Source organism: Pseudomonas sp. 382, assembly GCF_002759075.1.
Classification (GTDB): Bacteria; Pseudomonadota; Gammaproteobacteria; order Pseudomonadales; family Pseudomonadaceae; genus Aquipseudomonas; species Aquipseudomonas vlassakiae.
On sequence record NZ_PEMX01000001.1, the window covers coordinates 168,581 to 585,472 of the forward strand.

Below are 416,892 nucleotides of genomic sequence, written 5' to 3' on the forward strand. Positions count from 1 at the left end.
GCAATTTTTGTTGTTGTGGGCAAACCGGACGCTTTGCAGCCTGCGCGTTTGGCCGGGAGCGGTCGAGGGCATAGGGCACTGGTCCTACCAGTTTTTCCGTTGGGGGCTGGTTATCCATGGCTTCGACCGGCTAGATTGGTGTCGGCGCAGGGCAGTGGTCCTACCAGTTGGAGTGTGCTAATGGGGATTGAAGGCAAGGCCAAGGTCGCAGACCAGGTGGCCGAGCGAGTGGAGCGGCTGATCGTCGAAGGTGTGCTCAAGGTCGGCCAGGCCTTGCCATCGGAACGGCGGCTGGTGGAAAAGCTCGGTTGCTCGCGGTCGGCATTGCGTGAGGGCCTGCGCATCTTGCGTGGACGCGGCATCATCGACACCGAGCAGGGGCGCGGTTCGTTCGTTGCCGACCTGGCCGGGCAGGCGGGGGCCACACCGTTGATGCACCTGTTCAGCTCACAGCCGCGCACGCTGTTCGACTTGCTGGAAGTGCGCGCCTTGCTGGAGGCGGAATCGGCACGCCTGGCGGCGTTGCGCGCCACCGATGTCGACCGCCTGCTGATCCGCAGGCGCTATGAAGACATGCTCGATGCCCATGCGGCTGCCGAAGTGCTCGACCCACGCGAACATGCCCGGCGTGATCATGCCTTCCATCGGGCGATCAGCGAGGCGTCACACAATCCGGTGCTGGTGCATACCTTGCAGTCATTGAGCGACCTGACCTTGAGTACGGTGTTCGCCTCGGTCAACAACCTGTATTGCCGCCCTGCGCAAAAGCGCCAGATCGACCGCCAGCATGCGCGCTTGTATCACGCGGTGATGGAGCAATTGCCCGAGCAGGCGCAGCGGGCAGCGCGCGAACATATCAACGGGATTCGCGACAGCTTGCGGGAGATCGAGCAGGAAGAGCAACGCCTGGTCAGGGCGACGATGCGCATGGATGGTTGGGGCTGAGTTTTGCCTGTACTGGCCTCTTCGCGGGCACGCCCGCTCCCACAGAGAACACACATTTTCATGTGTTGCCCTGTGGGAGCGGGTTTATCCGCGAAGAGGCCGGCGCAGGCGATAGATCACTTGGCTAGATGCCTGATCATCGCCACAGTGAGGTAAAGGCGCGGCGCGATGCTGCCCAGTTCGATGTATTCATCGTCCCCATGCAACCCGGCCCCGACCACCCCCAGCGTTTCCAGCACCGCCGGTTTTTCGCTGCCGGGCACGTAGGCATACCCGGCATCGGTGCCGAAGCGCATGGCAATCGGCTCGACCTTGTAGCCAGCTTCTTCGTACAGCTTCTGGGCTGTCTCGGCCAATCGGGTCGAAGCCGGGTTACGCGCCAACGGCGGTCGCCCTTTTTCGACCACGACACTGGCCTGGGTATCGGCCACCAGCTGCTTCTGCACGATGCGTTGGGCGTCGGCCTGTACCCGCTCAGTCTCGCCCAGGTCCGAATAGCGCATGTCCGCTTCGGCGGTGGCCAGGGCCGGAATGATATTGGCCTTTTCGCCGGCCTTGGCCAACGTCCAGTTCACCGTGGTGCCTTTGCTCGCATCGCCCAGGTCCTTGAGCTGGAGTAACTGGTGGGCCAGTTCGGTGAGCGCGTTGCGGCCCTCTTCGGGCGCAGAGCCTGCATGTGATGCACGGCCTTTGACTTCAAGCTTGAGGCGGTTGATGCCGTTGGTGGCGACAGTCACTGCATCCTTGTCCGGTGGCTCGTAAGAGAACACGTAGTCATGCTTGCGGGCCAGTTCGGCTATGATCTGCTTCGACCCGGCAGAGCCCATTTCTTCGTCCGGGTTGAACAGCACGGTGAGCGTGCGGTAGCCCTTGAACTGCTGATCGTTCAGCAACTTCAGCGCGTGCAGGATCATCGCCACACCCCCCTTGGCATCGGCGACGCCCGGGCCGTATGCGCGCTGGCCATCGACCCGGAACGGGCGTTTGGCAACGGTGCCGGGGACGAACACGGTGTCGTAGTGCACCATCAGCAGGAAGTCCTTGCTGCCACTACCTTTGAAGGTGCCGACAATATTGTCGCCGACCGACGGCTTGGCAGGGTGAGTCTGCACCTCGGCGCCCAGTGCCTTGAGGCGCTTCACCAGCTCGGCACTGACTTGCGTCAGGCCCGCTTCGGTACCGGTGCCGGTGTCTACCGAGACCAGGTTCTTGAGGGTTTGCAGGTACGCCGGTTGTTCGTTCTCGGCCTGCTTGAGCAGCTCGTTGGGGGCGGGTTCAGCGGCAGGTGCCTGGGTCCAGGCGATCAGCAGCGCCAAGGCGATGGCGTGGGGAGGGCGGGGCAACGGCATGGGGGCTTCCTTGTTGTAGTGAGTCCTTGAGCCTAGCCACTAAGCTCGATGTCGCTCGGATAAACCAGTACGCACATCAACTCCACCGCTGTTAGAGCCGGTGGAGTCTGCGTGGCAAAAGTTCAATGATGGGCGACCGGATCATCCTGCGAGAGGATTGCCTTTGCCAGCTCTTCGTCACTGGCCTGCAAGCCAGGATGGTCCTTGCGAGCCTGTTCCAGCGCCGATTCCACATAGGCGCCACGAATGGTCCCGCCGCTGGCGACGAAGGCCGACAGCTCGTCCTGTGCGGGGATGATGCGTTTATCGTCCTTGAAGGTCGAATACAGCGAGGCGGAAACACCGGCCGAGGTGGCGACGTCGCCCGCATCGACGCGGGCCAGGGCAGCACCGGCAGGCAGCAGGAGCAGCAGCGCAGGGGCGAGGAGTAGGTGGCGCATGTTGTGTTCTCCAGTAACGTGAAGCACAAGGAAATAAACCACTCACTGCTTAAGAGAGCGGGCGAGGGTCAGGAGTTCCCTGGGTTCTGCCGGAGCGTCGTCGTGGCTCACACCTTGCTGCCCAGCAAGCGCTGCAGCGAAGCATCGAAGTCGCGCAGGGCATCGGCCTTGGCGGCCTGCTCATCTTCCAGCATCCGCGCTACGTTGCTGACATCCTTGTGCGCACGCCCTTCGGCGCGGCCAATGTAGGTCAGCTGGCGGTCGAAGAACCGCGCCACCACCCGGCTCTCGACGTCTGCCGTGGCCAGGCGGCTTTCGCTGTCCAGCAGCACGATCACGTCCGGGTGGTCGGCAAGCAGGCTGTCCAGGTCTTCGTAGAAGGTCACTTCGGCGAACTGCTGGGCCAGCGAATGCGCCAGCCAGTCGTAGGCCTGGCTGCCCCCGCGCAAGGTGGCTACCGGAATGCTGCGCGGCTGCGACCTGGCCACCGCATCGTCACGGTGCTGCTGCAGGTAGCTGAGGGTGCTGTCGGCATTACGCCCGAGCAGCACGGCCACATGCTGCCCCGGGGCCAGGGCGACGCTGGAAATGGCCGTGGCCGAGTAGAAGTGCCCGCAGGGCTGGGCAGCCTGCTGGCCAGCCGGCGCGGCACAACCGCCAAGGGCAGCGAACAGGGCGAGCAGGGCAGCGAGCATGCCGGTTTTCATGGTTAGAGCCTCATCGATCAGTGAATGCCGCCATCTTCCGCCCGTCGCGGCTGCCGCGGAACTTGATGGCATTCATGGTGGCTATCGATGGGGTCGATGAATCAGCTCGGGCGGGCCATGTACTGCAAAATGCGTTCGCGCAGCCAGCGCTCGGCCGGGTCGTTGTCGTGGGCGCCGCTCCACACCATCGACAGCTCGGCCTCGGTGATCTCGAAGGGCGCGGGATCGGCGCGCAGGCTGCCATCGTCTGCCAGGGCGCAGGCGGCATAGTCGGGCACGGTGGCGATCATTTCGGTATTGCGCAGCAGTGCACGCAGGCTGCCGAACTGCGGCACGGCCAGGACCACCTTGCGGCAGCGGCCGATGCGTGCAAGGTCGAGGTCGATGTTGCCGCTCATGTCACCGGAGAACGACACCATCACATGGGGCCGCGCACAGTACTCGTCGAGGGTCAGCGGGCCGGGGCGGTCGTCGGCGCGCAGCACACGCACGCCGATATCGCGCAGCTTGCGGCGTTTGGCGGTGGCGGGCAGGTCGGTGGTGTAGCTTACCCCCACAGAGATCTCACCGCTGGCCAGCAGGCCTGGCATCAGCAGGAAATTGGCCCGGCGCACCACCACGCTGATGTCAGGCGCTTCCTCGCGCAGGGCTTGCAGCAAGGCCGGGAACAGGCCGAACTCGGCATCGTCCGACAGGCCCAGGCGGAACTGGTTGCAACTGCTGGCCGGGTCGAAGTCACGGGCGCGGCTGATCGCAGACGAAATCACGTCCATGGCCGGGCCCAGTTCGGCGAAGATCTGCATGGCCCGCGGGGTGGGCTCCATGGCCCGGCCGCTGCGGATCAGCAGCGGGTCGTCGAACAGCTCGCGCAGGCGGGCAAGGGCGGCGCTGACGGTGGACTGGGTGATGAACAGCTTTTCGCCGACGCGGGTCAGGTTGCGTTCGATCATCAGGGCTTCGAAAAGCACCAGCAGGTTCATGTCGACGCGGCGCAGGTCGTTGCGGTTCATGGGGCTTGGCTCACCGGGCTGGAGGGGTTGGCGGTGTATTGAAGCACGACGCTGAGCGTTGTGCCTTGTATGGATGTGCCGGGGCTATCAGCCCTTAAGAGCCACTCTATTAGAAGTCTGCCCAAGCTCGGCTAGTCTTTCCCCTGGCCCTGCGAAATCCACCTGTGCGCGGCGTGGCAGCACGTGCGTGCAAGACCGCGCCGCACGTGACGTGGGAGCTTCGCCAGCCCCGTGTCGGCACATCACCGACCAGACCTGACGAGGGGTAGGCACGAGCCCATGTGCTCGGCTGAAAGAACACCTGGCAGAGACCGGAAATCTGGATAACCGACCCAAAGGTAACAGCAGATGTCGAACGAATCGAAATGCCCGTTCCATCAAACCGCAGGTGGCGGCACCACCAACCGTGACTGGTGGCCTGACCAGCTCAACCTCAGGATCCTCCATCAACACTCGTCGAAATCCAACCCTGACCCGGATTTCGACTATGCCAAGGCGTTCAAGAGCCTCGATTTCCAGGCCCTGAAAAAAGACCTGACCGCCTTGATGACCGACTCACAGGACTGGTGGCCAGCCGACTTCGGCCACTACGGCCCACTGTTCATTCGCATGGCCTGGCACAGCGCTGGTACCTACCGCATCGGCGATGGCCGTGGCGGTGCCGGCTCCGGTCAGCAGCGTTTCGCGCCGCTCAACAGCTGGCCGGACAACGTCAGCCTGGACAAGGCCCGGCGCCTGCTGTGGCCGATCAAGCAGAAGTATGGCAACAAGATCTCCTGGGCCGACCTGATCGTGCTCACGGGTAACGTCGCCCTGGAATCCATGGGCTTCAAGACCTTTGGCTTCTCTGGCGGCCGCGCCGATGTGTGGGAGCCGGACGAAGACGTGTACTGGGGTTCGGAAAAGGTCTGGCTCGGTGGTGACACCCGTTACGGCAAGGAGCAGGTCAAGGCGCAACCGCCAGGCCAGGGTGACCTGGTCGCGGAGCCACAGAAACATCCCGAGGAACAGAGCCGTGACCTCAGCGGCGAACGCAACCTGGAAAACCCGCTGGCGGCGGTGCAGATGGGGTTGATCTACGTCAACCCGGAAGGCCCGGAAGGCAACCCGGACCCCGTCGCATCAGGCCGGGATATTCGCGAAACGTTCGGCCGGATGGCGATGAACGACGAAGAAACCGTGGCGCTGATCGCGGGCGGCCATGCCTTCGGCAAGACCCACGGTGCCGGCCCGGCCGACAATGTAGGCCCTGAGCCGGAAGCGGCGAGCCTCGAACTGCAGGGCCTCGGCTGGGCCAACAGTTTTGGCACTGGCAAAGGCGGGGATACCATTACCAGCGGCCTGGAGGTGACCTGGACGTCGACGCCGACTCGTTGGAGCAACGAGTACCTCAACAACCTGTTCAACTTCGAGTGGGAACTGACCAAGAGCCCGGCCGGTGCGCACCAGTGGCGACCAAAGGATGGCAAAGGCGCAGGCACCGTGCCGGATGCCCACGATCCGGGCAAGAAGCATGCACCGTCCATGCTCACCTCTGACCTGGCGCTGCGCTTCGACCCGATCTACGGGCCGATCGCCAAGCGCTTCAAGGATAACCCCGACCAGCTGGCCGATGCCTTCGCCCGTGCCTGGTACAAGCTGATCCACCGTGACATGGGCCCGCTGGCGCGCTACCTGGGCCCGGAGATGCCCAACGAAGAGCTGCTGTGGCAAGACCCGCTGCCCAAAGCCGACCACCCGCTGGTGGACGAACAGGACATCGCCGGGCTCAAGGCCAGGATTCTTGCGTCGGGCCTGAGCGTCGCCGAACTGGTGTCCACCGCCTGGGCGGCAGCCTCGACCTTCCGTGGCTCGGACAAGCGCGGGGGTGCCAACGGCGGCCGCCTGCGCCTGGCACCGCAGAAGGACTGGGTGGCCAACCAAGGCACCGGCACGGTGCTGGCGGCGCTGGAGAAGATCCAGAGTGACTTCAATGCCGCAGGCAAGAAAATCTCCCTGGCCGACCTGATCGTCCTCGCCGGTTCTGCCGCCGTGGAAAAGGCGGCCAAGGATGCCGGGCACAATGTCAGCGTTGGCTTCCGGCCGGGCCGTGTCGATGCCTCGCAGGCGCAGACCGACGTCGAGTCGTTTGCCGTGCTTGAGCCGCTGGCTGATGGATTCCGCAACTTCAGCAAGGCCCGCTACAGCGTCAAGGCCGAGAAGCTGTTGCTGGACAAGGCCCAGTTGCTGACCCTGACCGCGCCTGAACTGACCGTGCTGATCGGTGGCCTGCGCGTGCTGGGTGCCAACCATGGCGGCAGCAAGGACGGTGTGTTCACCGACAAGCCTGGCACCCTGAGCAACGACTTCTTCCGCAACCTGCTGGACATGGGCGTGGAATGGAAGCCGACTTCGGCGGACAACGACCGCTTCGAGGGCCGTGATCGCAAGACCGGGCAGGTGAAGTGGACGGGCAGCCGGGTCGACCTGGTTTTCGGCTCGCACGCGCAGTTGCGGGCGCTGAGCGAGGTGTATGGCAGCAGCGATGGCAATGACAAGTTCGTCAAGGACTTCGTGGCGGCCTGGGTAAAAGTGATGGAACTCGATCGCTTCGACCTGAAATAACGTTCTCGCTGACAGCCAGGGGGCGCTTTGCGCCCCCTTTCAGCCGGTCAGCGCTGCTCGTGCTGGCGTCGATATGCCCCTGGTTGCACACCCACGGTCTTGGCAAACGCCCGGGTAAACGCCGCCACCGATTGATACCCCACCTGCGCCCCCACCTGTTCCACGGTATTGCCCGCCTGCAGCAACCGGCAGGCATGGCGCATGCGCAGCGCCAGCAGCACCTGCCCCGGCGACTGCCCAGCCACCTCCACGAAGCGCTTGAAGAACGCCGAGCGCGACAATCCGGTGCAGGCCGCCATGTTCTCCAGTGTCCAGGCCTGGCCAGGCTGTTCGATCAATTGCTCCAGCAACCCGGCGAAGGCCGGCTGACGGGCGAGGGCGACCAGCCCGCCAAGCGACTGCCCGCCATGCACCTGCTGGCGCAGCACATACAGGAACAGCAACTGGGTGAGGCGCTCCAGCATCGTTTGCGAGGGCGAGCGCTGGCACTCCTCCAGAATCAGCCCGAACAATGCCCGCGCCGCATGCCCGGCCGGTTCATCGGCACGCAGCACGATCCAGTCGGCCAGCCCGTCGACGATCAGCGACGACAACCCGGCGCGGAAGTCGAAGAACCCGCATACCAGGCCCACCCCGTCGCTCGCCGTCGCATCCAGTGCCTGCATTTGCTGGCGTGGCTGGTCGCAGGCGGTAATCGGGTCCTGGTCGCTGGACAGTCGATAGCCCAGGTCGCGCAGCAGGAACACGGCATCGCCGGCGGCCAGGCGCACAGCCTCGCTCCGGCCATCGAGGTGCAACCAGCAATGCCCCTGCACCACCAGGTGAAAACTGGCGCGGCCCATGCCTTGGGTGCTGGCATGCCAGCCACCGCAATAGCGGCCGACATGAAACAGGCTGGCATCGAGTTCGAGGCCCTCTAATAACCAATCGACAAGATGGCTGGATGAAATCATCTAATGCAAAGACTCAGGAGCAAGGAAAGGCGACTGATGAATATGGAGGGTAATTCTTATAACCAACAGACTGTAGCGACCTACACGACAGGAGACCACTCCATGACCTCGCGCATTACTCTACACACTCTGCAGAGCGCTCCGGAAGCGGCCCGCCCATTCCTCGAGAACGCCCAGAAGAACTCCGGCTTCATTCCCAACCTGCTCGGCGTGCTGGCCAATGCCCCGGCAGCGCTGGAGACCTATGTCACCGTCTCGGCGCTGAACGGCAAGTCCGAATTGTCCCTGGCCGAGCGTGAAGTGGTGCAATTGATAGCCGCCACCCAACACGGTTGCGACTTCTGCGTCGCCGGCCATACCGCCGTGGCCCTGAACAAGGCCAAGCTGCCCGCCGAAGTGGTCGACGCCCTGCGCGCCCGTGGTGAACTGCCGGATGCCCGCTACGAGACCCTGGCCGAATTCGCCCGTGAAGTCATTGCCACCCGCGGCAACGTCAGCGACGCCACCTACCAGGCCTTCCGCGCAGCCGGTTTCACCGAGGGCAACGCCCTGGAAGTGATTCTTGGCGTGAGTCTCGCAACCCTGTGCAACTTTGCTAATGTGTTCGCCCAGACGCCGCTCAACGACGAGCTGAGCAAGTACCGCTGGCAGCCAACTGCGTAATCGACGCCTGGCGCGGGTGGCGCCTGTGATTTCAAAAGGAGTAGGGACATGCTTGATGCTGCATTTCGTCAATGGCTGGATGCCAATGCCGAGGCAATCGACCAGGGCCAATGCGACCCGCAGCACGTGCTGGCGCATATTGCCGAATCGCAACTGCTGCGCGTTGGCGTCGCCCCGGCACTGGGCGGCAGCGGCGGCGCAGTCACCGATGCGGTCGAAGCCATCGCCGCCATCGCCAGCCGCTCACTGGCCGCAGCCTTCGTTTGCTGGGGCCAGCGCGCGTTTATCGAATACCTGCTGCAAAGCCCCAACCAGGGTTTGCGCGAGCGCTTGCTACCCAGCCTGCTGACCGGCGAGCTGGCCGGTGCCACCGGGTTGTCCAACGCCATGAAGTTCCTTTCCGGCATCGAGGCCTTGCAGGTGCGTGGCCGCTGCGAGGCGGCGGGCTGGACGCTGGAAGGCCGCCTGCACTGGGTGACCAACCTGCGCAAGAGCGGCTTCGTCGTGGCGGCGGCCATCGAGGACGACGCCGGTGGCTCGCCTTTCGTGATGGCCATTCCCTCCGCCAGCCAGGGCCTGGAGCGCTCTGACGACCTGGAACTGATGGGCCTGCAATCGAGCAACACCGCCGCGTTGGCGTTTCATCAGGTGCAGTTGAGCCGCGACTGGCTGTTGCACGAAAACGCCCGCGAATTCCTGCCCAAGGTGCGCCCGGCGTTCCTTGCCCTGCAGTGCGGCATGGCCATTGGCCTGGCGCGGCGCTCGCTGGAGGAAGTCCACGAACACCTGCATGGGCGCCTGTCGTTCCTCGAAGAACACCGCCAGGTGCTCAAGGAACGCCTGGAAAACACCGTCGCCGAGCTCAAGCAAGGTCTGCTCGAGGGGCGCTACCAGGGCCAGCCGGCGGCGCTGTTCAAGCTGCGCATCACCCTCGCCGAAAGTGCTGCCGACGCCGTGCAGCTGGAGCTGCAGGCCAGCGGCGGCAAGGCGTACCTGGATGAGTTCGGGGCCGGCTTCGCCCGCCGCTGGCGCGAGTCGGCGTTCGTGCCGATCGTTACCCCAAGCCTGGTGCAACTGCGCGCCGAGCTGCATCGCCAGGCCGCCAACGCATGAGCCAAACGCTACTCCAAGCCTGCGCGATCAGCCTGGGCTACCCGCGCGAGGGTGGTTGGCAGGAGGTGCTGGCGCGCTTTGACCTGCAACTGGCGCCAGGCGAGGTGGTGACCATCCTCGGCCCCAGTGGCGTCGGCAAGTCCAGCCTGCTGCGGGTGCTGGCCGGTTTGCAGCAACCGCGCAGCGGGCGAGTGACCCTGCACGGCGAGCCGCTGCAGGGGCCGCACCCGCGCCTGGCGGTGGCCTTTCAGGACCCGAGCCTGCTGCCCTGGTTGAGCCTGGAAAAGAACGTCGCCTTCGGCCTGGATTTCGCCCGCCAGCCCAAGCTGCCGGCAGCCGAGCGCCGCGCGCGCATCGACCAGGCCATCAGCGCGGTGGGCCTGGCCCATGCGCGCAACCAGTATCCGGCGCAGTTGTCTGGCGGCATGGCCCAGCGCACCGCTCTGGCCCGTTGCCTGGCGCGCCAGCCCGAAGTCCTGCTGCTCGACGAGCCGTTCGGCGCGCTCGACGAAGTGACCCGTGCCGACATGCAGCAATTGCTGCTGCAACTGATCGCCGCTCACAACACGGCGGCGGTGCTGATTACCCACGACATCGACGAAGCCTTGTTGCTGTCCGACCGGGTGCTGCTACTGGGCGACCACCCGGCGCACATCCTTGGCCAATGGCACATCGGCCTGCCGCAACCGCGCACGCAGCGGGTCGAGGAGCTGGGCGCGCTGCGAATCGAGATACTCAAGACCCTTCGGCGGGCGAGCCGCACGGCTGAACCTTCCCCTTCCTCGTTGACTTCGGAGCCTGCCCATGTGCATGGATGACTGCTGTTCCTCCACCTCGCGTCGTGATTTCCTCAAGCTCAGCGCCATGCTCACCGCTGCCGGCGCCGTACCGCTGCTCTCCAGCTTGCAGGCTCGCGCTGCGGCCGAACCCGACGCGCCGGTGCGCATCGGCTACCTGCCGATCACCGATGCCACGCCGCTGCTGGTGGCGCACAACAACGGCCTGTTCGAGGCTGAAGGCATCAAGGCCGAGCGCCCGGTATTGCTGCGCAGCTGGGCGCAGGTGATCGAGGCTTTCATCTCTGGCCAGGTCAACGTCATCCACCTGCTTTCGCCGATGACCGTGTGGGCACGTTACGGCAGCAAGGTACCGGCCAAGGTGGTGGCCTGGAACCATGTCGGCGGCTCGGGCCTGACCGTGGCGCCGGACATCAGCGACATGAAGCAACTGGGCGGCAAGACAGTGGCCATCCCGTTCTGGTACTCGATCCACAATGTGGTGTTGCAGCAGATGCTCAACGACAACGGCCTGACCCCGGTGTCGAAACCTGCCAATGCCTCGCTGGCGGCCAATGAGGTCAACCTGCTGGTGCTGCCGCCCTCGGACATGCCGCCGGCCCTGGCCAGCAAGCGCATCGCCGGCTACATCGTCGCCGAACCGTTCAATGCCCTGGCCGAGAACCTCAAGGTCGGCCGCGTGCAGCGCTTTACCGGCGATGTCTGGCGCAACCACGCCTGCTGCGTGGTGTTCATGCATGAACACGACCTGAACAACCGCCCGGAGTGGTCGCAGAAGGTGGTCAACGCCATCGTCAAGGCCCAGCAATGGACCCGCGACCACCGCGCCGAAGCGGCGGCGTTGCTGTCCAAGGCGGGCCCCAACAAGTACACGCCGCATGAACCGGCGGTGCTGACCAAGGTGCTGGCGCCGGCCGCCGAAGACCGCGCTGGCTACGTGGCCAGTGGTGCGATCCGGCATCAGCAATGGGACGAGAAGCGCATCGACTTCCAGCCCTACCCATACCCCAGCTATACGGAAGAACTGGTCAAGCGCTTGAAGCACACCCTGATCGAGGGCGAAAGCGGCTTCCTCGCCGGGTTGGACCCGGTGCAGACGGCTCGCGACCTGGTCGACGACCGCTTCGTGCGCAACGCCATTGCCGCAGTCGGTGGCCCGTCGGTGTTCGGCATCGCCGAGAACTTCCAGCGTAGCGAGGAGTTCGCGGTCTGATGGGCAAGCACGTCGTAGCTGCCGGCCTGGGGCTGGCGGGCCTGCTGGGGTTGCTGCTGCTGTGGTGGGCGGGTGTTCAGTTGTTCGGCGAGGCTGACGGCCTGTCGGCACGCTTCTCGCCCCAGGCGACCCTGGCCAGCCTGGTCGAGTTGCTTGGCCAAGGCGAGGTCTACGGGCATGTCTGGGTCAGCCTCAAGCGCATTCTGGTCGGCTTGTTGCTGGCGTTGCTGATCGGCGTGCCGCTGGGGCTGCTGGTGGGTAGCTACCGGCACCTGGAAGCAGCGACCACACCGGCGTTCCAGTTCCTGCGGATGATCTCGCCCTTGTCGTGGATGCCAGTGGTGGTGATGCTGATGGGCGTGGGTGACCAGCCGATCTACTTCCTGCTGGCCTTCGCCGCACTCTGGCCGATCCTGCTCAACACGGCCGCAGGCGTGCGCCAGCTCGACCCGCGCTGGCTGCAGTTGAGCCGCAGCCTCAGTGCCACGCGTTGGGAAACCTTGTGCAAGGTGATCGTGCCGGGGGTTATCGGCCATGTGCTGACCGGGGTGCGCCTGGCGATTGGCATCCTGTGGATCGTGCTGGTGCCGTGCGAGATGCTCGGGGTGAGCGCGGGGCTTGGGTACTTCATTCTCGATACCCGCGACCGCCTGGCTTACTCGGAACTGATGGCAATGGTACTGCTGATCGGCGTGCTGGGGTTCATGCTCGATGCCTTGGCCCGCGGGCTGCATCGGCGTTGGGTGCATGCCTGACCGCACAGTTTTGCTTCTTCGCGGGCAAGCCCGCTCCCACTGGGGACGCACAATTTTCCAGGCCTGTGCAGTACCTGTGGGAGCGGGCTTGCCCGCGAAGAGGCCCTCAGATCAATGCACCGATCTGCGCTGCCTGACACATTCCTTGGCCTGCACCGTCAACTCATCCAGCCATTCATCCCGCTGCTGCTCGGCATCGAGCATGGCATCCTCACCCTGCTGATTGAGCAGGTAGGTGTGAATCTGCAGCACCTCGGCAGTCTGATAGATCGGCGCAATGTCCAGCCGACCGATCAGCGCGCCACTGGCCTGGCCGGTGCTGCTCATCAGCACCTGCGGCCCGCTGGCGGCGACCACCTGCATGCCCATGCTCTCGAACCACGGCACCTGGCTGGCAAAGGCATTCAGCTCGACACTGGCATAGCGTGCCTGCGCGTCACCCAGCAGGGCACGGGCAATGCCTTGGCGGCGGTGGCTGGGTGCCACGGCCAGAAACGCCAGGGCGCAGGCCTGGGGGTTGTCCTGGGCCGGCAAGGCCAGGGCGAAACCGAGCAACTGGTCCGGGGCATCGGCATCCAGGGCCAGGGTCAGTTCCACTGCCAGGCCACGCGTGCCGTCCATGGCCTGCAGGTACTGGTGCACCTCCATGCCGACGCCGTACTGGTACAGCGGATACAGCGGGTTTTCGGCGCGAATGGCGACACTGCTCAGATCACCGACGTTGTGGATCACCAGCTCGCGGATCTGGCTCTGGAAAGATTCGGGCGGCACGCTGTCGAGGCGGCTCAGGATGAACATCGGTAAACGGGCTCCGGCTGCGATTGGCTCATCCCGCGCCGAGGTGGCGCGGGGTGCACAGTCTAAACCCTTTTTAGCCGCGCATCGCGGCGAGCATCAGGTCGAGGTTCTGCACGGCCGCGCCCGAGGCACCCTTGCCGAGGTTGTCGAACACCGCCGTCAGCAGCACCTGGCCGTGCTCGGGGTTGGCGTACAGCGCCAGGCGCAGGTCGTTGCTGTCATTCAGCGCCTCCGGGTCGAGCGGGGTGGCCGGGCCTTGCTGATGCAGGGGCATCACCTGCACATGGCGGGCACCCTGGTAGTGGTGCTCCAGGCAGGCTTGCAACTGCTCGGCGCGCGGCTGGCCCGGCAGCAGGCGCAGCTGCAGGGGAATACTCAGGACGATGCCTTGGCGATAGGCCGCGTAACCGGGCAGGAACATGGGCCGTGCCGACAGGCCCGCATGCAGCTGGATTTCCGGCACGTGCTTGTGCGCCAGTTCCAGGCCATACATCTGCAAGATGGGGGTATGTTCAGCGCCCGGTGTTTCGTGCCGCTCGACGGCGGCACGACCACCGCCGGAATAACCCGAGATGGCGTGGATGCTCAGCGGGTAGTCGGCCGGCAGCAGGCCGGCCTTGACCAGCGGGCGCAGCAGGGCGATGGCGCCGGTCGGGTAGCAGCCGGGGTTGCTGACCCGCTTGGCCTGGGCGATGCGCTCGGCCTGCTGCCCGTCCAGCTCCGGCAGGCCGTAGACCCAGCCTGGTGTGGTGCGGTGCGCGGAGCTGGCGTCGATCACCCGTACGGCCGGGTTCTCGATGGCCGCCACGGCCGTGCGGGCAGCGTCGTCGGGCAGGCACAGCAAGGCGATGTCGGCGCTGTTGATGGCGTCGGCGCGGCGCTGTGGGTCCTTGCGCTCGGCTTGCGGCAGGGTCAGCAGGCGCAGGTCGGTGCGGCCTTGCAGGCGGGCGTGGATCTGCAGGCCGGTGGTGCCTTGGTCACCGTCGATGAAGACAACAGGGGTGTGCATGGTCGGAGTCCGGTCAGCGGAGGAGATGGCCTATGCTCGCCTGTGGCGCTGGGAAAGAAAATTTGAATATGATGACGCTGACGTTCAGCTTTCATGAATAAAGGATCGCCGCCCATGCGCGAAATCAGCCTCGACCGCCTGCGTACCTTGGTAGTGGTTACCGACCTGGGCTCGTTTGCCGAAGCCGCCCGCCAGCTCAACCTCGCGCCGCCCACCATCAGCTTGCACGTGGCCGAGCTGGAGGCGCGGGTCGGTGCGCCGCTGCTGACGCGCAACCGCAACCAGGTGCGCCCGACGGCCATCGGCGAGACGCTGCTGGGTAGGGCCCGGCGTTTGCTGGCCGATGCCGACCTGGCGTTGGACGAAGTGCGTCGCCAGGTCGAGGGCCTGACCGGGCGGGTGCGCCTGGGGGCATCCACGGGTGCCATTGCCCACTTGTTGCCCAAGGCCCTTGAGCATTTGAAAGAGGCGCACCCCGGTATCGACGTGCAGGTTCAGGTGCTGACTTCCCAGGCTTCCCTGGCGCGCTTGCGAGAAGGCAGCCTGGACATCGGCCTGGTCGCGCTGCCGCAGGTGGCCGGCAAGGGTGTCAGCCTCACGCCCTGGCGGCGCGACCCGATTCTGGCGTATGTGCCGGCCGACTGGCAGCCGCCGGCCAAGGTCACCCCGGCCTGGCTGGCGCAGCGTGCATTGATCCTCAATGACCACAGTACCCAGTTGTCACGGGTGACCGGGGAGTGGTTCGCGGCGGCGGGCTTGTATCCCGAGCCGCGAATCGAGCTGAACTACAACGATGCGATCAAGAGCCTGGTCGGGGCGGGCTATGGCGCGACCTTGTTGCCGCAGGAAGGCGAGGCCGCCGAACTGGACCGGCGGATTGCCCGCCGGCCGCTGCGGCCCGGGTTGTGGCGGCAGCTGGGGATTGCCTGCCGTGAAGGGCAAGTGGAGCGGGCAACGGGGTTTGTGTTGCAAGCGCTGGAACGGTTGCGGCAGTAAGGCCCGCAAAGAAGGGCCTCGACCGAGCCGCCGTGCAGCGGTGTATCGATGATCCCGGGTGCTACCGCATTGACCTGCCCGCCGCTGGCTGCCAGCTCCAGGCCCTTGACCGCCTGATTCAGCCCGCCCTTGACCAGCACCTGGCAACAACGCCGGTACCTGGGGGAGCGGTGGTGGTGGCGACACCGGCCTACCTGGCATGCTGATCTACCCGTAGGCCCGGCACATGCCCTTGCGGGTACGGGCGTTCATCGACTTCCTGTTTGCCGAGTGGCGATGACCGCCGAGCTGAACCGACACAGCCCGCGCCATCGCCGTCTATGCTTTCCCCTGCATCGAGCCAAATGCCTCTCGATGATCATTCTGATTTCCAAGGAGAACGCTCCATGAAATCCATCCTATTGCTGGTAATTGCTTCAGTGCTGAGTGTTGCTGCACACGCTGACCCCAAAACCAACTGCGATGCGAAGATCAAGGAACTGGAAGACGACCACAAAGCCAGTGGCCAGGGCATGCACGGCGGCATGGCCCATGATTTCAAAGTGAAATGGGAAGAAGCCAAAAAGGCTCGGGATGCCGGCGATATGGCCAAGTGTCAGTCTGCTGCCGACCAGGCCAAAAGTATCTATAACAAGGCGCGCAGCCGATAGCGCCACGTTGCTGCGGGCCTCTGCGCGGTTGAATCCGTGAAGAGGCCCGCCTGTCTATGATCAGAACCAGCGGTCGTTCTTTTTCCGCCCACGGGTCAGCGCCGGCAGGATCAGCCCCGCCAGCAGGCCGGCACCGGCGATGCTGCCGCCGTAGACCATGTAGCGCATCATCACCTGCTTGTTCTCGTCGCCCAGACGTGCCTGGGTATCGCGCAGGCTCGACTGGCTCTGGTCGAGCTGTTCGCTGAGCGCCTGGTTGCGTGCTTCCAGCTCATCGATGAGCTTCTTGCGCGAGTCGAGGGTCTCCTGCATGCCCTGTACACGGTTCTTCCAGCTGTCATCGATGGTCTTGAGCTGCCCGGACAGCTCCGCCACCTGAGCGTCGAGTTGCGGCAGGCGCTCGCTCTGGCCTGGCACCGACTGCAGGTCATTGGTGAGGATCCATACCAGGTCGCCATTCTGCCCACGTACCTGGCTGTAGTTGCCCTGGCTACCGACCAGGGTGAGTTTCTGCCCGGACTTGAGCGTGCCAACGATGCGGTGGCCATCGGTCGGGCCACTGCGCACGTAGGTGCTCAAGCTGTCGCTGACCCAGCGCGCATCGCTGGCCGGCTCTTCGGCATGCGCGGGGACGGCAAGGGCCAGCAGGGCGGCGAGCAGGCTGCCGCGCAGGGCAGGGAGGGCAAGGGAGGCTGGGCGGGATTCAGGCATGTTGGGTCTTCGCTGCAACAGGAAAAATAGGCCCGGTAACTGTGGATCAGCGACGAGGCCGGCGAACCGGTCGGTGAATTGACCGTCAGGGACAGACCGCAATTTTGTAAGCAGGTTCACTGCTGAATATAGGATTTCCCAACAGAATGTTGCAGGTACTGGGCGCGAGGCACGCGCCCCGGGTGGGGCGCTTTTTTCATGTCGATATCAGGGTCCTGGCAAGGCAATCCTTGCAATTGACGATGGTTTCCCGAGGCCCCGCCTTCACATGCACCAGGTTCGATCCGCACATGGCGCAAAACAGCCTGCAGCCGTTATCGTCCGCATGTACCGGCAGCTCAGCGATGTAGTCGCTGACCTTGCGATTCAGGCCATGGTCGCGCTGTTGCAACAGCACGTCGAACAGCGCCTGACTGAAACCTGAACGCGGGGCGTGGCTGTCGTAGCTCGATACCGTGAACTGCCAGTCCTCGCGGATGGCGCGTTCGCTCAGCGACAGCAGGCTCCCTGGAATGGTGTTGGCGGCGTGCAGTTTGTTGACCTGGGCGCGGGCAACGAATGACAGTGCCCCACGGACCGCAGTGTTGACCAGCGACCAGATGTGCCGCACGGGATGCTTGTCGAGCAGCTGGGCTGCGACTTCTGCGGCTTTGTGCCTTGCCTCGAAGGGCAGCCCGTGTTCCGCGCAGCGGGTGGCGATGTAGGCGCACACTTCTTCGTTGCAGAGCGACTTGATGGCTGCGACGAGTTCGTCATGCCATTGCGGCTGCGGGCCAGCGCAAAGCGCCGTGTGCAGCGCGCGATGCAAAATGCCGAGGCCGGCCCGCTGCGCGTCATCCAGGCTGACATTGGCGACCCAGCGCACCTTGTTCTGCCAGGCCTTCGGTGTCGGGTCGTCGCTGAAGGCCTCCAGCGGCGAATCCGGGTCGACCAGCAGGATCTGGTCTTCATGCAGCGCCAGCAGGATGGTTGAATCCATGCCCTTGGAGGGGCTGACACGCGCATCGCCGATGGTTTTTTCCGCAGCCAGGATGCAATCCGTTTGCGTGTCCATGCGGATTTCGAGCACGGCCAGCAACTGCAACTGGCGGGTGATCGACAGCGTGTGCAGTGGCACTGGCAGGTGCTTTCCCAGCGACCAGTGCTCCTTGATGCGCTTGCGCTGTTCGATGGCCTTTGCCTGCCGGGCCTGTTCGCGCGCCGCCAGGCAGGGCTGGCAGGCGCAAGCGCGTTGCCAGCGGTTGCGCCCTGGGAAGTAGTGACGGTGGGCGCAGTTCGGGCAGTAGGCCAGGTTATCGTTCCAACTGTTGGCCGTGCGGCTTTTGCGCCGTTCGTACAGGCTGACTTCGCAATAAGGGCACACGAGTTCGGCGCAGGGTACGGGGGGAAAGGCCTTGATCAGGCTGCTGGGGGCGAGGTCGATGGCGTAGCGTTCGAGCAGCTGGGCAATTTTCTCCCCGCTGATGTATTCGCTGTACAGCGCCTCGATCTGTTCGGCGCTGAGGTGCTGCAACTTTGATTTGAAATCAGACAAACCTGTATCTCCCTGCGAGAAGTCGCTTGTGAGGTTCGTCCGCAATGATGCAATGCCCCGCCATGTGCGGGTTGTGGGAAATTTCCCCGTGATTGGTAAGTGGCTTCTGATCGTTATCTTGGCGGTGGCCCTCGTCAGCTTGGACTGAAGGGCTAGACTCAAAGCTTCCTGTTTGCCCATGGGGCCTTGCCATGACTGCCAAGAACACGATCTGCCTGTGGTTCGACAAGGATGCCGAACAAGCGGCCAACTTTTATGCCCGAACCTTCCCCGACAGCCACGTGCTGGCGGTGCACCTGGCCCCCGGCGACTACCCGTCGGGCAAGGTCGGTGAGGTGATTACCGTCGAATTTACCGTGATGGGCATCCCTTGCGTCGGGCTCAATGGCGGTACCACGTTCAAGCACAGCGAGGCGTTTTCGTTCCAGGTCTGCACCGAGGACCAGGCCGAGACCGACCGGCTCTGGCATGCCATCGTCAGCAACGACGGCAGCGAGAGCGTCTGTGGCTGGTGCAAGGACAAGTGGGGCATCTCCTGGCAGATCACCCCGCGCATACTCATCCAAGCCATCTCCCACCCCGACAAGGCAGCGGCCAAGCGGGCGTTCGACGCGATGATGAGCATGGGCAAGATCGATGTGGCGAAGATCGAGGCGGCATTGAAGGGCCCGGCGTGAGGATTGTGGCGCCGCTAGCCACCGCACCCCTGGGTCAGGCGAATGATCTGCCGCGCACAGAAGGCCCCGGTCAGGATCACCCCGAACAGCCGCAAGGTCTGCATGGCCAGTACCAGGCCGACATCTGCATGGGTTTCCACTGCAATGATTGCCATGGCATCCAGCCCCCCCGGGCTGGTCGCCAGGTACATCGACAAGAAGTCCGTGCCCATCGCCAAGGCCAGCCCGTAAGCGCACGCGGCGCATAGCGCAATCAGCACCACCGCCCCGGCAATCATGGTCGGCAGGCGCTTCCACACATAGCGCACGGTCTGCCGGTCGAAGCGCAGGCCGATGTAACAGCCGATGGCACCGTAGGCAATGGCCAGCAAGGGCTCGGCCAAGCGGATGGTCAGCAACCCACTGAGTTGCAGGGCACCGCCCAGCAGCAGCGGTGTCAGCAAGGCGCCGGCAGGCAGGCGGTTGCCGAGGGTGATGCCCAGCAGCACCACACCCAGGCTGAGCAGGCTGTCGAGCAGGTGCGGGCCTGCCAGCGCCGCCGGTGCATTAGCCACCGCGCCTGCAGCCGGTGTGGCGCCGAGCAAGTGGCTGACCAGCGAGCCAATCATCACCACGCAGACCACCCGCACATATTGCATGGTTGCCACGACGCGGCCGTCGGCGCCATTGTCCTCGGCCATCGACACCATCGCCGAAGCTGCCCCCGGTGCCGTACCCCAGGCGGCAGTGCTGCCTGGGATGCCGCCGAAGCGCACCGTGCCAAGGCCCACCAGGGCGCTGAGCGCCACCGTGATGAAGGTGGCGACCAGCATCAAGTGCCAGGACTGGGCCATCGACACCAGTACCGCCCACGTCACCGAATGGGCGACCAGCAGGCCGACGCAGCCCTGACCGAAACGGAACAGCTGGCGATGCAGGTGCAGTTGCGCGCCCGAGACGCCGAAGACGATGGCCACCAGCATGGGGCCGAGGAACAACCCGGCCGGCACGGCCAGGGCATGCAGCAACTGGCCGAATGCGCCGGCACAGATCAGCAGTGCGAGCCATTGCAAGAGGGGCCTGAAAGCGGGGGGTAGGGCGGTCTGCAACGTGGATACTCCTTGCGCAGCGGATAACGCGTGGCTGGCAGCGCCAGCGGAGAAAATTATCGACGGCGCAATCGATCAAGTCTATTTTCTACTTTCGATTAATCCATAACTGAAATTCATGAATCATGGACCTGCGTGACCTCACCTATTTCGAAACCATTGCCGAACTCGGCCACCTGGGCCGGGCTGCGGAAAAGCTCAACCGCAGCCAGCCGGCGCTGAGCAAGAGCATCCAGCGCCTGGAAGAATCGCTGGGCACCCGCTTGTTCCAGCGCGATGGCCGCCGCATCAAGCTCACCGATGTCGGCAAGCTGCTGCTGGCGCGGGGCAAGCAACTGCAGTTGAACATCGCCGAAACCGAGCGCGAGGTGCGCGACTTCGCCAGTGGGCTGGTCGGCAACATCCGCCTGGGCTGCGCCGCGAGCATGGCCGATCACCTGCTGCCGCATCTGACCGCAGCGCTGCTGGAGCGAGCGCCGGAAGTGACCTTGAAGCTGTCGATCGCCCAGGACGACGTGCTCAAGGAGTCCCTGCGCGCCGGGCGGCTGGATGTGATCATTTCACCGCAGATCGCCATGGATCCCGAGTTCACCACCTATCCGATTCTCGAAGACGAAGCGATCGTGGTGGCCAGCGCCGAGCACCCGATCTTCGATGGCCCCATCACCTTGCAGCGCCTCTGCCAGTACCGCTGGGTGCTGGCGGGGCCGACGGTGACTGCCCGTCGCTGGATCGACAACGTGTTCATCGCCCATCAGTTGCCAGCGCCGCAGGTGCAGATCGAGACCAACGCCATCTCGCTGCTGCCCCGGCTGATTGCGCGTACCCAGTTGCTCAGCTTCGCTGCCAGGGAAACCCTGGAGCATGGCTTGGGCATGTCCTGGCTGCGCGAAGTGCCGCTCCGACAGACCACCATGCGCCGCACCGTAGCAGTGTCGGTGCGCACGGATGGCTACTTGTCACCAGCGGCAGGGGCGTTGGTGACGCTGCTCAAGGAAAAAGGCAGCAGCTTCTTCGAACGTGGCTAGAGCAGCGCTCAGCCGATGCCGCCGGGCCTTTCAGCTGTGCGGCACCGGCTTGGCCGCTGGCGTGCCGGCAAATTGAGGCTTCAGGTGGCCCTGTTCATCGAGCAGATACGCGTCCATCACTTCGCGCACCACCGGGCCGGCAACGCGGCCGCCGGCCTCGCCGTTCTCGATCATCACGGCGACTACCACGCTCGGGTGGTCGGCCGGGGCGAAACCGACGAAAAGGGCGTTGTCGCGGTGGCGTTCGAGGGTCTTGTTGCGGTTGTAGCGCTCACCTTGCTTGATCGCCACCACCTGTGCCGTGCCGCTCTTGCCGGCGATGCGGTACTGGGCACCGGCCGCAGCGGCGCGGGCGATGCCGCGCGGATCGTGCATGACCATCTGCATGCCGACGTTGACCTGGTCCCAGGCGTGCTTGTCGTGTAGCACGATGTCGGGCATCGGGTTGGGGTCGACCGGGGCCTCGCCACCCACGGTCATGGCCAGGTGCGGGCGGTGCCACACGCCTTTGCTGGCCAGCAGGCTGGTAGCCTGGGCCAGTTGCAGCGGGGTGACCTGCATGTAGCCCTGGCCGATGCCGAGGATCAGCGTCTCGCCCGGGAACCAGGCCTGGCGGCGGGTGGCACGCTTCCAGGCTTGCGAAGGCATCAGCCCTGGGGCTTCTTCGAACATGTCCAGCGAGACCTTCTGGCCCAGGCCGAATTCGGCCATGTAGTCGTGCAGGCGGTCGATGCCGAGCTTGTGCGCGAGGTCGTAGAAGTAGGTGTCGTTGGAGCGCATGATGGCGGTGTACATATCTACCCAGCCATCGCCGCTGTGGTTCCAGTTGCGGTACTTGTGGTCGTAGTTGGGCAGCTCGTAGTAGCCGGGGTCGAACACGCGGCTGCCGGGGGTAATCACGCCGCTGTCGAGGCCGGCGATGGCCACTTCCGGCTTGACCGTCGAGCCTGGCGCATAGAGGCCGCGCAGCACGCGGTTGAACAGCGGCCGGTCGATCGAGTCGCGCAGCGCGGCGTACTGCTTGAAGCTGATGCCCTTGACGAACAGGTTGGGGTCGAAGCTCGGGTTGCTGACCATCGCCAGCACGTCGCCGTTGGCCGGGTCGAGCACCACCACTGCGCCACGGCGGTCACCCAGGGCCTTTTCGGCGGCCACCTGCAGGTGCGCGTCGAGGCTGAGGATGATGTCCTTGCCGGGGATCGGGTCCTTGTGGTTGAGCACGCGCATCACCCGGCCCTGGGCGTTGGTTTCCACTTCTTCGTAGCCCACATGGCCGTGCAGTTGGGCTTCGTAGAAGTGCTCGATGCCGGTCTTGCCGATGGACTGGGTGCCGCGGTACTCGGTGCTGTCGAGGGTCTTGGCTTCTTTTTCGTTGATGCGCCCGACGTAGCCGACCGAATGGGCGAAATGTTCGGCCAGCGGGTATTCGCGGATGAACTGCGGCTCCACGTCGAGGCCGGGCAGGCGGAACTGGTTGACTGCGATCAGGGCGATCTGTTCTTCGGTCAGGCCGACCATGAGGGTGACCGGCTCGAACGGTTTGCGGCCGCGACGCAGGTCTTTGTCGAACTGCTTGCGGTCGTCCTCGCCCAGGCCGAGGATTTGCGCCAGGGTGTCGAGCACCTTGGCCGAGTCACCGGCGCGCTCGCGGGTCATGGTCAGGTCGAAGCTGGGCTTGTTGTCGGCCAGCACCACGCCATTGCGGTCGTAGATCAGCCCGCGTTCGGGGGCGATGGGCAGGATATGCACGCGGTTGTTTTCCGAAACGGCGCTCTGCTGGTCGTGTTGCAGCACTTGCAGCACGTAGAGCCTGCCCACCAGGACGGCGCACAGGCTGAACACCAGGGCGGCGCAGGCCAGGAGCCGGCGATTGACCAGGTGTTTTTCCTTTTCGTGGTCCTTGAGGGGGATCGGTTGCGGCATGGGGGCTCTGTACAGTAGCGAATTCGGCAGGCGAGGGCTTCGCCCTCGTTCGCGGGCACGCCCGCTCCCACAGGTACTGCGCCGATCTTGAGCTTGCGCGTAACTGTGGGAGCGGGCGTGCCCGCGAATGGGCCGCCCAGCGGCCCCGGGGCCGGCGATGCTACGCAACCCGGCCCCGCGCCTCAAGGCAAGCGCGATCCGTGTACCGCTGCGCATCGTGCATCCACCCCACCATCAGGGCGTTGAGGGCCAAGATGAAGATTTGTTCATGCGGTTTCAGAATCAGTCCTGTAACCGCTGAGCCTCGGTTCTTGCTCTTGCTCTTGCTCTTGCTCTTGCTCTTGCTCTTGCTCCTGCTTTTGCTTTGGCTTCTAAGCGCGCGATAGTCCAGGCGACGCTGAGTGCGACTTCAGGAGGCCGAACGCAGGCGTCTGGAGGGCCAGGGTGCGCAGCACCCCTTCGGCGCAGCCGAAGGCGCGAGATGTAGACTTGCGCAGCAAGTCGTAGGCCGCGCGGGCCCGGAAGGCGCCGGAGTGAGGGGACCCCGGAGCGCAGCGCAGGGGCCGGATGATGGGAGCGGGGGTTTTTGCCTACTTTTTGCCCAGTCAAAAAGTAGGTCGCCGTAAAGGCGAAAAGGTGATTCAGCGCCATCATGGCGAATGAATGTTGACTTGATTTGAAAGCCCACTCCCAAAAGCCAAAAGCCAAAAGCCAAAAGCCAAAAGCCAAAAGCCAAAAGCTCGACTGCGGTGGTTTTGATTCAGTCGAGTGCATTCATTTGCGATGGCGACGCACAGTCACCTTTCCGCCCTTACGGCGGGTCACTTTTTGTCAACGCGACAAAAAGTAACCAAAAAACGCTGGCTCCTATCATCCGGCCCCTGCGCTGCGCTCCGGGGTTCCCTCGCTCCGGCCTTGCTCCCGGGAGGACCGCGCTGAACGGCCCATCCTGGGCCGCAGCGCTTGACGGGCATCCATGCCCGTCACCTCCCTCCGCAAGGCCTGCGCTCGGCCTCCTGAAGTCGCATTCTGCGTTTGCTGAACTACCGCGCGCTTAGAAGCAAAAGCAGAGCAGAAGCAGAGCAGAGCAGAAGCAGAAGCAGAAGCAGAGCACTTCCTGGCGGAGTCAGTCGCCGCTGACGAGCTGGTAGGCCAGTTGGTTGTGGCGTTCCAGCACACGCGGCAGGTCGATGGTGGTGATGCGACCATCCTGCACCACCACACGGCCATTGATCACGCTGGTGTCGACGTGGGTCGGGGTGCAGAACACCAGGGCCGCCAGCGGGTCATGCAGGGCACCGGCATAGGCCACATGACCCAGGTCGAAGGCCACGAAGTCGGCGGTCATGCCCGGCGCCAAGGCGCCAATGTCGTTGCGGTTGAGCACCTTGGCGCCGCCCAGGGTGGCGATTTCCAGGGCTTCGCGGGCCGTCATCGCGTCAGGCCCAAAGCCTACGCGCTGCAGCAGCAGCGCCTGGCGCACTTCGCCGATCATGCTGGCACCGTCATTGGAGGCCGAGCCGTCGACGCCCAGGCCCACCGGTACACCGTGGTCGCGCATCTTGCGGATCGGCGCGATGCCAGACGCCAGGCGCATGTTCGAGCACGGGCAGTGGGCGACACCGGTGCCGGTGCGAGCGAACAGCTCGATGCCATGCTGGTCAAGCTGCACGCAGTGGGCGTGCCACACGTCATGGCCAACCCAACCGAGGTCTTCGGCATATTCCGCCGGGGTCATGCCGAACTTCTCGCGGCTGTAGGCGATGTCGTTGACGTTCTCGGCCAGGTGGGTGTGCAGCGATACGCCGTAGTTGCGCGCCAGTACTGCGGCTTCGCGCATCAGGTCACGGCTGACCGAGAAAGGCGAGCAGGGCGCCACCACCACGCGCAGCATCGAACCGTGACGGGCATCGTGGTAGTCCTCGATCAGGCGCTGCGACTCCTTGAGAATGTCGCTTTCCTTCTCCACCACCGAGTCAGGCGGCAAGCCACCCTGGCTGCGGCCCACGCTCATGCTGCCGCGGGCGGCATGAAAACGCATGCCGATCTCGCTGGCAGCGTGGATGCTGTCGTCGAGCTTGCAGCCGTTGGGGTAGATGTACAGGTGGTCGCTGGAGGTGGTGCAGCCCGACAGGATCAGCTCGGCCATGGCCGTCTGGGTCGAAACCGAGATCATTTCCGGGGTCAGCCGCGCCCAGATCGGGTAAAGGTTGGTCAGCCAGTTGAACAGCTCACCGTCCTGGGCCGCCGGCACCACGCGGGTAAGGCTCTGGTACATGTGGTGGTGGGTGTTGACCAGGCCCGGGATGACCACCTTGCCGGCCATGTCGAGGATCACGTCGGCGTGCTGTGGCAGCGTATCGCCGGGGCCGACCTGCTTGATCAGGTTGTCTTCGATATAAAGGCCGCCACCTCTGATTTCACGGCGTTCGCCGTCCATGGTGACCAGCAGTGCGGCATTCTTGACCAGGAGGGTCTTAGGGGTGTGTTGCTGAGAAGCTTGCATGGCTCATGCCTGGCACAATACGCAGCGACGATTGCCGCTGTCGTAGGCGCACAGACACGCATGTAAGCAAAGTTCGAGTATTTTGTATACAGGAAAATGCCGGGGCCATCAGGCCCCGGTCACCCTTCAACTAACTTGCACAGGCGCCTTGCTCGCGCCCTTGCGCAGGCCCGTGACGCCCCAGGCGAGGCCCAGCACGGCTGCGATGACCGAGCCCGACAGCACGCCAAGCTTGGCTGCACCCAGCGAGGCCGGGTCGCTGTAGGCCAGGTTGGCAATGAAGATCGACATGGTGAAGCCAATGCCAGCCAGCAGGCCGATCAGCGTGATGCCGCGCCAGTTGACCTGGGCCGGCAGGCTGCACCAGCCCAGGCGCACCATCAGCCAGCTGACGCTGATGATGCCCAGCGGCTTGCCAGCCACCAGCGCCACGGCAACTGCCATCATCACCCAGTGTGGCGCCTCGGCGGACAAGTCGATACCGGACAGGCCCACACCGGCGTTGGCCAGGGCGAACAGCGGCATGATCGCATAGGCTACCCAAGGGTGCAGGGCGCCGCCGACACGGGTCACTGGGGGCACCAGCTCGCGTTGCGCCAGGCGCAGGCGTTTGAGCGGGTCGATGAGTTCACCAGTGTCCGACTCGGGCGTCTTGGCCCGGCCCAGCAGATCGTGGGTGAACCGCGAAATCGCATCCACCGGGCGCTCGCCCAGGGGCATGGCGGCCACCGGCGTCATCAGGCCGAGGATCACCCCGGCCAGGGTTGGGTGGGCACCGGTCATCAGCATGCCGACCCAAGTGATCGCGCCGGGGATGACATAGGCCCAAGCCGAGCCGACGCCGATTTTCTGCAGCGCTACTACCAGCAGCAGGCCGATGGCAGCGACGCCGAAGCCGCTGTAGTCGAGGCCACCGGAGTAGAACACGGCGATGATCAGCACGGCGATGATGTCATCGATGATCGCCAGCGCCAGCAGGAACACGCGGATGTTGGACGGGATCGACTTGCCCAGCAAGGCCAGCACGCCGACCGCGAAGGCGATGTCGGTGGCAGTCGGCACGGCCCAGCCTTGCTGCTCGGCCGGCGCATGGCCGAAGGCCAGGTAGATCAGTGCAGGAGCGACGACGCCACCCACCGCAGCGGCCATCGGTAAGGTGGCCTGGCGCAGGCTGGACAGCGCGCCTTCGTGGATTTCGCGGCGGATCTCCATGCCCACCACCAGGAAGAAGATGGTCATCAAGCCATCGTTGATCCAGAAGTGCAGGGACTGCGAGAAGCTCAGCGACCCGATCCCGAAGCTGATCGGCGTGTGCCAAAGGGCGTCATAGCTGGCAGCGGCCGGGGAGTTGGCCCAGATCAGCGCTGCAACGGCGGTGACCAGCAGGACGATGCCGCTGACCGCTTCGATGTGCAGGAAACGCTCGAAATTGGCGAAGGCCCGCTGGGCCAGGCGCTGGGCGCGGGTCAATTTGGTTTTTTGCATAGGCACAAGAACTCCTGCAGGCGGCCCGACCTGCACAGTTCTTTAACCTGCATCACTGCACCTTGCAGCTAGCACCCGCGGGGGATTTTAGCGAGTAGGGGCGTGCAGGCCAAGGATTTCCACCACAGCAGTCTCCTACGCTGGGGCGGTCTTGGTCGTTCTGCATTGAAGTCGATAATTGCGCTGTGCCACTATCGGGCATGCCTAGCTGTCACATGCCACTACCGCCCGGCATGTTTGTCTCGACTGATTACACTGTTGAAGTCGCCACACAAGGAATGCTGCGGATGGTCTGCGTATTGCTGGGTCATGCTGCCGGGGCGGCAGGTCGCCTGTGGGCGAACAGGGTGTGCATCGGGCGTTCGTGGAGCAGCCAGCCATGAGCAACGCCGGGCGGGGTATTCCCCTGCAACTGTTGGTAGCAATGGCCATCATGCTGGGTATGCTGCTGCTCGGCGCCGGCCTGGCCTGGCAGGGCTATCACGGTATCAGTCAGGCCCTGGTGGCCGCTGCCGGCGATGCCGCGCAGCAGGTTGGCAAGACCATCGACGAACGTGCCCGGCGCCTGGTCGACCCGGTGCAGAGCAGCATCCGCCTGCTGGCCTTCAACCCGGTTGCCGTCAACCAGGACCAGCGCCTGGAGCGGCTGCCGCAACTGGTCGAGAGCCTCAAGGCCAACAAGATGCTCAGCGCCGCCTATGTCGGCTACCCCAATGGCGAATTTTTGCTGGTGCGCCGCTTGCGCGACCCGCAGCTGCTTGAGCGCTTTGCCGCGCCGACCGGTACCCGCTTCCTGGTGCAGAGTGTCAGCCTGGGCGAGGGTGGGGCGAGGGTAGGCGAGTGGCGCTTTTATGACCCGGCGCTGACCCTGCTCAAACGCCAGGCCATGCCGGACTATCACTACGACCCGCGCACGCGGCCGTGGTTCGCTGACGCCTCGGCGCAGGCCAGCACGGTGCTGACCCGGCCCTACGTGTTCTTCACCACCCGTGAAATCGGCATGACCATGGCCCAGCGCAGCGTCGATGGCGCGTCGGTACTCGGCATGGATGTCTCGGTCGATGACTTGGCCAACGAGACCCGCGACCTGCGCATGACCCGCGGTACCGAGATCGCCGTGATCGATGACCAAGGCAGCGTGGTGGCCTACCCGGACCTGCAGCGGGTCATCGTGCATGACGGCGAAGCGGTGCGCCTGTCGCGCGTGGCCGAACTGGGTATCCCCAGCTTGCAGCAGATCTACAACCGTTTGCCCCAAGGCACTCGACCCGAGGTCTATGAGGTGGACGGCGCCACTTGGTACGGCATGCGTGTGCAGCTGACCAAGCTGGCCGGGCAGGACTTGCAGGTGCTGATTGCCGTGCCGGCGCAGGAGTTGCTGGCAAGCGCACGCGAGGTGCTGTTCCGGCAGATGCTGTGGACCGCGATGCTGATGGCCGTGTTGCTGCTGCTGGGCGGCTTGCTTGGCCAGCGCATCGGGCGCCCGTTGCATCAGCTGGCCGAACAGGTGCGCGGCCTGGCCGATTTCGATTTCAGCCGCGAAGTGGGGGTGGCATCGCGGGTGTCCGAAGTAAAGGAGCTGAGCCGGGTGCTCAGCCGCATGTCCGGCACCATCCGCAGCTTCCAGGCAATCACCCTGACGCTGAGCCGGGAGAGCCAGCTGGAACGCATGCTCGATGGGGTGTTGAGCCATCTGGTGGACGCTGCCGGGGTCAGTGCGGGCGCGGTGTACCTGTTCGATGAAGAGCGCGCCCAGCTGCACCTGGCGGCCGCTTGCCGGGGCCGTGGCTACCCTGACGCGCTGGCCGTTGGCGAAGCCGGGCACCTCGACCTGGCCGCTACGGTAACCCATGCCTTGGGGCTGGGCGGGCGCAGCCTGGCGCTGGTGCTCAAGGACCGTGGTCATGAGCTGCTAGGCATTCTTGTTCTTGAATTGCAGCAAACGCTCGCCGAAGTCGGCGCGCCCTTCCGCCGCTTCGTCGAGGAGCTGTCCGGTGCCGCTGCCGTAGCCATCGAGACGCGCCAGCTGGTCGAAGCCCAGAAGCGCCTGCTGGACGCGATGATCAAGCTGCTGGCTGACGCCATCGATGCCAAGAGCCCCTACACCGGCGGGCACTGCGAGCGCGTGCCGCGATTGGCGCAGATGCTGCTGGACAAGGCCGTGCAGGCCGACAGTGGGCCCTACGCCGACTTCAGCATGAGCGAGGCCGAGCGCTACGAATTCCGCATTGCCGCCTGGCTGCACGATTGCGGCAAGGTTACCAGCCCTGAATACGTGGTGGACAAGGCAACCAAGCTGGAGACCCTGTACAACCGCATCCATGAAGTCCGCACGCGCTTCGAGGTGCTCTGGCGCGATGCCGAACTGGCCTATTGGCAAGGCCTGGCGGCGGGCGAGGATAAAACGGTGCTGCAACTAACCCTGGCGCACTGCCGTGGCGAACTGCAGGACGACTTCGCCTTCGTCGCCAAGGTCAATATCGGTGGCGAATTCATGCAGGATGAGGACGTCGAGCGCCTGCAGCGTATCGGCCAGCGCCGCTGGCTGCGGCATTTCGACAACCGTCTGGGCATTTCCCACGAGGAGGCGCAGCGCCATGCCGGTGCCACGCCCGCGCCGTTGCCGGTGGCTGAACCGTTGCTGGCCGATCGGCCTGACCACCAGGTGCCTTGGGGCTCGCGCAAGCCGCCAGTGGCCAAGGACGACCCGCGCAATGTCTGGGGCTTTGACATGCGCCTGCCGGCCAATGCCAGCAACCACGGCGAGCTGTACAACCTGTCGATCCGCCGTGGCACGCTCAACGATGAAGAACGCTTCAAGATCAACGAACATATTGTGCAGACCATCATCATGCTGACCGCGCTGCCGTTCCCGCGCCAGCTGCGGCGGGTGCCGGATATCGCCGGCAACCACCACGAGAAGATGGATGGCGGCGGCTACCCGCGGCGGCTGGGCAAAGATGACCTGAGCATTGCCGAGCGGGTGATGGCCATTGCCGATATCTTTGAGGCGCTGACGGCTGCGGACAGGCCGTACAAGGCGGCGAAGAGCTTGTCGGAGTCGGTGAAGATCCTGGTCGCCATGGCCCGCGACAACCACATCGATGGGCAGCTGCTGCGGTTGTTCTTAAGCAGCGGTGTGCATCGGGAATATGCCGCGCGCTTCCTGCGTGAGGACCAGATCGACGAGGTGGATGTGACGTACTGGCTGGCGCAGTTCTAGGGTGCGCTGACTCACCAGGCCAGGATCGCGGCCAGCTCCACCGCGCACAGGGCGGTAACGCATACCGCCAGCAACAGGTTCACGGTGATGCCAGAGGCAATGGTCTCGGCTTGCAGGCCAGTCACATTGCGCAGGTAGCTGCGCCGCAAGCGCAGCCAGGCGGCGCCGGCCGCCAGCAGGCAAAGCACCGCCGGTGCCACCGCCAGCCAGCGATGGTGCGGCACCCAGCGCAGGAAGAAACAACTGCACACGACCATCGCCAGGATGGTCCGGCGCCACGCCAGCAGCGTGCGCTCTGGCTGCAACCCCTCATCGACGTTGGCCAGTTGCGGGTCAGGCATGGAAGAACACCGCGTAGGCAAAGAACGCCATCACCAGTGACACGCCAATCGACAGCGCCGGGGCGATCAGTGGGAACGGCAGCGGGCGTTTCTGGCGCATCGCCCGCTCCACATTGAGCCAGCGGACGAAGGCCGGCAAGCTCAGGAGCAAGGCCAGGCTGATCAACGCCACTGCCAGCAGGCGGCGGGTGCCGGCGCTGAAGATTTCGGCGGTGAACATGTCCACGGCGATGCCGCTGGCCAGCAATGCCAGCGCGGTCCTGATCCAGGCCAGGAAGGTGCGCTCGTTGGCCAGGGTGAAGCGCGGGTCCGGTTCCTGGCCATCGGCGAGCAGTTTACTCGCGAGCCAGCCGCGTGAGGGCTCGGTGTTCTTGTTCAAGGGCGGTCGTCCTCCTCGGGTAAGGTCGGTGGGCACTCTTTTTGGCGCTGGCCAAGTGTGAGTGGCAAACCCCGCCGATGTCCATGGTTTGCCAACCGCTGCCGTTATTCGTATGCCGTGACGCCGCTGATATGCCGCGCGGCGACATAGCCGAATGTCAGCGCCGGCCCGAGGTTGATGCCGCCAGACGGGTACCAGCCGCCGAACACGCTGGCCATGTCGGTACCGGCCGCGTACAGGCCGCTGATTGGCTCGCCGGCGTCGTTCAGCACGCGGGCGTGGCCGTCGGTGCGCAGGCCGGCGAAGGTGCCGAAGCAGCCAGGTTGTACCTTCACCGCGTAGAACGGCCCATGCTCGATAGGCGCTACGCAGGGGTTCGGCCCTTTGTGCAACGGGTCGCCCTGTTTGCGGTTGAACGGCGTCGAGCCACGGCCGAAGGCTGGGTCCTGGCCTTGGCGCGCATGCCGGTTGAATTCGGCGACCGTGGCGGCCAGCCCTGCGGGGTCGATGCCGCAAACCTGGGCCAGTTGCGCCAGGGTGGTGCCGCGTTTCAGGTAGCCGCTGCGTAGATGCGGCCCTACTGGCAGGGGCGCCGGGCGCGCATGGCCGAGGCCGTAGCGGCGCAGGAAGCGGTGGTCGCAGATCAGCCATGAGCAGACTTCCTGGCCCTGCGGCACGGCGGCAACCATGGCCGACACATAGTCGTAATAGCCGTGCGCCTCGTTGACGAAGCGCTTGCCGTTGGCGAGCACACCGATGATGCCCGGCTTGCCGCGTTCGATGATATGCGGGAAGTGGCCGACGCTGCCGTCGCGGTGCGGCACTTTCGACACCGGCGCCCAGGCCACTGGCGACTTGAGGTCGGTGGCCACCACGCCACCGGCCGACTCACCCAGGCGCAGGCCATCGCCGGAGCAGGACTGCGGGGGCAGGGCGAGGTTGTCGTGGCCGCTGGCATCGCGCGGGAACAGCTGCCGGCGCCTGGCCGTATCGTTGGGGAAGCCGCCTGCCGCCAGCACGACGGCCTTGGCACGGATCGCCCGCTCGCCTTGCGCGGTGGCAACCAAGGCCCCCTGCACCTTGCCGTCCTCCATCAGCAGGCCCTGGGCTGCGGTCGACTCGATCATCCGCACGCCCAAGTCGTCCGCCGACTTGGCCAGTCGTGCCACCAGCGCCACCCCGTTGACCAGGTGCATCGCCCGGCCATGGCGGGCCAGGTGGTAGAGGTGGCAGGCGAAGCGTTTGCCCACATGCAGCAAGGCGCGCGGCGAGCGGGTCATGTTGAGGAAGGCGGCAAGGTCGGCACCGGCCATGATCGGCATGCCCATGAACGAGGTTTCGCGCAGGGTCTTGCGCAGGCGCGGCAGCAGTGCGCCCAGCTGGCGGGCATCGTATGGCGCGGCAATCACCTGGTGGCCACCGAGCGCGGCGCCGGGCGTGTCGCCGTGCATGTCGGGGATGCCATTGCCGTCGGCGAACTGCAGGGCTGTGTGCCGTTCGAAGAAGGCGACCATGTGCGGGCAGGCTTCGAGGAAGGCGTCGACGCGCTCGGCATCGTAGTGGCTGCCCAGTTCGTGGCGCAGGTAGGTGCGCGGCTGCTCGATGTCCTCGATGATCCCGGCGCGCCGCGCCAGCGGGTTGCGCGGCACCCAGGCCCAGCCACCGGACCAGGCGGTGGCACCGCCGAGCACAGCGTCTTTTTCCACCAGGATGACCTTCTGCCCGTGCCAGGCGGCCGTGACTGCCGCTGCCAGGCCGGCCGCACCGGAGCCTATGACCAGTACGTCGCAGTCGCTTGGGAAGGGTTCGGCGGGCATTGCGGTATCTCCTGCATTATTATTGGAACATGGTTCCACAATGGTCCTTTGCAGGCTGGTGCACTGCAAGCCCAAGCGCGAATTACTGGTCGATAACCGGACACTTCAATTCGAGCAGGCTGCGTTGAATGTTGAGGGCATGGAATCATCTTCTAGAATCGGGCAAATTTTCAGGAATATGTGTCATGGCTGGTAGTCAGATCGAACGCGCCTTCAGTCTTGTAGAAAGCCTTACCGGCGAGCCGCACGGCCTGCCGCTGCAAACCCTGGCCGAGCGCCTGGACATTCCCAAGAGTGCGGCCCACCGCATGCTTACCGAACTGGTGCGCCTGGGCTACGTGCGCCAGAACCGCGACAACAGCCGCTATCAATTGACCGCCAAGCTGGTGGCGATGGGCTTTCGCTACCTGTCCAGCAGCGGTGCGGACATCATCCAGCCCATTCTCGATCGCCTGGCCCAGGACAGCGGCGAGCTGGTACGCCTGGGGGTGATCGAAGGCCATCGCCAGACCTGGATCGCCAAGTCCCAAGGGGCCCGTTCCGGTTTGCGCTACGACCCGGACATGGGGCGTGACGCGCCCTTGTTCTACACCGCTTCCGGGCATGCCTGGCTGGCCAGCCTGAGCGATGAAGAAGCGCTGCAGATGGTGTTGCGCCAAGGCATTGCCGACCCTGCCCAGTTCGGCCCCAACGCGCCGCGCTCCACCGATGACCTGCTGGCCTACCTGCACCGCGCCCGCGAGCGCGGCTATGCCTGGGTCGAGCAGACCTCGGCCATCGGCACATCGGCCCTTGCCGCCGTAGTGCGACGCCCGCAAAGCGACGAGGTCATAGGCGTGCTCAGCATTGCCGGCCCTAGCGCCCGTCTGGCGCAAACCCGCTTGGCAGAATTGGCGCCGTTGTTGCTGGCGGCAGCAGAAGAGCTGTCAGCGGCCAGTCGAGCGAGCGAATTATTCGCCTGAGAAGCGTTTCTGGTCGGTAATCGCACAGTCTGTGCGACAGGTCGTTCTGAAAAGCTGAACTTGGTTCTACAGTGTGCTGATGTCGATTCTGGAACTCGGTTTCACAATCGGTAGCACAATAAAGACAAGAGGACAGCACGTTGAACGCCCCCCTACGCATCGCCCTGATCGGTGCCGGCATCATGGGCCGCCAGCATTACCAGCATCTGCTCAGGCTGCCGCAAGCCGCCCGGCTGTGTGCCGTGGCAGACCCGGGCCCGCAGACCGAGGCGTTTGCCGCAGAATGCGGGGTAGCCTGCTTCGCCGATCACCGGCAGATGCTCGACCAGGCCCGCCCCGATGCGGTGATCGTCGCCAACCCCAACAACTTGCACGTGGCCACCGCCCTGGATTGCGTCGAGGCTGGCGTACCGGTGCTGCTGGAAAAACCAGTGGGCGTGCACCTGGACGAAGTACGTGCGTTGGTCGAGGCCTCGCGCCGTCGTGGCGTGCCGGTGCTGGTGGGCCATCATCGGCGCCATAACCCGCTGATCGCCAAGGCCCGCCAGGTTATCGCCGATGGCAAACTGGGGCGGCTGATCAACGTCACCGCGTTGTGGCAGCTGCAGAAGCCCGAAAGCTACTTCGAGACGCCTTGGCGCCGCGAGCCGGGGGCGGGCTTTCTGCTCACCAACCTGATTCACGACCTCGACCTGCTGCGCCACCTGTGCGGCGAGGTGGTGCAGGTGCAGGCATTCACCCGCAACGACGTGCGCGGCTTCGCCAACGAAGACAGCGCGGCGGTGCTGTTGCAGTTCGCCAACGGCGCACTGGGTAGCCTGACCGGTTCCGACGCGGTCGCCGCGCCGTGGAGCTGGGAGCTGGATTCCGGCGAGAGCCCGATCTACCCGCGCCAGGACGGTCAGCCCTGCTACCTGCTGGCGGGCACCAAGGGGGCGCTGAGCATTCCGCAGCTCAAGCGCTGGCACTACGCTGAGGCCGGTTCCGGCTGGCACACACCGTTGCTGCAGAGCGAGGAGGCCATCCCGGCAGGCGAGGCGTTGACCTTGCAACTGCAACACTTCATCCGCGTGGTCCAGGGCAGCGAAGCGCCCTTGATCGACGCAGCCGACGCTGGCCGTACCCTGGCCCTGATCGAAGCGATCCGCCAGGCCGCCGAAACGGGCCGGGCCTGCGCGCCCGAACTGATCGCCTGATTTCCCGACCTTTGGTGAATGACATGACCGACCGAATATTTTCCCTCGCCGCCCTGACGGTGCTCGAACTGTCGCCGCCAGACATGGTGGAAGCCGCCGCCCGCGCCGGCTACAGCCATGTCGGCCTGCGCCTGGTGCCGGCCACCGAGCAGGAACAGCACTTCCCGCTGGTGGCTGACCCCACCCTGCGCCGGCAGACCCAGGCGCGCCTGCGCGACACCGGCATCAAGGTGCTCGACCTGGAAATCCTCCGCCTCAAGGCGGACACGTGCGTGGCCGATTTCGAACCGATCCTGGCGGTCGGCGCCGAGCTGGGCGGCACCGAGCTGCTGGTGGCCGGTAACGATCCGGATGAAGCGCGCCTCACCGCGCGCTTTGCCGAACTCTGCGATCTGGCGGCCGGCTACGGCATCCACCCGCACCTGGAGTTCATGCCCTGGACCGACGTGCGCGACCTGCGCCAGGCCATGCGCGTCGTGGCCAACGCCGAGCGGGCCAATGGCTGCGTGCTGGTCGATGCCTTCCACTTCAACCGCTCGCGTTCCTCGCTGGACGACCTGGCGACGCTACCGGCGCAGCGCATGCGTTATGCCCAGTTGTGCGACGTCGCCGGCCCGGTGCCGGCCGAGATGGACGAGATCCTGCGCCAGGCGCGCAATGAACGGCGCTTCCCAGGGGAGGGCGACGCCGACCTGGTCGGGCTGTTGCGTGGCTTGCCGGCAACAGTGCCATTGAGCCTGGAAATCCCTACCCGGCAGTTGCTGGAACAGGGCATCAGTGGTGAGCAGCGGGCGCGCATAGCGCTGGACAAGGCCAGGACTGTGCTGGCCCGCGTTCACGAGTTGTGTTCGCTGGAGTAGTTTGCCGCTGGCGGCATGACGAATAGCGCGAGGTCGAGATCAGGCAGTTGCCCGGCCATGAGACGCTGCTCAAAGCGTGCCGATGCGATCCAGCTCACGCTTGAGCTGCTCACGGTCGAGGTGAGTGAAAGGCAGTGCAAAGAAGGCCTGGCAGCGTGCTTCGATGCGGGCCAGCGTGGCGTGGAATGCAGCGTCGACCGACGCTTCTTCGCCAACGACATCGGACGGATCCTCCAGCCCCCAGTGCGTTTTCAACGCCGGGCCGAAATACACCGGGCACGCTTCTCCGGCAGCCTTGTCGCAAACGGTGATGACGATATCCGGAGGGCTGCCTTCGAATGCGTCATTGCCTTTGCTGCTCAGCCCATCGGTCGAGATGCCGGCATGCTGCAAGGTGGTCAGGCTGCGAGGTAATACGTGGCCCTTCGGAAAACTGCCGGAACTGACGGCTTCAAAGCCGAGAGGCGCCAGGTGATTGAACATGGCCTCGGAAAGGATGCTGCGGCAGCTGTTGGCCGTGCACATGAACAGTATTCGCATGGGTGGGCTCCTCCGCCCGTTGGCGGGTGTCAGTGGCTCAGGCGCGAAGCCAGGGCCGGAAGGGTTATCAACAGAACGGCTGCTTTCGACCTGGCCGACGCTGAACATTAACTGGTTTCGTGAGCGCGATGCGCATTCTGCGGGAGCGCCAGCACCAGTGCCCTGCACGATAGTGCAGCCCAATCAGCTTGCCTTCCCACAAAAATTGCTGTTCGGCTCACCGTCTGCATTGGGTCGAAAGCACCCGGTCACTACTGACCGCGATCGACCCATGGATACCCTTTCCTCGATTGCGCGCAGCGCTGACTCGGGGCCGGGAGGGCTACCTAAGCACTCAATCTCTTATTCTCCAGGTTGATCAGGCTGGTGTCATTTATTAGCTGCTTAGCAGAGTCAGCAATCATCAACACGCTTCCTGCCAGCATCAACACATCCTTCAAGACCAGGCGTCCAGCTCCAGAAAGGTATGGGAAGCCGAATTGAGCATCTCCTAGATTCGCTACCCACGCTTCAGGCGTTGTGATCAGGAACGACAGCGTCACGAGGGGTGTGAGGAAAGCGAGCACAGCTCCCGCGAGTCCCAGCTTCGGTGAGATAAGGTAAGCCAATACCAACAGCCCTATGCTGATCTCGACCACGCCCAGTCCATTGGAGAAGGCATAGGTATGGTTTGCAACTTGCCAAGCACGCTGCACCAGATCGAGCTGGCCTTCATGCGTGAAGTGCTCGCGATAGGCCTCTGGGTGTGCGTAGAGGAACGAGAAGAACGGGCTGTTTGCCACAAATGGAGTGATGCTGTCAGCCTCGTAGGGCACGAATTTCAACGCACCAATCCACAGGAAAACAATGGCCACGCCGAAGCGTACGAGATGAATTCCAAGCTTGTCCAGGCGGCTTGCAGTGACCAGCAGTTGATAGGGACTCATGATGGGATTCCTTGTGGTTTCAAGATGAGTCCATCCTAAGAAGATCACGCCTCGCGCTTTTGCCGGATACGCTCCGCCTTTTTGCCAATCGTCTCAAATCATCGCCTCTGGCGACTGCGCTTTCCCTTGGGTTGGTTTAAATTGCGCCCGGATAGCCTTCTGAAGAGATGACCATGACGACGTTGGACAAACTCATCACGCTTGCCGATGTGCGCGGCAGCATGGATCTGCGTTGCCATTTTGCGGGACGTTGGTCGATTGACCATCAGCCGGATGAGCTCGGTACTGCTCGCTACCACATCGTCCTCTCAGGCCGCTGCCAATTACGCTTGCCTGACCACAGCCTTATTGAGCTGAACGCAGGCGACATCCTGTTGCTCCCACACGGAACCGACCACTTGCTTCAAAGTGATTCAGGTGTCGATCAGCCAAATCGTCCTGTAATCGTTCGCGAGGGGCTTTTACCTACGCATCGGTTACAAGGCGAAGGCGAGCCCTTGGATTTGCTATGCGGCAGGTTTCTCTACCAGCCAGGCTCATCACTTTTTGAAGCGCTTCCTGAGTACATCCATGTCAGCTTGAGTTCGACACAGGCCGCTGCAGCGCTCTCTGCAATGATTGGGTTGATTCGTAGCGAAGCCGAAGCCAACCATCACGGAGCTCGTTCCATAGTCGATGCCCTCACCACCGCTCTGTTCACAATGGTTCTACGGTCATGGCTGGATACCAGCCCTCCTATTGAAAGCAGCATTGGTCTTCTGGCCGACCGCCGTCTTTCCAAGGTATGGCATGCGTTGTTAGAGGATCCCTCAGATGCCTGGACCGTTGAGCGCATGGCAGAAATGGCCAACATGTCGCGAGCCAGCTTTATGAGGGCCTTTACGCGCATAGCAGGTTGTCCGCCGGGTGCCTTACTGGTCCGAATCAGGATGGAAATTGCCTGTTTGCTGTTGGCAAAGACGGACTCTGGTTTGAGCGATATCGCTTTGGAGGTGGGTTACCAAACGCAGGCGTCATTCAGCAAAGTATTCAAGGATGTTCTGGGACAGACACCAGGACAATATCGGCGAGAGCGAAAGCTGGGTGAAGTGGAGGCTAGGCTGGCCAAGGATGTGGGTTGACTTCGCGGTGGGCCCGGCGCATTGCGCCGGGCCAGTCACCAAATTGCATATCAGCTGTCTTGATGCGTTTCAGCGACGCGTTTGTAGTAAAGGTCGTGCTCTACCCCTGCGTGATCACGGTACACCAGCTTTACCGTTTCCAGCGCTTGTGAAGTTTCGGACTGAACCACAACGTCTTGCGAGATAACTTTATCCACGTCAACCACGTCACCGTATCGGTACTGGTGAGCGTCTGCGTCCGGATTGTTGTCTTGTGCCACCGCGAAAGCGGCCGGGGTTACTAAGGCGAGTGCAACAATGAATTTTTTCATGATCATCTCCAGTTTGCATTGAGCGACTTATCGCTCATTTGGTGGCGGGATCTATTTGATTCCCTTGATGACCATGCTATTGGCGAAGCTGCACGAGCTCTTTCGCTTTCGGCTCAGGTTCTTGTCCAATCATCTCAGGTAGGTCAGCACACCGCTTTGTCGATAAATCCGACCTCCCAGAGTGTCTGAAAACATAGACGATTCATTGAAGTAGACGGTGCCAAGATGAGCTACGTTGAGGTAGGCCAAGGTTTTCCGGTTGTACTTGGCCATAGCTTTCTCTGGTCTGCTGACAAGTGGCAGCCCCAGATCAAGGCTCTTTCCCAACATTTTCGGGTGATCGTCCCGGAGCTCTGAGGGCACGGCTACTCGGACGCTCCGCCTACTCAAACAGTAGACGTGAGCTCTTTGGTTCGTCAGCACGTCGACCTGCTTGATGCCTTGGACATTGAACAATGTCACCTGGTCGGCTTGTCAGTCGGAGGCATGTGGGGCGCTCAGTTGGCCCTTGAGCATCCCGAGCGCGTCGACCGCCTGGTACTGATGGATACTTTTCTTGGTGCGGAGCCCGAAGAAACTCGATTGAAATACTTCAGCTTGCTGGATGCTGCCAGTGCGGCAGGGGTCTTTCCCGACGCCTTGCTAGAGGTGGTTGTACCGATCTTCTTCGACGCAGGCGGAGAGACAGTGCCGGATGTTCGCGAGGATTTCCGTGCCTCCCTCAAGGCATGCAGCGCCGAGCGTATTCGCGATAGCCTTGATCCATTGGGACGGATAATTTTCGTACGGCCAGATCTTCTATCGGCAATTGCCAACCTTGCGAGCGATCGAACGATCGTTCTTTGTGGCGATAAGGACATACCTCGTCCGCCAGAAGAATCAAATCTCATGGCGCGCATCATCAGTTGTTTAGCAGCACAAATACCTGGCGCCGGCCACATCTCCAGCCTGGAGAATCCACAAGTAGTCACTGATTTTCTCCTCAACTGGCTGCCAACCAAGCATTAAGCCGCTAGGGCTGCGTTTCAATGATCTGCTGACGGTTGAGCTGGTGGGGCGATTTTGCGCATGAGTGGTACGAGAGCGACCGCGACAATGAAGCAAAGCATGATTGCCAAAAACGCGTCGGCGTATGACATCGTTTGGGCTTCACGCCATGTCAGTGCCCAGAGTTGGTGCAGTACGTACGGGTTGGCATCAAAGCTGTTCTGGCCATAAGCCTGAGCATTTTCCTGAAGCTGTTCCAGCCAGATGTTCAAGTTTTCATTGCGTACGTTCAGGTGCTCCGCAAGACGCAGGAAATGAAGATTCGTCCGGTCGTTGAGAATGGTCGCGCAGGCCGCAATGCCGATTGCGCCTCCCAGATTTCTCATCAGGTTGAATAGTCCTGCGGCGAGCTTAAGCCGTGCGGGCGGCAGCGCTCCAAGCGTCAACGTTACAGTGGGCGGCACGGTCATTTGCTGAGCGAAGCCGCGAATGGCTTGCGGTAGCAACAGTTCCTTCGCCCCCCAATCATGAGTGATGGGTGAGAAGTCCCACATTGATACGGCGAAAAGCGCGAGCCCCAGCATCATTACCCAACGAAGGTCGATTCGATTAGCCAGAAAGGCGTAAACGGGGATAGCCAGTAGCTGAAACACGCCTGTGGAAAAAATTGCCAGTCCGATATCCAACGCGCCATAACCGCGGACCCGCCCAAGGAACAAAGGGGTCAGGTAGACCGTAGCGAAAATCCCTATCCCTGTGATGAAGGAGAACAAGCACCCCAAAGCGAAGTTCCGATCCCGTAGCGCTCGCAGGTCAACGATCGGAGCCTGGATTGTCAGGCAACGCCATACAAACAAGGCACCGCTGATGCAAGCAATCCAGGACGTTAACAGAATGGTGCGATCACTAAACCAATTCCATCGTGCGCCTTCTTCGAGCGTGTATTCGAGGCATCCGAGGGACAGTGCCATCAACACAATTCCCACATAATCGGCGCCTTTCAACAAGCCTGGATTGGGGCGGTCCACATTGACCAGCAACGGAACGGCGATGGTGACGAAGATGCCCGGAAGCAAATTTAGGTAAAAGAGCCAATGCCACGAGAGGGCGTCGGTAATCCAGCCTCCCACCGCAGGCCCGAGAGTGGGAGCCAATGATGCCACCGCTCCAATCACTGAGGCGGCGATCACCCGCTGCTTACCTGTGAAGTAAATGAACGCCGTGGTGAATACCAGCGGGATCATCGAACCGCCCAAAAAACCTTGCAGGGCTCTAAAGACGATCATGCTTTGGATGTCCCAAGCCAGAGCGCACAAAAGGCTGGTAATCGTGAAACCGGCGGCTGAAGCGGCGAACAGCCAGCGAGTGCTCATCACTTGGGACAACCACCCTGAGAGCGGGATGACGATGATCTCTGCGATCAGGTAAGCCGTCTGTAACCACGCCGTGTCATCCGCACCTGCCGATAGGCCTCCGCCAATATCCTTGAGCGAGGCCGAGACTATCTGGATGTCAATCAAGGCAATGAACATACCTACGCACATGCACGCAAAGGCGGCGACCTTTTGTGGCGTGCTTAACGCTGGCAGCCCGCTGCTCACAGGGAGCCTACTGATTCGCGTCCGGAATCAGCCGCCGCAGGTGCAAAGCTGTTGGCATTGGTGTCGACTTCAGTGATCACCGACAAACCGGGACGGAGTAAACCGAACTCTGCATCGCTATCCTGAAGAAGAATTCTTACCGGTACACGTTGAACGATTTTGGTGAAGTTGCCAGTCGCGTTTTCTGGTGGAAGGATGCTGAACTGCGCCCCAGTAGCGGGGGCAATGCTCTCAATACGTCCATGGAACACTCGCCCAGGTAAAATATCGGCTTGGATGCGTGCCGGCTGTCCCACGCGCAAGCTTGAGAGCTGATCTTCCTTGAAATTGGCATCCACCCACAAACCTCGGGCAGGTACCACCGATACCACCTGGCTGCCGGCTACGGCATAGGCCCCCACTTTGGCCCTGCGATTGCCGATGTAACCATCTACGGGCGAGCGTAATTCGGTATAGCCAACATCCAGTTGGGCCTGCTCGCGGGCCGCCTCAGCCTGTACCAGAGCAGCTCTGGCCTGCTCACGTTGGGTCTCGATGACAATGAGTTGCTGCTGCGCAGCCACTACGCCGGCTGCGGCATGGTTCTGCTCGGCCTGAGCTGTCTTCCAGATGGCATCAGCATGCTGAGCATTCTCCAGTGAAACCGCATGACTGTTCAGCAGGACTTGAGCCCGGACTTTGTCCTGCAGAGCTCGTTCAGTTTCCGCCTGGCGCGCCTGAAGCTGCGCCTTGGCTTGGCTGATCAATGAGTGCTGGAGCTGTTCCGTAGCATTCAAATTGGCCAGGCTGGCACGCTGTGCTGCAACTGCACCGTCGGCCTTTGCCAGAGCAGTTCTGAAATCGCTGGCATCGATACGCACCAGCAGATCGCCGGCTTTGACGAACTGGTTGTCCGCCACAGCAACGTCCTTGATGTAGCCCGGTACCTTTGCACTGATCACTGTCACGTCCGCGCCGACGTAGGCATCGTCCGTGCTTTGAAGGAAGCGGCCTATCGTCCACCAATGGAACAAGTACGCTATTGCTACAGCAATGACAAACAGCAAGGCGGCGAGCTTAAGCAGCTTTTTGCTGAGTTTTGGTCTCACGCGAGTGGGGGCCGCGGCCTGCGCGCTCTCGATAGGGGAATCGACGGAAGCGTTCATTGCTGTTCGCTCCTGGTCGATGTTGCTTGCGGGAAAGGGCTGACCCAAAGCTTCTCGTGTCGATAACCTTCACCGGCCTCCACGCGCCAATGAGTCAAGGGATCTGCATCCGGCGCGATATGCAGACGGTGGTCCTCCACGGTTATCGACTTACCCGTGTTGCTGTCCATCAACGTCAGAGCGACAGGCTCGCCAGTTTCTACATCGGCCAGATAGACCTTTTTCGAACCCTCGGCATGTTTGGCACCCCACATCATCAAGGTCAGGATTACCGGGCGAAGATCGCGCCCCGCTTCCGTTAGAAGGTACTCAAAGCGGGGTGGATTGTTTTGATAAGCCCGGCGCTCCATCAAGCCCGCGGCGACCAGATCGTTCAGTCGTCGGGTTAGCGTGTTGCTGGCAATTCCCAGGCTGTGCTGGAACTCGTCGAAGCGACGCAATCCGTAAAACGCGTCCCTGAGCACCAACAGGCTCCAACCATCGCCGATGAGTTCGAGTGCGCGTGCCACTGGGCATGGCATCGACTGGAAGCTGGCTTTTTTCATGTTTCGCCCCGAGCGTGACCGGATGGATGAAATCACTATTCCACTGTAACTTTCATTATGCAAGTCACTTTGATTGAAATGTGAGCCGGCTTTCGTGCCTCTGGGCTTAGGAACCTGCGACTACAGCGGCACAGAGCCGCTTTCGCCCGTGGGGAACGCCAACTTTCACTGCTCTAGAGCGGCCATGGCGATTCTGATGTCATGCTCAGGCGTGTCGCCGCTAACGCCGATAGCACCCACGACGACTCCATTGGATTTAACGGGTAGACCTCCCTTCATCATGACGAAACCTGAGGTGATCGCTGCCGCCCGGCCGCTATTCACACTGGTTTCCAAGTCACCTGAAGAGCGCCTGAAGATTGCCGCTGTCTTTGCCTTTCCTTGGGCCAGTTCTATCCCGGCTACTACTGGTGCACCATCCATTCTTGCGGTGAGGATCGGCCATCCACCGTCGTCAACGATTGCGATGGAACACGGCCATCCATGCTGGGCGGCATAGGCCTGGGCCGCAGCAGATAGCTGCTTGGCTTCCGCTAAGCTAAGCGTCGGTTTTGTAGAAGGGGCTGTGGTCGGTTCTGCAAGCACGCCGAAAGCTGCAAGAGCTGCAGCAACTACGGTCAGTCTCCGGATCATTTTTGATAGGCCTTTTGCTCTTGGTCGAGAATTCATCTGTCGGAGCAGATGATTGGAATCAGTGGTTAGGTTTCATGTTCAGAGTTAGCATGGCGCCAGGCTTTGGTAGCGGCCGGCGTAGGTAGATGCCAACGATCAACGCAGCAAACATTCCCAGAACTCCGGCCACGAATAGCATCTGGGAAAAGCCTTGCATGAAAGCAAGTTCAGCAGCGCCGCGGACAACTGCCTTGGATGCTTCCGGGATGGTTTCCAAGGCACTGTGCAGATCACCCGCTGCGGTGCTCAACGCAAGCCTTTCTGCTTCAAAGGACAGTTGAGGGGCTATCGTTCTGAGCGAGTCCTGGAGTGCATCCCTCGTGAACACTACGAGCAGTGCGCCATAGACCCCAATGGCAAGACTGATGGCCGAGAATCGCATTGTTGTGCTCATGCCTGAACCCATGCCTAGGCGATCTGGAGGGATACAAGCCATGATGTTTTTCTGAGTGTCGCCGTTCAACAACCCAGCACCGGCACCAAGAACCGTGCTTGCCATCGCGAACAGCAGATAGCTACCGGAGGTGGCTACCATGGCGCAAAGAACGTTACCCAGGCCCACCAGCAGCAGGCCTATGCTCATGATCGTGGCGGGGTGAATGTTCTTCGGCAAATAGGCACCTACCCGCGGCATCAGGAACATGGCCAGAGCAAATGGAAGCATCCCGAGACCCGAGTTTATGGCCGAAAAGCCTAGGCCAGCCTGCAGGTAAAATGGCAGGAGGGTCATCATGACTTGCGCGCACGCGGCATACGAAAACATGCCCAGCAGCGCAGCGTTAAACCGGGCATGCTTCATCAGGTCGAAGTCGACCATGGGGCGTGGATGACGCTTCTCGAACATTACGAACAGCACCATCAGCAGTAGTCCCGCAGCCAAGCGCAGGGTAGTTGCTGTTGATTGCCACCCCGCGCGGTTGGCTTCAATGAGGGCCCACATGATGCAAGCCAAGGAGGCGCTGAACAGCAAGGCTCCGACTGGATCAAGTCGTGAGGCCTGTTTGTTGCCAGATTCTGGGATCAGGCGATGCACTGCACACATGAGCAACAAGCTCACCGGAACGTTCAGCCAGAAAATCCATCGCCATCCAATCGTGGTGGTGATGAGTCCACCAAGGAGCGGAGCGCTAGTAATGACGATCCCCATTGTGGTTCCCCAAAATGCCCAGGCTTTGGCACGAGCTGGTTCGTTGGGGAAGCAATGGCCGATGCTTGCCAGTGCAGACGTTAGGAGTAGGGCTGCTCCTACACCCTTGAAAGCGCGGGCTACATCCAGGAGCAACAAAGTCGGAGCAGCTGCACAGGCAGCCGATGCTACGGCGAAGATTGTCAAACCAATCTGAAGCGTTCGTTTTCGACCAAACCTGTCGGCCAGGCTTCCTGCAGGCAGCAAAAGAGCTGCGAAGCTCAGTAGGTACGCGCTTACCACCCACTCAATATCGGTTAGGGTGGCATACAGCTCGCGAGCAATGGTCGGTAAGCTCACTGCGACAATGTTCGTGTCGAGGATGATAAGCGCACAGACCGCGGATGCCGTTGCGAGGATCAAGCCTGGATGTTTGTAGGTCGGTTCGCTAGCCAATTTTCGCATTCCTGGAGTGGCGGCCCTCGATTTTATCTGGCAGTAATTGATCAAGATCGATCATCCATGAACGATTTCGTTAGCTAAAAACTAACGTGGCTGTGATGGTTGTGCGCCGGCCCGCGCTAGAGCGGTTTCCGGGACTTTCGTCAGTTTGTTGAAACTGTTTCACTACCCTTTGGGTTTCACGTACCAATGGAAGTGATCAAGCTAAGGCATCAACCATCTGAGTGCTCGCCATGACCAGTACGATTACCGTTGTAGCGCATATCACCGCAGATCCATCGTCAGTAGCAGAGGTTCACAGCGCGCTGCTAACAGCTGTCGACGCGACGCAGTCAGAGCACGGATGTCTTCATTATCGTCTATTTGAAAACATGGACACTCAAGGCCACTGGACCATGCTTGAGCTGTGGGAAAATGATGATGCGCTGACTCGACATACACTCGGCGAGGCGTTTAAAGACTTGAGCGCAGCTATCGATGGCAAAGCGAGTGTTCAGGTTTTCCGCTTGGCTCCAGCTGCTTCTACTGTGCAGGTAGATTCTGTTGTAAATCCAAACTTTTGGCTGGGGAACGGTTTGCCATGAGCTTTAAGCTAACGTAATGGCTAAGTTTGGTTTCGAACTGGTTCGGTTCCTAGGCGAGACACAAAGTAGTGGAAATCAGACATTTTAAGTATTTTTTGGCGGTAGCTGAAGCCAGTCATTTTACTAGGGCCGCATTTCGCCTGAATATCGCCGTCCCGACGTTGAGTCGACAGATTAAGGAAATGGAGGAAGAGCTAGGGGTTCAACTTTTCGTTCGAGCACAGCGTCAAGCGACTTTAACCGAAGCGGGTAAAGCATTGCTTACAGAGGCGCGTGATGTTGTCTATCGATTTGATATCGCTCAAGAACAAGCTCAACGCGCCGGGCGGGGTGAAAATGGGCATATTGAAATAGGTTATGTTGCCTCGGCAGTGTTCAACGGAGCATTGCAGAGGCATACGACAACGTTCAAGAAGGCCTTCCCGGGTGTGCAGTTGTCCCTGCGCGAATATCCTATGGTAGAGCTCCCTCGGCTAGTGGCGGAGGGGCGTATTGATCTCGCCTACGTGCGTGCGCCCATGGTACTTCCTGCTGAGTTGAAGGTCGCGCATCTAGATGAAGAAGGTTATGTCCTTGCGTTACCTTACTCGCATCCGCTCAACTCTCGTCATAGCATCGATCCTGGTGATCTGGGGGATGAGTTGTTCATACTGCCAGAGCAGGTCTCTGGGACGATCACAGCCGGCAGTTTGGGCGGGTTCGTCCCTAAGCTTGGCCCCCAGCCGGGGAGCTTAGTCGCGGTATTGGCTCTGGTGGCGCTGGGCCAGGGTGTCTCCATCGTGCCGAAATCGGCAGCGGCCGCCGTGAGCCTGCCTGGTGTTACCTTCCGACCTGTTAATGGTCTGGAGGAAGTGTCTTGGTTAGGCTTGGTGAGCAGGCGGCACGAGCAAGCTCAGCCAATCAGAAATTTCCTTTCACTCCTCAGTTGAGGAGTGAGTTAATGATGACTATCAGCTGTTGCCTCCCGAAGCGCGCCCTCTCAAATGATTCGTGGGCAGCGCAGTCGTATATTTAACTTGGCTAAGTGCGAAACTCGACTTGATGCTTGCCACAACGGGTATCGTGGTTAAGCAGTCAAGCAGTAGTGCCTGATACTTTGTCAGGTCTTCGCTTACCACTCTCAACATGAAATCCGCCTCGCCGCTCATCAAATAGCACTCCATCACCTCTGGGCGCTCCCTGATTGCGTTAGTAAATACTTCTAGAGACTGCTTGTCCTGGAGCTTGAGCGAAACGTGTACAAACACGTTTATTGCAAGGCCGAGCGCTGCAGGATCAACTAGCGTTACGGCGCCTCGTAAGACCCCACTTTCCTTCATCTCCGAGACTCGCCGCCAGCACGGCGAAGTTGAAAGCCCTACAATGTCAGCCAATTCGGCATTGCTCAACTCGGCATTTTCTTGGAGTGCATCAAGGATACGCAGGCTAGCGTCATCGAGCTTCGAGCGGCTCATGGTAAATTTTTCCTCTGCATGAGATCTTTTCAATGAAATGTACCGGTATTTCTACTTCTGAGGAAGAGATAGGTACGTTTTTTCGCTTCCCCAAAAATATCATGGTGCTACGTAACTAGATTGCAACGAGGTGGCACCATGAGCGCTTTAACTCAGCAAGTGTTTAAAAGTCGCACCAAAAACTTTGGAATATCTTCGACTTACGTTTGGCTTGGTGTCATGGTGCTTCTGTGGGGAAGTAGCTGGCCGGTCACTAAGCTTGCATTGCAGGGCGTGCCTCCGCTCTGGCTGGCTACCATTCGTTTCGCCAGTGCCGCGGTCTGTCTTTTTGCCTATTTGATCGCGAGAGGACAGCTCAAGCTTCCCGTTAAAGAGGATGTGCCCATCATCGCGAGCGTGGGTTTGCTGCAGATGATGGCTTTTACTGGTCTCGGTATGGTGGCGATGGTTCATGTCGACACCAGCCGCGCTGTTCTCTTGGCATACACAACGCCGCTGTGGTGTGTAGTTGTAGCCTGGGTCATGTTTCGCGAAATGCCCTCCAGGTTGCAGATCGCAGGGCTTGTCGTAGGGATGTCAGGGGTCGCGGCTGTGTGCTCACCAGGAGAGCTCGAATGGACGAGTCAAGACACGGTGTTCGGAGCAATCTTCCTGCTCCTTGCAGCGGTCAGCTGGGCGATTGTTATTCTTCATGTGAAGCGTCATCGGTGGGTAACCCCGCCCCTGGCCCTCGCTCCCTGGCAGATGCTCTTGGCCACCATACCGTTGGCGATTGCAGCCTATGTCAGCGAAGGCTCGCCGACATCCATTGTCCTGGATAGGAAACTCGCGGAAGAATTGTTCTTCATTGGTCCGGTTGCGACATCGGCCTGCTTTGTGATTTCTGCGGAGTACGGACGGCGAATTTCGACCTTTGGCATGTCAAATTTCACCCTTGGGGTACCCCTGGTCGGGACAGTTTTTTCTTGCTTGGCTTTTGGTGCGAGCGTTTCCACCATGTTCATCGCCGGGCTGAGCCTGGTGATTTTGGGAGTCGTGGTCTCTGCGTTAGCTTCGCGGTCCCGCCGGACCTAAACCAAGAAGGTTGGCGGAGACTTTTCGATAACCCGTTTCAAAGCACGCAATAGACAAGCTATTAGCTCTGAAACGGGTGTAATGAGGTTACTTAGGGTCTATGCGATAGACGCTCAGTGGTCGCTCGACCTTCGATGCGCCATCGTTGAACAAGCCTACTCGATCGACTTGCGCTGCCGGCAAGTACAATCTGCCCTGGTTGTCGAACGCAGGTGCATCGACCCAGTGCAGGCGAGTGTCCTTCGCAATGGTCTGAATGGTCCCGTCAGTGGCGATTCGCTTGACGCTATCTTCAGCTAGGTCACTGAAGTAGAAATTGCCCTTGCTGTCCATGACTGTCCCACCGACAGGCGGTAGATCTCGCCAGAACTCGACATGTTTGATGAGTTCAACTTCAGGCAAGTTGGCATCATCCAACCAGCGCGTTTCAATCTTGTGCCAAGGGCCTTCCAACGGTGCGAAGTAGAGCCATTTCCCGTCCGGGGATACCTCAAGGGGATCGGAATGCACCCTCAATGCTGTCCCATCTGGCGCTCTGACTACTTTGCCGCTCAGGATAATGTCGCGGTTCTCGGGCGCGCGTACTGCAGGACTGGTCGTTAAGACGCGCCGGGCTTTGTTGGTTTCGAAGTCCAAGACAACGATGCCAGGAACGCCAGCGTCCGTCAGGTAGGCATGCTTGCCATTGAGGCGGATATCGTCGATGTAGCTATGTTCTTGAGCGATGCTGCTGTCGAATGGGATGACCTTGATCACTTCGCCGCTTTTTAGGTCAACGACCACGACCTTTGCACCACCTGGAATGACTTTGCCGCCGAAGTCAGTTACGCCTGCATCGACAATCCACAGCCGGCTATTGTCATCAACGCGCATGGCATTGACATTGACGAAGCGCTGTTCGGCTGGAATGGTCGCGTCATTGCTATTCCATTGCTCATTTGGAAACGGATGGGCCTGGCCAGCTTGATCTAGCTTGGATACGGATGGCCCCGCCGAGCCAGTCCATTTCGGGCCCGATACGTACAGGCTTCCGGCGCTGTCCACGGCCACCGCATTCCATACAGCATTGGCCGATTGGGCTACCACGTGAAGGGTTGGTGGCACCTCGGCGTGAGCTACACCGATAAAGCCTGCCATCAGAGCTGTTAGTACAAATCGTTTAGGGAAGGTCATTGCAAGTTCCTGTTTGAAGGGCTGGGCAATGATGATTTTTCCCATTACGCTGAAAAACCTCGCCATCACGTAAAGAATTTCGTCAAAGTGAAGAAAATCATACGAATCGATGATCTGCAGGTCTTCGTATCGACGGCCGCTGCGGGTAGCTTCTCCGCCGCGGCGCGCTTGCTCGACATCTCGCCCGCCTTGGCGAGCGGTGCCATTCAGCGGCTGGAAAGCAACTTGGGCGCGAGATTGTTTGTACGCTCAACGCGTCGGTTGAGATTATCCGATGATGGCGAGCGCTACTTGCCGCACGCGCGGCAAGCCTTGGAAGCGCTTGATAATGGCGAGGTAGCGCTGACCCAGGGCCGTGACGAGATCGCTGGCACTATTCGCTTGTCGATGCCATCTGATATCGGCAGGAATGTGTTGCTCCCATGGCTTGATGAGTTTCAGCAAACGCATCCCCTGATACGCCTGCAATTGCGGGTTAGTGATCAGGTGGCCGATCTGGTGGGGGAACATCTGGACGCTAGTATCAGGTACGGACAGTTGAGTGACTCGGGTCTGGTGTCCTTAGCACTTGCGCCGATGAACCGCAGAACAGTCTGTGCCTCGCCGGCGTATCTCGCGCGTCATGGTATGCCGGAATCTCCTGAAGCGTTGAGCGGGCATAATTGCCTGAGATATGTGATGGGCGAGCAAACCTACGAGCGTTGGAGCTTCAATTTCCCACAGGGAGTACGGACGGTTCAGGTGACAGGTGATCGAATCAGCGATGATGCCGATATTGTTCGACGCTGGGCTGTCGCCGGATTGGGGATCGTTTACAAGTCCAGGCTCGATGTTGCTGAGGATATTCGCAGCGGCCGCCTGGTTGAGCTATTCCCGGAAAGTTATGGGCAGCCGGCACCGCTTCAGCTGGTGTGCGCTCATCGCACATCGCTCACGCCGGCCATCCAATCGCTTAGAGCTTTTCTAGCAAAGCGTTTCGAAAGCTAGTCAGGGCTCAGTAGCGGGGCACGGGGCCCCGCTACTGCTTCACGCTTGCGCCGGTGCCGACTGACGTGAGAGCCAAATGTCTGCAGCTTCCAAAGCAGACAGCTTTTTGTGACGGATAAGAAAATCAAGCTCGCTGATCGCGGCATTGCCAGGTTGCAGCGAGGCTAGGTCCTCAATCAGTTCTTTCGGCATCTCCTCCACAACGTCACTGGCGGCAATGAGGGTTGCTTGGTCCTCACCACCCAACAACCCGAGCGGTTCATCCAGAGCTCGGATTTTGTAGGCATGGTGCAAATATTGAGGATGCCACAGTGGCACCACGAACCATTCCTGCTCTGCATAGGATTGTTCAAACCGATTGAAGCAATCAGCTTCGGTGCCTTGTGCAAAAAAGTAGCCTTCGGCATCCAACTCGTATTGCGTGACCATGGCTTTCGAGAAGCGACTGATGCCCGCACCAGGGTTTATACCTTGAATGCGACGGCTCATCCGCTGGGCAACATCAGGCTTCAGCAGGTCCGCAATCGTAGCGACCTGATCCTCCGGTACATAGTCAGGCACACCCCAAATGCAGTATGGGTTGTAAAGAACTCCAAGGGAGGTGCTCGGCTTCTTGCAAGCTGAGAGGTAGGCTCCATGGCTGGCTGGCAGCCATGCTGATACAAGCATCTCTACCTGTCCTTCGCTGTACAACCGGAACATTTCCTCGTGAGGAGCTGTGCTGACTTCCACCAGGTAACCATGTTGCTCTAGTGTGCGCTGCACAAGCGCGGCGCTAGCGGCATGGAAGCTGAGGTCGATGTAGCCCAAGCGAATGTGCTTTTGCATGTCATTTCCTTATCAATGCGTTGGCGCAGGCTTGGCGTCGATCTTGACGCGCATCAGGCTGTAAGGCTTCACCCGTTTGTCTTGGCCATCGTTGAAGCCAGGAGAGCGGTGCAGCTGGTTGGCAGTGAAATACAGATACCCGTCTGGGCCGATCGACAAGGTATCCGGCCAAAGGACCCGCGAATCCTCAACCACGGTTTGCCAAGTGCCATCGGCAAGTCGCTTACGGATGGAGTTGTGCTCATAATCCCCCGCATAGACTGCACCGTTAGCATCAGCCTCAAGACCGTCGGAAGCGCCTTTTTCACCGAGATCTACAACTGCTTGTTCAAGCTCGGCTTCGCTTACATTGGGGTCTCGCAACAAAGCCGTTGGAACCGAATACAGGTGTCGACTCGAAAGCGGGCAGAAGTACAGCGTCTTACCATCGCTCGACAGGGCGATGCCGTCCGAGGCTACGGTCAGTAGGCCTGATTTACCTTGCGCGTCGCGGGTGATCAGTGCTGGTTTCCCTTCGATCACTGGCCGGAACTCAGGGTCCACGGAAGTTGATTTGGCTCCGCTAAGGCGGCGCGTTGCGGTACCGCTGGCCAGGTCCAGGACGATGATTCCGCCTGGCCCTTTTACCGACGAATCGGTGACGTAAGCGGTGCCTTCTTTGCCTACGCGAAAATCAAAACGTACGTCATTCACATAGGTAGTTGGCAGAATCACGTCACGCGGGAACACAACTGTTTTCACGATCTTGTTGGTGTTCAAGTCGATTGCGATCAGCTTGGCTCCACCTGCCTTGGGCTCGGAGAAAGCGGGCGCGGCTGTATCCAATACCCAGACACGCCCTTGACCGTCAGCTACGACGCTCTGCACGCTGATGAACCCGGCGGCAGGATCCTTGGCGTTTTCCACATTCGTTTTCAGGTCTGGATACGGAACCAAGTGGCCCTGTTTGATCTCTGCCACGGTGTAGGGAACGTCATCTCCCCAACGAGGGAAGTTGATGAAGATCCGACCAGTTTCGGTGACGGTCACGCCTGTAGGCATGGCGCCATTGAAAGCGAAAACACGTTCAGGGTTGCTACCTGTGCCCGTGGCTGTATCGGCCATAGCCATTGCGCTGAGCGAGACCGCGACAGCCAGGCCAGTGGCTTGGAAGAAAGCTTTCATATGCTTGTCCTTGAGCGTATCTGCGGGTTAGAAGCCTTCGAGAACGATCTTGCCTTTGGCTTTACCACTCTCGATGAGCGCATGGGCGCGCTTCAGGTTATCTGAGCCGATTTTGCCGAAGTGTTCCCCAATGGTGGTCTTGATGACGCCGTTATCGACCAACTCGGAAATCCTGTTCAGCAACTCGTGCTGTTTGATCATGTCGGCGGTTTGATACAGAGAACGCGTAAACATCAGTTCCCAATGCAGCGAAAGCGATTTGCGCTTGAGGGGCATGACGTCCAGTTGTGCTGGGTCATCAATCAGCGCCAGTTTGCCTTGTGGGCGAAGCACTTCAACGATCTGGGCCAGGTAGGTTTCGGTATGGGTCAGGCTGATAACGTAGTCGACCGGGTTGAGTTTCAGATTTTCGAGCTGCAGCGGGATCGAGGCGGAATGATCAATCACATGGTGGGCGCCCAGTTCTTTTACCCAGGACTGAGTCTCTGGCCGCGACGCTGTACCGATGACGGTGAGTTGGGTCAGTTTGCGGGCCAGCTGGACCAGGACCGAGCCAACCCCACCACCGGCGCCGATGACCAGCAGGCTTTGTCCTTTACCACCGTTTTCCTGAACGCCCAGTCGATCGAACAACAGCTCCCAGGCAGTAATGGAGGTCAGCGGCAAGGCTGCGGCACTGGCATTGTCCAGGCTACGTGGCTTTTGGCCGACGATGCGCTCATCCACCAAGTGAAATTCACTGTAGCTACCAGGGCGATCGATCGCGCCGGCGTAAAATACTTCGTCACCAATTTTGAACAATGAAACGTCGCTGCCTACTTCACGGACGATACCCACGGTATCCCAACCCAGCACTTGGATCTCTTGGCTGGTACTGCGAGCTCGCACCTTCGTATCTACCGGGTTCACCGCAATCGCCTTCACTTCGACAAGCAGATCTCGAGCGCCTGGCGTGGGCTTCGGCAGGTCGGTTTCGAACAGGGAACGAGCGTTTTGGATTGGCAAACCAGCTTCTTGGAAAACTACGGCTTTCATGTGAGGTTGTCCTTTACAGGTCAGAGAGTGATGTCAGGCTAACTCCCTTCGTGAGCCTCAAAAACTAGCTAACCCGAGGAAGACTTTCGCCGTTTCGCTGAAGGTTGAGGCGATCAGCCATTCAAGGAATGGCTGATCGGCTTAGGAGGAGCGCACACGTCGCTCAAGTTAGGCGTCGAATCAGATCGCTTTCGGTGGGAAGTCGATGTCTGTTTTCGCCACGTTGTTCAGGTAGTTCGTCAAGGTCAGCAGGGAGACTTGCGCGATGACGTCGACGATTTTTGCATCGTCCAACCCTGCTTCCCGTGCGATTGAGAGATGCTCGTCACTCACTTGGCCGCGGCTGAGGGTGACAGCCCGAGCCAGTGCAGCGACTCCATTCAGCGTGCCAGCGCGCGCTGCCAGCAAATCATCAGCGTTCAGTCCGGTCTTCCCACCGAAGAAGCTGTGAGCCGCGACGCAATAATCGCATCCGTTAACTTCCGAGGCCGCCAGTGCCGCTACTTCACGTTCGGCAGGTGTCAGGCTGTTCTTGCTAAGCGCCTGTGCCAGAGCGAGATATCCTCCCAAGGCTGCTGGAGAGTGAGCCAGGGTAGCGAAGGCGTTAGGGATGAACCCCAAGCCTTTTTCAATGCCCTGAAGGGCAGTGCGCGCAGCGGCTGGAGCTTGGTCAAGGGTCAAAGCAGCAATTCGGGTCATGATTTTGCTTCCTTCCAGGTTGTCCAATGCGTTTATGTTCAGGCGACAGGGATAGGGTTTTCGGCCAGAGCCTGGTTGAACTGGTTGATCAGTTCATGCTCGTTTGGCCCTTGGTTGGCGCGTACTGGTACGACGCGGTCAACCAGGACTTCGGTTGTCGCTGTTTCCAGTTTTTCCAGGGTTTCCTGGATGAATTCGTCCAGCGGCATGGCGCGTTCATCACCACTTTTGTGGATCAGATCGGTGTCTACCCATGGCGGTGCGATTTCCAGAACCTTGACGCTGGTATCGCGCAGGGCAAAACGTTGCGACAGCGAGTAGGAGTGAATCGCAGCTTTGGTCGCCGAATAGAGGGCTGTCGCGGCCAGTGGCAGATAGGCCAGTACCGAGCTGTTGTTGATGATGTAGGCATCAGGTTGGCGCTTGAGGTGTTCTACAAACGCTGCGCTAACACGCACCGGGCCCAGCAGGTTGGTCTGCAGCAGCCCTACAGCCTGCTCATCGTCATAATCGCCAGAGCCTGGGTTGTCGAAAGGCATGATGCCGGCGTTGTTGATGATGACGTTCAGCGAGGGATGGCGACGGATAACCTCTTGTGCGACATCCTTGATCTGCTGGTGATCATTGATATCAAGCTGAACGGTATCGATGCCGGGATTGGAGCTGGCGATTTCATCCAGCAGCGATTGGCGTCGGCCCGCGATGATGACCTTGTTTCCACGCTGGTGGAACGCTTCGGCCAGAGCGCGGCCGATGCCCGAGGTACCGCCAGTAATGAAGATGGTGTTTGCGCTAGTTTTCATGATTTGTATCCTTTCAATTGAGTGATTAAACGTCGTAACGCGGGGCGAGCTTGTTGCTGGAGAGATGTCCGAGCAGCGCCTTGCGGCTGCTTTCGTACAGCTCGAAATGCTGTATGTCCTGCATGGACGGGATGGAGATCAGGACACCGTTGTCGAAGTCTTGAAGGGCGCCATCTACCAGGTCGCTTGCTGACATCACGATGTTGGGATCAAGGTTCTCGACGGGTAGCCCCCCGATCTCCCAGAAATCGGTAGCCGTAGCTCCTGGCAGCACCGCCTGAACCTTGATTCCCTGTTCTGCCAGCTCTTTGTGCAGCGACTGAGTGAAGGCTGTGACGTAGGCTTTGCTTCCGCCGTACACGCCATTCAGAATTTCCGGTGCAAGGCTGACGATTGATGAGATATTGATGATTGCGCCCTGTTGGCGAGCGATGAAGCCTGGAACCGCGGCGTAGGTCAGTCGAGTGAGTGCAGTGACGTTGAGGCTAATCATCTCGGCCATTCGCTCAACGTCGCTGTCCAGCAAACTGGTGTGAGTGCCTATGCCTGCGTTGTTGACCAACAGATTGATGCTGGCGTCTTCGCGCAATTTGCGTTCCACTCGCGCCAGGTCTGCTGCGTTGGCCAGGTCTGCGGGGAAGACTTCAACGCTCTGCTGAGTCTCGTTGGTGATGCGGCTAGCAAGAGCGTTCAGGCGATCACGATTGCGGGCGACCAGTATCAGGTCATAGCCACGTTGAGCCAGGCGGTCTGCGAAGATTGCGCCGATGCCGGTGGATGCGCCTGTGATCAGGGCGGTGCCTTTGTATTCCTGAGTCATGGTCCTGCTCCGTTGTTTGGGTGTGGAGCCATGATGCAAAAAAACAGATTTGTCTTAAACGACGCTTATGGTCGTGTTTTAGGACATCGCAATTGGAGCAGGGTTATGCATCGAATCGGCTACTTGGTTACAGACGGATTTCAGGTGATGTCACTGGCTACCCAGGCGGTTTTGAATTCGCAAATATGGTCGCGGGCGAGCCTGTGTACCGGATTCAGAACTATTCGGTGTTAGGAGGGACCATTCGATCCTCCCTGGGTATGCACATCGATACGCTGGCTTTGGATGATCCAGGACTTGCAGATAGCTGGATGATCACAGGGACACTCACTCCGCTTACGCCTCCCGCTGCTGAGGTTCTGTCCAGCGTGCAGGGATTTGCCCAGAGCTCAAGGCGCATCGCAGGCATCTGCACAGGAGCGTTCGTCTTAGCTCAAGCGGGTGTCCTCGATAACCGGCGTGCGATTACTCACTGGGCATATGCCAAGACTCTTCAAAGCATGCACCCGGGCATTGAGGTGGAAGAGGATCGAATCTTCATTGTGGACGGCCCTGTTTGGACCTCTGCGGGAATGACCGCAGGCCTCGACATGGCAGTGGGGATGGTGGAGAAGGATTTGGGAACGGAGCTTGCCAAATCGGTTGCTCATAAGCTCGTCATGCACCAACGCCGATCGGGAGGGCAGTCTCAGCACTCTGAGTTGCTTGCTCTGGCGCCCAAGTCTGATCGCATTCAGAGCGCTTTGGATTATGCGCGTAAGCATTTGAACAGGGCATTGAGTGTTGAAGAGCTCGCGGAGGTTGTTCATCTGAGCCCAAGGCAATTCACGCGCGTCTTCACTGCCGAAACCGGTCAATCACCTGCTAAAGCGGTGGAGAGCCTACGACTAGAGGCAGCTCGGCTACTGATTGAGCAGAGTCGCCATAGCCTGGACACGGTAGCAAGAGAAACCGGGTTCAGGGATCGTCGACACATGCGCGAGGTATTCATCCGAGGTTTTGGGGTTCCCCCGCAAGCAGTTCGCCGCGATGCGAGGCGAGTCGGGTAGAAATCGCTTTCCTATTAAACCGAACGGTTCGATACTGGGATCATGTCGATCGTTTAGGTACCGAAAATGGGACGCCCTCGAAAATTCAATCGTGAGACGGTTCTGGAGAAGGCACTGCCCGTGTTTTGGCAGTACGGCTACTCCGGCACCTCTCTTCATCATCTTGAGCAGGCTACGGGCGTAAATAAGTCAGGCCTGTATTCAGAATTCAAGGATAAGGATGATCTGTTTCTGAGCGCTTTGGCGTATTACTACGCAAACCGCGGAGCACCAGAAATCCTGACTGCTCAGCCGCAAGGATGGGCAAATATCGAGCGTTTTCTTCGGCTTGGCGACCCTCAAGATAACGGGTGTATGGGCTGTTTTTCGGTCAATGCGCTACGTGAGTTTCCCGTCCTTTCCGACCAGGTCCGTCAACTGCTCGTGGATTGTCATCGCCGCTTGCTCCCGGAAATCGCTGACAACGTAAGGGCTGAGAAAACCCGACTGGCACCAGAGGTTGTTGCGGACATCATCATGGTGTTTTTCTCTGGCGTGTGCGTTGAAAGCTGCTTGCCTGCTGATGGGACTGGCGATCGGGTCAACCATTTCATGGAAGCGCTGCGGGCTCTCTGAGCAACATCCAACACTTTTTTGAACCGAATGGTTTTTTTCTCTTGCGCCTGCGCTTTGGTCGCCCTATATTGAACCGATCGGTTCTTAACGGGGCAGAGCAAGACGGCATTTACCCGTCCTGATCCTCTGTCTTAACCCACGCGTCGGCTGCAAGGAGAATCACCATGGCACTGAAAATTCATCCAATTAACCTCGGAAACATGCAGATGGATTCGAGTGGTCTGGTCATGTTCCGGAACCCCGGCGAGCAAGTCACCATCCCGGTTCTGGGTTTTCTTATTACTGGAGGGGAGGAACCGATCCTGGTCGATACAGGGTCACGCAACGCCCAACAGTATGAAGAATATGGACTCACGTACGAAGTGACGCCGCAGATGACGCTTGAGTACCATCTGGCCCAGCACGGGCTGCGGATGAAAGACATCCGGCACATCGTCCACACCCATGCTCATATCGATCACGTCGGCATGACCGATCTCTTCCCGATGGCGACTACTGTCGGCATCTCGCGTCGCGAGCTGGAGTTCGCCGCATCCGGCATCATGGGACCGCTCATGTACACTGCGGCTGATACCAAGCATTTGATTGATCGTCTCCACACACGAGGCGCGATTCGCCTGTTTGATGTCGACGGCACGTTCGAAGAAGAGGTTATCCCGGGCGTAGCAGTTCGATTGTCAGGTGGACACACGCCCGGCTCGATATCGGTCCTGGTCGAAACTGACGAAGGCATGGCGAATATCTGCGGCGACATCGCCTATGACATTCACGACCAATTGATTGAGCCCATTCTCGATCAAGCGTCACATGAGCCGACGATCACAGCGAACCGGGCCATGTCCACGCTGGATGAAAAGAAAGCTCTCAAGAGGGCGCTTGCAGACAGCAAATTTCTGCTGCCAAGTCACGACGCGCCTGCCTTGATCAAAGGCGGAAAAGTCATAGGGCGTATGCTCGATGCCATTTCTAATCCCCAGGCTGACGTTACAAAAGCGATCAACTATTCGCTTTTGGCTTCAGTGTGACGCATGGCTTTCGTCACCTTTGCACGTGCTCGCCCTTGGCGAGCCGTGCGCTTCGGGACTGGAACACTGGTATTTGCGATGGGCGTATGCCTGCTGATCAACCGCTTACTGTGAGAACCCGACATGAGCCAGACTCTGATATCCCCTGGAATAAGCGTTGCCAATGACGACAAGCAGCGTCTTGGCCCGCGGACTCGTTTTGGTCTGCTTGCCTCCATCACCGTAACCTTCCTGGCTGGATCCAGCGTACCTACGCCGTTGTATCCGATCTATCAGGACCAGTGGCATTTCACTGCGATGGGCATCAGCTTTATCTTCAGTATTTATGCCATTTCAGTACTCGCCGGACTGCTAGTGTTTGGACGGTTGTCCGACTACGTCGGTCGGCGGTCAGTACTGTTGTGGACGACTGTTTTGCAATTGGTGGCCATGTACATGCTCGGTGTAGCTGATGGCTTCACGGATCTAGTGCTTGGTAGGCTGATTCAAGGCGTGTCGACAGGGGCTGCAGTTCCAGCGGTAGGCGCAGCCCTGATTGATCTCAACCACAAGCGCGGAGCGGTCGTGAATGCCCTCACACCTGCCATCGGCAGTGCCGTTGGGGCTCTGATGGGTAGCGTATTCGCACAGGCGTTACCGTACCCCACTCATACTGTGTTCGCGGCGCTAGCTTTTATTTTGGTCATTCAGGGCGTGGGTCTACTCTTAATGAGGGATATCCGCGCAAAAATACCTGGGGCGGCCCGGTCACTGATACCGCAATTCAGCATACCCGTGGATGTGCGCGGACCAATGATCATTGCATCGTCGCTATTCGTTGCTGGCTGGGCTGTCGCCGGTTTCTTCGCCTCAATGGGGCCCAGGCTAATTGAGCAGCTCTTTGCGCTACCTGCGTCATGGGCAGGCGGATTGGTGTTAGCTGCTTTCGCTGGTAGTGGGGTAGCTGCTATTGGGGCATTCGTTACTCGATCAATGCATACCCTGGCCTGGATTGGCGCACTGGGGCTGCTGATCGGTATGGCTATGGTCTTAGTCTCATTGATCACCGGTTCGCTCACTCCCTTTGTCTTTGGCGTAGTGATTTCAGGAGCTGGCTTTGGTGCCGGTTTTCAAGGTGGTATCCGACTGGTTTTATCCAAGTCACGCGCCGAGGAAGTCGCAGGTGTATTGTCCGTAGCCTTCCTCTGTTGCTACCTCGGTATGGGTGTTCCGGCGATGATCGCTGGGTACGCGGTAGCAAGCGGACACGGCATCTTCGATACCGCAATAGTTTTCGCCATTCTGGTAATGAGCCTTTCATTCATAGCGGTTTACCGGATGATAAGTGGTGGCAGTAGGGTATGACGCGAGTAGAAACATAGAAAAGGCCACATTAGGTGGCCTTTTCTATGTGCGGCTTCTGGTCAGCTACTCCGCCACGAATGCCCCGATGTGCTGGGCAGTGGCGATGGGATATTGCATGTGAGGACCGTGCCCGGTACTCGGCAAGCTGAGCTGGGTCAGGGTTGGAAATTGCTGGGTCAGCGCCTGCCAGTTCTCTACAGGGAATACGATGTCGTGATCACCACCTATGTGAAGAACTGGGATGTTGGTGGTCTTAAGGACCTGCAGTACTGCTTCCACGGGGAACACCGGGTTCTTGGGCGCGTCGCCCAGTTGCTGTGCAGCCCAGGCAACCGGCACCTGCGGACTACGATTTTGTGTTCTAGACGCCAGTCGCGACCAGGCGAGCTCAGCCGCTGCCCGACTCCGATCTGAGGTTGGCTCGAAGAACAGTTTCACAAAATCTTCGAAGTCATTTTCACGTCGGGCAAGCTCATAAAACAGCGGCTCGCCCGTCTTCACCAGCTGGCCGGGAGGCGTTGTGCCCAGCAGTACCGCGTGGCTCACCAGCTGTGGTGCTTGCGCCAGAACAATTTGTGCAGCAATGCCGCCAAGCGACCACCCTCCAATCACGACGCGGCCCAGGCCAAGGGCGTGAATCAGCTCGATGGCATCCTTTGCCAGAGAGCCTGGGTTATAGCTCGCCTGACCTGTTGACTGGCCCAGACCGCTGTAGTCGAAGACTGTTACTTGAAAGCCTTGCGTGACCAGACTATCGAGAAACAGTGGATCCCAATCATCCATCGTGCCTCTATAGCGAATCAGCAAGAGCAAGGGCTTGCCATCGCCTATCGTGCGGTAAGCGAGTCGGCGATTGCTGACATCAATGAAACGAGTTTCTGCTTCAGCGCTTTTGATCGAGGTGGACATCTGGCCTGCTCCTTGGTTTGGTGTGGTCCAATCCTGAAGGTTCGGTGTCCAAGGCGGTACGTCGTTTAGGGTTGGTTTTCAGGACATAATGACCTTGTCCACGCATGCAAAAAACGGATTTGTATGATCGCTCAGGGTCGTTAGCAGCCGCCCGTGACCTAACCGGGTGGACTTTCGTCATCAATGCCGTGCGTCCGCAAAGGCTCGAAAGTGATCACCGCACAGCAATGGATTTGGCCATTTCCGCCGTTCCAGCCCAGCCGGCTTGCTCGTACACCGGCTTGCCCGTCTCGGTGGCGTGCAGCACAGCGAACGTGATGCCTCGGCGAGCGAACTCATGCTCAGCCGCTTGCATCAATGACGAAGCCAGGCCCCGGCGGCGGTAGGCCGGCTGGACGTACACATTCAGCACATAGCCACGCTTGTCCAGGGTTGGGTGCGAGGGATGGGGAGGCCAATCGATGCTCATCAGGCCAATCGCGGCCACCACGTGTTCGCCATCCAGGAGTTTGAACCCGTAATACCGACCGTCTCGCAGCCGCTCCTCCAGCCATGGGCGAAAATGCTCAGTCATGACGCGCAGATCTTCAGCAATGCCACCCGCTTCAAGGAACATCTGCTCGCGATGCGAGCAGATCATTTCGGCGTCAGAGGGCCCGACAGGGCGGCACGCCAGACCGTGAAACGCTGCACATCCGTGTAATCCCATCATTGTTTCCCCAGCGTCAGTAGCATCCACTCATGAAGATGCAGCCTATTTCACTCCCTAAACCCTCGCAACTTCTCCAGGAACGACGACGATAACTTCCTTTTGGTCTTGACACTTGGGAAGGACGGCGCTCCCGTGCCGAAGGGAGGATGTTCATCACCCCGTTGGTTAGCGACAGCACGATGGCCAGAATCTGCAGGCTCATTCCTGTACGTCGGTATTTCAGGGAGCAGCCCACCTGTTTCATGACATATGAGTCATCATGCTCGACGGCCGGGGTACTGCGCAGCTTGAGTTCGACCTGGGTCGGGCTTGTAGGCAATCGGTTGTAATCAGCTATCGAACCAGGACTGAAATGCCATGAATCCATATCTACAAGAAGTCATCGACCTGCACGTGTTGATCGAGGCGCTCTTCGCCAGGGGAGAGGGCCAGGTCGAAGCCATGGTCGAGCGCTTCACGGCGGATTTCTCCATGATCACGCCGACTGGCTTGCAGGTGTGCCTGCAGGATGTCGCCAACCTGTTCGCCACGCGTGCTGGTAGCCAGCCGGGGTTGATCATCGAGCTCTCTGGGTTGGAAACCTTGGCGCAATGGCCGGAGGGTGCAATGGTCCACTATCAAGAGTCCCATCGGCTGCCCGGCCAGGACGCGACGACACGGCGCTCGACGGCGCTGTTCAGCCTCCAGGGAGACCGCGTGCTGTGGCGCCATCTCCATGAAACCTGGGCAGCCTGATTTGCCGCTTGAGCCTTAGGCAGACACGAATCATCCGTCCGTCGGGGCTTTGCAAACAGGAAAAAACCCTCGACGAAGGCGTCCGTCAAAACAGCTGTAGAGTTCGTTCGACTCTCCACGTCAGGTCTTCGGTCCGCCCAGTGCGGGCCATTTTTTATGACGTCAGAGACCCACAGTCTGGCGGCCGCGGCTTCTTCAAGGCCTGGTGCCGTGTCAACTTTTACCGTCCGGCGAACTGGCCACAGGCCGGCCAGGTTTCACAAACCAAGCATGTTGTAGTGCACGTAGTACATGATCCACAGCGACAACCCCACCAGCAGCACGATGATCACTATGGTGAAAACAAGCGCCACCAGGCTCCAGCGCTGCTCGCGTGCGGTGGTCAGGTGCAGAAAGAACACCATGTGCACCAGAATCTGCATCACCGCGCAGGCCAGCACCAGCAGGAACGTGGCGCTGCGCGACAAGCTGGGATACATGGCCAGCCCGAAGGGAACGAGCGTCAGCAATGCGGCCAGCACAAAGCCGACGTTGTAGGACTTGTGGCTGGACTGGCTGGCCCCTGCGCTGCTATGAACCTGGCTTTCGCTGCTCATCGGATCACCCCGAACAAGTAAACGACGGTAAACACGCATACCCACACAATGTCGAGGAAGTGCCAGAACAGGCTCAGGCAGCTCAGCCGTGTGGACATGACGCAGCACAGGCCGCGCTGCTGTACCTGAATCATCAGCAGGGCCATCCACACCAGACCTGTCAGCACGTGCAGGCCGTGGGTGCCGACCAGGGTGAAGAAGCCAGTGAGGAACGCGCTGCGCTGTGGCCCGTAGCCCTCGGCGATCAGGTGATGGAACTCGTTCACCTCCATGGCGATGAAGCCCAGGCCAAGCGTGAAGGTCACACCCAGCCACTGCAACACGCGGCGTTTGTCCTTGCGATGATTGGCGAGCATGGCATAGCCGTAGGTGACGCTGCTGAACAGCAGCAGGCTGGTTTCACCGAGTACGTAGGGCAATTCGAAGATGTCTGCCGCACCCGGGCCGCCTGCCACAGACTGGCCCAGCACGGCGTAGGTGGCGAACAGCGTGGCGAACAGGATGCAGTCGGTCAGCAGGTAGATCCAGAAGCCAAACAGGCTCAGGGAACCCGCATCCTCGTAACCTTGCTCTTGCTGATGGGCGGTTTCGTTCAGGACGATATGCGACATGGATCAGGCCTCCGCCATCAGTTGGCGCCGTTCGGTTTCCACGCGTTCGACTTCCTCGGCTGTCACGTAGTACTCGGTATGCTGGTCGTAGCTGCGCACGATCAATGCCGCCACCGTGGCCAGCAGGCTGGCGATCACCAGCCACCAGATGTGCCAGACCAAGGCGAAGCCCAGCACCGCGCTCAACGCGCCGATCACCACGCCCAGGCTGGTGTTGCAGGGCATGTGAATCTTGCGGAAATCCGCCTCGATCAGCGTCTTGACCCCGCGTTCCTTCATGCCCCAATAGGCATCGATGCCGTGTACTACCGGTTGCTCGGCGAAGTTGTAGAACGGCGGCGGTGACGCAGTGGCCCATTCCAGCGTGCGCCCGTCCCAGGGGTCGCCGGTGTGGTCGCGGTTTTCGTGGCGCTTGCGGATGCTCACAACCAGCTGCGTCAGCTGGCAGGCCACGCCGCAGAGGATGATCAGTACGCCGACCATCTCCAGCAGCAGGAACGGCCGCCACTCCGGCACGTTGAAATGGTTCAGGCGCCGGGTCATGCCCATGAAGCCGAGGAAGTACGACGGCATGAAAGCGAAATAGAACCCCACCAGCCAGCACCAGAACGCAGCGCGCCCCAACGGGTCGTAGAGCTTGAAGCCGAACGCCTTGGGGAACCAGTAGGTCAGCCCGCACATGTAGCCGAATACTGCGCCGCCGATGATCACGTTATGAAAGTGCGCGATCAGGAACAGGCTGTTGTGCAACAGGAAGTCGGCGCCTGGCACAGCCAGCAGCACACCGGTCATGCCACCGATGCTGAAGGTGACGATGAAGCCGACGGTCCACAGCATCGGTGTCTCGAAACGCACTCGCCCGCGGTACATGGTGAACAGCCAGGTGAAGATCTTCACCCCCGTGGGTACAGCGATGATCATCGTCATGATGCCGAAGAATGCGTTCACGTTCGGCCCGGCGCCCATGGTGAAGAAGTGGTGCACCCAGACGATGAACGACAGCACGGTGATGACGATCGTCGCCCATACCAGCGAGTAATAGCCGAACAGCCGCTTGCGCGAGAAGGTCGAGGCGACTTCCGAGAAAATGCCAAACGCCGGCAGAATCAGGATGTACACCTCAGGGTGGCCCCAGGCCCAGATGAGGTTGATGTACATCATCGGGTTGCCACCCAGCTCGTTGGTGAAAAAATGCATCCCCAGGTAGCGATCGAGGCTGAGCATGAACAAGGTGGCGGTCAGGATGGGGAATGCCGCCAGAATCAGGATCGAGGTGCACAGCACCGTCCAGGTGAACACCGGCATGCGGAACAGCGTCATGCCCGTGGTACGCATCTTGAGGATGGTGACCAGGAAATTGAGCCCCGTCAGCAAGGTGCCTATCCCCGATATCTGCAATGACCAGATGTAGTAGTCAACGCCCACTCCGGGGCTGTAGGCGATGCCGGACAAAGGCGGATAGGCGACCCAGCCGGTGCGGGCGAACTCACCAATGCCCAGTGAGAGGTTGACCAGCACCGCGCCGGAAACGAACAGCCAGAAGCTCACCGCGTTCAGGAACGGGTAGGCCACGTCGCGCGCGCCGATCTGCAACGGCACCACAATGTTCATCAGGCCGACCACGAACGGCATGGCCATGAAGAAGATCATGATCACGCCGTGGGCGGTGAAGATCTGGTCATAGTGCTCTGGCGGCAGATAGCCGGGCGAACCGTCCGAGGCCATGGCCTGCTGGGTACGCATCATCAACGCGTCGGCGAAACCGCGCAGCAGCATCACCAGGGCGACGACGATGTACATCACGCCGATGCGCTTGTGGTCGACCGAGGTAAACCACTCCTTCCACAGGTACGTCCATTTGCGCTTGTAGGTGATGGCTGCGACACCGCCGAAGCCGATCAGCCCGACCACCGCAAGGGTATACATGATGATGGGCTCGCCGAGGGGGATGGCATCCCAGGTCAGTTTTCCGAACATGTGCCTCACTCCTTGCTGCCTTGCGGCGATTGACCCTGAGGGGCGCCCAGGCGCTCCTCGACCTCGCGGGACCGGTTGACACCCTGGTACTTGTCGATCAGCGACTGGAACAGCCCGGCATCGACCGCAGCGTAATGCTCTACCGGGTGAGCGACGCTGGGTTTGGCCAGCTGCGCATAGCGGCTCTGATCGAGCTGGCGTTGCGAGCTGCGCACCTTGGCCACCCAGGCATCGAAACCGGCCTGGTCGAGTGCAAGGGCATTGAAGTGCATGTCGGAGAAGCCGGGGCCGTTGTAGTTGGCGGCGATACCGGTGTAGCGCCCCGGCGCGTTGGCAATCAGGTGGAGCTGGGTCTGCATGCCGGCCATCGCGTAGATCTGCCCACCCAGTGCAGGGATGAAGAACGAGGTAATGGCGCCATCGGAGGTCACCCGGAAATCCACGGGTGTGTCCACCGGCATAGCCAGCTCGTTGACCGTGGCGATACCCAGTTCGGGGTAGACGAACAGCCACTTCCAGTCCGTGGCGATGACCTGCACCTTGACCGGCGCCTTGGCGGCATCGAGTGGGCGGTAAGGGTCGAGCGCGTGGGTCGAGCGCCAGGTCACGACCCCGAGTACGATGATGATGATCAGCGGCACGCCCCAGACCACGGCCTCGATTGCGCGCGAGTGGCTCCACTCGGGCGTATAGCGGGCCTTTTCGTTGGAGGCGCGGTAATGCACCGAAAACACCAACGCCATGATCATGACCGGGACGACCACCACCAGCATCAACAGCGTGGCCAGGATGATCAGGTTGCGTTGTTCCAGCCCGACCTGGCCCTTTGGGTTGAACAACACCATGTCGCAGCCCGAAAGCTGTAGCGCGATGATGCCCAGCATCAACAGCCCGAATAGTCGTGCGGCTTTGGAAGTTCCCATTACCATGCGCCCGGTCCTGTAATTGTTGCTGAATATGTTGTTGTGCTGGTTTAGAAGGAGGACCCGCGCATGAAGGTTGTATGTAAATCATGTGATCACGACGAACGGCGGTCTGATGCCGCTTGCCTGGTTCAGGGCTGGGTACCGGTTCGCCCGGGTTCGAGACCTGCGCAAACCGGGCAGGCATGAAAAAGGAGCCTGCCAAGGCCCCTTCGAGGTCAGTGCAACCCGCGCTTATCGGGCTTCGATCTTGCGCGGTGCCATGAAGTACATCCAGGTCAGCGCCAGGAAGTACATGGCCGGGATCATGGTGAACAGCACGGCATAGTTATTGTTCGTCGCCATCAGCACACTGCCGACGATCTGCGTCATGAACATCCCGCCAATCGCTGCGCACATGCTGGCGAAGCCGAACACCGTGCTGATCAGGTGCTTGGGTGTGTAGTCCATCACCAGGCTCCAGATGTTGGCGGTCCAGGCCTGGTGCGCGCCGACTGCCAGGGCGATGGCCAGCACCGCGATCCACAGGCCGCTGGCATGGGCGGCGAAGGTCACGCTGACCATGGTGCAGGCGAAGATCAGCATCGACACCAGGCGTGCCGTGGTGGCGCGCACGCCGCGGCCGATCAGCCACGAGGAAAGGATGCCGCCGCCGATGCTGCCGAAGTCCGCGGTCAGCCAGATCAACATCAGTGGGATGCCCATCTGAGTGACGCTGATGCCCAGGCTGTACTGCTGGTTGAGAAACGGTGGCAGCCAGTACAGGTAGAACCAGAACACCGGCGCGGTGATCGCATAAGCCACGGCGAAGGCCCAGGTGCCACGCATGCCGAGGATACGGCTGAAGGGCAAACGCGCTGCTTGCGGCTCACCGTCTTGCAGGATGTAGTCGAGTTCGCTCTGGCGTACATGCGGGTGCTCTTCCGGGTTGAAGTACTTCAGGCCCCAGAACACCAGCCAGACCAAGCCCAGGCAGCCCATGGCGATGAACGCGGCCTGCCAGCCCCACACGCTGAGGATCAGTGGCAGCAGGGCCGGGGTGACCATGGCGCCGACGTTGGTGCCGGCGTTGAACAGCCCGGTGGCGATGGCGCGTTCGCCGGCAGGGAACCACAGGCGCACGGTCTTCACGCAGGCCGGGTAGTTGGCCGCTTCGGTCAGGCCGAGGATGAAGCGGCAGACCATGAAACCGGCCGCCGAGGTGGCCAGGCCATGGGCCCCGGTGGCCAGGCTCCACAGCAGCACGGCGGCAAAGAAGGCACGCTTGACGCCGACCTTGTCGATCAGCCGGCCCTGCAGCACGAAGCCGACGGCATAGCCGACCTGGAACCAGAAATTGATGTTGGCATAGTCCATCGCCGTCCAGCTCATGGCCTTGGCCAGTTCCGGCTGCATGATGCCGAGCGCGGCGCGGTCGATGTAGTTCAAGGTGGTAGCGAAGAATACCAGGGCGAGCATGCCCCAACGGGTCTTGCCGACGGCGAAGGCACCACGGATCTTGTTGCCGATGCCGGCGCAGGGCAGTTGTGGGCTGGCGGTTGTGAGCTTGGAGTGATTCATATCCGGGTCATTTCTTGAAATTGTAATGGACGGCTTTTTCTCGAACGTGACCTGGCCCCAGGCAGGGGGTACACGCAAGGCCGGTGCATGGTGAGCAGTGAATCGGCGAGCGTCAATTCAGGGGAGGGGGCTATTGTTCGATAACCGAACAATAGCGCCTGTTCACGGGCAGCTCAGCGCCTTGCCCGCCAAGTAGCCGAAGGTCATGCCCGGCCCCAAGGTGATACCGCCACTAGGATAATGCCCGGCCATCACGCTGTGCATGTCGTTGCCGACCGCGAACAGGCCGGGTATCGGCTGTTGCGTATGATCGAGCACGCGTGCCGAGGCATCGGTGCACAGGCCGACAAAGGTGCCGAGGCTGCCAGGCAGCAGTTTCACCGCATGAAAAGGCCCGTACAGCAAGGGGCGCAGCGAAGGGTTTGGCCCATGCAGCGGTTCGCCCTGGGCTTTGTTGTAGGCCGATGCGCCGCGCTGGAAGGCCGGGTCTTCGCCGAGCGCGGCGTGCCGATTGAAGTCGGCCACGGTGCGCTGCAGTTGCCTGGCATCGATGCCGCAGCGCTGCGCCAGTTCTGCCAGGGACTGGCCGCTGAACAGGTAGCCGCGGCGCCGATAGAAGCCGGTCGGGAAAGGGAACGGCTTGGCCCAGCCGATACCGTAGCGTCGCTGTGCGGCATGGTCGCAGATCAGCCAGGCTTCGTGCGCTTCGCCCGGTGGCGTGGCGGCGAACAGTGCAGTCATGAAATCGTGGTAGCAGTCCGCTTCGTTGACGAAACGTCGGCCGTCGCGGCGCACGGCGATGAAGCCAGGCTTGGCGCGGTCGATCAGGTGCGGAAAGTGGCCAACGCTGCCGTCACGGCGCGGCACCCGGGAAACCGGTGCCCAGGCGCCTGCCTGCACCAGCGTGCCGAGCTGGGCCCCGGCCTGTTCGCCGAGGTTCAGGCCATCGCCGCTGTTCTCTGGCGGCGCCGCCGAGTGGTGCTGTGTGCCATCGGGGGCGTGGGGCATCAGCTGGGCGATGCGTTGGCGATCATGGGCAAATCCGCCACAGGCCAGGACCACGCCACGGCGTGCCCGGACCACCCGGCCATCGGCGAACTGCGCGCCGTCGATGCGCCCATCGCCGAGCAAGCGGACGGCCGCTTTGTCGGTGAGCACAGTCACGCCAAGGTCCAGGGCACTGCGCAACAGGCGTGCAACCAGGGCGTTGCCGTTGACCAGTTGCAGGCCGCGCCGATGCAGCAGCAGGTCGCGGCCATGGCGCAACAGGCGCTTGGCAACGTGCCAGGCCGCTTGCGGCGAGCGGCGGGCATTGAAGAAGGCTGCCATGTCGGCACCCCCGGCGATGCCCATGCCCGCCAGGCTGACGATGTCCAGCGGCGGGCGCAGCGTGTGCAGCCATGGGCCAAGCAACCGACCGTCGAACGGCAACGCGCACAGCGAGCGCCCGCCGCTCGCGCTGCCATCGCCTGCATGCATGTCGGGCATCTTGCTGCCGGACTGGAACTGTACGGCAGTGTGCTGCTGGAAGAACGCCACCATTTCCGGGCCATGGCGCAGGAAGGCTTGCTGGCGAGGGTCCAGTTCGGTGACGTGGGTCTGGGCACGCAGGTAGCGTTCCGGGGCGTCGTCGCCTTCGACGATACCTTCGGCAACCGCCAGCGGGTTGCGTGGAATCCACAGCCAGCCCCCCGACCAGGCGCTGGTGCCGCCAAGCTGGCTGGCCTTTTCCGCGACAATCACCCGCAGGCCGTGATGCGCGGCGGTAACGGCGGCCGCCAGGCCAGAGGCACCGGAGCCGATCACTAGTACGTCACATTTGAGGGGTTGCATGCTGGGGGGCCGCTCAGGTTATGAAGGGGTCAGTCATTGCAGCGGTGAAAAGCCGGTAGGGCGCAGAAGTCGCGAGTGCAGTTGCAGCACCGCGCCCAGCTCCCGATTGCGCCGCGAGAACTCTGCCCAGCGCGGGTCGGCGGCCATGGCGGCACGGCGCGCCATGCGCTCGTCGAGGCTGGCATAGGCCCACAGGTGCACCACCTGGTTGACCTCGCCGAACTCGCTGGTGAAGAAGCCCACCAGGTTGCCCAGGTGCTCGCGCTGCACCGCCAGCGCATGGCTCCGGTACAGCGCCAGCCAGTCGGCCATCTTCAGCGGGTCGAGGGTGTAGGTTCTCAGTTCGTAGAACATGCGGGTTTCTCCTGGTGGCTGGCTGGCGCCTGCAGGCGCTCGACGATATGGCTGGCAGCGATCCAGCCGAAGGTCAGGGCGGGGCCCAGGGTGATCCCGGGGCCGGGGTAGGTGCCGTTCATCACTGAATTCATGTCGTTGCCCACTGCATACAGCCCGGCAATCGGTGCGCCGCTGCGGTTCAGTACGTTGGCATTGGCGTCGGTCACCAGGCCGCGCGCCGAGCCGAGGTCGCCGGTATGGAGGCGAATGGCGTAGTACGGCGCCTTGGTCAGCGGAGCCAGGCACGGGTTGGGCTGGTGCCGAGGGTCGCCCATATAGCGGTTGTAGCTGTTGCCGCCTTTGCCGAATGCACGGTCGATGCCGTTGCGGGCGTCGGCATTGAAGTGCTCAAGCGTCTGCTGCAACGCTTGCGTATCGACGCTGATGGCCGCAGCCAGGGCGGGCACGCTGTCGGCGCGCAGCAGGTAGCCGGCGGCAATCAGTGCCGAATTGTCCACCGGCTTAGGCCGCGCCAGGCCCAGGCCGTAACGGTTCATCGCCTCGGCGTCGCAGATCAGCCAGCAATGGCCGATGCCGTTGGCGAACATGCTCTGCACGAAGTGGTGATAGGAGTTGGCTTCGTTGACGAAGCGCCGCCCGACCGGGTCGACCGCGATCACCCCAGGCTTGGCACGGTCGGTGACCAAGTGCGCAAAGCGCTCGCGTTGCCCATTGGCATGCTGCAGCTCGGACACCGGCGCCCAGAAGAAATTGGCCGCCAGGCCTGCGCCCTGGGCTGCCGATACCGCCTCGCCAAGGCGTAGCGCGGCGCCGTCGTTGGTGGGCGGCGACATGCTCAGGTGTGGCGCTGAGGTATCCGGGCGGTCAGCTGCCGCCAGCTGCCCGGCAGCAAAGCCCCCCATGGCACAGACCACCCCACCGCGGGCCTGCACCCGTATCCGTCGGCCCTCGCGCTGCACGATCACGCCGGTTACCACGCCGCGTTCGACGATCAGCGCTTGTGCTTCGCTGCGCAGCCAAAGTGTTGTGCCGTCGGCGAAGGCACTGTTGGCCAGGCGGGCGATCAGGGCGTTGCCGGTGGTCAGGCGGGTGCCCCGCGGGTGCTTGAGGCGATCCCGTGCGTAGCGTGCCATCAGCTTCAGGCAGTGCCACAGCGAGGCGGGCGAGCGGCGCAGGTTGAGAAAGTGCTGGATGTCGACGCGGTTGACCATCATGCCACCGAACAACAGCATGCCCGGCGGCGGCATTTTCAGGTCCTTGAAACGCGGACCGAGATGGCGTCCGTCGTACTCGACCATTTCCAGGGCGCGGCCGAACTCGGTGGCGCCAGGCGCGTCGGGGTAGTAGTCGGGCGAATGCGGGCGCAGGCTGTAACGCAGTTCGGTGTGCTGCTCCAGCCAGCGCAGGGCTTGCTGGCCGCGGTCAATGAAGACGTCCACCAGTGCCGGGTTGTAACCATCGCCGATGATGGCCTTCAGGTAGGTGCGCAGGGCCTCGGGGGAATCCTTGGCCCCGGCGGCCCGTGCCTGATCGCTGCCGTAGATCCACACCGCACCTCCGGAGATTGCCGAGGTGCCGCCGAAGTGCTCGGCCTTTTCCACCACCAGTACCTTCAGCCCGTGGCGGGCAGCCGTGGCGGCCGTGGCGAACCCTCCGGCACCGCTGCCGAGCACCACCAGGTCGAACACGGCTTGTTCGCTAGCGTTCATGGTTTCAGATCTCCATCGGGGTGACGCCCATGAAGGCGCCGAGGTGGCCCAGTTGGGCGAAGGCCATCTGCGCGCCGGTCTGGATCGGGCAGCCGCGTTCACGCGCCTTGTGCAGCAGCGGGGTAATTTCTGGTGAAGTGACCACGTCGGCCACCAGCGTGCTGGCTTGCAGGGTCTCCAGCAGTGCCACCGGCAGCGGCCGTTCGCCGCTGTCGCCCATGCCGATGGGGGAGGCGTTGACGACCAGGTCGAAGACCTCCAGCGAGTGGTATTCAGTGGCGACTGCCAGTGCCGGGAAGGCATTGCCGAGCACTTCTCCCAGCGCACCGACGCGTTCCGCGCAGGGGTCGCTGAGGGTGATCTGGCCAAGGCCCGCTTCACCCAGCGCGTAGGCAATGGCACTGCCGACCCCGCCACAGCCCACCACCAGCGCACGCTTGCCGTTGGCCACAAAGCCTTGTTGGCGGGCGGCGCCGAGGAAACCCGCGCCATCGACGTTGTCGCCAACCAGGCGGCCATCACCTTCGCGGCGAATCACGTTGACCGAACCCAGTGCCTGGGCACGTGCGCTGAGCCTGTCCAGTCGCGCGGCCAGGGCTTGCTTGTACGGCACGGTGACCACGCAGCCGCGCAAGTTGCGCCAACTGCGCAAGGTGTCGACAAAGGCGTCCAGCGCGGTTGGCTGCAGGTCGATGGGAAGCATCGCCAGGTCGCGGGCATTGTTGGCGAACCAGGTATTGAAGTTTTCCGGCGACTTCACCTGAGCAATAGGCGAACCGACGATGGCGACCAGTTCGGTTGAACCTCGGATCATGCTGACCTCCGTCATGACTGTTGTTGTGGAGGCAAGCTTGTAGTGAGGCGATTTGAACAACAATGCGCTTATCGGGCATTTGATGCGATAATCGCAGCTATCTTTCGGTAATCGCATCAACAGCCACTTTACCCGAGCCGAACCCATGTCCCGACCCGAGATCCACCCGCGCGACCTGATCGCCGGCCTGCAGAAAGGCCTGGCGCTGATGCAGCTCTTCAATGCCGAGCAGCCACGCCTGAGTGTGCCTCAGGCGGCCAGGCTGTCCGGCTTGACCCCGAGTGCCGCCCGGCGCTTTCTGCTGACGTTGGTCCACGAAGGCTTTGCCGAGACCGACAACCGCCATTACTGGCTTGCGCCCAAGGCCCTGCGCCTCGGCCAGGCCTATGTCGACTCGGCGCAGTTGCCACGCATGTTGCGGCCGATCGTCGAGCAGGTGGCGCGGCAGACCCAGGAACATGTGTCGGTGGGTAGCCGTGATGGCGACGAGATCATCCACCTGGTGCGCAGCCGCTACAGCCACATCGCTTCGTTGTCGATCCGCCCCGGGTCGCGGGTGCCGATGTATTGCACGGCAAGTGGCAGGGTCTGGCTGGCGTGGCTGGAGGAGCAGCAACGCGAGGAATACTTCGCGCGCAACCCGCTGCAGGCGCTGACGCCTTATACCCAGACCGACAGGGCGTTGCTGGAGGCGGAGTTGCAGCGGGTGAGGGCGCAGGGCTACAGCATCGTCGATCAGGAATATGAAATCGGCATGCGTGTGCTGGGCGTGCCGTTGCTCGACCGCAGCGGCCAATTGAAGGCGACCTTGACGATCACCACCCATGCGTCGCGGTTGAGCATTGACGAGATGCGCCTGCGTTACCTGGCGACGCTGTATGAGGCGCAGGGGTTGCTCAAACCGGTGCTGGATTGAGCTGTAACAGGCTGTCCTGGGTTGCTGTGGGGCAAGCCCGCGAAGCAAGCGACGCGGTGTACGGCACGGGCTTCGCCCGTGTTCGCGGGCGCGCCCGCTCCCACAGAGCCCGCGCCTGCAGTGAGGGAAGTTTGACTTTCAGTGTGCTTGAAGTTGCAGACCTGGAGCTTGGCCGGCCATGCAGCCTATATCCTTGGATGTGCCGAAAGCGCAGGGGATGCAAGCTGTGCGCTTTGTCGACGCGCAGTAGCTGCGTCAGGCGCTGGCGGGCTTTGAGCTGCTGAGTGCCAAGTAGCCAAAGACTGTCAAAAAGCCGCAAAGTTTCACCGGAAAAACAGTAACTTAGAGAATTTTTGCAACCCGTGTTACTGGTCGGATTTCCGTTGAAAGCCTCCTTGCAGAGCCTCAGGATCGCCTCGGCATTCCCTTGAGGCTCTCATCCATGAAGTACTCCTCGATTCTTTTGTTGTCATTTGGCCTGTTGAGCGGCGTCGCTTCTGCAGGCGGCAATACCGAAGCAGGCATAGGCGGCGCGCTGGGCGGGGTACTGGGTTCGGTGGTCGGTCAGTCGATCGGCGGCAGCACCGGCTCGGCAATCGGCGCAGGCTTGGGTGGCGCGGCCGGCGGTGCGGTGGGGGCCAACAAGCACAGCCGTGGCGAAGCGGCCATTGGCGGCGCACTGGGCGCTGCCGGCGGCAACGTGCTTGGCCGGCAGATGGGCGGCACTACGGGCAGCATGATCGGTGCAGCAGCCGGTGGCGGCGTGGGCGGTGCCCTGGGTAACCACATGGGCCGCGAATACGACGATGAAAGTGGTCATCGCGGCGGTGGTCGCGACTATGACGATGATGACGACGACCGTGGCTGGCGCCGTCACCACCACGACCGTGGTAATCACTATGGCTGGCGCAAACATCACCGCGACTGGCGCGACGACGACTGATCGGCGCCGAACAGCATCGTCCAGTACACCCCCTCATCACTGTTCGCATTCGCGACACAGGCCGCGCCAACCTGGGTGAACATCGGGTTCATCAGGTTGGCACAATGCCCGGGGCTGGCCAGTCAGCCTGCCATCGCCTTGCTCGTGGACCCTTGGCCGGCGACAATATTCTCACCGATCTGACGCCCCTGGTAGCCGGCATCCCACGCCCGGTCTGTGGGCAAATCGCCGTTGGGGTCGCGGTGCGCGAAATAGTTGCCGTTGGCCATCGCCCGGCTGTGGCGCTGCGCTGCCGTGCCCAGGGCGGTGTTCCAGCTGAGCGGGCGCGCAGCGGCGAAACGCTGGCGACCACACAGCCGCGACTTGGCCCGAGCGGCGTTGACCTGCGCCAGTAACGCGTTGCTCGTGGAGCGCTGATCGCCGAGCTGTGCGTCGAGCACGGGACGCGCCAACACCACCTGCCACTCATTGCGGCTGCGGCTGACACCGATGTCGGCAAACTGGTTATCGAGCAAGGCCGCGCAGTAGTGGCTGCGCAGGCGGTCGAAAGCCTCCTCGGCATCTGTTGCGCCGGCTAAACGGATGCTGCGCACCTTTACGGCCTGATAGCCAGCGTCCTTCAAGCCTTCCCGCAAAGCGCCGCCGTAGCCAACCGGTAGTGCCAGGCTCGACTTCAACGCCAGCGGTGTCGAGACCACCACTCTGCGCCCTTCGCAGCGCTGTGGCTGGGCGCGGTAATCATTGATGGCCGCCACCAGCTGGCGTTCCCCGCCGGCCAGGGCGGGGCTGATGAACAGGAGGAAGAAGTGAACGAGGCACAGCGAGACAAACGACGAGCAGCGGGCAGCTTGGCGCATGGGCGAACAGCTCTGGAGGGATGATGGCGGGCGTGTCGATCTAAGGGCCCGAGTATGACTGCGCGCCTGGATACGGGTTCACGAACACTGGAGACAAATCTGGCGGTAGAAGCAGCGTCCCGGTTTTCAGCACACTCCAAGAATAATCGTTGCTTTTGGATAAGCCTGTATTACTGTAGAGGTAAGTACATTTTATGATGAATACTCTACATGAGCCTGTGGTCGCTACTGATCCTTGGGTTGCCGACGGCCAACGCCACCGAGCGAATGCGTGCCTGGAGAACCCTTAAAGCCTCTGGCGCAGCAGTTCTGCGCGATGGCGTATACCTGCTGCCAGAAAGTCACGTGGGCCGAGAAACCTTCGAAGCCGTGGAGCGTGATGTACTGGCCAGCAACGGCACAGCGTTTCTGTTCTCGCTGTCTGAACCTGAGGAACGCTTCAGCGGGTTGTTCGACAGAAGCGATGAGTACACCAGGCTGATGCAAGACGTTGCCGGTAGCCGGACTGAGCTGACGCCGGATAATGCGCTTCACATTGCACGGCAGGCACGCAAGCTCAGAAAGGCCTTTGGCCAGTTGGCAGCCATCGATTTCTTCCCTGGCCTGCTCAAGGCTCATGCCGACTCGGCCCTGCAAGACCTTGAGACCGCTATCAGCCGGGCGCTGTCCGCCGATGAGCCACGTGCGCACGACCAAGTCATCACTCGACTCAGCCGCACCGACTACCAGGGACGACGATGGGCAACCCGAAAACGCCCATGGGTGGATCGGTTGGCCTGCGCCTGGCTGATTCGTCGCTTCATCGACACTGACGCCCAATTCATCTGGTTGAACCATCCCAGCGACTGCCCAAGCGATGCACTGGGCTTCGATTTTGATGGGGCCAGGTTCAGTCACGTTGGCCAGCGGGTTTCCTTCGAAACCCTCATCGAGAGCTTTGCCGTGCAGCAGCCAGGCCTGGCACGTTTGGCCGGCGTCATTCACTACCTGGATGCAGGCGGCAATCAACCTGCCGAGGCACCCGGTATCGAGCGTGTCCTCGCAGGCTTGAGAGCGAGCATTGACGATGACGATCAATTGACCGTGGTCGCCGGGGGCATCTTCGATGGCCTGCTGGCGGCTTTTGCAAGTGAGGAATCGCAAAATGGTTGATACCCCCTCGGCAATAAGCGAGCAGCTGCCATCGCAAGCGACTCGGCAGCCGATCGGCCTGTATGAAGCCTTCCTGTTCTGGCTCAAGTTAGGCTTCATCAGCTTTGGCGGGCCTGCGGGGCAGATCTCGATCATGCACCAGGAGTTGGTCGAACGCAGGCGCTGGATCAGCGAGAAGCGCTTTCTGCACGCGCTGAACTACTGCATGTTGTTGCCCGGCCCCGAGGCCCAGCAGCTCGCCACCTATATCGGTTGGCTCATGCACCGCAGTTGGGGCGGGGTGATTGCCGGCGCATTGTTCGTGCTGCCTTCGCTGTTCATCTTGATCGGCCTGTCCTGGGTCTACGTTGCCTTTGGCGAGGTGCCGGTCGTCGCAGGGATCTTCTATGGCATCAAGCCCGCGGTCACCGCGATTGTCGTCCATGCCGCTCACCGGATTGGTTCACGAGCCCTTAAGAATGGCTGGCTGTGGGCAATAGCCGGCGCCTCGTTCGCGGCGGTCTTCGCGCTCAACGTGCCGTTCCCGCTGATCGTGCTGGCGGCCGCCGTCATCGGCTATGTGGGCGGTCGCGTCGCACCAGGCACATTCGTGATCGGTGGCGGTCATGGTGCGGCAAAATCCAGTTATGGCCCAGCCCTGATCGATGACGACACCCCAACCCCAGAACATGCGCGTTTCAGATGGGGTCACCTGGTACGCCTGCTGCTGGTCGGCGCAGGTCTGTGGGTGCTGCCCATGGGGTTGCTGACGCTGTCGTTTGGCTGGGACGGCACCCTGACGCAGATGGGCTGGTTCTTCACCAAGGCCGCACTGCTGACCTTTGGCGGTGCCTACGCGGTGCTGCCCTATGTTTATCAGGGAGCGGTTGGGCATTACGGCTGGTTGACCCCCACCCAGATGATCGATGGCCTCGCCTTGGGAGAAACGACGCCAGGGCCACTGATCATGGTGGTTGCCTTCGTCGGATTCATAGGTGGGTACGTGCATCCGATGTTCGGTGAACAGCACCCGTTCCTTGCCGGTGCAGTCGCGGCGAGCCTCGTCACCTGGTTCACCTTCCTGCCGTCGTTCATCTTCATCCTTGCCGGAGGCCCGGTGGTGGAATCGACCCACAACGAGATGAAATTCACCGCACCGCTGACCGGCATCACTGCGGCTGTGGTGGGGGTGATCTTCAACCTAGCCTTGTTCTTCGGCTACCACGTGCTTTGGCCGACGGGCTTCAATGGGGCGTTCGACTGGCCGTCCGCAGTGATTGCGCTCAGCGCTGCGATTGCTTTGTTCAGGTTCAAGCGCGGTGTGATTCAGGTGCTGTTCGCCTGTGCACTGGCAGGGCTGGCGGTGCACCTGTTGCGCTCATGAAGGCAGAGGCAACTTGTGCCCAGCAACCTTAGTCCGGATTTTCAATTGCCGGCGGCTGGCTGCCGGTTTCAGCCGATGTGCACACCATTGCGGCCTGCACCTTTGGCCTGGTACAGCGCCTGGTCGGCGCGCACCAGCAGGTCGTGGTAGCAGTGCAGTTCACCACCCTGGGTGCAGGCAATGCCAATGCTAACGGTGACCCGGGCAAAAGGGCTTTGCTGGTGGGCGATAGGCACTTTGCTCAGGCATTCGAGCATTGCCTGGGCAACAATGGCCGCGCCAGCGCTGTCGGTGCCGGGCAGGATCGCCGCGAGTTCCTCGCCGCCATAACGGGCCAGCAGATCGGGCGGGCGACGCATGCAGGCCGCCAGCCGTTTGGCCACCTGTTGCAGGCAGGCATCACCCGCCGGGTGGCCGTAGGTGTCGTTGTAGCGCTTGAAGTGGTCGATATCGATCATCAGCAGGCTCAGCGCACCAGCGCTGCGCTGGGCCCTACCTGCCTCCTCGGCCAGGGCCTGGTCGAAACTGCGGCGGTTGGCCAGCCCGGTCAATGGGTCGTGCATGGCCAGGCGTTCAAGCTGCTGGTTACTGTCGAGCAGCTGTTGCTGGGCCACCCGCAGATCATCCTCGGCCAGGTTGCGCCGGCGCATGGCGCGGATCAGCAGCCAGCCGATGGCGCCGGTCAGGCCAAGCAGCGCGCACACCACCAGCACCGACAGTTGTGCCTCCATCCGCCAGGCTGCCAGTGCTTCATGCTGACCCAGGGCGACGGTGGTCACCAGCGGCAGCTGGTCGCTCTTGCGAAACGCATACAGGCGCTCGACACCGTCCAGGCTGGAGGTGAACGAGGCGGTACCGACCGTTTTTTCGACCAGGTACTTGGTGTAGATCGGCGACTGGGAGAAGTTGCGCCCCATGTCCTGCTCGCGAAACGGGTAGCGCACCAGCAATGTGCCGTCGGTATAGGTCAGCCCGATGGCGCCATCCCGGCCGACGTCGATCTGACCGAACAGGTGCAGAAAGTTCTCGATCCCCAGGGTGACCGCCACCACGCCGGCGAAATCGCCGTTGGCATCATTGAAGCGACGACTGATGGTAATGACCCATTCTTGGTTGGCGCGGCTGCGGATCGGCGGACCGATGAACGACTCGCGCGAAGGGTCGTCGCGGTGATGGATGAAGTAGGCCCGGTCACTGCTGTTGGCGCCGACCGGGAACGGGCGATTGGACGACATCAGCCAGCGCCCGTCCCGAGCGTAGATGGTGATGCCGCTCAACTGAGGCATCAGCGGTTGTTGCCGGTTGATCAGCTGGCTCAGCCGTTCGATCTGTGCCGGCCCGCTGCCTTCGGTTTCCAGGCGTTCCACCAGGCCGAGCAGGAACATCGAACTTTGCCGCACGATGCCTTCGGAATAGGTGGAAAGCGCCTGGGTGAGGTTCAGGCCATGGGTGTTGATGTCTTCCAGTGCTTGTTCACGAGAAGCCATGACCTTCCATAGCGTCAACGAAGCGAGCGAGCAACCAATGACCGTTAGCAAAAGGACAACGAGGTGAATGTCACGCTTCACGTTAGTACCTGAAAGAAGTCCGGATTTCGACGTTGGCGCTCAATGGCGGAAGGCCATGGCACAAAGCCATTCCTGGCATGGTGCAAGAATACCGTGGAGTCGAAGTGAACCGCAGCAGTTAAACAACGTGTTGGTGCATCTCGTTGGGCTGGCTAAGGCTCGAGCCACTGCCCATAGAGTCTGGGCCATTGCTCCCGTGATACCGCCGCATGTCGAATACGATCTGACGCCTTTTGGCGAGAAAGCGGCGACCGATCGCGATCGCTCATCTCCTCAACCAGCCTGCGCCGCCAGGCTGTTACTGACCTTGCGCCCCAGCACCCATACCGTGACGAACCCGCAGCCCACCAGTGCCGTGGCCAGGCTCAGCAGCACCGAGCTGCCTAGCTGGTCGACGATGCGCCCACCGAAGAACGAGCCAAGGGCGATGATGACCTGGAACATGGCCACGAACAGCGGCATGCCGCGCTCGACGTCTTTGGGCGCCACGACGAACATCCAGATGCTGGCGCAGGCAGGGAACGCCCCAAAGGCGAAGCCCCAGAGGGCGATCAGCATCGCCGCGCCGGTGAGGCCGGTGGCGAAGTGGGGGAACAGCGCGGTGCTGACGCCAATCATCACCGCCACCAGCAACAGCGTGTGGCGCACGCTCTGGTTGGCAGCGTAGCCGGCGAACAGGTTGCCGATCACACCGGCCGCGCCGTAGAGCAGCAGCAGGGAACCGATGGTCGAGCCATCGAAGCCGGAACTCTGCTTGAAGAACGGTGCAACATAGGTGTATGCGGCAAAGTGCGCCAGGCCGATCAGCAGCACGGCGATCAAACCGACCCGGGCTTGCGGATTGATGAACAGCGCCGGCAGGTCACTTATGCGGATGGCCTTGTCCGGGTTGAGCCGCGGCAGCAGCAACAGCTGCGCCAACAGTACCGGCACGCCAAGCAGCGCGGTGGCCAGGAAGGTCATGCGCCAGCCCATCAGGCCGCTCAGCCAGGTGCCCACGGGGACCCCCAGCACGGTGGCCAGGGTTACACCGGCCATGATGATCGAAGTGGCGCGGGCCACGCTCACCCCCTTGGGCGCGAGGCGGCCGCTGAGGGCAATGGCGGTGGCCCAGAAGCCACCGATGCTGATGCCCAGCAGTACGCGACCGAACAGCAGCAGGCTGAAGTCGCTGGCGTAGGCCACCACCGAGTTGGCGATGATCATGATCAGCGTCAGGCCAATCAGCAAGTAGCGCCGGTCCATGGCGCCAATGCCGACCGACAGCAGCGGCGCGGCCAGGGCCGCCATGATGCCGGGCAGGGTCACCATCAGCCCGGCGTGGCCGGCGCTGATGCCCAGGTCGCTGGCCACATCGTTGAGCACGCCCACCGGCAGAAACTCGCTGGTGACCAGGGCGAAGGCGCCCACGGCGACCGAGAGAATCGCCAGCCACTGCTGTTTGACGCTTTGTTGATCATGTTCGGGACGGCCGTGAGAGGCCTGACTGACGCTTGGCATGTTCCTGATTCCAAGGTGAGGTCGCCTGTTGCAGGCGAAGGGGGGAGGGAAAATTGGAGGCGATTATAAAAGTCGGCAGTGGGACGTCGACAGGCGAGCCGCTCGATAGTATTCATCAACGTGATCGATGGGACGCGCCGGGTAGAGCGCTCGCGCTGTGCTCAACGTCGAGACGTTTCGTTGAACAGTGCGCCGGTTTGTAGCTCCAGCGTATCCAGGGCTGATACAGCAAGCCGGGCTAGCCAGTGGATTTGGCAGGTTTCCCTGTGGGAGCGGCTTCAGCCGCGAAGCAGCCACCGCGGTGGATGGCACCGGCTGTGCCGGTGTTCGCGGCTGAAGCCGCTCCCACAGGGTTTGCATCAGCCTTCAGAGCGCTCGCGCTGTGCTCGACGTCGAGACGTCTCGTTGAACAATGCGCCGGCTTGTAGCTCCAGCGTATCCAGGGCTGATACAGCAAGCCGGGCTAGTCAGTGGATTTGGCAGGTTTCCCTGTGGGAGCGGCTTCAGCCGCGAAGCAGCCACCGCGGTGGATGGCACCGGCTGCGCCGGTGTTCGCGGCTGAAGCCGCTCCCACAGGGTTTGCAACAGCCTTCGAGTAGGACAGTACGTGGCTATTCCAGCGCCTCGGCCACCCCCTGATCCTCCCCCAGGAACCCCCCGCTCTGGTGCTGCCACAGTCGCGCATAGGTACCGTTATTCGCCAGCAATTCACTGTGCGTACCTTGCTCGATGATGCGCCCTTCATCCATGACAATCAGCCGGTCCATGGCGGCAATGGTGGACAGCCGGTGGGCGATGGCGATCACGGTCTTGCCCTGCATCATCTCGTCGAGGCTTTCCTGAATCGCCACCTCGACTTCCGAGTCCAGGGCACTGGTGGCTTCGTCCAGCAGCAGGATCGGCGCGTTCTTGAGCATCACCCGGGCAATGGCGATGCGTTGGCGCTGGCCGCCTGAAAGCTTGATACCGCGCTCACCGACCAGGGTGTCGTAACCACTGTGGCCGTCGCGGTCGCTTAGCTGGCGGATGAAGCCATCGGCCTGGGCGTTGATGGCGGCGCTCTGGATCTGCGCCTCGGTGGCGTCCGGGCGGCCGTAGGCGATGTTGTCGCGGATCGAACGGTGCAGCAGCGAGGTGTCCTGGGTGACCATGCCAATGGCGCTGCGCAGGCTGTCCTGGGTGACGTGGGCGATGTTCTGCCCGTCGATGCGGATCTCGCCGCTGTCCACATCATAGAAGCGCAGCAGCAGGTTGATCAGCGTCGACTTGCCCGCGCCGGAGCGGCCCACCAGGCCGACTTTTTCGCCAGCGCGGATGCTCAGGCTCAGGCCATCGAGCACCTGGCGTTCGCCGTTGTAGTTGAAGCGCACGTTGTCGAAGGTCACCGCGCCGCCCCGGGTTTCCAGCACGGTGGCATTCGGCACGTCCTGCACCTTGGGCCCACGGGTGAGAGTGGCCATGCCGTCCTGCACGGTGCCGATGTTTTCGAACAGCGAGGTCATTTGCCACATGATCCAGTGCGACATGCCGTTGACGCGCAGGGCCATGGCCGTGATCGCGGCCACCGCACCGGTACCGACCTGGCCCTGGTGCCACAGCCACAGGGCGTAGCCGCCCGCGCCGAAGATCAGCCCGACCACCAGCGCCTGGTTGACGATCTCGAACTGGCTGACCAGGCGCATCTGGCGGAAGCCGGTCTGCTTGAAGTCTTCCATCGCCGCCCGGGCGAAGTGCGCCTCGCGCTTGGAGTGGGAAAACAGCTTCACGGTGGTGATGTTGGTGTAGGCGTCGGACACCCGCCCGGTCATCGACGAGCGCGCATGGGCCTGTTCCTGGCCGACCTTGCCCAGGCGCGGCACGAAATACAGCATGGCCAGGCCGAACAGCACCAGCCAGGCAATGAACGGCAGCATCAGCTTGGCGGCAAAGCCACCGGCCAGGGCGATGATGGCGATGAAGTACACACCGATGCCCGGCACGATCTCGATCAGGGTAAACAGCACTTCACGCACTGCCAGCGCGGTCTGCATCACCTTGGTGGTGACCCGCCCGGAAAACTCGTCGGAGAAGAACGACAGGCTCTGGCGCAGCATCAGCCGGTGGAAGTCCCAGCGCAGGCGCAGCGGCAGGTTGATCGCCAGCACCTGGTGCTGCATCAATGTGCGCAAGGCCACCAGCACGATGCTGGCGATCAGCAGCAGGCCGACGCCCCACAGCACACGGCTTTCTTCCGGGCTCACTTCACCGCCAGCCTGCCAGTTGGAGAGCAAGTCCACCACCTGGCCGAGGAAGGAGAACAGCCAGGCTTCGTAGATCGAGACCCCGGCACTGAACAGTGCCAGCGCCAGGATATAGCCACGTGCGCCGCGGGTGCAGGCCCACAGGAAGCGCAGCAGGCCGACCGGGGGGGGCGGCACCTCGTCGGGGGGGAAGGGGTCGAGCCAGCGTTCAAAGGCACGGAACATGAAGGTCTCCGGAGTTACTCGTTTGCGACAACCATACAGCACATTTTGGAAGGGGGCATGGCGGGCAGGGCTGTGGGGTCTGCTTGTCTTGGGATTGTGTGGAGGCCGCCAAGTGCCTGCCGGGAGATTTGCAGCGCCTGTGAGACCGAGCGCCGCCCGCGCGGCGCATCGCGGGCAAGCCCGCTCCCACATCTGTTTCGGGCCAATCTCTCCTGTGCCGCCAACAGGATCCGCCTTGGTGCTTGACTGAAGACTGATGAAAAACAGTTGAGTCCACCTCAATATGAAAGGGAACAAACAAGGCGGTCCCTGTTGGCTTCACAGGAGTAACTGTCCCGAAACAGATGTGGGAGCGGCGGTGCGGCGATCCGACTTGCCCGCGATGCGCCGCGCGGGCGGCGCTCGGTCTCACAGGCGCTGCAAATCTCAAGGCGACCCCCCTGATTTTTTACGCTCTTTTTACGACTCTCCCAATGGACTGAAGGGATACTTGTCGCGCGATGCTCAAGGATGGCATGCACTTCTACCCGCCAGTCCAGAGAAGCCCTTTCGTGAGCCAGTCCGCCGTCGCAGCAAACCCTCCCCATTCCCGCAAGCCCGCTGCCATCGGCATGCTCGTCGCTGCCGTCGGCGTGGTCTATGGCGACATCGGCACCAGCCCGCTGTACACCCTCAAGGAAGTCTTCGCCGGGCACTACGGCGTCCAGGCCAATACCGCCGGTGTTCTCGGCGTCCTGTCATTGGTGTTCTGGTCGTTGCTGTGGGTGGTGTCGTTCAAGTACGTGCTGTTCATCCTGCGCGCCGATAACCAGGGCGAGGGCGGCATCATGGCCCTGACCGCGCTGGCACACCGGGCGGCGGCGCCCTACAAGCGGCTGAGCAGGATGCTGGTGCTGCTCGGCCTGTTCGGCGCTGCGCTGTTCTACGGCGACAGCATGATCACCCCGGCGGTTTCGGTGCTGTCAGCCGTCGAGGGGCTGCAACTGGCCTTCGACGGCATCGAGCATTGGGTCGTGCCACTGGCAGTCCTGTTGCTGGTGGCGCTGTTCCTGATCCAGAAGCACGGCACCGCGCGCATCGGCATTCTGTTCGGGCCGATCATGGTGCTGTGGTTCGTGGCGATCGGTGCGTTGGGCGTGCACGGCATCGTGCAGCGCCCGGAGGTCCTGCAGGCGCTCAACCCGGCCTGGGCGGTGAAGTTCTTCGTCTACCACCCAGGCATGGGCGTAGCCATTCTCGGTGCCGTGGTGCTGGCGCTGACCGGCGCCGAAGCGCTGTACGCCGACATGGGGCATTTCGGCCGCAAGCCGATTGCCCGCGCCTGGTTCCTGCTGGTGCTGCCGGGGCTGGTGCTGAACTACTTCGGCCAGGGTGCGTTGATCCTCGGCAACCCGGAGGCGGTGCGCAACCCGTTCTACCTGCTGGCGCCGGACTGGGCCCTGCTGCCCATGGTCGGGCTGGCCACGCTGGCGACCATCATCGCCTCCCAGGCGGTGATATCCGGCGCATTCTCCCTGACCCGCCAGGCCATCCAGCTGGGCTATGTGCCGCGCATGTTCATCCAGCACACCTCCAGTGAGGAGCAGGGGCAGATCTACATCGGTATGGTCAACTGGGCACTGATGGTCGGCGTGGTGCTGCTGGTGGTCGGCTTCGAGTCGTCCGGAGCACTGGCGGCGGCCTATGGTGTGGCGGTGACCGGCACCATGCTGATCACCACCTTGCTGGCTTCGGCGGTGGTGCTGTTGCTGTGGAAGGCACCCCGCTGGCTGGCAGTGCCGATGTTGCTGGCGTTTTTGCTGGTGGACAGCCTGTACTTCGCTGCCAACGCCCCGAAGATCTTCCAGGGCGGTGCTTTCCCGGTGGTTGCCGGGGTCGCGCTGTTCATGCTGATGACCACCTGGAAGCGCGGGCGCACGATCATCGTCGAGCGGCTGGACGAGAGCGCGTTGCCGCTGGAGCTGTTCATCGCCAGCCTGCAGGCGCAACCGCCATACCGGGTGAATAGCACGGCAGTGTTCCTGTCCGCCCGGCCTGAAGCCGTGCCCCACGCGCTGCTGCACAACCTGCTGCACAACCAGGTGCTGCATGAGCAGGTGGTGCTGCTGACCGTGGTGTTCGAGGACGAGCCGCGGGTCACTGCCGGCAAGCGCTTTGCAGTCGAGGCCTTCGGCGATGGCTTCTACCGGGTGAGCCTGCACTTCGGTTTCATGGAAGAGCCAAACGTGCCGCTGGCCTTGAGCCGTTGCCCGTACCCGGACCTGGCGTTCGGCCCGATGCGCACTACCTACTTCCTCAGCCGCGAGACGGTCATCGCCGGCAAGCAGAAGGGCATGGCCCGCTGGCGCGAGCACCTGTTCGTCTTCTTGCTGCGCAACGCCAACAGCAACCTCAAGTACTTCCAGCTGCCGCTGAACCGGGTGATCGAACTGGGTACTCAGGTCGAGATGTGAGGCCGTTACAACCATCTGCAACGGCCCTTGCGTTCAAACCACCGCTTCGCGGCGATAGGCATAGGTTTCGGCAAAGCGCGACAGCATGTAGGCGCTGCACGACACTGCCGGGTACCTGGCCGGGTTGTCCGCGCTGGAGCAGTTGGGCAGGCAGCTGATCTCGGTGTCCGGGTGCGGTTCGGCGAAGAACGGCATCGAGTAGCGGTCCACGCCCAGCGGGCTGATCACCCGGTGCGGTGTGGAGGTGTAACGGTCGTTGCTCCAGCGGGCCATCATGTCGCCGATGTTCACGACATAGGTGCCTTCGATGGGCGGGGCGTCGATCCATTCGCCGTTCACGTTCTGCACCTGCAGGCCGCCGGCGTCGTCCTGGTACAGCAAGGTCACGCAGCCGTAGTCGGTGTGTGCTCCGGCGCCTTGCTGGTCGGCGCTGCTGGCGGTCTGGCGTGGCGGGTAGTGGATCATGCGGAACACGCTGATCGGCTCGGCAAAGCGTTGGTCGAAAAAGTCCTCTTCGATCCCCAGCGCCTCGGCCATGGCCCGCAGCAGGGTCAGGGACAGGGCGTGCATGTCCTGGTAATGCTTTTGCAGCAGCGCTTCCCAACCGGGGATGGCCGGGTGGCGGTTGGGGCCGCGCAGCGGTTTGCCCGCCAATACCTCAGGGTGTTCGGCGCTCATGTGCAAACCCATGTCGAAGGTTTCCTTGAGGTCACTCGGCCGGCTCGGGTCGAGCTGCTCGGTGGCGATGGCGCCATAACCGCGGTGGTGCGTGCTGCGGGTGATGTCGATGCGCAGCTTTTCCTCGATCGGGCGGGCAAAGAAATCTTCGGCGGCGGCCTTCAGTGCCGCGATGCGCGCCGCCGGGATCGGGTGCCCTTTGATGTAGTAGAAGCCCCATTGGCGGCAAGCGGCGTCGATCTGCCGGGCCACCGCCAGGCGGGCGGCGGCGTCGTGCTGGTACAGCGGGGCGATGTCGATGATGGGCAGTGTGTTCATCAGGGCTCCGGAATACGGAAGTTATGTGAGGTCACCAGGACGAAATGACTTTCAAGCGCTGGCGCGACCCTGTGGGAGCGGGCTTGCCCGCGAACACGGGCGCAGCCCGTGCCATCCACTACGTTGCCTGCTTCGCGGGTGAACCCGCTCCCACATGGGGCCGCGTTATGCCAACAGGGCGTTACTTGGGCAGTTGCGCAGTGATGCCCTTGACGTAGTAGTTCATGCCCGCCAGTTCGGCATTGCTGGCCACGGCGCCTTCGGCGATCTTCAGCGCACCGCTCTGGTCGTAAATCGGCCCGGTGAACGGGTGGAACGCGCCATCCTTGATGCTGGCGATGATCTGCTCGGCGCCGCTTTTCACGTCGGCCGGCACCAGCTCGCTGATCGGCAGTTCGACGGTGCCGTCAGCCAGGCCACCCCAGTAGTCCTGCGGCTTCCAGCTGCCATCCATGACCGCCTGGGTGCTCTTGATGTAATGCGGGCCCCAGTTGTTGACGATCGAGGTCAGCACGGCCTTGGGCCCGAAGTGGGCCATGTCCGAGGCGTAGCCCACCGCGTAGATGCCACGGCGCTCGGCGGTCTGGATTGGCGCCGGGCTGTCGGTGTGCTGGAACAGCACGTCGACGCCCTGGTCGATCAGGGCGTTGGCCGCATCGGCTTCCTTGCCCGGGTCGAACCAGGAGTTGACCCACACCACCTTGATCTCGGTGCCGGGGTTGTATTTGTCCAGCGCCAGCTGGATGGCGTTGATGTCACGCAGCACTTCCGGGATCGGGAAGGAGGCGACGTAGCCGATCTTCTTGCTCTTGGTCATCTTCGCGGCAAGGTAACCGCCGACGTAACGGCCTTCGTAGGAGGTTGCCAGGTAGGTGCCGAGGTTCTTGTCCTGCTTGTAGCCGGTGGCGTGCTCGAAGGTGACCTTGGGGAATTGTCTGGCGACCTTGGCAGTCGGGTTCATGTAGCCGAACGAGGTGGCGAAGACCAGGTCGTAGCCGCCCTTGGCCATGTTGCGGATGACCCGCTCGGCGTCGGCGCCTTCCGGTACGTTCTCGACGAAGCGGGTGTCGACCTTGTCGCCGAACTGCTTGATCAGCGCCTGGCGGCCCTGTTCGTGCTGGTAGGTCCAGCCGTGGTCGCCGATCGGGCCGATGTAGACGAAGCCGACCTTCAGCGGGTCGGCAGCGGCGGCAGAGAGCGCCGTGCTGAGGCCGAGCGCGGCGGCCAGGGTGCGTAGCAGCGTATTGCTTTTCTTCTGATGCATCGAGGGTTCACTCCTGTGGGGCTTGTGTTTTTTTGGGTTTATCGGCGCGTCGTCAGCGTCCCGCTTGCCAGGGGTGGCCGAGTGAAACCGGTGCATACAAGCGGGTCTTGATCGCATCGCGCGAGAGCACCACCAGCACCAGGATCGTTGCCACATAGGGCAGCATCGCCAGCAGGTTTGCCGGGACGCTCACACCGACGCCCTGGGCCACCAGGTGCAGGATGCTGGCCAGGCCGAACAGGTAGGCGCCGAGCAGCACGCGCTGCACCCGCCAGCTGGCGAACACCACCAGCGCCAGGGCGATCCAGCCACGGCCGGCGGTCATGTTTTCGGCCCACATCGGGGTGTAGGCCAAGGACAGATAGGCGCCGGCAAGGCCCGCCATGGCGCCGCCGAACAGCACCGCCAGGGTGCGCACGCGCAGCACCGGCAGGCCCATGGCGCTGGCGGCATCGGGGTTCTCCCCGACGGCCTGGAGAATCAGGCCGGTACGGCTTTGCAACAGCACCCAGGCGACCAGGGCGAAGAGGGCGAAGGACAGGTAGACCAGCACGTCCTGGTTGAACAGCATGTGGCCGATGATCGGCAGGTCGGCCAGCAGCGGAATCGCCAGCGGTTCGAAGCCGCTCAGCGGCTTGCCGACCCAGGCGCTGCCGATGGACGCCGACAGACCGACACCGAAGATGGTCAGGGCCAGGCCGGTCGCCACCTGGTTGGCCTGGCAACCCAAGGCCACCAAGGCGAACAGCGAGGCCAGCAACATGCCGGCCAGGCACGCCAGCAGCACGCCAAGCCACAGGCTGCCGCTGGCAAAGGCTGCGATGAAGCCCACCACCGCGCCGAACAGCATCATGCCTTCCTGGCCGAGGTTGAGCACGCCGCTCTTCTCGCACACCAGTTCGCCCAGGGCCACCAGCAGCAGCGGGGTACCGCAACGCACCATGGCGTAGAGAATGTTGCCAAGCAGATCGAGATCCATAGTCGAAGCCTCAGGTCAAAGAAGGTCAGGCACTGGCCGTTTCGGCCATCGGCGTACGCCGCCGCCACTTCAGCGTCAGCCGCGGCCGGTAGAGGATCAGCACGTCGCAGGCGAGCAGGTAGAACAGCATCATTCCCTGGAACAGCCCGGTCAGCGCCTGGGGCAGGTTGAGGGTCATCTGCGCGTTCTCGCCGCCCAGGTAGAGCAGGGCCATCAGCAGGCCGGCCACCAGGATGCCGAACGGGTTGAGCCGCCCAAGAAAGGCCACGGTGATCGCCGCATAGCCGTAGCCCGGCGACACCTGCGGCACCAGTTGGCCGATCGGCCCGCTGACTTCACTGACCCCGGCCAGGCCCGCCAGGCCACCGCTGATCAACAACGCCAGCCACACCAGGCGCTGTTCGCGAAAGCCGACGAAACCGGCGGCCCGCTGGTCGAGGCCGAGCACCTTGATCTGGAAGCCCAGGAAGCTCTTGTGCAGCAGCACCCACGCCGCCACCAGCGCCAGCAGCACGAAGTACAGGCCGACATGCAGCCGGCCATCGTCCAGCAGCGCCGGCAGGCGGCTGGCATCGCCGAACATCGCCGACTGCGGGAAGCTGAAGCCTTGCGGGTCCTTGAGCGGGCCATGCACGAAGTACAACAGCAGGTTCAGGGCGATGTAGTTGAGCATGATGGTGGTGAGGATCTCGTTGGCATTGAAGTGCGTGCGCAGCCACGCCGCCAATGCGCCCCACAATGCGCCAGCGAGGGTGCCGGCCAGCAGCACCCAGAGCAGGGCCCAGCGGCTTTCCCAGTCGATGAGCTGAATCGCCACGGCACTGCCGGCCAGGGCACCGATCAGCAATTGGCCTTCGGCGCCGATGTTCCAGATGCGCGCCTGGTAGGCCACCGCCAGGCCCAGGGCACAGAGTAGAATCGGCAGGGCCTTGAGCAGCAGCTCGCTGAGGCCATAGAGGTCGCTGACCGGTTCGATCAGCAACGTGTGCAGGGTCAGCAGCGGGTCATGGCCCAGGGCGCTGAACAGGATCGCCCCGCTGACAAGCGTCAGCAGCCCGGCCAGCAGCGGTGACAGCACCAGCATGGCCCGCGACTGCTGGCTACGGGGTTCGAGGGATAGCAACATGGCGGGTTCTCCTCAGGTGGCGGTGTGCGCGGTATCGAACTGGCCGGCCATCCAGCTGCCGACCTCCACGCTGTGGGTGTCGGCAGTGGCCTTGAGCGGCGACAGGCGCCCGCTGCACAGGGCGCCGATGCGGTCGCTGATCTGCAACAGTTCATCGAGGTCTTCGGAAATCACCAGGATCGCCGCGCCGGCATCGCGCAGGGCGATCAGGGCGCGGTGGATCGCTGCGGCGGCCCCGACGTCGACGCCCCAGGTCGGGTGAGCGGCGACCAGCAGCCTGGGGTTCTGCAGGATTTCCCGGCCAAGGATGAACTTCTGCAAGTTGCCGCCAGACAGGCTGCGTGCCGTTGCCTGCGCATCCGGCGCCTTGACTGCGAAGCGCTGGATGATCTGCTCGGCCAGCGCCTGCACTTTGCTCGAGCGGACCAGGCCACGTTCGACCAGGCCCTGCTGGAAGGCAGTAAGCAGGGCATTGTCGGCCAGGCTCATGTCCGGCACCGCGCCGTGGCCCAGGCGCTCGGCCGGGACGAAAGCCAGGCCCAGGGCGCGACGGGCATCCGGATGCAGGTTGGCCATGGGCTGGTTGTCGAGACTGATGCGTTCACGCTCGCTGGCGTTCAGGCGGGTTTCGCCGCTGAGCAAGGCCAGCAATTCCTCCTGGCCGTTGCCGGCAACTCCGGCGATACCGACGATTTCACCGCTGCGTACTTCCAGGCGCAGGTGCTCGAACGAGGTGCCGAACGGGTCCTGGTTGCGCCAGCTGAGGTCGTCTATCCGCAGGCGTGGCAGGCCACCGGCGCGCTTCGGGTAGCTGGCTTCGAGCCCTTCGGCATCGCCGACCATCAGCCGCGCCAGCTGCAGGTCGCTGCAGTCGGCAGGTACGCAGGCGCCGGCAACCCGGCCTGCACGCAGCACGGTGGCGCTGTGGCAAAGGGCACGCACTTCATTGAGCTTGTGGCTGATGAACAGGATGCTGCAGCCTTCGCTGGCCAGCGTACGCAGGGTGACGAACAGTTGCTCGACTTCCTGGGGCGTCAGCACCGAGGTCGGTTCATCGAGGATCAGCAATTTGATGTCCTGCATCAGGCAGCGCACGATCTCCACCCGCTGGCGCTCGCCGATCGACAGGCTGTGCACCAGGCGCTCCGGCTCCAGCGCCATGCCATAACGCTGCGAGACCTCACGGATGCGCGGCGCCAGCTGCTTCGGCGAGCCCGCCTCGCGGCCCAGTGCCAAGGCGATGTTCTGCGCCACGGTCAGGGTCTCGAACAGCGAAAAATGCTGGAACACCATGCCGATTCCCAGCTTGCGGGCCTGGCCCGGCTCATCCACTTGCACAGGCCGACCTTCCCACCACAGCTGGCCGGCGTCCGGCCGGGTGACGCCGTAGATAATCTTCATCAGGGTGCTCTTGCCCGCGCCGTTCTCGCCCAGCAGGGCATGGATCTCACCGGCGGCGATGCGCAGGTCGACGCGGTCGTTGGCCAGGGTACCCGGGTAGCGCTTGCTGATGGCACGTAGCTCGAGGCGCAGGTGCGCAGGGGTTTCGGACATGGGCTGCTCGACGTGGTGGAGGTGAGCAGCTTGCAAAGCAAAAACATGGCCAAGTGGTCAGATTCCCGTTCGACGGCCGTTGCAGACGGGCCTACGGCCAGTCAGGGCAGGTTGCCGGGCAGGTGCAGCGGTAGGCGGGATGTGTGGTTTTGGGGCGTTGCGGGCGCCAAAGTGGGGCGAAATTCAAGCATGAGCTGCCTTGATGCATTCACATAATGCGACTAATACTAAAGAGCTGCCGAGAAGAGGGATGGTCATGCAGACGCGCTTTGTTGTGGTACCCGCGCTACCGCTGGAAAAGGAATACCTACCGAGAGGGGCGGGCTTCCCCACGTCCTTGGGCAGGGGCTACGACCTCTACGACACGCGCGACAAGCTCAGGCTGACGCTAAATTTTCCGACGCGGGCTGAAGCGGATTACGCCTGTGCCTGCCGTAACGGCCTGCTGAGCGCGCCAGATGAAGACGCCTGCGGCGGGCACTCAGGGTGGTGTGCCGCCGAAACCTGACGCGCCAAGGCAGCTTCGCCACCTTGGCATAGCCACACTTTCCTCGCCGCTTTGCTGCACCACCCGCTGCTCAACCGCAGCCATGGGTGGGTCGAGCACGATTCCCGCTGATGCTGCACGAGACCTCACGCCTGAGCATGGCGCAGGTCGACGAAGAGGCCGCCGACCACGTTGCGGTTGAACGTTGCCAGGGTGCAGTGCTCATACATGCAAAGGGCACAGCGAGGAGTGTCACCCATGAGCATCGAACGCAGCATCCCCGAGCTTGAGGCCTGGTACGCCCAGTACGATGACATCAGCTACCGCCGCGAGTCGCCGGATGCCTACTATCATGAACTGGTTCGCACAGCGGAGGCCTTGCGCGACGATGGTGCCATCGACTGGGATGACTGGCTGGCACTCAAAGCGCTGGCTGATGACGCCCATGTCCATGCCCTGGCAGATGCCGTGCAGGCCCACGTGAGCGACCCGGACGCATGAAAGCGCTGAAGATTGCCACCTTCAACATCAACGGCATCCGCAGCCGCTTGCCGGCGCTGCTGGCCTGGCTGGAACGGGAGCAGCCAGATATCGCCTGCCTGCAGGAACTCAAGGCGCCTGACGTGCAGTTCCCTCGTCAGGAGCTGGAGGCAGCAGGGTACGGCTGCCTTTACCAGGGGCAGCCGTCCTGGAACGGCGTGGCGATCCTGGCCCGTGGCAGCGAACCGCTGGAGGTCCGCCGCGGCTTGCCTGGCATGGAGGATGACAGCCAGAGCCGCTATCTGGAGGCAGCGGTGCATGGCGTGCTGGTGGCCTGCCTGTACCTGCCCAACGGCAACCCGCAGCCGGGGCCGAAGTTCGACTACAAGCTGCGCTGGTTCGAATGCCTGATCAAGCATGCCAAAGGGCTGTACGCAAGCGGCCACCCGACGCTGCTGGCCGGTGATTTCAACGTGGTGCCGACCGACCTGGACATCTACAACCCCCGCTCGTGGCTGAAGGATGCGCTGCTGCAGCCCGAGTCCCGCGCGTGCTATCAGCAGTTGCTGGACCAAGGCTGGGTCGATGCCATCCGCCACCTGCACCCGGACGAGCGAGTGTACACCTTCTGGGATTACTTCCGTAATCACTGGGCACGCAACGCCGGGCTGCGCATCGACCACCTGCTGCTCAACCCGGACCTTGCGCCTTACCTGAAACGGGCCGGGGTCGACGCCTGGGTGCGTAACGAAGCCAAGGCCAGTGACCACGCGCCGGTGTGGATCGAGGTGGGTGGGCGCAAGCGATAGCTCACAGCAGCGTGTCCAGGGTGATCGGAAACGCCCTGATGCGCTTGCCCGTGGCGTGGTAGACCGCATTGGCGACTGCCGCCGCCACCCCGACCACGCCGATTTCACCCACGCCTTTGGAACCCAGCTCGTTGACGATGTCGTCCTGCTCATCGACAAATATCACCTCGACATCGGCGACGTCGGCGTTGACCGGAATGTGATACTCGGCCAGGTTGTGGTTGAGTATCCGGCCCAGCGCGTGGTCAGTCTGGCTCTGTTCCTGCAGGGCCATGCCAAGCCCCCACACGACACCGCCCAGGATCTGGCTGCGAGCGGTTTTCGGGTTGACCACACGCCCGGCCGCGATGGCACTGACCACGCGCCTGACCTTGATCGTGCCCAGCGCCTCATCTACCTGGACTTCAACGAACACTGCCGAGTGCGTTGCGGTGGAAAACGCGTCACGCTTGGTGCTCGGTTCTGCATCGATCTGTATCTCGAAACAGCCTTTTTCCGCATTGGCGGCAATGTCCGCAAGCGCGATGCGCTGGTTGCCGAAATGCAGGTGGCCATCGGCGAAGCGGACGTCCTCCACGGGTAGGCTGGCCAGTGCAGGGTAGGCCATGCGTGCGTGCTCCAGCACCTTGCTGCGCAGGACCTGGCAGGCTTGCAGGACTGCCGCACCGACGGACGAGACGGTGAACGAGCCGCCCTGCAAGGGCGCGGTGGGCAGTGAGGAGTCGCCCAGCACGAAGGTCACGTCCGCGACCGGCAGGCCCACCGCGTCGGCGGCGATCTGGGTCATGACCGTGTAGGTGCCGGTACCGATATCGGTGGTCGCGCTGCTGACCGTCAGGTGGCCTTGTGCGTCCAGCCGCGCCTTGGCGCTGGCCTTCATCTGCATGGCTTCCCACACGCCACCCGCCATGCCCCAACCGATCAGTTGCCGGCCTTCTCGCATACTACGTGGTACGGCAGTACGACTGCTCCAGCCGAAGCGCCTGGCGCCTTGGTCATAGCAGGCCAGCAATGCCTTGCTGGAGTACGGTTTGCCTTCGTTGCCGTTATGGTCGGCGAAGTTGACCCGCCGCAATTGCACCGGGTCGATGTCGAGCGCACAGGCCAGTTCATCCATCGCGCATTCCAGGGCAAGGACACCGGAGCCTGCACCGGGCGCACGCATGTCCAGGGGGGTGTACACGTCGAGCGGGGTCAGGCGATAGCTCAGGGCAACGTTATCGCAGCGGTACAGCATGCCGCTCCATTCCACCAGGTGCTCGGTGAAGTCTTCGAAGCGAGACGTCTGGCCAGTCGCGTCATGGGCAACCGCCAGCAACCGGCCGTCGGTATTGGCCCCCAGGCGCAGGCGCTGCAGCGTGCGAGGCCGGTAGCCAAAGGTGAACATCTGTTGGCGGGTGAGGGTGACCCTGACCGACCGTTTCAGTTGCAGTGCGGCCATGACCGCAAGCGGTAACTGGTACTGCGGACGCAACCCTGAGCCGAACGCCCCACCGACATACGCGGCCAGCACCCGGACATTGTCCTTGGGCAGCCCGAACACCTTGTGCAGGTAGTCCCGGCAGTTCTGCGTGCCTTGGGTCTTGTCGTGTATCTCGAGCTGATCGCCGGGTTTGTAGAGGACCGTCGAGGCATGCGGTTCCATGGGGTTGTGATGCTCGTTGGCGGTCTGGTAGGTCGCATCGACCTTGACCGGCGCATGGGCGAACTGCCCGGCGAAGTCGCCACGCGGCGCGGGCGTCTCGGCCGGGGCCGGGTGGCTGTGATCAAGGACGGCCAGCAAGTCGGTCTGGTGCGCCTCCTGGCTGTACTCGATGCTGATCAGCGAGCCTGCGTAGCGGGCCAGCTCGAGGTTTTCCGCCACCACCAGGGCCAGCGGCTGCCCGCTGTACAGCACGCGGTCATTGAACAATGGGCGAAAGGGCGCGCCTTCGGCCGAGTCTGCGTCGCTGTAGTCATCGTCGTAACTGGAAACCCGAGGACGGTGGGCATGGTCCAGCACGGCGATGACGCCGGGTACCTTGAGCGCCTCGCTGCTGTCGATGCGAAGCACCCGGCCACGGGCGATGGTGCTGCAGACGACGCTGCCATGCAGCAGGCCGGTGTCGGGGTATTCGCCGGCATAGCGAGCCTGCCCGGTGACCTTTGCCAGGCCATCGACACGGTCTATGGGCTGGCCGACAACGGGGGTAATGCCATTCATGGGGTGGCTCCTGGGTAGGTTTTGCCAAAGGCGGCTTCACTCAGCGCACGGACGATGGCCCGCTGTGCGAGGGGGACCTTGAAACCGTTGTGGTTCAGCGGCCTGGCACCTTGCAGCAAGAGGTGGGCGGCTTGCGTGAACAGTGCCTCGGAAGGCGCCTGGCCCAGCAATGCCTGTTCAGCGGTGGCTTCGCGCCAAGGCTTGTGCGCTACACCGCCGAGCGCCAGGCGGGCCTGCTCAATAAGGCCGCCCTTGATACTCAGGCCCGCCGCGACCGATACCAGGGCAAAGGCGTACGATGCCCGGTCGCGGATCTTCAGGTAGCTGCAATGCGCCGCGAAGTGTGGCGGGGGCAGCTCGATGGCGACGACCAGTTCATCATCGCTCAGGTGATTGTCGCGCTCGGGTGCGTTCCCCGGCAGGCGGTGGAACTGGGCGAAGGCGATCTGGCGCTCACCGCCCGTACCCTGCACATGTACCACCGCGTCCAGGGCGGCCAGGGCGACGCACATGTCAGAGGGATGGGTGGCGACACAGGCGGCGCTGGCACCGAGGATCGCGTGCATCCGGTTCAGCCCGCTGCGCGCCGGGCAGCCGCTGCCGGGCTCGCGTTTGTTGCACGGCGTGCCGGTGTCGTAGAAGTAAGCGCAGCGTGTGCGTTGCAGCAGGTTGCCACCGGTGGTCGCCATGTTTCGCAACTGCGGCGAGGCGCCTGCCAGGATGGCCTGGGACAGCAGTGGATAGCCTTGCTCGACCCGTGGGTCCCAGGCCAGTTCGGCATTGCTGACCAGTGCGCCGATGCGCAAGCCACCGTTTGCAGTGGCTTCGATTTCCCTGAGCGGCAGGCCCGAGATGTCGATCAGGCGCTCAGGCCGTATGACGTTTTCCTTCATCAGGTCGACCAGGTTGGTGCCGCCGGCAATGAACCGGGACGACAGGCTGGCGAGGTGGATGGCTTCGTTGACGGAGGCAGGTTTGTGGTAGCTGAAGGGGTTCATTTGCCTGCCTCCTGCATCAGCGGCAGGGCTTCTTCAACGGCCGCGACAATGTTGCTGTAGGCGCCGCAACGGCACAGGTTGCCGCTCATCTGCTCGCGTATGGCTTCGCGGTTGTCAGCCCGCCCTTCGCGGGCCAGGCCGACAGCCGAGCAGATCTGCCCGGGGGTGCAATAGCCGCACTGGAAAGCGTCATGGGTGATGAACGCGCGTTGCATGGGGTGCAACTGGTCGCCAGTGGCAAGACCTTCGATGGTGACCAATTCGGCGCCGTCGCACATGACCGCCAGAGTCAGGCAGGCATTCACCCGCCGGCCGTCACGCAACACGGTGCAAGCGCCGCACTGGCCGTGATCACAGCCTTTCTTGGTGCCGGTCAGGTCCAGCTGTTCACGCAGCAGATCCAGCAGCGTCGTCCATGGCAGGACCTGCAGCGAGCGGGCCTGCCCGTTCAGTGTCAGGCTGATGGGGTGCGCCTGGGCGTCTTCGGGAGTGATTGCACGCATGGGAGGTCCTCACGGTGGGTCATTTCTTGCCCGGCAATACCGAGCTGAGCACTTGTTTGGCCGTCTGCACGATGACGCCGGCCTGGTCCGGGTCGCCCTGCAGCAGGGTGCTGGCGAACTTCTTCGCTTGTTCCAGCTTGATATGCGGCGGCAGCGGCGGCACGTCGGGGTCGGTCTTGAATTCGATCAATACCGGCCGGTCGGCGGCCAGGGCCCGCTCCCAGGCGCCGGCGATGTCTTCTTCGCGCTCGACGTAGATGCCTTGCAGGCCGATGGAGATGGCGAACAGGTGGTAGGGCACGTCGGGTATCGATTGCGAAGCCTCGAACTTCGGGTCGCCCTCCATCACCCGCTGCTCCCAGGTGACCTGGTTGAGGTCTTCGTTGTTGAACACGGCGCAGATCCATTGCGGGTTGTCCCACTGCTGCCAGTACTTGGCCACGGTGATCAGCTCGGCCAGGTTACTCATCTGCATCGCGCCATCACCGACCAGGGCGACCACGGCGCGCTCTGGCCGAGCGAACTTGGCGGCGATCGCGTAGGGCACGGCCGCGCCCATGCTGGCCAGGCCGCCGGACAACGAGCACTGCATGCCCTGGCGGATTTGCAGGTCGCGGGCGAACCAGTTGGCGCAGGAGCCGGAATCGCTGGTGATGATCGCGTTGTCGGGCAGGCGTGGAGAAAGCTCGTGCACCACGCGTTGCGGGTTGATCGGCTCGGCCTTGACCAGTGCGCGTTTTTCCAGGGTCTGGTCCCAGTGCACCCGCCAGCTTTCGACCTTGTCACGCCAGCGCCGGTCCGCCTTGTGCTCCAGCAGTGGCAACAGCGCGTGCAGGGTTTGCGCGGCGTCGCCCACCAGGTTCACCTCCATCGGGTAGCGCAGGCTGAGCATGTCGGGTTGCAGGTCGATCTGCACGCCACGGGCCTGGCCTTCCTTGGGCAGGAATTCGGAATACGGGAAGCCCGAGCCGATCATCAGCAGGGTGTCGCACTCGCTCATCAGCCGGTAGCTGGGTTCGGTGCCGAGCAGGCCGATGGAACCGGTGACCCACGGCAGATCATCGGGCAACACAGCCTTGCCCAGCAGCGCCTTGGCCACCCCTGCGCCGAGTTTTTCCGCAGTCGCAATGACCTGCTCGGTGGCTTGCAGCGCGCCGGCCCCAACCAGTATCGCCACCTTGCGCCCAGCGTTGAGCACGTCGGCGGCGCGCTGCAGGTCCTCGTCGAAGGGGACTACTTTGGGCTTGCTGTAGCCAATGCCGGAATGCACCGTGCCATGGGCTCTGGGCGGCTCGTTGTAGGGCAGGTCCTGCAGATCGTTGGGCAGGATGATGGCGGTGACCCGGCGCTCACCGACCGCGGTGCGCACAGCGCGGTCGAGCAGGTGGCGGACCTGTTCCGGCGTGGATGCTTGCTGGACGAAGGCACCGGCCACATCCTTGAACATCGACAGCAGGTCGAGCTCTTGCTGGTAGTGCCCGCCAAGCGCGGCGCGGGCCTGCTGACCGACGATGGCCAGCACCGGCTGGTGGTCCATGCGCGCATCGTACAGGCCGGTGAGCAGGTGCGAGGCACCCGGGCCGGAGGTAGCGATGCACACGCCCAGTTCGCCGGTGAACTTGGCGTGGGCGCTGGCCATGAACGCGGCCATTTCTTCGTGGCGGGCCTGGATGAACTCGATCTTGCCGTTGGCCCGGCTCAGGGCACCGAACACGCCATTGATGCCATCGCCGGGGTAGCCAAAGATGCGCCGCACCCCCCATTGATACAAGCGCTCCACCAGAAAGTCGCCTACCGTGCCAGTCATCGTCTTCTCCCGGAATGTCCTCGATAGGGGTCTGGACTTGGCCGGCTTCGGGAAAGTTTCACCTGAGTTCACGTCTGTCGGCTGACCGGAACCTGGTCGTCCTCGCAGGCTTCCCAGGCACATCGACCCACTGATCAGGACCCATGCAGATGAGCGCTATCGACACTACCAGCAGCAACTTGCAGACCCTGCTTTTCGACGATGACGGGGCCACACCCAACAACCGTTTTCCGGTACTGCTGTACCGGTTTCAGCTCGACCCTGCAGAGGACAATGCCAGTGCGTTCGAGGCGCTGTTCTCGGCCCACCAGTGGGCACCGCTATGGCGTGCCGGCATCTTCGACTACCACCATTTTCACCCCAACGCCCACGAGGCCCTGGGCGTCGCCAGAGGGCATGCCCAGGTCACCCTTGGCGGCGAAGCGGGGCAGACGCTGAGTGTCAAAGTGGGGGATGTGCTGGTGTTGCCGGCGGGTACCGGTCATCGCTGCGTAGAAGCCAGCGATGACTTTCTGGTGGTCGGCGCCTATCCCCACGGGCAGGAGCAGTACGACATCCAGCGTCCCGATCGGGCAAGGCACCAACAGGCGTTGGCGCGTATCGCTGCCGTGCCCGTCCCCGCGCAGGACCCGGCCACAGGCATGCAGATGACCCACTGGCATAACCGAACCTCAAACGACTGAGGGCGCGCATGGCCCTGTAGCCCTGGGCGGCCTGGTCGCTGTGGCGCTGGGCTGTCAAACCCACTCGACCCGGTCGGCCAGCCGGCTGGCCCGCTGCATCAGGACTTCGGCCGGGGTCGCGTTGCTGATCGCCAGGCGCAGGCGCCCGAGGTAGCGGCCTTGAATAGGCTCGATGGAAGCCGAATGCAGGGTCACCCCTTCGCCCAGTGCTGCGCTGATAGCCGGCAGGTCAGGCTGCAAGTGCTGGTTACCGGTGTAGTGCAGGTCGATATAACGGTGACCGGGTTGGCTGGCCTGGCGCGGCAGGGCGGCGTCGCTCAGGAGGATGCGGCTGACAGGGTGCTGGGGATTGCCGAACACTTGCCACACCTCACCGGCCTCGACGATACGGCCTTGTTCCAGTACTGCCACGCGGTCGCACAGGTCGCGTATCACCTGCATTTCGTGGGTGATCAGGACGATGGTCAGGCCCAGCCGCTGGTTGATATCGCGCAACAGCTCAAGCACCGACTCGGTACTTTGCGGGTCGAGTGCCGAGGTGGCCTCGTCGCACAGCAGGATCTGCGGTTGCAACACCAGCGCCCGGGCAATGCCCACGCGCTGCTTCTGGCCGCCTGACAGTTGCGCCGGGTAGTTTCCGGCGCGCTCTGCCAGGCCCACCAGCTGCAACAGTTCCCGCACCCGGGCGGCGCGTTGCGCGCGCGGCACACCGGCCATGCGCAGCGGCAACTCGACATTCTCCCAGACGTTGCTGTTGGCCAGCAGGTTGAAGTGCTGGAAGATCATCGCCACCTTGCGCCGCAGGCTCTGCAGGGGGTTGCCCTGCAGGCCGGCAATGTCCTGGCCGTCGATCAGCACCCGGCCAGCGCTGGGCGCCTCCAGGCGATTGAGCAGGCGCAGCAGCGAGGACTTGCCCGCGCCACTGCGGCCGATGATGCCGAACACCTCGCCACGCCGTATGTCCAGGTCGATGGCATCAAGCGCGCTGACCCCGCCGTAGCGCTTGTGGATGCCCTGCAGTTGGACGTGGGCCAGGGCTGGCTGGAGCTGCTGCTGAAAGCGACTCATGGCTCAGAACCCTGGGGCGATCTGGCCCTTGTAGCGGGTCAGGATGAAATTGCGCACTTCGGGCGAGTTGAGCGCCTTGGCCAGTTTCTGGATACCGGGGTCCTGCAGGTTGTCGGGGCGGGCGACCAGGTACTCGACATACAGGTCCTTGCCTTTCTCGACGATCAGCGCGCTGTTGGTGTCGATACCCGCCTCCAGTGCGTAGTTGGCGAAAACGAAGGCCAGGTCCACCTGCTTGACCGAACGGGCCAGCATGGCGCCTTCCAGCTCGCGGATCTTCAGATGGCGTGGGTTGTCGGTGATGTCACGCTGGGTGGATTGCGGGTTGGCCGGGTCCTTGAGCCTGAGCAATCCGGCCTCGGCCAGCAGCACCAGGGCACGGCCGGTATTTACCGGGTCATTGGGGATGGCCACGCTGGCGCCATCGGGCAACTCGGCCAGGGTCTTGTACTTGGCCGAGTAGGCGCCGAACGGCTCGATGTGCACACCGACCACCGGGACCAGGTCGGTATGCCGGGTCTGGTTGAAGTCGTTGAGGAACGGCCGGTATTGGTAGTAGTTGGCATCCAGGTGCTTTTGCGCCAGTTGCAGGTTGGGCTGGATGAAGTCGTTGAATACCTTGATGTCGAGGTCCACGCCCTCTTTGGCCAGGGCTGGCTTGACGAATTCGAGGATCTCGGCGTGGGGCACCGGCGTGGCGCCGACCACCAGATGTTCGGCGGCCTGTGCGCTGAAGGCGATGAAGGCGGCGAGGGCAGTGAGGGTCTTTCTCATGATGGGGATACCTTGAAGGGATTCAGCGTCGGGTGAAATGTCTTACCAGGCGGTCACCGCTCATCTGCAACACCTGCACCAGCAGGATCAGCAGCAGCACGGTGACCACCATCACATCGGTCTGGAAGCGCTGGTAGCCGAAGCGGATCGCCAGGTCGCCGAGGCCGCCGCCGCCGATCACGCCGGCCATGGCGGTGTAGTCGACCAGCACGATGGCGGTGACCGTGACGGCCGCGATCAGCCCGGTGCGCGCTTCGGGCAGCAGGGTGTAGCGGATGATCTGGGCGATGCTGCCGCCCATGGCCTGGCTGGCTTCCACCAGACCGCGGTCGACTTCGCGCAGGGCGGTTTCCACCAAGCGGGCGAAGAACGGCGTGCAACCGACCACCAGCGGCGGGATGGTGCCCTTGACCCCGAGGGAGGTACCGGTCAGCAGCGTGGTCAACGGGATCAGCACGATCAGCAGGATGATGAACGGCAGCGAACGCAGCACGTTGACCACAACCGAAAGGGCACGGTAGAGCGGCCCGTTGGCCAGCAGTTGGCGTTGCCCGGTGAGGTACAGCAATACCCCCAGGGGCAGGCCGAACAGCACCGTGAAGCCCAGTGCCGCGCCCAGCATGCTCAGGGTGTCGAGGCATGCCTGGGCGATTTCGCCCCAATCGAGGTTGCTCAGCAGTTCGTTCATCGGCGAGCCTCACGGCGCAGCGCGGCGACAGGGTGCGATCCGCCCAGGCGGTCGCCGCGGCCGAACAGCTTGTTGCGCAAGGTGCCGGATTGGTAGGCCCGCTTGAACAAGCCGCGGGCCTGCAGCTCCGGCACCAGCAGGTCGACCACCGCAGCAAAGGTTTCCGGCGCGACCACGCTGGCCAGGTTGAAACCGTCGACGCCGGTTTCCTCCACCCATTCCTGCAATTGATCGGCCACGGTCTGTGCCGAGCCTACCAGCACCGGGCCGTCGCCACCGATGGCGCAATATTCGGCAATTTCGGCGGTGGTCCAGGTTCGTGTCGGGTCGGCGCGGGTGAAGGCCTCCACGGCGGACTGGATGGCGTCGCTGGGCACGTCGCGCAGCACCTGGTCGGGGGCGTATTCGGCGAAGTCGATACCGGTCCAGCCGGCCATCAGCGTCAAGGCGCCGCTGGCGCTGGCGTACTGGCGATACTCATCGAGCAGGGCCAGGGCCTGCTGGTCGGTTGGCGCGACGATGACCGTCAGTTGTTCGAGGATCTGTACCTCGTCGGCCGCGCGGCCGGCGGCAGCCACTGCCGCACGCAGTTCGGCCACTTGCTTGCGCAGCACCGCCTTGCTGGGGGCGGCGACGAACACGCACTCGGCATGGGCGGCGGCGAAGGCTCGGCCGCGGCTCGAGGCGCCGGCCTGGTAGATCACCGGCGAGCGTTGCGGCGAGGGCTCGCTCAAGTGAAAACCCGGCACCTTGAACCAGGTGCCCTGGTGGTCGATGCCGTGGACCTTGCGCGGGTCGGCATACACCCCGGTTGCCCGGTCGGCCTGGACCGCATCGTCTTCCCAGCTGGTTTCCCAGAGCTTGTAGCAGACCTGCAGGTATTCCTCGGCCAGTGCATAACGCTGATCGTGGCTGAGTGGCGGTTGCCCCAGGTTGCGTGCGCCGCTGGCCAGGTAAGAGGTGACGATGTTCCAGCCGGCGCGCCCCTGGGTCAGGTGATCGAGGGTGCTCATGCGCCGGGCGAACGGGTAGGGGTGCTCGAACGACACCGACGCGGTCACGCCGAAACCCAGGTGGCGGGTGGCGGCGGCCATGGCGGGTACCAGCTGCAACGGGTCGTTGACCGGCACTTGGGCTGCGCTGCGCAAGGCCGCGTCGGCATTGCCGCCATACACGTCATAGACACCCAGCACGTCGGCGATGAAGAGCCCGTCGATGCAGCCCCTTTCCAGGGTCTTGGCAAGTTCTACCCAATAGTGGATATCGGTATAGCGGGTGGCCTGGTCCCGCGGGTGGCGCCAGAGCCCCGGCGAAAGATGGCCGACGGTGTTCATGGCAAAGGCATTGAGGCGGATCTGCTTGGTCATGGTCGCGCTGCCTCAGTTCCAGTCATGGCGGGCAGGCTTGATGCCGTTCAAGGCCCAGTTGCCGACCAGGTGATATTTCCAGCGCACCGGGTCGTGCAGGGTATGCACCCGGGCGTTGCGCCAGTGGCGGTCGAAGTTGTGCTGGGTCAGTGACGAGCGCGTGCCGCCCAGTTCGAACAGGCGGTTGCTGGCCTCGATGGCCACCTCGGTGGTGAGCACCTTGGCCTTGGCCACGGCCACCGAGGCCCGGGCCACATTGTCTTCATCCGGTGCCGGTCTGGCCGCGTCCAGCGCCAGGCCGGCGCGCTCCAGCAGCGCCTCGGCCGCTTCCTGGCGGATTTCCAGTGAGCCGACCTGGATGATGGTCAGCGGGTCTTCACTGGCCTTTTCGACCTTGGCGTCGATCCACGGGCGCGCGTGCTGGCGCACGAAGGCAATGGTGTCGTCCAGCGCCGCACGGCCGATGCCGGCATCGATGGCGGCGGTAGTCAGCTGGGCGAAGGGGCCGGCGAGGGTCGGGCTCTCGTAGGAGCGGTAGCTGGGGAACAGGTTGAAGGCCGGTACCCGCAGGCCATCGAGCAGCACGGTACCGCTGGAGGTGGTGCGCTGGCCAATGCTGCTCCAGTCGTCGACGATCACCAGGCCAGGCGTGCCGCGTTCGACGAATGCCAGTTGCGCACGGTCCTGCTCATCCAGCGCCAGTACCCCGATCCAGTGGGCGTACAACGAGCCGGTGCAGTAGCCTTTGCGCCCATCGATGCGAAAGCCGTCGCCTTCGGCCACCAGGCGTGTGCGGATGTCCTGGACGGTCTTGCCGCCGGTTTCCGACAAGGCATTGGCAAAGCGATGGCCCTGCAGCACCAGGCCGAAGAAGTGGCGCTGTTGTTCGGCGGTGCCTTGCAGGCGGATGTCTTCGAGCAGGCAGTAATGATTCTGCGGAATCTGCCCCAACGAAGGGTCGGCGCCCGAGACGATGGCGATGACGCGCGCGAGCGTGGCGTACGATACCTCGGCACCGCCATAGGCCCGTGGCACGGTTATGCCCCACAGCCCGCTGTTGGAGAATGCGTCGACAATGTCTACCGGTACTTGCCGCTGTCGATCGCGTTCGGCCGCGCCTTCGCGCAGCAGTGCAGCGACCTGGTGGGCGACGGCGATCGCCTCGCCGTCGTTTTCGATGATGTGGGCTGCAGGGCGGCGGATTTCGTAGGCTGCAGAGAGGATTTCGCTAGGCATGGACAACTCGATGTGTAGTCGGACGACTTCACATTGCAGCTGTTGTGCCAGCCCCGGGAGTGCCGCAAACCAAGGCTTTGCAGCCAGCCTGGGGCGAGCGTTCCTGTGTGGATCGCCGCCAACTGTTGGCCGGCTGTTGCCTGCGCAACAGTGTCAGGCGTTGTTGCGCAGGGCTGCCACCAGTTCGGCCTTGGTCATGGTCGAGCGACCTTTGATGTCCTTGCTGCGCGCCTCCTTGAGCAGGCTTGCCTTGGTCTGGCTTTCCAGCGAGCTGCCGGATGCGCGGGCGTGCCCTTCGCGTGACTTCGCTGCACGCCTGGCAGAGTCCGAACGGGCAGTCTTCTTCTCGCCAGCGGAGGTCTTGCTGCCAGAACCGCCTGACTTCTCGCCACCCCCGGACTGCTTGTTGACGGTGGCCCAGGCGCGCGCCTCGGCTTCATTCTTCGACACGCCCTTGTGCTCGTAGCTCTCTTCGATATGCTCGGCCTTGCGCTTCTGCTTGTCGGTGTATTTGTCCTTGTCGCCGCGTGGCATGGCATTCACTCCTGCGTGGTGTACCTGAACGGTTGAAGGCCTGGGGGCGCCCGGAGTGCCATTGAATGGACGGACGGTGCGCTCAGGGTTCGCTCATCTGCGACAGCGGCCTGGCCACCTGCTCGAGCGAACACCGCTCGGCCGCCACGCCCCATAGCGCCTGGGTCAGGCCGGCAATGATCATCAGCGCCGCGCCGATCAGGTAGCCGTACAGCACGTAGGCGCGTTCACCGGTTTCGATCAGCGCACCGAACAGGGTCGGCCCGACCAGGCCGCCCAGACCGGTGCCGAAGGCATAGAACACCGCAATCGCCAGGGCACGGATTTCCAGCGGGAAGGTCTCCGCCACGGTGAGGTAGGCGGAACTGGCCGCCGCCGAAGCGAAGAAGAAGATCACCATCCAGGCCAGGGTCTGCTGGGTCACGTCGAGCAGCTCTCGCTGGAACATGTAGCCGCTGATGGCCAGCAGCACCCCCGACAGCAGATAGGTCGAACTGATCATCATGCGCCTGCCGACCACGTCGAACAGCCTGCCCAGCAACAGCGGGCCGCAGAAGTTGCCCAGCGCGAACGGCAGGATATACCAGCCCACCTTGGCCGCCGGCACCTGGTAGAAGTCGGTCAGCACCAGCGCATAGGTGAAGAAGATCGCGTTATAGAAGAATGCTTGTGCGCTGAGCAAGGTCAGGCCTACCAGGGCACGACGCCGATGCTCGACGAACAAGCTCTGGAACACCTCGCGCAAAGGCGTGTGGTCGCGCGCGCGCAGCTTCAGCGGAGGGTCTTGAAGCGGTGGGATCGCGATCCCGCGTTCGTGGTAATGCCGCTCGATATCGGCGACGATGCGCTCGGCGTGTTGCGGCTGGTTGTGGATCATCAGCCAGCGCGGGCTTTCCGGGACCCACAGGCGCATCAGCATGATCAGCAGGCCCAGCACTGCGCCGATGCCGAAACACAGGCGCCAACCAAGGTCACCACCGGCAATCGCCGGGTCGAGCAAAAACACCGCACCGGCCGCGCCGAGCGCTGCGCCGATCCAGAAAGTGCCGTTGATGGTCAGGTCGACCCAGCCGCGGTAGCGCGCCGGGGTGAATTCCTGGATGGTCGAGTTGATGGCCGTGTACTCACCGCCGATGCCGGCACCGGTGAGAAAGCGGAACAGCAGGAAGCTCCACAGGCTCCATGAGAACGCCGTGGCTGCCGTGGCGCCGATGTACAGGAACAAGGTGATGAAGAACAGCCTGCGCCGCCCAAGGCGGTCGGTCAGCCAGCCGAAGAACAGCGCACCGATCACCGCACCGGCGATATACGTAGCGCCTGCCAGGCCGATGTCGGTGTTGCTCAGGTGCAGCGCAGGGCTGGCCCTGAGCGCGCCCGCCACCGAGCCCGCCAGGGTGACTTCCAGGCCATCGAGCAGCCAGGTGATGCCCAGCGCCAGCACCAGCAAGGTATGAAAGCGCGTCCACGGCAGGCGGTCGAGGCGGGCAGGGATGTCGGTGCTGTACACGGGGGCAGCACCGCGCTCCTGCAAGGCTTGGCTCGTCACTGCAATGCCGTCACTCAGCCGTCCGATTGCTCTTCTGGCGGTACCTGTCCCTCAGGCCAGTCTGGAGCCTCCTGTTGCGGTTCGGGTCGCGGCTTGGGTACGGGCTCGCCCGGATTGTGCGGCACCTCGTCGACATACGGGTCAGGGTGGTTGGGATCGATCATGGCCTGTCTCCTGAAAGCATGGTTACCTTCCGTTAGGGCGCGCAGGGGCGTTGCTGTTCAATCCGATTCGCCAGTGGCTGCCAGGGAGTCTGCCCGGGCGCGAATGGATCAAACTTTTGCGTGCCGCAGGGCTCTTCTTAAAAGACACCACTGCCCCGAGGAGCAACCCATGAAGCACACCGACGGCAAGACCGGCGACAAAGTCCCCCGGCCGATTTCCTCTGAGGAGGCGCAGCGCGGCGAGAAGGCGCCGGACCCGGTGCTTGAAAATCCGGACCCTGATACCGAAGCCGTGGACAAGGTGATTACGCCGACATCGGTCAAGGAGCAGGAAGCGCTGACCCGCGCGACCAGAAAGCGCTTGGCTGAGGTTGATGAGAAAGCTCGGCACTGAACCTGGCGTCCAGCGAGGTTTGTGCTTTGGGCGAGCGGCGTAGGCTGTGATAATGGAGGACCATCCCAAGGGCCATGCCATGCTGACCATTTCCAATAACGTGCATTTGCCAGATGCCGACATCGAGCTGACTTACATCCGCGCGCAAGGCGCGGGTGGGCAGAATGTCAACAAGGTGTCCAGCGCCGTGCACCTGCGCTTCGACATTCGGGCCTCGTCGCTGCCCGAGTTCTACAAGGCGCGGCTGCTGGCGCTGCGTGACAGCCGCATCACCGGTGATGGCGTGTTGATCATCAAGGCCCAACAGTACCGCACCCAGGAACAGAACCGCGCTGACGCTTTGGCGCGACTTGCCGAGTTGATCGTCGCTGCCGGCAAGGTCGAGAAGAAACGCCGGCCTACCAAGCCGACCCTCGGTTCGAAGACCCGACGCCTGGAAGGAAAAGCCAGGCGCAGTACTGTCAAGGCGGGACGGGGGAAGGTGGAGTTCTAGCCACTCTGTAGGTTGAAGTCCTGATTCAGCCGCCTCGCTAACTCGCCAGCTCCATAATATCTTGCGGCAGCCGAACCGCTTTGGAAGACTTCGGCCTCGTTCAAAGCAAACTCACCTTTAGAAGGCTCTGCCGAATAAAGGCGTTACAAAATGACTGACAATCGCACTGGCCTGCGCCCCAGGCAGCCAGCGTGCCTGGCCGCCTGGGGCGTCGCACTGTCAGCTGGCCAAGCGCTTGAGCAATGCCTTGGCCACCGCCTCGGATGAGGCAGGGTTCTGCCCGGTGATCAGATGGCCGTCTTCGACCACATGGCTTGCCCAGTCCGCTGCCTTGGAGTACTCGCCACCTTTGGCCTTGAGCATGTCTTCCACGAGAAAAGGTACCACGTGGGTCAGCCCGACGGCCTCTTCCTCACTGTTGGCGAAGCCCGTGACCCGCTTGCCTTTTACCACCGGGTGGCCGTCTGGCGTGTTCACGTTCTTCAGAACGCCTGGGGCATGGCATACCGTCGCAATCGGCTTGTTGGCGGCATAGAACGCTTCGAGCAAGGTTTTCGAATCGGTATCCTCGGCCAGGTCCCACAGCGGTCCGTGGCCACCGGGGTAGAACACCGCATCGAAGTGATAAGGGTCGACCTCGCCCAGCGGCACGGTGTCGGCGAGCGCCATCTGCCCCTCGGTGTCGCTGGCGAAGCGCCGGGTGGCGTCGGTCTGGGCGTCCGCTTCGTCGCTTTTCGGGTCCAGTGGTGGCTGGCCACCTTTGGGCGAGGCGAGGGTGACGTCGGCATTGGCGTCGACGAACACGTAATAGGGCGCGGCGAATTCTTCCAGCCAGAAGCCGGTCTTCTTGCCGGTGTCGCCAAGCTGGTCGTGCGAGGTCAGTACCATCAGGATCTTTTTCATGCGAGCCAGTCCTCCAGGGGTAAATGGGCAGTGCGTCGTTCGTCCTGCATGATCATGGGAGGGCAGGGCGCAGCAGGCGTTCCATGATAGCCCTCGAAAAGAATGCGGGGTTTGCCGCTCAGCTCTATTACCCTAGTGGCACGATCATTTCATTGATGGATGCCTACCCATGAGTAACACCTCATTCCGCCAGCCCGTCATCGCTGACGCCGAGCGCTGCTACGCGATCGAAATCGGTGCCTACGAGGGCGACGAAGCGGCCACGCTGGAGAAGATCCGCACGCGCATCGGCCAATACCCCGAAGGCTTCCTGCTGCTCCAGGACCCCCACGGCATCGTCGGCTTCATCAACAGTGGCTGCGCCCACGAGGTGGTGATGTCCGACGAGGCATTCAAGGAACTGGTCGGCCACGACCCGCAGGCGCCGAACGTGGTGATCATGTCAGTGGTGGTGGACACGGCCCACCAGGGCAAGGGCTACGCCAAGCGGCTGATGCGCGAGTTCATCAGCCGCATGCAGGCCCAGGGCAAGCAGACCATCCACCTGATGTGCAAGGAACAGCACGTCGAGCTGTATCGCAAGATGGGCTACCAGTATGTGCGGCCTTCGCCCTCGGACCACGGTGGCATGGCCTGGCATGAAATGGTCATGGCGCTCTGACCCAGGCCAGTTGTGCTTCGTGATCAGCGCAGGCAGCTGATGGCAAGGTATCGAGTCACATTTGGTTACCAAGCAATGACAGCCCGCTGACTGTGTGCCCCGTTCTAGAGGGGGTTGAAAGGTTCACTGCCATTCAACAGTCACAAAGCTGTAACACAGCTGCTGCAAAGTGTGTCGGCCATCACACGGAGCGCTTTTCCATGATACGCCTGATGAAGTCTGCTGCACTCGCCGTTGCCGTCTCGCTCAGCGCCACTTCGGCCTTTGCCGCAGACAACGTTCGCCTGACCGGTTCCGGCGCCAGTTTCCCTGCACCGATCTACCTGACCTGGTTCAAGGACTTCAGCAAGAACACTGCTGGCGTCACCGTCGACTACCAGTCCAAGGGCAGCGGGGCAGGCGTTCAGGACTTCCTGAACAAGACCGTCGACTTTGCCGCCAGCGACTCGGCCATGAGCGAAGCAGACATTGCCAAGGTCGGCGAAGGCGTGCAGCTGCTGCCGATGACCGCCGGTGAAATCGTCCTGGCCTACAATCTGCCAGGCAACCCGAAAGGCCTGAAGCTGCCGCGCGATGTGTACTCCAACATCTTCCTCGGCAAGATCACCCAGTGGAACGACCCACAGATCGTCAAGGCCAACCCAGAGCTGAAACTGCCTGACATGCCGATCACCGTGGTCGTGCGTGCCGATTCCAGCGGCACCAACGCGGTCTTCACCAAGCACCTCTCGGCCATCAATGCCGACTTCAAGAAAGACCTGGGCGAAGGCAACACCGTCAACTGGCCGGCGACCGACAAGTTCATCAAGTCGCCGAAGAACGACGGCGTGACCGCCACCGTTCGCCAGACCCCGGGCGCCATCGGCTACATCGAATACGGCTTCGCCAAGCTGGCCAAGGTCGATTTCGCCTCGCTGCAGAACAAGGCTGGCCAATACGTCGTGCCGAACGCCGAAAGCGGTGCTCAAGCGCTGGCTGCAGTGAAGATGCCGGAAAACCTGATCGCTCACCTGCCAGACCCGGAAGGTGCCAAGTCCTACCCGATCACTTCCTACACCTGGATGATCTTCCGCAAGGACAACGGCAGCCCGGAAAAGGCCAAGGCCATGCGTGACATGGTCGAGTACGGCCTGACCAAGGGCCAGCAGATTGCCGACTCGATGGGCTACATCCCGCTGCCGCCGTCGGTGGTCGATGAAGTGCGCAAAGCCTCGCAAAGCATCCAGTAATACCTTCAGGCGCTCCCGGCGCGGTGTGACAGCCGTGCCGGGGGTGTTTGCCCTTAGTCCCGGAACCCGCTAAATGAACACACCTTTTGCCATACCGGATAACCCAGACTCCGCGTGCCAGCCGCCGTCCACCAAGGACTTCCTGGTCGATCGCACCTTCCGTGCCCTTGCGCGCATCGGTGTGGTGCTGATTCTCGCGCTGGTATTCGCATTGGTATACGAAGTAGGACGCAAAGCACTTCCAGGAATGGAAAAGCACGGTTTCGACGTGCTGTTCGGCAGTGTGTGGGACGTCAACCAGGGCAAGTACGGCATTCTGCCCGCCATCTGGGGCACGCTTTACAGCGCCCTGATCGCCTTGTTGATCGCTGGCTTCTTCGGCGTCAGCATGGCCATATTCCTTACCCAGGATTTCCTGCCGGCGAGGCTCGCCGCGGTGTTTCGCACCATCGTCGAGCTGCTCGCCGCCATCCCCAGCGTCGTTTACGGCCTGTGGGGCATCTACGTAGTGATTCCGGCCATCCGGCCGCTGACCGCCTGGCTGAACAGCGAGCTGGGCTGGATCCCGTTCTTCGGCACCTCCCTGAGTGGCCCCGGCCTGCTGCCGGCGGCGTTGGTGCTGGCGATCATGATCCTGCCGACCATCGCCGCGGTTTCCCAGGATGCGCTGACCAGCGTACCGATGAAGACCAAGCAGGCTGCCTACGGCATGGGCACCACCCACTGGGAGGCCATCCTCAAGGTCATGGTGCCGTCGGCCGCCACCGGCATCTTCGGCTCCCTGGTGCTGGGCCTTGGCCGTGCACTGGGCGAAACCATGGCCCTGGCGATGCTGGTGGGTAACGCCAACACCATCACCCTGTCCCTGTTTGCCCCGGCCAACACGCTGGCGGCCTTGCTGGCGCTGAACTTCCCGGAAGCCGGGCCGAACGAGATCGAAGTACTGATGTACGCCGCACTGGTCCTGATGTTCATCACCTTGCTGGTGAACGTGTTCGGGTCGCTGATCATGCTCTACGCCCAGCGGGGTAACAAATAATGACTGACCTCTCTGCAGCCACTACCGCCTTGCCCAGCCTGCAGCGCCGCTTCGAAGGCCGCGCCCTGCGCAGCCTGGTGCTGACCAGCATGGTCTGGTGCGTGGCCCTGTTGGCCAGCGTGCCGCTGATTTCCGTGCTGTACATGCTGATCACCCGGGGCGGTGCGCGCCTAAGCCTGGAAGTGTTCACCGAACTGCCACCCACCGGTTTCGAGATGGGCGGGGGGTTCGGTAATGCCCTGGCCGGTACCTTCGTCATGGTCGGCATCGCCGCCGCCATTGCGGTTCCGGTCGGTATCCTGGCGGCGGTCTTCCTCGCCGAACTTGGGCCTGAGAGCAAGCTGGCCAACGCCTCGCGCTTCGCCGCGAAGATGCTCACCGGCCTGCCGTCGATCCTTGCCGGTGTATTCGCCTACGCCCTGGTGGTGATGACCACTGGTACCTACTCGGCCCCGGCCGGTGGTGTGGCGTTGGCGGTGCTGATGCTGCCGATCGTCGTGCTGACCGCTGAAGAAGCCATGAAGATGGTGCCCAAGATCATGAAGGACGCCGCCTACGGCATGGGCTGCACCCGCGCGCAGGTGATCTGGAAGATCGTCCTGCCGACCGGCATGCCGGCCATCCTTACCGGCGTCATGCTGGCCGTGGCCCGCGCCGCAGGCGAAACCGCGCCGCTGCTGTTCACCGCGCTGTTCAGCAACTACTGGATCTACCACGATGGCAGCCTGGCCGTCATGAACCCCACGGCCTCGCTTGCCGTACTCATCTACAACTTCTCCGGCATGCCGTTCGACAACCAGCTGGAGCTCGCCTGGGCGGCCTCGCTGGTGTTGGTAATGATCGTGCTGGTCGTCAATATTCTTAGCCGCATTTTCGGCAAGCCCAAGTACTGAGAAAGGGAGCATTCGACCGTGAACGTATCAACTGCACAGAGAGCCGCTCCCATGGTCAGCGAAGCGCCAATCGTCATGGACTGCAAGCTGGACAAGATTTTCTACGGCAACTTCATGGCGGTGCGTGACAGCCATGTACCGATCCGCAAGAACGAAATTACCGGCTTCATCGGCCCGTCGGGCTGCGGCAAGAGTACCGTGCTGCGTAGCCTCAACCGCATGAATGACCTGGTCAAAGGCTTCCGCTTCGAAGGCCATGTGCACTTCCTTGGCCAGGATGTCTACGGCAAGGGGGTGGACCCGGTGGTGGTGCGCCGCTACATCGGCATGGTGTTCCAGCAGCCGAACCCGTTCTCCATGAGCATCTTCGACAACGTCGCCTTCGGCCTGCGCCTGAACCGCTACAAGGGTGACATCGGCGACCGCGTCAAGCACGCCCTGCAAGGCGCCGCGCTGTGGGACGAGGTCAAGGACAAGCTCAAAGTCAGCGGCCTGTCGTTGTCCGGCGGCCAGCAGCAACGCCTGTGCATCGCCCGTGCCATCGCCACCGAGCCTGAAGTGCTGCTGCTCGACGAGCCCTGCTCGGCACTCGACCCGATCGCCACCCGCCGCGTGGAAGAGCTGATGGTCGAGCTGAAGAAGGACTACACCATCGCCCTGGTGACGCACAACATGCAGCAGGCGATCCGTGTCGCCGACACCACTGCGTTCTTCTCGGTCGACATCTCCCAGGGCACCCGCACCGGTTACCTGGTGGAGATGGGCCCGACCACGCAGATCTTCCAGAATCCGCGTGAGCAACTGACCAGTGACTACATCAGCGGCAAGTTCAGCTGAAATGGGGGCGACCTGTCGTCTTCACCTGCCAGCGGTAGAGCGCGCACTGCGCGAAGTGCAGGGCCGCTTTGGCGAACTCAGCCAGCATTTCACCGAACCGCGTGATCCGTTCACCGACGAGGTGCTGCTGAATGTGCTTGAAGGCTATGCCTTGATTGACGACTATGTCGCACGGGGCGTTGACCTGTTCGACCTGCAGCAGCTGAACCTGATGCTGGAGATCAACGCCACCGTGCTGTGCGGCAGCGACCCAGCGCGCCGCCGCGAGTTCGCGCCGCACCTTGCGGCCACCGAGGCACGCTTTTTCAACAACGTGGAAGGCGGCATCAAGGACCTGTACAACTGGTATTGCTCGTACCGCAGCGAGTCGATCTGGAAGCGCGCCGCCGGCGTTTATGTACGTATCCTCAGCAAGCCGCAATTGTTCATCGAAGGCAACAATCGCACCGGGTCGCTCATCGTCAGCTATCTGCTGATGCGGGCCGGGCTGCCGCCGTTCGTGCTGACGCTGGACAACGCCGAGGGTTACTTCAACCCGTCCTCGGTCATTCGCAACTCCGCCAAGCATGGTGTGAAAGCTTTGTACGAATTGCCCAAGATCAAGAAAAAGTACGCCGCCTTCCTCGAAGCGCAGGCGCCTGAACCCGAAAAGTTCTTCCTGCCCGGCACCGGTGTGCCGGCCCGCCAGGGGAGCCGATGATGGAAAGGTATTCGATGCTGGAGCAAGGCAAGGCCGGTGGCCGACGCGCGTGGCAAGCCATCGGGCGTACATTCAGGCGCCCGCAGATGCGCATATCCTTCGATATCGATGACACGCTCGCCTGCCTGCCACACCACGCCGATGAGGAACACAGCAAGCTGCCGGCGTTCGTCCACCGCTGGTTGGGCGAGCCGCTGCGCCGCGGCACGCGGTCGTTGATCCGCGACCTGCGCCGCCAAGGCTGCAGCATCTGGATCTACACCTCGTCGGGCCGCACACCTGCCTATATCCGCCGCTGGCTGATGCTTTACGGCATTCACGTCGACGGCGTGGTCAACAGTGATCGCCACCAACATGTGCTGGCGCAGCGCCGGCTTGAGAATGCCCCTTCGAAATACCCGCCGGCGTTCGATATCGACTTGCACGTCGACGATTCCGAAGGGGTGGGGATCGAGGGCTTCGATCACGGTTTCCGGGTGGTCGTGGTCGACCCGCAAGACGGCAATTGGGCGCAGAAGGTGATGGATGCGGCGGAGCAGGTGCAGGCCCAGCTGGCCTGGCAGCAACCGCAGCGGTTTGCGGCACCGGTGCGGCGGCGTGAGCAAGCGCTGGCTTCCTGACCGCCTCTTTCGGCATTGGATTTGTAGCGCCTGTGAGATCGAGCGCCGCGCGGGCGGCGCTCGATCTATGCCTCACCTCCAATCTCAAGGCAGGCACTTGCTTTACCGGCACCAATCAGTGGTGCGCGGCGTCCACGGCAATGCTCTCCCCAGACACTTCCTCATACCGGGCACTGCGGTTGGCGATGGCGTAGTGGATCAGCCCGCCCAGCCCGGCGCCGAAGAACCAGGAGAACTGCGACAGCGTCTCGAACGCCGGCACCAGCGCCAGCAGGATGGCAATCAGCGAGGCCGGGATGAACGCCGCCACGGCGCGCAGGTTGACCCCGCCACGGTAGTGATAGGCGCCTTCAGGGCTTTCGCTGTACAGCTCCGGCAGGTTCACCCGGCCACGGCGCACCAGGTAGTAGTCGGTGACCATGATGCCGTACAGCGGGCCGAGCAGGGCGCCCAGGCCACCGAGGAAGTACACGATCACCGCCGGGCTGTTGTACAGGTGCCACGGCAGGATCACCACCGCGATGGTGGCGCTGAGCAAGCCCGCGCGGCGGAAGTTCAGCACCTTGGGTGCCAGGTTGGTGAGCACGAAGGCCGGGGCGACGAAGTTGGCCATGATGTTCACCGCCACGGTGACCAGCAGGAAGGCCAGGCAGGCAAGCACCAGGCCGGCGGTGTTGGGTATGGCGGCGACGATTTCGCTGGGACTTTGCACCAGCTTGCCGTCGATGCTGAATTGCGCACCGGCAAGCACCACGGCGATCAGCGCGAACCCCAGCATGTTGACTGGCAGGCCCCAGAAGTTGCCAACGCTGATGGTCCGCCGGTCTGGGCAGTTACGCGTGAAATCGCAGAAGTTGAGAATCATGGTGCCGTACAGCGATACCCATAGTGCGGCAGCACCGAACACCTTCAGCCACATGCCGGCGCCGGTCGGCGCGTTACCACTGGACCAGGCGATCGACAGGCCGCTGCGCCAGTACATCCAGGCCGCCAGGGCACTGAAGGCGACCAGGATGATCGGCCCGGCGAGCGATTCGAACCGGCGCACCATCTCCATGCCATAGGCGAAGATTGCGACCTGCACGCACCAGATGGCCACGAAGGTGACCCAGCCCAAGGTCGACAGGCCGAGTATCGAGTTCTGGTCGTAGGGCCTGAGGTCTGGCGCGATGGCGGTGAGCAGCACGCGCAGGACGACCGAGGCGAGGTAGGTCTGGATGCCGAACCAGGCGATGGCGATCACTGCACGGATCAGGGCCGGGATCTGCGCGCCATGGATGCCGAAGCTGATCCGGCACATGACAGGGTAGGGCAGACCGGTCTTCTGCCCCATGTAACCGGACAGGTTCATCAGGCCGTAGATCACCAGCGCACCGAGCGCGAAGGCGGCGAGGATCTGCGCGCCGCTCATGCCCAAGGCGAACAGGCCGATGGCGAAGGAGTAGTTGGCGATGTTGTGCACGTCATTGGTCCACAGCGCGAACAGGCTGTAGCGCCCCCAGGTGCGATTGGCCGCCCGGGTCGGTGCAAGGTCGTTACTGTACAGCCGCGGGCTCAGCTGCGACGCACTGGAGCCGGCCGATTCGGCGGAGAAATCGGCAAGCTGGCCAACATCGGAACGGGAAATCGACGCCATCGGGACTCCATGATTGTTGTGTACTTTTATTGTTTGTATTTGTATACAAACAAGATTCGTACCAACCCATGAAAGTGCTGGATTACAAGCCCTCTGCGCGTTCTCGCCGTTATTTGCGTTGTGGATTACGCTTTGAAGTGGGAAATTTGTGCACGTTTTCGTGCACTGTTGTTACCGCAGGATGCCATGAGGATCAGTTCGATGTTGCATGTACCGCTCGCGCTGGGGCTGTTGCTTGCCACCACCTGGGTTGAAGCGGCGCCGCTGCAGGTGCCCACCCCGGCTGCACTGAGGAGCCAGATCGACAACCTCAAACCTGGCCAGTTTCTCTGGTACCCGCAGGTCTCGCCGGCGGGGCCGGTGACCGTAGTGGTCAGCCTCACCGAGCAACGTGCCTACGTTTATCGCAATGGCATCGCCATTGGCGTCAGCACCGTGAGCAGCGGCAAGGCCGGGCGGGAAACCCCCACCGGCGTATTCAGCATTCTGCAGAAGAAGGTCGAGTACAACTCCAGCCTCTACAACAACGCACCGATGCCCTACATGGAGCGGCTGACCTGGGACGGTATCGCCTTGCACGCCGGGCATCTGCCAGGCTACCCGGCTTCCCATGGTTGCGTGCGCCTGCCATTGGAGTTTGCCAAGAAGCTGTATGAGGTCACCGGCTTCAGCTCTACCACCGTGATCGTCTCCGATACCCAGAGTGCACCGGTGGAGGTCTACCACCCTGGCGTGCTGGCTCCCACGGTCAGCGCTGGCAAGGCCCAGGGCCCGCTGGTATTGAACAACGAGCAGTTCTGGAACGACCCGGACCCGACGGCCGGGCCGCTGTCGATCCTGATCAGCCGTGCCGACCTGCGCGCCTACGTGTATCGCGGTGGCCAACTGATCGGCTCGGCGCCGGTACTCTCGCTTGAAAGCAGCAAGCACCGCAGTGGCATGGCGGTTTACTCGTTGCTGCAAAAACCCTCCGCCCTGGCACTCGAGGGTGAACTACCCTTACGTTGGTCGGTGGTCGCCCTGAGCAACCCGGAATACGGGAATACGCCCTATGAACAGCTAGGGCAATTGACCATCAACCCGGAGTTCCGCCAACACCTGCGTGCGGCGATGGACGTCGGCACGATGCTGGTGATCACCGATTGGGCGTCGACCCGGGATACCCGTAGCGACGGGAAATTCACCGTGATCAGCACCGACGACGGCAAGGAACACAAGCCATTGGTCAAGAAATGATCGGCAATCCCGAAGAATTCAAGCAAAGTGGTGGCTTTTGGCCGCAAGCCAGCTGACTTTTTGCTGACAGGCCTTTACCCGGGGTAGTCCATGTCGATGTTTGAATCTTTGCGGGGAGCTTTCCGGCTCTCAGTGGCCAGTTTTGGCCTGTTTTTCCTCAGCGCCTGGCAAGCCGCCCACGCGCAGCCCCTGCCCAGCGCCGCCGAGTTGCAGCAGCTGGCACCCAACGCCAGCCTGTCGGCGCTGGGCATGGCCCTTACGGCCTACGCCTGTGCCAGCCACGGCGAGGCAGGCAAGCTGCTGACGGTGATCGATTACTCCAAGGCCTCGCGTGACAAGCGCCTGTGGGTGTTCGACTTGCGCGCGCGCAAGCTGTTGTTCGAGGAGTGGGTTGCCCATGGCAAGAACAGCGGCGCCGATGTGCCGACCACGTTCTCCAACGCCCCGAACAGCTACCAATCGTCCATCGGCCTGTATGAAACCGGCCAGATCTACAGCGGCAAGCATGGCCGCTCACTGCGCCTGCAGGGGCTGGAGCCGGGGTTCAACGACAACAGCATGTCACGGGCGATTGTCATGCATGCCGCCGCCTATGCCGACCCCAAGGTGGTTCCGGGCCTCGGGCGCCTGGGCCGCAGCCAGGGCTGCCCGGCCGTGCGGCCGGCCATTGCCGGCAAGCTGATCGATACGCTGCAACGCGGCAGTTATGTGTTTGCTTATTACCCGCAGCAGCACTGGCTGAAGACATCGCGTTTTCTCAACGCCCAGAGCTGCCCGCTGACGAATCAGTCGATCGCCAGCAAGTAGCCACGCGTTTTAAGTGGCTTGTGGATCCATAAATATTCTCAAGCTACTTTTCTGTTGACTGATTTCCTGTTTTTGGTTGTTAATGGATCCACAAAAACAATCAATCGGAGAATCGGATGTTCCCGAAAAACGCCTGGTACGTTGCCTGCACCCCTGACGAAATCACCGAAAAACCCCTGGGCCGGCAGATCTGCGGAGAAAAGATGGTGTTCTACCGCGGTCAGCAGAACCTGATCCGCGCCGTCGAGGATTTCTGCCCGCACCGTGGGGCACCGTTGTCCCTGGGCTATGTCGAGCATGGCAACCTCGTCTGCGGTTACCATGGCCTGGTCATGGGCGGCGATGGCAAGGCCGTCGAGATGCCAGGCCAGCGAGTTCGGGGCTTCCCCTGCAACAAGGCCTATGCCACGGTCGAGCGTTATGGCTTTGTCTGGGTCTGGCCCGGCGATCAGGCACTGGCCGACCCCGCCAGCCTGTGCCACCTGCCATGGGCAGAGAGTGACGAGTGGGCTTACGGCGGCGGGTTGTTTCACATCAATTGCGACTATCGCCTGATGATCGACAACCTGATGGATCTGACCCACGAAACCTACGTTCATGCCTCCAGCATCGGCCAGAAGGAAATCGACGAAGCACCGCCGGTCACTACGGTCAACGGCGACGAGGTGGTCACTGCCCGCCACATGCAAAACATCATGGCGCCACCGTTCTGGCGCATGGCACTGCGGGGCAATCAGCTGCCCGACGACCAGCCGGTCGACCGCTGGCAGATCTGCCGTTTCACCCCACCCAGCCATGTCCTGATCGAAGTGGGCGTGGCGCTCGCCGGCAAAGGGGGCTACCACGCGGCCGCCCAGGACAAAGCGTCGAGCATCGTGGTCGACTTCATCACACCGGAGACCGAGACCTCGATCTGGTACTTCTGGGGCATGGCGCGCAACTTCAACCCTGAGGATCAGGCCCTGACCGCCAGCATTCGCGAAGGGCAGGGCAAGATCTTCAGCGAAGACCTCGACATGCTTGAACAGCAACAGGCCAACCTGCTGGCGAACCCGCAGCGCAACCTGCTCAAGCTCAATATCGATGCGGGCGGCGTGCAGGCGCGACGCATACTCGAGCGGTGGGTCGCCCAAGAACAGACCGGCGCCGCTGCAGCGCTGATCGCAACCGCGCAGTAACCGTCCCCGTCGATGCCCAGACCGGCCATCCCGGTGGCCGTCCATGCAAGGTGAGCCATGATTGAAGTCGTCGTCACAGCCCGAACCCGTGAAGCCGAAGGTATCTGCAGCTACGAATTGCGCTGCGCCCAAGGCCGGCCGCTACCCGCATTCAGTGCCGGGGCGCACATCGATGTGCACTTGCCCGGCGGCCTGGTGCGCCAGTACTCCTTGTGCAATCACCCGCAGGAGCGTCACCGCTACCTGATCGGCGTGCTTAATGATGCAGCATCGCGCGGCGGCTCCCGCTGCCTGCACGAGCAGGTCGAAGCGGGGCAGCGGCTGCTGATCAGCGAGCCGCGCAATCTCTTTGCCCTGGCGCCCAGTGCCCGCCGCAGTTTGCTGTTTGCCGGCGGCATCGGGATCACCCCGATCCTGTGCATGGCAGAGCAATTGTGGCTGCAAGGCGATCATTTCGAGTTGCACTACTGCGCCCGCTCCAGCGAGCGTGCGGCATTTCTCCAGCGCCTGGCGGCGACACCGTTCGCCGGCCGGGTCCATCTGCATTTCGACGCGCTCCCGCAGACCCGGCTTGACCTGGCCCAGGTACTGGCTGTGCCCGGCGCGGAGGATCACCTGTACGTCTGCGGCCCGGCTGGCTTCATGCAGCAGGTACTGGACGATGCCCGCCGTCAGGGTTGGCAGGACACCCAGCTGCACCGCGAGTACTTCGCCGCCGCGCCAGTCGACAACGCGGGTGACGGGGTGTTTTCGGTCAGGCTCGCCAGCACCGGCCAGGTATTCGAGATTCCTGCGGACAAGACCGTGGTTCAGGTTTTGCAAAGCCACGGCGTGCCGATGGCGGTGTCGTGCGAGCAGGGGGTCTGCGGCACCTGCCTGACCCGGGTGCTGGAAGGCGTGCCGGAGCATCGCGACCTGTACCTGACCGAAGCCGAGCAGGCCGCCAATGACCAGTTCACCCCGTGCTGTTCACGGGCCAGGACGCCCATGCTGGTGCTGGACCTGTAGGGTGCGCCTAGTCGCCCCTGGAAATCACCTGGACGCCACTTGCCGTGCTGGCCGCGCCGAACACTTCGGCATAGCGCAGCGTGGCATTGGCGTGTTCGCGCATGATGTTTTCGGCGCGTGCGCCCTGGCCGTTGCGCAGTGCATCGACCAATGAGTGGTGCTGCATGTGGGCGTAATTGAAGCGCCGGTACTCGCGGGCCATGTCGTCGCGGTCGAAGGCCAGCGCCGACACCGAGGCGAACGGGCGATGGTCATTGCGCGCCAGCGCCTCGGCAATGGCGGGGTTGCCGCTGCCCGCCACGATCACCTGGTGCAAGCGCACGTTGAGGTCGTGATAGGCCGCCAGGTCCTGTTCGGTGATGTAGCCCTTGGCGAACAGGGCGTCGCCCTCATCGAGGCATTGCACCAGGGTGGCCATGGCTTGTGCGTCCAGGCCACGTTCGGCGCACAGGCGGGCTGCCAGCCCTTCAAGAACGCCGCGGACCTCCACGGCGCCGGTGAGGTCATCGACGCTCAACGTACGTACCTGGAAGCCCTTGCCGCCATGGCGCACCAGCAGGCCTTCCTGTTCCAGGGTGCGGAACGCCATGCGCACCGGCATGCGGGAAACGCCGAAACGTTCTGCGGTAGGGACTTCCATCAACCGTTCACCGCCGGCCAGTTCGCCGGAGGCGATCATCTTGCGCAGGGCGACCAGGATGGTCTGGCCGTGTTTGCTCATTGCACGCGACCTCAACGAAGGGGCCGCCATGGTAACGCAAGCGGCACGGACGTTGCACTGCGCAGGTGGTGCTTGCGGTAATCTGTGCGCGGCATGGAAGTGGCCCGCTGACAACAAGGTAGAGACCTTTGAAACTTCACCAACTCAAGGCGCTGGTCGCCATCCACAACGCAGGCAGCATTCTCGAAGCGTCCAAGCTCATGCATATCACCCAGCCTGCACTGAGCCGGTCGATCAAGGAGCTTGAGCGCGAGGTCGGTTTCAGCCTGTTGCAGCGCTCATCCAAAGGCATGGCCCTGACCGAGGAAGGCAAGCGCGTCATCCGCCATGCCAACCTGGTGGTGGAAAGCATTCGCCGCCTGCAGATCGAAGCGGCCAGTATCCAGGACGCCGCGGTGGGCGCAGTGTCCATCGGGGTGACTTCGCTGACGGCGATGCTGGACGGGGTCGACGACAGCATCCTGGCCTTCCGGCGCAAATACCCGCGGGTGAAGATCACCATCACCGACCTGCGCCCCAGTCAGATTCTGCAACGGCTGCGCGATGGCAGCCTGGATTTTGCCATTACTTCGCAGCAGCCGTTGAACCGGCTCAACCTGGACTGGGAAGCGCTTGGCAGCATCAAGGGCCGGGTGATCTGCCATGCGTCGAATCAGCAGAAGTTCGCCAAGTCACTGCGCACCTTGCAATACGCCCCGTGGATCAGCCTGGATGAACTCTCGGACCCGGCATCGCAGTTTCACCAGCTGTTCGATAGCAACGGCCTGCGGGTGCCGCAGAACACCGTTGAATGCACGTCGGTGATGATGGCGCTGAAGCTGTTGAAGAACACCGAATCGTTGATGACCATCAGTGAGCTGGCCGTGGACCAGGGGTTTGCCTTTGGCGTTGATGGCGAGTACCTGGCCGTGGCAGTGCAGGAGCTGATTCCGGATTACCCGGTCAACCTGGTCTGCATCGACCGCCACAGCCTGACCGCACCCGCTCAGGAACTGTTTCACAGCTTGCGCGGGCAGGTGCTCAGGCAAACCCGCCCGGCGCCGTCAGAAGTGGTAGTACATGCCTAGGGAGAGGTTGCTGGGGTCGTCGCCCAGCTGGTCCAGCGGGGTGCCAGCGTAGGTGACCGAGGACGCAGGCTGGTTGAAGATCTTGCCAACCCGCCCATACACAGCCCAGCGTGGGTTGATGAAATGATCGTAGCCGAGCATCACCCCTTGGGCATTCTTGTCGCGCGCCGTGACCTGGCGCTGCATCACGGCCAGGCGCAGCACGTCCAGTTGGCCAACCGGTGCCATCACGCCGAAGGTGTACAGCGTGGTACTGGGGGTGCCGTGCTGTTCGACAGCCTGGTGTTGCCAGGTCAGGCTGGTGGCCAGCGGGCCGAAATCGTAGAACGTCGACAGGCTCTTGTAATGGTTGGCGGTCTGGCGTGAGGTGCCGCCGTCGTCCCAAGGGTCGCTGTAATACAGGTTGTAGGAGGCCAGCAGCATCAGCGTACTGGTGCGGTATTGCAGCCTGGCGCCGCCACCGCGCACGGTACGCCCCTGGCTGGCGGCATCATCGAAGCCGAAGGTCACTGCGGTGCCGAGGCTGAAGCCGTTCAGGGTCGGGCTGGTGTAGGCCAGGGTATGTTTCGGCCGCAGGTCCAGGTTATAGGCACCTTTGCCGGCCGCAGGCAGGGCCAGGAAGGTGTAGGGCGAGCCATACGTGGCGAGGAACGGGTCGGCGTAGGTCGGTGTGCCCATGCTGTAGGTCTTGCCGAACTCAAGCTTGCCCAGGGTTCGCGAGCGCAAGGCCAGCGTGGCCAGGCGCAGGCTGCCGATCGTGTCCCAGGTCCCTGCCAAGGCTTTGCCGTTGACGTTGAAGCCCTCTTCGACATCCAGTTCCAGGACAGTATCGGTGCCCACTGCCTTCCTGGCATACAGCCCGAGCTTGTTGGTCCATGCGCCGCCACCGGCCAGACGAAAACCCGAATGGTGCTGCGAGTCGTGATAGCTGGTGAAGGCGTCCACGGTGCCGTAGACCTTGAGCTTGTCATCGAAGCCGTTATCCACCCCGTAATAACCGAAGCCTGGCGCAATCCGGCCCAGGCTCGGGAAGCCCTCGGCGTGCGCCTGCACGGCAAGGCCGGCACATTGAATCATCAACAGCATCGAGGTAGTGCGAGTGTTCATTCACGACTCCAGGCCAACTCACTGATGGGGTGGCCCGTAGCGTCGGTGAACAGATCGTTTCAGTGCGATTGCTTATTCGGCAACCCTATGCAACTTGGTTAATCAACTGCTGGCGCTGCCCACGTCTGGCGGCGACGCCTGCTGCAGAGCGCCTGCCAACACCCGGCAAGGTGCCGTGCGGTGGGCCGCTCAATGTGCGTTAACGGGGCAGCGGGTTCAGGCAGGGCGAACGGTGCGCTACTTCTGGGCATGTTGGCCGTCGACTGCGCGGAGTGATTAACCCTCGGTTAGGTGTATGCCGAAACTGCAAGTGTGTTGCTTGCCCGATTGGCCGATAGTCGTGGCACGCCGCGATTTGCCATCGGAGAAAACAATGACGACACCGCTACCCGCATCGACCGCCGTGCAGCCCGGCGCGCATAGCGCCGCACAAGGGGGGCATGCTTCGCGCAAGACCTTGGTCGCCTGTTCGCTGGGCAATGCGTTGGAAATGTACGACTTCACCATCTACAGCTTCTTCGCCGTGCTGATCGGCAAGCATTTCTTCCCCGCCGAATCGGCGACGGCGTCGTTATTGATGTCGCTGGCCACCTTTGGTGTGGGTTTCCTCATGCGTCCCATCGGGGCAATGGTCATCGGCCGCTATGCCGACCGGCATGGGCGCAAGGCCGCCTTGAGCCTCACCATAGGCCTGATGACCCTGGGCACCGCGTTAATCGCCTTTGCGCCCACCTATTCGCAGATTGGCATTTTCGCCACGCTTTTGCTGGTGCTCGGTCGACTCATTCAAGGCCTGTCGGCAGGCGGGGAGGTCGGGACGGCATCGGTGTTTCTGATGGAGTCGAGTGCGGTCAGCAACCGTTGTCGGAATGTCAGCTGGCAGGCCGCCAGCCAGGGGTATGCCGCCTTGGTGGGCGCCGCCTTCGGCTTTGCGCTGCACCAGTCGCTTGACCCTGTGGCCCTGGAAAGCTGGGGGTGGCGGCTACCCTTCATCGTCGGGCTGCTGATCGGCCCGGTCGGTTGGTACATTCGCACGCGCCTGCCAGAAACCCACGAGGCGACGCCAGTGTCGCATGGCGGACAAGGGCTCGATGCGCAACTGCTCAAACGCATTGCCCTGGGCATCGGCCTGATGGCCAGTTCGACCATCGGCATGTACCTGTTGGTGTTCTACATGCCCACGTACCTCTCCACCACCTTGCAGTATCCGCCTGGCAGCGCCATGGCCATCGCCTGCATCAGCAGCGGCTGCATGGCGGTGATCTGCCCGCTGGCGGGCAAGTTTGCCGACCGGTACCAGTTGCGCAAGCGCCTGCTGGCCTGGACAGTGGCCACGCCGGTGGTGCTGATCCTGCCAGTGTTCCACCTGCTTGGGCAGGTGCGCGACATGGGCCTGGCCATGATGTGCGTCGCGGTGTTGATCTTGCCGACCTGCATCGGTGCGGGCGCATTCTTCGCGCTGATCATGGAGGGCTTCCCGAAAGCCCGGCGCTCCTTCGGCACCTCGGTCAGTTACAGCCTCGGCGTGACCCTCTTCGGCGGCTTCGCGCCGCTGGTGGCCACCTGGCTGATCGCCGCGCTACAGACCCCGATGGCGCCGGCCTATTTCCTCCTGGCGGGTGGCGTGGTCAGCCTGGCCTGCCTCCGTTATTTCCCTGAAAACAAAGGATGCGAGTGACATGGGTACGTTCCTGAGCAAACCGCCTCAGTGCGAGGCCGCGGCACTGGATGAGTTCGTCACGCTGCGCCGACAGATCCACGCCGCGCCGGAACTGGGCGGCGACACCCCCGACACCGCCGCGCTGGTGGCCGACAGGCTCCAGGCGTGGGGCTACGAGGTCCATCGCAACGTGGGCGGGCATGGTGTGGTCGGCGTGTTGAAGGTGGGCGACAGTCCACGCAGCATCGGTTTGCGCGCCGACATGGATGCCTTGCCCATGACCGAGAAAAACCCCTTCGCCCATGCCAGCAAGATCCCTGGTCGCATGCATGCCTGTGGCCACGACGGGCATACTGCCATCCTCCTGGCCGCCGCTTCGCAGCTGGCTGCCACGCGCGATTTCAATGGCACGTTGAATGTGATCTTCCAGCCGGATGAAGAAGGCCTGGCCGGGGCCAAGGCCATGCTCGACGATGGCCTGTTCGAGCGTTTTCCGTGTGATTCGGTGTACGCCCTGCACAACATGCCCGGCTTGCCGGTGGGCACCTGCGTGGTTCAGGCCGGGCCAACCATGGCGTCTTCGCAGCGCGTCAGCATTCGCATCACCGGCAAGGGTGGCCACGGTGCGATGCCGGAACTGTCGGTCGACCCGGTGATGGCACTGAACAGCCTGATCAGCGCCATCCAGACCATCAAGTCGCGCAACCTGAGTGTCGAGGAATACGCGGTCATCAGCATTGGCATGATCCAGGCCGGCACCGTCTACAACATCATCCCCGATGAAGCGTGCATGCTGTTGAGCGTGCGCACCGACACGGCCGAAACGCAGCAGAAAATCAACAGTCGCATCGACGCCCTGGTCAAAGGCCATGCTGAAAGCTTCGGCGTGCAGATCGATGTGCAGTTCACTCAACTGGCGCCGGCGCTGTGCAACAGCGACCAGGAAAGCGCGTTGCTGCGTGACAGCCTGAGGCCGTTGTTCGCTGACGGTGCGCTGCTGGACACGATGCCGAAAAAAGTCATGGGCACCGAGGACTTCGCCTACATGCTGCAGGCGCGGCCAGGCTGCTATTTCATGCTGGGCAACGGTACCGGCGAGTTCCATGGCTGCTCGGTGCACAACCCGCACTATGACTTCAACGATGCGCTGGTGAAGATAGGCGCCGATTGCTGGGTGAAATGGGTCCAGGACTACCTGCGTTGAGGTGCAGCATCAGGCTGGCGGCTGTTGAAACAACTCGCGGATCACCCCTCTGATCCAGCGATTGCCAGCGTCCTGGTGATAGCGCGCATGCCAATGTTGCTTGACGGTGAAGCGCTCCACGGCAAACGGGCAGTCATGCAGCCGCAGCCCGTGCATGTCGGCAAGCGTCTGGCCGATGTGCCGCGGCAGCGTGGCGACCAGGTCGGTGGTCCCGACGATCATGCCCAAGCCGAGAAAGCCGGGCAGTTCGAGCATGGTTTTGCGCTCGATCCCGGCCCGCGCCAGGCCGGTTTCGAGCAGCTTCTGCCCGGTCCCGGCACTGATCTGCACGTGCCCCTCGGCCCGGTAGCGCGCCACGCTCATGCCATCGCCCAACCGCGGATGCTGTGCGCTGCTCAGGCAAACCCAGTCTTGTTCGAACAGCACCTGTTGATACATGCCCGCGCCAAGCCCGGGCACCAAACCGATGGCCAGGTCCGCTTCACCGGATTCCAGCGCGCTCTCGGTATTGCCATCGATCCGCGCCGCTTCCAGGCGAATGCCCGGCGCATGGCTGCGCAGATGGTTGAGGATGCTGGGCAGCAAGGTGATATGGCTGGCATCGCTGACACACAGGCGAAAGCGCCGTTGTGCCGTGGCCGGCATGAACTGCGGCGCCCAGTCGCTGAGGCGGCGCAGCGACTCCAGCACTTCCCGGCACGGCCCTATCAGCTGGTCGGCCCGCGGGGTAGGGGCCATGCCGCCCGGCGTGCGCACGAACAACGGGTCGTTCAACTGCTCACGCAGGCGCGCCAGCCAGATGCTCAGGGTCGGTTGGCTCTGGCCAAGCTGCTCGGCGGCGCGGGTCACGCTTCGGCACTGGTAAAGCACCTCGAACAACTGCAGCAGCTTGGGTTCCGGCAAGGGCTCGAGCGGGGTCATTATTGCGAATCTCAATAGTTCTATTGAGGCCATTGTATAGCCCAAATAAGCCTCGCTGCATAAGGTAGTCGCAAACCACAGGAGGTCTGCGACGTGAAAATCTGCATTCTCGGTGCCGGTGCCCTGGGTTGCGCCATTGGCGCGGCCTTGAGCGAGGCGGGGCATGAAACCTGGCTGTTGAACCGTGGCCGTGCGCATGTCGAGGCCATGAACCTGCACGGGCTGCAGGTGCAGGACGAACGTGGCGAGCGCCAAGTGCGGGTCAACGCCGCAATTGATGCCGAGGACGTCGGCGTGGCGGACCTGGTGGTGGTGCTGGTCAAGTCGTTCCACACCGCCGAGGCCATTGCCGGTGCCAGCGCGCTGATCGGGCCGCAGACGCTGGTGCTGTCGCTGCAGAACGGCCTGGGCCACGAGGACATCCTGGCCGAGGCGGTAGGGCGCGAGCGGGTGCTGGCGGGCAAGACCTACGTCGGCGGCGTGCTCCTGGCGCCGGGTGCGATCCGTGCCGGTGTGGCGGCCAAGCAGACCTTCATCGGCGAGCTGGACGGCCAGCTCACGCCCCGTGTGCAAGCCATTGCCGCCGCCTTCAACGGCGCCGGGCTGGCCACCACGGTCAGCGACAATATCCTCGGCACCATGTGGGACAAGCTTCTGGTAAACGTCGCCACCGGCGCGCTGAGCGGCATCACCATGCTCAGCTACGGCCAGCTGTACAGCGAACCGCTGCTGGCGAGCACCGCCAAGGCCGCCGTGGCCGAGGCCATCGCCGTGGCCGAGCGCGCCGGCATCCGCCTGAGCCTGACCAGCCCCGAGGCTGCCTGGACGCTGGCTGCCGAAGGCCTGCCGGCGAGTTTCCGCACCTCGATGCTGCAAAGCCTGGAAAAAGGCTCGATCACCGAAATCGACTTCATCAACGGCTCCGTCGTGCGCTGGGGCCAGCGCCATGGCGTGGCCACACCGGTCAACGCAACCCTGGTGGCCTGCATCAAGGGCATCGAACGCGCCATGGCCGATCACCAGAAGAGGGACAACCCATGAGCCAGCCAAAAGCCTACCTCGAACATGTCGCGTTCTGGGTGCGCGACATCCAGTGGCATATCCGTTTCTTCAGCGAAGTGTGCGGCATGACCATGCGCGAAGTGCAGGGCGACGTCGAGCGGCCCGCGCAGTACTGGACCCTGGGTGGCCTGCAGTTCATCCACCAGCCGGACTTCGTCGGCCCGGAAGGGCGCATGGCGCACCTGGGCATCATGTGCGAAGACCTCGAAGCCGCCTTGGCGGCGGCCCAGTGTTTCGGCGTCAGCGAGATGCCCCAAGGGCGTAACTGGTTGCGCCTGCCCGACGGCCTGGCCGTGGAATTCATCCAGGCGTTGCCAGCGGCCTGCGTCGCCCAGGCCTTGGCCATCGACCCCCGCGCGGAGGTTCAGGCATGAGCGTGGTGGAAAAATACTGGGACGACGCCCGCGAAGGCGATGAATGCATCAGCCCGACCTACACCGTGACCCGCGAACGGATCCTGGCCTACGCCGACCTGACCGGTGACCACACCCCGGTGCACGTCGACGAGGCGTACGCCAACGCCAGCCACTTCGGCTGCCTGGTCGCCCACGGCCTGTTCGGGCTGTCGATTGCCGACGGCCTGAAGACCCAGTGCGACTACCGTTTCCTGCCGGGCATGTCGCTGGGCTGGACCTGGGACTTCGTGCTGCCGATCAAGGTCAACGATGTGTTGCACGTGCGCATGCGCGTGGGGGCGATGCGCCCGAGCAAAAGCCGGCCAGGGTGGGGCATCGTGGTGCTGCCCTCGGAGCTGATCAACCAGCACGGCGAAGTCGTGCAGCGCGGCGAGCACCGGCTGATGGTGCCGCGGAGGGCCGAAGCATGAGCCAGGCATTGCCATTGGCGGGTATCCGCGTCATCGACTACAGCCACTTCCTCGCCGGCCCTTATGTCGGGCGCTGCCTGGCAGCCCTAGGCGCAGAGGTGATCAAGGTCGAGCGGCCGGGCAGCGGCGATGCCGGCCGGCAGCATGCATTCACCCTTGACGACCAGCAGAGCGGTTACTTCCTGCAGCTGAACATGGGCAAGCAGGGCGTCAGCGTGAACATGAAGGACCCGCGCGGCAAGGCCTTCATGCAGCGCCTGACCGATTCGGCCGACGTGTTCATCGAAAACTACCGCCCCGGCGCCCTGGACAAGCTGGGCCTGGGCTACGCCGAACTCGCGGCGCGCAACCCGCGCCTGGTGTACTGCTCGATTTCCGCCTACGGCCATACCGGGCCGGACGCCCACCGCGCCGGCTTCGGGCTGATCGCCGAGGCCAAGAGCGGGATCATGCAGATGGTCGGCGTGCCCGGCGAAGCGCCGCCGCTGCTGCGCATTTCGCTGGGCGACATGTACACCGGCATCCATGCCGTGGCGGCAATCAATGCGGCGCTGCTGGGCCGGGTCAGCAGCGGCCGCGGCCAGCACATCGACATGGCCCTGTACGACACGCTGGTGTCGATGCATGAGTACGCGGTGCAGTGCTACACGTTGTCCGATGGCACCGTGTTGCCGGAACAGACGGGCCATGACATGCCCACCTCGACCCTGTACGGCGTGTTCCGCGCTGCCGATGGCGACCTGGTGATCGCCGCCCAGGTCGACGATGCCTGGCAACGCTTTGCCGCCATGCTCGAAGCCAACGGTGGCCCGAGCGGGTTTGGCAGCGACACGCGCTACCACAGCCTCAGCGGTCGCAACGCCCACCGCCAGGCGATCCTGGCCGTGGTCCGCGACTGGGTCGGCGCGCGCCAGGTGGCCGATATCCTGCAGCTGCTGGATGGCATCGACATCCCCAGCGCCAAGGTGCAGCGCATCGACGAGGTGCTGGCCGACCCGCAGATCCAGGCCCGCAACATGGTCATCGAACAGCAACACCCGCGCTACGGCACCTTGCGCCTGCCCAACCTGCCGTTTCGCTTTTCCGACTGCGACACCACGATCCACCAGGTGGCTCCGGACCTCGGCCAGCACAACGCCGAAGTCGCCGCGGCACTTGGCTTCAGCCCCGAAGAAATCACCGTCATGCAGGCAGATGGTGTGCTGTTCACCCACGGAGATGCACGATGAGCGACCGCTATGCAGTGATCGGCCGGCCGATCAACCACACCAAGTCCCCATTGATCCATGGCCTGTTCGCCGAGGCCACTGGCCAGGCCCTGGAGTACGGCGCCATCGAGGGCGAGCTGGAGGGCTTCGAGACCCAGGTGCTGCAATTGCGCAGCGAGGGCGGGCTGGGCATGAACATCACCGCGCCGTTCAAGCTGCGCGCCTTCGAGCTGGCCGACCGGCGCAGCGAGCGTGCGCAGCTGGCACGGGCGGCCAATGCGCTGAAGTTCGAGGATGGCAGCATCTACGCCGAGAACTTCGATGGCATTGGCCTGCTGCGGGATATCGAGCAGAACCTCGGTGAGCCGCTGCGCCAGCGCCGGGTGCTGTTGCTCGGTGCCGGCGGCGCAGTGCGCGGCGCCTTGCTGCCGTTCCTGCAGGCCGGGCCGCGTGAGCTGGTGATCGCCAACCGCGACATGGCCAAGGCACTGGCCTTGCGCAACGAACTGGATCACCCCCGGCTGCGCATCAGCCGTTATGAGGAACTGGACGGGCAAGCCTTTGATATCGTCGTCAACGCCACCTCCGCGAGCCTGAACGGTGAGTTGCCGCCGCTGCCTGCTGGCGTGCTGGGCGGCGCGCGCCTGGCCTATGAGCTGGCCTATGGCAAAGGCCTGACACCGTTCCTGCGCATGGCGCAGGCGCAAGGTGTGGCGCGCTTGGCCGATGGCGTCGGCATGCTGGTGGAGCAGGCGGCAGAAGCATTTGCCTGGTGGCGCGGGGTACGGCCTGAAACCCGTGCCGTGATCGACCGCCTGACCATTCCCCTGGAGTGAGCCATGCCCGCCAATGTCCTGATGCTGCATGGCATCAACCACAACATGTTCGGCAAGCGCGACCCGCGCCAGTACGGCACGGCCACCCTGGCCGACATCGACCAGGCCCTGCAGGCGCTGGGCGAGGAACTCGGTGCACACGTAGAGTGCTTCCAGACCAACTACGAAGGCGCAATGTGCGAACGCATCCATCGGGCCTATGAGCAACGGGTGGATGCCGTGCTGATCAATGCCGGGGCCTGGACCCATTACAGCTACGGCATTCGTGACGCACTGGCGATTGTCGAGGCGCCGGTGGTCGAAGTGCATATGTCGAACATCCACGCCAGAGAGCCGTTCCGCCATCATTCGGTATTTGCCGAGGTGGTGCGAGGGCAGATCTGCGGGTTTGGCGTCGAGACCTACCTGCTGGCATTGCGTGCGGCGCTGAACATGATCTGATGGCCGGCGCGCCTGCACAAAGCGCGCAGGTCCGGACCCATCAATCACCGGAGGGACTTGTGAACGCGTCTCGGCACACCACTTTCATCGCCTTGCTGGTCGCCATTACCTTTTTTATGGAGAACCTCGACGCCACCGTCATCGCCACGGCGTTGCCGCAGATGGCCCGTGACTTCGCCGAGCACCCGGTCAGCCTGAACATCGGCATCAGCGCCTACCTGCTGGCGGTGGCGGTGTTCATCCCGCTCAGCGGTTGGCTGGCCGACCGCTTTGGCGCGCGGCAGGTGTTCGCCGGGGCCATCGGCCTGTTCACCCTGGCGTCGTGGCTCTGCGGCCTGGCGACCGATCTGGAGACCTTCGTTTTCGCACGGGTGCTGCAAGGCATCGGCGGGGCGCTGATGGTGCCGGTCGGCCGCCTGGTGGTGTTGCGCACCACCGACAAGCAGGACCTGGTGAAGAGGCTCGCGGTGGTCACCTGGCCCGGGCTGGTAGCGCCGGTACTGGGGCCACCCATCGGCGGGCTGATCGTCACCCACCTGTCGTGGCCGTGGATCTTCTACCTGAACATACCGCTTGGCGTGCTGGCCATTGCGGCAGCATGGTGGCTGATTCCCGCTGGCCGCCCTGGCGAAGCACGCCGCTTCGACCTGCTCGGCTTCGGCTTGCTCGCCTCGGCCTGCGCCGCGTGGTTGATCGGCCTGGAAATGCTCGGATCGCTGGCCGCTGGCAGCCTGCCTGGCGGGGCGGTACTGGTGGCAGCGGGCGGCTTGCTGAGCTGGCTCGCGGTTCGCCATTGCCAGCGCCACCCGGCGCCGCTGTTGCCATTGGCAGCCATGGGCATCGCTACGTTCAGGGCCAGCATCGTCGGCGGTACGCTGTTCCGCCTGTCGATCAGCGCCTTGCCGTTCCTCATTCCGCTGATGCTGCAGGTCGGCTTCGGCCTGTCACCGGTGGATGCCGGCTGGCTGGTGCTGGCGATCTTCGCTGGCAACCTGGCGATGAAGCCGTTCACCACCGGTTTGCTGCGCCGCTATGGTTTCCGCCGCGTATTGCTGGTCAATGGCATGATCGGTGTCTGCAGCATTCTGGCCTGCCTGGGCTTGCAGCAGGGCATGCCGTGGTACTGGATGGCGCTGGTGCTGTTCATGGGCGGGCTGTCACGTTCGATGCAGTTCACCACCTACAATGCCGTCGGTTTCTCCGAGGTGCCCAAGCCACAGATGGGCGAGGCGTCGACACTGTTCAGCATGTTCTTCCAGCTGGCGATGGCGCTGGGGGTCGCCGTGGTGGCGCTGTTGTTACGGGTAGCGATGATGCTGCGCGGCGGCGAGGCTGGGATGACGGTCAGCGACTTCCACTGGGCGTTGCTCGGCGTGGCGCTGATTGCCTGCCTCGCGCTGGTCGATGCCGTGCGCCTGCCCGGCAATGCTGGCGAGCAGGTATTGCGCACGTAATCGGCGTGCCGGCTCAGGCACCCTTGCGCGATACCATCGCGGTCAAGGCTGCCCTGGCTGCATCGCTGTTGAGCCGCTCGATGAACAGCAGGCCTTCCTTGGCCACCGTTGCAGCCAGTGCTTCGCGCTGCCCATCCTTGAGCAGACGCCTGCTGATGCGCAGGGCATCGGCCGGCAACTGCTGCAGTCGCCGCGCCAGCTTGACGGCGGCAGCCAGGCATTGCGCGCCATCGTCGAACAGTTCGCTCGCCAGGCCCCACTGCACCGCCTGTTCGCCATTCAGCGCCTGGTTGCACAGCAACAGCTGCGCGGCCCGCACGTGCCCCAGCATCTGTGGCAGCAACAGGCTCGCGCCAAACTCCGGGCATACCCCCAGTGCCACGAACGGCGTGCGCAGCTTGGCGTCACGGCTGACCAGCACCTGGTCGCAGTGCAGCAGCAGCGTGGTACCGATGCCGATCGCCGGCCCTGCAACCGCCGCGATCAGCGGCTTGTCCAGCGCCAGCACCGCCCACATCATGCGGAACACCGGGCTTTGCAGGTCGGTCGGGGGTTGGTCGAGAAAGTCCGGCAGGTCGTTGCCGGCGGTGAAGCACCCGGTGCTGCCGGTGATCAGGATCACCTCGACCTGCGGGTCGCTGTTGGCGGCCTCGAACAGCTCTGCCAGCCGCGTGTACATGGCGTTGGTCAGGGCGTTGAGTTTATCCGCCCGGTTCAGGCGCACGGTCAGCAGGCCTTCGTCGAGCTGCTGCTGGATCAGGTCGGTCATGGCAGTGCCTTTGTTATTGTCAGGGTGGCCGAGTATAAACAGGCTTTCGCGACCGAGGCGAGTTGCTATACAGTCGTTCAACTATTCGACCCACGAGAGCCCCCGATGACCCAGGAAGCCCGCTTCAGCCGCATGCTGCCCGAACTGCGCAAGGCCAATCTGGTCGAGGCCACCCTGGCCTGCCTGAAGCGCCATGGTTTCCAGGGCGCATCGATCCGCAAGATCTGCGCCGAAGCCGGTGTCTCGGTAGGCCTGATCAGCCACCATTATTCGGGCAAGGACGAGCTGGTCGCCGAAGCCTACATGGCGGTCACCGGTCGGGTCATGCACCTGCTGCGCGAGGCCATGGCCCAGGCCGCGCCCAACGCCCGCGAGCGGTTGTCGGCCTTCTTCCGTGGCTCGTTCAGCGCCGAACTGCTCGACCCGCAGCTGCTCGATGCGTGGCTGGCGTTCTGGGGTGCGGTGAAGACCGCCGAGGCGATCAACCAGGTGCACGACCACTCCTATGGCGAATACCGCCGCGAACTGGGCACGCTGCTTGCCGAACTTGCGCGGGAGGAGGGCTGGCAACACTTCGATGCCGACCTCGCGGCCATCAGCCTCAGCGCCTTGCTCGATGGCCTGTGGCTGGAGTCCGGGCTGAACCCGGGCACCTTTACCCCGGCCCAGGGCGTGCAGATCTGCGAGGCCTGGGTCGATGGCTTGCAGGCCGGCGGTCGGCAACGCTTCAGTACCGCCACCGAGGGCTGTTGATCGACCGTTCAGCAATCGCTAGTCTTGGCTCACTCTAATAAAAATATCGCCTTCGGGCACTTCAGGACTAACCGCAATGACCTCTCAGGTACTGGTCGTCGATGACGATCCGCTGATTCGTGACTTGCTCCAGGCTTACCTGTCCCAGGAGGGCTATACCGTCCACTGTGCCGCTACGGCGGAACAGGCCGAAACGCTGCTGAGCGAGCAGCCGGTGGAACTGGTGATGCTCGACATCCGCCTGCCCGGCAAGGACGGCCTGACCCTGACCCGTGAACTGCGGGTGCGCTCGGAAGTGGGGATCATCCTGATCACCGGGCGCAACGACGAGATCGACCGCATCGTTGGTCTGGAATGCGGCGCTGACGATTATGTCAGCAAACCGCTCAACCCTCGCGAACTGGTATCCCGCGCCAAGAACCTGATCCGTCGCGTGCGCCACGCCCAAGGCGCGCGGCCAGCCAGCGTGGCTAGCGTCACCCTCAAACAGTTCGGCGACTGGTCGCTGGACTGCGACCGCCGCCGCCTGATCGATGCGCAGGGCGGCGAAACCCTGTTGACCCACGGCGAGTTCCAGCTGCTCAGCGTGTTCTTGCGCAACAGCGGCCATACCCTGAGCCGCGACCAGCTGATGGACCAGATCCGCAACCGTGAGTGGGTGCCCAACGACCGTTCCATCGACGTGCTGGTCGGCCGCCTGCGGCGCAAGCTGCACGACGACCCCGCCGAGCCTGAACTGATCATCACCATCCACGGCGCCGGTTACCTGTTCACCGCCAGCGTGGCCGCGTGAGCCCGTTCCTGTTCGGCCTGCTGGCGCTGTTGGCCAGTGCTGCGCTGCAGGCCGCCGACAGCGTGCGCTATTGCGATTACCCGGTGTACCCACCGGTGTCCTGGAGCGATGGCAAACAGCCGCGCGGGCTGGCCCCCACGGTGGTGCGCGAGCTGTTCGGGCGGCTGGGCTATCGGGTCGAGATGGTGGTGTTGGGCAACTGGCAACGCTGCCTGCTCGACGCTGCCGAAGGGCGGGTGGATGTGGTGCTGGCCTACGCCTCGGAGCAGCGTGCCAAGTCGATGCGCTTTTCCCAAGTGCCGGTGCTGCGCGAGGAGGTGGCGGTGTTCGCCAACCGGCAGCATCCGCTGCAGTTCGACCAGCTCGAAGACCTGGCCAGATACCGCGGCGGGCTATTGTTCGGCGAAAGCTATGGCCAGGCATTCGACCGCTTCGTGGCGCAGCACCAGAACATCGAATGGGTTTCGGACAGCGGGCAGAACTTCGGCAAGCTGATTCGCGGGCGTATCGACTTTGTGGTCCAGGAGCGGCGTACCGGCCAGCTGTTCGTCGAGCACCTGGCAGGGGCCCAGGACATCGTTGCGCTGCCACCGGCACTGAGCGTCGACTACCTGCGCGTGGCGGTGTCGCGCCATTCGCCGCTGAGCGAGCGGATGGGCGACATCGACGCGCAACTGCAGAAGATGGTTGACGCCGGCGAACTGGAGCGCTGGCTGCATGAAAGCGAAGTCACCTACCGCGACATGGTCAACCAGCCATGAACCGCCTGCAACCGGGGGGCCTGCTGCGGCGGCTGTTGCTGTTCATCCTGCTGTTCAGCCTGTGCTTCACGGTGCTGGCCAGCAGCGTGCAGCTGTATTTCGAGTACCGCCGTGAGATGCGCGAGATCGATGCGCGCATGGCGTTGATCCGTGCCGGCTACCTGGCCAGCCTGGAGCGCAGCCTGTGGGACCTGAACCAGGAGCAGCTGAACGTGCAGTTGCGTGGGCTGGTGGATTTTTCCGATGTGGCGCGGGTGCGCCTGAGCAGCGCCGACTTCAGCTTGCAGCAGGGCGAGCCGAGCCCGCAGGGGCCGTTGCGGATCGAGCGTTTTGCCTTGGACTATCAGCCGCCTTCAGGGCCTGCGCGCCATTTGGGTGAGCTGGAAGTGAGCACTGACCTGGGCGCTGTGCACCGCCGGCTGTTCGCTACCGGCCTGACCAGCCTGTTGTGGATGAGCGTGTTCCTCTGCGGGCTGGCCCTGGCCCTGTCGGGTTTGTTCTATCGCCTGGTCACCCGTCACCTGCAGGTCATGGCCGACTTCGCCCGGCGCATCGGTGCCGGGCAATGGCACGAGCCCCTGCGCCTGAACAAGCGCCGTTCACCCCATACCGACGAAATCGACAGCGTGGCCCTGGCCCTGGACGACATGCGCCGGGCCATCCTCAGAGACAGCGAACGCCGCGAAACCGACCGGCTGGCCTTGCAGGACAAGCGTGACGAGTTGCAGAAGCAGGTCGAGCGGCGCACGGCGAGCCTGATGCGTGCCAAGGACGATGCCGAGGCAGCCAACCTGGCCAAGTCGCGCTTCCTCGCTACCATGAGCCATGAACTGCGCACGCCGCTCAATGGCATTCTCGGCATGGCCGAGCTGCTGCGTGGCGCCGGCCTCGCGGCGCCCGACCGGCAACGCCTGGAGGCACTGTACAAGGCCGGTGACGGGCTGCTGAGCATCCTCAACGAGGTGCTGTATTTTGCCCGCCTGGAAGAAGGCGAAAGCCGTCCCGAGGCGGTGGATTTCTCCCTGCGCCAGTTGTGCGCCGAGGTCGTGACCTTGCTCGAACCCCGTGCGCTGGCCAACGACAGCCTGGTGCTGTGCCGCATCGACCCGCAACTGGCGGCGTACCAGCACGGCGCCGAGCAGTACCTGCGCCAAGTCCTGAGCAACCTGCTGGCCAATGCCATCAAGTTCACCGAGGGCGGCGAGATCCTGGTCGAAGTCCAGGTGATGCAGGGGCAACCCGGGCGGCAGCGCCTGCGCCTGAGTGTCACCGACGACGGCATCGGTATCTGCGAGGCGATGCAGCCGAAGATCTTCGAGCGTTTCGTCCAGGCCAGCGAGGCGGTTGCCCGGCGCTATGGCGGCACCGGCCTGGGGTTGGCGATCAGCAAGCACCTGGTCGAGCAGATGGCCGGGCAGATCGGCGTGCGCAGCCGCGAGGGGGAGGGCAGCTGCTTCTGGCTGGAGGTGGAGCTCGAGACGGCGCAGGCGCCCCAAGCCATGGCGGCGGCCGCTGCCGGCGCGGTGCCACTGGACATCCTGGTAGTGGAAGACGTGGCCTTGAACCGTGAGGTGGTCAGCGGGCTGCTGGCGCGTGACGGGCACAAGGTCTGGCTGGCGGAGGATGCCGAACAGGGTTTGCAACTGTGTGCACGGCAGCGCTTCGACGTGCTTCTGCTGGATGTGCACCTGCCAGGCATCAGCGGCGTGGAGCTGTGCCGGCAGCTGCGTGCCGGCGCCACGCCCAACCGCGACACGCGCATCCTGGCGCTGACCGCCAGCGTCCAGCCGGGGTTGGTGCGGGCCTACCTGGATGCCGGCATGCAGGGGGTGCTGGGCAAGCCGCTGAAGCTGGCCAGCCTGCGCCAAGCCCTGGCGGGGCAATGCCAGGAGGCGTCGCCGGCAACCTCCGTCTGGCTTGACCAGGGGTTGCTGAGCACGCACCGCACGCTGCTTGGCGAGCAGAAGCTGCAAGGCTTGCTGGCCGGCTTGCAGGACAGCCTGGCGCAACAGCGCATGCCCTTGCTCGAAGCGGCCGAGGCGGGGGACTGCACCGAGGTGACCCACCTGGCCCATCGGCTGGCCGGCAGCAGCGATTCCATGGGCCTGTGCGGCCTGGCGGTGACCTTGCGCGAACTGGAAGCGCGTGCCCTGGCCCGCGACAAGGCGGGAGTACGGGCCATGGGGGCGTTGCTGGGCGAACAATTGCAGCGTGCCGAAGACACCCTCGCCGCATTGCTGGCCGCCTGAGCGACAAAATCCTTACGACTTTTTACATCTTTGATCTTTACGATCAACCGGGCCTTACATCGCCTTCCAATAATCGGACTCAACCGCTGCACACGCGGTCTTCGACGCTTATTGGAGATAATAATAATGAAAGGCCGTAAAGCTGAAGGTATCCACCTCACGCGGGCATTGAAGAGCCGGCACATCTTCATGCTCTCGCTGGGTGGCGTGATCGGTACCGGGCTGTTCATGGGCTCGGGGGTGACCATCAACCAGGGCGGGCCAGTGGGCGCGATCCTGGCCTACCTGGTCGCCGGTTTCCTGATGTACCTGGTGATGGTCTGCCTGGGTGAACTGTCGGTGCAGATGCCGGTGTCCGGTTCGTTCCAGGCCCATGCGACGAAATTCATCGGCCCGGCCACCGGTTTCATGATTGGCTGGGTGTACTGGATGAGCTGGGCGACCACCGTGGGCCTCGAGTTCACTGCCGCAGGCATGCTGATGACGCGCTGGTTCCCGGAAGTGCCGATCTGGTACTGGTCGGCGCTGTTCGTTGCCGTGCTGTTCGGCATCAACGCCCTGGCCACCCGCGCCTTCGGCGAGGCGGAATACTGGTTCTCGGGGATCAAGGTGGCGGCGATCCTCGGCTTCATCATCGTCGGTGTGCTGGTGATCTTCGGTGGCATTTCGCTGAACAGCGGGGCGCCGGCGCCGATGATGAGCAACCTGATCGGCGATTCGCTGTTCCCCAACGGCCTGTCAGCGGTGTTCGCGGTGATGATGACCGTGGTCTACGCCTTCCAGGGCTGCGAGATCATGGGGGTGGCGGCGGGCGAGACCGACCAGCCGGACAAGAGCATCCCGCGGGCCGTGCGCAACGTGGTGTTCCGCGTGCTGATCTTCTACGTGCTGGCGATCGTGGTGCTGTCGGCGATCGTGCCGTGGCAGCAGGCCGGGCTGATGGAAAGCCCGTTCGTGCAGGTATTCGACATGGTCGGCATTCCTTACGCCGCAGACCTGATGAACTTCGTCATCCTCACCGCGATCCTGTCGGTGGGCAACTCCGGCCTGTATGCCTCCACCCGCATCCTCTGGGCGATGTCCAAGACCGGCATGGCACCGCGCAGCCTGTCGCCGCTGAGCAGCCGTGGCGTACCACTGCGCGCCTTGTTCATCACCCTGTGCTTTGCGCTGGTGTCGCTGATGACCAGCTTCATTGCCGCAGACACCCTGTTCATGGTGCTGATGGCGGTGAGCGGCATGTCTGGCACGGTGACCTGGATCGTCATTGCCCTGGCGCAGTACCGCTTCCGCAAGCAGTTCCTGAGCGAAGGTGGCCAGCTGAGCGATCTCAAGTATCGCGCGCCGCTGTACCCGCTGGTGCCGTTGCTGTGCATCACCCTGTGCAGTTCGCTGTTTGTGTTCCTGGCGATGGATGAGACGCAGCGGCCTTCGTTGTATTGGGGCTTTGGCTTTATTGCGCTGTGTTATGCGGCGTACTTCCTGGTGCAGCGCAAGCGTCATGGCGTGGGGGTGGAAGTGCCGGTGGCGTGAGACGGGTTTGGTGGTGCATGGTGGGGGATTGGGTGAGGGCTGACAGGTGCATGGCGGGGGATTGGGTGAGGGCTGACAGGCGCATGGCGGGGGATTGAATGAGGGCTGACAGGTGCTCGCCGGGGTTTTTGCAGGGCCTGTGAGATCGAGCGCCGCCCGCGCGGCGCATCGCGGGCAAGCCCGCTCCCACATCTGTTTCGGGCCAATCTCTCCTGTGAAGCCAACAGGGACCGCCTTGTTTGTTCCCTTCGATATCGAGGTGGGCGCCACTGCTTTTCATCGATCTTCAGTCATGCACCAAGGCGGATCCTGTTGGCGGGCCCGCCAACAGGGACCGCCTTGTTTGTTCCCTTCGATATCGAGGTGGGCGCCACTGCTTTTCATCGATCTTCAGTCATGCACCAAGGCGGATCCTGTTGGCGGGCCCGCCAACAGGGACCACCTTGTTTGTTCCCTTCGATATCGAGGTGAGCGCCACTGCTTTTCATCGATCTTCAGTCATGCACCAACGCGGATCCTGTTGGCGGGACAGGAGTAACTGGCCCGAAACAAATGTGGGAGCGGGCTTGCCCGCGATGCGCCGCGCGGGCGGCGCTCGATCTCACAGGCGCTGAAGATCATGTGGCAAGCCCCTGTCAGCCCTCACCCAATCCCCCGCCATGCACCTGATGCCCACCACTTGTTCGAAGTTGTAACACCGTTGCAACCGCAATTGCCTCCTTGTTGAACACTCGTTTAGCATGAGCCTCACCTCCCACAGCAATCACAATAATCCGAGGCCCGTCATGACCGCTCCGTCGTCCCTAATCACCCAGGTTGAAGCCGGCGTTGCCTGGATCACCCTGAACCGCCCCGAGCAGCGCAATGCGCTGGACATCCCCACCCTGAAGAAGCTGCACGCCACCCTCGAGGCGTACAACCTCGACCCGGCCGTGCGCGTGGTGGTGCTGACCGGCACAGGCCGCAGCTTCTGCGCCGGTGCCGACCTCGCCGAATGGGCCGAGGCCGAGGCCCGTGGTGCACTGGAAACCTACGGCTGGACCGAAACCGCCCACGCCCTGATGCACTGCCTGCACACCTTGGACAAGCCCACCATCGCTGCCATCAACGGCACCGCCGTCGGTGCCGGCATGGACCTGTCGCTGTGCTGCGACCTGCGCCTGGCGGCCCAGTCGGCCCGTTTCAAGGCTGGCTACACCAGCATGGCCTACTCGCCGGATGCCGGCGCCAGCTGGCACCTGCCACGGCTGATCGGCAGCGAACAGGCCAAGCGCCTGCTGTTCCTCGACGAACTGTGGGGCGCCGAACGCGCCCTGGCGGCCGGCCTGGTCGGCGAAGTCGTCGCCGACGACCAGCTGCCCGCCGTCGCCGCCGAACTGGCGGCGCGCCTGGCCCAGGGGCCGACCTTCGCCTACGCCCAGACCAAACGCCTGATGCGCGACGGCGCCTCGCGCGGCCTGTCCGAGCAGCTCAGTGCCGAACTGGCTGCCGGCCTGCTTTGCGGGCGCAGCGCCGACGGTGCCGAAGCCTTGCGCGCAGTCACGGAAAAACGCGCACCACGCTTCAGCGGCAAATAAGCACGCTCTCTTTCCCCGGTTACCAGGAACAGGCCATGAATTTCCAACTGACCCAAGAACAAGAAATGTTGGTGGATGCCGTACGCAGCTTCGTGACCAAGGAGCTGTTGCCCCATGAAGAAGCCGTGGACCGTGCCGACCAAGTGTCGCCGGAACTGGCTGCGCAGATCCGTGGCAAGGCCATCGCCGCCGGCTTCTACGCCTTCAACATGCCCGAGGAAGTCGGTGGCGGCGGCCTCGACTACCTGTCCCAGGCCCTGATCGAGCGTGAGCTGTCGAAGGTCTCCTGGGCACTGCACGTGTTCGTCGCCCGGCCGTCGAAGATCCTCATGGCCTGCACCGGCCAGCAGGTCGAGGACTACCTGCTGCCGTGTATCCGTGGCGAGAAGACCGACTGCTTCGCCCTGACCGAACCGGGTGCCGGCTCCGACGCCAACTCGATCAAGACCCGCGCCGTGCGCGACGGCGACGATTTCGTGATCAACGGCAGCAAGCATTTCATCAGCCATGCCGGCCACGCTGATTTCGCCATCGTCTTCGCCGTCACTGACACCTACGAACACAACGGCCGCAAGCGCAACGCCGTCACCGCCTTCCTGGTCGACCGCGGTACCCCGGGCATGACCATCCGCCGTGGCCCGAAATGCGTGAGCAACCGTGGCTACCACACCTACGAACTGTTCTTCGACGACTGCAAGGTCCCGGCCGCCAAGGTGCTCGGCGAAGTCGGCAAGGGCTGGGAGGTGGCCAATGCCTGGCTGACCGCAGGCCGGGTCATGGTCGCCGCCAACTGCGTCGGCCAGGCCCAGCGTGCACTTGACGTGTCACTGCAATGGGCGGCCGACCGCAAGCAGTTCGGCCAGCCGATCGGCACTTACCAGGGCGTGTCGTTCAAGCTCGCCGACATGGCCACGCAGATCCGCGCCGCCGAACTGCTGACCCTGCACACCGCCTGGAAGATGGACCAGGGCAGCATGACCGATGGCGAGGCCGGCATGGCCAAGCTGTTCGCCAGCGAAGTGCTCGGCAAGGTCGCCGACGAAGCGGTACAGATCTACGGCGGCATGGGCCTGATGGACGAAGGGCCGGTCGAGCGGATCTGGCGTAATGCGCGCATCGAACGGATCTGGGAAGGCACCTCGGAGATCCAGCGGCACATCATCTCGCGCGAACTGCTGCGTCCACTGCTGCGCTGACCGGAGCATCCCCATGTCGCAAGCCATTCGTGACAACCTCAAACGCCTGCTGGCACCCCGGCACCTGGCTTTCGTCGGCGGGCGCAGCATGGCCCGTGCGCTCAAGCGCTGTGCCGAGGGCGGCTACCCGGGCCAGATGTGGCTGGTCAACCCGCAGCAGGACAGCATCGACGGCGTGCCCTGCGTGCGCAGTGTGGCCGAACTGCCCTGCGCGCCGGATGCGGTGTTCATCGCCACCAACCGCGAACTGACCCTCACCTGTGTCGCCGAACTCGCCGCCAAGGGCGCGGGCGGGGCGATCTGCTATGCCTCGGGCTTTGCCGAAAGCGGCGCCGAGGGCGAGGCGCTGCAACAGCAGCTGCTTGATGCCGCCGGCAACATGGCCCTGCTCGGGCCCAACTGCTACGGCCTGCTCGACTACCTGCACAGTGCCGCCCTGTGGCCGGTGGCCCATGGTGGCAAGGCGGTAGAGAAGGGCGTGGCGGTGCTGACCCAGAGCGGCAACTTCGCCTACAACCTGTCGATGAGCGACCGCTCGCTGCCGGTGGCCTACATGGCCTCGGTCGGCAACCAGGCACAACTGGGCATCGCCGAGCTGATGGACGTGTTGCTCGATGAACCCCGGGTCACCGCCATCGGCCTGCACCTGGAAGGCCTGAAGAACGTGCCGGGCTTTGCCCGTGCCGCGCACAAGGCGCTGGAGAAAGGCATCCCGATCGTCGCGCTGAAGACCGGCGTGTCGCAGATCGGCGCCGAGCTGGCGCTGAGCCACACCAGTTCGCTGTCCGGTTCCGATGCCCTGTACGACAGCCTGTTCGAGCGCCTGGGGGTGATTCGCGTCAGCGGCCCGGTAAGTTTTGTCGAAACCCTCAAGGCCGCCGCCTGCGGCAACCTGCCCAAGGGCTCCAGCCTGATCGCGCTGGCCTGCTCGGGCGGCGATGCCGGGCTGATCGCCGACTACAGCGAAAGCAACCAGCTGACCCTGCCGGCCCTGGACGCCAGTCAGGTCGAGGAACTGGCCCAGGTGCTGCCGGCCTACGCCAACCTGGTCAACCCCCTGGACTTCACCACGGCGATCTGGGGCGATGGCCCGGCCAAGGCGCGCATGCTCGACAGCGCCCTGCGCAGCGACGCCGACGCGGCGATGCTGGTGCTCGATTACCCCGCCGAGTTCACCGGCGAGCGCAAAGAGTGCGACCTGCTGCTGGAGTTGTACTGCGCGGCGCTCAAGCGCCATGGCAAGACCGGCTTCGTCACCTCGGCCTTCCCCGAACTGCTGCCGGCCAGCGCCCGCGAGCGCCTGCACGCGGCCGGCGTGCCGGCGCTGCAGGGGGTGGAGGATGGCCTGGCAGCCTGGGGCCGGGTCGCCCGCTACGCACAGCAGCGTCCGGCGTTGCTGGCGCTGGGCGAATCGGCGCTGGTACCGCTGTGCCCGCCACCGCTGGCCGGCGCTAGCCGCCTGCTCAACGAATGGAACGCCAAGCAGGCTCTGCGCGGCTTTGGCCTGCCCATTCCGCAGGGGGTGCTGAGCAGCCCGCAGCGTGCGCTGGCCGATGCTGGCCAGGTGGGCTTCCCGCTGGTGCTCAAGGCGGTCAGCGCGCAGTTGCCGCACAAGACCGAGGCCGGCGCGGTGGCGCTGAACCTGGCCGACGCGGCAGCGCTCAGCCGGGCGCTTGAGCAGATGCGCACGCGCATCGCAGCTCATGCGCCAGGGGTCGCCTTTGACCAGGTGCTGCTCGAGCCGATGGCCAGCGCGCCGCTTGCCGAGCTGATCGTCGGCATCAAGCGCGAGGCGGATTTCGGCCTGGCGCTGGTGATCGGTGCTGGCGGCATCCTCGTCGAGCTGCTCAAGGACAGCAGCAGCCTGCTGCTGCCGACCACCGACGGTGCTATCCGCAAAGCCGTACTGGGACTGCGCAGCGCAGCCTTGCTGCAGGGCTTTCGGGGCAAGCCGGCGGCCGACCTGGATGCCCTGGTCGCTGCCATCCGCGCAGTGGCCGACTACGCCTGCGAAAACGCCAACCAGCTGCTGGAGCTGGATGTGAACCCCCTGATGGTCGGTGCCCATGGCACCCTTGCGGTCGATGCCTTGATCCGCCTCGGCCAAGTGTAAGGACATGAACATGACGAACCCCACACTCACGGGCGGCCAGGCGCTGGTGCGCCTGCTGGCCAACTACGGCGTCGACACCGTCTTCGGCATCCCCGGCGTGCATACCCTGGAGCTGTACCGCGGCTTGCCCGGCAGCGGCATCCGCCACGTGCTCACCCGGCACGAGCAGGGCGCCGGCTTCATGGCCGACGGCTATGCCCGGGTCAGCGGCAAGCCGGGCGTCTGCTTTGTCATCACCGGCCCCGGCGTGACCAACGCGGCCACCGCCATCGGCCAGGCCTACGCCGACTCCATTGCGCTGCTGGTGATTTCCAGCGTCAACCACACCGCCAGCCTGGGCAAAGGCTGGGGCTGCCTGCACGAGACCCAGGACCAGCGCGCCATGACGGCGCCGATCACCGCCTTTTCCGCCGTGGCGCTGAAGCCCGAGGACCTGCCGGAACTGGTCGCCCGGGCCTATGCCGTGTTCGACAGCGAACGCCCGCGCCCGGTGCATATCTCGGTGCCGCTGGACGTGCTGGCCGCGCCAGTGGCGCGGGACTGGAGTGATGAAGTAGTGCGCCGCCCCGGTCGCGGCCCGGCCAGCCTCGACAGCCTGCAACAGGCAGCCGCCAGGCTGGCGGCGGCGAAGCGCCCGATGATCATCGCCGGCGGTGGCGCGCTGCAGGCGGGCGCCGAGCTGCAGCAGTTGAGCACACGGCTGGCGGCGCCACTGTTCACCAGCGTCGCCGGCAAGGGTCTGGCGCCTTTGGACTCGCCGCTCAACGCCGGCTCCACCTTGTGCGTCGAACCGGGCTGGGCGCTGATCGCCGAGGCTGACGTGGTGCTGGCGGTCGGTACCGAGATGGCCGACACCGACTTCTGGCGCGAGCGCCTGCCGCTGACCGGCGAGCTGTTGCGGGTGGATATCGACCCACGCAAGTTCAACGACTTCTACCCCTGCGCGCTGGCATTGCACGGCGATGCCCGGCAGACCTTGGCGGGGCTGCTCGAACAGTTGCCGGACGGCGTGCGCGATGCGACCCAGGCATGTGCGGCAGTGGCGCGCCTGCGCGCCGCCGTGCAGGCGAACCACGCGCCCTTGCAGGCGATGCACCAGGCGATCTTGCAGCGGGTCGCAGCCGAGCTGCCGGACAACGCCTTCATCAGCACCGACATGACCCAGCTGGCCTATACCGGTAACTATGTGTTCAACAGCCGGGCACCGCGCAGCTGGCTGCACCCCACCGGCTACGGCACCCTTGGCTACGGCCTGCCGGCCGGCATCGGCGCCATGTTCGCCACAGCCGACCGCCCGGGCCTGGTGCTGGTGGGCGACGGTGGTTTCCTCTATACCGCCCAAGAGCTGGCAACCGCGGTCGAGGAGCTGGACCGCCCGCTGGTGGTGCTGCTGTGGAACAACGATGCGCTGGGGCAGATCCGCGACGACATGCTCGACCTCGATATCGAGCCCATTGGCGTATTGCCGCGCAACCCGGACTTCGCCGGCCTGGCCCATGCCTTCGGCTGCACCGTGGCGCAGCCGCAGAACCTTGACGAACTGCAACGTGACCTGCGCGGCGGCTTTGCCCGCAACGGCGTGACCCTGATCGAACTCAAGCACGCCTGCGCGCGCTGAGCCCACCCCGCACAACAGGACAACCAGCCATGCGATTTTCCTCTTTGACCCAACGGATCGCCGGCGATGGCGCCGCCGCCTGGGAGATTCACTACCGCGCCCTGGCCCTGCTCGAACAGGGCCGCGACGTGCTGCTGCTTTCGGTCGGTGATCCCGACTTCGATACTCCGGCGCCGATCGTCCAGGCCGCCGTGGCCAGCCTCGAAGCCGGCAATACCCATTACGCCGACGTGCGCGGCAAGCGCAGCCTGCGCGAGGCCATTGCCCGCCGCCACCAGCAGCGCAGCGGCCAGGCGGTCACGGCCGACCAGGTGACGGTGCTGGCGGGGGCGCAGTGCGCGCTGTTCTGCGTGGCGCAATGCGTGCTGGAGCCGGGCGATGAAGTGATCGTCGCCGAGCCGATGTATGTCACCTACGAGGCGGTGTTCGGTGCCTGCGGCGCCAAGGTGGTGCCGGTGCCGGTGCGTCCTGAGCATGGCTTTCGCGTGCAGCCCTCGGACGTCGCTGCACGGATCACTCCGCGCACCCGTGCCCTGGCGCTGAACAGCCCGCACAACCCCTCCGGTGCCAGCCTGCCGCGCAGCAGCTGGGAGGCCCTGGCCGAACTGTGCATTGCCCACGACCTGTGGCTGATCAGCGACGAGGTCTACAGCGAGCTGCTGTTCGAAGGTGAGCACATCAGCCCCGCCAGCCTGCCCGGCATGGCCGAGCGCACGGCAACGCTGAACAGCCTGTCCAAGTCCCATGCCATGACCGGCTGGCGGGTCGGCTGGGTGGTCGGTTCGCCGGCGCTATCGGCACACCTGGAAAACCTGGCGCTGTGCATGCTGTATGGCTCGCCAGACTTCATCCAGGATGCGGCGGTGGCCGCGCTGGAGCAGCCGTTGCCGGAACTGGAGGGTATGCGCGAGGCTTACCGCCAGCGCCGTGACCTGGTGTGTGCCAGGCTTGCTGGCTGCCCAGGCCTTCGGGCCCTCAAGCCCGATGGCGGGATGTTCGTGATGGTCGATATCCGCGAGACCGGGCTTAGCGCACAAGCGTTTGCCGACCGCCTGCTCGACTTGCACGGTGTGTCGGTGCTGGCCGGTGAAGCGTTCGGCCCGAGTGCGGCCGGGCACATCCGCCTGGGCCTGGTGCTGGGCGCCGAGCCGCTGGGTGAGGCCTGCCGGCGCATTGCCCGCTGCGCCAGCGAACTGCTGGAGGCGCAGCCCAATGCGTGAATACCGCCGTTTGTTCATCGATGGCCGCTGGCAGCAGCCGGTGGGGCAGGGCATGGCCGAGGTGATCGACCCGGCCAGCGAGGCGGTGGCCGGCAGGGTGCCGCTGGGTAACGAAGACGATGTGCAACACGCCGTCAATGCGGCGCGAGGGGCGTTCGCCGCCTGGGCGCGCACGCCCTCCAGCGTGCGCGCCGGGTACATCCTTGCCCTGGCCGAGCAGCTCAAGGCGCGGGCCGACGAGATGGCCGCGGTGATCACCACCGAGCTGGGCATGCCGGTGCAGTGGTGCCGGTCGGTGCAGGTCGACGGGCCCATCGTCGGGCTTGAACAGTACGTCCAACTGGCCGGCCTGATGGACGAGGTGCGCGAAGTCGGCAATTCGCGACTGTACCGTGAGGCGGTGGGTGTATGCGCCTTCATCAACCCGTGGAATTACCCGCTGCACCAACTGATCGGCAAGCTGGCACCCGCCTTGGCCGCAGGCTGCACGGTGGTGGTCAAGCCAAGCCAGGAGACCCCGCTGCACGCCTTCCTGCTGGCGGAAATGATCGAGGCCATCGGCCTGCCGGCCGGGGTGTTCAACCTGGTCAGCGGGCCGGGGGCGAAGGTCGGCGAGGCGCTGGCGCGGCACCCGCAGGTGGACATGGTCTCGTTTACCGGGTCGACCGGCGCGGGCGTGCGGGTTGCCCAGGCCGCGGCGCCGTCGGTGAAGCGGGTGTGCCTGGAGCTGGGCGGCAAGTCGCCGTTCCTGATCACCGCCGACGCCCCGCTGGAAACGGCGGTACGCCATGGCGTGCAGGACGTGATGATCAACTCGGGGCAGACCTGTACCGCACTGACGCGCATGCTGTTGCCGGCCTCGCGCTATGCCCAGGCCTTGGAGATCGCCGTGGACGAGGCCCGCAACCTGGTGATGGGCGACCCGCAGGACCCGCGCAGCTTCCTCGGGCCGATGTGCTCGGCCGGGCAGCGGCGCACGGTGCAGGAGTACATCCGGGTCGGCCAGCAAGAAGGTGCGCGGCTGGTGTGTGGCGGTGAGACCGCAGCGGGCTTCGAGCGTGGGTTCTATGTGCCGCCGACGATCTTCGCCGAGGTCGACAACCGCATGCGCATTGCCCAGGAGGAAATCTTCGGGCCGGTGCTGTGCCTGATTCCCTACACCGACGAGGCCGAAGGCATTGCCCTGGCCAATGACTCGCCGTTCGGGCTGTCCAGCGCGGTGTGGGCGGGTAGCCGCGACCAGGCGCTGCAACTGGCCCGCCAGCTGCGCGCGGGACAGTGCTTCGTCAATGGCGGGGCGTTCAACTACCAGGCACCGTTCGGCGGCTACAAGCAGTCGGGCAATGGCCGCGAGTGGGGCGAGGAAGGCCTCGACGAGTTCGTCGAGGTCAAGGCCATCCAGCTCTGATCCGTTCACATTGAAGTGTTTGAGGGGTTACCCATGAAAGTACTGATCGTTCACGCTCACCCTGAGCCTCGCTCCTTCACCGCCGCCCTGCGTGACCAGGCGGCACAGACCTTCCGCGCCCAGGGCCATGAGGTGCAGGTCAGCGACCTGTACGCCATGGGCTGGAACCCGGTGGCCAGCGCCGACGACTTCAACCAGCGGGAAAACCCGGAATATCTGGTGTACGCGCTGGAGCAGCGCCTGGGCGTCAAGAGCGGCACCATCGCCCCGGATATCCAGCAGGAGCTCGACAAGCTGCTATGGGCCGACCTGCTGGTGCTGAACTTCCCGATCTTCTGGTTCTCGGCTCCGGCCATGCTCAAGGGCTGGATCGACCGCGTGCTGGTGTCCGGGGTGTGTTATGGCGGCAAGCGCTTCTACGATCAAGGTGGCCTGGCCGGCAAGCGCGCGCTGGTGACCGTGACCCTGGGCGGGCGTGAGCACATGTTCGGCGAGGGCGCGATCCACGGGCCGCTTGAAGACATGCTGCGGCCCATCCTGCGCGGGACCCTGGCCTATGTCGGCTTCGAAGTGCTGGAGCCGTTCGTGGCTTGGCATGTGCCGTACATCAGTGACGAGGCGCGCCAGGCGTTCCTGCGCAGTTACGAGCAGCGTCTGCAACACCTGTCGGATGACCTGCCGCTGAGCTTCCCACGCCTCGACCAGTTCGATGAGGCACTGTATCCGCTGCCGCGCTGATCACAGGCGCGGTCTGAGCGACTGCGCAAATACCTGTGGGAGCGGGCGTGCCCGCGAAACAGGCGATGCGGTGGATGGCACCGGCGTTGCCGGTGTTCGCGGGCACGCCCGCTCCCACAGAGATTGCGCAAGTTTTCATAAAGGACAGACCGATGCCAGGGTCATCCGCTCATGCCTTGTCCGCCTTGCCGGCTGCCGCGGCGAACTTGGCCAGCTGAACATCCAGCCGACGAGGGCGCCGGCCGAGGTCCTCGGCACGCTCCTTGCGGCGAATGGCGTTGCGTACCATCAGTGACCCCAGGTAACGGATGGGTTCCGGCGGGAAATGCCCGAGCGGGCCGTTGAGCAATGGCGAGCGGGTCCAGGCGTTGTCCAGCCCCAGCACCAGCGACGACAGGATCTGGCCGCCCATGTGGCACGGGCCCACGCCACTGCCGGAATAGCCGAAGCCATAGAAGATATTGCCCTTGGCGCCCATGCGGCCGAAGAACGGCAAACCGGTGACCGAGCGATCCGAAGGGCCGTTCCAGGTGGCTGCGATATCGACGCCGGTGAATGCCGGGAAGAACTTTTCCAACGAATCGCGCAGCAGGTTCGCATAGGGTGATGGCTGGTCGAACACCGGCAGCATGCGCCCGCCGAAGGCGAAGGTATTGCCGCCTTTGCCCAGCATGATTCGCCCGTCGGGGGTGTTGTGGTAGTAGTGCACGAAGATCCGTGAGTCGAGCACGGTCACGCCGCTGGTCAGGCCGATACGCTCCAGCAGGTCCGGGCGAGGTTCGGTGATGATCATGTCGCTCGAGACAATGGCCACCGAACGTGCGAATTGTGGAAAGGCCCGGGCCATCCAGGCATTGATCGCCAGCACCACATTGGCGCAGGTGACTTTGCCGTGGGGTGTGATCACCGTGGCTGGCTGCCCTTGCTCCAGGCCGACCATCGGCGAGCCTTCATGAATGCGTACGCCAAGCTGCAGCGCTACACGGCGCAGGCCACGTACCAGCTTGGCCGGCTGTACGCTGGCCGCTGCGGGCGAGTACCAGCCTTCCAGGTGCTGGGCCGAGCCCGCCATCTGTTGCACGTCGGCCAGCGGGCGTTTGCAGAAGGTATTGATGCCATGGCGCTCCAGCGCGGCGACCACCGCGTCGGTGGAGCCGACCTGAGCCTGACTGGTCGAGGTGTACAGCGTGCCGTCGAGACGGTAGTCGGCATCCACGCCGTATTTTCTGCAGAAGTCGCCGATCGCGTAGATGCTCTGCTCCGACGCTTTGACCAGGCGCACGGCCTCTTCCAGCCCGAACAGCCGCTCCAGGGTAAAGAACTTCGCCGACCAGGACAGCGCACAACCGCCGTTGCGCCCACTCGCGCCGGCGCCGCAGATATCCGCCTCGACGATGACTACATCGAGTTCGGGGTTGTGTTCCTTGAGCATGATGGCGGTCCACAGGCCGGTATAGCCGCCACCGACGATGCAGACGTCGGCCTGGATATCCTGCCGCAGGGGCGGGCAGGGTTCGTCGGGCTGATTGTTCAGGGCTTGTTCCAGCCAGAAAGGGCGCATCGTGCTTCTCCAGAAAGGGACCGGGAAGGGCGCCGAGCCATGGGCACCCTGTGCCATGCATCCTTGCAGTGCACTGTGCATAAATAAAATCGATCTAACGTATGCATACATAAGTTCAGTCTATGTATGGCTGACCCCACCCATTCGGGTTATGGCCCTATGGCCCAATCCGCCCGATAGTGGCTCCATCGCTCGCCCGAGCCGATCCTGATCACACGATGGAGTTGCTATGCGCAAGGCATTGAAGGTGATTTCCAGTCTGCTGATGTGTTGTACCGCCACGGCCGCCCTGGCCACCGAGGCAGACACCAGCAACACGCTCAGGTTGTACAACTGGACCGACTACATCGGCGAAAATACCCTCGCCGATTTCGAGAAGCAGACAGGCATCAAGGTGATCTACGACACCTTCGACGGCTACGAGACGGTCCAGACCAAACTCCTCACCGGCCGCTCCGGCTACGACCTGGTGATGCTCAATGGTTCGCTGGTGCCACCGCTGATCAAGGCCGGGGTGTTCCAGCCGCTGGATAAAACCAAGCTGCCGAGCTGGGCCAACCTCGACCCGCAAGTGGTGCAGAGCCTGCAAGCCTTCGACCCCGGCATGAACTACTCGGCGCCTTACACCTGGGGCAGCTCCGGCATCACCTATAACGTCGACAAGATCAGGCAGCGCATGCCCGACGCGCCTATCGGCTCGCTGGCCATGCTGTTCGACCCAAAGATCGTCTCGCGTTTCGCCGACTGCGGCGTAACCGTGATGGACGCCCCCAGCGAAGTCATCCCGCTGGCTCTCAAGTACCTTGGCAAGGACCCACAGAGTGCCAGGCCCGACGACCTCAAGGCCGCCCAGGACGTGCTCATGGGCATCCGCCCCTACATCAAGAAGTTCGACTCGGTGAATTACCTCACCAGCCTGCCCAACGGTGACGTATGCATGGCCCTGACCTGGTCCGGCGACTACGCGACCGCCCAGGCCCGTGCGGTGGAGGCGAAGAAGGACATCAAGCTGGCGTTCTTCATTCCCAAGGAAGGCTCGCTGATCTGGTTCGACAGCCTTTACCTGCCCAGCGACGCCCCGCACGTGGCCAACGCCCACCGCTTTATCGAATACCTGCTGCAGCCCAGGACCATGGCCGAGGTGACCAACTTCATCCACTACGCCAACAGCAACGCGGCCGCCACGCCCCTGGTGCAGGCCGATATCCGCAACGACCCGGCGATCTACCCCGACCAGCAAACCCGCGAACGGCTGTTCACCCAGAAGTCCCACGACCCGCAGGCCATGCGCGCCATCACCCGGGTCTGGAGCACGGTCAAGACCGGCATCTGACCCCTTTCACCGTACCGATCCGAAAAGGAATTGCTTATGGCTACCGCGACTCGCCCATTGGCCGCCACCCTGAACCATGACCCGCTGGTGCAAGCCGACAAAGCCCACTACATGCACGGCTACCACATGTTCGACGAGCACGCCGAGCAGGGCGCGCTGAACATCCAGGCCGGTGACGGCGCCTACATCCACGACACCCAGGGCAACCGCTTCCTCGATGCCGTCGGCGGCATGTGGTGCACCAACATCGGCCTGGGCCGCGAGGAAATGGCCCTGGCCATCGCCGACCAGGTGCGCCAGCTGGCCTATTCCAACCCGTTCTCGGACATGGCCAACCCAAAAGCCATCGAGCTGTGCCAGAAGCTTGCGAGCCTGGCGCCCGGCGACCTTGACCACGTGTTCCTCACCACCGGCGGGTCCACCGCCGTGGACACTGCCTACCGGCTGATCCAGTACTACCAGAACTGCCGCGGCAAGCCGCATAAAAAACACGTGATCGCCCGCTACAACGCCTACCACGGCTCGACCTGCCTGACCATGTCGATCGGCAACAAGGCTGCCGACCGGGTGCCCGAGTTCGATTATGCCCACGAGCTGATCCACCACGTCTCCAACCCCAACTTCTACCGGGCGGGCGATGACCTGGACGAGGCCGAGTTCCTCGACTTCCTGGTGGCCGAGTTCGAGGACAAGATTCTCTCCCTGGGCGCGGACAACGTCGCCGCCTTCTTCGCCGAACCGATCATGGGCTCGGGCGGGGTGATCATCCCGCCCACAGGGTATTTCCAGCGCATGTGGCAGGTCTGCCAGACCTACGACATCCTGTTCGTCGCCGACGAAGTGGTCACTTCGTTCGGCCGCCTGGGCACCTTCTTCGCCTCCGAAGCACTGTTCGGTGTCACCCCGGACATCATCACCACCGCCAAGGGCCTGACCTCGGCCTACCTGCCACTGGGCGCGTGCATCTTCTCCGAGCGCATCTGGAAGGTGATCGCCGAGCCGGGCAAGGGCCGCTGTTTCACCCACGGCTTCACCTACAGCGGGCACCCGGTGTGCTGCGTGGCGGCGCTGAAGAACATCGAGATCATCGAGCGGGAAAACCTGCTGGCTCATGTCAACGACGTCGGCGGCTACCTGGAGCAGCGCCTGCAGACCCTTGCTGCACTGCCGCTGGTCGGCCAGGTGCGCTGCATGAAGCTGATGGCCTGCGTCGAGTTCGTCGCCAACAAACAGACCAAGGCGCTGTTCCCGGACGCGGTGAACATCGGCGAGCGCATCCACGTGCGGGCGCAGGCCAAAGGGCTGCTGGTGCGCCCGATCATGCACCTGAACGTGATGTCGCCGCCGCTGATCATCACCCACGCCCAGGTGGACGAGATCGTCGACACCCTGCGCAGCTGCATTCTCGAGGCGGCGCAGGAACTGACCGAGCAGGGCCTGTATCACGGCCAATGATCGACCTGCAGCCAAAGATGCGCGCGCGTGCCCCGGCCGGTAGACTGCGGGGCATGAGCCGAGCACACGAAAACACCACAATAAACCTGCCGTTTCATGCCCTGCAGCAATGGCACAGCGCCCTGCAACAGGCCTTCGCCCACAGCGAGGGCCCGGACGCGCTGGCCTGGCTGGCGGCGGCCATCAGCCAGCTGGTGGCCGCCGAGTCGATGCTGATCAGCCTCGAACGCAAGGGCCAGCCGCCGCAGCTGCTGTACCAGCAGGGCATCCCGGCCCGCTACCACGAGGCGGTGCTGGAGCGCTATTTCGCCGCAGGCTACCTGCTCGACCCGTTCTGCCTGGCGGTGCAGAAGGGCCTGGCGCAGGGCTTCTACCACCTGGAAGACATCGCCCCGGACAACTTCTTCGACAGCGACTACTACAAGACCTATTACCTGGGCACCGGCTGCAGCGAGGACAGCTACTTCATCGTCGACCTGGGCAACGACAGCAAGATCTCCCTGAGCCTGTTCCAGGGCTGCAGCGGCGCGCGCCTGGGCGTGGCGCAGCTGCACCTGCTGCAGGCGGCGGAGCCGATGGTTCGCGAGCTGCTGATGCGCTTTGCCCGGCATGGCCTGGAGCCGCAACCGCAGGCCGAGGAGAGCGTGCAGGCGGCGTTCGACAGCTTTGGTTGCGGGGTACTCACCGAGCGCGAGCGGCAGGTGGCGCAGATGGTGTTGCAGGGGCACTCGGTGAAATCCACCGCCCATGAACTGGGGATTTCACCCGAGACCGTGCGGATGCACCGCAAGAACCTGTACCTGAAGCTGCAAATCAATTCGCAGTCGGAGCTGTTCGCCCAGTTCATCGGCTGGTTGCGGCGGGTCTGAGCGCAGATCCTCCGATTCAGCCTGGCAGCGGGTGGTCACGGCTCAGCACTTCGTCCAGTGCCTGCTCAAGGGTGCTGACGGTGCGCTCGATATTGTGCAGCTTTTCCAGCCCGAACAGACCAATGCGGAAGGTCTGGAAGTCGTCTGGCTCGTCACATTGCAACGGCACGCCGGCGGCTATCTGCAGGCCGTGCTCGGCGAATTTCTTGCCGCTCTTGATATGCGCATCATCGGTGTAGCTGACCACGACCCCAGGGGCCTGAAAACCGGCTGCGGCCACGCTCTTGATGCCTTTGCCGGTCAACATGGCGCGCACTCGCTCGCCCAACGCTTGTTGTTCGCTGCGGAGCTTGTCGAAACCATAGGCGTGCATCTCGTTCATCACATCGTTGAAACGCGCCAGTGAATCGCTGGGCATGGTCGCATGGTAGGCATGCCCGCCCTGTTCGTAGGCTTGCATGATCTGCAGCCATTTTTTCAGGTCGCAGGCAAAGCTGCTGCTCTGCGTCTGCGCGATGCGTTCAAGGGCCAGGGCACTGAACATCACCAGGGCGCAGCAAGGCGAGGCGCTCCAGCCTTTCTGCGGGGCGCTGATCAGCAGGTCCACGGCGCACTGGTGCATATCGACCCACAGCGTGCCTGAGGCAATGCAGTCCAGCACGAACAGGCCCCCCACCGCGTGCACGGCGTCGCCGACGGCCCGCAGGTACGCGTCAGGCAGGATCATCCCGGATGAGGTTTCGACATGGGGGGCGAAGACCACCTGTGGCTTGTGCGCCGCAATGGCCGCCAGCACTTCGTCCAGAGGGGGAGGGGCGTAGGCCGCCTGGCGACCCGTTTCCACCGGTCGGGCCTTGAGCACCGTGGTGGCTGGCGCAATGTTGCCCATCTCAAGGATCTGGCTCCAGCGATAACTGAACCAGCCGTTGCGTATCACCAGGCATTGCTGGTGGGTGGCAAACTGCCGCGCCACTGCCTCCATGCCGAAGGTGCCGCTGCCCGGGACCACCGCAACGGCCTCGGCGTTGTAGACCTGTTTCAGTGTGCTCGAGATGTTGTTCATCACACCTTGGAAAGCCTGCGACATGTGATTGAGCGAGCGGTCGGTGTAGACCACCGAGTACTCGACCAGCCCATCGGGATCGATACCGGGATAGATCTTTGACATGGGTGACTCCTTCGGCAGAGATGTCAGTGGTATCGACCTTGGCCCAAGCATTGGCAAATGACAAGCTTGGGCTTGCGCTGGCGGCAACCCCACGGCACTGCGGCATCAATGCCGGCTATCGTCAACCCTGCGCCTGCCGTCACGTTGGCGTTGATCGGGGCCTTGAGCACTATCCGCGATGACGCCATTGCCGAAGTGCGATTGCATGATGACCTTCCTTGTGACCGGTTGAATCAGTGGGGCAAGTGATTCGTGACGTAGCGCGCCGTTTTTTCCAGCGTTCGTGCCAGATCGGGATGGGTCAACCGATACTTGCGCTCCAGTTGCCTGCTGCGGTTCATGTCAAAGCGCTGCGTCTGGATAAAGTTCAACGACTCGGCGCTGATAGCGAATCGAGCCGCCAGGCCGGGGATCGTCAATAGCCACTTGATCAACCGGATTGCGACATGGCGCCGAGGAGCCTTCACGCCCAGTGTCTTTGCCAGTTGCTCGAGCATCCCCTGCAGGGTCGCTGAGCCCTCGTCGAGCGCCAGGACCTGCCGGTTGGCCATCGAGGGGTCGAACGCCACGCAGGTTATCATCGTCGCCAGGTAATCGACGCTGACGACCGGCAACCAGTGGCGGTCTGTACCAGGGACAGCCTTGAAGCGGCCTTGGGCAAGATTGCGAATGAGATCGGCCAGCGGTTGTCCTTCGAGGATGTGCCCCGTTTCGCTGTGGCCGCACACCGTAGCGGGATGGACGATCGTATAATCCGCGTCTGCTTCCTGCAGGTAGCGGATAACGGCAAAATGCGACTCGAGCTTGCTGCCTTCGTAGCCACCCACACGGCCGTAGACTGCAGGCCAATGGGTGTTTTCAGGGCACACGATATCCACCCCGACCTTGGCAAGGTAGGTAAGGTTCTGCAGCATGTAGCCGCCCACCATCACCAGCCGGATGTGCTGGCTGGCCGCAAGCCTTGCCACTCGCAGTGCCCCTTGCACATTGACTTCGCGAGCGCGCTCCATCGTCAGCCCCCAGGTAAATTGCGCCGCCAGGTGGAAGGCCACCGCCGCCGAAGACACGCGTTGCCGGTCTGCTTCACTGAGCCCAAGCCCCTCCCTGCTGATATCGCCCTCGACTGCATGGATATACGCGGCGTCACCTCCCAGGCTGCTTACCTGTTGCCTGAGACGGTCGATGTTTTCCGGGCTGCGCATGAGCACCCAGGCCTTGTGCCCTGTGGCAGTGAGGCGAGCCAGCAAATGTTGACCGACAAACCCACTGCCGCCTGTGACGAAGCATTCCACGCCCATGTCTGACTCCTTGTTTGGATGATCGGCGCAGGCTAAGGTGTAGAGCGTGCTCTACAGTCAAGGAGTTTTTACGGTGAATATCGGGGAGCTGGAGCGCCGCAGTGGCATCGGTCGCCATGCATTACGCTATTACGAGCAGCTCGGGCTCATCGTGGCCCATCGACTGGCCAACAATTACCGTAGCTACAGCGAGCAGACCGTGGCTGATCTGGCCCTCATTCAAAGTGCCCAGGGCGGAGGTTTTTCACTCGCAGAGATCAGGGACATCCTTCAGGCCAAGCGGGGAAATACCATCGATTGCGCACAAGGCGCGGCGTTGGTCGCCAACAAGATGGCCGACATCCAAGCGAAGATCACAACCCTGCAAGCCGCTTATGCGTTTCTCGAGGCAGAGCGTGCGAAGCTTGAAGCCAGTGCCATTGCCAATGGACTGACTGTTGCGCACCTGCCTGTCCATGGACGCACCTCGACCGCATAGCCTGACCACAAGGGCGTTGAGCGAGGCCCGCGTTCGTTGTCAAAAATGGCCGGTCGCCAGTGACTGCTATCGGCTTTGCTGGAAGGGCCCCTTTGGGCTCAGAAACGGTTCCAACGGCTGCCCAGACTTTAACGCCTATCAGTACTAGCCAAAAAGCCCAGCACAAGCCGGGCTTTTTGAAAACGTTAGGTCTATACCGCATCGAGCTGCGAAATCATCGATCATTCTTTGAAGAAGATCTGACGGCGTTGGATAGACCTCTTGAATTGTGATCACCTGGAGTCGTTCGTGAGATGGCAGTGGATTTGGCCAAACCGCGAGTGTCTTTGGAGTGTGCGATACCCGAGGTAGTGGTACCGTGGCCATTATCAGCGTTGCGGGAGCTCCCGTAATGGTTGCCGCTTACACCGTGATCGCGTGTGGCCTTGCCAGCGTGATCGCTTCCAGCGCTCTGGCCATTTCCGCTGTTCCCTCCCATACCACCTGAATGCCCACCTCCATGTCCGCCGCCATTACCGCCACCGTTGCCACCTCCATGACCACCACCGCCTTTGGCATAGGCGGAACCAATGGGTGAGACATCTGCGGGTACGAATGGAATCATCCCGAGTGCCAATGCACAAGCAAAGGCAGCAAGCACGGGTTTTCTCATTTTTATTCGCCTCCAGAGGCGTGTGGTAGAGCTGAAGGTGCCAAACAGACCGACATTAGATGATTAAGTTCTTGAATCCCGACGGAATGCTCGCACCCGGCTGGCATTGCCTCTACCAATAGATTAGCTACTCTCTGGTTGGATAAGGTCCCAAGGAAATGCATACCATGAGAAGGAAATTGAGTATCGCCGCAGCTTTTTCCCTGGCTCTGGTTGTAAGCCCGATCTTGCTGGCAGATCCCGGGAAAGGGAAAAGCCACGACAAGGGAGGACAACACGCAAGCCAAGGTCATCAGGGCAACAGCAATGACTGGCACGAAGGGCCTTCCATCGATTTAGGAGGGGTGCGAGTCATCCTCAATGACAACCGCAATTACTGGAATCCAGGCTCTCCCTTACCGCCAGGTATCCAGAAGAATCTGGCGCGCGGCAAGCCTCTCCCGCCCGGGATTGCGAAGAAGCTGGATAGCCGACTGATCGGGCGACTTCCTCATTACAATGGTTATGAGTGGCAGCAAGCTGGGACTGACCTGCTGCTTGTGGCTATCACTTCAGGTGTCATCTATGAGGTACTACACAATGTGCTTGACTAAGTCCCGTAGACCCATGAATTGGATCTCGTGACCAGCAAAAGCTTGAGCCACCTGGTGCCGAGAAAATGTTCAGGGTGTATCAGGTGACCTGATCAGAAGTGTGTGACCGACGTGACTGAATTCATGGTGGCGCAACAGACCGTATCAAACTGAAGCTCAATGGCCTGTGCCCTGTCGAGTACAGGGCTCAGGCTGCAGCGTCCGAATTTTAGGGGCAGTCCACTTTGTGGGAGCGGGTTTACCCGCGAACACCGGCACAGCCGGTGCCATCCACCGCGGCGCCTGCTTCGCGGGTAAACCCGCTCCCACAGGGTGCAAGTAGCGCTCACGGTATCGTTTGTTTTTCAACGGCAGCTTCGGGTCTGGGTTGCCAACTGCGCGCTGAACTGCGATTGCCCGCCCGGTCGTTTACAGAACATCACCATCTCTCGCGCCACTTTCAGCGCCAACTCCCTGCCGTGATCCTCTTCTAGCAGTGCCAAAGCTAAGTCCATACCCGCGGTGACACCAGCCGACGTGTAGAGGTTGCCGTCCTTGATAAAAATGCTATCAGCGTCGACTTCAGTCTGCGGGTGCTCTTTGGCGAGTTTCGCGCTGGAATTCCAGTGGGTCGTGACACGACGCCCGTCAAGCAGGCCGGCGGCGGCCAACAGGAAGGCGCCGCTGCAAACCGAGCCGATGCGGCGCACCTTCATAGCATGGGTGCGCAGCCACTGCTGCAAGGCAGGGTTGAGCACGATCTCGTCGATCTGCGGACCTCCGGCCACGAGCAAGGTATCGATCCTGCCTTTATAGGTTTCGAAGGTCTCGTCGATGGCGAGCTTCAAACCGCTTGAGCCTTTGATCATGCCTTTTTCGGTGCCGATCACTTCGACTCGGTAGGCCCGCGGGTTGCCCAATTGCTTAGCCGCCTCGGCGAAGACATCAGCCGGACCGACCACATCCAGCAGTTGAACGCGGGGAAGGCAAGGAAGGCGATGCGCATGGTGTCTGTCCTCGTCGGATCATTGGCTGAAAATGTCGTAATGCTACGGTTTCAGCCAGTATCTGTTTGGCTGAAAACACCAGCTCCTGGTTACTGCTGATCGTTGCCGGGTTCCTGGAGATCGCCTTTGCGGTTGGACTCAAATCCGCCAATGGCATGGAGCGGCCTTGGTACTACCGGCCTCGCCGGGAAGCCCCTTTGGGATTGCAGCCACGCCATCATTGTTGCAACCTCATCGCTCATTCTGGCACGAGAGGGCAGTATGGACTGGAGTGACATGCGGATCTTCCTGGCGATCGCGCGCAGTGGCTCGTTGGGAGGGGCCGCCAAGGCGTTAGGGGTCAGTCACCCGACCGTCGGGCGGCGCTTGCAGGTGCTCGAACAGGCCAGTGGACAAGCGTTCTTCCTGCGCACTGGCCAGGGGCTGGTACTCACCGATAATGGTGAGCGGATTCTCGACCTGGCGCTCGCCATGGAGCACAGTGCGCTGGCCATCGAACGTCGTCTGGCGGGGCATGGCGATCAGCCTGAAGGGCTGTTGCGCATTTCCTCGGCCGACTGGTTCGCCTGTCATGTGCTGTCGCCGGTGCTGGCCGAACTGGCACGACGGTATCCATTGATCGTGCCCGAAGTCATTGCCGGGCATCGGCTGTTCGACCTTGCCCGTCGCGATGCCGACATCGCTTTCCGGATCGTGCCCTTCACCGAGCCTGACATTGTCCAGCGCAAACTGACGACCTTGCCTTACGGGCTCTACACCGCATTGCATGCCCCGGCGCCACACCCGGGCGGCGAGGGGCTGGGGTTGATCCTGATGAACGTTGCCCAGGCCCATTACCCGGATGTGCACTGGCTGCAGCAGCGCTACCCGCAGTCTCGCACCGTGTTCACCAGCAGCAGCCGGACGGTCCAGGCACAGATGTGTGCGCAAGGGCTTGGGGTTGCTGTGTTGCCACGTGTGCTCGGCGACTCGGTGCCCGGCCTGCGGCTGCTGGACGAGCATCAGCCACCACCGGGGCGGGACATCTGGATGGGCTATCACCGCGACATGCGTCAGCTGGACCGGCTACGCGCCCTGGCCGACCTTGCCTCCGGCATGATCGGCGCAGGGTAGCAGGTTGCGGCGCTCAGCTCGGGCGCATCGCCGCTGCCTCCGCCAGCGGTGCCGGCTGCCGCGCCAATGTCAGGCTCAGCGCAACCCCTACGGCCAGGCAGGCGGCCATGTACAGAACGGCGACCACGAAGGCGTGGCTGATACGAGCTTCCGTTACCGGTTCCCCCAGCACGGTGTAGAACACGCCGCCGATGACGGCCACGCTCAGCGAGGTACTGATCTGCAAGGTCGCGCTGGTGATGCCTGCGATCATCCCGGCATACGCCGGCGCGACCCGGCCCGTGACCAGGCGCATCAACGTCGGCAACGCCAGGCCCTGTCCCAGCCCGATCAGCAACAGGCTGACCGCCAGGAACGTGAAGGGCGGGGCAAGGCCAGGCGGAGTCACTGACACCAGCCAACCCAGCCAGAGCAAGCCGATGACCTCCAGCGCCATGCCTGACGGGTTCACATAACCGCCGAGCACGCGCCTGAGAAGGGGAACCGAGAGCGGGCCGATGAGGAAGCCGGCACCGAACGGCAGGAAGACCAGGCCGGCATCCAGTGCGCTCATCTGCAATGCACCTTGCAGATAGATCGAAAACAGCAGGAAGAACACGCCAATCGCGTAGAAACACAGCGCTATGGATAACGCCCGGCCCAGCCCGGGGGCTTGCAGAGCGGCCGGCGCCAGCAAAGGGGTTCCGCCGGCGCGGTGCAGGCGCGCCTCATAGCGCCAGAACAACGCCCCCAGTACAGGCGCAGCGGCGAGTGACAGCCACGCCCACCACGGCCATCCCGCTTCACGCCCCTCGATCAGCGGCACGACCAGAGCGCCGAGGGCCAGTATCGACAACGCCGTACCCACCAGGTCCAGCTTGCTTGCCTGCAGCGCACGGGTGTCCTTGAGCACGGGAATACCGAGTGCAATCACCAGCAATGCGATCGGCAGGTTGACCAGGAATATCGCGCGCCAGCCCATGCCGAACAGGTCGAGCGCGATCAGCACGCCACCCAGCGCCTGGCCGATCACTGACGCCAGGCCAAACACGGCCCCGTACAGGCTCAGGGCCAATGACCTTTCCGCTGCCGGAAAAATTGTCTGCACCGAGGCGAGTGCCTGCGGCGCCATCACGGCGGCGCTCACGCCCTGCAAGGCGCGCCCGAGCACCAGTACCCAGGGCGCAGTCGCCACACCGCACAGCAGCGAAGCAGCGGCGAAGCCCAGCAGGCCGATGAAAAACATCCGCCCGCGCCCATACAGGTCGCCAAGGCGCCCGCCGGTGATCAGTGTCACGGCATAGAGCGTGGCATAGGACGCGATCACCAACTGCTCGGCAGAGGGGCCTGTGCCCAGGTCCGCCTGTATCGAGGGCAGCGCAACGTTGACGATGAAGAAATCCAGCGGCGGTAGAAACGCGCCGACCAGCAAGATGGCGAACATCAACCAGCGCCGGGGTTCGGTGGCTTCATTTTCGATTCGAGACATGACGGGTATCCTGTGTGGCAACTCCGGCTTCATACGCGGGCAGGCCAGGTTTTATGGAGCCTGGCTATTGCCCGCTCGTACCTTGGCCGATGGGCCACACTCTAGGGAATCTCATCCCGGCGCGCGCCTTACGAAACTGCACGGGCAAGGTTCACTGCTGTCAGTGGCGTCATCACCTCAGCGAGGGGTAGGGTGGTTGGGCTTGCGCTCATCGCGGCTGGATCGTCGGGCCTCGGCGCGTACCACCAGGCAGATCCCGACCGCCGATAGCGCCATCCCCGCTGCCATCTGCCAGGACAACGGCTCATCGAACATCGCCCAGGCCCAGAGCAGGGTGATCGGTGGGCTGAGATAAAGCACGCTGGCGACGCGGGTGGCCGAGGACCTGCGCAGGCAGACCCAGTACAACCCATAGCCACCCAGCGTCGACAGAACTACGGTCCACGACACGCTCAGTGCAAAGCCTGCGCTGGCAACCGGTGCCAGGCTGCGTTGGCTGCCTTCGAGGGCTGCGAAGGCGAAACACTGCAGCCAAATGTTCGGCAACAAGCCTATGGCCTGCACCGTGCTGCGTTTTTGCCACAACGTGGCGACCGTCAGCGAACACATGCCGGCCACGGGCAGGCCGACCCACACCTGCAGCGGCAGGCGCTCGCCCAGCAGCAACGCCGCGAGCAGCGCCATGCCCAGCGGCAACAGGTCGGCGCATAACGCGGCAAGGCCGGCGGGTACACCCAGGGCAATGCCCTGCGTCACGCCGGCGAGGTAGGACCACCACATCCTTTTCGTGCGCAGCCCGGCATCGGACGGCGACGCCGCCGTGACTTTGCTGGCGCGGGCGATGCGGCAATCGTTTCGACTGTAGGCAAGGGGCGCACAGCAGGCGGGTAGATATCGAAGAATCCCGATAGCTTAGCCCCCCCCTCGCATGGCCAACCACTCCTGAACCTCAAGCACGTAGCAATCTGTCCAACTCAGCCTTTTGATCCAGGCGCGCCAAGTCATCAAAGCCGCCTACATGCACATCTTCCACGAAGATCTGCGGAACGGTCCTGCGACCGGAGCGCTGGAGCATCTGCGCCAATGCTTCAGCGGACTGCTCAACATCAATCTCGATCGGAGTAACGCCTTTGCTTGAGAGCAATCGCTTGGCACTTACACAGTAAGGGCAGTGCCGGGTGGTGTAGATAGTCACTGGGTTCATGGCGCTTGCCTCCTAGCGGGCCGATGGCGGAAAGTCGATATCGGTCGTGGCGACATTGTTCAGGTAGTTGGTCAGGGTCAACAGTGTGACCTGTGCTATCACTTCCACTATCTTGCTGTCGGTGAGACCCGCTTCGCGTGCCGCCGCGAGCTGTGCATCGCTCACCTGGCCGCGGCTTCCGGTGATCTGATGGGCCAGCGTGGCGACCGCGTTGAGTGTGCCTTCGCGGGCTTGGCTGATGGCTTCATCACTCAAGCCGGCCTTGGTAGCAAAGAAGCCATGGGCTGCAAGGCAGTAGTCGCAACCATTGATTTGCGAGGTGGCGAGGGCGACGACTTCGCGCTCGGCGGCGCTGAGTGAACCCTTGCCCAGGGCCTGCGCGAGCCCCAGGTAACCATTGAGTGCAGCCGGCGAGTGCGCCAGCGTCCTGAATGCATTGGGAATGAAGCCCAGGCCTTTCTGAATACCCTCCAGGGCAGTTCGCGAGCCGGCAGGGGCTTGGTCCAGCGAGAGTGCAGTAATACGGGTCATGGCAGTTCTCCTGTGGGATGCTCGATCGGTTTGTCGATCGGCTTGATAAGAATCGTAAGGGAATGAGCTTTCCTTTCGGCTTCAGATCGTCGAAGTTATGCAACAGATCGTCTAAACCTGAAGGCGCCATGGACCGACTATCGACATTGCTCAAACACTTCAACTTGCAGGCGTCCACGTTTCACCAAGGTGGATTCTGTGGCATCACGCCGGTTCACGGGGAGCACGGTTTCGGTCATGCGCATTTGCTGCGTTCAGGGCAGCTGACCTTGATCGACAAGCGCGGCCAGCGCACCGAACTTGCTGAGCCAAGCCTGATCCTGGCGGTGCGCCCGCAGGCTCATCAGCTGTTGGCGAGCGAAGCCGATGATGCGCAACTGATATGCGCCACCTTGCATTTTGATGGGGGGGCCGACAATCCGCTGACCTTGGCGCTGCCGGATTTTCTCATCATGCCATTGCGCGAATTGCAGGGCCTCAATGGCACCCTCGACTGGCTGTTTGCAGAGGCCTTTGGCGACGAATGTGGCCGCGAGGTAATCCTCAATCGGCTATTCGAACTGATGGTGATTCAGTTGCTTCGGCACCTCATGGCCAGGCGGACCATCGACTCAGGGATGATGGCAGGTTTGGCCCATGCTCAGCTGTCCCGGGCCCTGGTGTGCATTCACGACCAACCTCAGCGCAACTGGTCCGTGGCGGCGCTGGCCGATCGCTCCGGCATGTCGCGGGCCAGCTTTGCTGCGCACTTTCGCGAGACCGTGGGTATCACGCCGGCAGATTACCTGGCGAACTGGCGCATCAGCCTGACCCAGAAGCGCCTGCGCGAAGGCCGCCCGATTGCCCTCATTGCAGATGAAGTGGGCTATGAAAGCCCGTCTGCGTTGGCCCGCACTTTTCGCCGGAAGGTGGGTACAAGCCCGAAAGAATGGCTGCTGCAGAACAGGCCATGATGATCAAACGGTCCGCTGTTCTCGACAAGGGCTCGATGGATGATTTGCTGTAAGCGCCTGAAGGCCTCGGTCACAGCGCCCGTGATGTGCAGGCGTTGGCCTTCAGGCTTGCGTATTGACCGCGCATCAATTATTGGAACAACCATTTCCCATGATGCGGTACTCCATGACATGCCGCTCGCCATTGGAGTCATCGTAAGTCAGCTGCATCGGTACCACGTCGCAGACATCGGGCACCGGCGTGACAGCCACCACGTGCGCGATATCCAGGTGTTGAGCGTAGCGATAGGGTTCGACCGCAACCTGTGTGGCCTGGGTAACCTGTTCATCGGCAAGCGCAACAGAACCCAGGCAGCCCAGGAGCAATATGGATAACAGTTTCATGGTAATCACCTGAAGTGGGGCGCAAGAAGGCCAGAGCACCCAAGCGGTGCTCAGTCGTCATGAAGGTTGGAGAGTGGCCCGGCGCCGTCAGACGCCGGGCTGAGCTGCATCAGAAAGGCTTGGTGGGCAGGTATTTGCCATCCAGGGTGATCACGGCACGGTGGCCACCCTCGGGATCTTCGACCTTCTTGATGTCCAGCTTGAAGTTGATGGCACTGATGATGCCGTCACCGAACTTCTCGTGGACCAGCGCTTTGAGAGTTGTGCCATACACCGACATCATTTCGTAGAAGCGGTAGATGGTAGGGTCGCTCGGCACGCCGTCGAAGAAGCTGCCGCGGATCGGCATCGATTGCAGCAGTGCTACTTGATCGGCATCGAGGTCGAGTTTTTCTCCCACCACCTTCGCGGCGCTTTCCGGCAGTGGGTGCTGGCCAAGCAGGGCAGCGGTGACAAAGGCTTCGGACAGGCCAGTGCCGTCAACGATCTGTGCGAATGACAAGTCCTTGCGAGCCTTGGCCTGAATGATCACTTCGGTCAGTTCCTGGCGAGCGGTACGGGTGGCTTGAGTCTGGATCATGGTGAATCTCCTGGGTCAGTAAAGGTGCAGGTACAGCTTTCAGGCGACGTGCCTGGCGTGCTGGGAAACGGCGTGGACTTCTGGGTTTTCCGCGAGAGACACGAAGGTGCCGGTGCGGCCATCAAAGGCGTCGATACGTCCGCTCTCGATGTCATAGATCCAGCCATGCAGGGTCACGCGGCCTTCTTCGAGCGCCAGGCGAACGGATGGGTGGGTCTGGATGTTGGCCAGTTGCGCGATGACGTTTTCGCGCACCATGGAGGCGACTTTCCTCGGCATGTCCGCGTGCTGGCGGGCCTCGTTGACTACCTTGGCCGAGTCGGCATAGCGCAACCATCCAGCCACTGCGGGCATGTGATCGAGGCACTTGCAGCTAGCAATGGCAGTCATCGCGCCGCAGTCGGAGTGGCCACAGATCACGATGTCTGCAACGTCTAGCCCGGCGACCGCGTATTCGACAGAGGCCGACACGCCACCTGGCTCTGGCCCATACGACGGCACGATGTTGCCGGCGTTGCGGATGACGAACAGATCACCTGGCTCGCGTTGGGTAACCAGTTCAGGCACCAGTCGGCTGTCCGAGCAGGAGATGAAGAGCGCCTTGGGTGCCTGTTGATTGGCCAGGTCCTTGAACAGTTTGACCCGCTCAGGGAAGGCGTTTTTTTGAAACTTCAGAAATCCGTCGATGATCGCTTTCATGGTTGCTGTCTCTGTGTCGCTGGGTGTGAGACAAAGATTAAGCAATGCATGAGATAAGGTAAAAGTCTCAATTATTATGAAATTGATCAGATTATCTTATGCGTGGAGCATGCTGGCTCGATGAACTGGGCCTGCGGATACGTCAGCGCAGGCGGATGCCCTCGGCAGGGTGGCCATGCCGAGCAGCGGGAGGAGGGGGACATGCAAAGAAAAGCCCCCATTGGCTGTTTGAGGGCCAATGGGGGCTTATGGATTCCGAAGGATCTGGAACGGGGATGATAAACGCCAGCTAAACAAACACCTGATCCTGCATCAAAAACAGGATCAGGTTTAGCATGAATTACAGGCCCAGTTCAGTCAGGCCTGGATGGTCATCCGGACGGCGCCCCAGTGGCCAGTGGAACTTACGCTCGCTTTCCTTGATGGGCATGTCGTTGATGCAGGCGAATCGGCGTTGCATCAGGCCGTCGGCTTCAAATTCCCAGTTTTCATTGCCGTAGGAACGGAACCAGTTACCCGAATCGTCGTGCCACTCATAGGCGTAGCGGACGGCGATGCGGTTGTCGGTGAAGGCCCAGAGCTCCTTGATCAGGCGGTAGTCCAGCTCCTTCTTCCACTTGCGAGTCAGGAACGCCTGAGCTTCTTCGCGATTGTTTGCAAATTCGGCTCGGTTACGCCATTGGGTGTTCAATGTATAAGCGAGCGCAATTTTTTCAGGGTTGCGAGTATTCCAACCGTCTTCAGCGAGTCGGACCTTTTCAATCGCCGACTCGCGAGTGAAAGGAGGAAGTGGCGGGCGAGCCTGTTCGTTGGACATGGTGGTGCCTCCAATCTATTGGATGAATCAGTCGAGTGGGTATTGCTGAGGTGTCAGGCGCTTATGCGCTGTTCTTGTTCAAGCAGTAACCTGGCGATTTCCCGTGCACTGTCGAGCGCCGTAAAATCACCCATCACGCGGGCGACGGTTATCGTGCCCTCTATCAGCACGAAGAGTTGCCTGGCCAACTTGACCGGATCCTTGACCTGCAACTGGCGGGTCAACTCCAGTGTGTAATCCAGAAGCTTTTGCTTATGCAGCCTTGCGATCTGCCGTATAGGGTCGTCTGCGTCGCCCACTTCTCCGGCGGTATTGATGAATGCGCAACCCCGAAAACCGTCAGACTCGAACCAACTTCCAAGCACATCAAAAATGCCGAGAATGCGCGCTTGCGGCGTTTGGGCTTTTTCGCACTCACTCCTGAACCACTGCATCCAGCGTACATCGCGTGCATTGAGTGCCGCTGCGGCGACATCGTCTTTGGTCGCAAAGTAGCGATAGATACTTTTACGGGCTACGCCTGAAGTCTTTACCAAAAGGTCCATGCCCGTGGCGTGGATCCCGTTTTCGTAAATCAGCTTCTCGGCGGTCGCGAGGATTTTTTCGCGTGTATCGGTCATTGGCTTGTTCATGTAGCCAGAGTAGAACGATCGTTCTCCCTGGTCAAGCAACTATTGATTTATTTCATTTGAGGGTTGCCAAGGAGTACTTGCCCGAGGCGCCGGCCCCGGCTTTCTCCAAGTCAGTATTGGCCTAGTCGCGGCACTCGTAGGTGATCTCGCCGACGCCGACGGTCTCGAGCATGACGCGATGACCATCCGGGACCTTGATTGCATCTGGCAGCGCAGGCTGAGCGTGGGCGGTTTGCAGTGCCGGGGCGAGGCGGCAAGCGAACAGGCAGGTGGGGACGTTGAAGTTCATGGGCATGCTCCTGATAGGTCATTGGACTGGGCGGTCACTGGCCGCCCATTAGCAATACCCACCAGCGGCCTGGCTGGATGCACAGGCTGTTGATCAGCCCCCCTCGATGCCGAGGAGCCGGCGGGGGCGCCGGCTCCGGTCAGTTCAACGAGCGGCCCAGGCGTTGAAGCGCTCCTCGAGCTCTTCGCCATGGTCGACCCAGAACTCGGCGTTTACCAGCTGCGCATCGGCCATGTTGCCCGGTGCGGTAGGCAGCTGTTGCTGGACGCCCTCAGGCAGCTGCGCCAGCGCTTGCGTGCGTACCGGGCCGTAGGGGATTTGCGTGGAGAAGGTCTTCTGCGGCCCGACCTGGCTGGCGAACCTGATGAATTGCTCCGCCAGGTCCTTGTTGGCAGTGCCGCGCACGATCGCCCAGTGATCAGGGTCGTACAGGCTGCCCGGCCACACGATGCGCAGCGGCGAGCCTTCCTTCTGCGCGGCAGCGATGCGCCCGTTGTAGGCGGCAGACATCACCACATCGCCTGCCACCAGCCACTGGGGTGGCTGCGCACCGGCTTCCCACCACTGGATGCTCTGCTTGATTTGGTCCAGCTTGTGGAACGCACGGTTGACGCCCTCGGGTGTACTCAGTACCTGGTACAGGTCTGCGCGGGAAACGCCATCGGCGAGCAGCGCGACTTCGAGGGTATACTTGGCGCCCTTGCGCAGGCCGCGCTTGCCGGGGAAGCGCGTGGTATCCCAGAAGTCTGCCCAGGAGGCGGGCCCGACGCTGAGCTTCTGTGGGTTGTAGGCCAGCACCATCGACCAGACATAGCTGGCTACGCCGCACTCGCTGACAGTCCCGGACAGGTAGCCGGACTGCTCGCCGAGAATGCCGGGGTCCATACGTTCGAACAGGCCCGCTTCGCAGCCGCGGATCAGCTCGGGGCTCTCGACCTCGACCACGTCCCAGGAAACATGGCCAACGTCCACCATGGCTTTGATCTTGGAAAGTTCGCCGTTGTACTCACCCGCCACCACCCTGGCAGCACCGCTCTTCTCGAACGGCTGGAAGTACGCTGACTGCTGGGCCGCCTTGGTGGCCCCGCCGAAGGAGATGATGGTGAGGCTGGCTTCATCGGCTACGGCGCACAGGCTGAAACCGGAAAGAAGTGCAAAGCTGAGCGATGCGGCGATGATACGCATGGAAAACTCCCTCATTGCTTGTGGTTGTGTTGTTTTGTCGAGGCAGTTGGGCCAGTCGGCCCGAGCCCACTGCGCAGCGGTGTGCGCAGTGGTTTTCTTGTTGTAGTGAGTGCGTATCGCAAGGCGCTGGGTGGAAATGACTGGAGCGGCGGTTGTCACTCACCCGGGGGATGGTGCGCCACAGCTGCGGCGGGGGAAATTAGTAAAAATATGCTCCAGTCATATGAAAATGCTCTGCAGGCCGCTGGCGCCGGGGTTACGCAGAAGCTCAGCCGAGCGATGCTCGGCCAGGGCGAGCGGCTAGAAAACCACCGAGCGCCGATGCTCCGTGGTCGCCACCACTTTGCCCCGCTTGAGCACCATCAGCCGCGCTGGCAGGTCGAGAATCACATCGCTGACCGCCTGGGTATCCATCAGCACCAGGTCGGCGTCCTTACCCACCGCCAGGCCATAGTGCTGCAAGCCCAGGGCCTTGGCCGGGCCGGTGGTGAGCATCGACAGCACCGTGGCCTGGTCGTCGGCACCGCCCAGGTGGCAGGCCGGCAGCGCCAGTTGTGCGATGTTCAGCAGGTCGCCGGTACCATACGGGGTGAACGCATTGCGAATGTTGTTGGTGGCCAGGCACACGTTCACGCCACCATCGCGCAACGCCCGCACCGGGGTCAGGCTACGCCGTACGTTGTAGCTGTCGCCTCGGGCTCCCAGGTGCAGGTCGGTGGCCGGCAGGCACATCACACTGATGTCGGCTTCGCGCAGCAGCCCGATGATACGCGCCTGCCGCTCGGGTTCGACCGCGGCCAGGCTGGTCAGGTGGCCAACGCAGACGCGGCCTTGGTAGCCCTCGGCGAGAGTGCGGCGGGCCACATGCTCGATGGTCATCTGCTCGGCGTCATCGGCGAAGTCCTGGTGCAAGTCGATGTCCTTGCCGTAGCGCTTGGCCAGGTCGAACACGAAGTCGATGTGATCGAAGGGCGACACGTCGTTGTAGGGAATGCCACCCACGACATCGGCGCCTTTCTCCATGGCCTCGACCATCATGGCCTGCATGCCTGGCAGTTTCAGGATGCCTTCCTGGGGGAAGGCAACCACCTGGATGTCGATGAACTGGCGAAACTTCTCACGCAGTTCCAGTACCACGTCGAGGCCGGTAAAGCCTTGCACCGGGTCGAACTCGGCGTGGGCGCGGACATGGGTGCTGCCTGCCTGAACGAGGGCGCGCAGCACCTGGGTCGAGCGCTCGAGGATGTCCTCGCGGGTGAGCGTCGGCTTGAGCGCGGCGGTGACCGCGATCGCTTCCTTCAGGGTGCCGGAGCGATTGGCCTTGCGCTGCATGACGTTGGCCTTTTCCAGGTGCAGGTGGCCTTCGACGAACCCCGGAATCAGTACGTTGCCGTTGCCCTCGATTTCCTGCGCCGCGCGTGCGGCAATCGCCGGTGCGATTTCGACGATCTTGCCGTTATGTACGGCCACGTCCTGCAGCGGCTGTGCGTCATCGATGCGCACGTTTCGAAAGATGATATCCATGGGGTGTTGCTCCTCATACCGGGTGAGGCCCGCCGCTCTCACGCGGCGAGCCGGTCGGGCAGAGGTTAGGGGACGTGTGGCATAAGGTAAAAGTCTGATTTATGATCGTGTCGATCAGATTGGATTATGTGAATGACCATGCTTGCCCGACACATCCAGTACTTCCTCGCCGTGGCGGCGCATCACAGCTTCACCAAGGCCGCCGCGGCCCTGCATGTCTCCCAGCCGGCGCTGTCGCAACAGGTCCGTCAGCTGGAAGAAAGCCTTGGCGCCCAGCTGTTCGATCGCTCGGGGCGCACCACGCGGCTGACCGATGCCGGGGAAGTCTACCTGGCCTATGCACGCCGTGCCGCGCAGGAGCTGGAGGAGGCCAGGCGCGCCATTCACGACGTCAGCGACCTCAGCCGCGGTTCGCTGCGGGTCGCGGTGACGCCGACATTCACCACCTACCTGGTCGGCCCCTTGGTCGAAGCCTTCCACACGCGTTATGGGAACATCACCCTGAACGTGCGCGAGATGTCCCAGGAGCGCATGGAGGCGCTGCTGCTCGCGGATGAGCTGGACGTGGGGATCGCCTTCGAGGGGGGCCAGGCCGAGGACATCGAGGCCAGCCCGCTGCTGGTCGAGACGCTGGCGCTGGTGGTCAACCGCCACCACCCCTTGGCCCGGGCAACGTCCATCGGGCTGGAGGCCTTGAGCGCAGAATCGCTGGTGCTGCTCAGCGGCGAGTTTGCCACCCGCGAACAGATCGACCGTTTTTGTCAGCAACATGGCATTCACCCGCAGGTGCGGATGGAGGCCAACACCATCAGCGCGGTGACCGAGATCGTGCGTCGCACGGCGCTGTCGACCCTGCTGCCTGCCACGGTCGCGCTGGCCCATGACGATCTGGCAGCCATTGCGCTCGACCCGGTCCGCCTGCAGCGCACGGCCGTGCTGATGCAGCGCAAGGGCGCCTACCAGAGCGCTGCGGCGCGGGTGTTCAGGGAGATGGCGACAGCTGTGGCTGCACGCCTGGCCAGCTGAAAGGATGCGGTCGAAGCGGGCGCTGTGCTGATCAGCCCCGTGCTGCGAACCGCAAGGCCAGCGGCAGCGCCAGTGCCCAGACCGGTGCCAGGAGCAGCGCGGTCTCCAGGCGCCCGAGTGGCAGCTCGATACCGGCCAGCCGGGCGCCGGCCAGATAGGCCAGCGGGCCACCGAACAGGCCCAGCAGCACCGCGCGCCACGCGGGCTGGCCAAGCCCTGCCAGGCTGTGGCGCATGCCACTGGCCAACACCAGCCACAGCAGTGCCAGCCACAGTGGCAGCGGCCACTGAGCGAAACTGAACACACCGAGCAGGCCCAGCGTGCTGTCTAGCAGGCAGCCGGCCAGCGCTACCCACAGCAGCACGCGCAGCTCTCCGCTTGGGCTCAGCCGCAGGTGCAGCAGCAGGCCGCTCACCACCATCAGTAACAGCCACGGCTTGTGCGCCCCCAGCACACACAGCCACCAGCCGGCTTGCAGCCACAACGCGTTGCCCAGCAACCAGACACGGCGGCCCATGTTCAGACATCCGGTAGCGGTGCCCGCCGCGCCTGGGGGCCGGCCCACAACAACTGGGCGACGCCGATGGTCCGTTCCTCGAAGCCGCCCTGGCAATAGCACAGGTAGAACTCCCACAGGCGCTGGAAGGTGTCGTCATAACCGAGCCTGGCCAGTTCCGTGCGTGAGTGGCGCAAGTTGTCGCGCCAATGGCGCAGGGTGCGCGCGTAGTCCAGGCCGAAATCTTCCATATGCACCAGGTTCAGCTCCGTCTGGCGGCTGGCGGTGTCGAGCAGGACGCTCAACGAAGGCAGGGCGCCGCCGGGGAAGATGTAGCGCTGGATGAAGTCCACCGAGCGGCGGGCCTGGGCGTAGCGTTGGTCGCGGATGGTGATGGCCTGCAGCAGCATCAGGCCGTCGTCCTTGAGCAGCGTGGCGCATTGTCGAAAATAGGTGGGCAGGTAGCGGTGGCCGACCGCCTCGATCATCTCGATGGACACCAGTTTGTCGAAGCGCCCGCGCAGGTCGCGGTAGTCTTCATGCAGCACGGTGATTTGCCGATCCAGGCCCAGCGCCTTGACCCGCTGCAGGGTGTGGGCGTATTGCGCGGCGGAGAGGGTTGTGGTGGTCACCCGGCAACCGTGCTGCAAGGCCGCGTGGATGGCCAGGCTGCCCCAGCCGCTGCCGATTTCCAGCAGATGCTCGCCGGGCTTGAGTTCGAGCTTCTGGCAGATCTGCCGGAGCTTGTTCGACTGCGCCTGTTCCAGGGTTTGTTCGGCGCTGTCGAACTGCGCAGCGGAATACATCATGGTCGGGTCGAGCAGCCGTTCGAACAGCGCATTGCCGAGGTCGTAGTGGGCCAGGATGTTGCGCCGCGCGCCGCGCCGGTTGTTGCGGTTGAAGTGGTGCAGCAGGCGCAGGGCCGGGCGGGCCAGGCGCGCCAGGCCGCCTTCCATGGCATCCAGCACTTCGAGGTTGGCGACGAACAGGCGAGTCACCGCGGCCAGGTCCGGGCTGCGCCAGTAGCCGTGGATGTAACCTTCGCCCGCGCCGATCGAGCCATTGCCGGCCACCAGGCCCCAGGCTGCGTCGTCGACAATCTCCACTTCCGCGTAGAGCGGGCTGGCGACGTCGCCGAAGGTCCATTGCCGGCCCTGGCTGATCAGGCGCAGATGGCCACGGCTCAGGTGGTGCAGCTGTGCCAGTACCGCACGCCTTGCCAGCCCGCCGAACAGCGGCGCGATGCTGGCTGATTTGCTAACGCTCAGGGTCGGGTCGGGCATGATCGGGGTCCTCGTGTATGGCTTGGCCAAGCGACAGGTCGTGCTGGCTGGCGGTGTGGTCGTAGACAGGGGAGCGTTTGAGCAGCAGGCGCAGGGCTTGCCAGTAGATACCGGTGACGGTGCGCAGGCTCATCCAGGGAAAGGCCAGGAGGTGCCGCTGCAGGCTGGCGCGGTCGAGCGGCTGGCGCTGCACAGCGAGGTCCGCGGCGAACACCAGCCGCCCGGCTTGCCAGTTTTCCATGTGCACACGCACGCGTTGCCCATCGACGGCGAAGCGCAGCCGATAGTCCATGTCCATGGGCATGAACGGCGAGACATGGAAGGCCTTGGCCACGGTAAATGGCCGGGCCAGGTCGCCCTGTACTGGCAGCACGTAGTGGAAGCGCTCGCGCCAGGGTGTGTTGCGTACCTCCAGCAGCACGCTGGTGACCTGCCCTTGGCGGTCGTGGCAGAAGTAGATGCTCACCGGGTTGAACGACAGCCCCCAGCAGCGCGGTTGCGTCAGCAGGTGCACGGCGCCTTCGGGCACTTGCCCGGTGGCCTGGCCGACCAGCAGGCGCACGGCCTCGCCCAAGGGCTTGCCCTGGCGAGTCAGCGCCGGCAGGTAGTCGGTTTCGCGCCAGCACAACGGCGCCAGGCGGGAGCGCCCGAGCCAACGGGACAGGCTCAGCAGGCGTGGCAGTTCGTCGAGGTCCAGGTAGAACAGGCCGATGCGATAGCGGAACGCGTGTGGCCTGGGCGTCAGGCGCCGGTGGCTGAGCCAGCCGTGGCACAGGCTGCTGTTCACAGCTGCTCTCCGAAGTGCCTGGCGACGTTCAGTGCACTGAGCACGCCGTCTTCATGAAAGCCGTTGGCCCAATAGGCGCCGCAGTAATAGCTGTGCAGCGGACCCTGCAGTTCGCCCTGGCGGGCCTGGGCGGCTACGGCAGCGAGGCTGTACTGGGGATGTGCGTACTCGAAGCGGGCGAGTATCTGTGCCGGGTCTATCAGCGCTGTCTGGTTGAGGCTGACGCAGAACGTCACCGGTGCATCGATGCCCTGCAGGATGTTCATGTCGTAGGTGAGTGCAGCGGGGGCCTCTTCGCTGCCACCCAGGCGGTAGTTCCAGCTGGCCCAGGCCCTGCGCCGGCGGGGCAGCAGGCGGGTGTCGGTGTGCAGCACCACGTCATTGCTGGCGTAGTGGATGGCACCCAGGATCTCCTGCTCCTGTTCGCTGGGGGCGTCCAGCAGCGCCAGCGCCTGGTCGCTGTGACAGGCGAAGACCACTTTGTCGAAGCGCCCGCTGCCAGTAGCCCAGGTCACGTTCACACCCTGGTCGTCGCGGCTTACCCGTTGCACCGGGCAGTTGAGGCGAATGTGCTCGGCAAAGGGTTGGCACAGTGGCGCCAGGTAGCTGCGTGAACCGCCCTCGATCACCCGCCATTGCGGGCGCTGGTTGACTGACAGCAGGCCGTGGTTACGGCAGAAGCGCACGAAGAACTGCAACGGGAAATGCAGCATGTCGGCCCGCGACATCGACCAGATGGCCGAGCCCATGGGCACGATGTAATGCTCGATGAAGCGCTGGCCGTAGCGGTTATCCCGCAAATAGCTGCCCAAGGTGGTCGCGCCATCGATGCGCTGCTGGTCCAGGTCGGCCAGGGCCTGGCGGTTGAAACGCAGGACATCGCGCAGCATGCCCCAGAAGCCGGGCGACAGCAGGTTGCGCCGTTGGGCGAACAGGCTGAGCAGGTCGTGCCCGTTGTACTCGAAGCCGCTAAGCGGGTCGTGCACCGAAAAGCTCATTTCGGTCACCCGCGAGCCGACGCCCAAGTGTTGCAGCAGGCGGATGAACTGCGGGTAGGTCCAGTCGTTGAAGACAATGAAGCCGGTGTCCACCGCATACTGCTGGCCGCGCCAATGCACATCGACGGTATGGGTGTGCCCGCCAACCCGGTCGGCCGCTTCGAAAACGGTGACGGCATGCCGGCGTGACAACAGGTGGGCGCAGGTGAGGCCAGCGATACCGCTGCCGATGATGGCGATGCGCATGGGTCAGTCCTCAGGTTGTCGGGCCAGGCGCTGGCCCAGCTTCAGGCGCCAGCGTGCCGGCAATGCGCCGAGCAGGCGCAGCAACAGGGTGAAGGTGGCGGGGAAGGTGATCTCCAGCGGGCGACGGGGCAGGCGCGCGACAATGTGCCTGGCGGCGCGCTCTGCACTCCACAGCTGGGGCATGGGGAAGTCGTTGCGGCGGGTCAGCGGGGTATCGACGAAGCCGGGGTTGACTAGGGTGACATCGATGTTCTCGCGGGACAGGTCCAGGCGCAGGGACTCGACCAGGTAGCGCAGCGCTGCCTTGGACGCCCCATAGGCACCGGCCCGTGGCAGGGCAAGCCAGCTGACCGAGCTGCCGATCACCACCAGATGCGGGCGCTGGCTGCGGCGCAGCAGGGGCAGCGCGGCCGCCAGGCAATGGCTGGTGCCGATCAGGTTGGTGCGCATGACCCGCTCGACCAGCGCCGGGTCGAATTGCCCAGGCTCGAGGTATTCGCAGGTGCCGGCATTGAGGATCACCAGGTCCAGCGAACCCCAGGCCTGCTCGATCTGTGCGGCGATACGTGCCACCTGCTCAGGCTGGTCGACATCGCCGACGGCCAACAGCACCTGGCCGGCAAACTGTGCGGCCAGGCCTGCCAACCTGTCAGCATGCCGCGCGCCAAGCGCTACCTGATGGCCTTGCTCCAGCAGGCGCTGCGCCAGTTCCGCGCCGATGCCGCTGCTGGCGCCGGTCAACCAGCAGCGGCTCATGCCAGCCTGCCCTTGAGCCAGCGAACCGCGCCGCCCAGGACCGGAACATGTTCATAGAGCAAGGCGCCAGCGTCGAAGTAGTCCTGATGAAAGTACACCCGCCCACGCCAGCGCAGGTGACTACAGCCTTGCAGGCTGATCGGCTGGCCGCCGGCCAGCCGCGGATGGCGGTAGTGCAAGACCCAGCGGATGTAGCCGTGCCCCGGCGCTGGCTCATCGAGCCCTTCGAAGCGGTAGCCGACCTCGGAGACATTGGCATAGAGCTGTGCGAAATAGCCACGCAAGGCCGAGAGCCCACTGATGTGATGCAGTGGATCACGGAAATCCACATCCTCGCTGTACAACTCGCCGAGCAGGTCGAGATTGTCTGGACCCAGCATGGCAAAGCGTTCGGTGAAATGTTGCAGGTAGTCGGACATGCGCAATACCTGTACAAAATAAAATTACTGTACAAGGTATAGTGCAAGCGCCTGGAAAAATCTATACATCCGAATATTTTTGTACAATTTTATCGCGCGCCTTCCATCGAGGCGCGGAGGCTCGCTGCTGCGCGACGCTTTCAGCTAACCGATCTCGCCTGTTGGAGGGCTGACCGCGCTCGCGACAGCCTCCACTTTTCGCTTTGTGCGTAGCGGGTCAGAAACCTTCCAGCACGATCTTCCCTTTGGCTTTACCGCTTTCGACCAGGCCATGGGCGCGCTTGAGGTTCTCGGCGCTGATCGTACCGAAATGTTCGCCAAGGGTGGTTTTGATCTCCCCCTGGTCAACCAGCTGCGCAACACGTTCGAGCAGCTGGTGCTGCTTGATCATGTCCTCGGTCTTGTACAGCGAACGCGTGAACATGAGCTCCCAGTGCAACGAAAGCGACTTGCGTTTGAGCGGCATCACATCCAGCTGTGCGGGGTCGTCGATCAGCGCGAGCTTGCCTTGGGGCCGCAGCACTTCGACCAACTGGGTAAGGTAAGTGTCGGTGTGCGTCAGGCTGACCACATAGTCGACCGGGTTGAGCTTGAGCGCTTCGAGCTGGAGCGGGATAGACTGGGTGTGGTCGATGACGTGATGGGCGCCCAGCTCGTTCACCCACGCTTGGGTTTCAGGCCGTGAGGCGGTGCCGATGACGGTCAGTTGCGTGAGCTTGCGGGCCAGCTGAACGAGGATCGAACCGACGCCACCAGCAGCTCCGATAACCAGCAGACGCTGGCCCTTGCCCGCGTTCTCTTCGATACCCAGGCGGTCGAACAGCAATTCCCATGCGGTGATGGAGGTCAGCGGCAAGGCAGCGGCGCTTGCGTTGTCCAGGCTGCGCGGTTTGTGCCCGACGATGCGCTCATCGACGACATGCAGCTCGCTGTAGCTGCCGGGGCGATCGATGGCGCCGGCATAGAACACCTCATCACCCGCTTGGAACAAGGTCACTTCAGCGCCGGTCGCGCGGACGACGCCAACCGCATCCCAGCCCAGAACTTGCGGCAGCTCACCGCCACGGCTTGCACGGATTTTCGTGTCGACAGGGTTTACGGCAATCGCCTTGACTTCCACCAGCAGATCCCTGGCGCCAGGCTTGGGTGCGGGGAGTTCCGCGTCGTAGAGCGATTGCGGGTCTTGGATAGGCAAACCGGGCTGGTTATAAACGACGGCTTTCATGGGCGCTACCTCCAGTGATGTGAAAAGTGCGTGCAGGCTATTGGTTTCGATTCATTCAAGACACAGCCTGAATGGAGTAAGACTTTATCGCTTGGGATGAAAATCGGGTGAAGCAGCCACGACCGCGCTGGCTCGCTTCACCCGGTGAACGGGATCACCTGGCGTTGTAGCGGGGAGCCAGCTGGTTATTGGACAGCTGACCGAGCAGGGCCTTGCGGCTGGCTTCATAGCGCTCGAACGGTTGTAGGTCATGCATCGACGGGATGGAAATCACCACATTGTCGTCGAAGTCCTGCAAGGCGCCGTCCACCAGGTCCTGGGCTGACATGACGATAGCAGGATCCAGGTTCTCGACCGGCAAACCGCCGATCTGCCAGAAGTCGGTCGCCGTGGCCCCGGGCAGGACTGCCTGGACCCTGATGCCCTGGTCCGCAAGCTCCTTGTGCAGCGACTGGGTAAAGGCGGTGACATAGGCCTTGCTGGCGCCGTACACGCCGTTGAGCAGCTCCGGCGCCAGGCTGACGATCGACGAGATGTTGATGACGGCGCCTTGCTTGCGCGCCACGAAGCCTGGGACGGCCGCATAGGTGAGGCGGGTGAGGGCGGTGACGTTGAGGCTGATCATTTCGGCCATGCGCTCGACATCACTTTCCAGCAGGCTGGTGTGAGTGCCGATGCCCGCGTTGTTCACCAACAGGCTGATGCTGGCGTCCTCACGCAGTTTGCGTTCCACCCTGGCCAGGTCATCGGCGTCGGCCAGGTCTGCCGGGAACACCTCCACGTTCTGCTGGGTTTGCGTGGTGAGCCGGCTGGCCAGCGTATTGAGGCGTTCGCGGTTCCGTGCGACCAGCACCAGGTCGTAACCTCGGCGTGCCAAACGTTCCGCGTAGATGGAACCAATGCCGGTGGAAGCGCCGGTGATGAGGGCGGTGCCTTTGAATGGCTGGGTCATGGTAGTGCTCCTGGTTGGGTGTAGCGCCATGATGGAGCAGGTCGCTTTTGTCTTGAACGACGTATATGGTACGGTTTCAGGACATTGAACAAGGAGCGCTAATCATGCACCGGGTCGGCTACCTCATCACCGAAGGTTTCCAGATCATGTCGCTGGCGACGCAGTCGGTATTCGAGTTCGCGAACATCGTCGCAGGCGAAGCGGTTTACAAGATCCAGAACTTTTCCATCGAGGGTGGCACGGTGCGCTCTTCGCTAGGGATGTACATGGACACGCTACCGCTGGGCGCGCCTGGTCTGGCCGACACCTGGATGATCACCGGGACCTTGACCCCGCTGACGCCGCCGAGCGAGCAAGTGCTGGCCAGCGTGCGAGGCTTCGTCGACGGCGCTCGTCGTACCGCAGGCCTGTGTACCGGTTGTTTCATCCTGGCCCAGGCGGGCGTGCTGGATAACCGGCGAGCCACGACGCACTGGGCCTATGCGAAAAAGTTGCGTGAGCTGCATCCGAAAATCGAGGTGGAAGATGATCGGATCTTTATCGTCGATGGGCAGATCTGGACCTCGGCTGGCATGACCGCCGCCCTGGATATGGCGCTTGGCATGGTGGAAAAGGACCTGGGAACCGACATGGCCAGGTCAGTGGCACGCAAGCTGGTGATGCATCAACGCCGCTCGGGTGGGCAATCGCAACATTCCGAGCTGCTGACCCTTTCGCCCAAGTCGGATCGGATCCAGAGCGCACTGGATTATGCGCGCAAGCACCTGAGTCGGCCGTTGAGTGTCGAGGAACTCGCCGAAGCTGTGCATTTGAGCCCCCGGCAGTTCACCCGGGTATTCACCGCCGAGACCGGACAGTCACCGGCCAAGGCGGTGGAGAGCTTGCGGCTTGAAGCGGCCAGGCTGCTGATCGAGCAGAGCAGGCACAGCCTGGACGTGGTGGCGAAGGAAGCCGGCTTCAGGGATCGGCGGCACATGCGTGAGGCCTTCATGCGCGGCTATGGCGTCCCCCCGCAAGCTGTGCGCAGGGACGCCAGGCGGGTGGTGACTGCGTCATGAGCGGCATGGGTTCAGCGGGCTAACGGGCGCCTGCCGCTCGCTAGCCCGGCTTGTTGAGACTGCCATCAACCGCCGGAGCTACCGCCACCTGATGCACCACCTGAGCCGCCAGCGCCCGAGCCGCCACTGCCGTTGCCACCGCCGGTACCGTTGCCGGTACCGCTACCGGTACCTGAGCTGTTGGTAGTGCCGTCACCTCCGGTATTGTCCGTGCCATTGCTATCGGTACCCCCAGAGCCGGTACCCATGCCATCCCCAGGCGTTCCGGAGCCGGTAGCCCCGCCGTTGCCATTCATGTGGCCGCTGTCCTGGGTCTGCGTACCTGGGGCGCGTTGGTCGTTCAGGTCAGTCGCCGCCAGTACCAGCGGGGCGCTGGCGCCAAGACACAGCGCCAGTAACAACGAATGAGGCTTGATGATCTTCATGGTCTGTCTCCATTAAGGGGTTTACCTTTGGTTGGGCCTGCCCGTGGGGCAACCTGTGCGATGGCGCCGACGAGCGGAGGCCATGGAGTCAGGCCCCTCTGATACCGAGGCTGTCGCGCCCCTGGCCCTGCACGTCGGCCTCGTGTGGCAATGCGGTGACCTTGATTGCGCGCACCGGTACTGCGAACTTGGCGCCGATTTTCGAGAAGCGTTCGAGCAGCCTGAAGTTGATTGCCTGCTGGATGTCCATGTACAGGTTGTAGCCAGGGTCCTTGACGATGTACACGCATTCGAATTCCAGCGCCTCCTTGCCGAAGCCGCGCAGGTGGGCGCGGTCGAAACGCACCTGTTCCTGGCCCTTGATGGCCTCTTCGACAATACCCGGCGCTTTCTTCACCGCCTCGGTGGGCGTGTCGTAGGACAGGCCGAACTCGAAGACGATGCGTCGCTCCTGCAGACGCTTGTAGTTCTGGATGGTGCTGCTGATCATGCTGGCGTTGGCCATGACGATCTGCTCGCCGCCGAGGCTGCGGATGCGTGTGGTCTTCAGGCCGACGTGTTCGACGCTCCCGGCCAGCGGCCCGATGACGATGAAGTCGCCGACCTCGAAGGGCTTGTCCACGGCGATCGACAACGAAGCGAACAGGTCGCCGAGGATGTTCTGCACGGCAAGCGCCACCGCGATGCCTCCCACGCCCAGGCTGGCGACGAACGCGGTGATGTTCACCCCCAGGTTGGACAGCATTGCCAGCAGCACCACCGACCACAGCAGCACCCGCGCGCCCCAGGCTGACAGCGTGGCCAGTGCGCTGCCCTGGTTCAGGCCAGCGGCGCGGTGGCGGGCGAAGTAGTGGCCCAGGCCCAGGCCGATGGCGCGGTTGGCCCAAAGGCCGATCTGCAATGCAGCGACCACGAACCACAGGCTGCCGACCCGGGTCAGCCAGCGCTCGGGCAGGTCGAGCATGCCCAGGCCCACCAGCAGCGAGGCCAGGAACAGGAGGAGATTGCTGGTGCCTGACAGCACCTTGGCCAGCACCTGGCTCAACGCGCCGTCATGCTCGGACCAGCGCCTCACCCGGTGCAGCAAAAAACTGATCGCAGCGCGGGAGACCAGGAAGGTCAGGGCGGCCACGGTCAGTGCCAGCAGCAGGTTGAGGATGGAGATACCAAATACGGTGGTATCGGTGAAAAAGGCGATGATGCGTTCGTTCATGTGAGCCTCACCTCTGGTTTGCCCGATTGATTAGCCAAGGTTCTCTTGTTGGGACGCCCAACAGGCCCCACAGGTCGATTGGATTTCTCGGTTTCGGCAAATTCCAGGCGTCGTGGCTGCAAACAGTGCATCTGGCCGGCCGTCCGACACTGGCATTTGATTTGGAGTGTTGGGCCACAGCAGGCGATCTACCGCTGACAACCGTGCAGAGGACAAGCAGATGAAAAGACGAGGCGAAACCTATCGGCAGTGGTGCGACCCGATCTTGCACCACCAAACCCATGAGGAAGCACTCGACAACGGGGTCTGCCTTGAGGTGCAGTCGCGTTTGTCACGGACAGGCGCTACCCAGCTGTTCATCGGCGTCTATCGGGCAGACGGCTCGATGCTGTGTGAACGGGTCTATCATCAGCGCCCCGGCGAAACCATGAGCCGGGCACTGGTATGGGGCGTTGGCTATGCGCGGCGTTTAGCCAGCGAGGGCGAGGTAGCAAGTGTCGAAGCAGCAGGGCCGTAAGCGTGTGGCTGAATGCCCGGCGATGGGGCTGGGCGTTCAGCCCGTTTGCATCGCCGTGTTCTTTTTCCAACCCCGCAGGTTCATCACGCACAGGCAGACCTGAAGGATGATCAACGCCCAGGCCTGTGCCTGCCAGCCCCACACCCCCCACAGCACGTTGCTGGCAATGAAGCAGCAGAACCCGAGCTTGCGTCGGCCTGGGCGCCGTGAGCCGATGCACCAGGCAGCCAGTACGGTGAGGGCCATGGCGGGCCATTCGAGAAAGTCGATCCAGTCATTCATCCTGCGACATCCGAGCGATTGCGTTTCGATGTAAATTGCCCAGCGCCGATTGCCCACCCGGTAAGCCTGGGCCAGCGCGCCCGGAGGGGCGCGCTAGGGGTTGGTCAGGCGGCGCGCTGTTCACCCTTGAGCAGTTTCTTTTGGGCTTCCATGGCCTGGCCCATGTCCTCCAGTTGCTGCTTGCCCAGCAGCTTGCGAGCGGTGGGGAACAACTCGCTCTCTTCTTCCTCGATATGGTGTTCCAGCAGCTCTTTCATCACTTTGACCCGGCCGGCGAATTCCACGCTTCCGGTCTCGGTCTCCAGCAGGTCGGGCAGGACCAGCGAGTCGACCGTGCGGTGTTCCTCCTTGGCCTCGTAGTACATCTTTGCCTCTTCCTTGCCGCCAGCCTGCTTGATCGCCGGGTACAGGATCTCTTCTTCCAGGGCTGTATGGATGGTGACTTCCTGCTTGATGCGTTCCAGCAGCTCGGCGCGTTTCTTCACTGCACGTTCGGTGGTCGAGGACAGTTCCTCGAGCAGTTTCTTCACCAGTTGATGGTCCTGGATCAGCAGTTCGATTGCATTCATGGGGCACCTCTTCAGGGGCTGGGAAAAATCACGGTTGCCTTCGATGGAGTGGGCCACAAGCGGCGGGGTTCAATGCAATTGATCAGCGCACTGGCGGGACGGAGAGTCCAGGCCACTTCGATCCGGGGTGTGACGCGCTCGGCAAGTATCGGACGCTGGGTAATATGCGACGTATCCGGTCGTGCAGTTTCACTGAATCTTTTCTTGCACGCGCTGCTCCTAGATCGTGAATCGTAATAGGAGAGTCCGATGGCAGGTCAGCAACTTTTCGTGATCGAGTATGCGCTCAGGAGTGAATACCGCACATTCATCATCCGGCTGGACAAGATGGACAACGCCGAAGCGTGGCATTGGGCGAGCTGTGATGCCGGGGTCGGCATCATTCCTCGTTTTGGCCAGCACAAGATCAAGAAGGTCAGCCGGCCCATGGCAGAGCGCTATGGCATTTGCGATGTGAAATGGCGAGCTGCCGGGGAAGGCCCGGAGTTTGTTGCTCCGCCAGTGGACGTCAAGAAGTTCTCAACCCACTCTTGACTGATCGTTGCAGTGGCCAGGACCGATCCGTCGCCCTGGCCAATATTCGTCATTGACCCAGCGCCGCTCGTCTTCACGCCGTTATTGGCATGGAATTCTCATAGATTTTTACAGATCAAAATTATTTCCAACCACAATAAACACGGGGGCTTCATGAGCTGCCTTATCTGCGCAGGAAGTGCGGTGTCTGTCCAATGTACGGTCGGCTGGGAAGAGCGAAACTGCCCACGCTGTGGGTGTTACCGAATGTCCCAGGCGCTGATTGCCTCGATGATGGAGGAGGGCCAGATCTTCGATGCAGAAAAAATGAGGCTCTGGCTTGGCACGTGTCGTAATGTCGCAGCGGTGCCTACCATAGAACCCCATCAAGCGATATTGATGCGATAACCGGAGGCACTCATTCGTTTGCGATTATCGATATTTTTCCGTTTCGCTCCACAATCGCAAACTTGATCTGTTGCACCGATTCCAGTCCTTGGCTGTCGCGAGCTGATTCCAGAATGTCGTCCTCGGTCAACCGGGCTCGGCGCATTCGCTGGTGCAGAAACTGCCCATGCTCGACCACCAGGGTTGCGTGGCCATCCAGCAAGCGTGCAAGGGGGCGGGCGTTCAGTTTGGCCAGCGACAGGCCGACATCCAGCACGATCAATGTGGCGATCACCAGCATGGCATTGGTGAACGAAAAGTCTTCGCCCAGCAGCGCCTGCTGGGTCGCCTCGCCAATGATCAGCAGCAGGACGAAATCGAAGGTGGTCAGGTCGGCCAGTGAGCGCCGCCCGGCTATGCGGAACAGCAGCATCAGGGCGAGGTACATTCCGGCTGCGCGGAGGATCGAATCCATGACGCACTCCTATGGGTAGAGGAATGTGGAAAAATGGACTTCAGTCTGCGAGCCTGCCCTCACGACGCCTTGCAAAGTACCGACGTGCTCGCTGCGTAGCGTCAGGTACAGGGTGGCCACGCCATCATTTGTCGTACCCAGTTGCAAGAGCACGGCGGGGCCATGGGACATCGAGACCTGCGGCTCGGGCTGCATCGTCTCGATACTGGCTTGGCGAAGCAGTGATCCCGCCAGTTCGACCATGACCGGTTTGCCCGGTACGCCTTGGACGGTGATGAACAGGCTGTCGGTCGTACCGCTGCGGCTGAGGCGCTGGTATTCGACCTTCAAGCGGCCATCCTGGCTTACCGCCTCGGCATCGCTCAACGGGCCGTTACCAAACAGCCCGGCCAAGGCAAGCAAGACGATGATCACCAGCACATACCAACCGACACGTTCGAAGCGCCAGACGCGCTGCTGCATTGGCATGTTCTCTTGGACGGGGTGACGCCTGGAGCACAGCTCATCGTCCGCCATTTCACTGGCCCTCAGGCACGTTCGCCGCGAAGCCAGCGTTGGTGATAGTGAGCCAGGCGCGTGAGGCCGAATTGCGCGCCCTGGCGCATCACATCCATCCTCTGGCCAAAGAAACGCTGGGTTCGGGTAAAGACCGCGACAGGCTCGCCGGCAAAGGCCCAGGCAAAGCACATCGTCCCGGGTGGCACCCCGGACTCAGGGCCGGGCCCGGCGACGCCGGTGGTGGCAATCACCACAGTGGCGTCGCTGTCTCGCAACGCACCCAGGGCCATTTCCCAGGCCACCGGCTCGCTGGTCAGCCCGTAGCGCTCGATCGTTTCGCCACTGACGCCCAACAGGCGCTTTTTTGCACTGGGCGAATACACGACATAGCCACTTTCCAGCACCTCGCCGGTGCCGGGGACTGCCGCCAACATGGCTACCATGCAACCTGCCGTGCACGATTCAGCAGTGGAAAGGATCAACTGATGGTCTTTGAGATAGCCAATCGCGGCCAGTACAGGATCGGACGTCATGAGGGTTTCGACTCGCTTGTTCTTTCGCTGTTGACGCAGCCGTTGCGCGATTGGTTCAGCCTTGTTAGGTCCGCCTGTCCCAAGCCTGACACCTCGCCTGAACTTTGTCCGGCTTGCTGCCTTCACTTGTTTAGGGGCAGCGGACCTTCGGCATGCACCGGTATCGAAACGCTGCGGCTACTCAAACGGAACAATGGAGACAAGCAAATGGGCGATCTCGCAACGTATTTCTGGATTGCCGTGGCGGCCATCATTCTGCTGGTCGATCTATGGGCGATTGTCAGTGTGTTTCGCAGCGACAAATCTGACGCAGTCAAGGTGATGTGGTCGTTGATACTTATCGTGCTGCCCGTCGTCGGGCTTGCCATATGGGGCGTCGCTGGCCCGCGCGGGATCAAGCGCGGCACAGGGCCGACCTCACCCGAACACAGCAAAGGGTAGCGGGCAGGGCTCGCCGCGAGGCGAGCCCTTTTTTGGCTAGAGGATCGGTTTACCGCCCGTGACGGCATAGCGTGACCCGCTGATGTAGCTGGCTTCGTCCGAGGCAAGCAGAACGTAAATCGGCGCGACTTCGACCGGTTGGCCAGGCCGCCCCATGGGGTAGCTGGAACCGAAATTCTTGACCGCCTCATCCGGCATGGTGGCGGGTATCAAAGGCGTCCAGATCGGGCCTGGCGCCACGCAGTTCACCCGTATGCCCTTCTTGCCCAGAAGCTGGGCCAGCCCAGCCGTGAAGTTTGCGATGGCACCTTTGGTCGTGGCGTACGCCAGCAGTTGCGGCGAAGGATCATCGGAATTCACCGAGCTGGTATTGATGATCGAGCTGCCTTTGGGCATCGAGGGCAACGCCCGTTGGCAGATGCGGAAGATGGCCGTGATGTTGACGTTGAAGGTCATCAGCCATTCATCGTCGTCGATTTCATCGAGGGTTTCGTGAGACATCTGGAACGCTGCGTTGTTGACCAGCACGTCGATGCGGCCGAACTGTTCAACGGTCTTGTCGACAATGTCATAGCAATGCTGCTTTTGCGCCAGGTCACCGGGGAGCAGCAGGCATTTGCGACCCGCTGCTTCCACCCAGCGGGCCGTCTCCTGAGCATCGTCATGCTCGTCGAGGTAGGCAATGGCGACATCAGCGCCTTCGCGAGCGTAGGCGATGGCCACAGCGCGGCCGATACCGCTGTCGGCACCGGTGATCAAGGCGACCTTGCCGGCAAGCCGGTCATGCCCTGCATAGGTCTGTTCGCCGCAGTCCGGATACGGATCCATCCGGCGCTGCGATCCGGGCACCGCTTGCGGTTGTGAAGGGAAGGGCGGGGTGGGGTAGTCACTCATGGTGGTAGCTCCTGCATTAACGAACGGATGTATCCGTTTGAAACAGCACCGAGCAAAGTGTTGGACGTAATTGGCTGTCGCCGCGACGGACGGAGTGTTCGGCCAATTGCACTGAATTTTCGACAAAGGGCTCAGCTCTACCTGAGAGATGCCAGTCTTCTCAGTACGCCGTTGCTGACCCAGGAGGAATCGAGTGCCCCGTATCATCACGCCCAGCACACCCGAGCACGAGCAGGAGGAGCGTAACGCCAGGATGTTCGGTTCGCCCAAGGAACGCCTGGATTTCTACCGCAAGGAAATCCAGTACGAGACCAGCATCCTGGCCAACCGGACAGACGCCTACCTGGCGGCCCAGTCGTTCCTGGTCATCGCGTTCGTGTCTTCGATGGGCAACCTCAACCAAGGGTGGGGTGAGATGTTCACCCTGGTCGTGCCCGCCTTTCTTGCGTTGCTCGGCGTGCTGAGTTCGCTCAACGCTTGGCCAGGCATTCGTGCTGCTTATCGCATCATTGAACACTGGCAGCTGAAACAGAGTCATCTGCTGCGCAGTGAACCGTTGATGGGGCTGGCTTATGACGAGTCACCGCTGTTTTGCGAGGTCGAGACTTCGCAGGCAGGCCACCGCAAATCGCTGCTGTTTTCCTTGCGCACGCCGTGGATATTCCTTTGTTTCTGGGTCGTGCTGGGCAGCTACTCGGTCTACATTCAGCTGGCATGAATCGGCAGGGCAAGGCCCCGTTGTCGATGCAGGCAATGCACGGCAAGGGGCCGGTTGCAGAAGGGGGCTCAGCTGGCCAGAGCCTTGATCAATTGCTCATTGAAGGCCGGGATATCGTCCGGCTGGCGGCTGCTGATCAGGTTGCCATCCACCACCACTTGCTCATCCACCCAGTTGCCGCCTGCGTTGCGGATGTCGTCCTGTAATGTCTTGTAACTGGTCATCCGCTTGCCCTGTGTCAGGCCCGTCGATACCAGCAGCCAGGCGCCGTGGCAGATCACCGCCAGCGGCTTGCCGGCCGAGTGGTGACTTTTCACCAGCTTCTGTGCCCCCGGAATCAGCCGGATCGTGTCGGAATTCTGTACGCCGCCAGGTAACACGATCGCGTCGTAAAGATCGAGGTGGGCACTGTCAAAGGTGGCATCCACCGCAAACGCGTCCGCGGGCTTGTCGTGGTTCCAGCCGCGTACCGTTCCTTCCTTGTCAGCCAGGATGTCGACCACAGCTCCGCGTTCTGTCAAGGCGTCACGCGGCCCGGTCAGCTCGACCTGTTCAAAACCATCGGTGACCAGAAAGGCCACGCGCTTGCCGTTCAATTGTGTGCTCATCGTTGATTCTCCGTTCTCAATGGTCCCGCAATGTCGGGTTGGTTCGTCGGGTTCGGTCAGCCGCGCCGTCGTTGCGAATGGGTAATGACAAAGCCTGCAAGGAAACCGATAACCGCTGCGCTGAGCAGCAGCGGGGTTTTGTCTTTGGGCGTTCGCCATCCGCCTTCGACACTTCGATGGCCACTGGGTGGCTCGAACAGATTGCCTGAGGACTTTTCGGCACTGGGACTGCGCTGCAGGCCCCTGCGGGCAAGCCACCCGGACAGTACCGGCAGCCCGGGCACCAGGTAGCTGGCCAAATGGGCGATGCGGGCGCTTGCGCCGACGGTAGTGTTGGCGCGAGGCGAGATCGCGCAGGCCACCATGGCCTTTGCCACCCGCTCAGGGTCGTAGATTGGCCCTGGCGGTTTGAGGGCATGACCGGTGTAGTTGCCACCGTCGCGGAAGCCGGGGGTATCCATCACGGCGGGATAGATGTCGCAGACGTGGATATCGGGGAACTCGGTAAGCTCGCCCCGCAATGCCTCGGTGAGCCCGCGCAAGCCGAACTTGCTGGCCGAATAGGCGGCGGCATAAGGTTGGGCTAGCCAGCTGCCCAATGACAGGGTGTTTATCAGTATGCCGCTGCCTTGCTGCTTGAAGTAGGGCAGCGCAACGTGAGCCCCTCGAAGGTAGCCCAGCAAATCGGTCTGAATCACCTGCTCATGCGCTTCAAGCGGTGTCTCCTCGAAACTGCCCACCGCTCCCACACCTGCATTGTTTACCCAGATATCTATGCGGCCATGGCCAAATTCGGCAGCGCGGGCTGCCAAGGCTTGTACCTGGTCGCTTTGGGTCATGTCGGTGGTCACGGCCACCGCGTCGGTGCCGCAATCGGTGCATTCGTCCAGCGTTTGAAACAGCGCTTCCTCATCCCGTGCCGCCAGCACCAGACGAGCGCCTTTACAGGCAAAGGCATGGGCAGCGGCTCGCCCTATGCCGCTGGACGCGCCAGTGATCACCACCACCTTGCCACGCAGCGGGCCCTTGATCGGCGAGCCGGTCAATGGCGGAGGCTGGTCGGGGGCGACGGAGGGGTTCATCGGCGCCGTGCAGGGCTCACTGTCCTCGATGGGTGACAGCTGGAGGGTGGTGCCGTCCACCAGCTTCAACGTCAGGTTGCTGATGGTGCCGGCCACCCGATCGGGGAATACGGGCTCTCCTTGAGCATCCAGACTGTCGTAGATGAACCGGTCACCTTCCAGCCATCCAACCGCCGTCAGCAGCTCCGGGCCCAGGTAATACTTGCCATCCTGAAAGAAACCGGGGAACTGATGGGCGCGCTCGATGTTTTCGACACAATAACGTTCCCCTGGCTTCATTCCTGTCGCTTGATCAATCATGGTGCAAGCTCCTGTGCGCTTAAACGTAGTCGGGGCCGAGCGTCCCGGATGCCGCCCCTGGAACAAGGATCACCTTGCGGCAGTTATCCTCTTTCTGATCGAACATCTTGTAGCCCAGGGCTGCCTCTTCCAGCGCAAGGCGATGGGTCACGATCAATTCCGGCTGCAGCCGTCCTGCTTCGATATGCTCGAGCAGCTCGGGAAGGTACTTTTGAACATGGGTCTGCCCCATCTTGAAGGTCAGGCCCTTGTCAAAGGCATCTCCGAACAGGAAGCCGTGGATGAACCCGGCATAGACACCTGGCACGCTGACCACGCCGCCACGTCGCACCGCCGCGATGCTCTGACGCAGCGCCTTGCCGCTGCTGCCCTCCAGCTTCAGGGCCGTCATGACGGTTTCCGTGGTGCTGCCCTTGGCTTCGAACCCGACGGCATCGATGACCGCGTCGACGCCGCGCATACCGGGTGTCTGGCGGATGATGCTGTCGGCAGGGTCGTCATCCTTTTCGAAATTGATCGGGATGACGCCGTAGGCATCCTGGGCATAGGCCAGCCGGTAGTCGTTGTCATCCACCATGAAAATAGTGTGAGCGCCCAGCATCCGTGCGCAGGCGGCACTCAGAAGCCCCACCGGCCCCGCGCCATAGATCGCCACCGACGAGCCTTGGCCGATCTGGGCATTGACCACAGCTTGCCAGGCGGTGGGCAGGATGTCGGAGAGGAACAGCACCTTGTCATCAGCGAGGCTCGTCGGGACTTTGAACGGCCCGACGTTGCCCTTCGGCACCCTGACATAATCGGCTTGGCCCCCCGGCACGCCGCCGTACAAGTGGCTGTAGCCAAACAGCGCTGCGCCGGGTGGAATGCCCTTCTTGTTGAGGATCGCTCCCCGCCCGGTGTTGGTCGTTTCGCAGGCGGCAAACAGATCGTGCTGGCAGAAGAAGCAGCTGCCACACGCGATGACGAACGGGATCACGACGCGGTCGCCGACCTGCAGGTTCGTCACGTCTTTGCCGACCTCTTCGACGATGCCCATGAACTCGTGACCGAAGATGTCGCCGTGCTCCGTTGCCGGGATCTTGCCGTGATAGAGGTGAAGGTCGGATCCGCAGATGGCGGTGGCGGTCACCCTCAGGATGATGTCGTCGGCCTCGGTGATGATGGGGTCAGGGACGGTATCGACCCTGACATCGTTGGCGCCGTGGTATGTCAGTGCTCTCATGCGCTTCGCTCCTGCATCAGAAAAATCATGGGGGTATGCAGGGGAAGCCTGGTGGGCGGTCAAAGTTCAGACCAAGTTGTTCAGTGGTGATCATGGACACGGCAGAACACACATGCAGGTCGAGTCAAAGCGTAAAAACTGGATTGACCAGCGCCCCAGTAAACACTTAGGTGCCATGCGGTCACACCGCTGACCTGTCCCAGCTGAACCTATTCACAGTTGTGTGCTCGACAGTCAAAGCGTGCGAGGGCAGGCGAGATGAACGCGATCAACCAGCAGATCAGCCAGGAACAGCGCCGTCTGGTTGCAGTGAACCGTTGGTTCATGGTCTATGACGATGTCGAGCGCAGGCGTAATTGCCCAAGCAGCCACCACGAAGCGCTGCTTGGCCAGGCCGACGAGATGGACCGCTTGGGACTCATTGGCTGGCGCGAGTGGCGGGATCTACGGCGCCTCGCCGACCGTGCATTTCTAAGAGCCATAGCCGGCGCGGACTATCATCGCGTCCCCGGCGAACGATTCCAGCCTGAGCCCACTTGAATCACTGTGGCAGGGCAGCACGTCACCCAAGGGCTGAGCAGGTCAATGCCCCCCGGCCGCGTTGCCAAGGCCCACATTTACGGGGTCTGGCAGGGTGGCTTCGGCTTGTCCGCGCTTACGCTGTCAGCGCCGCCCTGCTGCAGCGCCATCAGCGCAGGCATGTCGAGTATCTCCACCAGCCTGCCTTGCAGGCTGACGATGTGCAGTGCGCGCAGGCGGGCGACAGAGCGGCACACGGTTTCCAGGCGCAAACCCAGGTACGAGGCCATGTCCTCGCGAGACATGCGCAACATGAAGCCATGGGCCGAGTAACCGCGGCTGACGAAGCATCTGGACAGCCCCACCAGGAAGTTGGCCAGCCGTTGTTCGGCGGTGAGGTTGCACAGCATCAGTACGCGCTGGTGCTCACGTACGATTTCCCTGCTCATCAAGCGATTCAGGCTTTGCTGCAGGTCGGGATAGGCCCGCGCCAGGGTTTGCAGGCGGCGGTAGGGCACCGGGCAGACTTCGCTGTCTTCCAGGGCTATGGCGTCGCAGACATGGCGTTCGGTGGCAATGGCATCGAGGCCGAGCACGTCACCCGGCATCCAGAAATTGATCACCACGCCCTGGCCTTCGATGGTGTTGAGGCTGGTCTTGAAACTGCCGCAGCGCAACGCATAGAGCGTGGTGAGAGGGACATCGGCATTGAACAGCGCGGCGCCCTTGCGAATACGCATACGGGGCCCAATCAGCGTGCCCAGGCAACTGTTGTCGTTGAGCGGCAAGCCGGTGGGCAGGCACAGGCCGCTGACGCGGCAGTGCTTGCACAGCGACGTCAGCGGCCTCAGGTGTATGGGGGTTGCCGCGTGCGATGCATCGGGTTGATCGAGCAGCGTGACCTTCAGTTGACCAGACATCGTCAGGCCCCCTTCGCGCATCGGCGTTCAGCCGAGCCGGTGCGGCTGAAGGAGGGGGCTAGCCTGTCAAACGAGTGGGGGGCGTTGATGCGGGCAAGCAATCGCTCGGCGAATTGTTCGGCTTCAGTGGCCGTATTGAAGCTCACCCGGCAGTCATCCAGGCGTACCCACCAGCGGTTGTGTTCGGTGTTTTTCTCGACGTAGACGTTCATCGGAGCCTCGATCCGCCAGACAACTGCGGGCACTGCAAAACGAAGGCCTCCCTGGCGATTACATGAGGGCCAGGGCAGGTGTACCGAGGCTCAGTAATTTTTTCTTGGTCCAGGGTCAGCGTGCGCCGGATTTGCCAGGAATGGTTGATCCGCATCAAGTTCCCGCTTGGGCTGAATCACCGTTCGTCGACACGGAGCGTGAGTTGATAAACATCAAGTCGCGCTCAAAACGATGGCAGATCATCGAGGCACGCTTCCCAACTGCAGAGGTGTGCCATGGACAACCCGCAACGACTCTTGCTGATCGCGTCGCCCCTGATGCGCCGAACCCCGGTCTATGATCGCGCTGCAGCATTGGCCAAGGCCAAGGGCATGGCGTTGCACATCGTCGCTTTCGACTACGTCGAGGGGCTGGCCACGGCGGGCCTGGTCAATGACCAGGCCCTGGCGGTGATGCGCGATGGTTATGTGCGCCAGCACCGCGAGTGGCTGGAAAGCCAGGCGCTACCAATGCGGCGCACTGGCATCACGGTCACCACCGAAGTGGTCTGGGTGCTGCATCCGCTGAACGAGATCCTGGTGCATTTGCGCGAGCAACCGTTTGCCATGCTGATCAAGGAGTTCGAGCACGAGCCCTGGTGGATACGCGCCATGTTCACCTCGCTGGATGTCCAGCTGTTGCGCGATACGCGCATACCGTTGCACCTGGTACACAAAGCCAGCCACGCCTTGCCGCGCAGGATACTGGCGGCCGTCGACCTGTCCAGGCCCGAAGACCAGTATGAAGGCTTCAATGACCAGATCATCAGCGAGGCACTGAAACTGGCCTTGCAGTGCAACGCCCAGATCGACTTGCTCTACGTCTACGACCTGGGGTCGATGTACCTGGACGCCGGCGGTAGCCGTGAGCATTCGTTCGTATTCGACTCCAACCTCGCCCAGACCCTTCACGAAGCCCAGAGTGAGGCCTTCCAGGCGCTGGCCGAGCGCAATGGCATCGCCAGCGAGCACCGCCACATGCACATGGGCGATCCAGCCAAGGTCCTGGCCTTGTTCATGGATAGCCATGACATCGACGTGCTGGTGATGGGCAGCTATCACCACCATGGTATCGGCTGGTTCATCGGCAGTACCGCGGAGCGTGTCATGCACCGGTTGTCCAGCAGTGTGCTGGTGATCTCGCCCGAGCATTCACGGGGATGACGCACAAGGCCCCTCAGGGCCTTGTCGCTCAGGCGCTGAGGTCCAGCTCATGGATGATTTCGCTGACGTCGCCGCCCAGGTAACGCGAGGTGAAGCCTAGCGCCTTGGTCAGGCGGTGCATGGCGTAGTTGCTCGCCAGGTCCCGGGATACCATGCTCTGGTAGCCATTGCGCCGTGCCGCCTCGATCAGGTGCTGCAGCAGGCGCCGGCCCAGGCCTTTGCGCTGCCAGCCCTCGCTGACCGCCACCGCGCATTCGCAGCTCAGGCTGCCTGCCATGCCGGCATAGCGGCTGACGCCGACCTGCTGCAACTTGCCATCCACATGGGCGAGTGCGACATAGGCCATGCGCTGATGCTGATCGACCGGCATCCAGCGCGGGTCGAGGCTGGGCATTGCACCACTGAGCCCGGCGATGAAACGAAAGCGCCTGGCCTCGTAGGCGATGGTGCTCAGAAAGCGTTTGTCCCGTTCGTGGTCGTCCTCGCGCAGCGGGCGGATCAGCACGGCTGCACCGTCGTCAAGCGTTTCGACCCAATGTTCACCGGCTTGCGCCTGTTCGATCTGCTGCTCGTTCATGCTGCCTCCCGCTGGCCTGATCGGTAACTGGTGCAGCCGTTGTAACGTGGCCGACCGGTTCGGTTCTGACAATGGTCAAGTTCAGCGCCGATGGCGGTTTTCTGATCTGCATCAAGCGCCAGCGCGGCTGGGCGCGGAACATCGCCTGCATCACCCCCCAGTCGCGCAAGCCCGGAGGTTCATCATGGGTCAATACCGTCAACTGCTGGTGCTGCTCACCGAGGTCGATGCGCATTCAGCGGCGTTGCGCAGGGCCTTGGCCCTGGCACACGTCAGTGCTGCCTGCGTGCATGTGCTGGGGCTGTTCGAGCCGACCGAGGAGCACCTGCTGCGCGAGGAGCGGCTCAACGAAGCCGACATCAAGCGCCAGTACGAACGCTATCGGGCAAAGCTGGAGAGCCTGGTCGAGCATCATCGTGGCAGTGGCATCACGCTGACGGTCGATAGCCTGAACGCCGACGATATCCGAAGCACGGCCATTGACTACATCAGCGAACTGCAGCCTGACATGCTGCTCAAGGACAGCGAAAATGCCTCGGCCCTGGCGCGGCTGTTCGGCACGCCGCTGGACTGTGCCTTGATGCGCAGCTTGAAGGTCATCACCCACTTCGTGCCGCGGGACGCCGTGACGCTGCCGCGGCGGATCCTGGTTTGCGTGGATACCGCGTTCAGCGAGACGCCTGCGCTGCAGGAACACTTCAACCGTGGGCTCATCCGCGCCGCCCAGGCATTGGCGCTGCAGTGCGATGCGCCCTTGCACCTGTTGTCGGCCTACAACCTGGCGGGCGTGTTTGCCGCCGACATGAATGTGACCCAGGCCTGGATCGAGGAGATGCGCGCAGCGCTGCAGGAACCCTTCGAGGCCTTGGCCGACGCCGAGGGCGTCGCGCCGGAGCGCAGGCATTTCATGGAAGGCGGGCCGGTGCAGGTCATCCGTGAACAGGTGGCTGCGCTGGATATCGATGCGCTGGTGATGGGCGTCGTGCAGCCCAAAGGGCTGGACAAGCTGTTGGGCGATACCACCGAACGGATCGTCAGCCACCCGCCCTGCAGCGTCCTTGCGGTGCACCCCGACGTAGCCGAGCAGTGGGAGCCTTGAGCCATGCAACTGACCTTTCTTGGCGGCACCGGAACCGTGACCGGTAGCAAATTCCTGCTGACCCGCGACAGCACGCGGGTACTGGTCGACTGCGGGCTGTTCCAGGGCTTCAAGCAACTGCGCCTGCGCAACTGGGAGCCGCTGTCACCGGCCCTGCGTGCGCTCGATGCGGTGGTGCTGACCCACGCCCACCTTGACCACAGCGGCTATCTACCGGTGCTGGCGCGGGAGGGCTACCGCGGGCCGATCTACGCCACCCCGGCCACCTGTGCCCTGGCGCAGATCCTGTTGCTGGACAGTGCGCGTTTGCAGGAGGAGCAGGCCGAGCATGCCAATCGCCATGGCTACTCCAAGCACACGCCAGCGCGCCCGCTCTATACCGAGCAGGATGCCAGGCAGGCCCTGGCTCTGTTGCAGCCAGTGGAGCTGCATCAGCCGTTGCCGATCGCCGATGGCATGCAGCTGCTGATGCGCACCGCCGGGCATATCCTCGGTGCGGCGACGGTGCAGATCAGCGCCGAAGGCCAGACCGTGCTGTTCTCGGGGGACCTGGGGCGTCCTCAGGACCCGATCATGCCTGCGCCTGAGCTGGTCAGGACGGCCGACGTACTGCTGATCGAGTCGACTTACGGTGATCGCCAGCATCCTGACGAGTCGACCGCACAGTACCTGGCCAAGGTCATCAATGAAACGCTGTTGCGCCATGGCATCACCCTGGTGCCATCTTTTGCCGTCGGCCGCGCCCAGTTGCTGATGTATTACCTGTACACGCTCAAGCGCGACCGGCTGATCCCGGATATCCCGGTCTACCTGAACAGCCCGATGGCCACCGACGCCACCGCCCTTTACCAGCAGTACCGCAGCGAACATCGGCTGACTGCAGCCGAATGCGCCGCCATGTGCCGAGGCACACATATCGTGCGTACGGTCGATGAGTCCAGGCACCTGGACCAGCTGCGCGAGCCTGCGGTGATCATTGCCGCCAGCGGCATGGCTACCGGTGGCCGGGTGCTGCACCACCTCAAGGCACTGGCCCCCAACCCACGCAACAGCATCCTGTTCTCGGGCTTCCAGGCCGGCGGCACGCGGGGGGCCGATATCGTCGCCGGTGCGCACAGCGTGCGCCTGCACGGCGAAGACGTGCCGATAAGGGCGCAGGTGCATGCCATGGAGAACCTCTCCGCGCATGCCGACGCCGACGAAATCATGGAGTGGTTGCGTGGTTTTGCCCGGCCGCCGCGGCAGACCTATGTCATTCATGGCGAGCCGCACGCTGCCGACACCTTGCGCCGGCGCATCAGCCTCGAACTCGGCTGGCAGGTCTGCGTGCCGGAATATCAGGAAACCGTCGCCATCGACCCGGTGCGCTAGCCAGGCGCGGGAGGTGAATCATGAGTACGCAAGCAAGGGCGAAACTGCGGGCCTGGATGCACAGGCCCAAGGGCAGCCTGGGCTGGATCGTGGCCATCGTGGCATTGCTCGTCGCCGCGTCGGTGTACCGCGCATCGAGCCCTAGCTGGCGCATGCCCATGCGCGATCCGGCGGTGCTCCTGGGCCTGCTGGCGTTGAGTGTCGCGCTGGGGTGGGCGGTGCAGCGGGGCTTCAGACGCACGGTCGGCAAGGCCATTTTCAATGGCCAGGAGACGGGGTGGCAGGCCAGGTTGGCGTTGCTCCGTTCGATCACCCAGGAATCGAACCGGTTGATGAGTGTGTTGCTGCTGCTGGTCCTGCTCGGTACTGGCGCCGTGTGGCTGGCCGGGCGCTCCGTGGCGCAGATCGTGGAAAACTGCACGGCCAACCTGCAGGCCCAGGTCGACGTACCCGAGGATGAGAAGCTCGCGGCGCTGGTCGGCAAACCCGTGTGCACGTGCATGGCTCAGACCTTTCTGGAGCGCAACGGGGTGCTGCGCCTGGCCCTGTTCGAAACGCCCCTGCAGGAGGTGAGCGGCCTGAAGGCGGTGACCCCCGCGGATGAGCAGCGTTGCCTCGCGCAGTTCGACCTGTTGCCCGAGGAGGGACGTGCAGTCACGCCTTGAAACCCTCACTGCCCCCAAGCGGATGCTGCAATGACAGGCGCCCATCGCGGCGCGGGAGGTGTTGATGTCCCATGATCTTGCCCTGCCCACCGTGTTTGCCGACCGGACCCAGGCGGGACGATGCCTGGTCGAGCCCCTGGCCCGTTACGCGGGCAGGCACGATGTGATCGTGCTCGCATTGCCGCGTGGTGGCGTTCCGGTGGCCTTCGAAGTGGCGACCGCCCTCGACGTGCCCCTGGACCTGCTGGTGGTGCGCAAGCTCGGCATGCCGTTTCACCCCGAGTTCGCCATGGGGGCGATAGCCAGCGGCGCAGTCACGGTGCTCAACGACGACATGCTGCGGGCCTATCCGGTAGAGCCTGCGGTGTTCGACGCCGTGGTCGCCAGCGAAACCGAGGAGCTGACGCGGCGCGAGCGGGCCTACCGGGGAGGGCGGCCAGCCCTGCAGCTCAAGGATCAGGTGGTGATTCTCATCGACGATGGCCTGGCGACCGGCGCCACCATGCGGGCGGCTATTCAGGCTGTACGCGCCCAGTCACCGGCACGGATCGTGGTCGCCGTCCCGGTCGCACCGCCAGAAGCGCTTGAAGCGCTGTACGGTGAAGTGGATGAGCTGGTGTGCCCGCTGGTGCCTGAGCGGATGGTTTCGGTTGGCTATTGGTATCAGGATTTCCCGCAGACGTCGGATGAACAAGTGCTGGCATTGCTGCACGCTGCTGAGCTAGGTCAGCCAGGCCTCCTTCAAACACCAAACGGATAGGTTTCATCCTCAGGTTCCAGATGTTGACGTGCCGGCAAGGGCAGGGCAGTCACCGGCTGGGTCTGCTCGAACCAAAGCAGCGCATCGAACTGCTCGGCCAGCACCGCCTCGAAATAGTGGCTCTGCCGTTCGCTCTCGGGGCGATAGATGACGCCGATGGCGCGTTCGAGGAGCGCCGTGGACAACACATGGCGCAGCTCCTTGCGCTGGGGGTCACGCCAGTCGCTGAGGCAGGCTGGCACGCCTGCGAGGTGGAACTGGTGTTCCCAGCTATCGCTGCGCGAAGGGCGGATTTGCTTGATCTGCATGGGGCCGTCCCAGTCGTCGGCGGCGGCCACCTGGCCGCGGTCGGTGGCCATGCCGATCAGCACCGCGTCGCGCCCGAACGCGCTGCGGCATAGCTGGCCGATGTTGAACTGGCCTTTCCAGCCCATTTCCGTGGCGCCGGCATTGCCGATATGGGAGTTGTGTGCCCAGACCACTGCCTTGGCGCGGGGACCACGGTGTTCCAGCAGGGCGCGCAAGGTATCGAACATGTGCCGGTCGCGCAGGTTCCAGGAAGCCGTCGAGCCTCGGTAGATGGCCCGGTAGTACTGTTCCGCAGCGATGATCACGCGGGCGTTCTGGGTGGCGTTGAAGAAGGCTTCATCATTGCGCACAAGCCCTGACAGTTGCTCGGCGAGCATGACATTCAACTGCTGGATCACCGCCTGCTCGCAAGGCATGACGCCACCGCGCTCGACAAAATGACCATACAGCGCGGGGTCGTCCTGCCAAGGCGTCAGGCATCCGTATCGGCGGCGGGCTTCATGGGCCAGGTGCGGATCGACCCGGTCCAGGTAGGCCAGGACTTCATGGATGGAATTGCGCAGGCTGTAGACATCCAGGCCGCGAAATTCCACGCGGTGGTCGGTGGGCAGCAGACGGTTGTGCCCGTGCAGCCAATGGGCAAAGGCTTTGACTTCACCATTGCGCCACATCCAGGTCGGAAAACGGCTGAAGATATGGCGTTTCCACGCCGAGTGCGCCAAGCCTCGGACGTACTGATCGACATGCCCGGCATCCGGCCAGTCGGCTTCGACGGCGACGATGTTGAAGCCGTGCTGTTCGATCAGGCGCCGGGTGATCGCCGCTCGGGCGCGATAGAACTCGCTGCTGCCATGGCTTGCCTCGCCGAGCAGGATGACCCGCGCGTCAGCGTAGCGGTCGAACAGCGCTGCGAATGCCGGCGTATCCAGGTCCGGCAAAGGTTCGGCGTACTGATGAAGCACCGGGGCAATATCGGCAGTGTCGACCTGATACTGCTTGCCGTAGAGTTTTTCCATCAATTTCTTCGAAGGGCCGTTCATGGGGTGACTCCCATAGTCGGGCCGCCGCACCTTGACCCGTCAAGGTGCGGCGGCCCAGGGTCAGATCAGCGAGAGCCGGTGGATGACCTGGCTGGGGTCATCCGGGTCGGCGGCGGTGGTGAACCCCGCCGCCTTGGCCAGGTCGCGCATCGCATGGTTGGCTGCCGCGTCGACCGAATACATCTGCCGCAAGCCCTTGGCCCGGGCATGATCGATCAGGTGCTTGAGCAGCAGGCGACCCAGGCCATGGTGCTGCCAGCTGTCCATGACGGTAACGGCACATTCGCACTCGTCCTTGCCGCTGGCGGTGGCGTAGCGGGAAATGCCCACTTCCTGCAATTCGCCATCCACGTGGGCGAGGGCGACGTAGGCCGCCTGGCGATCCTGGTCAACCTTCATCAGCTGGTCGAGCATGGCTTCACCGGGCTCCCTGAGCTGGCACAGGAAGCGGAAATGCCGTGATTCGGGCGATAGCCGTTCGATGAAGGCTTTTTCGCGTTCACGGTCCTGGGCCTGCAAGGGCCTGATCAACACGTGAACGCCGTTTTCAAGGGCTTCGATCCAGTGTTCACCCGAAGGCTTGGGGAACGAAGGCGTTGTGTGCACACGGGAAGTCTCGGCGGGCGCCATGGCAATGTCCTCTATGTCGAATGAACCAGGAAGTTCAGTGTCGGCAGCGGGCCATTCGCTGACTTGACACTTGTCAATTGCGTCACTCATCACCTGTCAAAGCGACAGAACAAGCGGGTCGTGCAACGCATGCGATCCCGCTATGGCCAACTGCTGCTGGCGCGCCTTGGCGTGGACCACCAGCAAGCTGCAGGTGAGGCTGTCCAGCAGGTATTCAAGGGTCGCGAACTGCCAGGCGCGGTGAGGGCTGGTGATCACCACGGTGTCGTAGCCGCAGCGATTGGCATAGGCACAGAGGGTGTGTGCGCCTGAGCCGACGATCAGGTGGTGATGAACGTCAGGTACCCCCAGCTGCGCGGCGAAATGTTTGCATGCGCTTGCCAGGGTTTCGTACGAGGGGATTTCCGCCAGGCTGTAGTGCTCGCTGTGGCGCAGCAAGGCGGCCTGGTCATAGACGGAGAACAGATGCATCTTCGCCTTGCGCGCATGGCTTATGAGCCTCGCGGTTTCGACGACCTCGGCGTTCGCGACGCCATCGTCCAGGTCTTCGCAACTGGCTGGCGCCGCGACGAACAGCTTGGCTTGGCCAGGCGCTGCCCGTTCCCGTGCGAACAACACGGGGCAGGGCGCAAGCCGCATGAGTTCGAGGCCGAAAGCGAGGTCCCCGTTCACTTGAGCTTGCAGGATCACCAGGTCGGCGTCGCATGCCCTGGCCAGCTTGACCAGCGCTTTGGCCGAGGGCTTGATTCGCCTAACCTCGGGCTCCACGTGGATGCCGCGGTCGAGGAAACCTTTGACCAGGCTTTTCTGCCGGCTCAGGTTGTCAATGTGCCTGGCCTGCGCAGCAGGCGCTGGCTGGATGGCCAAGGTCACCGAGGCGCCGATGACCTGCGCCAGCTCCACCGCCTGTTCGATCGCCGGATGATAACGATCCTCGTCACCAACAATCACCAGCAACTTACTGATTTGCATGCTCTTTCACCTCATTGGCAGATAGCGCCCCGGCAAACAGTCGGGCTGCAACTAAGCGTTCGATGCTTGAGCATGCGGGCATAAGCAAGTGGCGGCTTGATCTTCATCAAGTCGCATCAGGTAGCGTCCGACCCTTGGTCGGACGGACCGCCAGCGTTCAGTGCAGCCGCTAACTTGATTAGATGCCCGCCTGCAAAAAAGCGGAGGCATCGTCATGTCAGGCTCTGCGGGAATGGGGGCAAGGCCCCATGTGAAGTGCCTTGCGTGCTCGTTGAGCCGGCTTTGCCTGCCCGCCAGCCTCAGTGCCGACGAAGTGGACAAGCTGGAGCGAATTGTCCGCCGTAACCGGCCGTTGAAGCGGGGTGAGTACCTGTTCAAGGCCAACGAACCCATGGAGCACGTATTTGCCTTGCGCTCCGGGGCGATCAAGAATTTTCTGCTCGATACCGAGGGCAGCGAGCGGGTCACCGGCTTCCTCCTGCCGGGCGAGATGCTCGGGCTGGACGCTATCGGTGCCAGTCATTACCGAAGCTTTGCCATTGCCCTGGAACTCTCGCTGGTGTGCTCGATCAGGCTGGACCAGCTGGTGGACCTGTCCGGCCAGATCCCGGGGCTGCGCTACCAGTTGCTGCACATGCTCAGCCTGGGGATCCAGGGCAAGGACGAGCACCTGCGCTGCTGTCACGGGCGTGCCGATCAGCGGCTGGCGATCTTTCTGCTGGGCATGTCCACGCGCTACCAGGCACGCGGGCTGCGGGCAGATATGTTCACCCTGCCCATGTCCCGCGGCGATATCGCCAACTACCTGGACCTCACGCTGGAAACGGTCAGCCGATTGTTCAGCCGCTTCATCCATGCAGGTTTCATGCAGTGCGCCGGGCGTGAGGTCAGGCTCACCGACATGCAAGGCCTGGTCAACCTGACTCGCCTGGAGGAGCCCACTTGAGTGCGGCAAGCAGCAGGTCATAGCGTTGCACCGGCCAGCCTCCGGCGAGGTGCCCCGCCCCGATCGGGCGTGGCATATGATCCGTGCGTATCCAGATGCGCTGCGGCGCCACACCTGTCTGCCAGCACAGCCGGGCCACCTGGCGCGCCACCTGTGACGGTGCGCAACAGTACACCGTGTCCGGGGCAAAGCGGATCAGCAAGCGCCGGGTTTGCCATCCGCCACCGCTGTTGTCGCGCGGCACTGGCGAAAGCGCCGCCAGCCAGGTTTGGCACTCCTCTGGCAGCAGATCGGCGGCAATGCCGTTATGTGACAGCTGCACCTGGACCCGGGGCAGCCAGCAGCGGATCTCATCCAGCGCGCCCAGCAAGGGCAGCAGGCCGTCGGCGCGACTGATGGCCAGCAACCGTTTGCTTTGCAGGGGCAGCGGCCAGGCGCTGCCAAGCGGCCCGGAATAGTCGAACTGTTCGCCCAGCTTACCCAATGGCTGCGCGTGATGGATGCTGACGATGAATTGCCCGGCGACACCAGGCAGGGTCACGTAGCTGCACGGCCAGCATTCGGTACCACGGCCGAGCAGGCAGTACTGGCCTGCCATTGCCTCGCTGCACGGCTGGCGGCACAGGGCCAGGCGCACGAACTGCTGGATGCCTGGGCCTGGCAACGTTTGCAGCAAGCGGACACTGGCACCGCCATCCTGATTCATGGCTGCCTCGCACTGTAAGCATAACTTGCTGATATCAGCCTAGGTCGTGGCCGCTGCGGCATCTTGACCAGGATCAAACCGGCTGGCGCAGGGGGCGCCTCGTGGTTGATAAAGATCAAACGGTGCTTTGCCCCACGGCGCACATTCGAGGGGTCTCCCTGGGAGGCATTACTCATTCTAGGAGGTCGCCATGTCGGAAGTTGCCAAGAAAGTGCCTGTTACCCCGGTCGCCACCCAGCCCGCCAACGCTTCGCCGCCCAGCGTCGAACCCTCGGAGCTGTGGCGACCCTTCCAGCAATTGCGCCGTCAGATCGACAGCCTGTTCGAGGATTTCGGACGGCGGCCGATGCGCATGCCGTTCAGCCACACACCGTTCGATGTCGAGCCTTTCTGGCGGCGTGACCTGTTTACCCACGGCATGCCAGCCATGGACATCAGCGAGCAGGCCGAGGAGTACCGCATCAGTGCCGAGTTGCCCGGCGTGGACGACAAGGACATCGAGATCAAGCTCGCCAATGGCAACCTGGTGATCCGCGGCGAAAAGCACGAAGAAGTGGACGAAAAACGCAAGGAATATCACCTGTCCGAGCGCCATTACGGCAGCTTCGAACGGGTCTTCCAGCTGCCCCGTGAAGTCGACGCCGAGAAGATCAACGCCCAGTTCAACAAGGGCGTGCTGCTGGTGCACCTGCCCAAACGCGCCGAAGCCATCCATCCAGAAAAGGTGATTCCGATCAAGAGCGTTAAATGATCACCCATTTTCACTGCATCGAGGAGCAAGGAGGCTCCGCCTGTGGAGGTAGAACGTGATGTCCATTGGCAAATACTGCAACCGGGACGTGGTCACCGCACCGCCCGGTATCTCCATCCATGCCGCGGCGCGCATGATGAATCAGTACCATGTTGGGGATCTGGTGCTGGCCGAACATGTCGACCGCGAGCGTTGTCGGCCCATCGGCCTGATCACCGATCGCGACCTGGCGTTGCGCATCATTGCGCGCAACCCACCGGATCAGGAAGACCTGCAGGCAATCGATGTGCTGCCCCGGCCTCTGATCACCGCCAACCAGAACGAGGACCTGTTCGATGTGATCCTCAATATGCGCCGCGCCAATATCCGACGCATTCCGGTAGTCGATGATTTCGGCCTGCTGGTCGGAATCGCCACGGCGGACGACCTGGTGGGCCTGCTGTCGGACCACCTGCACGAACTGTCACTGCTGATCCGCCAACAGAGCCGGCGGGAGGAAGATCTTCGCGGCGAAGACCTTTGAGCGCGCTTGGGCGCGACAACCTGGACCGTTACCTTACTTGGCCTTCCAGTACTTCTGCATTTCCAGGAACAGGAAAGACGCGGTCCAGGTGATCAGCACCAGACCCGTCAGGGCCTGCAGGCCGGTGAGGTACTTCAAATGGCCGGTGGGCGCGATGTCACCGAAACCTATCGTGGTATAGGTGGTGAAGGAAAAATACACGCAGTCGAGGAAACTCCCGTCGAAATTGCCGCTGAGCGTGCCCCAGCCTCGGGCATGGGCCATCAGGTAATAGGCCAGGGCAAAGCACCACACCTCCACAGCGTGGGCCAGCAGTGCACCGAATACGCCTGCCACGATGCGAAAGCGGCTCCAGAGCTTGAGCCGAGGCAGCCAGTCATTCAGGCGCAGCAGGCATTCGTAATGAATGATCACCACCAGGATCACCACCAGCATGTTGATCAGTGTCACAGAGAGCATGGCAGGTACCCTGGCCAGGATTGACGGTTCACTTCGTGGCATTGACCAGCACATAGGTGGCGGGCTCAGCGGCCTGTGGTCGCAACGCCGGGAACTCTTCGGGGGTGATGGTCTCCTTGGCCAGCAACAGGCGCGCGCCTGCATCCAGGTCGCTGCGGCGCTGCTCCAGCAAAGAGCGGGCACGGCCATAGGCTTCTTCCAGCAAACCGCGGATGGCCAGGTCGATCTCGCGCGCAGTCTGCTCGGAGTAGTCCTTGTGCGCCTGGTGCAGTATCGAGTCGCCCAGAAAACCGGCCTGTTGCCGCTCCAGTACCGCCTGGCCCAACACCGGATTCATGCCGAAGCGGGTGACCAGCTGGCGGGCAATGTCGGTGGCGCGCCCCAGGTCGTCGGCGGCGCCCGTGGAGACCTGGCCGAACGCAAGGTGCTCGGCGGCGCGCCCGGCCATCAGCACGACCAGGCGGTCGCGCAGCATCTGCGCGCTGATCAGGAAGCGGTCATCGGTCGGCCGCTGCAGGGTGTAACCCAATGAACCCGCAGCGCGGGGGATGATCGACACCTTGTGTACCGGGTCCATGGCCGGCAGGCTGCTGGCGGCCAGGGCATGGCCCATTTCGTGGTAGGCCACCACCTGGCGTTCGTCACTGCGCAAGACGCTGCCTTTGCGCTCGACACCCGCCACCAGGCGCTCGACCGCAGCGGTAAAGTCCTCCAACTCGACCCACTGGCTGGAGCGCCGGGTAGCGACGATGGCAGCCTCGTTGACCAGGTTGGCCAGGTCGGCGCCCGTCAGGCCCGGGGTGATTTCGGCAATCCGCTCGCAGTCCAGGTCGTTCTTGTAGATGATCTTGTGCAGGTGGACTTTCAGGATCGCCAGGCGGCCCTTGCGGTCGGGCCGGTCGATGAGGATCTGCCGGTCGAAGCGCCCGGCACGCAGCAGCGCCGGGTCCAGCACTTCCGGGCGATTGGTCGCTGCCAACAGCACCACGCCTTCCCGTGGGTCGAAGCCGTCGAGCTCGGCGAGCAACTGATTGAGGGTCTGTTCTTTCTCGTCATTGCCGCCAAAGCTGCCGACGCCGCGCATCTTGCCCAGGGCATCGAGCTCGTCGATGAAAATGATGCATGGTGCGGCCTGGCGGGCCTGCTCGAAGAGATCACGCACCCGCGCGGCGCCCACGCCCACGAACATCTCCACGAACTCCGAGCCGGAAATCGAGAAGAACGGCACTGCCGCTTCCCCGGCGATGGCCTTGGCGACCAGGGTCTTGCCGGTGCCCGGTGGGCCTACCAGCAAGGTGCCCTTGGGCACGTGTGCGCCCAGGCGCGCATACCACGCCTTGTTTTTCAGGAAGGACACGATCTCGGTCAGCTCGCCCTTGACGTCGTCGATACCGGCCACGTCGGCGAAGGTCACCTGGGTGTCATGTTCGACATAGACCCGCGCGCGCGACTTGCCCACCCCCATCAACCCGCCCAGCCCCTGCTTCTGCCCCAGGCCATGGAACAGGAAGTACCACAGCACCAGCATCATCAACAGTGGCATCATCGCGCCCACCACGGTCGCTAGCGTGCTGTCCTCGACCACGCCAGAGAAAGCCACCCCAGAGCGCCCCAGCTGCTCGCTCAGTGCCGGGTCGACGCGCACGGTGGAGAACACCGAGTGGCCATCGATCGGCTCCTGCAGCCTGCCGAGAATACGCTCGTGCTCGACATGCAGGTCGCTGACCTTCTGCTGATCGAGCAATTGCAGGAACTGGCTGTAGGGAATGGCTTGCACGGCCGGCTGGCTGAACAGGCCGAACTGCACGGCAGCGAGCACCGCCAGGCCGACTGCCAGGAAGTAGAGCTTCCAGGGCTGATCCTTGTTCATGGCCATTTCTCCTCGGCGCGGCGGCGCTAGGCGATCAACAGGTAATCTTCGACCTTGCTCACGCCCGGCACCGACCAGGCCGCACGCTCGACCACTTCCCGCTCGCGCAGCAAGTGCACCTTGCCTTCCAGCTTGACCACGCCACCGTTGACCGTGACGCGGATGCCCTCGGCCTGGATTTCGGCGCTGCGCTTGAGTGCGTCCTCGATGTGGCGCTTGATATCGACCGCGTCGGCGCGGGCCTTGAGGGTGATGCGGTTGTGCACGCCAACCACGCCCGACAGGCGCCAGACCGCCTGCTCGATCGCTTCCTTCTGGTATTGCCAATCGAGCTGGCCCTCCAGGGTTACCGTCCCTTTTTGCACGGTGACCTTGATGCCCTCCACGTTGGCGTCCGAGCTCCAGGCGATGATGTTCAGGGCGCGGCTGGCAATCGTGTCGTCAGCGGTCCCTTCGAGTTTGTTCAGGCGTACCTCTATCTCCTCGGCCAGCCCGCGCACGCCTTTCATGGCCTTGACCGTGCGCTCGGCACTGACTTTCTGGGCATAGCTGTTGACGTGCCCGGAGAGGGTGACCACACCGTTCTGCACCGTCACTCCGATGCTGGCGGCATTGATATCAGGTTTGAATTCCAGCTCTTCGAGCACAAGGTCTCGCAGGTCAAGGTCGTTCATGATCGGCTCCGGTAGCGGACAGGGGGAGGGGCTCAAGTGCCCTGAGTCCTTGTTTTTACCCTTGTGCCCCGCAGCGCGATTGATAAAGGTCAAACCCGGTGAACAGGCCGCTCACGGTTGACAAATGTCAGGCTCGGGCGCACGCCGCCCCGGATACTCAGCGTGTCCTGGGCATGCACGAGGGTATCGACATGCGACGTTATGTGCTTTGCGGGTTGGCCGGCCTGCTGCTGGTTAGCGCGTCCGGTTGCACGGCGTGGCGCGCCGAGGAATACGATGCGCGCCTGGAGTCGGCGGAGGACAATGCCGCCACTGCACGGTTGCGCGCCGATCAAGTGTGCTACCGCATCGATCTGGTCGAGCAGACCGCCAACGAGGCACTGCGACGGGCGATCCAGGCTCAGGACGAGGTGCAGCAACTGCGCCAGCAAGCCAGACGCAAGTAGCCCGCCATGCTGCGTCGATGGCTCGACCCCACACTTTTGATGGTCTGCCTGCTGGGCTTGCTGACCGGCGGCGTGGCCTACGCGGCGCAGCGGCCTGCCTGGGCCGCGCTGGCCTGGGCCACTGGCGGCCTGGTCATGGCCGGGGTCCTGGCGGTGGAAATGTTCAGGCGCCTGGCCCGGGGCGAGGCGGGTATCGACCTGATTGCCTTGTTGTCGATCGGCGCCGCGCTGGCCCTGGAGAACATGCTGGTGGCTGCGGTGGTGGCGCTGATGCTGGCCACTGGTCGCGCACTTGAAGCGTTCAGCGTGCGTCATGCCGAGCGCGAACTGCGCGCGCTGATCGACCGGGCGCCGCAACGCGCCTGGATCCAGGAACAGGACGGGCTGCGCGAGGTTGCGGTAGACCAGGTCAGGCCAGGTCAGGCCGTGCTGGTGCGCCTGGGTGAAATCGTGCCAGTGGACGGCCGCCTGCAGAGTTCACAGGCCACGCTGGACGAGGCGGCACTGACCGGCGAGTCGTTACCCGTCACGCGCCACTGCGGCGAGTCGGTGGCCAGTGGGGTGTGCAACGCTGGCGCGCCGTTGCTGCTGGTGGCCACGCGGACCGCGGCGCAAAGCACCTATGCCGGCATCGTGCACCTGGCCGAGACGGCACGCCAGTCCCGGGCGCCCTTCGTGCGCCTGGCGGACCGCTACGCGCTGGCCTTCATCCCGCTGACGTTGCTGATCGCCGCGCTTGCCTGGTGGGCCAGTGGCGACCCGCAGCGCGTGCTGGCGGTGCTGGTGGTCGCCACGCCTTGCCCGCTGATACTGGCGGTACCGATTGCCGTGCTGTCGGGCATCTCGCGAGCGGCGCGGCGTAGCATACTGGTGCGCGATGGCGCGGTGCTGGAGGCGCTTGCCGGGGTCCGCCAGGTCTTTCTCGACAAGACCGGAACCTTGACCAGTGGTCATGCGCGCTTGCAATCGATCGAACTCAACGGGGATGGCGCGCCGCTGCAGGTGTTGCAGTGGCCGCGTCACTGGCCCAGGCATCCACCCATCCGATCGCCCGGGCTATTGTCGACGCGGCCCTCGTGCGGGGCCTTGGCCTGGCGCCGCCACAACAGGTACAGGAGGCTCCAGGCCAGGGTTTGGCCGGCCAGGTGCAAGGCAAGGCCGTGCGCTTGGGGCTGCTGGCTTACGTGCAGCAGGGCAGGGAGGCGGGCCCCTGGGCACAGGCGTGCTTGCAGCAGCTCGACTATCTGGCCAGCAGTGGCAGTTTCGTGGCCGTGGACGGTGAACTGAAAGCGATGCTGCGGCTGGCCGACGAGGTGCGACGGGAAACACCCCAGACCCTGCGTCGGCTTCGAGCCCGCGGGATCGACCAGATCGTCATGCTGACTGGTGACCGCCTCCAGACGGCGCAAATGATCGCATTGACGGCGGGTATCGATGCGCTTCGCTCTGGCCTTTCACCGCAGGACAAGGTCCGCCTGGTTCAGGAAGGTCGCCAAAAAGGCCCCACGCTGATGGTCGGGGATGGCATCAATGATGCGCCGGCACTGGCTGCCGCCGATGTCGGGGTGGCCATGGGAGCGTCCGGGGTGACGGCCTCGGCGCAGTCAGCCGGCGTGGTCTTGCTGGTCGACAGGCTGGATCGTCTGATCGAAGCGCTCGACATCGCCCGACACGCCGTGCGCATTGCCCGCCAAGGCGTGTGGGTGGGCATGAGCCTCTCGCTGCTGGCCATGCTGTGCGCTGCGGCCGGCTACCTGCCTGCGGTGATGGGGGCGATACTGCAGGAAGGCATCGACCTGTTGATCATCCTCAATGCCCTGCGCGCCCTCGGCCCGGTTGCCGGTGATGGCCGCAACGGGCTGCCGGCCGCCAGCCTGCAGCGCATGCAGGACGAGCATCGGCAACTGGACGCTCTGTTGACCGAACTGAGCCAGATGGCGCGGGATTTTGCCAGCCGCCCTGCACACCAGGCGCGGGCCGACCTCGGGCACCTGGTCGCCGCCCTGCATGGCTTGCTGGAGCGCCATGAACGGGACGACGAGCAGCGGCTATACCCGTTGTTGAGCCGCTACATGGGGGGCGAGGATCCGCTCTCACCGCTCAGCCATACCCACCGGGAAATGTTCAGGCTGATCCATTTGCTGACGCGCATGAGCGAAGATTTCACCCAGGCCGCCGCCCACCCCAGCGCTGACGAAATCCAGCACCAGCTCATACGCCTGGATACCTTGGCGAAACTGCATTTCGACCAGGAAGAAGCCTTGTATCGCTACCTTGACCGACAGTGACCACCGTAACAGGGATCGCACGCTTGATTCAGATCAAGCGCCAAGGGCGGCGTTGGCCGGATGCTGGCAACAGCGGTCAATCGCGTCCAGCGAAAAGCGCCGACCTTCTAGATGCAACCCGAGCGACCTGAATGATCAGGCCGGCCCACTGTCGGAGGCAATCATGAGTCACTATCAACGCCTGTTACTGATCATGCGCCCAATGCTGCACCAGGCGGTTGCCCTGGAGCAGGCCGTGGCACTGGCCAGATCTGCATCGGCCAGCCTGCACATCGTCGCCTTGCTCGAATCACTGGACAAACTCTGGCTACTGGAGTCGGGCAAGCATCAGGCGGAGCGGGAGGCTTACCGGCTTGCTCAGCAGCAACAGCTGGAAGCCCAGGCGAATGCGCTGCGCGCCTCTGGCGTGCAGGTGACCACCGAGGTCGCCTGGAGCAATGACCTGCAGGATGACATCCTGCAGCACGTCTTGGACATGCAACCGGACCTGCTGCTCAAGCAGGTCGAGCGTGAGCCAGCGCTCAAGCGCGCGTTCTTCACGCCGCTTGACTGGCAACTGCTGCGCCACTGCCCGGTCCCGGTCTACTTGCTCGGTGCCAGCCGGCCAGCGTTGCCGCGCCAGGTCGTGGCGACGGTGGACGTGGCCGACACCTCGCCAGAAGGGCAAGCCCGTAACGACAGCATCGTCCAGCAGGCCAGCGCCTTGGCCTTGCAGACCGGGGCGCAACTGGACCTGTTGCACGCCTGCGACCTGTCGATGGCCTACATGGGCGACATGGGCTATGCCGCCTGGGCCATCGGTGACATTGCCGAGCCCATGCGTCAGGCGCTGGAGGACGATTTCAACAAACTCGCCGATCGCTTCGGGGCGCCAGCGCAACGCCGTCACTTCGTCCTGGGCCGTCCGGTCGCGGTGCTCAGCGAATACGTCGAATCACAGCCGGTCGACGTACTAGTCATGGGGCGGCCCATCGCCCGGGGACTGGACCGTCTGTTCGGCAGCACCACCGAGCATGTGTTGTATCAGGTGCCTTGCAATATCCTCGTGGTATAGGGTTGTGCGGCTGACTACGCCAGGGGCGTAAGGTGCTCGGCGACCAAGGCGCTGGTGTCGACGATGTCCAGCCGGGCCTGGCAAGGGGCTGGCAGGCGGGAGGGCTTGATGCTGTCGGCGACCAGGATGCGTTCGCGCATCCCGCTTTCGAACAGTGCCCCCGGGTGGGTGAACAGGCCGTGGGTGGCGGCAGCCAGAATGCGAGAAGCGCCGGCTTGATGGCAGGCTTGAGCGGCCCGCAGGAGTGTCTGGCCGGTGCTGATCATGTCGTCGAACAGCACGACCGTGCTGCCCGCCACATTGCCCACCAGGCACTCACCGCTGAGCTGCGTGTGTTGCCGGTGCTTTTCCACCATGGCCATGGCCACCGGGCGCGCCAACAGCCGGACCACTGCGGTGTTCATGGGCGGTGCTCCCTGTGTCGTTACCGGCGACCCCAGCGGTGTAGCACCGCTGGGTTTGACGATTATCAAGTACAGCCTGGGCCATCGGCGGACACTGTGCGGGTCAGCGCATGCCAAGGGCTGCGATCCTCACAATTGGTACAGCGAGCACGCCGATGGACAAGTATCAGAAAAGCCACAAGGACAAATTGTTCAAGTCACGTCCCTTCGATCCTTATGCCACACCCCTGCGTCCGGGCGGTAGCGCGCGTTGCCCGCAATGTGGCGCGGTCTATCACGACGGTGAATGGCACCTGCACGGAGCCAATGGCCTCGCGCCAGTGGAGTCCACCGTATGCCCGGCCTGTCGACGCATGGAAGACCGTGCCGCAGCGGGCCAGGTGCGCGTGTCGGGCCGTTTCCTCACGGTCCATGAACAGGAGATTCGCCAGCTCATGCAGCGTGTCGAACAGCAAGAGCGCCAGACCCACGTACTCGAGCGGCTGATCGCTATCGACAGCAAGGACGATGCACTGCTGGTGACCACCACCGGCACGCACCTGGCCAACCGTATCGGACACGAACTGCAAGCCGCTTATGACGGAGCCTGCAGCTATCGCTACAGCGACAGTGAGCGGTATCTGAGCGTCGATTGGCATCGCGATTGAGACGGGCCGCCGGTTTGCCTGCAGGGAGCAGTGCAACCCGGCGGCCAATCAGCCGTGGATCGCCAGGATACTCGAATGCACTTTGTACAGGGTTTGCTCGGTGGTACTGCCGATGACCTTGGCCAAGCCTTCGTGGTAAAGGGTGCCCATGACGACCACATCGAAGCCATGCTGGTTGGCGTATTCGCTGACGACACTCCGGGCAGCCCCGCGTATCAGGTGCAAATGGTCCGGCTTGATGCCGTAGTGGTCCGCGAAGCGGGTCAGGCGTTCCCGTGCCCTGCCTGTCACTTCTTCGATCACCTCATTGGTCCAGGCCACCGGTGCAGCGGCATAGGCCATGAAGCTGGGGCTCGGTTCATAGGCCTGGAGCACATGCAGTTGTGCCTTGCAGCGCTGCGCAAGTACCTGTGCAGCCTGCAGGACATGGTCGTTGCACCTGTGCACCGCAGCGTCGTGCTCGACCAGGTCCACCGCAGCCAGCACCCGTGCAGGCAGCGCCGCCTCAGCCTGAGCCACCAGGTGCAACGGTATCGGGCAGCGGCGCAGCAACTGCCAGTCCAGTGGCGTGAGCAGGGCACGGCTGACGACGGTCTCGTGGCGGATATCCTTGATCAGCATTTCCACGCGGTGCAGCTGCGCCAGACGGATCAGATCCTTGAGCGGGTCATCGTCGTCCAGCGTTTCGGGGTAGGCGGTAATGCCCTGTTCGCCAAGCGCTTGCGCCTGCTCGTGCAGCCAAGCCTTTCGGTGCTCGGCGTCTTGCTTGCGGGCACTGCTGCGCAGCATTTGGTCAAGGGTGATCAGGCGTGATGGTAGTTGGCTCAGCACCACCAGGTGCAACGTGGCGCCTGTAGCCTTGGCCAGGGCTTGGGCGCGCGCCATGGCTGGCGACGGGTGCAGGTCCGGATGGCAGATCAGTAGCAGTCGCGTCAAAGCGTTCATGATGGCCTCCGCAGCGATGGCCGTCGCCGGGAAGGCATACGGGCTCAGGCGTAGGGTGCCGCGATGGCGCCTGGGGGCCTTGATTTTTATCAAGAACGGACCAGCCGCGGCTCCGATAATGGCATGCATACGCAGACCTGCAGCCGCGCCGGGAGGTGCCCGATGAACCCGTATCGCCGGATCCTGCTGATCATGACCGAGGCCCAGGCCAACGCCGCGCTGTTCCGGGCCATGGCCCTGGCGGCGGCGTCTGGTGCCGCCCTGCAGGTGCTGGGTGTCCATGAACCCGGCGAACTGCGTCTGCGCCACGAGTTGCAGGCAACTCCATTGCCTAGCGTTTCATTCGTGCACTTCAGTACTGAGCTCAAGGCACTGCTCGACGAACAGCCGGCAAGGGGGGCACGCCCGGGTTTCGAGGCAGTGGAAACCGCCAATCCCCGCGACCTGGTGCCAGCCTGCATCGCCCGCTACGCGCCTGACCTGGTGATCAAAGGCTGCCCGGACTGTTCCCTGATCGATCAGCTGGCCCGGACCTCGCTTGACCAGGTGCTGTTGCATGCGAGCGAGGTGCCGTTGATGTTCGTGCCGGCGAATGCCCCGGCCATGCCAGCTAACGTGCTGGTTGCGGTGGATGTCTCGCAACCCTCGCCGCTCAATGACGCGCTGGTCGTTGCCGGTCAACAGCTGGCGATGCAATGCCAGGGCCAGTTGCACTTGCTTTCGGCGTACGACCTGCCAATCGCCATGCTGGCCAACCCTGACCTCGCCGGCCCGTGGGCGAACGAAGTGCGTGAATCACTGCAGTTGCCGTTCGATGCGTTGGCCGATGCCCATGGCATCGCCCACAGCCATCGGTTCTTCAGCGAAGGTGCGCCGTTGCGTGTAATCAAGTCCCATATCGCTGCGCTGGGAACCGATGTAGTGGTGGTCGGCGCCGTTCAGGCCAGGCAGTGGGCCAAGCTGATCGGCGATACCACCGAGCGGCTTGTCAGCCATGCGCCGTGCAGCATCCTGACCATCAGGCCCGCACCTGGCAGTTGAATCAGGTGCCATCGGCGGTTCGGCCATGGCGCACCACCTCCAGGCAGAATTGAAACCTGGGACTGACGTTTGGCCTGGTTTCATTGATTGCCGGTACCTCCAGTTACCTGGGTATCCGCAAGGTGCTGCGCGTGGAACCCTTCGAGATCTTCCGTTCCTGAAACAGGGGTCACGGCCGTTTCCGACGCAAGATCATTATTAGCTGCAGAGTTGACCTAGGATAACTTCTGCCACCTTTCAGATCGTCGCGCTGCACGGGCAGTGATAGCGTTGCTACATACGCTTTTGATCCTGGGGCGTGGCCATGTATCAGAACCTGGCTGTTCTGGCCGCCTTGCTGGTGCTGTACGCCAGCCTGGCCGGCGCGCTTGAGTCCAAACCTGTCAATGGTCCGCTGTTGTTCCTGCTGGCGGGCCTGGTGGCAGGTCCCTCCGGGCTTGGGTTGTTGAACCTTTCGCTGGACCGCAACGATCTTCGCCTGCTGGCCGAGCTGACCCTGTCGATCGTCCTGTTCAATGATGCCGCCAAGGCCAACCTGGCCCAATTGCGTCAATCCCGTAGCCTGCCTCTGCGCCTGTTGACCCTGGGGCTGCCGCTGACCCTGCTTGCGGGCTGGTTTGCCGCCTGGCTGCTGTTCCCGCGCATGCCCTGGCTGGAGATGGCGCTGTTGGCGACGATCCTGGCCCCGATTGACGCCGCGCTGGGCAAGGCCGTGGTGAGCAACCCCGAGGTTGCGGCCAATGTGCGCGAGAGCCTCAATGTCGAAAGCGGTTTGAACGACGGCATTTGCGTGCCGGTACTACTCTTGCTGTTGGCGTTGCTGACCGAGGCTCACTCGACGATGCCTTTTTCCCTGGCAGGCTACTTCTTCCTGGAGGAGTTGGGGATCGGTGTTCTCACGGGGATGGCGCTTGCGCTGTTGGTGGGCGGGTTGCTGCGTCTGTCGCAACGCCATTGCCTGCAGATCGAGGCCTGGCAGCAACTGGTGCTGCCCGCGCTGGCGTTGCTGAGCTTCGCCTGCGCCCAGGCGCTGGGGGGCAGCGGCTTCATCGCCGCATTCTGCGCAGGGCTGTTGACAGGTTACCTGTTCAAGCGGGAAACCCAGCCGCTGCTGGTCACCGGCGAGTCATGCGGTGAAGCGCTGTCGCTGCTGACCTGGGTGGTGTTCGGCGCCTACGTGGCGCCCAAGGCTTCGCAGATCATGGCGCCGTCGGTCTGGTTCTATGCATTGTCGAGCCTGTCGTTGGTGCGAATGCTGCCTGTCTGGCTCAGCCTGGCGGGGAGTTCACTCAACGCCGAGAGCCGCCTGTTCATCGGCTGGTTCGGCCCCCGTGGCCTTGCATCAATCGTTTTCGCGATCTTGATACTGGATGCGCCGTTGCAAGAGGGTGGCACGATCATCGCGTGCACCATCGCCTGCGTCCTGCTCAGCGTGGTGTTGCACGGGGTGAGTGCAGTGCCGGGGGCGCGGCGGCTGGGGCGCAGCGCACGAGAATGAGGGTATGGCAAGGGCCGGTTTCATCGAGACTTGTACGCGCAGGAGAGCAGCATGAGTGATCCAGCAAAGAAGATGGGCCTGGTCGGCTCACGACCCTGGTAACGGTGAACATGATGGGTTCGGGCATCATCATGCTGCCGGCGAGCATGGCACAGATCGGCGCGGTGTCGCTTCTGTCCTGGCTTGTCACGGCAGTGGGCTCGATGGCGCTGAGCTGCACCGGCAATCCAGCGTTATGGATTCCTGAACAGGTCTTCAAAGTCTAGCAGCAATCATTGGCTGTCCATGGGCACATGCGGCGGCGCGATGGGTTGGTTCCGGTGCTGTAGGCACAGCGCTAAGATGGAGCAGGTGCAATTGCGCAGGTAGATAGGGAGCATTGAGATGCTGGTTGATATGGCGGCCTTCACACCGTGGTCGGCACTGGCAGGTGGAGCAATGATCGGCCTCGCCGCCGGGCTGTTCGTGGTGGCGAACGGGCGCATTGCCGGTATCAGCGGCTTGCTCGGCTCGCTGTTGCAGCGCACGGCCGAGGGACGAGGCGAGAAACTGTCATTCCTGCTGGGTATCCTCGCCGCGCCCCTTTTGTGGCGCGCGTTCTCGGCTATGCCCCCGGTACATTTCAGCACGGCCCCCTGGTTGCTCATGGTCGCGGGGCTTCTGGTGGGCCTGGGTACCCGCTATGGCAGCGGCTGCACCAGTGGCCATGGGGTGTGCGGCCTATCTCGCCTGTCCCCGCGCTCGGCGGTAGCGACGTTGTGCTTCATGGCGGCCGGCTTTGCCACCGTCTTCGTGGTTCGCCACCTTTTCCAAGGAGCATGACATGAGCCGCATCAGCGCATTCATCGCGGGGTTGCTGTTCGGCATGGGGTTGCTGCTGTCGGGCATGGCGAACCCTGCCAAGGTACTGGGGTTTCTCGACCTCGCCGGGCAGTGGGACCCGTCGCTGGCACTGGTCATGGTGGGCGCCATCGGAGCTGCTTTGCTGCCCATGGCGTGGGCGCGTCGGCATGCTGTGGCCTTACTCGGCGGCGCGATGCAGTTGCCTGCCCGGCGTGACATTGACCGACGGCTGGTGGGTGGCAGCCTGATCTTCGGCATCGGCTGGGGGCTGGCCGGGGTGTGCCCAGGGCCAGCCCTGGTGCTGCTGGCCGGCGGGTTCTGGCAAGGCGGGCTGTTCGTGGCTGCGATGCTGGCTGGGATGGCGTTGTTCAATGGCTTGGAGGCACGGGGTAAAAAAACTCAGGTGTAGAAGGCCTGCCGCTTCAGATTCCCTTCAGATTCGCCACGGATACTCCCCCTGACCAACCCATTCGGGGGGAGATTCATGACTCAAGCCCTTTGGAGCAGCCTGCTCCCATTACCCATCGGCACACATGCTGAGCACCATGCCCATTTGTCCTTGCACCTGCAAGGCGAGCAGGGGCGTGGTGAGCTGGAGCATTTCATTCATCAGTGTTTCGCAAACGTTCACCAGGCCGATGTCCACCATTACCTGCCAGAGCTACTGGCCCTGCGCGACAGCCACGGGCGGCTGATGGCTGCGGCCGGGATGCGCCCGGCCAGCAGTGGGCCGCTGTTTCTCGAAGGCTACCTGGATGAGCCCCTGGAAAACGCGATCTCCAGGGTGGCGGGCGTGACGCTGGGGCGCGAGTGCATGGTCGAGGTTGGCAACCTGGCCTCGCTCAGCGCCGGCAGCGCCCGGATCATGATCACCACCGTGACCTGGCTGCTCGCCACCCGTGGGCTGCAGTGGGTAGCATTCACCGGCGCAGCGACCCTGATCAACAGTTTCCAGCGCCTGGGGCTGGTGCCGACGGTGGTGGCGCAGGCCGACCCCGCGCGCCTGGACGAGGCGGCGCAGCAATGGGGGCACTATTACGACCAGCATCCGCAGGTGTTCGTCGGCAATATCCGCCATGGCTTCGAGCGCCTGGAGTCGGCCGGTGTGTTCCGGCGCCTGGGGCTGCCCGTGCTCAACGAGGAGACCGGCCATGCCGCATGAACTGGAACGCTTCAGGCAATTGCTGCTTGACCTCGGCCGTGAGCGCGGCGATGCCCTGGCGGTGGAGGGAGATACCGAGCGGTTCACCTACAAGCAGGTGCTCGCCGAGGTCTGGCTGCGCGCCAAGGCCTTGAGCGCCCACCCCCCAGGCGTTTTGGCGCTGGCGCTGGATAACGGCCCTGAGTTGCTGTTCTGGGACCTGGCGGCACTGGTCTCGGAGCGAGCCTGCGTGATCGTGCCAACGTTCTTCAGTAAGGCGCAGGTGCACCACTGCATCGAACAGTGCGGCGCAAGCCTGGTGCTTTGCCAGCCGGTCTGGGAGGGCGTGTTCAGCCAGCTGGGCTTCGTCCAGCAGGAGTCATTCTGGACACGCGATCTGGCAGCGCCGGTGGTGCTGCCAGCGGGCACCGCCAAGGTCACCTATACCTCCGGCAGCACGGGCACGCCCAAAGGCGTTTGCCTTGGCGCCGATGCCATGCTGCGTGTCGCGCATGAACTGGAGCTGGCCAGCCGGCCCACCGAGCCCCAGCGCTACCTGGCGGTGTTGCCACTGGGTGTACTGCTGGAAAACCTGGGCGTCTATGCCGCACTCATGGCCGGGGCCAGGGTGCTGCTTTACCCCCAGGCGCAACTGGGCATGGGCGGCGCCAGCCAGGTCGACTTCAAGCGCTTGCTCGGGGCCATCGCCTTGAGCGGCGCGCAGAGCCTGATCCTGGTGCCGCAGCTGTTGATGGGCCTGGTCACGGCGATCGAGCGCGGCCTGATGAAGGTGGGCCCTCTGCGCTTCGTCGCGGTCGGCGGGGCGCGGGTATCGCCTGGCCTGCTGGCGCGGGCCGAGGCCATTGGCTTGCCGGTCTTCGAAGGCTATGGCTTGTCGGAGTGTGCCTCGGTGGTGGCGCTCAACCGTCCGGGGGCGATGCGCCGGGGCAGCGTCGGCCGGCCACTGCCCCACGTTCAGGTGCGAATCGCCGAGGATGGCGAAGTACTGGTCAGCGGTTCGGTGCTGCTTGGCTACCTGGGGGAAGCACCCGCTTCGTCGGCCTGGTGGGCCACGGGTGACCTGGGTTACTTCGATGACGATGGGTATCTGTATCTCGATGGGCGCAAGAAACACCAGTTCATCACCAGCTTCGGGCGCAACGTCAACCCTGAATGGGTGGAAGCCGAGCTGACCCAGAGCGGTGTGATCGCCCAGGCCTTCGTGCATGGCGAAGGGCTGCCGCGCAACCTGGCGCTGCTCTGGCCGCTTGACCCCGGTGCCAGCGACGAAGCCATCGAGCAGGCGGTGCAGCGCAGCAATGCAACCTTGCCCGACTACGCCAGGGTGCATGCCTGGCGGCGCCTGCCAGGCCCTTTGACGGCCGGCGAAAACACCCTGACCGCCAATGGCCGCCCGCGACGCGAGGCGATCCTGCAGCGTTATCACACCCTGTTGTCCGACATCCAGTTGTGAGGTCCGTCATGTCATTTTTCGATACCCTTCAGTTGCAAACCAGCCACGAGCGCCAGGCCCTGTTCGCGGTGCCGGTGATTCGTGAAGCCCTGGCTGGCCACGTCAGTCGCGACAGCTATATCGCGTTCCTGACCCAGGCCTACTACCACGTGCGCCACACCGTGCCGCTGATGATGGCCTGCGGCGCGCGCTTGCCCTCGCGCCTGGAGTGGTTGCGCGGCGCCGTCTGCGAATACATCGAGGAGGAATACGGCCACGAGCAGTGGATCCTCAACGATATCAAGGCCTGCGGTGGTGACTGGGAGGCGGTACGCGACGGCCGGCCGGCAATGCCGATAGAGCTGATGGTCGCCTACCTGTACGACCTGATTGCGCGGGGCAACCCGGTGGGGCTGTTCGGCATGGTCAACGTCCTCGAGGGCACCAGCATCGCCCTGGCCACCCATGCCGCAGGTGCCATTCAGAGCAGCCTGGGGCTGCCGGACAATGCGTTCAGCTACCTCAGCTCCCACGGCGCGCTGGACCAGGACCACATGGTCACCTACAAGCGGCTGATGGACCGCCTGGACGAGGTCGATGACCACCAGGCGGTGATCCACGCCGCCAAGGTGGTGTACCGGTTGTACACCGAGATGTTCGAAGGCTTGCCGCGTGCGAGCCAGGCCGAGGTGCAGCATGCGCTTGCCTGAGTCGGTGGTGGTATTGACCGGTGCCAGCGGCGGCATTGGCCTGGAGCTGGCCGAGCAGCTGTGCGCGGCCGGGGCCAGGGTGCTCGCGGTGAGCCGGCACCTGGGCAAGTTGGCGGGCCTGATGAATCGCTACCCCGATCGCCTGCGCTGGCAGACCGCCGACCTGCGTACCGCGCAAGGGCGCGAGCAGGTCGTCAGCCGGGCCCGGGAGATGGGCGGGGTCAATGTGCTGATCAACGCCGCTGGGGTAAACCGCTTCGCCTTGCTCGACCAGCTGGACGAACACGCGCTGGACGAGTTGCTGGACATCAACCTCAAGGCGCCACTGCAGCTGACCCGAGCCTGCCTGCCGCTGCTGCGCGAGCAACCCAAGGCGCTGGTGGTCAATGTCGGGTCCACCTATGGCTCGATCGGCTACCCCGGCTACGCGAGCTACTGCGCCAGCAAATTTGCCTTGCGAGGGTTCTCCGAAGCGCTGCGGCGGGAGTTGGCCGACACCCCGGTAAACGTGTTGTATGCAGCGCCTCGGGCGACCCGCACAGCCATGAACAGCAGTGCCGCGACAGCGCTCAACCAGGCGCTGAAAGTCGGCATGGACGACCCCGCCGATGTCGCCCGTGCCGTGCTCGAGGCGGTGCAGTCCGAGCGCAGCGAACTGTACCTGGGTTGGCCAGAGAAGCTGTTCGTGCGCCTCAACGGCATGCTGCCGGGGGTGGTCGACCGTGCGCTGCGCAAGCAATTGCCAGTTATTCGCCGCTATATCGGTAGCCATACCAAGGAGTCGAGCAAATGAAGCGTCTGCTCATCGCCAGCTTGCTGGCATTCGCCCCCTTCAGCTGGGCACTGGACACTGCAGGCACGCAACACCTGAGTGATTTGCAGCAACGCTGGGCACAGATCCAGTACCAGTTACCCAAAGAAAAACGTGCCGATGCATTCGAAAAGCTGGCCGCTGATGCCACGGCGTTCGTGCATCAATACCCCGGCACGCCTGAGCCTCTGATCTGGGAAGGCATCATCAACAGCAGTTGGGCGGGCGCCGTCGGTGGCCTGGGCGCGCTGGGCAAGGTCAAGGCGGCCAAGGCCAGCCTGGAACAGGCCATGAAACTCGACCCCAACGCCCTGCAGGGCTCGGCCTATACCAGTCTGGGCACGCTCTATGACCAGGTCCCGGGCTGGCCGATCGGTTTTGGCGACAGTGAAATGGCCGACAAGCTGCTGCGCAAGGCCCTGCAGATCAACCCCAATGGGATCGACAGCAACTACTTCTGGGGCGATCATCTGTATCGGCAAAAGCGCTACCCTGAAGCCACTGCCGCCTTGCAGAAGGCTTTACAGGCGCCGCCCCGGCCAGGGCGCGAGCTGGCCGACCAGGGCCGGCGTGGCGATATCGATGCTTTACTCAAGGCCATCAAGGACAAACAGGACTGAACATGCGGCTGCTGCTGCTTGAGGACGATACCGCGCTGGGTGAGGGCATTTGCGACGGCTTGCGCCAGGCGGGCTACACGCTCGACTGGCTGCGTGATGGCGTGAGTGGCTTGCACGCGTTGCAGCACGAAGGGTTCGACCTGGTGATCCTGGATCTCGACTTGCCCCGCCTCGATGGTATCGAACTGCTGCGTCGCGTGAGGGCAGGGGGTAACAGCCTGCCGGTGCTGATCCTCACCGCACGGGACAGCCTCGATGATCGTATCACCGGGCTGGATGCAGGCGCCGATGATTACCTGGTGAAGCCTTTCGACCTCAACGAGCTGAAGGCCCGGTTGCGTGCCTTGCTGCGGCGAAGCGCCGGGCGTGCGACGGTGCTGATCGAACATGCCGGTGTGAGCCTCGACCCTGCCACCCGGCAAGTGCACTACAACGGTGTGGAAGTCATCCTGACCCCCAAGGAGTATCGACTGCTGCATGAGTTGCTGGCCCAACCCGGCAAGGTCTTCACCCGCGAACGCCTGACCCAGCTGCTGTACGGTTGGGATGAGGAGCCCGAGAGCAATACGCTTGAGGTGAACATCTACCACCTGCGCAAGAAACTCTTCAATGGCCTGATCCGCACGGTCCGCGGTATTGGCTATCTGGTCGAGGGCAAGGCATGAGTTCGCTGCGTCAACGCACACTCTGGCGGGTCATGTTCCTGCTGTTGGCCGGCACTGGCCTGCTGGTGCTCTACAACTACCACGACAGCCGCCATGAAATTAACGAAGTGTATGACGCGCATCTCGCCCAGAATGCGCGCCTGCTTCAGGGGGTCATGAGCATGCCTGTGCAGGGCAGCTCGCGTGACGACATGTACCGCGCTTTCAACGAAGCGTTGGGGCAAGCCGGTCGCAGAGGGGGCGGCCACCCTTACGAAAGCAAGCTGGCATTTCAGGTCTGGGGGGAGGGTGGTGTGCTGCTGGTGCATACGCCGAGCGCCCCCCGGCTTGATCCGATGCCGAGCGCCCCGGGTTTCTACGACTTTGTCAGTGGCGACAAGCAATGGCGCAGTTTCGTCTTGCAGGTACCGGAAAAGAACTGGTTGATCTGGGTCGGCGAGCGTGACGATGTGCGTTACGACCTGATCGACCGGATCGTCCGCCACACCGTGTTCCCGTTCCTGCTTGGTAGCCTGGCCCTGGCGCTGTTGGTCTGGGCCGCCATTGGCTGGGGGCTGCGGCCGTTGCAGAACATGGCCAATGTCATCCGTGGGCGGCACGCCAATTCGCTGGAACCGCTGCAACTGGTACCTCTGCCATCGGAGCTTGAACCCATGCAGGCGGCCATCAACCGCCTGCTGGCGCAGATCGAGGACTTGCTGCGGCGTGAGCATCGCTTCATTGCCGATGCCGCCCATGAGATGCGTACGCCGCTGGCGGTGCTGCGCCTGCACGCGCAGAACGCGCTCGAGGCCAGTCAAGAGGCGGAGCGCCACAAGGCCTTGGGTTTTGTCATCGGCGGGGTCGACCGCTTGACCCGGGTGGTCAATCAACTGCTGACCCTGGCCCGTGTCGAGCCTCGCCTGGGGCAACGCGCTACCGCTCAGGTCGACCTTGCCGAGGTGGTGACCGATACCATGGCCGAGCTGACCCCCTGGATACTGAACCGTGGCCTGGAGCCTTCGCTGGATATCGGCGAAGGGGATCATCATCTGGCCATCGATGCCGGTGCGCTGACGATCGCCCTGCAGAACCTGGTTTCCAACGCGGTGGAACATTCGCCACCCGGTGGGCGCATCACGGTGCTGCTCAGGCGTCTGGACAGTCGTTTCGAACTGATCGTCGAGGATGAGGGGCCGGGTATCGACGAGGCGGAGTTGTCGCGCGTTTTCGAGCGCTTCTACAGCCGTAACAGCCCCAATGGGGCTGGCCTTGGATTGTCCATCGTGACCACCATCATCGACCGGCTTGGCGGCCACGTGCGTCTCGAAAACCGTGTCAGTGGCGGATTGGCTGCCACCATGTCGCTGCCGCTGGCCTGAGGCAGCCGCAGCGCTCACCTCAGACTCCCTGCACTGACTTGATCGGCATTCGATCAGGCGCCCGTCGACGGGTTTCGGTATCAATACCTCGCGCTGCCAGACGGTTACCCCTGAGGCCAAAGCCACTCAAGCAGTCGCTGCCCTTTGAACTGAGCCCCGGCGTCGCATGCTGTGCTGACAGTGTTCGCCCTGAGCATGATGGGAACCGTTGCACCTGGCTACCCTGCCTGCCTGTCAAAGGCGTAATCCTTGAAACCAGCCACCCGATTCCATGGAAGCACTGTACATGCCTATCGACTTCAGGCCTGCCCAAGCCACGGACGCGCACGATATTGCGCGCTTCTTTCAACTGACATCGGAGGGCATGGCCGATTACATATGGAGCAAGCTTGCCGCACCTGGAGAAGCATTGCTGAGCGTCGGTGCGTCCCGCTATGCCAGGGAGCAGGGCGACTTCTCCTATAAGAACTGCATGATGGCCACGTCCGAAGGGCGCGTAATCGGCATGATGCACAGCTATGCCTTGCACGAGACGCCTGACCGGCCTGTCGAGACAGACCCGGTCCTGGCGCCTTATTGCGAAATGGAAATACCCGACACCTTGTACATCTCCAGCCTGGCCCTGGATGAGGGATGGCGCAGCCAGGGCCTGGGCGCCCAGTTTCTTCGCCATGCCCAGCAGCGCGCCGAGGGCGCTGGCCTGGATGGGCTGTGCCTGATCGATTATGCAGAAAACCACGGTGCACGCCGCTTCTACGAGCGTCACGGTTTTCAGATTGTGAAAACCTGCCAGATCGTTGCGCACCCGATGCTGAGGGTCACCGGTGACGCCTATTTGATGTATCGCCCCAACCACAACGTGCTCGAGAAAAGATCATGAACCAGAAACTCACCGTGTTCCGCGAACTGGATATCCAACCGGTGCGCGACCTTCCTTTTTTTGCCGAGGTCGTGGAGGGCAGCCCCCATACGCTGACGTCCAGTTACTATCACGATGAACAGCAAGGTCGCATTTCCGGCGAATGGGAGGCCACTACCGGAGCGTGGCGCATCGACTACAAAGTCTGGGAGTTTTGCCATGTCCTCAGTGGCCGCTGCGTCATCGAGCTTGAGGGTTGCGCCCCCGTCACACTGGCCGCTGGCGATACGTTCATCATCGAACCGGGCGCCAAGGGTAGATGGACCGTGCTGGAAGACATGAAAAAGAACTTCGTGATCCTGGTGCCCACGAACTAGGACCATTCACCCCGGTTGACAGCTGGCTGCATCACGCCAGCCAGTATGGCCGGCGCCTGAAACCTGTATCAGGCCTGCCCGCGCACGGCTGTTCAGCATCGTCGAAGTCTTCCTGTCGACGAGAAACGCAACGTGAATCTCGCAACGATCATCACTCGTAGTGCCCACTACTGGCCGCACCACATTGCCGCGGCCGACAGTCACAACCGTGTGACCTACACCCAGCTGGAACGGTGCGGCAGCAGGGTGATCCATGCCTGCAAAAAAATACCCTGTCCGCTTCGCTGCCACGTTCAGCATGAATAGGTCCTTCGATGTTAAAATCTATACAAGCCAGCTAAAATATCTGTACATTGTGCTAGTGTTGTACAGTATTTAGGCGTGCTCGAGGTCAGTATGGCGCACCCTGGTCGTTGGACCGCGCTTTGCCTGCTAGTGGTTGCCCTGTCAGCGGCAGCGGACTGGCGGGCGGAACTGCCAGCTGCGCAACGGCTGGGTGCCGGTGAGTTCACCTGGTTTGGCCTGCGTCTATACACAGCTCAATTGTGGACAGTAGGTCCTGTTCATGACTGGAACCAGCCTTTCGCCCTTGAGCTGCTGTACCACCGCTCGCTGTCCAGAGACACGTTGGTGCAGGCCAGTCTCGAAGAAATGCGCCGCCTCGATACGGGCGGAATGACGCCGCAGCAACGTACCGCGTGGACCGATGCAATTGAGCAGGCATTCGTCGACGTGCATGCCGGTACGCGCATTACTGGCCTGTACCTGCCGGGGCAGGGCTGTCGCTTCTACGTCGATGGCAAGCTCAGCCGCGAAATTGCCGACCCGGTCTTTGCTCGCCAGTTCTTCGCCATCTGGCTCGACCCCCGCGCCAGGGATACCCAACTGCGTCAGCGCCTGCTTGGGCTGGCTGGCAACGACCGAGGACCATGAACATGTACAAGGCGCTGTTGCTGGCTTTCTGTGTGCTTCTGGGCAGCTGTGGCAATGTCGGTGTCGAGCAGTATGCCCAGCAGCAACCCAAACTGGACCTGGCTGCGTTCTTCTCGCGACCGGTGCAGGCCTGGGGGATGTTCCAGAAGCGTTCCGGGGAGGTGGTCAAGCGCTTCCACGTGCGCATTCACAGTCACCGCGAAGGTGAGCGTCTGATTCTCGACGAGCAGTTTCTCTATAGCGATGGCACACGCCAGCAACGTACCTGGACGCTGGTGCCCGACGGCCCCGGCCGCTGGCGCGGAACGGCGGGGGACGTGATCGGTGAAGCGCGAGGCGAAGTGGCGGGCAACGCGCTGCGATGGCGTTACCAGCTGGACCTGCCAGTTGACGGAAACCACTGGCAAGTGGACCTGGACGACTGGATGTACCTCATGGATGACGACACCCTGATCAACCGCTCGAGCATGAGCAAACTGGGCGTGGAGATAGGGCAGATCACCCTGTTCTTCCGCCGTCTGCCGGAGGGCACACCATGAACTTGATCGCGCTCACTGAACTGGTTTCGACCGGCGAGGCAAAGGAACTTGAACTGCTGTCGCTGGAAGGAGGCTTCTACCTGCTGCGCGCCTTGACTGACGTAGGCCCCGTGACCTTGAGCGATGCCCTCGGGCAGCCCGTTCGGGTGCGCTCCACTACTGAACTGAGGCATTTGCTCGGCGGCCTGCCCCCCGTGCCGTGCATGCTGGTACAGCAGGTGGTGCATGATGAGATGTGCGGGCAACGTGACGGCCCGATTGCGCCGCTGCGGCTGCCGATATCGCTCGCCAGCCAGTGGTAGCCTGAACGATGCGCCTGGGCCTGGTGCTGGGTGACCAGCTGTCGTTCGACCTGGCAAGCCTGGCCACGCTTGACCCTGCCCGCGATGCGATCCTGATGGCGGAAGTTGAGGGTGAGGCCCGGTACGTGCCGCACCACCCGATGAAGATCGTGCTTATCTTCAGTGCCATGCGGCACTTTGCCCAGGCCCTGCGGGAGCGGGGTTGGCAGGTGCATTATGTCGAGCTCGATGCTGACGGCAACAGCGGTAGCATCGTTGGCGAGTTGCGGCGCTGGCAACACGCCTTGGGCGCCACCCACATTCACCTGACTGAATGCGGGGAGTGGCGCCTGGAGCAGGCTTTGCGCGATGCCGGCTTGCCCCTTGTGTGGCATCGGGATACGCGTTTTCTATGCTCCCGCGAAGCCTTCGCGCGCTGGGCCGACGCGCGTCGCCAACTGCGTATGGAGCACTTTTACCGTGGCATGCGCAAGCGAACCGGCCTGCTGATGGAGGCCGATGGCACCCCGGCAGGTGGGGCCTGGAATTTTGACGGCGACAACCGCAAGCCGTTACCGCGCCAGCTACGCGGGCCGTTCGCTGCGCATTTCGCGCAGGACGGGATCACGGCAGCGGTGGTCGCCCTGGTACGTCAGCGCTTCAGCGACCACTATGGAGCCATCGACGGCTTCGACTACCCGGTGACCCATGCCGAGGCACGTCAGCTCTGGCAACATTTTCTGGACTTCGGGATGGCGGCCTTCGGTGACTATCAGGACGCTATGGCCGAAGGCGAGCCCTTCCTGTTCCATGCGCGCATCAGTGCGGCGCTCAACATCGGGCTGCTCGATCTGCGTTGCCTGTGCCAAGAGGTCGACAAAGCCTGGCGCGAGGGGCGGGTGCCGCTCAATGCTGCCGAAGGTTTCATCCGCCAGTTGATCGGCTGGCGCGAATATGTGCGGGGCATCTACTGGCTGCGCATGCCGGAATATGCCGGGCTCAATCATCTGGGCAACGAGCGTGCGCTGCCGGCATTCTACTGGACCGGGCGCACCCGCATGCGCTGCATGGAGCAAGCTATCGGGCAGACCCTGCGACTGGGGTACGCTCACCATATCCAGCGGCTGATGGTGACCGGCAACTTCGCATTGCTGGCCGGCATTGTGCCTGGCGCGATCTGTGAATGGTACCTGGCGGTTTACATGGATGCCTTCGACTGGGTGGAGTTGCCCAACACGCTCGGCATGGTAATGCATGCCGATGGCGGCTACCTGGGGTCCAAGCCCTACTGCGCCAGTGGTCGTTACATCCAGCGCATGTCCGATCACTGCAAGGCGTGCAGCTACAGGGTCGACCAGGTGATCGAGGAAGATGCCTGCCCGTTCAATGCCCTTTACTGGCATTTTCTCATCCGTCATCGGCCTCAGCTCTCGGCCAATCCGAGGCTGGCGCTGGTCTATCGTAGCCTCGATCAAATGTCGGCCGACCGTCGCGATGCGGTGTGGCAGCGTGGCCAGGTACTGTTGGCCCGGCTCGATGCCGCGCAACCAATATGAAAAAGCGGGTTGCCCTGACCGGGTATGGATGTTCAGTCAGCGCTCGGCCTGCCCCAGTTGCCGGCGCAACTCAGCCACTTCAGCCTCCAGCTCGCGTACCTTTTCCTCAGCGAAAATCTGTGCTGTGACGTCGCGCTGAATGCCGATGTAGTACGTCAGCTGGTCCGCCTCGTTGCGCACGGGAGTGATCGATAATTCGTTCCAGAACAGGCTTCCGTCCTTGCGGTAGTTGCGCAGCACCTGGCGGCAGGGCCTGCCTTCGCGGATCGCCTTGCGGATGACTGCAAGGCTCTCCTGGTCATGATCCTCGCCCTGAAGAAAGCGGCAGTCCTGATAGAGGATGTCGTCCGCGTAGTAACCGGTGAGGTGCTGGAAAGCGGGGTTGACGTAAATAAGGATGCTGTCATCGCCTTCCTGCTCGGCGACGACGATGCCATCGTTTGACTGCTCAACCATCAGTTGCAGGAGTTTCGCGTTTATCATGGGGCCACCCTACAGGCGTTTCGTATGCGATATGCGCAGCGTATCTTCTATGCAGAAGGTTTCGGCGATGTATGTTGCATCATGAACCAAGACGGCTCAGCGCAGAAGGCGCATATGGGTTTAGAATGTTTCACCCTCTGGATGCCCCTCGTTATGACTGACGCCACTTCACCCGACCTGCTACCGATGCGCGATGTAGTCAGCTTGACCGGCGTCAACCCGGTGACCTTGCGTGCCTGGGAGCGGCGGCATGGCTTGATCAGCCCGCAGCGCACCGAGGGCGGCCATCGCCTGTACACGGCGCGGGATGTCCAGCGCATACGCGACATCTTGCGTTGGACTGGCAACGGCGTGCCGATCAGCAAGGTCGGCGAAAGGCTCGCGGGCCAGCCTGAGGTCTCTGCACAGCAGCTCTCGGCCTTTGACCAATGGCGCGCCAGCGTGGCGCGCGCCTCCAAGGCTTTCGATGCAACGGCGCTTGAAGGCATCCATGGGCAGTTGTGCACACTTTTCCCCACGGCCACCGTCCTGCGGCAAGTGCTGATGCCGGTTTGGCACGACCTGGCTGCAGGGGCTGCGCCAGGCGAGCGCAGCCAATGGCTGTTTCTCGACACGTTCTTGCGTGCACGCTTGCTGCTGCGCCTGCAAATGAACCAGGCCGATGCGCCGCGAGTGTTGCTGGCCGCTACCGAGGGGCAAGCCGAACTCAAGGTGCTGTGCGCCGGGATGCTGTTGAGCAGTGCGCAGCAGCGTATCGAAGTGCTCGGTTGCGGGCAGCCGCTGGAAGAGCTCCCTGTCGTGTGTGCGGCGATGCGGCCTGCGGCACTGGTGATAAAAGTCCAGGCCCCGCTGAGCCCCGCCTTGATCAGGCGCTTGCGCGCGTTGCAGATGGAAATCGAATGCCCGCTGGCTTTGGTTGGCGAGGGGCTTGCCGATACTCAACCCGCCTTGAGTGAAGTGCCCCTCGCTCTGCTGGACGAGGGTAGCGCTGACGCTGCGCGCATGCTGAACGCCTTGCACCGTGGTGCCCTCGACCTTTGATCGATGGGCTTGCTTCTGGACACCACCTCGTCTTCCACAACAGCTCACGATTCAACGGCGCAAAAAAGCGCGTACTCAATAGAGCTTGATCACAGACTATCGGGATCGCCGAAGAACATTTGTATCCTCGACCTCAACCAGCGTTCCGCCGGGTCGTTGTCCTGCGCCCCGCGCCAGGCCATATGCAGCTCGAACGAGCGCACGTCCATCGGCAGGTCCTCAGCCCGCAAGCCTCCCGCCGAGGTCAAGGCATCGGCCGTATAGTCCGGCACCGTGGCGACGATATCGGTGCCCGCCAGCAAACTCCCCAGGCCATTGAACTGCGGTACCGCCAGCACCACATGGCGCTTGCGGCCTATCTCCTCCAGCGCCTCGTCGATGAAGCCCGACAAGTCCCCGGCAAACGAAACCAGCGCATGCGGCCGCGCGCAGAAGTCATCGAGGGTGATGCTGCCCGGCACGCTGTCGGCGCGCAGCAGCTTGGGCTTGCTGCGCCGCAGCACCTTGCGCTTGGCGTTGGCTGGCAGTTCGCTGGTATAGCTGACGCCCACGGAGATTTCGCCCGAGGCCAGCAGGGTTGGCATCAACAGGTAATTGACCCGACGTACCACCAGGACGATGCCGGGGGCTTCGGCGCGGATGCGCTTGAGCAATTGCGGCAGCAAGGCGAATTCGGCGTCGTCCGACAGGCCGATGCGGAACACTGCGTTGCTGGTGGCCGGGTCGAACTCGGCGGCGCGGCTGACCGCGGTGGAGATCGAATCCAGCGCCGGTGACAGCAGGGCGAAGATTTCATGAGCGCGTGCCGACGGCTCCATGCTGCGGCCGGTACGCACGAACAGCGGGTCGTCGAACAGGTTGCGCAGGCGCGACAGGGCCGCGCTGATTGCCGGCTGGCCGAGGAACAGCTTCTCGGCAGCGCGGGTCACGCTACGCTCATGCATGAGGGTTTCGAACACGATCAGCAGGTTGAGGTCTACGCGACGCAGGTCGTTTCGATTCATCGGTGCGCTTCGCCTAAAGTGGGGCAGGGGTGAATCTTAAGGCCAAAGGCTGTTACCCTGCACCGATTTCCGGGGGCCAATGCACAGGAAAGTCAGGTGCCCAATCGATGACAGGCATGTCGACTATTAATAGCCACTGATGGTCTAACCGCAAAAGCCCGGATAAAGTCCGTGGTAATACGAGATTCACACAGGCGAGGTATGCGATGTCCCGCATGATCCGTTTCCACAAGTTCGGCGCTGCCGATGTGCTCCGTTGCGAGGAGCAGGCCGAACCGTCACCTGCCGTCGGCGAGGTGCAGATCCGCGTCGAGGCGATCGGCGTGAGCTGGTATGACGTGCTCTGGCGGCAGAACCTGGCGCCCTCCCAAGCCCGTCTGCCGGCAGGGATCGGCCACGAGATGGCCGGTGTGGTGACTGCGGTCGGCGAAGGCGTCGATGACATCGCAGTGGGCGACCGGGTCGCCAGCTTCCCGGCCACCAGTGCCAACGATCACCCGGTGTATGGTGATGTCATCGTGCTGCCGCGCACCGCCATCACCCGCTATCCGGACCTGCTCTCGCCGATCGAGGCCAGCGTGCACTACACGCCGCTTTTGATCGCCTATTTCGCCTACGTCGACCTGGCACGCGCCAAGGCCGGGCAGACCGCGCTGGTCACCGATGCCAGCCATTGTGCCGGGCCGGCCTTCGTGCAACTGGGCAAGGCGCTCGGCCTCAAGGTGTTCGCCGCCACCCGCGAGCCCGAGCAACGTGACTACCTGCTGGGCCTGGGGGCCGACAAGGTGATCGTCACCGAGGAGCAGGACTTGCTGATGCAGGTTGGCAAGTACACCGACGGACGCGGCGTGGACATGGTCCTCGATGGCATGGGCGGGCCGCAGATGTCGCTGCTGGGCGATGTGCTGGCGCCGCGCGGCAGCCTGGTACTGTATGGCCTGCAGGGGGGCAACCAGACACCGTTTCCTGCCTGTGCGGCATTCCAGAAGAACATCCAGTTTTACGTGCACTGTATCGGCAACTTCACCGGCAAGCCGGAACTGGGCATCAGCCAGGATCAGGTGGCGCTGCAACGGGCCTTGCGCGATATCAACCAGTTCACCGCCGATCAGTTGCTGACTCCGCAGATCATCAAGGTGTATCCGTTCGCCAAGGTGGTCGAGGCCCATCGTTACATGGACGAGTGCCCATGTGGTGGGCGGGTGGTGCTGGACATGGCTACGGCCTGAAGCACGTTGGTAATGAAAAACCGGGCTGATGCCCGGTTTTTTGCATTATGGCTGGTTATATTTACATGGACTGCGGTCATTAACTTTGTAAATAGATGTTTCCATTACCAACGTGGCAGTGTTTTCAAGTGAGGTTTCCGCGCTGCGCGGGTTGTGGTTGCCGATTTCTGAATGGTGTTTTCAGCAAGATCTGTATCTTTTAATCCTTAGTCAACGCTCGATAATGGCATATCGATAGTTGGCGCAAGGAGCGTGCAGTGGAGAACAACAGGCACAGCAGTGCGCGATTGAAGATGAGGGTAAGTCCATGGATGGGTTCATGTTTTGCGTTCGTGGAACGACAGCGTATTACAACTTCGAAGTTTCCCGGATTTTTGTAGGAAGTTTCTTCAAATTAAATCCGCTGTACTAAATCCTGTGCAGCGAATTTTGTTGTGAAATGAAGTTGAGGTAACGCCGTGAGCATTGTGCACGACCAGGCTATGCACTTTATCTACCAACAGGTGCTGGAACGCCTGTTGAGCCATATGTCGAAGGAGCAACGCGCCTCCCTGCAGTTATTGATACAGCGTCTGCTGGTGGCCGCTGGCGGGCCGGAATATATCGGTACGTTCAGGTTGCTGGTGGTACACGGGGCAGATTGTCGTAGTGCCCGGCTATTGGCGATCTTGCGGGCCGCCCAGTTGAGCATTGCCTTGCGAGCACCGGTCACCTTCAAGTTACGGGTGTTGGTGGCCTGTTTGCCGACAGCCAGCAGCGCCGTGCTGGAGCAGCACGAGCGCACCTTCAGCGCCTTGTTCATGCATGATGACCCGCGGGTGCTGTTGCAGATGGTCGAGGGCGCCGACGTGGTGCCCTTCTGTCGCCGCGCCGATGCCGCAGCCCGGCAGTGGCCGTTGACACGCGAAGCGTTGCTCTTGTTCGGTCACCTGGTCGATGCGCGCCCGCAAGCGTTGCTGGGCAGCCGCACCCACCTGGAACTGGCCGATGCCGTTCGCCGGGCACTGGCCGAGTACCCGGGTGCCGATGCACTGGTCACTGCCGTGCCCGCCCATCAGCGACGGCGCTTTGCGGCCTGGGCCCGGCGCAGCCTGCGCTTGGCAGGTGCCACCCGCCTTGGCTCGCTGCATCAATGCGTCGATAGCCTGGCCAGCGGGTTGGGCCAGTTGCGTGCCGCCGTCGATTCACCGGGTGTGGCCATCGCTGTGTCCGATAGCACCCGTTCAAGGGCATTGCCGATGCGGGTCATCGTGATCGACGATCTGTTGGCCCAGTTGCTCCGCGACGGCCAACTGGACGTGATCTTGGGTTGCGGCCTCGAGGTGATACAGGAAGGCCCGCCGCTGGCGGCGTTTGTCGACCCTCTGGCGCTGGCGCAGCTGCCAGAAACAGGCGCTTGCGGACAGGCGCCTGACGCATCCCGGTTCAGCCAGAGCGACCCAGCCGGGCCGCAGGCGCTGCCGCCGAGGCGCTTGGCCAAGGGCTACGGGCTTGAGCAGACCCAGGTCGCCTGCATGTTGTACCGGCCGTTTTGCGACCAGGGGGCGGGTCTGGAGCGGTTTCTGCAGTGTTGTCACGCTGACATGCTGGTCGCGTTGCCTTACCTGCATCGGGCCTTGCAGGGCAAGTCCTGCCCTGATGCCGTCAAGGACTGGATCGTCAACACCAGCGGCTTGCAGTTGGCACAGTTGCGCATGGTCTACAAGGGGCGGTTGGGCACGGGGGTACGGCCTTTGCTCGCCAACCTGGCAAGGCGCGATGTGCAGTTGCGGTTGCTGAGCCGCCCTGCGCCGTTCAAGGCCTCATCCTGATGGGCCGTGAATTCGCCTATCAGGTGGTGTACCGCTATCTGGTCGCCTTGATCGACGAAGCCGAGCGGGGAGGGCAGCCACGCTTGCCTTCGCTGAGGGCCTTGTCCAGACGCCTGGGGGTTTCATTGGCCACGGTGCAAGCGGCCTACAGCCTGCTCGAGCATGAAGGGCGGGTACATTCGGTGCCAAAATCCGGCTATTTCGCCCAGGTTGGCCTGCAAGCTGGCCGGGCCGACGTGGCCCAGGCGCTGCCCGCGCAGCCGCTGCTGCGCGCACTGTTCGCCCATGAGCGGCGCCTGGGGCGGCTGCGTACGCAACCCGCGCGGGTGCTGGGCGGGCCACGCCTGCGTGATGCCCTGGCCGAACGCTATACGCGCGCTTCGCGTCAGTACTGGCGGCCTGAGGATGTGCACCTGGGCCCGGATGTCCAGGCGTTGCTGGAAACGCTGCTGCTGGCGTTGGGGCTGCGTGGCTGTGCCGTGGTGGTCGCTTCGCCCTGCTGTTGGCGGATCCTGCGGGTATTGCAACGCTGTGACATGCGGGTCCTCGAACTGCCGCTCGATAGCGGCGGCAGTCCGGATATCGGCAGCCTGTCGACGCTGCTGGGCTGTGAGCCAGTGCGCATGATGATCATGCCTTCGTGCCTGGGTTTTCCGGCGGGGCGCCTGATGCCCCAGCACGCCCAGCAGCAGCTCGCCGAGCTGCTGGCGTTGCACCCGGTCTGGTTGCTGGAGAACGATCTCGACAGCGAGTTGTGTTTTTCCTTGCCTGTGGGGTCTCGGCTGCGCGACTGGGTTGACCCGCGCCGGCTACTGGTACTGGGTTCGCTGGAGGCGAGCATGGGGGCCGAGGTACCCTATGCCTACCTGTTGGGGTGCCACCCGGCGTTGGCAGAGGCGTTCTCCCAGCGAGCCTTCCAGCTTGCCCCGCTGCGCCAGCAGGCGCTGGCGCAGATGATCAGTTCGGGCGAAATCGACCAGCACCTGGGGCGGATGCGGGGGGTACTGCAGGGGCGTATGGCACAACTTTGCCAGCATTTGAGGGCGGTGTTGGGAGCGCAGGTGGCGTTCGACATGCCTGATGGCGGGTGCGCCTTGTGGGTGCGCCTGTCACCGGAAAGTGTCGGCGCTCGAGCCGTGGCGGCGACAGCGGGCTCGGCATTACAGGTGCTGGCCGGTGAGCAATTCAGCGTCCACGGGCGTTATCGGCAATTTCTACTGCTGACCTGGTTGGGCGAGCAGCCCGGTACACTGATCGAGGCGCTGCAACGCCTGGGGTTGGCCTTGGCGGTTGACACCGTTCGTCGGTAGAGCGCCGCAATCAACCACGGTGCTTGCCTGTGCAGCTGGTCTGTATGTATAAACAGTGTCCACTCTGGCTGCCTGACCCCGTCTTGTGATCGCTCACCCTGTCGATGACCCGCTGTATTACCTGCACAACTTCCGCCAGGTACTGCAGTGGGTCGACTCACGTTACGCCGACCTGCTCGACGAGCAGGAGCGGGCCTTTCTCCATGCCTTTGCCAAACTGGCGCAGCCGGCCCAGGCGCTGATGGTGCGCATGGTGATGCGCAAAGGCGAGCTGTTTCGCTGTGACCGCCTGGACTATGCCGAAATCGGCGACAGCATGGCTGCCTTGCAACCGCTGTTGGCATTGGGTTGGGTGCGCGAGCCGGAGGTCCTGAGCCTTGAACAGCTGTTCGCGCTGTTGCGCAAGGATGAACTCGCCGCAGGTTTCGCTGGGCTGTTAAGCCGCCCGCGGGCGGCCAAAGGCGACCTGCTTGAACAACTGCGGCCCCTGTCGCTGGTCCCCAGGCCGTTGCGCGAATGGTTTGTCCAGGCCCCGGTGGGGATCGTGCAATGGTGCCTGCAGCCACTGTGCGATCGCATGCGGCTGCTGTTTTTCGGCAACCTGTATCAAGACTGGTCGGAGTTTGTGCTGGCCGACCTGGGCGTGCTGCGTTTCGAGCAGGTCGCGTTCAGCCCTGACTCACGCGCTCTGCAGCAGCGCAGCGAGGTCGATCAGGCAATGGCGCTGCACCAGTGTGGCGAGCGTCTGGAGCGGGGGGAAGACCCCGCGTCGATCCTCGCGTCACTGGCCGACCTGAGCTTCGACAACCCGTGGCTGGCGCGGCGCCATGGCCGGCTGCTGTTTGCCCTGGGCCAACAGTGCGAGCGCCTGGGTGACTGGGACCAGGCCCTGGCGGTGTATGCCCGCAGCAGCCATGCGCAAGCGCGTATCCGCCAGGTTCGCGTGTTCGAGCGCAGCGAGCGTTGGCAGCAGGCTTATGCCTATGCACGGGAGCTGGCGGCTGCACCGGCCAATGCCCTGGAAGTGCAAGCGCTGCAGCGCATGTTGCCGCGGCTGGCACGCAAGCTCGGCGGGCCGGCGCAGCGCCGCCGGCGTGCAGCGCCCCTGGAGCTGATCGAACTGGAGCTGCCACGCGAGCAGGCAGGGCTGGGTGTGGAGGAGGCCGTGCGGCAACACCTGGCGCAAGCGGGAGGGCAGGCGTATTACGTGGAAAACACATTGTTCAACAGCCTGTTCGGCTTGTTGTGCTGGGAGGCGATCTTCGCTCCGATTCCGGGGGCCTTTTTCAACCCGTTCCAGGCGGCGCCCCAGGACTTGCATGACAGCGACTTCCAGCACCGGCGTGCGGAACAGTTCCTGGCCTGCCTGGGGCGCCTGGACGATGGCTCCCATCGCCAGGCCATCCTCGACTGCTACGCGGCCAAGCAAGGCCTGCAATCGCCGTTCGTGTTCTGGCCCATGCTCAACGAAGTGCTGCTTGATGAAGCATTGGCGTGTCTGCCCGCCGCGCACTTGAAACAGTGTTTCCTGCGCCTGTTGCAGGATATTCGCAACAACCGCGCCGGCATGCCTGACCTGATCCAGTTCTGGCCGGAGCAGCAGCGCTATCGGATGGTCGAGGTCAAGGGCCCGGGTGATCGCCTGCAAGACAATCAGCTGCGCTGGCTGGAGTTCTGCGCCGAACAGGGTTTGCCGGTTGCGGTCTGCCATGTGCGTTGGAGCGAGGCACCATGAGCTACCGCGTGGCAGTGCGGGCGTTGTGCGAGTTCAGCGCCAAGGTCGGTGACCTGGACCTGCGCTTTACCCCGTCCCCCACGGCCCAGGAAGGTATCGAAGGGCATCGCCGGGTGGTCGCCCGGCGCGCAACAGGCTATGAGGCGGAAATTGCCCTTGAGGGCCAATACCAGAGCCTGCTGGTGCGCGGGCGTGCCGATGGCTACGACCCGGCCGCCAATCGCCTGGAAGAAATCAAGACCTACCGTGGCGACCTGGCCCGCCAGCCGGCCAATCACCGGCAACTGCACTGGGCCCAGGCCAAGGTCTATGCCTGGCTGCTGTGCCAGGCCCGGCAGTTGCCGGCCATCGAGGTGGCGCTGGTCTACCTGGATGTCGACAACGACAGCCAGACGCTGATCAGCGAGTCCTGTCGCGCCGATGAATTGCAGGGCTTCTTCGACACCCAGTGCCAACGGTTTCTCGGCTGGGCCCAGGCCCAGCAACAGCGACTTGCCGAGCGCGACCAGGGTTTGCTGGGGTTGGGCTTTCCTTACCCGCAGTTTCGCCAGGGCCAGCGGCAACTGGCCGAAACCGTGTACAAGGCGGTCAGCACTGGCCGCTGCCTGATGGCGCAGGCCAGTACCGGGATCGGCAAGACCCTCGGCACCGTGTTCCCGCTACTCAAGGCGATGGTCCCGCAGAAGCTCGACAAGGTGTTCTTCCTCACTGCAAAGACCCCCGGGCGGGCGCTGGCGCTTGACGCCCTGCGCCAGATCAGCGCGGGTTCGCCACAGCCGGCCTTGCGCACCCTCGAGCTGATCGCCCGGGACAAGGCCTGCGAATACCCGGACAAAGCCTGCCATGGCGAGTCCTGCCCGTTGGCCCAAGGCTTCTACGACCGCCTCCCGGCCGCACGCGCGGCGGCGGCTTTGCGGCCCATGCTCGACCGCGCCGGCTTGCGCGAAGTGGCATTGGCGCATCAGGTGTGCCCGTACTACCTCGGCCAGGAAATGGCCCGTTGGGTGGACGTACTGGTGGCCGACTACAACTACTATTTCGATGCCCACGCGTTGCTGTTCAGCCTGACCCAGCTCAACCAGTGGCGGGTTGCGGTGCTGGTAGACGAGGCGCACAACCTGGTGGAGCGCGGCCGCAACATGTACAGCGCCAGCCTTGACCAGGGCCAGCTGCTCGCCTTGCGCCAAAGCAAGCCGCAAGGGCTCGGCAGTGCCCTCGACCGGCTGAACCGGCAGTGGAACGCGCTGTACAAGGAGCAGCGCGCGCCTTACCAGGCCAGCGACCAGTTGCCGGAGACCTTCCTGCGTGCCCTGCAGCAATGCATTGGGTTGATCCAGGAGCGCATGAATGAAAAGCCGGCCGAAGTCGATGCCCAGGTGCTGCAGTTTTTCTATCAGGCGCTGCAGTTCAGCCGGGTGGCGGAACTGTTCGGCGAGGATTTCCTGTTCGACGTCAGCCTGCGCGAGGGCTCGCGCAAACGGCGCCTGGCCAGCCTGTGCCTGCGTAACGTCACCCCGGCCCGGTTGCTTGCGCCGCGCATGCAGGCCGCGCGCAGTGTGGCGCTGTTTTCCGCCACCTTGAGCCCGAGGCCATTCTACGCCGACCTGCTCGGCATGCCTGCGGACTCCGCCTGGCTGGATGTGGCGGCGCCGTTCCGTGCCGAGCAGCTCGAGGTGCGCATCGCCAGCCAGGTCTCGACTCGCTATCGGGAACGCCAGGCCTCACTGGCGCCGATCACCGAGCTGATTGCCGACCAGTATCAGCGCCAGCCAGGCAACTACCTGGCGTTCTTCAGCAGTTTCGACTACCTGCAGCAGGTAGCCGGGCTGGTCGCCGAGCGCTATCCGGGCATCCCGCTCTGGGCGCAGGCGCCGGGCATGGATGAAGGCGCACGCCAGGGCTTTCTCGATCGCTTCGTCGCGAACGGGCAGGGCGTGGGCTTTGCCGTGCTCGGTGGCGCGTTCGGCGAGGGTGTCGACTTGCCTGGCACGCGCCTGATCGGCGCCTTCGTCGCCACCCTTGGCCTGCCCCAGGTCAACCCGGTCAACGAACAGTTCCGGCAACGTCTGCAGCGGCAGTTTGGCGCCGGTTTCGACTACGCCTACCTGTACCCCGGTGTGCGCAAGGTCATCCAGGCCGCCGGCCGGGTCATACGAGGCGACCAGGACCGCGGTGTGCTGGTGCTGATCGACGAACGTTTCGCCGAGTCCAGGGTGCAGCAGATGTTTCCCGCATGGTGGCAGGTGGCAGTTAAATAATCCCGGGTGGCCCCATCGCACGGCATTGCAACTCCCAGTACACTGCGTGTTCCAACACCAACATCCGTTGAACTCGAGGTTTTTGCATGACGCTCAGTCCTTTGGCAGGCAAGCCGGCTCCGGCCAGCGTGCTGGTCGATATTCCCCGCCTGCTCACCGCCTATTACACCGGCCGCCCCGACGCCGCCGTGGCGGCTCAGCGCGTGGCCTTCGGCACTTCGGGGCACCGGGGCAGCTCGTTCGACCTGAGTTTCAACGAGCACCACGTGCTGGCGATCACCCAGGCCATCTGCCTGTACCGCCAGGAAAAAGGCATCGACGGCCCGCTGTTCATCGGCGCCGACACTCACGCGTTGTCCGCGCCGGCCGCAGCCAGTGCACTGGAAGTGCTGGCCGCCAATGGCGTGCAGGTGATGCTGTCCAAGGATGACGAATACACCCCGACTCCGGCGGTGTCCCATGCCATCCTCTGCTACAACCGTGGCCGCAGCCAGGGCCTGGCCGATGGCATCGTCATCACCCCGTCGCACAACCCCCCGCAGAGTGGCGGCTTCAAGTACAACCCGCCCAACGGCGGCCCGGCCGACAGCGACGTGACCAAGTGGATCGAGGCCAAGGCCAACGAACTGCTGGCTGCGAACCTTGCCGGGGTCAAGCGCATGGCCTATGCCCAGGCGCTGCAGGCTGCCACCACCAAGCGCCACGACTACGTGGCCAGTTACGTGGCCGACCTGGAAAACGTCATCGATTTCGACGTCATTCGTGGCGCCAACCTGCGCCTGGGCGTCGATCCGCTGGGTGGGGCAGGGGTGCGCTACTGGTCGGCGATCGCCGAGCGCTACCAGCTGAACCTGGAAGTGGTGAACACCGAAGTCGACCCGACCTTCCGCTTCATGTGCGTGGACTGGGACGGGCAGATCCGCATGGACCCATCCTCGCCTTACGCCATGCAGGGCCTGATTGGTCTGCGTGATCGCTTCGACGTGGCCTTCGCCTGTGACCCGGACCATGACCGCCACGGCATCGTCACCGCCGATGGCCTGCTGCAGCCGAACAACTACCTGCCCGTGGCCATCGACTACCTGTACCGCAACCGCCCGCAATGGCGCAGCGACGCTGCGGTGGGCAAGACCGTGGTGTCCAGCGGCCTGATCGACCGCGTCACCGAGCGCCTGGGCCGTGAACTGTATGAAGTGCCGGTGGGCTTCAAGTACTTCGCCCAGGGCCTGTTCGACGGCTCGCTCGGCTTTGGTGGTGAGGAGAGTGCCGGTGCCTCGTTCCTGCGCAAGGACGGCACGGTCTGGGCAACGGACAAGGACGGCCTGATTCCAGCGTTGCTGGCAGCGGAGATGACTGCCCGCACCGGTCGGAACCCGAGCCAGGCCTACAACGACTTGACCGCAGCGCTGGGCAAGCCATACGCCACCCGCGTCGAGGCCAAGGCCGATGCCCGGCAGAAGGCCGCCCTGAGCAAGCTGGCGCCGGAGCAGGTGAAGTCGACCGAACTGGCCGGTGAGCCGATCGTGCAGATCCTCAGCCAGGCGCCGGGCAATGGCCAGGCGATTGGTGGCCTGAAGGTGATGACCGCCAATGGCTGGTTTGCTGCGCGGCCTTCGGGGACGGAAGACATCTACAAGATCTACGCCGAGAGCTTTGTCGATGAGGCGCACCTCAAGCGCCTGGTGGAAGAGGCGCAGGTGCTGGTGGATGCAGCGATTGCCTGATTGACCTGAGCGGGGCCGCGCTGCGGCCCATTCGCGACACAAGGCCGCTCCTACAGGAGAATGCATATCCCCTGTAGGAGCGGCCTTGTGTCGCGAAAGGGCTGCACAGCAGCCCCCTTGGTCCGAAAGTCAGGCGACATCGACCAGGACGATTTCGCTGTCCTCGATCGCGGTCACCCGCAGCACTTCTTCTTCCTCGATCGCCACACCATCCCGGCCCTTGACACGCAGTCCATTGACCTCCACCAGCCCCTTGGCCGGCACCAGGTAACCCCGGCGCCCGGCATCGAAGCGGTATTCGGCGGTTTCGCCAGCCCGCAGTGTCGCAGCCACCAGCCGTGCGTCGGTACGGATCTGCAGGCTGTCTTCATCACCGGCCCGGCCGCTGGCCAGGGTCACGAAGCCTTCGCCGCGCTTGCCTTTAGGGAATGGGCGGGTCCCCCACGACGGTGCATCGCCTACCTTCTCCGGCACGATCCAGATCTGGAAGATGCGGGTGTCGACCTCTTCGAGGTTGTACTCGCTGTGCACGATGCCGCTTCCCGCACTCATCACCTGCACGTCGCCAGCTTCGGTACGACCTTTGTTGCCGAGGCTGTCCTGGTGGGTAATGGCGCCTTCACGCACATAGGTGATGATTTCCATGTCGCGGTGCGGGTGTGGTGGGAACCCGCTGCCGGCGGCGATCAGGTCATCGTTCCACACCCGCAGGTTGCCCCAGTGCATGCGCGCCGGGTCGTAGTATTCGGCGAACGAGAAGTGGTGGTGAGCGTCGAGCCAGCCGTGGTTGGCGTGGCCGAGGCCTTCGAACGGTCGCAGTTGCAGCATGGTCGTGCTCCTTGAGTCAGTGGAATGAAGCCATGATGCGCCAAATAAACATCGAAAATAAGCGTAAATATCGGCTGATAATCATCATATTAATAGATTGATGATGGCGAAGTGGATTATGCGATTCATCGCCTAATACACTGATCTGCAAGCATTCGCTGGCGATTTTCAGCAGATGCGGCGAACATGGCCTGCTGATTTGATTTTCAACGGAGTGACCGTGGCCCACGAGCAACCCCAGGCCCCCGCCGAACTGACCCCGCCCGCTCAATTACCCTGGTTGCGCCGCCTGGCGGCCCGCCTGCTGGGCCGCGGCTTGACCCGCCTGCAGGCACAACATCGCGACTCCTGGTTCCTGGGCCACGTCACGGGCCAGCGCAGCGGCCATGCCGATGGCCTGCGCGAAGGGTTCGAGCGCGGGCGAGCGGAAGGCTTTGAGGCCGGGCGCCAGGTGCTGGTGATCCGCGACGCCCGCCCTGATACCGCCGCCGTGCCTGGGCAGGACGACAATCTGTTCGACGATTGGCGTCTGCCTTTGAATGCCGAGCTGAAGAAGCGCTTCAAGGCCGACGTTGCCCAGCGCCTGCCCGCCGAGGCCCAACCCAGTGCTGCGCAGTGGAAGCTGATCTTCAGCGACACACCGTCCACCTGTGTGGTGGCCGGCGCCGGGGCAGGCAAGTCGACCTCGCTGGTGCTGCGCATCCTGCTGTTGCGTCACTACCTGGGCTACGAGCTGGACGCGATGACCGTGGTCACCTTCACCCGCGAGTCGCGCAAGGACTTCATCAAGCGCCTGGTGCAGGTGTTCGCCCTCTGGCAGCTCGACCTGCAACCGGCCAAGGCGCGCGAGCTGGTGCGCACCTTCCATTCACGGATCCTGCCACTGGTGCGCAGCTTGCCGGGCTTCGGCCAGGTGCGCGCGTTCGAAACCCTGGGCAATGAGATGCCGGCCGGCCGCGAAGCAGAGGCCGACAGCAACCCGTTCGACCTGCGCCTGAACGATGCCCAGCGGCAACAGCTCAACCAGTGCTACAGCCAGTTGCTCGGCGCCAGCCCGCGCTTCGCCGAAATCATCGCCACCTTGCGCCGCGAGGCCCTCCAACTCAAGCCGTTGGACCCGGACCACCCGGACGTGCAGAAGCGCGTGCAGGTTACCCAGCTGGCCGCCCAGCGTGACGAAGAACTGTGCGATGTGATCGAAGACCTGTGGTTCGCTGCTGGCGCCTGGCCGATCAAGGGGATCGAGCCGTGCCGCGAAACGGTCGAGATCCGCGGCAGCCGCTTCCATGTGCACGGCCGCCTGGAAGGCCTCGATGCCTGGGTGGTGCTGGGCTTCGACCCCGCCGAAAGCGCCCAGTACCAACGCCCCGGCGCCAAGCTGGCGGTGCGTGCCGAGTGGGCGGTCAAGCGCACCTTGCTGCAGGCGTTCTGCGACAAGCCGCTGATCTGGCTGGACAACTACGCCATGGCCCGGCGCCTGGCCGCATCGCTGGCCGGTGATGCCGTGGCCGGGCCGGGATTCGAGTACAAGGTCAAAGGCGAGCTGGCCCCGGCGCCGTTGCTCGACGCCTTTGTCGGTGCCGCCAACTTCATCGAGAACCTTGGCCTCGAGGTGAACCCGGCCGTGGCGGCCATGAGCTTCCCGCCCGGCGACACCGACGCGCTGTTCTTCGAGGCGTTGGCGCTGTACTGGAAAGCCCTGGAAGCGCACTTGCTCGACCAGTCGCCACCGGTGATGAGCTACAACCGCATGTTCGCCCTGTTCGGCGAGAACAACCCGGAGAACCTGCAGCTGCTGCCCGACCCGCTGCTGCGGCCACTGGCGCACCTGATGATCGACGAGTTCCAGGACGTCTCGCCGCAGATCGTCAGCTGGCTGCGGGCCAGCCTCGCGGAAATCCGCCGCCGCGGCCCGGCCATGCACACCGGGCGCAATGCCCAGCATGCCTCGTTGATGTGCGTGGGGGATGACTGGCAGTCGATCTACGGTTGGCGCGGCAGTTCACCGAAGTACTTCATGGAGTTCACCAAGGCTTTTCCGTCGCCGGCCAATACGCGGGTGATGCTGGTCGACAACTACCGCTGCCAGCAGCAGGTGATCGATGCCGCCGAACACTTGGTCAAAGGCACCCCGGCGATTGCCGGCAAGAAGGCCCGCGCCAGTGGGCCAGCCGCTGAGCTGCCGGTGGCCCCGGTGCGGGTCTTCGACCGTGATGAGGCAGCGCTGGGCGAGACGCTGATCGAGCATTACCAGCGCGGCGAGTCGGTGATGATGCTGTACCGCAAGGGCAGCGACAAAGCCCTGATGAACGAGCACCTGCAAAGTGTCCTGCACGCCGAAGCCCAGTTGCCTGCCGAGCAACGGCGCCTGCGCCAGTTGACCTACCATAGCGCCAAAGGCTTGCAGGCCGATGCCGTGTTCATGCTCGGCGATTGCCAGTACCTGAGCAGCTCGCCCTACAAGAACCAGGTGTACCGCCAGGCGGGCCTGGGCAAGGCCGGCGATGCCCAGCCGTTCGATACGGCGCAGAAGGAGGAGGTGCAGCGCCTGGCCTATGTGGCGGTGACGCGTGCGGTCAGGCACTGCTATTGGCATGTCGAAGCGGCCAACGCAGAGGCAGCGGGTGTGCCGCGCGCATCGAGCCAGGTGGATGGGCGGCAGGCCTTCTTCGAAGACCTGCGCGGTCAGTGATCAGTCGTTGAGGGTTTCCGCTTGCCGGGTAAGGCTCAGTAGCAGCCCGGCCTCGACTTGTTGCTGCTCGTGCGTCAAGGCGCCCATGGCCTTGTAGAAAGCGGCCTGTTCGAGTGGCACTCGGCGTAACAGGCCGCTTTCGTCCAAGGGCGAAGCCGGCATGTAAGCGCTCAGCGTGCGCGTGATGGCGCTGTCCAGCCAGGTGATCGGCTCATAAGCCGCGTCCCAGCAATAGAACAGGTAGTCGATGCCGGGTCGCCAGAAGTCGGTAATGGCTTCAAACTGGCTCGCATATCGGTTTTTCAGGTAGTCGACCCAGACGGTTTGCCCGGCCATCCATTGTTGACGTGCAATGGCGTCGGCATCGAGTTCGAGCACGGCAGTGCCCACGTTGTCGATTATCGTCTGGTTGATCCTCGCAGTACCTCGATAAAGCATGCCCCTGCTGGGTTCGGGAAAGTCGAGGCTTTCGGCCAGGGACTGACGCAGGGCCAGGCGGACTTCAATGTCATCGACCAGACCGGTTTCCAGGTCCACATCGGGAAAGGCTACAGGGGAGTCCAGCACATCGTAGGCTGGCAGCTCGTCGTCCATGACATCGTCCAGCAGCGCCTGCTTGCGTTGATTGCGCTTGAGACTGATGCGGTCAGCCAGTTCGTTGACCTTTTCCCGGCGATACAGCTGGCGGTACAAGTCGGCAAGCGGCTTGATGCTGCCCTGTGCCTGGCCCGCTGCCCGGTTGGCCAGCAATTCGACCTCCAAGGCGCTGAAGGCCTCGGCGCCGGCATCACCACAGGTGGGCGGGTAGAGTTGCGCCACTTCCGTCAGGCGGTCTCGCAGCGCGGTGTCTTCGCTGGCTTGCTCGAGCAGCGACCATACACGCATGCGCAGCCCTTGCGGATCGCTTTGCGCTTCTTTCGAATAGGTCAGGCGCTCGATCACGCCTTGCAGGGCACCGTTTTCGTTCTGGTCGAACAAGTCGGCCCAGAGCTGATCCTGGCGGCTGCTCGCCGGGTCTCGCCAGAACTCCTGCCACTCCGGCCTCTCGGGCGTATGCTCGAAGGTGTTGACACCGCTGGCGCGTAGACGCCTGAGGGATTCGGCCTCGATGTTGTTGTAATTGAACAGCCAGTTGCGTTCAGGCAGGCGGGCGGCGACATCGCGTGCAAACGGGCTGCGGAGTATGTTGGGCAGGTCCTGGACATGGTGGATACGGTTGCACGACAGGTTCAGATAGCGCAGCTGATACTGGGGTTGGTTCATCAACGTGGTGAGGCCGTTGGGCCATGCCTGCAACTGGCAGTTGTTCAAGTCCAGATGGCGGAGCCGAGCCATGAAACCGACGTCGGGGGCGACTTGCAAGGGATTGAAGTCCAGCTCCAGCCGTTGCGGATGGACAAGGTCCTGGAACCGTGCCGCGAGGTCTTCATCGAGTGTGATGCGGTTGCTGCCCAGCCTCAGGACATCCAGGGGCCTGTTGCACAGAAAGGCCAGTGTGTCCTGGTCGAGGGTCAGCCGGTTACGACGCAGGTTCAACTGGCGCAGGTCGGGCATCGCGGTCAGCACCCGCTGCGCAGTGGGCGAGAGGACTTCCAGCGTATTGCTGGTCAGGTCGAGCGCGCGCAACCTGGGCACGGCCGCAAGCGCCTGATACAGCGCCTCTGCAGGGAGGTGCGGGTTGTCGGTCACTTCCAGCATTCGCAGGTTGGGGAAGCATGACAGAAACTGCTGGTCCAGATGTTGCAGTTCCAGGCCGGTCAGTTTCAGTTCCCGGACATGAGGCAGGCGGGCGTTGATTGCGGGTAGTTGGGGTAAACGCATGCGTTCCAGCACGAGCACCTGCTGGTGGCTGCCTCCCTCCCGACGCCAGGCCTGTATGAGTTGCTCGGCACACTGTTGTCGATCGAAACGATCGTCCAGGCCTTGCGCATCCCTGACCCATTTGCGCAAGTCATTATCGAGATCGCGCAGTTCTGCGCGCAAGCGTCCGATCGCAGAGCCGAGGTCGCCGGTCTCGGCCAGTTCGGCCTGCAAGGCCGCAATCTGTCGACCGTTCAGGCCAGGGAACAGTGAGCGCAGCCGCCGCGCAGCAACGCTGGCATCGAGGTGAGTGGCGCCGCGACCACTGAGCGGGTAACCGATTCGACCATGGGCCAGGCGCATCGGCGAGCGCACGCCGGGCTTGATCGGTTGCTGGCCAAGCAGCGTCGCACAGCCAGGGCGGTCGGCAAGCGCGATGTCCAGCAATCGGGCTTCACCCGCTTGCGGATGTGCAGTTTGCAGGGCTTGGCGCAGCAGCGCGCTGTCCGCATTGGCCAGGTTGGGCCGGTACAGGCCCAGCAGGGCACGGTCAAGGCGGGCGCGGGCTTGCAGGTAGCGCGCTTCTTCAGCCACGCGCAAGGGCACGCGGCCACCCGCCATGCGTCGCCGCTCGCTGCTGCCAGCATGGGCAACCAGCTCTTCCAGTGCGTTGTCGGGCAAGCCGGGAAACTGCCGGCCGAGCGTTTGTGCCTCGGCGCTGAGAGGCGTTTGCTGGCTTTTGCGCATGCTGTCGAAGAGATCGCCGCGGCGTTCTGTCAAACGGTTCGCCAATTGCTCATCCAGAGCGCGTGCTCGCTGTTCCGGCGCCATGCCTGGCAACAACTGTTGCAAGGCTTGCTCGTCCATCTGCTCGACGACGACATTGCTCAGGTTACCTGAGTCGAGATCTTCCCGGCCGATCTCGATGGATAACGCATCGGGCGCGCCTTCAGCACCGAAGTACACGGCATCCCCCCAATTTTCAGGTCCCGTGAACACCTTCAACCGGTAACGCGCTGGCCACCCCGGCATGTTGGTCAGTTCCGGCAGCGCAAATTTCTTGTAGGCCGCCAGTGGCAGGCCGTGGCGCACCCGGGTGATGATGCTCTGGGTTTCGTTATCCAGACGCAGGCGCAGCAAGGTATCGGCCAGCAACGGTGGCGGGCGAACGCCATTGATCTGGCTGTGGCGCAGGCTGTCTGCATCGCCACCGGCAATGCGCAGGGCCGTGAGTTGTTCCGAAGGCTCAAGGCCGTCGCTGAACTGGCCAAGCCCGTTCAACAGCTTGCTGTCGTCCCATTCGAGCGGGTCGTCATGATCCAGCTGCCAACGTTTGTCACCCAGATAGCGCAACGTCGGGCTATAGGCATCGGGGGTTTGAGGATGGCGGACACGCCATCTACCGTCGCCGCCTTCGAACACTTCGTACAGCTGCCCCTCAAGCAGTAGATGGTCTTTGCCACTGATGAAGTAGAGCCCCAGGTCGTTGGGCTGTGCGTCTGCAGGCAGCAGTTCGCCGCTGGCATAAGGGCGCATGTCAGGCTGCCAAAGGCTTTGACGGCCACCTTTCCAGACGCTTTCCAGGGCATCGACAAACCCCGACGCCTTGAGCAGTTTTGCACCGACTGCAACGCCCCCGATCGTGGCCGCGTTGATGGCCAGTGATTCCAGTTGCAACAATGCCTCATGGGTATCGCCGTTCTCCCAGGCCTCAAAGCCGGTGAACACCGAGTCCATGATGTCGTAGGCGAACACGCCGAGCATGACGACGTCCAGGCCTGGCACGAAGAACGCAGCCACATTGAGCACGGTCATACCGATATCTAGCCACCGTGCAAGCCGTGCCTTGCGTGCCTTGGCGTCGGCCTCTGCAGTGGGCACCGCAATCGCTCGCGCATCAGCCATCAGGCGTCGCGTGTGGTTGCGGTACAGCACCGGCCAGATGGGCAACGCCAGCTTGGCGGAGTCGAACGGCACGTGGGGCTTCACTACGGGCTTGCGCTCGGACGGGGTGCCTTCGAAGAGGGCGGCTTCCAGCTTTTCGGTGAGTCTGGCTTGATTGTCCTGGTCAGCGGATGCGATCAGTTGGTGGCGGAACGTGGTTTGCAGCAAGCGTTGCAATAAATGCCCGCCAGCCTTCTGCAACGAGGGGAATTCCCTGAGGGGTTGCTCCTGATCCTGGGGAATGTAGAGCATGCAAGGGTTGGCCTGGTCGGTACGATCCGGGCCAATCAGCAGGGCATCATTCAGCGGGATGCCGAACAGGCTGAAGCGCCAGCAGTGAAGCGTGTCGCCGGCATAGTGCGGTGTAGGGTGGTTATCGCATAACTGGGTCAGCGCATCGCGCCCCTTGCGCGTCAAAAAGCCTTTGAGGCAGGCAATCATTGCCTGGGTTTTCAGCGCCTGCCGGCTTGCTTCAATCCATCGCTGTTCGATCTCTGCTTGCCGGGGCCCCTTGTAAATGGCTTGCAGGTGGTCTTGATAGCGCTGGCCCAGGTCTAGCGCTCGGCATTGATCGATGAACATCTGTGGCGTGAGGCCGCGGAGTCTTGTGTTGTTGCGGCCTTTGGTCAGGGTGTCATACGGGCCTGCTTGCTCAGACGCGGCAAAATTATGCAGGGCGGCTTCCATCAGGGAGCGTGGTTGCGGCGGCCCGTCGGGTTCGGTGATGAAGGGTTGGGGCTGGTCCAGTGAAATCTCCAGGCCGGGCGGGTTTGTTTGCTTGATGAACACCTTGTAGGGCTGGTGGATGTATTGGGCCTGGTCCACTTCGACATCCAGGCCCAATTGCTCGCTCAGCAACGGTTTGCAGAACTCATGGATCTGCTTGAAACCCCTGAGCGCGCCGCGCAACGCCTTGAACTGCGCATCGCGATCGCCAATGAGTTGCTGCACAAGCGCCTGGTCGTCTTGACTGGCTGCAGCGTACCAACTGTACGGCGCACCATTTTCATCCAGGTAGTCCTTGCGCACGGCCTGGACGATGCGGCGGGTATGCTCAGGATGCATCGTTCTCGCCCAGAGCGGCAGGCTGCGGTCAATCTGGGCTTGATGGTAGGGCATGGGTGGGGTTGGCATGATGGTACTCCTGTCGAAAGAAGCGCCATTCGGCAGCCTGCCCGGCCTCACGAGGTGGTAATCAGTTGCGTGCAGCGGTCGGTCCTGTGCATGCAGGGGTCGGCGAGGGGCCAGCGTGGGCAGGCTGACTGAGGGATGGTGGAGTACGGCATGTTTTCAGGGAGAACTCCAATGCATTCGCTGTGCAGTCCCAAGGATCATTTGCTGGACCTCGATGGTATTGAAATTGCGGTACGCACCTGGGGGCCAGAAGACGGCATCCCGGTGCTGGCCTTGCATGGCTGGCTGGACAATGCGGCCTCGTTCGAGCGCCTGGGGCCATTGCTGGAAGGTTGCTTCGTGGTGGCCCCCGACCTGATCGGCCATGGCCGTTCCGATCACCGCCGCCACGACAGTGGCTATTACCTCTGGGAGCATGCCGAGGACATGCTGGCGGTCACCGACAGCCTGGGCCTGTCCCGGTTTCACGTACTTGCCCATGGCATGGGCACCGGCATCGCCTCGCTGCTTGCGGCCATGACCAGTGGCATCGCCAGCATGATCTTCCTCGATGGCATCGGCGCGCCGTTCACCGTGGCCGAGGATGACCGTGTACAGCACCTGGCACGCGCGTATCGGCTGAAGAAGATGGTCCAGCGCAGCCAGTTGCAAGGGGCTGGCGAGCCCCATGGCAGCCGGTTCGACAACCTGGAAACAGCGCTCGAACAACGGCGCAAGCGCCTGGACGGCGAACTGAGTGAGGATGCCGCGCGCCTGCTGGCCCTGCGCGACCTGCTGCAATTGCCTGACGGTTACTGTTGGCGCCACGACCCACGGCTGGTGCTGCCCGAGCCGATGCCGCTGACCGAGCGCGAGGCGTGTGACCTGTTGCGGGAAATCCGCTGCCCGTTGTACCTGATGTTCGGCAGGCAGGGCGCATTCAGCGGCCACGGTTTCGAACAGCGCCAGGCGGCTTTGCCGGGCCATGCCAAGGTGTCCTGGCACCCCGGTGGGCACCATTTCCATCTCGAGGCGCCGGACCGCGCGCTGGTCGACCAGCTTCTACGCATCCTCGCCCGCCATGAGGGGGGGCTGCTACAGCGCCTGGTGAACGAATAGCGGGCTATGGGATTTCGTGGCGGCGCAACTGCAGCGGTTTCTGGGGTGAGGGTATCTGGCGATGCTGGCAAGTGGATATTGCCGCAAAGCCGATTATGCTTCAGTTACCTTGCTGCGATCCGAGGCGGCTGACCTCGTCGTGCTTCGCGCAACCATTGTAGCCCTTGGGCCTGGGTGCGACGGTTAAATGGAAGTGAGGTACTCCGGCCTGCGATTAGCGACAAGACGGAGGCAACCCATGGCGGTTCTCGACAGCGCTTCCACGGGCAGTAGCGCGCCCCAACGGGGCATCAGCAAGGAGGAGCGCAAGGTCATCTTCGCCTCCTCGCTGGGCACCGTGTTCGAATGGTACGACTTCTACCTGTACGGCTCGCTGGCAGCGATCATCGCCAAGCACTTCTTCGCCGGCGTCAATGAAACCACCTCGTTCATCTTTGCCTTGCTGGCCTTTGCCGCGGGCTTTGCCGTGCGGCCGTTCGGCGCCATCGTGTTCGGCCGCCTGGGCGACATGATCGGGCGCAAGTACACCTTTCTCATCACTATCGTCATCATGGGCCTGTCTACCGCAGTGGTGGGGCTGCTGCCCAGCTATGCGGCGATTGGTGTGGCGGCTCCGGTCATCCTGATCACCTTGCGCCTGCTTCAGGGGTTGGCGCTGGGTGGCGAGTATGGCGGTGCAGCCACCTATGTCGCCGAGCATGCGCCCAAAGGCCGGCGTGGCTTCTTCACGGCGTGGATCCAGACCACCGCCACGCTGGGTTTATTCCTGTCGTTGCTGGTGATCCTGGCCTGCCGCACCGTCATGGGTACCGAAGTGTTCGAGGCCTGGGGCTGGCGAGTGCCGTTCCTGCTGTCGATCGTGCTGCTGGCGATTTCGGTGTATATCCGCATGCAGCTCAACGAGTCGCCGGTGTTCATGAAGATGAAGGCCGAGGGCAAGGCGTCCAAGGCGCCGCTGACCGAGTCGTTCGCCCGCTGGGACAACCTCAGGGTGGTGATCATGTCGCTGTTGGGCGGCACGGCCGGGCAGGCGGTGGTGTGGTACACCGGGCAATTCTATGCGCTGTTCTTCCTGCTGCAGATGCTCAAGATCGACCCACAGACCGCCAACCTGCTGATCGCCGGGTCCTTGCTGATCGGCACGCCGTTCTTCATCTTCTTCGGCAGCCTGTCGGACCGTATCGGCCGCAAGAAGATCGTCATGGCCGGCTGCATCATCGCTGCGCTGACCTACTTCCCGATCTTCAAGGCGCTGACCGAGTACGGCAACCCGGACGTGTTCGTTGCCCAGGAGCAGAACCCGGTGGTGGTGGTCGCCGACCCTGGCCAGTGCGCGTTCCAGTTCGACCCGGTGGGCAAGGCCAAATTCACCAGCTCGTGTGACATTGCCAAAAGCCTCCTGGCCAAGCGCGCGATCCCCTACACCAACCAGGCAGCCGAACCTGGCAGCGTGGCGCAGGTTCGTATCGGTGAGCGGGTGATTCCGAGCTTCGATGGCAGCAGCCTGGCGGCTGCCGACTTGAAGACCCAGGCCGATGCCTTCACCGCGACCATGGCCGGGGCCTTGAAGGAGGCCGGTTACCCGGAAAAGGCCGACCCGGCGAAGATCCATTACCCGATGGTGCTGTTGCTGCTGACCCTGCTGGTGATCTACGTGACCATGGTCTACGGGCCGATCGCGGCCTGGCTGGTTGAACTGTTCCCGGCGCGCATCCGATACACCTCGATGTCGCTGCCGTACCACATCGGTAATGGCTGGTTCGGTGGTTTCCTGCCGACAGTGGCGTTCGCCATGGTGGCGGCGACCGGGGACATCTACTACGGGCTGTGGTACCCCATCGTGATTGCGCTGATGACGGCGGTGTTGGGGATCTTGTTCCTGCCGGAGACCAAGGACCGCGATATCTCATAGGCAGGTCCGGCCTCTTCGCGGCGCAAACCGCTCCCACAGGTGCAGTGCAGGGCCTGTGGGGGTGGCTCAGCGACCGCTCAATCGAAATAGCCACGCAGGGTGAAGGCATACCCGGTATCCACCGCCTTGGCCTCGCCCCGGTTCCAGCGTTTGGTCAACACGAACTCGAACGCCGGTTCGTACAACCCGTCCCTGATCAGCGCCCCCGCCAGCACCTCGACGTCATACCAGCCGTTTTCCAGCTCGATCATCGGCCGCCCCGGCACCTGGTAGCGGGCCAGCAGGTCACCCAGCGTCTTCGGGGTGAAGTGCTGCAGGATGCGCCAGGTGTACAGCATCAGCGCACGGTTCTCCACGTGCAGCACATAGCCGTTGCGCCGGTGCTTGAGACGGCTGCCGGGTTCGAGCAGGGCGGGTGGATGGCCATCGAGGGTGAACAGGATGTGATAGGGCAGGTTGTCGACGCCTGCCAGGGGTATCACCACGCCTTCGGCCACGGCCTTGTCGCCACTGTCGTTGCTGGTGAATTCACGAGCCAGGTCGTCGGACAGGTGATTTTCTTCTTTGAAACGATCGAGCAGCTGGATATCGCCCAGCAGGAAATAGTCGACCAGGTCGTTGAGCACTTCGCTGAATTCGTGGCGCATCTGTTTTCCTTGTTGTGGCGCACGGGATACAGCTGCAATGTAGCCAATGGCAGCACCGGCTGCCATGGGCGCCGCTCAGTGTTTCTGAGCGATCTGGATCAGGTTGCCGCAGGTGTCGTCGAACACCGCGACAGTGACCGGGCCCAAGTCGGTGGGCTCCTTGGTGAACCTCACGTTGGCCTTGCACAACCGGGCATACTCGGCCTGGATGTCGCGCACGCCGAAAGTGGCGGCTGCAATGCCGTCCTGTTTCAGCGCTTGCTTGTAGAGCTTGGCGGCGGGGTGCGCATCGGGCTCCAGCAGCAGCTCGACACCATTCGGGTCATTGGGTGAGGTCAGCGTCAGCCAGCGATGCTGGCCCATGGGGATGTCGTGCCTGGGCTCGAAGCCCAGTATGTAATGGTAGAAAGCCAAGGCCTTGGCCTGGTCGTCGACGAGGATGCTGGTGACAACGATCTTCATAGGCGTACACCGTACCTGCGGGTCGTTACCTACCAGTAAAGACGTTCTGGCCTGTTTCACCAGCCTTGAGCATTGAAGCGCCTCTACGCTGCGTCAAATTTGTAATACCTTTCGTTGATTTATGTAAGGCTGCTCCCTAACTGCGTCAAACCACTTTTCCCCCCTGCGTATGCAACTATCGTGTGGTTCCTTAACACGCGTAAGAGGAACAGACATGACGCTCAAATCCATGCTCGTTGCTACTGCCATCAGCATCCCGGCGATCACTCAAGCAGCCACTGCTGAGCCGATCAAGGTCCCTGTTGGCTCCCCTACCATGGTTCATCATTTGAAGTACGAGGTGATGTACAGCGAAAAGCCGTTCGAGCTGGCGAGCATCTACTACTACGACAATGGTATCTACAAGATCGTGTCGCCTGGCGAAGATCACTATGGTGTATACGTGATCGTGGGGCAGTCGACCGATTCGGTCTACAAGATCAGTTACCTGTCACTGCCCTCCGAAGATTGGGGCAGAAATGTCGCCAGGCATGATCTGACCTTCGACAATCAGAAGCAGGTCTTCACTCAGCAAGCCCTTGCTTACACGGACCAGAACATACCCCCGCAGCATGGCAGCTTCGTTCAGGCAGAAAACACGGCTAGCGATCATGCCAGTGTTAGCTGGCAACATCCCTGACGGCAGGTACGGGGCACTGACAGCTTGGTACCAATGTCCGGCCGGCGCTGGTAACACAAAAAGTATGTTCAAGCCTTAGGCAAATCCTTCATCACCCAGCAGCCCGCTGAACCAGGCCACAAGGTAAAGTGACAGGAAAATTCCAAGGCGCCCGCGAGCGGCGCCAACGAGGTGCCTGTGGCTTCCTACACCCTGCGACAACTCAAATACTTCGTCACCACCGTCGAGGCCGGCAGCGTCGCCGAGGCCTCGCGGCAGCTGTACATCGCCCAGCCGTCGATCTCCACGGCGATCAAGAGCCTGGAAGAAAGCTTTGGTGTGCAGCTGTTCATCCGCCACCACGCCCAGGGCGTCTCGCTGACGCCAAGTGGCAAGCGTTTCTACGCCAAGACCAAGTCGTTGTTGCAGATGGCTCACGAGTTCGAGCAGAACGCCCTGGCCGACAACGACACCGTGGCCGGTCAGATCGACATCGGTTGTTTCGAAACCGTGGCGCCGCTGTATCTGCCGCGGCTGATCGCCGGATTTCGCGAGCGCTATCCGGGCGTGGACATCCGCCTGCGCGACGGCGAGCAACAAGACCTGATCCAGGGCCTGACGGCGGGTACCTTCGACCTGGCGTTTCTGTATGACCACGACCTGGACGGCACCATTGAAGCCGAACCCTTGATGCCGCCACAGAAGCCATACGTGCTGCTGCCCGAGAAGCACCGCTTCGCCGGCCAGGCGCAGGTGTCGCTGCGCGACCTGTGCCCGGAGCCGATGATCCTGCTGGACGTGGCGCCTAGCCGGACCTACTTCGTCAGCCTGTTCAATGAAATGGGCCTGACGCCGAACATCGTCTTCAGTTCGCCGTCGATCGAGATGGTGCGCGGGATGGTGGGGCAGGGCTTCGGGTTTTCGCTGCTGGTGACCCGGCCGCATTCGGAATGCACTTATGACGGGCAAAAGCTGGTGACGATCGACATCGCCGAGCCGGTGGCGTTGTCGGGGCTGGCGGCTGCGCACCTGAAGCGGGTGCAGCTGACTAAACCCGCGCAGTTGTTCGTCGAGTTCTGCCGCGAAGAATTGGCCAGGTTCTGAATATCCGGGGCCGCGAAGCGGCCCCAGCTATCTCAAACGGATCACTGCTGATCCGGCACCACCGCAATCACGTCGATTTCCATCAGCCACTCGGCCTGAGCCAAGCCGGCGACCACCAGCCCGGTGGAAATCGGGAACACGCCCTTGAGCCATTTCCCCACTTCCTTGTACACCGGCTCGCGGAAGCGTGGGTCGGTGATGTAGGTGGTGGTCTTGACGATGTGCGACAGGTCGGAACCCGCCTCTTCGAGCAGCTGCTTGACGTTCTTCATCGCCTGCTCGGTCTGCGCCCGAGGGTCACCCAGGCCCACCAGCTTGCCTTCGAAGTCGGTACCGACCTGGCCGCGTACATAGATGGTGTTACCGGCCCGCACGGCCTGGCACAGGTCGTTATCCAGGGTCTGGTTGGGGTAGGTTTCCTTGGTGTTGAACATGCGGATGCGAGTATGGGTAGGCATCAGTGGGCTCCAAAGCTGCTGACATTGCTGATCGGGTTTGCTTGGCCATCCGCTTCGCGCTGCTCGCGGTCGCGGTAGGCCAGGTAGGTGCGCTGCGTGGCGATGTGGCCGGCGACGTGCTTGGCGTCATGCCACACGCCCCAGATGAACGACGAGCCGCGGCGCGACAGCCAGGGCAGGCCCAGGAAGTACACACCCGGCTCGCGGGCCACGCCGCGCTGGTGCTGGGGCTTGCCGTTGGCGTCGAAGGTGTCGACCTGCAACCAGCTGAAGTCGACGCCGTAGCCGGTGGCCCAGATGATGCTGGTGACGCCGGCCTGGGCCAGGTCCAGTTGCTGCAGCGGGTTGACCATGCATTGCGGGTCAGCCAGGCGCTTGCGTGCTTCAGGCTCTTGCGGCAGGTCCAGGCCGTTGCGCTCGATGTAGGCATCGGCGGCATCCAGCAGGGCCAGGTAGTTCTCGTCGCCGCGGTTGATGTTATCGACCAGGTTGTTCTGGAAGTGGGCCACGCCGTTTTCGAACGACTGGGTCAGGCCGACCAGGGTCATGCCTTGGTGAGCGAGGGCGCGGAAGTCCACGGTGTGGCCGCCACGGGCGCCGCTGACGGCGATGGTCACATGCTCGCGGCCCGGCTTGGCGATTTCCGCGTCCCATTCGCCGAGCACACCCAGCCACCAGCAGAAGTCGCGGTTGCGGTAGGATCGCGGCGGGCGGTCGTGGGCACCGACCGACAGGTATACCTGGCGCCCGGCACGCATCAGCTCTTCGGCAATCTGCACGCCGGAGGAACCAGCACCCACCACCAGCACGGCGCCGTCAGGCAGCTGCCCGGGGTTGTAGTAGGCGGCGGAGTGGATCTGGTGCAGGTTGGCATCTTTCGGGGCGATCGCCGGGATCACCGGTTTCTGGAACGGGCCAGTGGCGGCCACCACGCGGTTGGCGCGGATCACGCCTTCGTTGGTCTCGATGGTGAAGCCAGGGCGGTCGGCGTTGCGTACCACCTTCTTGACTTCGATGCCGGTGCGTACCGGCAGGTTGTATTTGCGTACGTACTGCTCGAAGTAGTCGGCGACCTGGTCCTTGCCGGCGAAGGCATCAGCGTCGAGGTTGAATTCCAGCCCCGGGAAGCGGTCGTGCCAGACCGGGCCGTTGGCTACCAGGGAATCCCAGCGGCCGGTGCGCCAGGCCTCGGCGATGCGCTTGCGTTCCAGCACCAGGTGCGGCACGCCAAGCTTGCTCAGGTGTTCACTCATGGCCACGCCGGCCTGGCCGGCGCCAACCACGAGGGTGTCGATTTCGATGTTGTTCAGTGTCATGTCCGAGCCCTTGTTAAGGCGGTTTTTGTCAGGTCGGTTTGGAGGACCGCCGTTGCCTGGGGCCAGACTAGGGATGCCTGGAAAATCGCGAAAATAGTATTTAGCTGGGGCTTGCCGATAAAACGGCGAAGGCCGCGTTTTGCCTGGGCTCGGCCAGGGGGCTGCGGGCTTTGCGAGCGGTGTTGGCCGGCCTTAGTTTTTTCCTGTTCAAGGCACAGGAAAATGTTGGTTTCGTGGCCCTGAAGGTTCCGCCCAGAATGCCGGGCATCGCACAGAACAACAGGAGCTCCACCATGACTTTCTCCATCATCGGTCGCTGCCAGGAAACCGGCCAGGTCGGTATCGCCATCAGTTCGTCGAGTATCGCCGTCGGCGCCCGCTGCCCATGGGTACGGGCAGGCGTTGGTGCCGTGTCCACCCAGAACATCACCTTGCCGGCCCTCGGCCCGCAAATCCTCGATGCCCTGGAGCAGGGACAGCTGCCGCCTGCCGCCGCACTGGACCGGGTGTTGAGCGCCAATGGCTGGAGCGAGTATCGCCAGGTCACGGTGATCGACAGCCAAGGCCAGGTGGCACTGTTCACCGGCAAGGAAGCGTTGGGCGTGCATGACGCTGTGGCCGGTGAACAGTGCGCGGCCGCTGGCAACCTGCTGTCTTCGCGCCAGGTGATCGATGCCATGGTGCAGGCCTTTGAACAGGCAGGCGGGCATCTGGCCGACCGCCTGTTGGCAGCGATGCATGCGGCGATGGCGGCGGGTGGTGAAGCCGGCCCGGTGCATTCGGCGGCGCTGAAGATTGCTGGCGAATTGACCTGGCCGCTGGTGGACCTGCGCGTGGACTGGGCCGATGAGGACCCGATCGGTGTGCTCGACGGCCTGTGGCAGGCGTACCGCCCACAGATGCAGGACTACGTCACCCGCGCCCTCGACCCGACCGCCGCCCCCAGCTACGGGGTGCCGGGCGATGAGTGAAGTCAGCAGCCGCGCCTTGCTGGAACGGCTGATCGGCTTTGCTACGGTCAGTCGCGACTCCAACCTCGAACTGATCGCGTTCATCCGTGACTACCTGGCCGGGCAGGGGGTGGCGTGCGAGCTGTTCCATAACCCGGAAGGCACCAAGGCCAACCTGTTCGCCAGCATCGGCCCCGCGGATGTCGGCGGTATCGTGTTATCCGGCCACACCGATGTGGTGCCGGTGGACGGCCAGGCCTGGACGCTGCCGGCCTTCGCCCTGACCGAGCGTGACGGGCGCCTGTACGGTCGTGGGACCGCTGACATGAAAGGTTTCATCGCCTCGGTGCTGGCGGCCGTGCCAAGGTTCCTGGCGCAGCCGCTGCGCATGCCGGTGCACCTGGCGTTTTCCTATGATGAGGAAGTCGGTTGCCTGGGCGTGCGCTCGATGCTGGCCGCACTGGGAAATCGCCCGATCAAGCCACGGCTGTGCCTGATCGGTGAGCCTACCGAGCTGAAGCCGGTGCTGGGCCACAAGGGCAAGTTGGCGATGCGCTGTGAGGTGCAGGGCGCGGCGTGTCACTCGGCGTACGCACCTTACGGGGTGAATGCCATCGAGTACGCTGCGAAGCTGATCGGCAAGCTGGGCGAAATCGGTGATGCCCTGGCGCTGCCGGCGCATCACGACGGGCGCTTCGACCCGCCGTTCTCCACGGTGCAGACAGGGGTGATCAAAGGGGGCAGGGCGCTGAACATTGTGCCGGAGGAGTGTGCGTTCGATTTCGAGGTGCGCGCGCTGCCGGGGTTTGAAGCACAGGCAGTGGCCGACCAGCTGCAGACCTACGCCGAGGCCGAGTTGCTGCCACGCATGCGCAAGGTCAACGCGGGCAGTGCAATCCGCCTGCAACCGTTGAGTGCGTATCCGGGGCTGGCCACGCCGCCCGACAGCGAGGCCGCGCGCTTGGTGGCATTGCTCAGTGGCTCGGAGGATTTCGGTACCGTGGCGTTCGGCACCGAGGGTGGGCTGTTCGACCAGGCGGGGATACCGACCGTGGTGTGTGGGCCGGGCAGCATGGACCAAGGGCACAAGGCGGATGAGTTCGTCAGTGTCGAACAGCTTGAGGGTTGTGATGCGATGTTGTTGAGGTTGGTGGATTATCTCAGGCAGGAATGACGGTATTGGCTTCTTCGCGGATAAATCCGCTCCTACAGTACGACGCATGGCCCGGGCCCCGTAGGAGCGGATTTATCCGCGAATGGGCCGCAGAGCGGCCCCGGCGATTCTAGAAGGTCGCCTTGACCTGCAGGCCAACTACCAGCGCATTGTCGATGTCTTTGCCCGAGAACGCCCCCGGCTCGATGATGTACTGCACATCCGGGCGCAGGTTCAGCCACGGCGTTGCCTGGTAGCCATAGCTCAGTTCGATCAGTTGCTCGGCGTTGTCGATATTGGGGAATTGCTGCCCGGCGTTGAATGCGGCGTCTTCCAGCACATCGCGGCTACGCGGATTCGGCACGGCGCGGCCATAGCCCAGGGCCAGGGTGTCGCGCGGGCGGCCTTCGAACGGCTTGTACAGCACCACACCGGCGCCATACCACTTGGTGAATGGCGAGGCGGCCTCGCTCGCTGCCGAATACTGGCCGAACGCGTGAAGGCTGCGCCCCGGCGAGCCGGCATCGTTCCACACCGCCTGGTCAACCAGCAGGTAGTGACCACCGCGACCGGACACTTCCTTGCTGCTGTCGACGCGCTTCACGTCGGAGCTGTCGTAGTAGTAGCCCAGCTTGTACTCACCCGGCAGTTCGCCCTGCAGCTTGTACACCAGCTCCACCGGCACCACGGTACCGGTGGTGTGCTTGGGCCCCAGGTGCCAGGCGCGGCTGGAGTTGCCGTTGCTTTCCGGGTCGACGTTGAACGCCGCAACGCGCAGCTGCCAGGACGGCGACAGGTCGTACTTCACGCGCACGCCGAGGTGGGCGTTGGGGTAGTTGGTCCAGCCGCTGCCACCGGACATGTTCAGCGGGTGGCCACAGAAGCCGGCGTTCATGAAGTTGCACAGGATGCCGCTGTCGAGGCCGCCGAGGTCGTTGCCCATGGCCATGTAGCCGAGCTTGACGTTGAGCGCCGGGGTGAACAGGGTGCGTTCGTAGCTCAGCTCGGTCAGGCGGGTGTACAGGCCCCCGTAGTTTTCCTGGATCGGCAAACGGTTGCCGACCAGGTCTTCCGAGGCGCTGTTGCCGCGGCGGTCGTTGATGGTCAGCTGGACCTTGCCGCCGTTTTCCAGGCCGTACAGTTTCGACAGGTCGAACTGTGCGCCGAGCTTGATGTTCTGCGAGTAGCGCGCCGAGCGGTGCAGGCCACCGTGGGCGTTGTAGGCGGTTTCACCGCTGTAGTCGCCGGTGAGCTTGACACCGTCTTCTTCGAGCTGGTGGCGCAGGCCGCCCCAGTCACCGGTCATGGTGCTGCGGTTGAGCAGGTCGCCGTCGGCCAGGGCTGCGGTGCTGGCCAGGGCCAGAAGCAGGGTTGGGGTGATGCGGATTGCGGATGGCATTGCTGTGTCTCGTGTTGTTTTTGGGGGGGCATTCGCGAACAAGCCCGCTCTCACCAGGATCAGCGCAGAACCTGTGGGAGCGGGCTTGCCCGCGAATGCAGCGACGCGGTCTTACGGCAGGGCGTAAGAAATCACGTAGTCGCCACGGTCAGTCGACTGGCGCGCACCGCCAGCGGTGATCACCACGTACTGCTTGCCGGTCTTCGGCGAAACGTAGGTCATCGGGCCACCCTGGCTGCCTACTGGCAGGCGGGCTTTCCAGATTTCGTTACCGTTGCTGCTGTCGTAGGCGCGCAGGTAGAAGTCCTGGGTCCCGGCGATGAACACCAGGCCGCCTTGGGTCGACAGGGTGCCGCCGAGGGTCGGCAGGCCGATCTTGATCGGCAGGTGCATGCGGATGCCCAGGGGGCCGGTGTCTTCCACGGTGCCGACCGGTACCTGCCAGGCGATCTGGCGGGTCTTCATGTCGATGGCGGTCAGGGTGCCGAACGGCGGCGCCTGGCACGGGATGCCGGCAACCGACAGGAAGCGGTTCTTGTTGACTGCGTATGGGGTGCCCTTGAGCGGTACGGCGCCCATGCCGGTGTTCAATGCTTCACCGCCGGAGGCTGCGTCACCCTTGTTCTGCGACGGGATCATCTGGATCCACAGGCCCAGGCGCATGTCGTTGACGAAGATGAAGCCGTGCACCGGGTCGGTGGACAGGCTGCCCCAGTTCATGCCGCCCAGCGAACCCGGGAAGCTCAGCGACAGGTCAGTACCCGGCGCGGTGTACAGGCCGTCGTAGCGCATCTTCTTGAAGTCGATACGGCACAGCAGCTGGTCGTACGGCGTGGCACCCCACATGTCCGACTCGGTCAGGGTCTGCGCGCCGATCTGCGGCATGCCTACCGATTTCGGCTGGGTCGGGGAATACGGCTCGTTGGGGATGTTGCTTGGCTTGACCGGTACCTCGTCGACCTGGGTCAGCGGTTTTCCGGTGGCGCGGTCGAGCACGTAGATTTGCCCGGCCTTGGTGCCGATCACCACCGCAGGCACGGATTTGCCGTCGTCCTTGGTGAAGTCGATCAGGCTCGGCTGCATCGGCAGGTCAAAGTCCCAGAGGTCGTTGTGCACGGTCTGGAATACCCACTTCTGGTTGCCGGTGGTGGCGTCCAGGGCCAGTACGGAAGCGCCGTAGGTGTGGTCCAGCTTGCTGCGCTCCACCCCGTAAATGTCAGTGGACGACGAGCCCATCGGCAGGAACACGGTGTTCATCGCCGGGTCGTAGGACATCGGCGCCCAGCTGTTCGGGGTGCTGCGCACATAGGTGCGGCCATCGGCCGGCGCCTTGCGGTCTTCCGGGTTGCCCGGGTCGAAGGCCCAGCGCATTTCCCCGGTGATAACGTCGAAACCGCGGATCACGCCGCCTGGCATGTCGGTCTGGACGTTGTCGGCGATACGGCCGCCAACCACCACGGTGGTACCGGCCATCAACGGTGCGGAGGACAGCTGGTAGTAGGAGTCCGGTACGTCACCCAGGCCGGCCTTCAGGTCGACCTGGCCGTTGTTGCCGAAGCCTTGGCAGAACTGGCCGTTGTCGGCGTCAACGGCGATCAGGCGGCCGTCGATGGTATTGGTCAGCAGGCGACGCTGGCAGTTGGCACCGGCCGGCACGCTACCGACAGGGATCGGCGAACTGTTCGGCTGGGTCGGCTGGGCGATCGCCGCGGTGGCGTCGAAGTAGGCCATGCCACGGCAACGCTGCCAGACCTTGGACTGAGCGTTGATCGCGTTCTTCCACAGCTCTTTGCCGGTGTCGGCATCGAGGGCGATCAGGTTGTTGTGCGGGGTGCAGATGAACACCTTGTTGCCGATCTGCAGCGGGGTCAGCTGGTCTTCGGCGCCGTTGCCGTCACTGATGGCGACGTCACCGGTGTGGTAGGTCCAGGCCACCTTGAGCTTGTTGACGTTGTCGCGGTTGATCTGGTCCAGCGCGGCGAAGCGGCTGCCCCCTTCGGTGTTGCCGTAGTGGGCCCAGTCCTTCTGCTCCTTGCCGGCCTCGACCGGGGTGATGCCCGGGCCTTTGCCGGTGGGGGCAACGCTTGGGTGGGCGACGAACATGTTGCCTGCGGCGATCACCAGCAGCACCGCCAGCACACCGGCGATGCCGTATGCACCACGGCCGGCGCTGGCGCCATTGGCGCGTGCGAGCATCGGGTAGACCAGCGCCACCACCATGCCGATTGCGCCGAACATGAACAGGCGCGAGAACAGTGGCCAGAACACCAGGCCGGCGTCGATCAGTGCCCAGACCACGGTACCGACCAGAAACGCCGCGTACAGCCAGGCGCCGGCCGGCTTGCGGCGAGCGATGAGAACACCGGCGATGGCCATGGCCAGGCCGCCGATCAGGAAGTACCAGGAACCGCCCAGGCCGGCGAGCTTGACGCCGCCAGCGGCCAGGAGCAGGCCGAGCAGGGCGACGATCACGCCCAAGCCGACCAGGATGATAGTTGTGGCGCCAGAGGCGCGCGGTGTTTCGTTCATGCCAGGGATCTCAGCAGGTGGAATGAGCGCAGTTTAAGCCCTTAGCTTGCTAATTAACAAGTTAGTACATAATTTAATGAGGCTGATTGTCGCAGGGGCAAACTTGCAAAGGTGTGGCTAAAAGTGTAGATCACGCGTTGAAAATTGCAGTAAACGTGGCGTTTAACCCGCCTGTAAATTTTCGAGGGCTGGACGTTTGCAACAGGCGATGGGGTATCTCAATGAGGTGGCCATGGCGTGTCGATACCATGAAACACGGCAAGCCAGACGGTCGGTTGCCCTCGGGCAGTCCATTCCACCCGATGCCGGCAATGCGCCGGAATGTCCAGGCAATCACCCGGCAGCAGCAAGCGGGAGTAGTTCTCGCACTCAAAGCGCAGCCCGGCTCTGCCGGTCAACAGCAGGATCCATTCGCTTTCGGCCTGGTCGTACCAGAAGCCGTGCGGGCTGGCCTGGCCGCAGGAGACGATGCGCTCGATGCGCAGCCCAGGGCGTTGCAGCAGTTCATCGACCCGCTCGGCTGCGGCAGGGTCGCAATGGGGCAGGGCATTGAGCAGGTTGGCAATGGGCATGGGATGTTCTCGCACTGACGGAGGTGCTTCCACTATGGACCTGATCGCTCTGTTGTGCGCTTCTTGACCCGCCTTGCCGATTGTAGGAGTGTTCCGAAATTCGAAAACTGGAGTAGCTATGGACAAGCTCCTGGCGATGAAGATGTTTACCGCAACAGTGGATGCCCAGGGCTTTTCTGCGGCTGCGCGCAGGCTCGGCGTCGCTACTTCGTCGGTGACGCGTCTGGTCGATGCTCTGGAGTCGGAGCTCGGCACGACCTTGCTCAACCGCTCCACACGCCAGGTCAGCCTGACCGAAGCGGGTGCACGTTACTACGCAAGGGCGAGGGACATCTTCGACGCGCTGGATGAGGCCGACGCCAGCGTCGCCGACCGAGGCGATGAGCCGGTCGGTGTGCTGCGCCTGTGCCTGCCGGTCGAGTTCGGCCGACGCGTGATCGCACCGCACCTTGGGCCATTTCTCGCCCGTCACCCGTCGCTGGAGCTGGACATCGACATGAGCGACCGGCTCGATGACCTGCTCGACGGCCGCTACGATCTGTCCATTCGCCTCGGCGACCCGTCGCCAAACGGCGAGCTGGTGTGCCGGCAACTTGGCCGCTTTCAGCGCTGGCTGGTGGCAAGCCCCGACTACCTGGCCAGTCGTGACGCGTTGCTGCACCCCGAGCAACTGCTGCAGCAGGCCTGCCTGCGTTTCCGCTACGGGCAGAAGGCGCGCGCCTGGCGCCTGCAGCGCGCCGACGAGGTGCTGGAACTGGAAGTGAGCGGGCCGCTGCGCAGTGCCAACGCCGACCTGTTGCGCGAAGCGGCGCTGGCTGGCAGCGGCATTGCCTTGCTGGCCGACTGGCTGGTGCGCGAGGACGTCGCTGCCGGGCGCCTGCAGCGGCTGTTTGCGGACTGGCAGGCGAGCCCCGGCACGGCCAACGACAGCATCAATGCCCTGTACTTGCCCAACCACCGCGGCTCACGGCGGGTCAACGCATTCATCGGCTTTTGCGAAGGCCTGCTCAAGCCCTGACCCCTACCGTTGCGCCTGGCGCAAAGCCTCGTTGCGCCGGGGCTGGATTCTCTCGCAGGCAAGCGCTCGGTAAGGTGCCTGGCATATTCCAACCCGATGCCGAGGTACCTCGCATGAATCCCTCCCTTGCTGCTGCCCAGCCAGCCCATGCCGGCCTGAGCCGTGCCCTGGTCGCGCTGCTGGCGTTCTGCTGCGGCGCAATCGTCGCCAATATCTATTACGCACAGCCCATCGTTGGGCTGATCGCCCCGGACCTGGGCCTGTCTACCGAGCGCGCCAGCCTGCTCGTGTCGTTGACCCAACTGGGCTACGCGCTGGGCCTTTTGTTGCTGGTGCCACTGGCCGACCTGGTGGAAAACCGCCGGTTGATGATCACCACTGCCGTGCTGGCCTGCGTCAGCCTGTTGCTGGCAGGGACCAGCAGCAGCGGGCAGGGGCAACTGTTCCTGATGTATGCCTTGCTGATCGGTTTCAGTTCGGTGGCTGTGCAGATGCTCATTCCGTTGGCCGCTCACCTTGCGCCTGAGCAAGAGCGCGGGCGGGTGGTCGGCAACATCATGGGTGGCCTGCTGCTGGGCATTTTGCTGGCACGGCCGTTGTCGAGCCTGGTCGCCGACCATTTTGGCTGGCGCACGGTGTTCATCGGCGCCGCTGGCCTGATGTTGGCAATCATCCTGTTGTTGGCGTTGACCCTGCCGCGCCGGGTACCTGAGCACAAGGCCAGTTATGCCGGGCTGATGTTGTCGCTGGTCGCCCTGTTGCGCCGATACCCGGTGCTGCGTCAGCGCTCGCTGTATCAGGCGTTGATGTTTGCGGCGTTCAGCCTCTACTGGACCGCAGTACCGTTGGCCCTGGCCAGTGAGCATGGCCTGTCCCAAAGCCAGATCGCCTTGTTCGCCCTGGTTGGCGCGGTCGGCGCCATCGCAGCACCGATGGCTGGGCGCCTGGCCGACGCTGGCCATGCCCGTGCCGGTTCGTTGCTGGCCCTGGTGCTGGCGCCCCTGGCGCTGATGCTGGGCTTGACCACACCCGGCTACAGCGTGATCGGCCTGGGGCTGACCGGGGTGCTGCTGGATTTTGCCGTGCAGATGAACATGGTCATCGGCCAGCGTGAGGTCTATGCCCTGGACCCGGCCAGCCGCGGGCGGCTGAATGCGCTGTACATGACCAGCATCTTCCTGGGCGGGGCAGTGGGCTCGGCGGTGGCCAGCGCGGTGTTTGCCCAGTACGGCTGGCACGGTGTGGCGCTGGTGGGGGCCGCTCTACCGGGCGTGGCGCTGGTGGTCTTCCTGTTGGCTTCGCGGCGATAAGCAATCACCGGCCCAGCGGCAAGGCCACACCAATCAACGCGAACAAGCTCCCGCAGCAGCGATTGAAGCCCTTGCCGCCCTTGGCCAGCCAGGGCCTGATACGAAACGCCAGGCGCGCCAGCAGGTATTCGACCACGCATTCCACGCTGGCAAAGGTAGCCGCCATGATCACGAACTGCAGCAACAGCCCACGCTTTGGGTCGATGAACTGCGGCAGGAAGGCACCGTAGAACAACAGTACCTTGGGATTGGCGAAAGCAGACAGCAGGCCTTGGCGGAACATCCCCAGGTTGCTCAGGCGCGCAGCGCGCTTGGTGATCTCCAGATGCAGGGCAGGGCTGCGCCAGAGCTGGATGCCCAGCCATACCAGGTAGGCTCCCCCCACCCATTTGAGTACGGTCAGCACCGAGGCCGACGTTTGCAGGAGCGCCGTCAGCCCGAACATCGCCAGGGCAATCAGTGCACTGAAGCCGAACACCCCGCCGACGATGGTGAACAGGGTGCGACGCGCGCCATACAGGGCACCGTGGGTCAGGGCGAGCAGGCTGTTCGGGCCGGGGGTCAGCGACAGGCCGATGCTCGCCAGCAGGTAGATGAACCAGGTATCCAGAGCCATGATGGGCGCCTCAGGTAGTCACGAGCAGCCAGTCTATGGGACGGCACTGCAAGTGCAGGGTATGATCTGGACATTCAATGGTGTTTTCTGGACGTGTTTCGAGTGACCCCTGATATCCGTCTGCTGATCCTGCCGTTGCCGGACTTCGCCCTGCTGCCGTTCGGTGCCTTTCTCGACAAGCTGCGCTTCAGCGCCGACGACGAGGACTACAGCCAGCAGCGCTACTGCTGTTGGACCCTGGCCAGCCTGACCGGCGGGCCCGTGCCGTCGAGCAGCGGTGCGGTGATGCAGGTGCAGGCCATTACCGAGCAGTTGCGGTGGAATGACTACGACTACCTGGTGCTGTTCGGCAGCCGCAATGCCGAAGCCACGGCCGCGCTGGCGCCGCGCTACAAGTCGCTGCTCAAGCGGGCGGCCAGAGCGGGGGTGAAACTGATCGCCATCGACAACGCCGCTTTCCTGCTGGCCGCCTGCGGCCTGCTGGACGGGCACAAGGTCGTGGTGCACTGGCGCCATGAGGCGGAGTTTCGGGCATCCTTCCCGCACCTGCAGGTGCTGCGCGAGCAGTTGTACTGCATCGACGGGGCGCGCATCACCTGTGCCGGCGGCACGGCAGCCCTCGACCTGGCGGTTGAATTGCTGGCGGGCGCCTGTGGGCGTGCCCGGGCGCTCAAGGGCCTGGCCGATATGCTGGTGGACGAATCGCGAGACAGCCGGCATGCCTTGCGTTCACTGGAGGCCGGCACCGGGCAGCGGCGCCAGGTGCAGCGTGCGCTGGCGCTGATGCGTCATCACCTGGGGGCACACGTGTCGATCGAACAGCTGGCTGCGGAGCTCGGCATCAGCCGGCGTCAGCTGGACCGCCAGTTCCAGGCCAGTCACGGCATGAGCGCCAAGGCCTGGTGGCTGGAAATGCGCCTGCAGCAGGCGCGCTGGCGATTGCTCAACTCCAGCCACAGCCTGGCGCAGATCGCCGATGAGGTCGGACTGGGTGATGCCAGCTACCTGGGCAAGTGTGTGCGGCGGCGGTTTGGCTGCACGGCGCTGGCGCTGCGCGCAAGTGCTGCGCGCACCGTGTAGGAGCGGCCTTGCCGGGGCGCCGGACCGGTCGGAAAGGGCTGCACCGCAGCCCCAGGATCTGCGCCATCATGCAAGATTGCTGGGGCCGCTTTGCGGCCGTTTCGCGACGCAAGGCCGCTCCAACAGGTTCATTGCGGCGTGCCGAACAGGCCGGTCCAGTAGATGCCGGCATCGCTCTTCGGGTCTACCGCATAGGCCGCGCCCATTTCGCGGAAGTCCGGGTTCATCAAAGTGGCGCAGTGGCCAGGGCTGTCGAGCCAGCCATCCACCACCTTCTGCGCGGTGTCGCGCCCGGCGGCGATGTCTTCGCCGATCTGCCGGTACAGGTAGCCGGCCAGCTCCGCCCGGTCACCGGGCGTACGCCCGTCCTTGTCGATATGGTCGAAGAAATTCTGGTTGGCCATGGCCCGCGTGTGGCTGGCAGCCACGCCTGCCAGCGCCGTGCTCCAGCTCAGCGCAGGCGCTGCAGCGAACGGCTGGCCACCGCATTGTCGGGGCGCCTTGCGTGCGGCATTGATGGCCTGCAGCACCTTTTGCCCCTCGGCTTGCCAATCGCCCAGGCGCCCGCTGAGCAAGGGCCGGGCGAGCACGATACGCCAGTCGCGGCCTTCCTGGCTGACGCCGATATCGACAAACTGCGGGTCGAGCACGACCTGGCAGAAGCTCTCTTCGATGGCGTGCATGGCCGCACGGGCATCGCGTGGGCCGGACAGGCTGATGGCCTGGACATTGACCATGGGGTAGGCGGCGCGGCTCATGGCCTGTTGCAGGTCGCGAGTGCCTTCCGGCGACAGTGCCAGACGGGTATCGCTGTTGAGCGGCGGCAGCTCCACCGACACCTCGTCACCGCAGCGCTGGGCCTGGCTGCGGTAGGCATTGATCGATTCGATCAGCTGCGCCTCTTCGCCGGTGGCGGCCATGGCCCCGGTCGACATGATCAGGCCCAGCGACAAGGCGGCAACGGATGACAGGACGCGCATGTGGATCTCCCTGTGGCTGGCAGCGTCTTGGTATGCGCTGCTCATCCTACACAAGCGCGAGGCTTTTGGCCCGGTCTCGTGCAAAGCAAAGAAAACGCCAGCAAAGACTTGCGGGCGGCAAAAGAGGGAGTAGACCGGATAACGCCAGAAAAGTGCGATTGCGTGTCAGCGGGCCAGCGCCTGGTTCGGTTTGTAGAACAGAAAGTGCCGGGTTTCGGCCGTCTTGCGATAGGCCTTGGCCCAGTCCGGGTGCACATTGCGGTCATGAAAATACAGCGCGCCTCCCGTCGAGTCCTTGAGCTGCTGGTTCAGGGCCTTGCGCGCAATCTCCTTGGCCACATCGTAGCGCTGCGCTTCCTCGACCTGGTCGGAACGCCCGTCACACCACCAGGAAAATTGGCAGGACTTGGTCTCCACGCCTTGCTTGACCACGCCGCAGATAGTGTCGGGAAACCCTTCTTGGCCCAAGCGGTTGAGCACCACGCTGGCCACTGCGCTCATGTCCTGGGCGTCGGCGCCCTTGGCTTCCCAGTAGAGGGTGCGGGCCAGGCAGGTGATGCTGTCGTCCAGCGGCGCCTGGCCTGCCGGGTCCACTGCCTGCACCTCGGCAGGGGTGATGGTTTCTGTCTTTTTGGGTGGCGGGGCATCATCCACCACCTTTTTCTCCAGCTTCTCTGCCTTGTCTTCGGCCACGGCGGCCTTGGCACTTTCCTCGGCATGCAAAGGGCTGGCGAGCAGGGGCAAAGTCAGGCAGATCACTGTCCAGTAGAGGCGCATGGTCGCGTATCCAAAGTGTGGGCTGATTCACAGTCTAGCCAAGCGGCTTCACTTCAGCGCCAGCATGAGCACCAATGGCAAGGTGACTGCGGCCAGCACGGTCTGCAAGGCGATGATGGTGGCCATCAGCGGTGCGTTGCCGCCCATCTGCCGCGCCATCACGTAAGACGACGAGGCTGTCGGCAAGGCCTGGAACAGCACGGCCACCACCGCCGCCTGGCCACCCAGCCCCAGCAGGCGGCACAGGCCCCAGGTGGTCAGCGGCATGACCAGGAACTTGAAGGCCGATGCTGCCAGCAGTGGCCGCGCCTGCTGGCCCAGGCTGGCACCACCCAGTGCCGCTCCCACGCACAGCAGGCCCAGGGGCAGGGCGGCCTGGCCCAGCGCCTTGACGGTGGGTTCCAGGCCCGCCGGCAGTCCCAGGCCGGTGACCCGCAGCAACAGGCCGCCGGCGCAGCCGACGATCAAAGGGTTGGCAAAGATGGCCCGCAACACCGTCGCCGGGGAGCTGTGGCGTGCGCTGAATCGGGCGAACACCAGCACGCAAAGCAGATTGACCAGGGGTACGATGGCGGCGTTGGCCACCGCCGCCAGGGCAATCCCGGCGCTGCCATAGAGGCCGGCGGCGAGGGTGGCACCGAAGTAGTTGTTGAAGCGCACGCCGCCCTGGAACACCGAGGTGAAGTCAGCGCCCTCGTGGTTGACCGCACCTTGGTAGAGCACCAGCAGCGCGGCCCCCAGCAGGGTCGAAAGCATCAGTACGCCGACCATGCCCAGCACCGGCACGCCATCGAGATTGGCCGTGGCCAGGCCATGCAGGAACAATGACGGCAGCAGCACGAAATAGCTCAGGCGTTCAGCGCCCGGCCAGAACGACTCGCCAAGAAAGCCGCGGATACGCAGGAAGGTGCCCAGGGCAATCAGCAAAATGATGGGCACCAGGGTGGTCAGCAGCAGGTGGAGCATGGGGGGATGTCCGTGGTCGGGTACGAGCACAGGTTAGCGTGGTCGATCGATTGGGAAAAACGTTGATTTCTGCAGTGACCGTTGAGAAAAACTGTACGTTCAGGCGTCCATGGCAGCCCTCAACACGGCAGTCAGGTGCCGCCGCTGACTCTTCTGGTGTTCCAGCAACACCACCCGCCGCACCAGCTGCGGCTCGCCAAAGGGCAGGCAGGTGGCCGCCGGCAAGCGTTGCAGGTCGTCATCGGCCATGGGAATGATCGCCACCCCCAGCCCCATCACCGCCATGCGCGCCAGTGCCTCCTGACTGTCCAGTTCCATTTGTTCGCTGACCTGCAAATGCTGGCGGCGAAGCTCCTGCTCGATCTGCCGCCCGGCCCAGGCACGCTTGTCGAAGCGCAGGAACGGCTGGCTGGCCAACAGCTGTGGCAGGCTCTGGCCGGCCAGGTCGGGGCTGGCGATCGCCCAAAAACGGTCTTCGAACAGGGGCGTGAAAACCAGGCTCTGCGGGTAGGGGCTGACCGGTTCCGTGGTGATCGCTGCATCCAGCTCGCCGTCTTCGACGCGCCGGGCAAGTTCCGCCGACATCCCTGAGTTGACGCTGATGTGCAGTTCCGGGTGGTGCGCCTTGATCCAGACCAGGGCCTTGGGCAGGCGTCGCGCCAGGACCGTGTGGATCGCCCCCAGGCGCAGCCGGCCACGCAGGCTTGGGCCGTTGGCCAAGGTGTCGGCCAGTTCGTCGTAGGCGCCGAGGATGTGTTCGGCCCGGGCAACGGCCAGTTGCCCGGCCTCGGTCAATACCACCTGGCGGCGGCTGCGGTCGAACAGTGCGACCTTGAGTTCGTCCTCAAGGGTCTTGATGTGCAGGCTCACGGCCGAAGGGGTGAGGCTGAGCAGGTCGGCGGCACGGGCGAAGGTGCCGTGGCGGGCGATGGCAACCAGGGTGCGCAAGGCTTTGAGGGACACGCGAACGGGCTCCGGGCGGCTAGGGAAGTGTTTCAGTCTGTGGCTGAACGGAATGGCTGGCAAGCTGCGCAGTCCCACTCGTGACGCGGGAAAGAAACCCGCCTGACCCCAACCATGGAGAAAGTACATGAAAGCAGTCATCTTCACCGCCTTGCTGGCCTCGGCCGGTCTCGCCCAGGCCGCGCAAACGGTGGAATTGAAGCTGGCCGGGACGGATGGCCCGGGCAAGTCGGTCGGGACCATCAGCATCGAGCAGAACCAGTACGGCACCGTGCTCACCCCGGATCTCAAGGACCTGCCGCCGGGTGTACACGGTTTCCACCTGCATCAGAAGGGTTCATGCGCAGCGGCAGAGGAAAACGGCAAAGCGGTGCCAGCGGGTGCGGCAGGCGGGCACTGGGACCCTGACGCCACCAACGCCCACAAGGGTCCTTATGACGACAGCGGTCACCGGGGTGACCTGCCGGCGCTGTATGTCGGTGCCGACGGCAAGGCCACCTACCCGGTGTTGGCGCCACGCCTGAAAGCCGCAGATTTCAAAGGTCATGCGTTGATGGTGCATGCAGGTGGCGATAACCACAGCGACCATCCCGAGAAGCTGGGCGGTGGCGGTGCCCGCGTGGCCTGCGGGGTGGTTCAGTAAGCCAGGAGCCGCTCAGGGCTGGCGTTCGGCTACCGCACGCAATGTACGCAGCGTCACCACCGGAGCGTCTACCACAAACCGGTTGGCCAACCAGCCCGGTACGTCCCCGGCCGGGTCTGCCTGCAACTGGTAGGTCACCTCGGTTTCCCGTTCGCCAAGCGGCTTCATGATCCATTCGCCCGACAGGTGCTGCACGCGGATCAACCCCGGCTCTTCTGGCAGGCGGTTCGGTTCGGCGCTCAGGTGGCGCACCAGCGCGCCGTCATCCAGGCGTTCGGTGCGGACCTTGAGAATGATGTCGCGCGGCAGGGTCGGCCATGGCAGGTTGGTGGTCAGGTAGACCCAGGTCGTGTCGCCTTCCACCTGCAGCAGGCGCATCTGCTCGCAGGCATACAGCCACTTGCAGGCCACCCGCAGGTTTTCCTGAAGGTCGGTGAGCGTGCGCACACTGGCTTTCATGGTACTGACGCCGCGAAACTGCTGGTAGGGCGAATCAGCTGCCGCGGCCAGGTAAACGCGGATACCTTCGCGGTCGTAGGCGATCTTCCAGTCGTCAGCCGCCAGGCTGGCAATGGAGACAAGCAGCAGGGCAAGCATCAGGCAGCGGTTCATGGCGTGTACCGCGCTAGGGCAGGGCTAGTCAGTATGCGCGGCAAACGGAAAGCCCGCCAGGTGGCGGGCTTTCGGCATCAGCCTGAACTCAACGCTGTGGGTTGAGGGTCAGGTGCACGTGACGGTTGACGTCCTTGTACAGCAGGTAGCTGAACTTGCCTGGGCCGCCGGCGTAGCAGGCCTGCGGGCAGAAGGCGCGCAGCCACATGAAGTCACCGGCTTCCACTTCGACCCAGTCCTGGTTCAGGCGGTATACCGCCTTGCCTTCCAGTACGTACAGGCCGTGCTCCATGACGTGGGTTTCAGCGAACGGGATCACCCCGCCAGGCTGGAAGGTGACGATGTTGACGTGCATGTCGTGGCGCATGTCGGCCATGTCGACGAAGCGGGTGGTGACCCAGCGGCCTTCGGTACCCGGCATTTCGATGACGGTGGCGTTGTCGCGGTGGGTGACGAACGACTCCGGCACGGCCAGGCCTTCGACTTTCTGGTAGTGCTTGCGCAGCCAGTGGAAGGTGACGTTGGCCTTGCTGTTGTTGCGCAGGCTCCACTCGGCGCCAGGGGCGAGGAACGCATAGCCGCCTGGGGTCAGGGTGTGGTGCTTGCCTTCGACGGTGATGTCCAGCTCGCCTTCGACGATGAACACCACGGCTTCGGCGTTCGGGTCCAGCTCAGGGCGCTCGCTGCCGCCTTCCGGGGCTACTTCGACGATGTACTGCGAGAAGGTTTCGGCGAAACCGGTCAGCGGGCGGGCGATGACCCACATGCGCATCTTGTCCCAGAACGGCAGGTGGCTGGTGACGATGTCACGCATCACGCCTTTAGGGATGACGGCATAGGCTTCGGTGAACATGGCACGGTCAGTCAGCAGCTCGGTCTGAGCTGGGTGCCCACCGTGGGGGGCGAAGTAGGAGTGGTTCGACATGAGCAGTCTCGACTTGTTGTTCTCTCCCCGTGCCTTGGACCACACCGGCCGGTGCGTGCAGGGGATGTGCGGACAGCATAGGGGGCAGCCCGCATCATCCACAAATTAAATGTTGAAATACTCGACATTCAGTTACTGAATGCGAACCTGGCGTCCGGCGTGCCCACCGGGCAGCCGGTCGCCGTGGCCGAACAACTTGTGGCGCAAGGTGCCGTCGGTGTAGTTCAGCGGGTAGCGGCCACGACGCTGCAGCTCCGGCACCAGCAGATCGACGACATTGGCCAGGTCGTCCGGTTGCACGGCGTAGGTGAGGTTGAAACCGTCGATGCCGGTCTGGTCGAGCCAGTGTTCCAGCTGGTCGGCAATTTCGCCGGGCGAACCGACCAGTACCGGGCCACGCCCGCCCAGGCCGACGAATTCGGCGGCTTCGCGCACGCTCCAGCGGCGGTTCGGGTCGGCGGCGGTGAACGCCGCCAGGGCCGCACGGCCAGCATCGTTTTCCACGTATTCGATGGGCGCATCCGGGTCTAGGCCGGCGAAATCGATGCCGGTCCAGCCCGAAAGCAGGACAAGGGCGGCGTCCAGGTCGACGTAGCGGCGGTATTCGGCAAAGCGCGCCTGGGCCTCTTGCGAGGTCGGCGCGACGATCAGCAGCGCCTGGGCATAGATCAGCACCTCGTCCCGCCCACGCCCGGCCACCTCGCTGGCCTGGCGGATGCCGTCGGCGTAGCGGCGCAGCACGGCGGGCGTCGGGCCGCTGATGAACACGCACTCGGCATGCCGGGCGGCGAACTGCTGGCCACGCGCCGAGGCGCCGGCCTGGAACAATACCGGGGTGCGCTGGGGCGAAGGCTGGCACAGGTGCATGCCGGGCACCTGGAAGTGTTCGCCAGCGTGGTTGATGGCGTGCACCTTCGACGGTTCGATGTAGCGTCCGGCTTCGCGATCCTGTTTTACGGCATCGTCTTCCCAGCTTTTCTCCCAGAGTTTGTACAGCACCTCCAGGTACTCCTCGGCCAGATCGTAGCGCTGGTCATGGCCCAGCTGCCGGGCCAGGCCCAGGTTGCGCGCAGCGCTGTCGAGGTAGCCGGTGACGATGTTCCAGCCGACCCGGCCATTGCTCAAATGGTCGAGCGTGGACATACGCCGGGCAAAGGGATAAGGGTGTTCATACGTCAGCGAAAAGGTGACGCCGAACCCCAGGTGCTCGGTGACCCCGGCCATGGCCGGCACCAGCAACAGCGGGTCGTTTACCGGCACTTGCACGCCACCGCGCAGGGCGGCTTGCGGGCCACCCTGGTAGACGTCGTAGATGCCCAGAACGTCAGCGATGAACAGCGCATCGAACAACCCGCGCTCCAGCAGGCGCGCGAGGTCGGTCCAGTAGCCCAGGCGGTTGAACGCCACGCTGGTGTTGCGCGGGTGACGCCACAGCCCCGGGGACTGGTGGCTGGCGGCGTTCATGCTGAAAGCGTTTAAGCGGATGTGGCGGGGCATTGCCTTCACTCCCTGGTCACGGCAATACGGAAGCCGGGTAGATCGCATCGGCCACCTGCAGCTTGTGCGGGATCAGGCCCAGACCCTGGAAGGTATCGGCCAGTTTCTGCTGCTCGGCGATGATCTGCGGGGTGATGGCCACGGCGTTATAGTTGCGCCGCTCGCTGGCCACCTCCAGCACATTGGCGCTGATGCCCAATTGCGGTGCCAGCAGTGCGGCCACTTCGGCGGGCTTGGCGTTGGCCCACTGGCTGACCTTGCCCAGCTCGCTGAAGAAGGTTTTCAGCAGCGCGCGGTGCTGGTCGGCGAAGGTGGCGGTAGACAGATAGAAGGTGCGGTTGTTGGTCAGGCCGCTGCCGTCGCGCAGGTTTTTCAGGCCTGGCTGGCTTTCGGCCGCAGCGAGGAAAGGGTCCCACAGGGTAACGGCTTGCACGCTGCCCGATTGCAGGGCGGCGACGGCATCGGCGGCGTTGTTGACATAGGCTGGGGTGATGTCCTGATAGCTCAGGCCGGCCTGTTCCAGGGCCACCGCCAGCAGGTATTGGGCGTTCCAGCCGCGGCCGGTGGCCACGCGCTTGCCTTTGAGGTCCTGCACTGCGGTGAGATGATCCTGTTCTCGCACCACCAGGCCGATGCCACGCGGGTAGGGTTGTTCGGCGGCCAGGTAGACCACCGGCTTGCCGGCAGCCTGGGCGAATACCGATGGCGCGTCGGCCGCGTGGCCCAAGTCGATGGCGCCGGTGCTCAGCGCTTCGAGCAGTTGCGGGCCGGCGGCGAATTCGTGCCAGCTGACCTTCACGCCTTGGGGGGCCAGGGCCTTTTCCAACGCACCGCTGCCTTTGAGGATGTTGATGCTGTTGAATTTCTGATAACCGATACGCAGGGTCTTGGTGTCTTCGGCGAAGGCGCTGGACCACGGCAGCAGGCTGCTGGCCACAGTCGCCAGGAGGCCGCCGACGAGCAGGCGGCGCAAGGGGGAGAAAGGCATGGTCGACGCTCCTTGAGCAGGGTGGGAAACGGTGTACCCAGCCTAAGGAGGACGCGTTTGGCTTTCAATTTTTTAATTCCATTTGGTTAGATTGTTTTGTTCTTTTTATATCCTTTTGTGATTTCCTGGTCGTTGACGAAATTTTCACATCCTCTTGCTAGGATTCGGGCCCAACAAAAGGAGCCCCGTTCATGCCCATCCTGCGTCGGCGCAGCACCCGCATTGCCCTGACTGTATCTACCGGCCTGGTGGCTGCCACTTTGGGTTTTTTCGCCTGGCAGTCGTTCTACCCGGTGCAGGCCGCCAGTGGCTGGCGGGTCGAGGTGCTGCATCGTGACGTGGCCAAGGCCGCTTCGCTGCTGCCCCAGGCCGACGGCAGCCTGCTGGTCAGCCGCGAGCTGGATGACGGCAAAGGCAGCATTCTGAAGATCAGCGCCAGCGGCGATCGGGTCGTGCTGATCGACAACCTGTCCAAACCCGACGGCATGGTCGCGGCACAGGAGGGTTGGGTATTCAGCCAGGAAGGTGGCCACGCGCCTGTCAGCCTGTCCCGCGATGGCCAGGTCACCCGCCTGTTCGACGGCGACAGTGTGCAGGGGCTATGGAACGACGGCGATCACCTGTATGCCATCGAAGACCGCAAGGGCAATGGGCGCCTGATGCGTTATGAGTGGGCCAGCGGCCAGCTTGACGTCCTGCGCTCGGGGCTGACCGAAACCGAGGGCCTGACCCGTTGCGCCGACGGCCGCCTGCTGTACACCGAGAAGGGCACCGGCATCGTTCGTGCAGTGTCCGAGGACGGTAGGGACCCGGTGGTGGTAGAGGGCCTGCGCCATCCGACCTTCCTGATGTGCGATCAGCGCGGCCTGTGGATCAGCGAAGACAATACCCACCGCGCACGTTTGTTGCGGGTGGACGCTGATGGCACCCAGCACGTGGTGCTGACCTTCCTCAAGGCGCCGCAGTCGATCATCGCCGATGGCAAGGGTGGCTACCTGCTCGCCGAAGGCGGGCGTGATCGCATACTGAAGCTGAGCCCGTCCGTGGACCAGGCCACAGCCCAGCGTTAACCGGGGGACGCGCCCCTAGAGTAAAAGCGTGGGATCGGGCTACTCGGCAATCATCAGCAATGACTGCGGCAGCGGGCTCTGCGGATGCTGCGGCTCCTGCAGGCTCAGCAACCGGAACCCGGCCATGTCCAGGGCATTCAGCCAGCTGGCCAGGGTCCGGAAGTACCACGGCATCGGCTGCCAGTCCCCGGCAAACCCGGCAAAAGACTCCTCGCGCCAGCCGTCCTGATAGTCCCCGTCTGCCACGCTCCAAGGGTGCAAGGTCTGGATCACCAGCACGCCACCGGGCGCCAGCCGTGCTTTCATCGCCGCCAGCAAGGGGATGATGTCTTGTTGCAACAGAGCGAAATTGGCACAGATCAGCGTGTAGCCACGGCCGATATCCACTTCACCTGCGGCGAGCTGCGCATAGCTGGCCTGGTGCACGGGCGTCGAGCCTGAGGCCCGCGCCGCCTCGACCAACACGATGTCGCCATCTACGCCAGTCACTTCTATGCCGCGATCAGCCAGCGCCCGCAGCAACCAGCCTTCGCCGCAGCCCAGGTCCAGCACACGCTCAGGCTGGCGGCCGAGGATCGCCAGCAAAATTGCCTGGTCGGTGACCTGCCGGCGGCTCTCGATGAGGCCGCCACGCACCGCATCTATCCACGCCTGGGCGTTGTGCTGCCAACTGTGCAGCAGGGCGTCTTCGGGGTTGGGCATGTCGCTGATCCTGAGCAGTGGCATCGCTCAAGCATAGGCGTTCACCGTCGCCTTGTCCGAGGGGGACCGAGCGGGCGCCTGGAGTGCCTCGCGGCCATAGAAGCCCAGGGCGGTGGCCCAGGTGGTCAGCCACACGAAGATGCCGGCCCAGAAGGTATGCGACATGTAGTGCCAGCCTTGCAGCACGCGGGTGGTGCCGTAGACGAAGCCGATCAGCAGGATGGCCACCAGCAGCTTGCGTGCATGCTGCCAGCGGTAACGCAGCGCCACGAAGTACAGTGCCAGCAGGGTGAAACCGCTGGACGCATGGCCGCCCGGCCAGCAACGGCCTTCACCGGCCTTGCTGAACCAGCTGAACTGCTCGTACCACTCCACGCGCGCCTCTGGGCCACCGTAGAGGGTAGTTTCCACCGGGCAATACACACTGGTGTGGCTTTTCAGGTAATGGATGACGGTGGTGCACAGGGCAAATGCCACCACCACGAACAGAAAGTCGCGGCGATGACGGTGGGTGAAACGCAGCACCGGGCTGATTCTGGCGGCATTCAGGCCACGGGTGATCAGAGCATCGGGATGGTTGGCCAGGCGCGGCCAGATGAACGACAGCAGCGAACCGATGATCGCCGCCTCACCGGTCCAGTTCGGTAGCACGCGTGGCCATTTGTGGGTCAATTTTTCGAACAACTGGTCATGCAGCAGCGGGAATTGCCCGCTGACGGGATCGAGCAACAGGTTGCTGATCCAGCGGTCGAGTTCGGTGAGATCGAACAGCAGGAAGGTGATTGCCGCCAGCAGCAGCGGCAATAGCAAATTGTTGACGTAGAACGCGGTGCGTGGAGAAACGGGCATGCTTACATCCCTGTGCTGCTGTTGAGTGTCTGCCATTGGTTGGCGTTGAGTTGCCCGAGCAAGTGGGCCTTGCCGTTGCTGTCTTTGCTGACGAACAGTGCACTGGCATAGCCGGCAACCCGTTCGCCGCCTGCGACGCGCAGCTGCCGCTCGAGGTGGTCGATGCAGCCGCTGTGGGTGATCAGCACCAGGTTGTGACCCTCGCGCTTGTGAGCCAGGGCAGCGTTGGCAAAGGCACTGTCACAGCGTGCCAGCCAGTCCTGGGTTTCGATGGCTTTGCCAAACACGGCTGATGCCGTCTGCTGGGTGCGCACCTCGGGGCTGCTGAGGATATCGGCGTCGGCCAGGCCCAGGTGGCGGATGCCCTCGCCAACGGCGGTCGCGGCCTGGTTGCCCTCCACCGTGATGCCGGCAGGGTCGCCAAGGCAGGCATGGTTGGAGCGGTCGCAGCGTTCGGCATGACGGATCAGGACAATCACCTGGTCGCTGTTCCAGGCGCTGTAGACGCCGTGCTCGCTCATCAGCTGCGCGCTGCCCAGGTTGCTGACATGCGGACGAAGTACATGCCACACGCCGAACGCCGTGAAGGCCAGCACCACGGCCAGCAGCCAGGCTGCAGGCAGCTTACGGCCTTTGAGGCGCACAAGGCGTGGGTGCGTCGCAATTACATTTTCCAGCATGCTGCCACTCCGGGGACAAGGCTGGCTGCACCTTATCCTCGGCTTTGTGGCCCGTTAGTGAAGCGGATGTGAAAATTGTCTTAGCCCACAAGCTGGTCCACGCGAAGGATTTTTTCCGCAGGTTGCGGCAGTCTGTGATGCACACGGTATGATTCGCGCCCGCAACCGGAGCCCGCCATGGCCAAAGACATCGAAAACCCCTGCGTCGCGCTTTGCCAGCTCAACAGCGAGTTGTGCGTGAGCTGCGGCCGCACCCGTGAAGAAATCCGCAAGTGGCGTGGCATGAAGCGCCCGGAGAAGATGGCCACCGTGCAACGCGCGGCCACGCGAATGAAGGCCATCAGCAAGAAGAACGCCAAGCGCCAGGGCAACGACTGAAACCGCTGGACTTGTGTAAGATGCAGGCTTCGCAACGTTCGTGAGCTTGCCGTATGGATACCCACTCGCTTCTTGCCTTCACCCTGGTCGCTGCAATCGCCATCGCCAGCCCGGGGCCTGCCACGCTGATGGCCATCAACAACAGCATCAACCATGGCCAGCGCAGTACGCTCTGGTCGTCGCTGGGCAATGGCACCGGGCTGTTCTGCCTGTCGGCGGCGGCCATGCTCGGGCTCGGCGCTTTGTTGGCCAGTTCCGAAATGCTGTTCAACGCGGTCAAGCTGATCGGTGCTGGCTACCTGTTCTACCTCGGTGCCCGGCAGTTGCTCAAGAAGGGCCCGATGCTGGTCGACCAGGCGGCCGCGAAGGTGAGCAAGCCGACCCCGCTGAAGTTGTACAAGTCGGCGTTCCTGACTGCTGTTACCAACCCCAAGGCAACCATGTTCTTCACCGCGCTGTTCCCGCAGTTCATCGACCAGGGCGCGGCGTTGCTGCCGCAGTTCCTCACCCTGACCGGGATCTTCGTGGCGTTGTCGCTGATCTCGTTGACGCTGTATGCGGCGCTGGCGTCGCGGGCCAAGGGCGTGCTCATCCGGCCGGCGCTGTCGCGTTGGGTGAGCCGGGTAGTGGGTACGACCTTCATTGGCTTTGGTGCGGCGATTCTCGCCATGCGCCGCCAGGCCGCTTCGGCGCCACTCTAGTGCCTGCCTGTCGCTGCATGTCAGCGACACGGCTTGCCAAGCAGTTGCATGTTCACTGATAGCAAAAGGATTTGTCTTTTACTCTGCATCTATGGCTTCCCTTCGCTTTGGCCTACCTGACGACAACCCTGTCCCCGGGCCCAAACGTTCTGTTGGTGGTGCGTAACGCCCTTCGCCATGGCCCTTCGGCGATGGCCGTGACACTACTGGGCAACCTCGCCGCGCAGTTGCTTTTGACCAGCGGCAGGCTGCCTACTTCAAAGGCACGTAGACATCCGTTTGCCACTGATCCAGCGGCGTCTCGGGGTAGACACTCAGGTAATGGAAAAACAACGGATGGTCGCGCAGTTCTTCGTTGCTGCCGGGTAGCCAGTCGCGGTAAAGCGGGTAGAGGGTTTCGCCGATATGGTCAGGCGAGCCTGCATGGCGAATGACGGCACATCGTCCAGCAGGGATGACCCGCTCCTGCACGCCGAAGCTATTGGGCCTTACGGCTTCAGCTATCTCGCCACAGATTGCGAAGTGGAAATCGTCTTCGGGAACGGTGTCAGGGTTGTTGTATGGAATGCCAAAGGTGCGGCTCTGGGCCACCGGCGACTGACCGCTGTGCAGGCGCCATTGGCGAAAGTGTTCGACGCTTTCGCCAAGCAGGCCCGGTGAGCCATGGTGTTCGAGTGCCGCCACGCGGGTTTCGGCAAATTCCACGATACGTATTTGCATGCTGATGCTCCTGAACAAGTGAGGAACCACGAATACCGCACTCCAGGCCTGCCAGTTCGGGGCTTTGGCAAACACACTGGGCGCCCTGCCGAAAGCCCGCTTGAACGCCCTGGAAAACGCCTCGGGGCTTTCGAAACCCGCTGCGAATGAGACTTCCAGCACAGGGGTCGCTGGCGAGGCGACCAGTTGATGTGCCGCGCGCCGAAGCCGAAGCAGCTGTACATACCGCGAAACAGGAATGCCTATGTACGCGGAGAACTGCCGATGAAAGTGATACGCCGAGAAGTTGGCGATCCGGCTCAAGGCGTTCACTGACAGGTCGCCTTCAAGATGACTGTCGATGTAGGCGAGCACGGCTTCGAACCGTCTGGCGTAGGCGGGGCTGGGCTGTATGTCAGTCAACGTACGGAGTCTCTGGAAGTGCGGTGAGCACTAGCATCACCCGATCAGCCCTTGTTGTGCCTAGCCGTGATTGCTCTATCGGCACTTGCCTGGTTCAGGCTTGCACGGCAGGGGTATCGACGCCGGCAGCGGCCTGTGCCTCGGCATCCAGCTTCAGCCGGTCGGCCTTGCTGATGTACCTGGGCTTGTTGCTCTTGGGCGCCAGCTTGGCATTGGCCTTCTTCTGGTGGGCCTTGAGCAGCTGTTTGATTTTCTTCTGGCGGTTCATGTCCATCTCTGATGTGCAGCGTAAGACGCGCATTGTACCTCGGGAACTTCAGGCTGCGGGCCCGGTCTGTAGCCTCTCGCCAAATTCACCTGACGCCTCTTCGAGTGCCCACCCCCATGCCAAGCCAGCGCCTGCTGTCAGCACTGTTCCTGTTGTTCAGCACCGTTGCCTGCCAAGGCGTGCAGGCGGGTTCATACTCGGCACCGGCACGCAGCAACAACGCCTCGACCCAGCTGATCGAGCGCGCTTCGCGGCAGTATGAAGAAGGCAAGCTGGACCAGGCCGCCGCCACGCTGGAGCGCGCCCTGCAGATCCAGCCGGGCAACCCGGCCACGCTGCACTATCTGGGCGTGCTGCGCCTGGAGCAGGGGCAGTATGACCAGGCCGAAGTGCTGGCGGTGCGTTCCAACCAGCGGGTTGGCGGCAACACCGCCCTGCGCAATCGCAACTACCAGTTGATCCAGGCCGCGCAGAAGGCTCGCCAGTCTGCAGCGGTGACGGTCGCAGGCAAGGCCCGCTGAGGCTCAGCTGAAAAGCGAGTGCCGCCCTCAAGGCGGCACTCCTGGTGTTGCGCGGGGCTTAAATCGCCGGCGGCACCCATTCGAAAGTGGGCGCACCATGGTGCCCGTCGGGGTCGTTGGCAATCGGCGTGGCGACCATCTGCAGGGCGGTGCCGGTCATGTCGTGCATGCTGTTGAGGATGGCCGTGTACATGGCACCGGAGGCGCCGTTGAGCGCTTCGGCGATCTGATACAGCATCAGCGAGTAAAGGCGATTGAACTGCTCGTTGAGTGCCGCCATCTCCGGGTCGCCCAGATAGTCCGTCGCTTTTGGGTTGGCCTTGATTGGGTACACCTCAAGGTAGTCCACCTCGAATGCCGCGCCCGTGGGGGGCTGTCGTGGGTCGTCCCCAGGTCGGTAGTGGCGGGCGAACTGGATTTCGCGAAAGCGGAAGAAATGCGCGACTTCCTCGGGCTGACTGAAATAGCTGTCAACGTCATACACCGCGCCGCGAGTGCCTTCGCCCTGGGTGACGATCACCTCGATCGCTTCCCGAGCCAATGCCAGGCTGGTGATCACGATCGGCTTGCCGCCGCCGCCCCAATAGTAGTTCAGTCCCAGTTGGTGCTGTGGATTGCCGCTGAAGACGGCCCGTTCGCCGTAGACCTCGCACAGGGCTGCCAGCTTATGGGCCAGGGCATCATAGAACTCACCGATGGTGTAGCCGGGCACGTCGATTTCCTGCATGGCCTGCAGTTGCGGTGGCTGGCCCCAGCCTTCGGGCAGTTCGATCTCGGTGAAGACCTCGATGCTGGCTGCACTGAACGGGCCGAGGTTGGCCTCGAATTCACGTTCTCTGAACTGCTTGCCCTGGAACTTCAGGGTCAATGGGAACGATGGCACGTTCTGTTCGCTGAACTGCACGCGGCCACCGATGGCCGAGAGCAGGTTGCCGGCGAGCGACAGGTGCAGCATCTCTTCCATCATCACGCTGCGTATCAGGTTTGCTGCAACCCGGTTCCTGCCGGGCTTGATGCTGATCAGTGCCGTCATGTAGAGGGGGATGGTCGACAGTTCGATGCCCATGGCCGTGTGCAGCCATTGGCTCAGCTCGCTCTTTTCTTGTTCCAGCGTCTTCATGGGTGACCTCCATTGTCAGGGCTTGCGCGCCGCGGCCAGGTGTTCGCCCAGCCGCAGCGCAAGGGCGGTCAGGGTCAGCGTCGGGTTGACCGCGCCAGTGTTGGGGAACGCAGCGTTGGAGCAAACGTACAGGTTGTCGACACCGAACAGCTTGAGGTGCTTGTCGATCACCCCGTCTTGCGCGCTGTCCGCCATGCGACAGGTGCAGGCTGAGTGGTCGGCTCGCCAGGAGATCGATGGCGGGCCGGCTGGCGTGGCACCCATGCCTTCGAAAATCTTGGCAATGTGGTCGCCAATCTCTTGGATGCGGGTGTTGAAGTCCGGCGACTGGGAGTAGTCGACGATGGTTTCCGGCAGGCCGATACGGTTGCGGATGTCGAGGTTGGTCACCCGATTGTGGTATTCGCTGGGGATCTCGAGCATGCCGTGGATCTGCACTTGCGCAGGCCCGCGCACTGCAGCATCGATGTCGGCGCGGAGCATGCCGCGCTGCATCATCTGCGCGATGCTCAGGGTCTTGCCGTTGACGAGGCTGGTGTACGTGCTGGGCGGGTTGATCAGGATGAACTTGCCCTTGGCCTGCTCCTGCGGGCTGTCGAAATAGCGGCTGCACAGCGTCGGGAAGTCCATTTCCGGCTGCAGGCGCTGCGGGTTGTGGTCTACCGTGGCGGTGAAGATGAAGTAGGGGTGGGTGATGAAGTAGCGGCCAACCAGGTCGTGGTCATTGCCGACCCCGTTGGGCCAGTAAGCCGAGCGCGAGCGCAGCAGCAACTTGGGCGACTCGATGGCACCGCCGGCAACGATGACCGTGCAGGCATCGATGGTCAGCCGTTGGCCGCTCATCTTGTCCAGGCAGGCAACACCGCTGGCGCGCTGCTTCGAGGCCATCAGCACCTCTTCGACAACGCAGTTGTCGAGCACGCGCAGGTTGGGGAAGTTGCCCCAGTCGAGCATGTCGTTCAGGTAGTTAGGGGCGGCATAGCGCGCGCCAAACGGGCAGTACTTGCACGTGCCAGTGGTCTTGCAGGGGGCATGGCGCGAGGTGGTGTCGGTACTGCCGTGGCGCGCGATCGGCACGTGAGCGGTGCTCATCCCCAGCGCCGTCATAGCCTGGTGGGCAGGCTGGTCTTCAAGGGTGTAGGGAAAGGCGGGGAAGGGGTAGTCCGCCGAGCGAGGCGGGTCCTGGTCGCTGGAATCGCCTGACACCCCGATGTAGCACTCGGCCTGGTGGTAGTAAGGTTCCAGTTCGGCGTAGTCCAGCGGCCAGTCGGCGCCCTGGCCGGTATTGCTTTTGAGCCTGAAGTCTTCGGCTTTGAGGCGAAACGACCAGCCGCCCCAGTGGATGGTCGAGCCGCCGTAGGTCATCACTCTGGCACCGGCCAGTGGCACCACCGTCGCGCCGACATTGCGGTTTTCGCCGGGAGCATCGCGCTCCGGATAATCAAGATCGTTGTACTTATAGTAAGGCAGTTTCGCGTAGGCGTTGCCCGAGACCATGAAGTCGTCCCACAGCGCCTGGTCCTGCATCTTGACCCGGGTACCGGCTTCGATGATCAGGATGTCGCGCTGCGGGTCATTCTGCAGCAGGCGGCTAGCCAGCGCGGCGGCGGCAACCCCCGACCCTATGATCAGTACGTCCGTGTTCATCGTGGCGACTCCTCGGTGGTTCTGTAGGGCGCGGGTTCACCGGGGATGAATGCGCCGGCGATGAAGCTCAGGTAATTCACTGCATTGGTGAAGGCTTTGAAGCCCCCTTGCGAGACCTGGAAGGCGATGAACTCGTTGGAGACCTTTTGCCTGGCCAAGGCCAGTGGTGTTTCCGGCGGGCTCTGGTTGGCAGCGGGGTCGGTGAACAGGGTCTTGTAGGCCTGCGCCTTGCCCACTTCGGCGATCAGCGCGTCCAGGGTCTGTCTGGCCTGGGTGTAGATGCTGCGGTACTCAGGGTGCAACCGGATGCGGTTGTCCATGAACACGAACAACCTGGACTTGTACTGCTGCGGGGCGGGCAGGTTGCCCCAGAAACTCGATATCTGCTCGAAGACTTCGAACATCGCCTCGTAAACCTCGGTAGCCAAGGGCTCGGCGCCAAGGTTGGCCGGATGGTTGACCTGTTGCTGGTACATGTGCGGATTCTCCCTGACAACATGCGAACGAACGCGCCGCAGTGCACGGCCGGCAAATGCCCGTGCACACGGAAACCGCGCCAGCGGGCGAGGGGCGTCAGCCCTTCAGGCCAGGTGACGTGCGTACTGTTGGCGCGTGGCTAGATCATCGGCGTGACCCGGGCGGTCACGTAGGCTTCTGCTGAAGGTTGCCGGCAAGGGACACGCTCAGCGTGTAGTCGTAGCGGTTCTCGCCACTCCCTTGCGGGCTGCCGATTTCACAGTTGAGGCCAGCAGCCTGAGCCACAACGATGTAAGGCTCCCAGGTGCCTGGCTGAGACCCGGAGTTGATCACGCAGTTGATCTCGGGGTTGTCCGTCAGGTACAGGGTGAAGAACACATTGCCATCACTGTCCCACAGGCCAGTGGTGACAGGGCCGGCAGTGGCTGGGGTGAAGATACTGATCTGGCCACCGTAGCTGGCGCCGCCATTGTCGCTGGCGAACGAGACACCCAGGTCGAGGCTGCTGGAGATACTGAAATTGCACGTGAGGCTGGAGCTGGCGGGCATGATTCTCTCCTTGTAATCATCAGACGCTAAGGCCCTACATTATTCGTGGGCAAATGCAGTGTAGTAGCCATTTGCCAAATGCCAATGGCCAGCCATCTGCCCGCTTGTCGCCCTGGACCTGCGCCTCAGGTTGAGTGCAGCTTACTGGTCAGTCACTGCTCCATTGATGAATCTGATTCCATTTTCATGTGATCATTTGCCAATAATTGATTATTTGGGAATGAATAAACTGGGAGGCCATTAACAGGAGCTTCCCAATGTCCGTTTACGAACCAACCGCACAGGTTGCTTCCACTTCCAGAAACGCAGGAATCAGCATCGCGATCCTGGCCTTTTCCGCCTTTCTCATCGTTACCACCGAATTCCTCATCGTAGGGCTGCTTCCCGCGCTGGCCAGGGACCTGAACATTTCGATTGCCGTGGCCGGGCAACTGGTGACGCTATTCGCCTTCACAGTGATGGTGTCCGGTCCGCCGCTGACGGCTGCGCTGTCGCACCTGCCACGGAAAAAACTGTTCATCGGCATCTTGCTGCTGTTCGCCGCGGCCAACGCGGTGGCCGCCGCTTCAAGCAGCTTCTGGCTGCTTGCCGTGGCCCGTGTCGTGCCTGCCTTGGCTTTGCCGGTGTTCTGGGGCACAGCCAGCGAGACAGCCGGGCAACTGGCCGGGCCGCAGCGGGCGGGGCAGGCTATTTCAAGGGTGTATCTGGGGATTTCGGCGGCCATGTTGCTGGGCATTCCGCTAGGTACCGTGGCGGCCAGTGCGGTCGGCTGGAGAGGGGCTTTCTGGCTGCTCGCCGGGCTGTCGTTGCTCATGGCTGTGGCCATGTGGATCTACATGCCGAGCGTGGCGCGCATGGCCAAGGTGGATTTCCTCCAGCAGGCACGGATTTTCAGGGAGCCGCGTTTCCTGGCCAACGTACTGCTTTCGGTGGTGGTGTTCAGTGCCATGTTCATCGCCTACACCTACCTGGCCGACATCCTCGAGCGTGTCGCGGGCGTGGCACCTGCCGATGTGGGCTGGTGGATGATGGGCTTTGGCGCCATTGGCCTGGTGGGTAACTGGATGGGTGGCAAGGCAGTCGACCAGTCGCCGATCAAAGCCACCCTCGGCTTTCTCGTGCTGCTTGCGCTGGGCATGGCCGCGGCCGTTCCGCTGGCTCAAGACGGCTGGCTGTTCTGTGTTGCGCTTGGGCTGTGGGGCATCGCCAACACGGCGCTTTACCCGGTCAGCCAGGTACGGGTCATGCGTTCGGTCAACCACGCACAGGCGCTGGCGGGCACCAGTAATGTCTCGGCGGCCAACGCCGGTATCGGTGTGGGGGCCATCGTCGGTGGCATGACCGTGGCGAACCTGGGTATTGGCTACCTCGGCTACGTGGCTGCTGCCGTTGCGGTGCTGGCGCTGTTGCTGGCGTTGGCCATTCGCAATCTGGCGCCTGAGCGCTAGGGCAGGGCAGTCAGCTGTCGCCGGCCCGGCTGCCGTGGGGCGTCAGCCGCGGCAGCAAGTAGTCCAGCAGTGCGCGGACCTTGGGCTGGTTCTCGCGGCTTTTCAGCCAGACCAGGTTCATGGGCAGGCCGTCCGTTGCCAGTTCTGGCAGCACCTCGACCAGCGTGCCTTGGTCGAGGTGCCGTTGGGTCAGCCAGGTCGGCAGCTGGCCAATGCCATGCCCGGCGAGCACAGCGGCCACTTCACCCTCGCCATCGCCGACTGCGATGCGTGCCTGCAATGTACGCCGCTCCATCTCTCCCGGCTGCCGACCTTTGAAAAACCACGGGCTGACCTGGCCGTCGCCGTGCCCATAGCCGACGCAGTGATGCTGATCGAGATCACCTTCGCTTTGCGGGGTACCGTGCTGTGCAAGGTAGCCGGGTGAGGCGCAAAAGATCAGGCGCTGGGCGCCGAAATACTGATGGCCAAGGCTGGCTGGCCAGGCATCCGCGCCGCCGATGCGCACGACGATGTCGATGCCTTCGTGCTGCGGGTCGATAAAGCGGTCGGTAAACGAGATGTGCGGTCGCAGCAACGGATGCTGGTGGATGAAATCCAGGATCAGCGGCAGCACATGCAACCGGCCATACGAGGCTGGCAAGTCTATCCGCACCTTGCCGTGAGGCTCGTCGCCCTCGGCACTGAGCGCATGCTCGACCTGCTCCAGGTCGGCCAGCACCGACGTACAGGTGCGGTAGAACGTGATACCCGCCTCGGTCAGCGCCAAGGTGCGGGTGGTACGGTTGAACAGCCGTACCCCAAGGCGTTCCTCCAGGCGCGCGACACTCTTGCTCACAGCCGATCCGGTGAGGTTCAGCCGTTCGGCCGCGGCAGTGAAACTGCCCAGGTCAGCGACCGCGACAAAGACGTCGAGACCTTTCAGCCGTTCAGATGAAAACATTCGCATCTCCCGTTGAGCGCCATGGAACAGGAATTGCTGGCAATGCTTTAAAGCTGACCAGGCGGGGGATACGCCAATGCTCGTGGAAGACCACTGCTTCATGTTCCTCGTGGTGATGATCGTGCTGGCCGTGGATGCGGTGGCGCTCACCCTTTATTGGCGCAGCAAACCCTGACCCCAGCCTCGGGGGCAGGATACCCCCTGGTCGGGGCCTTTGCGATGAATGATCGACTGGCACCGCTTCCAAACCCGAGCTGACGGCGGTAGCCTCGGTAGACCTTCGCCGATAGAAATTCCATTCCCATGCCTGCTGGTTTTCCCGGGTTGCCGTCACTCAATGCGCTGCGTGTGTTCGAAGTGGTGGCGCGTCAGTTGAACTTCCGCCTCGCCGCCGAGGAGCTGGGCGTGACCCAGGCGGCTGTCGCCCAGCAGGTGCGCGGGTTGGAAGCCAGCCTGCAGGTACGCCTGTTCGAGCGCCTGCCACGGGGTGTCAGGCTGACCGATGCCGGGCGTGGCTATGCAGCGAGTATCCGCAGTGCCTTGGGCATGATCGACGAAGCCACCCGGCTGCTGCGCCCGGTGCCTTCCCAGCTCACGGTCAGCGTGACGCCTACCTTTGCTTCGAAGTGGCTGATTCCAAGGCTCGGCCACTTCGCCGAGGCCTACCCCGACATCGATCTGCGCCTGCTGGCCAGCGAACGCCTCGCACACTTCCATACCGATGGCGTCGACATCGCCGTGCGCTACGGGCAGCCGCCGTTCGCTGGCGGGCTGAACGCTGAGCTGCTGATGGAGCAGCGCATCGTCGCGGTGGCGAGCCCGGCACTGGTGGCTGAGATGGGCAGGCCAGACAGCTTTGCCGCCTTGCAGCGATATGTCGCGTTGCACGATGGGCACAACTTCTGGCCGCAGTTCACCGCCGCCTTGTTCCCTGCGCATCCGAAGCCGACGGCCAAGAGTGTGCGTTTCAACCAGACATCGCTGGCCATCGATGCTGCCATCGGCGGGCAGGGCGTAGCACTCGCCAGCCATGCCTTCGTCAAGGACGACATCGCTGCAGGCAGGCTGCAACAGGTGTTGGCTCTGCAGCTGCGGCTGGACAAGGCCTTCTACCTGGTCTGGCCACGCAAGGCGCAGGAGGCGCCAGCGCTGGGCTTTGTCAGAGCGTGGCTGAAAAGCCAGGTAGACGATAGTTAATCTACTGCATGCGCAAACCTTGGCTGCCTCCCTCGGCCAGTGGGTGACTGCTAGTGTAATGGACTCGCAACTGCACGGTTCCATCACCCCAGGAGGCAACATGTCTGTAGAAAAAGTGGCAATCATCACCGCCGGTGGCAGCGGCATGGGCGCAGCAGCGGCACGTCGTCTGGCCGCTGACGGGTTCAAGGTTGGCATTTTGTCCTCATCGGGCAAGGGCGAGGCGCTGGCCGCCGAGCTTGGCGGCATTGGCGTCACTGGCAGCAACCAGTCGGTCGAGGACCTGCAGCGCCTGGTAGAGGCCGTGGCCGAGCAATGGGGGCGCATCGACGTGCTGGTCAACAGCGCCGGCCACGGCCCGCGGGCTCCCATCCTGGAAATCAGCGACGAGGACTGGCACAAGGGCATGGACACCTACCTGCTCAATGTCATCCGCCCGACGCGGCTGGTGACGCCTCATATGCAAAAACAGCAGGGCGGGGTAATCATCAACATCTCCACCGCCTGGGCGTTCGAGCCGGTTGATCTGTTTCCTACTTCGGCTGTGTTCCGTTCAGGCCTGGCCGCCTTCACCAAGATCTTCGCCGACCATTACGCCGGGGATAATGTGCGCATGAACAATGTGCTCCCCGGCTGGATCGACAGCCTGCCGGCCACCGAGCAGCGCCGCGACAGCGTACCGCTCAAGCGCTACGGTACCAGCGAGGAGATCGCCGCCACCATCGCCTTCCTCGCCAGCGATGGCGCTGCCTATATCACCGGGCAGAACATCAGGGTTGATGGTGGCGTGACGCGCAGCGTCTGAACAGGTTGTTTTGGGGGCGGCCGGGAGGTGTTCGCCGTGGCAGTTCCGGCGCTCGATCACCTAAGCGCTGCACGCCTCGCGGCATACATCTGTAAGCCCTGATCGGCCTAAGTTGAACCTTGGCGATTGTGGTGGCCGCCGCGTTCGGCCTGCTGGGTGCAGCGGGTGCGATGATCGCCGCGCTGCTGCACAACCTCAGTACGCTGTTGGTGCTGACCAACGCCGGGCGCCTGTTGCGTCATGCCGAACGGCTCGGGCCTGGCAATGCGGTGCCGGCGGTGAAGCCCTAGGCCGAAGCGCACGGCACGCAACATCTGTTCGGTTACCGAACACAAGCCGTGTGGGCGCGCTCAAGCCTGCTGCGCAGACTCCGATAGCTGCTGACCCACCGTCGAAACCTCGACCAGAAGTGGCGTCAACCAGCACAAAAGGAGTACCGCACGCATGTTTGCCGACCTGAAGATCCGTACCGGAATGTTCTGGGTGCTGTTGTTGTTCAGCCTGACCTTGTTGTTTTCCACCGTCAGTGCCTGGCGGGCGGCGCTGGGCAGCGACGAGCAGATCACAGAACTGGATCAGACCGCGCACCAGTCGGACCGGCTGAACAATGCCCTGCTGATGGCGATCCGCTCCAGTGCCAACGTGTCTTCGGGCTTCATCGAGCAGCTGGGTGGCCACGACGAGAGTGCGAACAAACGCATGGCGATGTCGGTCGAGCTGAACGACAAGAGCCAGAAGCTGGTCGACGAGTTCGTCGAAAACACGCGCGAGCCGGCGCTGCACGCAGTGGCCAGCGAGCTGCAAGCCACCTTCGCTGAGTACGCCAAGGCGGTGGACGGGCAGCGCGAAGCCACGCGGCAACGCTCGCTGGAGCAGTATTTCAGGGTCAACACCGACGCCGGCAATGCCATGGGCCGGCTGCAGGCGCTGCGCCAGCAACTGGTTGCAGCCTTGACCGAACGCGGGCAGCAGATCATGCAGGAATCCGACCGTCGCCTGGAGCGTGCGCAACAGCTGAGCCTGGGGTTGCTGGCGGTGACATTGTTGCTTGCCGGCCTGTGCTGGGCCTTCATCGCCCAGCGTGTGCTGCACCCGTTGCGTGAAGCGGGCCAGCACTTCCAGCGCATTGCCAGTGGCGACCTGAGCGTGCCGGTGCAGGCTCAGCAACGCAACGAGATCGGCCAGCTGTTCAATGAACTGGAGCGTATGCAGCAGAGCCAGCGCGATACCTTGGGCAAGATCAGCAGTTGCACCCGGCAGTTGGCCGATGCGGCGCAAGCGTTGAATGCCGTCACCGAGCAAAGCGCCAACAACCTGCGCCAGCAGGGCCAGGAGCTGGAACAGGCGGCCACCGCCGTCACCGAAATGACCACGGCCGTGGAAGAGGTCGCACGCAATGCCGTGACGACCTCCCAGGCGACCCATGAATCCAATCAGCTGGCGGAGAAAAGCCGTCAGCAGGTCAGCGACAACATCGATGGCACCCAGGCCATGACCCGCGAGATCCAGACCAGTAGCGGCCATCTCGAGCAGCTGGTGGGGCAGGTGCGCGATATCGGCAAGGTGCTCGAGGTGATCCGTTCGGTGTCCGAGCAGACCAACCTGCTGGCACTCAACGCAGCCATCGAGGCGGCCCGCGCCGGGGATGCCGGGCGCGGTTTTGCGGTGGTGGCCGATGAGGTGCGCACGCTCGCCTACCGTACCCAGGCCTCGACCCAGGAAATCGAGCAGATGATCGGCCGCGTGCAGCAGGGGACCGAGGCGGCGGTCGCCTCGATGCAGGCCAGCACCAGCCGGGCGCAGTCGACACTCGACGTCACCCTGGCTTCAGGCCAGGTGCTGGAGGGGATCTACAGTGCCATTGGCGAGATCAACGAGCGCAACCTGGTGATCGCCAGTGCGGCCGAAGAGCAGGCGCAGGTGGCGCGTGAGGTGGACCGCAACCTGCTGAACATCCGCGAGCTGTCGAGCCAGTCGGCGGCGGGTGCACAGCAGACCAGCGAGGCCAGCCAGGCGTTGTCAGGGCTGGTAGGGGAGATGACGGCGCTGGTGGGGCGGTTCAGGGTCTGAAGCTCAACTTTGCTTGCCCAGCACGTAACGGTCGAACTGCTCGATGTATTCGTCGACGTTGTCTTCCAGCATCATCCGGTATTGCTCGCTGAAGTACTTCAGGATTTCTTCGCGAGCGGCGGCCATTTCGGCGCCGGACTTGAAGTTGCGGGCGCTGAGCCAGGCACTGAAGCGGCTGGCAGCGAAGGTCATCGAAGCGCTGACCTTGCCGATATCGGCGAGCGTGTCGAGCTGCTGGTTGGCCAGGTCGATGTGCGCATCGGCGCGGTCGTAGAATGCCTGGTCGGTGGCTTGGGTCATGGCGGTATACCTGTGTGGGCCGGTCTTGCGGGGCGCAAAGGATGCCACAGCGGGCGCCTGGCCGGCAGCCATTACCGGCGCCGGCTCAGCCGGTTACGGAGCGGCGCCGCTTGTTGCGGTACATGTCGTCATCGGCGCAGTTGAGCAGCGAGTCGATGTCTGCGCCGTCAGTGGGATAGCAGGCCACGCCGATGCTGCAGGACGGCATGGGCAGCTGCCGCTGGCCGCTGGTCAGCGGCACGGCCATGGCGGTGAGGATCTGCGCCATCTTTTCAGCTACCGCGCCCACTGCGCTCAGCCCGGTCAGCAGCACGGTGAATTCGTCGCCGCCCATGCGCGCCACCGTGTCCTGCGGGCCGACACAGTCCTCCAGGCGGCGTGCGACGGTGCACAGCACCTGGTCACCCATGGCATGCCCGTGCACATCATTGATGCCCTTGAAGTCATTGATATCGAGGAACAGCAGCGCAAACGGGCGTTGCTGGCGCAGGGCGCTGGCCAGCCGCTCGTTGAACAGCGAGCGATTGCACACCCGGGTCAACGGGTCGTGGTGGGCGAGCCAGCGCAATTCCAGCTCGGCCTGGGTGAGCGCCGTAACGTTGCGTGCCACGCCGATGCGCGCGCCCACCTCTTCGGACCAGAAGGCCGACCAGAGGATGTGCACCACGCCACCGTCCTTGCGCAGGTAGCGGTTGCGGAAGTCACTGTGGGAGTGGCCATTCATCACCCGGATGATCGAAGCTCGCGTGGCTTCCAGGTCTTCGGGGTGCATATAGCGGGTGATCGGCGTGCCGATCAGCTCCTCGGCGCGGTAGCCGAGCAGCGCCTCACAGGCATTGCTGACGAACACGATGGTGTTGTCCCGGTCGACCACGAATACTGTGTCCAGCATCAGCTGGATCAGCTTGGGGTAAAGTGCTTGCAGGTCAACGGGCATAGGGGCGTCCGGTGCATCGGGCTCGGGCGTGGCCAGCATACACAGAGCAGGGTTGGTTCCACCAGCGGCCATTCAAACAGATATACTCCGCGGCCGTTTCGAGCATTCAGGAGTCGTTCATGCAGCAGGTTCTGCTCATCGTTGATGTCCAGTCCACCTTCAGCCCCCCCGAATGGCTGGTGGACGGGATTCGTCTGCTGTCAGCGAGGATTCCGTCGTTCGCCTCGGTCGAATTGCACGATGAGCAGGTAACGCCGTTCCAGCGCCAGCTCGGCTGGCACCCGGCAGCCGAGGACGAGTGCCTGATCGAGGTGGACCAGGTGTTCATCAAGCATGGCTATGGCCAGACTGCCGAGACCATCGCCCACCTCCGCCAACTGGGCGTGGAGCGCGTGCTGGTGTGCGGCATGCAGACCGAAACCTGCGTACTGGCAGCAGGCTTTGCGCTGTTCGATGCCGGGCTCTGCCCGACACTGGTGACTGACCTGACCGTCGGCTCATCACTGGACCGCTCTGGCAAACTGGGGACCGACCTCTGGAAGCACCACTTCGGCAACGTGACCACGCGAGCCGAGGTGATGGCCGAACTCGCGCAGTCGGTCGCCTGAGAAAACCGCGAAAAGCCAGCGCGCATCGTTTAGCATGGGGGCGCCGATGCACCTGGCCCCTTTTCTTGTCGACATGCTCTGGCTTGCCATGACTGCCTTCTACCTCAAGTTTCTCATCACCCCCACGCTCATGTTGGCCATCTCGCTGGCGGCCAAGCGCTGGGGCGCGCAAATCGGCGGGCTGCTGTCCGGGCTGCCGGTTACCTCAGCCTTGGTCGTGCTGTTCCTGAGCCTCGAGCAGGGCCCTGGTTTTGCCTTGCAGGCAGTGCCTGGAGCGTTGGCCGGCCTGGCGGCGGTGCAGGCGACGTACCTGTTCTACTACCAGGCGACGCGACGGATCGGTGCATTGCCCGGTTGCATCGCCGCGATGGCGGTTTACGCGGCCATGGCAGCCTTGATGAGCCACCTGGGTTGGCTCGCGCTGTCAGTGGTGGTGACCCTGGCACTGCTCACCCTGATCATCATCGTCACCTCGCAACCGGCGCCGGCCGGTGCTGCCAAGGTGGTGCAACTGCCGCGCTGGGTGATCCCGATGCGCATGCTCACGGCCACCGCGCTGCTGGTGGCGATCACCGCCAGCGCCGAATGGCTCGGGCCGGTGGCCAGCGGCCTGCTGGCGCCGATCCCGGTGATCGCCTGGCCGCTGGCGGTGTTCGCCCATGTTCAGGGCGGGCACCATGAATTGGGCGCGATCGTGCGCGGCAACGCCATTGGCGGCGTGGGCGTGTTGGGGTTCTACCTGACAGTGAACAGCTTCATCGAGCAGTGGGGCAGCGTGCCGGCCATTGCCGCCGCCGTGGTGCTGGCCGTGGCAGCCACCTTTGCCCTGGCCAGGCTGTTGGACCGCCGCTGACCTCTGCACCCAGGCAGGCGCTTGTATCGTTCTGTATCAAGGCGCCTGCCACGCCTACTTGCTTACAAATCCTTCGCTCTGCTGATACGCCCGGGATACATCCCTGGGGCCAAATGAACCAGCCCGAACGAACAAGCCCTACGGCTCGCGTTCCCTGGCTCTTCGCCCTTGAGGCATGACCGTACGACTATCAGGAGAAACACCATGTCCCGTATCCAGTTCCCCAACAAGACCCGCCTCGGCCTGCTGAGCATCGCCCTGGTGGGCGGAATCAACCTGGCTTCCTCGGCGTTTGCGGTCGAGCCACTGCCGCAAGGCTACCAGCTGGCGGCTGCGGAAAAGGCCGGCGAGGGCAAGTGCGGCGAAGGCAAGTGCGGTGCCAGCGGCGCCAAGGCCAAAGCCACCCAGGCCGAAGGTAAATGTGGCGAGGGCAAGTGTGGCGCCAGCGGGGCCAAGGCTACCCAGGCTGAAGGCAAATGCGGTGAAGGCAAGTGCGGCGATGCTTCGTTCGCCCGCACTGACACCGACCATGACGGCCGCGTGTCCCGCGCCGAATTGCTGGCGGTCGCGCCGAAGGCCGGTGCTGAGTTCGATGCCATAGATGCCAACCACGACGGCTACCTTTCCGAAGCCGAGGTCTACCAGTTCCGCAAGCATCAGTTCGACGCCAACGGCAAACCCTTCCCGACCGACCTGTACAGCAAGCTGAGCCAGGCAAAGCACTGACCCGCAGCGGCATCCCTCCCCAGGCTGCCAGCCGGGGAGGGCGCTGCACCACAAGGAGCCTGCGATGAGCACTCATTCCAATCTGCAGGGCGCCGGCCTGGGCCTGCGCCGTGCACTGCTGCCAGAGCTGCTGAGCATGGACAGCACAGCCGTGGACTTTCTCGAATGCGCGCCAGACAACTGGATCGGCGTCGGCGGCGCCTTCGGCGAAGGCCTGGCGCAACTGGCCGAGCGCCATCCGCTGGCTTGTCATGGCCTATCGTTGTCGCTGGGCGGCCCGGCACCGCTGGATCATGGCTTCCTGCGCCAGATTCGAGCCTTTCTCGACCGTCACCAGGTGCCGCTGTTCAGCGAACACCTGAGCTACTGCGCCGATGACGGCCATCTGTACGACCTCATCCCCATGCCGTTCACCGAAGCAGCCGTGCGCCATACTGCCCAGCGCATTGCTGAAGTCCAGGATGCCCTGGGTCGGCGGATTGCCGTGGAGAATATCTCTTACTACGCCGCACCGTATCAGGCGATGAGCGAAATCGAGTTTCTGCAGGCGGTGTTGAGTGAAGCCGACTGCGACCTGCTGCTGGACATCAACAATATCGTGGTCAATGCCTGCAACCATCGCTACGACGCTGCCGGGTTCCTGGCCCAGGTGCCGGCCGAACGGGTGGTCTGCCTGCATGTGGCCGGGCACTACGACCAAGCGCCGGACCTGAAGATCGACACCCATGGTGCCAGCGTCAAGCCTGATGTCTGGGGCCTGCTGGCCAGTGCCTACCAGCACTTGGGGCCGGTGCCGACCTTGCTCGAGCGCGACTTCAACCTGCCACCGCTGGTCGAACTGCTGGTCGAGGTGGAGCACATTCGCAGCCTGCAATCTTCAGCGCAGGCCTTGGCGGTGCGCCATGGCTGATTCACTGCATGAACAGCTGCTGCGCATGGCTGGCCATATCCGCGATCCGCAGGCCAATCCGCCACCGCCTGGTATCGAAGCGCGGCGCCTGGCGGTGTATCGGCAGCTGTTCTTCGGCAACCTGCAGGCACTGCTGGCCGGCAGCTTTCCGGTGCTGCATGCCAGTCTCGCTGCCGAGCACTGGCAGGGGTTGTGCGAAGACTTCTACGCCAGCCATCGCTGCCACACGCCGCTGTTCACCGAAGTGGGCAGCGAGTGGGTCGAGTACCTGCAAGGGCGAGGCGAGCAGCCCGGGTGGATCGCCGAACTTGCCCATTACGAGTGGATAGAGACGGCATTGTTGCTCAGTGATGCCGCCGAACCTGAGCATGCCCCGGAGGGTGATCTGCTGGCTGGCGTGCCGGTGCTGTCCAGCCTGGCTGTGCCATTGGCTTACGCCTGGCCGGTCAGCCATATCGGGCCGGAACATCTGCCGGGCGAGGCGCCCGATGAGCCCACCTTGCTGCTGGCTCATCGAGGTAAAGACCACAAGGTGGCCTTTTCGCGCCTTGCGCCGCTGGCCCATGCGCTGTTGCAATCGTTGCAAGACCAGCCCGTGAGCGGGCGCGAACATCTGGCGGCATTGGCCGCAGCTACCGGCGTCGAACCCGCTGCCATCGCGGCACCTGGCCTGGCGTTGCTGCAAAGCCTGAAAGCCCAGGGCGTCGTGCTCGGCACCCGATAGGTGCGAGCGGTGAAGCATTTACTGAGGGGACTGGAGCGCACAAATTGCCACTGAGGGTCAGCGGCGGTAGTAGCGATGGTCGGCATCGTAATGGTGGGCCCGCTCGTGTCGGCGCTCCCAGTCGCGGCGGCGCTCCGCCTCACGTCGCGCCTCTTCCCGGCGCCATTGGGCCCGGCGCCATTCTTCGCGGCGGCGGTCTTCGCTGTGGTAGTGCCAGCGGCCGTCGCGCCAGTAGCGGTCATCATCATGGGCGAGCAGTGGCCCTGGCTGGCCATCGGCGATGCGGGCCAGGTTCGGCCAAGGGCTCTGGGCCGGGTTGGCCGGCGACGGGGCGATGGTTTCAGTGGCCAGGGCCGCATTCGACGCGTGGATCGGTGTCGCTGAGGCAGAGCCCATGGCTACCAAGGCGAACAGGCCGGCAAAGAGGATTCTCGGGATATGGCGTTTCATCGGCGTAGGCAACCCCAGGTTGTCATTGAACATGCGATTGGGCAGCACCGTAAGGCGGCGCCCACCGCGAACGTGAGCATGTCCAGATAGACAAGTAATTGGGGAAAAGTTCTGTTCGTTCAGCGCCTTGGCTTCTGCACGTCGCTGGGCCAGAGCAATGGCCCGCCTGCAGAGCATCTTCGAGCCGTTCGTCCGGGGCGGGCAGAGCGGCACCGATGGCTTCGGCCTGGGCCTGGCCATCGCCCGCCGTGCCCTCGGGCTGCACCAGGGCAGTATCAGCGCGAAGGCGGGCGGCGCGGGGGGCTTGTGCGTGACAGTCCTGTTGCCACGCCTGGGTTGATGCGTCTGAGCGCCTGGGGTCAGCGGCCGAGCATCACGGTCTGCAGTTGCGCCTGAGCCTGCTGTACGGTCTTCGCCTGAGCCGTCAGGTCTTGCAGCAAGGCATTCAGTTCAGCCTGCACCTTGGGGTCGTTGACCTTGACGATCGGCCCGTTGATCTCGATCTGGGCCTTGTGGGCGTCCACGTAGTCGGCGACTTTCAGGCTGCTGTCGAGGGTGCCGTTGATCTGTGGCAGCACCTGCAGGAAGGTCTCGGCCGGGACGCTGACGGTGCGGTCGTAGGCCTTGTCGTAGACCACCTTGAGGTCATCGGGCTGCTTGAGCTGGGCATGGGCGCTGTCGGCCTTGGCCTTCTGCTCCTGCAGCTGGACACCCATGTCGTTCAGGCCGGTCTGTACCGCCTTGATGTCGTCACGGCGACTGGTGATATCGTTCAGCGACCGCACCGCACCTTTCTGCAGCAGGCTGCCCAGCGGTTTCACCGCGCTATCCATGGCGCCGTTGAAATCGGTGATCACCGCGTAATGGTCGTTGTAGGGGCCAAACGCCTTGGACTCGTCGGCGCTCGGCTTGGGCACGTGAACGCCGGGCTTGTCGATGATACGGGTTTGCAGGAATTCGCTGAAGGCAGCGCGCTGCTTGGGTTCATTGTCGCCACAGGCGGCAAGGGCGAGGGGCAGGGCGAGGGCGAGTAACCAATTGCGGCGGAATGAGACGTTCATGTCGATGAAACTCCGTAGGGGGGTGAGGCGCGCCAGCGCTATGGCTCGCGCGGCGGGCAAGGGTAGCGCTTTTTCCGGTCTGGATCCAACTTGCGCTGTGGTGTTCGCCGCGATATTTGCAGCGAACACCCGCAAGCCATCACTCAACGCACCGGAATTAAATCACCCGAGCCTGATGCAAGGCTTCCAGCCAGTCGAATGAAGGTGTGTTCATTCGATTGCAGGGTGCATGCCATTTGGCCATGCAGCTGCACAAGGAGTTGGCGCAATCACTGTGGGAGCCGGTTGACCCACGCATGCCGCGCGGTAGATACCGACGCATTCGCGGGTGAGTCTGCTCCCACAGGCTACATGGCTGGGCGCCTGGACTGTTTGCAGCTGTACTTTCTGTTGATCGGCTGTTGCCGTGCAGACAGTGCCAGGGGCTTCAAGGGTTGACCTGATAGCCACGCCCCTGCAGGCACCCGCTGTAAGCACTGGCGTGCGCCGAACTTTGCGCCTGGCCCTGGTCGCGCCGGTCTTCGCGGCGCTCCTGCCGTTGCCGCGAGGCACCTACCGCAGCGCCGGCAGCGGCCCCTTGGCTTGCACGGTTCTGCCGGTATTGCTCCTTGGCATTGTCGCCGACCCGGTCATACACCTCGTCGTGCTGGTTGCCCCGCACCTGGGCGCCAACCGCACCCGCTGCGGCACCGGCCGCCGCGCCCTTGACCCTGCCGCCGACATGGCTGCCAGTGGAACTGCTGCTGGCGCTGTTTGCGGCGTTGCTCGCCACGCTGTTGCATTCGTTGATGTCCAGCTGCATCTGTTGGCTACTCTGGCCCTTGAGCGGCACCACCGACTGGGCCTGGGCTGCAGACGCCGCGCACAGCAGCATCAGCAGGTAACTCCACTTGAACGCACGCATCGCACACCTCCAGCGGATCGGAATTGCATCTCACAGGATAGCCGGGGCTACGGTAGCTTGTGGTGTGCAACTGCCGGTTGATCAAGTACCGTTTGCCGGTACTGGCCTTTTTGCGGGTACCGGCTGTGCAAGGCTCAATGGGCAGTACGCAGTGGCACCTCGCGCAACAGCCACGACAAGGCGAAGGCCACACAGGTAACGATCGCCGCCAGCAGAAATACCCCATGCATGGCTGCGCAGAACGCCTCGAGATAGGCCTGCTGCTGCGGTGCCGCCAAGGCGTGCACCGCCGTTGGCGAAAGGCTTGCGGCACCGCCACTGCTGGCCGCGAAATCACTCGGCAGGCCGTCGAGCAGGGCATGGGAAAACAACGCGCCAAACACCGAAACGCCCACCGAACCACCAATCGAACGGAACAGCGTGGCCCCTGATGTTGCCACCCCCATGTGCCGGCGTTCGACACTGTTCTGCACTGCCAGGATCAGCACCTGCATCACCATGCCCAGGCCTGCGCCAAGCAGCCCCATGTACAGGTTCATGCGCCACATCGACGTGTCCAGTTCCAGACGGCTGAGCAGCCCCAGCGCGACCACCTGCAGCAGCGTGCCGACGATCGGGAACACCCGGTAGCGCCCCCAGCGGCTGATCAACCGCCCGGTGATTGCCGACACCACCAGCAAGCCCCCCATCAAGGGCAGCATCTGCAAGCCGGCGCTGGTGGGCGAGGCGTTTTTCAACACCTGCATGTACAACGGCAAGAACGTCACCGAACCGAACAGCGACACGCCGACGATCAGCCCGATCAACCCGGCCAGCACGAAGGTGCGGTGGCGGAACAGGTGCAGCGGCATGATCGGTTCGGCCGCGCGGCGTTGTTCGAACACGAAACCGACCAGGCCGATGACCGCGAACAGTGCCAGGCACAGCACATCCAGCGAGGCCCACGGCAGTAGACTGCCGCCCAGGCTAGTGATCAGCACCAGCGCGCCCAGGGTAACGGTCAGGAAGAACGCGCCGATGTAGTCGACCACATGCTTGACCGGTGCCACAGGGGGACGGAACACGCTGCCGATCACCAGCACTGCCAACAGGCCCAGCGGCAGGTTGATGAAGAAGATCCAGTGCCATGACAGATGTTCGACCAGAAACCCCCCGATCAACGGGCCCACCACGGTGGCCAGGCCGAACACGCCGCCGAACAGGCCCTGGTAGCGGCCCCGTTCGGCGGGTGGAATGACGTCGCCGATGGCCGCCATGGCCACCACCATCAGGCCGCCGCCGCCCAAGCCCTGCAGCGTGCGGAACAGGATCAGCTGGGTCATGTCCTGGGCCAGCCCGCACAGCGCCGAGCCGAGCAGGAACAAGGCAATCGCAATCTGCAGGACGCGCTTGCGCCCGTAAAGGTCGCCGAACTTGCCATACAGCGGCACGACGACGGTGGAGGCCAGCAAATAGGCGGTGACCACCCAGGACAGCCAGCGTAGCCCGCCGAGGTCGCTGACGATGGTGGGCAGCGCGGTGGAGACAATGGTCTGGTCCAGTGCCGCGAGGAACATCACCAGCATCAGGGCGCCGAGCAGCAACGGGATGGAGGCTTGAGTGCCGGGTTCGGCCTGTACGCAGGAGGGCGCGTCAGCAGATGTCGGTTGCATACGGTTGCCTTGAGCCTGTGGATGCGATTGAACGTTCATGTGCGTCAGCAGCCTTTGCCCTGGGCATGCTGGCGGCCGGCTTCCTGCAGGCCGGCCAGGGCGAAGCTGAACAGCTGGGCAGAGACGTCTGCGGCTGGCATGCCGAGTATTTCGTGCAGGGTCCCGGTGGACCCGCGTGGGCCAATCAACAGCATCGCCCAAGGCGCGGTGACACAGAGGATGCAGCGGGTCAGTGCCGGGTCGCTCTGGGGAATGCCTGTGATTTCGCTGAACAGGCCCTTGAGCAGCGACAGCTTCAGCGGTGCCTCAGCCTGCAGGTGCGCCTGGCCGTGCGGGCTGGGGGCGAGGATTTCCGCCGCCAGCACGCGCAGGTGCCAGATGTCGCGGCGCTGCGTGGCCTTGCGTACGACCAGATCGACCAGCCCTCGCAGCTTCTCTGCTGCCGGTTGCTCGCCGAGGGTGATCCGCTGCAGGTCGCTGATGTCCAGAAAGCGCCGCCGCGCTTCATCGAGCACGGCCAGGTACAGGCCACTGCGGCTACCGAAGTGGTAGTTGATCGAGGCCAGGTCGACCTCGGCCTTGGCGGCGACGGCTTTGTTGCTGGCCTCGGCATAACCCACAGCGGCGAACAGCTCGCCGGCGGCCTGGAGGATGCGCGTGCGAGTCGCTTCGCCGTCCTTGCGTGGTTCGCGTTGAGTAATGGCCATGGGTGGGCTCTCGGATTGGTGGAATGGCAGTTAGCCTGATCCAGGCTGAATCTAAATTCAATTTAAATTTAATGATTGCCCCGGGCGGCCGACAGAAGGTGTCGCTGCACTGCGCCCGGATGGCGCACGCCACTAGGGAGAGCGCCCTCAGTTGTGGTACAACACGCTAGTTGACACCAGCTTCGCAGGCGCCCGGATGCGTCGCGGCTAGCTAGTGATTCCCTTGTCCCTGCTCCTTTTACTGTGAAACGGAGATTCGAAGATGACCGCCACCGACCGTCTGAGCCTGCTGCAGTACGAGCATCTGGGCCTGGACGATGTTGCCGCTGCCGAGTTCAAGGTGGCTCTGGAGGAGCTGCGTAAACTGGCGCTCGAAGATCGCTATGAACATCCCGCCGCCCTGCACCTGGGTGATATCGCTGACGCCGAGAACCGTCAGGAACTGGCTGAAACCAAAGGCTGGGGAATCGGTTTTCTGCAGGGGCTGACCTGCGCCAAGGCACTTACCCAAGAGCAACTGGAAGCACTGCGTCGGGTGTTCCAGGCCGCGGCGGAGCGGGCGATCAAGCGCATGTGCAGGTAACCACCGCTTTATCGAGCTTGCCGCTCTTCGCAATGAATAGCGGCAACCTGCGCATACATGACTCAAAGGTTAACGCTTTCTCGCTAATGCCTTATGTAATCGGCTAACTCCATGTTTTTCATGCGCTGTCGCGATCGCCTGCAGAACCGCGCAAGAAACGCTTCAGGGTCAACCAGATAGGCCGCCCAGGCCGAACTTTCGAAACAGGCTTTTCCCTTCCGGTGAAGACGAGCGCATCCGCCGTTTATCGACTTTACTGGTGAGGCGCTGCTGTCAGATCTTCATGTATCAAGCGCGTTGAGTATTGGCTTTGAGTGACGGAGTGACGCGGGCCTTTGGGGTAGACCATGAGCCAGAGCCAGACACTGATCATCTGTGAATATTGCGACGCGGTGTATCAGCGTATGCCAGTGCACAAACATCAACGTGCATTGTGCGTGCGTTGTGGCGGCGTGCTGTATCGCCATGCAAGTCTGACCCTCCAGCAGCGCCTGGCACTGAGTGTTACCGGCGCGATTCTGCTGGTATTCGCCAATGCCTATCCGGTCATGACCATTGGCATGCAGGGGCTGACCAACTCTGCGACGCTCTGGGATTCGGTGCTGATCCTCAGCAGCGGTAGCATTACCTTCATTGCCCTGGTCATGGCCTTGGCCATCATCTTCGCGCCAGTGCTGCAGATCGCCTTGCTTTGCTGGGTGCTGAGCTTCGCCGTGGCCGGGCAGCGGGCGCCTGGCTTTGCCATGTGCATGCGCTGCCTGGAAGGGCTGCGGCCCTGGAGCATGCTGGAAGTCGGCCTGCTGGGCGCGCTGGTGGCGGTGATCAAGCTGGCCGGCCTGCTCGATGTGATCCCGGGCATCGGCCTGATCGCACTGGCAGCGCTGAGCATGCTGATCATCTACATCGCCGGGCGTGATATCCGCGACCTTTGGGACGCGCTATGAGTTCGCCCGCGCTGGCAGACGAACTGGGCCTGTGCCTGTGCCATGGCTGCGGGTATGCCTGCGAGCAGGAGGGTCATGTGCACACCTGCGCGCGCTGCGGCGCGCCCCTGCACCGGCGCAAGACCAATGCCATCGCCCGTGGCTGGGCCTTCCTGGTGGCCGCGCTGGTGTTCTACGTGCCCGCCAACCTGCTGCCGGTGATGCATACCGAAATGCTGGGCAGTGGCAGCGACAGCACCATTGGGGGCGGCGTGGTGGAGTTCTGGGAACACGGTGCCTGGGACATCGCCCTGATCATCTTCATCGCCAGCATGGGCGTACCGGCCATCAAGTTCTTCTCCCTCGGCTTGCTGCTGTACACCGCCCAGCGGCGTTCGGGCTGGGCTTGCCGGCAGCGCTCGCAACTGTATCGCGGCGTCGAGTTGATCGGTTACTGGTCGATGCTCGATGTCATCGTGGTCGCACTGGTGGCCGCGTTGGTGCAGTTGCGCGGGCTGGGCACCATCGAGCCGCGCCCGGGCATCCTGTTTTTCGGCATGGTCGTGGTGCTGACCATGTTTTCGGCAATGAGCTTCGACCCGCGCTTGATCTGGGATCACCCTGGCAAAGATGGAGGCCGCACCGATGGCGCAAGCGAGTGACGCGCGAAATGGGGCCGGGCAGGCAGAGGTACGCACCCGGCGCTGGAATGTTTCACTGGTGTGGATCGTGCCGATCCTGGCGATCCTGGTCGGGGCATCGCTGGTGGTACGCAACTGGATGCAGCAAGGGCCGGTCATTTCGATATCCTTTCGTTCCGGTGAAGGCCTGGTGGCGCACAAGACTCAGGTCAAGTACCGCAGCGTGGTGATTGGCGAAGTGACCACCGTGGACCTTGCCGAGGACCACAACAGCGTCATCGTCAAGGTGCAGCTGTCCAATGACGCTCGCTCGTTCGCCACCCAGGGCGCGCGCTACTGGGTAGTCCGCCCGCGGATCGGCGCGGGCGGGGTATCCGGGGTCGATACCTTGCTCTCTGGCAGCTTCATCGGTGCCGATGCCGGTGAATCGAAAGCCGCTGAAAAGGACTTTACTGGCCTGGAGCTGCCACCGGCGATCACCTATGGCGAGAAGGGCAAGCGTTTTCTCCTCAGCGCCGATGACCTCGGTTCGCTGGATATCGGCGCCTCCATCTATTACCGCAAGATCCCGGTGGGTGAGGTGGTGTCCTATGCGTTGCAGGATGATGGCAAGGGCGTGGATATAGGCATATTCGTACAAGCGCCCTACGACAACTTTGTCACTGGCGATACCCGGTTCTGGAATGCCAGCGGCGTCGACATGCAGATCGGCGCCAATGGCCTGAAGGTCGATACCGAGTCGCTGTCGTCCATTCTGGTCGGCGGGCTGGCATTCGGTTCTCCGGACTTCAGCGCCGATGCTCAGCCGGCCGCAGACCAGGCGCGCTTTCAACTGTTCGCCGACCGCGACGCTGCCCTGGCACCGCCTTTCGGCAAGGGTCAGTACCTGCAGCTGCGCTTCGACCAGTCCATGCGCGGTCTGTCGGTGGGGGCCCCGGTGGAGTTCAAGGGCGTCGAGTTTGGCCGGGTCACGGCGATCAAGCTGGATTACGACCCGGTGAAGCAGATATTCCCGGTGGTGGTGGATGCAGTGGTCTACCCGCAACGCCTGGGCCCTGTGCATAAGAAGATGCTTGCAGTGTTCAAGCACACCGAGGGTGACCTCGATGGTGCCCGGCAGTTGATTGGTACCTTCGTCGAGCATGGCCTGCGGGCGCAGGCGCGCAGCGGCAACCTGATCACCGGGCAGATGTTCGTCTCTCTGGACTTCTACCCGAACGCCCCCAAGGTCGCGTTCGACCGGGAGGCCAACCCTATCGTCATCCCGACGATGCCCGGCAGCCTGGAGATGCTGCAGGAGCAGTTGCAGCATTTCGTCGAGCGCATCGGCAAATTGCCGTTGGAAAGCATTGCCAGCAACCTCGATGGCACCCTGCGTGACCTGCGCGCCAACCTCAAGACATTCAACAGCCAGACGCTGCCTGGGGTGAAAGCCACCCTCGACGATATGCAGCAAACCCTGAAGGCGGCCAACGCGACCATTGCCGACAACTCACCGGAGCGCGAACGGCTGGGTGAAACACTGGATGAGCTGGAGCGCATGTCGCGTTCGCTGCGCGACCTGACCGACTACCTGGGGCGCCACCCCGAGTCGCTCATTCAAGGCCGGCCGAAGGCGGCCGGGGCGCAAGACTTGAGACCTTGAAAGTGGAAGGCCAAAGGAGTGTCAGCTGATGCATCGAGTGCGCAACCTGTGTAGGGCCAGCCTGCTGATCTGGCTGGGCGGCTGCAGCAGTACCCCGAACAACTACCACACCCTGGTCCCGGCCCAGCCGGTGCAAGGGGGTAGCCAGCATGTGCTGGTAAGCCGGGTCAGCCTGCCGCCGCAAGTGGACCGTCCGCAGCTGGTGGTGCGCCAGGGCAGCAGCGGCCTGGCCATCCTGGAAACGGAGTGGTGGGGCGCCAACCTGGTGGATGAGTTTCGCAGTGCCCTGCAGGACATGCTGGGCGGCCCGGTGTCTGGCCCCAGCACTGTGTTGAGGGTCGAGGTGCAGCGCTTCGACAGCGTGCCCGGCCAATACGCCTCGCTCGATACTTTGTGGCGCCTGAAACGGCCAGGCGAGCCCGCAATCACCTGTCGGACGTCGGTGCAGACCGCTGCCGACAACAGCATCAACAACCTGGTCAACGCCCACCAGGCCAACCTGCGCAAGCTGGCCGACGCGGTGCGCGCAACGGCGGCGCCAGGCAGGCCCTGCCCAACCACCTGATGCAGATGAACAAGGGTACGGGGAGCCCGCATGAAGTTACGCACGAGATTGCTCTGGCTGTTCGTACCGCCGTTGCTGCTGGTGTTGTCGCTTGTCTACTTCGCAGCCCAGGGCATGCTGCTGGCACGGCTGGACAAGCAGGACGAGCGGCTGCTGGTGGCCGAGGCCGAGCGCCTGCGTGCGTTGCTGGGCAACAGCTTCGAGCGCGACGCCAACCGCCTGCGGCAATGGGCCCAGGCGATGCCGGGTACGGTGCCGTCGGCTTTTCCGCTCGATGCCGCCACGCTGGGCCGCAGTGGTTTCGACTTCATCCTTTACTTTGCCAATGGTGAGCAGCGGGTGAGCTGGCGTCCGCTGGACCTCGCAGCGCTTGAGCGCCCGGCCGGCGCGCCGGCACTGAACCTGAAGGCGCTGCATGAGGGCGTTGCCCGGCAACTGGCGCGCCTGCTGCAGTCTCAGGATGTGGCGCCGCCTGCGCAACTGCTGGCCGTGCTCCGGGTGCCGCTGATTCTGGTCGCCGTGGATACCGCGCGCAGCGGCGACAGGGCCAGCGGTGTGCTGCTGGCGGGCACCTTCCTGGACAGCAAGCGCATCGCCATGCTGCAGCAACAGCTGGGCGGAGAGCTTACCTGGTTGCCGTCGACCGCTGGGCAGGAACGGCCCGTGCTACAGGCTGAACTGATGAGCATCGGCAACCGTCGCGTGGTCGATGCCCGTCATCAGAGTATTGACCTGCTGTTCCAGGACAGCCTGGGCGAGCCTCAGCTGCGCCTGCAACTGACCCGCGAGCGCCATCTGTTCCTGGAAGGCAAACAGCAGCTCGATGTATTCCTCGGCGTGACCGGCGGGCTCATCGGCCTGGCCTGGCTGCTGATCTACCTCGCCCTGGACGTCACCTTGCTGCGGCGCATTGCCCGCTTGCATCACGAGCTTCTGGCCATTGGCCCGGCTGCGGCAGGGCGGCGCCTGACCGACGACGGCCGCGATGAGCTGGGCCAGCTGGCGCGTGAGGCGAACCGTGCGCTGGACCGCCTGGAGCAGAGCGAAACGCGCGACCGGGCGATCCTCGATGCCATGGAAGACGGCTACTTCGAACTCGACGATCAGGCCAGGATCGACTCGGTCAACCCGGCTTTCTGCAGGCTGCTGGGGTATTCGTCGGCGCAGGTGCTGGGTCGCACCTTTGCATCGCTGCAGGAACAACCAGAGCCCACCCCGACGACGGAACCGGTGATCGCCGAAACCGAGCCCGGCGCGCCACTTTCGGCTCGCCTACGGCGTGCCGACGGTAGCATCGGTCACTTCGAGACGCAGATATCCAGGCGCCACAACGCCGGGGGGCGGCTGATCGGCTACCGTGGCATCCTGCATGACGTCAGCGAGCATGTGCTGCATCAACAGCAACTGTTTGACCTGGCCTATCAGGATGCCCTGACCGGGTTGGGCAATCGCAAGGCGTTTCATGAGGACCTCGCCCGGTACATGCACAGCGCCAGCATGCCGCTGGCGCTGATCTTTCTAGATCTGGACCGCTTCAAGCAAGTCAATGACCGCTTTGGCCACGACGTCGGTGATGCCTTGCTGGCGTGCATGGCCGAGCGTCTTCGCAATGCGCTGCGTCAACCGAGCAAGGCCTATCGTTTGGGTGGAGACGAGTTCACCGTGATTGTCCCGGCACCCGGGTTCCAAGGGGCCAGCGCGCTGGCCCAGCGCTTGCTCAAGGTGTTGGGCGAGCCGGTCAGCGTCAGCGGAGTGAGCATCGACTTCGTCACGCCAAGCATCGGCGTTGCCTTCGCGCCAGCCCATGCCAGCGAGGTGGATGCCCTGATCAAGGCAGCCGATCAGGCGATGTACGAGGCCAAGCGTGAGCGCGGGCGGGTCTGCGTGTACCAGCCAGCCGAGTGATCAGCCCAGGAGGGTATCGATGGTCGAGCGTTGTCGTTGCCAGTCTTGGCTGTTGCCGCTGTTGATGCTCCTGCTGCCCGACCTCGCGGTGGCAGAGCCGTCGTGCGGCCAGCTCACTGCAACTGGCAATCCGGAATACCCGCCATATCTCTGGCGTGACCCGAGCAACCCTGAGCAACTGATCGGGGCCAATGCCGACTTGCTAAAGGACGCCGGCAAGGCACTGGGGCTGGAGGTGAAGGTGGTCTATGGCGGGCCTTGGTCAAGGGCTCAGGAAGAGGTGCGCACCGGGCGTATCGACCTGATGGCGGGGTACTTCATGACCCAGGAGCGCCAGCAGCGGATGGACTTCATCAGCCCGCCGTTCCTGCGGACCCGCAGTGTCGTCTGGGTCCGCCAGGACGCTGCATTTGCCTATCAGGGTTGGGCGGACCTCAAGGGCCGCAACGGCGGTACGCTGGTCGGTAACAGTCACGGCCAGCAGTTCGACGATTACGCCAGGACCAACCTCCGGCTTGAAGCGGTGCCCAGCGCCAGGCAGGCGTTCGAAAAACTGTTGCTCAGGCGCAATGATTACCTGATCTACGAGCTGCATCCCGGCATGGCCCTGGCGCGGACGCAGGGTTGGGATACGCAGTTGAAGGTGCTCGACCCGCCAGTGTCCAGCGAGGGGTTGTACCTGGCGCTGTCACGTCAATCGAAGTGCAATCGACCGGAGCTGCGCGAGCGGTTGGCGCAGGCGATGAAAGCGCTGGTTGCCGGGCCGGTGCCGGAGCAACTGGTTGAAAAGAATCTGGAACTATGGAGGCAACAGCAGGCAGTGGGGCAGCCTTAGCGCCTGCGGGACCGAGCGCCGCGCCGGTGGCGCTCGATGTCACAGGCGCAAAAACCTCAAAGCGAACCCGCCAGCTTACCCATCAACCTCCAGCGCCCGCTTGGCCTCGCTCACGGTGACCTCCCCGGGCAAGGCGACGCCGTTCTTGGTCGCCAGGATCTCGGCCATCACACTGACGGCAATCTCTGCCGGCGTCTTGCTGCCGATATAGATACCGATCGGCCCGTGCAAGCGTTGTAGCGAGGCCTCGCTTACCCCGAAGTGCTCGATCAGGCGTTCCCGGCGCGACTGGTTATTGCGCCGCGAACCGATCACCCCGATGTAGAACGCCGGGCTGTGCAAGGCTTCGAGCAGGGCCAGGTCGTCCAGCTTGGGGTCGTGGCTGAGGCCGATGATGCAGCTGCGCAGGTCCGGGGCGAACGCACGCACCACGTCATCCGGCATGCCAACGATTTTCTCCACGCCCGACACGTTCCAGCCATCCATGTATTCGGGGCGCGGGTCGCAGACTGCCACCTTGAAGCCATTGAACAGGGCCATGGTCGCCAGGTACTCGGCCAGCACCCCGGCGCCGATAAGCAGCATGCGATAACCCGGGCCCAGGGTATTGAGCATGTGCCGGCCATCGAAACCGAATTGCTCCGGTGCGCCGGTGGTGGTCAGGTGAACCTGACCGTTGTCCAGGTCCAGTTCGCGGCGCACCAGGTTGCCGCTGTCCACCAAGGGCAGCAGTTGCTCCAGGCTTGCCAGCGCCGGTTCGAATTCGAGGATCAGCTCGAGGGTGCCGCCGCAGGGCAGGCCGAAGCGCTGCGCTTCATCGGCGCTGACGCCATATTGCACCACTTGCGGCAGGCCATGCGGCATGCCGCCGCCCTGATAGGCCGTGGTGTAGCGGTGGATGAGGTCGTCCTCGATGCAGCCGCCGGAGACGCTGCCGACCACCCGGCCGTCGCCGCGCAGGGCCATCATCGAACCCACGGGCCGCGGCGATGAACCCCAGGTGCGGGCTACGGTGGCCAGCAGAACCCGTTGCCCGGCCAAGAGCCAGTCACGGGCGGTGCGCAAGACCAAAAGATCAATGCTTTCCATGGGACCTCTTCAAAAGTAAATACCTGTACCGGCCTCTTCGCGGCTAAAGCCGCTCCCACAGGGTCATCACAATGCTCAAGGGCTGCGCATTACCTGTGGGAGCGGCTTTAGCCGCGAAGAGGCCGGTTCAGGCAACATCCTCTATCGCATGTGCAAGATGATCGGGCTGCTGCTGGCCGGGTCGGTGTGCCCGCGCAGCTTGCCGACCGCTTGCGCATCTACCTTACCGCCCGAGTTACCCCAGGTGCTGCGCACGAAACTCAGCACATCTGCGATTTCCTGGTCCGACAGCTGTTCGCGGAACGCTGGCATGCGGTAGGCATCCGGCATACCGGCGGCGACGACGCGTTGCGAACCATTGAGAGTAATGTTGATCGCCGAGGCGTCTTCCCTGGCCAACGACGAGGTGGCACCGGCCAGCGGTGGCATCCACTCGGCCTGGCCCTTGCCGTCCAGGCCGTGGCAACTGGCGCAGCGGGTGACGTAGATATGAGCGCCAGTGCTGTCCAGGCGCGTGGCCGCGGAAACCGGCTGATACTGCCAGGGCGCACCGTCACGCTGTGGATCTCCGGGCAGCGACTTGAGGTAACGGGCAATGGCGCTCAGGTCTTCATCGCTCATGAACTGCGTGGAGTTGTTGAAGGCCTCGGTCATCGACCCATACACCACGGCGTGCTGGTTGCGCCCGGCCTTGAGGAACTGGACGATCTCGGCTTCGCTCCAGCGGCCAAGCCCGGTGTTGTGGTCATTGCGCAGGCTGGGCGCGTACCAGCCATCGAGCAGGGCACCGGCGAGGAATGGCGTACCCGCTTCATCGAGTGCCTTCTCGTTGAAGGCCAAGCCCCGTGGCGTATGGCAGCTGCCGCAGTGGCCAGGGCCCTGGACGATATAGGCGCCGCGGTTCCACAGTGCGTCTTGCCCGGTCTTGGCCGCGTAAGGTGTGTCGGCGGCGAACACGCCGTTCCACAAGGCGATGGGCCAGCGCAGGTTCAACGGCCAGGGAATATCGCTGGGGATGTTCGGCTGTTGTGCCGGCTGCACACCCTTCATGAAGAAGGCGTACAGCGCCTTCACATCGTCATCGCTGAGCTTGGCGTACGAAGGGTAGGGCATTGCCGGGTACAAGCGTCTGCCACCCGGCGCGACGCCATGGCGTACGGCGCGGTCGAAGTCGGCCAGGCTGTAGTTGCCGATGCCGGTCTCGCGGTCGGGTGTGACGTTGGTGGCGTGGATCGTTCCCAGCGGCGTGGCCATCTGCAGGCCACCCGCGAACGGCTTGCCGTCGGGCAGGCTGTGGCAGGCTACGCAGTCGCTGAGGCGGGCGACATATTCGCCCCGGCTGACCACTGCGGGTTCAAAGCTGGGGGGCTGTTCGGTAGCAAATGGCGAGGCGGGTTCGCGGGTCACGTACCAGGCCAGCAGGCCGGCCGCGACCAGGCACGGCACGGCCAGCCAGCCCGCAGTGCGGGCAAAACGGCTGTGGGTCATGAGGCAGTCCTTGTCCGGTCAGCTGAAGGTGTGGCGGCTAAGCGGCAGGCTACGCACGCGCTGGCCGGTGAGCTGCGCCACGGCATTGGCCACGGCAGGCGCTACCGCGGGCAACGGAGGCTCGCCAATACCGCCCATCTTCGCCCCGCTCTCGACAATGCGCACATGCACCCGGGCCATGCGCGAGGGCGGCAGGATCGGGTACAGGTCATAGTTGCGCGCGCGCGGCTTGCCGTCGATGAACACCGCTTCTTCCACCAACGTCTGCGACAGGCCCAGGGCTACCGCACCGTTGACCTGATGCTCGATGATCGCCGGGTTGACGATGCTGCCAGGATCGATCGCCTGCCAGATGTCGTGCACTTTGACCTGGCCATTGTCGATCGACACTTCGGCGATTGCCGCGGCCTCGGAGCCGAACGGTGAGGCCATGGCAATGCCCCGGGCACGCTTGCTGCCGTCTTCTGCGGTGAACGGCCCACGCTTCCAGCCGCCAGACAATTCGACGACCGCATGCAGCAGGTTGGTCAGGCGCTGATTGTCACGCAGCAGGTGCAGGCGCAGTTCGTAGGGGTCCTTGCCACCCTTGTCGGCCAGCTCGTCAAGGAACGACTCATAGAAGAAGTCGTTCAGCGAATTGCCTACCGAGCGCCAGTAGCCAAGCATGGCCGGGCCTTTGACGTAGATCTGGGCGATGCGTTTGTTGGCAATGGCGTAGGACTTGCCCGACAGCCCTTCGAGCGCCGTGGGGTCGATCTTGTCGCCTTGCTTGCCGGCCAGGGCTTCGGTCGGGCCTTCGGTGGCGCTTACCGCTTCGATGGCCACCGGCAAGCCGTCGGCATCGAGCCCTGCGCGGAACTTGACCACCGCGACGGGGCGCAGCACGTCGCGCAGGAACTCCTCCTCGCGGCTCCAGATCAGCTTGACCGGGCGGCCGACGGCCTTGGCCAGGGCGATGGCCTGGGGATACGGATTGGCCGAGTCATAGAGGAAATGGCGGCCGAAGAAGCCGCCGAGCAGCGGCGAGTGCAGGGTGATTTGCGCGGCATCCAGGCCGGTGCGCTTGGCGATGTCGTCGCGGAACATGTCTGGCGCCTGGTTGGGCAGCCAGACCTCCAGGGTGCCGTCCGGGTTGAAGCGAGCGAGGGCAGACGGCGGCTCCAGCTGGGCATGGTTGAGGTACTGGTTGTGGTAGCTGGCCTCGACCTTGGTCTTGGCATTGGCCAGGGCACCGGCGATGTCGCCTTGGTTTTCTTCGTCGCGGGCCGGCCCCTCAACGCTGGCCAGGTGCTCGCGCCAGCCGTCGCTGGAAAAATCTGCCGGCATCGGCCGGACCTTGCTGTCGGCGCCCGGTTCTTTCCAGTCCACCTGGATCGCTTCCACTGCGCGCTTGGCGTGCCACCAGCGTTCGGCTACCACGGCCACCGCGCCCGGCAACTGATGCACCGAGTGCACCCCTTTCATGCCCTTGACCTGCTCCTCGTTGCGCAGGCTGCCCACGGTCATGCCCAGGCGGGGCGCGTGCTGCACGGCGGCGTGGAGCATGCCGTCGACCTTGAGGTCGATGCAGTATTGAGCCCTGCCGGTGGATTTGTCATAGGCGTCCAGGCGCCGCACCGGTTTGCCAATCCAGCGGAACTGGCTGGGGTCGCGCAGCTTGATGCTGGCAGGGTCCGGTACTGGCAGGTCCATGGCACGGCTGGCCAGCTCGCCATAGGCCAGCGAACGGCCCGAGGCAGCGTGAATGACCTTGCCAGGCTCGGTGGACAGCTCACCGACCGGTACCCCCCATTGTTCGGCCGCTGCCTGCAGCAACATGGCACGGGCCAGGCCGCCGAGGCGGCGCATGGTCGGGTAGCTCATGCGCACCGACATGCTGCCACCGGTAATGCGCATGCCGTTCTCCATCACCACGTAGGCTTCACCGGGCGGCGCGCTTTCCACCAGGAAGCTGGCCGGGTCGAAGTCGAGTTCTTCACCGACGATCTGGGCCATGGCCGTGAACGGGCCTTGGCCACCTTCCATGAACGGGCTGAGCAGGCGCACCGTGCCGTCCGGGCGGATCTCCAGGAATGCCGGCACCTGGGTGCCGCGCTCAGGGGTGGCTGCCGCCGCTGCCTGCGCGCGGGGCGCGCCCATCGGCAGGCCGAAACCCAGCACCAGGGCACCGACCGCGGTGCTGGCCAGAAAGCGTCGGCGCGACAGGTTGACGGTTTCGCCCAGTTGCAGCCTGAGCAGTTCTGCGGGGGTGTCGACGGGCGTGTTCATCAGGCCTGCTCCCCTTGGGCCAGCGCATGCACGGCGGCATGGATCGCGTTGTAGGTGCCGCAGCGGCAGAGGTTGACCATCGCCGCGCTGATCTGTTCGTCGCTGGGCTTGGGGGTGTGCTTGAGCAGCGCCGTGGCCGCCATCACCTGGCCGGACTGGCAGTAGCCGCACTGGGCCACCTGGTGCTCGACCCAGGCCGCCACCACGCGCTTGCCCACCGCGTCGGCCTCGACCGCTTCGATGGTGGTGACCTCCCGCCCGACCACGCCGGCCACCGGAGTGACGCAGGCGCGTACGACGTTGCCATCCACCAGCACCGAGCAGGCGCCACACTGGGCCAGGCCACAGCCATACTTGGTGCCGGTCATGCCAAGGTCGTCACGCAGCACCCATAGCAAGGGCGTGTCGGCATCGGCGTCGACCTGATAGGTCTTCTGGTTGATATGAAGTTCCATGGCTCACCTGCTGATCATCGGTTGACGGCGTTCATTGTCTGCTGGGGAGTCCGTTGTTCCCCAATCCAGAAACGCTAGCACAGTGATACGACCACTGGTCCGGTGGCGGGCACAGGTTCAGAGGATCAGGCAAGTAATTCGGTGGAATGCGCAATATCCAGGCTGGCGCCGACTTTGCGAGAGAGGACTTGCGCGGCGAAAACCCGGATAATGCCGGCCAATTTCGTTTTGCACGCTTAAATCACGGTAATCCCCGCATGGAAATCAAGGTCAATTTTCTCGACAACCTTCGTCTGGAAGCCAAGTTCGACGACTTCACGGTGATCGCCGACCAGCCGATCCGCTACAAGGGCGACGGTTCGGCCCCCGGCCCGTTCGACTATTTTCTGGCCTCGTCAGCCCTGTGCGCGGCGTACTTCGTCAAGCTGTACTGCCAGACCCGCGATATCCCCACCGAGAATATCCGCCTGTCGCAGAACAACATCGTCGACCCGGAGAACCGCTACAACCAGATCTTCAAGATCCAGGTCGAACTGCCCGAGGATATTTCCGAGAAAGACCGCCAGGGCATCCTGCGCTCCATCGACCGCTGCACCGTGAAAAAAGTGGTGCAGACCGGCCCCGAGTTCATCATCGAGGAAGTCGACAACCTCGACGCCGATGCCCAGGGCCTGCTGATGCCGGTGGCCGACACCACCACCTACATCCCCGGCAAGGACCTGCCGCTGGAGCAGACCATCGCCAACATGTCCGGCATCCTTGCCGGCCTGGGCATGAAGATCGAGATCGCCTCGTGGCGCAACATCGTGCCCAACGTCTGGTCGCTGCACGTGCGCGACGCGCAGTCGCCCATGTGCTTCACCAACGGCAAGGGTTCGACCAAGGAAGCGGCACTGGCCTCGGCGCTGGGTGAGTTCATCGAGCGCCTGAACTGCAACTTCTTCTACAACGACCAGTTCTGGGGCGAAGACATCGCCAACGCGCCGTTCGTACATTACCCGAACGAGCAGTGGTTCAAGCCAGGGCCGAAGGACGAACTGCCGGCCGAAATCCTCGACCAACACTGCCTGGCGATCTACAACGCGGACGGCGAGCTGCGCGGTTCGCACCTGTACGACACCAACTCGGGCAACACCGGGCGCGGCATCTGCTCGCTGCCGTTCGTGCGTCAGTCCGATGGCCAGGTGGTGTACTTCCCGTCCAACCTGATCGAGAACCTGTTCCTCAGCAACGGCATGAGCGCCGGCAATACCCTGGCCGAAGCCCAGGTGCAGTGCCTGTCGGAAATCTTCGAGCGCGCGGTGAAACGCGAAATCCTCGAAGGCGAGCTGGCCCTGCCGGATGTCCCCCAGGAGGTGCTGGCCAAGTACCCAAGCATTCTCGCCGGCATCCAGGGCCTGGAAGAGCAGGGCTTTCCGGTGCTGGTCAAGGACGCCTCGCTGGGTGGTGAGTTCCCGGTGATGTGCGTGACCTTGATGAACCCGCGCACGGGTGGCGTGTTCGCCTCGTTCGGCGCGCACCCAAGCTTTGAAGTGGCGCTGGAACGCAGCCTCACCGAACTGCTGCAAGGCCGCAGCTTCGAAGGCCTCAACGACCTGCCGCAACCGACCTTCGAAAGCCATGCGCTGACCGAGCCGAACAACTTCGTCGAGCACTTCATCGACTCCAGCGGCGTGGTGTCGTGGCGTTTCTTCAGTGCCAAGGCCGATTTCGAGTTCGTCGAATGGGACTTCTCCGGCCAGGGTGAGGACTCCAATACGCAAGAAGCCGCGACCCTGTTCGGCATCCTCGAAGACCTTGGCAAAGAGGTGTACATGGCCGTGTACGACAACCTTGGCGCCACGGCCTGCCGCATCCTGGTGCCGGGTTACTCCGAAATCTATCCGGTCGAAGACCTGATCTGGGACAACACCAACCGCGCCCTGGAGTTCCGTGCCGACATCCTCAACCTGCACAGCCTGGATGACCGCGCCCTGCGCGCGCTGCGCCGGCGCCTGGATAAATGCGAGGTGGATGACTACACCACCATCACCACCTTGATCGGCGTCGAGTTCGACGAGAACACGGTGTGGGGCCAGCTGACCATCCTTGAGCTGAAACTGCTGATCTGCCTGGCGCTCAAGCGCTTCGAAGATACCAAGGAACTGGTCGAGGCGTTTTTGCAGTTCAACGACAACACCGTCGAGCGCGGCCTGTTCTACCAGGCGCTGAACGTGGTGCTGGAGGTGCAGCTGGATGAGGAGCTGGAAATGGCCGACTACGAGGCCAACTTCCGCCGCATGTTCGGCAACCCGCGGATGGACGCGGTGCTGGGTTCGGTCGACGGTAGCGTGCGCTTCCATGGGCTGACCCCGACCAGCATGAAGCTGGAAGGGCTGGACCGCCATCTGCGGCTGATCGAGAGCTACAAGAAGCTGCATGCAGCGCGGGCGAAGTTTGCCTGACCCATTTTGGGGCTGCAAAGCAGCCCCAGATAGCCTGACGTTCTTGCTTCTATCTGCTGGGGTAGGATGGCGGGCGTCCGTACACGCACAAGGAAGTCATTGGTGATCAACCTTTCCCACCTGCCGCGCAACAGAAGGGCGCCCGAACCACTCGACCTGCCGCCGCCGCAGTGCCCGGAGCTGGGCCTGGCCGGCCAATCACTGCAACAGCGTTATGCGGCCTTTATCGCGCAGGCCGTGGAAACACTGCCGCCGGTGCAGGCTGCTGCACTGCGCGAGGTAGGCCAGCCGCTGGCCAGGGAGCTGCTGTCAAAGGCGTTCGACCTGGGCAGCAGCAAGGGCCACGAACTGTCGGATGAGATCTACTGGCTGGTGCAGTGTGCGGCGATTGTCTCGTTGTATGCCGACGGCCCGCTGTCTGCGGCGTTCGCCGGGTACAGGAAGCATGTCGATTATTACCAGGACATGGGGCGCTTCGGTGCCCAGGTCGAGGCATTCCAGCACTATGTTGCCGCCAATGGCTTGCCCGCAGACGAGGTGGAGATTCAGTCGCGCTCGGCAGACGACCGCTACCGGCTGCTGGTCAACCCGTGGGAGGCGGGAAACACACACTGGGTCTATCGGCCGCGGATCATCGATACCCGGCAGGGGACCCGCCTGCTGGCGTTCGAAGACAGGCGCTGGTCGGCGGACAGCAGCACCTGGCTCAGTGCCTGGCAGGTCGAGCTGACGCTGCGCAAATACCCGGGGAACCAGGCACGTCGGAGCGTGCAGGTAGTCATCGACTGTGACCAGCGCCTCGCGCAAGCGGGGGCGCAGACGGAAATCGAGCTCTCGGAGCTCGAAAGCGTTGTTGACGCGCTGCTCAACGGCGCAGACCCGACCTAGGGGTCAGTTCTTGCACTTGGCCAGCACCACCTGGCAGGTGTCTGGCGTGCCGCCTGAGCGGCCGGCATAGCGGATGCAGTTGTTCAGCGACTTCTGCTTGGCAATGCCCAGTGTGTTGCCCCAGGCCAGGCCGCCTTCGCCGGTGCTCGGAAGCGCCTTGGCGTAACAGTTGGAGCCCGGGGCGGCGGCGTAGTAGCGCGCCTTGCTGCTTTTGCTCGAACAGCCGGCATTGAGTGCCAGGCTGATGGCCAGCAAGGCATGCGCGGTCCAGTACGCGTAAGGTCGTGTGCTGCAGATGCTCAAGGTATCCCTCATTCCGACGCGCAAAGTCTTTCAGGATATTTCTATCAAGCCAAGCGGTGAACTATCCGACCGTCAAGGTAATCCCTTCTTAAGCGCACCCTGCGCACGCCTGATGGACCAGGCCCTGTGCCAGTCCTTCAGCCCCGGGTCACCGACTGATAAGGAGGCGCCGTGACCGCTACTGAGCAAACCCTCTACCGATGCACGCCCGGCCCGCTCCACGGGATACTGCTGGCCGGCACGGTTCCGCTGTTTCTCGGCGCGCTGCTGAGCGACATTGCCTACTTCAAGAGCTACCAGATCCAGTGGAGCAACTTCGCTGCCTGGCTGATTGCCGGAGGCTTGCTGTTCTGCGGGCTGGCGCTGCTGTTTGCCCTGGCCAACCTGATCCGCGCCCCGCGCAAGGGCGGGCGGCCGACGCTGTACTTGCTGCTGTTGCTGGCGACCTGGGTGTTGGGGCTGATCAACGCCTTCGAACATGCCAAGGACGCCTGGGCGGTCATGCCGGCGGGCCTGGTGCTGTCGGTGATCGTCACCGTGCTGGCCTGCGTGGCGGCATGGCTGGGCATGAGTAACCTGGGTTCGGGAGGTGAGGCATGAAGCCATTGCATGGAATGTCGCTGCTGAGCGTGGCACTGCTTCTGGCCGCCTGTGGCGGTGACGGTGAGCCGACCCAGGCGCTGGGCCCCGACCCGAAACTGCCGGCCCCGGAGCGCGGCCTGCTGCCGAGCATGAAGATCGCGCAACCGGCGCAGTGGGGCGAGCGCAAGCCCACCGTGCCCGAGGGCTACAGCATCACGGCCATCGCCACTGACCTGAAGATCCCGCGCCAGAGCCTGGTGCTGCCCAATGGCGATATCCTGGTCGCCGAAGGGCGCGGCGGCAGCGCCGCCAAGCTCAAGCCCAAGGACGTGATTGCCAGCCAGATCAAGGCCAAGGGCAATACCCAGGTCAAGGGTGGCAACCGCCTGACCCTGCTGCGCGATGCCGATGGCGATGGCACGTATGAGCTACAGACGGTGTTTGCCGAAGGCCTCAATGCGCCCTACGGCCTGGCCTTTGCCGACGGCAAGCTGTACGTGGCCAACCAGGATGCGCTGGTACGTTTCGACTACCAGGACGGTCAGACCAAGGCGGGTGGCCCGCCGACCAAAGTCACCGACCTGCCGGCCGAGATCAATCACCACTGGACCAAGGCACTGACCATCAGCCCTGATGGCCGCTACCTGTACGTGGGCATCGGCTCGAACAGCAACATCACCGAGCGTGGCATGGAGGTGGAAATCGACCGCGCCATGGTCTGGCAGATCGACGCCGCGACGGGGGCGCACAAGCCTTACGCCACCGGTTTGCGCAACCCGACGGCGCTGACCATTCAGCCGGATACCGGGCAGTTGTGGACGGTGGTCAACGAACGTGACGAACTGGGGCCGGACCTGGTGCCGGACTACCTCACCTCGGTGCGAGAGGCCGGCTTCTATGGCTGGCCGTACAGCTACTGGGGGCAGAACGTCGATGAACGGGTGAAACCGCAGAACCCGGAAAAGGTGGCGGCCGCGATCAAGCCGGATTACAGCCTGGGGTCGCACGTTGCCGCGCTGGGCGTGGACTTCTCCATCCCGGCCATGGGTGAACGGTTTGCCGACGGGGTGTTCGTGGGCGAGCACGGTAGCTGGAATCGCCCGAACCCGGTGGGTTACAAGGTGATCTTCGTGCCGTTCAAGGCGGGCAAACCGGCGGGTGAGCCGATTGACTTTGCCACCGGGTTTCGCGGGGAAGATGGCAAGACCCGAGGCCGGCCTGTGGGCGTGACGGTGGACCCACGCGGGGCGTTGATCATTGCCGATGACCTGGCCAACACCGTCTGGCGTGTGACGCGTAACTGACGGCCCTACGCGGCTCCGACGGTGATCGCGCCTATTGACGCCAAGGGGTTGAAATGTGCAGCAGTGCGGGCGTTTGCCTGCAGAGTGGCGGGCAATGGCTATGCTTCTTTGCGCGTAAACATTTCACGCGCAAACCCGGTCTTGAACACATGGAAGCAGGCCTATGAATCCTATTAGCACGCTCGCTCGCGCTGTTGCCCTCGCCACGCTGATGTCCGCTGCCACCTTCACGGTGCAGGCTGCCGAGATTCCGATTGGCAGTGAGGCGCTGGAAAGCCACGTCAAAACCCAGGTCACTGCCATCGACCTGGCCAACCGCCAAGTCACGGTAAAAGGGCCGAACGACAAGGATGTCACCCTGCAACTGACGGAAAAGGCCAAGGCACTGCCCAACCTGAAGGTCGGTGACAACGTCGATATCTATGTCACCCGAGCAATCGCCTACGTGCTCAACAGCAATGTGGGCGGCGCGCCTAAAGCGAGTGAGGAATCCGGCACCATTCGCGCCACCAAGGACAATCCCAACCCGGGCGGCGAAGCGTTCCGTCAGGTTCGAGTAACCTCGCAGATAAAGAAAATCGACCTGAAGACACATGAAGTGACCCTGTTGCCGCCAGAAGGCAAGCTGCAGGTGGTCAAGGTCGAGAACCCGGACCTGCAGAAGCGGATGAAGAACCTCAAGGTCGGCCAGACCGTCGATGCGATCTACACCGAAGTGCTGCGGGTCGATACCTGGCGTTGAGGTCTGACTGCGGGAACGCTTCGGCAGGCCCGCATTCGCCAGCATGCGTGTGACGAATACATCATGTGCGCCCTTTCGATTTCCATAAACACTGTCGATTTGCCGATCATGGTCTCATCCTGACTTCAGATGAGACTTATCATGTCCTACAAGACCCTGCTGCTTGCATTCCTTCCCGTGATGATGGCCCTGCTTGCGGGCTTCGTACTGCCGTATCAGGCCGCCAGCAACGCTGCCGTCGGCCGTGCGCTGGGGCACTGGTTGTGGGGCGCCTTCACCTCGTTGACGGTCAGTTCGGTGGTGATCATCACAGCGTTGCTGATCCTGCGGGTGCCCATGCCTGACCTGAGCAAAGCGCTGCAGGGCCCATGGTGGCTCTGGATCGGTGGTGTGCTGGGCGCCCTCTATGTGGCGGGTGCCGCAGCCTTGACACCTAAGCTGGGTACGGCGGGTTTCCTGGTGCTGGTGGTGGCAGGGCAGATCCTGACCTCGGTGATCGTCGATCACTTCGGGCTGATGGGCGTTGCCAGCAAGCCAGTGAACCTGGCCAGGGTTGCCGGCGTGCTACTGATCCTGGGTGACGTGTTGCTGGTGCAGGGCGGCTGGACCTCGACCCCGTCGTCCGGCCAGGCCGTGATCGAGCGCTGATCAGTGCCCGGGCTGGCTGCACGCCCAGACCGCCTCACGCAGCCAGCGATGGCCGGGGTCGCTGTCCTTTCGCCCATGCCAAGCCTGTTGATAGGCGAGGGCAGGCACCGGCAGTGGCGGCGTGAACTCGCGCAGTGACGGATGCTGGCGCATCGGGCCTACCGCACGGCGGGCAACGGTGAGGACCAGGTCGGTGCCCGCGAGCACCTCGACGGCAGCGCTCCAGTGCGGCAGCGCCAGGGCAATATGCCGGTGCAGGCCTTGCTCGGCCAAGGCCCGCTCGATCTCATCGTGGGCATCCGGGTGCATGGCCATGAGCACGTGCGGGCGTGCCAGCCAGTCATCCAGCGTAAGCCCGCCCTTGGCCGGTAGCACCTGGCGATCGGCGACGCTGATGAAGCGGTCTTCGAACAAGGTCTGGGCGGTGATGTCGGCAGGCAGTTCCGGGAAGATGCCCAAGGCCAGGTCGAGTTCGCCATCGAGCAACTGCGCGAGCATGGTTTCGCGGCTGGCCTGACTGATGGCCAGATCGACGCCGGATGCGACCTGGCGCAGGTGGCGCACCAGCGGCGGCAGGATGATGCGCGAGGAGTAGTCGGACAGCGACAGCCTGAAGCGGCGCCGGGCTTGGGCAGGGTCGAATTGTGGCGCGGCCAGCAGGCCGTTCAGGCTGCCGAGGGCATCCTGCAGCGGTTTGGCCAGGGACTGGGCGCGGGCGGTCAGGGCCATCTGGCCGTGCTGGCGGATCAGCAACGGGTCGTCGAAGTGTGCACGCAGCTGCGCCAGGGCATGACTGACGGCGGGTTGGCTGCGGTGCAGGCGCAGGGCGGCGCGGGTCACGTGCTTTTCGCTGAGCAGGGCGTGCAGGGTGAGCAGCAGGTTGAGGTCGATCTTGCGCAGTTCATCCATGGGGCGAATGCTTTTGATGGCTTTGACAGGTGACTATCAGCCTAACAGATGTACCGGCCCCTTCGCGGGCTTGCCCGCGAAGAGGCCGGTACAGGCCACACAAAGCACCTGACGGGGTTATACTCGCCCCCCCGTTTCACTGTAATCCGAGTATTTCAATGGGTCTTTCCGCAACCGCCACACCCGAACCGCGCCGCCTCGGTGCGCCCTTGATCGCCCTGGCCCTGCTGCTGGCCGGCGCCTGGTTCCTCAACCTCAACGCCGGCTTCAAGCAGGTGCTGCTGCTGATGGTCGGCGCCGCCCTGGGCCTGACGCTCTATCACGCTGCCTTTGGCTTCACCTCGGCCTGGCGCGTGTTCATCAACGAGCGCCGGGGCGCCGGCCTGCGTGCGCAGATGGTCATGCTGACCCTGGCCGTGCTGTTGTTCTTCCCGGCGCTGTCGGCCGGCAGCCTGTTCGGCACCCCGGTTACCGGCCTGGTCGCGCCCGCTGGCGTATCGGTGGTGTTCGGCGCGTTCATCTTCGGCATCGGCATGCAACTGGGGGGCGGCTGTGCCTCGGGCACGTTGTTCACGGTCGGCGGCGGCAATGCGCGGATGCTGGTGACCCTGCTTTTCTTCATCATCGGCTCGGTCAGCGCCACCCAGCATGCCGACTGGTGGTTTGCGCTGCCGTCGTTCCCGGCCACTTCGATTGTCCAGGCCTGGGGCGTGGTGCCTGCGCTGCTGGTCAGCGTGGCCGTGTTCGCGCTGATCGCCTGGGCCACGGTGGTGCTGGAAAAGCGTCGTCATGGCACCCTGGAAGCACCACCGAGCAGCGAGCATCACGGCCCGCGCCGCTTCCTGCGCGGCCCTTGGCCGCTGTTGTGGGGCGCGATTGCCCTGGCCTTGCTCAACTACGCCACCCTGGCTCTGGCCGGGCGCCCGTGGGGTATCACTTCGGCCTTTGCGCTGTGGGGCGCCAAGACCCTTTCCAGCTTCGGCGTGGACGTCGGCAGCTGGGTTTTCTGGCAGGCGCCTGCCAATGCCAAGGCGCTGGCTGCGCCGCTGTGGCAAGACATCACCACGGTGATGGACATCGGCATCGTGCTCGGCGCTCTGATGGCGGCAGGCATGGCAGGCCGCTTTGCGCCCAGCCTGAAAATCCCGCTGCCATCGCTGATCGCCGCGGTGATCGGTGGCCTGCTGCTGGGCTATGGTTCGCGGCTGGCCTACGGCTGTAATATCGGCGCCTACTTCAGCGGTATCGCGTCGGGTAGCGTGCATGGCTGGCTGTGGCTGATTGCGGCTTACGCCGGCAACCTGATCGGCGTGCGCCTGCGGCCGATGTTCTTCGCCGGCGAACGCCGCCCAGTGGCGCTCAGCGGCTGCTGAAATCAATCGATCAATTGAACAAGGAGGTTCGAATGGCGCAATACACCGCTCATGTGGCTTGGGCTCGCGAAGGCCAGGATTTTCTCGGTAACCAGTACAGCCGCCGGCACCTGTGGCGCTTCGACGGCGGCATCGAGGTGCCGGGGTCGTCGTCGCCCCATTTAGTGCCGTTGCCCATGTCCGATGCCTCGGCCGTGGACCCGGAAGAGGCCTTCATTGCCGCGCTGTCCAGCTGCCACATGCTGTGGTTCCTGTCGCTGGCGGCCAAGCAACGCTTTTGCGTCGAGCACTATGCCGACGACGCCGAAGGGGTGATGGCGCGCAATGAAGCCGGGCGCATGGCAATGACCGTGGTCACCCTGCGACCGCGGGTCGAGTTCTCCGGGGAGCGCCAGCCAACGGCGGAGCAGCTCGATCAGCTGCATCATCTGGCCCACGACGCCTGTTTCATCGCCAACTCGGTGAAGACTGAAGTGCGCTGCGAGCCGGTCTATCCCGGCTGAGCATTGCTTCACCAGGTGCTGCAATCATCTGCACCTGGTCCGATTGTTCGAATTCCGACTGCCGACCATAACTGTTTCTAATTCAGTGGCTTACGATCATTTCCTAAATGGCGGCTTAACAGTGGAAAGCAGGAGATGAGCGTGCGGGTCAGCGGCTCGTTACGCGGCAACGACAACGAGGCACTGCTTGAGGCCGCGCGGCGTGGCGTGGGCATTTTTGCAGGTGGCGACTGGCTGACGGGCGAGGACCTCCCGGCCGGGCGTCTGGTGCGGGTGCTGCCGCAATGGCAGCTGGACGTGGCAGCGGGTATCTACCAGGTGCACCCCTCGGCGCGGCTGAACAGCGCCGCCATGGGGGCGTTCAAGGCCTGGATCGAGGAACACTTCAAGGACGGCCCGCCCTGGCGGAACCAGGGCTGACTGATTCTCGAAAATACATTATTAAGATATTTCAACTAATTGAAATATATAGATTTATCGTTTGGCCACTGCGTGCTGAACGCATTGCTCGTAATACGTCTGCTTGATCGCTGCCGGCTTCAGCTTCGAACGGCTGTTGTAGGTCTGTTCGGTGATGCCGAAGGCGGTCATGCGCATCCATGGCTTGTCGAAACGGCGCACCTGCAGCTTCTTGCGCGTGGCATACAGGGTGACCCCGGAGAGCTTGGCCTGCTGGGCCTCGGCGGCGATCTGCGAACCCCAGCCACAGACGCTGCGATCGTTCTGGCTCAGCGCCTTGGCCTGGGCGCCGAAGCCGACAGTGGCCAGTAGGCAGCCGGCCATCGTTGCTAGAATTATTCGCATGTTGCTGTCCTAAGCATATGAAGATGAACGGAGTTTGCCTTCACTGGCGATGCCTGGGGGCCAGCATTTTCCTATCACGTAGTGGCGATGGAAAAGCGATTTGCCAGTGCGGGGCGCAGGCTGCTCCACGCCAGGCCGGCAACCCACGTGACCGACACGCCGTAGTTCAGCCGTTGGTACAGGCCAAACAGCTGGCCGCTTTGTGCGGCCTGGGCCATGAGGACGACGCTGACCAGCGCAGCAATCAGGCACCCCAGAGAAAACCAGCCCAAGGCCTTTGAGCCGGCCAGGCGCTTGCCGAGCCAGGCCCATAGCGCGCTGGCAAGCGTCAACGACAAAAACATCAGCAAACCGCTGAGGTTATGCAGTTGCTGCGAGGTGGACGGCTCGGCGGGCGCACAGCCCTGGTCGCAGGGAAACAGGCCGGTGCCGAGGCTGCCAAGGCCATGCAGCAGGACCAGCGCAGCACTCAGCAGCGCCAGTTTCGAGGCACGCCAGCGCCGCGCCAGGCCCAGGGCGAACAAGGCAAAGAGCAAAGCCAGGGGGAAGTTGTTCAGCAGCGGTGACCAGTGTTGCGTCGGGGCACCTGTGGCGCCAAGTTGGCTCATGGCCTGTTGCAGGTGGTCATAGCCGGGGTAGGCCTGGGCGGTGAACCAGACACCTAGCAGCAGCCAGAAAGGGATCAGCAGGCCGCAGGCGAGCAAGGTACGGTCGAGCGGTTTCATACAGGGCTTTCCTTCCATGGAAAGGGCTTACTGTACCTGAATTCACGGCTGCTGGCCCTGGCAAGAAATACCGCGTCGGGTGTATGTGATCGTACAACTGCTTGCGTTATGATGACGGCTGTCTTTCAAGGTGAAATACAGGGCATGACAGAGCAGCAGGTACAGGCAAGGACCCGGCGCAAGCCGCGCAGTCTGGCCCAGGAACTGGTCACGGTGCTGACCGAGCGCATTCGCAGCGGCCAGCTCAAGCGCGGCGACAAGCTACCGACCGAGTCGCAGATCATGGCCGAGGAGGGTGTCAGCCGTACCGTGGTGCGTGAGGCGATCTCCCGGCTGCAGGCGGCCGGGCAGGTCGAGACGCGCCATGGCATCGGCACCTTCGTGCTGGATGCGCCGGCGACCGGGGGTTTCCGTATCGACCCGGCGACCGTGGTGACCTTGCGCGAGGTGCTGGCGGTGCTGGAGCTGCGCATCGCCCTGGAAATCGAGTCGGCAGGCCTGGCGGCACAACGGCGCAGCGATGAAGAGCTGGCTGGCATGCGTGCGGCGCTGGACGAGCTCAACGAAGGCGCGGCGCATGCCACCGATGCAGTATCGGCGGACTTCCAGTTCCACCTGCGCATTGCCCAGGCCAGCGGCAACCATTATTTCGCCGATATCATCAACCACCTGGGGACCAGCATCATTCCGCGTACCCGGTTGAACTCGGCGCGCTTGGCCCATGATGACCAGGCGCATTACATGAGCCGCCTGATGCACGAGCACGAAGCCATCTACGAAGCCATCGCCCGGCGCGACAGCGAAGGGGCGAAGATGGCCATGCGCATGCACCTTAGCAACAGCCGCGAGCGCTTGCGCCAGGCCCATGAAGCAGCCGAGGCGCAGGGGGCCTGAGGCCCTCCATGACTTGTACCGGCCTCTTCGCGGGACAAGCCCGCTCCTACAATGAATCGCGTAAACCTTTAGGAGCGGGCTTGTCCCGCGATGAGGCCAGCACAGGCGACAAAGAAAAGCCCCGCAAATGCGGGGCTTTCTTGTTTCAGTGAAATCAGATCGAACCTTCGCTCCACTGCCCATTCACCAAGCGACGCAGCCCCAGTGGGTTAGCGTCACGCAGTGCTTCCGGCAGCAGCGCCTGCGGGTAGTTCTGGTAGCACACCGGGCGCAGGAAGCGGTCGATGGCCAAGGTGCCGACCGAGGTGCCACGCGCGTCGGAAGTGGCCGGATACGGGCCGCCGTGGACCATCGCGTCACACACTTCCACACCGGTCGGGTAGCCGTTGACCAGAATACGGCCGACTTTCTCTTCCAGCAGCGGCACCAGCCAGGCGAAGGCCTCGAAGTCCTCCGGCTCGCCGATCAGCGTCGCGGTCAGCTGGCCGCGCAGGCCGAGCAGGGCGTCACGCAGTTGCGCATTGTCCTTGACCTCGACCGCCACGGTGGTCGGGCCGAACACTTCTTCCTGCAGCAGCGGGTCGGCCTCCACCAGCAGGCGGGCATCGGCCTTGAACAGCTGGGCACGGGCCTGGCTGCCTTCCTGGGCCTGGCCGGCCAGATGCTCGATACCGGCGTGGGCGCGCAAGTGCTCCAGGCCGCCAACGTAGCTGCGCAGGCCACCCGCATTGAGCATGGTCTGCCCGGCCTGCTGGTCCAGGTGCTGGCCAAGGTCGCTGAGCAGCTGGCTGTACTGCGCTGACTGCAGGCCGATCACCAGGCCCGGGTTGGTGCAGAACTGCCCGGCACCCATGCACACGGAGCCGGCCAGCTCGCGGGCGATGGCCTCGCCACGCTTGGCCAGGGCACCTGGGAGGATGATCACCGGGTTGATGCTGGACATCTCGGCGAACACCGGAATCGGTTGCGCGCGCTCGGCCGCCATGCGGCACAAGGCGTCACCGCCCTTCAGCGAACCGGTGAAGCCGACGGCCTGAATGGCCGGGTGCTTGACCAGCGGTTCGCCGACGCCAGCGCCAAACACCATGTTGAACACACCTTTGGGCATGCCGGTGCGCTCGGCGGCGCGCTGGATGGCACAGCCGACCAGGTCAGCGGTGGCCATGTGGCCGCTGTGCGCCTTGAACACTACCGGGCAACCGGCGGCCAGGGCTGCGGCGGTGTCACCACCGGCAGTCGAGAAGGCCAGCGGGAAGTTGCTGGCACCGAACACGGCGACCGGGCCGACGCCGATGCGCATCTGGCGCAGGTCTACCCGCGGCAGCGGTTGGCGCTCGGGCAGCGCCAGGTCGATGCGCGCACCGAGGAAATCGCCCCGGCGCAGCACCTGGGCGAACAGGCGCATCTGGCCGCTGGTGCGGCCGCGCTCGCCCTGGATACGAGCGGCGGGCAGGGCGGTTTCGCGGCAGACGATGGCGACGAAGGCGTCGTCCAGTTCGTCCAGTTCGGCAGCGATGGCCTCGAGGAATTCGGCGCGGCGGGCCGGTTTCAGGTTGCGAAATTCGACAAACGCGGCTGCAGCGGCGGTGGCTGCCTGGTCCACTTCGGCCTCGGTGGCCTGGACGAAGCTGTAGGGCAGGGCCTCGCCAGTGGTGGCGTCCAGGCTCTGCAGGCGTTGCGAACCAGCGGCGCTGCGCTGGCCGGCGATGAAGTTGTGGCCGAGGATCTCAGGCATGGGGTGCTCCTGTTGAAGTAGCTGAAGGAATAAGGCAATTCAGGCCGGTCGGCTTGCCCCTGTGGGAGCGGGTTTACCCGCGAACACCGGCGAAGCCGGTGCCATGCACCGAGTCGCCTGCTTCGCGGGTAAACCCGCTCCCACAGGGATCGCGACACATGGGGGTTGCGAGCCAGCCCGATTCATCAGGTGATCGGTGCCGGATTGAACAGGGTGATGTCGTTGTGCAGGCGGTGCTGTTCGGCCCAGGTCTGCTTGCGGCCGCTGGCCACGTCCAGGTAGTAGTGGAACAGCTCCCAGCCCAGTTCTTCGATGGTCGAGCGGCCACTGGCGATGCGCCCGGCGTCGATGTCGATCAGGTCCGGCCAGCGCTGGGCCAGCTCGGTACGGGTGCAGACCTTGACCACGGGGGCCATGGCCAGGCCGTAGGGCGTGCCGCGGCCAGTGGTGAATACATGCAAGTTCATGCCAGCGGCCAGCTGCAGGGTGCCGCAGACGAAGTCGCTGGCCGGGGTGGCGCAGAAGATCAGCCCCTTGCGGTTGACCCGCTCGCCTGGGCCAAGCACGCCCTGAATGGCGCCACTGCCGGACTTGACGATCGAACCGAGGGACTTCTCGACGATGTTCGACAAGCCGCCTTTCTTGTTGCCCGGCGTGGTGTTGGCGCTGCGGTCTGCTGCACCTTGTTGCAGGTAGCGGTCGTACCAGTCCATCTCGCGCACCAGGGCATCGGCGACTTCCTGGTTTTCGGCGCGCGAGGTGAGCATGTAGATGGCATCGCGTACTTCGGTCACTTCCGAGAACAGCACGGTGGCGCCAGCGCGCACCAGCAGGTCGGCGGCAAAGCCGAGCGCCGGGTTGGCGGTGATGCCGGAGAAGGCATCACTGCCGCCGCACTGCATGCCAAGGATCAGCTCGCTGGCCGGCACGGTTTCGCGGCGGCGCTGGTCGAGCTTCTTCAGGCGGGTTTCGGCCAGGCCCATGATCTGCTCGATCATCTCGGCAAAGCCGAGGCTCGCGTCCTGCAGGCGATACAGCCAGGGCTCGCTGAGGTCCACCGACGGGTCGTTGTCGTGCATCACCTGGCCAGCCTGGAGCTTTTCGCAACCCAGGCTGATCACCAGCGCCTCGCCACCGAGGTTGGGGTTGCGCGCCAGGTTGCGCACGGTACGGATCGGGATATAGGCGTCGCGGGCGTTGATCGCCACGCCGCAGCCATAGCTGTGGGTGAGGGCGACCACGTCATCGACGTTGGGGTATTTGGGCAGCAATTCGGCGCGGATGCGTTTGACTGCGTGCTCCAGCACGCCGGTCACGCACTGCACGGTGGTGGTGATGCCGAGGATGTTGCGGGTGCCGACGGTGCCGTCGGCGTTGCGGTAGCCTTCGAAGGTGAAACCGTCCAGCGCTGGCAGGGCATCCGGGACTGCGTCGCAGCGCGGCAGGCTGTCCAGCTCGGGGGCGGCCGGCATGGCCAGCTGGCTTTCCTGCACCCAGCTGCCCTGGCGCAGGTCTTCCAGCGCATACCCGATGATTTGCCCGTAACGACGCACCGGCTCGCCCTTGGCAATCGGCACGGTGGCAACCTTGTGGCTCTGGGGCACGCCTTCGACCAGGGTCAGGCCATCGGCGAAGCGGGCGCCTCCGCCCAGGCCGCCGTCGTTGACCACCACCACGACGTTGTCGTCGTCGTGCAGGCGGACGTAGCGGGGCGAGTCGGAATGTTCGATCAACTGCATGTTTGGGCCCTACTTGTCAGGTTCTCAGGCTTTTTGTACGTCCGCCCGCGCAGGCTTCGGCCGGCGCGGGCGTGTTCACTCAGTGCCGCGAGCTGGCCAGTTCGCCGTTGGCGACCGGCTCAGGCTGTGGCTTTGGGGCATCCTCGCGCAACTCGATACGCTTGATCGGGCCGACGATCACCAGGTAGCTGAACACCGCCACCAGGGCGTTGGCGCCGACGTACACCAGGGCCCACTTGAACGAGCCGGTGGCGCTGATGATGTAGCCGATGACGATCGGGGTGGTGATCGAGGCGATGTTGCCAAAGGTGTTGAACAGGCCACCGGACAGCCCGGCGATCTGCTTGGGCGAGGTGTCGGCCACCACCGCCCAGCCCAATGCACCGATGCCTTTGCCGAAGAAAGCCAGGGTCATGAAACCGACCACCATCCACTCGGCGTCGACATAGTTGCAGAAGACCATGGTGGTCGACAGCAACAGGCCGCAGACGATCGGCAGCTTGCGCGAGAAGGTCAGCGAGTTGCCGCGGCGCAGCAGCCAGTCCGAGATCACCCCACCCAGCACGCCACCAATGAAGCCGCACACCGCCGGCAGCGAGGCGATGAAGCCGGCCTTGAGGATGGTCATGCCGCGTTCCTGCACCAGGTACACCGGGAACCAGGTGAGGAAGAAGTAGGTGATCGCGTTGATGCAGTACTGGCCCAGGTACACGCCCAGCAGCATGCGGCTGGTCAGCAGTTGCTTGATATAGCCCCATTTCGGGCCGTCGTTGCCGCGCTTCTGATCCATGTCGACCAGGCCGCCGTTCTGCTCGATGTGCTCAAGCTCGCTCTGGCTGATGCGTGGGTGCTGGCGCGGGTTGTAGATGGTCTTCAGCCACACCATGGAGAACACGATGCCCAGCGCGCCCATGACCACGAACACGTGCTCCCAGCCGAAGCTGAACACGATCCAGCCCATGATCGGGGCGAACAGTGCGGTGGCGAAGTACTGAGCCGAGTTGAAGATTGCCGACGCGGTGCCGCGTTCCTGGGTCGGGAACCAGGCCGCGACGATACGGGCATTACCCGGGAACGACGGGGCTTCGGCGAAACCGACGAGGAAGCGCAGGGTGAACAGGGTCACCACCGCCCAGGCCACCGGCAGGCCGCCGACAAAGCCCTGCAGCAGGGTGAACAGCGACCAGGTGAAAATGCTGAAGGCATAGACATTCTTCGAGCCGAAGCGGTCCAGCAGCCAGCCACCGGGGATCTGCCCGGCCACGTAAGCCCAGCCGAAGGCGGAGAAAATATAACCAAGGGTAACGGCGTCGATGCCGAGGTCTTTCTGCAGGCTGGAGCCTGCGATAGCGATGGTTGCTCGGTCTGCGTAGTTGATCGTGGTCACCAGGAACAGCATGAACAGGATCAGGTAGCGCACATGCGTCTTTTTAGTCGCTTGCATGCTGTAAACACTCCCACTAGTTATTTTTGTGCGGGCTCACGAGTTGTAGCCGGAGTGGGGCAGGCCCACTCCGGTGGCGGCATTGGCAGGCCGCGGGGCGCGCTTATTGCGGGCCCATCTTGTCCATCAGTGCTGCGAGCATTTCGTACTCTTCGGCGGTCAGGTCGGTCAGCGGGGTACGCACCGGGCCTGCGTCGTAACCGGCGATCCTGGCGCCGGCCTTGACGATGCTCACGGCGTAGCCGGCCTTGCGGTTACGGATGTCCAGGTACGGCAGGAAGAAGTCGTCGATGATCTTGGCCACGGTGGCGTGATCGTCGCGGGCGATGGCGTGGTAGAAGTCCATCGCGGTCTTCGGAATGAAGTTGAACACTGCCGAAGAGTACACCGGCACACCCAATGCCTTGTAGGCCGCTGCATACACTTCGGCAGTCGGCAGGCCACCCAGGTAGCTGAAACGATCACCCAGGCGGCGACGGATCGACACCATCAGTTCGATATCGCCCAGGCCGTCCTTGTAGCCGATCAGGTTCGGGCAGCGCTCGGCCAGTTGTTCCAGCAGGTTGGCGTTCAGGCGGCAGACGTTGCGGTTGTACACCACCACACCGATGTTGACCGATTTGCACACCGCTTCGACGTGGGCGGCAACGCCGTCCTGGCTGGCTTCGGTGAGGTAGTGCGGCAGCAGCAGCAGGCCCTTGGCGCCCAGGCGCTCGGCTTCTTGTGCGTATTCGATGGCCTGGCGGGTGGAACCACCGACGCCGGCGAGGATTGGCACCGACCTGGCGCAGGTGTCGACCGCCGTCTTGATCACTTGGCTGTATTCGCTGGCGGCCAGGGAGAAGAACTCACCGGTGCCACCGGCGGCGAACAGGGCGCTGGCGCCGTAAGGGGCGAGCCACTCCAGGCGCTTGATGTAGCCAGCCTGGTTGAAGTCGCCCTGGGCATTGAAGTCGGTGACCGGGAAAGACAGCAGGCCGTGGGAGAGGATGGATTTCAGTTCTTGTGGGGTCATTGTTGTAGGCATCCTGTGGCGCTTGGGGTGTAGGGTGTTGTTCTGCGTTAGAGGTAAGTTATCGTACAACTAAGGCGATGACTAGTCCCCTTGCATAAATTTTTGTGTGGGCGTCTAGGTGATCGGTTCGAGGTGTGTGTGGGGGCGGATATCGAGCGCCGCCCGCGCGGCGCATCGCGGGCAAGCCCGCTCCCACATCTGTTTCGGGCCAATCACTCCTATGAAGCCAACAGGGACCGCCTAGTTGGCATGGCGATGCATCTCGGTGGGCGCTGATGCCGCTCCACCTGTCTCCAGTCATGCACCAAGGCAGATCCTGTTGGCGGTACAGGAGTGACTGGCCCGAAACAGATGTGGGAGCGGGCTTGCCCGCGATGCGCCGCGCGGGCGGCGCTCGATCTGACAGGCGCAGAAAATCTAACGACGACCACTAGGCAGTCATCGTATCTCTTGAGAGGAGGGAAACAAAAAAACGATCGCGGAGACAGGCACAAGCCCGCCGCCCGCTTCCACGGGAAGTGTTCTGGGACCAGCAGAGGGTGACCGGGGAAGCGGGGGCGACCTTGCGCCGCCCCGCGATCAAAGCTAACGAAGCTGAAACCGAGTGTCAGGCTGCCTGTTGGCGCTTGATCTGGCTTTTGCGCACCTGGGCGCGGCAGGCGTCGCCGAAGGCCTGGAAGATCTTGATCGAATCAGGGTTCTTCGCCGCTTGCCATTCCGGGTGCCACTGCACGGCAAACAGGAACGGCGAGATGCTTGGAGCGTGGATCGCCTCGACCAAGCCATCTTCGGCGTGGGCGATCGGCTCGATGCCGGCGCCGAGGTTGCGCAGGCCCTGGCCGTGCAGCGAGTTGACGCGGATCTCGTCGGTGCCCAGGGTCTCACGCAGCCAGCTGTCCGGCTTGATCTTCACGCCATGCACCTGGGCGTATTGCACATCGACCGGGTCTTCCGGGTTTTCCCGATGGTCGTTGAAGCCAGGCTCGGCGTAGACCTTCTGGTAAATGTCGCCGCCCAGGGCAACGTTGATTTCCTGCATGCCGCGGCAGATGCCGAAGATCGGCAGGCCGCGCTTGAGCGCCGCCTTCACCAGCGGGATGTCGAACAGGTCGCGGTTCTTGTCCTGGCCTTTGCCGGGGGTTTCGTTTTCCTGGCCGTACAGGGTCGGGTCGATGTTACTACCGGCACCGGTCAGGTACACGCCGTCGGCCATGTCCAGATAGGTCTCCAGGTCATCGATGCCACAGCAGGTGGGCACCAGTACCGGGACGCAATCGGCAAAGTCGACCAGCGGGGTGATGTATTTGTGGGTCATGACCTGATAGTCATGGCCTTTGCGCTCTTGGCTGCCCATGGTCATCAGGACGACGGGTTTGCGCAGGGAAGGTTGCTTGTTGCCAATGTTGCTGTTGGACATATGTCACCTTATGACAGGGCTCTGCCTGTCGTTGTTGTGCAGGTGCACGGCCGGTGGCCAAATTGTGCTACCTGAAGTCCCGAGCACTGCCGGCTCATCACAGGACGATTCCGGTCGGGGCTTGTAGATAGCTTGCCAGAGCCGTTCGATATGTCAAACGAGCAAAAAGCGGTTAGGGCGCCGAATTACGGGGGTGTAACCCTTGCGAGCCTGAGCCGGCAAGGGTTTGGCGGGGGGTATGGTCAATTATATTTAACGACGCAGTCGGTTCATTGCAGCGCTGCAATGATCGACCGCTCAGTGCAGTATCTGCGCCAGGAAGGCCTTGGCCCGTGCAGTGCGCGGCTGGTTGAAGAACACCTGGGGCGGGCTGTCCTCGATGATCTGCCCGCCTTCGAGGAACAGCACCCGCTCCGCCACCTGGCGGGCAAAGCCCATTTCGTGGGTGACGCACAGCATGGTCATGCCGGTGCCGGCCAGTTGCACCAGTACGTCCAGCACCTCGGCGACCATCTCGGGGTCGAGCGCCGAGGTCGGCTCGTCGAACAGCATGATCCGCGGCTTCATGCACAGCGCCCGGGCGATGGCCACGCGCTGCTGCTGGCCACCGGACAACTGGCTGGGGTACTTGTGCGCCTGGCTCTCGATACCTACCTTGCTCAGGTACATGCGCGCCCGTTCCTCGGCGTCCTTGCGCGACAGGCCGCGCACGCTGGTGGGGGCGAGCAGGCAGTTGTCCAGCACGCTCATGTGCGGGAACAGGTTGAAGTGCTGGAACACCATGCCGATCTCGCTGCGCACCTGGGCCGCCTGGCGGGTGTTGGCGGCCAGGTCGATGCCGGCAACCCGGATGCTGCCCTGTTCGGCGATTTCCAGGCGGTTGATGCAACGGATCAGCGTCGATTTGCCCGAACCGGACGGGCCACACAGGACAATGCGCTCACCTTCGCGCACCTGCAGGTCGATGTCGTGCAGCACGTGGAAGGCGCCATAGTGCTTGTTCAGGCCCTCGATGCGGATCAGCTCCGGACGAGGGTCAGTTTCGGGGGCAAGGCTGGCAACGCTCATGGGGGCGGTCATGTTGTTGTTCTCCCGCTGGGTGTCAGTCGAAACGTGCCGCGCTGTAAGGCGCAGGGTCAGTGAAAGGGCGCTCGCCTGTGAGCAGCTCGGCCACCAGGCGGCCGCTGACCGGGCCCAGGGTGAGGCCGTGGTGGGCGTGGCCGAAATTGAACCAAAGGCCTTTATGCCGTGGCGCAGGGCCGATTACCGGACGCATGTCGGGCAGGCATGGCCGGCGGCCGAGCCAGGGCTTGTCATCAAGGCGCTCACCCAGCGCCGGGAACAGCTTGCGGGCCAGCGCTTCGCAGCGCTTGAGCTGGATCTCGTTGCCCGGTGCGTCACTGGCAGCGAACTCGATACCGGTGGTCAGGCGCACGCCGCGGGCCATCGGGGCTAGCACATAGCCACCCTGGGTGTCGCAGATCGCATGCAGCAGCTGGGTACCCTCGCGGGTGCTGTAGTGCATGTGGTAGCCACGCTTGATGCCCAGCGGAATGCGGTAGCCCAGGCGCTCGAACAGGTCGCCCGACTGTGGCCCGAGGCAGGCCACCACCTCCTCGGCGGTAATCAGCCCCCGTTGGCTGTCGGCCTGCCACCGGCCGTCGACCTGGCGCAGGCTGCGCGCATCGCCATGCACGAACTGCCCGCCGCGCTGTACGAACAGTGCGGCATAGCCACGGGTGAGGGCGCCGGGGTTGGTGACGGTCTTCGGATCGAGCCAATGGATGCCGCCAACCACCGTGCTGTCGAGCTGGTGCTCGCGCGCCTGCAGCTGGCCACGTTCGAGGATTTCGTACTGCAGGCCGTAACGGGCCAGGCCCTTGAGCTCGGCCTTGGCCTGCTCGAACAGCGCCGGGGTGCGATACACCTCGATCCAGCCTTTGGCCTGGATCAGCCCTTCAAGGCCGGCCGCCTGGACCAGTGCATCATGTTCCTCGACGCTGCGCTGGACCAGCGGCAGCATGTCGGCCGCCGCCCCGGCCAGGCGCCCGGGCGTCGACTGTTGCCAGTAGCGCAGCAGCCACGGCGCCGCCTTGGGCAAGTGCAGCACGCTGTAGCGCACATCGGGCTGGCGGTTCAGGCCATAGCGCAGCAAGGCGCCGAATTGCCGCGGGAAGGCATAGGGGATCACGCTGGAGCGCTCGATCAGCCCGGCGTTGCCATGGCTGGTGCCGGTGCCGGGGTCGTCGCGGTCGAGCAGGATCACCTGGCGCCCGCGGGCCTGCAGGTGCAGTGCGGTGCTGACACCGACGATGCCGGCGCCGAGGACAAGGGTCTGGCAATGCATGGATATATCCTTCGGTCAGTTCAGGTGGCGGCCCAGGCGGGCTTCCAGGTGTTTGAGCACGCGTCGGACCAGTTCGACGATCAGCAGGTAGAGCACCGCGGCCCAGAGGTAGATCTGGAAGTCGAAACTGCGCGAGAACGCCAGCTTGGTCACGCCCATCAAGTCATAGAGGGTCACCAGCGAGGCGATGGCGCTGGCCTTGATCATCAGGATCAGCTCGTTGCCCAGCGGCCCGATGGCCACCAGCAACGATTGCGGCAGGATGACCTTGAAGAAGGTGGTTGAACGCTTGAGGTTCAGCGCCCGTGCCGCTTCGTACTGGCCCGGCGCAACGGCCATCAGGCTGCCGCGGAAGATCTCGGCCTGGTAGGCGGCGGTGTTGAGGGTGAACGCCAGCAACGTGCAGAACCAGGCTTCACGGAAGAACCACCAGAGGCCGAGGTCCTGCCAGAAGCCTTTGAGCGAGCCCAGGCCGTAATACAACAGGAACAGCTGGGCCAGCAGCGGCGAGCCGCGGAAGAAGTAGATGTAGCCGGCCGCCAAGCGTTGCAGCAGCGAGTGGCGCGACAGGCGCGCCAGGGCCAGCAACAGGCCGAGCACGGCGCCCAGGCTGAAGGAGATTGCCACCAGCTTGGCGGTCACCAGCAGGCCATCGACGAAGCGCGGCCCATAGCGCTCCAGCAGGTCCGGGTCCAGTACCAGGCCCAGCAGTTGTTCGGCACTCATGCGCGTGCTCCTTGCAGGTGGCGGTTGCTGCGCCGCTCGATATAGGCGAACACCCGTCCCGAGGCGGCCGAGAACAGCAGGTAAGCCAGGCAGGCAACGCCATAGAAGAACATCGGCTCCTTGGTCACGCTGACCGCAAGGTTGGTCTGGCGCATCAGGTCGACCAGCGAGATGGTCGATACCAGCGACGTGTCCTTGAGCAACGACAGCCAATTGTTCGACAGGCCCGGCAGGGCGATGCGCGTCAGTTGCGGCAGCACCACCTTGAAGAACCCGGTGCGCTTGCTCAGGCCCAGCGCCGAGCAGGCCTCCAGTTGCCCTTTGGGCAGGGTCTTGAATGCCGCCAGCCAGATCTCGCTGGAGAACGCTGCGAACACCAGGCTGAAGGCGATCATCGCGGCCAGGAAGGTGTTGATCAGGAATTCGCCTTCATAACCCATCGCCGCCAGCAGCTTTTGCGCGGCGATCTGGCAGCCGTAGTAGATGATCAGCAAGGTCAGCAGCTCGGGCAGGCCGCGGAATACGGTGGAAAAGGTGGTGGCCCAGGCGCGTGGCAGGCGCTTGCGCGAACGCGCCGCCAGGGCTACGGCCAGGCCCAGCGGCAGGCCGATGGGCAGGCAGGCGAGGGCCAGAGAAACGGTGACCAGGGCGCCGGCCAGCAGCGCCTGGCCCCAGCCACCACTGGCGAAGGACAGCAAGGACAATTGATCGAGCATGACGAACCCCTTGGGCGGGTAATGCGGTCTCTGTGTAGGAGCGGCCTTGTGTCGCGAAAGGGCTGCGCAGCGGCCCCAGGATTTATGCAGCAGCACAGATTGCCGGGGCCGCTATGCGGCCCTTTCGCGACACAAGGCCGCTCCTACAGGGATTTCGCAAAGACTTTCTACGGATCAGTTGTAGATATCGAAGGCAAAGTACTTGCTGGCGATCTTCTGGTAGGTGCCGTTGGCGACAATCTCGGCCAGTGCGGTGTTCAGCCGCTGGCGCAGGGCGTCATCGTCCTTGCGCACGGCTATCGCAGCGTCGGCCTTGGTGTTGGCTACATCGCCAAGGATCTTGCAGCAGTCGCCGCCGTTCTTGTTCATCCACTCGTGCAGCGGGAACTTGTCGGCGATCACCCCGTCCAGGCGCCCGGCGGCAAGGTCGGCGTTGGCCTCGTCCATGGTCGGGTACAGCTTCACCTCGGCGCCGGCCTTGGCATACACGTCTTCGGCATAGATGGCCTGGGTCGAGGACGACTGGGCGCCGACCGTGTAGCCGTCGAACTTGGTCTGGGCGTCGCCGATCTTGCTGTCCTTGGCCACAGCGACGGTCAGCGGGGTGCGGTAGTAGTGATCAGTGAAGGCGATTTTCTTGCGCCGTTCCTCGGTATCGATCATCGAGGCCACCACCGCGTCGTACTTGCGCGCCATCAAGGCGGGAATGATACCTTCCCAGTCCTGGGCAACCAGGGTGCATTCGACTTTCATCTGCTCGCACAGGGCATGGGTGATGTCGATGTCGAAGCCGTGCAGCTGGTTATCGGCATCGACATAGTTGAAGGGCGGGTAGGCACCTTCGGTGGCGAAGCGCAGGGTCTCGGCGCTGGCGTTGCCCGCCAGCAGCAGGGCACACGCACCCAGCATAGCCATGGTCTTGTTCATTTCGCACCTCTTGCACTCTTGCTATTGTTGTTTGCCCGCCGGCCACGAGGTGTAGCCGACGAACTCGTTATGTAGAGCGGCAGTTGCTTCCAAGCGTTTTTCAACATCAGGCCCGAGCTTCTTGCAGACCTCGTTGACCATCAGGTGCACCCACGACAGCATGGTCGCGGTGGATTCCCAGAACAGGTTGAATTCGGTGGGGATGCGGAACACTTCGTCGGCATGGGCATCGGCCCAGTCGCAGAAGGTGTCGGTCACCAAGGTGACCGGGATGCCGGCGGCGCGTGCCTTCTGGCACAGCTGCAGGGCATGGCGCGAATAGCGGCGGGCCTCGAACACCACCAGCGCGGTGTCTTCGCTGCGGCCGAGCAGCACGTCGCCGAAGTGCCCGGCGCTGCCATCGACCTGTTGCACGCCATCGCGCAGGTACTGCAGCAGGTGGCTCATGCACATGGCAATGCCGCGTTCGGTCTGGAAGCCGGCGATGCACACCCGGGGCTTTTCGGCCAGGCGCTGGGCCACGGCGTGCCAGGCGTCGCTCTGGCGGTATTCGTGCACGCGCACCAGGGCCGCGATTTCCCGCTCGAGGCTGCCGGCGTTGTCGCGGTCATCCTGGTTCTGGCGGTATTCTTGCAGGCGATCACCCATCAGCCAGGGGCCGTCGCCGAGGTCGCTCTGCAGGTCTTGCTTGAGGGCCTTGAGATGGGCATAACCGAGGGAGCGGCAGAAACGCCCGACACTGGACTCGCTGACACCCAGCTTGGCGGCAATGCTGGCCGAGGTCTGGAACGGCAGTTCGTGCAGGTTGGCGAGCATGTAGCTGGCGATCTTGCGGCCTGAGGCTGCGGCCCCTTGCAGGCTGTTTTCCAGGCGTTGCTTGATCGGTTGGCTCATGCTGCGGCTCCAGGTGAGGCGTGGAATAGAAAATGGCTGTTTTCTGTCATCGAGTCAACATTTGACAGATAGCTGTCACTTATCGGAAAGTTTTTGTCGTTGCATACGCTGTTGCCATTCCAATTCCAAGAAAGGAGCTACAGATGTCCGCACCTTCCGCCAGCCCGCTCGTGCGCCTGCCCTTCGCCGAGCTGCAGGGGCTGTTGCAAGCGATCCTCCAGCAGCACGGTTGCAGCGAGGCGGTGGCCAACGTGCTGGCCCACAACTGCGCCAGTGCCCAACGCGATGGCGCCCACAGCCATGGCGTGTTCCGTATCCCCGGTTACGTTTCGACCCTGGCCAGTGGCTGGGTCGACGGGCGTGCCATCCCCCAGGTGACCGACCTGGCGCCAGGCTACGTGCGCGTGGATGCCGCCGGTGGTTTCGCCCAGCCCGCCCTGGCCGCAGCGCGTCGGTTGCTGGTGGAAAAGGCCCGCAGCGCCGGCATTGCCGTGCTGGCGATCCACAACTCGCACCATTTCGCCGCACTGTGGCCGGATGTCGAACCCTTTGCCGATGAGGGCCTGGTGGCGCTGAGCGTGGTCAACAGCATGACCTGCGTGGTGCCGCACGGTGCGCGCAAACCGTTGTTCGGCACCAACCCGATCGCCTTCGCCGCGCCGTGCGCCGGGCATGACCCGATCGTATTCGACATGGCCACCAGCGCCATGGCCCACGGCGATGTGCAGATCGCTGCGCGGGCCGGCCAGGCATTGCCCGAGGGCATGGGCGTGGATGCCCAGGGCCAGCCGACCACCGACCCCAAGGCCATTCTCGAAGGCGGCGCGCTGTTGCCATTTGGCGGGCACAAGGGTTCGGCGCTGTCGATGATGGTCGAGTTGCTGGCGGCGGCGCTGACCGGCGGGCATTTCTCCTGGGAATTCGACTGGTCCGGCCACCCGGGGGCGAAAACACCGTGGACCGGGCAACTGATCATCGTCATCGACCCAAGCAAGGCCGAAGGTGACCGGTTTGCCCAGCGCAGCCGCGAACTGGTTGAGCACATGCAAGCCGCCGGGTTGTCGCGCATGCCAGGCGAGCGTCGCTACCGCGAGCGGAAACAGGCCGAGCGGGAAGGGGTGGCGGTGACTGAACAAGAGTTGCAAGGACTGAAAGAATTGCTTGGCTGATCCGGCCTCTTCGCGGGCAAGCCCGCAGGGACTGCACAGTCCCAAGGGCTGTGATATCCCTGTGGCAGCGGGCATGCCCGCGAAGAATCCAGCGCGAATCCCCAGCTGTGCAAAGTTGCATAGACAACCTTGCACTTATGTGATGTTCCTTGGGCCCGACTCCGGGTATCCTCAGGGCAGTCTTTCCGAACTGTCCTGATCCAAGGAGCTGCACGCTGTGTTCAAACATGTCGATGCCTATGCCGGCGACCCGATCCTCTCGTTGATGGAAACCTTCAAGGCCGACCCGCGCGCCGACAAGGTCAACCTGAGTATCGGCCTGTACTACGATGAGGCCGGTGTGGTGCCGCAGCTGGAAGCGGTGGATGCGGTGGAAAAGCGCATTGCCGGCCAGGCCCATGAAGCCTCGCTGTACCTGCCGATGGAAGGCCTGGCCAGCTATCGCCAGGCGATCCAGGCGCTGCTGTTCGGTGCCGACCACCCGGCCGTGACCGGCAAGCGCGTGGCCACCGTGCAGACCGTCGGCGGCTCCGGCGCGCTGAAAGTCGGTGCTGACTTCCTCAAGCGCTACTTCCCGCAGTCGGAAGTCTGGGTCAGCAACCCGACCTGGGACAACCACCGTGCCATTTTCGAAGGTGCCGGGTTCAAGGTGCACACCTACCCGTACTTCGACCAGGCCAGCCGTGGCGTCGACTTCGACGGCATGCTGCAGGCCCTGCAAGGCCTGCCGGCCAACAGCATCGTGCTGCTGCACCCGTGCTGCCACAACCCGACCGGTGCCGACCTCGAGCCGGCCCAGTGGCAGCAGGTGGTGGAAGTGGTCAAGGCGCGCCAGCTGATTCCGTTCCTCGACATCGCCTACCAGGGCTTCGGCGCAGGCCTGGTGGAAGACGCCTACGCCATCCGCGAAATGGCCCGTGCCGGCGTGCCGTGCCTGGTCAGCAACTCGTTCTCCAAGATCTTCTCGCTGTACGGCGAGCGGGTAGGGGGCCTGTCGGTGATCTGCGACGACGAAGCCACCACCCAGAGCGTGCTCGGCCAGCTCAAGGCCACCGTGCGTCGCAACTACTCCAGCCCGCCCAACTTCGGTGCCCAGCTGGTGGCAGGCGTGCTCGGCGATGCCGCGCTCAACGCCCAGTGGGCCGCAGAGGTGGAAGTGATGCGCAAGCGCATCCTCGACATGCGCCAGGCGCTGGTCGATGCCCTGGCGGTGCTGCTGCCAGGCCAGGATTTCCAGTTCTTCCTGCGCCAGCGCGGCATGTTCAGCTACACCGGCTTCAGCGTCGAGCAGGTGCGTCGCCTGCGTGACGAGTTCGGCGTGTACCTGATCGACAGCGGCCGGGTGTGCATGTCTGGCCTGCGCCCAGCCAACCTGCAGCGGGTTGCCGAGGCGTTCGCCGCAGTACAGAAGTAATTTCGGTTCTGCGCAGCCCTTGCAGGAGCGGCCTTGTGTCGCCAAAGGGCCGCAACGCGGCCCCAGCAATCTGTGGCTCTGCACAGATCTGGGGCCGCTGCGCAGCCCTTTCGCGACACAAGGCCGCTCCTGCAATCAGCCCCATCTGTGCAACCTGCTTGTAAAGACAAGTGCAACCGCCTCTCGGAAAGGGGCTTCGCAAGTGCAACCTTTCGGTGCACAATCGCGCCCCTCTTTCCCGGTTGAGTTGGGCGATCACGCAATTTCGCCATTCTCAGCCTGTTGCAGTCTTGCGAGTGGAGCTTCACCCGGAATGAATGAGCAGGCCCCAAGCGTTGAACAACGCTTTGCAGAATCGACCCCCGCCACCCTCGGCAGCTGGTCGCGTAACGACACCACCTGGATGCTGGGCCTGTTCGGCACGGCCATCGGCGCAGGCACCTTGTTCCTGCCGATCAACGCCGGTCTGGGCGGCTTCTGGCCGCTGCTGATCCTGGCCGCGCTGGCCTTCCCGATGACCTATTTCTCGCACCGTGGCCTGACCCGCTTCGTGCTGTCCGGGCGTAGCGGCGGCGACATCACCCAAGTGGTCGAAGAGCACTTCGGCATCAAGGCCGGTGCGCTGATCACCGTGCTGTACTTCTTCGCCATCTTCCCGATCCTGCTTATCTATAGCGTGGCGCTGACCAACACCGTCAGCAGCTTCATGGAGCACCAACTGCACATGGCGCCGCCACCACGGGCAGTGCTGTCATTCGTGCTGATCCTTGGCCTGCTGGCGATCGTGCGCTGCGGCGAGCAGGCCACGGTCAAGGTCATGAGCCTGCTGGTGTACCCGTTCATCGTTGCGTTGGGGCTACTGGGTCTGTACCTGATTCCGCACTGGACCGGTGGCATCCTCGACAGCGCCGCCCAGGTGCCGTCGGGCTCGGCCTTCCTGCACACCCTGTGGCTGGCCATTCCGGTGATGGTGTTCTCGTTCAACCATTCGCCGATCATCTCGGCCTTCGCCGTCGACCAGAAGCGCAGCTATGGCGAACACGCCGACGAGCGCAGCGGCCAGATACTGCGCCGTGCCCACCTGCTGATGGTGGTGATGGTGCTGTTCTTCGTGTTCAGCTGCGTGCTCACCCTGAGCAGCGCCCAGCTGGCCGAGGCGAAGGCGCAGAACCTGTCGATCCTGTCGTACCTGGCCAACCACTTCAGCAATCCGACCATTGCCTTTGCCGCGCCACTGATCGCCTTTGTCGCCATTGCCAAGTCATTCCTGGGCCACTACATCGGTGCCAGTGAAGGCCTCAAGGGCATCATCGCCAAGGCCGGTGCCCGCCCAGGCGCCAAGACCCTGGATCGCGTGGTCGCCGCGCTGATGCTGGTGGTCTGCTGGATCGTCGCCACCCTCAATCCGAGCATCCTTGGCATGATCGAATCGCTCGGCGGCCCGATCCTCGCCGTGCTGCTGTTCCTGATGCCGATGTACGCCATCCGTCGCGTGCCGTCGATGCGCCAATACAGTGGTGCGCTGTCGAACGTGTTCGTGGTGGTGGTCGGCCTGGTTGCGCTGACCTCCGTGGTGTACAGCCTGATCAGCTGACTCACTGCCTGAATCGGAAAAAGCCCGGGGCGTTTGTCGCCATCCGGGCTTTTTTTTGTCCACAGTAATTGTCCGGAAATAGAACAATTTCAATGCCCCCATAGGCACCCGGCCGCCTTCATGATTAACTCAGTGTCCTTTCCAAACCCCCGCATAAGGATTTCGTCATGGCTCAAGTGACCCTCAAAGGCAACCCGGTTCAGGTCAACGGCACTCTGCCACAGGTCGGTGCCCAGGCCCCGGCTTTCTCCCTGGTCGGTGAAGGCCTGGCTGACAAGTCGCTGAAGGACTTCGCCGGCAAGCGCAAGGTGCTGAACATCTTCCCGAGCGTCGACACCCCGACCTGCGCCACGTCGGTTCGCAAGTTCAACGCCCAGGCCAACGACGTGGCCAACACCGTCGTCCTGTGCATCTCGGCCGACCTGCCGTTCGCCCAGGCGCGCTTCTGCGGTGCCGAAGGCCTGGACAACGTGAAGAACCTGTCCACCCTGCGTGGCGCCGAATTCCTGGAGAACTATGGCGTCGCCATCGCCGACGGCCCGCTGGCCGGCCTGGCTGCCCGCGCTGTGGTCGTACTGGATGAGAACGACAAGGTGCTGCACAGCGAGCTGGTTGGCGAGATCGCCGACGAGCCGAACTACGACGCAGCCTTGGCTGTACTGAAGTAAGGATCGCTTAGGGCAGGGTGTGCAGTATCAGCCTGTCCCGGCCTATTCGCGGGTAAACCCGCTCCCACAGGGACGGTGTATTACCTGTAGGAGCGGGTTTACCCGCGAATAGGCCGGAACAGGTGAAGGGACTCTTCAACCCATCACAGCTCAAAGCAATACCCTGTAACGGCCCGGAACCTTTTCCGGGCCGTTTTCGTTTAAAGTTCAGCCTTTTGGCAACGTCAGGCAAAGGTAAACCTCTGGTAAAGGGCCTTTGCTAAAACAGAGCCAGTGCTTATCGTTCAACCTTCCCAAGCCGCCATTTCTGAACAAGGTTCGTTCAACCCATGCAAGTGTCCAATTCCCGATCCCCTCGTCGCTGGCTCGTCGGCCTGCTGATCCTGCTGCTGGTGGCCCTGCTGGCCTGGTGGCTGTGGCCTGCGGCAACGCCTGCCCACAAAGCGGCCAGCGCGGGGCGCGGCAACAAAGGCATGGGGATGGGCATGGGCCGGCCGGGTTTCGGCGGCTCCACCGACCCGGTGCCGGTGCGTGTCGAGCCGGTGCGAGTGGGCGACTTCCCGCTCTACTACAAGGCCTTGGGCACTGTCACGGCGACCAACACGGTGAATGTGCGCAGCCGGGTGGCCGGCGAGCTGGTGAAAATCCTGTTCAAGGAGGGCCAGCAGGTCAAGGCAGGCGACCTGCTCGCGGAAATCGACCCGCGCCCTTACCGCATTGCATTGCAGCAGGCCGAAGGCACCCTGGCACAGAACCAGGCGCAACTGAAGAACGCCCAGGTCGACCTGGCGCGCTACAAGGGCCTGTATGCCCAGGACAGCATCGCCAAGCAGACCCTCGATACAGCCGAAGCTCAGGTTGCGCAATTCCAGGGGCTGGTCAAGACCAACCAGGCTCAGGTCAACGATGCCCGCCTGAACCTCGATTTCACCCAGATCCGCGCCCCGATCAACGGCCGCGTGGGCCTGCGCCAGCTCGACCTGGGCAACCTGGTGGCGGCCAACGACACCACCGCCCTGGTGGTGATCACCCAGACCGAGCCGATCAGCGTCGCCTTCACCTTGCCCGAGACCGAGCTGAACACCGTGCTTGACCGTTACCGCAGCGGCGCCAGCCTGCCGGTCGAGGCCTGGGACCGCACCGACAGCAAACTGCAGTCGACCGGCGTGCTGGGCAGCATCGACAACCAGATCGACACCACCACCGGTACCCTGAAGTTCAAAGGCCGCTTCGAGAACAAGGACCTGGCCCTGTTCCCCAATCAGTTCGTCAACGTGCGTCTGCTGGCCGACACCCTCAAGCAGGTGGTGATGGCGCCGGCCGCGGCCGTGCAGTTCGGCAACGAGGGCACCTTCGCCTACGTGGTCAATGACCAGAGCACCGTCAACATCCGCAAGCTCAAGGTTGGCGCCAGCGATGGCCAGAACAGTGTCATCCTTGAGGGCCTCAAGGCCGGTGAGCGCCTGGTGCTGGAAGGCACCGACCGCCTGCGTGAAGGGACCAAGGTCGAAGTGGTCGAAGACAGCTCGCAAGTGCCGACCACCCCCGGTCAGCACCTGCAGGGCCAGGACGCCAAGGGATCAGCCCAGAGCGATGAGGCGCCTTCCGGCAAAGCGGCAGCCAGGGCGGGCGCATGAACCTGTCACGCCTGTTCATCCTGCGCCCGGTCGCTACCACGCTGACCATGCTGGCCATCGTCCTGGCCGGGCTGATCGCCTACAAGTTGTTGCCCGTTTCCGCCTTGCCCCAGGTCGACTACCCGACCATCCGGGTCATGACCCTGTACCCGGGCGCCAGCCCACAGGTGATGACCAGTGCTGTCACCGCACCGTTGGAGCGCCAGTTCGGCCAGATGCCCGGCCTTGAGCAGATGGCATCGACCAGCTCCGGCGGCGCCTCGGTGCTGACCCTGCGCTTCAGCCTGGACATGAACATGGACGTCGCCGAGCAACAGGTGCAGGCCGCGATCAACGCCGCCAGCAACCTGTTGCCCAGCGACCTGCCTGCGCCGCCGGTATACAACAAGGTCAACCCGGCCGACACCCCGGTGCTGACCCTGGCCATTTCCAGCAAGACCATGCCGCTGCCCAAGCTCAACGACCTGGTCGACACCCGGGTGGCGCAGAAGCTCGCGCAGATCAGCGGGGTGGGCATGGTCAGCATCGCCGGCGGCCAGCGCCAGGCGGTGCGGATCAAGGTCAACGTCGACGCACTGGCGGCCAACGGCCTCAACCTCGACGATGTGCGCACCCTGATCGGCGCGTCCAACGTCAACCAGCCCAAGGGCAACTTCGACGGCCCGACCCGGGTGTCGATGCTCGACGCCAACGACCAGCTGCGCTCGCCGGAGGAATACGCCAACCTCATTCTCGCCTACAACAATGGCGCGCCGCTGCGCCTGAAGGACGTCGCCGAGATCGTCGACGGCGCCGAGAACGAACGCCTGGCTGCCTGGGCCAACCAGAACCAGGCCGTGCTGCTGAATATCCAGCGCCAGCCTGGGGCCAACGTCATCGACGTGGTCGACCGCATCAAGGCGCTGCTGCCATCGGTCACCGATAACCTGCCGGCCGGCCTCGATGTGTCGGTGCTGACCGATCGCACGCAAACCATCCGCGCTGCAGTCAAGGACGTGCAACATGAGCTGCTGATCGCCATCGTGCTGGTGGTGATGGTGACTTTCGTGTTCCTGCGCCGCTTCAGCGCCACGATCATTCCCTCGATTGCCGTACCGCTGTCGCTGATCGGCACCTTCGGCGTGATGTACCTGGCCGGCTTCTCGGTGAACAACCTGACGCTCATGGCCCTGACCATTGCCACCGGTTTCGTGGTCGACGACGCCATCGTCATGCTCGAGAACATCTCGCGCCACATCGAGGAAGGCGAAACGCCGCTGCAGGCGGCACTCAAAGGTGCCAGGCAGATCGGCTTCACCCTGATTTCGCTGACCTTCTCGTTGATCGCGGTACTGATCCCGTTGCTGTTCATGGCCGATGTGGTCGGCCGGCTGTTCCGCGAATTCGCCATCACCCTGGCGGTGGCCATCCTGATTTCCCTGGTGGTGTCGCTGACCTTGACGCCGATGATGTGCGCGCGGCTGCTCAAGCGCGAGCCAAGGGAGGAAGAGCAGGGCCGCTTCTACCGCGCCAGCGGTGCCTGGATCGACTGGATGATCGAACACTACGGCCGCGGCCTGCAGTGGGTGCTCAAGCACCAGCCGCTGACCTTGCTGGTGGCCGTGGCGACCTTGGCACTCACCGTGCTGCTGTACATGGTGGTGCCCAAGGGCTTCTTCCCGGCGCAGGACACCGGGGTGATCCAGGGTATTTCCGAAGCGCCGCAATCCACCTCGTTCGCCGCCATGAGCGAGCGCCAACAGGCGCTGAGCAAGGTGATCCTGCAAGACCCGGCGGTGCAGAGCCTGTCGTCCTACATCGGTGTCGACGGCGACAACGCCACGCTCAACAGTGGCCGCATGCTGATCAACCTCAAGCCCCACGGCGAGCGTGATGTCAGCGCCGGGGAAGTCATCAGCCGCCTGCAACCGCAGCTCGACAAGCTGGTCGGTATCCGCCTGTTCATGCAACCGGTGCAGGACCTGAGCATCGAGGACCGGGTCAGCCGCACCCAATACCAGTTCAGCCTGTCTTCACCTGACGCTGACTTGCTGGCGCAGTGGAGCGGCAAGCTGGTGCACGCCCTGCAGCAGCGCCCGGAGTTGCAGGATGTGGCCAGTGATCTGCAGGACAAGGGCCTGCAGGTGTACCTGGTGATCGACCGTGACATGGCCAGCCGCCTGGGCATCAGCGTGTCGCAGATCACCAACGCCCTGTACGATGCCTTCGGCCAGCGGCAGATTTCAACCATCTACACCCAGGCCAGCCAGTACCGCGTGGTGCTGCAGTCGCAGGACGCGGCAGTCATCGGCCCGCAGGCGCTGGAATCGATCCACGTCAAGGCCACCGATGGCGGCCAGGTGCGGCTGTCGGCACTGGCGCGGATCGAGCAGCGCCAGGCACAGCTGGCCATCTCGCACATCGGCCAGTTCCCCGCAGTGACACTGTCGTTCAACCTGGCCCAGGGGGCGTCGCTGGGCGAGGCGGTCAAGGTGATCGAGCAGGTGCAGCAGGACATCGGCATGCCGCTCGGTGTGCAAACCCGCTTCCAGGGGGCCGCCGAAGCCTTCCAGGCCTCGCTGTCGAGCACCTTGCTGCTGATCCTGGCGGCCGTGGTGACCATGTACATCGTGCTGGGCGTGCTGTACGAGAGCTACATCCACCCGGTGACCATCCTCTCGACCTTGCCGTCGGCGGCAGTCGGCGCGTTGCTGGCACTGATCCTCAGCGGCAACGACCTGGGCATGATCGCCATCATTGGCATCATCCTGCTGATCGGCATCGTCAAGAAGAACGCGATCATGATGATCGACTTTGCCCTGGAGGCCGAGCGCAACCAGGGCATGAGCCCGCGCGATGCGATTTACCAGGCGGCGCTGCTGCGCTTCCGGCCAATCCTGATGACCACCCTGGCCGCATTGTTCGGCGCCGTGCCGCTGATGCTGGCCACCGGTTCCGGTGCCGAGCTGCGCCAGCCGCTGGGCCTGGTGATGGTTGGCGGCCTGTTGGTCAGCCAGGTGCTGACGCTATTCACCACACCGGTCATCTACCTGTACTTCGACCGTCTGGCCCGCCGCTGGCGCCCGGCCGCTGACGCGCAGCAGGCCGAGGCATGAACCTGTCCGCACCGTTCATTCGCCGGCCCGTGGCTACCATGCTGCTGAGCCTGGCGATCATGCTGCTCGGTGGTGTCAGCTTCGGCTTGCTGCCGGTGGCGCCGTTGCCGCAGATGGACTTCCCGGTGATCGTCGTGCAAGCCAACCTGTCCGGGGCCAGCCCGGAGGTCATGGCCGCCACCGTGGCCACGCCGCTGGAACGCAAGCTTGGCAGCATTGCCGGCGTCACCACCCTGACCAGCAGCTCCAACCAGGGCTCGACCCGGGTGATCATCGGTTTCGAGATGGGGCGCGACATCGACGGTGCCGCACGTGAGGTGCAAGCGGCGATCAATGCCACGCGCAACCTGTTGCCCAGCGGCATGCGCAGCATGCCCACCTACAAGAAGATCAACCCGTCGCAGGCGCCGATCATGGTGCTCTCGCTGACCTCCAGCGTGCTGCAGAAGGGCCAGCTGTACGACCTGGCCGATACCATCCTGTCGCAGAGCCTGGCGCAGGTCAGCGGGGTCGGCGAAGTGCAGATCGGTGGCAGCTCGCTGCCAGCGGTGCGCATCGCCGTGGAGCCTCAGCTGCTCAACCAGTACAGCCTGTCGCTGGACGAGGTGCGCACGGCGGTCTCCAACGCCAACCAGCGCCGGCCCATGGGCTTTGTCGAGGATGCCGGGCGCAACTGGCAGGTGAGGGCCAACGACCAGCTGGAAACCGCCAAGGACTACGAGCCGATCGTGATCCGCCAGTCGAATGGCACCATCCTGCGGCTGTCGGACGTGGCCACCATTACCGATGGCGTCGAGAACCGCTACAACAGCGGCTTCTTCAACGACCAGAGCGCCGTGCTGCTGGTGGTCAACCGCCAGAGCGGCGCCAACATCATCGAAACCGTCGACCAGATCAAGGCGCAGCTGCCGGCCCTGCAGTCGTTGCTGCCGGCCAGCGTCCAGTTGAACGTGGCCATGGACCGCTCGCCCGTGATCAAGGCCACCCTGAAGGAGGCCGAGCACACGCTGCTGATTGCCGTGGTGCTGGTGATCCTGGTGGTCTACCTGTTCCTCGGCAGCTTGCGCGCCTCGCTGATCCCCAGCCTGGCAGTGCCGGTGTCGCTGGTGGGCACCTTCGCGGTGATGTACCTGTGCGGTTTTTCGCTGAACAACCTGTCGCTGATGGCGCTGATCCTTGCCACCGGGCTGGTGGTCGACGATGCCATCGTGGTGCTGGAGAACATCTCCCGGCACATCGAGGACGGCCAGCCGCCGATGCGTGCGGCGTTCCTGGGCGCCAGGGAGGTCGGCTTCACCTTGCTGTCGATGAACGTATCGCTGGTGGCGGTATTCGTCTCGATCCTGTTCATGGGCGGCATCGTGCGCAACCTGTTCCAGGAGTTCTCGGTCACCCTGGCGGCGGCCATCATCGTCTCGCTGGTGGTCTCGCTGACCCTCACGCCGATGCTCTGCGCCCGCTGGCTCCAGCCGCACCGCGCCGAGCCGACACGCCTGCAGCGCTGGAGCGACAAGGCCCACCAGCGCATGGTCGATGTCTATGACCGAAGCCTTGGCTGGGCCTTGCGCCACAGGCGCCTGACCCTGATCAGCCTGTTGGCGACCATCGGCCTGAACGTCGCCCTGTACGTGGTGGTGCCCAAGACCTTGATACCGCAACAGGACACCGGCCAGCTGATCGGCTTCATCCGTGGTGACGACGGCCTGTCGTTCAACGTGATGCAACCGAAGATGGAAATCTACCGCCGCGCCTTGCTCGCCGACCCGGCAGTGGAAAGCGTGGCCGGCTTCATCGGTGGCAACAGCGGCACCAACAACGCCATGGTGCTGGTGCGGTTGAAACCGATCAGCGAGCGCAAGCTCGACGCGCAGAAGATCATCGAGCGCCTGCGCAAGGAAATGCCCAAGGTCGCGGGAGGGCGGCTGTTCCTGATGGCCGACCAGGACCTGCAGTTGGGCGGCGGTGGCCGCGACCAGTCCTCCTCGCAATACCTGTATACCCTGCAGAGCGGCGATTTAGCGGCCCTGCGCCAGTGGTTCCCCAAGGTGGTCGCGGCACTGCGCGCATTGCCCGAGCTCACCGCCATCGATGCCCGCGACGGTTCCGGCACCCAGCAGGTGACCCTGGTGGTCGACCGTGACCAGGCCAAGCGCCTGGGCATCGACATGGACATGGTCACCGCCGTGCTGAACAACGCCTACAGCCAGCGGCAGATCTCGACCATCTACGACAGCCTCAACCAGTACCAGGTGGTGCTGGAGATCAACCCGAAATACGCCTGGGACCCGAGCACGCTGGAACAGGTGCAGGTCATCACCAGTGACGGTGCGCGGGTGCCGCTGTCGACCATCGCCCGTTACGAGAACAGCCTGGCCAACGATCGGGTCAGCCATGAAGGCCAGTTCGCCTCCGAAGACATTGCCTTCGACATTGCCGAAGGCTACAGCCCCGACCAGGCCATGGCTGCCGTGGAGCGGGAGGTTGCCAAGCTGGGCTTGCCCGAGGAAGTAATCGCCAAGCTCGGTGGCACGGCCAGTGCCTTCGCCAAGACCCAGGAAGGGCAGCCGTTCATGATCCTCGGCGCCCTGGTGCTGGTGTACCTGGTGCTGGGCATCCTCTACGAAAGCTACATCCACCCGCTGACCATCCTGTCGACCTTGCCCTCGGCTGGCGTCGGTGCCTTGCTCGCCCTGTACGCCACCGGCGGCGAGTTCAGCCTGATCTCGTTGCTGGGCCTGTTCCTGCTGATCGGCGTGGTGAAGAAGAACGCCATCCTGATGATCGACCTGGCGCTGCAGCTGGAGCGTCACCAGGGCCTGAGCCCGGAGGAGTCGATCCGCCGCGCCTGCCTGCTGCGGCTGCGGCCGATCCTGATGACTACCCTGGCCGCCATCCTGGGCGCCTTGCCGCTGCTGATCAGCCGTGCCGAAGGTGCGGAGATGCGCCAGCCGCTGGGCCTGACCATCATTGGCGGCCTGGTCGTCAGCCAGCTGCTGACCCTGTACACGACGCCGGTGGTTTACCTTTACCTGGACCGCTTGCGTCACCGATTCAACCATTGGCGCGGTGTACGCACCGACGCCGCCCTGGACACACCGCTATGAACTTCGCCCAGACCCGACTTTACCGTGCCTTGCAGCTTTTGACCCGTGGGCGGGGCTCTCGCCTGGCCGGCACCGGTCTGTGCGTGGCCATGCTCAGTGCCTGTACCCTGAGCCCGGACTACCACCGCCCGCAGCTGAGCACCCCGGCGCAGTACAAGCAGGCCGAAGGCTGGACCCAGGCCAATCCGTCCGATGCCATTGCCCGTGGCGCCTGGTGGGAAATCTACGGCGACGCCGGGTTGAATGCGCTGGTCGAGGAGCTCAACCGCAGCAACCAGACCGTCGCGCAGTCCGAAGCCCAGTATCGTCAGGCCCAGGCCCTGGTGCGCAGCAGCCGGGCGTCGCTGTTCCCCAGCCTGGACCTGAGTGCCAGCAAGAACCGCTCGGCACAAGGCACCGGCAGTTCCAGTTCGAGCCTGTCCAACAACAGCAGCGGCATCCGCAACACCTACAACGCGCAGCTCGGCGTAAGCTGGGAAGTCGACCTGTGGGGCAAGCTGCGCGAGACCCTGAACGCCAACGAGGCCAGCGCCGAAGCCAGCTTCGCCGACCTGGCCGCGATTCGCCTCAGCCAGCAGTCCGAACTGGTACAGAACTACTTGCAACTGCGGGTGATCGACGAACAGAAGCGCTTGCTCGAAGCCACCGTCGCAACCTATGAGCGCTCACTGCGGATGAACGAAAACCAGTATCGCGCTGGCGTTGCCGGCCCGGACGCGGTGGCGCAGGCGCGTACCCAGTTGAAGTCCACGCAAGCGGACCTGATCGACCTGGTCTGGCAGCGCGCACAGTTCGAGAACGCCATCGCCGTGCTGCTGGGCAAGGCCCCGGCCGAATTCTCCCTGGCTGACAGCCAGCGTATTCCGGCGCTGCCGCAGATCCCTGTAACGCTCCCGTCGCAACTGCTCGAACGCCGCCCGGATATCGCCTCGGCCGAGCGCAACGTGATGGCCGCCAACGCCAATATCGGCGTGGCCCGTGCTGCCTACTTCCCGGACTTGAGCCTGAGCATGAGCGGTGGCTATTCCAGCAGCAGCTTCAGCAACTGGATCGAACTGCCCAACCGCTACTGGTCGGTGGGGCCGCAACTTGCGATGACTTTGTTCGACGCTGGCAAGCGCAGCGCCGAGGTTGATCGCACCCGGGCGGTGTATGACCAGACCGTGGCGCAGTACCGCCAGACCGTGCTCGACGGCTTCAAGGAGGTTGAGAACTTCCTGGTGCAGTTGAAGGTGTACGCCGATGAAGCCGTGGTGCGCCAGGAAGCGCTGGACGCGGCACGCGAATCGTTGCGCCTGACCGAGAACCAGTACCGGGCGGGCCTGATCGGTTACCTCGATGTGGTCAACGTGCAGACCACCGCGCTGAGTAACGAACGCAGTGCTTTGACCCTGTTGCAGGGGCGGCTGGTGGCCAGCGTGCAACTGATTGCCGCGCTGGGCGGCGGCTGGGATGCCGAACAGGCGTTTGCCCGGCAGGACTAAGGCACGTTCATTGTAGGAGCGGCCTTGTGTCGCGAAAGGGCTGCGTAGCAGCCCCACGATGTTGGCGTTTACCCAATAACTGCTGGGGCTGCTCCGCAGCCCTTTCGCGACACAAGGCCGCTCCTGCAAGATGCGGGTCAACCGACAAATGGCAATGTGCCTTCATTCGGTGATGAAAGCGCTCTAGATCAAGCATTCCGAAATCTCGTGTCGTTCGTTGGATCCATTCCCATTCGCACAAAGCCCGTGCGTTTCGCCAAAGCTTGAGTACAATCGTCAGTTTTTTCGGGCCCCCTGTCCCGAGCTGGATTTTCCAATGCTGACCGGTACTTACTCCTCCGCGCTGGTGCTCATATCACTCTGCGTGGCCATCCTTGCTTCCTACACCGCTCTCGACCTGACTGGCCGTATCGCCACGGCCAAGGGCCGTGCCGTGCATCTGTGGATGGGCGGCGGCGCGTTGGCCATGGGCATTGGCGTCTGGTCGATGCACTTCATCGGCATGCTCGCTTTCAGCCTGCCCATCGCCCTGGGCTACGACATCGGCCTGACCGCGTTGTCCCTGCTGATTGCCGTACTATCTTCCGGTTTCGCCCTGTGGCTGGTCAGCCAGCCCAGCATGCCCAGGTTGCAGCTGGCGTTTGGCGCCCTGATCATGGGCACGGGCATCGCCTGCATGCATTACGTCGGCATGGCGGCGCTGCGCATGCTGCCCGGCATCGATTATGACCCGGCCTTGTTCGGCGCCTCGCTGGCCATCGCGGTAGGTGCCTCGGCGGCCGCGCTGTGGATTGCCTTTCGCCTGCGTCAGCACACGCCATACGTGCGCCAGATCCGCGGCCTGGCGGCGATGGTGATGGGTGTTGCGATCGTCGGCATGCACTACACCGGCATGGCGGCAGCGAACTTTCCCGAGGGCAGCTTCTGTGGTGCGTTGAGCGATGGCCTGCAGGGCGATGGCCTGGCCTATCTGGTGCTGATCACTACCTTGGCGGTGCTGGCTGTGGTGCTGCTCACCTCGGTGCTGGATGCACGCCTTGAAGCGCGAACGGCAGCGCTGGCTCATTCGCTGACCCTGGCCAACCAGGAGCTGACCCAGCTGGCCTTGCACGACACCTTGACCGGCTTGCCCAACCGCACGCTATTGTCCGACCGCATCGAGCAAGCGATTGGCAAGGTGGCGGAGCAGGGCGGCTGCTTTGCGCTGATGTTCATCGATCTGGACGGTTTCAAGCCGGTCAACGACGCTTTTGGCCACCATGTCGGCGATCTGCTGCTCAAGGCCGTCGCGGCCCGCCTGCGTGGCCACCTGCACAGCCAGGACACCCTGGCGCGGATCGGCGGTGACGAATTCGTGCTGCTGGTGGAGCTGCAAGAGCCTGAGGACGCCATGGACGTGGCGGCCAAGCAGGTCAACCTGGTGTCGCGCGCGTTCCGCGTTGCCGAGCATGACCTGCAGCTGACCGCCAGCCTGGGTATCGTGTTGTACCCCGGCAATGGCCAGGACCAGCTTGAGCTGCTGCGCAATGCCGACGCCGCCATGTACCACGCCAAGAGCGCCGGCAAGAACGGCTACAGCTTCTTCGATGCCTCGATGAACAGCAATGCGCGCCAGCAGTTGCAGCTGTTGCAGGATTTGCGTACGGCCCTGGAGCAGGGGCAGTTCCGCCTGCACTACCAGCCCAAGTTCGCCGCCCAGGCCTGCCTGCCGATCGGCGCCGAAGCCTTGCTGCGTTGGGAACACCCACAGCACGGCCTGATGCTCCCGGACCGTTTCATTGGCCTGGCGGAAAAAACCGGCCTGATCATTCCCATCGGCGAGTGGGTACTGGGTGAAGCCTGCCGACAGATGCGCCAGTGGCTCGAGCAAGGCCACAGCCAATGGCGCATGGCGGTCAACCTGTCGGCTATCCAGTTCTGCCATGCCGGCCTGGTCGACAGTGTCGCCCGCGCCCTGCAGGAAAACGGCCTGCCGGCCAACCGCCTGACCCTGGAGATCACCGAAACCACTGCCATGCACGACGCCGATGCCAGCCTGGCCGTGTTGCAACGGCTTTCCGACATGGGCGTGGACCTGTCCATCGACGACTTCGGTACGGGTTATTCGAGCCTGATGTACCTCAAGCGCTTGCCGGCCAACGAGCTGAAGATCGACCGTGGCTTCGTGCGTGACCTGGAGCAGGACAGCGATGACGCCGCGATTGTCTCGGCGATCGTCGCCCTGGGCCAGGCGCTGGGCTTGCGTATCGTGGCTGAAGGCGTGGAAACCGACCGCCAGCAGGACTTCCTGACCCGCCTGGGCTGTGATTCGCTGCAGGGCTACCTGTTGGGCCAGCCGGTGCCGGCGGAGCAGTTCATGGCAAGGTTGCAAACATTGCGCGAAGAAAGCGTCGCGGCTGTCTAGCCTGCGTCACGCAAGGCAAAGGCCGGTGCAAAAGCATCCATCTCGGCTTCCACGGCTTCGATGATGCGTTCGACATCCGCTGCGGCCATGATCGCAGTGCAGGGGATACCTGCAATGGCCAGCAGGGTCTCGCCCGTGGCCCGGTCGAACAGCCGGGCAACCATACTGCGTGGGGCATCCATGGTGGCTTCGAAGCCCAGTGGATGGAAGTGCCAGCGCATCACCTGGCAGGCGTTGGGGAACGTCATCTTGTTCATGCCAGCCTCCTTGTCCTTGCCTGGTCAGGGTGATGGGCAACCTTGCGTGGCTGCCGGGAAGGTAACCATAGCACCTGCCACAGCGCATGTTCCGTGTAAATCATGACAAATGTGCTAATGCATGACGGTGATCACAAGGTGAGCAATGGCGCCGGCGGCAAGCAGAGCGCCGTGGCTGACGCTCTCTGACGGAGGGTGGGCGAAATTGCACCGGTTTTCGAGGATCCCCGGCCGCTTTTGTTTCGGACGAATGGCCTTGGACGTAGGCTACCGTTCATTCAGCCCAGCAGGCCGGCAGCGATGTTGATGGTGAAGCCGAGAATCGCCGTGTTGAACACAAAGCCCACCAACGAATGCGCCAGCACCACCCGGCGCATGCCGCGCCCGCCGACGCCGACGTCGGAGGTTTGCACGGCAACGCTGATGGTGAACGAGAAGTAGTGGAAGTCCCAGTAATCCGGGTTGCACTCGCCGTCGGGGAAGCGCAGCGCCGGCGCATCGCGCTCGCCGGTGTAGAACAGGCGGGCGTAGTGCAGGCTGAAGATGCAACCGATCAACAGCCATGAACCGGCCACGGTCAGCCCGGTGTACAGGTAGTGCAGCGCCTGCGCGCTGCCTTGCAGGCCGCGGCTGGAAACCAGTTGCAGCGTCACGGCGGCCAGGCTGGCGATGGCGGCGATGCACACGGTGAACAGCACCAGGCCGGCGTTTTCGTCTTCGACCCGGGCGACTTTGCGCACCTTGTCGGGGGTGGCGCGGCAGGTCAGCCACAGCACCAGCAACAGATACAGCCAGACGCCCAGGTTCCAGCCCGCAAGGATGCGCTGGACGATATCGTCGGCCGGGATCAGCCAGGCGCCGAGCAGGCCGACCAGTGCGGCGATGCTCAGGCGCGGGTGAGTACGGGTCAGGCGGTGGAATACCATGGGGGCTCGCAGGTGGGGGCTTGGGCTGAACTCTAGACCACAGATCACTTGGCAAGGCGAGGGTTCGATCAAGCCGCCCGGTTTACGGTACCATTGCGCGGTTGCTTCGATTCGCTTCAGGATTCACGTTTTGTCCGACCTTTCACAAAATCCACTGCTGCAATACCTGGCCCGGCTGGCACCGTCCAGCCAGCAGACCATGCGTTACATCCTGCAGGATGCTGCCGACCGGCTTGGTTTCGTTGACTGCAACCTGGTCGATGTGCCGTGGCACCGGCTTGAGCCTGGCCATGTGATTGCGCTGGTGGCGGCATTGCGCGCCGATGGGTACGCGCCAAACAGTTCCTCGCTGTATGTCAACGCGGTACGCGGGGTGATGAACGAAGCGTGGCGCCAAGGTCTGATCGACCATGAACAGCTGTTGCGTATCCGTGAAGTCAAGCCGGCGTCGGGCAGCCGCCTGCCACCCGGGCGCAACCTGCGGCGCAGCCTGATCCGCGAACTGATGGACTTGTGCGAGGCCGACCCGCGGCCCCAGGGTGTGCGCGATGCGGCGATCATCGCCTTGCTCTACGGTACCGGCATGCGCAAGTCGGAGTCGGTGGACATCGACCTCAGCCAGGTCGACTTCGAGGCGCGCAGCCTGCAGGTCACGGGCAAGGGCAACCGGCAGCTGATCAAGTACGCCCCGGCCTGGGCTTTCGAGAAGTTGCAGGCCTGGCTGGATCTGCGCCGGGACGCGTTGCCCGAAGGGGCGTCCGACGACCCGTTCCTGTTCAACCGCATCCGCCGGGGCAACCACATCACCCGTGCACGCATCACCAAGCATGCGATCTACTACATCGCCCGCCAGCGCGGTGCCCAGGTCGGGGTGAAAATCATGCCCCATGATTTTCGCCGCGCGTTCATCACCCGGGTGATCGAGGAGCATGACCTGTCGATCGCGCAGAAGCTTGCGCACCATGCCAACATCCAGACCACGGCCGCATATGACCGGCGCGATGACAACGAGCGGCGGCGTGCGGTGGATCGCTTCGACTATTGATTCGCCTGCACCGGCCCTTTCGAGGCGTCGAACCGCCGCGAAGAGGCCCTGCAGGCTAGTGAATACTTGAAGCCAGGTCGAAGATCGGCATGTACATCAGGATCACGATCCCGCCGATCAGCAGGCCGATGAAGGTCATCAGCAGCGGCTCGAACAGTTTCACGAACCACTCCACCCAGCGGCCGATTTCCTGATCATGGAAATCCGCGCAGCGTTCGAGCATCTCCCCCAGGTTCCCCGATTGTTCCCCGGCCCGCAGCAAGCGCAGGGACACCGGAGTGACCAACTGCCCGGCCTCCAGCGCGTCCGACAACGGCAACCCTTCACCGACGCGTCGGCTGGCCTGCTCAAGGCCCTGCGCCGAAGCGCTGCCGAGCAGCCCGTGGGCCATGCCCATGGCGGTAAGGATCGGGATGCCGCCCTGCAGCAGAATGCCCAGCGAGCGGTAGAAGCGCGCCAGTTCATACATCAGCAGGCGTTGATGCAAGGCTGGCAAGCGCCGCAGTTGTCGGGAGGCACAGCGCCGCACCAGGGGGTTGCGCCGCAATATCAGCAAGGCCCCGATACCGCCGGCAACCGCCAGTGCCAGTGGCATCTGCTGGGCATGCAGGAACAGGCCGACATCCATCAGCACCCGGGACAACCAGGGCAGGTCGCTGCCCATGCCTTCGAACACCAAACTGAAGCGCGGCACCACATAGCCGAGCAGGAACAGCACCACACCACCGCCCACCAGCAAAAGCAGCAACGGGTAGACCGAAGCCCCCACCAGCTTCTGCCGAACCAGGTCCAGGCGCTGGCGATAGCCGATGTAGCGGGCCAGGGCATCGCCCAACGCGCCGGTACGCTCGCTGGACTGCACCAGCGCCACGTACAACGTCGGGAATACCCGCGGTTGCTTGGCCAACGACTGCGACAGCGAATGGCCTTCATAGAGCTGGCGTACCAGCTCGGTCAGGACCTTGCGCGTAGCGCCGACGGGGGACTTTTCCGCCAGGCTTTCCAGCGCATCGATCAGCGGCAGGCCAGCGTGCAGCAGGGTGGTCAGTTCCTGGCTGAACAGCACCAGGTCGAACGCCGCCGCACGGCGCCAGGCCAGGCCGCCCAGGGTTTTGCCCTGTCCGCGCACGCTGACCACTCGCAGCCCCTGGTTCTCGGCCTGGCGACGCGCGTGCTCGGCATCCTCGGCGTCGATCTGCAACTGCACAATGCCCTGCCTGCCGAGGGCCTTGAGGCTATAGCGCATGGCGGTTCTCCTCATTGCCAGCTGGTGATTTCGGCGTTTTCACCATCGCCGCCGGGCTGGCCGTCCTTGCCCATCGACAGCAGGTCGTATTCGCCGCCGTTTTCCCCGGGTTGGCGGTAGATGTAAGCGCGGCCCCAAGGGTCCTGCGGCACGGCCTTCTGCAAGTAGGGCCCCGACCAGTGCGCCTCGCCACTGGGGGCGGTGACCAGCGCCTGCAGGCCTTGCTCACTGCTGGGGTAATGGCCCACCTCCAGGCGATACAGGTCCAGGGCCTTGCCCAGGCCTTCGATCTGCGCCTTCGCCACCTTGGCTTCCGAGCGACCGAGCTGGCTGAAGTACTTGGGCGCGACGATACCGGCCAACAAACCGAGCACCACCAGGACCACCAGGAGTTCAAGCAGGGTGAAACCACGTTGGGGGTTGGATTTGCGCTGCATGGTGAAGCCCTCCGCTGCATGGGGACACAGGTTGCCCAGCTCCATGCAACAGCCGTGCACGTCTGTCACGGGGCCTTGCGCCATGCGTCATGGCTGGCGGCACGGTGCTTGCGTCGTAGCAGAAAAGCCCGGGTTTTCCGGGGCATTTCCCCCACATCGGGGGAGCACGGCGGGGAGGTAGCCGACATGCGTGTGGTGATCCTGGTAGTGACCTGGCTGGTGGCGGCAAGCGCCCAGGCCGACATGTACATTTCCATCGATGCCAACGGTGGTTATGTACTGAGCAACGTGCACCGGCCAGGACGCCATTACGAAAGGGTGATCAGTGAATCGCTTGCCCAGGCGGGCCCGGTCGACGCGCAGATGATCACCGGGCGACCCTATGCCGAACTGGTGGCGGCGGCGGCCCGTGATTTCGATGTGCCGCTGGCGCTGCTGCATGCCCTGATCAAGGCCGAGTCAGGCTACAACCCGACGGCCCGGTCGGCGGCCGGAGCGGTGGGGCTGATGCAACTGATGCCGGACACGGCCAGGGAGATGGGAGTGGAAAACCTTCTGGACCCCGAAGACAACGTGCAGGGCGGTGCACGCTACCTCAAGCGCATGCTGACCCTGTTCGACAACGACATTACCCTGGCCGTGGCCGCCTACAACGCCGGCCCCGATGCCGTGCGGCGGCGCGGCGCGGTCCCCCCGTACGCCGAGACCCGCCGTTACGTGCCAACCGTGTTGCGCGAATACCGCAAGCTGCAGGGGCTGGCTGATGACTCGCCACTCTGAATGGGGCTTGCGTCGCGAAAGTGGCGCAACTCGTCCTCAAGCAATGCCATGGTTACCCAACTCTGGGCTATAACCTTTGAAAGGTGCCCGGCAGTGGAGTCCGTCATGGTCATCGCCCCCCGTTCCGAAGTACTCGAGGCGCCCGCGGGCACCGAAGGCGCTGCTGCGCACCGGTCATTCAACCTGTTGCGCTGGTACGCCTGGGTGAGTTTGGCGGTCATCCTGTCTGTGGCCGCTGGCCTGGGTCTGATCTCCAGTCGCTTCATCATCGATGAAAGCATCGAGCGCGACGCCTTGCTCACCGCGCAGTTCATCACCTCGATCGCCGACGCCGAAGTGCGCCATGTGGCGATCCCCAATGTGCGCACCATGGGCGAACTGCTTGACCCACGCACCGACCGTGCGGCAATGCCCGATGTCGACCCCGAAGCGCGGCGCAAGGCTCGCGGTGAGTTCCTGGATCATATCGCCCACCTGCCGGACATGCTGCTGGCCAACATCTATGCCCCGGACCGGACGGTGATCTGGTCGACCAACCCGGCGCTGGTGGGCAAGCTGATCGAAGGCGATGGCGACCTGGACCGTGCCTTCGAATACAAGATGCGGGTCTCGGCCAGTTACCACAATTTCGAGCAGGCCCGTGCCGAGCAGAAGTTCGTGACCCCGCCGCAACAGCTGTTGATCGAAAACTACATCCCGTTGTTCGATGCCGACGGCGATACCGTCACGGCGATGGTGGAGATCTACAAGGAACCCCGAGACCTGATCGTGCGCATCGAGCACGGGCTGATTCTAATCTGGCTGGCCATCACCGTCGGTGCCGGGCTGGTCTATATCGGCCTGTACGGCATCATGCGCCGCGCCGCGCGGGTGATGGCGGTGCAGCAGAAACGCTTGATCAACAGCGAGACCTTCGTGGCCCTCGGCGAGGTGTCCTCGGCGGTGGCCCACAGCCTGCGCAACCCACTGGCCAGCATCCGTTCCAGCGCCGAGTTGGCCCAGGCCTTCGATGAAGGCCCGGCGCAACGCAACATCAATGACATCATCAGCCAGGTCGATCGCATGTCGCAGTGGATTCGTCAGTTGCTGCAATCCTTGCGGCCGCTCAATGACGAAGCGGTGCCGGTCGATTTACCCCAGGTCCTGCAGGAGAGCCTGCAGAGCTTCGCCGTGCCGCTGGCCCGCAGCGGGGTAACCCTGGACCTGCGGCCGTTACCGCCAGTGCAGGTGCTTGGCCAGCCGGCGTTGCTCGCCCAGATCTTCAACAGCCTGATCGCCAATGCCCTCGAGGCGATGGAGAACGGTGGGCGGTTGCGCATCGAGGTGGTCAAACGTGACCGGCGCAGCCTGACCCTGCGCCTTGCCGACACCGGCAAAGGCATGAGCGAGCAGCAGCAGCGTTTGGCGTTCCGGCCGTTTTTCAGCACCAAGCAAGGTGGGCTGGGTGTGGGGCTGGTACTGGTCAAACGCATCATGGAGCGCTTTGGCGGCTCGGTCCGCCTGAGCAGCAGCCAAGGCCATGGCACGCGGGTCTCGCTCGGCTTCCGGCTGGCACGCTTGTGAAGACAAATATCAAGAAATACGTGTAAGTGTTTGATCCATAAGTATTTACAGACTTATGGGTATACGGCACCCAAATGTGGGGGGTGAACCTCCAACCTAAATCAGTAATGCGGCTTAAGCTGTTGATTTATAGAGATTTGACGATTGGTTATAGGGCATGGCGAAGTTCTTGCAGTGTCCCGCAACAGGTAACGCGCGACATTGGCGGCAATAGCTACCCGGGTGGGATGGCGTCAATTTGCTACTATCGGTAGCAATGCGGTGACCACCTTCTGAACGGACTCCCTGTACGGGAACGACGCGATGCAGATGCTCGATGAAGATGTTCCCGTGAAGCCCGCTGGACTGCCTGGCAGCACCGGCTTGGCCGTACCGCTTCGCGAGTTCAACCTGCTGCGCTGGTTTTCGCTGATCAGCCTGTTGATCATCGCTTCGGTGGCTGGCGGGCTGGGCTACGTGTCGACCCGCTTCGTGGTGCGCGACAGCGTCGAGCGGGATGCCATGCTTACCGCCCAGTTCATCCAGTCCCTGGCGGTGGCCGAAGTGCGTCATTCGCAGCTCCCTCCGGGCACCACCATGGGCGAACTGCTCAACCCGCAACTGGACCAGCAGCATCTGCAGATCAGCCCGGGCCTTGTCGCGGCGACCCGGGCGGAGTTCCTCGACCACATCGAGCACTTGCCGGATACCTTGCTGGCCAATGCCTATGCCCGAGACCGCACCATCGTCTGGTCCACCAACCCCGAGCTGATCGGCAAGCGTATCGAAGACGATGGTGGCCTGAACCGCGCATTCAGCTCGCGCAAGGCGGTATCTGCCAGCTATCACAAGGTTCTAGGCGGCCGTGAAGAGCAGAAATTCCTCCGTGAACCCAAGTACCTGTTCATCGAAAACTACATCCCCTTGTTCGATAGCCAGGGCGACCAGGTCCTGGCCATGGTCGAGATCTACAAGGAGCCGCAGGACCTGGTACGGCGAATCCAGCGCGGTTACGTGCTGATCTGGGCTTCGACGCTGGTGGGTGGCGCGCTGATCTATTTCGGCCTGTTCTGGATCGTGCGCCGCGCTGCATTCATGCTGAATCAGCAGCAGAACCGGCTGGTGGCCAGCGAAACTTACGTAGCCTTGGGCGAGATGTCCAGCGCAGTGGCCCATAGCTTGCGCAACCCGCTGGCCAATATCCGCTCCAGCGCCGAGCTGGCCGAGGGAATAGCCAGCCCGCTGGCGCAGAAGAACATCAATGACATCATCTGCCAGGTCGACCGCATGTCGCGCTGGGTGCGCGAGTTGCTGGTGTCGCTGCGCCCGGCCAGCGATACCGCCGAGGCAGTGGACCTGGTGGCAGCCATTGAAGATACCCACCAGGCCTTCGCCCAGCAGATCGAGCGCAACGGCGTGCACTTCAGCTTCGAAGGGCCGCACATGCTATGGGTGGCCAGCCAGCCCCTGCAATTGACGCAGATTCTCAACAGCCTGTTTTCCAATGCCCTGGAAGCCATGCCCAAGGGCGGCGTCCTGCATGCGCAGGTCAGCGTGCAGGAGGGGCAGCGTGCGCAACTGGTGCTCAGCGACACCGGCAAGGGCATGAGCCAGCAGCAGGAAAGAATGGTGTTCAAGCCATTCTTCACGACCAAGCAGGGCGGCCTGGGTGTTGGCCTGGCCCTGGTCAAGCGGATCATGGAACGGTTTGGCGGCTCGGTCAGCCTGAGCAGCCGTGAAGAGGAAGGAACCCGCGTCAGCCTCACTTTCAATATCGCAGCGGGAGAGGACCATGGAGCACAGCATCCTGGTAGTTGAGGATGACGAAATCCTCGGCGACAACATTCGCACCTACCTGAGCCTCAAGGGCTTTGAGGTGACGCTCTGCAACAGTGCGGAGCTGGCGCTGGAACAGATCAAGCGGGCCCAGCCCGATGCGGTATTGACCGACAACTCATTGCCGGGCATGAGCGGGCACGACCTGCTACGCACCCTGGTGGAGCGGGCGCCGGACCTGAAGGTGATCATGATGACCGGGTACGGCAATGTCGAAGACGCCGTGCAGGCCATGAAAGAGGGCGCATTCCACTACCTGACCAAACCGGTGGTGCTGGCCGAACTCAAGTTGACCCTGGAAAAGGCCCTGGCGGCCGAGCGCATGGAGCGCACCTTGTCGTTCTACCAGGAGCGCGAGGCACAGAAGTCCGGGTTTCAGGCGCTGATCGGCGAATCGCCGGCGATGCTCACCCTCAAGCACACCTTGCATCAGGTGCTGGACGCCGAGCGGCGCATGGCCAGTGACGACCTGCCGCCAGTGTTGATCGAAGGCGAGACCGGGACCGGCAAGGAGCTGGTCGCCCGCGCGCTGCATTTCGACGGTTCGCGCAGCAAGGGGCCGTTCATCGAATTCAACTGCGCGTCGATCCCGGCCAATCTGCTCGAGGCCGAGCTGTTCGGCCACGAGAAGGGTGCGTTCACCGACGCCAAGGAGCGTCGTGTCGGCCTGGTGGAAGCGGCCGATGGCGGTACGCTGTTCCTCGACGAGATCGGCGAGATGGACCTGGTGCTGCAGGCCAAGCTGCTCAAGCTGCTGGAGGATCGCAGCATCCGCCGCATCGGTGCGGTCAAGGAGCGCAAGGTCGACCTACGGGTGATCAGTGCCACCAACTGCAACCTTGAACAGATGGTGCAGCAAGGCAAGTTCCGCCGTGACCTGTTCTTCCGCCTGCGCATCATCGCCCTGAAAGTGCCACGGCTATACGCCCGCGGCCAGGATGTGCTGCTGCTGGCCCGGCATTTCCTGGCGCATCACGGGCGCCGCTATGGCAAGCCGAACTTGCGCTTCAATGCCGAGGCGGAAGCCTTGATGTTGAGCTACAGCTGGCCGGGCAACGTGCGTGAATTGCGCAACATGCTGGAGCAGACCGTGTTGCTGGCGCCCAATGAAGTGATACAGGCGCATCAGCTGAACCTGTGCCTGACCTTGGTCGACGAGCCGCTGCTGGCTCAACCCACGGCGACCGTGTACGAATTGCCGCGCCATGAACCGGAGCCTGGCACCAGCCTGCCGGACATGGAGCGTGACCTGGTATGCAAGACCCTGGATCGCACTGACTGGAACGTCACCAAGTCGGCGCGGATGCTGGGGCTGTCGCGGGACATGCTGCGTTATCGCATCGAGAAGCTGGGGCTTACCCGGCCTGACAAGCGTCAGTGGTGAGGCTGGGGCCGCTTTGCGGCCCTTCGCGGGCTTGCCCGCTACCACAGGAGCCGCGCATTTTCTGAGCTCAGTGGGAGCGGGCAAGCCCGCGAAGGGCTGCAAAGCAGCCCCGATGAAAATGACTGCGCGGGACTTTATTGCTGACTACCGCCTGAATTATTTCCACCTTGCCGCCCAGTACCCTCGGAGCCACTGCCATCCATCCCCGGCAGGTCGCGGTTTTCATTCTGCCTGGCTGGCGGGCTTTCCGGGTCATTGCCCTGGATGCGCGGGTCGGTATCCCGAGGCATGGGCTTCTCGATCGGATTGAGGGTGCTGTCGACTCCCGGCTGCGGCGCCGGGTTGTGCGGGTCATCGGGGTAGGTTGGCCCGGTGCCGACCGCCAGGGCCAGCGGTGAAGTGAGCAGGGCAACCAGCAGCAGGGTTGAACGGGGCATGGCAAGCTCCTTTGCGTTGGGTAGGGCGCATACTTGCGTTGGGCCCCACCGTGCTGCTCAGGTGCCATCCCCCCGATCAGCGGTCACACCACCGTCGACAAGGCCATGATGAAGATGATGCCGACGATGGACAGGATCGTCTCCATCATGCTCCAGGTCTTGAAGGTTTCCGCCACGGTCATGTTGAAGTACTGCTTCACCAGCCAGAACCCGGCATCGTTGACGTGGGACAGGATCAGCGAGCCAGCCCCGGTAGCGAGCACCAGCAATTCGCGGTTGACCCCCGGCACCAGGTCGATCACCGGGGCGACGATGCCGGCGCCGGTGATGGTAGCCACGGTCGCAGAACCTGTGGCGATACGGATTACCGCTGCCACCAGCCATGCCAGCAGGATCGGCGAGATCTGCGCCTGCACGGCCATCTGCCCGATGACGTTGCCCACGCCGGTATCCACCAGCATCTGCTTGAAGCCGCCACCGGCGCCAACGATCAGCACGATGGCCGCTGTCGGTGCCAGGCTCTGGTCGAGCATTTTCATGATCTGCTGGCGGTTGAAGCCACGGGCCGAGCCAAAGGTGTAGAAGGCCAGCAACAGGGCGGCGAGCAGGGCGGTGATCGGGTGGCCGATCAGGTCCATCCACTGGCGCACGATGTGCTCGGCCGGCAGCACCACGTCAGCCAAGGTCTTGAGCAGCATCAGCACTACCGGCAGCAGCACGGTGATCAAGGTGACACTGAAGCTTGGCAGGTTGTTCTGGTCCGATTCCTTGGCGATCTGGTCCATCAGCTCCTGTGAGGGGCTGCCGGGAATGTAGCGGGCAATGAAGTTGCCGAACAGCGGGCCGGCGATGATCGCCGTGGGCAGCGCAACCAGCAGGCCATAGAAGATGGTCTTGCCGATGTCGGCATGGAAGATGCCGATCGCCAGCAGCGGCCCCGGGTGTGGCGGGACCAGGCCATGGACCACCGAAAGGCCGGCCAACAGCGGGATGCCGATCTTGATCAGCGACACCCCCGAGCGCCGGGCGACGATGAACACCAGGGGAATCAGCAGCACGAAGCCGATCTCGAAGAACAGCGGGATGCCCACCAGGAAGGCGGCGAACATCATCGCCCAGTGCACGTTCTTCTTGCCAAAGGCGCGGATCAGGGTCTGGGCGATCTGGTCGGCGCCACCGGAGTCGGCCATCAGCTTGCCGAGCATCGTCCCCAGGGCGAGGACGATGCCGACGAAGCCGAGCACGCCACCGAAGCCGTCCTGGAACGATTTCATGACCTTGGCCACCGGCATGCCGGAGGTCAGGCCGAGGAAGCCGGCCGCCAGAGTCAGGGCGACGAAGGGGTGGACCTTGAAATGGGTGATCAGCAGGATCAGCCCGACGATGGTGACCAGCGCGTCGAGCAGCAAGTAGGTATCTGTAGCCAGTCCGAACATGGTTTTGATGCCTCGGTCTTATCGTTGTTTTGGGCGTAGCTTCAAGTGAATTTCAGAGACAGCGCTGTCTTTGGTGGGCTGGACAACCGCCGGGTCAGGCAGTGCGCGCCAGATTCCGCTCACCGCAGGGCTTTAGCCAGGCGTCGACCGTTTCGGCGAGTACCGCAATCGGCTGAGTGGCATCCAGCGCCAGGGTCAGGGGCTCGCCACGGGGTGACTCGAGAGCGGCGAACTGGCTGTCGATCAGGCTCGCCGGCATGAAGTGGCCTGGGCGGGCGAGCACACGTTTTTCTGCCTCGGCGGGAGTCAGTTCGAGGAACACGAACACCAGTTCGGGCATCGCCGCGCGCAAGGTGTCGCGGTAACGACGCTTGAGGGCGGAGCAGGTGAGGACCGGCCGTTCGCCAGCTTTCACCGTCGCTTGCAGTTCCTGGCCCAGGCGCACCAGCCAACCGGCACGGTCATCATCGTCCAGGGGGATGCCTGCGCTCATCTTGCGGATGTTTTCGGCAGGGTGGAATGCGTCGCCTTCGATCAGGCGACCGCCGCTTCGCCTGGCAATGGCATCGCCGACGCAGCTTTTGCCGCAGCCGGCCACACCCATCACCACGATGGCGGACAGGGGAGAATTCATCAGTACCTCCTGCGGGGTGAGACAGCGCTGTCCCGTTGCAAACGAAACGCCATCTTCCCGGTGTTATTGATCTTGTCCTTACGCAGTATGGACGCCTGGCAGCGTGCTGCAGTGGCCACTACCAAAGATTACATTGCCTGCGTCCTGAGACAGCGCTACCTTAGTGGCCGTTCCCCATTCCTGCAAGTAGTAAAATTACAACATCCATGTCCCGCACCGGCTCTCGCACCACAGGTCGTCCCACACTGGCTGAAGTCGCCAGGCTCTCAGGTGTTTCCCCGATCACTGCTTCGCGCGCACTGCGCGGGGTCAGCACGGTTGCACCTGAACTGGTGGAAAAGGTCATGGCTGCCGCCACGTCCCTGGGCTATGTCGCCAACCCGGCGGCGCGGGCGCTGGCGTCGGCGCGCAGCCAGTCGGTGGTGGTGCTGATTCCGTCATTGTCCAACCAGTTGTTCATCGACACCCTGGAGGCCATCCATGAGGTGATGCGCCCGCGTGGGCTAGAGGTGCTGATTGGTAACTACCACTACGATCTCGACGAAGAAGAAAACCTGATCCGCAATTACCTGGCCTATCAGCCGTGCGGCATGCTGCTGACCGGCTTCGATCGCAGCGATGCCGCGCGGCAGATGCTGGCAGCCAGCGGCGTGCCCTGCGTGCACATGATGGAGCTGGGTGGCGAGGCTGGCGCGTTGTCGGTGGGCTTTTCCCAGCAGCAGGCCGGGCGGGCTGCGGCAACGCACCTGATCGAGCGCGGCCGACGGCGCCTGGCGTTCATTGCCGCGCAGCTCGACCCACGGGTGATGCAGCGCGCTGAAGGCTTTCGCCAGGCCCTGGCCGAAGCCGGCATGCAGGCCACCGAGCTGGAGATTCTGGCGCCGCAACCGTCATCCATCGCACTGGGCAGCGAACTGTTCAGCCAGTTGCTGGCACAGGCGCCGGATGTGGATGGGATCTTCTTCTGCAACGACGACCTTGCCCAAGGCGCGGTATTACAGGCATTGCGGCAAGGGATCGAGGTGCCACGGCAGGTAGCCATGGTCGGTTTCAACGATTTGCCGGCTTCGGCGCACATGGTGCCGCGCCTGACCTCCATTCGCACCCCGCGGGCAGCCGTTGGTCGGGGCGCCGCACAGGCACTCCTGGCGTTGCTCGATGGCAAGCGTGTAGCGACCAAACAGCAGGACCTGGGCTTTGAACTGATGGTGCGCGAGAGTTCATGAAATGCTTGAGGAAACATCGCTAACTGGCTAATCAGAATGTGATATCAAGTTGCTTGCACGCCATCAAAGCCGATCTATGCTCAGAAAACACTGGGCATCAAGGATCATGGCGCCATGTTCGACTTCCACCGCAAATCTGATTTGATCGAGATTCAGCGCACCCGCAAGGCCCTGGCCGACGCCCAGGCCAAGCTCGCGGCAATAAGCCGCTGCATGGCGATGATCGAGTTCACCCCCGACGGATCCATTGTTGATGCCAATGCCCAGTTCTGCCAGGCCATGGGCTACAGCGTGGACGAATTGCGCGGTAAGCACCATCGCCTGTTCTGCGACCCAACCTACGCCAAAAGCGCTGAATACCAGCAATTGTGGAGTGAACTGGGGCAAGGCAAGGCTATCAGCGGTACCTTCGAGCGTGTCGACAAGGCGGGGCGCGAAGTATGGCTGGAGGCCAGCTACATGCCGGTGCTCGACGAGCAACAGCAGGTGACCAGTGTGATCAAGGTGGCGGCCGATATCAGCCAGCGGGTGAAGGACGAGCACGAGAGTGAAAGCCTGCTCAAGGCAATCGGACGCTCCATGGCGGTGGTCGAGTTCACCCCGCAAGGCCGGGTGATCAAGGCCAACCCGAACTTCCTGGCGACCATGGGCTATCGCATGGAGGAAGTCGTGGGGCGTCATCATGGACTGTTCTGCCTGCCCCATGAGCGCGAATCAGGCGCATACCGTGACTTCTGGGCTTCGCTCAATCGTGGTGAATATCACTCGCACCGCTTCGAACGCATCAACAAGCAGGGCCAGACGGTTTACCTGGAGGCTTCGTATAACCCGATCTTCGACAACAAAGGTCGCTTGTACAAAGTGGTCAAGTTCGCCAGCGATATCACGGCGCAGGTCAGTACCCAGCAGAGTGCCGCCGATGCGGCCCATGCCAGTTCGGTGCAGACCGATGCCTGCGCGCGCAAAGGCACCGAGGTCGTCCAGCAGACCGTAGCGGTCATCGAGCAGATCTCCCAGGAACTCAATGACGCTGCCCGCAGCATCGATGCGGTAAGCAAGCAGTCGGATGTGATCGGGCAGATCGTGCTGACCATCCGCGGTATTGCCGACCAGACCAACCTGCTGGCCCTGAACGCTGCCATCGAGGCGGCCCGGGCCGGTGAGCACGGTCGCGGCTTTGCCGTGGTGGCCGACGAGGTGCGCAGCCTGGCGGCGCGCACCAGCAAGGCGACACTGGAGATTGTCGATGTGGTGCGGCAGAACCATGACCTGTCGTTGACCGCCGTGGCCAGCATGCAGTCGAGCCTGTCACGCACGGGGCGTGGCGTTGCCCTGGCCAACGAGGCGGGGACGGTGATCATGGAGATCCAGCAAGGCTCGCGGCATGTGGTCGATGCCATCAGCCAGATCAACTCGACGCTGCAATTGCACTGAGCGTGTCGCCCAGTTCACGCAGCAAGGCCTGCAGGCTAGCCTCGAGCTGCAGGTGCAGAGCGTCTGTTGGCAGCCCCTGGGCATGGGCCTGTTCGATGGCTTCGCAATCTTTCACCACCTCGCGTACCCGCAGCATCCTGGCCCCCCCTTTGATGCGGTGGGCAAGGGTACGCAATGCCTCGCGGTCACTGGATTGTTCAAGGGCTTGCAAGGCGTTGAGGTCTTCGCGGGCGCTTTGCGTCAGTTGCTCAAGCAGCTGCCTGGTCAACTGTGGGTCATCCTGGGTCAGGTTGCGCAGTTCGTCCAGGTTGAATCCGCTCGAGAGCGGTGCCGTGGCGCGTACCTGCGACAGGTAAGCCTTCAGGGTTCGCAGCCCAATGGGCTTGAACAGGCAATCGTCCATGCCGCTTTCCCGGCAGCGTTGGCGCTCTTCGGCCTGGGCATTGGCGGTCACCCCGAGAATGCAGCAGGCGGTCTGCCCGCGCTGGCGCTCCAACTGGCGAATCCTGCGGGTCAGTTCATGGCCGTCCATGACCGGCATGCTGCAGTCCGTGATGACCAGGTCGAAAGCATGCGTTTGCCACAAGGCCAGCGCTGCTTCGCCATGCTCGGCCAGCGTCACCAGGTGGCCGAGGTTGTCGAGCTGTTTTTCCAGCAACAGCAGGTTGGCCGGATAGTCATCGACCACTAGCACATTCAGTGTCCTGACGTCGGCTTCGTCGTCGGCAGCGTTGTGCATCTCGGGTATTGGGGGCTCACTTAGCGGCAGCGTCAACTCGACCCGCACGCGCGTGCCGACACTTTCAACGCTTTGCAGGTCGAGCCTGCCCCCCATCAGTTCGGCCATGGTCCGGCTTATCACCAGACCCAGCCCCGCCCCTTGACTCGCCCTCGGGCCTGAAACCTGGGTGAAGCTGTTGAAGAGCCGAGCCTGGTCCTGCGCGGCTATGCCGATGCCGGTGTCGCTCACAGCCAGTTCGACCACTGCGCTATCGCCTGCCGTCGAAGCTTTGAAGTTGACTTGGGCCAAGACCTCGCCACGGTCGGTGAACTTGATTGCGTTACTCAACAGGTTGGAGAGGATCTGCTTGATCCGCAGTGGGTCAGCCAGGACCCAGAGTGGCCCTTCAGGCAGTTCGCCTCGCAGGTGCAGGCCCTTGATTCGGGCATTGCCCTCGAACACACGCAAGGTACTGCGGACCAGGTCCAGCAGGTCGGTTGCCACCGGCTGCAGCGTCATCTGCCCGGATTCGATGCGCGAAATGTCCAGGATGTCGCCGATCAGCCCGAGCAGGCCGACCGCTGAGTCGTGAGCGGTCTGCAAGGTCTGGGTGTCGCAGCGACCTGTACGGTTGTCTTCCAGTGCCAGCTCCAGCAGGCCGATTACCGCGTTCATGGGCGTGCGGATTTCGTGGCTCATGGTTGCCAGGAACGCGCTTTTGGTCTTGCTGGCCTGTTCGGCTTCGTCCTTGGCCTGGCGCAGTTGCTCCAGCAGCCCCCGGCTGAATGCCAGTTGTGTCTGCAGCGCCCGTTGAGCTTCGGTGCGCTGCTGGATCAGCTTGCGCAAGTAGCTGTTCCAGAACACTACGCCCGCCAGCAGCAGGGCAGAGAGCACCAGCACCTGCAGGGCCAGCGTACGGTAGTCGCGCCATGGGCTGTCGCTGACCAGGGTGCTGGTGTGCCAGCGGTTCAACAGCTGGTCCAGCTCATCGGGGGGGATGCTTATCAGTGCCTTGTCGAGGATAGCTTGCAGTTGCGGCTGGTCAGGGGCCACGGCAAATGCGGCGACGGCCGGTTCGTCGTCCATGACGCTGGCGATACGCAACCGCCCCTTGAACACTTGATTGATGTAGTAGGAAGCATTGATATAACTGCTGTAGGCAGCGTCAGCATCGCCATTGGCCACGGCCTCCATCAGGCCAAGGGGATTGTTGACCATCACCAGTGTCGCCTGCGGAAAGCGCCGCAGTACCTCGGCACGCAGGTGCGAACCATGGAGGAGCGCGATGCGCTGGCCGTCGAGATTCTTGGCTTGCAATGACGAGGGCCCTTGGTTACGGGTCACCCACACCCTGGGGCTGACCAGATAGGGGCGGGTGTAGCGCAGCCGCGTCGCGCGCTCTGTGCCATAGCCCAGCGCGCCGATCATTTGTGCCTTGCCGTGGGTGACTTTTTCAACCATCTCCTGCACGGTGTCCTGCTCGATGAACTTGAATTGCAAGCCGGTGCGCAGGGTGATCTGCTTGAGCAGGTCGACGGTGATACCGTTGACATGCTGCTGGGCGTCGTTGAACGTCAGCGGGGCGAGGGCCGTGTCGACCAGTACGGTCACGGTCGGATGCTGGGCGATCCAGTTTTTTTCTTCCTCGGTCAGCGCTGACAGGTGTCGCTCCAGCAACAAACTGGTGTTGCTTCTGCTCCAGCGGCGCAGGATGTTCAGGCGCTCGCTTTCGCTGATCCTGGCCAGGGCGCTATCGACCAGGCGGCGCAGCCGCAGGTTGTCATTGGCAAAGGCAAAAGCAAAGGTGCCAGACGCCATCTGGGAAAAGTGGTCGATCTTCACTGTGCCCTGGTAGCTTTTGCCAATCTGGTAGTCGGTGCTGATGGCATCGCCCAGATAAGCGTCGGCCTCACCCAGGTCGACTGCTGCCAGGCCTGCCAGCGTGGAGCGATACAGACTCAGTTGCACCTCTGGATAGAGCACCCGGACTGCCTCGCCCGGCAGGTAGTGATCGACCATTGCCAGGCGCAAGCCGGCCAGCGTCTTGTCTTGCCTCAGCGCGGCATCCTTGCGTGTCGCGATAACAGGCAGGTCTTCGGCATAGGGTAGGCTGAGGCTGAGCTTGGCATCGGCGGCCTCAAAGCTGTTGGAACTGCCCAGCAGGTCGATCTTGCCAGCGCGTAGAGCGGCGATCGCCTCGTGGCGACTGGCGTAGCGCCTGACTTCGACCGGTACCCCCAGTTGTTCGGCAATCAGCCCGGCATAGTCGGCACTGAGGCCTTCGTAATCATCCAGGCTGACGTTAATTTCGAAAGGGGGGTAATCCGGCCGTGAAGTACCCAATAACAATGCGCCGCGTCGCTGCAGCCACTCGCGGTCGGCATCATTCAATTGCAGCGGCTGTGCGGCGCTGGTGGCGCGTGCCAGCAAATGCCGCGGCTCACCGTCGGCGAGCGACATGAGCGGGCAGCCGAGCAGGGCGACGAACAGGATCAGGCCAGCCAGGACAGGTTTCATACGCGCCGCGCGCTCAGTTGACGTGGTTGCGTTTGGCCAGATCGACCATCTCCACCAATGACTCGGTCTTGAGCTTCTCCATGATGCGGCCACGGTAAGTGCTGATGGTCTTGGCACTGAGGTTCATGCTTGCGCCGATGTTCTTGTTGTTTTCACCACGGCTCAGGCGCCGCAGTACTTCCATCTCACGGTTGGACAGGCTGCCCAGGCGGGCGGGCTCGCTCTCCAGGGTATTGCTGTTGACCGCCATCTGGGGGAAGGTCGAGTAGCCCTTGATCAGTGCCTTGAGGGCGAAGACCACAGCCTCAAGGTCTTCGCCCTTGGTGACGAAGGCACCGATACCGGCGTCCAGGCAGCGGCGCACGTAAAGATCGGTGGCTTGCCCGGTCAGCACCATGATTTTCGGTGCCGGCTCCTGTTGTTGCAGGCGCTTGATGACTTCCATGCCATCCAGCCCGGGAAGCCCTATGTCCAGTACCACTACATCCGGGCGTAATTCGCGCACCTTCTGTGCCACTTCGCTGCCATTGTCCAGTTCGCCGACGATACGAAAGCGCTCGCGCTCGAACAGTATGCGCAGGGAAAAACGAACGATGGCGTGATCATCAACGATCAGCACGGTTGTCATGTCATCAACTCCTGTCGGAATGTGGTCGGCTTCCTGAAGTAATCAGGGGGGTACGTCTGCAAGCTTTTTCGGCAGTGCAGCACGATACGACCATTCCGGATCCGTAGTAATGGCGAGTATAGATGTGTTGAACAAGCGAGCCGGTATTGTGGAAATTTCCTACAAGAATGTTGTTACAGGCCTCGTCGCAAGTGGCGAGGCCTGTGAACGGCAGAGGGTCAGGCGCAGGCGGGGTGAGGCTTGAGCACGCGCTGGGTCGAGGCGGGGTTGTTGTTCAAGGCCTGGCCCACCCGCGCCGGGCGGGCCAGCAACTGCCCGCCGCAATTCGGGCAGCGGCCCTGCAAGCGATCGTCAGCGCAGTTGCGGCAGAAGGTACATTCGAACGAGCAGATCATGGCGTCAGGGCTGTCGCCCGGCAGGTCGGCATCGCAGCATTCACAATTAGGGCGCAGCTCCAGCATGGATAGTCCTCCGGTGGTGGAAAGCGCAGTCTGCGCCGTCCTTCGCAGGCTTGGCAATGCTAGTCGCCGGGGCGGAACAAGTGCGCGTGGCCGGCGCGGTACAACGCTGACTCGGTGAACGGGGCATCGCCGAGTACATGGCCGACGAGGATCAGGGCGGTGCGTCTGAAACCCTTGCTGGCGACCTGTTCGACGATATCGGCCAAGGTGCCGCGCACCGAGTCCTGGTCTGGCCAGGTGGCACGATGTACTACGGCGACCGGGCAGTCGGGGCCGTAGTGGGGAAGCAATTCTTCGACGATGCGCGGCAGGTGCTTGACCCCCAGGTGAATGGCCAAGGTACTGCCGTGCCGGGCCAGGTCGCCGAGCTGTTCGCCTGCAGGCATCGGAGAGCTCTCGCCGTAGCGGGTGAGTATGACGGTCTGCGCGACCTGTGGCAGGGTCAGTTCGCAGCCGAGCAGCGCCGCGCTGGCGGCAGTGGCGGTGACCCCGGGGACGATCTGGTAATCGATGCCCAGTTCGCGCAGGTAGCGGATCTGCTCGCCGATGGCACCATACAGGCTGGGGTCGCCACTGTGCACCCGGGCCACGTCCTGGCCGTTGGCGTGTGCGGCGCGAATGGCGTCGATGATTTGTTCGAGGTGCAGTCCGGCACTGTTGATGACCTTCTCGGCCTGGTGGCCTTCGAGTACCGCTGCGGGTACCAGCGAGCCGGCATAGATGATCACAGGGCACTGGCGGATCAGGCGTTGGCCCTTGACCGTGATCAGTTCCGGGTCGCCGGGGCCGGCGCCGATGAAGTAGACCGTCATGGCAAATCCTTGAAAAAAGAAGCAATTATCCGGCGCAGGCCAGAGCCAGGGTAGTGGGGCCACGCACCTGGCGGGCGACCTTGAGTGTGACGCTGGGGTGACTGAGGCTGGCCAGGGCCAAGGCGGTGCTCTCGGCGACACCCCAGCAACCGCTGTGCGCGAAGGCCACGGCGGAGCGGTGGCTGAGCTGGGGTTCGAACCGCTGCAGTTGCTCGGCCGCGAAAACCACCAAGGGCAAGGCGTGACGTGCGGCGAGTTGCTGCAAGCCTGGCTCGTCGGCCTTGCCAGCGATGCTGGCAAAGCCACGAAGTGCTGTGATGTTCAGGCCGTGATGTTCCAGCACTGCTTGCAGCAGGGCTTCGAGCACGTCCACCGGACAGCCCCGGCGGCAACCGAAGCCGGCGTACAGCACCGGCATTGACGGGGCGGTCATCAGGCGTGGCTGGAGCGGCGATACAGCCAGGCGCTGAGCAAGCCCAAGGCCACCCAGAATGCCGCGTTGGTCAGCCACGAAGCGATCATGAACTGGGTTTCCAGGGCGTGCGGTGCCAGGCTTTCGTGGACCTGCGGCTGCGGCGCGCCGATTACGTGCGGTACCACCAGCAACACGGCACCCAGGGCCTTGAGCAGGCCATGACGTGCGAACACCAGCATGGTCAAGCCCAGTGCCGTCGCGGCGGCAGTGCCGACCCACCAGCTCTGGCGCTGACCGAGATCGGCGGCGGCAGTGCCGGGCAGTTCGGGTGGCAAGCCCAGGGTAGGCGCGAGGCAGAACACGGCAAAACCGGCCAGCCCCCACAGTGCGCCCGTGCTGGTGCGGGCTGGCTCCCGCAGGCTGTACAGGGCGGCGAGGATCAGGGCGAAGCCGACGGCAACCACCAGGTTGCCGCCGGTGGTCGAGAGGGTGCGCTGCCAGCCATCTTCGGGCGACCAGGCTTCTTCGCCATGGGTGTGGCCAGTGCCAGCTTCTTCGCCGTGGCTGTGGTGCGCAGCTGCCGGGCTGGCCGATTCGTAGGTTTCCGCCTCAAGGATCAGCGGTGCGACCCAAAAGCTTTGCAGCAGGGTCAGCAACAGGGCAGCGAGCAGGCCGCTGAACCCGGCTGTGCGGGCAATACGCTTGATCATGGCAGCCTCAGTGGCAGGGGAAGGCGGCGCTATGGCGTGTGTCGTGCGCGGCGTTGTGCACGGCTTCGATGTGCGAGAACCCGGCGAAGTAGACCAGGCACAGGCCGAGCAGGCTGGCACCGACGGCGATGACCACCCGCTGGCTGAGGGTGATGGGGGTGGCGATGCTATGTTTGGCGCTGGTGATGGGCATGACGCGATCCTCTGCTTTTTTGTAGGGGCAACGGACAGGCGCGGCAGTCCCGGGGGCAAGGCGCCCGAGGAGATGCGACAGCGCCCGCCCACCGCGGGGTGTTCATGGACGACAGGCCGGTCTCCGGGCTTGCGAGGAGGAGCAGAGCTCCTTGAAAAGCATCACCTTCCCATGCCGGACTGCGTGGCACAGTGGTCTGGACGCTTCGCTCGCTTACCGTTGCGGGGGCAGCACCGGATTTGCCCGGCCCTGGAGGGCCTGCGACGCACCGATTTCCCGTTTCACCCCCGCTTGGGGGCACCTGACGCAAGGCGTAAGGAGAGCACGGGGCGAGGGAGACGTCAAATGTCATACAGATGCAATGCTTGCTCTTGCTCTTGCTCTGCTCTTGCTTTGGCTTCTAAGCGCGCAATAGTCCAGGCGACGCTGAGTGCGACTTCAGGAGGCCGAACGCAGGCGTCTGGAGGGCTAGGGTGCGCAGCACCCCTTCGGCGCAGCCGAAGGCGCGAGATGTAGACTTGCGCAGCAAGTCGTAGGCCGCGCGGGCCCGGAAGGCGCCGGAGTGAGGGGACCCCGGAGCGCAGCGCAGGGGCCGGATGATGGGAGCGGGGGTTTTTGCCTACTTTTTGCCCAGTCAAAAAGTAGGTCGCCGTAAAGGCGAAAAGGTGATTCAGCGCCACCATGGCGAATGAATGTTGACTTGATTTGAAAGCCCACTCCCAAAAGCCAAAAGCCAAAAGCTGGACAGCGATGGTTTTGATTGAGGCGAAAGCATTCATTGGCAGTGGCGACGCACAGTCACCTTTCCGCCCTTACGGCGGGTCACTTTTTGTCAAACGCGACAAAAAGTAACCAAAAAACGCTGGCTCCCATCATCCGGCCCCTGCGCTGCGCTCCGGGGTCCCCTCACTCCGGCGCCCTCCGGGCCCGCGCGGCCTACGACTTGCTGCGCAAGTCTACATCTCGCGCCTTCGGCTACGCCGAAGGGGTGCTGCGCACCCTGGCCCTCCAGACGCCTGCGTTCGGCCTCCTGAAGTCGCATTCGGCGTTTGCTGAACTACCGCGCGCTTAGAAGCAAAAGCAGAGCAACAGCAAGAGCAACAGCAAGAGCAACAGCAAGAGCAACAGCAAGAGCAACAGCAAGAGCAACAGCAAAAGCTGAACCTTGGGCTTCGTGGACAGGATGGCAACAGTTGACCACCCGCCACCCCCCGCGTAGCCTTGCGACTTCGAGGTTCTTCGGCACTGCCGAAGCTAAGACGGGAACGCGGTACAAGCCGCGGCTGCCCCCGCAACTGTAGGCACCGACAATGGGTCGACACAGCCACTGCGCCACCGCGCGGGAAGGCGTCACCCCGCCAGCTGCTTGATGCTCTGGAACGGTGCAAGCCAGGAGACCTGCCTCGAGACGATTTCGACTTTCAACCGGGCGGGGTGATCCGGTGGCGAACGAGCCCGGCCGGCCTGGCCTGCGGCTTTCGTCCCGTGTGCCCGCACCAACCTGCCAAGGGCAACGCGACATGAAAACACTGGCCAAGCTCCCCGTCACCATCGTTACCGGCTTTCTCGGCTCGGGCAAAACCACCTTGCTCCGCCACATGCTCGACAACGCCCAAGGCCGCCGCATCGCGGTCATCGTCAACGAATTCGGCGAGCTTGGCATCGACGGCGAAATCCTCAAGCAATGCAGCATCGGCTGCACCGAGGAAGAAGCCAGCGGCCGCGTCTATGAACTCGCCAATGGCTGCCTGTGCTGCACCGTGCAGGAAGAATTCTTCCCGGTGATGCGCGAACTGGTCGCACGCCGCGGCGACCTCGATCACATCCTCATCGAAACCAGCGGCCTGGCACTGCCCAAGCCCCTGGTGCAAGCCTTCCAGTGGCCGGAAATCCGCAACGCCTGCACCGTCGATGCGGTCATCACCGTGGTCGACAGCCCGGCCGTGGCTGCTGGCACCTTCGCCGCCTACCCGGACCAGGTCGACGCGCAACGCAAGCTTGATCCCAACCTCGATCACGAATCGCCACTGCACGAACTGTTCGCCGACCAGCTGGCCAGTGCCGACCTGGTGGTGCTGAACAAGGCTGACCTGATCGACGCCGAAGGCCTGGCCAAGGTGCGTGCCGAAGTGGCCGAGGAGCTGCCGCCAGCCGTCAAGGTAGTCGAAGCCAGCAGCGGCCGGCTGCCGCTGGAAGTGCTGTTGGGCGTAGGCGCCGAGTCCGAGGCGCACATCGATGGCCGTCGCACCCACCACGATTCCCACCATGACGGCGATGACCATGACGATCACGACCATGATGCCTTTGACTCGATCTCCATCGACCTGCCCGAAGCTGACGAAAGCCTGCTGCTCGATGCCCTGACCCAGCTGGTGGTGGAGTTCGGCATCCTGCGTGCCAAAGGCTTCGCGGCCATTCCGGGCAAGCCGATGCGCCTGCTGGTACAGGGCGTGGGCACCCGTTTCGACAAGCACTTCGACCGCGCATGGCGCGCTGACGAACCCCGCATCACCCGCCTGGTGCTGATTGGCCAGGACCTCGATGCGGTAAAGCTGGAAGCGCGCCTGCGCCAGGCCCTGGGCGCCTGACCCATGCACCTGCTGCGGACCCAGCCCGGCGGCTTCGTGCCAGACGACAGCATTGCCGACCTCGGCCAGACGCCCGCCGACCTGGTGATCCTCTGCAGCGGCGACTCGCACCTGGCACTGCTAGCCGAAACCGCCGAGCAACTGCCAGACGATTTCCCCAGCGTGCGCCTGGCCAACCCGATGCAGGTGCAGAACCATGCCTCGGTCGACTTGTATGTCGACGAGGTCCTGCGCCACGCCAAGGTAATCCTGGTGTCGCTGCACGGTGGCGTCGGCTATTGGCGCTACGGCGTCGAGCAGCTGGTCGAACTGGCAACGCGGGGCGTGCAGCTGATCCTGGTCCCCGGCGATGATCGCCCGGACCCGGAGCTGACCGGCCTCGGCACGGTCACCGGCGAGCCGGCCGAGCGCCTCTGGCACTACTTGCGCCAGGGCGGCAAGCGCAATGCCATCAACCTGTTCAACTGCCTGGCCAACCAGTGGCTGGGGCGTGACTACCCTTGTGACGAACCGCAGCCTTTGCCGCGCACTTCGGTGTATCACCCGAGCCTACCCGGCGCACGGCTCGAAGACTGGTACAGCCACTGGAACAGTGAGCATCCGGTGGCACCGCTACTGTTCTATCGTTCTCACCTGCAGGCTGCCAACACCACATTCATTGACGTGTTCTGCGAGCGCTTGCAGGCCGCCGGCCTCAACCCGCTGCCCATCGCGGTGGCGAGCCTCAAGGAAAGTGCCTGCCTGGAGCAGGTCGAAGCCTGGCTGGACGAAGTGGGGGCCGAGGTGTTGATCAACACCACCGGCTTTGCCCTTTCCAGCCCGGAACGGCCCAACCTGCGCCCGTTCCGTCGTGATATCCCGGTGTTGCAGGCCATCTGTGCGCAGGACAACCAGCCCGGCTGGGAGGCCAGCGAGCAGGGCCTGGGTGCCCGCGACCTGGCCATGCACATCGCCTTGCCCGAACTGGACGGGCGCATCATCACCCGACCGGTCAGTTTCAAGGACATGGCCTGGCGCAGCGAGCGCAGCCAGTCCGATGTGGTCTGTTACCGTGCCCACCCCGAGCGTATGGACTTTGTCGCCGAGCTGGCACGGCGTTGGGTAGAACTGGCGCGCCTGCCCAATGGGCAAAAGCGCGTGGCCCTGGTGCTGGCCAACTACCCGACCCGCGATGGCCGCATCGGCAATGGCGTCGGCCTGGATACCCCGGCTGCTGCCCTCAACATCCTCAAGGCACTGCAGGCCGAAGGTTATCCGCTTGCAGAGCTGCCAGGCAGCGGCACGCAACTGATTCATCAGCTGCTGGGCGGGGTGACCAACGACCTTGAACACCTCGACCAACGCCCGTGCGCCCAGAGCCTGAGCCTGGCGGACTACCACGCGGCCTTCGCACGCCTGCCAGAGGTTAATCGCCAGGCCGTGCTGGAGCGCTGGGGGCCGCCCGAGCAAGACCCGATGTACCGCGCTGGCCGCCTGATGGTCGCCGGCCTGCGCTTTGGCCTGACCTTCGTCGGTATCCAGCCAGCGCGCGGCTACCAGGTCGACCCCAGCGCGGTGTACCACGACCCGGACCTGGTGCCACCGCATGGTTACCTGGCGTTTCACTTCTGGTTGCGTCATGCCTTTGCTGCCGATGCCGTGATCCACGTCGGCAAGCACGGCAACCTGGAGTGGCTGCCCGGCAAGGGCGTCGGCCTGTCCGCACACTGCTGGCCGGACGCGCTGCTCGGCCCGCTGCCGAATATCTACCCGTTCATCGTCAACGACCCGGGCGAAGGCGCCCAGGCCAAGCGCCGGACCCAGGCGGTGATCATCGATCACCTGATGCCGCCGCTGACCCGCGCCGAAACCTACGGCCCGCTGCGTCATCTGGAGCAGCTGGCGGACGAATTCTACGAAGCCCAGCTGCTCGACCCACGGCGTGCACGAGAGCTGCAGCGCGACATACTCGAGCTGGTCAAGGCCAACCATATCGACCGTGAGTTGCAGCTGGAGGGCCAGCTGGACGATGCCGCGGTGTGGTTGCCGCGCCTGGATACCTACCTGTGCGACCTGAAGGAATCGCAGATCCGCGATGGCCTGCATGTATTCGGTCAGTCGCCGCAGGCGCGCCTGCGCCTCGATACCTTGCTGGCTTTGCTGCGCGTGGAGCGGGGCGATGGTCGCGGTGGCAATGCCAGCTTGCTGCGGACCCTGGCCAAGGCACTGACGCCGGGCTTCGATCCCCTCGACTGCGACCTTGGCGAGGCCTGGTCAGGGCCACGCCCGGCGATGCTGCAGGCCGTGCAAGCGGGCGCTTGGCGCACTGCTGGCGATACCCGCGAGCGCCTTGAGTTGCTTGCCTTGCGCATCATCGAACAGGCCCTGGAAGGGCCGGCGCAGCTGCCCGAACAACCGCAATGGCAGCCAGTGCACGACGTGCTGGACGCCCTGCGCGAGCAGGTCGCCCCTGACCTGGATGCGTGCGGCGCTGCGGAGATCAATGGGCTGCTGGCCGCGCTGTGCGGGCGTTTCGTACCGGCCGGTCCCAGCGGTGCACCCAGCCGCGGCCGCCTGGATGTACTGCCCACCGGGCGCAACTTCTACACCGTCGATGTGCGCAACCTGCCCACCACCACCGCCTGGCGCCTGGGGTTCGCCTCGGCCAACCTGATCCTCGAACGGCACCTGCAGGACCATGGCGACCATCTGCGCCAGCTGGGCTTGTCGGTGTGGGGCACGGCGACCATGCGCACCGGTGGCGACGACATCGCCCAGGCCATGGCATTGATGGGGGTGCGCCCGGTGTGGGCTACCGGCAGCCAGCGCGTCGACGACTTCGAGATCCTGCCACTGAGCCTGCTCGACCGCCCACGGGTGGACGTGACGCTGCGCGTCTCGGGCTTCTTCCGCGATGCCTTCGGCAACCTGATCCGCCTGTTCGATGCGGCGGTGCAGGCAGTGGCGGCACTGGACGAGCCGGACGACCTGAACCCCCTGGCCGCACGGGTGCGCAACGAACGCGCCAGCCTGCAGGCGCAGGGCGTGGATGCCGAACAGGCGGCGCGCCAGGCGGGATGGCGGGTGTTCGGGGCCAAACCAGGCGCCTACGGTGCCGGCGTGCAGAACGCCATCGACGGCCGCCTGTGGCACAGCCGCGAAGACCTCGCCGAGGTATACCTCAATCATGGTGGCTATGCCTACGGTGGCCGCGATGAAGGCACCCCGGCGCGCGCTCAGTTCGCCCGGCGCCTGGGCCAGGTGCAGGCGGTGTTGCAGAACCAGGACAACCACGAGCACGACCTGCTTGATTCCAACGATTACTACCAGTTCCAGGGCGGCATGCTGGCCGCGTCGGAGACCTTGTCCGGTGGGGCAGTGGCCAGTTATCACGGCGATCACAGCCAGGTCGACCGGCCGCGGATCCGTACCTTGAAGGAAGAGCTGAACCGCGTGATCCGTGCCCGCGCCCTGAACCCGAAGTGGATCGACGGGGCGAAACGCCATGGCTACAAGGGTGCGTTCGAGCTGGCCGCGACCGTCGACAACCTGTTCGCCTTTGACGCCACCACGCACCTGATCGATGACCATCATTACCAGTCGCTGGCCGATGCCTACGTGCTCGACCCGGCGACCCGCGACTTCATGCGCGAGCACAACCCCGAGGCGCTGCGCGACCTCACCGAACGCTTGCTGGAAGCCCAGCAGCGCGGGCTTTGGGAAGCCCCCGGTGACTATCGCGAGGCACTTGAGGAACAGTTGCTCGACGGCGAGGAACAGCCTTGAAATGAGTGAACCCGTGCAATTCCCACTGGCGGCCGTGGTCGGCGCCGAGGACCTCAAACTGGCCCTGTGCCTCACCGCCATCGACCCGAAGATCGGCGGCGTGCTCATCGAAGGCCCGCGCGGCATGGCCAAGAGTACCTTGGCGCGTGGCCTGGCCGACCTGCTGGGCGAGGGCCCGTTCGTGACCTTGCCGTTGGGCGCAAGTGAAGAGCGTTTGATAGGGACGCTGGACCTGGATGCTGCACTTGGCCAGGGCAAGGCGCAGTTTAGCCCCGGTGTGCTGGCCCATGCCGATGGTGGCGTGTTGTATGTCGATGAAGTCAACCTGCTGCCCGATACCCTGGTCGACCTGCTGCTGGATGTGGCTGCCAGTGGTACCAACCGCATCGAACGCGATGGTATTTCCCATCGGCACAGTGCCCGTTTCGTGCTGATCGGCACCATGAACCCCGAGGAAGGCGAGTTGCGTCCGCAATTGCTCGACCGCTTCGGCCTCAATGTGGCGCTCGATGGCCTGCCGGCTCCAGAGGCACGCCAGCAGATCATCCGTCGGCGGCTGGCGTTCGACAGCGACCCGCAGGCATTCTGCGAGCAGTGGGCCAGTGCCCAGGCGCTACTGCGCGAGCGCTGCCAGGCGGCGCGCCAGGGGCTGGCGGCGATTGCCCTGGACGATCAGGCCCTGGCCTGGATCACCGAGCGTTGTTTCGCCGCTGGCGTCGATGGCCTGCGTGCCGATCTGGTCTGGCTGCGAGCTGCCCGTGCGCATTGTGCCTGGCGCGGTGGGCAGGCGATCGAGGAGGGGGATGTCGACGCCGTGGCCGAATTCGCCTTGCGCCATCGCCGGCGCACGCCAGCCGAGGTGCCAGCCTCTGCGCCGCCCGGTGCAGCGGATGGCCGCGACAGGCAAGGCGAGGGTGGCCAGGGCGATTGGGGCGCACTGCCGGCGCAACCGGTGAGCAGCGGCGCACGGCGAGAGGTGCCGAACTGGGCAAAAAAGCCCTGAGCATCCGCCAACCAGATTTGCAGCTGGCGGATGCCATGCCTCGTGCCGGAAAACTGCCAGGTGCCAGCCGAGGCCGCAGCCGTGCAGCCTCCTCTGGCCGGGTGGCCTGGCTGCCGACCTTGCTCAAGGGCCGCCCACGGTTGCGCCAGGACCTTTGCTGGCAGCAGCGCCAGGCGCAGGCCAATGAACTGTGGCTGGTGATCGTCGATGCATCGGCTTCCACCCGGCGCCACCAGGCGCTGGCGCAGTGCAAAGGCCTGCTCGCCGAGTTGTTCGACCAGGCCTATCGGCAACGCGCCCGCCTTGCGCTGCTCACGGTCAGCGGTGGCGCTCCACAGTGGCAGCGTCATGGCCTGAAGGCGTCGGCAAGCCTGCAGCCTTGGCTGCAGGCCCTCGGGGCTGGCGGCGGCACGCCTTTGATCGCAGCGCTCGATCAGGCCAGGCGCTGGTTGCAGGCCCGGCACAAAGCCCATCCCCACGAGTTGCAGCGCTGCCTGGTATTCACCGATGGTCGCCTGCAGCGTTGCAATGGCGTGCAGCCCATGCCTTGCGCAACGGTGCTGGTTGACATGGAATTGGCGCCAGTTCGCCTTGGCCGGGCGCACCAGTTGGCCACGCAATTACAAGCCGTCTATCAGCATCTTGAGCAATTCAAGGTAAAGCAGTGAATAAGGTGGGGCGGGATGGGCGCGACACTATGTCGCAATAAGAAAGTTGCCTGGCAGGCTATCGCTAAGTTGCTCAAGTGCGTGCCGGGCACGCACTTGCAAAGGCGCAACGCGATTATTTCGGCATTGACCAAGGTTGCAGATCGTAACCTTTCTGGGACAGTTCGGCGCGGACTTCCTCGATCAGGCTGGCCCACTGTGCAGGGTCCGAATAGATACGCGACGATACTTGTTTGCTGCCGATACGGGTGCTGGTCCGGTCGATCACCGCAAGGCTCAGTTCGCCTGTACCGTTGGGCGCATCCCAGGCAACGCACTGGAAGGGTTCGAATGCGTGGTCGGCAATCAGCAGTGCCTCGTTGACACGGAGCGGTGCATTCATGGTTCGGTCTCTCTATGGTCCCAAACAGCGAAGTGAGGTCCGCGTAACTGCTACGTCGCTTCAGGTGTTATTGCGATCCGCAGCGCGGGGTTACTCGTACTGATGCTCCAAGTTAGGGGTGGAGTCACACAGCGCATGTAAAATTTTTGCCGGTTACAGATTTTTTGTTTCCCGGCGCCGCTGTGACGCCAATGAATATGAAAAATTCCCGAGCCGGTTTGCTTCGTCAGAATCCGGCAGACAAACGGTCGTGGGCAGCGTCAAGTTCGTTGCTACTGTTAATTCGGCGCCGCAACTTACTGTTTTAACGAAAAAAACCAACAATTGGCGCCAAGGAACGGTCATGCACGAGACTGCCGCCCTGCGTCGCTTGCTCATCGTCGACCCCTGCGACGATTGTCACCGTCTGCTACCCGGCTTGGAGAGTGCCGGCTGGGAGGTTCACAGTTGTGGCCTGGACCAGGCCCTTGAGCACCGTTGTGATATCGGGGTGTTGCGCCTGCAGGCCTCGCACTTGCGGCATCCGGACGCGGTCAAGGACATGATCAAGCGCAGCAACACCGAGTGGATTGCCGTGCTCAACGCCGAGCAGTTGCGTATGCAGAACGTCGGTGACTTTGTCTGCGAATGGTTCTTCGATTTTCACACCTTGCCGTTCGATTACTCCCGCGTGCTGGTGACATTGGGGCGAGCATTCGGCATGGCCCGCCTGCGCGGCAAGGGCACGGTGAGGGTGGATGGGCTGGAGCATGAACTGCTCGGCGACAGCCGGCCGATCCTTGAGTTGCGCAAATTGCTCGGCAAGTTGGCGCCTACCGAATCGCCTGTGCTGATCCGCGGCGAGAGCGGCACCGGCAAGGAGCTGGTGGCGCGGACACTGCATCGGCAATCCCAGCGCAGCGAAATGCCGTTCATCGCCATCAACTGCGGGGCGATCCCTGAAAACCTCATCCAGTCCGAGTTGTTCGGTCACGAGAAAGGGGCCTTTACCGGTGCCCATCAACGCAAGGTCGGGCGGATCGAGGCAGCCCATGGTGGCACCTTGTTCCTCGATGAAATCGGCGATCTGCCCCTGGAGCTTCAGGCCAACTTGCTGCGTTTTCTGCAGGAAAAACACATCGAGCGGGTAGGTGGAAGCCAGCCGATACCGGTCGACGTGCGGGTACTGGCGGCAACCCACGTTGACCTTGAAAAGGCCATCGAACAAGGGCGCTTTCGTGAAGACCTCTACTACCGGCTCAACGTGTTGCAAGTGGTGACAGCGCCGCTGCGTGACCGGCATGGCGATCTGTCGATGCTGGCCAATCATTTTTCCCACTTCTACAGCCTGGAAACAGGCCGCAGGCCCCGCTCATTCAGCGACCATGCGCTGGCAGCGATGGGGCGCCACAACTGGCCGGGCAATGTCCGTGAACTGGCCAACCGGGTCAGGCGCGGGCTGGTGCTCGCCGAAGGGCGCCAGATCGAGGCCCAGGACCTTGGCCTGCAGGGCCTGGAGCAGGAAGAGCAGCCGCTGGGCACGCTGGAAGACTACAAGCACCGGGCCGAGCGCCAGGCGTTGTGCGATGTGCTGGACCGGCACAGCAATAACATGAGCATTGCGGCGAAGGTGCTTGGTGTATCACGGCCAACGTTCTACCGGCTGCTGCACAAGCACCAGATTCGTTGATCAGCTGGATTGGGCGATATGCCCGTCAGACAAGTCTTCCAGCGGCTCTTCCTCGCCAGGTAGCGCGGTGATCACGCTGAAGTCACTGATCTCGACCTCGCCGCCGCCGTAGCCGAGCAGGTGGAAGGAAAACGCCTTGCGCATCGTCGGATTATCGAACCCGAACTCGATTTCCAGGGGTTCGTCGGCCGTCACCCGGATCTCTTCGGGCAACCCCAGCGGCACATCCTGTTCCAACTCCTTGGCCTTGAGCTGAATGTAGGCCGCGTGCTGCCGGTCCAGCGAACGCACCTTGACCCGCACCCGGGTGTGCGAGCCTTCGGGCATTTCCAGGTACTGCGCGCCGATCAGGTTGTCAGCCCAGTCGTCGCGTATGCGCGCCTGCAACTGAATGGCGGACGGGCCGCCGAACTGATAACGCAGGTTGAGCGGCGTCTGCAAAAGCGACTGGTCGAGCACGCCGGCCAGCGCGCCAATCTGTAGACCCAGGGTGCTGTCGCCAGGGCCGAGGTAGCGGGCCTTGTCAGCGATGAAGCCTGGGCTGTCATAGCGGCGGCAACGCTGCTGGAAATCGCACTCGGTGAAAACGCCCTTGCCATCGTCGTAGCGCAGCATGCCGTTGGTGTAGGAAATCATCTCCCGGCTACTGTCGTAATCGCGGTACAGCGAGCGCCCGCCAAGGGCGACCGGGATCGGCAGGGCAAAGTAGTCGAGCAGCGACGTGGCCAGGTCGATGTGGCCGTAGGTACCGGTCTTGATGCGCGGCAGTTGCGCCTGCTCCGGTGCCAGGGTCAGGTTGAAGCCCCAGGACGAGGCCAGACGCACGCCATCGATACCGTGGGATTCGTCAGAGGTCACCACTACCAATGTGTCCTTGAGCACGCCCTGACGTTCGAGGTTGTCGAGGAAGGCACCGATAGCATCGTCGAGGTAGGCAACCGCCGCTTGCTTGGCGGTGTCGTAGCGCTGCAGGTAATCGTCGGGAGCGGAGTAGGGCTGGTGAGTACCCACGGTGAGCAAGGTGAGCATCCATGGGCGGTCTTGCTGGCGCAACTGGCCGACATAATCCAGGGCCCCTTCGAAGAAGGCCCGATCGTCCTTGCCCCACGGGAATTCCAGGTAGTTCTTGTTGCTGAACCACTCCAGCCCGTGCACCGAGTCGAAGCCGATATGCGGCATGATCCGGTCCTTGGCCATGAAGCGCAGGCCCGCGCCTTGCAGGTAGTGGGTGGTGAAGCCTGCCTGGCGCAGCTGTGCTGGCAGGCAGGCCTGGTTGCGCTGCTGCTGGGTGAGGAGTTCGACCCCCTTCGGTGTGCCGTTGGCCAGCTTGTCATAGTCGCCACACAGCATCGCGTACAAGCCGCGAATAGTCTGGTGCGTATGCAATACGTAGTCCGGGGTGTTCATGCCTCGTTCCGCCCAGTGGCTGAGCTTGGGCATCAGGTCTTCATCGAAGCGGCTGTGCAAGGCCTGGCGGTTGGGGCGCACATAAGCGCCGGGGATGCCTTCGAGGGTGATCACCAAGAGGTTTCGGGCACGACCTGGTGCGGCCAGCAGCTTTTGCCCGCTCAGGTCATGCTGGGTCAGGCCGGCACTTGGCAACGGCGTGACGGCGGGAGCCCGACCGGCCCAGTGCTGGGCGTGACGCTCCAGGTCGCCGACGGCCGCAGACAGCAGCTGATGAGCAAGCGTGTACTGGCGCCACTGATCAGCGTCACTGGGCGCCAGGTGCTGGCTGCCCCAGTGTGCAGCGAACAACAGCGCCGGGATGGCCCAGGCCTTGCGCGTGAACTTCGCACCCGGCTGCCTGCGGCTGCGCCAGGCGCTCCCCAGCCAGACCAGCAGGCCGCCCGCGAGCAACAGGGGCAGCCAGGCATGGGCCAGACCGCCGCCGGTGGAGTTTTCCATGAATTGCGGGTCGAACAGATAGCTCAGGTCGGCACTGGTCGGCAGCCTGCCCACGGCGCTGACCAGCTCGGCCGAAGCCACCCACAGCGCGGCCCAGGCCAGCAGAACCGGCAGCGCCAGCCACCATGCGCGGCGCTGCAACAGCAGCACCAGCAGACTACCTAGCGCCAGGTCCGACAGATAGCCATACGGGCTGGACCAGCCCAGCAGGGCGCGCACGACCAGGGGAATCACCAGTACCAGTGTTGCCAGGGCAAGCAGCCGGGTGCGTGGTGGGCCTTGCAGGTTCTTCACGAAAACTTTCCTTTTTGCCATGAAATCGTCACAAATATGTGCGCGATGATAACAGGCCGATTCCCGGAAAGCCTTTGGCTACAAGGTTGGTAACCAATTGGGGCGCGATGCGCCCCGGATGTCAGAAGTAATACGGGAACTTCAGGCTGAAGGAAAAGTCCGGTGCATCGTCTGTGAGGCCAATCGACAGGTTCGGCACGATCGTCAGGTTGTTGGAGGCAGCAAAGGTCAGGCCGACGTTGAAGTTGGCCGCGTTGTAGTCGCTGTTGGTGATCGACTGCCAATCGCTGCCGTCGGGCTTGATCTTGCTCTTGCGGGCGAATTGATCGGTGACCGAGAACGACATGCTCATCTTCTCGTTAAGAGCAAAGGCAATACCACCGCCGATCTGCCAGGAGTCACCGAGTTTCACGTCACCCGGCACCTTGGTGTTCACCTGCGGGCTTATGTCGCTGAACGAGTCCTGCATGTTGTAGGTGTACGACAGGCTACCGAACAGCACGGCGGGGTCGAAGGTCTTGACCAGCGAGATGCCAGGCGTGATGGCCCACACACCGTTGCCGGTCGGCAGGTCCTCAGGCACCGACAGGTTGTCGTTGCCCGCCACCTGCTGCAGCTTGATGCCGTACGGGTCCTTGCCGGTTGGCGCCTTCACGCGCAAGGTGGCAACGGCATCCGGCCAGGTCTCGTTCTCATCGAGGAATTTGTAGGCGATACCGAAGTTGACGTCGCCGATGGTCGGGTCGCGGGTGACCGAAGCGTCGGACGTGACCCCGGCAGCCCCGCCTGCACCACCGGACGAGTAGGTGGAATCGCGGTAGACGATGGGCACGTTGATGTCGAACTGCCAACGCTGGTCGACGTTGTAGCGCGCCGTCAGGTCCAGGGTCCAGTTGTCCGCCTTGATGCGGTCGATGTTGATGTTGCCGAGGAAGATCGAGTCCAGCGCCAGGAACCCGTTGAGCACCAGGGCGCGGGTGTCGTAGTGGGTGTAGGTCAGCCCGGTTTCGACGCTGAACTTGCCGCCACCGAAGAAGCCACTGGCTTCGTCATACAGGTTGGACACGCTCTGCGCCGGCTCCGAGTTGTCCTGCAGTGACTGCCCATAAGAGGCGCCGCTGCTGCCCGGCGTGCCGGTGGCCACGGTCTGGCCGCCTTTCACCCCCTGTGCGGGGGACTTGGTCAGGCGCTTCGGTTGCGGCTGTGCGGGGGCCTCCTCGACCTGCTTGAGCCGTTGTTCTAGCACCATCAATGCGTTCTGTTGGGCCTCGTAGCGCTGTTTCAGCGCAATCAGTTCCTGTTTGAGTGCTTCGACCTGAGGGTCGGTTGCCGCTTGCAGCAGAGTGGCCGGGGCCAATGTTGAAATACAAACGATAGCTCTGAACGTCGACAAACGGTGCATGGATTAGCCGTCCCTTCTGACTACATACGATGAGACATGAGCGTAGTTCAGTATCCGAGATTGCGAAGGCCTTTAAGCTGCTCAAGATTGGCGCTCACGGAACCTGCCATTGGCGGGCTGTCGCGGAGCACGACATTGAGTGATGTCAAGTTGCTTACACGGTTGCTGGCGCCCAGCAGGGTGGTGTTCTGCATCAGCCCACCCTGGCCCAGGCTTTGCATTGAATTACCCTGGTTGCCGTTGGCGACGATATTCATCTGCACGCCACTGCTGGTGGACGACACGCTCAACGAACCTGCGCCGTTGCTCCCGCTCAGCGTGGAGCCTGCAGCCAGCGCCTGGCCCTGCGGCTGACCGGCTGGCGCTTGATTACCCTTGGTGACGTTGATGTCGACATTGTTGTTGGCCGCGTTGAAGTCACCCGCGGCACGGACCACCTGGGTCACGCCCTGGGTCGTGTTGAGGCCGCTGCCGCCGCTGACCGTGCCGGTTCCGGTGCTGTTGCCCTGCGAGCTGCCAGTGCCTTTTTCATCGATCATCGAAACATAGAACTGCGGCTTGATGGTCGATTGCTGAATCTGCATTGCCGAAGTCGCGCCAATCACTTCACCGTTGGCGTTCTGCCAGGTGCTGGTCATGACCACGCCAAAGCTCACGATCCGCCCAGGCATCACATAACGCCCTCGCAGGCTGGCCAGTTCCTGATCCTTCAGTTCGATCGGTTTGAACGTTTCTGCCTGGGTTGGCAGGCTGGCGGCCAGGCAGATCACTGCCAGCCACAGGGAAGTCTTCATGGAATGCTCCCAGAGCGTCTTGCCCTACTTCATTGAAAGAAGGTCATTAGAAGAAGTCGCTTTGAATGAAACCGAAGTCCATCAACTCCGCGTCTGGCACCGGCGTGAAATTGCTGACGCGGTTCTTCGCGCTCAGCGGCAGCGGTGGGTCGAGCAGGATGTTGTTCTTGTCATAGCCTTTGCCGATGACGGCGAAGATGATGCCGTTCCAGCCTTTGATGAAATCGTCGAGCTTGAAGCGTTTGTGGCCCAACACCGGATCACCGATGTACACCCAGCCTCTGTCGACCTTCTGCATCACCACGAAGTGCTTGTAGCCGCGGATGTCCATCAACACGACCACCGGAATGCGGATGCTGTGCAGCGTATCGGGGGCTACCTTGTAGCCGCGTGCACGCATGCCCAGGCTTTCCACATATTTCTTCATGTCGAGCATGGAAAAACCTTGGGTACGGACCAGATCCTCGTTGGCATGGGCGAGCATGCCCTCGATAACCTGGTTTTCATCCACGTCCAGCCAGTAGGCCTGGCGCAGGATGGTCGCCAGCGAAGCTGCGCCACAGCTGAAGTCGGTTTTCTGCTGGACCAGGTCGGCGAACTTGCGCTCGCGGATGCTCTGGACCGGTTTGTAGATCACCGCACCACCCGGCAGTACGGACAACGGCATCTGCGAGGCTTCGCCTACACTGGCGATGCACAACAGAACTGCCAAGGCGAAAATGCGCATGTTCGACGCCCCCTGCCTTTTTCTTGTTAGAAAGAGGCTCCCCGAAGGGAGCCTCCAGACCGCAGTGGTTACATCGAGGTGTTGGAGATGGCCAGCGAGTTGCTCTGCTGGTTGCCTACACCCGCTGCCACGTTCACGCCCAGGTTGCCGCTGCCACCGTTCACCGAACCACTCAGGGTAGCGGTGTTGGTCACAGGGTTGGCCCAGCCGGTCGGGGTCAGTACCTGGAACGACACAGTGTTGCTCAGGGCATACTCGCTAGACTCGCTGAAGCTCTTCGAGATGCTGTCCGACGATTGCGACGCTTTCTCGCCGGCTTTCTCGTAGGCCGAGGCACTGGCTTTTTCCCATGCGGATGCATTGGCCTTTTCGTAGGAAGTATTGCGAGACTTGTCGTAGGACGAGTCGTGACTGCGGTCATACGAAGAGTCGTAGGCTCTGTCGAAAGAGGAGCTCAGCGACTTGTCGAACGACGAATTGCTGGACGACTGATGCGACTTGTCGACCGATGCATCCAGCGAGGCGCTGAGCGATGCGTCGAAGTCCGAACTGCGCGAGCGCGTGGAGTTGCCGAAGGTTTGCGACGACGAAGCGCTGCCATTGGCACTGGCATCGAGCGATGCGCTGACCGTGGTGTTGGAAGAAGAGCTGTGGTCGCGGCTGGAAGAGCCGTTTGCAGCCCAGTTATTGGAGCCGCTGGCGGTCGAACTGTTGCTGCCGCTGGCGCTGCTGCTGTTGGAGCCGCTGGCGGTCATGCTGGTCGAACCGCTGGAGCTGCTGCTCTTCGAACCGCTGGCGCTGGCGCTCTGGCTACCCGACGCGCTGTAGCTTGAGCTGGAGCTCTTGTCGACGCTGGCATCGAACGACCCGCTACGCGAGGCCGAACCACTCGAGGAAGTCGTCAGGCTCAGCGTATCGACACGGTAGGTGCGATCGGCACGGTTATCCACCGTCAGGCCAGGGCCGTTCTGGTCGGCCGAGGCGGTCGCGGTGGAGTTGCCGATAGGCGCGGCGTTGTTGGCGATTGCCATGGTATTTTTCTGCTGGTTCAGGTCGCCGCCAGCAATGTTGATACCAATGTTGCCACTGCTGCCATCAGCCGAGCCACTCATGACGGCGGAGCTCTGGGTCGACCAGTTGTGGACGGTGTTGTTGCTGCTGCGCTGGGTCACTTCAGCGTTTGCGGTGGAGGTGCCGAAGACGAAGCTGTTGTCAATGTCGGCATTGTTGGAAGACGTGTTGGCGATGGCAGCGGCGTTGTCTTGCTGGTTGCCGTTACCTGCTGCCACGTTGACACCCACGTTGCCGCTGGCGCCAGCTCCCGAGCTGCTCATCTCTGCTGCGTTGATGGTGCCTTCGTTGTGGATGGTGTTGCCAGTGCTTCTCTGAGAGTCAGTGGCTTCAGCAGAAGCGCTGGTGAACACAGCCCTGTCCATTTGCCGGTGGTGGTTATTGTGATTGTCGTGTCCGCGACGATTATTCTGATCCGCTTGTGCAGCAACAGCCATGACCGCAGCAATTGCGAAAACCAGAGGCTTGATTGCCATCGAGGGTTTCATGGTGTTTCTCCGTCTTTAGGTTAAGTGTTGTTCTTACCTGTACCTTCCGGGTCAGTTAGCGACCCTCACGCTCAGGGTGTTTGCCGTCTGGTTACCCACCCCGGCGCTCTGATTCAGCTGGATGACCCCGCGGCTACCGGTGAATGCCTGGTCACCGGTGGTGACATGGCGATAGCCGGGTGAGGTATCAGATGGATCGGAGCTGTTGATCAGCGCCACGTTCTGTTGCAGCAGGACGCTGTCATCGATGCTTTGCGGTTGTGTACTGATGCTGATGCGCAGGGCGTTGGCCTGCTGGGTTGCGGCCCCCGCACTCTGGTTGACGCCCAGTGCGCCGCTGCCGTGGCTGAAGGCATTGCCCTGGATGCTGGCACTGGCGCCCATGTTGGGGTCGACGATGGACAACTGGCGCTGGCGGATCTGCGTGCTCGCATTGGCCTCGTGGCCGGTGGCTATTGCCCGTGCGTTGGCTTGTTGCTGGCCATCGCCGGCGGCCTGATTGACGCTGAAGTTGCCTTGGTACTGTGCGCCGGAATTGTCGATGCTGGCGTCGTTGAGCACCGGAACCGGCGAAGGTATGGGTGCTTGCGCCAGCGCCGAGGCACTACTCAACAGGGCCAGGAGAAACAGCGTCTGCCTCATCTCATTTACCTCCCGTGAGGATCTGCAGTGGGGCAAGACCGCGCTGTACGCTTGAGTTGACCATGTTGGATATGCCATTGCCCGAACCCGTCCCGCGGCCAGCAGCCTGGTTGGTCAACTGCGTCTGGTTGCCGATGTGGCCGCCAAGGTTGCCGGTCTGTTGGGTGATCAAGGAGGAAATGCCCGTGCCGCTGGTGATGCTGGCGAAGTCGCCATCGCTCAGTTCGTTGGTCTGCTTGAGCACTTGCGCGGAGGGGTTGGCATTGGCGGTAGTGGGGTAGGGGTCGGGCGCCAGAGGGGCGCGAATGGCCATGCGCGGCTGCACATCGCGGGTGATCACGATGATGCCGTTATCAGCCTGCACGCAGAGCGCCGAACCCAGTGCACAACCGACCAGCAACAGGCGAAAAATGCCTTTATCCAGTTTCCCCATGACGGCGACTCCTTCTTCGAGCGCTGGTCTTGTTCAGCGGTGCGAAGGAGAGAGCGAAAGCCGTGCCGGTTTTAGATTTTCGATGAAAATCAGTATGTTGAGCGCACTGCCTCAACTCACGGTGAATGTGCTGTATCAGTGCTGAGACAGATTTTCAGCGAACGGGCGTTTGGCCCAGCATTCGCGTTACCCGAGGGGCCTTTTTCACGAATGTTTCACAGCCTTGACACTACCCCCATGAATGGCTTTGAGCCCGCAGAAACAGGGGCTTGGCCTCAGCCGGGTGTGTCATGGGATTAACACTCGGTGGGGCAAAGCGGGGTTTTCCCTTGCAGCAGGCGCTGAACCGCCAACAGGGCCGCGGCGCTGCGTTGCTGCCAGTCGCCTTCAATGATCTGCAGCGCTTGCCCGTGGCGCTCCAGCCAGCGACGGCTGTCGTCGAAAAACACCTGGCGGTCGGCAAGGGCTGGCTGGCTGCGCTGGCCATCGTCGACCCAGCCTACGCCTTGCGGGCTGAGCAGCAGATGCAGGTCGTAGCGGCGGGCAAGCAAAGCCTGCTCCAGCCAGGGCGGGCACGCGGCGAACAGGGCCTGGCTCCACAGCATGTTGCTCAGCAGGTGGGTATCGAGGATCAGCAGTTCAGGCGCCTGCTGGCGGGCCTGGTCTTCCCAGGCCAGCTGGCCGCGGGCGATGGTGGGGATATCGGCATAGCAGGTGTCGCGGCATTCCTGGTCGATGAAGTGGCGAACGTATTCGGCCACCACGATGCCGCCGAAATGCGCCTGGATTTCACCGCTGAGCCAGCTTTTGCCGCTGGATTCGGGGCCGCACAGTACCAAGACCTTCATGCGTGCGCCACAGCCGGGTCTCGGCGCCATTCCAGCCAGCCGCGTACCGCGATCAGGGTCAGTACGGCAAAGAAACCCGCCGTGAAGTACAGCTGCTGGTGCAGGTACTGGCCGACATAGACCACATCCACCACGATCCACAGTGGCCAGCATTGCACGCGTTTTTGCGCCATCCACAGTTGCGCGACCAGGCTGAAGCCGGTCAGCGTGGCATCCAGCCAGGGCAGGGCGGCATCGGTCCAGCTTGCCATCGCCGCACCGAGCGCCACGCTCAGCAGCAGCCCTGCCAGCAACCCGCCGAACAACGCCTGGGTTGGCAGGCGCGAGACCTGGCGAGCGTCCTCGACCCGGTCCGGGCGCTTCCATTGCCACCAGCCATACAACTGCAGCACGGCGTAGGCCAGCTGCAGCAGCATGCCCGAGTACAGCTTCACTTCGTAGAACAGCCAGCCATAGATCAGCACCATGACCAGGCCGATCGGCCAGCACCAGGCATTCTGTTTGACGGTGAGCCACACGGCGGTGACGCCGAGCACGGCGGCGAGGAGTTCGAGGCCGGACATCGGCGATCCCAGGTTGGCAAAGGGCGCCGATTGTAGCGTGTGCAGGGCAGCAGGTGTAGCGAGCAATCCGCAGCGGCCCGCCTGGCGGGCCGGTGATCACGCCCGGTTCAGACGCGGAATTGGCGCAGTAGTTGTTCAAGCTCCTCGCTCAACTGCCCAAGCGCCGTGCCGGCGTCGCTGGACTGGCGCGCGGCATCGGCGGTCTGCTGGGACAAACTGGCGGTGTCCAGCACATTGCGGTTGATCTCCTCGACCACGTGGGACTGCTGCAAGGTGGCACTGGCGATCGACGCATTGAGCGCAGTGAGGTTATGCAGCGCCTGGCTGATGGCAACGAGGCTGGTGCCGGCCTCGCGGGCCTGGTGCACGGTCTGGCGCGAGGCCTCGCTGCTGGTATCGATGGCTTTGACCGCAGCATCGGACTGGCCTTGCAGGTGCTCGATCATGGTGTGGATTTCGGCCGTCGACTGCGCGGTACGTTGGGCCAGCAGGCGGACCTCGTCGGCAACCACGGCAAAGCCGCGGCCCTGTTCGCCAGCGCGAGCGGCTTCGATGGCAGCGTTGAGGGCCAGCAGGTTGGTCTGTTCGGCGATGGCGCGTATCACTTCCAGCACCCCGCCGATCTTCGTGCTGTGCCCGGCCAGCTCACGGATCACCTGCACGGCCTGGTCGATGGTCGCCGAAAGCTGATCGATCTGTTGCAGGCTGCCGTGAATGGCCTGCTGGCCGTGTTCCACCTGCTGCTGCGCGGCGCGCATCTCAGCGGCGGCCTGTTCGGCGGTCTTGGCCACGTCCTGCACGGCATAGGTGACTTCGTTGACCGCCGTCGCCACCTGGTCCATCTGCAAGGACTGCTGGGCGCTGTGCTGCTGAGCAGCGCCAGCGTTGTCGCCAACATTCCCGGCCGACTGCGCCAGGGCATGGGCGGCACCCTGAAGCTGGCCGATTACCCCTTGCAGTTTGCCGTTGAACTGGTTGAAGTGCTGGCCCAGGTGGGTGATCTCGTCATGCCCGTGGGTGTCCAGGCGGCGGGTCAGGTCGCTTTCGCCGCTGGCGATGTTGCCCATCGCCTGCACCGCTTCCTGCAGGGGGCGGGCAATGCTGCGGGCAATCAGCATGACCACCAGGGCCATCAGCACGGCGATGGCCAGGCCGACCAATGAGGCATCACGCAACTGGCGGGCGAATTCGGCTTGCACATCGTCGACGTAGACGCCGGAGCCGATGATCCAGCCCCAAGGCTCGAACAGCTGGATATAGGAGGTCTTGGCCACCGGCTCGCTGGCGCCCGGCTTGGGCCATCGATAGTCGACCGGGCCGGCACCCTGGCTGCGGGCGAGGGCCACCATCTCGTTGAACACTGCGAAGCCGTCCGGGTCGCGAATGGCGGAAAGGTCCTGGCCATCGAGCTTGGGGTTGGCAGGATGCATGATCATCTTCGGCCCCAGGTCGTTGATCCAGAAATAGTCGTTCTGGTCGTAGCGCAGCGCCCGCACCACTTGCAGGGCCTGCTGCTGGGCCGCCTCGCGGCTGAGCGTACCGGCGGCTTCCAGGCCTTGGTAATAGGCCAGTACGCCAGCGGCGGTCTGCACCACGTGGCGGGTTTTTTCCGCCTTGGCCTGGTACAGATCGCCATGGATCTGGCGCAGCATCAGCAGGCCGAGCATCACCAGCATGCCCACCGCAACCACCAGAATCAGCCATAACCGACGGCTGATCGACATCGACCGCAATGCCTTCATCGAAAACTCTCCTGCATTGTTCTTCTTATTCAGGTGCATCCAAGCATGCTTTGCAGACGGCAGGCACTCGACTAATGGCTAAGTGCTAGTTATTGGCTACTCTGCCACAGGCTGAGCGCGCCTTTGCCTCGCCGCTTTGATAGGATCTCGGCCGGGCAAGATGAAACCTTTAGCCAAGGTGAACTTTTCCACTGGCGTAGGTCCCAGAAGTCGCTGTAAAAAGGCCGCGCCGCGTGCGGCAACCACAAGCAAATCAAGAATAAGGGGCCTGCAAGCAGCAGTGCTTCCTCGGGGGAATGATGGATTTTTGGAATGCCTTCCAGGCAATCATCTTAGGTGTGGTCGAGGGGCTCACGGAGTTCCTGCCGATTTCCAGTACCGGTCACCAGATCATCGTCGCCGATCTCATCGGGTTTGGTGGCGAACGGGCCATGGCGTTCAACATCATTATTCAGTTGGCGGCGATCCTGGCGGTCGTGTGGGAGTTCCGCAGCAAGATTCTCGAAGTGGTGTTCGGCCTGGCCAACCAGCCTAAGGCCCGGCGCTTTACCGGTAACCTGCTGCTGGCGTTCATGCCGGCAGTGGTGTTGGGTGTACTGTTCGCCGACCTGATTCACGAATACCTGTTCAATCCGATCACCGTGGCGACGGCGCTGGTGATCGGCGGCGTGATCATGCTCTGGGCTGAGCGTCGCCAGCACACCGTAGCGGTCGACCATGTCGACGACATGCGCTGGACCCACGCCTTGAAGATTGGCTTCGTGCAGTGCCTGGCGATGATCCCGGGTACCTCGCGCTCGGGTTCCACCATCATCGGCGGCCTGTTGTTTGGCCTGTCGCGCAAGGCAGCCACCGAGTTCTCCTTCTTCCTGGCAATGCCGACCATGGTCGGCGCAGCGGTGTATTCGGGCTACAAGTACCGCCACCTGTTCGAACCAAGCGACCTGCCGGTTTTCGCCATCGGTTTCGTGACCTCGTTCATCTTCGCCATGATTGCTGTGCGGGCGCTGCTGAAGTTCATCGCCAACCACAGCTACGCGGCCTTTGCCTGGTACCGCATCGTCTTTGGTTTGCTGATCCTGGCGACCTGGCAGTTCGGCTGGGTCGACTGGGCGACGGCACACAGCTGACATGGCGCGGGCACAGCACACGGCGCCACGCGGCGCTGGACACACGCAGAGCGTGCGCAATGCGCGCATCAAGTTGCTGCTGCTGGCCGTGCTGTGTCTGTTGCCAGGGCTTGGCGCGGCGAAGATGGGCTGGAACGGGCAGAACTGGGTACCCCTGGCGATGTACCCGCTAGTCAGCCTGATCAGCCTGCTGCTGTACTGGCAGGACAAGCGCCAGGCCCAGGGCGATGCCTGGCGCACACCAGAAAAGGTCCTGCATGCCAGCGAATTGCTGGGGGGCTGGCCCGGCGCCCTGGTCGCTCAGCAACTGTTCCGCCACAAGACGCGCAAATGGTCCTACCAGCTGGTGTGCTGGGGCATCGTGCTGCTGCACCAGGTGTTCTGGCTCGACTACCTGTTCCTGGGCAGCCGTTTCCTGCCTTTCAACTGATCAGCCCAGCAGGCCTGCCTGCAAACGTCTTGGCAGCCGCCGCACCACCAGTTGGTGCGAACGCTGGAGCAAGTCGCACAGTTCTTCACGGCCCATCGGGTAGGGTGGCGCCATGCTGATCCATTTCGCCCGTGCCAGATAGGGAGCGGGCCGCACACCCGGCCGGTCGCAATAGCCCAGGAACAACTCATCGGCCACCTTGAACGACAACCCGGCGCCAGCCAGGTCGAGCACCGCGAACATCTTGTTGCCGGCTACGGAGAACACCCGGACACCGCCCCATTTGTAGTCTTCCCGCGCACCCGGCAGGCTCAGGCAGAACGCCGCCACCTGGTCTTCGCTGATCGTCTGCCTAGACATAACGTTCCCCACACGCCTCGAACGACACCGCCAGGTGGTCTATCCATGCCCGCACGGCCGGTAACAAGCCACGCCGATGAGGATAGACCGCCTGCAGGTAGCCGCCTGGCAATGACCAATCCGGCAGCAGCTTCACCAACTCGCCACGTTCCAGCTCCTCCTCGCAGAACATGCTGGGCAAAGCGGTAAAGCCCAGCCCGGCGCGCACGGCAGCGTTACGCACGACGAAATCGTCAATCGCCAGGCGTGGCTCCAGGGCGATTTCCTGTTGTTGGCCATTGGGCCCGAACAAGCGAAAGTGCACCAGCCGATCGGCTTCGGCGGCTCCCAGCACGGGCAATGTGGCCAATTCGGCGGGCTCGCGCAGGTGCTCGGCAAAGCCCGGCGCTGCCACCAGCTGCATTTGCGCCTGGCGCAGCCGGCGAGTGACCAGGGCCGGGTCCTCGTCGCCCAGGTCGCGCACGCGCAGGGCCACGTCGATGCCTTCGGAAATCAGGTCGACTCGGCGGTTGAGCAAGACCATGTCCAGTTGCACCTGTGGATACTGCTCGAGAAAGCGGCTGATGATGTCCGGGAGAAAGGCATGGGCCAAGGCCACCGGGCACGACACACGCAGCCGCCCGCGCGGCTCGCTGCTCATGCTTGCTACCACCTCGTCGGCAGCCTCGGCCTCCAGCAGCATGGCCTGGCAGTGGTGCAAGTAGCGTTCACCCACGGCAGTCAGTTTGAGCTGGCGCGTGGTGCGCTGCAGCAAACGGGTGCCGAGGCGTTCCTCGAGTTCGGCGATGCGCCGCGACAGCCGCGACTTGGGTATGCCCAGCTGGCGACCGGCTGCAGCAAAACCGCCGGCTTCGACCACCTGGGCAAAATAGAAGAGGTCATTGAGGTCTTGCATGGTACCGGCTCACTGTTCTACCTGTGGGACAAACTAACGCATTTTTAGCGACTTCTCAGCAATTCGTCGTCCCGGTAGGATTCTTTCCATCGTGATCGCCCACCGCTGCGGTCTTCACTCACAGGAGAGTCCCATGAAACTGTTGCATATCGATTCGAGCATCCTGGGCGACAATTCCGCCTCTCGCCAACTGAGCCGCGAAGTTGTCGAGGCCTGGAAAGCTGCAGACCCAAGCATCGAAGTGGTCTACCGTGACCTGGCCGCCGACGCCATCGCCCACTTCTCGTCCGCCACCCTGATGGCGGCCGGTACTCCGGAAGAAGCACGTGACGCCGCGCAGGCCTTCGAGGCCCAGCTGAGCGCCGAAACCCTGGAAGAATTCCTTGCCGCCGACGCCGTGGTGATTGGCGCACCGATGTACAACTTCAGTGTGCCGACCCAGCTCAAGGCCTGGATCGATCGTGTGGCCGTAGCGGGCAAGACTTTCCGTTACACCGAAGCCGGCCCGGAAGGCCTGTGCGGCAACAAGAAAGTGGTGCTGGTCTCCACCGCCGGTGGCCTGCACGCTGGCCAGCCGACCGGCGTCGGCCATGAAGATTTCCTGAAGGTGTTCCTCGGCTTCATCGGCATCACCGACCTGGAAGTCGTCCGCGCCCACGGCCTGGCCTATGGCCCGGAGCACCGTACCCAGGCCATCGACGCCGCCCAGGCGCAGATTGCCAACGAGCTGTTCGCCGCAGCCTGATCCTCTGGCGACAGACAAGCTGGCTGGCGCTCCATGCGCCAGTCGGCTTTTTTTCATCCAGTTTTCATGTGCCGGTGGCCATGCCGGTTCTATGCTGACGCTATCCTGGTGCCTGTTGCGCGATAGCCGACCGATGAACACTCCCCGCTGTTTGCTGGCATTGCTGCTCGGTGGCCTGTTGAGCCAAGCCGAAGGCTCCCCTTGGGTTGCCGGTTTGCACCACATGACCCTGGATGACCCGGTCGATGCCCGGCCGATGCAGGCCTTGGCGTTCTATCCATCCCAGGGTACGCCGCGTAACATCCGCATCGACGGTTACCCCATCAACGTCGCTGAAGAGGCCCCGGTCGCCCTTGGGCAGTTTCCGTTGCTGGTGCTGTCCCACGGCAACACTGGCAGCCCGCTGGCGCTGCATTACCTGGCCACGTCCCTGGCCCGTCAGGGCTTCGTCGTGGTGGCGGTCGTACACCCGGGCGACAATGCCCGCGACCACAGCCGCCTCGGCACGCTGAGCAATCTTTATGGTCGGCCCCTGCAGATCAGCGAGGCCATTACCTCGGCCCGTGAAGACGCGTTGCTTGGCCCTTACCTCAATGATGGCAAGGTCGGTGTGATCGGCTACTCGGCTGGCGGTGAAACAGCGCTGATCCTGTCTGGCGCCCAGCCCGACCTGGATCGCCTGCGCCGCTATTGCCTGGAGCGCCCCGGTGATGCCGATGCCTGCAAGACCCACGGCGTGCTGATTGCCGACCGCAGTGAGCTGGCGCCCAAGGCTGACCCCCGGGTAGGTGCGGTGATGCTGATGGCACCGCTGAGCCTGATGTTTGGCCGCCATGCCCTGGCTGCTGTGAAAGTGCCTGCGCTGATCTACAGCGGCGACAGCGACCAGTTGGTGGCGGTGGACCGCAATGCGGAAGAACTGGCACGCAAACTACCGATCACCCCTGATTACCGTTTGCTGGAGGGGGCCGGGCACTTTGTGTTCATGGCCCGCTGCGACGAGGAGCAGCATGCGCGCATGCCGGTGCTGTGCAAGGACGCCGAGGGTGTCGACCGGCGCCACATCCACCATTCACTGCAACGCGACACGGCCGCGTTCTTCACCCAGGCCCTGGGCGCACCGGAGCCGGCCGAGCGTTCAGCCGCGGCAGCTGCGCCGCGCCAGTAGCAGTGTCAGGCCGACACCGGCCAAGGCCAGCAGGGCTGCGACGCAGAAGATCGAGGCATACCCCAGGTGCACGGCCACCGTGCCCATCAACGGGCCGGCGATGGCCAATGCCATGTCGAAGAACACAGCATAGGCCCCCAGCCCGGCGCCCCGGCTGCTGCTGGGCACTTGCTTGATGGCTTCGACGCCGAGTGCCGGATACACCAGCGACAGGCCGAAGCCGGTCAGGCCGGCACCGACCATTGCCCAGGGCGGCGAGGGGGCCAGCCACAGCAGGCTCAGGCCGATCACTTCGGTGGCCATGCAGGCCATGGCCACGTTGTAGCCGCCGAAGCGGTTGACTGCATTGACGAACAACAGCCGAGAAATGATGAAGCACAGGCCGAAGGCGCTCAGGCACCAGGCGGCGCCAACCCAGCCGCGTTCCAGGTAATAAAGGGTAACGAAGGTGGTCAGTGTGCCATAGCCGATCGACGCCAGGGTCAGCCCCAGGCCGCAGGGCGCGACGCGGCCAAAGGCCGACCAGAAGGGCAACCGTTCACCGCGCGTCACCACCACGTCGGGGCGTTTGCGCAGGACCAGCAACGCCAGCAGCGCCAGTACCAGCAGGGCAGGGCCGAGCAGGCTGAAACCCAGGCCAGCGACTGCCAGCACACCGACCGGCGCGCCGATGGCGATAGCCCCGTACGAGGCGATGCCATTCCACGATATCACCCGCGCCGTGTGTTCCGGGCCGACGTGGCTGATACCCCAGCTCAAGGTAGCAACGCCGATCAGCCCTTGGGCCAGCCCTAGCAGCACCCGGCCACCGAGCAGCAGGGCCAGGCTCAGTAGCGGCTCGCTCAACGACCAGGCCGAAAGCAGCGTCAGCACCCCGCAACCGGCGATGCCCAGCAAGCCATAGCCAATGGCCTTCTTACCCCCCAGGGTATCGGCCACGCGACCGGCAAAAGGGCGGCTGAGCAGGGTCGAGAGGTACTGTAGGCCGATGGTCACCCCGGCAACCACCGCGCCGAACCCCAGCTGGTCGTGGACATAGCCGGGCAGCACCGCGATTGGCAGGCCGATGCAGAGGAAGGCAATGAAGGTATAAAAGACGATCGACAGGATCTGCAGGGTAATGCTGAAGGTACTGTTGGCGGGGGCGGGTTGTTGCGCGGTCATGGGCACGTTCGCGGGCGGGCGGTTGGGCGTGCCCTAATCATGGCCGCTGCGCGAAGCAAATGAAAGCATGCTAACGAAATATTCGTCGGGAAGTGTCATCCTCTGACATAGACGGCGGCTTCTTCGCTCGTAAACCCGCCCCCACGGGGCCTCCACAGCGCCTGAAGGCAACGAAGTCTCCTGTGGGAGCGGGTTTACCCGCGAAGAGGCCGGCCCAGCCACCACAAGGTGATCAGGCCAGCTCAGCTATTTCAGACCACGACACCCTGGCTACGCAGGTAGTCGTCATAAGTCCCGCTGAAGTCCACTACACCATCAGGGCTCAGCTCGATGATACGAGTCGCCAGCGACGACACGAACTCGCGGTCATGGCTGACGAACAGCAGGGTACCCGGGTAGTTTTCCAGCGCCAGGTTCAGCGCTTCGATCGATTCCATGTCGAGGTGGTTGGTCGGTTCGTCCATCACCAGCACGTTCGGCTTCTGCAGGATCAGCTTGCCGAACAGCATGCGGCCTTGCTCACCACCTGAAATCACTTTCACCGACTTGAGGATCTCGTCGTTGGAGAACAGCATGCGCCCCAGGGTGCCGCGGATCACCTGCTCGCCGCTGGTCCACTGGCCCATCCAGTCGAACAGGGTCATGTCCTCTTCGAAATCGTGGGCATGGTCGTGGGCGTAGTAGCCCACCTCGGCGCTGTCGGTCCACTTTACCGAACCTGCATCCGGGGTCATCTCGCCGACCAGGGTGCGCAGCAGGGTGGTCTTGCCGATACCGTTGGGGCCAATGATCGCCACGCGCTCGCCCGCTTCGACGGTGATGTCGAAGTTCTTGAACAGCACCTTGTCATCGAAGGCTTTGGCCATCTTCTCGACGACCACCGCCTGGCGGTGCAATTTCTTGTTCTGTTCGAAACGAATGAACGGGCTGACACGGCTCGAAGGCTTGACCTCGGCCAACTGGATCTTGTCGATCTGCTTGGCACGCGAAGTGGCCTGCTTGGCCTTGGAGGCGTTGGCCGAGAAGCGGCTCACGAAGGTCTGCAGTTCGGCGATCTGGGCTTTCTTCTTGGCGTTGTCCGCAAGCAACTGCTCGCGCGACTGGGTGGCGGCCGTCATGTACTCGTCGTAGTTGCCCGGGAACAGGCGCAGCTCACCGTAGTCCAGGTCGGCCATGTGCGTGCACACGCTGTTGAGGAAGTGCCGGTCGTGGGAAATGATGATCATGGTGCTGTTACGCGCCGTGAGAATGTTTTCCAGCCAGCGGATGGTGTTGATATCCAGGTGGTTGGTCGGTTCGTCGAGCAGCAGCACGTCCGGGTCCGAGAACAGTGCCTGGGCCAGCAGTACCCGCAGCTTCCAGCCCGGTGCCACTTCGCTCATCGGGCCAAAGTGCTGTTCCAGCGGAATACCCAGGCCGAGCAGCAGTTCACCGGCGCGGGATTCGGCGGTGTAGCCGTCCATTTCGGCGAATTCGGTTTCCAGCTCGGCGACGGCCATGCCGTCCTCTTCGGTCATTTCCGGCAGCGAGTAGATGCGGTCGCGTTCTGCCTTGACCTTCCACAGCTGGCCGTGGCCCATGATCACGGTGTCGATCACGGTGAATTCTTCGTAGGCGAACTGGTCCTGGCGCAGTTTACCCAGGCGGGTGTTCGGCTCGAGCATGACCTGGCCACCGGACGGCTCCAGGTCGCCGCCGAGGATCTTCATGAAGGTCGACTTGCCGCAACCGTTGGCACCAATCAGGCCATAGCGGTTGCCGTTGTTGAATTTGACCGAAACGTTTTCGAACAGCGGCTTGGAGCCGAACTGCATGGTGATGTTGGCGGTGGAGATCAAAGGGCTTACCTATCAGTAACTTACGACGCTGGATTTTCAGCTGATACCGATTTGATACCAATCTTGAGTTTTTCCAGCTCGCTCCAGTCGGAGCTTGAGTTGAGCCAACGGGCATACGTCGACAGCAGCATCTGCACGCTGTGACCCAGCTGTTGGGCGATAAATGCGGGATTGAGGCCGGACATTAAGCATATTGTCGCATAGGTGTGACGGCAGTTGTATGGGGGGGCGACGCCTGATCCCCAAATCGTTCAGCAGTACCAAACGGTCCCTCCCAGCCGACAGCCTCGAGGTAAAGGTGAGAGCGCTCCTGGCCGAGCGGCGACAGCGTATCGGATATGAGAAAGAGCTTGAGGCAGCAGCCAGCGCTTGCCGCTGCTTGCTCAGCAGCTTGAATGAAGTCGAATGGCAGGCCTGGCTTGCGAAGCGACGCCTGACCGGCGTGCACCGCAGATGCAACAAAGCCCGGCACAATCACCGGGCTTGAAGGTAGGGCTCTGGTCTATTCCTGGAGAGGTATCGGTTCAGCCGCGGTAGCGTCCCGGCTTGTGCCAGCGGATCAGCACCAGATTCATTGCGACGGTGCCCACCGCCGACCAGGCCATTTTGTCTGCTGGCAGGTAGAAGGCTGCGATCAGAAACAGCGCCGCATCGCAAACGAGCTGCGCCACGCCGGCGTTAATGCCGAATTTCCGCTGTAACCACAGAACCATAGAGCCGGTGCCGCCCATAGATGCGTTATGCCTGGCCAGGCAGAGAATGCCCATTCCCAGAAGCGTACCGCCGAGCGCCCAGCCAATCGCCGGGTCGATGCCGGCAACGTTCAACGCCGGGGTAACCAGCTTTACACCCAAACCCAGGGCGAAGCTGACCAGAACGCTTTTCAGGGTGAAGTTCCGGCCCATGGTGAACAATGCGAACAGCAGGAACGGCACGTTGATGGCCGGCACCAGGACCGAAGGCGGGTAGGGGGTGACGAACGACGCCAGCAGCGCCATGCCAGCAATGCCGCCAGTGATCAGCCCACTTTTGCCCAAGATGGCGATACCGGTCGCAGCCAGGGCGATGCCAGTAAACAGCCCATAAGCGTCATCCAGAGCGCTGTGGCGCGGGTAGGTCGCCGCCTCACAGCTCATACGGCGCCTCCAATAGGACGGTGCCGCGATGGCGCAGGCCGTCTACAGGGGTAATGCGAGCAACCTCTACACCGTGGCGGACAATAACCACCTCAGTTCCATAGATCACTTGTTCAAGGATGAACTCAAGGCTTGATTGAGCCTCGGGCAGGTCATATTTCACCTGATGCATGAAGGTTTTCCTTTTGGGATTGGTATTGCACGAGGAAGGCGGATACGCCTCTTGCTGCGCGGCCGGGTAGGCGCAACGCTCGGCAATATAATGATTCTCCTGACCAGAAATGTGCTTTCGAAATGTGCGTGGTTTTCGCCTATGTGCGAATAGAAATTACGATGATCACAGGGCTAGAGAATAATTTATGCTCTCGCATCCTGTAGTGATCCTGCCTGGGATGGGGCTGGCACAGGTGTGCCTATACCGGCTGTATCAAACGGGGTGTAGATGGGTGATGATTTCCGCTGGTGCCCACTTGCATGAAGAGGGACAGGGTTTTGGACAAGCGGACCTTCATCGGGATGATTGAGGCGGGAGAGCCTCTGCTGAAGGAGGCTCTTGATGCCATGCGCGCAGGATGAAGGGAAACCTGCTGAGTTTGGTGTGAGGGTAGTCTGGCAACCAGGCTACCCTGCTGGCGCCTAGAGTTTGTACTGGATGGTGTAGGACGCATCAGTCCTTGGCTCTATCGTAATTGGAATGCCGAATAGCTTTCCGTGGCATTCACTTACGATACAACGATACACGGCGCCCTGGCGGAGCTGGTCCCACAAGCCTTCGTCATGTATCGAGATACGCAAAACGCGGTTGTTCGGATCCTCCCTGACCAGAGCAACGTGGTGGTCCAGGTCGCAGCCGAAATCCGTAGAAGTCAGCTCTGAATCGTAGCCGATCAGCACGCCGTGTCTTTTCAGATCGTCCCTGATACGCTCAATTACGTCATCTGCTTCTTGTTTTAGCATGATGGTTATCTCGCGGTGCTTTCACTCATCAAAACTCTAGCTGACCCTGCTGATATTCGCTGTCTTTGGGCGTAATCAACGTTACACCCTCATTCCTGACATTACCTACCGCCTTGCCTACGGGATACCAGCGGAAGTCCGCTGCCGGCCTGCACCCCTGTTCCACGATTGCCGAAGCCCGCTGCGCTGATGTAGCCGGGTCGAGCCATTCCTGGGCAAGCTCAGGGCGCAACACCAAGGGTTTTCTGTCGTGGATATCGATCAGTCCTTGGTCTGCGGCTGCTGTGATGATCACAAACCCATCGCGCTCATCCGCCTCAATGTTCCCGTGCACTTCGGCGAGCGCTGCGAAGTAGAGCGGCCCTCCGTCAGCGCTGGTGATGTAATAAGGCTGCTTGCGCTTAGGGTCGGCCGGATCCGGTATCCATTCAAACCAGCCGTTGGCCGGCGCCAAAGCTCGCCCCTCTGGCCACAGCCCACTGAAAAACTTGCCCGTCACCACTGTCTCGGCCCGTGCATTGATCGGATCGGGGCGCTTCCCCTTCGCCCAGAATGGCGACCATCCCCACTTCACCCGGTCCACGATCAACCCATCCCCGACCTGGCGAATGATCTCGACTCGGGTCGACGGCGCTACGTTGTAGCGATTGATCGCCTCATGGTCATAGCCATTGATCACCACCAGGTCCAGCGATAGCTGGCGTAGGTAATGATCCATCGACTCGTAGATCGAATATCGTCCACACATGGCTGACCTCTCGCCTGTCAGAAATATCGCTGCCCAGATTGACCGGAGGAACGATGCCAGATTTACTGTATATGCATACAGCTTGCATTGGACCTTCCATCATGACCATCACTTTCTTGGGTACGCCAACCGGCGGCACCGAACCGTTACCGCTTTACTCGTTTCATGTCCCAGCCGGTTTTCCTTCGCCTGCGGCAGACCATCTGGAAGGCCATATTTCCCTGGATGAGCTATTCGACCTCCGCGCGCCCCATGTGTATCTGGTTAAAGTGGAGGGCGACAGCATGCAAGGGGCAGGGATCTACTCGGGTGACATCGTAATTGTCGACCGCGGTCGTGAGGCAGAGCATGGGGACATTGTCATCGCAGCGGTCAACAGCGAGCCTGTCTGCAAGCGTCTGCACCGCCGCGATGGCGTGGTAATCCTCAAATCGGAGAATCCAGCATACCCGCCGCGGTACATCATGGAGGGTGATGAACTCGTCGTTTGGGGCGTTGTGCGCTACAGCGTTCGTGATCATGCGCAGTGACCAAGTGTTCGCGCTGATCGACTGCAACTCGTTCTATGCGAGCTGTGAGCGCGTGTTCCGGCCTGACTTGGCCAAGACGCCGATCGTCGTATTGAGCAACAACGACGGCTGCGTGATCGCCAGGTCATACGACGCGAAGCCCTTCGTGAAGATGGGGGAGCCGTATTTTCAGGCGAAGGAGAAGCTCCGCCGCCACGGGATCATAGCCTTCAGCAGTAATTACGCGTTGTATGGTGACATGAGTGAACGCGTGATGAGCTTGATCGAGTCGATGGTACCGGCGACACAGGTCTACAGCATCGACGAGTGTTTCGCTGACCTCTCTGGCATTCAGGAAAACCTGACGCAGTTCGGGCGGAAGCTGCGCTCGAGGATTTTTCAATGCACGGGCATCCCAGTGGGGGTGGGCATCGCTGGCACCAAGACGCTCGCGAAGTTGGCCAACCATACGGCCAAGCGTTTGCAAGCGCAGACTGGCGGTGTGGTCGACATCACTGATCCGTTCAAGCGCGATTGGGTGCTGCGCAACAGCCAGGTGAAAGAGGTATGGGGCGTAGGCCGACGTATGGCTGCCCACCTTGAGGCGATGGGGATTCACACGGCGATGGACCTGGCCAAGGCTGATGCCTGGACGCTGCGCCAGAAATTCAGTGTGGTGGTCGAGAAGACTGCTCGCGAATTGGCTGGCACAGCGTGCCTGGACCTGGACGAGGCGCAACCCCCGAAACAGGAGATCTGCTGCAGCCGGATGTTCGGCAAGCGCCTCACTGAGCTGGCGCCCATCAAGCAGGCGGTGGCTACCTATGTTGGTCGGGCCGCAGAAAAGCTTCGGGCCCAGGGCTCAGTGTGTAAACGCATGCGCGTGAGCATCCGCACCGGCATGTTCAATCCAGGTGAAGCGCATCACGCTCAGGGGGCTCTGGTTGAGCTTCCATATCCCACTTGCGACACGCTGATGATGACGCGACTGGCCACCGAGGCGGTCGGGCAGATCTTTAGGCCAGGATTTCGCTACAGCAAGGCCGAGGTACTGCTGATGGACCTGCGGCAACCAGGTGAGTTTTCAGAGGATTTGTTCGCGCTCAAGCAATCGGTGGCATGTGACCGGCTGATGCAAGTGATGGATGGCATCAACGAGCGCTGGGGGAGGGGGACAATGCGAGCCGCCAGCGTGCCTGCGACACCGGACTGGGGGATGAGACGGGAAATGATGAGCCAATCCTATACGACACGGATCGATCAGCTGTGGACCGTCAAGTGCTGAATCTTCCTGGCGCGTGGCTAGACGAGTTGAATGACCAGACGGCACTTCGAGCAGACCCGGATGGTCGTGCGCTAGTCCTGAGTGAAATGGCACACGCGGCACATCGCCGACGGGATGTCGGTGATGAAGACCTTGTAGAGATGCTCGAATTCGCTGAGGCCGCCAGATTATGGGCGTTGACCGAGACAGAGTTCGCCTGATATTGGTCGATGACGATCACTCGCGAAAGGCTGCTTTCGACCCAGAGCCGCCATTCACGAAGGGCCGCAATCGGCCAAAAGCAGACGGTCACAACCGCTAGAAGCTAATCGCCTGCTTGTTTCAAGACGAAAGAAAAAAGCTCAGCCAAGTACGACTGGATCTGGCCCCAGTCGCTGCTCTCTGTCGAGAGCGGCAATTGCCCCTATCTCATCGTCAGACAATTCGAAGTCGAACACGCGGTAGTTTTCTCGGATGCGAGCTTCCGTGACCGACTTAGGAATGACCACTAGGCCGAGCTGCAGATGCCAGCGGATGATTACCTGAGAGCACGTGCGGTCATGCTTCGCAGCAATTTCGCGTACTAGCGGATCATCGATTGCTTTCCCCTGCGCCAAGGGGCTCCAGGACTCGGTGCGAATTCCGAGTTCGGCGTTGCTCCGGCGTAGGTCAGCCTGCTGGAAGTATGGGTGCAGCTCGATTTGGTTCAGGACTGGGGCGACTCCTGTGTCCTCAATTAGTTGCTTCAGATGATCTGGGTTGAAGTTCGAGACGCCAATGGAGCGAGCCTTGCCTTGCATCTTGGCCTCGATCATCGCCTTCCAGGTATCAAGGAATAGCCCTTTCGCCGGCGCCGGCCAGTGAATGAGCAGCAAGTCTACGTATTCCAGCTTGAGCCGAGCCAGGCTCTCGTCCAGAGCTTTGCCAGAGGCTTCAAACCCCTGGTCAGCGTTCCAGATTTTTGTGGTTACGAAGACCCTCTCACGGTCGACACCGGAGTCACGCAGGCCTGCTCCGACACCTTCCTCGTTCTCATAGATCGAGGCGGTATCAATGTGGCGGTATCCGATCTGTAGCGCTTGGCTGACAGCTGTACGGGCTTGCTCTTGGCTCGCTTGCCAGACGCCCAGTCCCAATTGAGGAATCAGGTTCCCGTCGGACAGCTCGATCATAGGTTGGTGGTTCGTCATGGTTACCTCACCAGGGATTAACAAAACAGATTGGAAGCAGCGGAGTGCCCTTTGATCTATGGGATCAGCTTGGCTGCGATGTGGTTCTTGCCGCACTTTCCACCAACACGGAAATGGCCATCGCCACGATGCCCAGGAGCGCAAGCAGGGCTCCAACCCAGCCCGTTGATGCCCAGCCCAGGCCCATGGCGATAGACATCCCGCCGAGGCTCGCCCCCATTGCGTTGGAAATATTGAAGGCGCTGTGGTTGAGGGCGGCCGCAAGTGTTTGTGCGGGCCCGGCGACATTCATCAAGCGCACCTGTAGAGCAGGTACCAGAGCGAAGCCACAGCCCACCAGGAACAGGACCGCGAGCGTCCCAACCTTCGACGGAGCGAACAGGGAGAACAGTGTGAGGAAAATCACGTTCCACACCATGATGGCGAAGATGGCTCGGATCAGGCCTCGGTCCGCTAACCAGCCGCCAACCAGGTTGCCGGAGATCATGCCGATACCCCAGAAGGCCAGCACCATCGGCACCTGGTTGATCGAGAAGCCAGTCATCTCGGTCAGCGTTGGCGTGATGTAGCTGTACACCGCGAACATGCCACCGAACCCGATCGAGGCAGTCGCTAGCGTCAGCCATATCAATGGGCGCATGAGCCCACTCAGCTCGGCCCTAGGACTGGCGTTCGGATCACGCGGTACCGACGGGACGTACAGCCAGAACAAGAGCATTGTGGCGATACCAGCTACAGCGAGTGATCCAAACGCTGCTCTCCAGCCGAAGGTCTGACCTATCCAGGTCGCCGCGGGCACACCTATCACGTTGGCGGCCGCAAGACCGGCCATTACATATCCAGCCGCTTGCGCCTTTCGCCCTTCACCCACCATGGCGGCAGCAACCAGGCAGGCAACGCCGTAGTAAGCGCCATGAGGTAGGCCTGCCAGAAAGCGTGCGCCCAGCAGACTGAAGTGGTCCCATGCAACAGCACTGGCGGCGTAGCCAATGGCGAATAGTGCTATGAGGGCAATCAAAAGGGCTTTTCGAGACGAGCGTGCTGCCAGGATCGCGATCAGCGGAGCGCCAATCACAACCCCCAGCGCATACGCGCTGATGTAGCTGCCTGCCGTTGGTATAGACACCCCGGTGCTTTCGGCCAGGCCGGGCAAAAGGCTCATCGAAACGAACTCACCGGTACCGATGAAAAGGCCTCCAAGCCCGAGGGTGACTATCGCAGTTGCTACGCCATGCGGGGCGTGAATTTCTGAACTGTCTGAGGTGCGCGGTGAAGCGCTGGATATCGAGGCCATGGAAATTCTCGGAAAAAAGATGCCCACACCTGCAGAGGGTGGGCAGTGCAAAGGAGCAGTAAGAGGTTGCTGCGCTGCAGCGCACTTCGATGGGGTTACTGCGGCGGGGCCTCATCAGCGATGTACGCGTTGAACTGCTCGCGGTACGCGGGATGCCAACGAGATAAGGCAGGCCGGTTTTGGATAAGGTCGTCTGCGCTCCACTGCATGCGTCGCTGATCCACCTCGCGACTGACTTCGTTGTCCTCGCAGAAGATATAGAAGTCGCTACGAGCCAGGCCCTCTAACAAGCGATCAACGACCTGATCGGCTGTCCATGGCGCGTTGGGTTTTGCGGAGCCGGCCGCCATGCCCGGAAAATTCATCGGTGTGAACGTGTAGCCGGGAATCAGTAAATGGGCCGATACGCGGCCATCGGTACGCTCGCGCAGCTCATGTTCAAGGTGCTCGGTCAGCACCTTCACTGCGACCTTCGAAACGGAGTAGGCGGTGTTTCCTGGAGGGGTGGTAATTCCCTCCTTGGAGCCAACATTCACAATTGCGGCAGGGTAGTCTTGGGTGAGCAGGTAATCGACGAACAGCTGCTGGACTGCCAGGACCGCCCAGAAGTTGACCTCCATCGTCTTACGCCACTGTTCCTGGTCGTTCCAAGGACCAGCCCCTTTGAGGATGGCGGCATTGTTGACCACGAAAGACACTTCGCCGAACTCTCGAGCCACAGTAAACAGTTCCTGCAATGCGCTTGGAGACGTTACATCCCCAGTGACGGTGACCACCTGAGCATTTGCATTCTTGCCATACAGCGACAGTACTGCAGTGTCGAGTGCGGTCTGGTCCTTATCGAATAGGACAACCTTCATCCCCAACTGGGACAGGCGACTAGCAATTGCATAGCCGATCCCGACTGCAGCCCCGGTGATGACCGCAACTCTGTTCTGGCGGATAGCTTGATGACCCATGTGGAATCTCCTGGATTGGAATTAGGTGGACGAATCCACACGAAGAATGAGTTCGGTGATCTCAGCTGGCACGCCGAGACGTATGGGGAATCCACTCCAGAGACCCGCTCCATTGCTCGTGTAGAGAGTCATCGCACCCACCTGGTAGGCGCCGGAGATGAAACCTTCGTTGGCGTAGCGGCCTACCTGATCCAGTCCTTTGATCATTCCACCGTGGGTGTGACCGGAGAGCTGCAGTGCTACGCCTGCTTGGGCGGAGCGATCTGCACCGGATGGTCGATGCTTGAGGAGGATGATGGGTGCACTTTGTGGCACTCCCCTAAGCGAGGCATTCAGGTTCGGCCCAGCCATCCCGAATTGAGCGGCGGCTTCGTCAGTGACACCGGCTATGACCAGCGACTCGGTGCTTGCTCCAATCACTATGTGCTCGTTCAGCAGCATCTGCATTCCGAGGCGCTCGAACTCGGCGCGCCACTGTGGCTCGTTGAAGTAGTACTCGTGATTGCCAGGAATGCCGATGATGCCGAGGCGAGCCTTCAGTCTTGCCAGGGGAGCTACATCGAGCTGTCGATCAATGGTTGTCCCATCAATTAGATCGCCGGTGATCAGAATCAGGTCGGGGTTGAGTGCATTGGTACGGGAAACTACCGCATCTACCCAAGGCAGCTGGAAGAGTTTGCTGATGTGCAGATCTGTCAACTGCACCACACGCAAGCCATCCATCGCCTGTGGCAGACTCTTGATCCTGACTTCCACAGTGCGAATACCTGGCACCTGCGCCGCTTGGTACACGCCAAATGCCGACAGAAGAAGGGCAAATGCTGCGGTCAGGTATCGACTGCTCGGCCCTACCAGTTTTTTGGCGGCACGTATCCGCAGGACTGACAGAGCGCCGTTGACCAGATCTGCCAGTACCACGAAGACGAACAGCAAAACGAACGAGCAGAACGCCCAGCCGGCTACCAACACTGCCCACCGTGGCATCTCGGGCGAGAACATGGTCCCGAATACCCAGATCTGAATCAGGTGGTACTTCGATACCACGAGCAGGACGGTAGCCAGGGCAGTACGTCCGCCCTTCGAGATTGGAAGCGGGAGAATGAATCGCCACAGGACGTATAGGTACGCAAGGCCAAGATAGACGTGAAACACGGGAAAGCTCTTCTAGGGATGGCGGACTAAGATCAACTATCGTTGAATTTCTTTAATGTTAAACTGTAAGGGAAGTCGCTTTGTTTAGGCGTTATCCATGAATCATTGAGAATTTCTCAACACTAGGTTGCCCCGATGCCAGTACTCCCGACCACAAAGCTGTCACGAGCTGACTTAGCCGATCTGAATTCCTTTCTTGCGGTGGAGAGTCATCGCAGCTTCTCCAAGGCTGCCGTTGAACTGGGTATCACCACGTCCGCGCTCAGTCATTCCATTCGAAATCTGGAGACCCGTCTGGGAGTAAGGCTGCTCAACAGAACCAGCCGAACAGTTTCTCCGACAGACGCTGGCGCAAGCTTGGCGAAGCGTCTGGCTGTCGGTTTTCAGGAGATTGGAGGGGCGCTGGCGGAAGTAGATCGGCATCGCGACCGTCCTGCAGGTCGCCTGCGTATCAACGTCCTCAGTGACGGCGCTCGGCTGCTCTTCAATCGGTGGCTGCCAAAGTACCTGGAGGCCTATCCGGATGTATCAGTCGAGGTCGCAGTAGAGGACCGGATGGTGGACATCCTGGCCGCCGGATTTGATGCGGGCATCAGGTATGGTGGGACGATCGCTGAAGACTTTATTGCTGTGCCCATCAGTGACCGGCTGCGCTGGGTTGCCGCGGCATCGCCTCGCTACCTCAACAGGACAGCGAGGATCGTGGTGCCGGAGGATCTGAAGAACCATAACTGCATTCAGATTCGGACCGGCCAAGGCGTCATCTATCGCTGGGACTTCGAGAAGGAAGGCGACCACCGAGTGATTGAGGTGCCTGGCCAGCTTTGTGTGAACGAAACCGAGTTTGGCATTCAGATGGCGCTATCGGACCGAGGCATTACATACTGCCCGGAGGAGCGCATCGCAGATTACATCTCGCGGGGAGAGCTCCAGGTCGTACTGCCTGACTGGGCGCCCATTGAACCAGCATTCCACATCTACTACCCAGGCCGCCGGCAAATGCCTCCAGGCCTGCGGGAGTTAATAGACCTGCTTCGCACCGACTCAGCTACCTGGTAGCTAGTAGCTCGGTGCTCGCCAACAGGCGGGGGGTCATCAATACTTGAGAGTCCCCAAGGACTTTGCCTACGTCCGCTTTTGCCCGATCGCTGTCTTCCCCAAAGGGCAGCTTTGGGTCCAGGCTGTGTGAAAACGCACGTGATTGTCTAACCTTCTGATCGTCGAGATCGTGGCGGGGACGATCATGAAGCGATTCATTGAAGGTGAAGCCCGGACGCAAGTCACGTTGCTGCCGGAGTGCCTGGACGATTACATCACCGAAGAAAACCCTGTTCGGGTGGTTGACGTTTTCGTCGATGAACTCGACCTCGGAGCGCTCGGGTTCGAGGGTGTCGATCCGGCTGCAACGGGTCGTCCGGCCTACCATCCAGCAGTCCTGCTGAAAATCTACATCTATGGCTACCTCAACCGGATTCAGTCCAGCCGCCGGCTTGAGCGCGAGGCAGAGCGCAATGTCGAGCTGATGTGGCTAACGGGCCGGTTGGCTCCCGACTTCA

At 63.1% G+C, this 416,892-nt stretch carries 395 protein-coding genes, 16 pseudogenes and 2 riboswitches; of the genes and pseudogenes, 197 read left to right on the forward strand and 214 right to left on the reverse strand.

Annotated features, from left to right (window positions below; all coding sequences use genetic code 11):
• Positions 1-180: 180 nt before the first annotated feature.
• Positions 181-945: a transcriptional regulator GlcC gene (glcC, locus tag CQW31_RS00875; protein ID WP_099813471.1), complete on the forward strand. Its 765-nt coding sequence runs from the start codon at positions 181-183 to the stop codon at positions 943-945.
• Between the two features lie 116 nt (positions 946-1,061).
• On the opposite strand, the gene CQW31_RS00880 is transcribed toward glcC, so the two are convergent.
• From CQW31_RS00880 to CQW31_RS00895, 4 genes are all read right to left on the reverse strand, one after another.
• On the reverse strand, positions 1,062-2,294 hold the full coding sequence (locus CQW31_RS00880) for a M20/M25/M40 family metallo-hydrolase (RefSeq protein WP_099813472.1): 1,233 nt from the start codon (positions 2,292-2,294) through the stop codon (positions 1,062-1,064).
• Positions 2,295-2,416: 122 nt separating this feature from the next.
• Positions 2,417-2,734, reverse strand: a complete 318-nt coding sequence (locus CQW31_RS00885; RefSeq protein WP_054887188.1) for a DUF2388 domain-containing protein — start codon at positions 2,732-2,734, stop codon at positions 2,417-2,419.
• Positions 2,735-2,841: 107 nt separating this feature from the next.
• Positions 2,842-3,429: a hypothetical protein gene (locus tag CQW31_RS00890; protein WP_178075544.1), complete on the reverse strand. Its 588-nt coding sequence runs from the start codon at positions 3,427-3,429 to the stop codon at positions 2,842-2,844.
• A 113-nt stretch (positions 3,430-3,542) separates the two neighbouring features.
• On the reverse strand, positions 3,543-4,451 hold the full coding sequence (locus tag CQW31_RS00895) for a LysR family transcriptional regulator (protein WP_054887186.1): 909 nt from the start codon (positions 4,449-4,451) through the stop codon (positions 3,543-3,545).
• A gap of 348 nt (positions 4,452-4,799) precedes the next feature.
• On the opposite strand from CQW31_RS00895, the gene katG reads away from it, so the two are divergent.
• Positions 4,800-7,055 (forward strand): catalase/peroxidase HPI, encoded by a 2,256-nt coding sequence (katG, locus tag CQW31_RS00900; RefSeq protein ID WP_054887185.1) that lies wholly within the window; start codon positions 4,800-4,802, stop codon positions 7,053-7,055.
• 47 nt (positions 7,056-7,102) lie between these two features.
• Here the strand turns inward: katG and CQW31_RS00905 are convergent, their stop codons facing one another.
• Complete coding sequence (locus CQW31_RS00905; protein ID WP_054887184.1) at positions 7,103-8,008, reverse strand: AraC family transcriptional regulator; 906 nt, start codon at positions 8,006-8,008, stop codon at positions 7,103-7,105.
• Between the two features lie 102 nt (positions 8,009-8,110).
• Here CQW31_RS00905 and CQW31_RS00910 point away from each other — a divergent pair, with 102 nt between their 5' ends.
• The 5 genes from CQW31_RS00910 to CQW31_RS00930 are packed head-to-tail and all read left to right on the forward strand — an operon-like array spanning position 8,111 to position 12,549.
• Positions 8,111-8,671 (forward strand): carboxymuconolactone decarboxylase family protein, encoded by a 561-nt coding sequence (locus CQW31_RS00910; RefSeq protein ID WP_054887183.1) that lies wholly within the window; start codon positions 8,111-8,113, stop codon positions 8,669-8,671.
• Positions 8,672-8,719: 48 nt separating this feature from the next.
• A complete protein-coding gene (locus tag CQW31_RS00915; RefSeq protein WP_099813474.1) occupies positions 8,720-9,784 on the forward strand; it encodes an acyl-CoA dehydrogenase family protein in 1,065 nt (354 codons plus the stop codon).
• Positions 9,781-10,602 (forward strand): ABC transporter ATP-binding protein, encoded by an 822-nt coding sequence (locus CQW31_RS00920; RefSeq protein WP_099813475.1) that lies wholly within the window; start codon positions 9,781-9,783, stop codon positions 10,600-10,602. Before CQW31_RS00915 ends, CQW31_RS00920 begins: the two co-directional genes overlap by 4 nt.
• Positions 10,589-11,794 (forward strand): ABC transporter substrate-binding protein, encoded by a 1,206-nt coding sequence (locus tag CQW31_RS00925; RefSeq protein ID WP_054887180.1) that lies wholly within the window; start codon positions 10,589-10,591, stop codon positions 11,792-11,794. The genes CQW31_RS00920 and CQW31_RS00925 overlap by 14 nt, the downstream gene beginning before the upstream one ends.
• Complete coding sequence (locus CQW31_RS00930; RefSeq protein WP_099813476.1) at positions 11,794-12,549, forward strand: ABC transporter permease; 756 nt, start codon at positions 11,794-11,796, stop codon at positions 12,547-12,549. Before CQW31_RS00925 ends, CQW31_RS00930 begins: the two co-directional genes overlap by 1 nt.
• Positions 12,550-12,660: 111 nt before the next feature.
• Here CQW31_RS00930 and CQW31_RS00935 read toward each other — a convergent pair whose 3' ends face one another.
• A complete protein-coding gene (locus CQW31_RS00935; protein WP_054883868.1) occupies positions 12,661-13,347 on the reverse strand; it encodes a GNAT family N-acetyltransferase in 687 nt (228 codons plus the stop codon).
• Between the two features lie 73 nt (positions 13,348-13,420).
• A complete protein-coding gene (gene argC, locus CQW31_RS00940; protein ID WP_054883867.1) occupies positions 13,421-14,356 on the reverse strand; it encodes an N-acetyl-gamma-glutamyl-phosphate reductase in 936 nt (311 codons plus the stop codon).
• A 114-nt stretch (positions 14,357-14,470) separates the two neighbouring features.
• Between argC and CQW31_RS00945 the strand changes: the two genes are divergently transcribed.
• Positions 14,471-15,352, forward strand: coding sequence for a LysR family transcriptional regulator (locus tag CQW31_RS00945; protein WP_054883866.1), 882 nt, complete (start codon positions 14,471-14,473; stop codon positions 15,350-15,352).
• Between the two features lie 11 nt (positions 15,353-15,363).
• Here CQW31_RS00945 and CQW31_RS31545 read toward each other — a convergent pair.
• Positions 15,364-15,523 (reverse strand): annotated as a pseudogene (locus CQW31_RS31545) (3-oxoacyl-ACP reductase); the annotation flags it as partial.
• Between the two features lie 215 nt (positions 15,524-15,738).
• Between CQW31_RS31545 and CQW31_RS00955 the strand changes: the two are divergent.
• Entirely contained in the window at positions 15,739-16,002 is a 264-nt protein-coding gene (locus tag CQW31_RS00955) for a hypothetical protein (RefSeq protein WP_054883865.1), read from the forward strand.
• 60 nt (positions 16,003-16,062) lie between these two features.
• Here CQW31_RS00955 and CQW31_RS00960 read toward each other — a convergent pair whose 3' ends face one another.
• Together CQW31_RS00960 and CQW31_RS00965 are read right to left on the reverse strand one after the other, a co-directional pair.
• Entirely contained in the window at positions 16,063-16,713 is a 651-nt protein-coding gene (locus CQW31_RS00960) for a TIGR04211 family SH3 domain-containing protein (protein WP_054883864.1), read from the reverse strand.
• A 196-nt stretch (positions 16,714-16,909) separates the two neighbouring features.
• The gene (locus CQW31_RS00965; protein WP_249341994.1) at positions 16,910-18,247 is read right to left on the reverse strand and encodes a hypothetical protein; all 1,338 of its coding nucleotides are present in this window, start codon (positions 18,245-18,247) and stop codon (positions 16,910-16,912) included.
• 191 nt (positions 18,248-18,438) lie between these two features.
• Between CQW31_RS00965 and CQW31_RS00970 the strand changes: the two genes are divergently transcribed.
• On the forward strand, positions 18,439-18,924 hold the full coding sequence (locus tag CQW31_RS00970) for a VOC family protein (RefSeq protein ID WP_054883863.1): 486 nt from the start codon (positions 18,439-18,441) through the stop codon (positions 18,922-18,924).
• Between the two features lie 14 nt (positions 18,925-18,938).
• Here CQW31_RS00970 and CQW31_RS00975 read toward each other — a convergent pair whose 3' ends face one another.
• Positions 18,939-20,012, reverse strand: a complete 1,074-nt coding sequence (locus CQW31_RS00975) for an AbrB family transcriptional regulator (RefSeq protein WP_054883862.1) — start codon at positions 20,010-20,012, stop codon at positions 18,939-18,941.
• A gap of 125 nt (positions 20,013-20,137) precedes the next feature.
• On the opposite strand from CQW31_RS00975, the gene CQW31_RS00980 reads away from it, so the two are divergent.
• Positions 20,138-21,040, forward strand: a complete 903-nt coding sequence (locus CQW31_RS00980) for a LysR family transcriptional regulator (RefSeq protein ID WP_099813477.1) — start codon at positions 20,138-20,140, stop codon at positions 21,038-21,040.
• Positions 21,041-21,070: 30 nt separating this feature from the next.
• On the opposite strand, the gene mrdA is transcribed toward CQW31_RS00980, so the two are convergent.
• The 3 genes from mrdA to nhaA form a co-directional block, all read right to left on the reverse strand.
• Positions 21,071-22,963: a penicillin-binding protein 2 gene (gene mrdA / locus CQW31_RS00985; protein WP_054883860.1), complete on the reverse strand. Its 1,893-nt coding sequence runs from the start codon at positions 22,961-22,963 to the stop codon at positions 21,071-21,073.
• A 1,126-nt stretch (positions 22,964-24,089) separates the two neighbouring features.
• Positions 24,090-25,469, reverse strand: a complete 1,380-nt coding sequence (locus tag CQW31_RS01000; protein WP_099813479.1) for an 8-oxoguanine deaminase — start codon at positions 25,467-25,469, stop codon at positions 24,090-24,092.
• Positions 25,470-25,595: 126 nt separating this feature from the next.
• Entirely contained in the window at positions 25,596-26,954 is a 1,359-nt protein-coding gene (gene nhaA, locus CQW31_RS01005; protein WP_099813480.1) for a Na+/H+ antiporter NhaA, read from the reverse strand.
• 379 nt (positions 26,955-27,333) lie between these two features.
• Between nhaA and CQW31_RS01010 the strand changes: the two genes are divergently transcribed.
• Positions 27,334-30,177, forward strand: coding sequence for an HD domain-containing phosphohydrolase (locus CQW31_RS01010; protein ID WP_099813481.1), 2,844 nt, complete (start codon positions 27,334-27,336; stop codon positions 30,175-30,177).
• Positions 30,178-30,188: 11 nt separating this feature from the next.
• Here the strand turns inward: CQW31_RS01010 and CQW31_RS01015 are convergent, their stop codons facing one another.
• The 3 genes from CQW31_RS01015 to CQW31_RS01025 all read right to left on the reverse strand — a co-directional run bounded on the left by CQW31_RS01015 (position 30,189) and on the right by CQW31_RS01025 (position 32,714).
• Positions 30,189-30,518, reverse strand: a complete 330-nt coding sequence (locus CQW31_RS01015) for a DUF202 domain-containing protein (protein WP_054883855.1) — start codon at positions 30,516-30,518, stop codon at positions 30,189-30,191.
• On the reverse strand, positions 30,511-30,897 hold the full coding sequence (locus CQW31_RS01020; protein ID WP_082433435.1) for a YidH family protein: 387 nt from the start codon (positions 30,895-30,897) through the stop codon (positions 30,511-30,513). Before CQW31_RS01020 ends, CQW31_RS01015 begins: the two co-directional genes overlap by 8 nt.
• A gap of 104 nt (positions 30,898-31,001) precedes the next feature.
• The gene (locus CQW31_RS01025; RefSeq protein ID WP_099813482.1) at positions 31,002-32,714 is read right to left on the reverse strand and encodes an FAD-dependent oxidoreductase; all 1,713 of its coding nucleotides are present in this window, start codon (positions 32,712-32,714) and stop codon (positions 31,002-31,004) included.
• A 185-nt stretch (positions 32,715-32,899) separates the two neighbouring features.
• Here CQW31_RS01025 and CQW31_RS01030 point away from each other — a divergent pair, with 185 nt between their 5' ends.
• The 3 genes from CQW31_RS01030 (at position 32,900) to CQW31_RS01040 (ending at position 35,732) form a co-directional block, all read left to right on the forward strand.
• Positions 32,900-33,676 carry an IclR family transcriptional regulator gene (locus CQW31_RS01030; protein ID WP_099813483.1) on the forward strand — a complete coding sequence of 259 codons (777 nt, stop codon included), beginning with the start codon at positions 32,900-32,902 and terminating at the stop codon, positions 33,674-33,676.
• 140 nt (positions 33,677-33,816) lie between these two features.
• Complete coding sequence (locus CQW31_RS01035) at positions 33,817-34,872, forward strand: Gfo/Idh/MocA family protein (RefSeq protein ID WP_099813484.1); 1,056 nt, start codon at positions 33,817-33,819, stop codon at positions 34,870-34,872.
• A gap of 23 nt (positions 34,873-34,895) precedes the next feature.
• Entirely contained in the window at positions 34,896-35,732 is an 837-nt protein-coding gene (locus CQW31_RS01040) for a sugar phosphate isomerase/epimerase (protein WP_099813485.1), read from the forward strand.
• A gap of 69 nt (positions 35,733-35,801) precedes the next feature.
• Here CQW31_RS01040 and CQW31_RS01045 read toward each other — a convergent pair whose 3' ends face one another.
• A complete protein-coding gene (locus CQW31_RS01045) occupies positions 35,802-36,272 on the reverse strand; it encodes an arsenate reductase ArsC (protein WP_099813486.1) in 471 nt (156 codons plus the stop codon).
• 326 nt (positions 36,273-36,598) lie between these two features.
• A complete protein-coding gene (gene rclC / locus CQW31_RS01050) occupies positions 36,599-37,198 on the reverse strand; it encodes a reactive chlorine resistance membrane protein RclC (protein WP_099813487.1) in 600 nt (199 codons plus the stop codon).
• 173 nt (positions 37,199-37,371) lie between these two features.
• On the opposite strand from rclC, the gene CQW31_RS01055 reads away from it, so the two are divergent.
• Entirely contained in the window at positions 37,372-38,319 is a 948-nt protein-coding gene (locus CQW31_RS01055; protein ID WP_099813488.1) for an AraC family transcriptional regulator, read from the forward strand.
• A 50-nt stretch (positions 38,320-38,369) separates the two neighbouring features.
• Here the strand turns inward: CQW31_RS01055 and CQW31_RS01060 are convergent, their stop codons facing one another.
• The gene (locus tag CQW31_RS01060; RefSeq protein ID WP_158238168.1) at positions 38,370-38,630 is read right to left on the reverse strand and encodes a DUF2790 domain-containing protein; all 261 of its coding nucleotides are present in this window, start codon (positions 38,628-38,630) and stop codon (positions 38,370-38,372) included.
• 225 nt (positions 38,631-38,855) lie between these two features.
• On the opposite strand from CQW31_RS01060, the pseudogene CQW31_RS01065 reads away from it, so the two are divergent.
• Positions 38,856-39,638, forward strand: a pseudogene (locus CQW31_RS01065) (alpha/beta fold hydrolase).
• Between the two features lie 17 nt (positions 39,639-39,655).
• Here the strand turns inward: CQW31_RS01065 and CQW31_RS01070 are convergent.
• From CQW31_RS01070 to CQW31_RS01090, 5 genes are all read right to left on the reverse strand, one after another.
• Entirely contained in the window at positions 39,656-41,161 is a 1,506-nt protein-coding gene (locus tag CQW31_RS01070) for a DHA2 family efflux MFS transporter permease subunit (RefSeq protein WP_099813490.1), read from the reverse strand.
• Positions 41,162-41,214: 53 nt separating this feature from the next.
• Entirely contained in the window at positions 41,215-42,363 is a 1,149-nt protein-coding gene (locus CQW31_RS01075) for an HlyD family secretion protein (RefSeq protein ID WP_099813491.1), read from the reverse strand.
• The gene (locus CQW31_RS01080) at positions 42,360-42,908 is read right to left on the reverse strand and encodes a helix-turn-helix domain-containing protein (RefSeq protein WP_099813492.1); all 549 of its coding nucleotides are present in this window, start codon (positions 42,906-42,908) and stop codon (positions 42,360-42,362) included. Before CQW31_RS01080 ends, CQW31_RS01075 begins: the two co-directional genes overlap by 4 nt.
• A gap of 165 nt (positions 42,909-43,073) precedes the next feature.
• Positions 43,074-43,541 carry a heme-binding protein gene (locus CQW31_RS01085; RefSeq protein ID WP_033693278.1) on the reverse strand — a complete coding sequence of 156 codons (468 nt, stop codon included), beginning with the start codon at positions 43,539-43,541 and terminating at the stop codon, positions 43,074-43,076.
• 58 nt (positions 43,542-43,599) lie between these two features.
• Positions 43,600-45,162, reverse strand: a complete 1,563-nt coding sequence (locus tag CQW31_RS01090; RefSeq protein WP_256587326.1) for an MFS transporter — start codon at positions 45,160-45,162, stop codon at positions 43,600-43,602.
• Between the two features lie 239 nt (positions 45,163-45,401).
• On the opposite strand from CQW31_RS01090, the gene CQW31_RS01095 reads away from it, so the two are divergent.
• Both CQW31_RS01095 and CQW31_RS01100 read left to right on the forward strand, forming a co-directional pair.
• Positions 45,402-45,752: a putative quinol monooxygenase gene (locus CQW31_RS01095; protein WP_143524200.1), complete on the forward strand. Its 351-nt coding sequence runs from the start codon at positions 45,402-45,404 to the stop codon at positions 45,750-45,752.
• A gap of 68 nt (positions 45,753-45,820) precedes the next feature.
• The gene (locus tag CQW31_RS01100; RefSeq protein WP_099813494.1) at positions 45,821-46,681 is read left to right on the forward strand and encodes a LysR family transcriptional regulator; all 861 of its coding nucleotides are present in this window, start codon (positions 45,821-45,823) and stop codon (positions 46,679-46,681) included.
• A 21-nt stretch (positions 46,682-46,702) separates the two neighbouring features.
• Here CQW31_RS01100 and CQW31_RS01105 read toward each other — a convergent pair whose 3' ends face one another.
• Entirely contained in the window at positions 46,703-47,206 is a 504-nt protein-coding gene (locus CQW31_RS01105; RefSeq protein ID WP_054883843.1) for an Lrp/AsnC family transcriptional regulator, read from the reverse strand.
• A 138-nt stretch (positions 47,207-47,344) separates the two neighbouring features.
• On the opposite strand from CQW31_RS01105, the gene CQW31_RS01110 reads away from it, so the two are divergent.
• Positions 47,345-48,280 carry a DMT family transporter gene (locus CQW31_RS01110; RefSeq protein WP_099813495.1) on the forward strand — a complete coding sequence of 312 codons (936 nt, stop codon included), beginning with the start codon at positions 47,345-47,347 and terminating at the stop codon, positions 48,278-48,280.
• A gap of 87 nt (positions 48,281-48,367) precedes the next feature.
• Here CQW31_RS01110 and CQW31_RS01115 read toward each other — a convergent pair whose 3' ends face one another.
• Positions 48,368-49,498 (reverse strand): L-dopachrome tautomerase-related protein, encoded by a 1,131-nt coding sequence (locus CQW31_RS01115; protein ID WP_027609318.1) that lies wholly within the window; start codon positions 49,496-49,498, stop codon positions 48,368-48,370.
• A 51-nt stretch (positions 49,499-49,549) separates the two neighbouring features.
• Between CQW31_RS01115 and CQW31_RS01120 the strand changes: the two genes are divergently transcribed.
• Complete coding sequence (locus CQW31_RS01120) at positions 49,550-50,440, forward strand: LysR family transcriptional regulator (protein ID WP_054883876.1); 891 nt, start codon at positions 49,550-49,552, stop codon at positions 50,438-50,440.
• Positions 50,441-50,479: 39 nt separating this feature from the next.
• Here CQW31_RS01120 and CQW31_RS01125 read toward each other — a convergent pair whose 3' ends face one another.
• The 6 genes from CQW31_RS01125 to CQW31_RS01150 form a co-directional block, all read right to left on the reverse strand.
• Complete coding sequence (locus CQW31_RS01125) at positions 50,480-51,268, reverse strand: glycine betaine ABC transporter substrate-binding protein (RefSeq protein ID WP_099813496.1); 789 nt, start codon at positions 51,266-51,268, stop codon at positions 50,480-50,482.
• 12 nt (positions 51,269-51,280) lie between these two features.
• A complete protein-coding gene (locus CQW31_RS01130; RefSeq protein ID WP_099813497.1) occupies positions 51,281-52,432 on the reverse strand; it encodes an L-dopachrome tautomerase-related protein in 1,152 nt (383 codons plus the stop codon).
• A gap of 27 nt (positions 52,433-52,459) precedes the next feature.
• Positions 52,460-53,467 (reverse strand): zinc-binding alcohol dehydrogenase family protein, encoded by a 1,008-nt coding sequence (locus CQW31_RS01135; protein WP_099813498.1) that lies wholly within the window; start codon positions 53,465-53,467, stop codon positions 52,460-52,462.
• Between the two features lie 180 nt (positions 53,468-53,647).
• Positions 53,648-54,166, reverse strand: a complete 519-nt coding sequence (locus tag CQW31_RS01140; RefSeq protein ID WP_099813499.1) for a carboxymuconolactone decarboxylase family protein — start codon at positions 54,164-54,166, stop codon at positions 53,648-53,650.
• Between the two features lie 38 nt (positions 54,167-54,204).
• Complete coding sequence (locus tag CQW31_RS01145; RefSeq protein ID WP_054883837.1) at positions 54,205-54,969, reverse strand: SDR family oxidoreductase; 765 nt, start codon at positions 54,967-54,969, stop codon at positions 54,205-54,207.
• 25 nt (positions 54,970-54,994) lie between these two features.
• Positions 54,995-55,789: an SDR family oxidoreductase gene (locus tag CQW31_RS01150; protein WP_099813500.1), complete on the reverse strand. Its 795-nt coding sequence runs from the start codon at positions 55,787-55,789 to the stop codon at positions 54,995-54,997.
• 105 nt (positions 55,790-55,894) lie between these two features.
• Between CQW31_RS01150 and CQW31_RS01155 the strand changes: the two are divergent.
• The 4 genes and pseudogenes from CQW31_RS01155 to CQW31_RS01170 all read left to right on the forward strand — a co-directional run bounded on the left by CQW31_RS01155 (position 55,895) and on the right by CQW31_RS01170 (position 59,822).
• A pseudogene (locus tag CQW31_RS01155) lies at positions 55,895-56,838 on the forward strand (GlxA family transcriptional regulator).
• Positions 56,839-56,904: 66 nt separating this feature from the next.
• On the forward strand, positions 56,905-57,453 hold the full coding sequence (locus CQW31_RS01160) for a TetR/AcrR family transcriptional regulator (protein WP_026144803.1): 549 nt from the start codon (positions 56,905-56,907) through the stop codon (positions 57,451-57,453).
• Positions 57,454-57,617: 164 nt separating this feature from the next.
• Positions 57,618-58,478 carry an N-acyl homoserine lactonase family protein gene (locus tag CQW31_RS01165; protein WP_054883833.1) on the forward strand — a complete coding sequence of 287 codons (861 nt, stop codon included), beginning with the start codon at positions 57,618-57,620 and terminating at the stop codon, positions 58,476-58,478.
• A gap of 123 nt (positions 58,479-58,601) precedes the next feature.
• Positions 58,602-59,822, forward strand: coding sequence for an MFS transporter (locus CQW31_RS01170; RefSeq protein ID WP_099813501.1), 1,221 nt, complete (start codon positions 58,602-58,604; stop codon positions 59,820-59,822).
• Between the two features lie 63 nt (positions 59,823-59,885).
• Here CQW31_RS01170 and CQW31_RS01175 read toward each other — a convergent pair whose 3' ends face one another.
• Both CQW31_RS01175 and CQW31_RS01180 read right to left on the reverse strand, forming a co-directional pair.
• Positions 59,886-60,731, reverse strand: a complete 846-nt coding sequence (locus tag CQW31_RS01175; RefSeq protein WP_054883831.1) for an alpha/beta fold hydrolase — start codon at positions 60,729-60,731, stop codon at positions 59,886-59,888.
• A 214-nt stretch (positions 60,732-60,945) separates the two neighbouring features.
• On the reverse strand, positions 60,946-61,371 hold the full coding sequence (locus CQW31_RS01180; RefSeq protein ID WP_313364956.1) for a GNAT family N-acetyltransferase: 426 nt from the start codon (positions 61,369-61,371) through the stop codon (positions 60,946-60,948).
• A 429-nt stretch (positions 61,372-61,800) separates the two neighbouring features.
• Between CQW31_RS01180 and CQW31_RS01185 the strand changes: the two genes are divergently transcribed.
• Positions 61,801-62,178, forward strand: a complete 378-nt coding sequence (locus CQW31_RS01185) for a hypothetical protein (protein WP_099813503.1) — start codon at positions 61,801-61,803, stop codon at positions 62,176-62,178.
• Positions 62,179-62,435: 257 nt separating this feature from the next.
• On the opposite strand, the gene cyoD is transcribed toward CQW31_RS01185, so the two are convergent.
• The 9 genes from cyoD to CQW31_RS01230 all read right to left on the reverse strand — a co-directional run bounded on the left by cyoD (position 62,436) and on the right by CQW31_RS01230 (position 72,558).
• Positions 62,436-62,774 (reverse strand): cytochrome o ubiquinol oxidase subunit IV, encoded by a 339-nt coding sequence (gene cyoD, locus CQW31_RS01190; RefSeq protein ID WP_054883828.1) that lies wholly within the window; start codon positions 62,772-62,774, stop codon positions 62,436-62,438.
• Positions 62,771-63,385 (reverse strand): cytochrome o ubiquinol oxidase subunit III, encoded by a 615-nt coding sequence (cyoC, locus tag CQW31_RS01195; RefSeq protein ID WP_099813504.1) that lies wholly within the window; start codon positions 63,383-63,385, stop codon positions 62,771-62,773. Before cyoC ends, cyoD begins: the two co-directional genes overlap by 4 nt.
• A gap of 3 nt (positions 63,386-63,388) precedes the next feature.
• Positions 63,389-65,362 carry a cytochrome o ubiquinol oxidase subunit I gene (gene cyoB / locus CQW31_RS01200; RefSeq protein ID WP_054883826.1) on the reverse strand — a complete coding sequence of 658 codons (1,974 nt, stop codon included), beginning with the start codon at positions 65,360-65,362 and terminating at the stop codon, positions 63,389-63,391.
• Between the two features lie 5 nt (positions 65,363-65,367).
• Positions 65,368-66,285 (reverse strand): ubiquinol oxidase subunit II, encoded by a 918-nt coding sequence (gene cyoA, locus CQW31_RS01205; protein WP_099813700.1) that lies wholly within the window; start codon positions 66,283-66,285, stop codon positions 65,368-65,370.
• Between the two features lie 234 nt (positions 66,286-66,519).
• Entirely contained in the window at positions 66,520-67,845 is a 1,326-nt protein-coding gene (locus CQW31_RS01210) for an MFS transporter (RefSeq protein WP_054883824.1), read from the reverse strand.
• A 162-nt stretch (positions 67,846-68,007) separates the two neighbouring features.
• Positions 68,008-69,678, reverse strand: a complete 1,671-nt coding sequence (locus tag CQW31_RS01215; RefSeq protein WP_099813505.1) for an FAD-dependent oxidoreductase — start codon at positions 69,676-69,678, stop codon at positions 68,008-68,010.
• A gap of 33 nt (positions 69,679-69,711) precedes the next feature.
• Positions 69,712-70,032, reverse strand: coding sequence for an NIPSNAP family protein (locus CQW31_RS01220; RefSeq protein WP_099813506.1), 321 nt, complete (start codon positions 70,030-70,032; stop codon positions 69,712-69,714).
• On the reverse strand, positions 70,017-71,744 hold the full coding sequence (locus CQW31_RS01225) for an FAD-dependent oxidoreductase (RefSeq protein WP_099813507.1): 1,728 nt from the start codon (positions 71,742-71,744) through the stop codon (positions 70,017-70,019). Before CQW31_RS01225 ends, CQW31_RS01220 begins: the two co-directional genes overlap by 16 nt.
• Before the next feature lie 4 nt (positions 71,745-71,748).
• On the reverse strand, positions 71,749-72,558 hold the full coding sequence (locus CQW31_RS01230; RefSeq protein ID WP_099813508.1) for a shikimate dehydrogenase: 810 nt from the start codon (positions 72,556-72,558) through the stop codon (positions 71,749-71,751).
• A gap of 145 nt (positions 72,559-72,703) precedes the next feature.
• On the opposite strand from CQW31_RS01230, the gene CQW31_RS01235 reads away from it, so the two are divergent.
• Together CQW31_RS01235 and CQW31_RS01240 are read left to right on the forward strand one after the other, a co-directional pair.
• The gene (locus CQW31_RS01235; protein ID WP_099813509.1) at positions 72,704-73,474 is read left to right on the forward strand and encodes an IclR family transcriptional regulator C-terminal domain-containing protein; all 771 of its coding nucleotides are present in this window, start codon (positions 72,704-72,706) and stop codon (positions 73,472-73,474) included.
• A gap of 442 nt (positions 73,475-73,916) precedes the next feature.
• Positions 73,917-74,417 (forward strand): glycine zipper domain-containing protein, encoded by a 501-nt coding sequence (locus CQW31_RS01240; RefSeq protein ID WP_099813510.1) that lies wholly within the window; start codon positions 73,917-73,919, stop codon positions 74,415-74,417.
• Here the strand turns inward: CQW31_RS01240 and CQW31_RS01245 are convergent.
• Positions 74,390-75,274 (reverse strand): annotated as a pseudogene (locus tag CQW31_RS01245) (CAP domain-containing protein). The gene CQW31_RS01240 and the pseudogene CQW31_RS01245 overlap by 28 nt on opposite strands.
• 210 nt (positions 75,275-75,484) lie before the next feature.
• Between CQW31_RS01245 and CQW31_RS01250 the strand changes: the two are divergent.
• Positions 75,485-76,426, forward strand: coding sequence for a chromate resistance protein ChrB domain-containing protein (locus CQW31_RS01250; protein WP_143524201.1), 942 nt, complete (start codon positions 75,485-75,487; stop codon positions 76,424-76,426).
• Positions 76,419-77,789: a chromate efflux transporter gene (chrA, locus tag CQW31_RS01255; RefSeq protein WP_099813511.1), complete on the forward strand. Its 1,371-nt coding sequence runs from the start codon at positions 76,419-76,421 to the stop codon at positions 77,787-77,789. The genes CQW31_RS01250 and chrA overlap by 8 nt, the downstream gene beginning before the upstream one ends.
• A 68-nt stretch (positions 77,790-77,857) precedes the next feature.
• Here the strand turns inward: chrA and CQW31_RS01260 are convergent, their stop codons facing one another.
• From CQW31_RS01260 to CQW31_RS01270, 3 genes are all read right to left on the reverse strand, one after another.
• The gene (locus tag CQW31_RS01260) at positions 77,858-79,357 is read right to left on the reverse strand and encodes a diguanylate cyclase (RefSeq protein ID WP_099813512.1); all 1,500 of its coding nucleotides are present in this window, start codon (positions 79,355-79,357) and stop codon (positions 77,858-77,860) included.
• A 273-nt stretch (positions 79,358-79,630) separates the two neighbouring features.
• Positions 79,631-80,857 (reverse strand): MFS transporter, encoded by a 1,227-nt coding sequence (locus CQW31_RS01265; protein ID WP_099813513.1) that lies wholly within the window; start codon positions 80,855-80,857, stop codon positions 79,631-79,633.
• Between the two features lie 611 nt (positions 80,858-81,468).
• Positions 81,469-83,322 carry an ABC transporter ATP-binding protein gene (locus CQW31_RS01270; protein ID WP_099813514.1) on the reverse strand — a complete coding sequence of 618 codons (1,854 nt, stop codon included), beginning with the start codon at positions 83,320-83,322 and terminating at the stop codon, positions 81,469-81,471.
• 611 nt (positions 83,323-83,933) lie between these two features.
• On the opposite strand from CQW31_RS01270, the gene CQW31_RS01280 reads away from it, so the two are divergent.
• Positions 83,934-85,775 (forward strand): potassium transporter Kup, encoded by a 1,842-nt coding sequence (locus CQW31_RS01280; protein WP_099813515.1) that lies wholly within the window; start codon positions 83,934-83,936, stop codon positions 85,773-85,775.
• A 33-nt stretch (positions 85,776-85,808) separates the two neighbouring features.
• Here CQW31_RS01280 and CQW31_RS01285 read toward each other — a convergent pair whose 3' ends face one another.
• The 5 genes from CQW31_RS01285 to CQW31_RS01310 all read right to left on the reverse strand — a co-directional run bounded on the left by CQW31_RS01285 (position 85,809) and on the right by CQW31_RS01310 (position 91,694).
• Positions 85,809-86,771 carry a 2-oxoglutarate and iron-dependent oxygenase domain-containing protein gene (locus tag CQW31_RS01285; protein ID WP_099813516.1) on the reverse strand — a complete coding sequence of 321 codons (963 nt, stop codon included), beginning with the start codon at positions 86,769-86,771 and terminating at the stop codon, positions 85,809-85,811.
• A 181-nt stretch (positions 86,772-86,952) separates the two neighbouring features.
• Positions 86,953-88,035, reverse strand: coding sequence for a BMP family ABC transporter substrate-binding protein (locus tag CQW31_RS01295; RefSeq protein ID WP_099813517.1), 1,083 nt, complete (start codon positions 88,033-88,035; stop codon positions 86,953-86,955).
• A 52-nt stretch (positions 88,036-88,087) separates the two neighbouring features.
• Entirely contained in the window at positions 88,088-89,014 is a 927-nt protein-coding gene (locus tag CQW31_RS01300) for an ABC transporter permease (RefSeq protein WP_099813518.1), read from the reverse strand.
• Positions 89,015-89,039: 25 nt separating this feature from the next.
• Positions 89,040-90,140 carry an ABC transporter permease gene (locus CQW31_RS01305; RefSeq protein WP_099813519.1) on the reverse strand — a complete coding sequence of 367 codons (1,101 nt, stop codon included), beginning with the start codon at positions 90,138-90,140 and terminating at the stop codon, positions 89,040-89,042.
• Positions 90,141-90,152: 12 nt separating this feature from the next.
• Positions 90,153-91,694, reverse strand: a complete 1,542-nt coding sequence (locus tag CQW31_RS01310) for an ABC transporter ATP-binding protein (protein WP_099813520.1) — start codon at positions 91,692-91,694, stop codon at positions 90,153-90,155.
• A gap of 250 nt (positions 91,695-91,944) precedes the next feature.
• On the opposite strand from CQW31_RS01310, the gene CQW31_RS01315 reads away from it, so the two are divergent.
• The 3 genes from CQW31_RS01315 (at position 91,945) to xth (ending at position 93,470) form a co-directional block, all read left to right on the forward strand.
• Positions 91,945-92,202: a hypothetical protein gene (locus tag CQW31_RS01315; protein WP_054883808.1), complete on the forward strand. Its 258-nt coding sequence runs from the start codon at positions 91,945-91,947 to the stop codon at positions 92,200-92,202.
• Between the two features lie 237 nt (positions 92,203-92,439).
• On the forward strand, positions 92,440-92,682 hold the full coding sequence (locus CQW31_RS01320) for a hypothetical protein (protein ID WP_054883807.1): 243 nt from the start codon (positions 92,440-92,442) through the stop codon (positions 92,680-92,682).
• Positions 92,679-93,470, forward strand: a complete 792-nt coding sequence (gene xth / locus CQW31_RS01325) for an exodeoxyribonuclease III (RefSeq protein ID WP_054883806.1) — start codon at positions 92,679-92,681, stop codon at positions 93,468-93,470. The genes CQW31_RS01320 and xth overlap by 4 nt, the downstream gene beginning before the upstream one ends.
• Before the next feature lies 1 nt (position 93,471).
• Here xth and CQW31_RS01330 read toward each other — a convergent pair whose 3' ends face one another.
• From CQW31_RS01330 to CQW31_RS01345, 4 genes are read right to left on the reverse strand one after another with little or no spacing between them, the layout of a single operon-like run.
• Entirely contained in the window at positions 93,472-95,673 is a 2,202-nt protein-coding gene (locus CQW31_RS01330; protein ID WP_099813521.1) for a xanthine dehydrogenase family protein molybdopterin-binding subunit, read from the reverse strand.
• A complete protein-coding gene (locus tag CQW31_RS01335) occupies positions 95,670-96,671 on the reverse strand; it encodes a xanthine dehydrogenase family protein subunit M (RefSeq protein WP_099813522.1) in 1,002 nt (333 codons plus the stop codon). Before CQW31_RS01335 ends, CQW31_RS01330 begins: the two co-directional genes overlap by 4 nt.
• Complete coding sequence (locus CQW31_RS01340) at positions 96,668-97,174, reverse strand: (2Fe-2S)-binding protein (RefSeq protein ID WP_054883803.1); 507 nt, start codon at positions 97,172-97,174, stop codon at positions 96,668-96,670. The genes CQW31_RS01335 and CQW31_RS01340 overlap by 4 nt, the downstream gene beginning before the upstream one ends.
• A 19-nt stretch (positions 97,175-97,193) precedes the next feature.
• Complete coding sequence (locus CQW31_RS01345; protein ID WP_099813523.1) at positions 97,194-98,981, reverse strand: thiamine pyrophosphate-requiring protein; 1,788 nt, start codon at positions 98,979-98,981, stop codon at positions 97,194-97,196.
• A 149-nt stretch (positions 98,982-99,130) separates the two neighbouring features.
• Here CQW31_RS01345 and CQW31_RS01350 point away from each other — a divergent pair, with 149 nt between their 5' ends.
• Positions 99,131-99,664, forward strand: a complete 534-nt coding sequence (locus tag CQW31_RS01350) for a cupin domain-containing protein (RefSeq protein WP_099813524.1) — start codon at positions 99,131-99,133, stop codon at positions 99,662-99,664.
• Between the two features lie 54 nt (positions 99,665-99,718).
• Here the strand turns inward: CQW31_RS01350 and CQW31_RS01355 are convergent, their stop codons facing one another.
• The 8 genes from CQW31_RS01355 to CQW31_RS31095 all read right to left on the reverse strand — a co-directional run bounded on the left by CQW31_RS01355 (position 99,719) and on the right by CQW31_RS31095 (position 107,041).
• Entirely contained in the window at positions 99,719-100,732 is a 1,014-nt protein-coding gene (locus CQW31_RS01355) for a methionine ABC transporter ATP-binding protein (RefSeq protein ID WP_099813525.1), read from the reverse strand.
• A gap of 3 nt (positions 100,733-100,735) precedes the next feature.
• Positions 100,736-101,506 (reverse strand): MetQ/NlpA family ABC transporter substrate-binding protein, encoded by a 771-nt coding sequence (locus tag CQW31_RS01360; protein ID WP_054883799.1) that lies wholly within the window; start codon positions 101,504-101,506, stop codon positions 100,736-100,738.
• Positions 101,507-101,528: 22 nt separating this feature from the next.
• Positions 101,529-102,194 carry a methionine ABC transporter permease gene (locus CQW31_RS01365; RefSeq protein ID WP_054883798.1) on the reverse strand — a complete coding sequence of 222 codons (666 nt, stop codon included), beginning with the start codon at positions 102,192-102,194 and terminating at the stop codon, positions 101,529-101,531.
• Positions 102,191-103,561 carry an LLM class flavin-dependent oxidoreductase gene (locus CQW31_RS01370; RefSeq protein WP_099813526.1) on the reverse strand — a complete coding sequence of 457 codons (1,371 nt, stop codon included), beginning with the start codon at positions 103,559-103,561 and terminating at the stop codon, positions 102,191-102,193. The genes CQW31_RS01365 and CQW31_RS01370 overlap by 4 nt, the downstream gene beginning before the upstream one ends.
• Positions 103,562-103,573: 12 nt before the next feature.
• Positions 103,574-104,797, reverse strand: coding sequence for an SfnB family sulfur acquisition oxidoreductase (locus tag CQW31_RS01375; protein WP_099813527.1), 1,224 nt, complete (start codon positions 104,795-104,797; stop codon positions 103,574-103,576).
• Positions 104,798-104,950: 153 nt separating this feature from the next.
• Positions 104,951-105,331, reverse strand: a complete 381-nt coding sequence (locus CQW31_RS01380; protein WP_054883796.1) for a hypothetical protein — start codon at positions 105,329-105,331, stop codon at positions 104,951-104,953.
• A gap of 82 nt (positions 105,332-105,413) precedes the next feature.
• Positions 105,414-106,877, reverse strand: a complete 1,464-nt coding sequence (locus CQW31_RS01385) for an MFS transporter (protein WP_178075546.1) — start codon at positions 106,875-106,877, stop codon at positions 105,414-105,416.
• A gap of 14 nt (positions 106,878-106,891) precedes the next feature.
• Complete coding sequence (locus CQW31_RS31095) at positions 106,892-107,041, reverse strand: hypothetical protein (protein WP_156351877.1); 150 nt, start codon at positions 107,039-107,041, stop codon at positions 106,892-106,894.
• 169 nt (positions 107,042-107,210) lie between these two features.
• On the opposite strand from CQW31_RS31095, the gene CQW31_RS01390 reads away from it, so the two are divergent.
• Positions 107,211-107,435, forward strand: a complete 225-nt coding sequence (locus tag CQW31_RS01390) for a hypothetical protein (RefSeq protein ID WP_054883794.1) — start codon at positions 107,211-107,213, stop codon at positions 107,433-107,435.
• A 79-nt stretch (positions 107,436-107,514) separates the two neighbouring features.
• Entirely contained in the window at positions 107,515-107,928 is a 414-nt protein-coding gene (gene arfB / locus CQW31_RS01395; protein ID WP_054883872.1) for an alternative ribosome rescue aminoacyl-tRNA hydrolase ArfB, read from the forward strand.
• A gap of 219 nt (positions 107,929-108,147) precedes the next feature.
• On the opposite strand, the gene CQW31_RS01400 is transcribed toward arfB, so the two are convergent.
• Entirely contained in the window at positions 108,148-108,831 is a 684-nt protein-coding gene (locus tag CQW31_RS01400) for a type 1 glutamine amidotransferase domain-containing protein (protein WP_054883793.1), read from the reverse strand.
• Positions 108,832-109,000: 169 nt separating this feature from the next.
• Between CQW31_RS01400 and CQW31_RS01405 the strand changes: the two genes are divergently transcribed.
• The 7 genes from CQW31_RS01405 to CQW31_RS01435 all read left to right on the forward strand — a co-directional run bounded on the left by CQW31_RS01405 (position 109,001) and on the right by CQW31_RS01435 (position 114,810).
• Complete coding sequence (locus CQW31_RS01405) at positions 109,001-109,492, forward strand: GNAT family N-acetyltransferase (RefSeq protein WP_099813529.1); 492 nt, start codon at positions 109,001-109,003, stop codon at positions 109,490-109,492.
• 200 nt (positions 109,493-109,692) lie between these two features.
• Positions 109,693-110,721, forward strand: coding sequence for a phosphate ABC transporter substrate-binding protein PstS (gene pstS / locus CQW31_RS01410; protein WP_054883791.1), 1,029 nt, complete (start codon positions 109,693-109,695; stop codon positions 110,719-110,721).
• 73 nt (positions 110,722-110,794) lie between these two features.
• Positions 110,795-111,760, forward strand: coding sequence for a phosphate ABC transporter permease subunit PstC (pstC, locus tag CQW31_RS01415; RefSeq protein ID WP_054883790.1), 966 nt, complete (start codon positions 110,795-110,797; stop codon positions 111,758-111,760).
• Positions 111,760-112,653 carry a phosphate ABC transporter permease PstA gene (gene pstA / locus CQW31_RS01420; protein ID WP_054883789.1) on the forward strand — a complete coding sequence of 298 codons (894 nt, stop codon included), beginning with the start codon at positions 111,760-111,762 and terminating at the stop codon, positions 112,651-112,653. The genes pstC and pstA overlap by 1 nt, the downstream gene beginning before the upstream one ends.
• 75 nt (positions 112,654-112,728) lie before the next feature.
• Positions 112,729-113,490: a phosphate ABC transporter ATP-binding protein PstB gene (pstB, locus tag CQW31_RS01425; protein WP_050437214.1), complete on the forward strand. Its 762-nt coding sequence runs from the start codon at positions 112,729-112,731 to the stop codon at positions 113,488-113,490.
• Between the two features lies 1 nt (position 113,491).
• A complete protein-coding gene (locus CQW31_RS01430; protein WP_054883788.1) occupies positions 113,492-114,190 on the forward strand; it encodes a hypothetical protein in 699 nt (232 codons plus the stop codon).
• A complete protein-coding gene (locus CQW31_RS01435; RefSeq protein WP_054883787.1) occupies positions 114,190-114,810 on the forward strand; it encodes a hypothetical protein in 621 nt (206 codons plus the stop codon). Before CQW31_RS01430 ends, CQW31_RS01435 begins: the two co-directional genes overlap by 1 nt.
• Before the next feature lie 115 nt (positions 114,811-114,925).
• Here CQW31_RS01435 and CQW31_RS01440 read toward each other — a convergent pair whose 3' ends face one another.
• Positions 114,926-116,446, reverse strand: coding sequence for an NCS1 family nucleobase:cation symporter-1 (locus CQW31_RS01440; protein ID WP_099813530.1), 1,521 nt, complete (start codon positions 116,444-116,446; stop codon positions 114,926-114,928).
• 201 nt (positions 116,447-116,647) lie between these two features.
• On the opposite strand from CQW31_RS01440, the gene CQW31_RS01445 reads away from it, so the two are divergent.
• The 4 genes from CQW31_RS01445 (at position 116,648) to CQW31_RS01460 (ending at position 120,675) form a co-directional block, all read left to right on the forward strand.
• Positions 116,648-117,682 (forward strand): L,D-transpeptidase, encoded by a 1,035-nt coding sequence (locus CQW31_RS01445; RefSeq protein WP_054883785.1) that lies wholly within the window; start codon positions 116,648-116,650, stop codon positions 117,680-117,682.
• Positions 117,683-117,772: 90 nt separating this feature from the next.
• Positions 117,773-118,489 carry a murein L,D-transpeptidase catalytic domain family protein gene (locus CQW31_RS01450; RefSeq protein ID WP_082433419.1) on the forward strand — a complete coding sequence of 239 codons (717 nt, stop codon included), beginning with the start codon at positions 117,773-117,775 and terminating at the stop codon, positions 118,487-118,489.
• A gap of 116 nt (positions 118,490-118,605) precedes the next feature.
• Entirely contained in the window at positions 118,606-119,667 is a 1,062-nt protein-coding gene (locus tag CQW31_RS01455) for an aromatic ring-hydroxylating dioxygenase subunit alpha (RefSeq protein ID WP_054883784.1), read from the forward strand.
• Positions 119,668-119,724: 57 nt separating this feature from the next.
• Positions 119,725-120,675 (forward strand): PDR/VanB family oxidoreductase, encoded by a 951-nt coding sequence (locus tag CQW31_RS01460; RefSeq protein WP_054883783.1) that lies wholly within the window; start codon positions 119,725-119,727, stop codon positions 120,673-120,675.
• A 7-nt stretch (positions 120,676-120,682) separates the two neighbouring features.
• Here CQW31_RS01460 and CQW31_RS01465 read toward each other — a convergent pair whose 3' ends face one another.
• Complete coding sequence (locus CQW31_RS01465; protein WP_054883782.1) at positions 120,683-121,396, reverse strand: GntR family transcriptional regulator; 714 nt, start codon at positions 121,394-121,396, stop codon at positions 120,683-120,685.
• A gap of 128 nt (positions 121,397-121,524) precedes the next feature.
• Here CQW31_RS01465 and CQW31_RS01470 point away from each other — a divergent pair, with 128 nt between their 5' ends.
• Positions 121,525-122,463: a LysR family transcriptional regulator gene (locus tag CQW31_RS01470; RefSeq protein ID WP_054883781.1), complete on the forward strand. Its 939-nt coding sequence runs from the start codon at positions 121,525-121,527 to the stop codon at positions 122,461-122,463.
• On the opposite strand, the gene CQW31_RS01475 is transcribed toward CQW31_RS01470, so the two are convergent.
• Positions 122,440-123,570: a porin gene (locus CQW31_RS01475; protein ID WP_099813531.1), complete on the reverse strand. Its 1,131-nt coding sequence runs from the start codon at positions 123,568-123,570 to the stop codon at positions 122,440-122,442. The two genes, CQW31_RS01470 and CQW31_RS01475, sit on opposite strands and share 24 nt — an antisense overlap.
• Before the next feature lie 373 nt (positions 123,571-123,943).
• Between CQW31_RS01475 and CQW31_RS01480 the strand changes: the two genes are divergently transcribed.
• Entirely contained in the window at positions 123,944-125,248 is a 1,305-nt protein-coding gene (locus CQW31_RS01480; RefSeq protein WP_099813532.1) for an MFS transporter, read from the forward strand.
• A gap of 1 nt (position 125,249) precedes the next feature.
• Positions 125,250-126,434 carry a M20 aminoacylase family protein gene (locus CQW31_RS01485; protein WP_099813533.1) on the forward strand — a complete coding sequence of 395 codons (1,185 nt, stop codon included), beginning with the start codon at positions 125,250-125,252 and terminating at the stop codon, positions 126,432-126,434.
• Between the two features lie 9 nt (positions 126,435-126,443).
• Here CQW31_RS01485 and CQW31_RS01490 read toward each other — a convergent pair whose 3' ends face one another.
• Positions 126,444-127,355 (reverse strand): LysR family transcriptional regulator, encoded by a 912-nt coding sequence (locus CQW31_RS01490; RefSeq protein WP_054883777.1) that lies wholly within the window; start codon positions 127,353-127,355, stop codon positions 126,444-126,446.
• A gap of 93 nt (positions 127,356-127,448) precedes the next feature.
• On the opposite strand from CQW31_RS01490, the gene CQW31_RS01495 reads away from it, so the two are divergent.
• Genes CQW31_RS01495 through CQW31_RS01525 form a run of 7 tightly spaced genes read left to right on the forward strand, consistent with a single transcriptional unit; the run spans position 127,449 to position 133,182 of the window.
• The gene (locus tag CQW31_RS01495; protein ID WP_099813534.1) at positions 127,449-128,396 is read left to right on the forward strand and encodes a ketopantoate reductase family protein; all 948 of its coding nucleotides are present in this window, start codon (positions 127,449-127,451) and stop codon (positions 128,394-128,396) included.
• Positions 128,393-128,791 carry a VOC family protein gene (locus CQW31_RS01500; protein ID WP_054883775.1) on the forward strand — a complete coding sequence of 133 codons (399 nt, stop codon included), beginning with the start codon at positions 128,393-128,395 and terminating at the stop codon, positions 128,789-128,791. Before CQW31_RS01495 ends, CQW31_RS01500 begins: the two co-directional genes overlap by 4 nt.
• On the forward strand, positions 128,788-129,243 hold the full coding sequence (locus CQW31_RS01505) for a MaoC family dehydratase (RefSeq protein ID WP_099813535.1): 456 nt from the start codon (positions 128,788-128,790) through the stop codon (positions 129,241-129,243). The genes CQW31_RS01500 and CQW31_RS01505 overlap by 4 nt, the downstream gene beginning before the upstream one ends.
• The gene (locus tag CQW31_RS01510; protein WP_099813536.1) at positions 129,240-130,472 is read left to right on the forward strand and encodes a CaiB/BaiF CoA-transferase family protein; all 1,233 of its coding nucleotides are present in this window, start codon (positions 129,240-129,242) and stop codon (positions 130,470-130,472) included. Before CQW31_RS01505 ends, CQW31_RS01510 begins: the two co-directional genes overlap by 4 nt.
• Complete coding sequence (aroE, locus tag CQW31_RS01515; protein ID WP_099813537.1) at positions 130,469-131,287, forward strand: shikimate dehydrogenase; 819 nt, start codon at positions 130,469-130,471, stop codon at positions 131,285-131,287. The genes CQW31_RS01510 and aroE overlap by 4 nt, the downstream gene beginning before the upstream one ends.
• 3 nt (positions 131,288-131,290) lie before the next feature.
• On the forward strand, positions 131,291-131,728 hold the full coding sequence (aroQ, locus tag CQW31_RS01520) for a type II 3-dehydroquinate dehydratase (RefSeq protein ID WP_054883771.1): 438 nt from the start codon (positions 131,291-131,293) through the stop codon (positions 131,726-131,728).
• Complete coding sequence (locus tag CQW31_RS01525; RefSeq protein WP_099813538.1) at positions 131,728-133,182, forward strand: MFS transporter; 1,455 nt, start codon at positions 131,728-131,730, stop codon at positions 133,180-133,182. The genes aroQ and CQW31_RS01525 overlap by 1 nt, the downstream gene beginning before the upstream one ends.
• Positions 133,183-133,195: 13 nt before the next feature.
• Here the strand turns inward: CQW31_RS01525 and CQW31_RS01530 are convergent, their stop codons facing one another.
• The gene (locus tag CQW31_RS01530) at positions 133,196-133,951 is read right to left on the reverse strand and encodes an enoyl-CoA hydratase-related protein (RefSeq protein WP_099813539.1); all 756 of its coding nucleotides are present in this window, start codon (positions 133,949-133,951) and stop codon (positions 133,196-133,198) included.
• 105 nt (positions 133,952-134,056) lie between these two features.
• Here CQW31_RS01530 and CQW31_RS01535 point away from each other — a divergent pair, with 105 nt between their 5' ends.
• The 12 genes from CQW31_RS01535 to CQW31_RS01600 all read left to right on the forward strand — a co-directional run bounded on the left by CQW31_RS01535 (position 134,057) and on the right by CQW31_RS01600 (position 149,910).
• Positions 134,057-134,704: a TetR family transcriptional regulator C-terminal domain-containing protein gene (locus tag CQW31_RS01535; protein ID WP_054887809.1), complete on the forward strand. Its 648-nt coding sequence runs from the start codon at positions 134,057-134,059 to the stop codon at positions 134,702-134,704.
• A gap of 76 nt (positions 134,705-134,780) precedes the next feature.
• A complete protein-coding gene (locus CQW31_RS01540; RefSeq protein ID WP_054887808.1) occupies positions 134,781-135,497 on the forward strand; it encodes a response regulator in 717 nt (238 codons plus the stop codon).
• The gene (locus CQW31_RS01545) at positions 135,494-136,258 is read left to right on the forward strand and encodes an ABC transporter substrate-binding protein (RefSeq protein WP_054887807.1); all 765 of its coding nucleotides are present in this window, start codon (positions 135,494-135,496) and stop codon (positions 136,256-136,258) included. The genes CQW31_RS01540 and CQW31_RS01545 overlap by 4 nt, the downstream gene beginning before the upstream one ends.
• Positions 136,255-138,507 (forward strand): ATP-binding protein, encoded by a 2,253-nt coding sequence (locus CQW31_RS01550; RefSeq protein ID WP_099813540.1) that lies wholly within the window; start codon positions 136,255-136,257, stop codon positions 138,505-138,507. The genes CQW31_RS01545 and CQW31_RS01550 overlap by 4 nt, the downstream gene beginning before the upstream one ends.
• A 126-nt stretch (positions 138,508-138,633) precedes the next feature.
• Complete coding sequence (locus CQW31_RS01555) at positions 138,634-140,040, forward strand: amino acid permease (RefSeq protein WP_054887805.1); 1,407 nt, start codon at positions 138,634-138,636, stop codon at positions 140,038-140,040.
• A 785-nt stretch (positions 140,041-140,825) separates the two neighbouring features.
• Positions 140,826-141,617 carry an enoyl-CoA hydratase/isomerase family protein gene (locus CQW31_RS01570; RefSeq protein ID WP_099813541.1) on the forward strand — a complete coding sequence of 264 codons (792 nt, stop codon included), beginning with the start codon at positions 140,826-140,828 and terminating at the stop codon, positions 141,615-141,617.
• Positions 141,618-141,652: 35 nt separating this feature from the next.
• A complete protein-coding gene (locus CQW31_RS01575) occupies positions 141,653-142,813 on the forward strand; it encodes an acyl-CoA dehydrogenase family protein (RefSeq protein ID WP_099813542.1) in 1,161 nt (386 codons plus the stop codon).
• A gap of 13 nt (positions 142,814-142,826) precedes the next feature.
• Complete coding sequence (locus CQW31_RS01580) at positions 142,827-144,926, forward strand: acetate--CoA ligase family protein (RefSeq protein ID WP_099813543.1); 2,100 nt, start codon at positions 142,827-142,829, stop codon at positions 144,924-144,926.
• Positions 144,927-144,936: 10 nt separating this feature from the next.
• Entirely contained in the window at positions 144,937-146,544 is a 1,608-nt protein-coding gene (locus CQW31_RS01585) for a 5-guanidino-2-oxopentanoate decarboxylase (protein WP_099813544.1), read from the forward strand.
• A 29-nt stretch (positions 146,545-146,573) separates the two neighbouring features.
• Positions 146,574-147,764, forward strand: a complete 1,191-nt coding sequence (locus tag CQW31_RS01590; RefSeq protein WP_099813545.1) for a pyridoxal phosphate-dependent aminotransferase — start codon at positions 146,574-146,576, stop codon at positions 147,762-147,764.
• Complete coding sequence (locus tag CQW31_RS01595) at positions 147,757-149,172, forward strand: aldehyde dehydrogenase family protein (RefSeq protein WP_099813546.1); 1,416 nt, start codon at positions 147,757-147,759, stop codon at positions 149,170-149,172. The genes CQW31_RS01590 and CQW31_RS01595 overlap by 8 nt, the downstream gene beginning before the upstream one ends.
• 33 nt (positions 149,173-149,205) lie before the next feature.
• Positions 149,206-149,910, forward strand: a complete 705-nt coding sequence (locus tag CQW31_RS01600) for an NAD(P)H-dependent oxidoreductase (RefSeq protein ID WP_099813547.1) — start codon at positions 149,206-149,208, stop codon at positions 149,908-149,910.
• Between the two features lie 169 nt (positions 149,911-150,079).
• On the opposite strand, the gene CQW31_RS01610 is transcribed toward CQW31_RS01600, so the two are convergent.
• Positions 150,080-151,471, reverse strand: coding sequence for an FAD-dependent oxidoreductase (locus CQW31_RS01610; protein WP_099813549.1), 1,392 nt, complete (start codon positions 151,469-151,471; stop codon positions 150,080-150,082).
• Positions 151,472-151,700: 229 nt separating this feature from the next.
• On the opposite strand from CQW31_RS01610, the gene CQW31_RS01615 reads away from it, so the two are divergent.
• The 3 genes from CQW31_RS01615 to CQW31_RS01625 are packed head-to-tail and all read left to right on the forward strand — an operon-like array spanning position 151,701 to position 155,128.
• Positions 151,701-152,804: a polyamine ABC transporter substrate-binding protein gene (locus CQW31_RS01615; protein WP_099813550.1), complete on the forward strand. Its 1,104-nt coding sequence runs from the start codon at positions 151,701-151,703 to the stop codon at positions 152,802-152,804.
• Positions 152,805-152,840: 36 nt separating this feature from the next.
• Positions 152,841-154,259: an aminotransferase gene (locus CQW31_RS01620; protein ID WP_054887784.1), complete on the forward strand. Its 1,419-nt coding sequence runs from the start codon at positions 152,841-152,843 to the stop codon at positions 154,257-154,259.
• A gap of 53 nt (positions 154,260-154,312) precedes the next feature.
• Positions 154,313-155,128, forward strand: a complete 816-nt coding sequence (locus tag CQW31_RS01625; RefSeq protein WP_099813703.1) for a helix-turn-helix transcriptional regulator — start codon at positions 154,313-154,315, stop codon at positions 155,126-155,128.
• Between the two features lie 16 nt (positions 155,129-155,144).
• On the opposite strand, the gene CQW31_RS01630 is transcribed toward CQW31_RS01625, so the two are convergent.
• Positions 155,145-156,296, reverse strand: a complete 1,152-nt coding sequence (locus CQW31_RS01630) for an aminotransferase class V-fold PLP-dependent enzyme (RefSeq protein WP_099813551.1) — start codon at positions 156,294-156,296, stop codon at positions 155,145-155,147.
• Between the two features lie 233 nt (positions 156,297-156,529).
• The gene (locus CQW31_RS01635; RefSeq protein WP_099813552.1) at positions 156,530-157,594 is read right to left on the reverse strand and encodes an SDR family oxidoreductase; all 1,065 of its coding nucleotides are present in this window, start codon (positions 157,592-157,594) and stop codon (positions 156,530-156,532) included.
• Between the two features lie 73 nt (positions 157,595-157,667).
• Here CQW31_RS01635 and CQW31_RS01640 point away from each other — a divergent pair, with 73 nt between their 5' ends.
• Positions 157,668-158,072 carry a MerR family transcriptional regulator gene (locus tag CQW31_RS01640; protein ID WP_054887780.1) on the forward strand — a complete coding sequence of 135 codons (405 nt, stop codon included), beginning with the start codon at positions 157,668-157,670 and terminating at the stop codon, positions 158,070-158,072.
• Between the two features lie 214 nt (positions 158,073-158,286).
• Here CQW31_RS01640 and CQW31_RS31550 read toward each other — a convergent pair whose 3' ends face one another.
• On the reverse strand, positions 158,287-158,724 hold the full coding sequence (locus tag CQW31_RS31550) for a hypothetical protein (RefSeq protein WP_099813553.1): 438 nt from the start codon (positions 158,722-158,724) through the stop codon (positions 158,287-158,289).
• 158 nt (positions 158,725-158,882) lie between these two features.
• On the opposite strand from CQW31_RS31550, the gene CQW31_RS01650 reads away from it, so the two are divergent.
• The gene (locus tag CQW31_RS01650; protein WP_054887779.1) at positions 158,883-159,317 is read left to right on the forward strand and encodes an anti-virulence regulator CigR family protein; all 435 of its coding nucleotides are present in this window, start codon (positions 158,883-158,885) and stop codon (positions 159,315-159,317) included.
• 344 nt (positions 159,318-159,661) lie between these two features.
• On the opposite strand, the gene CQW31_RS01660 is transcribed toward CQW31_RS01650, so the two are convergent.
• A complete protein-coding gene (locus CQW31_RS01660) occupies positions 159,662-160,258 on the reverse strand; it encodes an AraC family transcriptional regulator (protein WP_256587329.1) in 597 nt (198 codons plus the stop codon).
• A gap of 306 nt (positions 160,259-160,564) precedes the next feature.
• Between CQW31_RS01660 and CQW31_RS01670 the strand changes: the two genes are divergently transcribed.
• Complete coding sequence (locus tag CQW31_RS01670; RefSeq protein ID WP_054887778.1) at positions 160,565-161,416, forward strand: LysR family transcriptional regulator; 852 nt, start codon at positions 160,565-160,567, stop codon at positions 161,414-161,416.
• Between the two features lie 13 nt (positions 161,417-161,429).
• Here CQW31_RS01670 and CQW31_RS01675 read toward each other — a convergent pair whose 3' ends face one another.
• The 4 genes and pseudogenes from CQW31_RS01675 to CQW31_RS01690 form a co-directional block, all read right to left on the reverse strand.
• Positions 161,430-162,884, reverse strand: coding sequence for an MFS transporter (locus CQW31_RS01675; RefSeq protein WP_054887777.1), 1,455 nt, complete (start codon positions 162,882-162,884; stop codon positions 161,430-161,432).
• A 177-nt stretch (positions 162,885-163,061) separates the two neighbouring features.
• A pseudogene (locus CQW31_RS01680) lies at positions 163,062-163,652 on the reverse strand (EamA family transporter); the annotation flags it as partial.
• A gap of 181 nt (positions 163,653-163,833) precedes the next feature.
• A complete protein-coding gene (gene grxC, locus CQW31_RS01685; RefSeq protein ID WP_054887776.1) occupies positions 163,834-164,088 on the reverse strand; it encodes a glutaredoxin 3 in 255 nt (84 codons plus the stop codon).
• Between the two features lie 12 nt (positions 164,089-164,100).
• Positions 164,101-164,619, reverse strand: coding sequence for a carboxymuconolactone decarboxylase family protein (locus CQW31_RS01690; RefSeq protein WP_099813556.1), 519 nt, complete (start codon positions 164,617-164,619; stop codon positions 164,101-164,103).
• Between the two features lie 128 nt (positions 164,620-164,747).
• Here CQW31_RS01690 and CQW31_RS01695 point away from each other — a divergent pair, with 128 nt between their 5' ends.
• Positions 164,748-165,572 carry an AraC family transcriptional regulator gene (locus CQW31_RS01695; protein WP_099813557.1) on the forward strand — a complete coding sequence of 275 codons (825 nt, stop codon included), beginning with the start codon at positions 164,748-164,750 and terminating at the stop codon, positions 165,570-165,572.
• 126 nt (positions 165,573-165,698) lie between these two features.
• Here CQW31_RS01695 and CQW31_RS01700 read toward each other — a convergent pair whose 3' ends face one another.
• The 8 genes from CQW31_RS01700 to CQW31_RS01735 form a co-directional block, all read right to left on the reverse strand.
• A complete protein-coding gene (locus tag CQW31_RS01700) occupies positions 165,699-165,956 on the reverse strand; it encodes a DUF2790 domain-containing protein (RefSeq protein WP_054887773.1) in 258 nt (85 codons plus the stop codon).
• Between the two features lie 109 nt (positions 165,957-166,065).
• On the reverse strand, positions 166,066-166,536 hold the full coding sequence (gene cynS, locus CQW31_RS01705) for a cyanase (protein WP_054887772.1): 471 nt from the start codon (positions 166,534-166,536) through the stop codon (positions 166,066-166,068).
• 39 nt (positions 166,537-166,575) lie between these two features.
• On the reverse strand, positions 166,576-167,235 hold the full coding sequence (locus CQW31_RS01710) for a carbonic anhydrase (RefSeq protein WP_099813558.1): 660 nt from the start codon (positions 167,233-167,235) through the stop codon (positions 166,576-166,578).
• A gap of 340 nt (positions 167,236-167,575) precedes the next feature.
• The gene (locus tag CQW31_RS01715; RefSeq protein ID WP_054887770.1) at positions 167,576-168,052 is read right to left on the reverse strand and encodes a nuclear transport factor 2 family protein; all 477 of its coding nucleotides are present in this window, start codon (positions 168,050-168,052) and stop codon (positions 167,576-167,578) included.
• Between the two features lie 53 nt (positions 168,053-168,105).
• On the reverse strand, positions 168,106-168,672 hold the full coding sequence (locus CQW31_RS01720; protein WP_218254704.1) for a TetR/AcrR family transcriptional regulator: 567 nt from the start codon (positions 168,670-168,672) through the stop codon (positions 168,106-168,108).
• 133 nt (positions 168,673-168,805) lie between these two features.
• On the reverse strand, positions 168,806-168,973 hold the full coding sequence (locus CQW31_RS31105) for a hypothetical protein (protein WP_158238170.1): 168 nt from the start codon (positions 168,971-168,973) through the stop codon (positions 168,806-168,808).
• 144 nt (positions 168,974-169,117) lie between these two features.
• Positions 169,118-170,158, reverse strand: a complete 1,041-nt coding sequence (locus CQW31_RS01730) for an ABC transporter substrate-binding protein (protein WP_212632611.1) — start codon at positions 170,156-170,158, stop codon at positions 169,118-169,120.
• 300 nt (positions 170,159-170,458) lie between these two features.
• Positions 170,459-171,682, reverse strand: coding sequence for an amidohydrolase family protein (locus CQW31_RS01735; RefSeq protein WP_099813561.1), 1,224 nt, complete (start codon positions 171,680-171,682; stop codon positions 170,459-170,461).
• A 138-nt stretch (positions 171,683-171,820) separates the two neighbouring features.
• Between CQW31_RS01735 and cynR the strand changes: the two genes are divergently transcribed.
• Positions 171,821-172,708, forward strand: a complete 888-nt coding sequence (gene cynR, locus CQW31_RS01740; protein WP_054887804.1) for a transcriptional regulator CynR — start codon at positions 171,821-171,823, stop codon at positions 172,706-172,708.
• A 31-nt stretch (positions 172,709-172,739) separates the two neighbouring features.
• Here the strand turns inward: cynR and CQW31_RS01745 are convergent, their stop codons facing one another.
• The 8 genes from CQW31_RS01745 to CQW31_RS01780 all read right to left on the reverse strand — a co-directional run bounded on the left by CQW31_RS01745 (position 172,740) and on the right by CQW31_RS01780 (position 179,870).
• Positions 172,740-173,225 carry a DUF2878 domain-containing protein gene (locus tag CQW31_RS01745; RefSeq protein ID WP_099813562.1) on the reverse strand — a complete coding sequence of 162 codons (486 nt, stop codon included), beginning with the start codon at positions 173,223-173,225 and terminating at the stop codon, positions 172,740-172,742.
• 2 nt (positions 173,226-173,227) lie between these two features.
• Complete coding sequence (locus CQW31_RS01750) at positions 173,228-174,487, reverse strand: cyclopropane-fatty-acyl-phospholipid synthase family protein (protein WP_054887765.1); 1,260 nt, start codon at positions 174,485-174,487, stop codon at positions 173,228-173,230.
• Positions 174,462-175,274, reverse strand: coding sequence for a DUF1365 domain-containing protein (locus tag CQW31_RS01755; protein WP_099813563.1), 813 nt, complete (start codon positions 175,272-175,274; stop codon positions 174,462-174,464). Before CQW31_RS01755 ends, CQW31_RS01750 begins: the two co-directional genes overlap by 26 nt.
• Positions 175,271-176,518, reverse strand: a complete 1,248-nt coding sequence (locus CQW31_RS01760; RefSeq protein WP_099813564.1) for an NAD(P)/FAD-dependent oxidoreductase — start codon at positions 176,516-176,518, stop codon at positions 175,271-175,273. Before CQW31_RS01760 ends, CQW31_RS01755 begins: the two co-directional genes overlap by 4 nt.
• Before the next feature lie 3 nt (positions 176,519-176,521).
• On the reverse strand, positions 176,522-177,274 hold the full coding sequence (locus tag CQW31_RS01765; RefSeq protein WP_054887763.1) for an SDR family oxidoreductase: 753 nt from the start codon (positions 177,272-177,274) through the stop codon (positions 176,522-176,524).
• Positions 177,271-177,693, reverse strand: coding sequence for a nuclear transport factor 2 family protein (locus CQW31_RS01770; RefSeq protein ID WP_099813565.1), 423 nt, complete (start codon positions 177,691-177,693; stop codon positions 177,271-177,273). Before CQW31_RS01770 ends, CQW31_RS01765 begins: the two co-directional genes overlap by 4 nt.
• Before the next feature lie 217 nt (positions 177,694-177,910).
• Positions 177,911-178,918 carry a zinc-binding alcohol dehydrogenase family protein gene (locus CQW31_RS01775; protein WP_054887761.1) on the reverse strand — a complete coding sequence of 336 codons (1,008 nt, stop codon included), beginning with the start codon at positions 178,916-178,918 and terminating at the stop codon, positions 177,911-177,913.
• Positions 178,919-179,072: 154 nt separating this feature from the next.
• On the reverse strand, positions 179,073-179,870 hold the full coding sequence (locus CQW31_RS01780) for an SDR family oxidoreductase (protein WP_054887760.1): 798 nt from the start codon (positions 179,868-179,870) through the stop codon (positions 179,073-179,075).
• Positions 179,871-179,974: 104 nt separating this feature from the next.
• Between CQW31_RS01780 and CQW31_RS01785 the strand changes: the two genes are divergently transcribed.
• The gene (locus tag CQW31_RS01785; RefSeq protein ID WP_054887759.1) at positions 179,975-180,928 is read left to right on the forward strand and encodes a GlxA family transcriptional regulator; all 954 of its coding nucleotides are present in this window, start codon (positions 179,975-179,977) and stop codon (positions 180,926-180,928) included.
• A gap of 65 nt (positions 180,929-180,993) precedes the next feature.
• Here the strand turns inward: CQW31_RS01785 and CQW31_RS01790 are convergent, their stop codons facing one another.
• Together CQW31_RS01790 and CQW31_RS01795 are read right to left on the reverse strand one after the other, a co-directional pair.
• Positions 180,994-181,353, reverse strand: a complete 360-nt coding sequence (locus CQW31_RS01790; protein ID WP_099813566.1) for a hypothetical protein — start codon at positions 181,351-181,353, stop codon at positions 180,994-180,996.
• Positions 181,354-181,441: 88 nt separating this feature from the next.
• Positions 181,442-182,566, reverse strand: a complete 1,125-nt coding sequence (locus CQW31_RS01795; RefSeq protein WP_099813567.1) for a mechanosensitive ion channel family protein — start codon at positions 182,564-182,566, stop codon at positions 181,442-181,444.
• A gap of 220 nt (positions 182,567-182,786) precedes the next feature.
• Here CQW31_RS01795 and CQW31_RS01800 point away from each other — a divergent pair, with 220 nt between their 5' ends.
• Positions 182,787-183,083 (forward strand): hypothetical protein, encoded by a 297-nt coding sequence (locus CQW31_RS01800; RefSeq protein ID WP_054887756.1) that lies wholly within the window; start codon positions 182,787-182,789, stop codon positions 183,081-183,083.
• Between the two features lie 36 nt (positions 183,084-183,119).
• Here the strand turns inward: CQW31_RS01800 and CQW31_RS01805 are convergent, their stop codons facing one another.
• Complete coding sequence (locus tag CQW31_RS01805; protein WP_054887755.1) at positions 183,120-183,365, reverse strand: hypothetical protein; 246 nt, start codon at positions 183,363-183,365, stop codon at positions 183,120-183,122.
• A 104-nt stretch (positions 183,366-183,469) separates the two neighbouring features.
• Positions 183,470-183,934, reverse strand: a complete 465-nt coding sequence (locus CQW31_RS01810) for a hemerythrin domain-containing protein (protein ID WP_054887754.1) — start codon at positions 183,932-183,934, stop codon at positions 183,470-183,472.
• A 249-nt stretch (positions 183,935-184,183) separates the two neighbouring features.
• On the opposite strand from CQW31_RS01810, the gene CQW31_RS01815 reads away from it, so the two are divergent.
• Entirely contained in the window at positions 184,184-184,468 is a 285-nt protein-coding gene (locus CQW31_RS01815; protein WP_099813568.1) for a DUF6555 family protein, read from the forward strand.
• A gap of 397 nt (positions 184,469-184,865) precedes the next feature.
• On the opposite strand, the gene CQW31_RS01820 is transcribed toward CQW31_RS01815, so the two are convergent.
• The 3 genes from CQW31_RS01820 to CQW31_RS01830 form a co-directional block, all read right to left on the reverse strand.
• Complete coding sequence (locus tag CQW31_RS01820) at positions 184,866-185,309, reverse strand: DUF421 domain-containing protein (protein WP_054887752.1); 444 nt, start codon at positions 185,307-185,309, stop codon at positions 184,866-184,868.
• 9 nt (positions 185,310-185,318) lie between these two features.
• Positions 185,319-185,771, reverse strand: a complete 453-nt coding sequence (locus CQW31_RS01825) for a hypothetical protein (RefSeq protein WP_099813569.1) — start codon at positions 185,769-185,771, stop codon at positions 185,319-185,321.
• A 65-nt stretch (positions 185,772-185,836) separates the two neighbouring features.
• Positions 185,837-186,340: a CinA family protein gene (locus CQW31_RS01830; protein WP_054887802.1), complete on the reverse strand. Its 504-nt coding sequence runs from the start codon at positions 186,338-186,340 to the stop codon at positions 185,837-185,839.
• 207 nt (positions 186,341-186,547) lie between these two features.
• Here CQW31_RS01830 and CQW31_RS01835 point away from each other — a divergent pair, with 207 nt between their 5' ends.
• Entirely contained in the window at positions 186,548-186,781 is a 234-nt protein-coding gene (locus tag CQW31_RS01835) for a PLD nuclease N-terminal domain-containing protein (RefSeq protein WP_054887750.1), read from the forward strand.
• Positions 186,782-186,817: 36 nt separating this feature from the next.
• Here CQW31_RS01835 and CQW31_RS01840 read toward each other — a convergent pair whose 3' ends face one another.
• Complete coding sequence (locus tag CQW31_RS01840) at positions 186,818-187,675, reverse strand: glucose 1-dehydrogenase (RefSeq protein ID WP_054887749.1); 858 nt, start codon at positions 187,673-187,675, stop codon at positions 186,818-186,820.
• 193 nt (positions 187,676-187,868) lie between these two features.
• Between CQW31_RS01840 and CQW31_RS01845 the strand changes: the two genes are divergently transcribed.
• Positions 187,869-188,393 (forward strand): hypothetical protein, encoded by a 525-nt coding sequence (locus CQW31_RS01845; protein ID WP_054887748.1) that lies wholly within the window; start codon positions 187,869-187,871, stop codon positions 188,391-188,393.
• Between the two features lie 68 nt (positions 188,394-188,461).
• Here CQW31_RS01845 and CQW31_RS01850 read toward each other — a convergent pair whose 3' ends face one another.
• From CQW31_RS01850 to CQW31_RS01860, 3 genes are read right to left on the reverse strand one after another with little or no spacing between them, the layout of a single operon-like run.
• Positions 188,462-189,001 (reverse strand): type 1 glutamine amidotransferase domain-containing protein, encoded by a 540-nt coding sequence (locus CQW31_RS01850; RefSeq protein ID WP_099813570.1) that lies wholly within the window; start codon positions 188,999-189,001, stop codon positions 188,462-188,464.
• Between the two features lie 56 nt (positions 189,002-189,057).
• Positions 189,058-190,383, reverse strand: a complete 1,326-nt coding sequence (locus CQW31_RS01855) for an SDR family oxidoreductase (protein ID WP_099813571.1) — start codon at positions 190,381-190,383, stop codon at positions 189,058-189,060.
• A gap of 19 nt (positions 190,384-190,402) precedes the next feature.
• Complete coding sequence (locus CQW31_RS01860; RefSeq protein ID WP_054887745.1) at positions 190,403-191,605, reverse strand: zinc-dependent alcohol dehydrogenase; 1,203 nt, start codon at positions 191,603-191,605, stop codon at positions 190,403-190,405.
• A 258-nt stretch (positions 191,606-191,863) separates the two neighbouring features.
• Between CQW31_RS01860 and CQW31_RS01865 the strand changes: the two genes are divergently transcribed.
• The gene (locus CQW31_RS01865) at positions 191,864-192,145 is read left to right on the forward strand and encodes a hypothetical protein (protein ID WP_054887744.1); all 282 of its coding nucleotides are present in this window, start codon (positions 191,864-191,866) and stop codon (positions 192,143-192,145) included.
• A 77-nt stretch (positions 192,146-192,222) separates the two neighbouring features.
• Here the strand turns inward: CQW31_RS01865 and CQW31_RS01870 are convergent, their stop codons facing one another.
• Together CQW31_RS01870 and CQW31_RS01875 are read right to left on the reverse strand one after the other, a co-directional pair.
• On the reverse strand, positions 192,223-193,044 hold the full coding sequence (locus CQW31_RS01870) for a helix-turn-helix domain-containing protein (RefSeq protein ID WP_099813572.1): 822 nt from the start codon (positions 193,042-193,044) through the stop codon (positions 192,223-192,225).
• 2 nt (positions 193,045-193,046) lie between these two features.
• Positions 193,047-193,256 (reverse strand): hypothetical protein, encoded by a 210-nt coding sequence (locus CQW31_RS01875; protein ID WP_054887743.1) that lies wholly within the window; start codon positions 193,254-193,256, stop codon positions 193,047-193,049.
• A 276-nt stretch (positions 193,257-193,532) separates the two neighbouring features.
• Between CQW31_RS01875 and CQW31_RS01880 the strand changes: the two genes are divergently transcribed.
• Positions 193,533-194,459 carry a universal stress protein gene (locus CQW31_RS01880; protein ID WP_099813573.1) on the forward strand — a complete coding sequence of 309 codons (927 nt, stop codon included), beginning with the start codon at positions 193,533-193,535 and terminating at the stop codon, positions 194,457-194,459.
• Between the two features lie 28 nt (positions 194,460-194,487).
• On the opposite strand, the gene CQW31_RS01885 is transcribed toward CQW31_RS01880, so the two are convergent.
• Positions 194,488-195,036 (reverse strand): GNAT family N-acetyltransferase, encoded by a 549-nt coding sequence (locus CQW31_RS01885; protein WP_099813574.1) that lies wholly within the window; start codon positions 195,034-195,036, stop codon positions 194,488-194,490.
• 184 nt (positions 195,037-195,220) lie between these two features.
• Between CQW31_RS01885 and CQW31_RS01890 the strand changes: the two genes are divergently transcribed.
• From CQW31_RS01890 to CQW31_RS01905, 4 genes are all read left to right on the forward strand, one after another.
• A complete protein-coding gene (locus CQW31_RS01890) occupies positions 195,221-196,135 on the forward strand; it encodes a universal stress protein (RefSeq protein ID WP_099813575.1) in 915 nt (304 codons plus the stop codon).
• A 3-nt stretch (positions 196,136-196,138) separates the two neighbouring features.
• Positions 196,139-197,506 carry an MBL fold metallo-hydrolase RNA specificity domain-containing protein gene (locus CQW31_RS01895; protein ID WP_099813576.1) on the forward strand — a complete coding sequence of 456 codons (1,368 nt, stop codon included), beginning with the start codon at positions 196,139-196,141 and terminating at the stop codon, positions 197,504-197,506.
• 20 nt (positions 197,507-197,526) lie between these two features.
• Positions 197,527-198,171, forward strand: coding sequence for a hypothetical protein (locus CQW31_RS01900; RefSeq protein WP_249341991.1), 645 nt, complete (start codon positions 197,527-197,529; stop codon positions 198,169-198,171).
• Between the two features lie 64 nt (positions 198,172-198,235).
• Entirely contained in the window at positions 198,236-198,931 is a 696-nt protein-coding gene (locus CQW31_RS01905; protein ID WP_099813577.1) for a phosphoribosyltransferase, read from the forward strand.
• Here CQW31_RS01905 and CQW31_RS01910 read toward each other — a convergent pair.
• From CQW31_RS01910 to CQW31_RS01920, 3 genes are all read right to left on the reverse strand, one after another.
• Positions 198,913-200,280, reverse strand: a complete 1,368-nt coding sequence (locus CQW31_RS01910; protein ID WP_099813578.1) for an erythromycin esterase family protein — start codon at positions 200,278-200,280, stop codon at positions 198,913-198,915. The two genes, CQW31_RS01905 and CQW31_RS01910, sit on opposite strands and share 19 nt — an antisense overlap.
• 60 nt (positions 200,281-200,340) lie before the next feature.
• Positions 200,341-200,910 carry a GNAT family N-acetyltransferase gene (locus CQW31_RS01915; RefSeq protein WP_099813579.1) on the reverse strand — a complete coding sequence of 190 codons (570 nt, stop codon included), beginning with the start codon at positions 200,908-200,910 and terminating at the stop codon, positions 200,341-200,343.
• A 96-nt stretch (positions 200,911-201,006) separates the two neighbouring features.
• Positions 201,007-201,882, reverse strand: coding sequence for a universal stress protein (locus CQW31_RS01920; protein ID WP_099813580.1), 876 nt, complete (start codon positions 201,880-201,882; stop codon positions 201,007-201,009).
• Positions 201,883-202,096: 214 nt separating this feature from the next.
• Here CQW31_RS01920 and fnrB point away from each other — a divergent pair, with 214 nt between their 5' ends.
• Positions 202,097-202,828, forward strand: a complete 732-nt coding sequence (gene fnrB, locus CQW31_RS01925) for a Crp/Fnr family transcriptional regulator FnrB (RefSeq protein WP_099813581.1) — start codon at positions 202,097-202,099, stop codon at positions 202,826-202,828.
• Here fnrB and CQW31_RS01930 read toward each other — a convergent pair.
• Positions 202,797-203,534 carry a hypothetical protein gene (locus CQW31_RS01930; protein WP_099813582.1) on the reverse strand — a complete coding sequence of 246 codons (738 nt, stop codon included), beginning with the start codon at positions 203,532-203,534 and terminating at the stop codon, positions 202,797-202,799. The two genes, fnrB and CQW31_RS01930, sit on opposite strands and share 32 nt — an antisense overlap.
• A 190-nt stretch (positions 203,535-203,724) precedes the next feature.
• Between CQW31_RS01930 and CQW31_RS01935 the strand changes: the two genes are divergently transcribed.
• Positions 203,725-204,285 carry an Hsp20/alpha crystallin family protein gene (locus CQW31_RS01935; protein ID WP_099813583.1) on the forward strand — a complete coding sequence of 187 codons (561 nt, stop codon included), beginning with the start codon at positions 203,725-203,727 and terminating at the stop codon, positions 204,283-204,285.
• Positions 204,286-204,343: 58 nt separating this feature from the next.
• On the forward strand, positions 204,344-204,808 hold the full coding sequence (locus tag CQW31_RS01940) for a CBS domain-containing protein (protein WP_099813584.1): 465 nt from the start codon (positions 204,344-204,346) through the stop codon (positions 204,806-204,808).
• Positions 204,809-204,841: 33 nt separating this feature from the next.
• On the opposite strand, the gene CQW31_RS01945 is transcribed toward CQW31_RS01940, so the two are convergent.
• Genes CQW31_RS01945 through CQW31_RS01955 form a run of 3 tightly spaced genes read right to left on the reverse strand, consistent with a single transcriptional unit; the run spans position 204,842 to position 207,811 of the window.
• The gene (locus CQW31_RS01945; RefSeq protein ID WP_099813585.1) at positions 204,842-205,267 is read right to left on the reverse strand and encodes a potassium channel family protein; all 426 of its coding nucleotides are present in this window, start codon (positions 205,265-205,267) and stop codon (positions 204,842-204,844) included.
• A gap of 28 nt (positions 205,268-205,295) precedes the next feature.
• On the reverse strand, positions 205,296-207,137 hold the full coding sequence (gene ftsH / locus CQW31_RS01950) for an ATP-dependent zinc metalloprotease FtsH (protein WP_099813586.1): 1,842 nt from the start codon (positions 207,135-207,137) through the stop codon (positions 205,296-205,298).
• A gap of 26 nt (positions 207,138-207,163) precedes the next feature.
• Entirely contained in the window at positions 207,164-207,811 is a 648-nt protein-coding gene (locus CQW31_RS01955; protein ID WP_054887731.1) for a BON domain-containing protein, read from the reverse strand.
• Positions 207,812-208,002: 191 nt separating this feature from the next.
• Here CQW31_RS01955 and CQW31_RS01960 point away from each other — a divergent pair, with 191 nt between their 5' ends.
• The 3 genes and pseudogenes from CQW31_RS01960 to CQW31_RS01970 all read left to right on the forward strand — a co-directional run bounded on the left by CQW31_RS01960 (position 208,003) and on the right by CQW31_RS01970 (position 211,599).
• On the forward strand, positions 208,003-208,257 hold the full coding sequence (locus tag CQW31_RS01960; RefSeq protein ID WP_054887798.1) for a hypothetical protein: 255 nt from the start codon (positions 208,003-208,005) through the stop codon (positions 208,255-208,257).
• A 6-nt stretch (positions 208,258-208,263) separates the two neighbouring features.
• Positions 208,264-210,545, forward strand: a pseudogene (locus CQW31_RS01965) (heavy metal translocating P-type ATPase).
• 163 nt (positions 210,546-210,708) lie between these two features.
• Entirely contained in the window at positions 210,709-211,599 is an 891-nt protein-coding gene (locus CQW31_RS01970) for a universal stress protein (protein ID WP_099813587.1), read from the forward strand.
• A 14-nt stretch (positions 211,600-211,613) separates the two neighbouring features.
• On the opposite strand, the gene CQW31_RS01975 is transcribed toward CQW31_RS01970, so the two are convergent.
• Complete coding sequence (locus CQW31_RS01975; RefSeq protein WP_082433700.1) at positions 211,614-212,003, reverse strand: phosphoribosyltransferase family protein; 390 nt, start codon at positions 212,001-212,003, stop codon at positions 211,614-211,616.
• A gap of 155 nt (positions 212,004-212,158) precedes the next feature.
• Here CQW31_RS01975 and CQW31_RS01980 point away from each other — a divergent pair, with 155 nt between their 5' ends.
• The gene (locus CQW31_RS01980) at positions 212,159-212,650 is read left to right on the forward strand and encodes a BCAM0308 family protein (protein ID WP_054887728.1); all 492 of its coding nucleotides are present in this window, start codon (positions 212,159-212,161) and stop codon (positions 212,648-212,650) included.
• 48 nt (positions 212,651-212,698) lie between these two features.
• Here CQW31_RS01980 and CQW31_RS01985 read toward each other — a convergent pair whose 3' ends face one another.
• A complete protein-coding gene (locus CQW31_RS01985) occupies positions 212,699-213,595 on the reverse strand; it encodes a universal stress protein (RefSeq protein ID WP_099813705.1) in 897 nt (298 codons plus the stop codon).
• A gap of 162 nt (positions 213,596-213,757) precedes the next feature.
• Between CQW31_RS01985 and CQW31_RS01990 the strand changes: the two genes are divergently transcribed.
• From CQW31_RS01990 to CQW31_RS02050, 14 genes and pseudogenes are all read left to right on the forward strand, one after another.
• Positions 213,758-214,636: a universal stress protein gene (locus CQW31_RS01990; protein WP_099813588.1), complete on the forward strand. Its 879-nt coding sequence runs from the start codon at positions 213,758-213,760 to the stop codon at positions 214,634-214,636.
• Between the two features lie 304 nt (positions 214,637-214,940).
• Positions 214,941-216,134 (forward strand): cation:proton antiporter, encoded by a 1,194-nt coding sequence (locus CQW31_RS01995; RefSeq protein WP_099813589.1) that lies wholly within the window; start codon positions 214,941-214,943, stop codon positions 216,132-216,134.
• Between the two features lie 51 nt (positions 216,135-216,185).
• Positions 216,186-216,349: pseudogene (locus tag CQW31_RS31555) on the forward strand (putrescine-ornithine antiporter); the annotation flags it as partial.
• Positions 216,350-216,518: 169 nt separating this feature from the next.
• Complete coding sequence (locus CQW31_RS02000; RefSeq protein WP_054887724.1) at positions 216,519-216,956, forward strand: YeeE/YedE family protein; 438 nt, start codon at positions 216,519-216,521, stop codon at positions 216,954-216,956.
• Between the two features lies 1 nt (position 216,957).
• The gene (locus tag CQW31_RS02005; protein WP_099813590.1) at positions 216,958-217,386 is read left to right on the forward strand and encodes a DUF6691 family protein; all 429 of its coding nucleotides are present in this window, start codon (positions 216,958-216,960) and stop codon (positions 217,384-217,386) included.
• Positions 217,387-217,461: 75 nt separating this feature from the next.
• Positions 217,462-218,139, forward strand: coding sequence for a thermostable hemolysin (locus CQW31_RS02010; RefSeq protein ID WP_099813591.1), 678 nt, complete (start codon positions 217,462-217,464; stop codon positions 218,137-218,139).
• Positions 218,129-219,592: an AMP-binding protein gene (locus CQW31_RS02015; protein ID WP_099813592.1), complete on the forward strand. Its 1,464-nt coding sequence runs from the start codon at positions 218,129-218,131 to the stop codon at positions 219,590-219,592. The genes CQW31_RS02010 and CQW31_RS02015 overlap by 11 nt, the downstream gene beginning before the upstream one ends.
• 8 nt (positions 219,593-219,600) lie before the next feature.
• On the forward strand, positions 219,601-220,281 hold the full coding sequence (locus tag CQW31_RS02020) for a TenA family transcriptional regulator (protein WP_054887720.1): 681 nt from the start codon (positions 219,601-219,603) through the stop codon (positions 220,279-220,281).
• Complete coding sequence (locus CQW31_RS02025; protein WP_099813593.1) at positions 220,268-221,074, forward strand: SDR family oxidoreductase; 807 nt, start codon at positions 220,268-220,270, stop codon at positions 221,072-221,074. The genes CQW31_RS02020 and CQW31_RS02025 overlap by 14 nt, the downstream gene beginning before the upstream one ends.
• The gene (locus CQW31_RS02030) at positions 221,071-221,712 is read left to right on the forward strand and encodes a hypothetical protein (protein WP_054887718.1); all 642 of its coding nucleotides are present in this window, start codon (positions 221,071-221,073) and stop codon (positions 221,710-221,712) included. The genes CQW31_RS02025 and CQW31_RS02030 overlap by 4 nt, the downstream gene beginning before the upstream one ends.
• Positions 221,713-221,714: 2 nt before the next feature.
• Positions 221,715-222,377 (forward strand): response regulator, encoded by a 663-nt coding sequence (locus CQW31_RS02035; RefSeq protein ID WP_099813594.1) that lies wholly within the window; start codon positions 221,715-221,717, stop codon positions 222,375-222,377.
• Positions 222,374-223,738, forward strand: coding sequence for a sensor histidine kinase (locus CQW31_RS02040; RefSeq protein ID WP_099813595.1), 1,365 nt, complete (start codon positions 222,374-222,376; stop codon positions 223,736-223,738). The genes CQW31_RS02035 and CQW31_RS02040 overlap by 4 nt, the downstream gene beginning before the upstream one ends.
• A gap of 286 nt (positions 223,739-224,024) precedes the next feature.
• Positions 224,025-224,618: a GNAT family N-acetyltransferase gene (locus tag CQW31_RS02045; RefSeq protein ID WP_178075548.1), complete on the forward strand. Its 594-nt coding sequence runs from the start codon at positions 224,025-224,027 to the stop codon at positions 224,616-224,618.
• A complete protein-coding gene (locus CQW31_RS02050; RefSeq protein ID WP_054887714.1) occupies positions 224,615-224,974 on the forward strand; it encodes a cupin domain-containing protein in 360 nt (119 codons plus the stop codon). The genes CQW31_RS02045 and CQW31_RS02050 overlap by 4 nt, the downstream gene beginning before the upstream one ends.
• Before the next feature lie 6 nt (positions 224,975-224,980).
• Here the strand turns inward: CQW31_RS02050 and CQW31_RS31115 are convergent, their stop codons facing one another.
• Positions 224,981-225,274 (reverse strand): hypothetical protein, encoded by a 294-nt coding sequence (locus CQW31_RS31115; protein WP_158238172.1) that lies wholly within the window; start codon positions 225,272-225,274, stop codon positions 224,981-224,983.
• A 96-nt stretch (positions 225,275-225,370) separates the two neighbouring features.
• On the opposite strand from CQW31_RS31115, the gene CQW31_RS02055 reads away from it, so the two are divergent.
• The 4 genes from CQW31_RS02055 to CQW31_RS02070 are packed head-to-tail and all read left to right on the forward strand — an operon-like array spanning position 225,371 to position 228,283.
• Entirely contained in the window at positions 225,371-225,907 is a 537-nt protein-coding gene (locus CQW31_RS02055) for a chalcone isomerase family protein (RefSeq protein ID WP_099813597.1), read from the forward strand.
• Between the two features lie 2 nt (positions 225,908-225,909).
• Entirely contained in the window at positions 225,910-226,446 is a 537-nt protein-coding gene (locus CQW31_RS02060) for a DUF3833 domain-containing protein (protein WP_054887712.1), read from the forward strand.
• Positions 226,443-226,748, forward strand: a complete 306-nt coding sequence (locus CQW31_RS02065; RefSeq protein ID WP_099813598.1) for a DUF6482 family protein — start codon at positions 226,443-226,445, stop codon at positions 226,746-226,748. The genes CQW31_RS02060 and CQW31_RS02065 overlap by 4 nt, the downstream gene beginning before the upstream one ends.
• 8 nt (positions 226,749-226,756) lie before the next feature.
• Positions 226,757-228,283, forward strand: coding sequence for a cryptochrome/photolyase family protein (locus tag CQW31_RS02070; RefSeq protein ID WP_054887710.1), 1,527 nt, complete (start codon positions 226,757-226,759; stop codon positions 228,281-228,283).
• A gap of 36 nt (positions 228,284-228,319) precedes the next feature.
• On the opposite strand, the gene CQW31_RS02075 is transcribed toward CQW31_RS02070, so the two are convergent.
• Complete coding sequence (locus CQW31_RS02075) at positions 228,320-228,766, reverse strand: PAS domain S-box protein (RefSeq protein WP_099813599.1); 447 nt, start codon at positions 228,764-228,766, stop codon at positions 228,320-228,322.
• A 153-nt stretch (positions 228,767-228,919) separates the two neighbouring features.
• On the opposite strand from CQW31_RS02075, the gene CQW31_RS02080 reads away from it, so the two are divergent.
• The gene (locus CQW31_RS02080) at positions 228,920-229,807 is read left to right on the forward strand and encodes a MerR family transcriptional regulator (RefSeq protein ID WP_099813600.1); all 888 of its coding nucleotides are present in this window, start codon (positions 228,920-228,922) and stop codon (positions 229,805-229,807) included.
• 89 nt (positions 229,808-229,896) lie between these two features.
• Here the strand turns inward: CQW31_RS02080 and CQW31_RS02085 are convergent, their stop codons facing one another.
• The gene (locus CQW31_RS02085) at positions 229,897-230,811 is read right to left on the reverse strand and encodes a LysR family transcriptional regulator (protein ID WP_054887707.1); all 915 of its coding nucleotides are present in this window, start codon (positions 230,809-230,811) and stop codon (positions 229,897-229,899) included.
• 206 nt (positions 230,812-231,017) lie between these two features.
• Between CQW31_RS02085 and CQW31_RS02090 the strand changes: the two genes are divergently transcribed.
• The 6 genes from CQW31_RS02090 (at position 231,018) to pgm (ending at position 240,878) form a co-directional block, all read left to right on the forward strand.
• Positions 231,018-232,040, forward strand: coding sequence for a zinc-dependent alcohol dehydrogenase family protein (locus tag CQW31_RS02090; RefSeq protein ID WP_054887706.1), 1,023 nt, complete (start codon positions 231,018-231,020; stop codon positions 232,038-232,040).
• Between the two features lie 458 nt (positions 232,041-232,498).
• Positions 232,499-233,851, forward strand: a complete 1,353-nt coding sequence (locus CQW31_RS02095; protein WP_099813601.1) for a hypothetical protein — start codon at positions 232,499-232,501, stop codon at positions 233,849-233,851.
• Positions 233,851-235,161: an aminotransferase class I/II-fold pyridoxal phosphate-dependent enzyme gene (locus CQW31_RS02100; RefSeq protein ID WP_099813602.1), complete on the forward strand. Its 1,311-nt coding sequence runs from the start codon at positions 233,851-233,853 to the stop codon at positions 235,159-235,161. The genes CQW31_RS02095 and CQW31_RS02100 overlap by 1 nt, the downstream gene beginning before the upstream one ends.
• An 85-nt stretch (positions 235,162-235,246) precedes the next feature.
• Positions 235,247-236,896, forward strand: a complete 1,650-nt coding sequence (locus tag CQW31_RS02105; RefSeq protein ID WP_099813603.1) for a VRR-NUC domain-containing protein — start codon at positions 235,247-235,249, stop codon at positions 236,894-236,896.
• Entirely contained in the window at positions 236,893-239,154 is a 2,262-nt protein-coding gene (locus CQW31_RS02110) for an ATP-dependent DNA helicase (RefSeq protein WP_099813604.1), read from the forward strand. Before CQW31_RS02105 ends, CQW31_RS02110 begins: the two co-directional genes overlap by 4 nt.
• Before the next feature lie 86 nt (positions 239,155-239,240).
• Positions 239,241-240,878, forward strand: a complete 1,638-nt coding sequence (gene pgm, locus CQW31_RS02115) for a phosphoglucomutase (alpha-D-glucose-1,6-bisphosphate-dependent) (protein WP_099813605.1) — start codon at positions 239,241-239,243, stop codon at positions 240,876-240,878.
• Positions 240,879-241,007: 129 nt separating this feature from the next.
• Here pgm and CQW31_RS02120 read toward each other — a convergent pair whose 3' ends face one another.
• Positions 241,008-241,706, reverse strand: coding sequence for a pirin family protein (locus tag CQW31_RS02120; RefSeq protein WP_054887700.1), 699 nt, complete (start codon positions 241,704-241,706; stop codon positions 241,008-241,010).
• 175 nt (positions 241,707-241,881) lie between these two features.
• On the opposite strand from CQW31_RS02120, the gene CQW31_RS02125 reads away from it, so the two are divergent.
• Entirely contained in the window at positions 241,882-244,398 is a 2,517-nt protein-coding gene (locus CQW31_RS02125; protein ID WP_054887699.1) for a UvrD-helicase domain-containing protein, read from the forward strand.
• Here CQW31_RS02125 and CQW31_RS02130 read toward each other — a convergent pair whose 3' ends face one another.
• The gene (locus CQW31_RS02130) at positions 244,399-249,276 is read right to left on the reverse strand and encodes an NEL-type E3 ubiquitin ligase domain-containing protein (protein ID WP_349681612.1); all 4,878 of its coding nucleotides are present in this window, start codon (positions 249,274-249,276) and stop codon (positions 244,399-244,401) included.
• A gap of 171 nt (positions 249,277-249,447) precedes the next feature.
• On the opposite strand from CQW31_RS02130, the gene CQW31_RS02135 reads away from it, so the two are divergent.
• Together CQW31_RS02135 and CQW31_RS02140 are read left to right on the forward strand one after the other, a co-directional pair.
• A complete protein-coding gene (locus CQW31_RS02135) occupies positions 249,448-250,374 on the forward strand; it encodes an alpha/beta fold hydrolase (protein WP_099813606.1) in 927 nt (308 codons plus the stop codon).
• 238 nt (positions 250,375-250,612) lie between these two features.
• On the forward strand, positions 250,613-252,286 hold the full coding sequence (locus CQW31_RS02140) for an MFS transporter (protein WP_099813607.1): 1,674 nt from the start codon (positions 250,613-250,615) through the stop codon (positions 252,284-252,286).
• 77 nt (positions 252,287-252,363) lie between these two features.
• Here the strand turns inward: CQW31_RS02140 and CQW31_RS02145 are convergent, their stop codons facing one another.
• Together CQW31_RS02145 and CQW31_RS02150 are read right to left on the reverse strand one after the other, a co-directional pair.
• Positions 252,364-252,933, reverse strand: coding sequence for a hypothetical protein (locus tag CQW31_RS02145; protein ID WP_054887696.1), 570 nt, complete (start codon positions 252,931-252,933; stop codon positions 252,364-252,366).
• Between the two features lie 75 nt (positions 252,934-253,008).
• Positions 253,009-253,395: a VOC family protein gene (locus CQW31_RS02150; RefSeq protein ID WP_099813608.1), complete on the reverse strand. Its 387-nt coding sequence runs from the start codon at positions 253,393-253,395 to the stop codon at positions 253,009-253,011.
• 214 nt (positions 253,396-253,609) lie between these two features.
• Here CQW31_RS02150 and CQW31_RS02155 point away from each other — a divergent pair, with 214 nt between their 5' ends.
• Together CQW31_RS02155 and CQW31_RS02160 are read left to right on the forward strand one after the other, a co-directional pair.
• Positions 253,610-254,074 carry a hypothetical protein gene (locus CQW31_RS02155; protein ID WP_054887694.1) on the forward strand — a complete coding sequence of 155 codons (465 nt, stop codon included), beginning with the start codon at positions 253,610-253,612 and terminating at the stop codon, positions 254,072-254,074.
• A 177-nt stretch (positions 254,075-254,251) separates the two neighbouring features.
• Positions 254,252-255,157, forward strand: coding sequence for a LysR family transcriptional regulator (locus CQW31_RS02160; protein WP_054887693.1), 906 nt, complete (start codon positions 254,252-254,254; stop codon positions 255,155-255,157).
• A gap of 41 nt (positions 255,158-255,198) precedes the next feature.
• On the opposite strand, the gene CQW31_RS02165 is transcribed toward CQW31_RS02160, so the two are convergent.
• A complete protein-coding gene (locus CQW31_RS02165) occupies positions 255,199-255,615 on the reverse strand; it encodes a RidA family protein (RefSeq protein WP_014590706.1) in 417 nt (138 codons plus the stop codon).
• A pseudogene (locus tag CQW31_RS02170) lies at positions 255,615-257,017 on the reverse strand (flavin-containing monooxygenase). The gene CQW31_RS02165 and the pseudogene CQW31_RS02170 overlap by 1 nt, the downstream one beginning before the upstream one ends.
• 207 nt (positions 257,018-257,224) lie before the next feature.
• Between CQW31_RS02170 and CQW31_RS02180 the strand changes: the two are divergent.
• Both CQW31_RS02180 and argE read left to right on the forward strand, forming a co-directional pair.
• Positions 257,225-257,902, forward strand: coding sequence for a DUF1028 domain-containing protein (locus tag CQW31_RS02180; RefSeq protein ID WP_054887690.1), 678 nt, complete (start codon positions 257,225-257,227; stop codon positions 257,900-257,902).
• Positions 257,895-259,055 carry an acetylornithine deacetylase gene (gene argE / locus CQW31_RS02185; protein WP_099813611.1) on the forward strand — a complete coding sequence of 387 codons (1,161 nt, stop codon included), beginning with the start codon at positions 257,895-257,897 and terminating at the stop codon, positions 259,053-259,055. Before CQW31_RS02180 ends, argE begins: the two co-directional genes overlap by 8 nt.
• Before the next feature lie 109 nt (positions 259,056-259,164).
• Here argE and CQW31_RS02190 read toward each other — a convergent pair whose 3' ends face one another.
• The 3 genes from CQW31_RS02190 to CQW31_RS02200 form a co-directional block, all read right to left on the reverse strand.
• The gene (locus CQW31_RS02190) at positions 259,165-260,433 is read right to left on the reverse strand and encodes a carbohydrate porin (RefSeq protein ID WP_099813612.1); all 1,269 of its coding nucleotides are present in this window, start codon (positions 260,431-260,433) and stop codon (positions 259,165-259,167) included.
• 111 nt (positions 260,434-260,544) lie between these two features.
• Complete coding sequence (locus CQW31_RS02195) at positions 260,545-262,962, reverse strand: glucose/quinate/shikimate family membrane-bound PQQ-dependent dehydrogenase (protein ID WP_054887687.1); 2,418 nt, start codon at positions 262,960-262,962, stop codon at positions 260,545-260,547.
• Between the two features lie 218 nt (positions 262,963-263,180).
• Positions 263,181-263,534: a hypothetical protein gene (locus CQW31_RS02200; protein WP_054887686.1), complete on the reverse strand. Its 354-nt coding sequence runs from the start codon at positions 263,532-263,534 to the stop codon at positions 263,181-263,183.
• Between the two features lie 118 nt (positions 263,535-263,652).
• Here CQW31_RS02200 and CQW31_RS02205 point away from each other — a divergent pair, with 118 nt between their 5' ends.
• Both CQW31_RS02205 and CQW31_RS02210 read left to right on the forward strand, forming a co-directional pair.
• Complete coding sequence (locus CQW31_RS02205) at positions 263,653-264,552, forward strand: LysR family transcriptional regulator (RefSeq protein ID WP_099813613.1); 900 nt, start codon at positions 263,653-263,655, stop codon at positions 264,550-264,552.
• Between the two features lie 113 nt (positions 264,553-264,665).
• On the forward strand, positions 264,666-265,862 hold the full coding sequence (locus CQW31_RS02210; protein WP_099813614.1) for an MFS transporter: 1,197 nt from the start codon (positions 264,666-264,668) through the stop codon (positions 265,860-265,862).
• Positions 265,863-265,866: 4 nt separating this feature from the next.
• On the opposite strand, the gene CQW31_RS02215 is transcribed toward CQW31_RS02210, so the two are convergent.
• The gene (locus CQW31_RS02215) at positions 265,867-266,478 is read right to left on the reverse strand and encodes a LysE family translocator (RefSeq protein WP_099813615.1); all 612 of its coding nucleotides are present in this window, start codon (positions 266,476-266,478) and stop codon (positions 265,867-265,869) included.
• Between the two features lie 102 nt (positions 266,479-266,580).
• Here CQW31_RS02215 and CQW31_RS02220 point away from each other — a divergent pair, with 102 nt between their 5' ends.
• Positions 266,581-267,558 carry a GlxA family transcriptional regulator gene (locus CQW31_RS02220; protein ID WP_099813616.1) on the forward strand — a complete coding sequence of 326 codons (978 nt, stop codon included), beginning with the start codon at positions 266,581-266,583 and terminating at the stop codon, positions 267,556-267,558.
• Between the two features lie 128 nt (positions 267,559-267,686).
• On the opposite strand, the gene CQW31_RS02225 is transcribed toward CQW31_RS02220, so the two are convergent.
• The 4 genes from CQW31_RS02225 to CQW31_RS02240 form a co-directional block, all read right to left on the reverse strand.
• On the reverse strand, positions 267,687-268,538 hold the full coding sequence (locus CQW31_RS02225; protein WP_054887682.1) for a CAP domain-containing protein: 852 nt from the start codon (positions 268,536-268,538) through the stop codon (positions 267,687-267,689).
• 165 nt (positions 268,539-268,703) lie between these two features.
• The gene (locus tag CQW31_RS02230; RefSeq protein WP_099813617.1) at positions 268,704-269,315 is read right to left on the reverse strand and encodes a cell wall hydrolase; all 612 of its coding nucleotides are present in this window, start codon (positions 269,313-269,315) and stop codon (positions 268,704-268,706) included.
• A 48-nt stretch (positions 269,316-269,363) separates the two neighbouring features.
• Positions 269,364-270,281 carry an AEC family transporter gene (locus CQW31_RS02235; RefSeq protein ID WP_099813618.1) on the reverse strand — a complete coding sequence of 306 codons (918 nt, stop codon included), beginning with the start codon at positions 270,279-270,281 and terminating at the stop codon, positions 269,364-269,366.
• A gap of 99 nt (positions 270,282-270,380) precedes the next feature.
• Entirely contained in the window at positions 270,381-271,244 is an 864-nt protein-coding gene (locus CQW31_RS02240; RefSeq protein WP_099813619.1) for a LysR family transcriptional regulator, read from the reverse strand.
• Between the two features lie 127 nt (positions 271,245-271,371).
• On the opposite strand from CQW31_RS02240, the gene sodC reads away from it, so the two are divergent.
• Positions 271,372-271,887, forward strand: a complete 516-nt coding sequence (gene sodC, locus CQW31_RS02245; RefSeq protein WP_054887679.1) for a superoxide dismutase family protein — start codon at positions 271,372-271,374, stop codon at positions 271,885-271,887.
• A gap of 12 nt (positions 271,888-271,899) precedes the next feature.
• Here sodC and CQW31_RS02250 read toward each other — a convergent pair whose 3' ends face one another.
• The 4 genes from CQW31_RS02250 to CQW31_RS02265 all read right to left on the reverse strand — a co-directional run bounded on the left by CQW31_RS02250 (position 271,900) and on the right by CQW31_RS02265 (position 275,909).
• Positions 271,900-272,499: an START domain-containing protein gene (locus tag CQW31_RS02250; RefSeq protein WP_054887678.1), complete on the reverse strand. Its 600-nt coding sequence runs from the start codon at positions 272,497-272,499 to the stop codon at positions 271,900-271,902.
• An 88-nt stretch (positions 272,500-272,587) separates the two neighbouring features.
• Positions 272,588-273,424, reverse strand: a complete 837-nt coding sequence (locus tag CQW31_RS02255) for a bifunctional allantoicase/(S)-ureidoglycine aminohydrolase (RefSeq protein WP_027918838.1) — start codon at positions 273,422-273,424, stop codon at positions 272,588-272,590.
• A gap of 132 nt (positions 273,425-273,556) precedes the next feature.
• Complete coding sequence (locus tag CQW31_RS02260) at positions 273,557-274,921, reverse strand: LLM class flavin-dependent oxidoreductase (protein WP_099813620.1); 1,365 nt, start codon at positions 274,919-274,921, stop codon at positions 273,557-273,559.
• Positions 274,922-274,937: 16 nt separating this feature from the next.
• Positions 274,938-275,909, reverse strand: coding sequence for an aliphatic sulfonate ABC transporter substrate-binding protein (locus tag CQW31_RS02265; protein WP_099813621.1), 972 nt, complete (start codon positions 275,907-275,909; stop codon positions 274,938-274,940).
• Positions 275,910-276,100: 191 nt separating this feature from the next.
• On the opposite strand from CQW31_RS02265, the gene CQW31_RS02270 reads away from it, so the two are divergent.
• Positions 276,101-276,979: a hypothetical protein gene (locus CQW31_RS02270; RefSeq protein WP_054887675.1), complete on the forward strand. Its 879-nt coding sequence runs from the start codon at positions 276,101-276,103 to the stop codon at positions 276,977-276,979.
• A gap of 39 nt (positions 276,980-277,018) precedes the next feature.
• Here the strand turns inward: CQW31_RS02270 and CQW31_RS02275 are convergent, their stop codons facing one another.
• The 3 genes from CQW31_RS02275 to CQW31_RS02285 are packed head-to-tail and all read right to left on the reverse strand — an operon-like array spanning position 277,019 to position 279,210.
• Positions 277,019-277,681 (reverse strand): bifunctional 2-polyprenyl-6-hydroxyphenol methylase/3-demethylubiquinol 3-O-methyltransferase UbiG, encoded by a 663-nt coding sequence (locus CQW31_RS02275; protein WP_099813622.1) that lies wholly within the window; start codon positions 277,679-277,681, stop codon positions 277,019-277,021.
• Positions 277,682-277,708: 27 nt separating this feature from the next.
• On the reverse strand, positions 277,709-278,530 hold the full coding sequence (locus CQW31_RS02280) for a phosphatase PAP2 family protein (protein ID WP_054887674.1): 822 nt from the start codon (positions 278,528-278,530) through the stop codon (positions 277,709-277,711).
• 2 nt (positions 278,531-278,532) lie between these two features.
• Positions 278,533-279,210 (reverse strand): histidine phosphatase family protein, encoded by a 678-nt coding sequence (locus tag CQW31_RS02285; protein WP_099813623.1) that lies wholly within the window; start codon positions 279,208-279,210, stop codon positions 278,533-278,535.
• A gap of 177 nt (positions 279,211-279,387) precedes the next feature.
• Between CQW31_RS02285 and CQW31_RS02290 the strand changes: the two genes are divergently transcribed.
• Entirely contained in the window at positions 279,388-279,588 is a 201-nt protein-coding gene (locus CQW31_RS02290; RefSeq protein WP_054887672.1) for a DUF1289 domain-containing protein, read from the forward strand.
• 53 nt (positions 279,589-279,641) lie between these two features.
• Positions 279,642-280,289 (forward strand): LysE family translocator, encoded by a 648-nt coding sequence (locus tag CQW31_RS02295; protein WP_099813624.1) that lies wholly within the window; start codon positions 279,642-279,644, stop codon positions 280,287-280,289.
• 252 nt (positions 280,290-280,541) lie between these two features.
• Here the strand turns inward: CQW31_RS02295 and CQW31_RS02305 are convergent, their stop codons facing one another.
• Together CQW31_RS02305 and CQW31_RS02310 are read right to left on the reverse strand one after the other, a co-directional pair.
• Complete coding sequence (locus CQW31_RS02305; protein ID WP_099813625.1) at positions 280,542-281,411, reverse strand: GyrI-like domain-containing protein; 870 nt, start codon at positions 281,409-281,411, stop codon at positions 280,542-280,544.
• A gap of 94 nt (positions 281,412-281,505) precedes the next feature.
• Positions 281,506-281,679 carry a DUF2986 domain-containing protein gene (locus CQW31_RS02310; protein WP_082433707.1) on the reverse strand — a complete coding sequence of 58 codons (174 nt, stop codon included), beginning with the start codon at positions 281,677-281,679 and terminating at the stop codon, positions 281,506-281,508.
• A 116-nt stretch (positions 281,680-281,795) separates the two neighbouring features.
• Between CQW31_RS02310 and CQW31_RS02315 the strand changes: the two genes are divergently transcribed.
• On the forward strand, positions 281,796-282,200 hold the full coding sequence (locus tag CQW31_RS02315) for a tetratricopeptide repeat protein (protein WP_054887668.1): 405 nt from the start codon (positions 281,796-281,798) through the stop codon (positions 282,198-282,200).
• Between the two features lie 58 nt (positions 282,201-282,258).
• Here CQW31_RS02315 and CQW31_RS02320 read toward each other — a convergent pair whose 3' ends face one another.
• The 4 genes from CQW31_RS02320 to CQW31_RS02335 form a co-directional block, all read right to left on the reverse strand.
• The gene (locus CQW31_RS02320; RefSeq protein ID WP_054887667.1) at positions 282,259-283,320 is read right to left on the reverse strand and encodes a ferritin-like protein; all 1,062 of its coding nucleotides are present in this window, start codon (positions 283,318-283,320) and stop codon (positions 282,259-282,261) included.
• A gap of 15 nt (positions 283,321-283,335) precedes the next feature.
• Positions 283,336-284,967, reverse strand: a complete 1,632-nt coding sequence (locus CQW31_RS02325) for a GMC oxidoreductase (protein ID WP_099813626.1) — start codon at positions 284,965-284,967, stop codon at positions 283,336-283,338.
• Positions 284,964-285,443 (reverse strand): hypothetical protein, encoded by a 480-nt coding sequence (locus CQW31_RS02330; protein ID WP_099813627.1) that lies wholly within the window; start codon positions 285,441-285,443, stop codon positions 284,964-284,966. The genes CQW31_RS02325 and CQW31_RS02330 overlap by 4 nt, the downstream gene beginning before the upstream one ends.
• Before the next feature lie 166 nt (positions 285,444-285,609).
• On the reverse strand, positions 285,610-285,993 hold the full coding sequence (locus CQW31_RS02335) for a hypothetical protein (RefSeq protein WP_054887664.1): 384 nt from the start codon (positions 285,991-285,993) through the stop codon (positions 285,610-285,612).
• A 257-nt stretch (positions 285,994-286,250) separates the two neighbouring features.
• Here CQW31_RS02335 and CQW31_RS02340 point away from each other — a divergent pair, with 257 nt between their 5' ends.
• Positions 286,251-287,441, forward strand: coding sequence for an MFS transporter (locus tag CQW31_RS02340; protein WP_099813628.1), 1,191 nt, complete (start codon positions 286,251-286,253; stop codon positions 287,439-287,441).
• A 10-nt stretch (positions 287,442-287,451) separates the two neighbouring features.
• Here CQW31_RS02340 and CQW31_RS02345 read toward each other — a convergent pair whose 3' ends face one another.
• Positions 287,452-288,384: a LysR family transcriptional regulator gene (locus tag CQW31_RS02345; RefSeq protein WP_099813629.1), complete on the reverse strand. Its 933-nt coding sequence runs from the start codon at positions 288,382-288,384 to the stop codon at positions 287,452-287,454.
• Positions 288,385-288,687: 303 nt separating this feature from the next.
• Between CQW31_RS02345 and CQW31_RS02350 the strand changes: the two genes are divergently transcribed.
• The 4 genes and pseudogenes from CQW31_RS02350 (at position 288,688) to CQW31_RS02360 (ending at position 292,456) form a co-directional block, all read left to right on the forward strand.
• Positions 288,688-289,581, forward strand: a complete 894-nt coding sequence (locus tag CQW31_RS02350) for a LysR substrate-binding domain-containing protein (RefSeq protein ID WP_054887661.1) — start codon at positions 288,688-288,690, stop codon at positions 289,579-289,581.
• A 100-nt stretch (positions 289,582-289,681) separates the two neighbouring features.
• Positions 289,682-290,386 carry an SDR family oxidoreductase gene (locus tag CQW31_RS02355; RefSeq protein ID WP_099813630.1) on the forward strand — a complete coding sequence of 235 codons (705 nt, stop codon included), beginning with the start codon at positions 289,682-289,684 and terminating at the stop codon, positions 290,384-290,386.
• A 116-nt stretch (positions 290,387-290,502) separates the two neighbouring features.
• Positions 290,503-290,676 (forward strand): annotated as a pseudogene (locus CQW31_RS31120) (hypothetical protein); the annotation flags it as partial.
• Between the two features lie 154 nt (positions 290,677-290,830).
• Positions 290,831-292,456, forward strand: a complete 1,626-nt coding sequence (locus CQW31_RS02360) for a methyl-accepting chemotaxis protein (protein WP_099813631.1) — start codon at positions 290,831-290,833, stop codon at positions 292,454-292,456.
• A gap of 3 nt (positions 292,457-292,459) precedes the next feature.
• Here the strand turns inward: CQW31_RS02360 and CQW31_RS02365 are convergent, their stop codons facing one another.
• Entirely contained in the window at positions 292,460-292,756 is a 297-nt protein-coding gene (locus CQW31_RS02365) for a DUF3144 domain-containing protein (RefSeq protein ID WP_054887657.1), read from the reverse strand.
• A gap of 85 nt (positions 292,757-292,841) precedes the next feature.
• Positions 292,842-293,693: a GGDEF domain-containing protein gene (locus tag CQW31_RS02370; protein ID WP_099813707.1), complete on the reverse strand. Its 852-nt coding sequence runs from the start codon at positions 293,691-293,693 to the stop codon at positions 292,842-292,844.
• 119 nt (positions 293,694-293,812) lie between these two features.
• Here CQW31_RS02370 and CQW31_RS02375 point away from each other — a divergent pair, with 119 nt between their 5' ends.
• The 5 genes from CQW31_RS02375 (at position 293,813) to CQW31_RS02395 (ending at position 297,514) form a co-directional block, all read left to right on the forward strand.
• Entirely contained in the window at positions 293,813-294,301 is a 489-nt protein-coding gene (locus tag CQW31_RS02375) for an isochorismatase family protein (protein ID WP_054887655.1), read from the forward strand.
• A gap of 88 nt (positions 294,302-294,389) precedes the next feature.
• On the forward strand, positions 294,390-295,154 hold the full coding sequence (locus CQW31_RS02380; RefSeq protein WP_099813708.1) for a hypothetical protein: 765 nt from the start codon (positions 294,390-294,392) through the stop codon (positions 295,152-295,154).
• A 204-nt stretch (positions 295,155-295,358) separates the two neighbouring features.
• Positions 295,359-295,880 carry a hypothetical protein gene (locus CQW31_RS02385; protein WP_099813632.1) on the forward strand — a complete coding sequence of 174 codons (522 nt, stop codon included), beginning with the start codon at positions 295,359-295,361 and terminating at the stop codon, positions 295,878-295,880.
• A 64-nt stretch (positions 295,881-295,944) separates the two neighbouring features.
• A complete protein-coding gene (locus CQW31_RS02390; RefSeq protein WP_099813633.1) occupies positions 295,945-296,790 on the forward strand; it encodes a DUF692 domain-containing protein in 846 nt (281 codons plus the stop codon).
• On the forward strand, positions 296,783-297,514 hold the full coding sequence (locus CQW31_RS02395; RefSeq protein WP_099813634.1) for a DUF2063 domain-containing protein: 732 nt from the start codon (positions 296,783-296,785) through the stop codon (positions 297,512-297,514). The genes CQW31_RS02390 and CQW31_RS02395 overlap by 8 nt, the downstream gene beginning before the upstream one ends.
• 57 nt (positions 297,515-297,571) lie before the next feature.
• Here CQW31_RS02395 and CQW31_RS02400 read toward each other — a convergent pair whose 3' ends face one another.
• Positions 297,572-297,997, reverse strand: a complete 426-nt coding sequence (locus tag CQW31_RS02400; protein ID WP_315973002.1) for a hypothetical protein — start codon at positions 297,995-297,997, stop codon at positions 297,572-297,574.
• Between the two features lie 127 nt (positions 297,998-298,124).
• Between CQW31_RS02400 and CQW31_RS02405 the strand changes: the two are divergent.
• Positions 298,125-298,304 (forward strand): annotated as a pseudogene (locus tag CQW31_RS02405) (ATP-binding protein); the annotation flags it as partial.
• 19 nt (positions 298,305-298,323) lie between these two features.
• On the opposite strand, the gene CQW31_RS02410 reads toward CQW31_RS02405, so the two are convergent.
• Positions 298,324-299,025, reverse strand: coding sequence for a DUF3053 domain-containing protein (locus CQW31_RS02410; RefSeq protein ID WP_099813635.1), 702 nt, complete (start codon positions 299,023-299,025; stop codon positions 298,324-298,326).
• Between CQW31_RS02410 and CQW31_RS02415 the strand changes: the two genes are divergently transcribed.
• Positions 299,024-299,227: a hypothetical protein gene (locus tag CQW31_RS02415; protein ID WP_054887649.1), complete on the forward strand. Its 204-nt coding sequence runs from the start codon at positions 299,024-299,026 to the stop codon at positions 299,225-299,227. The genes CQW31_RS02410 and CQW31_RS02415 overlap by 2 nt on opposite strands.
• A gap of 225 nt (positions 299,228-299,452) precedes the next feature.
• Here CQW31_RS02415 and CQW31_RS02420 read toward each other — a convergent pair whose 3' ends face one another.
• The 3 genes from CQW31_RS02420 to CQW31_RS02430 all read right to left on the reverse strand — a co-directional run bounded on the left by CQW31_RS02420 (position 299,453) and on the right by CQW31_RS02430 (position 302,288).
• A complete protein-coding gene (locus CQW31_RS02420) occupies positions 299,453-299,929 on the reverse strand; it encodes a YMGG-like glycine zipper-containing protein (RefSeq protein ID WP_099813636.1) in 477 nt (158 codons plus the stop codon).
• 134 nt (positions 299,930-300,063) lie between these two features.
• Positions 300,064-301,581, reverse strand: coding sequence for an MDR family MFS transporter (locus tag CQW31_RS02425; protein WP_099813637.1), 1,518 nt, complete (start codon positions 301,579-301,581; stop codon positions 300,064-300,066).
• A gap of 44 nt (positions 301,582-301,625) precedes the next feature.
• Positions 301,626-302,288, reverse strand: a complete 663-nt coding sequence (locus CQW31_RS02430) for a TetR/AcrR family transcriptional regulator (protein WP_099813638.1) — start codon at positions 302,286-302,288, stop codon at positions 301,626-301,628.
• Between the two features lie 262 nt (positions 302,289-302,550).
• Here CQW31_RS02430 and CQW31_RS02435 point away from each other — a divergent pair, with 262 nt between their 5' ends.
• From CQW31_RS02435 to CQW31_RS02465, 7 genes are all read left to right on the forward strand, one after another.
• Positions 302,551-302,871 carry a hypothetical protein gene (locus CQW31_RS02435; protein WP_054887645.1) on the forward strand — a complete coding sequence of 107 codons (321 nt, stop codon included), beginning with the start codon at positions 302,551-302,553 and terminating at the stop codon, positions 302,869-302,871.
• Positions 302,872-303,218: 347 nt separating this feature from the next.
• Complete coding sequence (locus tag CQW31_RS02440; protein ID WP_099813639.1) at positions 303,219-303,815, forward strand: paraquat-inducible protein A; 597 nt, start codon at positions 303,219-303,221, stop codon at positions 303,813-303,815.
• Positions 303,812-304,456, forward strand: a complete 645-nt coding sequence (locus CQW31_RS02445; protein WP_054887643.1) for a paraquat-inducible protein A — start codon at positions 303,812-303,814, stop codon at positions 304,454-304,456. The genes CQW31_RS02440 and CQW31_RS02445 overlap by 4 nt, the downstream gene beginning before the upstream one ends.
• The gene (locus CQW31_RS02450; RefSeq protein ID WP_099813640.1) at positions 304,440-306,080 is read left to right on the forward strand and encodes an intermembrane transport protein PqiB; all 1,641 of its coding nucleotides are present in this window, start codon (positions 304,440-304,442) and stop codon (positions 306,078-306,080) included. Before CQW31_RS02445 ends, CQW31_RS02450 begins: the two co-directional genes overlap by 17 nt.
• 28 nt (positions 306,081-306,108) lie before the next feature.
• A complete protein-coding gene (locus CQW31_RS02455) occupies positions 306,109-306,645 on the forward strand; it encodes a membrane integrity-associated transporter subunit PqiC (RefSeq protein WP_054887641.1) in 537 nt (178 codons plus the stop codon).
• Between the two features lie 30 nt (positions 306,646-306,675).
• Entirely contained in the window at positions 306,676-308,550 is a 1,875-nt protein-coding gene (locus tag CQW31_RS02460; protein ID WP_143524202.1) for a diguanylate cyclase domain-containing protein, read from the forward strand.
• 19 nt (positions 308,551-308,569) lie between these two features.
• The gene (locus CQW31_RS02465; protein ID WP_099813642.1) at positions 308,570-309,385 is read left to right on the forward strand and encodes an ABC transporter substrate-binding protein; all 816 of its coding nucleotides are present in this window, start codon (positions 308,570-308,572) and stop codon (positions 309,383-309,385) included.
• A gap of 75 nt (positions 309,386-309,460) precedes the next feature.
• On the opposite strand, the gene CQW31_RS02470 is transcribed toward CQW31_RS02465, so the two are convergent.
• From CQW31_RS02470 to CQW31_RS02485, 4 genes are all read right to left on the reverse strand, one after another.
• Complete coding sequence (locus CQW31_RS02470; RefSeq protein ID WP_099813643.1) at positions 309,461-310,474, reverse strand: XdhC family protein; 1,014 nt, start codon at positions 310,472-310,474, stop codon at positions 309,461-309,463.
• Between the two features lie 141 nt (positions 310,475-310,615).
• Positions 310,616-311,962, reverse strand: coding sequence for a cytochrome c (locus tag CQW31_RS02475; RefSeq protein ID WP_099813644.1), 1,347 nt, complete (start codon positions 311,960-311,962; stop codon positions 310,616-310,618).
• 18 nt (positions 311,963-311,980) lie between these two features.
• Positions 311,981-314,230 carry a xanthine dehydrogenase family protein molybdopterin-binding subunit gene (locus tag CQW31_RS02480; RefSeq protein WP_099813645.1) on the reverse strand — a complete coding sequence of 750 codons (2,250 nt, stop codon included), beginning with the start codon at positions 314,228-314,230 and terminating at the stop codon, positions 311,981-311,983.
• Positions 314,230-314,685 (reverse strand): (2Fe-2S)-binding protein, encoded by a 456-nt coding sequence (locus CQW31_RS02485; RefSeq protein WP_054887635.1) that lies wholly within the window; start codon positions 314,683-314,685, stop codon positions 314,230-314,232. Before CQW31_RS02485 ends, CQW31_RS02480 begins: the two co-directional genes overlap by 1 nt.
• Before the next feature lie 257 nt (positions 314,686-314,942).
• Here CQW31_RS02485 and CQW31_RS02490 point away from each other — a divergent pair, with 257 nt between their 5' ends.
• Both CQW31_RS02490 and CQW31_RS02495 read left to right on the forward strand, forming a co-directional pair.
• A complete protein-coding gene (locus CQW31_RS02490) occupies positions 314,943-317,129 on the forward strand; it encodes an OsmC domain/YcaO domain-containing protein (RefSeq protein WP_099813646.1) in 2,187 nt (728 codons plus the stop codon).
• A 102-nt stretch (positions 317,130-317,231) separates the two neighbouring features.
• Entirely contained in the window at positions 317,232-318,017 is a 786-nt protein-coding gene (locus CQW31_RS02495) for a hypothetical protein (protein ID WP_099813647.1), read from the forward strand.
• A 3-nt stretch (positions 318,018-318,020) separates the two neighbouring features.
• On the opposite strand, the gene CQW31_RS02500 is transcribed toward CQW31_RS02495, so the two are convergent.
• Entirely contained in the window at positions 318,021-318,320 is a 300-nt protein-coding gene (locus CQW31_RS02500; protein WP_054887632.1) for a hypothetical protein, read from the reverse strand.
• Between the two features lie 171 nt (positions 318,321-318,491).
• On the opposite strand from CQW31_RS02500, the gene CQW31_RS02505 reads away from it, so the two are divergent.
• From CQW31_RS02505 to CQW31_RS02520, 4 genes are all read left to right on the forward strand, one after another.
• A complete protein-coding gene (locus CQW31_RS02505) occupies positions 318,492-318,920 on the forward strand; it encodes a DUF2231 domain-containing protein (protein ID WP_099813649.1) in 429 nt (142 codons plus the stop codon).
• Positions 318,917-320,206, forward strand: coding sequence for a sorbosone dehydrogenase family protein (locus CQW31_RS02510; RefSeq protein ID WP_099813650.1), 1,290 nt, complete (start codon positions 318,917-318,919; stop codon positions 320,204-320,206). The genes CQW31_RS02505 and CQW31_RS02510 overlap by 4 nt, the downstream gene beginning before the upstream one ends.
• A 163-nt stretch (positions 320,207-320,369) precedes the next feature.
• Entirely contained in the window at positions 320,370-320,948 is a 579-nt protein-coding gene (locus CQW31_RS02515) for a hypothetical protein (protein ID WP_054887629.1), read from the forward strand.
• 141 nt (positions 320,949-321,089) lie between these two features.
• A complete protein-coding gene (locus tag CQW31_RS02520) occupies positions 321,090-321,596 on the forward strand; it encodes a DMT family transporter (RefSeq protein ID WP_099813651.1) in 507 nt (168 codons plus the stop codon).
• On the opposite strand, the gene CQW31_RS02525 is transcribed toward CQW31_RS02520, so the two are convergent.
• Complete coding sequence (locus tag CQW31_RS02525) at positions 321,597-322,505, reverse strand: LysR family transcriptional regulator (RefSeq protein ID WP_099813652.1); 909 nt, start codon at positions 322,503-322,505, stop codon at positions 321,597-321,599.
• Positions 322,506-322,663: 158 nt separating this feature from the next.
• Here CQW31_RS02525 and CQW31_RS02530 point away from each other — a divergent pair, with 158 nt between their 5' ends.
• From CQW31_RS02530 to CQW31_RS02540, 3 genes and pseudogenes are all read left to right on the forward strand, one after another.
• A complete protein-coding gene (locus CQW31_RS02530) occupies positions 322,664-323,878 on the forward strand; it encodes a YeeE/YedE family protein (RefSeq protein WP_099813653.1) in 1,215 nt (404 codons plus the stop codon).
• A 32-nt stretch (positions 323,879-323,910) separates the two neighbouring features.
• Positions 323,911-324,381 (forward strand): OsmC family protein, encoded by a 471-nt coding sequence (locus CQW31_RS02535; protein WP_054887625.1) that lies wholly within the window; start codon positions 323,911-323,913, stop codon positions 324,379-324,381.
• 120 nt (positions 324,382-324,501) lie between these two features.
• Positions 324,502-324,801, forward strand: a pseudogene (locus tag CQW31_RS02540) (LysR substrate-binding domain-containing protein); the annotation flags it as partial.
• A 54-nt stretch (positions 324,802-324,855) separates the two neighbouring features.
• Here the strand turns inward: CQW31_RS02540 and CQW31_RS02545 are convergent.
• A complete protein-coding gene (locus CQW31_RS02545; protein ID WP_099813655.1) occupies positions 324,856-325,185 on the reverse strand; it encodes a hypothetical protein in 330 nt (109 codons plus the stop codon).
• 74 nt (positions 325,186-325,259) lie between these two features.
• Entirely contained in the window at positions 325,260-325,910 is a 651-nt protein-coding gene (locus CQW31_RS02550) for a DUF998 domain-containing protein (RefSeq protein WP_054887623.1), read from the reverse strand.
• A 144-nt stretch (positions 325,911-326,054) separates the two neighbouring features.
• On the opposite strand from CQW31_RS02550, the gene CQW31_RS02555 reads away from it, so the two are divergent.
• Complete coding sequence (locus tag CQW31_RS02555) at positions 326,055-326,804, forward strand: FadR/GntR family transcriptional regulator (protein ID WP_054887622.1); 750 nt, start codon at positions 326,055-326,057, stop codon at positions 326,802-326,804.
• Positions 326,805-326,958: 154 nt separating this feature from the next.
• On the opposite strand, the gene CQW31_RS02560 is transcribed toward CQW31_RS02555, so the two are convergent.
• The 11 genes from CQW31_RS02560 to CQW31_RS02620 form a co-directional block, all read right to left on the reverse strand.
• Positions 326,959-328,539: an aldehyde dehydrogenase (NADP(+)) gene (locus CQW31_RS02560; RefSeq protein ID WP_099813656.1), complete on the reverse strand. Its 1,581-nt coding sequence runs from the start codon at positions 328,537-328,539 to the stop codon at positions 326,959-326,961.
• A 185-nt stretch (positions 328,540-328,724) separates the two neighbouring features.
• Positions 328,725-330,278, reverse strand: a complete 1,554-nt coding sequence (gene garD / locus CQW31_RS02570; RefSeq protein WP_099813657.1) for a galactarate dehydratase — start codon at positions 330,276-330,278, stop codon at positions 328,725-328,727.
• 79 nt (positions 330,279-330,357) lie between these two features.
• Positions 330,358-331,722 carry an MFS transporter gene (locus tag CQW31_RS02575; protein WP_099813658.1) on the reverse strand — a complete coding sequence of 455 codons (1,365 nt, stop codon included), beginning with the start codon at positions 331,720-331,722 and terminating at the stop codon, positions 330,358-330,360.
• A gap of 103 nt (positions 331,723-331,825) precedes the next feature.
• Complete coding sequence (gene kdgD / locus CQW31_RS02580) at positions 331,826-332,737, reverse strand: 5-dehydro-4-deoxyglucarate dehydratase (RefSeq protein ID WP_054887618.1); 912 nt, start codon at positions 332,735-332,737, stop codon at positions 331,826-331,828.
• Between the two features lie 607 nt (positions 332,738-333,344).
• On the reverse strand, positions 333,345-334,154 hold the full coding sequence (locus CQW31_RS02590; protein WP_054886601.1) for a gamma-glutamyl-gamma-aminobutyrate hydrolase family protein: 810 nt from the start codon (positions 334,152-334,154) through the stop codon (positions 333,345-333,347).
• Between the two features lie 297 nt (positions 334,155-334,451).
• Positions 334,452-335,234 carry an amino acid ABC transporter ATP-binding protein gene (locus CQW31_RS02595; RefSeq protein ID WP_054886600.1) on the reverse strand — a complete coding sequence of 261 codons (783 nt, stop codon included), beginning with the start codon at positions 335,232-335,234 and terminating at the stop codon, positions 334,452-334,454.
• Positions 335,235-335,256: 22 nt separating this feature from the next.
• Positions 335,257-336,501 carry an FAD-binding oxidoreductase gene (locus CQW31_RS02600; protein ID WP_099813659.1) on the reverse strand — a complete coding sequence of 415 codons (1,245 nt, stop codon included), beginning with the start codon at positions 336,499-336,501 and terminating at the stop codon, positions 335,257-335,259.
• A 15-nt stretch (positions 336,502-336,516) separates the two neighbouring features.
• Positions 336,517-337,227 (reverse strand): ABC transporter permease, encoded by a 711-nt coding sequence (locus tag CQW31_RS02605; RefSeq protein ID WP_099813660.1) that lies wholly within the window; start codon positions 337,225-337,227, stop codon positions 336,517-336,519.
• The gene (locus CQW31_RS02610) at positions 337,224-337,943 is read right to left on the reverse strand and encodes an ABC transporter permease (protein WP_054886597.1); all 720 of its coding nucleotides are present in this window, start codon (positions 337,941-337,943) and stop codon (positions 337,224-337,226) included. The genes CQW31_RS02605 and CQW31_RS02610 overlap by 4 nt, the downstream gene beginning before the upstream one ends.
• Positions 337,944-338,117: 174 nt before the next feature.
• Positions 338,118-338,870: a transporter substrate-binding domain-containing protein gene (locus CQW31_RS02615; RefSeq protein ID WP_054886596.1), complete on the reverse strand. Its 753-nt coding sequence runs from the start codon at positions 338,868-338,870 to the stop codon at positions 338,118-338,120.
• 21 nt (positions 338,871-338,891) lie between these two features.
• Positions 338,892-339,764 carry a MurR/RpiR family transcriptional regulator gene (locus CQW31_RS02620; RefSeq protein WP_054886595.1) on the reverse strand — a complete coding sequence of 291 codons (873 nt, stop codon included), beginning with the start codon at positions 339,762-339,764 and terminating at the stop codon, positions 338,892-338,894.
• A 143-nt stretch (positions 339,765-339,907) separates the two neighbouring features.
• On the opposite strand from CQW31_RS02620, the gene CQW31_RS02625 reads away from it, so the two are divergent.
• The 9 genes from CQW31_RS02625 (at position 339,908) to CQW31_RS02680 (ending at position 356,333) form a co-directional block, all read left to right on the forward strand.
• Positions 339,908-340,933, forward strand: a complete 1,026-nt coding sequence (locus tag CQW31_RS02625) for an Ldh family oxidoreductase (RefSeq protein WP_099813661.1) — start codon at positions 339,908-339,910, stop codon at positions 340,931-340,933.
• Between the two features lie 217 nt (positions 340,934-341,150).
• Entirely contained in the window at positions 341,151-342,347 is a 1,197-nt protein-coding gene (locus CQW31_RS02630) for an amino acid aminotransferase (RefSeq protein WP_099813662.1), read from the forward strand.
• A 313-nt stretch (positions 342,348-342,660) separates the two neighbouring features.
• Positions 342,661-343,941: a serine/threonine transporter gene (locus CQW31_RS02640; RefSeq protein ID WP_099813664.1), complete on the forward strand. Its 1,281-nt coding sequence runs from the start codon at positions 342,661-342,663 to the stop codon at positions 343,939-343,941.
• Positions 343,942-344,108: 167 nt separating this feature from the next.
• Complete coding sequence (gene tpx, locus CQW31_RS02645; RefSeq protein ID WP_054886591.1) at positions 344,109-344,609, forward strand: thiol peroxidase; 501 nt, start codon at positions 344,109-344,111, stop codon at positions 344,607-344,609.
• Between the two features lie 329 nt (positions 344,610-344,938).
• Positions 344,939-346,246, forward strand: coding sequence for an MdtA/MuxA family multidrug efflux RND transporter periplasmic adaptor subunit (locus tag CQW31_RS02655; protein WP_099813665.1), 1,308 nt, complete (start codon positions 344,939-344,941; stop codon positions 346,244-346,246).
• Positions 346,243-349,341: an MdtB/MuxB family multidrug efflux RND transporter permease subunit gene (locus CQW31_RS02660; RefSeq protein ID WP_054886589.1), complete on the forward strand. Its 3,099-nt coding sequence runs from the start codon at positions 346,243-346,245 to the stop codon at positions 349,339-349,341. Before CQW31_RS02655 ends, CQW31_RS02660 begins: the two co-directional genes overlap by 4 nt.
• Complete coding sequence (locus CQW31_RS02665; RefSeq protein ID WP_099813666.1) at positions 349,338-352,445, forward strand: efflux RND transporter permease subunit; 3,108 nt, start codon at positions 349,338-349,340, stop codon at positions 352,443-352,445. Before CQW31_RS02660 ends, CQW31_RS02665 begins: the two co-directional genes overlap by 4 nt.
• Positions 352,442-353,929, forward strand: coding sequence for an efflux transporter outer membrane subunit (locus tag CQW31_RS02670; protein ID WP_099813667.1), 1,488 nt, complete (start codon positions 352,442-352,444; stop codon positions 353,927-353,929). The genes CQW31_RS02665 and CQW31_RS02670 overlap by 4 nt, the downstream gene beginning before the upstream one ends.
• 316 nt (positions 353,930-354,245) lie before the next feature.
• A complete protein-coding gene (locus CQW31_RS02680; protein WP_099813669.1) occupies positions 354,246-356,333 on the forward strand; it encodes a bifunctional diguanylate cyclase/phosphodiesterase in 2,088 nt (695 codons plus the stop codon).
• Here the strand turns inward: CQW31_RS02680 and CQW31_RS02685 are convergent.
• Complete coding sequence (locus tag CQW31_RS02685) at positions 356,330-356,590, reverse strand: DUF1652 domain-containing protein (protein WP_054886585.1); 261 nt, start codon at positions 356,588-356,590, stop codon at positions 356,330-356,332. The two genes, CQW31_RS02680 and CQW31_RS02685, sit on opposite strands and share 4 nt — an antisense overlap.
• Before the next feature lie 278 nt (positions 356,591-356,868).
• Positions 356,869-357,516 (reverse strand): DUF1345 domain-containing protein, encoded by a 648-nt coding sequence (locus tag CQW31_RS02690; RefSeq protein ID WP_054886584.1) that lies wholly within the window; start codon positions 357,514-357,516, stop codon positions 356,869-356,871.
• A 130-nt stretch (positions 357,517-357,646) separates the two neighbouring features.
• On the opposite strand from CQW31_RS02690, the gene xerC reads away from it, so the two are divergent.
• Entirely contained in the window at positions 357,647-358,561 is a 915-nt protein-coding gene (gene xerC / locus CQW31_RS02695; RefSeq protein ID WP_054886583.1) for a tyrosine recombinase XerC, read from the forward strand.
• 55 nt (positions 358,562-358,616) lie between these two features.
• On the opposite strand, the gene CQW31_RS02700 is transcribed toward xerC, so the two are convergent.
• Complete coding sequence (locus CQW31_RS02700; protein ID WP_054886582.1) at positions 358,617-359,807, reverse strand: type II secretion system F family protein; 1,191 nt, start codon at positions 359,805-359,807, stop codon at positions 358,617-358,619.
• 11 nt (positions 359,808-359,818) lie between these two features.
• Positions 359,819-360,244, reverse strand: a complete 426-nt coding sequence (gspG, locus tag CQW31_RS02705) for a type II secretion system major pseudopilin GspG (RefSeq protein WP_054886602.1) — start codon at positions 360,242-360,244, stop codon at positions 359,819-359,821.
• 186 nt (positions 360,245-360,430) lie between these two features.
• Here gspG and CQW31_RS02710 point away from each other — a divergent pair, with 186 nt between their 5' ends.
• From CQW31_RS02710 to CQW31_RS02725, 4 genes are all read left to right on the forward strand, one after another.
• A complete protein-coding gene (locus CQW31_RS02710; RefSeq protein ID WP_054886581.1) occupies positions 360,431-361,024 on the forward strand; it encodes a lytic transglycosylase domain-containing protein in 594 nt (197 codons plus the stop codon).
• A gap of 105 nt (positions 361,025-361,129) precedes the next feature.
• The gene (locus CQW31_RS02715) at positions 361,130-362,587 is read left to right on the forward strand and encodes a HAMP domain-containing sensor histidine kinase (RefSeq protein WP_054886580.1); all 1,458 of its coding nucleotides are present in this window, start codon (positions 361,130-361,132) and stop codon (positions 362,585-362,587) included.
• 303 nt (positions 362,588-362,890) lie between these two features.
• Positions 362,891-364,384: a HAMP domain-containing sensor histidine kinase gene (locus tag CQW31_RS02720; protein ID WP_054886579.1), complete on the forward strand. Its 1,494-nt coding sequence runs from the start codon at positions 362,891-362,893 to the stop codon at positions 364,382-364,384.
• Entirely contained in the window at positions 364,359-365,786 is a 1,428-nt protein-coding gene (locus tag CQW31_RS02725) for a sigma-54 dependent transcriptional regulator (RefSeq protein WP_099813670.1), read from the forward strand. Before CQW31_RS02720 ends, CQW31_RS02725 begins: the two co-directional genes overlap by 26 nt.
• A 134-nt stretch (positions 365,787-365,920) precedes the next feature.
• Here the strand turns inward: CQW31_RS02725 and CQW31_RS02730 are convergent, their stop codons facing one another.
• The 3 genes from CQW31_RS02730 to CQW31_RS02740 all read right to left on the reverse strand — a co-directional run bounded on the left by CQW31_RS02730 (position 365,921) and on the right by CQW31_RS02740 (position 368,293).
• Positions 365,921-366,223 carry a hypothetical protein gene (locus tag CQW31_RS02730; protein WP_054886577.1) on the reverse strand — a complete coding sequence of 101 codons (303 nt, stop codon included), beginning with the start codon at positions 366,221-366,223 and terminating at the stop codon, positions 365,921-365,923.
• Between the two features lie 83 nt (positions 366,224-366,306).
• Positions 366,307-367,659, reverse strand: coding sequence for a GntP family permease (locus CQW31_RS02735; protein ID WP_054886576.1), 1,353 nt, complete (start codon positions 367,657-367,659; stop codon positions 366,307-366,309).
• Between the two features lie 94 nt (positions 367,660-367,753).
• Entirely contained in the window at positions 367,754-368,293 is a 540-nt protein-coding gene (locus CQW31_RS02740) for a gluconokinase (RefSeq protein ID WP_054886575.1), read from the reverse strand.
• A 206-nt stretch (positions 368,294-368,499) separates the two neighbouring features.
• Here CQW31_RS02740 and CQW31_RS02745 point away from each other — a divergent pair, with 206 nt between their 5' ends.
• The 3 genes and pseudogenes from CQW31_RS02745 to CQW31_RS32000 form a co-directional block, all read left to right on the forward strand.
• Positions 368,500-369,519 carry a LacI family DNA-binding transcriptional regulator gene (locus CQW31_RS02745; protein ID WP_099813671.1) on the forward strand — a complete coding sequence of 340 codons (1,020 nt, stop codon included), beginning with the start codon at positions 368,500-368,502 and terminating at the stop codon, positions 369,517-369,519.
• 219 nt (positions 369,520-369,738) lie between these two features.
• Positions 369,739-370,416 (forward strand): annotated as a pseudogene (locus CQW31_RS31995) (PAS domain-containing protein); the annotation flags it as partial.
• Between the two features lie 105 nt (positions 370,417-370,521).
• Positions 370,522-370,953: pseudogene (locus CQW31_RS32000) on the forward strand (methyl-accepting chemotaxis protein); the annotation flags it as partial.
• Here CQW31_RS32000 and CQW31_RS02755 read toward each other — a convergent pair.
• From CQW31_RS02755 to CQW31_RS02785, 7 genes are all read right to left on the reverse strand, one after another.
• On the reverse strand, positions 370,928-374,191 hold the full coding sequence (locus CQW31_RS02755) for a transporter substrate-binding domain-containing protein (protein WP_099813673.1): 3,264 nt from the start codon (positions 374,189-374,191) through the stop codon (positions 370,928-370,930). The pseudogene CQW31_RS32000 and the gene CQW31_RS02755 overlap by 26 nt on opposite strands.
• 13 nt (positions 374,192-374,204) lie before the next feature.
• Positions 374,205-374,819: a response regulator transcription factor gene (locus CQW31_RS02760; protein ID WP_054886571.1), complete on the reverse strand. Its 615-nt coding sequence runs from the start codon at positions 374,817-374,819 to the stop codon at positions 374,205-374,207.
• A 218-nt stretch (positions 374,820-375,037) separates the two neighbouring features.
• Positions 375,038-375,280, reverse strand: coding sequence for a DUF1272 domain-containing protein (locus CQW31_RS02765; protein WP_054886570.1), 243 nt, complete (start codon positions 375,278-375,280; stop codon positions 375,038-375,040).
• A 59-nt stretch (positions 375,281-375,339) separates the two neighbouring features.
• The gene (cobM, locus tag CQW31_RS02770) at positions 375,340-376,092 is read right to left on the reverse strand and encodes a precorrin-4 C(11)-methyltransferase (RefSeq protein WP_099813674.1); all 753 of its coding nucleotides are present in this window, start codon (positions 376,090-376,092) and stop codon (positions 375,340-375,342) included.
• Positions 376,093-376,117: 25 nt separating this feature from the next.
• Positions 376,118-376,510 carry a cobalamin biosynthesis protein gene (locus tag CQW31_RS02775; protein WP_099813675.1) on the reverse strand — a complete coding sequence of 131 codons (393 nt, stop codon included), beginning with the start codon at positions 376,508-376,510 and terminating at the stop codon, positions 376,118-376,120.
• A gap of 14 nt (positions 376,511-376,524) precedes the next feature.
• The gene (locus CQW31_RS02780; RefSeq protein ID WP_099813676.1) at positions 376,525-377,217 is read right to left on the reverse strand and encodes a CbtA family protein; all 693 of its coding nucleotides are present in this window, start codon (positions 377,215-377,217) and stop codon (positions 376,525-376,527) included.
• A 7-nt stretch (positions 377,218-377,224) separates the two neighbouring features.
• A complete protein-coding gene (locus CQW31_RS02785; RefSeq protein ID WP_054886566.1) occupies positions 377,225-377,410 on the reverse strand; it encodes a CbtB domain-containing protein in 186 nt (61 codons plus the stop codon).
• Between the two features lie 96 nt (positions 377,411-377,506).
• Positions 377,507-377,730, reverse strand: a riboswitch (cobalamin riboswitch).
• Positions 377,731-378,625: 895 nt separating this feature from the next.
• Positions 378,626-378,831: riboswitch (cobalamin riboswitch) on the forward strand.
• Between the two features lie 99 nt (positions 378,832-378,930).
• Here CQW31_RS02785 and cobW point away from each other — a divergent pair.
• The 4 genes from cobW to CQW31_RS02805 are packed head-to-tail and all read left to right on the forward strand — an operon-like array spanning position 378,931 to position 385,434.
• Positions 378,931-379,998, forward strand: coding sequence for a cobalamin biosynthesis protein CobW (gene cobW, locus CQW31_RS02790; protein ID WP_099813677.1), 1,068 nt, complete (start codon positions 378,931-378,933; stop codon positions 379,996-379,998).
• Positions 379,999-380,001: 3 nt separating this feature from the next.
• The gene (gene cobN / locus CQW31_RS02795; protein WP_099813678.1) at positions 380,002-383,763 is read left to right on the forward strand and encodes a cobaltochelatase subunit CobN; all 3,762 of its coding nucleotides are present in this window, start codon (positions 380,002-380,004) and stop codon (positions 383,761-383,763) included.
• Position 383,764: 1 nt separating this feature from the next.
• On the forward strand, positions 383,765-384,766 hold the full coding sequence (locus CQW31_RS02800; protein ID WP_054886515.1) for an ATP-binding protein: 1,002 nt from the start codon (positions 383,765-383,767) through the stop codon (positions 384,764-384,766).
• Between the two features lie 35 nt (positions 384,767-384,801).
• A complete protein-coding gene (locus CQW31_RS02805) occupies positions 384,802-385,434 on the forward strand; it encodes a VWA domain-containing protein (protein ID WP_054886514.1) in 633 nt (210 codons plus the stop codon).
• A 115-nt stretch (positions 385,435-385,549) separates the two neighbouring features.
• On the opposite strand, the gene CQW31_RS02810 is transcribed toward CQW31_RS02805, so the two are convergent.
• Positions 385,550-385,816 carry a hypothetical protein gene (locus CQW31_RS02810; RefSeq protein WP_054886513.1) on the reverse strand — a complete coding sequence of 89 codons (267 nt, stop codon included), beginning with the start codon at positions 385,814-385,816 and terminating at the stop codon, positions 385,550-385,552.
• 343 nt (positions 385,817-386,159) lie between these two features.
• Between CQW31_RS02810 and CQW31_RS02815 the strand changes: the two genes are divergently transcribed.
• Positions 386,160-387,485: a sigma-54 dependent transcriptional regulator gene (locus tag CQW31_RS02815; protein ID WP_054886512.1), complete on the forward strand. Its 1,326-nt coding sequence runs from the start codon at positions 386,160-386,162 to the stop codon at positions 387,483-387,485.
• Here CQW31_RS02815 and CQW31_RS02820 read toward each other — a convergent pair whose 3' ends face one another.
• The 10 genes from CQW31_RS02820 to CQW31_RS02865 form a co-directional block, all read right to left on the reverse strand.
• Complete coding sequence (locus CQW31_RS02820; protein ID WP_099813679.1) at positions 387,486-389,687, reverse strand: LTA synthase family protein; 2,202 nt, start codon at positions 389,685-389,687, stop codon at positions 387,486-387,488.
• A 121-nt stretch (positions 389,688-389,808) separates the two neighbouring features.
• Complete coding sequence (locus CQW31_RS02825; RefSeq protein WP_099813680.1) at positions 389,809-391,089, reverse strand: hypothetical protein; 1,281 nt, start codon at positions 391,087-391,089, stop codon at positions 389,809-389,811.
• A gap of 47 nt (positions 391,090-391,136) precedes the next feature.
• Positions 391,137-391,883: a hypothetical protein gene (locus CQW31_RS02830; RefSeq protein ID WP_099813681.1), complete on the reverse strand. Its 747-nt coding sequence runs from the start codon at positions 391,881-391,883 to the stop codon at positions 391,137-391,139.
• A 46-nt stretch (positions 391,884-391,929) separates the two neighbouring features.
• A complete protein-coding gene (locus CQW31_RS02835) occupies positions 391,930-392,610 on the reverse strand; it encodes a C39 family peptidase (RefSeq protein ID WP_099813682.1) in 681 nt (226 codons plus the stop codon).
• A gap of 68 nt (positions 392,611-392,678) precedes the next feature.
• Positions 392,679-394,169, reverse strand: a complete 1,491-nt coding sequence (locus CQW31_RS02840; protein WP_099813683.1) for a heme utilization protein — start codon at positions 394,167-394,169, stop codon at positions 392,679-392,681.
• Between the two features lie 51 nt (positions 394,170-394,220).
• Complete coding sequence (locus CQW31_RS02845; RefSeq protein WP_099813684.1) at positions 394,221-394,811, reverse strand: adhesin; 591 nt, start codon at positions 394,809-394,811, stop codon at positions 394,221-394,223.
• A gap of 1 nt (position 394,812) precedes the next feature.
• Positions 394,813-395,244: a hypothetical protein gene (locus CQW31_RS02850; protein WP_099813685.1), complete on the reverse strand. Its 432-nt coding sequence runs from the start codon at positions 395,242-395,244 to the stop codon at positions 394,813-394,815.
• 296 nt (positions 395,245-395,540) lie between these two features.
• Positions 395,541-396,092: an AAA family ATPase gene (locus tag CQW31_RS02855; protein ID WP_099813686.1), complete on the reverse strand. Its 552-nt coding sequence runs from the start codon at positions 396,090-396,092 to the stop codon at positions 395,541-395,543.
• On the reverse strand, positions 396,089-396,655 hold the full coding sequence (gene pnuC / locus CQW31_RS02860; protein WP_099813687.1) for a nicotinamide riboside transporter PnuC: 567 nt from the start codon (positions 396,653-396,655) through the stop codon (positions 396,089-396,091). The genes CQW31_RS02855 and pnuC overlap by 4 nt, the downstream gene beginning before the upstream one ends.
• A gap of 107 nt (positions 396,656-396,762) precedes the next feature.
• The gene (locus tag CQW31_RS02865) at positions 396,763-398,397 is read right to left on the reverse strand and encodes a methyl-accepting chemotaxis protein (protein ID WP_099813688.1); all 1,635 of its coding nucleotides are present in this window, start codon (positions 398,395-398,397) and stop codon (positions 396,763-396,765) included.
• Between the two features lie 299 nt (positions 398,398-398,696).
• On the opposite strand from CQW31_RS02865, the gene CQW31_RS02870 reads away from it, so the two are divergent.
• On the forward strand, positions 398,697-399,527 hold the full coding sequence (locus CQW31_RS02870) for an undecaprenyl-diphosphate phosphatase (protein ID WP_099813710.1): 831 nt from the start codon (positions 398,697-398,699) through the stop codon (positions 399,525-399,527).
• Position 399,528: 1 nt separating this feature from the next.
• Positions 399,529-399,957 carry a DUF1294 domain-containing protein gene (locus tag CQW31_RS02875; RefSeq protein ID WP_054886501.1) on the forward strand — a complete coding sequence of 143 codons (429 nt, stop codon included), beginning with the start codon at positions 399,529-399,531 and terminating at the stop codon, positions 399,955-399,957.
• Here CQW31_RS02875 and CQW31_RS02880 read toward each other — a convergent pair whose 3' ends face one another.
• Together CQW31_RS02880 and CQW31_RS02885 are read right to left on the reverse strand one after the other, a co-directional pair.
• Entirely contained in the window at positions 399,958-400,317 is a 360-nt protein-coding gene (locus CQW31_RS02880) for an MmcQ/YjbR family DNA-binding protein (RefSeq protein WP_054886500.1), read from the reverse strand.
• Positions 400,310-401,212, reverse strand: a complete 903-nt coding sequence (locus CQW31_RS02885; protein WP_054886499.1) for a LysR substrate-binding domain-containing protein — start codon at positions 401,210-401,212, stop codon at positions 400,310-400,312. The genes CQW31_RS02880 and CQW31_RS02885 overlap by 8 nt, the downstream gene beginning before the upstream one ends.
• A 133-nt stretch (positions 401,213-401,345) precedes the next feature.
• Between CQW31_RS02885 and CQW31_RS02890 the strand changes: the two genes are divergently transcribed.
• Both CQW31_RS02890 and CQW31_RS02895 read left to right on the forward strand, forming a co-directional pair.
• Positions 401,346-401,957 (forward strand): FMN-dependent NADH-azoreductase, encoded by a 612-nt coding sequence (locus CQW31_RS02890; protein ID WP_054886498.1) that lies wholly within the window; start codon positions 401,346-401,348, stop codon positions 401,955-401,957.
• Positions 401,958-402,090: 133 nt separating this feature from the next.
• Positions 402,091-403,125, forward strand: a complete 1,035-nt coding sequence (locus tag CQW31_RS02895; protein WP_099813689.1) for a dienelactone hydrolase — start codon at positions 402,091-402,093, stop codon at positions 403,123-403,125.
• On the opposite strand, the gene CQW31_RS02900 is transcribed toward CQW31_RS02895, so the two are convergent.
• The 3 genes and pseudogenes from CQW31_RS02900 to CQW31_RS02910 all read right to left on the reverse strand — a co-directional run.
• A complete protein-coding gene (locus tag CQW31_RS02900) occupies positions 403,096-404,289 on the reverse strand; it encodes an MFS transporter (RefSeq protein ID WP_099813690.1) in 1,194 nt (397 codons plus the stop codon). The genes CQW31_RS02895 and CQW31_RS02900 overlap by 30 nt on opposite strands.
• Before the next feature lie 251 nt (positions 404,290-404,540).
• The gene (locus CQW31_RS02905) at positions 404,541-406,127 is read right to left on the reverse strand and encodes an ABC-F family ATPase (RefSeq protein ID WP_099813691.1); all 1,587 of its coding nucleotides are present in this window, start codon (positions 406,125-406,127) and stop codon (positions 404,541-404,543) included.
• 20 nt (positions 406,128-406,147) lie between these two features.
• A pseudogene (locus tag CQW31_RS02910) lies at positions 406,148-406,382 on the reverse strand (site-specific integrase); the annotation flags it as partial.
• A 25-nt stretch (positions 406,383-406,407) separates the two neighbouring features.
• Between CQW31_RS02910 and CQW31_RS31560 the strand changes: the two are divergent.
• Positions 406,408-406,503 (forward strand): annotated as a pseudogene (locus CQW31_RS31560) (hypothetical protein); the annotation flags it as partial.
• Positions 406,504-406,651: 148 nt separating this feature from the next.
• Here CQW31_RS31560 and CQW31_RS02915 read toward each other — a convergent pair.
• The 4 genes from CQW31_RS02915 to CQW31_RS02930 form a co-directional block, all read right to left on the reverse strand.
• Positions 406,652-407,263, reverse strand: coding sequence for a YitT family protein (locus tag CQW31_RS02915; protein ID WP_054886494.1), 612 nt, complete (start codon positions 407,261-407,263; stop codon positions 406,652-406,654).
• Positions 407,253-407,435: a type II toxin-antitoxin system Phd/YefM family antitoxin gene (locus CQW31_RS02920; protein ID WP_054886493.1), complete on the reverse strand. Its 183-nt coding sequence runs from the start codon at positions 407,433-407,435 to the stop codon at positions 407,253-407,255. The genes CQW31_RS02915 and CQW31_RS02920 overlap by 11 nt, the downstream gene beginning before the upstream one ends.
• 464 nt (positions 407,436-407,899) lie before the next feature.
• Complete coding sequence (locus CQW31_RS02925; protein ID WP_054886492.1) at positions 407,900-408,220, reverse strand: hypothetical protein; 321 nt, start codon at positions 408,218-408,220, stop codon at positions 407,900-407,902.
• A 28-nt stretch (positions 408,221-408,248) separates the two neighbouring features.
• Positions 408,249-408,968: an SOS response-associated peptidase gene (locus tag CQW31_RS02930; RefSeq protein WP_099813692.1), complete on the reverse strand. Its 720-nt coding sequence runs from the start codon at positions 408,966-408,968 to the stop codon at positions 408,249-408,251.
• Between the two features lie 101 nt (positions 408,969-409,069).
• Here CQW31_RS02930 and CQW31_RS02935 point away from each other — a divergent pair, with 101 nt between their 5' ends.
• The 3 genes and pseudogenes from CQW31_RS02935 to CQW31_RS31565 all read left to right on the forward strand — a co-directional run.
• Positions 409,070-409,498, forward strand: coding sequence for a LexA family transcriptional regulator (locus tag CQW31_RS02935; protein WP_054886490.1), 429 nt, complete (start codon positions 409,070-409,072; stop codon positions 409,496-409,498).
• Positions 409,488-410,762, forward strand: a complete 1,275-nt coding sequence (locus CQW31_RS02940; protein ID WP_054886489.1) for a Y-family DNA polymerase — start codon at positions 409,488-409,490, stop codon at positions 410,760-410,762. The genes CQW31_RS02935 and CQW31_RS02940 overlap by 11 nt, the downstream gene beginning before the upstream one ends.
• Positions 410,756-410,959, forward strand: a pseudogene (locus CQW31_RS31565) (hypothetical protein); the annotation flags it as partial. The gene CQW31_RS02940 and the pseudogene CQW31_RS31565, both read left to right, overlap by 7 nt.
• Positions 410,960-411,103: 144 nt before the next feature.
• Here CQW31_RS31565 and CQW31_RS02950 read toward each other — a convergent pair.
• The 4 genes from CQW31_RS02950 to CQW31_RS02965 all read right to left on the reverse strand — a co-directional run bounded on the left by CQW31_RS02950 (position 411,104) and on the right by CQW31_RS02965 (position 415,336).
• Positions 411,104-411,931: an aldo/keto reductase gene (locus CQW31_RS02950; RefSeq protein WP_054886487.1), complete on the reverse strand. Its 828-nt coding sequence runs from the start codon at positions 411,929-411,931 to the stop codon at positions 411,104-411,106.
• A 64-nt stretch (positions 411,932-411,995) separates the two neighbouring features.
• The gene (locus CQW31_RS02955; protein WP_099813693.1) at positions 411,996-413,225 is read right to left on the reverse strand and encodes an MFS transporter; all 1,230 of its coding nucleotides are present in this window, start codon (positions 413,223-413,225) and stop codon (positions 411,996-411,998) included.
• A 95-nt stretch (positions 413,226-413,320) separates the two neighbouring features.
• Entirely contained in the window at positions 413,321-414,184 is an 864-nt protein-coding gene (locus CQW31_RS02960) for an SDR family oxidoreductase (RefSeq protein ID WP_099813694.1), read from the reverse strand.
• Between the two features lie 21 nt (positions 414,185-414,205).
• Positions 414,206-415,336, reverse strand: coding sequence for a metallophosphoesterase (locus CQW31_RS02965; protein ID WP_099813695.1), 1,131 nt, complete (start codon positions 415,334-415,336; stop codon positions 414,206-414,208).
• A 135-nt stretch (positions 415,337-415,471) separates the two neighbouring features.
• On the opposite strand from CQW31_RS02965, the gene CQW31_RS02970 reads away from it, so the two are divergent.
• Both CQW31_RS02970 and CQW31_RS02975 read left to right on the forward strand, forming a co-directional pair.
• Positions 415,472-416,395 carry a LysR family transcriptional regulator gene (locus tag CQW31_RS02970; RefSeq protein WP_054886483.1) on the forward strand — a complete coding sequence of 308 codons (924 nt, stop codon included), beginning with the start codon at positions 415,472-415,474 and terminating at the stop codon, positions 416,393-416,395.
• Positions 416,396-416,579: 184 nt separating this feature from the next.
• Positions 416,580-416,892: transposase (locus tag CQW31_RS02975; protein WP_143524203.1), on the forward strand; the 313-nt coding region annotated here is incomplete at its 3' end.

Bases quoted from the DNA above. Each gene is read 5' to 3' on its own strand.
- glcC (WP_099813471.1), top strand. From the start codon at position 181: ATGGGGATTGAAGGCAAGGCCAAGGTCGCAGACCAGGTGGCCGAGCGA.
- CQW31_RS00880 (WP_099813472.1), bottom strand. From the start codon at position 2,294: ATGCCGTTGCCCCGCCCTCCCCACGCCATCGCCTTGGCGCTGCTGATC.
- CQW31_RS00885 (WP_054887188.1), bottom strand. From the start codon at position 2,734: ATGCGCCACCTACTCCTCGCCCCTGCGCTGCTGCTCCTGCTGCCTGCC.
- CQW31_RS00890 (WP_178075544.1), bottom strand. From the start codon at position 3,429: ATGCTCGCTGCCCTGCTCGCCCTGTTCGCTGCCCTTGGCGGTTGTGCC.
- CQW31_RS00895 (WP_054887186.1), bottom strand. From the start codon at position 4,451: ATGAACCGCAACGACCTGCGCCGCGTCGACATGAACCTGCTGGTGCTT.
- katG (WP_054887185.1), top strand. From the start codon at position 4,800: ATGTCGAACGAATCGAAATGCCCGTTCCATCAAACCGCAGGTGGCGGC.
- CQW31_RS00905 (WP_054887184.1), bottom strand. From the start codon at position 8,008: ATGATTTCATCCAGCCATCTTGTCGATTGGTTATTAGAGGGCCTCGAA.
- CQW31_RS00910 (WP_054887183.1), top strand. From the start codon at position 8,111: ATGACCTCGCGCATTACTCTACACACTCTGCAGAGCGCTCCGGAAGCG.
- CQW31_RS00915 (WP_099813474.1), top strand. From the start codon at position 8,720: ATGCTTGATGCTGCATTTCGTCAATGGCTGGATGCCAATGCCGAGGCA.
- CQW31_RS00920 (WP_099813475.1), top strand. From the start codon at position 9,781: ATGAGCCAAACGCTACTCCAAGCCTGCGCGATCAGCCTGGGCTACCCG.
- CQW31_RS00925 (WP_054887180.1), top strand. From the start codon at position 10,589: ATGTGCATGGATGACTGCTGTTCCTCCACCTCGCGTCGTGATTTCCTC.
- CQW31_RS00930 (WP_099813476.1), top strand. From the start codon at position 11,794: ATGGGCAAGCACGTCGTAGCTGCCGGCCTGGGGCTGGCGGGCCTGCTG.
- CQW31_RS00935 (WP_054883868.1), bottom strand. From the start codon at position 13,347: ATGTTCATCCTGAGCCGCCTCGACAGCGTGCCGCCCGAATCTTTCCAG.
- argC (WP_054883867.1), bottom strand. From the start codon at position 14,356: ATGCACACCCCTGTTGTCTTCATCGACGGTGACCAAGGCACCACCGGC.
- CQW31_RS00945 (WP_054883866.1), top strand. From the start codon at position 14,471: ATGCGCGAAATCAGCCTCGACCGCCTGCGTACCTTGGTAGTGGTTACC.
- CQW31_RS00955 (WP_054883865.1), top strand. From the start codon at position 15,739: ATGAAATCCATCCTATTGCTGGTAATTGCTTCAGTGCTGAGTGTTGCT.
- CQW31_RS00960 (WP_054883864.1), bottom strand. From the start codon at position 16,713: ATGCCTGAATCCCGCCCAGCCTCCCTTGCCCTCCCTGCCCTGCGCGGC.
- CQW31_RS00970 (WP_054883863.1), top strand. From the start codon at position 18,439: ATGACTGCCAAGAACACGATCTGCCTGTGGTTCGACAAGGATGCCGAA.
- CQW31_RS00980 (WP_099813477.1), top strand. From the start codon at position 20,138: ATGGACCTGCGTGACCTCACCTATTTCGAAACCATTGCCGAACTCGGC.
- mrdA (WP_054883860.1), bottom strand. From the start codon at position 22,963: ATGCCGCAACCGATCCCCCTCAAGGACCACGAAAAGGAAAAACACCTG.
- CQW31_RS01000 (WP_099813479.1), bottom strand. From the start codon at position 25,469: ATGCAAGCTTCTCAGCAACACACCCCTAAGACCCTCCTGGTCAAGAAT.
- nhaA (WP_099813480.1), bottom strand. From the start codon at position 26,954: ATGCAAAAAACCAAATTGACCCGCGCCCAGCGCCTGGCCCAGCGGGCC.
- CQW31_RS01010 (WP_099813481.1), top strand. From the start codon at position 27,334: ATGAGCAACGCCGGGCGGGGTATTCCCCTGCAACTGTTGGTAGCAATG.
- CQW31_RS01015 (WP_054883855.1), bottom strand. From the start codon at position 30,518: ATGCCTGACCCGCAACTGGCCAACGTCGATGAGGGGTTGCAGCCAGAG.
- CQW31_RS01025 (WP_099813482.1), bottom strand. From the start codon at position 32,714: ATGCCCGCCGAACCCTTCCCAAGCGACTGCGACGTACTGGTCATAGGC.
- CQW31_RS01030 (WP_099813483.1), top strand. From the start codon at position 32,900: ATGGCTGGTAGTCAGATCGAACGCGCCTTCAGTCTTGTAGAAAGCCTT.
- CQW31_RS01040 (WP_099813485.1), top strand. From the start codon at position 34,896: ATGACCGACCGAATATTTTCCCTCGCCGCCCTGACGGTGCTCGAACTG.
- CQW31_RS01045 (WP_099813486.1), bottom strand. From the start codon at position 36,272: ATGCGAATACTGTTCATGTGCACGGCCAACAGCTGCCGCAGCATCCTT.
- rclC (WP_099813487.1), bottom strand. From the start codon at position 37,198: ATGAGTCCCTATCAACTGCTGGTCACTGCAAGCCGCCTGGACAAGCTT.
- CQW31_RS01055 (WP_099813488.1), top strand. From the start codon at position 37,372: ATGACGACGTTGGACAAACTCATCACGCTTGCCGATGTGCGCGGCAGC.
- CQW31_RS01060 (WP_158238168.1), bottom strand. From the start codon at position 38,630: ATGAAAAAATTCATTGTTGCACTCGCCTTAGTAACCCCGGCCGCTTTC.
- CQW31_RS01070 (WP_099813490.1), bottom strand. From the start codon at position 41,161: ATGTGCGTAGGTATGTTCATTGCCTTGATTGACATCCAGATAGTCTCG.
- CQW31_RS01075 (WP_099813491.1), bottom strand. From the start codon at position 42,363: ATGAACGCTTCCGTCGATTCCCCTATCGAGAGCGCGCAGGCCGCGGCC.
- CQW31_RS01080 (WP_099813492.1), bottom strand. From the start codon at position 42,908: ATGAAAAAAGCCAGCTTCCAGTCGATGCCATGCCCAGTGGCACGCGCA.
- CQW31_RS01085 (WP_033693278.1), bottom strand. From the start codon at position 43,541: ATGATCCGGAGACTGACCGTAGTTGCTGCAGCTCTTGCAGCTTTCGGC.
- CQW31_RS01095 (WP_143524200.1), top strand. From the start codon at position 45,402: ATGACCAGTACGATTACCGTTGTAGCGCATATCACCGCAGATCCATCG.
- CQW31_RS01105 (WP_054883843.1), bottom strand. From the start codon at position 47,206: ATGAGCCGCTCGAAGCTCGATGACGCTAGCCTGCGTATCCTTGATGCA.
- CQW31_RS01110 (WP_099813495.1), top strand. From the start codon at position 47,345: ATGAGCGCTTTAACTCAGCAAGTGTTTAAAAGTCGCACCAAAAACTTT.
- CQW31_RS01115 (WP_027609318.1), bottom strand. From the start codon at position 49,498: ATGGGAAAAATCATCATTGCCCAGCCCTTCAAACAGGAACTTGCAATG.
- CQW31_RS01125 (WP_099813496.1), bottom strand. From the start codon at position 51,268: ATGCAAAAGCACATTCGCTTGGGCTACATCGACCTCAGCTTCCATGCC.
- CQW31_RS01130 (WP_099813497.1), bottom strand. From the start codon at position 52,432: ATGAAAGCTTTCTTCCAAGCCACTGGCCTGGCTGTCGCGGTCTCGCTC.
- CQW31_RS01135 (WP_099813498.1), bottom strand. From the start codon at position 53,467: ATGAAAGCCGTAGTTTTCCAAGAAGCTGGTTTGCCAATCCAAAACGCT.
- CQW31_RS01140 (WP_099813499.1), bottom strand. From the start codon at position 54,166: ATGACCCGAATTGCTGCTTTGACCCTTGACCAAGCTCCAGCCGCTGCG.
- CQW31_RS01145 (WP_054883837.1), bottom strand. From the start codon at position 54,969: ATGAAAACTAGCGCAAACACCATCTTCATTACTGGCGGTACCTCGGGC.
- CQW31_RS01150 (WP_099813500.1), bottom strand. From the start codon at position 55,789: ATGACTCAGGAATACAAAGGCACCGCCCTGATCACAGGCGCATCCACC.
- CQW31_RS01160 (WP_026144803.1), top strand. From the start codon at position 56,905: ATGGGACGCCCTCGAAAATTCAATCGTGAGACGGTTCTGGAGAAGGCA.
- CQW31_RS01165 (WP_054883833.1), top strand. From the start codon at position 57,618: ATGGCACTGAAAATTCATCCAATTAACCTCGGAAACATGCAGATGGAT.
- CQW31_RS01170 (WP_099813501.1), top strand. From the start codon at position 58,602: ATGAGCCAGACTCTGATATCCCCTGGAATAAGCGTTGCCAATGACGAC.
- CQW31_RS01175 (WP_054883831.1), bottom strand. From the start codon at position 60,731: ATGTCCACCTCGATCAAAAGCGCTGAAGCAGAAACTCGTTTCATTGAT.
- CQW31_RS01180 (WP_313364956.1), bottom strand. From the start codon at position 61,371: ATGATCTGCTCGCATCGCGAGCAGATGTTCCTTGAAGCGGGTGGCATT.
- CQW31_RS01185 (WP_099813503.1), top strand. From the start codon at position 61,801: ATGAATCCATATCTACAAGAAGTCATCGACCTGCACGTGTTGATCGAG.
- cyoD (WP_054883828.1), bottom strand. From the start codon at position 62,774: ATGAGCAGCGAAAGCCAGGTTCATAGCAGCGCAGGGGCCAGCCAGTCC.
- cyoC (WP_099813504.1), bottom strand. From the start codon at position 63,385: ATGTCGCATATCGTCCTGAACGAAACCGCCCATCAGCAAGAGCAAGGT.
- cyoB (WP_054883826.1), bottom strand. From the start codon at position 65,362: ATGTTCGGAAAACTGACCTGGGATGCCATCCCCCTCGGCGAGCCCATC.
- cyoA (WP_099813700.1), bottom strand. From the start codon at position 66,285: ATGGGAACTTCCAAAGCCGCACGACTATTCGGGCTGTTGATGCTGGGC.
- CQW31_RS01210 (WP_054883824.1), bottom strand. From the start codon at position 67,845: ATGAATCACTCCAAGCTCACAACCGCCAGCCCACAACTGCCCTGCGCC.
- CQW31_RS01215 (WP_099813505.1), bottom strand. From the start codon at position 69,678: ATGCAACCCCTCAAATGTGACGTACTAGTGATCGGCTCCGGTGCCTCT.
- CQW31_RS01220 (WP_099813506.1), bottom strand. From the start codon at position 70,032: ATGTTCTACGAACTGAGAACCTACACCCTCGACCCGCTGAAGATGGCC.
- CQW31_RS01225 (WP_099813507.1), bottom strand. From the start codon at position 71,744: ATGAACGCTAGCGAACAAGCCGTGTTCGACCTGGTGGTGCTCGGCAGC.
- CQW31_RS01230 (WP_099813508.1), bottom strand. From the start codon at position 72,558: ATGATCCGAGGTTCAACCGAACTGGTCGCCATCGTCGGTTCGCCTATT.
- CQW31_RS01235 (WP_099813509.1), top strand. From the start codon at position 72,704: ATGTCCCGACCCGAGATCCACCCGCGCGACCTGATCGCCGGCCTGCAG.
- CQW31_RS01240 (WP_099813510.1), top strand. From the start codon at position 73,917: ATGAAGTACTCCTCGATTCTTTTGTTGTCATTTGGCCTGTTGAGCGGC.
- CQW31_RS01250 (WP_143524201.1), top strand. From the start codon at position 75,485: ATGAGCCTGTGGTCGCTACTGATCCTTGGGTTGCCGACGGCCAACGCC.
- chrA (WP_099813511.1), top strand. From the start codon at position 76,419: ATGGTTGATACCCCCTCGGCAATAAGCGAGCAGCTGCCATCGCAAGCG.
- CQW31_RS01265 (WP_099813513.1), bottom strand. From the start codon at position 80,857: ATGCCAAGCGTCAGTCAGGCCTCTCACGGCCGTCCCGAACATGATCAA.
- CQW31_RS01270 (WP_099813514.1), bottom strand. From the start codon at position 83,322: ATGTTCCGTGCCTTTGAACGCTGGCTCGACCCCTTCCCCCCCGACGAG.
- CQW31_RS01280 (WP_099813515.1), top strand. From the start codon at position 83,934: ATGCTCGTCGCTGCCGTCGGCGTGGTCTATGGCGACATCGGCACCAGC.
- CQW31_RS01285 (WP_099813516.1), bottom strand. From the start codon at position 86,771: ATGAACACACTGCCCATCATCGACATCGCCCCGCTGTACCAGCACGAC.
- CQW31_RS01295 (WP_099813517.1), bottom strand. From the start codon at position 88,035: ATGCATCAGAAGAAAAGCAATACGCTGCTACGCACCCTGGCCGCCGCG.
- CQW31_RS01300 (WP_099813518.1), bottom strand. From the start codon at position 89,014: ATGGATCTCGATCTGCTTGGCAACATTCTCTACGCCATGGTGCGTTGC.
- CQW31_RS01305 (WP_099813519.1), bottom strand. From the start codon at position 90,140: ATGTTGCTATCCCTCGAACCCCGTAGCCAGCAGTCGCGGGCCATGCTG.
- CQW31_RS01310 (WP_099813520.1), bottom strand. From the start codon at position 91,694: ATGTCCGAAACCCCTGCGCACCTGCGCCTCGAGCTACGTGCCATCAGC.
- CQW31_RS01315 (WP_054883808.1), top strand. From the start codon at position 91,945: ATGGTCATGCAGACGCGCTTTGTTGTGGTACCCGCGCTACCGCTGGAA.
- CQW31_RS01320 (WP_054883807.1), top strand. From the start codon at position 92,440: ATGAGCATCGAACGCAGCATCCCCGAGCTTGAGGCCTGGTACGCCCAG.
- xth (WP_054883806.1), top strand. From the start codon at position 92,679: ATGAAAGCGCTGAAGATTGCCACCTTCAACATCAACGGCATCCGCAGC.
- CQW31_RS01330 (WP_099813521.1), bottom strand. From the start codon at position 95,673: ATGAATGGCATTACCCCCGTTGTCGGCCAGCCCATAGACCGTGTCGAT.
- CQW31_RS01335 (WP_099813522.1), bottom strand. From the start codon at position 96,671: ATGAACCCCTTCAGCTACCACAAACCTGCCTCCGTCAACGAAGCCATC.
- CQW31_RS01340 (WP_054883803.1), bottom strand. From the start codon at position 97,174: ATGCGTGCAATCACTCCCGAAGACGCCCAGGCGCACCCCATCAGCCTG.
- CQW31_RS01345 (WP_099813523.1), bottom strand. From the start codon at position 98,981: ATGACTGGCACGGTAGGCGACTTTCTGGTGGAGCGCTTGTATCAATGG.
- CQW31_RS01350 (WP_099813524.1), top strand. From the start codon at position 99,131: ATGAGCGCTATCGACACTACCAGCAGCAACTTGCAGACCCTGCTTTTC.
- CQW31_RS01355 (WP_099813525.1), bottom strand. From the start codon at position 100,732: ATGAGTCGCTTTCAGCAGCAGCTCCAGCCAGCCCTGGCCCACGTCCAA.
- CQW31_RS01360 (WP_054883799.1), bottom strand. From the start codon at position 101,506: ATGAGAAAGACCCTCACTGCCCTCGCCGCCTTCATCGCCTTCAGCGCA.
- CQW31_RS01365 (WP_054883798.1), bottom strand. From the start codon at position 102,194: ATGAACGAACTGCTGAGCAACCTCGATTGGGGCGAAATCGCCCAGGCA.
- CQW31_RS01370 (WP_099813526.1), bottom strand. From the start codon at position 103,561: ATGACCAAGCAGATCCGCCTCAATGCCTTTGCCATGAACACCGTCGGC.
- CQW31_RS01375 (WP_099813527.1), bottom strand. From the start codon at position 104,797: ATGCCTAGCGAAATCCTCTCTGCAGCCTACGAAATCCGCCGCCCTGCA.
- CQW31_RS01380 (WP_054883796.1), bottom strand. From the start codon at position 105,331: ATGCCACGCGGCGACAAGGACAAATACACCGACAAGCAGAAGCGCAAG.
- CQW31_RS31095 (WP_156351877.1), bottom strand. From the start codon at position 107,041: ATGATCGATCCCAACCACCCTGACCCGTATGTCGACGAGGTGCCGCAC.
- CQW31_RS01390 (WP_054883794.1), top strand. From the start codon at position 107,211: ATGAAGCACACCGACGGCAAGACCGGCGACAAAGTCCCCCGGCCGATT.
- arfB (WP_054883872.1), top strand. From the start codon at position 107,515: ATGCTGACCATTTCCAATAACGTGCATTTGCCAGATGCCGACATCGAG.
- CQW31_RS01400 (WP_054883793.1), bottom strand. From the start codon at position 108,831: ATGAAAAAGATCCTGATGGTACTGACCTCGCACGACCAGCTTGGCGAC.
- CQW31_RS01405 (WP_099813529.1), top strand. From the start codon at position 109,001: ATGAGTAACACCTCATTCCGCCAGCCCGTCATCGCTGACGCCGAGCGC.
- pstS (WP_054883791.1), top strand. From the start codon at position 109,693: ATGATACGCCTGATGAAGTCTGCTGCACTCGCCGTTGCCGTCTCGCTC.
- pstC (WP_054883790.1), top strand. From the start codon at position 110,795: ATGAACACACCTTTTGCCATACCGGATAACCCAGACTCCGCGTGCCAG.
- pstA (WP_054883789.1), top strand. From the start codon at position 111,760: ATGACTGACCTCTCTGCAGCCACTACCGCCTTGCCCAGCCTGCAGCGC.
- pstB (WP_050437214.1), top strand. From the start codon at position 112,729: ATGGACTGCAAGCTGGACAAGATTTTCTACGGCAACTTCATGGCGGTG.
- CQW31_RS01430 (WP_054883788.1), top strand. From the start codon at position 113,492: ATGGGGGCGACCTGTCGTCTTCACCTGCCAGCGGTAGAGCGCGCACTG.
- CQW31_RS01435 (WP_054883787.1), top strand. From the start codon at position 114,190: ATGGAAAGGTATTCGATGCTGGAGCAAGGCAAGGCCGGTGGCCGACGC.
- CQW31_RS01440 (WP_099813530.1), bottom strand. From the start codon at position 116,446: ATGGCGTCGATTTCCCGTTCCGATGTTGGCCAGCTTGCCGATTTCTCC.
- CQW31_RS01445 (WP_054883785.1), top strand. From the start codon at position 116,648: ATGTTGCATGTACCGCTCGCGCTGGGGCTGTTGCTTGCCACCACCTGG.
- CQW31_RS01450 (WP_082433419.1), top strand. From the start codon at position 117,773: ATGTCGATGTTTGAATCTTTGCGGGGAGCTTTCCGGCTCTCAGTGGCC.
- CQW31_RS01455 (WP_054883784.1), top strand. From the start codon at position 118,606: ATGTTCCCGAAAAACGCCTGGTACGTTGCCTGCACCCCTGACGAAATC.
- CQW31_RS01460 (WP_054883783.1), top strand. From the start codon at position 119,725: ATGATTGAAGTCGTCGTCACAGCCCGAACCCGTGAAGCCGAAGGTATC.
- CQW31_RS01465 (WP_054883782.1), bottom strand. From the start codon at position 121,396: ATGAGCAAACACGGCCAGACCATCCTGGTCGCCCTGCGCAAGATGATC.
- CQW31_RS01475 (WP_099813531.1), bottom strand. From the start codon at position 123,570: ATGAACACTCGCACTACCTCGATGCTGTTGATGATTCAATGTGCCGGC.
- CQW31_RS01480 (WP_099813532.1), top strand. From the start codon at position 123,944: ATGACGACACCGCTACCCGCATCGACCGCCGTGCAGCCCGGCGCGCAT.
- CQW31_RS01485 (WP_099813533.1), top strand. From the start codon at position 125,250: ATGGGTACGTTCCTGAGCAAACCGCCTCAGTGCGAGGCCGCGGCACTG.
- CQW31_RS01490 (WP_054883777.1), bottom strand. From the start codon at position 127,355: ATGACCCCGCTCGAGCCCTTGCCGGAACCCAAGCTGCTGCAGTTGTTC.
- CQW31_RS01500 (WP_054883775.1), top strand. From the start codon at position 128,393: ATGAGCCAGCCAAAAGCCTACCTCGAACATGTCGCGTTCTGGGTGCGC.
- CQW31_RS01505 (WP_099813535.1), top strand. From the start codon at position 128,788: ATGAGCGTGGTGGAAAAATACTGGGACGACGCCCGCGAAGGCGATGAA.
- CQW31_RS01510 (WP_099813536.1), top strand. From the start codon at position 129,240: ATGAGCCAGGCATTGCCATTGGCGGGTATCCGCGTCATCGACTACAGC.
- aroE (WP_099813537.1), top strand. From the start codon at position 130,469: ATGAGCGACCGCTATGCAGTGATCGGCCGGCCGATCAACCACACCAAG.
- aroQ (WP_054883771.1), top strand. From the start codon at position 131,291: ATGCCCGCCAATGTCCTGATGCTGCATGGCATCAACCACAACATGTTC.
- CQW31_RS01525 (WP_099813538.1), top strand. From the start codon at position 131,728: ATGGCCGGCGCGCCTGCACAAAGCGCGCAGGTCCGGACCCATCAATCA.
- CQW31_RS01530 (WP_099813539.1), bottom strand. From the start codon at position 133,951: ATGACCGACCTGATCCAGCAGCAGCTCGACGAAGGCCTGCTGACCGTG.
- CQW31_RS01535 (WP_054887809.1), top strand. From the start codon at position 134,057: ATGACCCAGGAAGCCCGCTTCAGCCGCATGCTGCCCGAACTGCGCAAG.
- CQW31_RS01540 (WP_054887808.1), top strand. From the start codon at position 134,781: ATGACCTCTCAGGTACTGGTCGTCGATGACGATCCGCTGATTCGTGAC.
- CQW31_RS01550 (WP_099813540.1), top strand. From the start codon at position 136,255: ATGAACCGCCTGCAACCGGGGGGCCTGCTGCGGCGGCTGTTGCTGTTC.
- CQW31_RS01555 (WP_054887805.1), top strand. From the start codon at position 138,634: ATGAAAGGCCGTAAAGCTGAAGGTATCCACCTCACGCGGGCATTGAAG.
- CQW31_RS01570 (WP_099813541.1), top strand. From the start codon at position 140,826: ATGACCGCTCCGTCGTCCCTAATCACCCAGGTTGAAGCCGGCGTTGCC.
- CQW31_RS01575 (WP_099813542.1), top strand. From the start codon at position 141,653: ATGAATTTCCAACTGACCCAAGAACAAGAAATGTTGGTGGATGCCGTA.
- CQW31_RS01580 (WP_099813543.1), top strand. From the start codon at position 142,827: ATGTCGCAAGCCATTCGTGACAACCTCAAACGCCTGCTGGCACCCCGG.
- CQW31_RS01585 (WP_099813544.1), top strand. From the start codon at position 144,937: ATGACGAACCCCACACTCACGGGCGGCCAGGCGCTGGTGCGCCTGCTG.
- CQW31_RS01590 (WP_099813545.1), top strand. From the start codon at position 146,574: ATGCGATTTTCCTCTTTGACCCAACGGATCGCCGGCGATGGCGCCGCC.
- CQW31_RS01595 (WP_099813546.1), top strand. From the start codon at position 147,757: ATGCGTGAATACCGCCGTTTGTTCATCGATGGCCGCTGGCAGCAGCCG.
- CQW31_RS01600 (WP_099813547.1), top strand. From the start codon at position 149,206: ATGAAAGTACTGATCGTTCACGCTCACCCTGAGCCTCGCTCCTTCACC.
- CQW31_RS01610 (WP_099813549.1), bottom strand. From the start codon at position 151,471: ATGCGCCCTTTCTGGCTGGAACAAGCCCTGAACAATCAGCCCGACGAA.
- CQW31_RS01615 (WP_099813550.1), top strand. From the start codon at position 151,701: ATGCGCAAGGCATTGAAGGTGATTTCCAGTCTGCTGATGTGTTGTACC.
- CQW31_RS01620 (WP_054887784.1), top strand. From the start codon at position 152,841: ATGGCTACCGCGACTCGCCCATTGGCCGCCACCCTGAACCATGACCCG.
- CQW31_RS01625 (WP_099813703.1), top strand. From the start codon at position 154,313: ATGAGCCGAGCACACGAAAACACCACAATAAACCTGCCGTTTCATGCC.
- CQW31_RS01630 (WP_099813551.1), bottom strand. From the start codon at position 156,296: ATGTCAAAGATCTATCCCGGTATCGATCCCGATGGGCTGGTCGAGTAC.
- CQW31_RS01635 (WP_099813552.1), bottom strand. From the start codon at position 157,594: ATGGGCGTGGAATGCTTCGTCACAGGCGGCAGTGGGTTTGTCGGTCAA.
- CQW31_RS31550 (WP_099813553.1), bottom strand. From the start codon at position 158,724: ATGAGAAAACCCGTGCTTGCTGCCTTTGCTTGTGCATTGGCACTCGGG.
- CQW31_RS01650 (WP_054887779.1), top strand. From the start codon at position 158,883: ATGCATACCATGAGAAGGAAATTGAGTATCGCCGCAGCTTTTTCCCTG.
- CQW31_RS01670 (WP_054887778.1), top strand. From the start codon at position 160,565: ATGGACTGGAGTGACATGCGGATCTTCCTGGCGATCGCGCGCAGTGGC.
- CQW31_RS01675 (WP_054887777.1), bottom strand. From the start codon at position 162,884: ATGTCTCGAATCGAAAATGAAGCCACCGAACCCCGGCGCTGGTTGATG.
- grxC (WP_054887776.1), bottom strand. From the start codon at position 164,088: ATGAACCCAGTGACTATCTACACCACCCGGCACTGCCCTTACTGTGTA.
- CQW31_RS01690 (WP_099813556.1), bottom strand. From the start codon at position 164,619: ATGACCCGTATTACTGCACTCTCGCTGGACCAAGCCCCTGCCGGCTCG.
- CQW31_RS01695 (WP_099813557.1), top strand. From the start codon at position 164,748: ATGGACCGACTATCGACATTGCTCAAACACTTCAACTTGCAGGCGTCC.
- CQW31_RS01700 (WP_054887773.1), bottom strand. From the start codon at position 165,956: ATGAAACTGTTATCCATATTGCTCCTGGGCTGCCTGGGTTCTGTTGCG.
- cynS (WP_054887772.1), bottom strand. From the start codon at position 166,536: ATGATCCAGACTCAAGCCACCCGTACCGCTCGCCAGGAACTGACCGAA.
- CQW31_RS01710 (WP_099813558.1), bottom strand. From the start codon at position 167,235: ATGAAAGCGATCATCGACGGATTTCTGAAGTTTCAAAAAAACGCCTTC.
- CQW31_RS01715 (WP_054887770.1), bottom strand. From the start codon at position 168,052: ATGTCCAACGAACAGGCTCGCCCGCCACTTCCTCCTTTCACTCGCGAG.
- CQW31_RS01720 (WP_218254704.1), bottom strand. From the start codon at position 168,672: ATGACCGATACACGCGAAAAAATCCTCGCGACCGCCGAGAAGCTGATT.
- CQW31_RS31105 (WP_158238170.1), bottom strand. From the start codon at position 168,973: ATGAACTTCAACGTCCCCACCTGCCTGTTCGCTTGCCGCCTCGCCCCG.
- CQW31_RS01730 (WP_212632611.1), bottom strand. From the start codon at position 170,158: ATGCGTATCATCGCCGCATCGCTCAGCTTTGCACTTCTTTCCGGTTTC.
- CQW31_RS01735 (WP_099813561.1), bottom strand. From the start codon at position 171,682: ATGGATATCATCTTTCGAAACGTGCGCATCGATGACGCACAGCCGCTG.
- cynR (WP_054887804.1), top strand. From the start codon at position 171,821: ATGCTTGCCCGACACATCCAGTACTTCCTCGCCGTGGCGGCGCATCAC.
- CQW31_RS01745 (WP_099813562.1), bottom strand. From the start codon at position 173,225: ATGGGCCGCCGTGTCTGGTTGCTGGGCAACGCGTTGTGGCTGCAAGCC.
- CQW31_RS01750 (WP_054887765.1), bottom strand. From the start codon at position 174,487: ATGCCCGACCCGACCCTGAGCGTTAGCAAATCAGCCAGCATCGCGCCG.
- CQW31_RS01760 (WP_099813564.1), bottom strand. From the start codon at position 176,518: ATGCGCATCGCCATCATCGGCAGCGGTATCGCTGGCCTCACCTGCGCC.
- CQW31_RS01765 (WP_054887763.1), bottom strand. From the start codon at position 177,274: ATGAGCCGCTGCTGGTTGACCGGCGCCAGCAGCGGCATCGGCGCGGAA.
- CQW31_RS01770 (WP_099813565.1), bottom strand. From the start codon at position 177,693: ATGTCCGACTACCTGCAACATTTCACCGAACGCTTTGCCATGCTGGGT.
- CQW31_RS01775 (WP_054887761.1), bottom strand. From the start codon at position 178,918: ATGAAAGCCGTCGTTTATAACCAGCCCGGTTTGCCTATCCAAGACCCG.
- CQW31_RS01780 (WP_054887760.1), bottom strand. From the start codon at position 179,870: ATGACCCAGCCATTCAAAGGCACCGCCCTCATCACCGGCGCTTCCACC.
- CQW31_RS01785 (WP_054887759.1), top strand. From the start codon at position 179,975: ATGCACCGGGTCGGCTACCTCATCACCGAAGGTTTCCAGATCATGTCG.
- CQW31_RS01790 (WP_099813566.1), bottom strand. From the start codon at position 181,353: ATGAAGATCATCAAGCCTCATTCGTTGTTACTGGCGCTGTGTCTTGGC.
- CQW31_RS01795 (WP_099813567.1), bottom strand. From the start codon at position 182,566: ATGAACGAACGCATCATCGCCTTTTTCACCGATACCACCGTATTTGGT.
- CQW31_RS01800 (WP_054887756.1), top strand. From the start codon at position 182,787: ATGAAAAGACGAGGCGAAACCTATCGGCAGTGGTGCGACCCGATCTTG.
- CQW31_RS01805 (WP_054887755.1), bottom strand. From the start codon at position 183,365: ATGAATGACTGGATCGACTTTCTCGAATGGCCCGCCATGGCCCTCACC.
- CQW31_RS01810 (WP_054887754.1), bottom strand. From the start codon at position 183,934: ATGAATGCAATCGAACTGCTGATCCAGGACCATCAACTGGTGAAGAAA.
- CQW31_RS01815 (WP_099813568.1), top strand. From the start codon at position 184,184: ATGGCAGGTCAGCAACTTTTCGTGATCGAGTATGCGCTCAGGAGTGAA.
- CQW31_RS01820 (WP_054887752.1), bottom strand. From the start codon at position 185,309: ATGGATTCGATCCTCCGCGCAGCCGGAATGTACCTCGCCCTGATGCTG.
- CQW31_RS01825 (WP_099813569.1), bottom strand. From the start codon at position 185,771: ATGCAGCAGCGCGTCTGGCGCTTCGAACGTGTCGGTTGGTATGTGCTG.
- CQW31_RS01830 (WP_054887802.1), bottom strand. From the start codon at position 186,340: ATGACGTCCGATCCTGTACTGGCCGCGATTGGCTATCTCAAAGACCAT.
- CQW31_RS01835 (WP_054887750.1), top strand. From the start codon at position 186,548: ATGGGCGATCTCGCAACGTATTTCTGGATTGCCGTGGCGGCCATCATT.
- CQW31_RS01840 (WP_054887749.1), bottom strand. From the start codon at position 187,675: ATGAGTGACTACCCCACCCCGCCCTTCCCTTCACAACCGCAAGCGGTG.
- CQW31_RS01850 (WP_099813570.1), bottom strand. From the start codon at position 189,001: ATGAGCACACAATTGAACGGCAAGCGCGTGGCCTTTCTGGTCACCGAT.
- CQW31_RS01855 (WP_099813571.1), bottom strand. From the start codon at position 190,383: ATGATTGATCAAGCGACAGGAATGAAGCCAGGGGAACGTTATTGTGTC.
- CQW31_RS01860 (WP_054887745.1), bottom strand. From the start codon at position 191,605: ATGAGAGCACTGACATACCACGGCGCCAACGATGTCAGGGTCGATACC.
- CQW31_RS01865 (WP_054887744.1), top strand. From the start codon at position 191,864: ATGAACGCGATCAACCAGCAGATCAGCCAGGAACAGCGCCGTCTGGTT.
- CQW31_RS01870 (WP_099813572.1), bottom strand. From the start codon at position 193,044: ATGTCTGGTCAACTGAAGGTCACGCTGCTCGATCAACCCGATGCATCG.
- CQW31_RS01875 (WP_054887743.1), bottom strand. From the start codon at position 193,256: ATGAACGTCTACGTCGAGAAAAACACCGAACACAACCGCTGGTGGGTA.
- CQW31_RS01880 (WP_099813573.1), top strand. From the start codon at position 193,533: ATGGACAACCCGCAACGACTCTTGCTGATCGCGTCGCCCCTGATGCGC.
- CQW31_RS01885 (WP_099813574.1), bottom strand. From the start codon at position 195,036: ATGAACGAGCAGCAGATCGAACAGGCGCAAGCCGGTGAACATTGGGTC.
- CQW31_RS01890 (WP_099813575.1), top strand. From the start codon at position 195,221: ATGGGTCAATACCGTCAACTGCTGGTGCTGCTCACCGAGGTCGATGCG.
- CQW31_RS01895 (WP_099813576.1), top strand. From the start codon at position 196,139: ATGCAACTGACCTTTCTTGGCGGCACCGGAACCGTGACCGGTAGCAAA.
- CQW31_RS01900 (WP_249341991.1), top strand. From the start codon at position 197,527: ATGAGTACGCAAGCAAGGGCGAAACTGCGGGCCTGGATGCACAGGCCC.
- CQW31_RS01905 (WP_099813577.1), top strand. From the start codon at position 198,236: ATGTCCCATGATCTTGCCCTGCCCACCGTGTTTGCCGACCGGACCCAG.
- CQW31_RS01910 (WP_099813578.1), bottom strand. From the start codon at position 200,280: ATGAACGGCCCTTCGAAGAAATTGATGGAAAAACTCTACGGCAAGCAG.
- CQW31_RS01915 (WP_099813579.1), bottom strand. From the start codon at position 200,910: ATGGCGCCCGCCGAGACTTCCCGTGTGCACACAACGCCTTCGTTCCCC.
- CQW31_RS01920 (WP_099813580.1), bottom strand. From the start codon at position 201,882: ATGCAAATCAGTAAGTTGCTGGTGATTGTTGGTGACGAGGATCGTTAT.
- fnrB (WP_099813581.1), top strand. From the start codon at position 202,097: ATGTCAGGCTCTGCGGGAATGGGGGCAAGGCCCCATGTGAAGTGCCTT.
- CQW31_RS01930 (WP_099813582.1), bottom strand. From the start codon at position 203,534: ATGAATCAGGATGGCGGTGCCAGTGTCCGCTTGCTGCAAACGTTGCCA.
- CQW31_RS01935 (WP_099813583.1), top strand. From the start codon at position 203,725: ATGTCGGAAGTTGCCAAGAAAGTGCCTGTTACCCCGGTCGCCACCCAG.
- CQW31_RS01940 (WP_099813584.1), top strand. From the start codon at position 204,344: ATGTCCATTGGCAAATACTGCAACCGGGACGTGGTCACCGCACCGCCC.
- CQW31_RS01945 (WP_099813585.1), bottom strand. From the start codon at position 205,267: ATGCTCTCTGTGACACTGATCAACATGCTGGTGGTGATCCTGGTGGTG.
- ftsH (WP_099813586.1), bottom strand. From the start codon at position 207,137: ATGAACAAGGATCAGCCCTGGAAGCTCTACTTCCTGGCAGTCGGCCTG.
- CQW31_RS01955 (WP_054887731.1), bottom strand. From the start codon at position 207,811: ATGAACGACCTTGACCTGCGAGACCTTGTGCTCGAAGAGCTGGAATTC.
- CQW31_RS01960 (WP_054887798.1), top strand. From the start codon at position 208,003: ATGCGACGTTATGTGCTTTGCGGGTTGGCCGGCCTGCTGCTGGTTAGC.
- CQW31_RS01970 (WP_099813587.1), top strand. From the start codon at position 210,709: ATGAGTCACTATCAACGCCTGTTACTGATCATGCGCCCAATGCTGCAC.
- CQW31_RS01975 (WP_082433700.1), bottom strand. From the start codon at position 212,003: ATGAACACCGCAGTGGTCCGGCTGTTGGCGCGCCCGGTGGCCATGGCC.
- CQW31_RS01980 (WP_054887728.1), top strand. From the start codon at position 212,159: ATGGACAAGTATCAGAAAAGCCACAAGGACAAATTGTTCAAGTCACGT.
- CQW31_RS01985 (WP_099813705.1), bottom strand. From the start codon at position 213,595: ATGAACGCTTTGACGCGACTGCTACTGATCTGCCATCCGGACCTGCAC.
- CQW31_RS01990 (WP_099813588.1), top strand. From the start codon at position 213,758: ATGAACCCGTATCGCCGGATCCTGCTGATCATGACCGAGGCCCAGGCC.
- CQW31_RS01995 (WP_099813589.1), top strand. From the start codon at position 214,941: ATGTATCAGAACCTGGCTGTTCTGGCCGCCTTGCTGGTGCTGTACGCC.
- CQW31_RS02000 (WP_054887724.1), top strand. From the start codon at position 216,519: ATGCTGGTTGATATGGCGGCCTTCACACCGTGGTCGGCACTGGCAGGT.
- CQW31_RS02005 (WP_099813590.1), top strand. From the start codon at position 216,958: ATGAGCCGCATCAGCGCATTCATCGCGGGGTTGCTGTTCGGCATGGGG.
- CQW31_RS02010 (WP_099813591.1), top strand. From the start codon at position 217,462: ATGACTCAAGCCCTTTGGAGCAGCCTGCTCCCATTACCCATCGGCACA.
- CQW31_RS02015 (WP_099813592.1), top strand. From the start codon at position 218,129: ATGCCGCATGAACTGGAACGCTTCAGGCAATTGCTGCTTGACCTCGGC.
- CQW31_RS02020 (WP_054887720.1), top strand. From the start codon at position 219,601: ATGTCATTTTTCGATACCCTTCAGTTGCAAACCAGCCACGAGCGCCAG.
- CQW31_RS02025 (WP_099813593.1), top strand. From the start codon at position 220,268: ATGCGCTTGCCTGAGTCGGTGGTGGTATTGACCGGTGCCAGCGGCGGC.
- CQW31_RS02030 (WP_054887718.1), top strand. From the start codon at position 221,071: ATGAAGCGTCTGCTCATCGCCAGCTTGCTGGCATTCGCCCCCTTCAGC.
- CQW31_RS02035 (WP_099813594.1), top strand. From the start codon at position 221,715: ATGCGGCTGCTGCTGCTTGAGGACGATACCGCGCTGGGTGAGGGCATT.
- CQW31_RS02040 (WP_099813595.1), top strand. From the start codon at position 222,374: ATGAGTTCGCTGCGTCAACGCACACTCTGGCGGGTCATGTTCCTGCTG.
- CQW31_RS02045 (WP_178075548.1), top strand. From the start codon at position 224,025: ATGCCTATCGACTTCAGGCCTGCCCAAGCCACGGACGCGCACGATATT.
- CQW31_RS02050 (WP_054887714.1), top strand. From the start codon at position 224,615: ATGAACCAGAAACTCACCGTGTTCCGCGAACTGGATATCCAACCGGTG.
- CQW31_RS31115 (WP_158238172.1), bottom strand. From the start codon at position 225,274: ATGCTGAACGTGGCAGCGAAGCGGACAGGGTATTTTTTTGCAGGCATG.
- CQW31_RS02055 (WP_099813597.1), top strand. From the start codon at position 225,371: ATGGCGCACCCTGGTCGTTGGACCGCGCTTTGCCTGCTAGTGGTTGCC.
- CQW31_RS02060 (WP_054887712.1), top strand. From the start codon at position 225,910: ATGTACAAGGCGCTGTTGCTGGCTTTCTGTGTGCTTCTGGGCAGCTGT.
- CQW31_RS02065 (WP_099813598.1), top strand. From the start codon at position 226,443: ATGAACTTGATCGCGCTCACTGAACTGGTTTCGACCGGCGAGGCAAAG.
- CQW31_RS02070 (WP_054887710.1), top strand. From the start codon at position 226,757: ATGCGCCTGGGCCTGGTGCTGGGTGACCAGCTGTCGTTCGACCTGGCA.
- CQW31_RS02075 (WP_099813599.1), bottom strand. From the start codon at position 228,766: ATGATAAACGCGAAACTCCTGCAACTGATGGTTGAGCAGTCAAACGAT.
- CQW31_RS02080 (WP_099813600.1), top strand. From the start codon at position 228,920: ATGACTGACGCCACTTCACCCGACCTGCTACCGATGCGCGATGTAGTC.
- CQW31_RS02085 (WP_054887707.1), bottom strand. From the start codon at position 230,811: ATGAATCGAAACGACCTGCGTCGCGTAGACCTCAACCTGCTGATCGTG.
- CQW31_RS02090 (WP_054887706.1), top strand. From the start codon at position 231,018: ATGTCCCGCATGATCCGTTTCCACAAGTTCGGCGCTGCCGATGTGCTC.
- CQW31_RS02100 (WP_099813602.1), top strand. From the start codon at position 233,851: ATGGGCCGTGAATTCGCCTATCAGGTGGTGTACCGCTATCTGGTCGCC.
- CQW31_RS02110 (WP_099813604.1), top strand. From the start codon at position 236,893: ATGAGCTACCGCGTGGCAGTGCGGGCGTTGTGCGAGTTCAGCGCCAAG.
- pgm (WP_099813605.1), top strand. From the start codon at position 239,241: ATGACGCTCAGTCCTTTGGCAGGCAAGCCGGCTCCGGCCAGCGTGCTG.
- CQW31_RS02120 (WP_054887700.1), bottom strand. From the start codon at position 241,706: ATGCTGCAACTGCGACCGTTCGAAGGCCTCGGCCACGCCAACCACGGC.
- CQW31_RS02125 (WP_054887699.1), top strand. From the start codon at position 241,882: ATGCGGCGAACATGGCCTGCTGATTTGATTTTCAACGGAGTGACCGTG.
- CQW31_RS02130 (WP_349681612.1), bottom strand. From the start codon at position 249,276: ATGCCAACCCCACCCATGCCCTACCATCAAGCCCAGATTGACCGCAGC.
- CQW31_RS02135 (WP_099813606.1), top strand. From the start codon at position 249,448: ATGCATTCGCTGTGCAGTCCCAAGGATCATTTGCTGGACCTCGATGGT.
- CQW31_RS02140 (WP_099813607.1), top strand. From the start codon at position 250,613: ATGGCGGTTCTCGACAGCGCTTCCACGGGCAGTAGCGCGCCCCAACGG.
- CQW31_RS02145 (WP_054887696.1), bottom strand. From the start codon at position 252,933: ATGCGCCACGAATTCAGCGAAGTGCTCAACGACCTGGTCGACTATTTC.
- CQW31_RS02150 (WP_099813608.1), bottom strand. From the start codon at position 253,395: ATGAAGATCGTTGTCACCAGCATCCTCGTCGACGACCAGGCCAAGGCC.
- CQW31_RS02155 (WP_054887694.1), top strand. From the start codon at position 253,610: ATGACGCTCAAATCCATGCTCGTTGCTACTGCCATCAGCATCCCGGCG.
- CQW31_RS02165 (WP_014590706.1), bottom strand. From the start codon at position 255,615: ATGCCTACCCATACTCGCATCCGCATGTTCAACACCAAGGAAACCTAC.
- CQW31_RS02180 (WP_054887690.1), top strand. From the start codon at position 257,225: ATGACTTTCTCCATCATCGGTCGCTGCCAGGAAACCGGCCAGGTCGGT.
- argE (WP_099813611.1), top strand. From the start codon at position 257,895: ATGAGTGAAGTCAGCAGCCGCGCCTTGCTGGAACGGCTGATCGGCTTT.
- CQW31_RS02190 (WP_099813612.1), bottom strand. From the start codon at position 260,433: ATGCCATCCGCAATCCGCATCACCCCAACCCTGCTTCTGGCCCTGGCC.
- CQW31_RS02195 (WP_054887687.1), bottom strand. From the start codon at position 262,962: ATGAACGAAACACCGCGCGCCTCTGGCGCCACAACTATCATCCTGGTC.
- CQW31_RS02200 (WP_054887686.1), bottom strand. From the start codon at position 263,534: ATGCCCATTGCCAACCTGCTCAATGCCCTGCCCCATTGCGACCCTGCC.
- CQW31_RS02205 (WP_099813613.1), top strand. From the start codon at position 263,653: ATGGACAAGCTCCTGGCGATGAAGATGTTTACCGCAACAGTGGATGCC.
- CQW31_RS02210 (WP_099813614.1), top strand. From the start codon at position 264,666: ATGAATCCCTCCCTTGCTGCTGCCCAGCCAGCCCATGCCGGCCTGAGC.
- CQW31_RS02215 (WP_099813615.1), bottom strand. From the start codon at position 266,478: ATGGCTCTGGATACCTGGTTCATCTACCTGCTGGCGAGCATCGGCCTG.
- CQW31_RS02225 (WP_054887682.1), bottom strand. From the start codon at position 268,538: ATGCGCGTCCTGTCATCCGTTGCCGCCTTGTCGCTGGGCCTGATCATG.
- CQW31_RS02230 (WP_099813617.1), bottom strand. From the start codon at position 269,315: ATGCGCCTCTACTGGACAGTGATCTGCCTGACTTTGCCCCTGCTCGCC.
- CQW31_RS02235 (WP_099813618.1), bottom strand. From the start codon at position 270,281: ATGCTCCACCTGCTGCTGACCACCCTGGTGCCCATCATTTTGCTGATT.
- sodC (WP_054887679.1), top strand. From the start codon at position 271,372: ATGAAAGCAGTCATCTTCACCGCCTTGCTGGCCTCGGCCGGTCTCGCC.
- CQW31_RS02250 (WP_054887678.1), bottom strand. From the start codon at position 272,499: ATGAACCGCTGCCTGATGCTTGCCCTGCTGCTTGTCTCCATTGCCAGC.
- CQW31_RS02255 (WP_027918838.1), bottom strand. From the start codon at position 273,424: ATGTCGAACCACTCCTACTTCGCCCCCCACGGTGGGCACCCAGCTCAG.
- CQW31_RS02260 (WP_099813620.1), bottom strand. From the start codon at position 274,921: ATGCCCCGCCACATCCGCTTAAACGCTTTCAGCATGAACGCCGCCAGC.
- CQW31_RS02265 (WP_099813621.1), bottom strand. From the start codon at position 275,909: ATGCCTTTCTCCCCCTTGCGCCGCCTGCTCGTCGGCGGCCTCCTGGCG.
- CQW31_RS02270 (WP_054887675.1), top strand. From the start codon at position 276,101: ATGCCCATCCTGCGTCGGCGCAGCACCCGCATTGCCCTGACTGTATCT.
- CQW31_RS02275 (WP_099813622.1), bottom strand. From the start codon at position 277,681: ATGCCCAACCCCGAAGACGCCCTGCTGCACAGTTGGCAGCACAACGCC.
- CQW31_RS02280 (WP_054887674.1), bottom strand. From the start codon at position 278,530: ATGCCCGTTTCTCCACGCACCGCGTTCTACGTCAACAATTTGCTATTG.
- CQW31_RS02285 (WP_099813623.1), bottom strand. From the start codon at position 279,210: ATGCTGGAAAATGTAATTGCGACGCACCCACGCCTTGTGCGCCTCAAA.
- CQW31_RS02290 (WP_054887672.1), top strand. From the start codon at position 279,388: ATGGCCAAAGACATCGAAAACCCCTGCGTCGCGCTTTGCCAGCTCAAC.
- CQW31_RS02295 (WP_099813624.1), top strand. From the start codon at position 279,642: ATGGATACCCACTCGCTTCTTGCCTTCACCCTGGTCGCTGCAATCGCC.
- CQW31_RS02310 (WP_082433707.1), bottom strand. From the start codon at position 281,679: ATGAACCGCCAGAAGAAAATCAAACAGCTGCTCAAGGCCCACCAGAAG.
- CQW31_RS02315 (WP_054887668.1), top strand. From the start codon at position 281,796: ATGCCAAGCCAGCGCCTGCTGTCAGCACTGTTCCTGTTGTTCAGCACC.
- CQW31_RS02320 (WP_054887667.1), bottom strand. From the start codon at position 283,320: ATGAAGACGCTGGAACAAGAAAAGAGCGAGCTGAGCCAATGGCTGCAC.
- CQW31_RS02325 (WP_099813626.1), bottom strand. From the start codon at position 284,967: ATGAACACGGACGTACTGATCATAGGGTCGGGGGTTGCCGCCGCCGCG.
- CQW31_RS02330 (WP_099813627.1), bottom strand. From the start codon at position 285,443: ATGTACCAGCAACAGGTCAACCATCCGGCCAACCTTGGCGCCGAGCCC.
- CQW31_RS02335 (WP_054887664.1), bottom strand. From the start codon at position 285,993: ATGCCCGCCAGCTCCAGCCTCACGTGCAATTTCAGTATCTCCAGCAGC.
- CQW31_RS02340 (WP_099813628.1), top strand. From the start codon at position 286,251: ATGTCCGTTTACGAACCAACCGCACAGGTTGCTTCCACTTCCAGAAAC.
- CQW31_RS02345 (WP_099813629.1), bottom strand. From the start codon at position 288,384: ATGTTTTCATCTGAACGGCTGAAAGGTCTCGACGTCTTTGTCGCGGTC.
- CQW31_RS02350 (WP_054887661.1), top strand. From the start codon at position 288,688: ATGCCTGCTGGTTTTCCCGGGTTGCCGTCACTCAATGCGCTGCGTGTG.
- CQW31_RS02355 (WP_099813630.1), top strand. From the start codon at position 289,682: ATGTCTGTAGAAAAAGTGGCAATCATCACCGCCGGTGGCAGCGGCATG.
- CQW31_RS02360 (WP_099813631.1), top strand. From the start codon at position 290,831: ATGTTTGCCGACCTGAAGATCCGTACCGGAATGTTCTGGGTGCTGTTG.
- CQW31_RS02365 (WP_054887657.1), bottom strand. From the start codon at position 292,756: ATGACCCAAGCCACCGACCAGGCATTCTACGACCGCGCCGATGCGCAC.
- CQW31_RS02370 (WP_099813707.1), bottom strand. From the start codon at position 293,693: ATGCCCGTTGACCTGCAAGCACTTTACCCCAAGCTGATCCAGCTGATG.
- CQW31_RS02375 (WP_054887655.1), top strand. From the start codon at position 293,813: ATGCAGCAGGTTCTGCTCATCGTTGATGTCCAGTCCACCTTCAGCCCC.
- CQW31_RS02380 (WP_099813708.1), top strand. From the start codon at position 294,390: ATGACTGCCTTCTACCTCAAGTTTCTCATCACCCCCACGCTCATGTTG.
- CQW31_RS02385 (WP_099813632.1), top strand. From the start codon at position 295,359: ATGTCCCGTATCCAGTTCCCCAACAAGACCCGCCTCGGCCTGCTGAGC.
- CQW31_RS02390 (WP_099813633.1), top strand. From the start codon at position 295,945: ATGAGCACTCATTCCAATCTGCAGGGCGCCGGCCTGGGCCTGCGCCGT.
- CQW31_RS02395 (WP_099813634.1), top strand. From the start codon at position 296,783: ATGGCTGATTCACTGCATGAACAGCTGCTGCGCATGGCTGGCCATATC.
- CQW31_RS02400 (WP_315973002.1), bottom strand. From the start codon at position 297,997: ATGTTCAATGACAACCTGGGGTTGCCTACGCCGATGAAACGCCATATC.
- CQW31_RS02415 (WP_054887649.1), top strand. From the start codon at position 299,024: ATGTCGATGAAACTCCGTAGGGGGGTGAGGCGCGCCAGCGCTATGGCT.
- CQW31_RS02410 (WP_099813635.1), bottom strand. From the start codon at position 299,025: ATGAACGTCTCATTCCGCCGCAATTGGTTACTCGCCCTCGCCCTGCCC.
- CQW31_RS02420 (WP_099813636.1), bottom strand. From the start codon at position 299,929: ATGCGTGCGTTCAAGTGGAGTTACCTGCTGATGCTGCTGTGCGCGGCG.
- CQW31_RS02425 (WP_099813637.1), bottom strand. From the start codon at position 301,581: ATGCAACCGACATCTGCTGACGCGCCCTCCTGCGTACAGGCCGAACCC.
- CQW31_RS02430 (WP_099813638.1), bottom strand. From the start codon at position 302,288: ATGGCCATTACTCAACGCGAACCACGCAAGGACGGCGAAGCGACTCGC.
- CQW31_RS02435 (WP_054887645.1), top strand. From the start codon at position 302,551: ATGACCGCCACCGACCGTCTGAGCCTGCTGCAGTACGAGCATCTGGGC.
- CQW31_RS02440 (WP_099813639.1), top strand. From the start codon at position 303,219: ATGAGCCAGAGCCAGACACTGATCATCTGTGAATATTGCGACGCGGTG.
- CQW31_RS02445 (WP_054887643.1), top strand. From the start codon at position 303,812: ATGAGTTCGCCCGCGCTGGCAGACGAACTGGGCCTGTGCCTGTGCCAT.
- CQW31_RS02450 (WP_099813640.1), top strand. From the start codon at position 304,440: ATGGCGCAAGCGAGTGACGCGCGAAATGGGGCCGGGCAGGCAGAGGTA.
- CQW31_RS02455 (WP_054887641.1), top strand. From the start codon at position 306,109: ATGCATCGAGTGCGCAACCTGTGTAGGGCCAGCCTGCTGATCTGGCTG.
- CQW31_RS02460 (WP_143524202.1), top strand. From the start codon at position 306,676: ATGAAGTTACGCACGAGATTGCTCTGGCTGTTCGTACCGCCGTTGCTG.
- CQW31_RS02465 (WP_099813642.1), top strand. From the start codon at position 308,570: ATGGTCGAGCGTTGTCGTTGCCAGTCTTGGCTGTTGCCGCTGTTGATG.
- CQW31_RS02470 (WP_099813643.1), bottom strand. From the start codon at position 310,474: ATGGAAAGCATTGATCTTTTGGTCTTGCGCACCGCCCGTGACTGGCTC.
- CQW31_RS02475 (WP_099813644.1), bottom strand. From the start codon at position 311,962: ATGACCCACAGCCGTTTTGCCCGCACTGCGGGCTGGCTGGCCGTGCCG.
- CQW31_RS02480 (WP_099813645.1), bottom strand. From the start codon at position 314,230: ATGAACACGCCCGTCGACACCCCCGCAGAACTGCTCAGGCTGCAACTG.
- CQW31_RS02485 (WP_054887635.1), bottom strand. From the start codon at position 314,685: ATGGAACTTCATATCAACCAGAAGACCTATCAGGTCGACGCCGATGCC.
- CQW31_RS02490 (WP_099813646.1), top strand. From the start codon at position 314,943: ATGGAAATCAAGGTCAATTTTCTCGACAACCTTCGTCTGGAAGCCAAG.
- CQW31_RS02510 (WP_099813650.1), top strand. From the start codon at position 318,917: ATGAAGCCATTGCATGGAATGTCGCTGCTGAGCGTGGCACTGCTTCTG.
- CQW31_RS02515 (WP_054887629.1), top strand. From the start codon at position 320,370: ATGAATCCTATTAGCACGCTCGCTCGCGCTGTTGCCCTCGCCACGCTG.
- CQW31_RS02520 (WP_099813651.1), top strand. From the start codon at position 321,090: ATGTCCTACAAGACCCTGCTGCTTGCATTCCTTCCCGTGATGATGGCC.
- CQW31_RS02525 (WP_099813652.1), bottom strand. From the start codon at position 322,505: ATGGATGAACTGCGCAAGATCGACCTCAACCTGCTGCTCACCCTGCAC.
- CQW31_RS02530 (WP_099813653.1), top strand. From the start codon at position 322,664: ATGGGTCTTTCCGCAACCGCCACACCCGAACCGCGCCGCCTCGGTGCG.
- CQW31_RS02535 (WP_054887625.1), top strand. From the start codon at position 323,911: ATGGCGCAATACACCGCTCATGTGGCTTGGGCTCGCGAAGGCCAGGAT.
- CQW31_RS02545 (WP_099813655.1), bottom strand. From the start codon at position 325,185: ATGCGAATAATTCTAGCAACGATGGCCGGCTGCCTACTGGCCACTGTC.
- CQW31_RS02550 (WP_054887623.1), bottom strand. From the start codon at position 325,910: ATGAAACCGCTCGACCGTACCTTGCTCGCCTGCGGCCTGCTGATCCCT.
- CQW31_RS02555 (WP_054887622.1), top strand. From the start codon at position 326,055: ATGACAGAGCAGCAGGTACAGGCAAGGACCCGGCGCAAGCCGCGCAGT.
- CQW31_RS02560 (WP_099813656.1), bottom strand. From the start codon at position 328,539: ATGCCTGAGATCCTCGGCCACAACTTCATCGCCGGCCAGCGCAGCGCC.
- garD (WP_099813657.1), bottom strand. From the start codon at position 330,278: ATGCAGTTGATCGAACATTCCGACTCGCCCCGCTACGTCCGCCTGCAC.
- CQW31_RS02575 (WP_099813658.1), bottom strand. From the start codon at position 331,722: ATGCAAGCGACTAAAAAGACGCATGTGCGCTACCTGATCCTGTTCATG.
- kdgD (WP_054887618.1), bottom strand. From the start codon at position 332,737: ATGACCCCACAAGAACTGAAATCCATCCTCTCCCACGGCCTGCTGTCT.
- CQW31_RS02590 (WP_054886601.1), bottom strand. From the start codon at position 334,154: ATGTCCAACAGCAACATTGGCAACAAGCAACCTTCCCTGCGCAAACCC.
- CQW31_RS02595 (WP_054886600.1), bottom strand. From the start codon at position 335,234: ATGACCGCCCCCATGAGCGTTGCCAGCCTTGCCCCCGAAACTGACCCT.
- CQW31_RS02600 (WP_099813659.1), bottom strand. From the start codon at position 336,501: ATGCATTGCCAGACCCTTGTCCTCGGCGCCGGCATCGTCGGTGTCAGC.
- CQW31_RS02605 (WP_099813660.1), bottom strand. From the start codon at position 337,227: ATGAGTGCCGAACAACTGCTGGGCCTGGTACTGGACCCGGACCTGCTG.
- CQW31_RS02610 (WP_054886597.1), bottom strand. From the start codon at position 337,943: ATGCTCGATCAATTGTCCTTGCTGTCCTTCGCCAGTGGTGGCTGGGGC.
- CQW31_RS02615 (WP_054886596.1), bottom strand. From the start codon at position 338,870: ATGAACAAGACCATGGCTATGCTGGGTGCGTGTGCCCTGCTGCTGGCG.
- CQW31_RS02620 (WP_054886595.1), bottom strand. From the start codon at position 339,764: ATGAGCCAACCGATCAAGCAACGCCTGGAAAACAGCCTGCAAGGGGCC.
- CQW31_RS02625 (WP_099813661.1), top strand. From the start codon at position 339,908: ATGTCCGCACCTTCCGCCAGCCCGCTCGTGCGCCTGCCCTTCGCCGAG.
- CQW31_RS02640 (WP_099813664.1), top strand. From the start codon at position 342,661: ATGAATGAGCAGGCCCCAAGCGTTGAACAACGCTTTGCAGAATCGACC.
- tpx (WP_054886591.1), top strand. From the start codon at position 344,109: ATGGCTCAAGTGACCCTCAAAGGCAACCCGGTTCAGGTCAACGGCACT.
- CQW31_RS02655 (WP_099813665.1), top strand. From the start codon at position 344,939: ATGCAAGTGTCCAATTCCCGATCCCCTCGTCGCTGGCTCGTCGGCCTG.
- CQW31_RS02660 (WP_054886589.1), top strand. From the start codon at position 346,243: ATGAACCTGTCACGCCTGTTCATCCTGCGCCCGGTCGCTACCACGCTG.
- CQW31_RS02665 (WP_099813666.1), top strand. From the start codon at position 349,338: ATGAACCTGTCCGCACCGTTCATTCGCCGGCCCGTGGCTACCATGCTG.
- CQW31_RS02670 (WP_099813667.1), top strand. From the start codon at position 352,442: ATGAACTTCGCCCAGACCCGACTTTACCGTGCCTTGCAGCTTTTGACC.
- CQW31_RS02680 (WP_099813669.1), top strand. From the start codon at position 354,246: ATGCTGACCGGTACTTACTCCTCCGCGCTGGTGCTCATATCACTCTGC.
- CQW31_RS02685 (WP_054886585.1), bottom strand. From the start codon at position 356,590: ATGAACAAGATGACGTTCCCCAACGCCTGCCAGGTGATGCGCTGGCAC.
- CQW31_RS02690 (WP_054886584.1), bottom strand. From the start codon at position 357,516: ATGGTATTCCACCGCCTGACCCGTACTCACCCGCGCCTGAGCATCGCC.
- CQW31_RS02700 (WP_054886582.1), bottom strand. From the start codon at position 359,807: ATGCGCTATAGCCTCAAGGCCCTCGGCAGGCAGGGCATTGTGCAGTTG.
- gspG (WP_054886602.1), bottom strand. From the start codon at position 360,244: ATGCAGCGCAAATCCAACCCCCAACGTGGTTTCACCCTGCTTGAACTC.
- CQW31_RS02710 (WP_054886581.1), top strand. From the start codon at position 360,431: ATGCGTGTGGTGATCCTGGTAGTGACCTGGCTGGTGGCGGCAAGCGCC.
- CQW31_RS02715 (WP_054886580.1), top strand. From the start codon at position 361,130: ATGGTCATCGCCCCCCGTTCCGAAGTACTCGAGGCGCCCGCGGGCACC.
- CQW31_RS02720 (WP_054886579.1), top strand. From the start codon at position 362,891: ATGCAGATGCTCGATGAAGATGTTCCCGTGAAGCCCGCTGGACTGCCT.
- CQW31_RS02725 (WP_099813670.1), top strand. From the start codon at position 364,359: ATGGAGCACAGCATCCTGGTAGTTGAGGATGACGAAATCCTCGGCGAC.
- CQW31_RS02730 (WP_054886577.1), bottom strand. From the start codon at position 366,223: ATGCCCCGTTCAACCCTGCTGCTGGTTGCCCTGCTCACTTCACCGCTG.
- CQW31_RS02735 (WP_054886576.1), bottom strand. From the start codon at position 367,659: ATGTTCGGACTGGCTACAGATACCTACTTGCTGCTCGACGCGCTGGTC.
- CQW31_RS02740 (WP_054886575.1), bottom strand. From the start codon at position 368,293: ATGAATTCTCCCCTGTCCGCCATCGTGGTGATGGGTGTGGCCGGCTGC.
- CQW31_RS02745 (WP_099813671.1), top strand. From the start codon at position 368,500: ATGTCCCGCACCGGCTCTCGCACCACAGGTCGTCCCACACTGGCTGAA.
- CQW31_RS02755 (WP_099813673.1), bottom strand. From the start codon at position 374,191: ATGAAACCTGTCCTGGCTGGCCTGATCCTGTTCGTCGCCCTGCTCGGC.
- CQW31_RS02760 (WP_054886571.1), bottom strand. From the start codon at position 374,819: ATGACAACCGTGCTGATCGTTGATGATCACGCCATCGTTCGTTTTTCC.
- CQW31_RS02765 (WP_054886570.1), bottom strand. From the start codon at position 375,280: ATGCTGGAGCTGCGCCCTAATTGTGAATGCTGCGATGCCGACCTGCCG.
- cobM (WP_099813674.1), bottom strand. From the start codon at position 376,092: ATGACGGTCTACTTCATCGGCGCCGGCCCCGGCGACCCGGAACTGATC.
- CQW31_RS02775 (WP_099813675.1), bottom strand. From the start codon at position 376,510: ATGCCGGTGCTGTACGCCGGCTTCGGTTGCCGCCGGGGCTGTCCGGTG.
- CQW31_RS02780 (WP_099813676.1), bottom strand. From the start codon at position 377,217: ATGATCAAGCGTATTGCCCGCACAGCCGGGTTCAGCGGCCTGCTCGCT.
- CQW31_RS02785 (WP_054886566.1), bottom strand. From the start codon at position 377,410: ATGCCCATCACCAGCGCCAAACATAGCATCGCCACCCCCATCACCCTC.
- cobW (WP_099813677.1), top strand. From the start codon at position 378,931: ATGAAAACACTGGCCAAGCTCCCCGTCACCATCGTTACCGGCTTTCTC.
- cobN (WP_099813678.1), top strand. From the start codon at position 380,002: ATGCACCTGCTGCGGACCCAGCCCGGCGGCTTCGTGCCAGACGACAGC.
- CQW31_RS02800 (WP_054886515.1), top strand. From the start codon at position 383,765: ATGAGTGAACCCGTGCAATTCCCACTGGCGGCCGTGGTCGGCGCCGAG.
- CQW31_RS02805 (WP_054886514.1), top strand. From the start codon at position 384,802: ATGCCTCGTGCCGGAAAACTGCCAGGTGCCAGCCGAGGCCGCAGCCGT.
- CQW31_RS02810 (WP_054886513.1), bottom strand. From the start codon at position 385,816: ATGAATGCACCGCTCCGTGTCAACGAGGCACTGCTGATTGCCGACCAC.
- CQW31_RS02815 (WP_054886512.1), top strand. From the start codon at position 386,160: ATGCACGAGACTGCCGCCCTGCGTCGCTTGCTCATCGTCGACCCCTGC.
- CQW31_RS02825 (WP_099813680.1), bottom strand. From the start codon at position 391,089: ATGCACCGTTTGTCGACGTTCAGAGCTATCGTTTGTATTTCAACATTG.
- CQW31_RS02830 (WP_099813681.1), bottom strand. From the start codon at position 391,883: ATGAAGACTTCCCTGTGGCTGGCAGTGATCTGCCTGGCCGCCAGCCTG.
- CQW31_RS02835 (WP_099813682.1), bottom strand. From the start codon at position 392,610: ATGCGCATTTTCGCCTTGGCAGTTCTGTTGTGCATCGCCAGTGTAGGC.
- CQW31_RS02840 (WP_099813683.1), bottom strand. From the start codon at position 394,169: ATGAAACCCTCGATGGCAATCAAGCCTCTGGTTTTCGCAATTGCTGCG.
- CQW31_RS02845 (WP_099813684.1), bottom strand. From the start codon at position 394,811: ATGAGGCAGACGCTGTTTCTCCTGGCCCTGTTGAGTAGTGCCTCGGCG.
- CQW31_RS02850 (WP_099813685.1), bottom strand. From the start codon at position 395,244: ATGGGGAAACTGGATAAAGGCATTTTTCGCCTGTTGCTGGTCGGTTGT.
- CQW31_RS02855 (WP_099813686.1), bottom strand. From the start codon at position 396,092: ATGAAGGTCTTGGTACTGTGCGGCCCCGAATCCAGCGGCAAAAGCTGG.
- pnuC (WP_099813687.1), bottom strand. From the start codon at position 396,655: ATGTCCGGCCTCGAACTCCTCGCCGCCGTGCTCGGCGTCACCGCCGTG.
- CQW31_RS02865 (WP_099813688.1), bottom strand. From the start codon at position 398,397: ATGAAGGCATTGCGGTCGATGTCGATCAGCCGTCGGTTATGGCTGATT.
- CQW31_RS02870 (WP_099813710.1), top strand. From the start codon at position 398,697: ATGGATTTTTGGAATGCCTTCCAGGCAATCATCTTAGGTGTGGTCGAG.
- CQW31_RS02875 (WP_054886501.1), top strand. From the start codon at position 399,529: ATGGCGCGGGCACAGCACACGGCGCCACGCGGCGCTGGACACACGCAG.
- CQW31_RS02880 (WP_054886500.1), bottom strand. From the start codon at position 400,317: ATGTCTAGGCAGACGATCAGCGAAGACCAGGTGGCGGCGTTCTGCCTG.
- CQW31_RS02885 (WP_054886499.1), bottom strand. From the start codon at position 401,212: ATGCAAGACCTCAATGACCTCTTCTATTTTGCCCAGGTGGTCGAAGCC.
- CQW31_RS02890 (WP_054886498.1), top strand. From the start codon at position 401,346: ATGAAACTGTTGCATATCGATTCGAGCATCCTGGGCGACAATTCCGCC.
- CQW31_RS02895 (WP_099813689.1), top strand. From the start codon at position 402,091: ATGAACACTCCCCGCTGTTTGCTGGCATTGCTGCTCGGTGGCCTGTTG.
- CQW31_RS02900 (WP_099813690.1), bottom strand. From the start codon at position 404,289: ATGACCGCGCAACAACCCGCCCCCGCCAACAGTACCTTCAGCATTACC.
- CQW31_RS02915 (WP_054886494.1), bottom strand. From the start codon at position 407,263: ATGAGCTGTGAGGCGGCGACCTACCCGCGCCACAGCGCTCTGGATGAC.
- CQW31_RS02920 (WP_054886493.1), bottom strand. From the start codon at position 407,435: ATGCATCAGGTGAAATATGACCTGCCCGAGGCTCAATCAAGCCTTGAG.
- CQW31_RS02925 (WP_054886492.1), bottom strand. From the start codon at position 408,220: ATGCTAAAACAAGAAGCAGATGACGTAATTGAGCGTATCAGGGACGAT.
- CQW31_RS02930 (WP_099813692.1), bottom strand. From the start codon at position 408,968: ATGTGTGGACGATATTCGATCTACGAGTCGATGGATCATTACCTACGC.
- CQW31_RS02935 (WP_054886490.1), top strand. From the start codon at position 409,070: ATGACCATCACTTTCTTGGGTACGCCAACCGGCGGCACCGAACCGTTA.
- CQW31_RS02940 (WP_054886489.1), top strand. From the start codon at position 409,488: ATGCGCAGTGACCAAGTGTTCGCGCTGATCGACTGCAACTCGTTCTAT.
- CQW31_RS02950 (WP_054886487.1), bottom strand. From the start codon at position 411,931: ATGACGAACCACCAACCTATGATCGAGCTGTCCGACGGGAACCTGATT.
- CQW31_RS02955 (WP_099813693.1), bottom strand. From the start codon at position 413,225: ATGGCCTCGATATCCAGCGCTTCACCGCGCACCTCAGACAGTTCAGAA.
- CQW31_RS02960 (WP_099813694.1), bottom strand. From the start codon at position 414,184: ATGGGTCATCAAGCTATCCGCCAGAACAGAGTTGCGGTCATCACCGGG.
- CQW31_RS02970 (WP_054886483.1), top strand. From the start codon at position 415,472: ATGCCAGTACTCCCGACCACAAAGCTGTCACGAGCTGACTTAGCCGAT.